Origin of the sequence: Pectobacterium colocasium, assembly GCF_020181655.1 — a bacterium.
Lineage (GTDB): Bacteria > Pseudomonadota > Gammaproteobacteria > Enterobacterales > Enterobacteriaceae > Pectobacterium > Pectobacterium colocasium.
This window is the reverse complement of the sequence record NZ_CP084032.1, coordinates 2,303,917-2,765,289: the sequence shown is the minus strand read 5'-3', so window position 1 is coordinate 2,765,289 and position 461,373 is coordinate 2,303,917. Positions and strand designations below refer to the sequence as shown.

Below are 461,373 nucleotides of genomic sequence, written 5' to 3'. Positions count from 1 at the left end.
CGCCACGGAATTGCAGTACCCGTTGTCCGCGTTCCGCCCCTTTGTGGTACAGCGCCCGGCCACATAAGTGGGGAAACAGCGTGCCGCCGACGATGCGGCGAAACGTCTGCTGGTCGCCGAATGGCGCGACCCAGTCGCGGAACCACAGGCGGTTGCCGCTGGTCCAGTCTTGCGGCTGCACCAGAATGCCGGGGCCGGTGAGGTAGCGCTGTTCCGCTTCTTCATCCATCCACGCCCAGCTAAGGAAAAACATCGGCTTGTCATCACGGCTGGCGATAACAAACTGTTGATGTTTGATGGCGGGCAACAGCAGCGTCGGTAGCACACTGAGCGGAATATCGCGGTGCTGTTCCGAATGCATCCACAGCCAGACTGCCGCGCCAAGTGCTTCCGCTTCGCTGAACTGACCGCCGAGCAGCGGGGCGGTTAACTGATAGCCATTAACAGGAATTTTCATCACGCGCCTCCTTAGTACTGCCAGCTGAGGTTGAAGCCGAGGGTGACCGGGCTGGTATGGAAGCCCTCCGGTTTGGAGAACGGCACACCGACAAACAGGTCGTAGCCGGTGTTAAAGGCGTTACCGCGCAGACCAAGGACGCCGCCCGCCAGATGTTTTCCGGCGAGGTAATCACGCGTGCCGTCCACTTCGCCGTAGTCAGCGCCGAGATACAGTTCCTGGTTAGGCAGCGGCGTGCGCCAGGCCAGATCGTTGCGCACGAACCAGCCGTTGTCGGCCGTCAGGGTGCGTTCACCGTCGAAGCCGCGCACAGTCCAGCGGTTACCAATCGACAGCTGATCCTGTGGCGTCAGTTTGGTATGGTTGATCTGGCGCAGATACTGCACGTTGTAGCGGAAGGTCTGATTTCCTATTGTAAACGGCATATCCAATTGGGCATTGAGCTGGATAATTTTCGCCAGCGCGGTGCCTTCATCGAAATACTCTTCCTGTGCCGGAATCGCGCCGAACCAGCGGGTGCCGCGCTGGTAGCTCACGGCGGCATCAAGCGTGGTGGCGCCGAAGTAGTGACGATGCTGCAGACCCAGACGCCAGGCGCTGGTTTTACGCCGCTGTACATCCACTTCGGTATCGTTGACAAAGTTCTGTGATTCGCGCGTCAGAATTTCATAGCTCATCGAGGTTTTCTGACTGCCGCTGCGGTACAGCACCCGGCTCAGCTGAAAGTTAAGGTTTTTGCTGTTGCCGCTGTAGTTGTAGTCTTCATACGCGCCTGCCACATTCTGGTTGTAGTCGTAGCCGCTGGCGGTGACGCCCGCCATCCAGTAACCGAACGGCACGGAGTAGTGCAGCATGTAGTTCTTGCTGCCTTTTTCGCTGCCGGATTCAAGGTCATGGTTGCCGGAAATGTAGAACAGATCGCTGAGCGCGAAGGGATTATCGATATACAGCGTCAGGCCGCCCTGATAACGACCGGTGGTTTCGGTGCCGGAGTCATCGAGCGTCGCGCCGAGACGCCACATTTTTTCCTGTTTCCAGGTCACGTCAATGTCACTTTCGCCTGGCTGGTCGCCCGGAACAATCGCCATTTCTGCCTGCACGGTTGGCACGCGTTGCAGGTTTTCCAGTCCCTGCTCGATATCACGCAGATCCAGCAGTTCGCCTTCACGCGCTGGCAGAGCACTCCAGAAGCTCACGTAGCGATCGCTCTCTTTGGTCAATGTGATCTGGCGCGTTTTGCCCGGAATCAGGGTGATATGCAGGGTGCCGGTTTTCAGGTTTTGTGGCGGTGCCATCACGCGCGCGGTGACGTAACCGTGGTCGATCAGACGGTTTTGCAGTGCACTCATCAGCAGGTTGACACCCTGAGCGCCCAGGCACTGACCTTTACCCTGATCGGCCAGCTGTTGCAGCGGCATACGCAGCCAGGAGGGGAAATCATCTTTGCCGGTCAGGATAATGTGATACAGCGTAAAGCACTGTTGTTCGCGAGGAAATTGCAGCCTAGTAAAGAATGAAGAGGGGGCCTGCAAACGCACATCGGGCGTTTGTGGCGCTAATTGTTGCTGCATCGCACGCTGGCGATCCTGCTGGTTGATATTCAGCTGTTCATCCACACGGTTCGGTGCGGCAAGAGGCGTCTGATTATTATCTGCCGCCCAGCTGCTTGCTGAGGTGGTCAATAAAATAAACAGCGCAAGCGGGCTGAGACGCGCAGATTGATACCCGTCAGTGAATGACGCATTCCGTAGCATAATTAATTAACCTGAATTATTGATTGTTATTGGGACACTATTCATTTCCTGGAACAATTCGTTTCCAGGAACAATTTCAGGTTATATACGTTAACAATTTGTTTACTAAGAGTTGTCTTATTGCTTACTCAGAGTTGTCTTAAAATTATCGTTTCTTTACATTTTGGCGGTAAAAATACGGTATGAGATAGGTGGTCGTGGTTGAACTTATGTCGGCGTGAGGCGTTTGTCTGATTTCATTATATTGATACGATATATTTCTCAACGATATGCAGTTTTCAGCTCCATAATTGTTCTCAACTACATATCATTCTCAACAGTATATTTCTCAACTACAGGCGTGATGGATCATTCAATGAGTCGACTACAAAACGAACTTCACTCACTGGTCAATCGCAGTGTGGATCGCCACCTGCGTCTTGCCGTCACCGGGTTGAGCCGCAGTGGCAAAACCGCGTTTATCACCGCGTTCGTTAATCAATTATTGAACACCCATAGCGGAGCACATTTGCCGATGTTTTCCCCCGTGCGCGAAGAGCGTTTGCTGGGAGTAAAACGCGTGCCGCAGCGCGATCTGGGCGTGCCGCGTTTTGCCTATGATGAAGGCATGGCGGCGCTGTATGGCTCGCCACCGGCTTGGCCGACGCCGACGCGTGGCGTGAGTGAGATTCGTCTGGCGCTGCGCTATCGCTCCAAGGATTCGCTGCTGCGTCATTTTAAAGACACGTCGACGCTCTATCTGGAAATTGTCGATTACCCCGGCGAATGGTTACTGGATCTGCCGCTGCTGGAGCAAACCTATTTGAGCTGGTCGCAGCAGATGAGTGGTTTGCTGCAAGGGGGACGCACCGAGTGGGCGAAACCCTGGCTGGCGCTGTGTGAGAAAGTCGATCCGCTGGCTCCGGCGGATGAAAATCTGCTTGCTGAGGTGGCGCAGGCTTACACCGACTATCTTCATCGCTGCAAGCAAGAAGGGCTGCACTTTATTCAACCGGGGCGGTTTGTGCTGCCGGGCGACCTGGCGGGTGCGCCGGTGCTGCAATTTTTCCCCTGGCCGCAGGTGAATGAAATCGGTGAAGCCAAACTGGCGCAGGCGGATGAGAAAACCAATATCGGCATGCTGCGTAAGCGTTTTGATTATTACTGTCAGTCGGTCGTCAAAGGGTTTTATAAGGATCACTTCGTGCGCTTTGACCGGCAGATTGTTCTGGTTGACTGCCTGCAACCGCTCAATAGCGGTATTCACGCGTTTAACGATATGCGGCTGGCACTGACCCAACTGATGCAAAGTTTTCACTACGGGAAACGCACGCTATTCCGGCGTTTGTTCTCGCCCTGTATCGACAAGCTGATGTTTGCGGCGAGTAAAGCGGATCACATTACTGCCGATCAGCACGCCAATCTGGTGTCTTTGCTTCAGCAACTGGTGCAAGAGGCGTGGCAGAACGCCGCGTTTGAAGGCATCGATATGCGCTGTGAAGGCATTGCGTCAATCCAGTCAACGCAAAGCGGCGTTGTCGATCATCAGGGGCAGAAAATTCCCGCGCTGAAAGGGCATCGACTCAGCGATGGCCAACCGCTGACAGTCTACCCCGGTGAAGTGCCTGCACGTTTACCGGGGGCGGCATTCTGGCAAACGCAGGGCTTCCATTTCGATCAATTTCGTCCGCGAGAAATGACGGTAGACACACCGTTGCCGCATATCCGGTTGGATACGGTCATGGACTTTCTGTTAAAGGATAAATTGCGATGAACGAACCACTGAAACCCCGCGTCACATTCGATGATGCTTTACCGCAAGAGCCGCAACCGCAATTGCGTGCCGGATTAGCCTTTGACGAGCAGAGCGGTACGCCATTTTCCCCTATCAGCCGCGAAGAAGAAGTACCGGAAGAAGGCATCGCGGAAGAGGCCGTCAGCGCGGCGCTGCGCCCGAAGCGCAGCCTGTGGCGGCGTATGGTGATGGCAGGCATCGGGCTGTTTGGCGTTAGCGCACTGGCACAGGGCGTGCAGTCACTGCACAACGCCTGGGTGCAGCAAGATTGGATCGCGTTGGGCGGCATTACCGCAGGAAGCCTGATTGTGGCGGCGGGCGTCGGTTCGCTGGCCGTCGAGTGGCGACGGCTCTATCGCTTACGGGAACGCGCGGAAGAGCGTGATGTGGCCCGCGATCTGCTACACAGCCACGGCGTAGGGCGTGGGCGCGAATTCTGTGAAAAGCTGGCGCGTCAGGCAGGGCTGGATAGCGGCCATCCGGCGATACAACGCTGGCAGGCCTCACTCCATGAAACCCACAATGACCGCGAAGTGCTGGAGCTTTATGCACGTCTGGTTCAGCCCGTACTCGACACGCAGGCACGGCGTGAAATCAGCCGTTCGGCGGCGGAATCGACCTTGATGATCGCCGTCAGCCCGCTGGCGCTGGTGGATATGGCCTTTATCGCCTGGCGCAACCTGCGTCTGATTAATCGTATTGCTGCGCTGTACGGCATCGAACTCGGCTATTTCAGCCGCATTCGCCTGTTCCGGCTGGTGCTGGTCAATATCGCGTTTGCTGGCGCATCGGAGCTGGTGCGGGAAATTGGCATGGACTGGATGTCGCAGGATCTTGCGGCACGACTATCAACCCGTGCCGCACAGGGTATTGGCGCAGGACTGCTGACGGCACGGCTGGGTATTAAGGCGATGGAACTGTGCCGCCCGCTGCCGTGGCTGGATGACAAACCGCGCCTCGGTGATTTCCGCCGCGAGCTGATTGGTCAGGTGAAAGAAACGCTGCAAAAAGGGCGTTAGGGAAACGAAGGCGCGCAGCGTGCGCCTTCGTCATATTTTTCATTGTCCGGCAGGAAATGCAGACTGTGTTCTGTGAGTACCGCTGTTACAGAATCGTGTGTAGGATTAACACTCCTCATTTCTGTATAACAGGACGTTTTTATGATTCCCGGTAAAAAATTGACGCTGGCGGCGCTGTCGCTGTCGGCAGCCATTCTCTGTTTACCTGCCAGCGCACAGCTTGTACTGAATTCTGCCGATGCTGAGCGTTACGCGCAACACAGCTTCCCCGAATATCTCGAATTACTCACGCTGCCCAATGATGCCGCCGTGCCTGCGGATATCCAGCGCAATGCCGCCTGGCTGGAAAAGGCCTTTCAGAAGCGGGGCTTCACCACGCAGCAGTTGACGAATGGTGATAAGCCGCTGGTTTATGCTGAGCTGGGTACGCCAAGAGCCGATCGCAAGACTATCTTGTTCTACATGCATTTTGACGGACAGCCCGTGAATCCCGCTGAATGGCAAACGCCGCCGTGGCAGCCCGTGTTGAAAGAAAAAGATGCCGCGGGCAAATGGCAAACGCTACCCGAATCGCGTCTTCTGAAAGGCGATATCAACCCAGAATGGCGTCTCTTCGGCCGGGCATCGGCCGATGATAAAGGGCCGATCGCAATGTTTCTCGCCGCCGTGGACGCCATGAAAGATAAAGGCGTTGAACCTGCCGTCAACATCAAGGTGTTGCTGGACTCCGAAGAGGAAAAAGGGTCGCCCGGCCTGACGACGGTGATGGCCGATCATCTGACGTTGCTGAAAAGCGATGGGATGGTGATTTATGACGGTGCGATGCCGTCCAGCAATAAGCCTGGCATCAACTTTGGCAACCGCGGCTCTATCCAAATTGATATGACGGTTTTCGGTGCGAACGCGGCGGCGCACAGCGGTGGCTATGGCAATGTGATTCCGAATCCGGTGCAAAATCTGGCAACGCTGTTAGCCAGCATGAAAGATGCGGACGGCAAGGTCACGATCCCTGGCTATTATGACCGTGTTACGCTGAGCGAGAGCGATAAAAAACAGGTGGCGGAAACTGCGCCCCCTGCGGGCGCGCTGGAGAAACGCTTTGGTGTTGCCCAACTAGAGAAGGTCGCCAGCAATGCGGCAGAGGCGGTGCAATATCCTTCGTTGGATATTCTCGGCATTAAAGCGGGTGAGACGGGGAAAAAAGCCTCAAATGCCATTCCGTCAACGGCAACGGCCAGCGTGAATATTCGTACCGTGCCGGAAACGCCGCCGGATGATATGTATGCCTTATTACGCCAGTATATTGTCAGCAAAGGCTTTCATATCATTGCCGGTGAAGCACCAACGCAGGCCGAACGTGAGCAGTATCCGCATCTGATTTCCCTTCATCTAACGGCCTATCCGAGCAGCGCCTATGCGGCCAGAACCGAGATCGACTCCCCGCTGGGGCGTTGGGCGGTGGCGACTACAACGGCACCGCGCGGCATCGCACCGGAGAAGAACCGTATGATGGGCGGAACGCTACCGATGAGCGGGGCGGTCAGCGTGTTAAAAGTGCCTTACGTCATCGTTCCTCTGGTGAATGCCGACAATAACCAGCATAGTTTTGATGAGAATTTACGTCTCGGTAACTATCTGGAAGGCATCCGCACCATTGTGGCAATGGCAACGACGCCGCTGCCATAATCCCGTTTCGCTATTGAGTGGAAAAAACGTACAGATGTGTCAACTTTTGCTGCCACCTTACTTCATCCGGTGCAAACGAAAGGGTATTATCAGCAGCAATAGCCCAATCGTGTCTCTTGAAGAAGGTAGCCGTTGATGCATCTGGAAGTGATTTGTGAAGACCGCATTGGTATGGTCCGTGAACTGTTAGATCTGCTTGCGTCACGCAATATTGATTTACGCGGCATCGAAATTGCCACCATTGGCCGTATTTACCTCAATTTTGCCACGCTCGATTTTGATGCTTTTCGCCTTCTGATGACGGACATCCGCCGCATTGAAAGTGTTAGCGATGTGCGCACCGTCGCATTTATGCCGTCTGAGCGCGAGCATCGGGCGCTGAATGCGCTGCTGGAATCCATGCCGGAACCCGTATTCTCCCTGGATATGAAAGGAAAGACGGAACTGTTTAACCCCGCGGCGCTGGCACTGTTTGAACAATCGGCAGAGAGCATCCGCGACTTGACGATTGGCAGCATGATCCCCGGTTTCAATTTTGCTAACTGGCTGGAAAAGAGCAGCGCCGTCGTCGCTGAGCGCGTCGTGATCCGCGGTCAGGATTTCTTGCTGGAAATGACGCCGGTTCGTCTGGAAGATGATGCTGGCAAAACCGCTACGGCAGGGGCGCTGGTGATGCTGAAATCGGCTGCCCGCATGGGACGGCAATTACAGAATCTGACGATAAACGATGAGAATGAGTTCGATCACATCGTTGCCGTTAGCCCGAAAATGCGTCAAGTGGTGGAACAGGCACGCAAACTGGCCATGTTGGATGCGCCGTTGCTGATTGTGGGCGACACGGGGACGGGCAAAGATATGCTGGCGCGAGCGTGCCACCTGCGCGGGCCGCGCGGCAAGAATCCTTTCCTGGCGCTAAACTGTGCGGCGTTGCCCGATGACGTGATGGAAAGTGAACTGTTCGGCCATGCGCCCGGCGCATATCTCAACGCCCAGGAAGGCAAAAAAGGGTTCTTTGAGCAGGCTAACGGTGGTTCAGTTCTGTTAGATGAAGTCGGTGAAATGTCGGCGCAAATGCAGACTAAACTGCTGCGTTTTCTGAATGACGGGACATTTCGCCGGGTAGGTGAAGATCACGAAGTCCATGTCGACGTGCGGGTGATTTGCGCGACCAAGAAAAATTTGTTGGAGCTGGTTCAGCGCGGTGAGTTCCGGGAGGATCTTTATTATCGCCTGAATGTGCTTACACTAATGCTACCGCCGCTGCGCGAGCGTCCGGCGGACATTATGCCGCTGACCGAACTCTTTGTGGCACGTTTTGCCGATGAACAGGGGATTTCACGGCCTAAACTGGCGGCCGATGTGGAACATTTCCTGCCGCAGTACGGCTGGCCGGGTAACGTTCGGCAGTTGAGGAATACCATTTATCGGGCGCTAACGCAGTTGGAAGGCAACGAGCTGCATATGCAGGACATCGATCTCCCGGCGTTTTCGATTGATGCACCACAGGATGAAACCCTGCTTGATGGCTCGCTGGATGACATCAACAAGCGTTTCGAACGCTCCGTGCTGACCCGCCTTTATCAATCCTATCCAAGCACGCGTAAATTGGCGAAGCGGTTAGGGGTATCGCACACGGCGATAGCCAACAAACTACGGGAATATGGACTCAGCCAACGCAAATCGGCGGGGGACGACGAGGAGTAAATAACAAAACGGCTGCGCAAGCAGCCGTTTTGTTATGATTAGAAGGATATCAGTCTCAGGCATACCATAAATCAGCAGAGGTAGGGAGAGTGAAACGATCTGTAATCATCTCTGAGTGTAATTGAACGTATTGGTCAACTAACTGATCCATATTACTGGCATGTGAAGCTGCAGCATTGGAATAGTTAGGAACAACGAGCGATTTAAATTTCAGACCAAGATCGCCAGCATCGTAATTTTCAATAATGGCTTCTGCGGGATCCAGGTTAGCAAAAGAAGCCGATACGAAGAGTGTCGACCCTGACAAGGTGTAACGGACAATGAATTGATCGCCCAGCGTTTCATCAATCATATTTCTGCTTCCTCCAAGTGCAGGCGAAAAATTGGTGGTGCCTCTAATTAGTTGAATTGATATATAATGACCGCTTTGAGGTTTGCTCATGGCCAGCGTTAATGTTCATTGTCCTCGCTGTCAGTCTGTTCAGGTTTACCGTCATGGACAGAACCCTAAAGGTCGTGACCGGTTTCGCTGTCGTGACTGTCACCGCGTGTTTCTGCTCACCTATACCTATGAAGCGCGTAAGCCCGGTGTCAAAGAACAAATTACCGAAATGGCATTCAACGGCGCCGGCGTTCGTGATACAGCCAGAACACTGAAAATCGCTATTAACACCGTCATTCGCACGTTAAAAAACTCGCGCCGAAGCGAATAACTTCCTCTCCGGTCGCTCATGCCGATGTAGCACTTATCTGTGAGCTTGATGACCAATGGAGCTTTGTCGGCAATAAAGCCCGGCAGCATTGGCTCTGGTATGCATACAACACCAAAACAGGTGGCGTTCTGGCTTACACGTTTGGACCGCGCACGGATAACACCTGCCGTGAACTTCTGGCTCTGCTGACGCCGTTTAACATCGGTATGATAACCAGCGATGACTGGGGCAGTTATGCCAGAGAACTCCCGAAAGATAAGCATCTGACAGGAAAAATCTTCACTCAGCGTATTGAGCGTAACAACCTGACACTGAGGACACGTATTAAACGTCTGGCCCGTAAAACAATCTGCTTCTCGCGTTCGATAGAATTGCATGAAAAAGTCATCGGGGCATTCATTGAAAAACACATGTTCTACTAATTGGACGCATTACCAGTCATCACTCCTGTGAATAGCACTAACATATCAGGATTAGTTATGGTGCAATTACTTTCTCTTTACCATGTCCATTATTCCATACAGAAAATAGTAGTTATTATTGGCATCGTACTTGTCGTGATGAAAACGCCAGAACGTGGCGAAAAAGTCTATATAAGATGGTGAGTATCAAAAAACAGATACCTTCATATCATAAGCATGATGAAATAAATCATTAATAAAAATTCATGTTCAAATAGATACAGGGTGATTAACAGAATAACCCAATTATATGTATGGGAAATCGATAGATATTAAGATAACAAAACGGCTGCGTAAGCAGCCGTTTCTTCAATACTGACAATGTGAGTCACTGTCAGCGTCGTTTATTTCAGAACCGCCAGTGCAGCGTCATAGTCTGGTTCAGTGGTGATTTCGTTCACCAGCTCGCTATGCAGCACGTTGTCGTTTTCGTCCAGTACGACAACCGCGCGAGCAGTCAGACCTTTCAGCGCGCCATCGGCGATAGCAACGCCATAGTGTTCTTTGAACTCACCGCCACGCAGGGTAGACAGTACAACGACGTTGTTCAGACCTTCCGCACCGCAAAAACGAGACTGTGCGAACGGCAGGTCGGAAGAGATACACAGAACAACAGTGTTATCCAGCTCAGAACCCAACTGGTTGAATTTGCGCACGGACGCGGCACAAACACCGGTATCGATGCTTGGGAAAATGTTCAGGATTTTGCGCTTGCCAGCATAGTTGCTGAGTGGGGTATCTGACAGATCTTTAGCCACCAGCGTAAATGCCGGGGCTTTGCTTCCTTTAGCTGGAAATGACCCTGCTACTGGCACAGGATTGCCTTGAAAATGTACGTTCTGTGACATGTTTGCGTCCTTAATTACAGGTGATTAACACGCTGCTCAGTTTAGGGCAACATTAGCAACATTGGTATAAAAATTACGATTAAAATTGCTGGCTTAGCAACGCGACCATCGCTTTCAGGTAGCATTCGCTGGCGGTATCTGCCGAGATCGGCGGCAGCTCAGCGGTAATGCAGTGAAGCGAACGATCGGCGCACCAACTTCCGAACGATCCCGGTGTGTCGTAACCGACACTCGACACTAACGGCAGCTCGCACTGCTGCGCCAACCATCGACCCAGTTCGGAACGATGCGGATCTTCAATGCAGGCGAGTGGCTCATGAAAAGAGACAACCCAGCGAGGATTAAGTTTCTCAATCAATGTGCAAAGGGCTTTCGTTTCCGGTTCTGAACCTGCGGCTTCACCCGTGGATAACTCGACATCGCGTTCATCTGCGGCGCTATTCCAGCGATATACCGTCTTTCCCGGCTGCCAGTTACTGGCGGGAAAATTACGATTGAGATCGACGCCGTTAGCGTTAGCGCGCAGCCCCAACTGACAACCATCCGGATTTACCGCAAGAATCACATGATGGCGGCGCTGTCCTGAAAAGAGCGTTCGCAGCGCGCAGGAAAGCGCCACGACCGCTGCGGTTTCATCACCGTGCGTTCCGGCAATAATCAGCCCGCTCTCGGAGGCCGCTAGCTCGGCGGGGAAATACAGCAGCGGTGCGCCCAGCAGCGATTTTCCATAAGGTTCGCCCAGCGACGGCAAATTACCGCGCTGCTGGCGCGCCTGAAGAGGAATGATTGTATTTTCCATGATACCGCCCTGTGATTACCTATGCATTTCATCATAAAAAAATCGCACCGGAGACGCAAACCGCGATGCGGGCTGACAAATTGCGGGCGTATCGCTGGATGATAGCGCTGATTTCTGACTATTATATTCTTCAATCATTTCATTATGCTTTCAGGTCAAATCATCATGCACTATGGATATTCTGCATTCTATGCCGCGCTGATGGCGGCCATGACGGGCAATGCCGTCGCGGCACAGGTCCCTGCGGGAACGGTTCTGGCTGAAAAACAGGAAATCGTCCGCCACATTAAAGATGAACCGGCTTCTCTCGACCCGATAAAAGCGGTGGGGCTGATGGAGGCTCAGGTGGATCGCGATCTGTTTGAAGGGCTGGTCAATCAGGATGCCAGAGGGAACATTATTCCGGGCGTAGCACTACGCTGGCAGACGACCGATAACCGCACGTTTGTCTTTACTTTGCGTGACAATGCCCGCTGGTCTAACGGTGAACCCGTTACAGCAAACGATTTTGTCTACAGTTGGCGTCGTCTGGTGACGCCTGAAAACAGCTCGTCGTTCTCCTGGTTTGCCCGACTTGCGGGGATTCAGAATGCCGAGCAGATTCTTGCGGGTAAACTGCCTGTCGATCAGCTTGGTGTGACGGCTGTCAACGACCATACCCTGAAAGTGCAGCTCAGCAAGCCAGTCCCTTATTTTGTCAGCCTGACGGCGAATTTCAGCCTGTTTCCGGTACACCAGGCTACGGTCGAAAAATTCGGGAATGACTGGACGAAGCCGGGCAATCTGGTTGGCAATGGTGCGTTCAAGCTGGATCAGCGCGTCGTTAACGAGAAGCTGGTGCTCACGCAGAATCCATATTATTGGGATAACGCTAACACGCGCCTGACAAAGGTGACTTTTGTTCCCATCAATCAGGAATCGAACGCGACAAAACGCTATCTGTCCGGGGATATCGATATCACCGAGTCATTTCCTAAAAACCTGTATCAAAAGCTGCTGAAAGATTTGCCCGGTCAGGTTTATACGCCGGATCAACTTGGCACGTATTATTACGCGTTTAACACCCAGCGGGCGCCGACCAACGATGCCCGAGTGCGAAAAGCGCTGTCTTACGCCATCGACCGTAAAGTGATTGCGGAAAAAGTATTGGGCACAGGGGAAAAACCGGCCTGGCACTTCACGCCGGATGTTACGGCGGGCTTCAAACCGACAGAAAGCCTGTTGCAGCAGTATTCTCAGGATGAACTGGATGCGCAGGCAAAAGCGCTGATGGCGGCGGCGGGCTATGGTCCAAACCATCCGCTGAAATTATCGCTGCTTTACAACACCTCGGAAAGCCACCAGAAGATCGCGATTGCCGTGGCGTCCATGTGGAAGAAAACGCTGGGCGTTGACGTCCGTCTGTCCAATCAAGAGTGGCAAACCTACATCGATAGCCGCAATAGCGGCAATTTTGATGTTGTGCGAGCCTCTTGGGTGGGGGACTACAACGAGCCGTCGACATTCCTCTCACTGCTGACGTCCCACCACAGCGGTAACATCGCACGTTTTAAAAACGCGAATTACGATCGCGTACTGGATGAAGCGGGGAATCAGACTAACCCGCAGGCGCTGAATGCTGACTATAACCGGGCAGAGCAGATATTGATGGATGAAGCACCGATTGCGCCGATCTATCAATATACCAACGGACGTTTGATCAAGCCGTGGGTGAAGGGCTATCCCATTACGAACCCTGAAGACGTGGCCTACAGCCATACGCTTTACATCGAGAAGCATTAATACCAGATTGACGCATCGAATGATGTGGTGATAACGCCGGTATGGCCATGATGGTCATTCCGGCTGACAATCCCATCGTTGATAGTAAAAGAACGGATAGTAGAAGCGCTGATAATAAAAGAGCTGATAGTAAAGCACTAATAGGAAAAGAATGGATAGCAAACACCGTTGGAGGCAAAACGTGGAATCCTTCGCAGGAAAAGAGTTGCAACACAGCGGTGCGGTTCATGCGTATCAGTTGGATGGGAAGGGGGGGGTAACCCCGATTGGTGAACAGGATGTGGTTAACAGTGAACAACCCTGCTGGCTGCACCTGGACTCGACACTGCCCGCCAGCGTGCGCTGGTTGAATAAAACGATACTGGTGCCGGATAGCGTGCGCAACGCGCTAGCGGGGGAAAGCGTCCGCCCTAGAGTGACACGCTTGGGGGAGGGCACGCTCATTACGCTGCGCAGCATTAACCTGAATGCAAATGCACGGCCGGATCAACTGGTGGCGGTTCGGGTATTCATTACCGATAAGCTGATTATATCTACCCGGCGCCGTAAGGTTTTGGCTATCGACGAGATTCTTACCGATCTAAAGGAAGGCAATGGCCCGACGGACAGCGGAAGCTGGTTGGTCTCCATTGCGGAATCCTTGACCGATCATACCAGCGAGTTTATTGATGATTTGCATGAAAAAATCATCGATCTGGAAGAGGATTTGCTGGAACAGAAGATTCCACCGCGCGGTGAACTGGCATTGATCCGCAAACAGCTCATTGTACTACGCCGCTATATGACGCCACAGCGCGATGTGTTCTCGCGTATTTCTGGTGAGAAATTGCCCTGGATGCAGGATGACGATCGCCGCAGAATGCAGGAAATTGCCGATCGGTTAGGGCGTGGGCTGGAGGATCTGGATGCCAGTATTGCGCGCACCACGGTACTTTCGGATGAAATCACCGCGCAGATGACCGAAGCGATGAACCGCCGCACCTATACGATGTCGCTTTTGGCAATGGTTTTTTTGCCGACGACGTTCTTAACTGGGTTATTTGGCGTCAATTTAGGGGGCATTCCCGGCGGCGACGCGCCGTTTGGTTTTTTCGCGTTCTGTCTGATGTTGGTGATATTGGTCGGCGGCGTTGCATGGTGGTTAAAACGCAGTAAATGGCTATAACGACTTGCGGCGACTGGGTGCGCAGATAATCACAAACTGTCGCGAACGGCTAAAAAACCACGCGTAAATTGAGCAATATCAACATTTTTTACCCTGTTGTGCGGCACTATCATTCCCGCAGGTGAATGCAACGTCAAGCGATGGGCGTTGCGCTCCATATTGTCTTACTTCCTTTTTTGAATTACTGCATAGCACAATTGATTCACACCATGCCGACAGTTTTGTCGGCTTTTTTTTTGTTCTTCGATCTTACTCTTTCCTGTTTCGTCCTGAGCGGTGTTGCGACATATCTTTGGCATTTATTATGGTGGGCTACGCGCTCCCCTTCGGGCCGTCGCAAGCGACGTTGTAAAATGCCTTTGGCATTTTATTTATTAGCTGACTATGCTTAAAGGGAAAGGCTGGTGCCGAACGGCCAGTTGTAACGCATGTCTGTACTGCTTCAGTAGCTGGATTTGCTCTTATCCAACACCGAGGAGGAAAATATGCTCACTCAAGGCGCAGCGGATTATCTGCAAGCCGACACGGTTCCGGTTGAACCGATTCCCATTATACCGAACGATCCGATACCTCAGCCGCCTCCCGAACCATCGCCCATTCCTGACCCAACGCCAACCGGGCCGGAACACGAACCGGTCACTGAACCACCGCAAGGTCGATAGACTTAGAAAACGGAAATAAAAACGGTGGCGAAACAGCAACCGCTGCTTCTTGCCACCGTGTCATTATTCTTTCGGGAAAATCGTACTTACTTTATTTCCAGCACATCGAGGCGGGTGAGTGACGGCGCGTCTTCATCGTCTTCCGGTTGCCAGCCAACAGGTTGCAATGGCAATTCTTCGCGGTCGAACGCCAGATCGCCACCATCCACCACGTCGCTGCCGTGACGAATGCCTTTAAAATCAAACAGGGCATGATCGGCAAGATGAGAAGGCACAACGTTCTGCATGGCGCTGAACATGGTCTCAATACGGCCAGGATAGCGTTTGTCCCAATCGCGCAGCATATCCTTAATCACCTGACGTTGAAGATTTGGCTGCGAGCCGCACAGGTTGCACGGAATAATCGGGTATTGGCGAGCTTCAGCAAAACGCTCGATATCTTTTTCGCGACAGTAAGCAAGCGGGCGGATAACGACATGTTTGCCGTCATCGCTCATTAATTTTGGTGGCATGCCTTTCAGTTTTCCACCATAAAACATGTTCAGGAACAGCGTTTGCAGAATATCGTCGCGGTGGTGACCAAGGGCGATTTTCGTTGCGCCGAGTTCCGTTGCGGTACGGTACAAAATCCCACGACGTAGGCGTGAGCACAGTGAGCAGGTGGTTTTCCCTTCTGGAATCTTGTCTTTCACAATCCCGTAGGTGTTTTCTTCGACGATCTTGTATTCCACGCCGATGCTATCAAGATACTGCGGCAGAACGTGCTCTGGAAAACCAGGTTGCTTCTGATCCAAATTCACGGCGACTAGAGAAAAGTTAACGGGCGCACTTTGTTGCAGATTGCGCAAAATATCCAGCATGGTGAAGCTATCTTTCCCGCCGGACAGGCACACCATGATGCGGTCGCCTTCTTCAATCATATTGAAATCAGCGATAGCTTCGCCGACGTTACGCCGCAGTCGCTTTTGCAATTTGTTCAAATTGTACTGAGTTTTTGGGTTAATCTCTTGTTTTTCTGACATTTTATCTGTGCTCGTTGCAAAAAGCGTTGCGGATGGAAAACGGTTCAGCGCAGACGCCAACACGGTCTGCACGATCATGGCGTGTATGGTACGGATTACGGCGACGAATACCAGATCGTTTTACAGCAGTGTTCCACAATGATCCCATGATGCCGTATGAGTAACTGATTTTTTTGCTCACCGTTGCGTACTCGCGGTAGAAAAACGAAGCGTAAACGTTGGATTTCAGTAAGGCCATATTCTCTGTGATGATAGACAATCTCGTTCGTGTGCTTGTTCCCCGTGATTTTCATTTGAGATTGAAGTGATTCCAGAGTCAGTCTAACTAAGGAAACTGTGAAAGGATATGGAGAACACTATGCGGGAAATTGAGGTGTGGAATGCACAGATGATGCAGAGCATTCAGGGGCAGATTGATAAAATAGACTTTTAAAATCAGTTTATTAACTGTGTTTATGAAATTAGGCGAATGCTTTAGCCAGATCGGAGAAGTCTCTATAATGTCGAGGCTGTATAAAAATACAGTATTGGCATTTTTTGATGGAGAACTTCAATGATTAAATACCGTTTATATGCTCCAAACGATGGAGATACCATGACCGTAGATGGTGGTGGTGGTTGGGTTTCAAACGATGACCGCAAAGGTGGTAATGACAGGAATAATGATAAGTCTGGTTCACAGGTTGATTATGGCAAAAATCCTGAAAAGCAAACGGTGATAAATCCTTATTTGTTCTTTGCTATACCACCTGCTGTCTACCTTATTGATGACGTATGGGGTTTTACGTTTAATACGGCAGCTATTGAAGTTGGATTAAAGAAAGTTGCTGATTTTGCGCTTAAAGCTGCCCCTGTTGCAGGAAGACTGGTTGGCATTCTTGGTGCGATTATGCCATCAGATATTGCACCTGATAGTATTGATCCTGTGTTTAACGGGATGCAGCAGACAAAAATGGCTCAACTAGCTGCGCAGTTGGCCGCTCAAAAAGGCGTACCAAATACGGGCTATAGTGTTACAGCAATGCCGGCAGATTTAGTAAGCAGCCTGCCTGTTAGCGAAATGCGTTCGTTGACAACCGCTCCAGCTAGTCTGCTGGCTCAGAGTGTTATTAATACTGAGCTTTCACGTCGCCAACTTACCCTCACTCAGCCAGCGGTTAATTCACCAGTCGCGAATATTCCTGTGGTTAAAGCGGAGAAAACGGCTGTACCTGGCGTGTATTCGGTGAAGATCATTGCTGATAAACCAGCGCTTCAAATCAAACTGGACAGAACGCAGCCAGCTTTGGCAAAGAATCCGCCGAAAGTGAAAGATGATGTCCAGGTATCTTCTTTCCTTTCCACGCCGGTGGCTGATACGCACCATGCATTTATTGATTTTGGCAGCGACCATGAACCTGTATACGTGTCTCTTTCGAAGATCGTGACAGACGAGGAAGAGAAAAAACAGGTTGCAGAGGCCAAACGCCGTGAGCAGGAGTGGTTGTTGAGACATCCAATTACCGCTGCGGAGCGAAAATTAACTGAAATCCACCAAGTGATCTCTTTTGCTCAACAGCTAAAAGAAAGCTCTGCCGCAACCATTTCAGAAAAAACTAAAACTGTTGCGGTTTACCAAGAACAGGTGAATACCGCTGCGAAAAATCGCGACAATTTTTATAATCAAAATAGAGGTCTGTTAAGTGCGGGTATAACTGGGGGACCGGGATATCCTATTTATCTCGCTTTATGGCAAACGATGAATAATTTTCATCAGGCTTATTTCAGAGCAAATAATGCATTGGAACAAGAGAGTCATGTTCTGAACCAGGCTCGTTCTGATCTCGCTAAGGCTGAGCAATTGCTTGCAGAGAATAATCTGCTTCAGGTTGAAACGGAGCGAACGCTTGCCGAAGAAAAAGAGATAAAACGCAACAGGGTTAATGTATCAACATTTGGTACAGTGCAAACTCAACTTAGTACACTGTTGTCAGCATTTTATGCTGCTACATCTGGATCTACTGCATCTATTTCCCAAAGTGTTCCTTCTGGGGCATTAGCCTCTTTTTCATATAAGCCACAAGGGATGATTGGCAGCGGTAAGATTGTTGGGAAGGATGTCGATATTTTATTTTCCATCCCAGTAAAAGACATTCCTGGATATAAGCCTCCTACTAACTTTGACGATTTAGCCAATAAAAGTGGAAATCTTGATCTTCCTGTTCGTCTGGCATTTTCTGATGAGAATGGAGAAAGGGTTCTTCGGGCATTCAAAGCGGGTAGTCTGCGAGTCCCTTCGAGTGTCAGAGGTGTAGCTGGTAGCTATGACAAAAGTACGGGTATTTTTAGTGCAGAAATTGACGGTGTTTCATCTCGCCTTGTACTGGAAAACCCTGCGTTTCCTCCGACCGGAAATGTCGGCAATACGGGTAATACTGCTCCTGACTATAAAGCATTACTGAATACTGGTGTTGATGTTAAACCTGTTGATAAAATCACAGTTACGGTAACGCCAGTTGCTGAACCAGTGGATATTGATGACTATATAATCTGGTTGCCAACCGCTTCTGGCTCTGGTGTTGAACCATTTTATGTTGTGTTTAACAGTAATCCGTATGGTGAAACTAATTCCAAAGGGAAATACAGTGGTCGTAGCTTTAATACGGACAAAGCTGGAGGCCCCATCCAAAGTCTGGACTGGAAAACGGCTAATATTGACCGCGCTGGTGTGGACAAGGTAAAACTGCATACTGGGCGATTTGCTGAATCCGATGCTAACAAGGTGATGATTGACCGTCTTGAGAGAATCTTGAAAGGTACTCTTGCTGTAACTGACACGGACAAACGATTTTATACACATGAAATCCGAGAACTTGAACGTTATCGAAATTTAGGCATTAAGGATGGAGTTGTGCCAAGTAATCAGGGGGAAGTATGGAATAATACCCATACTGCTACCTTAGAAGACTACAGAATAGATGAAAGAACTGAATCTTTATACACGTCTGAGGCGATTAAAGCTTCAGAGGAACAGGATATGAGGGAATCGAAATGATTGATTTTAAGGCAATGTTTGAGAAAGAAAGCGTTAGCGATATAGTGTCTTTCTTTGCTGGTTCAACGAAAGGGATCGGTTATCCTCAATTAGATAATTTTTTTGTTCGTTATCGGTTTGATGTTATTGGTGATGGAGAGTTATTAAAAGTATTTGATAATCTCCTTAAAGCTGGCGTGGTCGAATGGGGAGAAAAAATGCTCGTTAAAAAAGGCCCCAACTGGAAAGAACCTAAGTTTGTAATCGAGAAAAAATACGGTCTCTAATCGAAGGTTCATTACTTGCTTTCTTAATTAATACGCGCTAAATTCGCGAAAGATACCGGAGTATGCCTTAAAAAGCTGCTCCGGTTTTTTTATACCACAAAATCAGTCTCGGCCACCTTCGGGTGGCTTTTTTGTTTGTGCCGATAAGCGTTTTTGTTAGAGCGCTTATTCGCATGGGCAGCGATACGCCTTTTCCCTTTCGGATCTATCCGACAAATAGACATGCAGGAGTAATGACGTGAGTGTTGATATGAATAATTTAACCGGTGAAGAAACAGTGGAAGAGATCAGCACAACCTGAAATCCATCGGGCGGCAATAGAGGCAATGCCCCTTCATCCCCAAACGGAAATTCAGGTAATACAGGAGGTGGTTCTGGTACATCAGGGAAGTAGGAGAGATAAAACAACGCTACGGCTAGCGTGATAAATTAATGAGCCGTAGCGTTGTTTATTGCACTATTTATTTTATTTCACTATTTATTGCGGCAGAACTTCTTCAATTTTAGTAATATGCGCATCGCCGCTTAGCGGTTTATAAATGTGGATTTTGACAATTCTTAGTGGTGCTTCTGGGGACGTTACCGTACCTTTCGTCAGAAAGGAGTAATTCGTACCAGAGACCACCTGTGTTGCGACGAATAAAGGTGTGTAGGTCACACCCAATAAATGTACGGTGGATTTGAAAAGTGATTTATCCGCATCATTCAAATCACGGAAAGCAGTCCATCCACCAGCAAGTTGATCTGACATTATTTCACCTCATTTACTTTAACGGGTAATTTAATTGCTGTGTTACCCTGTTAATATTCCCACAGGGCTGTGAAATGAGACTAAGTTATTTAATTTTTCTTGGCAAGGAGGAATGCTATTCTCTTTATATGAATAAAATTAAAGTATATCAGAAAATAAAATAAGAGCTTTTAGGCGATTTGTCAGTTATTAATGTATTTAAATGCCAGGTTTGCAATCATTAAAATAATTATATATGTAATTATATGTCTTGATATGAATATCAAGAGGCTTATACAACACGCCATCAACCAATCACGTTACGCTCTGAGCACGGTTTCCTTTCCCCTCCTCATAATGTCGTGCATGGAGCATGCTTTTCATGTGCTGTGCTACCTGATTAGCGGTCTTGTTGATCAATCGGATGGTACATTTTTAGATGATGAGCAGAAAATCAGATTCATTTTAACCTGTTCAGCGTATCACTCAAAGTGACTGTATTATTCGAACTGGAGTTGAAGAGCTTTTGTACGATGACGAGAAGGCTCAGAAAACCTTCTTTGAAGACTGGCAGAGGTGGAACTGATTTCGGATTTTTAAGCGTGGCTCTTTAAAATGGAAAGATATGTTCCCTTCATAAAGAAGGGAACATTATCAACACCAAAACATTTGGGAGCAGACCATAATGCTTGCGAGAAGGATTGTTTTATCGTTGTCCCACTTCCCAGATAACCCACCATTTCCTTGATCTTTTTCCCGTTTACCTGCATTGAGCCCTGTGTTGTCGGCGTGAGGTGTGATAGATATAGTCCTCGTCTGAAAAAGCTATTTGATAGGTATTGATGCCAAACGTGGCGTCAGAACCGACTACTCATCCGATCCGAGGCCAAAACATGAAATTATTGCCATGGCTATGTACTGCCGCTGTGTTGTTGCTGGCGGGATGCAGCAACCATAGTGAGAGCACTGCGGCGACCCAGCAAGACGCCACGCAAAATGATGATAAGAATGCTGTCGTGTTGCTAAAAAGCAGTTCTCCGGTTGACGTCAACTGTACGCTGATTGGCGGGACGATGGCGCTCTCCCGACAGCTTGACGGTGCAAGCGTGGGAGCCTGCCAGTTAGCCAATGGTAAGCGCTGTAGCGAACAATCGCTGATGAATGGAAGCTGTCCGGCGGGGTGAGTGTTGCGGCAGCCAGCACTGCCGCGGGAAAAATTAAGATGTCACCAGATTGGCACAAGGTACGTTCTGGCTGATGTCTTTCAGGTTCTGTAGCGTGGTTTGAGAAATGCTGATTAGCGCTTCTTCCGTCAGGAATGCCTGGTGTCCGGTAAATAGCACGTTGTGGCATGCGGACAAGCGGCGGAAAACGTCGTCCTGAATCACATCGTTGGATTTATCGGCAAAGAAGAGGTCGCGCTCGTTTTCATAAACGTCCATCCCCAGCGCACCAATTTTCTGTTGTTTCAACGCGTCGATAGCCGCCTGTGAGTCAATCAGCCCACCACGGCTGGTATTGACGATCATGACGCCGTTTTTCATTTGCGCAAAGGCTGCCTGATTCAGCAGGTGATGATTCTCCGGGGTCAGCGGGCAGTGCAGGGAAATGACGTCCGCGTTGGCATACAGCGTTTTCAGATCGACATATTCCGCCCCTAATTCCAATGCCTGCGGGTTCGGATAGGGATCGAAGGCCAGCAGACGCATGCCAAAACCTTTCAGGATACGCATGGTCGCGATGCCGATTTTTCCTGTGCCGATAATGCCCGCCGTCCGATTATGCATATTGAATCCGATCAGCCCTTCCAAAGAGAAGTTCGCATCGCGAGTACGCTGATAGGCACGATGAATGCGGCGATTAAGCGTCAGCATCAGGCCGACGGCGTGCTCGGCGACGGCCTCAGGGGAGTATGCGGGAACGCGTACAACACTGATACCCAGTTCCTTAGCGGCTTCCAAATCGACATTATTAAAACCTGCGCAACGCAGCGCCAGCGTTTTTATGCCCATCTCTGCCAGTTCGGTCAACACCTCGCGACCACCATCATCGTTCACAAAGATGCAGACGGCCTGACAGCCCGCCACTGTTTTGGCCGTGCGCGACGTCAGCATGAAATCAAAAAACTCCAGCTCATAGCCAAACTGTTGATTGACCTGCTCCAGATATTTACGGTCATACTGCTTAGTGCTGTAAATTGCCAGTTTCATTGATAGTTTCTCCGAAAAATCCTTAGATTAAGCTATCAGAAAATAGGGCGGTGACAAACCGTTACCTGACTGACAGTAACGGTTTGAAATTGAGGGGCGATAATAACGTCAGAACGGGTTTAGCGAGGCGTACTGAAAACCGAGACGGCTTCGGACATCGTGGAGATCTGCTGTTCCAGACTGTTAATGGCGGAACTGGAATGCGTTGCCAAAATCGTGTTCTGGCGCGTCAATTCATCAATGTTGTTCACTGCTGAGTTAATCTGCCCCAGACCTTGCGATTGTTCTTGTGTTGCCAGGCTGATTTGATTCACAAGCTGCGTAACCTGCTGTACCTGAGTCAATATATTGTTCATGGACTGGCTGGTGTGGCTGACCAATTTATCGCTGGTATGAATGTTTGCGATCGTCGTGTCGATAATCTCTGCGATGTCTTTGGCGGCGGCGGCGCTACGTTGCGCCAGAATACGCACTTCACCCGCAACTACGGCGAAGCTCTTACCCTGTTCCCCCGCGTGAGCAGCTTCGACTGCCGCGTTGAGCGCCAGAATGTTGGTCTGGAACGCCAGGTTATCCAGCACGCTGATGATGTCGGTGATCTCTTTGCTAGAGCGGGTCATGACCGCCATTGTGTCTGTGACCTGACTCACCGCTTTCTCTCCGGCATCGACGGCCTGATTGGCATCGTTCGCACAGCGCGTTGCTAACTGTGAAGCAGACGCGTTGCTTTGAATCGTCGCTGTCAGCTCTTCCATTGACGATGCGGTGGATTGCAAACTCTGTGCGGTATCTTCACAGCGCTGGCTCAGCGTGTAATTTCCGGAGGCGATCTCGCCGCAGGCGTGGCGCAGTTCGGTTAGCTTACTGTTAACATCATCGACAAACGTGCGGAAATTCATGCCGGATTGATTGACGGCGCGTAATAGCATGCCGACTTCATCCACGCGATTAAGCTGGAACGAGTTATCCGCCTGCCCGGATGCGGAATTAATGGCCTGGCGCAGAATTTTTTCCAGTGGTTTTGCTATATGCTGAACTAATAATTCACTGGTGATGGCTGCGCCAGCGAGTAGGACCAAAACAAAAATTAATAACGGCGTAGTGAGTGGAAGAGTAGCAAGTAAGAAAAGTAACGCGCATAACATGAAAAGGAATACATAACTTCTTATCCGCCAACGTACGGGAATAACGTTAAATAAGCTAAGAAATTTTAGCGTGCCTCTATAAATCAGCAGTCCCTGAAAGAGTCGGCGGTTTTTTAATTTATTCTCATTCATTTGATGGTAAAGCGCTTCCGCTTGCCGAATCTCTTCTTGCGAACTCCGAGTTCGTACCGACATGTATCCTGTTATTCTCCCGTCCTTCATCAACGGCGTCGTACTGGCTTTGACCCAATAGTAGTCGCCATTCTTGCGGCGGTTCTTGACGACGGCTGTCCAGATTTTACCTGCCTTTAGCGTCGCCCACATGTCGGCAAACGCCTGTGGGGGCATGTCCGGGTGGCGTACGATATTGTGAGGTTGGTGGAGGATTTCCTCAAAGTCGTAACCACTGGCACCAATAAAATCGTCATTTGCATAAGTGATATGACTATCGATGGTGGTTACCGACATTAGCTTGGCTTTTTCATCTAATAAATACTGAATATCACTGACCGGAAAATTCTTACGCATTTATTGATCCTTTTAGTATAAGCAAGCATAAATATGATGTTTTTAGATCTATTTGCGAACGGAAAGGCGATTGATGCTAGTTAATTAAAGGCAATGTTGGCGAAATAATTAGTGGGTAGACTTATATATTGTCACTAATTTCGTCCGTTATTTTTTCTTCGGAAACGTAGTTATCTTCCCCAAAATCGTGACAAACGCATGTGCCTATGACCAAAAGCATTCACTTGCTAAGTATATTATGTGTCTGTGAATTTGCACTGTGGAAAACGCATGCTGAAGGGGGGGAGAAATAGCGAGAAAAGGCGGCGAAGGGCGCCCTGACGTGAAGCGCCCGTGAAGAGGAGATTAGCGGGAAAGGCTGAAGACGGATGCAGCCTGCACCATGCTTGATATCTGCTGTTGCAGATGATCGGTGGCCGAATGTGACTGACTGGCCAGCGCGGTATTCTGGTGCGTGAGCTCATCAATGCGGTTTACCGCTTCATTGATTTGTTCCAACCCCAAAGATTGCTCCTGCGTGGCGAGGCTGATCTCATTCATTAAGTTGGTGACGTGCTGAACCTGAAGCAGAATATTGCTCATGGATTTGTGTGTATGCGATACCTGTTGTTCACCGGTACGGATGCTATTCAGCGTTTCGTCAATGATGGTTGAAATATCGCTAGAAGAGGACGCGCTGCGCTGTGCCAGCGAACGAACTTCACTGGCGACTACCGCAAAGCTCTTACCCTGTTCCCCGGCATGTGCGGCTTCGACGGCGGCGTTCACGGCCAGAATATTGGTCTGGAACGCGAGATTATCCATCACGCTGACGATATCGGTAATGCGTTCGCTGGAACGTGTGATCGTCTCCATGGTAGTAGAGACCTGGCTGACGGCCTGCTCGCCAGAGTTCACGGCCTGATTCACATCCTGTGTATACATCGAAGCCTGAAGTGAAGCTTCCGCATTGCTTTTTATCGTTGCGGTAAGCTGTTCCACGGAAGCAGCGGTTTGTTGCAGGCTTTCTTCCGTTTCCTCGCAGCACTGCGCTAGCGTATGGTTACCCTGCGCGATTTCATTACAGGCGTTTTTCAGCTCGCTCAGATTGGTATTCACATCGTCCACGAAAGTACGGAAATTCATACCGGACTGGTTGACTGCCCGCATTAACATGCCAATTTCATCCACGCGATTAAGCTGTGTCAGATTATCTGCCTGCCCGGCCGCGGAACGCATGGCCTGAGACAGAATTTGCTCGATGGGGCGAGCAACATGGTGCACCAGAAGCTCGCCACTAACAAAACAGCAGGCAATGAGCAGCGGGAAGAGTACGGAAGCCAATGCGGTTCCCGCCAGCAGGGAATAGGTTGTGAGCAGTGGGATCAGGCTAAAGAGCAGAAAATAGCTGCGGATGCGCCAGCGTAGCGGCATGGTTTTAAACAGGCTTAGAATACGCAATGGCCCGGTATAAATGAGCAGGCCATGATGGAAGGTTCGGTATTTCAGTTTACCTTCGTTTGCGCTGGCGTAGAGCGCTTCGGCCTGACGGATTTCTTCGGGTGATGCCGCCGTGCGAACGGACATATATCCGCTAATCTCACCGCCTTTTCTCAACGGCGTGGTGCTGGATTTTACCCAGTAATGGTCGCCATTTTTACACCGATTTTTCACAATCCCCGTCCAGATATTGCCCGCACGCAGCGTTTTCCACATATCCGCGAAGGCGGCTGGTGGCATATCTGGGTGTCGGATAAGATTATGGGGCTGCCCCATTAACTCATCAGTGCTGTAGCCGCTGACGTCAATGAAATCTTTGTTTGCGTAGGTAATATGGCTTTCTGGCGTAGTGACCGACATCAGTCTGGTTTTTTCAGAAAGAGGGAGCTGGCGGTCGGTGACAGGGGTGTTGTTACGCATGAAGCAGTCCTTGATATGCTGTGTCCGAATACTGATTTAGCTGAGGCATACCCACGGAGATGAATCTGCGGATAGCGGTAATGGTTCAGGTTGCTCATTGCTTTTTTTAAGGCGACTCGGGCAGAAGGAGATAATCCTGATATCCACCCGTAAACGCGTTGTTCATGATGAGATAACGTGATTCATTACAAAATATAACCTCAATTAAACATTTTACCACGAAAGGGTAATGAGCATGTACGCACAATGGTGGTAAATGTGAGATGGATAGGATTGTTTGTTAACAAAAAGAGCTATTTGTGAATGAATAATCGACAAGGGCATGCAGGACGACATTTTACCGCTATTGAACAGGATGCTTAACTCGCGCTAATGATTAAAAAACATGCACTTCCAGTTACCTTTCTCCTTGTCGCGCTGCTGTTTCTTTTCTGGCGGACACTGCCGCAGTGGCTGCCGCGTATCGCCACAGTCTGGCTACCAGCGGAGGTGTCTTTGTCCGTGAATGGGACACTTGGCTGGCAGAGCGGTGGGCTACATAGCGAGGGGTTCCGTATGATAGCCGGGGAGTGCGCGCTTGTTGACATAAGGAATATGACGTTGCGTTGGCACCGCTGGCGCTGGCATGTTGATATTGATGCCGTGACGTTAAACAGTGATTGCCTGCAATATGTGCCTGCGAGTAGCGTCACCGAGCCGCCAGCACAGCTGGCGCAGTGGCAACAGCGATTGCCGGCTGCCGATATTCAGATAAAGGCGTTTACGCTACAGCCCTGGCAGGATTATGCAGGGCAGGTGCGGCTCAGTAGTGACGGAAAACGGCGACAAACGCTCGATTATCAGGGCGATCAACTGGTGGTGAGGGCAGCGCTGAATGAGGCACAGCTGACTCTGCATGAGAGCATGCTCGCCACGCCAGCGGGATTCGTACGTTTACAGGTCAGCGGCGAGATGGCGCTGGCCGATACGCTGGATGCGGCCCCGATACAGGGGCGACTGACGGGAAAGCTGGATTCAGGGCAGACGCCGGACCCGCTTTCGCTCCTGCTGGACTGGCATAACCAGCAAGGTGAACTGGTGCTGAATGCGGCGAATGATGACGCGCCGCTGATATCGCTACCGTGGCAACTGACGGATGAGGTGATCCAGGTGACTAACGGCATCTGGCGCTGGCCTTATGCCGCTCAGCCGCTCTCTGGGCAAGTCGCCATGACCTTACAGCACTGGCGGCAAGGACTAGACGCTACCACGATTACTGCGCGTTTGAACATGTTGACGCAAGGGCATAACGGCAAAGCGAACGCCGTGCTGGTGCTGGGACCGGGTAATATTGGTCTGTTCAACAGTGAGTTGCGCTTTCAGCTTACCGGGCAGGCTAACTTACCGGCACTTTCTCTGACGGCGACGCTACCGGGGGTGTTGCAGGGATCGATTCTCAATCCTGAACTCGCTCTTTTACCTGGGGCGCTGCTGCGCGCCAGGGGAACACCTGCGCCACAGGTTTATCTGGAGGAGGCGCGCTGGCCGCTGGCGGGCGTTCGGGTCAGTGCGACTGGCGTGAATGGACGACTACAGGCGATTGTGAAGGCGCGGGAGGAATATTGGGGGCGTGTGAACCTGCACCTTGATGGTCAGGCGCAGGATTTCTGGCCGGATCAAGGGCAGTGGCAATGGCGTTATTGGGGCAATGGTCATCTGCCGCCGCTGAAAGGTCAGTGGGACGTTGCCGGCCGAGGCCAGTGGCAGGACACCCTGATTGAAGTCACCCAACTGTCGAGCGGTTTGGATCAGTTGGGCTACGGCATGGTGACAGTACATCAGCCTCGGTTGACGATTACTGATCCAATCCGTTGGCAGCGCGCCCGTTCCGGGGAACATTTTCAAGGGGCGTTGCAGTTGGCCTCAGAGCGGACGCATTTCAGCAACGGCGGCTATCTGCCACCTTCGTTGCTAACGCTGGCAATGCAGGGGCGTAGCCCGGATGATTTCCTGCTACAGGGGCAGCTACAGGCTGAGGATATCGGCCCGGTGAGGTTGCGCGGACGCTGGGATGGGGAACGACTGCGCGGTGGTGCGTGGTGGCCGACGCAGCCGCTTAAGGTGTTTCAACCCCTGCTTTCCCCACTGCTGAAAATGAACATTCGCGCCGGACAGTTTTACGCACAGTCGGCCTTTTCCGCCGCACGTAAAGAAGGGTTCAGCGCGGGTGGACATTGGGTCGTGAAGAATGGCGGATTGTGGTTACAGGATGGTGAAGTCAGCGGCGTAAACTTTGTCCTGCCTTACCGTCTGAAAGATCAGCGCTGGCAACTGGGCATCAGGCAACCTGTCACGTTGCGCATTGACGTGCTGGATAACCTGTTTCGGATGAGCAATATCCGCGTCGATCTGCAAGGGTTTTATCCGTATAGCGAGCGACGACCGCTGATTATGTCTCAGGCTGATATGGACGTATTGGATGGGCATATCGGCCTGTCGACGCTGCGCTGGCCGCAGCGTGAACCCGCGTTGTTCACCGTTAAAAGTGTGGATCTCAGCGAACTGCTGACGGTATTGAAGCAAAAACAATTCGCTCTGTCTGGGCGTGTGAGCGGTACGCTTCCGTTGAATTTTAATCACCCGACCATGTTGATTGAAGGCGGGCGAATTACCAATGATGGCTTCCTGACGCTGCGGCTGGATAACCAACTGGCCGATGAATTAGCGAGTAAAAATATAGCGGGCGGCGCGGCGATTGGCTGGCTGCGTTATCTGGAAATAGGGCGTTCCTATGCCACGCTTGATCTGAATAATCAGGGCGAACTGACGTTAACGTCGCAGGTGCAGGGGAAAAATCCACAGCTCAGTGCGAACCGACAGGTTATTCTTAACTATCGTCATCAGGAGAATATCTTCCAGCTATGGCGCAGCTTACGTTTTGGCGATAACTTGCGGGATACGCTGGAGCAGCAGGCAAATGAATAAATTCAAGGCAGAACAATGAACAAGAGCGAGATCTGGCTGGTGGCATGTTGCGCAGTTGTTTTCCTGACGGGATGCGTGCCGCGCATCGAAGTAGCTGCGCCCAAAGAGCCGATTACCATTAATATGAACGTGAAGATCGAACATGAAATTCATATCAAAGCGGACAAAGAAGCGACGCAACTGCTGGAAAAGTCGGACAATGCGGCCGGTGATGAGATAAAGAAAAGCGCGCCCGTGGGCGCGCAATAATTAGCCAATAAAATCAAGATATGGCAAGGTCGGTAACAATGATCCGTTATGCCCGTTATTCATACGGGCAGTGATTCTTTATGCGGTAACCAGTTGAGACAGCTTGGTTTTTGCTGCTTCAGTGGCTTTCTGCGCCACATCTGGGCCGTAGCCATAGCCTTCTGCGAACACGAATTCAAGGTCGGTCAGGCCGAGGAAGCCCAGGAAGACGCGCAGGTACGGTTCCAGCAGATCGGTTGGTGTGCCTTTATGGATACCGCCACGGCTGGTTAAGACGATAGCGCGTTTACCTTTCACCAGACCTTCTGGACCTTGCTCGGTGTAGCGGAACGTCACACCCGCGCGGGCAACCAGGTCGAAGTAGTTCTTCAACTGGGTAGGAATGTTGAAGTTATACATTGGTGCGGCAATCACGATAATGTCATGCGCTTGCAGTTCCGCGATCAGATCGTCGGACAGTTTCAGGGCTTCCTGTTGGCGCGGGGTCAGCGTGGCATCGGAAGGACGCAGTGCGCCGACTAACTCGCCATCAAGAACCGGAATCGGTTGAGCGGCCAGGTCGCGTACGGTGATGCTGTCGTTTGGATGTGCAGACTGCCATTCGGCGGTGAAGTGGTCGGCCAGTTGGTTTGACTGAGAATAACCTGCCAGAATGCTTGATTTCAGAACCAATACTTTGCTCATTGCCAATTCCTTTAGTGATTGAAGTGGGCGGCAACATAACGCCCTTTGATGTGTCACATCTTATGCGGTGCCCTGGCAAGTGAAAAGTGCAAATATTCGAGGTCTTTATTCGATTTTCTTGAATAAGACGATGTTTGCATGACGTTTGAATAAGACTGCGCGGGGCGATTAGAGCCGCTTATGACAATGTGCTACTATCCACGTCTTAAAAATCCCCACGGCTTAACCATTTTCATGGTTTAAACATGCGGTGCCTTGAAATCAGGTTAGGCTCAATCGAGCCAGATTCGGCAACAAGCATTGTCCCGGTAGAGAACAGAATTAGAGAAACAATTAAGGAAGAGCAACGTGAAATCACCTCTCAGTGCATTATCTACGCAGTTAAGTGAGCTAATGCTTCGCGATCGGCAACGTCTACGCCGTCGTTTGCAGGGCGCAGAGAAGGTCAGCAGCCCGCAGGCGCAGGCGGCGATCGCGCAGGAAATTGAGGGGGAAATTGTCGCGGCACGCCAGAAGGTCGAGAACCGGCGGGCAAGCTGCCCGGCGATTCACTACCCTGAACAGCTTCCCGTTAGTCAGAAAAAAGACGAGATACTGGAGGCGCTGCGTCACCACCAGGTGATTATCGTCGCGGGCGAGACGGGGTCGGGGAAGACCACGCAGTTGCCGAAGATCTGTCTCGAACTGGGTCGTGGCGTGTATGGCCTGATTGGCCATACGCAGCCGCGTCGTCTGGCTGCCAGAACCGTTGCTGACCGCATTGCCGCCGAGTTGGAAACGCCGTTGGGCGGCAGCGTCGGCTATAAAGTTCGTTTTAACGATCAGGTGAGTGACAATACGCTGGTCAAACTGATGACCGACGGTATTCTGCTGGCGGAAATTCAGCAGGATCGCCTATTGATGCAGTATGACACGCTGATCATCGATGAAGCACACGAGCGCAGCCTGAACATCGACTTCATTATGGGCTATTTGCGTCAGCTGTTACCAAAACGTCCTGATTTGAAAGTCATTATTACGTCGGCGACCATCGATCCGCAGCGCTTCTCTCGCCACTTTAATCACGCACCAATCATCGAAGTGTCTGGTCGAACGTATCCGGTTGATGTGCGCTACCGTCCCGTGGTGGAAGACGCCGACGACAGCGAACGCGATCAGCTACAGGCGATTTTTGATGCGGTAGACGAACTGACGCGCGAAGGGTCGGGGGATATTCTGATCTTCATGAGCGGCGAACGTGAAATTCGCGATACGGCAGAGGCGCTGACCCGTCTGGACTTGCCGCATACCGAAATTCTCCCGCTGTACGCGCGTTTATCTAATCAGGAACAGAACCGCGTCTTTCAGTCACATCATGGCCGCCGCATCGTGCTGGCGACCAACGTAGCGGAAACCTCGCTCACCGTGCCGGGGATTCGTTATGTGATCGATCCCGGTACCGCGCGTATCAGCCGCTACAGCTTCCGCACCAAGGTACAGCGCCTGCCGATTGAACCGATCTCGCAGGCGTCGGCGAATCAGCGTAAAGGACGCTGTGGTCGTGTCGCCGCCGGGGTGTGTATTCGTCTCTACTCTGAACAGGATTTCCTGTCGCGGCCTGAATTTACCGATCCTGAAATTCTTCGCACCAATCTGGCTTCCGTTATTCTGCAAATGACGTCGCTGGGGCTAGGCGATATCGCCGCGTTCCCGTTTGTTGAAGCGCCGGATAAACGCAACATTCAGGACGGCGTGCGGCTGCTGGAGGAATTAGGCGCGATTAATCTGGCGGAGAACGGGCATTACCGCCTGACGCCGCAGGGGCAACAGCTGGCACAGTTACCGATCGATCCGCGTTTGGCGCGAATGGTGCTGGAAGCGCGTAAAACTGGCTGTGTACGTGAAGTGATGATCATCACCGCTGCGCTGTCGATTCAGGATCCGCGCGAAAGGCCGATGGATAAGAAACAGGCCTCGGATGAGAAACACCGCCGTTTCGCCGATAAAGACTCCGATTTTCTGGCTTTCGTCAATCTGTGGGATTACTTGCGTGACCAGCAAAAGGCGCTGTCTTCCAGCCAATTCCGCCGCCAGTGTCGCACCGATTTCCTTAACTACCTGCGCGTGCGCGAATGGCAGGATATCTACACGCAGTTGCGTCAGGTGGTGAAGGAACTGGGACTACCGGTCAACACTGAACCCGCCGATTACCTGAGTATTCACTGCGCGCTGCTCACCGGCTTGCTATCGCATATCGGGCAGAAAGATATTGAGAAACAGGAGTTCAGCGGTGCGCGTAACGCTCGGTTTGCGATTTTCCCTGGCTCCGGTCTCTTCAAAAAGCCGCCTAAGTGGACGATGGTGGCTGAACTGGTGGAAACCAGCCGCCTGTGGGGACGTATCGCGGCGCGTATTGAGCCCGAGTGGATCGAACCGCTGGCTCAGCATCTGATTAAGCGGAGCTACAGCGAGCCTCACTGGGAAAAAGCGCAGGGCACCGTGATGGCGCAGGAGAAGGTGACGCTTTTCGGGCTGCCGATTGTTGCGGCGCGCAAGGTGAACTATAGCCAAATCGATCCAACGCTGGCGCGTGAGATGTTCATCCGCCATGCGCTGGTGGAAGGGGACTGGCAAACGCATCACGCCTTTTTCCGTGCCAACCTTAAGCTACTGGCGGAGGTTGAAGATTTAGAACACAAATCGCGCCGCCGCGACATTCTGGTGGATGACGAGACGTTGTTTGCTTTCTACGATCAGCGCTTGCCCCACGATGTCATCTCGTCGCGTCACTTTGACAAGTGGTGGAAAGCCGCCAGCCGGGATAATGCCGACCTGCTTAATTTTGAAAAGAGCATGCTGATTAAAGACGGCGCGGAGAAGGTCAGCGCGCTAGATTATCCGAACTTCTGGCATCAGGGTAGCCTGAAATTACGGCTGTCTTATCAGTTTGAACCGGGCGCGGATGCGGATGGGGTGACGGTGCATATTCCGTTACCTATCCTCAATCAGGTGCGTGAAGAAGGCTTTGAGTGGCAGATTCCCGGCGTGCGCCGCGAACTGACAATTGCGCTGATTAAATCCTTGCCCAAACCGTTACGCCGTAACTTTGTTCCTGCCCCAAACTATGCCGAGGCGTTTCTGGCGCGTACCACACCATTAGAGAAAGGGCTATTGGATGCGCTGGAGCGTGAGCTACGGCTGATGACGGGCGTGACGGTACCGCGCGAAGCGTGGCAGTGGGATCAGGTGCCCGATCATCTGAAAATCACGTTCCGCGTCATCGATGAGAAGAACCGGACGCAGCGGGAAGGCAAAGACCTGAACGCGCTGAAAGATCAGCTCAAAGATAAAGTGCAGCAAACACTGTCATCCGTGGCGGATGACGGGCTGGAGCAGCGCGGTCTGCACGTCTGGAGCTTCGGTTCGCTGCCGGACTGCTATGAGCAGAAACGTGGCGGCTACTCGGTTAAAGCCTATCCGGCGTTGGTGGATGAAAAGGATAGCGTGGCGATTCGTCTGTTTGATACGCCGCACCAGCAACAGCAGGTGATGCGGCAGGGGCTGCGTCGTCTGTTGCTGTTAAATATTCCGTCACCGATCAAATATCTGCATGACAAGCTGCCGAACAAGGCGAAACTCGGCCTCTATTTCAACCCGTATGGCAAAGTGTTGGATCTCATCGATGACTGTATCGCTTGCGCGGTGGATAAGCTGATTGAGTCAGCTGGCGGTCCGGTCTGGCAGGAAGAAGCCTTCCAGCAACTGCATGAAAAAGTGCGCGCGGAGCTGAACGAGACGGTAGTGGATATCGCCAAACAGGTTGAGCAAATTCTGACGGCCGTTTTCACCATTAACAAGCGCCTGAAAGGGCGCGTAGACATGGCGATGGCGCTGGCGCTAAGCGATATCAAGAGTCAGATGAACGGTCTGGTCTTCCGCGGCTTTGTGACCGAAAACGGCTGGCAGCGCCTGCCTGACGTGCTGCGCTACCTGCAAGCGATAGAGCGACGTCTGGAGAAGCTGGCGCAGGATGTCCACCGTGACCGGGCACAGATGTTGAAGGTGGAGCAGGTTCAACAGACATGGCAACAGTGGTGGAACAAGTTGCCTGCGGAGCGACGTGACGATGACGAGGTGAAAGCCGTGCGCTGGATGCTTGAAGAGCTGCGTGTTAGCTACTTTGCCCAGCAGTTGGGAACGCCGTTCCCGATTTCGGATAAGCGCGTATTGCAGGCGATGGAGCAGGTTGAAGGCTAATCGCTGGTTATCACATCAGGTCGGCGATGGCTGTTTTTAAGCTCAAGGTAAGCCGACCTGATCGCGTCTTCACCATAGGTCTGCTCCAGACGTTTTATGATGAAGTGGCCTTTTGCCATGTTTTGGTAATGATGAATAAACAGCGTATTAATGGCTGCGCCGCTGGCGGCACCAATCACCGGAACAATCTGCGCGGCCATTTTTTCCGTCATGGTCACTCCCAGTCTGGTGGCGACGGCGTCAATCAGCTTTGCCAGCGTTTTTCCTGCCTGTGAGCTACTCATGCGGGCAGAGGCTTTCCCTGCGCTTTTCTTGCCGGCAATGCCGATTAATTCACGTGTAGTATGTCTGGTGATGTCGGCCAGAACGGCGCGTGAGGTGTAATAGGCGGAATCGGCAGCGTCGTCGCTTTCTTGTGGCCCACCGAGCGCGAAAACTTCCACACAAGCGGCTTTGACGGAAAGATCGGTGAGGGAGAACCCTTCGCTGCGAGCGATATCCGCGACGGAACGCATCATGATCGTGGTGCTGACAGGCAGTTCGACCAGCAAGCCAGCCGCGCCAAAAAAACCGCTGACGGCGCCGGACGCGGCGACGGCCAGCTTATGTGTCTTTGGGGATGCCACGCGAGCGGGCGCATCGTCCAGCGTATAGAGCGCAGCGTCTACCGCTTTGTATAGCGCCGTGTGAACCACATCCTGTATTTTGTTTTTCACCATGGCGGGCAACTTTGATAGGCTCCATTCAATCGGTTTTCCAACCAGATTCGCCACCTGTATTGCAAAAGAGGGAGCTTCCAGCAGAGCGATGGCATTTCTGATAGCGAGCTCATCCTGCGACGTAAGAAGCGTCATGCGCGTTCTCCATACCGTTTGTTGAATAGTCCGCCTAACGGGGATGCTATGTCGGCGTTTGTGATGAATGCGTCGTTAACCAGATGGTAAAGGCCTCTGGAGGAAGGGGGCGGGAAAAATAGTAGCCCTGTACTTCGTCACAGCCAAAACAGGCCAGATAGTCGAGCGTTTCTTTATTTTCCACGCCTTCCGCCAGCACTACGTAGTTGAGTTTGTGCAGCATGCTGATAATCGATTCTACAATGACACGGCTTTTATGGTCAGTTTTGATATCTTTAATCAATGACTTATCCAGCTTTATCACCGTAGAAGGGATATTGCGCAGATAGCTTAGGTTGCTATATCCCGTGCCAAAATCATCAAGGGCGATAGTAAATCCGAGCTGTTGTAGCGTTTGAATGATGGCGAGCGTTTCAGTGCTTTCGACGATTTTCTGCGTCTCGACACACTCGATGTCAATGTCCTGAGGGGTAAGGCCGTGATTCTCCAGAATGGTGATAAGGCGTGGGATAAAGTCATTCTCGGAGAAATTTCTGGCAGAAACGTTAATCGATACCGGGAAGCTAAACCCCTCCTGACGCCACTGTTTCACCTGGCATGCCGCTTCCCGGGTTACCCAATCCGTTAACGGACGCATCAGCGTGGTACCTTCCGCGAGCGGAATAAACTGGTCAGGGTAAATCTCACCCAAATCGGGATGACGCCAGCGAATTAGCGCTTCGGCACCGATGACGGTATTGGTCTTGATACACAATTTCGGCTGATAAACCAGATAGAGACCCGGTTTGTTGTTCTGCAACACATCGGCCAGTTCATTGAGCAAGGTAAAGGCGATTTGCTGTGCCTTATCGGCCTCGTAGTTGTAGGCGAACTGGCGAATATTCCTGATGATAGCGGCACGTAGCGCGCTCATGGACTCACGCAGGATTCGCTGAGGATCGTTGGCCGGAATTTGGAATTCAGTATAGCCAACGAAAAATTCCAGTTTGAGTGGAATATGGCTGGTAATGCTTTCATGAATTCGTTCGGCGCAGGCGTCGAGCTCCGCCAGCACCTGTTCTTTTTTATCCGCTTTCACCAAAAGAGCGAAGCGGCCTACCGCGGCGCAGTAAATATTCTCTGGCGTGCTTAAACTGAGGCGCAGGAAGATGCCGATATCTTTCAGCAGGCCTTCTACCGTTGGCATCCCAAGCGCGCATCCCATTTCATAGGCATAAGAAATGTCGATGGTATCAATCAGAATAAGCAGGTAGCGCTCGTGGATGTCGGTAATGTGGCTGATGTCGTCAATCAAACGCTGACGGTTAGGCAACAGAGTCACCGCATCAATTAGCCCAATCGCGTTGCGGTATTCCATTAATACCATCGCAATGGCGGCTAAATCGTGCAGTAACCGCAGTTGGATTTTACTGAAAGTGCGCGGTATATAATCAATAATGCAGAACGTTCCAATAGAATAGCCTTCTTTGGTTTTAAGCGGAACGCCAGCATAAAAACGGATAAACGGTTTGCCCGTTACGTAAGGACTATCGTTAAAACGTTCGTCCTGAATAGCATCGGGACAGATAAAGGATTGACCCGTTTGTACGGTAAAATGGTCGAATGAACCGATTTTATCCATATCATCCAAAGGGAAATGAGTTTTTGCTTTAACGTGCAGAGATTTGGTGCCGGTTAGCGTCACGAGTGCCGTTGGGGCTTCGAGCAGTTGGCAGGCCAATTTTGTGAGTTTCTGAAGAATATCGTCTTGAGAACTATCGGTTTTTTTTAATTCGTCGAGAGTCTGCATGCGTTTCTTTTCGTCATGACTCAAATGTTTTAACATGTAGACTCTTCCTTTTCGCAATAATAATCGCGACGACATCAATTTAATTTAACGGTGACACAATAACATAGAGGCTAAAAATTGAGGTAACTTATTATACTACCTTTATCTTTCCGTTAAGGTTTCGACGTTTTTTGTCTTAAATCATGTTTTCGGTTTTCAATGCACGATATGAATTTATGATATTTTCCGATAACTTGCGAGTGCAGATAAAGGGTTTAGCCGAGAAAATGCTCTGCGAATAAATGAGAATCTAATTATAAGAAATGACATGTTCCATAAGATAAAAATAACATCCTGATATACTCCTCATACTTCAAGTGACATGTACGTTGGCCGCGTTTAGTGAGCTGAATCACTTGTTACAGTAACAATATGGAGGATTAACCTATATCTCTGATAAGAATAGAACAGATATTTTTTTATACCATGCTGCTGAGGGGAAGTGATTGACGCCAGACTCTCCCTGAATTAACAGTTTTTGCCTGGCGGTTGTGCGTCTATGACGGGGGAGTTAGCGTTGTTTTGCCAATGTTTCTAACTGCTGACGAATCGCGGTAACGGAAACGGCACGATTATCGGCCCGATCGCGCTCACTGGCATCGGGCGCAGAGCTTTGAATGCCCATGAGCACCCAGCCTGCCGCTGAATTCAGCATGAGGGGGGAACCGCTATCACCCGGCAGCGTATCGCACTGGTGTGCCATCACGGCGGTGTGAACCCAGCCCGTGATCACACAGTTTTGGTGGCGATACAGCGTCTCCTGATGATCTTCCGGGTAACCAGCTTGCGTGACGCGCTGACCGTTATCTTTCAACGCCTGCATCAATTCCTGACGACTGCCTTGCCAGAGCGGAAGCGGGCGAATCCCCGGCGGCGTTTGCTTTAGCCGAATCAGGGCATAATCCAGTGGTGCTGCGGAAGGTGGCACGATCCATCCTTCGCCGTCGGCTTTCAATTTTTTGGCGAGTGTTTTATTCGCCAGCGCTTCAACTTCCGTCGTTTCGTAACGCCAGCCATTTTCTGTCGCCAGAAAGCGCAGCGCGACCGGTTTATCGATCTCGCCTTTCGGTGGCGTGACGACGCAATGCCCAGCCGTCAGCGCCAGATGGGGGGAAATCAGCGTCGCAGTGCAGAGGTTCCCGCTGGCGGTTTCCAACTGCCCAATAGCTTGCCACGGCCAGACTGCCGTATCAGGAACAATATCCCGATCGTCGTGGTTGAAAAATAAGATTTGTTGCTGCTTCTGTGCGTCGGTATCGGTTGGTGAAGACTCAGCCCAACTTAGCGGTGAGATAAATGATAATGAACATAACAACCAGGCTGATATGCGCATGTAGTGAATAAACCTTATGATAAACGTCATCTTGAGGCGCTAAATATAGCGTGTTGGATTAACTATAGATGTATTTGTTGGTGAGGGACTGAAAATTAAAGTGTTATTGAGTGTAAAAGACGGTGCGTGACATCACTGGGCGGTGGCAGGAGGAGGGTGACCGAGCGGCAAAATGGCTTCTGCGGCGTGCTTCACGGTGTCCCACTATTTCAAACGCTATGCCACTTCAAACGCTATGCCACGATTTTCTGTGGCGTAGCGTTTTTGCATCAGCAAACGGCATCTCGTGGTGTCATCACGCTTATTCGTAGCTGACGATCACGATACGCGCATGTGAACTCACGCTTTTCGCGCTCACAGAACCGATGCCTTGTGGTAACACCGCGTATTGTGCACCGCTTTTCATTTGTAGCGTTTGTACTTCCCCCTGTCGTTCGCAACTGACGGCCACATTACTTGCCTGTGTCGTCACATTACAAACGGGCTCGACGATGGCACCCACAAAGCGGATGACGCCCGTCGATGAAGAGGAGGCGAAGGTATACGATGTAGCAGCCATAAGGCAGATCGCTAGGGCAGATATTGGCAGGATTTTTTTCATTATGACGTTCTCGGTATTGCCCGGAGTGTAAGGATATAAACGGCGCTGAATGATAAAACTTTATTATTCTGGAATTTTTGTTTGGCTGGATTCGTAACTATTTGAAATTTTATGGTTTATTCTTTAACGTCGTCAGGCGAACAAATATCATATCGCGCATTATTGCTTGTAACGTTCTTTAATCTGGTGAGCTTTATTCATCACTGCGCAATGCAGAAGCATTATGGACTAGAGAAAAAAACTCAGGGTGATAATGCCACAGAGCAAAACGAGGGATAACATAATTTCAAATGAGTAACGACGCATCATTTTCCTATCCCCCGATGAAATAAACACCCGGTAAACCGGGTGTTTGTTCGTGGTTTTATTGTGGTCAGCCCTTAGCGATGTGATTCAAGTCAGGACTGGCCGAAAACGACGCCTTCTTATCGGAAGGCGTGGATGCTTACCAATTACGCTGCTGGCGTAGTATCAGCAGGTTTTGCAGTTTTTGCTTTCTTCACGTGTTTCTTGGCAGCCTGCGCTTTCTGCGCAGGGGCTGGTTTCGCTTTCTTCACGTGTTTCTTGGCAGCCTGCGCTTTCTGTGCAGGGGCTGGTTTAGCTTTCTTCACGTGTTTTTTGGCAGCCTGCGCTTTTTGTTCAGCGGCAGGTTTCGCTTTTTTCACCTGTTTTTTATGGTGAACGGCTTTAGCCGGAGCAGACGTGGTCGCCATAGGCTGAGCAGGCGTGCTGGTTACGGTATCCGCGGCAAACGCTACAGAGGACAGACCCAGTGCCGCACCTGCGATCATAACTAATACTTTATTCATCATCATTTCCTCGTTATCTCATTCACGTTTCGTAGCCCTCGGTTGGGCCGGTGAAGAGAGAATAGGAGAAACAGAGAGCGGCTTCAGTGAGTAATTGGTTTCGGCGTGTAACCTAATGTACAAGCCAGGAAAACGAGGGGAACTGAAGAAAAACGGCGGGGTTACCGCCGCCTCGGTGCTAGTGCTGACTGGTGATGGCAGCCTGCGCTGTCGTGGTTTTTACTGGCCAGCAAAAGCGGAAGCGCGCGCCGCCGAGCGGGCTTTCGTCCACGGTAATACTGCCCTCGTAAGCCCGAGCGATAGCATGAACAATGGCCAGCCCGAGCCCACACCCGCCGCTGCTATGCTCGATACCGGCTTCCAGACGGATAAACGGTTCAAAAACGCTTTCCCGGCTTTCGGGGGCAATGCCAGGGCCGTCATCTTCGACTTGCAGACAGGCGATATGCTCAGCGTTGGATGTCAGGCTGATGTGTAATCGGTTGTGGCAGAAGCGTAATCCGTTACCGACCAGGTTATTCAGAACCCGCTCCATCAGGCGCAGATCGAGTGCGCCAATTTGCGCTGAATGGGGCATCTCCAGCGAAATCTGTTTATCAGGGTGGATCAGCCGAAAATCGTCAATTTTTGCCTGTAACCACGCAGGAATATCAATATTGGTAAGGTGTAACGTCACCTGCGGACGGTCGAGTCTGGCATAGGTCAGCAGCTCGTCAATGAGCGCTTCAAGCTGACCAATATCCCGGTTTAACGCCTGCTGCTCGTCTTCCGTCAGGTTGTCGCTCATGGCTAGCCGATAGCGCAGCCTGACCAACGGCGTACGCAGCTCGTGGGCAATATTATCAATCAGCTGCTTTTTACTGTTGATGAGCTGGTTCAGATTATCCGCCATGCGGTTGAAGGCGATGCCAAGCCGGAACAGGCTGGAAGTGCTATCGAAGTGAATACGCTCCTCCAGATGACCATCCCCCAGGCGCTGCGCGGCATTCTCCAGTTTTAACATCGCCTGCCAGTGTGGCCGCATCCATAAGAAAACCGGCAGCGCCAGCGACAGCCCAATCAGCATCACCAGCAGTAAATCCAGCAGCCGCATTTCGTGCAGGAAGAACAGATAGGGAATAGGGCCGACGGCGAGAACATAGTGGCTGCGAGGGATGCGTTGGATAAACGTATATTCATCATCCAGCGCGATAATTTCCCCCTCATTCAGGCGCTGACGATTCTTGGGGCTCAGCGCATATTTGCTCACCGGTTCGATGTGCAGTTTGAACGACAGGTTTAAATCAAGTTGGTTGATCGTTTTATGCCAGTCGCGGGGCGGAATCGCGCGCAGTTCATTACGAATGAGATACAGCGAGCTTTTCATCAGGTCATCCATGGACTGGCGGCCAGCGCGTTCGGCCGTGACTTTATAGACCAGCCCGACCAGTAGCGTCATGACGACAAAGCAGGCGAACAGCAATAGAAAAAACTGGACGAACAGCTTTCTCATAGCGTGATGCTCTCCCAGGTATTAGGGGCGAACAGGTAGCCTTTGTTGCGCACCGTTTTGATACGGAACGGCTCCAGCGGGTTGTCGTACAGTTTTTTACGCAGGCGGGAAATTGCAACGTCAATGCTGCGATCCATACCATCGTAGGTGACGCCGCGCAGGTTTTTCAGCAGTGCATCCCGATCCATGATGTGGCCGGCGTGGGTCGCCAGTTGCCAAAGCAGATCGAAATCTGCGGTGGATAACACGATGTGCTCTTGCCCTAACGTCACTTCCCGATTAACCGGATCGATACAGAGCAGGCCGAAGTGCAGGGATTTGTGCACCTGCAATGCGGCGGGTGCGGCTTTTTCCGCTACAGCCTGTGGCGCAGTGGCGTACTGGCGTAAATGCAAACGCAGACGAGCGAGCAACACGGCGGGTGGTGTGGTTTTCAGAATGTAGTCATCGGCACCCATTTCCAGCGCCAGAATATGATTCATATCGCTGTCCAGCGACGTCAGCAGCACAATCGGGCCGCTGTACTGTGGCCGCAATTCCCGACAGATTGTCATGCCGTCTTTGCCGGGCAGCATGATGTCCAACAGCACAAGGTCGGGCTGCTGTTGTTCAATAAAGGCCAATGCCTGATCGCCGCGCGCTTCAACCTGAACATCAATGTCATGCTTGCCGAGGTAGGCCGCGATCAATTTCCCTACCTCGGTATCATCTTCTATAAAAACAATCTTATGCATGGTATCTACGTCATCCCCATCTCATTCCTGATAGCATAGCCTGATGATAGGCGATAAACGAGAAATGAAGCGTAAATGGGTGTTAAGTGTTTGTTTACTTGACCGAATTAGATAAGCTGCGGAGCAGGTTTTTTTAGGCGATATCGCAGCGGAATCTCGTTGTTTGCCGAGAACGGCCACGCCACCGTTACCGATTATTCCACAGGGAACTGCGCTGAAGATGAAACCAATTGACCAGATAAACAGCTGGATGCAGGAAGCCTTACGCCCTTATTTTGGGTTGGCGCCATTGTCGCCTGAATGGGATGTTATCACCGTTCGTGATGGCTATTTTATCTGCGATGACGCTTTTCTGTGCGGTAACTATGCGTATATGGGGTCGAAAATGCTGGCGGAAGAGGACATTCTGTTTCCGGTTGGCTATGGCTCCAGTATCAGCGCCCAGAAAAGCGATTATCGCCTGTCATGGGGGCCCTGTTCGATCAATAAAGACAGCCAGGATACGGTTTTCAGGGCTGGCCGTAGCTATATGAACAATGGCGCTTATAGCAGCGTATCAGCCGAATGCTTTGCGGGTAGCGGTTTCCCTGATTACGATAAAACACTACACAATCCTTCACACCGTGAAGCATGGGAACAGGTTTTGGCCGAGTTCGATTTTCCGCCTGATACCACCTACGATGCCTTTGCTCTGCGAACCGGCGGCCTGACGCGTGCGGCGTATCTGGCGTATGTCGCCGACAATAAAGCGTACCAGCGCAAGGTTCGGGCGAAGAAAAAAGAGGCGAAATAGTTACTGTTATCTTGTTGCACGTGCTTTCGGGGGCGTGCATATCGGTGGGCGACGGGGGGCAATAATTATCCGTATTATGTATATGAAATACATTAATGTGTGACTGGTCGGTTATTTCTTTATGTAATAAAAAGGTTACTTATCGATTTTAAATTGATATTTCTTAATAACACGTGGCTGATTTATTAACCGAAGTGAATTATAAAAACGTGCTAATTTTAATTGCATGTTTTTGAAAGAACTGGACACGAAAATTTCATCTGGTTACTATCGCTGGTCTGGATTAAATGCTCTTTTGAGTATTAACTGACATTGGACTGCGATGCGTTTTTCAGGATTTAAAAAGATAACAACAACCATTTTCATGATGGTTGTTATCTCATTTTCTTTTTTGTTTTCATTAAATGAATTATTAGTTAATCATCAGGAAAATAAATTAATATTGCGTTCTGAAAAATTACGTTTTCAGACTGAAATCTTAGCAGAACAAGCACTGTCTGCATTGGGTGATATTAATGCTATTGATGATGATATTTGTTCGCCAAATTACATTGAAAAATTAAGAATGATAAGATGGCGTCATCTCAATATTGAAGATGTTGCTTCTTTAAAAGAAAATCGGATTGATTGTAGTGCCTTTTGGGGAGAGGTGATCCCTCCGCTGTATATTACTGTTAAGAATGAAGCGGAAAATAATAAGCCAGTGTTTATTGAGGTGAAAAATAATAGCAAAACTCTGTATAACAATATTGGCCTCTATCAAGGCCATGCTGCGGTGTTTGTCGCGCGAGGAACCTATGAGAGTATATTGAATACTGTGGCGGATGGATATTTCGTTATGACATCAGCGGATAAATCGCAGAAGTATTTTGAATCGAATTCGAAAGAATATGTTGCTTCAGGTAATCCGTTACTGAGAAAAATATTTACCGCCAACACGAGTCTTTGTAGTCCCCAATGGCGGTTTTGCGTGATGGCTCAAAATGCGCGCAGCGGGTTGCTGTCGCTCACACCGGGTCTCCTGTCTTTTGTTATGGTGGTCGCATTGATGCTGGGTGGGTTCCTGACTTTCTTCTGCTTGAATATTGTTGATAAAAGACAATCGCTGAAATCCCGTTTGAAGAAATCCATTAAGAGAGGGGATATTTTTCTTGAATATCAACCGATGGTGAACGCTATTGATGGGAAAATAGCGGCTCTTGAGGCGCTAGTCAGGTGGCGTGATGGTATACATGGCTCTGTTTCTCCTGAGATTTTTATAAAGATTTCAGAAAAAATCGGATTTTATTCAAAAATATCTGACTTTGTAATAAGAACGTCAGTAAAAGAGATGGCAGCTGTTCTCAATGAAAACAGGAAGTTGACGCTGTCTATAAATATAACCGATCATGAGATTAGCGATCCGGCTTTCATCAACCGATTGATTGAGGTGTGTACTCTACATCGTGTTGAAGCTGAACAGATAAAATTGGAAATATCAGAGCGCTGCCAGTTATCGCAAAAGGAAATCCAGCTTTTTGCTGAGCATGCAGCAAAAATGAACATCAAACTGGCGATTGATGATTTTGGTGTGGCGAATTCGAATTTGGCATGGCTTACCGGTTTCAGATTCGATGAAGTTAAGCTTGACGGTTCGTTAATGAAAAACCTGGACAACAAGAATAAAGAAAAGATATTGCATGCAATCTGTTCACTCATTAAAGATATGGGGAAAGATATTGTTTTTGAAGGCGTTGAAGAGGCTGATCAATTAGCGATTGCCAGAGGAATTGATGCGAGTTGCTTAATTCAGGGGTGGCTTTTTTATCGTTCATTGTCAGCAAAAAATATTGAGAGCCTGTTAATCAATCAGGAAGAAAATCACGTCGTGTGTCCCTGATTTTTATGTTGGTTCCCACATTACGGGCCGTAACTTAACGACCGTGCAAGATGCAACAGAAGAAGACATAGCATGAAATATCCGGCGATGTCTTTGTGGCAGGGCTTTAACGCAAAGCCCGCCTACCATCAACGCTCGATATTTTCTCCGTATCGGGAAAAATAATCAGGTTTGACCGAATAAATTAGCACGCCTGAGCGTTTACGCGTTGTTTACTTTGAGGAGAATCCTGTTATGACGCGTATCCTTCCCGTATTGGCCGCCGGACTGCTCATTAGTCCACTGTTGCATGCTATGCCTCTTAACTACACCGTTGCCACTGATGACACGGCCATTGCGCTGTCATGGCAAGCATTTGGTCACCTGTCACAAGCCTCTCTCAACGGCGTGACGGGCAACATCACACTGGACGCTGAAAAGGAAATGAATGACCGTATTGATGTGAAAATCCCCATCACGACGTTACAGGCTTCCAACAGTCTGCTGACCTACCAGTTAAAAAGCAGCCTGTTTTTTGATGCTGAGCACTATCCCGATATTATTTTCACTAGCAGCAGGGTTGTGGCGCTGGGGAAGGGGCACTTTCGGGTTTTTGGTTCACTGTCGGTAAAAAACGTTCAACGTCCGGTCATTCTGGAAGCCACGCTTGAAGAACAGGGCGGAGCGGCATCTCATGACGGTTCACTGTCTCTCCATGCTACCACCGCTATTTCGCGCTCGTCTTTTAACATGGATCGGTTTACCGGTGTGGTAGACGATCGCGTCGCGATTACTATTGAAATCCGGGCGAAAGCCCGAAACGCCGTCTAACCCGACACGCCTTATAAAATAAATAATGGCCTTCCATACGTGGCATCGTCCGTGTGTGGAAGGCCGTTCACGGGTTATGCCAGCGACGTTTGTAATCTGAGTGCACTTTCTGTGAGCGGTGCTACAGGGCTACGGCCAATTAAGACAAACTGATAGCCGTGGGCGTACCACCAGACAACCTGCATATCATGGCGTTGCTCATTTTTAAGCGCAGTGGCCGTTGTCTGACGTTCGGGGGAAATGCAGAGCGCCATCGGCCCATATTCGGCATGCAACCAGGTAATCTGTGCAATCGATGTCTGGTCATAGCGCAGCAGACGCACCATTTTCAATTCTGCATCGGGAAGCGTCAGCTGTTGCTCATTGAGAGGCAACCCAATGTCCTGAGCAGTACGAGAGAGTCCACGTTGCAAGGCCTGTGCGGTGTCGTCCGCATCGAGTAAGGTTTCCGCGCGGTACAGCGACATGTACTGCGCTTCAAGATCGCGAATTTTCTCGCTGTCGCTGAGAATCATCCCAGGAGAACGCGCGAGGTAGCCTAGCCCCGATCCCAACACCAAAAAACTGAGTGAAGCAGCAATGAGTGAACGACGGCTGACACCGGCATAAGATGAAGGTGTGGCTGATGTCGGTGCTTCCGCCAATAACGTCTCCAGCCTGGCCTGCATCCTCGCCTCAGGCGCTTTGTCGAGTAAGGGGGCGAAGGCGGCTTCAACATCAAGCTGACCTTTCATCAGCTCCGCGACGCGCTCTGCAAGCTGTTCATCCCCCTCAAGTAGCGCCTTGAATCGTTGCGCATCGGCTTCGTTCATCTCGCCATCCAGCCAGGCAACGATGGCCTCGTCACTGTAAGGGGGCGTAAAACGCATGGTTTTCAAGACAGTCTCTCCTTTGCCGAGGGCTGGGTATCAATGGATTTCGCCAGCGTACCTCGTGCAGCGGCCAGTCGGCTCATAATGGTGCCGATGGGTACCGATAGCGTCTCTGCCGCCTCCTGATAGCTAAACCCTTCGACATAAACTAAAAAGACGGTGTTGCGCTGCGCTTCTGGAAGCGCGCTGACGCGCTGCATTATTTTCTGGTAATGCAGACGATTGTCATCCTGCTCATGGGTATCGGGTGCCAGTAATTCTTCACTTTCGATAAACCCTTGTCCCTGACGTACGCGGCGTGCGCGCAGTTCGGAAATCCATATCGAATGAAGAATGGAAAACAGCCATCTGTCTATACGCGTGCCGGGCGTAAACTGTGCACTCTTTTCGAGCGCACGAACGCAGGTAGACTGGACGAGCTCTTCGGCTACTTCATGGCTACGCGACAGCACCAGTCCATAGCGCCATAGGCGCGTCAAATGAGCAGTCAACTGCTGACGAACTTCGCTGGTGGTGATGTTTTTATCCTCACATTGAGACTCAGGGCTTTAACGCAAAGCCCGCCCACCATCAACGCCCAGCGTTTTTCCGGTGACGTAGTTGCTGCTGAACAGATAATCCACCAGTCGGACAATTTCCGCTTCGCCGGGGGCAATTTTCATCAGGGATTTGTCCAGCGCCTGCTGACGATAGGCGTCGTCATCCTGTTCGTTAAACAGGATGAGACCGGGGGCGATCGCATTGACTTTCACCTCCGGCGCCAGTTTGCGGGCGAACGAACGCGTCATGTTATCCAGCGCCGCTTTACTGGCGGCATAGGCAATGTGTTTGTCGCTGCCTTTTTCTACCACGTAATCCGTCAGATGGATGATATCCGCGCCAGCCACGCCTTGCCCACGCAGGCAAGATTCCAGTAACTGGTTGAGCAAGTAGGGCGTATAGACATGAATTTGCAGCATATCGGCCAGCGTTTGCTCTGGCGGTATGGTGGGGCTTTCTGGCTCCCAGCGGCTGGCATTGTGAATAATGGCGCGCAGCCGCGGCGTGAGTGACTGGATTTCTTCTGCAAACGCATAGATATTTTCCGTGGTGGAAAAATCGGCGGTCAGGCAAATTGCACCGTCCTGCTGTAGTGCTTCCAACTCGGGATAAGGCGTGCGATAGCTGATGATGACCGGAATCGATTGAGCCAGAAACGAACGCGCCAGTGCCAGCCCGATACGCCGTGCGCCGCCGGTAATTAACACGGGAGCAGAAGAAAAAGTTGTCACAATTAGGTCTCCTCAACACGCTAGTCAAAAGGGTGCGAACCGTGACAATATACCTTAATTAACCACTATACAGGTTACGGTTTTATACCCGTCAGGGTAGTGCGCAGCAAGACACTGGCGAAGAGGAGAGGAGGGAATATGGAAAAGTCCCCTGAGTCTACAAGTTACGGTGAGCAACTCTGTCTGGACTATACGGATTATTTGGCGGCACTGTGTAAGAAACGTTGGCGTTTTGTGGATGCGATGTACGGCGTGATGCCCATTTTTGGCATGGTGACCAAGACGGCTCGGCAGAGTGCGCCGAAGGAGCGACTGAAGGGACTGGCGCTACAGGTACTTTCTACGCAGGTGAGTGATGAAACCAACATTATCAGGCTGATTACGCTGGCACGTCAGCAAGGCTTGAACGTGTTTGATATCCAACTGCCTTATTCATTGACGAACGAGCAACTGAGCGCCATTAGCCGCGAATGTGACGCGGCGCTGGATTTAACACTGCGGGGCGAACGTCTGTCCGTCCGCTTCAACATGCCAGCCGTGCAGCATTAGCACGGCGTGGCCTGCACGATATTTCTACTCTGTTTTTGCTACGTTGGGGCGCACTGTGGTCGCCTCAATCGCCTGCGCTAATGAACCGTAGAAGCTGAGCCGTCCTTCAATCGGGTGGACCTTCGCCCGCGCCAGCGTTTTTAACGGCTGGAAGGGAATGTCGGTGATGATGAGCTGCTTGCCTTCTGGCAGCGTGTCGCTAAAGCGCAGGAAGGCACTCAGTCCGCCCGCATCCAGCACCGGCACCGCATCCCACTGTAAGATGATATTCTGATAGCCTTCGCTACGCACGGTCAGATCGTTGAAGATGCGCTCTGCCGCGGCGAAAAACAGCGGGCCGTTAACACGCAGGACCAGATGGTCCGGTATTTTGGTGTCCGGCAGCTCGCTCAGACGGGTCATCTGCGCGATGCGCCGCATGAAGAGCAGGGATGCCAGCACAATGCCGACCGTAATGGCGATCACCATGTCAAACAGTACGGTCAACGACATGCAAAGCAGCATCACGATGATGTCGTCTTTCGGTCCGTGACGCAGTAAATCTACTACCTTATGCGCTTCGCTCATGTTCCAGGCAACAATCAGCAGCAGCGATGCCATTGCCGCCAGCGGTAGATAAGACAGCCACGGCGCAAGTATCAGCAACGCCAATAGCACCAACAGTGCGTGCACCACGGCGGAGATCGGCGAGTTTGCGCCAGCGCGCACATTGGCGGCGGAACGGGCAATCGCGGCGGTCGCGGTAATTCCGCCAAAGAAGGGTGCGATGATGTTACCGAAACCTTGCCCCATCAGCTCCGCATTAGAATTGTGTTTTTTGCCCGTCATCCCGTCCAGCACGACCGCGCACAGTAGCGACTCAATCGCGCCCAGCATCGCCATCGAGAATGCGGCGGGCAGCAGAGCGGAAATACTTTGCCAATCCAGCGTCATCGTCTTTCCATCCGGTGACGGAATATCCCACGGCAGAATGAGTTGCGGCAGGATGGGCGGAATCCCTTGCCCTTGCGAACCGTCCGCCAGCAGATAACTGAATCGGGAACCGATGGTTGCTACATTTTCACCGAGCAGCGACATGATCCCCATTACTGCGACGCCAGCCAGCAGCGCGGGCAAATGGCCGGGCAGGCGAATACCGAGTCTGGGCCAGAGGATGAGAACCAGCAGCGTCGTGGCCCCAATCAAGGTATCCGCAAGATGCAGAGTAGGCAGCGATTGCGCCAGCGCTGCCACTTTTTCGACGTAATGTTCGGGCACCACGGCCATCTGCAAGCCGAAGAAATCCTTGATTTGCATGGTGCCGATGGTGATAGCGATCCCGGAGGTAAATCCTAGCGTCACGGAGAGCGGGATATATTCAATCAAACGCCCGAAACGGCAGATCCCCATCAGCAGTAGAAACACGCCGGAAAGCAAGGTGGCAACCAGCAAGCCAGAGAGCCCGAACTGTTGCGACACGGGATATAAAATAACGACAAAGGCGGCTGTCGGGCCTGACACGCTGTAGCGCGAACCGCCGCTGAGGGCGATGACGATCCCGGCAATCGCCGAGGTATAGAGCCCGTACTGTGGAGGAACGCCGCTGGCAATGGCCAGAGCCATCGCCAGAGGAATGGCGATGATACCGACGGTAACGCCGGCGATAATGTCGTGGGTAAAACGTTGCAGCGTATATTTTTCGCGCCAGCACGCGTCAATCAGCGCGCTGAACGGCCTGATGCCGTTAATTCCGTGCGTTTTCATCTAAGCAGAAACCAAAGTAAGGAAGTAAATCAACATGGCGGGCCTGCCGGTCCGTCGACGACAGCCTTACGATACGCCGGACGCGCTCAGAAGATCCAGATATACATCAAGAGAAGTGCAATCTTGCGGAGCCGACGCGGCGAAAACCGCGTCGGCAGAGGGGTTACAGCGTGATGGTGATCAGATAGGCGGCAAAGAGCGCCAGATGCGCACTACCGCTTAATACGTTGGTTCTACCCGTGGAGAACGTAATGTGGCACAGCACCAGCACCGACAACATCACCACGATGTGCGGCATATCCAGACCGAAGTTCAGCGTGCGGCCAGTAATCATGGCAATGATCGTAACGGTAGGAACTGTCAGTGAAATGGTCGCCAGCACGGAACCGAAAAACAGGTTCATAGCGCGCTGTACCTGATTTTTCAGGACGGCGCGGATCGCTCCCAATCCTTCAGGAGAGAGGATTAACAGCGCGACCAGGAAGCCCGTAAACTGCGTCGGCGCGTTCATTTCGGTGAGCAGCGTTTCCAGCGGCATGGAGTTCATCTTGGTTACTGCGATAACGGCAATCAAGTGAATCAGCAGCCAGCCGGTGTGCCACAGCGAGCTGTGCGCAGACGGTTTACCGTGATGAGGATCGTCGCCGTCGCCTTCGTCTTCGTGCTCATACACAAACAGGCTTTGGTGCGTACGCGTTTGGATCAACAGGAACACGCCGTACATCGCCGCGGAAATCGCGGCAATAATCAGCGACTGCGATACGCTGAAATTACCATCGGGCAAGGCGCTGGGGAAAACCAGCACAATCACCGCCAATGGGAAGATCGCCATCAGGTACTGCTTGATGCCGCTGAGATTAACATACTGCGTGGCGAATTTGCGGCCGCCGAGCAAGAGGGCGAAACCGACCAGGCCGCCGGTGACAATCACGATAATGGAATAGAGGGTGTCACGCATCAGGTCCGGGCCTGCGTCACCGGTTGCCATCAGCGCTGAAATCAGGCTGACTTCCAGAATGACGACGGACAGGCTGAGGATCAACGACCCGTAGGGCTCACCCAGACGGTGTGCGAGCACGTCGGCGTGACGTACCACGCTGAACGCGCTGAAAAGTATGCCGGCTAACGCGAGGGCGTTAATACCGAGAATGGCGATAAAATCTTGTGAGCTGCCCCACATGTAGAGCACGGCCAGCGCAATAACAGGAAAAATGAGGGAATATTCATGATGGCGAGTTTTGACCACCTCAGCATGAGACTTCATTGCGGGAGTTCTCCTTATCCAGAGGAATAATGCGGCAAAATATCCCCGTCATATTTCAAGCTAGCCTATCGGCCACCCGAATGGTGCCGGAGATAAAACGACAATAAACAGCAAAAGGTTACTAGAAAGTAGTTATAACGTAATAAAACGAACAATATGATAACAGATTGTCATGTTGATGCGGGAAGTTTTACGGATTTTTACGCTTTGAAGTCAAATTTAATTGAGACGGGAGAATTTCGGTATCTTCTCCCTATCATAATAATATCAAATATATTTTTTAGGGTTATTCGTCAGGATTATCCATAATATCGTGGCGTTTATGATGATAATCCTCTTCATTTAACCCTTCTCGCCAATAAGGCACGGCATACATCTGATTTCGTTCACACCCGCGCTCGCGACGCACGTGGCGGCGAAGCTGAACCACGATACGATCTTCACCCGCTAACCAGTAAAACGCATTTTCAGCCGTCGGAAGCGCCTGAAAATGCTGCAACAGCGCGTCGGTTGCCTCTGTTCCACCGACGATCCAGTGCAGCTGAAGCGGTGAGGGTTTAGCGATAGCGAGTTTATCCGCCTCGCTGTCGACACGGATCACTGCGTGCCCCTGAGCGTCATCAGGCAGATTCTCTAGCAGCGCCATGAGCGCGGGGAGCGACGACGGGTCAGCAGCCAAATAATAAGTGGCCGCTGGCGGCAGCATGGGGAGCGGGCCACCGGGTTGCGAAATGCCGACCCAGTCGCCGGGCTTGGCCTGACGGGCAAAGGTGACGGCAGGCCCGGCGTGTTCATGCAGCGCAAAAACCATATCCAGCTCCGCCTCTTCCGGGCGCAGGGCACGGACGCTATAGGTGCGAACGATGGGGCGGGCTTCGCCTTCTGGCCAGATCGGGCCGCGTTCGCCAATCGCGGGCAGCGCTGGTTTTTGCTGTCCTGCCTGAGGCAAAAAGAGCTTGATGTGTGCACCGTATCGCTCGGCCGGATAATCGCGCAACGCGTCGTGATGGAACGTAATGCAGCGTAAATGAGGGGAAATATCGTGGATGTGTTTCACCTGAACTAAAACAGGCTGACGCGGCGTTGCCATTCAGTGTCTCCGTGGATAGTCGATTCCAAATTAAGGATGATAATAACACGAGATGATAATTATTATCATTTGATGTCTGCCCGTTATTATTCTTGTCGTAGTGAATACTTTTTATTGATGTCGAGAGCTTTCACGTCAAGCATACGGCTTCCGGCAGGTTCCTGACGTCACAAAAATGAGGTTTGTATCAGGAATACGTCAAGTCTGACGGCGAGTTGCCGATTAGTTGATATAAAAGCGGAATCTTGCGTGAGTGAAACATTATCACGAACTTTTTTAGTTTTTGTGACCACTATCAAACTTGATCGCAAAGCCATAAATGAATAACCTCAAGATTGATGGTGTTGTAAAATTAAGCAGATGAAGCAGTTAGGTTTTTAAACGCAGGGCGAGAGCCGATCTGACGAGCAGGAAAAGAGTAAGGTTGGGGGTGGTAAGTAGTGTTAACACGCGATTTTTTGCAGAAAGCAGATTGTAGAACGTCTTTTGGTTGTATTGAAGAAACCTTACTGCTCACGCCGCAACAGCGGGCTGATTCGTTGGACAGGATGCTGGCGCTCCGGCCCAATAGCTGTCCGGTCTGGGTATTTGGCTACGGTTCACTAATGTGGAACCCGGTTTTTGACGCCGAAGAAACCTGTCTGGCCACGCTGACAGGGTGGCAGCGTGCTTTTTGCCTGCGTCTCACCATCGGTCGCGGCACGGTAACTCAGCCGGGGCGGATGCTGGCGTTGCAGCCCGGTGGACAAACGACAGGTCTGGCTTTCCGTCTACCGGAGGCTTCTCTGCGTGAAGATCTGGAACTGCTCTGGAAGCGCGAAATGCTGACGGGGTGCTATCGTCCGCTTTGGTGTGAGCTGCAGCGGAAAAACGGCGCACCGCTGACGGCGCTGGTGTTTGTGTCTGAGCCGGAACATCCCCTGAATGAAAATGATACCTGTATTCAGAGCGTTGCCCCGCTGATTGCCCGTGCGAGCGGGCCGCTCGGCACCAATGCGCAATATCTGTTTGCGCTGGAGCAAGAGCTGAAAAATCACGGGACGGAAGATGCAAGCGTGAGCGAGCTGGCGCAACGGGTGCGTATTTTGCAACAGTCGTGCTCTGCGGCGGCAGGGAACGGACAATAACGGCGCGACGAGCGTGAGCGTTTAGGTGAACGACGATGTCGCCGTTCACCTTGAAACGAATGAAGCGACCGAATTACCAGCCGACGCCAACACCCATGGTGTACAGCGTGTCGTCAACATTCCCCTGATTACTTTCGATACGGGTACGTGACACTTTCATCGTCATAGAAGACCAGTCGGTCAGCTTGAAGCGCAGGCCTGCATCCGCTTTCAGGTAGATTGGCGCAGTGCCATCAAATGAGCGCCCCAATTCACCGTTTGTGAAGGCTTCAACGGATTTGCTGAATATATAGCGGTTGTACGCCCACTTTATGCCACCAGAATAGAAGTCATCCTCGCCCTGATCGCGGTATACGAAGGTTTGGGAGTTGACCAGCGACGTCAGAGAGAACGCGCCTAAGTCGTTATCCCAGAACTGATAACCAGGACCAAGACCGAAGGAACGGTTAATTTTAATGCTTTCGATCCAGTCGCGTTTGTACTGGTAACGACCCTGCCAGAACCAGTTCTCATCCACGAATTTATCCAGCGCATATTCGCCAGCCGCATTCTTGGTGCTCTCGACTTTATCCTCTTTTGCCAAATGGTAACTGGCATCAAGGTTGTGTCGCCACGTATCGTGACGGGCTTTGGTGTTCAGCGTCACATCGTAGTTATCCGTTTCTGTCGAACTCTTCTTGTGCGACATACCGGCGTCAATATTGCCTTTCCAGGCGAAATCGGTCACCAGTGGCTTCTGCGCGACGATGGACGTGATCTCGGAAAGCGGCAATGTTTGTGGACCAGCGGCTTCGTTAGCCAGCGACGGGTTCGCGATGATGGCACGGTTTTCGCCCGCTTTGATCGTCGGATACAAAACGCCTTTCTCGTAACGTTCGCCTTGAATCACCAGACCATGGTCGGATTCAAAGGTTTTCACCTTGTCCCAGGCTACAGAAATAGAGCCAGCATAGTCGGTGTTGATAAAGAGTTTACCGCCGTCAAGCAGCGTGATTTTCCCTGTGAGCTTGTCGCCGTTGTTCAGCCAAATGGTGTCAGCGCGGCTCTGCGTAATGCCAGCAGAGAGGGCGATAACCAGGCTGAGGGAAGAGATTGCGTGTTTGGATAGTGTCATTATTGCCAAGTAAACAGTGGTGACAGGTATTGAGATGTCCGTCAAAGACGTACAGCCGTTGATAACGAACCGGTTTAGCCCGGAACGGCAAACATTAACAGGAATCGAAGTGATGCTCTACCCGAAAACGGTAATTGATTAGAATGTAAATAGTTATAAAAGTTGCTATTGATGATTAACGGCTATAACGCGATGTCTGTCACATTTTGGAGCCAATCGAAAGGAACGTCATTATGCGTGAGAGGCTTCTCTGGCCCAGACGATTTCAGGCCAGAGAAACGTGTGCGAAAGCGGTACTACGCGGTACGTTGCGTGCGTGATGTGCTGTTGTTGCTAAGGAAACGCGAGGTCAGGAACGTCCTCACGCGCAGCACGATCCGTTCCTGGAAGAGCACACAGAGCGTCACGGTGGTGAGTAGGAAAATGATATAGCCCGTCATGGAGAGCTGCACCTGACCTGCGGCGGCAATGCACTGATCCCAATCGCTGAAGCAGGCCATCGGGTTACCGCGCACCAACTGTTCCAGCGTACGGAACAGATTGAAGAGCGGAACGTGCAGCGCAAAGATCGAGAGTGATGCCGCACCCAGGCGCGGTGACCAATGTCGCAGCCACTCGCTATTAGGTTCACGCGCCAGCGCGCTGAGGCAGACTAAACCGACCTGAGCTGGCAGGAGCAAACCGTTATGCAACAGGAAATACCAATAGGCTTCGCCTTTTGTGAACAGCCAGGTAGCGACAAGGAAATTCACACTAATAAAGAGGGCGAGCGCATAGCGCTGACCTTTAGTCAGTGGTAAGCGATCTTTCTGACGGTAATGACGGAACAGTGCATACCCCAAAATACCGGCCAGAAATTCTGGCAGACGGAAGATCGGTCCGCGCTGCAATAATCCGGTGTACGGCATGCCGAACTGCTGTTGCCAAATCACCCAAATCGGCGGCAGCAGATACAGCAGGCAAACGATCCCCATCCACAGCCACGGATGGCGGCTGTTTAGCAAACGTGGAGCCAGCAGCGGGAAGGTCAGATAGAAAAAGAACAGGGTAGAAAGTGACCACAACGGGGCATTGAAGGTCAGGAAGTAAGGATTCCATGCCTGCAACATCAGTACCTGCAATATCCCGTTGAACGCCAACTGCGCATTTGTCATGTAATGGCGCAGCGTTTCGGGGTCGGCCGCGGGGTCGTTGGTGTCATAAATGACAAAACGCGCACTGGCGACTTGCCCTTCCGGTGGCACGGCTAGCCACTGCATGAGCGTGACAACAGCAATAGAAGACAGCAGGGCAATGATATGAATGGGATAAAGATTAAAGAAGCGTTTGGCCCAGAACTGACGAGCGGGCTCACGCAAACGTCCGTCCTTAATGTAGACATGCGCAAGCAAAAAACCAGACAGAACAAAGAATGTACTGGTTGCGAAGAACCCCATGCTGGTGAGTTCGCTTAAGAAAGGAATGCGCTCACGCTGGGGGTAAATGTGCACCGTGTGATAAATCATCACATAGCAGCCGAGCAAAAATCGTAACCACTCCAGGCCGATAAATCGCTCCTTACTGACCTTCTTCATGTTGTTCCTCAACGTTAAACTCGGTGTAAAAGCCGAAAAATGCGATTACAAGCTAGTTTAGACGAGAGCAACGTCACATTAATTAGGATAATGGCTATAAATGCCGGTGCCGTTTAGCAACCGTTTAGGTTTTTGCGGGGCATTGGTGGTATTTCCACCCATTGTTTTTATTAACGACAGTTTTTTATCAACGACCGTTTTTTAGTAACGATAGTTTCTTATCCACAGTGGCGGCATCCTCGCTTACGCGAGGATAATATCGGACGATAGGGCGCCAGAGCGCCTTATCCGTACTGCTGACAGTAGCTGTTTTTTGTGACAATTTGATTAAATCACTTTTTCTTGTAATACCCAGACTGCCGCTTCAACCCGCGATTTTAGCTTCATTTTTTTCAGCAGGTGCTTGACGTGAACTTTAACGGTGCTTTCTGTGATCGTGAGTTTGCGGGCAATGACTTTATTGGACAACCCCTGAGCCAGCAGTTTCAGAATATCGCGTTCGCGCGGGGTGAGCTGCTGAATATCCCGATCGCTGCTGTGACGGCTTTCGCGCAAGCTGGCGGCCAGAATCGGCGTCAGCGTTTCACTCAGTACCATTTTTCCTGATGCGGCCTGATGTAGCGCAGCCAGTAAATCTTCCGGTTCCATATCTTTAAGCAGGTAACCATCGGCACCATTTTTTAAGGCGTTGACAACATCGTCTTCGTGGTTAGATACGCTAAAGACGACAATACGGCCAGACAACGATTTTTCCCGCAGACGATTTAACGTTTCCAGGCCATTCATGCCGGGCATGTTCAAATCAAGCAGAATCAAATCCGGGTCTAGTTGCTCCGCGAGTTCGACACCCTGTTCGCCGTGACTGGCTTCACCGACCACCTGTAATTCTGGATCCATACTGATGAGTTGTTTAACGCCATTGCGCAACATGGGGTGGTCATCAATCAGCAGTAGGGTGGCGGCATCTTCGTTAATCATGAGTTTCTCCTGTTAATGGCAGCCGGTGACGGTGTTCGGAGAGGAAGCTGACGTTCACTTCAGTGCCCCCCGACGGCCGGCGTCGAACAATGCATTCGCCGTGCAAACCCCGTGCACGGTCGCGCATGATAATAAGTCCATAATGGTTGGCGCGGCTGGCATCATCAGGAATACCGATGCCGTTATCGGCCACGCTGAGTTCAATGTAGCCCTGACGTAGCTGTAGGGTGATATCGACCTGTGTAGCCTGCGCATGCTTATAAATATTGCTCAGTGCTTCACGCACAATTTGCAGAACGTGAATACCCTGATGCGCGGAGACCGACTGCGGCGGCAGACGGTAGTGGAGTTCGATGGGGTATCCAAGCCGCTTGCTGAATTCATCGACTGACGCCCGCAGCGCGGCAAGTAAGCCGGATTCCGACAGCTTTAGCCGGAAGGTGGTCAACAGTTCACGCAGTTGGCGATAAGCGGTGTTCAACTCTTCCCGCATTTCCGTCAGCAACTGTTGCGAAACGGGGGGTAAATCGCCGCCCTGCATTTGCAGGCAGCTCACCTGAATTTTCAGGCAGGAAAGGGACTGGGCGATAGAGTCGTGCAGCTCACGGGCAATGGTGGCGCGTTCTTCCATCAGCATCAACTGCTGTTGGTGGTTGGATTGACGCTCCAGCGCTAGCGTGCTGGTCAACTGTTCCAATAAGGTATTCAGTAACTGATTTTGATCGCGGCTCAGCGCGGTATTGCCCGGCAGCGTGGCCAGCACGACGCCGTACTGCCCGTGTTTATCGTGCAAATCCCAACAGTGAGGCTCACCTGGCAGATCTTCCCGTTTCCCCTGCATGCCGCAACTTTGGCAACTGCTGTCCGGGCAGTGCTCCGGCTGCGGCGGGCTGTCATCGCTAAACTGATGAAATTGTTCCTGATTGTTGTCTTCATACAGCCGCAGCTGAATATTGCGCAGCGGCGTCAATGTGGGGAGTTCGTTCAGGATCGGCATTAGCCGGCTGCACAGCGGCGCGCCAGTATGCAGGCGTCGACTAGCGCGATAAAGGAAAGAGAGCAGATCGTTTTTCTGTTGCAGGTCGGCGGTTTTCTCGGCCACGCGCTGTTCCAGACTGTGATACATGGCGGAAAGTTCGTCCGACATGCTGTTCAGCACCTGTCCCAGCGTACTCATTTCATCATGACCGTTAATGGCGACGCGCTGGGTGAAATCGCCGTGCCCGATAGCCTGCGCCATCGAAACCAGACGTCGCCACGGTGTCAACAGACGGCGACGCAGATAAAAGAACGTGGTGGCCAGCAGAATAAACATGATACCGATGAAGATGCGTTGCACCAGCGTGACCATCATCAATCGCTGTTCGGTTTTATGATCGATGGCGGAAACCAGATCGTCGAGTTGTTTCACGAAGCGGGCAACATCTGCTGAAGCGTCAGAAGCCTGTGTGGCCTGCCGCAAATGCGGTTGCAGGTTTTCCAGCCAGAAAATGCGCAGCGCGGTGAATTGTTCGCTGAGCCCTTCCCGGCGTACTGCCTGTTGCAGATCGCTGCTGATTTCGTCTTCTTCCAGTTCTTGCAGGTAAATTTCATTCTCGGCGGAGAGCGGCACCATCGAGAGCAGGCGGTAACTCTGCATGCGCAGCGAACCTGCTTTGTTAATGGCGTGCGCGTTACCCTGGATGCTTTGCGACATCCAACTGGAAACCGACATACCTGCAATACCCAGCAAACCGAGTAGCAGCATCAATAGCGCGACCTGATTGACGAGCGACAGCGGCAGCAGGAAACGTTTCAACATAATACAGCGACCTCTGCTGGAGGAGTAGAAAACCAGTACCGGGAAGGATAATCCTTTTGGCATTTTTCCCGATCCTACATGATAACCCTATACCCACTAGTGAGTACCACCGAATATCTGTGCCTTGAAAGGGGGTATGACAGTAAGAAAAAAGAGAGATATAACAGATTGAATTGTCGCTGCTTATTTTTCTATTTTTATTACTCATTAAGGAGTGTGGCTGTTTTTACACGGTTTTTTTACCTGACAGCGCGTTGATTTGCATCAACTTTACCTGCGGTGTAATCCCTAATGTTGCGCCTTAATTCTACCGCGTTTTTATTTATTGAGGTTTTTATGACGCAGCCTTCATCACCCGAAAAAGTATCGCAAAGCACGCTGATCAGGGAATGGAATCCTGAAGATACAAAATTCTGGCAATCTGGCGGCCAACGGATAGCACAACGTAACCTTTGGATCTCTGTGCCCTGTCTGCTGTTGTCGTTTTGTGTCTGGATGATATTCAGCACCGTGGCCGTTAACCTAAACAAGGTCGGATTTCGTTTTACCACAGACCAACTCTTTTTACTGACCGCGCTGCCCTCCGTTTCCGGCGCGCTGTTGCGTGTTCCTTACTCCTTCGTTATCCCGCTAGTTGGTGGTCGCCGCTGGACGACGCTGAGTACCTTCATTCTCGTTATCCCGTGTATCTGGCTCGGGTTTGCCGTACAGGATCCGCACACGCCTTACAGCATTTTCGTGACGATTTCTTTGCTGTGTGGCTTCGCAGGGGCGAACTTCGCGTCCAGCATGGCTAACATCAGCTTCTTCTTCCCCAAATCACGTCAGGGGAGTGCGCTGGGTATTAACGGCGGCTTGGGTAACCTCGGCGTGAGCGTGATGCAATTGCTGGTGCCGGTGGTGATTTTCCTGCCAATTCTGGGATTTTCCGGCAATGGCGTGGTTCAGCCAGACGGCCATCAGATTTGGTTGCACCATGCTGCCTGGATGTGGGTTCCGTTTTTGGTGATTGCCTCAACCGCTGCCTGGTTTGGCATGAACGATCTTTCAACGGCGAATGCATCGGTACGCAAGCAATTACCGGTTTTGAAGCAGATGCACCTGTGGGTACTCAGCTTCCTGTACTTGTCCACCTTCGGTTCTTTTATCGGTTTTTCGGCGGGCTTCGGCATGCTGTCCAGAACGCAGTTCCCAGATATTGTGATTCTGTACTACGCGTTCTTTGGGCCGCTGCTGGGGGCGCTGGCGCGTCCGGTGGGCGGAATGCTGTCTGATCGTTTTGGCGGCGTGAAGGTCACGCTGATTAACTTCATCCTGATGGCGATTTTCTCGGTGTTGCTGTTTCTGTCCTTGCCGAGTGCAAACTCTGCGGGGTCATTCGGGATGTTCTTTGGCATTTTCATGATGCTTTTCCTGACGTCGGGGCTAGGCAGTGGTTCCACTTTCCAGATGATTGCCGTCATTTTCCGTAAATTAACGACAGAACGGGTTAAAGCACAGGGCGGAAGCGATGGGGATGCACAGAGTACCGCCGCCACAGATACCGCAGCGGCGTTGGGCTTTATTTCGGCCATTGGCGCTATTGGCGGTTTCTTCATTCCTCAAGCCTTTGGGATGTCGCTGGAGTTAACCGGTTCACCCACCGGCGCCATGAAAGTGTTTGTGGTGTGCTACGTGGTGTGCGTTCTGGTTACCTGGCTGTTCTACGCCAGAAAGCAACGCTAAGCGTTGACCCGCCTCCCAACCACCTCTTAGTCACATTCTTATGTCGACTAAGAGGTGGTTCCGTGCGCGATTAATGCTGTCATTTTCATACTACTCCGTAGCACGCGCCCGACACGGGGCGGCTCAATCGCCGCTCGCCCCGTGACCCCAGGCTTTTGGCGGAAATTATGCCGCTGATGCGGTGCCTTCGTCGGTATCGGACTTTGCGGATCGCTTGCGACACGTTCCCGACGTGGCGCAAGCTTTCGCCGCATCCTTGCGGCTCATCCTAAGCCCGCTCTCTCCTCAGCATAATTTTTTACGCCAAAAAAATAAGGACAGAAAACTAATAGATAATCTCTCTTTTTCGAGCAATTTTTCGTCGCCTCCCGACTACTACCTCTAAATAGTCGTGTGTGTGAATTCAGTATAAACACAAAATCAGTGGTTTTGTTTTTATATTTAAAAATCATATATTTAAATATTTTTTTCGTGATAATTCTTTAGTGGTAGTTGATGGTGTGCTCCGTTTTTCACGGGGTGACACTCTTGATCGTTATCAAGTTTGGCGACGTGGTTGCTGGATACGCTAGCGCCAACTTGAGCGATGTGTCGTAAGCAAAAACAGATGTCTGCTACGAGCATTTCATAACGACAGGGGCCAGCAGGCTTCGCAGCAGGAGAGTCCGGATGAGCAAATTCCTTGACCGGTTACGTTACTTCAAACAACTGGCCGAACCGTTTTCCGATGGTCATGGCCAGACCCTCAATACCAATCGTGACTGGGAAGACGGCTATCGCAGTCGCTGGCAGCATGACAAAATCGTGCGTTCTACCCACGGGGTAAACTGCACCGGTTCATGTAGCTGGAAGATTTATGTGAAAAACGGTCTGGTGACGTGGGAAACGCAGCAGACCGACTATCCGCGTACTCGCCCGGACCTGCCTAACCATGAACCGCGTGGCTGCCCGCGCGGTGCCAGCTATTCCTGGTATCTCTACAGCGCTAATCGCCTGAAATACCCAATGATGCGTAAGCGCCTGCTGAAACTGTGGCGTGAAGCGAAACTGACGCACAGCGATCCGGTCGATGCCTGGGCGTCCATCGTCAACGACCCCGAGAAGACTAAATACTACAAACAAATTCGTGGTCGTGGTGGTTTCGTGCGTTCTGACTGGAATGAAGTCAACGAACTGATCGCGGCCTCTAACGTTTACACCGCCAAGACCTTCGGCCCAGACCGTATTATCGGTTTCTCACCGATTCCTGCGATGTCGATGGTGTCCTATGCTGCGGGGGCGCGTTACCTTTCCCTGCTCGGCGGCGTGTGTCTTAGCTTCTACGACTGGTACTGTGACTTACCGCCGGCATCACCGATGACCTGGGGGGAGCAAACCGACGTACCGGAGTCTGCCGATTGGTACAACTCTTCTTACATCATTGCCTGGGGTTCTAACGTACCGCAAACCCGTACGCCGGATGCCCACTTCTTTACGGAAGTCCGCTACAAAGGCACCAAAACCGTAGCGGTCACGCCGGATTACGCTGAAATCGCCAAGCTGTGCGATCAGTGGCTGAACCCGAAACAAGGCACCGACAGCGCGATGGCGCTGGCAATGGGGCACGTTATTCTGAAAGAGTTCCATCTCGACAAACCGAGCCAGTATTTCAGCGAGTACGTGCGTCAATACACGGACTTACCGATGCTGGTGCTGCTGGAACCGCGTGAGGACGGCTATTACGCCGCAGGTCGAATGCTGCGTGCCTCCGATCTGGTGGACAACCTCGGGCAGGACAACAATCCGCAGTGGAAAACCATCGCAGTTGATGAGGAAACCGGTAATCTGACGGCACCGCAAGGGTCGATCGGCTACCGCTGGGGCGATCAGGGTAAATGGAATCTGGAACAGCGCGACGGCCTGAGCGGTGAAGAAGTGAAGCTGCGCTTGAGCCTGCTGGGTTCGCACGACGATGTGGTTGATGTCGGCTTCCCGTATTTTGGCGGCGCGGTCAGCGAACATTTCAACAACGTTGAGCTACAAGACATCCTGCTGCACAAACTGCCGGTTAAGCGGTTGACGCTGGCTGACGGCAGCGAAGCGCTGGTGGCCTGCGTGTATGACCTGACGATGGCGAACTACGGTTTGGATCGCGGTCTGGGCGACGACAACTGTGCCCGTGATTACGACGATGTGAAAGCCTATAGCCCTGCCTGGGCCGAGAAGATTACCGGCGTTTCTCGTCAGAATATCATCCGCATTGCGCGTGAATTTGCGGATAACGCCGATAAAACGCACGGTCGTTCGATGATCATCGTCGGTGCCGGTATCAACCACTGGTATCACATGGACATGAACTACCGCGGCATCATCAATATGCTGATTTTCTGCGGCTGTGTCGGTCAGAGCGGTGGTGGTTGGGCGCACTACGTCGGACAAGAAAAACTGCGTCCGCAAACGGGTTGGACGCCGCTGGCGTTTGGTCTGGACTGGCAGCGTCCGCCACGTCACATGAACAGTACCTCGTTCTTCTATAACCATTCCAGCCAGTGGCGTTATGAAACCGTCGCGCCGCAGGAACTGCTGTCACCGCTGGCGGACAAATCCCGCTTTAGCGGCAGCATGATTGACTTCAACGTGCGCGCCGAACGTATGGGCTGGCTGCCATCTGCACCGCAGCTGAATGTTAACCCGCTGGACATCGCAGAAAAAGCGCGTGCCGCTGGTGTTACGCCGCAGGAATATACCGTTGCCGCGTTGAAATCAGGCGAAATCAAATTTGCCGCTGAGCAGCCGGATAGCCAGCAAAACTACCCACGCAACCTGTTCATCTGGCGTTCTAACCTGCTGGGTTCCTCCGGTAAAGGCCACGAATACATGCTGAAGTATCTGCTGGGTACGGAGCACGGTATTCAAGGGCAAGATCTGGGCACGGCGGGCAGCGTGAAGCCGGAAGAGGTGGAATGGCACGATCAAGGCGTTGAAGGCAAACTGGATCTGGTGGTGACGCTGGATTTCCGTATGTCCAGCACCTGCCTGTATTCCGACATCGTCCTGCCAACGGCAACCTGGTACGAAAAAGACGACATGAATACCTCGGATATGCATCCGTTTATTCATCCGTTGTCTGCGGCTGTCGATCCAGCGTGGGATTCCAAAAGCGACTGGGAAATCTACAAAGGCATCGCGAAAACCTTCTCCCGCGTCTGTCAGGGGCATCTGGGTCAGGAAACCGATCTGGTTACCTTGCCAATTCAACATGACTCCCCGGCAGAAATGGCCCAGCCGTTCGGTGTGGATGACTGGAAAAAAGGCGAATGCGATCTGATTCCGGGCAAAACCGCACCACACCTGATGATTGTGGAGCGTGATTACCCGAACCTGTATGAACGTTTCACCTCGCTCGGTCCGTTGATGGACAAGTTAGGCAACGGTGGTAAAGGTATTGGCTGGAACACACAGACCGAAGTCGATTTCCTGAAAAAGCTGAACTACACCAAGGCTGACGGTGCGGCGGCAGGTCGTCCGAAGATTGAAACGGCGATCGATGCGGCAGAAGTGATTCTGTCTCTGGCGCCGGAAACCAACGGTCAGGTGGCGGTGAAAGCGTGGGAAGCGCTGAGCAAATTCACGGGGCGTGACCACACACATCTGGCACTGAATAAAGAAGACGAAAAAATTCGCTTCCGCGATATTCAGGCGCAGCCGCGCAAGATTATTTCCAGCCCGACCTGGTCTGGCCTGGAAGACGAACACGTTTCCTATAACGCCTGTTATACCAACGTTCATGAGCTGATTCCGTGGCGTACGCTGTCCGGCCGCCAACAGCTGTATCAAGACCATGAGTGGATGCGCGCCTTTGGTGAAAGCCTGCTGGTTTATCGTCCTCCCGTCGACACCCGTGCGGCGGAGCCGGTGATGAATAAGAAGCCTAACGGCAACCCGGAAAAAGCGCTGAACTTCCTGACGCCGCACCAGAAATGGGGCATTCACTCCACGTACAGCGACAACCTGTTGATGCTGACGCTGGGACGCGGCGGCCCGATTATCTGGCTGAGCGAAGACGATGCCAGCGAGTTGGGTATTGCAGATAACGACTGGATAGAGGCGTTCAATGCCAACGGTGCGCTGACGGCGCGTGCGGTGGTTAGCCAGCGTGTACCTGCGGGTATGACGATGATGTACCACGCGCAGGAACGCATCATTAACCTGCCGGGATCGGAAGTGACCCAGCAGCGCGGCGGTATTCACAATTCGGTAACCCGTATCACGCCGAAACCGACCCATATGATCGGCGGTTATGCCCAACTGGCTTATGGCTTTAACTACTACGGCACCGTCGGGTCAAACCGCGATGAGTTTGTCGTGGTTCGTAAAATGAAACGCATCGACTGGCTGGATGATGAAGGCCAGGACTATGTTCAGCAAAAAACGGTTCAGCAAAAAACGGTTCAGCAACAAACAGTACAGAAAGCGGTACAGCAGGAGAAAGCCTGATGAAAATTCGTTCACAAGTGGGCATGGTGCTGAATCTGGACAAGTGCATCGGCTGTCACACCTGCTCCGTTACCTGTAAAAACGTCTGGACCAGTCGTGAAGGGATGGAATACGCCTGGTTTAACAACGTCGAAACCAAACCGGGTGTGGGTTATCCCCATGCCTGGGAAGATCAGGACAAATGGAAGGGCGGCTGGATCCGTAAAATCAGCGGCAAGCTCGAACCGCGTATGGGTAACCGCATCAGCGTGTTGTCCAAAATCTTCGCTAACCCGGATGTACCGGAAATCGACGACTACTATGAGCCGTTCGACTACGACTACCAGAATCTGCGTAAAGCGCCGGAAGGTAAGCACCAGCCTGTCGCCCGTCCGCGCTCGCTGATTACCGGTCAGCGGATGAAGAAAATCGAGAACGGCCCGAACTGGGAAGACGATCTGGGTGGTGAATTCAGTAAACGCTCCAAGGATAAAAACTTCGATCCTGTCCATTTCAACGAAATGCAGAAAGAGATGTACGGCCAGTTCGAAAACACGTTCATGATGTATCTGCCGCGTCTGTGTGAGCACTGCCTGAACCCCGCGTGTGTGGCAACTTGCCCGAGCGGCGCGATCTACAAACGCGGCGAAGACGGCATCGTCCTGATCGATCAGGACAAGTGTCGCGGCTGGCGTATGTGCCTGACTGGTTGCCCGTACAAGAAAATCTACTTCAACTGGAAGAGCGGCAAATCAGAAAAATGTATTTTCTGCTACCCGCGTATCGAAAGTGGCCAGCCGACGCTCTGCTCAGAAACCTGCGTCGGACGTATCCGCTATCTGGGCGTGTTGCTCTATGATGCAGACCGCATCGAGCAAGCGGCCTCGGTAGAAAACGAGAAAGATCTGTACCAGAGCCAACTGGATGTGTTCCTTGACCCGCACGACCCGAAAGTCATTGAACAAGCGCTGAAAGATGGCATTCCAAACAGCGTCATTGAAGCGGCACAACAGTCGCCGGTGTACAAAATGGCGATGGACTGGAAGCTGGCGCTGCCGCTGCACCCAGAATACCGCACGTTGCCGATGGTGTGGTACGTGCCGCCGTTGTCACCGATTCAGTCTGCCGCGGATGCGGGTCAATTGGCGCACACTGGCGTATTGCCGGACGTCGAAAGCCTGCGTATCCCGGTGCAATATCTGGCGAACCTGCTGACCGCAGGCGATACCGAGCCCGTATTGCTGGCGCTGAAACGTATGCTGGCGATGCGTCACTACAAACGTGCAGAAACCGTAGAAGGCAAAATCGATACCAGCGCGCTGGAGCAGGTTGGGCTGACCGAAGCGCAGGCGCAGGAAATGTACCGCTATCTGGCGATTGCGAACTACGAAGACCGTTTCGTGATTCCATCAAGCCATCGTGAACTGGCGCGTGAAGCATTCCCAGAAAGTAAAGGCTGCGGCTTCAGCTTTGGCGATGGCTGCCACGGCAGCGATACCAAATTCAATCTGTTCAACAGCAAACGTATTGATGCGATTGATGTCAGCAGCAAAACGCGCGATATGAACAGCAAAATCATGCGGGAGACGAACCATGATTAGCCTGCGGATTATTGCCCGCCTGCTGGACTATCCCGATAGCGAGCTGTGGGAAAACCGGGCTGAGTTGATCGAAGCGGTAGAGCAGGCCGATGCTTTACCGCTGCGTGAGAGTCATCAGCTCATGCAGTTCATTAATACGCTGTGCGCGCAGGATCTGTTGGACAAACAGGCGGAGTATAGCGGCCTGTTTGACCGCGGTCGGGCGACCTCGCTGCTGTTGTTCGAACACGTTCACGGTGAGTCTCGCGACCGTGGTCAGGCGATGGTCGATCTCATGCAGCAATATCAGGATGCCGGTCTGGCGCTGGATTGCCGTGAGCTGCCGGACTACCTGCCGCTGTATCTTGAGTACCTTTCTCGTCTGGAGCCCGCGCAGGGTCGCGCGGGTTTACTCGACATCGCGCCGATTCTGGCGTTGATTGGCGCGCGTTTGCAGCAGCGTGACAGCAGCTATGCCACGCTGTTCGATCTGCTGTTGGCGTTGTCCGGTAGTGACCTGAAAAGTGACGATGTCACACATCAGGTGGCTGATGAAGCGCGTGACGACACGCCGCAGGCGCTGGATGCCGTGTGGGAAGAGGAACAGGTTAAGTTCCTCGGCGAAGAAGGCTGCGCATCGGCCCAACAAACGCAACACCAACGCCGCTTCGCTGGCGCGGTGGTGCCGCAATATCTGAATCTTGACGCGACATCGGCGGGAGGGCAACGCTAATGAGTGCAATCACGAACTATTTCAATATATTTTTGTTTGATATCTATCCTTATCTGGCAATGGCGATTTTCCTGATTGGCAGTTGGCTGCGTTATGACTACGGTCAGTACAGCTGGCGTGCCGGTTCGAGCCAAATGCTGGATAAGAAAGGGATGCGTCTGGCGTCTAACCTGTTCCATCTGGGGATTCTGGGCGTATTTGCCGGGCATTTCCTTGGGATGCTGACGCCGCACTGGATGTACGAAGCTTTCCTGCCGATGGATGTAAAACAGAAAATGGCGATGTTCGGCGGTGGTGCGGCAGGTCTGTTGACGTTTGTCGGTGGGGTGCTGCTGTTAAAACGCCGTTTGACTAACCCGCGTATTCGCGCCACCTCCAGCGTTGGCGACATTCTCATTCTGTCTTTGCTGGTGATTCAGGCGGGTTTGGGGGTACTGACCATCCCGTTCTCTGCACAGCATATGGACGGCAGTGAAATGCTGAAGCTGGTCGGTTGGGCACAGAGCGTGGCGTTTTTCCAGGGGGGAGGGTCTGAACATCTGGCGGGTGTCGCGCTGATTTTTAAATTGCACATCGTTCTGGGGCTGACGCTGTTTGTGCTGTTCCCGTTCTGCCGTCTGGTTCACATTTGGAGCGCACCAGTCGAGTATCTGACGCGCCGCTACCAGTTAGTGCGTAACCGTCGCTAAGTATGATAGAAACGGCGGTGTTATGATAACGCCGCTGTTTTAATGGTTTCCTTTTCATCTTTCCCCGCCAACAACGATCGTCATCGGCAGTTCAGCGATTATTTGCCTCGCGCCGTCGTCCATTGCACGGCGAAGACGCTGGCTAATACGATCGCCAAACCCAGAAACGCCGTACCGGTCATCGATTGTGAAAGCAACACCCAACCCAGCACGACGGCAGTTAACGGACTCAGTAATCCCAATGACGCAACGGCAATTGTTGGCAGACGGGTTATGCCACGAAACCACAGCCCATAAGAGATCACGGCACCAGCCAGGCAGAGATAGGTATAAGCAGCGTATTGCGACAGCGTTAACGCAGGCAGAGGCGCATCGACTACCCACGCGACGGGTGCCAGCATCAATCCGCCGATGAAGAGTTGCCAGCCGGTAAGCGGCAGCACGGGCAGATCGAGTCGCCAGCGGCGCGTCAGCCAGACGCCAGTCGCCATACACACTGCACCCAGCAGTGCGGCGGCGATGCCCACAGGTTCAAATGTCGTCTGCGGCGACAGTAGCAGAATAGCCATGCCAGCCACACCGATTATCGCCGACCACAGCGTAGCCAGTCTGGGCGCGCGATGATCCACGGCCCAGACCAATACCATAACCAGCAGCGGTTGGATCGCACCAAGTACCGCCGCCAGCCCACCAGGCAAGCGATAAGCCGCGACAAACAGCAGTGCCTGAAAAACGCCGATATTCAAAGCGCCGAGCACAAGCACGCGCCACCAGTCTCGCCGGGCGGGGAAGCGGCGAGTGAATAAGAGCAGCAGTAGACCCGCAGGCAGTACGCGGATAAGCGCCGCCGTAAAGGGGCGATCCGGCGGCAGGATTTCTGATGTCACAATGTAGGTAGATCCCCAAATCGCGGGAGCCAGCGCCGTGAGTAAGACGTCACGCCAATAGTGTGGTGAGGATATCGTGTTCATGACTTTACCTTCAATTCAAGATACTATGATAGTGTTGAGTAATTACCTTGAAGTCAAGATAAATGAAAAATTCGACTCGCGAGCGAGAATACGACGCAGTAGATGCCATTCTTGATCAGTGGCGGCGTGAGCGTCCCGATCTGGATGCCAGCCCCATGGGGCCGATTGGACGCCTCCGACGCTGTGCAGTCCTCATGGATCAGCGTCTGGAATCCTGTTTCTCCAGATTTGACCTGAGCAGTTGGGAGTTTGATATGTTGGCGACGCTACGGCGTGCGGGCGCGCCGCATTGCCTCAGCCCAACCGAGCTGTTCTCCACGCTGATGGTGACGTCAGGCACCATGACTCATCGGCTCAAACGCCTTGAAACCCGAGGATTTATCGAACGTGTGCAAAACGCACAGGATGCGCGCAGTACGCTGGTGCAACTCACCGGCACAGGGCTTGAGCTAATTAATCGCGCCGTTGAGGCACACATTGAGAACGAGCGTCAGGTGCTCTCGGTGCTGCCTGCCGATGTGTTGGCTTCTCTTGATGCTAACCTTGCAGCGCTACTGCGAGAGCTGGAAAACTATAACAAAATGAACTGAATGATTTCTGAATACCATGCGTCAATCTGCTGACAGCGCGATGGGCAAGATTTTATTGATAACCGTTACAGCCGACTGCACCGGTGGCAGTTTGACGGCGCCATTACGCTGCGCGCCTCATGTCGTGCTGTGGGTGTACCGCAAAATACGAGACTAGTGCTATACCCGTTGCCCCTGAACAAGGGAAACGGGTTCTGTTACTTCAATATCAAGAAAACCAATCATGCAGTTGCGTTGAAATGCCACCTGGCAAAATATGATGCTCATGATTAGCCTGGATTTCTGGGATATCCCTCCGATGCATGGTTACCTCCTCGTTGGTGTGACTGTGCGATGGGGCTGTTTTACAACCCCTTACTCCATCAATGTTGTCTGTGTACACCTAAAAAAGATGCCCATCTAGCTGCAAAGGCTGTAGACGTTTCTCCCACTCAATTAAATCCGTGTACCACTGTGCGGTAAAGCAGGTCGGCTGTGTTCCCGCCTGCTGATCGGTCGTTAGCACATGAACAATTTCTCTTACTCCATCACGAATGCTGCGTGTCGGTAAAAAACCTAACGTATTTCTCGCATGGGAAAAACAGAGGCGATAATCACGAGTATCCAGAGATAGAGGGCGATGAACGATTTTCACCCCATGAACCTCCTCGGAGATGACGGCTGCAATGTTGTTGATGGTGTGATTTAACGTTTCGCCACCAATATTAAAAACGGGGGACACTGAAAGTGGGAGATCAACCTGTAAGGCGAGTAGTAAGGCACGGGCGACATCCTGAACGTGAATAAACGGACGATGCTGGAGGCCATCGCCATCAACGGTAATGCATTTCTCACGCACTGCCATACGCGTCATGATATTGACGGAGAGATCATAACGCATGCGAGGTGCAAGACCGAACACTGTGGCATTGCGCAGAATGACAGGATGAAAAGTGGTATCGCGCAACTGGAGAAGTTTACGTTCCACATTGAGTTTCAGTTCTGCGTAGAGGCTCTGCGGTTTGCACTCCATTTCCTCATCTGCTGATGTTGTACCAGAACGACCATAAACTGAAGCGGAACTCATATAAATGTAGCGCTGAACGCCCGCCTTTTTTGCCGTATTTGCGAGATGACAAGCGCCCTCGTAATTGATGGCATGGGTGAGCGTGGATGATATCTGTGCGGCAGGATCGTTGCTTAATCCCGCGAGATCGATGACGGTTTCAACATTATGCAATATATCGGAGGTGATGTAGCGTATATCGCCACGTAGCGTATGGAATTCTGGAGATTGTGGCATTTCTGATATGGGCATGCCGAAGTAAAAGCGATCGAAGGCTACCACGCGGTATCCCTGATTAATTAATAAATGACATAGTGGTATGCCTATGTAGCCACCTGCGCCAGCAACCAGAATGGTGTTTTTCATGCGTGTACTCCTTCAGCGACGTGGTGAGTGATTGAAGAAAGGGCTAATGCGCTAAGCGAGGTAATGATGAGTTCGCATTCTTTCTCCGTCATGTCGTTGTAAATTGGCAATGCCAAAACACATGCAGACAGGTGTTCTGTTTGTGGGAGCGAGACCTGCCGTTTCCCAGCATAGGCGGGCATGAGATGACAGGCCGGTGCGTAATAGCTGCGCACCATGATCCCTTGGGCATGCAGCGCGTGTTGCAGGTCATTACGACTCATACCATAGCGCTTCGCATCTACATAAATGGGTAGATATTGCCATACAGGGCATTGTCCCTCGGGGGGTAAGCAGGGGGTCAGTCCGGGAATGGCAGCCATTCCCGTAATCAGACGCGACGCTGCTTGCCGACGGCATGTTAATTGGGATTCCAGATAAGGAAGTTGTGCCAGCCCGATAATCGCGTTGATCTCACTCATCTTGCCATTCAATCCAGGAAGTACACAGATACCAGATGCATCCTGCCCGAAATTGCGAATCGCTTCGGCACGTTTGATGAGTTCCGCGTCATGACTGCATAGGCAGCCACCTTCAATGGTGTTATATGACTTCGTGGCGTGAAAACTGAAAATTTGTGCATCGCCGAACCCCCCTGTTCGTTGTCCATCAACCGTGGTACCAAATGCAGGAGCACTGTCGATAAACAGACGTAGTCCGTGGGTTCGTGCAATTTGTTGTAATACGGTATAGTCGCTGGCATAGCCATAAACGTCCACCGCGACAATTGCAGTAGTATTCGCCGTGATGCAACGTATGACATCGTTGGGATCCAGTAGTGGGCAATCCTTGCTTTTGATATCAGCGAAAACTGGATTTCCCCCAGCCATCACGACAGCATGAGGCGTGCCAGCAAAGGTAAATGAGGGAACAATAACGTCTTTGCCGTGAATATCGGCTGCCAGTAACAGGGTAATTAATGCCTGCTCTCCGTTACAGAATACGCGTGTAGGAACCGATTGATATTCAGTTAGCCGATTTTCCAATTCGCGAACATAGGGGCCATTGTTAGTAACATTACCTAGGGCAAGACTCTCTTCTATGAGCGACGCGAATGACTCGAAAGGTGGGAAAACCGGCCTGACGATAGGGAGCAAGGGGGAGACTGGAGATTGAGCGCGATCGACACAGGGAACGGGTGCGTGTTTACGCAGCGTGCGCAATCGTATGGTGATGCTGGCACCGATGCTAGCGATCGATGACAGTATTATTCGAGTGCAAAAAAACATGGCGGCACATTGGATAATGAACATCCATTGTGTGTTAGGGAGTGCCAGCAAGAACAGCAATACGACGGTCAGTGAAGCGCTTCCCCAGATAAATAGCAGTTTGTCGCGTGTGGCTGCCCACGATTTTTGTTTATTATCCCCAGCCTGGTGAGTAGTCAACCCTTTGGTTCCCCAACTGACATCATTAATGTTGGCGATGGAGTAGGTTGTCAGATAGAGGCTGAAAATCGGTAATAGAACGAGGTAAAGAGGCATCCAGCGTAGGAACTGTCGCAGATAACTCCATGAATGTAGTCCAATTGCAAGGCAAAGTAGTGACAGAGCTATGCCCATGAGACTAACGCTCTGTATGGATGTTTCCAAAAGTGCCAAGACGAATGCACACCCCAGTAATCCCCCAAGCAACGACATCGCAGCGATGTGGAAGCCCGTTCCAGGCTCGTTATTCAACTTGGCACTACGGCTCATATAGAGGGTTCCGAGCCAGCTGACAAGAAAAAGCAGTGCCACACCTATTGCTACGGTGGTGTTAAGTGACGGATTGACGTCTGGCAGGATACGGCTGACAAATGCGTGTACACCTGCCGCGAGCAAAATGGCACTAAATGAGGGCATCATAAATTGAGAAATAAACTGCAACATTCCCCAAAGTAAAGAAAACGTAATATTGCAGCGCCGCATTGGTGAAAGAGAGGGCTGTGTTATCACCTCGGGCAATCGGGATAACGAGTGTAAGCGGGCGGCAATGGTGCTGTTAACCCAGCGCCGTCGTTGACGCAGAAGCTCTATAAAGGTAGGAGCTGGATCCGAGCATACGACGGCATCTTGCTCATAACGTACCCCGCTCCCTTTATAGTGTGTAGCCAGTTCAAAACCCATCACCCGATCTTCCGCTAGAAACAGGTTGCGTTCCAGTAAACCTTGGGGAATTAGCCCACGTAGGTAGGCCTCAATCGGCGCGTGCGGATGTCCATGGTTTTCACAAAATTGGCTCCATCGAACCATACTGCATTGCCCTGGAACCACTTCCAGATAATGCAGGGCACTGCCGATGGCCCAATCACTGACTTTTTCCCACATAAAATCGGCGTATTGCCAATTTTGTGCCAGGTTTGCATCCGTGGGAACTGGGAGCATAACGCGCGTTGTGACGGCTCCACAATAAGGATCTCGCCACATATTTTGTAGCAACGCTATCAAACATGCTGATTCTGTCACCGAGCCTGCATCGATTTGCATGGCAAATTCGGCCTTAACGACACTTCCTACGCCCCAAAAAAACCAGGCGTGGCTGTCCAACTTTCCTGCATTATGATGCTTGTTGGCAAGAAGTAGTGTTATGTTCTGCTCCGGACTTTCAGCTATGCCAGATTGATCACAGCAGCCTAGAATATGAGAAGCGGACTGCTGGCTGATCTGAAGCGTCAACGAATTGCTCTGATGGTTCGGTTTGGGCGCTGGCATGGGCCGTAATCCCAGCGATGCTAAAAGCGAAACCGTTGATGGGTGAGCGCTGTCGGTGCCATCAAGCAGGATGCAAATGATGATGTTGGGCGGACGATTGGCAAACGTTACAGTTAACTCTTGCTGATTACGAACCAGCCCTGCCAGTGTATCGGCAAGCATGTGGGCTGGTTCGTTATACAGCGTTAGGCAAACGAGAATATCGGCTTGTCTGGTGGGGAGGTCTCCACTTATATGGATATTATCACGACAGGATTGCCGGATTTTTGCCAGCATTTGCCAGCTATCCTTATCGGTGATCGTTGTGGAATGGTTAAGTGACATGGTTTTTTTCATATAAAGGGTGTCCCGTAGAAATAAGGCGCTCGGCTAAAGCCGAATATTCAGAGGAGAGATCGGCATTCTCCCTGTCTGAGTCATTGGTAGTTTCCAAAAGCGTTCGGCGACGGCCGCGTATATCGAGCGGAAATCGGTTGAGAAATAAGGATTGCCATCGCTATCTAACTTATCGAGTGGGCTGCGTTCTCCCCAGATACCGCCTTCGACTTGCCCCCCCAATAACAACATTGGCCCGCAGGTACCGTGATCGGTTCCGCCCGATGCATTTTCTTTTGGTCGACGTCCGAACTCTGAGTGCACCATAATCAGACTATCCTGCCAGGCACCAATATCGATGAGCCCTTGCCGTAGCCCCAACATTAACGTTTCTACTTTGCTGAGTTGGCGTTCATGTTCACCGCGCAAATGGCTATGCAGATCGAAGCCAGACAAGCTTATTTTGTATAGCGGTGAACGGACATTATTCTCTATAAGCCAGAGTATCGTCGCCGCTTGGGCATTTTGCGGTTCAATGTAGCCGTCGTGGGTAAATCGGCGAGTGAAATGGTTCTGATTACGCAGCTTATTTTGAATTCGTCGACTTATTATGCTGGTACTCTCCATTAACCGAAGGATGTGTTGTGCGGCTAGTGTGTTTGTATCATTCGTTTGGGCGGAGGCTAGGGTGAAATCGGCACTAAGTAGGGCACGACTATCCTGAAGCGCCAGCGCCTGGATCGTCGGATGGATAAGTAAAGACCGATCGCCAGAGAGAATAATGCCATCAGTATCATGATATCGTTCCTCACGTGAAGAGGTGCTCAGAACGCGGCCAGCCCACCCTGACTTCAGCGTTGGGGTGTCAGCACCATTGGCCCATATTGCGGCGGAACTGAAATGAGACAAGTTGGGAGAAGGGTAACCAACGTCTTGTATTACGGCTAATTCTCCCTTTTGAAATAGATGAGCGAGTCTTTTCCAGGCGATGTTAAAGGCCAAATCGTCGTTTAAGGTGGCATATTCGTGCGCTTTTAACGCTAGCATAGGGCGATAATGTTGATAGAGCGGATCCCGATAGGGAACCAACGTGTTTAACGCATCATTTCCCCCAAATAATTCAATGACGATCAAATTCTTATTTACGGGGATTGTGCTTTTGGTGAACACACGCAGGGGAAGCATTGTTGCCAATATTCCTGCGGCAAGCCCACCGAGAAGTAAACGCCGTGATGGTATAAGGGGTGCTGACATGAACAAATATCCTTATTTATTTCAGATTAAATACAGGGTCAAGTGTTAGTGCCTTTAAGGTCACTGCACTGTTGTCCCAATTGACGGGGGGGCTAAAAGGTGAGAGAGCCAGCAGTGAATGAGCAGGTATGCGAGCGTAAGGCGTCACGTGAGTAGGGAGCCTGCTTCCCAATTGGCTAAATTGCGGTTTTAGGCGACCCGTACCGTATTCGATATTGGCGTTGAGTGGGGTGTTCCGATCTATCAGGCTGGCCGCTTCGCTCCCGATCGGTGTGGTAAGGTCAAAAGATAAACTCAGGTTGCAGTAAAAAGATCCTAATGGTGAGTCTGCAAGGCAGGAGGAACCTTTCGGGATGATCCAACTGGCTTGATGTGGAGAAAAACGATAACCCTTGAAGGAAATCCAATTGATAAATAAGTTAGTGTCGGGTTCATCCGCATCCATCGTAATGGTGACATTTTTCAAGGTTTCGGACCCGTTGGGAAAGGGAATAGTCACTGTTTCCCACATTGGTTTCAGATTTCCCGGCTCGTTGGAGGCTTGCTCTTGCCGGGTATCTACCCCGATCTTTGCAGTAATTCTGGCAAGCTTTTCCCCATTGGCAGTAACGATAAAGTGCGCAGGTAGTCCGCGGCTTTCGGATGAAAAACGCACGATTATCCCATCGTTCTCTGGCTGCGGGCTTTCTACAGCAGACCACAGTCGTGCTAGTACTCTGGTACGATCAACCAGTGTCTTCCCATCAAGCCATCCTATTCCCTCTTCCCATCCCGCCACTGAGGGAGCCATAAATGGGCTTTGCCCCAGAGTCTGAAGATAATCCAGTAGGATGTGTTGATCGGGCAACACCAGCGACAGCGTGCGAGAAAAACCGACGATAAGGTCCAGCGGGGATTTGACCAATGCTCCACGATTGCGCTCGTGCCAAAAAGCTGGACTAAGCAATAATTCACGTATGAACGGTTTCATCGCATAGTCATTGTTACGTAAAATTTGTGCTAATGCGGATACTGTTTCAGGGTCATCGTCTAGGGAAATAAAGGCGCGGTAGAATTTCTTCGCTAAACGAGTGGCGGTTTGGGGCTGCGACAATAAAACATCGACAAGCTGATCGAGCTCCTCGTCGGGAGTTCCCTGAATGCTTTTACCTAATACGATTTTCTCGCCGGGTACCGCTGCACTTGCATTGAATTGATAACGCCATTGTTGTGTGGCGTTCACAGTATGCCCCGCCAGAATACGAGAAACCTGTTTGACGTCATTCTCACTGTAATTACCATCTCCCAGCGTGAAAAGTTCCATCAATTCTCTGGCTAGATTCTCATTAGGATTCTGGCGTGTATTAGAGGTGTTATCCAACCCACTGAGCATCATAGGGTCTTGCAGTATTTTTCGCGTCAGAAGGCGAAAACTCTGGCTACCTACCTGACGAAATAGAGTGAGCTGATCGAAAAAAGGGGCACTGATAAGGGTATTGTCAAACCGTGAAACAAAATGGTTGTGCCAGAACAGCGTAAGGCGATCGGCAAATGGGGTGGGTGTAAGAATCATTTCCTGCACCCACCACGCTTGTAGCTGGTTAATTTCATTGATACGTAAAAAAATCATATTTTGCTCTCGCCAGCCTTTCTGCCAGTAATCTGGATAAGGTTTCTGTACGAAAACAGGGGGAAGAGTATAAAAAGGCGCATCGAGTGTGCTTAGCAGATAATCCACGGCTTGTTCCCGCGTCATATCTTTGAAGCGTTCAATATCCTGTGGGGTTGTGCCAAATCCAGCGCGGTCGACCAGATGGCGTGTTTCTGCAATTGTTAAGGCGATTGCTGAGGTACCGAATGTGAGAGACCACAGCAGAATGAGCATGTTGCATAGACTACTTGCAAAAAATGATGGTCGTGGTTTTCTACGGGTTGATGAGAGCTGCTGTGTATGAAATAGCGTGAGATACACGAATGCAAAACGAGCTTGTTTATGCATGATAGTAGATTATCCCTCAGACGTAATAGAATGATGTGGATATCTACTATGTAAAAGGAGTCGTTGGTTTTCACCTTAGCTGGGGTGATGGAAACCCTGATAAGGTTAAAAATTATGAGTTATTGAGCAGACGTTTTGCCTGAGCGAACTTGTTTTCAAGCGTGCTTTTGGAAATCCCCCTTTTATCGCCATAGTGAGCAATTAATGCCGAAATCACCGCATCCTGAGAGGTGAAAAGTGTATATGCTTGGCCTGAAGGTGAATGTTGATTATATAGGCTAATTAACGCCCCGATAACGGTTAAATATGTACTCTCGCTCCGTTCTCCTAGTGCAGACTGTGTTGAATTCAGCATCGCTGATGCGCAATTAGCTTGTAGTGAAAGGTAATCGTCTTTTATCTTATTATACTGCATTTCAAGATGGTTGTTCTTTATACGCATCACCTCTAATTCGGCCAAAAGTATTTGCACCGAATTTATATTTATTGTTGTAGTTGAGAACCGCTCCTCTGGAGAGAATAAAAAATCAGGCTTCTCATTTGGATAATATGACATCATCCAGTTTTTTAGATCGACATGACGAATGGATAAATCGGGGTCGTTTAAGTCCATAGGGGTTGAACTGATAACGCCGCGTTTGCTATGCCGCAGTTCCCCATTGATGAGTCCATCAAGTACTCTTTCGTGGTTTAATGACAGGTTTGGCCATGTTTGAGTAGATGAATGTAAGAAAATGAGTGGGTTCTCATCGAATTTACTAAGTATTTCCAATTCTGATGACATTAAATTACTCCAACGAATAGCGACCTCTATAGGGCGATAAAATGTTTTTATAATGAGGAAAGGGTAATATTTTGAAAGCATAATGACAATCCTTTTATCATTTCATTTGTGACTGTGTTTATTACAGTGTTCGAACATTTTGTGGTGGCTTTTATGTTTTTTTTGTTTTTTTTTATTTCTCCCCGGTTATTTAATAATGTCAACTTTGCCGAAAGCATTATTAATGATATGCCGAGTTTTTTGTTCACAAAATGCTTTTTTAATCGATGTGTTATTGCTTTTAAATAACCTCAGAACATATCGGTTATTCTTTAATTATACTCCAAATAATTCGAGTTTCAGGAAGGCGGCAAGAGAAGGAATCCCGATGAGCTTACTCAGGTAAGTGATTCGGGCGAGTGACAAACTTGCCATAGGCAGGTTTGAACGCTGCTTGCAGCGGCCCCAACGGGCTGAGGCACACGCCAGTGTGCCGAGTAACGCCGCCAACGTACATGCAACTTGAAGTATTACGAGTATATATCTTAGAGGGTATGGGGAAGATGATTATGGCTAATATGTATGGGCAGAGAGGGAGAGGGGCGGGTCAAGATCAAAGTAAAAACAGTGCGCACATTTTTGCGCACTGCATGTGATGCACATCTTTTTTGCTTTTGTCAGTTAATGCGTAATGATGCTATCCAGCGCGCGCAGATGCTCTGGCTGCCACGACAAATCGACTTCGGTACCGGCTTTCCAGTGTGGCTGGATTTCGCTGGCGGGAAGTTTCACCATAAACTGTGGCTGGCCAGCCACTTCTGTCATCATCCTGACGTGATCGCCCAGATAGATGAACTGCTGAATGCGTGCAGTGACGTGCTGCATGCCATTATCGGTATGAGGTGCATTGACGTGAATACGTTCCGGGCGGATGCAAAGCGTAATTTTGCGGCCCGGCGAGCTGGGGCGAACTTTCAGCGCACGCAGCGAGGTGCCGTCGTCCAGGGTTGCCCGGTAGAACGCGCCTTCGGCATCGGCACGTGTGGCGAGCAGCGTATTGTTTTCGCCGATAAACTGCGCCACAAAGGCATTTTCCGGTTTTTCGTAGATATCGCTGGGGCTGTCCATCTGCTGAATCACACCGTCGTTGAACACGGCGACGCGGTTCGACATGGTCATGGCTTCGCTCTGGTCGTGAGTCACGTACACCACGGTTAGCTCCAGTGACTGATGCAGCTCTTTGATTTCCAACTGCATATGCTCGCGCAGCTGTTTATCCAGCGCGCCCAGCGGTTCGTCCATCAGTACCAATTTGGGTTCAAAGACCAGCGCCCGAGCCAACGCGACACGCTGCTGTTGGCCGCCAGACATTTGTGCAGGGTAGCGGTCGGCCAGACTGGTGAGCTTCACACGATCCAGTACCCGATCCACTTTCTCTTTGATATCGGCACGGTTCAGGCGACGGATGGACAACGGAAACGCCAGATTCTCTGCCACGGTCATGTGCGGAAACAGGGCGTAGTTCTGAAACACCATGCCGATGTCACGCTGATGTGGCGGGAGATGGTGCAACGGTGCATCGCGCAACAGGATTTCCCCCTGCGTCGGGGTTTCAAACCCGGCGAGCATCATCAAACTGGTGGTTTTTCCCGAGCCGGATGGCCCAAGCAGGGTCAGAAATTCACCTTCACGAATATCCAGATTCAGGTTTTTGACGATCAGGCGGTCGCCGTCATAGGTCTTCTGAACATTCCTGAAGCTGACATAATTTCTCATTTTTTCACTCTCCGGCAGTCACTGTTATTCATAAGAATGCATAAACCATGCCGGATGCTTCGCAAGCAGAAAATACCGTGCTGTGACAAGCTAAAATGCGTTAATTCATCACAATGGGTGCCCCGTCATGGGGCGTGCTGGTATCGGATGGCACCGTGACGGTGCGAATGAGTGGGTATGAAAATGAGATGCGGTCATGCCGTCGGATGAGACGTATTCAGTGCTTGAATACAGGCCACAATCACCGCGAACGCTTGTGTCATTTGCTCTTCTTCCACGCTGGCGTAACCCAGCAGTAAACCACGCTGCTGGGTGGGTTGCAGATAGTAACTGGAAAGCGGTTTAACCATCACGCCACGGCGTAGGATCGCGGCGCTCAGCACAACATCGTCGATGTGGGAAGGCAGGCTGAGCAGCATATGTAGCCCAGCGTTGCTGTTATCCCCGACGTAATCCGCCCCCAGATGCTGCTCAATCAACGACGTCAAGAGGGCGCGGCGTCTGGCATACAGCAGGCGCATACGGCGGATATGTGCAGCGTAGTGGCCTTCGCGGATAAACTGTGCGAGCGTCGCCTGCGTGAGCCAGTGCCCGCCGCGGTAAAGCTCAGAATGGGCTGTCTTCAGCGACGTTGCCAGCAGCGGCGGCAGTACCATGTAGCTGACGCGCAGGCCGGGGTAGAGCGTTTTGCTGAATGTACCGATGTAGATCACCGGCGACTGCGTTTGTAGCCCTTGCAGCGCGGGGATCGGACTGCCGGAGAAGCGGAACTCGCTGTCGTAGTCATCTTCCACAACCCAGCAACCGTGCTCCTGCGCCAGTGCCAGCAGCCGTTGACGTCGTGTCAGACTCATCACCGCGCCCAGTGGATATTGATGTGACGGCGTCACGCAAATCAGGCGCGGGATGGCATCGGGCGCAAGCGTTTCCGGCGGTGCCAGCCCTTGTTCATCGACATCGACAGGGGCGACGCGCAGGCCGTTAATCGTCAGGACATTGCGAATTCCCCAATAGCAGGGATCTTCAATCCACGCCAAATCACCGGGGTTGCACAGCATTTTAGCCAGCAGATCCATCGCCTGATGGGTGCCTTCAGTAATCAGAATCTGTTCCGGCGTGCACTCAACGGAGCGGGCGACGCGCAGGTAATCCACCAGGGCGAGTTGCAGTTCGGGGCAACCGCCAATCGGTGAATAGGACAGTTGTTCGGGACGCACGCGGCGCGTCAGGCGCGTTTGAATGCGTCGCCATAGGTCGTGAGGAAAGCTGGCGATATCCGGAATACCCGGCATAAACGCCCCCCATTGTCGGGCGGAGGCACCGGCATAACCCAGCAGATGCATACCGCGACGCGAAAGCTCATGTTTAGGCTCACGCACGTCGCCCGCCTTGGCACTGTCCACGGGCTGCATATTGCCATCGGGCAACTGTTCCGTGACGAAGGTTCCGCTGCCTTTGCGCGCGTCAATATAGCCTTCAGCCAGTAGCTGTTCATAAGCCGTCAGCACGGTATTGCGCGACAGCGACAACTGCTGTGCCAGATCGCGCGACGACGGCAGGCGCTCGCCAGCGGCAATCGCCCCATCGAGAATCGCGAGCCGAATGCAGTCATATAAACGCTTGTTTAGCGCACCGTCGTGCTGGTCGGCTAAACGCTGAAGCAATAAGTCAGTCAGAAGTGAGCGCAAAAGTGGATCCTTCAAATATTCAAAACTGGCACTGGATTATAGAACCATCTCACGTCTAAATGACATCATCATCTTGCAACTACACTAACCATTATCGTTTGACTCATCCTCGTTCAACGACTAACAGATGTGTTTGGGATACCGGAGCAGACCATGAAGAATAGCGAACTGAATCAACGCCGTCTGGCCGCCACACCGCGTGGCGTGGGTGTCATGTGTGATTTCTATGCCGAGCGTGCGGAAAACAGCACCCTGTGGGATGTGGAAGGTCGGGAATTTATCGATTTTGCTGCCGGGATTGCGGTGCTGAACACTGGCCACCGCCACCCGAAGATTGTCGCGGCAGTGCGCGAGCAGTTAGATCGCTTTACCCATACGGCCTACCAGATTGTGCCTTACGGCAGCTACGTTACACTGGCCGAACGCATCAACGCGCTGGCACCGATTGAGGGCGTAGCAAAAACGACGTTCTTTACCACCGGCGCTGAAGCCGTGGAAAACGCGGTGAAAATCGCCCGCGCGTACACCAAACGCCCCGGCGTCATCGCCTTCAACGCGGCATTTCATGGCCGCACGCTGCTGACCATGACGCTAACGGGCAAAGTGGCACCGTATTCCACAGGGTTCGGGCCGTTCCCCGGTTCCATTTTTCATGCGCTTTATCCGAGTGAGCAACACGGCATCACCGTTGAGCAGGCGCTGGAAAGCGTTGAACGCTTGATGCATACCGATATCGCCGCCGATCAGGTGGCTGCCATTCTGCTGGAGCCTGTGCAGGGCGAAGGTGGCTTCAACGTCGCGCCACCGGCCTTCATTAGCGGGCTGCGTAAGCTGTGTGATGAGCACGGCATCCTGCTGATTGCCGATGAAGTGCAGACAGGCTTTGCCCGTACCGGTAAGCTGTTTGCGATGGAGTATTACACAGAGAAAGCCGATCTGATTACGATGGCGAAGAGCCTGGGCGGCGGCTTCCCGATTTCCGGCGTTGTCGGTCGCGCTGACGTCATGGACGCGCCATCGCCGGGTGGACTGGGCGGTACTTATGCGGGGAACCCGCTGTCGGTGGCCTCCGCGCTGGCGGTATTGGATGTGATTGAAGACGAGAAATTGTGCCAGCGGGCACAGCGTCTCGGTGCCGCGCTGGTGGAAACGCTGGAAAATATCAAAGTGCAGTGTCCGGCGCTGGTGGCAATTCGTGCGCAAGGGTCAATGGTGGCGGCAGAATTTAACGACCCGCACACGGGTAAACCATCGGCAGAGCTAACACGTCAATTTCAGAAACGCGCGTTGGAAGCGGGTCTACTGCTGCTAACCTGTGGCGTACATGGCAACGTGATCCGCTTCCTGTATCCGTTAACGGTGCCTGACGATCAGTTCAGCAAGGCCATGAGCATTCTGACGCGCGTATTAACACGATAGAAGAGAAGCTATGCAACTGAAAACGTTACTGAAACAACAAAACTTATTCCGTCAACACTGCCTGATTGACGGCGAGTGGCAAGACAGCCAAAACGGTGAACGTCTGAATGTCACCAATCCGGCGACGGGCGAGGTGCTGGGGTCGGTGCCACTGGTGACGGTGTCACAAACTGAGCAGGCGATTGCCGCCGCAGAGTTGGCGTTAGTTGAATGGCGTAAGAAGATGGGAAAAGAACGTGCCGCGCTATTGCAGGCGTGGGCGCGCCTGATTATGGACAATCAGGAAGATCTGGCTGCGCTGCTGACGGCGGAGCAGGGAAAACCGCTGGCGGAAGCGCGGGGTGAAATCGCCTACGCGACCAGCTTTATCGACTGGTTTGCGGAAGAAGCCAAGCGCATTGAAGGCAGCGTGCTGCAATCCCCGCAGGGGCAGCAGCGTCTACTGGTGATTAAGCAGCCCATTGGCGTGTGTGCGGCGATTACGCCGTGGAATTTCCCGGCGGCGATGATTACGCGTAAGGTTGGGCCCGCGCTGGCGGCAGGTTGCACCATGATCGTTAAACCTGCCGAGCAAACGCCGTTTACCGCGCTGGCGCTGGCGGAACTGGCGCAGCAGGCTGGTATTCCGCGCGGCGTCTTGCAGGTCATCGTTGGTGATGCGCAGTCGGTCGGTAAAGTGCTGTGCGATAGCCCGGTGGTACGTAAACTGAGCTTTACCGGTTCGACGGAAGTGGGTCGTATCCTGATGGCGCAAAGCGCGCCAACAGTGAAAAAGCTGTCGCTGGAACTGGGCGGCAACGCGCCGTTTATCGTATTCGATGATGCTGATGTGGAGCAGGCGGTAAAGGGCATTCTGGCCTCCAAGTTCCGCAACAGTGGACAAACCTGCGTTTGTGCCAACCGGATCTACGTGCAGGACGGTATTTATCCAACGCTGGTCGAACGGCTGGTTGAGGAAGTACGCAAATTGAAGGTTGGCGACGGTACGCAACCGGGCGTGACGCAGGGGCCGCTGATTGATGCTGATGCGGTCAGTAAGGTTGAACAACACATTGCCGATGCGTTATCGCACGGAGCAACGCTGCTGCTGGGTGGTAAACGTCATGAACTGGGCGGCACGTTCTTCACGCCAACCATCGTCGGCGGGGTGACGCGCGAAATGCGTTTCGCCCGCGAAGAGACGTTCGGACCTGTGGCACCGCTGTTCCGCTTCAGTGATGAGGCCGAGGCAATAGCGATGGCGAACGATACCGAATTTGGGTTGGCGGCCTATGTCTACACGCGTGATGCCGTGCGTCAGTGGACGGTGCCGGAAGCACTGGACTACGGCATGGTCGGCATTAATACCGGGTTGATTTCGAATGAAGTCGCGCCGTTTGGCGGGGTGAAGCAGTCTGGGCTGGGGCGTGAAGGGTCACGGTTCGGTATTGAAGACTATCTGGAAATGAAATATCTCTGCGTCGATCTTTCACGATAGATCGTCAGTAAGAAACGCGTGTCGATAGTCGATATCGGCACGCGTATATTCCAAATAATTCGAGTTTCAGGAAGGCGGCAAGAGAAGGAGTCCCGATGAGCTTACTCAGGTAAGTGATTCGGGTGAGTGAACGCAGCCAACGCACATGCAACTTGAAGTATTACGAATATATACCAGACGCGCAATGCGTTTGGATGGTGCAAGGCAGTCCTGATTTGCACCACAACATGGCAAAAAGGGTGACGTCTTATCAGGTGCAAAGGATCGCCGTGTATCCCTGATGCTTCTCATCACCGTTCCCGCCGCCGCTGTAGCAAAACATCAATAAAATTTTTTAATTGGCACAATTTATGCTCATCTTTTTTTGCATGATTAAGATGATACATGATGCATCAAAAATGCAATGGGCAAAATTGTGAAACGCATTTGACCTTTACGTTGACTACCACTCCAGGAGCAAAAGAATGTCCAGACTTAATACTCTCTCCAAAGCAAAAGGACTGTTCAAGCGTCAGGCGCTGAAAAAAATCGCGGCTACGGCTTTTCTGGTGACGATGGCCTGTCAGGCACAGGCGGAATCCGTCACGGTGATCTCATTCGGCGGTTTAAACAAAGATGCGCAGGATAAGGCATTTTACAAACCGTTCGCTGCGGCGGGCAAAGGTACGGTGGAAGCCGGTGAGTATAACGGCGAAATGGCGCGTATCCGGGCGATGGTGGAAACCGGACAGGTAGGCTGGGACGTGGTGGAAGTCGAAGGCCCTGAGCTGATGCGTGGCTGTAGTGAAGGGCTGTTTGAGCCGCTGGACTGGTCAAAGCTCGGCGATCAATCCCAGTTCGTTAAAGGGGCGGTCACCGAATGCGGCGCGGGGATTTTCCTGTGGTCAACCGTTCTGACCTATAACGCACAGAAGCTGAAGCAGGCACCGAAAAGCTGGGCCGATTTCTGGAACGTGAAAGCGTATCCCGGCAAACGTGCGTTACGTAAAAGCGCCAAATTTACGCTGGAAATCGCGCTGCTGGCCGATGGCGTGAAGCGTGAAGATCTCTACAAGGTACTGGCGACGCCGCAAGGGGTTGATCGCGCCTTTAAGAAACTGGATGAGATCAAATCCAACATTCAGTGGTGGGAATCTGGCGCACAGCCGCTGCAATGGCTGGTGTCGGGCGATGTGGTGATGACTTCCGCGTATAACGGTCGCGTTTCGGCGGCGCAGAAAGAAGGGCATGACTTCAAGATCGTCTGGGCTGACAGCATTTACGATCTGGATAGCTGGGCGATCGTCAAAGGCTCCAAGCACAAGGCGCTGGCGGAGCAGTTTATTGCGTTTGCCAACCTGCCGGAAAACCAGAAGGTGTTCGCCGAGAACATTCCTTATGGCCCGACACACGTCAAAACCATCAGCCTGCTAACGCCAGCCGTCGCTGCCAATCTGCCGACTGCGCCGGATAATTTGGCACAGGCATTGCAGGTAGATACTGAGTTTTGGATCGATCACGGTGAAGAGCTGGAGCAGCGTTTTAACGCCTGGGCCGCGCAGTAAAACCGTAGTGGTTGACCGTACGTGATGATGGAGAAAGAGCCTATGTCCCAAAGCGATGTCGCCGCCGCTGTACCGTCTGGCGGAAACGAGGAAAATTCGACCTTGAAGCAGCAACTATGGCTAGCGCAGAAAGCCTATAAGAAGCGTTCGCTGCTGCTGATTGCGCCGCTGTTTCTGTTTATCGTGGTGAGTTTTCTCTTCCCGATCACCTCGATTTTGGGGAAAAGCGTCTCCAATCCGGAATTGCGCGACAATATGCCACAGACCATTGCTGCTATGCGGCAATGGTCGGGCAACAATGTGCCGGATGAAGCGGTCTTTCGGGCGTTGGTCGGCGATCTGCGCGATGCCCGCAGCAGCGGCAAATTAAGCACGATCACCAAACGACTGGGGTATGAAGGGGCGGAATACCGTACCTTGATTACCCGTACATTGCGTAAGTTGCCCGCTGAGGGCAGCAGCGACATGCGCGACCAACTGATACGCGAGCAGCCGATGTGGGGAGAACTGGCGACCTGGCGAACGTTCGATCGCGCGGCGCGTCCTTTTACCAGCTATTACCTGCTGGCCGTGTTTGACCATAAAGTTGACGCCACAACGCAGCAGATTGTCCCGCAGCCTGCCGATCAGGCGCTGTATGTCGACGTGCTGCTGCGCACGTTGCTGATGGCGGGTGTGGTGACGCTATTATGTGTGGGGTTGGGGTATCCACTGGCCTATTGGCTGGCGAAGCAGCCATCTAATCGGGCAAACCTGTTGCTGATTCTGGTGTTGCTGCCGTTCTGGACATCGCTGATCGTGCGCACCGCGAGCTGGATTGTACTGCTACAGTCGGGTGGGTTGATTAACCGTTCGCTGATGAACATCGGTGTTATCGATGAACCGCTGGTGCTGGTGTTTAACCGTATTGGCGTCTACATCTCGATGACCCACATCCTGCTGCCGTTCTTTATTCTGCCGCTGTACGCGGTGATGAAAGGCATTTCCCCGAATTACGTGCGGGCGGCTGTCTCACTGGGGGCGCATCCGTTTATCGCCTTCTGGCGGGTTTATGTGCCGCAAACGTACGCGGGTGTCACGGCGGGGGCGCTGCTGGTCTTCATGATGGCGATTGGCTACTACATTACGCCAGCACTGCTGGGCGGACCGAGTGACCAAATGCTGAGCTACTTTGTCGCGTTCTTCACCAATACCACGATGAATTGGGGAATGGCGGCCGCGCTGGGTACACAGCTGCTGGTTATCGTAACGCTGCTGTATGTGGTGTACATCCGCGTGACGCGCACCAATGCGGAAGCGGCGGCGCACTAAGCACGCTATCTGTAACCTTATACTGGGAGATAACCAATGAGACAGCAAGGTGAAGTGGTGATCCGTCTGTGGAACACGTTCTTTAATTTCTACGGGGCGGCGATGCTGTTGTTTTTGATTGTCCCTGTGCTGGTGATTGTTCCGCTTTCGTTTAATGCCGGTTCGTTTCTGAGCTACCCGCTGACGGGATTTTCCCTGCGCTGGTATCGCGAGTTTTTCAACTCCAGCGAGTGGCTGGGGGCGTTAGGCAACAGTCTGCTGATTGCCCCACTGGCTACGCTGCTGGCGACGGTACTCGGCGTGCTGGCATCTGTTGGGCTGGTACGCGGTGAGTTTCGCGGTAAATCGCTGGTGATGGCGGTATTGATTTCACCGATGATTGCGCCGGTGGTGATTGTCGCAGTAGGGATGTTTTTCTTCTTTGCCAAGCTATCGCTGTTGAACAGCTATTTGGGGCTGGTATTGGCACATGCCATGCTGGGTGTGCCGTTTGTGGTAATTACGGTCACGGCAGTATTGAAGAACTACGATCACAACCTGACGCGAGCCGCAGCCAGTTTGGGGGCTTCGCCGCTGCTGGCATTTCGCAAGGTGACGTTTCCGCTGATTGCGCCCGGCGTGTTCTCGGGGGCGCTCTTTGCCTTTGCGACCTCGTTTGATGAAGTGATCGTCACGCTGTTCCTCGCCAGTCCGCGCCAGCGCACGCTGCCGCTACAGATGTTTGCCGGTATCCGTGAGAACCTCGACCCGACGATCGCCGCCGCCGCGAGCATGATGGTGGGTGCCGCGCTCGTCCTGTTGATCGTAATGGAAATCCTGCGCCGCCGTTCTGAGCGGCTACGGAGTGGGAGTTAATCCGTGTCAGAGTTATGTTTCGTGCGCGTTGATATTGTATTTCTCCCTTTGCATGGGAGAGCGCACGACCAAGGGCGGCTCAATTGCCGTCGCCCTTGGAACCCTGGCTTTTTGGCGGTTCATGATGCCGCTACGCGGTGCCTTCAGAGATAACGTTTTCCTGACGGACCGCCAGTGACGCGTTCCCTACGCGGCACTGGCTTTCGCAGCATCCATGCTGCTCATCCTGAAAAACGTTTTCTCTTCAGCATCATTTTACGCCACGAGAAAAGACCGGTTTTTGCTGAAAATTTTTTCAGCTTTTTTTAAAACCTAATTTATGATGCATCAAACACCATTTTGATGATCGTGTACAACATCATCGTGTACAACAGGCTCAGGAGATTCGGTATGACAGCACAAAAAACACTCTTGCTGACCGGTGCCAGTCGGGGCATCGGGCATGCCACCGTCAAGCATTTCCACGCGGCGGGGTGGCGGATCTTTACCGCATCGCGTCAGAACTGGGCGGAAGAGTGCCCGTGGGCGGAAAAGCTGCTCAATCACATTCATCTCGATTTGGAAGATATCGACAGCCTGCAACAGACGCTGCCGCTGATTAAGGAAAAGCTGGGCGGGCGGCTGGATGCGTTGGTCGACAACGCGGGGATTTCGCCAAAAGGCGCAGACGGGCAGCGTTTGGGCGTGCGCGACACGGATTATGCGACCTGGCTGCGGGTCTTCAACGTCAACCTGTTTTCCTGTGCGCTGTTGGCAAACGGCTTGTTCGATGAACTCAAGGCATCACAGGGCTGCGTAATTAATGTGACCTCGATTGCCGGATCGCGGGTTCATCCTTTTGCTGGTGTGGCTTATGCCACGTCAAAAGCGGCGCTGTCCGCATTGACGCGCGAAATGGCATTTGATTTTGGTCCGCACGGCGTCCGTGTGAATGCGATTGCGCCGGGAGAAATCGAAACCTCGATTTTGTCCCCTGGGACGGGCGATATCATTGAACGACAGGTGCCGATGCAGCGCTTGGGCAAACCCGAAGAGGTCGCCAGCCTGATCTATTTCCTCTGCACGTCCGGTGCCTCTTATGTCAACGGTGCGGAAATCCATATCAACGGAGGACAACATGTCTGACGGACGACTCAGCGTACTTTTCCCTTCACACCCGCCTTCGGCGTCTAATCAGCCCGTGTTTGCCGAGACGGTATCGCACGACGATGAACTGATGACGCATGCCGTACCGCAGGTTTCCTGCCCGCAGGCGCTGGCGATCGCGCAGCAGGAATATGGATTGTCCGGACAGATGACGCTGTTACAGGGCGAGCGTGATATGAATTTCTGCCTGACGGTCACGCCAGATGAGCGCTATATGCTCAAGGTGATCAACGCAGCGGAGCCTGCCGACGTCAGCGATTTCCAGACTGCGTTGCTGCTGCACCTTGCGCAGCAGGCGCCTGAATTGCCTGTACCGCGAATCCAGCCGACAACAGCAGGTCGGGCGGAAACCCGCGTTGAGATTGATGGCGAGCGGCTGCGCGTCCGGTTAGTGAGCTATCTGGCAGGCACGCCGCAGCACCTGACCGCGCCTTCAACGGCATTGATGCCGCAGTTGGGCGGCACGCTGGCGCAGTTAGACAACGCACTTCACGGCTTTACGCATCCGGCGGCGAGCCGCTCTCTGCTGTGGGATATCAGCCGCGCAGAGCAGGTACGTCCTTACCTTGATTTCATTTCTGAGCGGCAACAGCACCAGTATCTTCTGCGTATTTTTGACCGCTATGACAGCCGTGTCGCCCCCGCATTGGCGACCTTGCGCCGCCAGGTCATTCATAACGATTTGAATCCGCATAACGTGCTGGTCGCCGGGACGTCACCGACGCGGGTGACGGGCATTATCGATTTTGGTGACGCTGTATTGGCCCCGTTAATCTGTGAAGTGGCAACGGCGCTGGCGTACCAGGTTAGCGATGGGACGGATCTGCTGGAACATGTTGTGCCTTTTATTGCTGCGTATCACCAGAACAGGCCGCTCGCGCCGGAGGAGATCGCACTGCTGCCGGATTTAATTGCGACCCGCATGGCGCTGACCTTAACCATCGCGCAGTGGCGGGCGTCACGCTACCCCGATAATCGGGAGTATCTGTTGCGTAATGTACCGCGCTGTTGGCACAGTTTGCAGCGCATCGCGACCTATTCCCATGCGCAGTTTGTGACTCGTCTACAGCAGGTTTGCCCGGAGGATGTGCGATGAATCAGAGCGAAATTACGTCTGAAATGACAACGACAGAAGCGTTGCTGGCGCGCCGTCAGCGGGTATTGGGCAGCGGTTACCGCCTGTTTTATGAAGAACCACTGCATGTTGCGCGCGGCGAGGGTGTGTGGCTGTTTGATCATCAAGGTAGACGCTATCTGGATGTTTACAATAATGTGGCCTCGGTCGGGCATTGCCACCCGGCGGTAGTGGAGGCGATAGCGCAACAAAGCGCTCAGCTCAACACCCACACACGCTATCTGCACGCTGCAATTGTCGATTTTGCGGAAGATTTGCTGAGCGAGTTCCCCGCTGAGTTGAACAACGTGATGCTGACCTGTACCGGCAGTGAGGCCAACGATCTGGCGTTGCGCATTGCTCGACATACCACTGGGGGGACGGGCGTATTGGTCACACGCTGGGCGTATCATGGCGTGACCAGTGCGCTGGCGGAGTTGTCGCCGTCGCTGGGCGATGGCGTGGCGCGCGGTAACCATGTGAAACTGATTGATGCACCGGATACCTATCGTCAACCCGGCGCGTTTCTTACCAGTATTCGTAACGCGCTGGCACAGATGCAGTTGGAAGGCATTCGTCCCGCCGCGCTGCTCGTGGATACCATTTTCTCCAGCGATGGCGTGTTCTGCGCACCGGAAGGCGAAATGGCGCAGGCGGCGGCGCTCATTCGCCAGGCGGGCGGGTTGTTTATCGCGGATGAAGTGCAACCGGGTTTTGGCCGCACTGGGGAGTCAATGTGGGGCTTTGCGCGTCACGGCGTCGTCCCGGATTTGGTGAGTTTAGGGAAGCCGATGGGCAATGGGCATCCTATCGCCGGGCTGGTTGGACGTTCCGCATTGTTCGAGGCATTTGGGCGAGAAGTTCGCTATTTCAATACGTTCGGCGGTAATCCGGTGTCCTGCCAGGCGGCGCACGCAGTGCTACGGGTGATTCGCGAAGAGCAGTTGCAGCAGAATGCTCAGCGGGTCGGTGATTATCTGCGACAGGGGTTGCAGCAACTGGCGCAGGATTTCCCGCTACTCGGCGATATTCGGGCTTACGGCCTGTTTATCGGTGTTGAACTGGTCAGCGACCGTGAAAGCAAAGCGCCAGCAAAGGAATCCGCATTGCAGGTGGTGAATGCCATGCGCCAGCGCGGTGTGCTGATCAGCGCGACGGGGCCAGCGGCGAACGTGCTGAAAATTCGTCCGCCGCTGGTGTTTCAGGAAGAACACGCCGATGTGTTTTTAACCACGCTGAGCGAGGTATTGAAGGTCACAAACACCCACGCGCGGAAGCTATAAACCGCACGTGAGGGCCGTGATAACGGTGACTAGATACGAAACGCTGCGACGGCATGACTGAGTTCATTTGCCCGCTCGTGCGGCTTCTACCGCAGCGTTCAGCGCCAGGATGTTGGTCTGGAAGGCGATACCGTCGATCACACTGATGCTATTGGTGATTTTATCTGCGGAGGATACCATCAGTTGCATGGCGGCGGTGCCGCCGTCCACGGCGTGCTGCGAGGTGGTCGTTGCCAGTTGGCTGGCGTGGCGATGCGGTGCGTCAGATCGCCGCTTGCGACTTTTGGTAATGCCTTCAATCGATAGAAATTTCTGTTACTCTATGGACATTTGAGGTGTTCTGTGGCTACCGTTACCGTCCATTGTCCCCGTTGTCATTCAGATGAAATTTATCGCCATGGTCGTAGTACTTCACAACACGAGCGCTTTCGGTGTCGGTCATGTAAGCGTGTTTTCCAGTTGACTTACACCTATGAAGCGCGGAAGCCGAGAGTGAAAGAACAAATCGTTGATATGGCGCATAACGGCGCCGGTGTGCGCGATACAGCCAGAACACTGAAGATAGGCATCAACACGGTCATTCGCACCTTAAAAAACTCGCCCCGAAGCGAATAACCTCTTCTCCGGTCGCTCATGCAGTGTCGCCCTTATCTGTGAACTTGATGAGCAATGGAGTGTTGTCGGCAGCAAAGCCGTCCAACACTGGCTCTGGTATGCCCATAACACCAAAACAGGCGGCGTTCTGGCTTATACGTTCGGGCCGCAAAACGATGAAACGTGCCCTAAACTGCTGGCTTTGCTCACGCGCTTCAGCATTGGGATGATAACCAGCGACGACTGGGGCAGCTATGCGAGAGAAGTGCCGCATGAGAAGCACCTGACAGGTAAAATCTTTACACATCGCATTGAACGTAACAATCTGACGCTCCGAACCCGCATCAAGCGTCTGGCACGCAAAACGATTTGCTTCTCACGCTCAATTGAGGTTCACGAGAAAGTCATCGGCTCCTTCATCGAAAGGTACATGTTGTACTCATTGGAGGCATTACCAGAATTTCTAAAAAACAGAAGGGTGATTTGCTTTTTTTATCATTGACGCAAAGCTCATTTCTCTCTACTTTAAACAGACGAATATTTTTTAATATTTCATTGATTTATAAGTAATTAATCTAATTATAACAAAAGTGACAGCCATAAATAGCCCGGTTATTCCTCAACAAAAAAGGCGTTTATCCTCAAAAGTTATACGAAAACAATAAGGCAGGCCTTGCCCTACTATGCGTCATTTAAGCCCGTTATTAAGGGAAATACAGAGGCGGTTCCCGCAGTGAGGCCTCGCCTGTGTCTCTCGATGCTTAAACGGTGGGGAGTAGATTTTGTCCTTACATCAAACAGGCATCCGTTTGCGTATGCCGACGATACGTTTCTTAAAATAGTCAGTCAGCAGGAGTGAGTCAGGTAATGATTCGGTTAGAAAACGTGAGCGTTGATTTTCCCACCGGCAAAGCAGCACAGTCCAGAGCGGTAAACAACGTCAACCTGACCATTCAACAGGGTGAAGTTTTTGGGATTGTCGGCACCAGCGGCGCGGGGAAAAGTACGCTGCTGCGGACGATCAATTTATTGCAGCGCCCGACCGAAGGGCGCGTGTTTCTGGGCGATACGCTGATTAGCGATGCGTCCGGCCGCGAACTGCGCCAGCATCGGCAGCGTATCGGGATGATATTCCAGCATTTTAATCTGATGCACACCCGTAATGTGTATGACAACGTGGCGTTCAGCCTACGTGCCGCGGGTAAGAGTAAAGAAGAGATTGCCTCGCGCGTGCCGGAAATTCTGGCGTTGGTCGGGTTACAGGACAAAGGGACAGCCTATCCGGCGCAGTTGAGCGGCGGGCAAAAACAACGAGTGGGCATTGCTCGCGCTATCGCTAATCACCCCGAAGTGCTGCTGTGTGATGAGCCGACCTCGGCGCTGGATCTGGAAACGTCAGCGTCTATTCTGGCGCTATTGAAAAGCATCAATGTCCGATTAGGTATCACAATTGTGCTTATTTCCCACGAAATGAGCGTGATTAAAAGTATTTGTCAGCGCATGGCGGTGATGACAGGCGGAAATATTGTGGAAGAGGGCGACGTCTTTACCATCTTCTCTTCGCCTCAGCACGCCTACACCAAACAGTTGGTTAGCCATACCAGTCCGGTCGAATTGCCAGAACGCTTTAAGCAGAATAATAAAGGTGTCTTGCTGAAAATACTCTTCGCCGATGACTCTGTCGAGCAGCCTATATTATCCGACGTTGCGCAGCAGTTTCAGGTATCGGTAAATATTCTGCACGGCAATATTGAATACATTAACGATCGCGCGCTGGGACATATTATCGCCCAGATTTCATACCGTGACGATCCTGCGGCGGATAATCTCGCAGCCGCTATTGCTTATATCCGACAGAATACTTTTGGGGTGGAGGTCATCAATGGCTGAGTTATGGGGTGAATTAGTTTTCGCCTTCGGTGAAACCTTCACGATGGTGTGTATTTCAACGCTGTGTGCGGTGATATTCGGCCTGCCGTTAGGTATCGCGATTTATGTGACCGATCGTCATTTATTCTGGCAAAACCGTTTTATCTATTTGGTATCAACCATTCTGGTAAACATTATCCGCTCGATCCCGTTTGTGATCCTGCTGGTGCTGTTGCTGCCATTAACACAGTTCCTGCTGGGGAACACGATAGGGCCAGTGGCTGCGGCGGTGCCGATGTCTGTCGCGGCGATTGCCTTTTATGCTCGACTGGTGGATTCCGCGCTGCGCGAAGTCGATCCCGGCATTGTGGAGGCGGCAGAAGCGTTTGGTGCCAGCCCGACGCGCATTATCGGAACCGTTCTGTTACCGGAAGCGCTGGCAGGATTATTACGTGGCCTGACGATCACGCTGGTCAGCCTGATTGGCTATTCGGCAATGGCGGGGATTGTCGGTGGCGGCGGTGTGGGCGATCTGGCGATCCGCTTCGGCTATTACCGTTATGAAACCGAAGTCATGGTGGTGACCGTGATTGCGCTGGTGGTGCTGGTGCAGGTCGTGCAAACGCTGGGTGATAGGCTATCGCGACGGGCGAATAAGCGCGAACGCCGCTAAACCACCACAGAATAGGGTATTCAGGGCAGCAGAGAGATGTCATGAAAATAGATAAAATTGTATTAAGAAAAATGAAAATGGCGTTGAAAACGCCATTTACTACCAGTTTTGCGACACAGACGGAGAAACACTTTTCCATCGCGGAAGTTCATGCGGGCGGACAGATTGGCTACGGTGATTGCTCGGCTATTTCTTTGCCGTTTTATAACGAAGAAACCAACGTCACCGCCTGGCATATTATGCGTGACTTCCTGATCCCGATGATTAAGCAGGCCGGGGATATTGAACATCCTTCGCAGGTACGTGATATTTTCGCACCGGTAAAGCGTAATAACTGCGCTAAAGCAGCAATCGAAGGCGGTATTTGGGATGCTTACGCGAAGATAAAAGGCGTACCGCTGCATCAATTATTGGGCGGTGTGCGGAATAGCGTTGAAGCCGGTGTGAGTATTGGTATTCAGGAAACGCCCGATAAATTAGTCAACGTGGTCGATAATTTCCTGAACGAAGGTTACAAGCGCATCAAAATAAAGATCAAGCCGGGAAAAGATTACGACTATATTCTGGCGCTGCGTCAGGCGTTTGGTGATATTACGCTGATGGTGGATGCCAATTCCGCCTACACCCTGAATGACATCGAGTTCTTTAAGCGCATTGATAAATTCAATCTGCTGATGATTGAACAACCGCTGGCGCACGACGATATTATCGATCACCGTAAACTTCAGGCGGCGGTAAATACACCGATCTGTCTGGACGAAAGCATTGCGTCGGTTGAAGACGCGCGTAAAGCGATCGAACTGGGCAGTGCCAAAATCATCAATATTAAAGTCGCGCGTGTCGGCGGCATTACCGAAACCAAGCTGATTCATGACTACTGTCAGGCACACAATATTCCGGTGTGGTGCGGCGGTATGCTGGATACGGCGGTCGGTAAAGCACACAACATTGCGGTATCAACGCTGCCGAACTTTATCTACGCGCACGATATTCCGCCGTCTTCCCGCTACTGGCATGAAGACTTCATGCTGCCGTTTGTTGAATTGGACAAAGATAGCTGCGTTGCGGTGCCAAATAAACCGGGAATCGGCTTCGAGATTAACCCTGAACTGTATGACAAATATTGCTACGGGCAGGAAACCTTTTTGTTTTAACGGATTATTGAATCAGCTTTTTTAGTAACCTTTTTTTAGTAAAACATGTGAGCAGTAAAACGTTATCCAACACCAGGGAATAACGTTATAAAAATAGCATAGGGCGCTACGACGCCCATAACCGTTATACGACATGGCAGCAGAGAGCGTGGGATAGAAGAGTAAAGCGTCCGCGCCAGGGATGGCGCGGCTCGAGCGTACAGGGATGTATTTACAGCGTCTTTACGATCTACCCACGCTCTCTGCCCGCCTTACTTCGTCATCAATATCATGGCACCTATTACGCCCCAAATAATGGTAAAGACTGACTAAATCAGACAGACAGGAACGCAACGATGCGATTGAAAAAACTCATTCCACTCATGCTGGCGCTGGGTATCTCTCAGGCTTATGCAGCAGATGCAGGCAAAGAAATCACCATCGGTGTCTCGCCGGGGCCGTATGGCGATATGGTCACGAAAGCGATCAAACCAGAAATGGTGAAAAAAGGCTACGATGTGAAAGTGCGCGAATTCAGCGACTACATCCAGCCGAACCTGGCCTTGTCGAACAACAGTATCGACGCCAACCTGTTTCAAAACCGCCGCTATCTTGACCGTTTCAGCGCGGATAAAGGGCTGAAACTTGCGGAAGTCATCACCGTGCCGACGGCCAGCATGGGCTTTTACTCCAACAAAGTGCGCTCGCTGAATGAGCTGAAAGCGGGCGACATCGTCACGCTGCCAAACGATCCCTCTAATCTGGCACGTTCGCTGGATTTTCTGCAAAAATACGGCCTGATCAAGATCAATCCAGAGATTACGCCGACCAAAGCCTCGCTGCGCGATATCACGGAAAACCCGAAAGGGCTGGTCTTTAAGCCGCTGGAAGCGGCACAACTGCCACGTGCATTGGGTGGCGTAACAGGGTCGCTGATTAATGCCAACTTCGCGATGGCCGCTGGCCTGAACCTGTCTGATGCAATTCAACTGGATGTGCTACCGGAAGACCTGAAAAACATGATCGTCGTGCGGGCGGAAGATGCTGATAAACCGTTTGCTCAAGATCTGAAAGCCGCCGTTCAATCTCCGGAATTCGCCGCGTTCTTTGAAGACAAAAACTCCATGTTCCACGCGTTCCAGAAGCCGGAGTGGATGAAAAAGTAATTACGGTTTTGTTTGTAATTAAGCCCTTAATCTATGTAAGTAAAGGGAACGTTTCGGGCGTATTGGTATGAGTGCTCGTTTATAACACTGTATCCCGCCCGACATAGGGCAGCTCAAACGCCGCTTGCCCTATGAACCCAGGCTGATGGCTGAAATTATGCCGCTTACGCGGTTCCTTCGCTGTCCATGACCGTATTCCGAACCGCCAGTGACGCGTTCCCGACGCGGCACTGGCTTTCGCGGCGTCCATGCCGCTCACTCGGCGGTCATCTCCACCTCAGCCTAATTTTTAATGCCAGTGAAAGACAGAGAAGATAAGCACTAAACATCACTCCTGACGCGCATATTCTCGGTGTTTTTCTAACAACGCATGCCCTTGCTCCCCCAGTTCCCAGAACAGGCCAGTCATGATCGCTAATCCTTCGCGGGCGACGGATTTCAGCAGGTGTTCGTTAACCGCGTGCTGACCGCATGCCGGGTAGGAGTGCGGGATCCACAGCGTCGGCAAGCCGAGGATGTCGGCGAAAACATCATTAGGCAGCGATCCGCCCAGATTCGGTAGTAGCGCGGGCTGCTTGCCGCTGATGTGCTGCATCAGTGCCAGCGTCCAGTTCACCAGCGGATCTTCCGGGTTAAAGCGCGTCGCCGGAGAGGTGTTAAGCACCTCAATGTCTACCTGCGTGAAGCCGTGCTGGTCGAGGTGCTGGCGCACATGTTGCGCCAGACGCGGCCAGTCGGTACCGACGACAAAGCGTAACTGGCAAATCGCCGTGGCGTCGGCGGGAATCGCGTTCACCGGCTTGTGCGGATTGCCAGTAATGAATGACAACACTTCCAGCGTGTTCCAGCCGAATAACCGCTCGGCAGGCGTGAGTCCCTCTGCGCCCCAGTTTACGTCAATCACCGGGTCGTTCTCACCACCAGCGGGATCAATCGTGCTGAGGATTTCGCACAGCGCGGGGGTTAACGGCGGTGGCAGCAGGGCATCGATCTTCATCCGTCCTTGTCCGTCGACCAGACTGGCGACAGCGTTCGCCAACTGTGTCCCCGGATTGCTCAACAGCCCACCCCAGTTGCCAGAATGGTAGGCCTGCTCGCGTGCCTTGATGCGTAAGCGGAAATTGACGCAGCCGCGAGAGCCAAGGAACAGCGTCGGGCGATCTGCGCTGAGGCGCGGCCCGTCGGAGGCGATAAAGATATCGGCTGCCAGCGCCTGCTTGTGCTGTTGGCACAGCTCGGCAAGCCCCGGTGAACCAATTTCTTCGCCCATCTCGAACAGCAGTTTGCAGTTGAAGCCCAGACGCTGCCCACGCGCCTGAAATACCTGTTCCAGCGCCATCAGGTTAATACTGTGCTGGCCTTTGTTATCCGCGCTGCCGCGCCCGTACCAGTGGTCGCCTTCCTCCACCAATTCCCACGGTTTGAGCCCATCACGCCAGTTTTCTTCATCACCGAAAACCACATCCCCGTGGCCGTAAGACAGCACGGTCGGCAGGCTGGGGTCTTCAATACGTTCGGCCAACAGAAAAGGAGGATGGCGGTCGTCTGACGAGGTGATGAACGTGACGCTGAACCCCATGGCCTGCAACGCGGGTTGGATCTCATCAGCCAGATAGCGGTTCAGTGCACGCTGGTTACCGGCTTTCTGGCTCTCGCTGGCGTGGGCAATACGCCGGGCCAACGTCTGTTTAAATTCTCCGCGATCGAAACGTTCACAGGCGATACGAATAAGGTCTGCGCTGGTCATGCCTTTCCTTGCTGGATAATGTGCCGAAGTTACCGATATTTAAAGAAAAAATGAGCTTTGCAACAATAATAAAAATTGCAATTAAGCTTTGCTTTTAATATAAACCTGCGAATCCCCCGCGATGTCTGAAAGGAACACCGCCATGCACAGCTCCGAGATTCGTTATTTCCTAGTGGTTGCCACCACCGGTTCGCTTAGCGCCGCCAGTCAGCACCTGTTTGTGGCCGTTTCTGCAATCAGTCGTCAAATCCAGCGGCTGGAGGAACGCATCGGCGTACCGCTGTTCGAGCGTCACGCGCGTGGCATGGTGTTAAACGATGCCGGACGCATTCTGGAAAACCATGTGCGCAAGAGCATGATGGACATGGATGCTGCCGTGGCGGAGATTCAGGGGCTGAAAGCCAGCCGTCGGGCACTGCTGCGCATCGGCTGCACGGAAGGGATGGCGTTTGATCTGCTGCCGACGCTGTTTGCGCGTTTCCGCCAGCATGACCCGGATACCACCTTTGCGCTAAAAGTGGACTCGGCGATGCAGGTGTCCCAGATGATCCGCAATGGCGAAGTGGATATCGCACTCCAGTTTGCGCTGGCGCCTGAACAGGGGGTAAATGTGGAACTGGCGCTGCCTGCACCGCTGATGCTGCTGATGTCTGACGATCATCCGCTGGCTCAGCAGTCTATTCAACTGGCGGATCTGCATCCTTTCCCGCTGGCGCTGCCGGAACCGTCGACCACGCTGCGCCAGCTGTTTGACCTCTCGTGCCGCATGAACGGTACTTTTCTGGAGCCGACGCTGTGCTGCAACAACTTCACCACGCTTTATTACTATGCGATGAGCACGCCGGGGGCGGTCACCGCCTGTAGCTTCTATTCCGTGATGTACAAGTGTTTGCAGGAACCGATGCGTCTGAAACCGCTGAACATCAGGCAGCTTGACCAGCGTTCGCTTCAGATTCAAACGCTGGCAGGGAAAGCCCATGCGCCCCAGCAGCAGGCTTTTCTGGATTTCATGATGGCGGAGCTGCGTCAGGGGGAAGCGTATTATCTGAGTCAGGTGGCGACGGATGCGGCTCATTGACGTCGCGCTGATTTTACGTCTTTTTCACCCTCACTCCATCTCAATAATGTCGCGTTTTTGCTCGTCTTCGAGCTGGCGTAGGACGCGATACACCTGCGCCACGGCCTGAAGCGTTTCGCGTGGAATGTAGTGGCCCTCCGGCGTAGTGCGATAGAGCGTGCGGGTCAGCCAAATGAAGCGAATCACCGGAATGTCGGCTTTTTTCGCCTGCGCGATGAGTTCCTGCGCCGCGCTATCTTCCCGCTTAAACAAAATGCGCGGTAGCGGCGTTTTGCCGGGACGATAGTAAAGCCCCACCGCATAGTGCGTTGGGTTAACCAACAGCATATCGGCGTCTTCGACTTTCGCTTTGGGGCGCGGCGCGGCGGGTTCGTTCATCAATTCGTGCGCCAGCGATTTGCGGTGGCCTTTCATGTGCGGATCGCCTTCGGAATCCTTGTGCTCGTTGCGTAAATCCTCATGGCTCATACGCTGCTGCTTGAGAAAGAAATATTTTTGCAGGCCAAAATCCAGTGCGGACAGCACCAGCAGTGCTGTTAGCGTGGTACGGGCAATGCGCGTCAATAGCGCTTTCACCCCTTGCCAGAAACCGTGTAGATCGCCATAGGCTAATTCAACCAGCGCTTCCAGCTCCGGCACCACCACTTTATAAAAGACTGTTCCAATCACCACCGCTTTCAGGATATTGGTCAGCATTTCCACCAGCTTACGCATCGAAAACATCTGCTTAAACTGGTTAATCGGATTCAGCCGATTGAGATCGAGCTTCAGCGCTTCGGGTGCAAACAGCGGGCCATACTGGATCCAACCGCCCACCACGCGCAGCAGTACGGCGATCGCGGCCGCCAGCAGACAGAGCGTGCCCGCCAGCACGGCGGCGTCATGAAAGACTTCTTTTGCTACCTGCGCAAACGGGGCATCCAGCCGTTGCAGCGGCAGTTGCACCAGCGCTTGCAGTTTCCCCATGGTGCTGTCTGCCAGCGCCAGTACGCATTCCAGCAGGCCGACGCAGATCAGCAGTTTGGGTACATCCTGACTTTGCCCGACTTCCCCTTTACGGCGCGCGTCTTCCAGCTTTTTCTCTGTGGGCTTTTCCGTTTTTTCGCTCATCGGTTCCGCCTGATTAGCTGTTTGATGCCGTAAAAAGCAGCGGGAGCAGGTGCTTAAGATCCGGCAACCCCTGAAGTTTGTGGTCGCCTAAATACTGTAATACCGGCAGGTAGACGATGAAAAATGCCATTCCAACCAGACACTTGGCCGGAATAGAGAGAACAAACACCTGAAGCTGTGGGCTATACAGGCTGAGTAGCGCAATGCTGAATTCCAACAGCAGTAGCAGCGCGACCGGCGGCCCGGCGTACACAACCAGATGAGTGAAGGTGTCGGCCAGCAGACTGAGATAAACCTCAAATCCTTTTTCACCCGGCGCGGGCAGCCAGGACAGCACCGGCCAGATCTGGTAACTGTCCCAAATCAACTGCGTTAGCCCCTTCAGGCCGATACCGATAATCAGTAGCAGAATCAGGGTCTGCTTCAGCAGATGGCCGAGCGGCGTAGCATCCGAACCCAGCGCGGGGTTGAGCTGGCCGCCCATGAGCGCGCCGCGCTGGTTATCGAACAGGGCACCGACGGATTCAAACAGCCAGAATGGCATCGCCAGAATCAGCGCGATAAGCAGCCCGACGATCAGCTCTTTCAGCAACAGGCCCGGCAGCATCGGCCAGGACAGCGGCGTCAGCAAAAGTTGCTGCTGTACGATGGGGGCAGGTAGCAGCGTCAGGGAAATCACCACGGCGTTGCGCATCATGCCTTTCAGCACGTTGAGAGAAAAAACCGGCACCAGAATAAAGCAGGGATACAGCCGGGCGATGCCGAGCGTAATAGCAATGATAAAGTCGTAAACGTGCTGAATGGTGGCGATCATGCGGATTTATACCCCGGTCTGCGCGATCATGTTGAACGCGGTAATGGCCAACTGCATCAGCTCTACGCCAATCCAGCGCCCGCAAATCGCCAGCGTCAGCCCGACGGAAATCAGTTTAACGGCGAAAGGCAGCGTCTGATCCTGCAACTGCATCACCGCCTGTAGCAGTGAAATCAGTACGCCGACGATCACCGCAACCAGCAGCGGCGGCGCGGAGAGCAGGACGACCATCACCATGGCCTGACGGAAAAGCGTGATTATTTCCATCGCGGCCTCACAGGTAGCTGTAGAACAGGCCGTCCAGCAGCCGCGTCCAGCCGTTGACCAGCACGAACAGCAGCAGCTTTAACGGTAGCGAGAGCGTCATCGGCGCGACCATTTGCATCCCCAGCGCCAGCAGCACATTCGAGACGATGAGGTCGATGACGATAAACGGGATGTAAATCAGGAAGCCGATTTTGAACCCAGCCTGTAGCTCCGACAGCACGAACGCCGGAATCACCAGCAGCAGATTTTGAGTATTCACCTTTTCGGATAGCGACGCTGGCCACATTTGCAGGCTGTTTTCATGCAGATGGGTGAGGATATCCGGATCAACGTTGCGTGACATAAAGGTTTGCAGCGGTTCCAGTCCGTAGGTCACGCTGGCCTGAAGCGACGTGATGTCGGTCATATCCAGCGGCTTTTCCTGCACGCGTTTGGTGATGTCCTGAAACACTGGCGCCATGACAAACAGCGTTGCCGCGAGCGCGATGCCATACAGCGCCATATTGGGCGGCACCTGTTGTACCCCGATGGCGTTGCGCGTAATCAGTAGCACAATCGCAATCTTCAGAAAGCAGGTACAGACAATCATCATCAGCGGAATCAGGGAGAGGGCGCCCAGAAAGAGCGCAAACATCAACGGGTCGAACGCGCCGGAGGTCATGGAGCCAACTCCGGTGCGGCGGCGTGCTCTTCATCTGCTATCGCGACATGCTGCGGGGGGGCGGAAAAACGCTCGGTAATCTGTAACCCCAGTCTTCCTTCTACATCGATCAGATCGCCGCTCGCCAGGGCGGTATCGCCGTGATACAGCCAGGCTTGCCCCGGCACCACGTCGCGCAGCGTTAACACGCTACCGCTGGCAAGCTGCTGCAATTCTGTCAGCGTCATCGTCAAGCTCCCGCAACGAAGGTGTAAGGTGACGGGCAGCGGCGGTAAATTACCCGTGACGGTGTCACTTGTTGATGTGAATTCAAACGCCGATGCATCGGAATGCGGATCGGCTAGCATCGTGTCGGTAGTGGACGAAGGCATTGAGACAGTCTCCATGTCGGTAACGGTAAAGGTGTAGGGGGCGTGCCCGGTGAGCTGTAGCGTCCCGTGCAGGTGCAGCGTGCCGGATGACAGCGTTCCCTCGCCGGAGGGGGTAAACCACGGGCGGTTGGGGAGAATAAGATCGCCCGTACGTAAACGAAGTAATGCGGATAGCGGCAGCACGGCATCAGCCAGCGTAAGAGGAACCTCGATCGCCATTCCTGCGGGCAGCTCACGGCGCTGGCGGTGCCAGTCAGCGCGGGAAAACAGCGCCAGCCAGACGGCGTCAGCGGCCTGCATCCGGCTACGCACGCTAATACCGTTCCAGCTCACGCTGAGCCAGGCGCAGAGTGCAACGCTGCTGCCATGTTGCTCTCCTGCATCACGTGGTTTCGTAGAACGATTCAGCGGGTTAATTTCCCCGACAAGCGCCCGCAGTACGGGATTGAGTGACTGGTTGTAGAGTGTCCAGTACCACTCCTGAGCCGCATCATCGTCTTCGGTGACGGGCAGCAGCGGGCAATCCGACAGCAGGCTGAGCACTGGGAACGGATCGGTCAGTGAGATATCACCGATGTCGCTACGCCAGTCGCTGGCCTGTGCGGTGGACGATGCTTCCGGCAGACTGCTTTCCGTGGCCAGTTGAAGGTGCAAGCGGCCGACCTGTCCCTCACGGGTAAACGGCAGCGCGAGTCCGGTGGCCAATGTCGATCGAATGCGCGCGTGTTGCGCGCGCAAGGTCGGCAGCGTTAGCCGCTTGATGTGCTGTAGATTCGGTTTCATCGCTCATACTCTCTAGCGTCAAAACGCAGGTTGATCGGGCAGTCCAGCGCGCTGGAGAGCGCATGGCGGCAGGCTTCGCGCCGATCTCTTAACTGGTGGTAACTTTCCCGACTGAAACGCAGGGAGATATCCCAGCCGCGCGGCACCATCGTGGCTAAACGCGCATCGATATCGCCCAGTTGCGGCAGTTGCAGGCTAAAAGCAAACGGCGGGGCGCAGATGTTGTCCATTGCTTCAATCAGCTCACATTGCAGTGGCTGCCACTGTGACGGTGTCACATATTGTGGGCTGTCTGGCGCTTCACTCTGCGGCGGCGGTGGGCCGTTGATGGGATGGCTTGGTGACAAGGAAATTGGCGCGTCCTGATAAAACGCCTCTTCAAAACCGTCTGAAAACGTGAAGGCCTCCCAGAAATCCATGTGTTGCGGGTCGTCTACGCGAGAGGATTTACCGTGCAGCACGGCCTGCGCGTTCTGCGTCGCCTTGGATTCGGATGACGCAATCTGTCGGTTATTCATACGTGCTCCTGAGGTAACGTAAGCAGATAGTCGAGTTTCTCCACCGCTTTCTGGCACTGGCGGGTGGCATCTCGGGCGTGATCAACCTGACGCTGTTGGTCGCGGTGCTGCTGCTGTGTGGCCTGCACCTGCTGCGTTTCTGTTGCGATCGCGCTGAGTAAGCGCTGTTCGGCGGCCAGGTGTTTTTTCAGGTTTTCCAGCGTGTGGCGTTGCCCCTGCGTTTCTGTGGCAAACTGGTCGCGCTGTGCCTGGCTGGCCTGCCGCAGCAGCTCGACCTGCTGTTCATGATGTTGTTGCTGTTGCGCAATTCGCCTTAATTGCTGTTCTTCCTGCCGTTGTTGACGTTCGCTGCGGCTTAAACGTTGGCGGCGTATCGGCATCAGCAGGTTCAGCACGGTCTGTAACTCGGCATCACGTTCGGTGTTATGGGGCATAGCGGCTGACTCCGGCGAGCTGTTGTTGAATCACGCCATAAGGCATCGGTTCACGCATCGACTGACGCAGAAACTGCGTGATTTCTGCATGGGCATTGACGGCGGAATCCGTTAGCACGTCATGACCGGGCTGATATTCGCCGAGGCGAATCAGCATCTCGACCTGCTTGTAGGCTGCCATTAGACGTCGCACACCGCCGGCATGGCGGGTGTGATCGGTATCCACGACGTTACTCATGGTGCGGCTTAGGCTCGCCAGCACGTCGATAGCCGGATAGTGCCCCTGTTCCGCCAGCCGCCGGGCGAGCACAATGTGCCCGTCAATCAGCGAACGTACTTCGTCGGCGACGGGGTCGTTCATGGAATCCTGCTCGATCAGAACGGAATAGAGCGCGGTGATGGCGCCGTCTTCCGTTTGTCCGGCGCGTTCAACCAGACGCGGCAGCAACGTATAGACCGACGGTGGCAGCCCGCCACGCCCCTGCGGTTCGCCGAGCGCCAGACCGATTTCGCGCTGGGCGCGGGCGAAACGCGTCAGGGAATCAATAATCAGCAGCACCTGACGACCTTCGGCTCGGTAAGCCTCGGCTATGGCGGTGGCGGTGAATGCCGCGCGGGCACGTTCCATGCTGCTGCGATCGGAGGTCGAACACACCAGCACAGTGCGGCTGCGCAGTTCGTCGTCCAGTTCGTGATCGAGAAACTCACGCAGTTCACGGCCACGTTCGCCAATCAGCCCGAAAACGATGGCGTCGCACGGCGTATTACGCGCCAGCTCGGCCAGCAACGTGGTTTTACCGCAGCCCGCACCGGCAAAAATGCCGACGCGTTGCCCCTGACCGATGGTAAGCAGGCCATCGACGGCGCGTAATCCGGTGGGGAGCGGTTGGCTGATACGCGGTCGGGACGTCGGAGGTGGAGCGTCGCCCAGCACCGGCTGCGTGCGTCCCGTGGCATGGCCCGGCTCGACAAATGCGCTCTCGCCGCCGTCTTCCAATGCCCGTCCAAAGCCGTCCAGCACGCTGCCCAGCAAACGATCCGACACCTGAATGCAGTGCGGCTGATACAACGGCGTCACGGCGGCACCCTGAGCGATGCCGTCCAGCGCTCCGAGCGCAGAGAGAAAGGTATTGTCCGGGCTAAACCCCACGACTTCAGCCATCATCTGGCTATCGTCCTGACGGGCCACCCAGCACAGATCGCCAATGCGCGCCTGTGGCAGGCTGCACTCCAGTAGGATGCCGCTGACGGCCATGACGCGGCCTTTTTTCTCCACGGGTGCATAGGCTGCCAGATGCTGGCGTTGCTGTGCGACCCACTGATCGAGCAGGGGAAAAGAAGAAGGTTGAGTCTGCATTACCAGTTCACCGTTATCTGTTGTCTGCCGCTGAATTCAATCTGGTGCTCATCAATTTTCACCAGACGCAGGTTGTCGATCTCATCGCCGATGAAAAAGCGCTGGCCGTCCGCCGTGACGACGTTGGCGCGGGATCCGCTGGTGACCTGAACGATCTGAAACGGCAGTTGCTCCGTTTTCAGTTGCGTCCGGTTATCCACGGACAGCGCGGTTCTATAACGTTGGTGGAGTTGGGCGAGCATCCGTTCCAGCTTTTTTTGATCGTCCGGCGTTAATTGTCCGGTAAGCGTGAGGCGATCCTGATACGCAGCCACTTTCACGGCCGCGCTCAGTTCCCGCTCTTGCAACATGATGCGCAGCGTGCTTTCCAGCTGTGGCAGGGTGCTGAGGGGTTTACGGGTATCCTGCGGCGGCGGAGCGGCAGGCATCGCGACACTCTCTTGCAACTGCCAACTGCCGACCATCACCAACAGCAGCGCGCCAAGCAGCAGATAGCTGGCTTTGGCCCACAGCGGCAGGCGTGGCAAGGAAGTGGGGATAGGTGATATAGGATGAACCGGCGAGGCATCAGCGGTTACGACGTCTTCCGTGGGAGGAACCCTCTCCTCCGGTACCGATGCTGGCTCGCTTTCATCAGGCCACGGGGTATCGGCTGCCACGATGCAGAGCCAAATCTGCCCCAGCGCAAACGGTGTGCCAGGCGGTAGCGCTTCAATGTGTTCGACAGTATGGCCTTCCGCATTACATACGGTGCCATCCTGTGCGTTGAGCGCCCAGCCGTCAGCGGTCTTCTCCAACTGGCTGTGATACGGCGCTATGCCGGGATCGTAAAGCACGAGATCGGCATCATCGGCGGCGCCGAGGCGCCAGGCGTTGCCACAGAGCGGCAGCGCCGCACCGCGATGTAAACCAGTCAACACGCGTAATTCAAACATGGTGTATTCCTATGCGCTAAAGGGGTCAGGGGAGTCGTAAAGATCAAGGCGTCCGATGACGTTGATCGACAGCGTGGATTCCAGTTCGGTGAAGGACAGCACCGGAACGTGGTGAAATTCGTCCTGTAGCAATGTGCGCAGCGGGCTGCGCAGATCCTGCGCCACCAGCACCAGACTGCGCTGCGAGGAGAACGGCGGAAATGCCTGCCGTAGCTGACTGAGCAGCGTTGAGGCGTAGTCCTGCGTCAGGGCGAAGAAGGTTTCATTCTGCGTCTGGCGCAGCGCATCGCGCAGTAGCTCCTCACTTTCCGGCGTTAGCAGCCAGACGGCCAGACTGTTTTCGTCGCTGTACTGGTGGCAGATTTGCGATTTGAGCGCCAGACGCACGTAGTCGGTCAGCGCCAGCGTATCCCGTTCGTGCTGGCCGACTTCAATCAACGCCTCGGCGATAGGGCGCACGGAACGAAGCGGCACGCGTTCGGAAGCCAGCCGTTGCAGCACGCTGGCAAAGCGGGAGAGCGGCATGATGCGCTGTAGCTCCTGCGCCAATTCCGGTTGTTCGCTCTCCAGCCAGGCCAGAATGGATTTGGTTTCCTGCAAGCCGATAAACTGCGAACCGGTACGATGAATGGCCTGTTCCATACGCGCCAGAATCAGTTCATCCGCCGTCCAGCGCGGCACATCGTCCGGCTGCTGTGCGACGTGTGCCAGCGGCAACCAAAGCCATTGGCTTTCATCCCGCAATGTGTGCCCCGGTGTGGCGAGTGTGTCATTGGCCTGTGCGACAGCACCGCTGGCAACGGCCATCTGGTCGGTAACCAACGTGGCTTTCACATAGGGAATTTCATAAACGCAAAACTGAAATTCATCTTCCGCCAACCGATCGCTGAATTCGATATCAAAGGACGGCAGGGTAAAGCCAAAGCGATAAACCAGCCTGTTACGCAGGCGACGGATATTTTGCACCAGCGCCGCCGCGGTCGGTTGCCCCTGCCAGACCGGATGAAACAGCAGCAAATAGGCGCGCGTGGGGTTGAAACGCCGCAGATCCTGATAGCCGTTCTGTTCGGCAGGCATGTTGTCCGCTTCCGACTGGCTGGCATCCAACTGCCCCTGTTGTTTGATGCGCCAAAGCTGAAATAAGCCGCTACCGAGCGACGCCAGACTGATGGCGATAAACACTAGCGTTGGCATCCCTGGCAGCAGCGCAAAGCCAAACATGCCGATGGAGGAGATGATCCACGCTTTGGGCTGGCTGGTGAGCTGCTCCGCAATTTCGCGGCCAATATTGGCATCCACTTTTTGTCCGTCGGCCGAGACGCGGGTGATGATCATTCCGGCGGTCAGCGATATCAGCAGAGCGGGGATCTGGGCGATCAGTCCGTCGCCGATGGTCAATACCGAATAGACGTGCATCGCATCGGAAGCCGCCATGTTGTGCTGCAAAACCCCGATGGCAAAACCGCCGATCATGTTGATGAACACGATAACCAGCGACGCAATGGCATCGCCTTTGACGAACTTCATCGCCCCGTCCATCGCCCCGAACAGCTGACTCTCTTTGGCCAGATTCTCGCGCCGCTGCCTAGCCTGGTGGGCTTCGATTAATCCCGCACGCAGATCGCTGTCGATGGACATCTGTTTACCGGGCATCGCATCCAGCGTGAAACGTGCCGCCACTTCGGCCACGCGCTCGGAGCCTTTGGTGATCACCAGAAAGTTCACCACTGTCAGAATCAGGAAGATCACCAGACCGACCGCCAGATTCCCGCCCACTACATAGTTACCGAAGGCTTCAACGATATGGCCACCATCCTGTTGGAGCAGGATTTGGCGCGTGGTGGAAATCGAGATCGCCAGTCGGAACATGGTGGTCAGCAGCAGCACCGCCGGAAACGTCGAGAAGGCCAGCGGCTTCGGCAGATACATCGCGAGCACGATCAGCAGGGAAGAGGCGCAAATATTGAGCGCGATGAGCACATCGATCAGGCCGGTAGGCAGCGGGATGATCATCATGAAGACGATAGACATCACGATGACCGCACCAACGACCTCGGAGCGCTGCATCGCGCTTAGCGCAATGCGGTTCAGCCAGGTAATCAGCAGATTCATGGCTGCTCCTTATCCGAGTCGCGCGCATCCTGTTTTTGCGGCGATGCGGCGTCACGCGGCGCCCGTTCGTTATGCTGAGAATTATTGGCCTGTTGCTTTTCGTATTGGGCGATATCGCCAATCATGCCGCGTATCAGTTGTAGCGCCGTTTGCCGGTTTTTACTGTCTCGCCACAGCGGATGCGGCAGGTCGCTGACGAGTGGCAGCAGGGCGCTGAAAAACATCGCCTGATGCTGTACCTGTGTTCCGGCGACTTCCCGACCGAGATTATGCAGATCGCGGGCATAGGCACCGTTGGCGCTCAGGCCAATCAGACGGCGAGTCAGCTCCACGGCACCGAGCGTAAAGGCAGGCACTTTATTCGCCAGTCGCGTGAGTAGTGTCTGGCTGGATGACAGCGTATGACTTAGATGGCGGGAATCGTTGAGGTTGCTCAGCATTTTGCTGAGCACGGCTTTCGAGATAGAGGGTGTCAGCGAGGCGATATCCGCCGCCAGCGCCCGCTGCAACGTGCGCAGCCCAATGGAAAACGTCGCGGCATCAAAGCGTTCCAAAAGAGAGTCCAGCAGCGCACTGGCCGACTGCTGATGCACAATCTTCTGGTAGTACAGCTCACGCATCGCCTGTTTTTGTTCCGGCTGGGTGCTGAACAGCGCAATGGCCGTCGCGGTATTCAGACCGGCTCGGACTTCTGGCCCTTTCTCTTGATGCAACTGCTGTAGCGCATGCTCTGCCGCCGTCGCGAGTTCTGACGGCTGGGCAGATTGCTGCTGAATATGGCGCAGCAGGATATCGCCGCGCGCCGGATCGTTGCCTGCGGCTTCCAGCACCGCTTCAAGAGACGGCGAACCTTTCTGCATCAGCAGATCGCGCATGCGGCTCAGTTGCTGATCGAGCGTACTTTGCGACGGGTTTTCCAGCATCCTGAACAGTTCCGTCAGTTTCTCAATCCGCTCGACATTCGCAGTGGCGCGCGCCTCCGGCTGCTGGGCGATGTGGCGTCGATTCAGCGATTTACTTCTCCGCTCAGCCTGTTCGCCAAACGCCATTGCTACTTCTTCCATTGAGGTAGATAACGGCGAACCGGGAGACGCATGGTGCGAACTGGTCTGTTGCACTGCCGCTTGCGGCGCGGGATCGTCATCCACGACGACAGGGCGCGGCAGGGCGTTGCTAGAGGGAAGGACGGTCGGCATTTTGATCATGGTGTCATCCTGAATAAGTCGGCTACGTGTCGTGGTATGAACGTGCAGCGGTATGAATGTATTGCTATGTGGAAACAGAAAAGAATGGGTTCCCCGGCATGAAGTCATCGGAGCACGCTGAATGTGATGGCGGATAGAATTTGATGGCGAATTGAATTAAATGCCGTTTTACTGATTGCAATAACTTGCAATTTCGTGCTGTTGGCGTTGGCAAAAAATGGCACGATAAAAGATAAGTTGAAAAATAACTGATTAAAAATCAGTGTGATAAAAACAATTCCGGGCTGGCACAGGGCTTGCTCTTCCGTTTTTGCCAATAGGGCACAACAACGGAGAGTCAGCAAATGGAAATGTCTACCCTGAAACACATCGAACCGACCCCTTCGCTTTACCCAGCGCTTGCTGTCGATTGGGAACAGGTGTTTCGCCAACACGGAAAGAAATTGCATAACTTCATCCGCAAACGCGTTAGCAACCATGACGACGTTGAGGATTTACAGCAAATGACCTATCTGGAAGTGCTCAAACATCAGGATAAGTTTGCGGGAGCATCGCGGCCGGAGACATGGGTGTTCGGCATTGCCCTCAATCTGGTGCGCAACTATTTCAAGCAGGCACGACAGCGCGCGCTGGAAATGGGGGATGAGGTGCTGGAACACATCGCAATAGATCTCGATCCCGGTGCTATCACCGAAAGTCAGCGGGCACTGAAACGTGCAATGGATGCCATCGTCTCACTGCCTGAGGATACCCGTCAGATGCTGATGCAATTGCTGGATACCGATGCCAGCTATCAGGATCTCGCGTTGCAGTTGGAGATCCCCATCGGTACGGTGCGGTCACGGCTGTCTCGTGCCCGAGGTGCGATCCGTCAGGCTGTTGAGTCCTGACGGCGTTTCACGGGACGAAAGGATGTGTCTGCACCCACCGTTTTTCACTGACTGATGTGGTAACCGCCTTGTCCAAGGTGGCGGTTGCCGTTCAGTGAGTGGGTCACACGTCGTGATATCAGGTCGCATTTATGCCATTGCAGGGTTTCCTGTCCATCTTCTGGAATGTTGAGACGCCGTATTGCGCTACCTGCACGGCGGGTGGCTGCACACGTGTCTTAATTCACAATAAGGAGATGGCAATGATGTTCACCCAACCTTTTCGTTCCGATGAAAAAACCAAGGCTCCCGAGTTGGAGCTGGTGGATTTTGCATTTGGCCGCATTAAGGACGCGATTTATATCGTCAATGAAGATCAGCGTTTTTGTTACGTCAATGAAGCGGCTAGTCAGACGCTTGGCTACAGCATTACGGAATTCATGCATCTGAGCGTGGTCGATATCGACCCGTTCTGGGTCGCCGAGCATCGCTCACCCGACTGGTTGCAGGCGTATGAGTCGGGTGTGGGTACCACGTTTGAAACCCAGCACCTTACTCGCTACGGCATGACTATTCCCGTCGAGGTTAATCTCACGCATTTTCAACATAGAGGACGTAGCTACAGCATGTGTGTCGTCAGAGATATCAGGGAACGTAAACATATCGAACAGTTGGCCTACGCGCGCGAGCAGGAGTTTCGCGCGCTGGTTGAGAACACGCCGGATTTGATTATCCGCTTTGATCCCAACCTGAATTGCCTGTACGCCAATCCCGCCAGTTTGAAACACCTGGACTTCACCGTAGAGCAACTTCTGGGCCGTATGATTACGGAGTTAATGCCCGGCGTGGGGTGTGCAATCCGTATGGAACAGCTGGTTCAGCAGGTGGTTGATACCCGCAGCAGCGCGGAAGGCGAGGTCATGGAGTCGCGGGGGAGAGGCGATCAACGTCATCAGAGTATTCATCACATTCGCTGCGTGCCGGAATTTGATCAGCATGGCGCACTGGTGTCGATTCTGACCGTAGGACGGGATATTACCGCCATTCGTTATGCAGAGAAAAAGCTGGTCGACTCTCATATGCAACTGCGTCTGCTGGCGCGCCAGCGTGAGATTTCACGCGAGGAAGAGCGCAAGCATATCGCGCAGGAAATTCACGATGAGCTGGGACAGCATCTGACCACGATCCGCATGAGCCTGTCGCTGATGCGCATGTGTTTTGCCAAAGAGAATCCCGATATGCAGACGCATTTGCAAAAGCTGATGCAGTTAGCCGACCAGACGATTCAGGTGGTGCGTAACGTGTCAACCCAGCTCAGGCCGAATGTCTTGAATATGGGGTTGACGCCCGCGCTGGAATGGCTGTGCGACGAATTTAACCGACACTACAGCGCAACCTGCTTGTTGCGCACGCAGGGGGAGCCGCTGGCGCTCAATGACGAAAGCACTACGGCAGCCTTTCGCGTCGTGCAGGAGTCATTGACTAACGTGGCGCGCTACGCCGCGGCTACACAGGTGCTCATCACACTGGATAACCAGCAGGACTGCGTGGTGCTGTGCATTAAGGACAACGGTAAAGGTTTTGATGCCCACGCCAAAAATAAAAACGCTTTCGGACTCATGAGCATGAAGGAGCGAGGGCGAATGCTGGGAGGCGAAGTCATCATTGAAAGTACGCCCGGGAAAGGCGCGCTGGTGCAGTTAACGTTTCCTAAAAATGGCGATACCCGTTAATGACGGTACAAGAACAACAAAAAGGAAGAAATGAGCGATGGGCAAATCAATACGTTTAATGATCGCAGACGATCACGTCATCATGCGTGAAGGGCTCAAGCAGATCTTTGCGCTGGATGAGTCGCTGAGCGTCGTTGCCGAAGCGGGAAACGGCGCGCAGGTGTTGGCGCAACTGCGCAGCGTGAAGCCCGATTTGCTGCTGCTGGATATGTCGATGCCCGGTATCAGCGGTGAAGCGTTGATTTCACGCGTGGTGGCGCAATATCCGCGTCTGCCGATTCTTGTACTCAGCATGTACAGTGAGGCGCAAATTGCGCAGCATGCGCTGAAGAGCGGGGCTAGAGGTTACATCACCAAAGACAAAGACCCGGAAGCGCTGCTGGCGGCGATTCGGCGCGTGGCGCAGGGCGCTCGCTATATCGACCACACGATTGCCGAGCAGCTGGTGTTTTCCAACTACACGGAGAGCGGGAGAGCCGAACACGATGTGCTGACGGCAAGAGAGCACCAAATCATGATTATGTTTGCGCAGGGGATGGGCATCAACGCCATTGCCAATGCGCTGGCCATCAGCAACAAAACGGTCAGCACCCACAAGGCGCGCCTGATGGAAAAAATGCAGTTCAGCACCAATGTGGAGATCGTTAAATATGTCGTTAGTAAGAAGCTTATTCCCTAGCGGCAGGCGTCCGCTGTGCGAAGCATAACAGATAAAAGGGATTCAACCGTCGGTGAATCCCTTTGCTGATGCTTACATTTTTCTAACGATATCTTTTCGTTTCCCTGCGTATTATACGAAAGCGTAATTAGCTGTTTTTACTTGTTTTGGCCATGTTTTTGTAGGCATTTCCCTACAACGTTATCTGGAATTCCTACCTGATGTTCAGCGATGCCTGATGGTTTCATTATTCAATGGCGGTAATGCTTGTCATCGTTCCATCTGAAATACCTTGGTGTGCGTTATGCGGAGAAATGCCACGGAGGTTTGGTGGGACACCCCATGTTATGGAAGGCAGTCAGTTAGCCCGTTTGGGCTCCAGGAGTAGTCAATGAATAATCATTACCGTCAGGACAGACAGCACGATTCTTCACTGGTGCATTCTTCACAAACGCATTCATCACCTGCGTATTCGTCATTCGAGAAGCCGTCATCAGCAGATCGTCGGGCACCATTAGGCCATCCCTCGTCTACGGCTGATGACATTCACTCATCGCTGTCGCCAATCATCAATGTTATTGCTCCGCTTAATGTCGACATCGTGCTTGAAGGTGAAACCGGCACGGGCAAAGACACGCTGGCGAATCGCATTCACCGACTGTCAAAATGTAGCGGCCCTCTGGTGGCGGTGAACTGCGCCGCCGTGCCGGAAAATTTGGCCGAAAGCGAACTGTTCGGCGTGGTCTCCGGTGCTTATACCGGCGCCAATCGTTCCCGTGCCGGGTACCTGGAAAGCGCAGATAAGGGAATTCTGTTTTTGGATGAGATCGACAGTATGCCCATGACGCTGCAAGCCAAGATGCTTCGCGTGCTGGAAAGTCGCGGCGTAAAGCGGTTGGGGAGCACCCAGTTCACGCCCGTTGATATGCGTGTGATTGTGGCGACGCAAACGCCGCTGCTGCAACTGGTGGAAAAAGGGCTGTTTCGTCGCGACCTTTATTTCCGTCTTGATACGGTAAAAATTCAACTGCCGACGTTGCGCTCCCGCAGCGATCTCATTCTGCCGCTATTTCAGCGTTTTAGTCAGGAAGCGGCGGTACGCCTGAAAATGACGCAGCCGCCGATGACGGCAGACATTTACGAACAGCTTCTGACCCACAGCTGGCCGGGTAATATCCGCGAGCTGAAAGCGGCGGCGGATCGCTGGGCGCTGGGGTTGTCGCCTTTGGCAGAAGTTCAGCCGCTGTTGCACCCGCGTCCTTTGCAACTGAAAGATCGGTTAAAGCGGATCGAAAAATTTCTGATTCAGGATGCGTTGCGCCGGCACGACCACTGCATTGACGATGTGATTGTGGAATTGGGGATCCCCAAGCGGACGCTTTATCACCGCCTGAAAGTGCTGAATGTGACGGCGCGAGAGAGGTGTGCTGGGGGCGGGGAAGCCTGTCAGGCATAAAGGCCAGGCGCCGAACGTTTATCTGTCGGGATACGGTGGGCAATGCTGGCAGACCTGCTTTTGACGGCAGGTCTGCGTTGAGGTTGCACCGGTTCTACTGGTACCGTTCTCGCTACACCATTTCTATCGGTGGGCATGGATAGCGGTGGATATCCGGTAGATCGTGCAGCGCCACCGCCTTACTGAAATACCATCCTTGAATAATCGCCGAAGGGCATTGTTGCAGGATGTAGGCGGCTTGCTCACGCGTTTCTACCCCTTCGATGATGACCGGGACATCCAGTTTTTTGATAAGGGTAAATAACAAATCCGCCATGGCGGCATTCACCGTGTCTGTGCCGATGGCGCCGGCGAAAGTCTTGTCGATCTTGATCATATCGAACGGTAAGTGGCTCAGGTAGTCGAGGTTGGAATAACCCGTGCCGAAATCATCAAGCGCGATCTTATAGCCGGAGCGTCGTAGTGCCTCAAGGCCGTCTGCCAGTGCTTGATGTGACGTACTTGACCGTTCGGTCAGTTCCAACATGATACGCGATTTATCGATCGCCAATTCGTCACACATCTGCTGGAGGAAGCGGTGATAATCGGGCGAAACAATGTCGGAGACAGACAGGTTAATGCTAAGCAGAAACGGGGTTTCCTGCGTGAGGTACGGCTGCATATCCCGCAGCGCCTGACGGGTAATAATGCGGGTAAGTTCGGCTAAGTAACCCATGTTTTCAGCGATGCTGATGAAAATTTCTGGCGAGACATTGTCACCACGCTCATTCTTCCAGCGCGCCAGCGCTTCTACGCCAATAATCGCGCGCTTTGGCAGGCTGACCAGCGGCTGGTAATGGACATGCAGTCGCTGATGTTTGATTGCGCGTTTTAGCTGCGATGGCAAAGCATGGTGCCGATCGTCATAGAGCTGGTAGGACAGGGTAAAACTGGCACCGATGAGCGCCCCGAGAGAAAACAGGGCGGCGATGATATACCAGGGACGATACAAGATACCCGCCGAATCCAACTGCGCCAGTACGCAGATATTCCGGTCTGGCGCACAGAAAAACGTCTGACGTTTTCCCATGGTCAGCCACGCGTTATGCGGCTGTGGTGTCTGCTTAAATGCGGAGAGGTCGATATGGCCAAAAGTCTGATAGACATGATCCAGATTACGCGTGAGTAGCACCGCGCTGTATTCGGCTGGCGGATGAATGAAGCGGCGAAATGCCGCGGCCGCAGTGATCGTGACCACACCGTGGAGGCTTGCCATATCGGCGGTAATTCGTGGGTCCACCACGTCTTTCATGGCGGTCCACAGTTGTACGCCCTCGGGTGTCGTCAGGTTTGGCGGCAGCAGATAAATCGGTGGGTTGAGGATCCCCCAGCCTGCGGAACAGATGAGATAGTTGTCTTTGATACGCCCGATATCGCGTAGATACACGGAATAAAAGGAGATCAGGCGTAACTCTTTCAGGTCGGCGCTGGAGCACGGCGCGTTGTTCAGCGTTAACACCCGGTTGATGGTCTCCCGGCCTTCATTCGCGACGGCGATGCCCTGATCGAGTACCTCCTGGCTATACTTCTGTAACTGTGTTTGTTCCAGTCGGGCTAAAATGCCTTGCCCAATAAACAGCGCCAGCACCGCGCTGGCAAACGAAAGCAAAACAAGTCTGAACCACAATCCGGTATGGGTAGTTAAGTTGGGCATAGCGACCATTTGGCTGCGCGACGGGAATAGTACGGCATAGGTTCAGGTATCGCATCCTTGCCAGTGACACAGCGTAAAACGCTCCTGCAAATCAGAAACAACATACTGCCTTTCGGTAAGGTAATAACGCTTTTTATTATTTTAAAAGAAAATCTACGATAACTAACGGCCGGAAACACAGATAAAACCGGGCTAGTTCTTCCTCTTGAATGACCATTGCTGAAAGAATTTCCTTTCTGTTGGAACTCACTGACCCGCTCTCCCACTTAATGAATGAACAAGATGACTGTATGTACAGCATGACAGTTCACCACCGTAAACATTCATTATATTTGGAGATATATCATGGCTTTAGGACTTTCTCAGATTGCATCTCAGGCGGCTTCTCAGACTCTGGATACCGCGATGGCCGGTTCTCTGACGCGTGCAGCAGGCGCTCAGGCACAGAAAATTGCGCTGGATACGGAAAACTCCATTCTGGATGGTCAGATGGATTCTGCGTCCAAATCACTGAACTCCGGGCAGAAAGCGGCGAAAGCTATCCAGTTCTGATTGTGAGCGAACGAGCCGGAGCCTTGCTCCGGCTTTATTTTATCCGTCCGCGATGGAATCCACACCATGAAAATTAATCATGCCACTACGCTGTCTCAGTCGGGGGATGCTCCGCTGGCGGACAACGGCTCGTCTTTTTCCTTCTCCGCCAATAATCAGGATGTGTCCTGGTTTAGTGCGGCGCTGTCGTCAGCACCGGTGACGGCAGAAAGCGGTAATAGCCAGTGGCTGGGCGCGCTGGCGGAAAAATCTCAGGGACTGAACGGCGTCTTTAAATCCGCCGAACGCGATGTCAGCCAGTCGATGCGCTCGAATAATCCCAAAGATGTACTGGATGCGACCCGAACGCTGTCATCGTTCTATCTGGAAAGCCTGCTGAGCGCCAAACTGGTGGCGAAAAGTGTGCAAAGTCTGGAAAAACTCACCAACTTACAGTAGCGGCCTATGAAAATCGATAAGCGAGTGTTTCTTCTGCTGATCGGGCTATTGGCTGGCTGCGGCGAGCCGATTGAGCTGAATCGCGGGTTGTCGGAGAACGATGCTAACGAAGCGATTTCGATGCTCGGTCGCTATCATATCGGTGCGGAGAAACGGGTAGACAAAACCGGCGTCACGCTGGTGATTGATGCAAAAAACATGGAACGTGCCGTCAATATCCTTAATGCGGCGGGTTTACCGAAGCAGTCGCGTACCAATCTGGGCGAGGTTTTTCAGAAAAGCGGCGTGATCTCGACGCCGTTGGAAGAGCGCGCCCGCTACATCTATGCCTTATCGCAGGAGGTCGAAGCGACGCTGGCACAGATTGACGGTGTGCTGGTCGCGCGGGTGCATGTGGTGCTGCCCGAGCGTATCGCCCCCGGCGAACCCGTGCAACCCGCCTCGGCGGCGGTGTTTATCAAATACCGCGCCGAACTGGAACCTGACGGGATGGAACCACGCATTCGCCGCATGGTGGCCAGCAGTATCCCCGGCCTGTCCGGTAAAGATGATAAAGAGCTGGCTATCGTCTTTGTTCCGGCCGAGCCGTATCAGGATACGATCCCCGTTGTCTCGCTGGGGCCATTTACGCTCACGCCGGATGAGATGCGGCGCTGGCAGTGGAGTGCCGGATTGTTCGGTCTGCTACTGGCCGGGCTATTAGGCTGGCGCGTTGGCACGCCTTACCTGCGGCAATGGCAGCAGAAAAAAGCGGGGGCATCGTCGTCACAATGACAACACAAGCACAAGGCTCAGGACGCGAATCAGGTGACGCCGCCGCGCTGACATGGCTGAACTGGTGGGTAAAGGATTGCCTGTTACAGGCCGATCCCAGTTGGTGGCGCGGGAAGGTGACGTTGCCTGAGGTACCGCAGCGGCGCGACTGGCTGTACGTGAATGCGGCGCAGCTTCATCGCCATTTTTCTTTGCCGCAGCGGCTGCCACCGGACCCGTTTTCTTCACTGATGCACGTTTCACTGATGCAGATAGGGGCGTTGGATACGGCGCAGCGGGAAACGGTATTGCGCCTGATGGCACGGGTGTGTCAGCCCATGCGTAACCTGGATCGCGCGGATGCGGAGGGCATATGGTGCGAGCGCTTGGCAAAGGCGCTGCGGCCGGGTTTATGGTTACCGGCTCCGATCATTTTTTCGGCGTCATCGCCGTCGATGTCACCTGCCGTTGGCTATCAGGATGCGTTGCTGCTGCTGCGTATCCGCTATGGTGAAGCGTGCTGGCCGCATCTGCGGCTGCTTTTTCCACGTGATGGGTACCGCGACGGCGAAAATCATGACCCTGTTCCGACGATGTCCGTGCCCGCAGCCAGACTCAATGCGCTGTGCGATGCGCTGATCTGGAAAGCGTCTGTACCAGCCTAGATTTCTCATACCGATCGCTTTTTATCCCCCTCCATTTCACTTAGCAAGGAAGGACGAAGCATGTTGATGACGAAGACGTTTGTGACATTACCCGGTGCCAGCCGTGATGAGACGGTGATTATCCCGGCGGAGCGGGTTGCGGCGCATCGGCATAGCCGAACACTCTGGGAAGAGGCCAATGCGCAGGCTGAGACGATCGTGGCACAGGCGCACGAACGCGCCAAAACGCTATGCACGCAGGCAGTAGAAGAGGCAGAGGCGGCGTTCTGGCAGCAGGCAAACACGTTACTTCAGGGCATTCGGCAAGACAGAACGCATCTGGAGAAGATCGTGATTACGCAAGCGGGGCAATTGCTGCGCGAGGCATTGGCGCAGTTGCTGGATAAAACGCCAGCACCGTCGCGCCATCATGCTTTGCTGCGGCAGTTACTCAAGCAACAGCAGGGGGAAAGCCGGGGAACGCTTTACTGCCATCCTACTCAGCTTGCCGATGTACAGAACTGGCTGGAGGCGCACGCGCATCTGGAATGGCGTCTCGCCAGCGATGAGGCGCTGGAGAGCGATGCAATGAAGCTGATAACGGCGCATGGCGTGATGTCGCTGAGCTGGCGGCAGGCGACAACGCAGCTCATCCCGCCTGAATATCCTGTTGCTATATGAAATGATCCCTGCCAATGGGAACTGCACACCGGGGTTAACCACTCACTATCAGGTCAATGACTCATTTTTAGGTCAACGACCAAACCTGTGTTGTGAGAAAACTACCTTATGAGGAGAGTGTGCGATGTCCCTTAATCCAATCCAGCGTCGTCTTGACGCACACCTGGTCGATTCGCAGAAACAACTGGATGATATTGCGCTGAATGTTGCCGAAGGCGGTGCCAGCCAGGCGGACAGCTACGCCTTTTTTGAAGCCAGTATGGATTATTCCAATGCCAGTTGGGCGGTCGGGCAACTGTTGAGCGTGAAACACGGCTTGGCAAAGGCCATCATCAATGACTTCAACTGAGTTGGCCGCGATGCTGGAGCGTTGGCTAAACGGCGGGACGTCGACGCTCAAGCTGGAGATCGACGGCGGCGCGGTGGCGATGGTGCGGCAGTCATCGGGTGTGGCGTGCCGCGCGGCCATTCCGCTGCGTGCGTTGCCGGATGAGCCGATGCTGGCGCGCGCATTGCAACTGGCCGATGCCGCTCACGCTCAGTTTCAGGATGACACCGCCATCCTGTCGCTCTCACCGCAGGACGAACAGTTCTGGCTATGGATGCGACCCGATGCTGACGACGTCATGCAGCTCTGCCGCAGCCTGGAAACCTTACTGAATCAACGGGACGTTTGGCTGAGTTTGCTCACGCCACGTGCGAAGGTGCCCGTTTCCGCTCCACTGAATTTGAACACGCTGGCTTTTTTGCAAGGAGAACGACATGCGTAAGGGACTGAAGCGTCATCGATCGTATCGCATTTTGCTGGTGGCCTATCGCTGGTTTTGCTGGGCGGTGGTGCTGATCGGGATTATCCCGGTGAACGGGATGATCTCGCTGGCGCACGCGGCCACACCAGCCGACTGGAATAAGGGGGCGTATGCGTATTCTGCCGAACAAACGCCGCTGTCTGCGATTCTGACGGATTTTGCCAACAGCCACGGTGTGGATTTGGTGTTGGGCAATATCGCTGACAATGAGGTGACGGCGAAAATTCGGGCGGAAACTCCCGCGCTGTTTCTCGACAGACTGGCGTTGGAGCACCGCTTTCAGTGGTTTGTCTATAACAACGCCCTGTATGTCAGCCCGCAGGATGAGCAGGCATCAGTGCGTCTGGAGATTTCTCCGGATGCTGCGCCCGATATCAAACAGGCGCTCAGCGGTATCGGGCTGCTCGATGGGCGTTTCGGCTGGGGGGAATTGCCTGAAGAAGGTGTGGTGCTGGTCACCGGCCCGCAGGCGTATATCGATCTGATCCGTAATTTCAGCCAGCAGCGCGAAAAGCAGGACGAACGACGCAAAGTGATGATTTTTCCGCTGCGCTATGCCTCGGTATCCGACCGGACGCTGCAATATCGCGATCAGAAGGTCACCATTCCCGGCGTCGCGACCATTCTCAATGAACTGATGGATGGTCAACGTGCGGCACCGGCGGGTGCCTCGGGGCCGATGCCTGTGCAGCCGGATACGGGCATGGAAGCGATGCGGGACAGTACGCGTTCGCTGATGACCCGGCTGGCCACCCGTAATAACCCTGGGCGCAGTGGTGAAGCGTCGGCGCGAGTGACACTAAGCGGCAAGATTTCCGCCGATGTGCGCAATAACGCGCTGTTGATTCGGGATGATGAAAAACGTCGTGCGGAGTATCAGCAGCTCGTCGAGCACATCGACGTACCGCAGAATCTGGTCAACATTGACGCCATTATTCTCGATGTGGATCGAACCGCCCTGTCGCGGCTGGAAGCGAACTGGCAGGCGCAGCTCGGCAATGTGAGCGCGGGCAGCACCATGATGATGGGGCGGAGCACCCTGTTTGTCAGTGATTTCAATCGCTTCTTCGCTGATATTCAGGCGCTGGAGGGGGAGGGAACGGCCTCGATTGTCGCCAACCCTTCCGTGCTGACGCTGGAAAATCAGCCCGCGATTGTCGATTTCAGCCGGACGGCGTTCATCACCGCGACGGGGGAACGTGTCGCGGACATTCAGCCGGTGACTGCTGGCACCAGCCTACAAGTGACGCCGCGCGTGGTGGGCGAAGGAACACAGCGTAGCATCCAATTGGTTATCGATATCGAAGATGGTCAGGTAGAGACGGGACGCGAAGGAGAAGCGTCGGGCGTGAAACGAGGCACCGTCAGCACACAGGCGCTGATTGGTGAGAATCGTGCGCTGGTGTTGGGTGGTTTCCACGTTGAGGAGAGCGGTGACCGCGATCGTCGCATTCCGATCCTCGGGGATATCCCGTTGTTGGGGAAACTGTTTACCTCGACGCGCCATGAAGTTTCCCGTCGTGAACGTCTGTTTATCCTGACGCCGCATCTTGTCGGCGACCAAACCGATCCCACACGCTACGTTTCCTCCGCCAATCGGCAGCAGTTAAACGGCGCAATGAACCGCGTCGCGCAGCGTAACGGTAAAACGGATCTCTATAGCCTGATTGAAGGCGCATTTCGCGATCTCGCCAGCCGTCAACTTCCCGCCGGATTTCAGATCGGCAACAACGGCGCGCGATTGAGTGAGGTGTGTCGCTCGCAGTCGGGTCTGATCTACGACAGTTCGCGCTATCAGTGGTACGACAACGGCCAGGTGCGGCTGACCGTCGGCGTCGTGCGCAATGGCGGAACACAGCCACAGCGTTTTGATGAAGCTGCTTGTGCCAGTAGCCGTACGCTGGCGGTCGCCGTGTGGCCAAAAACGACGCTGGCACCGGGGGAATCCAGCGAAGTGTTTCTGGCGTTGCAGCCTGCGCTTGTTTCTCAATCCGCCCGACGCCCTGTGCTGACATCCCGATAGCGGCCTCCACATTAACCAAGGACATTCTCATGAACGAAAAAGCACTGGCCGTCGCGCTGATCGCGCTTTTGCTAAGCGGCTGCAATGCACCACGTCAGGTCACCCATTGTGCCTCCGTCACCTGTCGTCCGCAGCCGGAAACGCGACAGCTCATCATCTGGTGGCAACCCGATTTGCGCAGCGGTCCGGCGGATTACAGCAGGGTCAGCGTGGATGAATGAGCCAGCGGCGGTATTCGATAATCAGCATGACTTCTTCACGGCACTGGAAACCACCTCAATGGCCTGTTGGTTAGTACAGCCAGGTGTCACGCTGTGGTTTACGGCGGTGTCGGCGCGGCAGGCGGTGCTTATCTTAATGCTGGCGCCTGCCCGACATTATCCCGGAATGCTACGGCAAATTTTACAACGCCGCTTTCTGGAGGCGGATGCACTGGCGGCCTGTAGCCTGAGCCTGGATGAACAGCAAAATCTGCGGTTACGCCGCACATTATCCACCGTAAGTGAGTCGGTCGCGGCGCTCGATGAACTCTGGCGCTTGGCTGGCCTGCCGCCGCGCTGAAGGGTAAAAAAGTCGTGTGTTTTCGTGCATAAGACGGGAACCGGACAGGCAGGAAAATCACTTAATGGGGGAGTGTCACAATCACGCGGGCTAACCGCACATCCATTGGCGCTTTTATAACCCATTTACTCATTGAGGAAACATTATGCTTAATTCTCTTGGTGGCGGTACTTCTTTGCAAATTACGATCAAGGCGGGCGGTAACGGCGGTTTATTTCAATCTCCGTCTTCACAAAATGGCGGTTCGCCATCACAGTCGGCGTTTGGTGGCCAGCGTAGCAACATCGCAGCACAGCTGTCCGATATTATGACGACCATGCTGTTCATGGGCAGCATGATGGGGGGCGGTCTTGCCGGTGGACTCGGCAATAGTCTCGGCGGATTGGGCAGCAGCCTGGGGGGATTAGGTGGCGGTTTGCTGGGCGGTGGTTTGGGTGGCGGTCTCGGTAGTAGCCTTGGCAGCGGTCTGGGCAGCGCGCTCGGCGGTGGATTGGGCGGGGCGCTGGGCGCCGGTATGAATGCCATGAATCCATCGGCCATGATGGGCAGCCTGCTGTTTAGCGCACTGGAAGATCTGCTGGGCGGCGGCATGTCGCAGCAGCAGGGTGGGCTTTTCGGCAACAAACAGCCGTCGTCGCCGGAAATTTCTGCCTACACCCAAGGCGTAAATGATGCGCTGTCCGCGATTCTGGGCAACGGTCTGAGCCAGACGAAAGGGCAAACTTCACCGCTGCAACTGGGTAATGGCGGCCTGCAAGGCCTGAGCGGTGCGGGCGCATTCAATCAACTGGGCAGCACGCTGGGAATGAGCGTTGGGCAAAAAGCCGGTTTGCAGGAGCTGAACAACATCAGCACGCACAATGACAGCCCGACCCGTTATTTCGTAGATAAAGAAGATCGCGCGATGGCGAAAGAAATTGGTCAGTTTATGGATCAATATCCTGAAGTCTTCGGCAAGCCGGAATACCAGAAAGATAACTGGCAAACGGCGAAACAGGATGACAAGTCCTGGGCGAAGGCGCTGAGCAAGCCGGATGACGACGGCATGACCAAAGGCAGCATGGATAAATTCATGAAGGCGGTTGGTATGATCAAGAGTGCCGTTGCGGGGGACATCGGTAATACTAACCTGAGCGCACGCGGCAACGGTGGCTCATCTCTGGGTATTGATGCGTCCATGATTGGCGACCGTATCGTCAATATGGGGCTGCAAAAGCTCGCCAGCTAAAACAAAAACGATCGGGAGCAGGGCGGAAGCGCTGCTCCTTGTTATTCGCTCTAATGTGATTATTTCAATTTAAATCAATCAGATTGTTTCGTTTAGTATTTTCATCATTAATTCAGGTTGTTTCTTTATATATTACAATGGCTAATAATTTACATTCTATTCTCTTTGATAGGTATGCCATGCTGTGATATGCTGTTCTAGTGACTATCGTAAAGTGATAATCATTGTGAAGTCTATTATTTAGACTTTGTTGACCGAAAAGTTTTTCAAGGTTTATTTATAAATGCCCTACGCTGTCATCAAATCTCTTTCTCTTTGCGCGTTATTTGCAATCCCAGCGATTGTAAATGCAGATGAGCTAAAAAATATATCTATTACCGGTTTTTTGGTTGAGTCAACATGCATGACTCAACAATTAAACGAAAAAATAAATATCCTATGCATGCAGAACAATAAAGTGAATGAAAAAATAAATATTCAAACTCTTCTTTCAAAAAGTGTGAGAAATATCTTCCCAATCAAAGGTTCATTAATTAATACAGTCTCATTGAATTATACTGATAGTATGATGAAAATTGCAGTTTTAGAAATAAAGTATAAGTAGCATTAATTGATATAAGTGCAATTCTTTAGTTGTACGCCTGTATTGATGTTTCCGAAATTTTATCTATTAACCGATATTCCTCGATGTCAATTTATTCATGGAAATGCTGATGCATTGATATAGCCAGCATTTTTATGTCCTGAGTTTCATTTATAATTCCATTAATAGGTGGGATTCCCGTTTTTTCTTTACGTTCGGGTTGAACAAGCTTCCAAATAGTGATGCTCAGCAAATCGATATTTGAGCATAGTGGTCGACGCAGCATGATATAATTAGTATGTTATGATATCTCTAAATTGAATATTTCTGTTTATTGGAGTGCACACGCCTGAATAATAAATCCAGGTTAATTTTTTATTAAAAAACAGCCTAGAAAAGGCTGTTTAAAATAACTTCCTAAACTTAATGGCTGATCAGATTTCTACGCAGATCAGCTGATGTAAATATATAAAATTCTATGTATGAGAAATATATTGATAAGTAATCCTCAATTAGTTTTTTGAAAGAGGAAGTGGTTTCGATGTTATTTTTATCGTATCTTTTAAAATTTCCAAATTCATTTAGTTTATCCAACAATCGTTTTATTTGAGTTCGTGAAACTGAAAATTCGCAAGCTAACTCGTTAGTAGTATACTTAATCGTGCCATTAGATTGTTCAGATTTGATATAAAGATAAAGTAAAAGAGAGCGACCACCATCTTTATCAATGTAATAATCTATTTCTGTGTTGATTTTTTTATAAGTAACACCATTAAGAAGAGGCACTGATATACCATAAAAAAACTCACTTAAGAATGACTTTTTCTCTATTTCTTCAAAGTCAAAATTATACTCTGGATAAAGTTTTTTTAGAGGTGAAACCATTGCTGATATGTAAACGGTTAAGTCTTTCATACCTTTTTCAGTTATCTCTAGCTTGATATTTCTTCCATCACTTTCGTCTCGTATTGCTTCTATTCTTCCCGATACTCTGAGTAAGGAAATGATTGCAATTATTGTATTTTGACTAGATATTAAATTAGTCTGACAAAACTCTTTAATAGACTTTAAAGAGCTTATTCTCTGTGTGAAAATAAAACAACAGGTAATTAGTATAATATTGAATCTGGATTCATTTAACACATATTTATAGAAAGTCGGTTGATTGATACGTTGCTCACTATCATTTTTATAGAGCTCCGATACTGCGGAAAAAAAATTTTTGTTCTTTCTGATTGACTTCGAATTTAATAATATTATTTCTTCAATTTCATTTTTAGACATAATGTAACCCCATGAAAAAATTAAAATATCATATTTTGGTTGAAATGTAATTAAAAGGTTGGTTTTTTTGATGGTTTTTATGAGATTTTTATTTACAGATTAGCGATGGGGTTATTTGACTCAGTGAACTGATGTTGGTGAAAACTTTAAAGTAAAACATGTCGAAAAATCTAAAGTAAACTTTTTCTTTTATGAAAAAAACGCCCAATATCATCAACCAACCAATATTCAATCGAACTTATATTACTTGTTTTTTCATCATAATTAATTGGTATTTTCTTCAAACTCCTTGGCAGTAAAGTTAAATTCATGTTTTCACTGTTCTTAAGTGATATGACCTTACGCCCATCATTGTTTAATAGAGTAACAGATGTTAGGCTGGCGACATATGCTTCTGGATTTGAGAAATTCAAATTTATGACGCCATCACTTTCTTTAACTAATGATACTTTAATGTTATCTAATTTTGTTAATAAATCATTCTCTTTGATCATTAAACTAATTGGTCGATATATAAGTTTTATTTGCGTAAGCATGGATAAGGTCACCTCATTTTCGGTTTGGGATTTTTTATTAACGGGAGGGATTTCAAGAATATTTATCCAAAAAAGACTTTCCCGGTCTGTAGGGAGATGTTGAGGATCTCCAGAATAAATTATCTTCATTTCACTTAATTTTAGTGGTTCCATTCTTGCTGTTGCCGGTGTAACTACAAAAGGGGTGTCTGTTTGCTCAGGTTTTTTGTTAAACTCACCGTCATCGACCCATAATTGAACGACAACTGGGTATTTATTCGTGTTAACTAAAATAGAGGATTTTATAGTATTCTTTGCATCAAAAATCACTCGGCTGGTTTCTGGGATTACACCAGAAAATACAATGGCGGGGGAAAATAGAAAATAAAGGAAAAAGCAAATCTTCATAATTATATCCTGATGTATTATTTATGGGTAACGAATCAAGACCGTAGCGGTGGCCTTTATCTTTCCAACGGTAGTATTTTCACTGGGGAGTTTAGTTAGTGTAGAAATATAAGTTTTTTTGTATAATGTAGTTGCATTAATTAAATCTCTACTTACTACTGTACTGGCACTCATAATAGGATCCCATCCTGCAGATCGCTCTTCTTCAAGACTGACAAAACTTTTGCAATATGAAGTGTTACCAGATACCGTTGCCATACAGCCATCCCAGCTAACAAAATTTAAGCTATAACCGTCTGAGTTCTTCAATTTAATCCCTACACCTTTTGCCATATTGTCAGAATCATAATCATCTGAAACCAAATAAGTTACGCCACCTGTGACGGAATTGATAAGCCCCAAACGTTGGGCATTATTAAAGGCTGATAGTGAAGGTTGTAATCCAACCGCGATTGCAGAGGTACTGACGGTTTTATTCATAGTATCATCACATTCTAGGGTTATATCAAAATTTCTGGAAACTGTTTCTCCAGCATTAATTTGGCTTACTGTCATGGTTGGGAATATCACATAGGGTGTCGTCGTTCGAACGACACAGCTTGGGGTGTAAGAAAATGTAGCCGCAGGACTGCCATTTAAACCAATAGGAACAGAGTAATCCCAGGCCCAAACATCTTTATTGGAGTCTAGACCAACATTAACAACATATCCTCCTGTGCCGAGTAAATTAATGTATCCACTAGGCTGACCACAACCAGCAGCTAAACCATTCACTGAGTAATAATCTGCCGACCATACCTGATTGACGTTTGTGGTCTGGCTTGTTGGAATGATGGTTTCATTACCTGCTCCATGGCAGTATGTCGCACCGACTTTATTACCATTAGCATCTATTGTTTCACCATATGCCTGTGACCATTTAACCAAGGTAGCAACTACTTTAGGGATACTTTTTTTTCTTATGACAAATCCACCGTCAGAGGTGTCCTCGGTAACGACTGCAGTTGCACTCTGTCGCCAGATTCTGGAAAAGACCTCGCCAGTATCAGCCAAAGTCAGTTTGATCGCCACATAGGGGAATTGAGTCGCGAAAAATCCCGGATTGCCAGGAATCTCATAAAAACCACCAATACGACTATCACCATTAGTAGCAAATGCCCATGCCAATCCTTTCTTATCGTTCTGGGAAGTACATTTTAAAATAATTGCCTCGTCACTGAGACCTGCTAAACCTCCCCGAGTAATAGCGTTATAATTAGATATCCCGGTAGCTAGTACAGTTCCTATCGGCTGTAAATAACTGCTTGTAATATTAATGCGGCCTACTCCAATCGATGCAGTATCATAATCATAACCTGTAATCGTCCTTCCCATTATTCCACTACATGAAGCATAGGCTGGAGATAAAAAAAATGCTGTTAATAGTGCTATTATGTTACTGATTGTTTTAATGATGTTAGTCACGGTCACCTCCAATATTAAAGACATGGTACTGATATTTTTATGAGGTCTTGATTTATTAACTCAGGACTGATGGAGTAATTTGCCAGACAGCTTTCATCAACATTATCACCCCAGACAGCTTTTACTTCTGCTTGAGGGAGTGAAGTACGAAAATACGCCTTATTATTTTGGCCAACGATACCAATTTCTTTACCAGTATCATCAATAATCACTGCGCCAATTGGGATGGATATTTTATTTTTTGTCATCAATGTAACTAACAGTGGGTATCCTTGGTTTGTTTTAAATTTTAACATCACTGCTGAACCTGCGTATGGTGCTACTCTTTGTTCTGACGACTCTATGTCGACATTATTATTAAGCAAACCATCAGAAGTAAGGCCGATAGAGTTATATCTATAAGGCATCAATGATGGAACTAATGCATAACCACTGCTATTAATAGTAGCACCTTGACCATTATAAATTTTTGCTCCGCTAGCATTTTTTGCCTCGACAATACCAAACGTATTGCCTAAATATGGCCCGAACAGAATACCGCCAGAATGTGCAACGACGGCACCAGTTACTCCCATACCTAATTGAGTATAATTGTCACCTTTGGCACTGTTTACACTTACCGATGCCTGAGAATATTGCTTATTAAGGTTAGCGGAATAAGCTGTTTGATGGCCGCCCTCACTATGATTAACATTAAGGTTATAGCTATAAGGAGAGTGTCTATCGCCAGCGCTTCCACTCAGCGAAGTTTGATATTGATTACCATTTCTTTTATCAAAATAAGCTGAACTGGAAACCGACTTCGTCATATCCCCTAGTGGAATGTTAAAAGTTAGCATAGTCACTGTATCATAATTTGATGACATACTCCTATCAGGGTAATAAATACCATTTTTTTGCCGCGATAAAGATAAACTTGCATTGACTCTATTGAGAAGTGTCTTGTTGTAATTTAATTGATAGTAAAGATCTCGTGCACGCCCACTATTATATTCTTGAGTTGAGATTGAAAAACTGAGATTGCCAAATTGATCTAATGGTTGATAAACGGAAGCAGTTAGTCGGTATTTTTGTAAGTAGGTATTTGAGTTCCATCTATTTATTGTTCCGTTACTTACATAATGTTTTTCATAGATAAAGTCACTAAACTCTCGATAGCCTGCTGTGGAATAACGATATCCGGCTAGTGATACATTTGTACTGGTTGGTTGGAATGTTTTAGAATAAGTGAAATTTGCCATGCCACCTTCTCTGACACCATACTCGCCACCAAGATTTGCTGATGAAAATGTACCATTAATACCAAAGGCACCAAAACGTGTAGAAAAAACACTGCTTAAAACACCAGCTTTGTAATCATTGGCTAACCTTGCGCCACTGCCAATAGTTATGAAATTATTTAAACCATACTGAATTGATGAATCAATGAAATCCTCATCGATGATAAGATTGCGTGTTTTTCCTGCTGATGCTGAGTATTTTATTTTACCAGGACGAATTGAATCGGGTACGGCAGAAAAAGGAACCAAAAAACTAGTTCTAGAACCGTCAGATTCTATAACTGTAACATTAAGATCCCCATTATAACTTGTAGGATTTATGTTTCTGATGACAAACCTTCCTGCTGAGACAGTGGTTTGATAAATCAATGCATTATTTTGCCTGACTTCTATCAAAGCATTGGTTTTTGCAATTCCTGATATTGTCGGCGCATAACCTTGTTCAGCCACAGGATACATACGTTCATCTGAAGATAGCTCAATACCATTATAACCAAGACCGCCGAAGAATTGCCCGCTGGTATTTATTTTTCCGACCACTACATTACTTTTTATTTCATATATTGGTCTTTGAAAATAGCTTGAGATATTGTTCCATGTGGCACTATTGCTTTTGCCATTCTTGTAATTGCTGGTGTTGTAATTATAGCTTGACAGTTGGCGAAATTGCCATAGACCTATATTTAAACCGGAGTTTAAGCTTAAATAACTATAATCACTTTCTCCCGAATAAATTCCAGATTGTTTGTTATGGAAATAGTTAGCCACGTAGTTAGAGAAAAAGACACTTTCTCCTCTATTTAAAGCTGATTCGCTTATTTCACCATTTTTATTTTTAAGCACTGCTTGCGCTGCGATGAATTCTAAAGCAAGATCTGAATTGAGCTTCACTGTCGCTTCGGAGGTCAACTCCGATAGTTCTACGCATGAGGTTTTCTCATGAAGCGAGTCAAGTTTTCTTATGTAGAGTTCTTCAAATCCAGCTTTTTCTAATATTGTCTTTGATAAGCATGTTACTGTTTTTTTATTGCGCTGAATCAACGTTACATTATCTTCTCCAACGAGCAGTTTATTCATTATAATCGGTGTGTTACTATAGTTTCCAGGTAAGGGGGAACTTTCGGTAGTAAGTTGTTCTAATACACTCTGGCTAATGTTACTTCCCCTGAACATCCTCTCATCAAAAACTAAATTTTCATCTAACATACTATCTTCAGCAACAGCGTTTACTTGCACTACTGTAAGTAAAACTAACGTCAGAATTTTTTTTGTCAGATTAGATTTAGTTTGTTTTTTCATTTTGATGTTATCTCATAGGTCGATATTCCACCTAGGTCGTTGATAAGACCAATATACACCGTAAGTTTTTTTTCTAATTTATATGGTTTTACTTTAAATTGCCGAGCACTGAAAGGATGAATCATATTTAACTCTTCATCTGGCACTGAAATTAACTGGTTTGAATTTTTGCTGATGACTATTTTAGTTGGTGTGACATAAAAAGGCGATTCATTAAGTACAGTAAATACTCCCATGTTTAGCTGGCTTGTATCTATTTTTAAATATGATACTAAATCATCAATTTTATACGTCAAGTTGGCTGGTCGATAAAAAAGTTTTACAGTGCTTTTATAAGACACCAAGAGTTTATTTGCTGTTTTATCTGATGCAGGTAGTTGAACAAAGTGCAGATAAAATAAAGACTCTTTGTTATCTGGCAAATTCTCTCCGCTAAACATCAGTTTAACGGATTGCCCCTTATTAGGGTCAATTCTAAAAATCGATGGGGTAATAATGAATGGTGCATCATTGGTATTGGGTGTTTGTTCATGGTGTGTCACCCATAAATTTATTATGCTGGGAACTGTATCGGAGGATCTGAATTTTAAGTCAACTGACTTCTTATTTGATTCATAAATAACCCTTGTGCCAACAAGAACCACTGAGGAGTAAGATGTAGACGTTGCTAAAATAAATAAAATCAAGGCTATGCTTTTTATATTAAAAATAGCACTCATACACGTATCCTAGATATTTTATAAGGAGATGGCGAATAGCCATCTCCTTCATTAATGATTAATTGTAGGTCAGTGCATATTGTAATTGAGTCTGTACTTTCCCGACGCTGGCGGCTCCAGTTGCGTAATACTGTGCAGTGAAAGGAAACTCTACAGTATTCGTACCTGTAGGAAGATTAACCAATGTTGGTGTTGTGTACTCACCAGACGTAAAGCTGATGACATTCGAAGCATTATTGTAGTTATCGAGCAACTGAATAGACACATTGCTTGCGGCATTGGTCGTCGCAAGGTTTTCTAAGTCTCCGTTACTGGTTGTTGAAACGGGAACAAGCCTCATCCCTACGGTCTGTTCTGTAACTGCAGTACAACCACTTACCACAAATTTAAAGGGGGTCTGTCCTGCAATATCACCAGACTGTGACAACTCACTGGCTGGTGTGGTTGGAAGAAGGACGGAAATGTTCCCTGTTGCTCCATTGACTGTAACATTACATGTAGAGTCAGATATTTCACCTAAAAAGGTAACGGTATTATCTGCATATACTGCGAAAGGTAACATCAGAGCAAGGCTTAAAGTTGTGAATTTCATATACTAGTCCTCAATTGCTTTTGGATAAATATAATAGAATTACAAGTAATTTCTGACTTTCAGTGCTAATTCCATCGTCTTTTAAATAACCTATCAGGGAGGGGGGAAGTATCATCCTCCTCCTTTGATTTATTATGGATTACGTGGGTGTTATTTTTATTTTTAATGAAAGACTGCTGTTATTTTAATCATAGGAATTCATGTCAATAACACTATTATTAATTCTTATCTTGACTTAATTATGTATCAATAATGATATATGTCAAACATACACACAAAAAAGTTCATTTTTTAAATAAAAATTATATCCCATTGATTATAAATATTTTTTTGGTGTTTTGCTTGTTTTGGGCTGTTTTGTTTGAAATTTGTTAATGAGTTTTTCCAAAAATGATAGTCTAGTATGATTGTTGTTGTTGTGTGATTTCATTGATATGGTTTCACATGGAATTAATTAGGATTCTTGTTTTTAATATTTTCCAAACTAGATCTTGGCTTATGACTATGGAAGGAAAGAATACTACTTATTCATCATTATTTCCCTATCGATGGAGAGCATGTAATCGTTTGCTTGCTCATAAAAAATTCAGGTAACGTCGAATAAAGAAAATATCACTCGTGGTAATTATTCCATTTTTTAGAGCCGGTAATCAATTAAATAGAAAAAGCCAGCACAGGTTTCCCTGGCTGGCTTTTCCCCGGTGCGGTATGGCGCAGGTGTTACCGTTGGCGTACCGCAATAAAGCGATCGGCGATCAGACGGGCGACCCAGAACGAGGTCTGTGCCACGTCGCTATGTAGCCCGTTTTTAGTGTGGATGTCGGCCTGATGCAGAAAATCTTGCTCCAGCGAATCCACAAAGGCGTCGAACTCGAACTCACCCCGTCGCAGCGACCCTGATTGGCTAAGTACGGTATTCAACTGTGCTCTTACCAGATGGATAGCCTGAGTGAAGGCTTCACGTTGAGCCGGCGTAATGTACCCGCCTTGTCGGGCGAGATCCGCCCAGCGGGTAGGGGACTGCGGTGTCATCGTGTTTGGCATCTTAATTCACCTGCAAGTTGGCGGAATCCGGCACTTTGTAGTGATTATTGACATTCGTCAGGTTGATATTGCTGCCTTTGACGTTCAACCCTTCACTGTCGCTTTTCACAAACGAGAATTTGCCGTTTTCTGCGTCAATGTTGCTCAGGTTCAAGTTCCAGTTACCCTGTTGCCCACCGTTGGTGCGAACGAACGTACCGAAATCTTTCGCTTTGAAATTATCGATGGTTAGGTTGGCATCCGCGTTTAACTGGAAGATCTTATCGGCAGCACCCTGAGCGCTACTGTTTGTGATCTCCACGTTGGCTGGCTTACCAGTATTGGATTTCACTGTCAGCGCATCTTCACCCACGTTGGTCCAGTGCACGTTATCTATTTTGGCATCGCCGCGAACGTGTACGCCATCCGCTGCGTTATCACCAAACACCACGTTTTTGAGGGTCGCGCCCGGAGCCAACTCAAATACCGGTTTCTGGCCTTCAGCCTGGCCACCGTCGCCTAGCTTGCTACCCGCAGTGAAGGTTTTACCGCCGCCGTCAAAGACTTCGCCGGGGCCGACTTTAATGGTTTCATTTACTACGGTGGCATCACCGCTGGCTGTTGGGAAGGAGACTGGGCCAGCTCCCGCGGTTGAAGCGGCAGGCGATGCCGCAGAACCCCCACCAATACCGGCTGGGGCTGCCGTTAGTGGTGCAGACGTACCGCCGCCGTTACCACCAACGGGTGAAGAGGGCGCTGAGGGCGCTGAGGGTGCAGCAGGTGAGCCACCGCCACCCGCAGACGGTGCAGCAGGCGACCCGCCGCCGGATGCAGCCTGTGGCGCGCCCACTGATGGTGAGCCACCACCCTGAGACTGGCCGCTACCTTGCGGCTGGCCGAATTCACCTTTCTGTGAATCCATCAGATTGCCGATTAATTCCAGCAGCGCTTTTAACAGATCGTTACCGCTCAATTGGCCGCCGCCGTCTGCCGTTGGGCTGATGGCATTATCTAATGCACTGCCAGCCGAATCTTGCAGCAGGGAACGACTCAGATCTTCTGGATTTTGCGTGCCGCCTGCGCCCCCCGTGCCGGATGAACCCGCCAGCGGTGAGGCACCGCCGTTGCCGCCTGCCGCCCCCGATGAACCGGAAGACAGGGGATTTCCTGCTTCCTGTCCGTTTTTACCCGGAATCAGCGCTTCCAACAGTTTCATCAATATATCGGCAGGGCTGCCGTTTTGTCCTAACGCAGAGCTTCCGCCGTTGCCGATGCCAGACTGGCCAAGCGGGCTGCCATCGGTTGAGGACGGCGTATTGCCCTGTGCATTAGGCAAGAGCGCGCTAAGCAGGGTGCCCAGCGCCTCCATGAGCTGGCTATCCTGCTGCGCAGAGCGTGGCGATGCCCCGCCATTGCTGCCTGAAAGCGGGGAATTCAGGCCTGTTGATGACAGGCCTGCGCCGGGTTGTATGCTGAGCGTAATCGTCATATCAGCCATAACATCTCCTTGAAAGTGAATGAATCGGAATGGGTCATTAACAGGCTTACGTCTGTTGCGTATTAAGTGAGGGAAGGTGTGATGTGGTTCCCGCTTCGGGAAGAGAAAGGTGTCGGGAACCGAAAGGTAAAAATGACCACTTAACTGACACGTTCACTTCATTACCTTTGGAACTTGTTATGCAGAAAATCCAGCACGTTCAGCCAGGTCTGTCTATTGCGGAGATTGCCCCCGCCACGTTAGCTAAAACCTCGTTATCGCAGGGCAGTAGCACCAGTGCAAGCCAGAAAGGCGCGCAATCCCTGATTCAGCAAGGCTTGCATGATAAAAACAAACCGCCAGAACTGGAGCAGGGAAGCAGCAGCCAGGTGAAAAGCCAGGGCGCCCGGTCGACCACCCTGCGAGAACTCTTTTCATTGGAAAGCGCGAGCCAGCGTTTACCGCACGTGCAGCGTGAGTCGCTGGCGTCGGGCGGGCCGATCCAAAGTCTGCCGCGTTTTGCCGCTACCGAGGCTGCTGAGATCAACATCCGTGGCAGCAGTACCGCTACACCTGCTGCTAAAGCCGATATCACGCTGGACAGCCACGGTAAGCTTCAGTTCGGCAAGGGCTTGCCGGAGGCGTTGACCACGCTGTTACAACAGACCCTTGGGAAGAACAGCCAGCCGTTCGTCGCCCATCATGAAAATCAGGCTGCGCAGCAGCATGCGTTAGTCGATAAGTCAGGGCGACTATTCGTGATCCAAAGCGATGAAAATCAGCATATTGCGCTGCACAGCAGCGGTCGCAGCGCGATGCCAGCGGGTAAATCTGGTGTAAGTAACGTACAGCTAGAATCCACGCCGGAGCGCCTCTCTCTGCAAACCAAGGCAGGGGAATCGACCAGCCTGCCGCTCTCCGGGCGCATGAACCATGAGCTGTTGACCGGTGTTCATCGACAGCCCGATTCTGCTTCAGGCGCTGGCGAATCATTACGCCTGCATGACGGCAAGCTCTTTGCGCTGAATACCGAATTTGGCGTCTGGCAGCAAAGCAGCGATGTCCCCCATAGCCAATTGTCTCGGCAGGGCGATGGCCAACTGTATGCGGTCAAAGATAGCCATACGCTGAGCAATCTCTCGTCGGGCAGCGCGTCATCAACCTTCAGCGATAAGATTACCGCGTTCTCTGCCAACCAGAACGGTCAAACCGCCGTGTTGACCGAGCAGGATCATCTTACGCAGTTACATATGATGAGTACGCTGGATGCCACGCCGCAGCCAGTGGATCTCAAACTGGAAAGTGGAGAACCGGTGTATGCGAAAACGGTGGGGTTAACCGCAGAACACCTGCTGATTGCGGATAATGACGGCAAGCTTTACCACGCACCGCTGCCTGAGGCGGGTGAACCGCACGTCACATTAACCCCGGTCAGCACGCCAGAACTGAATGCGGTGCTGGGCGACGACCACCGTATTACCGGATTTGCTCACGATGAACACGGCCAGACGCAGGCGCTCGCCACCGATCGTCAGGGGCAAAAACACGTCGCGCCTCTGGGGCAAAATGGGGTGTCGCTAACGCCGGGGTGGAACCTGAGCGACAGTCTGGTGGTGGATAATAAACTGGGGCTGACCACGACGGCTCCTGCGGCGAAAGACACTGTAGATTTGGGACGACTGGGGCAAATCGGGCTGCAGGATGGCAAAGTCCATTTTCACAACGGCAATACCAAAAACTGGGAAGCCTCCGGCGTTGAAGCCAGCCAACTGAAGCGTGGGCTGGATAATCAGGCTTACACGCTGAAAGACGGTGAAATCACGCCGCTGTCCATCAACCAGAAATCAGGCACGTTTACGCACGGTGACAACACCGTGTTTGCGCTGCCGCAAGTGCGAATGACGCCCTCTGCGGGCACCGCGCTTCCTGGTATCGCGAAGGACGATGGTGTCTCGGCGATGGCGGTGATCAACCGTAATAAATTTATTGCTGTCGATAAGCAGGGCGACCTGCATTTCCACCAGATCAAGCCGGGCACGGATAAGCTCGCCGCCCCACCGCTGGCGTTGCCGAAACAGGGGCTGTCCGGTGAGATTCAGGACATTACGCTGGATCATCAGCAGACGCTATTCGCTCTGAATAAGCAAGGGCAGGTTTTTCAACTGCCGAAAGCTGACTGGCAAAATGCGGCGAATCATGAAAGCGCACAATGGCAGCCGGTGAAGACGCCGGGAGAAGGCAAGGTGAACGCATTGGGTACGGATGCCCAGCACCATTTGCAGGTCGCTCATGACGACCATGAATTACATACCCAGCAAGGAAGCGAGTGGAAAACGACTGTACCAAAAGGGCAGGAAGCCTTACCCGCAGAACCCCGTGCCGCAGAAACGGTGTTTGGTCGGCTCGATGTGGCAACCAAAGGGATGAAGATACCGTTAACCGGAGTGACGGCTAAGGCCGATGTTCAGGTTTTGGGGAAAACCGGTGAAGAGTCACAACAGGTGAAAAGCAAGCTGTCAGATTTGCTGCGCGCTCATCTTGTCTCGTTCACTCTGGATGTGCCGAGGCCGTTAAAAACCTTTGCTGACCACGTTCAGCATCAGATCAACGGGCGTGAAGGGCTGAAGCCCGTTTATGACATGCAGACTGAATTACTGAAAAAGCTGGATGCCACGACGAGCCAGCCACAGGGCGCGGCGATGGATCTGGAAAGTAAGATAGACCAGCTGGATCTGGGCGAAAAAGGGAAACCACTGGTGAATCTGCTCAAGCAGTTTCAGACCGAACTGGAAAGCAGCTCGGCCAAAGCCGCTTTACTTATCGGTAGGCAACAAGGCGTGGTGAACGATAACGGTGTCATGAACACGGAAGGCAAGCCTGCCAGACTGCATGGCAGAGAAAAAGATCTGGCTCCGGTGCTGTTGGCGGCGATGGAAAATCATCCATCATCGAAAACGAGTACGGCCAGCACGCTGATTAAAACCTTTGTAGACAGTAAAACGCCGATCGCGCAAAAGCCGAATAGTGAGGCGTTTGGGCAGCAGCGGGATACCAGCGATGCGCTGTCGCTGGCGAAAACGCGATTGGTACTGGATACCCTGGTGCTGGGTGATTTGCATAAGCTGACCGATCGCATCGGTACGTTATCCGGCACATCGCCGGGTGAGGCGGAACTGGCCTCGATGATGAAAGAACTTAACGCGCTGCGGCAGGGAGAGTACGGCGACAATCCGGTGAAGAAGATGACCGACATGGGCTTCACCAATCATAAGTCGTTGGAAGCGGATTACGACGCGGTTAAAACCTTTATGAAGGCGTTCAGGAAAGAGGAAAACGCGGTCAGTGTGACGTCAAAGACCGTGATGCAAGCGGCCAGCCAGGCGGATATGATCGATAAAATGAAGGCGACGGTTCTGTCGCTGGACAGCAACGAAAGTATCGCGTTTAACCGGACCTATGGCGGCGGAGCATCCATGTCGTTTGTGGTCAGCGGCACGCCATTGCCTTTCCCTCCGGTGCCGGGCGGCGGTGTCAGTGGTGAGCGAAATTACAATCTGAGTTTCTCTCGCGGTGAAAACGGCATCAATGTCGCCTTCGAACGTTCGGGCGGGATCACCGGGAAAGTGAGCTATTCCGGCGGATATGACGTCAGCGAGTATCTGACAGGAAAAACCTCGGCGCAGATGACGCAAAACATTAACAGCAAACACAGCTTTGCACCGGATGTTCGCGCCTCATTCGGCGTATCCGCCAGCCTGCAAATGGCGCAGCAAAACGCCCTGAACTTTACCCTCAGCGAAGAAGAGCTGCCCGGATTTATTGATGGCCTGTCGAGCGGCACGATCAACCCGCTTGCCCTGCTGGATAAAGGGGAACAACACAGCGTGAAGGCGGGTAAAACGGTCAGCTTCAATCTGGACAGCAACGCGGCGCTGGAGCTGCGCGGCGGCATCAATCTGACAGAAAAAGGCGCAGCGCCAACCAGCGCTACGCTGCGCGGTTCGGTGGGCCTGACGGCAAGCGCCAACGTGTTGTCTGCCACCAGTTCGTCCAGCGTGGCGCAAGGCGAGAAATCTACCACCCATACGGAATCCGATAACCGCCTGCGTTTCATGAATCAGGCCGCGATGGGGGCAAACGCGACCCTCAGCGCGGGTGCCGCCAGAACCACGCCGGATGGCACCGTCCCGTTCTTCACCTCGGCCAGCATCGGGGTGAATGTGGCGGCAGACTCGCGCACGAACCAATCGATCAGCCTGGGCATGAAGAAAGCCGAACCGCTGGAGAAAAAGGACATCGACGCGCTGACGAAAACGCTGAACGCTGCATTTAACGATCCGGCCAGCCAGCTCTTGATTGATGGCGCGAAGAAAATAGCCGAGCCGGACGATCAACTGGCCATCCTGAATGCGCATTTTGCGGATAAAACAGCAAAAACTGACGATCAACATCAGGGGTTGATGAGCCTGCAAAAGTTGAACGTACGACAGGAGGTCGCGCAGCGCGACGGTGCCACGCTGGATAGCGTTAAGCACACGACATCCTATACCAATCTCAGCAAACTGACGGAAAACGGGTTGTTCCAGGTCATCGGTAACCATTTGTTTTCTTCACTGCCACCGAGCAACGCCGATCGCATTAATCAGCTGATTGCGGACAATCCGGCGCTGAAGGACATCGTGAGCCGTTTGCAGGATAACGACCGGGCATCGGTGACGGTTTCGCTAGAGCTGAAAGACGATGTGCGGGAAAAGATCGAGAAGGGAATTCAGAACAAAACGCACGGCAAGGATGATGTGATTGCGTTGTTTAAAGACGGCAATAATTTACGCCTCGCCAGCATTGACGTTTCGCAAACGGTGAAGAAGAGCGAAGGGTTTAATACCCCGGCAGTCATTATCAACGCCTCAAGCAGTGCGGGCGTCAGCATGAATAAACTGCTCGGCAGCGTCAGCTTCAGCTACGGACAAGATCAAAACGTACCGCAAAGTTACAAACTGGGCGGTGAAATTGCAAAGGCCAATCCGGCTACCGCCAGCGCCTTGCAGCAACTACAGCAGGAAGGCCTGCAACTTAACAGTTAATGGTAAAGCGTAAAGGAGAACAGCATGACACCGACACAACAGCATATTACGCGTCTATTACGTCATTACGGCGCGCATAGTCGTACTCCACTGGGTTTGCAGGACGGAATCTGTGCATTGCGCGAACCTGACGGGCAGGAAGCGGTGGTGTTGGAAGTCCCCGCCAGCAGCAGCGTACTGCTATTGCACAGTGATGTGATGCGATTTCAGGGGGAAGTCAGCACCGCGGTTTATCAACTCATGCTGATGCTTAATTTTGAAATGGCGGCGATGAAAGGCTGCTGGCTGGCGCTGGATGAGAATTCGACACTACGCTTGTGCACGCAGCATAGTGCAGAATCGCTGGACGAATCCGATTTTACCGCGCTATTGCCCGCATTTATCAGTCAGGCAAAAGAAACCCGACTGCTGATTCGCGGTTTATTACCTCGTCTCATGGCAGCTTAACGCGGTTGAATTAGTGACCTGCGGTTGGATTAGTGATCTATAGCAATAAAGTCCAGCATCGTTTCGCTGCCGTCCAGAATGTCAGATTGGATGGCCTGCCGAGCGGCGCTGGCATCGCGCTGCTGTAGCGCGGCGAGGACGTCTTCGTGATGTTCTATCGCCATCTGCACGGAAAAATGTGCATAGGCCTGTGCAATCAATGGGCCGGTGCGCATCCACAAGCTGCCGATAAACTGCGTCAACAGCGGCATACGCGCCGCCTGTGCCAGAAACAGGTGAAATTCGCTATTTAACCGCAGGGCTTCGCGTAGATTTTTCTCATCAATCGCCAGACGATTCTGGCGAATATTCTCTTCAATCTGTTCCAGCATCTTCGGCGTAATGTGTGTGGCCGCCTGCTCGGCCCCTGTGCCTTCCAGCGCCAGCCGCAGTGTGCGGATCTCAATAAACTGGGCTTCGGTCAATTGGGGGACGCGGATATCGCGCGGCGTTTTGAGCACCAACGCCTGCTCTTTTGCCAGTTGCAGGATCGCATCTCGCACCGGCGTGACGCTGGTGCCAACCTGTGCGGCTAGTTCCCGTATTCTCAGGCGATCGTCCGGTTTGAGTTGACCGGTAATGAGCGCTTCACGCAGCATGGTATACACGCTGGAGCCCAGATAGCTGTGATTGATCTGCCCAATTGGATAATTCACTGTTCCCCCAGAGAGAAGCACTGCGCAACGTGGTGAGATAAGCCTGTGTTAAACGCCGCAATGGCCTGCGGCAATGAGGCGCTACTATACAATATGATGCATCAACGACGCTATGGGGGAGGCATCTCCTGGAGGGTGAATCGACAAGAAAAGGTCATGAAATACGCAGTATTGTATGATGAGGTGTAACAGCCCTGAAATTATTGGTTAAGAGAATATTTTATCGCGACTTAACGCAAACCGATTGTCATAAAATTATATATTACCTGACATATTGAGCTTGGTAATTAACGGTTCTACTATGCCAAAAAAATTATTATCTCAGGGATGAAACCATGCGTGGTTTTTTCAGGCTGATTGCTATCATGCCTGCGCTATTTTCTTATACCGTATTTTCCGCGCCGCTTAATCCGGTAGACAGAAATGACATCCAGCAGCGGCAGGCCGAGGTGATCGATCAATCCCGGCAGCAGCGTGATTCCTTATTGCAATTAAATCAGCCGCAAACGACGGTAAATCCAGCCGGCGGCAGCGCTACTGGGCACTGCTTTCCCATTAAGGAAATTAATTATCACAACAGTTCGCTGCTGCGTGAAAGAGATAAAGAACGGTTAAATAAAGATTATATTAATCGTTGTATTAATGTTAATGATATAAACCAGCTGATTCATGACGTCAGTAATTGGTATATCGAACGGGGGTATATTACCAGTCGAGCCTTTATTGCTGAGCAAGATCTTTCCAGCGGCGTATTGCAAATCGATATTCTGGAAGGTCGCCTCGAATCTATTAACATTAATAATCAATCGACGTGGGCATTAAAGCAGGTTTTCCCGGGGCTGGAAGGCGAAATTCTCAATCTCCGGGATATCGAGCAGGGCATGGAACAGCTCAACCGCATGCCGACGCAGCAGGTGAGCATCGAAATTCAGCCCGGCAACCAGCCAGGCTATTCTATCGTCAACCTGACTAGCAAAAAGCAAATTCCGCTGACGGCAAACATCAGTTTTGATAATAGCGGGCAGAAAAGCACCGGGGAGCGGCAGCTAAGCGGCGGCCTGTGGGCGGATAACGTACTGGGACTGGCCGATCAGTGGTTTATCAGCGGCGGGCACAGCAGCGAATTTCGCGATAGCCGCAATGCCGAAAGCCTGCAGGCGGGCGTGTCGCTGCCTTACGGCTACTGGACGCTCAGCTATGACTATTCTGAGAGCCGCTATCGCAACGATTTCATCAACCGGGACTTTCTCTGGCATTCAACCGGCGATAGCCAGACGCACCGCGCCACGCTGTCACGTGTGGTGTTCCGTAATGGCGACATGAAAACCAGCCTCTCGGCGGGCATGTCGCACCGCATCGGAAAGAACTACCTGAGCGATGTATTGCTGCAAACCAGCAGCCGCAAACTCAGCAGTGCGATTATTGGCATCAATCATAGCCAGAAACTGTGGGGCGGGCTGGCGACGCTGAATCCGGCGTACAGCCGGGGAACGCGCTGGTTTGGCGCGGAAACAGATGACGGTAAATCTGACGATGCGCTGCGCGCTGAGTTCAACAAAGTGACGCTGGCAGCCAGTTATTACTACCCGATCGCCGACAACCTCCATTACCTCACCAACCTCTACGGTCAGTATTCACCGCAGCGCCTGTATGGCAGCGAACAGGTCACGCTGGGCGGGGAAACCTCCGTTCGTGGTTTCAAAGAACAGTATCTCTCAGGCAATCGCGGTGGTTACTGGCGTAACGAACTCAACTGGCGGGCAACACAGTTGCCGCTGTTGGGCAGCGTCACCCTGACGGCGGCGGTGGACGGCGGGCATCTTTTCTCACATCAGGCCGAAAGCGACTCGGCGGGCACGCTGTGGGGCGCGGCGGTAGGGGCAGGGGTCGCGAATCAATATTTATCACAACAAATCACGGTTGGCTGGCCGTTGGCACACCCCGACTGGCTAAAACCGGATAGCGCCGTGGTGTATTACCGCGTTGGACTGTCGTTTTAATTATTCATTTTTAATGTTTCGTTGTTAATCATTAAGACCGGGGATCAGGGATGAAACCAGTAAAAACCACACAGCGCCTGCTGGCGTATACGCTGATCCATCTTATTGCGTTTCAGCCGCTGCTGCCGGCCATGGCGGCGGGCGTGCAGGTCGCGGCGGGCAACACCTCGCTGGATCAGGCGGGTAATGGCGTACCGGTCATCAATATCGCCACGCCAAACAGCGCGGGGATTTCCCACAACCAGTACCAGGACTTTAACGTCGACAAGCCCGGCCTGATCCTGAATAACGGCACGGCCCAGTTGAACCCTACCCAGCTCGGCGGACTGATCCAGAACAACCCCAACCTGAAAGGCAAAGCCGCCGACGCCATTATCAACGAAGTGGTGTCCAGCAACCGCAGTACGCTGGCGGGCTACCTTGAAGTGGGGGGCAAACAGGCCAGCGTCATCGTGGCCAACCCGAACGGCATTACCTGCGATGGCTGCGGTTTTATCAATACCCCGCAGGTGACGCTGACCACCGGCAAACCCCAGCTGGATGCGCAGGGAAACCTGCAACATATCGACGTGAAGCGCGGCGATATCACGCTGACCGGGCAGGGGCTGGATGCGAGCAAAAGTGACTACCTCAGCCTGATTGCCCGCACGGCGCAGATTGATGCCGGGCTGAATGCCAACGATACCCGGATTGTGCTCGGTGCCAATCAGGTTGACGCAACGGGCAAGGTGACGGCGCAGTCGGCGGATAGCGGCGTTAAGGTCGCGCTGGATACGGGCGCGCTGGGCGGCATGTACACCAACCGCATCAAGCTGGTTTCCAGCGATAAGGGCGTGGGCGTTAACGTCGGCAATCTGAGTGCGCGCAGCGGCGATATCACGCTGTCGGCCAACGGTAAACTCAGCCTGGGCGATACGGTGGCGCAAGGCACTATTCAGGCCGACGCGGATGCGCTGGCGTTGCGGGGTAAGCAGCAGGCGGGTGACGCGCTGACGCTGAACGCCAGACAGGACATCACGCTGCAGGACGCGACGCTGCGTGCCGGGCAAAATATCGCGCTGGCATCGGGTGGCGGGCTGAACGCGCAAAACAGCGTCATCAGTGCGGGCGTCGATGCGCAGGGCAAGGTCAAATCAGCATATCACGCCTCCATAAAAAGTGACGGTGTCACTCTTGAATCTACCCAGCTTGCTGCCGGCAAGGTGACGATCGACGCAGGGCAATCGCTGCAGCAGGATGCGCAAAGCGGCCTCAGGGCGGAGTCGGTGCTTGAGATGCGCGGCGACGCCGTATCGCTGGCGGGGAGCGCGGGCGCAGAGGATGTGCGACTCGAGGCGAAAACGCTTAACGGTGCAGACAGCGCCCAGCTTCAGGCGAAAGACAGCGCCACGTTGCGTGTAGCGCAGCAGGGCGACTGGCAGGGAAATCTGACCGCCGGTAATGGGCTCACCGTTGACGGCGGACGTCTGGTGCAGCGCGGTACGCTGGCGGGGAAAACCCTCACGCTGACGCTGGATGCGCTGGATAACCAGGGCGATATCGCGGCGTTGCAGGCATTGACGTTCAGCGGCGGTGACATAACGAACCGCGGCACGTTAGCGGCGGCCGAGCGGTTGACGGTTAACGCACAGCGTCTGGACAACAGCGGATTACTCAGCGCCCGTCATGACGTGAAGCTTGAGCTGCAAACGGTGCTGAACAATCAGGGCAACATTCTGACGGATAATCAGCTGTTTTTGCTGGCCGACAGCCTCACCAACGGCGGTACATTGCAGGCCGCGACGCTGACCGCACAGGCTAATCGGCTCACCAATCAGGGTGAGGTAACCGCAAACGCACTTGACCTGACCAGCCAGACGACCGAAAACCATAGCGTTATCAACGCACAACAGATGCTGGCGCTGCACGGCGGCAGTCTGGTGAACCGCGGCACGCTCAGCGCGGGTGAAAAACTGGCGCTGACGCTGGGAGACGCGCTGGATAACCGCGGCCTGATGCAGGCCGGCAACACCCTGCAGGTCAACGCTGACCGCCTCAGCAATGACGGTACGCTCACGGCCCCGACATTACAGCTTCACACCGGTACGCTGGCTAATCAGGGGACACTTCAGGCCGACAAGGCGCTGCAACTGGACGCCACGCGCACCCTGACGCAATCCGCGACCGGTACGCTGCTGGCGGGCGCAGACCTGACGGTGAACGCCGGACAGGCGGAGACCGACGGTGCCATTCAGGCACAGCAGTTCCTGCTGAATGCCGAGCGTTGGCTCAATGCGGGTAAAACCAGTATTACCGGCGACGGACAGATTACGGCGGCCCAACTGGACAACCGCGGCAGCCTGCTGGCCAGCGGCAACTGGACGATTCACAGCGATGTCGTCAGCCATGTCGGGGCGTTGCAGGGCAATGCACTGGCTATTCAGGCGATGACCCTCACCAGCAGCGGGCAGGCACAGGCGCGGGGCGCAGTGAACCTGAGCATCGCCGATACCTTTACCAATAGCGGCGACTGGCTCAGCGGAGAGTCGCTGCGCCTTCAGGCGGCGAAGACCGAGAACCGAGGCACGCTGCAGGCATTAACCCTGACGGCAGACGGTACGTCTCTCGACAACAGTGGCACGATTAGCGGTATCAATAACCTGTCGCTCTTCCTGAGCGGTAACCTGGCTAACGCCGGCACGTTGCAGAGCAATCAGCTCCGTGCGGAAGCGGCACGTCTGACCAATCAGGGCACGCTTCACGGCACCGACGCGCTGACGTTGGCGATAGCCGGCAACCTGTCCAATCAGGGTGAGTTGCTGAGTGAGGGTGATAGCAGCATCACTGCTAAACGGTTCGATAATCAGGGCAGGTTGCAGGCGAAAAACGTCGTGCTGCAGGTCGATGAACTGGATAACGCGGGGAGCATCTTCGGGGTGTCCGCGCTGGCGCTGACGGCGACCCACGGGATCATCAACCGGCAGGCAGGCAAACTGCTGTCTCAGGGCGCGGCGGTGCTGACGGCGGCGGCGGTGAGCAATGCCGGCGAGTGGCAGGCGAAAGCGCTGACGCTGACGGCGAATAATCTCACCAATGACGGGCAGATTCAGGGGGATGAGGCCTTGTCCGTGACGCTGCCCGTCACAGATGGCACAGGCACATTCGTTAACCGTGGCACGGTGATGACAGGCGGGGACGCCACGCTGTTCGCACGCCTGATGGATAACCAGGGCACGCTGTCCAGCCTGGGGCGCACTGAGCTGACAGGCGCGTCGCTGATTAACGACGGGCGAGTGGTCGCGGCAACCGGGCTGTCGCTGCGTGGCGACTATCAGGGCCGTGGCCTGCTGAATACGGCGGGTACATTGACGCTGCACGGCGACACGCTGGCGAATAACGGGCACTGGGAAAGCCGTGCGCTGTCCCTGCAAGGGAAGCACGTTACCAATCAGGGCACAGTGTTGGGGAACTCGGTCGTGCTTTCCGCGGATCGTCTGGTTAACCACGGCGACATCACAGGTGTCGATACGTTAACGCTGTCGCTCGGCGGCAACCTTGACAATACCGGTGCGTTGCGCAGTGACAGCCTGTCGGTTGCGGCGGCGGGCGTGAACAACCGTGGCGAGTTGCAGGGCATTAATCATTTGCAACTGAACACCACCGGGCTGCTGGATAACACGGGCCTCATCAGTGGCAACCAGTCTGTTGTAGTGACAACTGGTGATGTCAAACAGAGCGGCACGCTGGAAGGAAAAACCGTCACGCTGGAGGCGGCCTCGCTGACCAATCAGGGCAAAATCCTGGGCGTGGATGCGCTGACATTGTCGATTGCCGGTAACCTGTCTAATGATGGCAGCCTGCTGACCCAGAAAAATGGCGTGGTAACTGCACAGCAGGTGGACAATAGTGGCCTGATGCAGGCCGCGTCCCTCTTGCTTGACGCGGATGAGGTCACCAATGCCGGGCAACTGCTGGGGATTGACGCGCTCTCCATAACAGCACAACACGGACTGACCAATCAACAAACCGGCAAACTGCTGACGCAGGGGGCGGCGGTTTTGCAGGCTGCTCAGGCGGAGAACCACGGCGAGTGGCTGGCGGATAACCTGACGCTGCAGGCCGAACGTTTCAACAATACAGGGCGGGTGCAGGCCGATCGCGATATTGACATCGCAATAGCGCCAGCGGGTGCCTCACGTCACCGTTCATTCCTGCCGATGGCGCTGTCGCTGGCGGCAGATATTCAGCAACTCAATGCGTCATCCACACGTCAGGGCAGCGGAGCAACAGACGGTGTGCTGGACAACCGCGGCACGCTGGTGTCCGGGGGGGACACGCAGCTGCGCGCCACGCAGATAGCCAATCAGGGCTCACTCGCCAGCAACGGCACGGCAACCCTTATCGGCGAGACGGTGGAAAATGCTGGAAACATAGCGGCGGTTACTTCGCTGTCGCTGGCGGGGAATTATCAGGGCAGCGGGTCGCTGCAAACGGACGGCCTGCTGGCGTTATCTGGCACCGCACTGGCCAACAGCGGGCGCTGGCAGGCTAACACTATCGAACTGCAGGCACATGCGCTGGATAATCAGGGCACGCTGCTGGGGCAGCGGACAGACATCACGGCCGATACCTTGTTTAACGGCGGTGAAATTGCTGGGGTTAACGCGCTGCAACTGACCGTTGCCGATAGCCTGACAAACAAAGGGCAGCTTTATGGGGCGACGCTGGGACTGTCGGCGACCGATCTGTTCAATCAGGGCGAGATCTCTGGTGAGGCGCTGCACCTGACGTTGCAGGAGACGGCGCACAATAATGGCCTGATTAGCGGCAGCCAGCGGGTACAGCTGGAGGCGGATCAGATCGAACAGCAGGGTTCACTGGAAAGTCGCCAGCTGCTTGTGCAGGCGGATGCGCTCGACAATCAGGGCACGATGCTGGGCGTGGATGCGCTGACGCTGGCGATTAACACCACGGCCCGTAACAGCGGAAAATGGCTGAGTCAGGGCGACAGCACGCTGACCGCCAGACGGCTGGAGAACTCAGGCCAGTGGCAGGCGAAGACGCTGACGTTGACGGCGGATGACGTTGAGAATGCCGGCCAGCTGCTGGGGCTGTCGGCACTGACGCTGACGGCGAAAAATCGTCTGGACAATGCGAAAACCGGCACGCTGCTCACGCAGGGCCTGGCGGTGCTGAACGCGGCTGAGGCGAGCAATGAGGGCGAATGGCAGGCGGACAGCCTGACGCTGGAGGCTCGACAGCTGACCAACGCCGGCCATATTCAGGGGGATACCTCGCTGAAGGCGACGCTGGCAAACGGCGACGTCACTAATCAGGGCACGCTGTGGAGCACGCTCGCCACTATTGCCGCCCGGACGCTGAGCAACGACGGCACCCTCACCGGTGCGGCCGGGCTGCAGCTGACGCTGGATGAGGCGTTAATCAATCAGGGTGCGCTGAACAGCTCTCAACTGACCACACAGGCCGACAGACTGGATAACCGCGGGAAAATCAACGGCCTTGATCTACTGGAGATCACGGTAAACGAGAGTCTTACCAATACCGGCACGCTGTACGGGGCGGCAGTGACGCTGAATGCCCGCGACCTGACCAACCGCGGCACACTCACCGGTGTGGACAGTTTATCCCTGAACCTGAACGGAACGCTGAATAATACCCGTGACATCAGCAGCAATGCGCTGACGCTCAAGGCCAATGACGTCGTCAACCGCGGTACCCTGACGGGCGTGAACGGGCTGACGCTGGAGCTTGGCAATCAGCTTGATAATCAGGGCGCGCTGAACAGCCAGACGCTGGCCATTGCTGCCGATGAGGTAACCAACGGCGGGTTGCTGAACGGCACGCGCAGCCTGCAGTTAACACTCAATGACGCATTGACCAACAGCGGTGACCTCACCGGTAAAAATATCAACGTCAGCGCGACGGATGTGCTGAACCACGGGCAGGTGCGGGGCGCGGATGACCTGCAACTGAATGTGCGCAACACGCTGGATAACCGCGGGCTTATCAGCGGCAGCACCACGCTGGGTATCGCCGCGAACCATATCGACCAGCAGGGCACGCTGGAAGCCCGTAAGCTGAAGGTTGATGCCGATACGCTGAACAATCACGGCAAGATGCTGGGCGTGGATGCCCTGACGCTGGCGATTGCGGGGACGGCACGCAACCAGGGCAACTGGCTGAGTCAGGGCACCAGCACGCTGACGGCGGGTGAGGTTGACAATAACGGCCAGTGGCAGGCGGATGACATCACGCTGCAGGCCGCAGACCTGACCAACCGTGGGCAGATTTTTGGTCTCAACGCCCTGTCATTGACCACCGCCAACGGCTTGACGAATCAGCAAAACGGGAGATTCCTTTCGCAGGGTATTGCTGTTTTACGTGCGGCGACGGCGGCAAACGATGGCGACGCGCAGGCAGACCGCCTGACGTTTGACGCGCAGCAGTTGACCAACCGTGGGCGGATGCAGGGGGACCACGGGCTGGCCATCACGCTGGACCGTACCAATTCGGCAAGCTTGTTAACGAATCAGGGCACGTTGCTCTCCGGCGGCGACAGCTGGCTGAGCGCCAGCCAGCTCAACAATCAGGGCACCGTGTCCGGCGTGGGTAAGGTGACGCTCGACAGCGGTGCGATAAGCAACGCGGGCACGGTTATCGCCGACGGGGCGTTGTCGCTCGATGGCGACTATCAGGGATCGGGAGTGTTGCATACCGCCGACACGTTGACGCTGCGCGGCAACCAGTTGCGCAATAGCGGACGTTGGGAAAGCCGGGCGCTGGCACTGAACGGTGGTGCGTTCGACAACACCGGCACGGTTATTGGTGAGCGCGGCATCACGCTGGCGTTGCGCGATGGCCTGACGGTTGGCAGCACCGGACAACTGCTGACCAACGGTATCCTGCAGGTGCAGGCAGCCACGGTCATGAACGATGGGTTCTGGCAGGGCAACACGCTGTCTCTGACGGCGGATGACGTCGAGAATGCCGGACAACTGCTGGGGCTGTCGGCGCTGACGCTGACGGCGAAAAATAAATTGACCAATGCGCAAACCGGTAAGCTGCTCACCCAGGGCACGGCGGTGCTGAACGCGGCCGAGGCGAGCAACGAGGGCGAATGGCAGGCAAACAGCCTGGCGCTGGACGGGCAGCAGCTGACCAATGCCGGTCATATTCAGGGGGATACCTCGCTGAAGCTGACGCTGGCAAACGGCGACGTCACCAATCAGGGCACGCTGTGGAGCACGCTCGCCACTGTTGCTGCCCGTACGCTGACCAACGACGGCACCCTCACCGGTGTGGCCGGGCTGCAACTGACGCTGGATGAGGCGTTGACCAATCAGGGCACGCTGAACAGCACTCAGCTGACCGCACAGGCCGACAGGCTGGACAACCGCGGGAAAATTAACGGCCTTGACTTACTGGACATTACAGTAAACGAGAGCCTCGACAATGCTGGCACGCTGTACGGAACGGCGGTGACGCTGAACGCCCGCGACCTGACCAACAGCGGCGCAATCACCGGTGTCGACAGCCTGAATCTACATCTGGACGGGACGCTGAATAATACGCGAGACCTCAGCAGCAATGCGCTGACGATTAAGGCCAATGACGTCGTCAACCGAGGCACCCTGATGGGCGTGAACGGGCTGACGCTGGCGCTCGGCAATCACCTTGATAATCAGGGCGCGCTGAACAGTCAGGCGCTTGCCATTGCCGCCCGCGACGTGACCAACGGCGGACAGCTGAACGGTACGCGTGACCTGCAACTGACGCTGGACGGCACCCTGACTAACAGCGGTGACCTCACCAGTCAGCGGATAGGTATCATCGCGGCGGACGTGCTGAACCACGGGCAGATGTTGGGCTCGGACGATCTGCAATTGGATTTGCGTAATCAACTGGATAACCGCGGGCTTATCAGCGGCAGCAACACGCTGGGCGTGGTGGCGAACCATATCGATCAACTGGGCACGCTGGAAGCCCGTAAGCTGACGGTGGACGCGCAGACGCTGGACAATCAGGGCAAGATGCTGGGCGTGGATGCCCTGACGCTGGCGATTGCGGGAATGGCCCGCAATCAGGGCCACTGGCTGAGCCAGGGCAGCAGCACGCTGACGGCGGATCAGGTTGACAATGACGGGCAGTGGCAGGCGAGCGATATCACGCTGCAGGCCACTGACCTGACCAACCGTGGGCAGATTTTTGGTCTCAATGCGTTGTCATTGACCGCCACCAACGGCCTGACTAATCAGCAAAACGGGAAGCTCCTGTCGCAGGGTATTGCGGTAGTGCGTGCGGCGACGGCGGCAAACGACGGTGATGTACAGGCGGACCGCCTGACGTTTGACGCGCAGCAGTTGACCAACCGCGGGCGGATGCAGGGGGACAACGGGTTAGCCATCGCGCTGGAGCGCGCTAACCCCGCCAGCCGGTTAACCAATCAGGGCACGCTGCTCTCCGGCGGTGACAGCTGGCTGAGCGCCAGCCAGCTCGACAACCAGGGCACCGTGTCAGGCGTGGGTAAGCTGACGCTCGACAGCGGTGCGGTAAACAACGCGGGCAACGTGATTGCCGACGGGGCGCTGACGCTTGACGGCGACTATCAGGGCTCGGGCCTGCTGCATACTGCCGACACGCTGACGCTGCGCGGCAATCAGCTGCGCAACAGCGGGCGCTGGGAAAGCCGGGCGCTGGCGCTGAACGGCGGCGCGTTCGACAACACCGGCACGGTTATCGGTGAGCGTGGCATCACGCTGGAGCTGCGGGATGGCCTGACGGTCGGCAACACCGGCCAGCTTCTGACCAACGGTGCTCTGCAGGCGCAGGCAGCCACGGTCATGAATGATGGTTTCTGGCAGGGCAACACGCTGGCGTTGACGGCGAACAACCTGACAAACGGCGGTTCGCTGCTCGGTCAGGACGGGCTAATGCTTGATTTACTGGACACCTATCAGGGGAATGCGCAGTCTCGCCTGCTGAGCGATGGCGATGCCGTTATCACGGCCGACCGCCTGAACCAGAGCGGTGAGATAGCCGTGGGCACGCTGAATCTGACCACCCGTGCGCTGGATAATGGCGGACGCATACTGGGTAGCAACGGCCTGACGGTGACTAACCGTGACGAGCTGATTAACCGTGCCGGGGCGGAACTGCTGACCAACGGCGAGGGCCGTCTCGACAGCGGCACGCTGAGCAATGCTGGTACGCTACAGGCTAACGACCTGCAACTGCGCGCCCGTGAGATGGAGAATCAGGGCCGTATTCAGGGTACCGACGCGCTGCGCCTGCTTGATGTGCTGCGCTATGTCGGCGATAAAAGCAGCCAGTTGCTCAGCAACGGTGCGGCTACGCTCCAGGCTAAACAGGCGGACAACGCCGGGTTATGGCAGGCGGGTACACTGACGCTGAACGGTGACACATTCAGCAATCGCGGCACCGTCGCGGGGCTGAACAGCCTGTCGCTCAACGGCGACCAGTTACGCAATCAGGGTGAGCTGTTCTCGCAGGGGGCGGTGACGTTAACCGGTGCAACGCTGGAGAACGGCGGTACGCTGACGGGCGTCGGTGGCTTTACGCTGGCTCTCAACGACCGCGTCGATAATCTGGCCACGGGGCGGCTGCTCAGCGGCGGCACGGGTGAATTGACAACGGGCGTGCTGCGCAATCAGGGATTGTGGCAGTCGGACGCGTTACGGCTGACCGCCCGTGACCTGGAACAGCAGGGTAATCTGCTGGGCGTGCAGCGCGGGACGCTGCAGCTGAGCGGGACCTATCAGGGCGCACAGGGCAGCCAACTGGTCAGCGGCGGCGACCTGAGCCTGACGGCGCATGACATCACCAATCGCGGGCAGATACAGGGCAGCACGCTGACGCTGGGTGCGGATGCACTCACTAACCACGGCACCCTGCGCGGCGACCGTGCGCTTAATGCCACCGTCATCGGCCAGTTCAGTAATGTGCCGCAGGCGCGTTTAAGCAGCGACGGCACGCTGAACGTGCAGGCCGCGGCGCTGGACAATCAGGGCGACATCAAGGCCGCCACCACCACGCTGACGGGCAATACCATCACCAACGGTGGCATGGTGCAGGGCACCTCTGCGCTGCAACTGGATGCGACCGACCGGATTATCAACCAGCAGGGCGGGCAGCTGTTATCCGACGGCACCACCACGCTCAATGCGCCCGCGGTGGACAACCACGGCTGGCTGCAGGGGCGCGGGCTGGTGCTCAACACCGCGCAGTTGACCCAGCAGGGCAACCTGATGGCGCAGGACAAACTGACGCTAAAAATCCCGCAGTGGGTGAACAACGGGCTGGTGCAGGCGGGTGAACTGGAGATTATCGCGGATGAACTGGACAACCATGGCACGCTGCTGGGTCTGACACAGCTGGCGCTGCAGACGCAGCGTCTCGTCAACCGTCAGGGCGCGAAACTCTATAGTGCACAGGACCTGCGCCTGAAAACCCATGAACTGCAGCAGGACGGGCAACTGGTGGCGCTGGGCAACCTGACTGCCGATGTCACCGGGCCGCTGACCGTCACCCAGAGCATGGCTGCTGGGCAGCAACTGGCGTTGAACGTGGCGGGCGATCTCGACCAGCGTGGGACGTTACAGGGTCAATCCGTCCAGTTGACCAGCACCGGCACGCTGAACAATCAGGGCCGTATTCTGGCAGGCGGCGGGGACTCGCTGATCAGTGCAAAAGACATCGTGCAATTGGAAGCGGGCAGCGTTCAGGCGGGCGGTAACCTGACGCTGATAAGCGACAACACGCTGAATAACAAGGGGCTGATTGGTACCACGGGCGACCTGCTGGTGCAGGCGGGGAGCGTCTTGCATAACAGCAGCATGCTTTACGCGGGCGGCAATATGCGCCTGCTGTCGGACTCTCTGACCAACGTGTTTGGCACCATTCTGGCGGGCAACAGCCTGTGGGTGCAGCGTGACGCACAAGGCACGGCCAGCACCTCGCTGCTCAACAGCTCCGGCACCATTGAAACCCAGTCTGGGGATATCACGATTAATACCGGCACGCTGACCAATCAGCGTGAAGGGTTTGTTGTTACGGAAACGGAATTGGCTGGAGACTCGGTCCCGGAATGGGCAGGAAAAACAGATGCTTATATCCCTATTTCATGGTTTAAAGAGGGTGATTACGGGATAAATTATCGCCCTCAAAAATTAGGCCGTCCTGAAAGGTATACATATGTCCCTTTGCCAAATGCTAACATCCAAAAAGTAGTGATAAAAAGTAAGTTGACGACAATAAATACTAAAGGCAGTGCAGCAGGAATTCGATCTGGTAATAATTTAGTAATATTTTCAAATACAGTATTTAATAGTGCGTCATTATTTTTAGCTAAAAATAATGCCGCAATTCAAGGTAGTGAACTCGATAATCGTTCATATCATTCAGGCGGGATATTTGAATCTTTAACATATGTACACAAAGGAAAATATCCATTAACAACAACTGAAGTAAGTGATGCTGCTCGTCAAAATGCTCCAGATTATATTTACTTTGGACTAGATGGCACCCCGACTACCGAAAAAACCGAGGGTGAAAGCTATAACGCCTTAATTCAGGCGGGCGGCACCATTACCGCCGACTTTAAGCAAGATATCAGCAATACCACGCTGCAGCCGGGCAGCGGCGGATTTATGCCTGCGTCCACCAAACCGGTGTTGGATGCCATCACCACGCTGTCACCCTTGCAGAAGCAGACCACGCGCCAGTTGGCCAGTCAGGATTCGTCGTTTAACGCGGGTGCGGTAGACGTTACCAAAGCAGGAAGCGGACAGGCTGCGCTGTCAGGCAATGCCGTCGGCGTGAATGCGACGGGTAAAACTGTGACGCTGACGCAGCAGGCGGGTACTGCGCTGCAAGCGGGGGCACAGGCGGAGAACATCACGGCGGTCATCGCGGCTCCTAATGCCGCCGGGCCGCTGACGCTCAACACCGGTGACGCGGTGGTGTTACAGCCTTCGACTTCCGGTCACGTGAACAATCCCAATGCGGTCACATTGACGCAGCAGGTGGGCACCGCGCTGCAAGCGGGCGCACAGGCGGAGAACATCACGGCGGTGATCGCGGCGCCGAATACCTCCGGGCCGCTGACGCTCAACACCGGTGACGCGGTGGTATTATCGCCTTCGACTTCCGGTCATGTCAGCAATCCCGATGCGATCGCACTGACGTCGACAGGTCAGCGGCCCGATGGCGGCAAGAGCCTGACGCCGGTTAACGTGGACAATACCGCAACGGGCGTCACGATAGCGGGCACGGTGGGCACGCCTGCTGTGTTGACCACACCGGGTATGGCGGCGGTTGACGCACCGAAGCCCGCGGTCAGTGTAGACACCCCGTCGGGCGGAACGTCGCCTTCTGCGCCACAGCCTCTCTCTGCCGCGGCGCTGCTGAGCGCCATTGGCAACGGGCTGCAGACCCTGAGTCCCCAGCCGCTGACCGATTACCCGCTGCCGACGGGCAATAACGGGCTGCTGGTTGTCGACCCGAATGCCGACAGCCGCTATCTCATCCGCACCAACCCGAAACTGGAACAACTGGGACAGGTGGACAACGCGCTGTTCAGCGATTTGCAGACGCTGCTGGGGCAGCAGCCGTCCACGGTGGTGCCGGTCGAAACGCGCTCTCAGTGGACGCAGGCCGACCGGGTGCTGGGCTCGTCCTATCTGCTGGATAAGCTGAATCTGGATGCGGACCACGATTACCGCTTCCTCGGGGACGCGGAGTTTGATACCCGCTACATCAGCCAGGCGGTGCTGAAACAGAGCGGGCAGCGTCACCTGAATGGTACCGGCTCCGATTTGGCACAGATGCAAATGCTGCTGGATAACGCCGCCGCAGCGCAGAAAGGCATGAACCTGCAACTGGGCGTCAGCCTGACGCCGGATCAGGTCGCGAACCTCAGCCAGAGCCTGGTCTGGTGGGAAAATATCGAGGTCAACGGGCAAACCGTGCTGGCACCGAAGCTGTATCTGGCGCAGGCGGATAAAAGCAACCTGCAGGGCAGCGCGATTGTCGCGAACAAGGTTGAACTGAACGCGGGCGGCAGCGTCACCAACAGCGGCACGCTCAAGGCCGTTGAATTGCTGGCGATTGCCAGCGGTGACAAGATTGATAACCACGAAGGCGGCTTGATCAAATCAGACGGCGGCCTGAATCTGGTGGCGCTCAACAATATCACCAACAGCGGCAGCCGGATTGAAGGCAACACGCTGCAGCTCGCCAGCATCAACGGCGATATCATCAACCGAACCGAAAGCCGCAACTTCCAGACCGCACAGCCGACGGCTTCCCACAGCGGCACTGGCTCGCTGGTCTTCACTGAACTCGGCAAAACCGCCGAAATCGTCGCGGGCAACAGCCTGGCACTCAGCGCGGGCAAGGATATCCGCAACGTGGCGGCGACGCTCAACGCCGGACAGGACATGGCGCTGAACGCCAAAGGCAATGTCGCGATGGAGGCGCTGACGCTGACCAATAACCGGGTGGATCTCGGCTGGGGCAGCAGCAACACCGCGCTGAACACGGCCGTGCAGGGCAGCACCATCAGTGCGGGCGGCGCGCTGAGCGCGGTGGCGGGTCAGGATATTCAGATTGATGCCAGCGCGCTTTCCGGCGGCACGGCGCTGACGCTGGCGGCGGGCAACGATATTCGCCTGGCTGCACAGGACACGCTGAAAGAGACGCTGTATCAGGGCGGCAGCACCGCACAGCGCCGCACGCAGGAGGTGGCAAACAGCCAGCTCCTGAGCGGGGGCGACCTGAATCTGGTGGCTGGGCGGGATGTGCTGTCCGAAGCGGCCAGCCTGAACGCCAAAGGCAATGCGACACTGGCCGCCGGACGCGATCTCAACCTGCTGTCCCAAGAGGAAGAAACCTACAGCGGCAATTGGTGGAACCGTCACGCCGACTGGCAGCAAAACATCACCCAGCAGAGCACGGAATTAACGACGGGCAAGGGACTGAATCTGCAGGCGGGCAGAGATATCAACCTGCAGGCGGCACAGGGTGTGGCGAGCGGTGCGGTGACGGCACAGGCAGGTAACAACATCAACCTGCTGTCGGCCACCGAAACGCAGCACACGTTCTTTGAAGAAACCACGGTCAAGAAAAAGGCCTTCTCGAAGACGGTGACGCACACGCTGCGGGAAACGTTGCAGACCGATGAAAAAGGCAGTCTGCTGTCGGGTGACAGTGTCACGCTGGCAGCTAATCAGGATATCAATCTGCAGGGCTCCTCGGTGGTCGGTGACAAGCAGGTCACGCTGCTGGCGAATAATGACGTCAACACCGCGGCCAGCGTAGAGAACTACCAGAACTATGAAGAGCACAGCAAGAAGAAAAGCGGCCTGTTCAGCGGCGGCGGCATCGGCTTTACCATCGGTTCAACCTCGACCAGCCAGAAACTGCGCGATCAGGCGGCGACACAAAGTCAGAGCATCAGCACCCTCGGCAGCACGACCGACTCGGTGACGGTGAAGGCCGGGAACGATGTCACGATCAGCGGCACCGATATGGTGGCCGGGAAAGACATCTTCCTGCAAGGCAACAACGTCACCATTGACCCAGGCTATGACACACGCAAACAGCAGCAGGAGTTTGAGCAGAAAACTGCGGGTCTGACCGTGGCGCTGTCTGGTGTGGTAGGGTCGGCGCTTAACAGCGCGGTGCAGAGCATTCAGGCGGCAAAAAGTGAAAGTGATGGTCGGCTTGCGCTGCTTCAGGGCATGAAGGCCGGACTGGCCGGTTATCAGGCCTATCAGGGCAGCCAGTCCGAGCTGAACAATAAGGGGCAGTCGTCTTTTGTCGGCGTCAGCATTTCGCTCGGGGCGCAAAACTCACGCTCCAGCCAGACCAGCGAACAGAAGCAGAGCTTTGGCTCGACGCTGAATGCGGCGGGGGATATCGGCATCGAGTCGCGTACCGGAGATATCACGGTCGCGGGTAGCCAGCTTAAAGCCGGTGGCGATGTCCTGATGAACGCGGCGCAGGATATCCACCTGCTCTCGGCACGCAACAGCGAGGACATCAGCGGCAAGAACAGCAGCAGCGGTGGGAATATCGGCGTCAGCGTGGGCTTAAGCAACGGCAGCGCGGGGCTCAGCATTTTTGCCAACGTTAATGCGGCGAAAGGGCGGGAAACCGGTTCGGGCAATAGCTGGTCAGAAACGACAGTGGATGCGGGTAACCACGTCACGCTGAAAAGCGAGCGCGATACGCGGCTGACTGGCGCGCAGGTAAACGGCGAGCGCATTGATGTTGATGCCGGACGTAACCTGCTGCTGCAAAGTCAGCAGGACAGCGAGCGTTATGATTCTAAACAGGTTAGCGGCTCGGCGGGCGGCAGCTTTACCTGGGGCGGCGGAGGTGGCAGCGGCTATATCAGCCTCAGCAAAGACAAGATGCACAGCAATTATGACAGCGTGCAGCAGCAGACCGGGCTCTTTGCGGGTAAAGACGGCTTTGGTATAACAACCGGTGAGCACACCCAGCTTGACGCTGCGGTCATTGGCTCTACTGCCAGCGCCGAGAAAAACCGGCTGGACACGGGGACGCTGGGCTGGAGCGGGCTCAGCAACAAAGCCGAATTTAAGGTGGAGCACAGCGGCATCGGTCTCAGCGCCAGTCCATCGATGAGCGGCAGCCTGCTCTCGACGCTGGCGATGAATGTGCCGTCGGCGTTGATGGCGCTGGGTCACAGCGGCAATGCGTCCAGCACCACCTATGCAGCGGTGAGCGACGGCACGTTGTTGTTGCGGGATACGGCGAAGCAGGTGCAGGATATCACTACGCTGAGCCGTGACGTTGAGCACGCGAACAACGCGCTCAGCCCGATCTTTAACAAAGAGAAAGAGCAAAAACGCCTGAAACAGGCGCAGCTGATTGGTGAGATTGGCGCGCAGGTGATGGATATCGTGCGCACGGAAGGCGAGCTGAAAGCGCAGAAAGCGGCGGAAGCTAAAGGTGATGCCACCGTCGAGCGTCCGAAAGAGGGCGATCCGGCGAATAAATGGGAGGAGTATAAAAAGGCGCTGACGGAATCGCCGACCTACAAAGCCGAGATGCAGAAATATGGCACGGGTAGCGATTTCCAACGAGCGGCACAGGCAGCGACGGCGGCGATTCAGGCACTGGCGGGTGGGGACATCCAGAAAGCGATTGCCAGCGGGGCCGCGCCGTATCTGGCGCAACTGGTGAAAGACGTCACGCTACCGAAGGATGAAAGCAAAATCACGGCGTCGGATATCGCGGCCAACGCGATGGCGCACGCGGTGGTGGGGGCGGTGGTCGCCCAACTGTCGGGTCAGGATGCGGCGGCGGGGGCAATCGGTGCCTCCAGCGGTGAACTGGCCGCCCGTGTCATCATGGCCGATCAATACCCCGGTAAGACGGCAAATGACCTGACGGAAGAGGAAAAGCAGTCGGTCAGCGCGCTTTCCACGCTGGCCTCCGGGCTGGTATCCGGTCTGGCGAGCAACAGCACTGCTTCCGCCGCCAGCGGCGCACAGTCCGGGCGTAATGCGGTTGAGAATAACTTCCTAAACAAAGGGAGGCCGGTTGAGTTTGCTGAAAAACTGAAAGCGTGTAGCGGTGAGCCATCCTGCGAGCAGGGCGTGCGCAAGGACATGGCGAAGGAGTCGGCAGAAAATATCCAGAAGCTGAAGTCTTGCTGGGAAGCAGGTGATAGCGCCTGTGTTGCAGCAATGCGCAGCCAGATAGAAACCGATGGAAAAGCTTACGCTCAACTTGGTGTACAGGATGCTCTGGCGGGACGTAGTTATGAAAACAGTGCGAACTGGTATGCTGATATCATCGAACAATGCGCAGGTAAATGTGGCTGGCTGGAGTCAGCGCTGGCGAAGACAGCCGCAGATGGCCTGACTAATGCTGTGTATGGGGCGTTAGGTACGGGTAGTTTGACGAAGCCTGGGCAGACGGTGGAGCCGACCAACCCGACAACCAATTCTCAAGGGGTCACTACGAGTAATGCTGCTACTTCATTAAAAGTCGGTGAAAGCAGAGTTATTGATGGGATAAATGTGACGAGGGTAGGTAGATGGATGTCCCCTGATGAACTAGCTCAAATGCAAAATAGTGGCAAAGTTATTCAAGGTGGTGGGGGACAAACATTCATTTCCACTAATGGAGCCTCGGACTTTAAAGGTACTGCACCAGCAGGGTCAGTTTATGCTGAATTTGATGTTTCTACTAAAAGCTTGTTGCAAGGTGGGAAAGACGGTTGGTTTAAATTAATCGGTCCAGATGCAAGTAAGTCACAGCAATTTATGCTGAATAAGCAAGGAGGCACACAATTGCCTGATGTAAAAAATATTTCAATTATAGATAAAAAATAGATGGTTATTTAAATTATGGATATTAACTTTTTTAAGAAAAAAATAGAGCCAATTTTAGTGGGATATAGCTTTCAATACACTTCTTTTCTTGATGGTGATTTTGGCGATCTCGAACGAGTTGAATTCGAGGGGCACAATAAAGTCGGAACTGTTGATTTTTGGTCAAAAGGTTGGATAAGCATTGATATATATGACCTTATACTCGATGACCAAAGGCTCAATTTATTGTTAGGCCCTGATGAGGAGCAGTTGAAAGCCATAGAAACTTTAGTAAAGCTCTTGAATGGTATTGAAGAAAATGGCAATTAATTTGCCATTCTTCTATTCACATAACGGCCCCGGCTAAAACAGACCGGGATCGTTGTTTTTATCGGTCAGAACCTTAGCTCCGCCTCAATCACCAGTCGCCCGCGCTCGACGGTGACGATAACCGGCTGTCCGGTGTTAAAACCGAGGTCTTCCAGCCAGCGGCCCTTCAGCGTGAGTTGCGGCGGCGGGTTGCCCTTCATGCCGTTGGGGGCGTAACCGACGGTGTAATGCCGTTGTGGCTCTTTTACTTCAGTTGCGCGGGGTTCTGACTTAGAATCGCGTTCAGCCATGATTAACTACCTCACTTAGTGGGTTATGGTGAGCGACCTGACAGTGTTCCCGCGCTGGCGGGTCGCGCTAAAATTACGGTTAACTCGGTGTCTTACGTGTAAAACGGTTGGCATCGTGCTTGAGGATCAATGACTCCAGCAGCACTCTGGCCACTTCCTTCTCTTCAGGTGAGAACTGACTCACCGCCTCAAACTGCAAGCGCAGCTCATCGTCGGGGTTGCGTTCAGCCTTATCAAAAACAAGCGTATCTGCACTGACCGACAGCGCACAGGACAGCTTACGGATAATCTCCAGCGTGGGCTGAACTTCGTCAGACTCATAGCGGCGTATCATCGTCACGTGACAGCCCACCTTCTCAGCCAGAGCCGCTTGTGTCAGCTTACGGTCTTTACGCAGGGCAGCAAGACGTTTACCAAAGTCCATAGATATTACTCGCCAAGGAAACAATGCCAGCATCTTAACCCCCTGTATCGTAAGTGGCACTTGTAATATACCATATATGCATGTATAAATAAACCATAAAGGCATATTGACAGGTTTTTTACAGGAGTGACGGAATGGGACGACTGACACCGGCAGAACTGGCGCGACTCAAGCATGAGGTGTCATTGCTGAGCGTGGCGCAAAGTCAGGGACATGTGCTGAAAAAGCAGGGTGACGACAGCTATGTGTGTCTGTGTCCGTTCCACCGGGAGAAAACGCCGTCCTGCGTTATCACGCCATCAAAGAACCTGTATCACTGCTTCGGCTGCGGCGCGTCGGGGTCGGTGCTGGACTGGCTGCAACACACCGAGCGGCTGACCTACCCGCAGACTCTGGTGCGGCTGCGGGAGCTGGCCGGAACCCCGTCTTCTTTAGCCGCCGTCCCTGTACTGGCTTCGCCGCCAGTGGCGCGGACGCCGCTGTCTGACCTGGATGATGACGGTCAGGCGTTGTTGCATCAGGTTATCGACTTCTATCACCACAATCTGCTGACCAGCCCGGAGGCGCAGCAGTGGCTGGTCAGTCGCGGGCTGAACCATCCTGAACTGGTAAGCCATTTTAAGCTGGGGTTCGCGGGTCATCACGGTATCGGCGGCAGCGCGGGGCTGTTGCCGTCCTCGTCAAGCGGTGAGGGAAAACGGCTGCGTGAGCGGCTGGCCGGGCTGGGGGTGTTGCGGGCGAGTACGCGACAAGACCACTTCCGGGGCTGTGTGGTGATGCCGGTTATCGGCTGGTCGGAATCGGCTGACGTGGCGCAGCGCGGGCGGGTGTTGCAGTTGTACGGTCGCCGGACCACGGCGGACTACGCGGTGAAGAAAGGGGCGGCGAAGCATCTTTATCTGCCGTCACCGTTAAGCGGGGTGTGGAATGAGGAAGCGCTGAAGGCGTCGTCAGAGGTCATCCTGTGTGAAGCGTTAATCGATGCGATGACCTTCTGGTGCGCGGGGTTCCGCCATGTGACCACGGCTTACGGGGCGAACGGTTTTACCGCTGAGCATCTGGCGGCGTTGCAGTACCACGGGGTCAAGCGGGTGTTAATCGCCTATGACCGGGATGAGGCAGGCGACCGGGGTGCGGTAGCCGTGGCCGCTGACCTGCTGGAAGGCGGTATCGGGGCGTGGCGGGTGCAGTTCCCTGCGGGGCTGGATGCGAATGCCTATGCGCTGAAAAGTGGTAATCCTGAAGCGGCGTTAGGGCTGGCGCTGGAGCAGGCACAATGGATGGGTAAAGGCATGGTTCCCGGTGTGGTGTTCTCGCATGAAACGCCGGTATCTGGCGTGAGTGAAACCCCTCCTTCTTTAGCTGCCCAGCCGAATGAACCAACAACACCACCGGTTCAGGCACTTATCCCGTGCGAACAAACGGATACGGGCGAGCTGCTGTTACGCGCCGGACCACGGGTGTGGCGGGTGCGGGGCTGGCAGAAGAACAGCGTTGCCGAGGTGATGAAAGTCAACGTGCAGGTGCGGGATGAGAGTACCGGTGCGTTCCATGTGGACTCACTGGATATGTACAGTTCACGTCATCGTCAGGGTTATATCAGCGCAGCGGCGGTTGAACTGGGCTGTGAGTCCTCGGTCATCAAACGTGAATGCGGTCGGGTGCTGCTGATGCTGGAGCAGAAGCAGGATGAAGCGCGACAATCTACGGTGCAGTCGGACGCTACAGCGGCGGTGACGGTCAGCGCGGAAGACGAAGCGGCAGCGCTGGCATTACTCAAATCTCCCGACCTGACTGAACGCATCATCAATGATCTGGCGTCGTGCGGCGTGGTGGGAGAAAGCACCAATCTGCTGACCGGGTATCTGGCGGCGACGTCGCGCAAGCTGGATAAACCGCTTGCGGTGCTGATACAGAGCAGTTCGGCGGCGGGGAAATCCTCGCTGATGGACGCGGTGCTGGGGCTGATGCCGGAAGAAGAGCGCATCCAGTACTCGGCGATGACCGGGCAGAGCCTGTACTACCTTGGCGAGACCTCGCTACAGCACAAGATACTGGCGATAGCGGAAGAAGAAGGGGTGCGGCAGGCGGCGTATGCGCTGAAGCTGTTGCAGTCGGACGGGGAGCTGAAGATAGCCTCGACCGGGAAGAACGAGCAGAGCGGCGAACTGGTGACACGGGAATACAAGGTACAGGGACCGGTGATGCTGATGCTGACCACCACGGCCATCGACGTAGACGAAGAGCTGCTGAACCGCTGTCTGGTTCTGACGGTGAATGAATCCAGAGAGCAGACGCAGGCGATACACGCGATGCAGCGTCACGGCCAGACGCTGGAAGGGCTGCTTCAGTCCTCAGAAAAGCAGTATCTGACCCGGCTACACCAGAACGCGCAGCGGCTGTTGAGGCCGCTGAAGGTGGTGAACCCGTATGCCGACCGGCTGACGTTCCTGAGTGATAAAACCCGCACCCGGCGCGACCATATGAAATACCTGACCTTAATCCAGTCCATCGCGTTGTTACATCACTACCAGCGGGAAGTGAAACGGGTCGAGCACCGGGGGCAGGTTATCGAGTATATCGAGGTGGCACAGAGTGATATCGCGTTAGCCAATCACCTGGCGCATGAGGTACTGGGGCGAACGCTGGACGAGATGCCGCCACAGACGCGGAAGCTGTTGCTGCTGATACAGACGATGGTGAGCGATATGGCACAGCGTCAGGGCTGTCAGTCGGGAGAGGTGCGGTTCACGCGGCGGGACATCCGGGGTTACACCAACTGGAGTGACAGCCAGCTCAAGAACCACTGTCTGCGGCTGAGTGAAATGGAATATCTGCTGCTGCACGGCGGTAGTCGGGGTCATCTGTTGCAGTACGAGCTGCTGTGGGACGGTGGCAACGGTGATGAAAGTCACCTGTGCGGTCTGCTTCATGTGGCTGAACATGAGGGCGATGAGTGCAAGTCTGGTCAGGATGAAGATAAGTCTGGCTCAAGTCTGCCTCAAGTCGGGGGCAAGTCTGGTGTGGAAAATACCGGGTCAGCCCAGACAGCACAAGGCGTTAACGGTCTGCAAGTCTGTCCTGAAGCAAATGCGGTAATAAAGGGAAAACGAAAATCGCCCGTTGGCGTACTGCCTGCTGCCAGTGTTGATGACCCGTTATCAGAGGGCAGTGAACGCAAGTCTGACTTGGTGGAGGATAAGTCTGGCTCAAGTCTGCCTCAAGTTCGGGTCAAGTCTGGTATGGAAAAAGTGGCATCAGGCCAGACAGCGCAAGGGCTGGACGCCGAAGTGGTCGGGGTTGCACCGGAAGCAGTAATAAGAGGAAAAAGAAAACGTGCTGCTGCTATCGCCCCCAATGTCAACAAGGAGGTGACGCATGGCCAACCGTAAACCGCGAGCGGGTGCGCTGCTGACAGTGGATGAGGTCTACCGTCAGCCTGTTGGTCCGGCCAGCGACCCGAAGAGCCTGTACGCGCTGCTACTGCGGTTCGTGGTGTGGCGGCGGGAGCGCAACGGGTCGGAAGCGACGCTGAAGGTACAAACACATCACCAGTACCGGTTCATCCTGTGGGCGGCAGAGCGGGGTGTGCATTATGCCCGTGACGTAACCCGCCCCATCCTTGAACGCTACCAGCGGCATCTGTACCAGTACCGCAAAGGCAACGGTGAACCCCTCTCCACCCGGACCCAGCGCACGGCGTTACAGCCGTTGCAGGTGTGGTTCAGTTGGCTGACGAAACAGCATCTGATACTGGCGAACCCGGCGGCCGACCTGGAACTGCCGAAGCTGGAAAAGCGACTGCCGCGCACGATACTGAGCGTGGAGGACGTGGAGCAGGTGCTGGCGTTGCCCGACCTGACGACGCTTCAGGGTCAGCGTGACCGTGCGCTGATGGAGCTGCTGTGGTCAACGGGGCTGCGCAGAGGCGAGGTGGCAAAGCTGGACGTCTACAGCGTGGACGGGAGCCGTAAAACGGTGACGGTGAGGCAGGGCAAGGGAAGAAAAGACCGGGTTATCCCGATAGGAAACCGGGCGCTGCGCTGGCTGAGTCACTACCAGCAACAGGTGAGGCCGCAACTGCTGGTCAGTCAGGACATTACCGCGCTGTTCGTGGCGCTGGATGGAATCGCGGGACTGACGGCGAACGGCATTACCCACACGGTCGGCCACTACATCAGGGCATCGGGACTCGCGCCGTGGGGAAGCTGTCACCTGTTCCGCCATGCGATGGCAACACAGATGCTGGAGAACGGGGCAGATATCCGGTGGATACAGGCGATGCTGGGTCATGCGAGCGTGGAGAGCACGCAAATCTATACGCAAGTCTCCATCAAGGCGTTATCCGCAGTCCATGCGAGTACGCACCCGGCGGAGCGTGAGGCAGAGGAAGAAACCGGGCTGCTGGCTGACCTGACGGCAGAAGAGGAGGCGCATCAGAAAGAAGGGGTTGACGGAACGGGAGAGGAAGAAAATACTAACAGATAATAATAGATACTATCCTGTGTAGTTGGAGGCAATAATGGCAACCAGTATCGCGTTAAGTCCTTACTTCGAGCAATTTATCCGTGAACAAATCGAAAGTGGTCGTTACAACAATGTCAGCGAGGTCATCCGTGCAGGGTTGCGGGCACTGGAGGAGCGAGAGCAGCAGGTAAAGCTTGATGCGCTACGGACGGCGGTCGAGTTGGGCGTAAACAGCGGAAAGGGCAAGGATGCTGAAGCGGTGTTCGGGCGTCTGTCGCAGAAATACCGGAACATGGCTGAAGGTGAGGAAGCGGAATGAAACTGACGGTATCGCCGCTGGCAGAGCAGGATATCGAAGCGATAGGTGACTATATCGCGCAAGATAACCCGGTACGGGCGCTGAGCTTTACCGAAGACTTGTACCGGCAGTGTTGTGTAATCGGCGACAATCCCTGGCTCTACCGTGAGCGTCCAGAGCTGGGGCAATCCATCCGAAGTTGTGTCTATGGTCGTTATCTTATCCTGTATGGAACGACGGATACGGAGGTCAGGATAGAGCGTGTCTTGCACGGTGCGCGTGATATCGACAATCTGTTCTCCGATGTACCAAATAGTCACAAAAGTTAGCTCGTTCTCTTCAAGGCCGCAGGGTACGGCGTCGGGCAAAAGCTGCGCCATCCGTGGCGCAGCGCTTGCCTTGTTCAGGCTGGGCACTCCGGCGGTAAATGCCGCCCGGCCAGCGCCCACCTCAGTCACTCCCTTTATCTCACGTTGCTGGCCGAACGTCATTCAACATAATGTGGCATTACGCGAAAGCCGCTGAACGCGGCCAACGCGCAACGAACATTATGTCGGCGCCGGGCAGCTAATGGGCGCGCTGCGGACTGCTTCGGCAGTGGTGAGCGGCTGGCCGCCGGGGTTGGGCTCTGTGGCGCGGTGTGGCGCACAGGGCTGCGCCCTCTGCTGCAAACCTCAGCGTGCTTCCCTGGCTCTGACGGAGTGGCCGCCGTCCCTGGCGGCGCAGGCTTCGGCGTCAATCCTCAGCAAACATCAACGTCAACATCAAAGCAGAAGCCGTTCCTGCGTCACGGCGCTGAAGGGCTTTACCTCGCCCCCGCCCAACCCTGCTGCACTGGCTGCGCCCGGCTCGCAGTCGCCGGCTCCTTGCTCGTTCCCGTGCTCGCCATCTCCGCCCCGTGCGGCCCCCGCCGGGGGCCTCCCGCTAAGGCGTTGTCTTGCGGGCTTCACCAGCCCGCACCCGGCAGACGCTTCACCGTCCCACAGCAAGCTGCGGAACGGCTCGCGCCGCGATAAAACCCGGTTCAACAACAAAACGACTACTGGCAGCGACTTGGGCTGCTGCTATGATGTGGCGGTTGCAGGCGGTAAGGTCACGGCGGGGCGGTAGCGTGCCGGGGGCTAAAAACGCGTATCGGGGCTTCGGAGTCGGGGCATCGAAACGCATCAGAAAAAACCAGCTGTAACTGGCTGACGGCACAGGGAAAAGTGAAGTTCGCTGGCTGAGTCCGCACCGGAAAACGTTGTTGTTGAGAATAACTTCCTAAACAAAGGGAGGCCGGTTGAGTTTGCTGAAAAACTGAAAGCGTGTAGCGGTGAGCCATCCTGCGAGCAGGGCGTGCGCAAGGACATGGCGAAGGAGTCGGCAGAAAATATCCAGAAGCTGAAGTCTTGCTGGGAAGCAGGTGATAGCGCCTGTGTTGCAGCAATGCGCAGCCAGATAGAAACCGATGGAAAAGCTTACGCTCAACTTGGTGTACAGGATGCTCTGGCGGGACGTAGTTATGAAAACAGTGCGAACTGGTATGCTGATATCATCGAACAATGCGCAGGTAAATGTGGCTGGCTGGAGTCAGCGCTGGCGAAGACAGCCGCAGATGGCCTGACTAATGCTGTGTATGGGGCGTTAGGTACGGGTAGTTTGACGAAGCCTGGGCAGACGGTGGAGCCGACCAACCCGACAACCAATTCTCAAGGGGTCACTACGAGTAATGCTGCTACTTCATTAAAAGTCGGTGAAAGCAGAGTTATTGATGGGATAAATGTGACGAGGGTAGGTAGATGGATGTCCCCTGATGAACTAGCTCAAATGCAAAATAGTGGCAAAGTTATTCAAGGTGGTGGGGGACAAACATTCATTTCCACTAATGGAGCCTCGGACTTTAAAGGTACTGCACCAGCAGGGTCAGTTTATGCTGAATTTGATGTTTCTACTAAAAGCTTGTTGCAAGGTGGGAAAGACGGTTGGTTTAAATTAATCGGTCCAGATGCAAGTAAGTCACAGCAATTTATGCTGAATAAGCAAGGAGGCACACAATTGCCTGATGTAAAAAATATTTCAATTATAGATAAAAAATAGATGGTTATTTAAATTATGGATATTAACTTTTTTAAGAAAAAAATAGAGCCAATTTTAGTGGGATATAGCTTTCAATACACTTCTTTTCTTGATGGTGATTTTGGCGATCTCGAACGAGTTGAATTCGAGGGGCACAATAAAGTCGGAACTGTTGATTTTTGGTCAAAAGGTTGGATAAGCATTGATATATATGACCTTATACTCGATGACCAAAGGCTCAATTTATTGTTAGGCCCTGATGAGGAGCAGTTGAAAGCCATAGAAACTTTAGTAAAGCTCTTGAATGGTATTGAAGAAAATGGCAATTAATTTGCCATTCTTCTATTCACATAACGGCCCCGGCTAAAACAGACCGGGATCGTTGTTTTTATCGGTCAGAACCTTAGCTCCGCCTCAATCACCAGTCGCCCGCGCTCGACGGTGACGATAACCGGCTGTCCGGTGTTAAAACCGAGGTCTTCCAGCCAGCGGCCCTTCAGCGTGAGTTGCGGCGGCGGGTTGCCCTTCATGCCGTTGGGGGCGTAACCGACGGTGTAATGCCGTTGTGGCTCTTTTACTTCAGTTGCGCGGGGTTCTGACTTAGAATCGCGTTCAGCCATGATTAACTACCTCACTTAGTGGGTTATGGTGAGCGACCTGACAGTGTTCCCGCGCTGGCGGGTCGCGCTAAAATTACGGTTAACTCGGTGTCTTACGTGTAAAACGGTTGGCATCGTGCTTGAGGATCAATGACTCCAGCAGCACTCTGGCCACTTCCTTCTCTTCAGGTGAGAACTGACTCACCGCCTCAAACTGCAAGCGCAGCTCATCGTCGGGGTTGCGTTCAGCCTTATCAAAAACAAGCGTATCTGCACTGACCGACAGCGCACAGGACAGCTTACGGATAATCTCCAGCGTGGGCTGAACTTCGTCAGACTCATAGCGGCGTATCATCGTCACGTGACAGCCCACCTTCTCAGCCAGAGCCGCTTGTGTCAGCTTACGGTCTTTACGCAGGGCAGCAAGACGTTTACCAAAGTCCATAGATATTACTCGCCAAGGAAACAATGCCAGCATCTTAACCCCCTGTATCGTAAGTGGCACTTGTAATATACCATATATGCATGTATAAATAAACCATAAAGGCATATTGACAGGTTTTTTACAGGAGTGACGGAATGGGACGACTGACACCGGCAGAACTGGCGCGACTCAAGCATGAGGTGTCATTGCTGAGCGTGGCGCAAAGTCAGGGACATGTGCTGAAAAAGCAGGGTGACGACAGCTATGTGTGTCTGTGTCCGTTCCACCGGGAGAAAACGCCGTCCTGCGTTATCACGCCATCAAAGAACCTGTATCACTGCTTCGGCTGCGGCGCGTCGGGGTCGGTGCTGGACTGGCTGCAACACACCGAGCGGCTGACCTACCCGCAGACTCTGGTGCGGCTGCGGGAGCTGGCCGGAACCCCGTCTTCTTTAGCCGCCGTCCCTGTACTGGCTTCGCCGCCAGTGGCGCGGACGCCGCTGTCTGACCTGGATGATGACGGTCAGGCGTTGTTGCATCAGGTTATCGACTTCTATCACCACAATCTGCTGACCAGCCCGGAGGCGCAGCAGTGGCTGGTCAGTCGCGGGCTGAACCATCCTGAACTGGTAAGCCATTTTAAGCTGGGGTTCGCGGGTCATCACGGTATCGGCGGCAGCGCGGGGCTGTTGCCGTCCTCGTCAAGCGGTGAGGGAAAACGGCTGCGTGAGCGGCTGGCCGGGCTGGGGGTGTTGCGGGCGAGTACGCGACAAGACCACTTCCGGGGCTGTGTGGTGATGCCGGTTATCGGCTGGTCGGAATCGGCTGACGTGGCGCAGCGCGGGCGGGTGTTGCAGTTGTACGGTCGCCGGACCACGGCGGACTACGCGGTGAAGAAAGGGGCGGCGAAGCATCTTTATCTGCCGTCACCGTTAAGCGGGGTGTGGAATGAGGAAGCGCTGAAGGCGTCGTCAGAGGTCATCCTGTGTGAAGCGTTAATCGATGCGATGACCTTCTGGTGCGCGGGGTTCCGCCATGTGACCACGGCTTACGGGGCGAACGGTTTTACCGCTGAGCATCTGGCGGCGTTGCAGTACCACGGGGTCAAGCGGGTGTTAATCGCCTATGACCGGGATGAGGCAGGCGACCGGGGTGCGGTAGCCGTGGCCGCTGACCTGCTGGAAGGCGGTATCGGGGCGTGGCGGGTGCAGTTCCCTGCGGGGCTGGATGCGAATGCCTATGCGCTGAAAAGTGGTAATCCTGAAGCGGCGTTAGGGCTGGCGCTGGAGCAGGCACAATGGATGGGTAAAGGCATGGTTCCCGGTGTGGTGTTCTCGCATGAAACGCCGGTATCTGGCGTGAGTGAAACCCCTCCTTCTTTAGCTGCCCAGCCGAATGAACCAACAACACCACCGGTTCAGGCACTTATCCCGTGCGAACAAACGGATACGGGCGAGCTGCTGTTACGCGCCGGACCACGGGTGTGGCGGGTGCGGGGCTGGCAGAAGAACAGCGTTGCCGAGGTGATGAAAGTCAACGTGCAGGTGCGGGATGAGAGTACCGGTGCGTTCCATGTGGACTCACTGGATATGTACAGTTCACGTCATCGTCAGGGTTATATCAGCGCAGCGGCGGTTGAACTGGGCTGTGAGTCCTCGGTCATCAAACGTGAATGCGGTCGGGTGCTGCTGATGCTGGAGCAGAAGCAGGATGAAGCGCGACAATCTACGGTGCAGTCGGACGCTACAGCGGCGGTGACGGTCAGCGCGGAAGACGAAGCGGCAGCGCTGGCATTACTCAAATCTCCCGACCTGACTGAACGCATCATCAATGATCTGGCGTCGTGCGGCGTGGTGGGAGAAAGCACCAATCTGCTGACCGGGTATCTGGCGGCGACGTCGCGCAAGCTGGATAAACCGCTTGCGGTGCTGATACAGAGCAGTTCGGCGGCGGGGAAATCCTCGCTGATGGACGCGGTGCTGGGGCTGATGCCGGAAGAAGAGCGCATCCAGTACTCGGCGATGACCGGGCAGAGCCTGTACTACCTTGGCGAGACCTCGCTACAGCACAAGATACTGGCGATAGCGGAAGAAGAAGGGGTGCGGCAGGCGGCGTATGCGCTGAAGCTGTTGCAGTCGGACGGGGAGCTGAAGATAGCCTCGACCGGGAAGAACGAGCAGAGCGGCGAACTGGTGACACGGGAATACAAGGTACAGGGACCGGTGATGCTGATGCTGACCACCACGGCCATCGACGTAGACGAAGAGCTGCTGAACCGCTGTCTGGTTCTGACGGTGAATGAATCCAGAGAGCAGACGCAGGCGATACACGCGATGCAGCGTCACGGCCAGACGCTGGAAGGGCTGCTTCAGTCCTCAGAAAAGCAGTATCTGACCCGGCTACACCAGAACGCGCAGCGGCTGTTGAGGCCGCTGAAGGTGGTGAACCCGTATGCCGACCGGCTGACGTTCCTGAGTGATAAAACCCGCACCCGGCGCGACCATATGAAATACCTGACCTTAATCCAGTCCATCGCGTTGTTACATCACTACCAGCGGGAAGTGAAACGGGTCGAGCACCGGGGGCAGGTTATCGAGTATATCGAGGTGGCACAGAGTGATATCGCGTTAGCCAATCACCTGGCGCATGAGGTACTGGGGCGAACGCTGGACGAGATGCCGCCACAGACGCGGAAGCTGTTGCTGCTGATACAGACGATGGTGAGCGATATGGCACAGCGTCAGGGCTGTCAGTCGGGAGAGGTGCGGTTCACGCGGCGGGACATCCGGGGTTACACCAACTGGAGTGACAGCCAGCTCAAGAACCACTGTCTGCGGCTGAGTGAAATGGAATATCTGCTGCTGCACGGCGGTAGTCGGGGTCATCTGTTGCAGTACGAGCTGCTGTGGGACGGTGGCAACGGTGATGAAAGTCACCTGTGCGGTCTGCTTCATGTGGCTGAACATGAGGGCGATGAGTGCAAGTCTGGTCAGGATGAAGATAAGTCTGGCTCAAGTCTGCCTCAAGTCGGGGGCAAGTCTGGTGTGGAAAATACCGGGTCAGCCCAGACAGCACAAGGCGTTAACGGTCTGCAAGTCTGTCCTGAAGCAAATGCGGTAATAAAGGGAAAACGAAAATCGCCCGTTGGCGTACTGCCTGCTGCCAGTGTTGATGACCCGTTATCAGAGGGCAGTGAACGCAAGTCTGACTTGGTGGAGGATAAGTCTGGCTCAAGTCTGCCTCAAGTTCGGGTCAAGTCTGGTATGGAAAAAGTGGCATCAGGCCAGACAGCGCAAGGGCTGGACGCCGAAGTGGTCGGGGTTGCACCGGAAGCAGTAATAAGAGGAAAAAGAAAACGTGCTGCTGCTATCGCCCCCAATGTCAACAAGGAGGTGACGCATGGCCAACCGTAAACCGCGAGCGGGTGCGCTGCTGACAGTGGATGAGGTCTACCGTCAGCCTGTTGGTCCGGCCAGCGACCCGAAGAGCCTGTACGCGCTGCTACTGCGGTTCGTGGTGTGGCGGCGGGAGCGCAACGGGTCGGAAGCGACGCTGAAGGTACAAACACATCACCAGTACCGGTTCATCCTGTGGGCGGCAGAGCGGGGTGTGCATTATGCCCGTGACGTAACCCGCCCCATCCTTGAACGCTACCAGCGGCATCTGTACCAGTACCGCAAAGGCAACGGTGAACCCCTCTCCACCCGGACCCAGCGCACGGCGTTACAGCCGTTGCAGGTGTGGTTCAGTTGGCTGACGAAACAGCATCTGATACTGGCGAACCCGGCGGCCGACCTGGAACTGCCGAAGCTGGAAAAGCGACTGCCGCGCACGATACTGAGCGTGGAGGACGTGGAGCAGGTGCTGGCGTTGCCCGACCTGACGACGCTTCAGGGTCAGCGTGACCGTGCGCTGATGGAGCTGCTGTGGTCAACGGGGCTGCGCAGAGGCGAGGTGGCAAAGCTGGACGTCTACAGCGTGGACGGGAGCCGTAAAACGGTGACGGTGAGGCAGGGCAAGGGAAGAAAAGACCGGGTTATCCCGATAGGAAACCGGGCGCTGCGCTGGCTGAGTCACTACCAGCAACAGGTGAGGCCGCAACTGCTGGTCAGTCAGGACATTACCGCGCTGTTCGTGGCGCTGGATGGAATCGCGGGACTGACGGCGAACGGCATTACCCACACGGTCGGCCACTACATCAGGGCATCGGGACTCGCGCCGTGGGGAAGCTGTCACCTGTTCCGCCATGCGATGGCAACACAGATGCTGGAGAACGGGGCAGATATCCGGTGGATACAGGCGATGCTGGGTCATGCGAGCGTGGAGAGCACGCAAATCTATACGCAAGTCTCCATCAAGGCGTTATCCGCAGTCCATGCGAGTACGCACCCGGCGGAGCGTGAGGCAGAGGAAGAAACCGGGCTGCTGGCTGACCTGACGGCAGAAGAGGAGGCGCATCAGAAAGAAGGGGTTGACGGAACGGGAGAGGAAGAAAATACTAACAGATAATAATAGATACTATCCTGTGTAGTTGGAGGCAATAATGGCAACCAGTATCGCGTTAAGTCCTTACTTCGAGCAATTTATCCGTGAACAAATCGAAAGTGGTCGTTACAACAATGTCAGCGAGGTCATCCGTGCAGGGTTGCGGGCACTGGAGGAGCGAGAGCAGCAGGTAAAGCTTGATGCGCTACGGACGGCGGTCGAGTTGGGCGTAAACAGCGGAAAGGGCAAGGATGCTGAAGCGGTGTTCGGGCGTCTGTCGCAGAAATACCGGAACATGGCTGAAGGTGAGGAAGCGGAATGAAACTGACGGTATCGCCGCTGGCAGAGCAGGATATCGAAGCGATAGGTGACTATATCGCGCAAGATAACCCGGTACGGGCGCTGAGCTTTACCGAAGACTTGTACCGGCAGTGTTGTGTAATCGGCGACAATCCCTGGCTCTACCGTGAGCGTCCAGAGCTGGGGCAATCCATCCGAAGTTGTGTCTATGGTCGTTATCTTATCCTGTATGGAACGACGGATACGGAGGTCAGGATAGAGCGTGTCTTGCACGGTGCGCGTGATATCGACAATCTGTTCTCCGATGTACCAAATAGTCACAAAAGTTAGCTCGTTCTCTTCAAGGCCGCAGGGTACGGCGTCGGGCAAAAGCTGCGCCATCCGTGGCGCAGCGCTTGCCTTGTTCAGGCTGGGCACTCCGGCGGTAAATGCCGCCCGGCCAGCGCCCACCTCAGTCACTCCCTTTATCTCACGTTGCTGGCCGAACGTCATTCAACATAATGTGGCATTACGCGAAAGCCGCTGAACGCGGCCAACGCGCAACGAACATTATGTCGGCGCCGGGCAGCTAATGGGCGCGCTGCGGACTGCTTCGGCAGTGGTGAGCGGCTGGCCGCCGGGGTTGGGCTCTGTGGCGCGGTGTGGCGCACAGGGCTGCGCCCTCTGCTGCAAACCTCAGCGTGCTTCCCTGGCTCTGACGGAGTGGCCGCCGTCCCTGGCGGCGCAGGCTTCGGCGTCAATCCTCAGCAAACATCAACGTCAACATCAAAGCAGAAGCCGTTCCTGCGTCACGGCGCTGAAGGGCTTTACCTCGCCCCCGCCCAACCCTGCTGCACTGGCTGCGCCCGGCTCGCAGTCGCCGGCTCCTTGCTCGTTCCCGTGCTCGCCATCTCCGCCCCGTGCGGCCCCCGCCGGGGGGCCTCCCGCTAAGGCGTTGTCTTGCGGGCTTCACCAGCCCGCACCCGGCAGACGCTTCACCGTCCCACAGCAAGCTGCGGAACGGCTCGCGCCGCGATAAAACCCGGTTCAACAACAAAACGACTACTGGCAGCGACTTGGGCTGCTGCTATGATGTGGCGGTTGCAGGCGGTAAGGTCACGGCGGGGCGGTAGCGTGCCGGGGGCTAAAAACGCGTATCGGGGCTTCGGAGTCGGGGCATCGAAACGCATCAGAAAAAACCAGCTGTAACTGGCTGACGGCACAGGGAAAAGTGAAGTTCGCTGGCTGAGTCCGCACCGGAAAACGTTGTTGTGGAGAATAACTTCTTCGGCAAAGCGCTGGTTGAAGGATGTGCGATAGCGGCACCATGCCGAACCAAGGTTGCTGAAAAGTTACTTGAGCTCGGCGTGAAAGCAGGTATTACCAGTGTTGTAGCGAAGGAAATCGCGGACAATCTCTCGTCGGAAGAGCTGGATCATCTCATCAGACTGAACATGATGGGTAATGATGAGATCACCGTGAAGTATCTGAACTCGCTTCAGGATAAGTACGGTTCTGACAATGCTTCCAATCCGAATCTTGGTAAGGATCTGACTAACGAGCAGAAGGTTGAGCTTGGCGGATCAGGATCAGGTACACCGGGCGGTTGGGAGCCTCAGGATGAAGAGAATGCCCGTAATAATGATTCTTCATCAGACCCTAAAAGCAGATCACAGTATGAACAATATGTGGATTCGTTACGTGCATCAATGGAAAAGCCCAATGTTAAGGATGATAATCTTAAAAACATAATCAATGATTTATATAGGCCAAATGCCAAAGTTGGTAGTGGAAGTACTGCGGATGCTGTTCGCTATGAATTAGCTACGGGCGAAAAAGTTGGCGGAAGGGGGCATGTTGAAAAAGCGCAAACATACTCCAAGGCTCTTCAAGATTGGTTGAATAAAAATCCTCAAGCCTCTTCAAGTGATAGAGCTGCGGCGGAAAACGTTCTGAAAGATATGCAAAATGCTCTTAAGGGTAAGAAGTGATGGATAAGTATGTTAATGAGTATCTGAGTATCTTTACTCAGAAGTCGGAATATATAAAAAATGAAGTAAATAAGAGTGTCGAATATTGGTACCCAGATCCTCCGCCGACAATTTTATTATTTTCGCTAGTAGGTAAAGCGCTAGTGAGCCAATTAGCCTCATTAGAGCAGTCAGATAAATCAATTTTTTTCCAGCACATCGAAACCGGAATAGTGTCAGATAATGATGATTTGGCAACGGCGGTAGCAACTGGTCTTATTGAATCTTTAGTTACAGCCACCGATGAAAATGAGTCTGTGTGGAAAGAAGTTGAAAGTTGTCTCCATACTGAATCAAAAAAGCACGCGCTATCGTGGAAAAATTTTGGGCAGTAATAGAATTTACCTGACTCAATAAAAGTAATCGTAAAAATCCCGGCCCCTAAAAAGGCCGGTTTTTTTTGCCTGTCTGTCATTCAGTCACAATACGGATCAGCAGTTGCCCCTGTTCAACGGTGACAATCACCGGGGTATCGGTCCCAAATCCCGCAGCTTCGAGCCAGTTGCCGGTAAGGTGCAGGCTGGGGCTGCGGCTGTAATAGCGCGTCATATCGTTGCGGTCTGCGTGGCGACGGCTGACATAGCCGACCTTCAGGTGTCGTAATGCTTGGGGTGTGGCGGGTTCTGACTTATGATGCTGCTTAGCCATAGTAACTACCTCAATGCGGCGAAAGGGCGGGAAACCGGCACGGGCAACAGCTGGTCAGAAACCACGGTGGATGCGGGTAACCACGTCACGCTGAAAAGCGAGCGCGACACGCGGCTGACTGGCGCGCAGGTGAACGGCGAGCGCATTGATGTTGATGCCGGACGTAATCTGCTGCTGCAAAGCCAGCAGGACAGCGAGCGTTATGATTCCAGACAGGTGAGCGGGTCGGCGGGCGGCAGCTTTACCTGGGGCGGCGGGGGCGGTAGCGGCTATATCAGCCTCAGCAAAGACAAGATGCACAGCAATTATGACAGCGTGCAGCAGCAAACCGTGCTCTTTGCGGGTAAAGAAGGATTTGGTATAAAAACCGGTGAGCACACCCAGCTTGACGCCGCGGTCATTGGCTCCACCGCCAGCGCCGAGAAAAATCGGCTGGACACGGGGACGCTGGGCTGGAGCGGGCTCAACAACAAAGCCGAGTTCAAGGTGGAGCACAGCGGCGCCGGGTTCAGCGCCAGCCCGTCCCTGAACGGCAGTATGCTGTCGACGCTGGCGATGAATGTGCCGTCGGCGCTGATGTCGCTGGGTAGCCGCGGCAATGCGTCCAGCACCACCTATGCGGCGGTGAGCGACGGCACGTTGTTGTTGCGGGACACGGCGAAGCAGGTGCAGGATATCACTACGCTGAGCCGTGACGTTGAGCACGCGAACAACGCGCTCAGCCCGATCTTTAACAAAGAGAAAGAGCAAAAACGCCTGAAACAGGCGCAGCTGATTGGTGAAATCGGCGCGCAGGTGATGGATATCGTGCGCACGGAAGGCGAGCTGAAAGCACAGAAAGCCGCGGAGGCTAAAGGCGATGCCACCGTCAAACGTCCGCAGGACGGTGATTCGGCGCAGGAATGGGAAGTCTATAAAAAGGCGCTGACGGAATCACCGACCTACAAAGCCGAGATGCAGAAATACGGCACGGGCAGTGACTTCCAGCGTGCGGCACAGGCGGCCACGGCGGCGATTCAGGCACTGGCGGGCGGGGATATCCAGAAAGCGATTGCCAGCGGGGCGTCACCGTATCTGGCGCAACTGGTGAAAGACGTCACGCTACCGAAGGATGAAAGCAAAATCACGGCGTCGGATATCGCGGCCAACGCGATGGCGCACGCGGTGGTGGGGGCGGTGGTCGCGCAACTGTCGGGTCAGGATGCGGCGGCGGGGGCCATCGGTGCCTCCAGCGGTGAACTGGCCGCCCGCGCCATCATGGCGGAGCAATACCCGGGCAAGACGGCAAACGACCTGACGGAAGAGGAAAAGCAGTCGGTCAGCGCGCTTTCCACGCTGGCCTCCGGGCTGATATCCGGTCTGGCGAGCAACAGCACGGCCTCCGCCGCGAGCGGTGCACAGTCCGGGCGCAATGCGGTTGAGAATAATGCGTTGAGCGTTAAGGAAAACCAGAACCGAGCCAAGGAAATGACTCAGTGCCAGGGGGATTCCTGTAGTGCTGTTATTGAAAAATATAAGAAAATAAATGCTGAGCAGCATGAAAGCGTTGTGAACTGCTCTGGTGCTCAGGATTGTGTCGATAAGGCTAATGAAGTAAGCAAGTTGCAGGCTGATTATGCCAACCGTACTAGTGAGTTGCTGGAAAAAGCACGTGCTAATGGCAGTCTGAGTCAGGAAGACCAGTACGAACTATCTATCCTTCAAGTGACTACGATCCAGCTTGAGGCAGACAGAAACGCGGCAATACATAATGCGCTGTCGTCCGGAGATTCGTCAGAAGCGAAACAGCTTGCGATAAACTCGTTGGCACAGGTCGCGGGGACCAGCGCGGCGGGAATAGCTGCGGGAGTTGGGAAAAAAGGCATCGAAAAGCCGACCACGGTTAAACCATCAGGAAATGTTTCCTCATTTGATGCTAACGAAATTCGTTTTTCACAAAATACTGTTTCTTACAATAAGACAGATCGAGGTTCAGGTGTGAAATATACTTACGATGATCTTGTTTCCAGCATGAAAAAAGACGGTTGGAAAGGTGATCCAGTTGATGTCATCAAAATGCCAGATGGAAAAATGACCAGTATGGATAATACAAGGATCAGTGCTGCCAGAGAGGCGGGCATAAAAGTTGAAGCTAGTGTTAGAAATTTTGGTGATCCATTACCAAAAGATATGGTTGATTCGGGACGTTTTGATTCTGCTAAAACATGGGGTGAAGCTATTACAGGAAGAATTAACAACCAAAGCAGTGGATTTAGTAAAAATAATCCTAATGGTTCATCTGATTCACCAAGAATAACCGGTAAAGGTAAATAAATGATTGACAGAGCAGATATGTATAAAAATTACTTATATTCTGGTTTTTCTTTTTCAGATGACTTTATTGATTATGTGTCAAATACTGAGTTAGAGGATATAGAATCATGGTGGTTATTCTGTTGTTCTCAAAATTATGTTGACTTTTGGTGTAAAAAAATTAGAGAGCTTTATCCAGAGAGGAAATTAATACCTTTTGCGAATTGGCGTTATTCTGATGATATAGCTTGTTTTGATGGTGAAGATACGTCAGGCGATCCAAAAGTATACTATGTTCACTGCTTTGCTTCGACGGGCTGGGAAGACAGGGGATATACTGATAATTTTACTGAATGGCTGAAAATGGCTCGCCTTGAGTCAGCCCGCTATAAAGCAGAGCAGGCTGATGATGAGTCGTAACTATTCCTGAATGAACTGATAAGGCACTTGTTCTGTCAACCAGACGCCATTATCAGCCTGATAGAATTTAAAGCCCTGTTCATACATAGTCAGGGCTTTTACTTTTAGTACCATTGGTTTTCCATGACGACTTCCAACTTGAATTGCTGTCTCTTCATTAGCAGATAGATGAACATATTGTCGCTCTTTTGCATTTAATCCCTGAGTACGAATTGATATGACAAATCGTGTTGCCGTTCCATGATATAAACATTCGGGAGGTTTTTTTTCTTCATATTTTATATCAACCTGTTGTGAGGAGTGCCCTTGATCTGCCCGGATACGTAATCCATCATCTGAAATCGTAAAGCGCTTTTTATTACTATTATTAACGATACTATGAATAATATTATTGTCGAGTGTATAGCCTTCTTCAGCGGCACAAAGAATAAGATCGTTTATAACGGCCCATCCTTCTTTGTCCAAAGATAAACCTATGGATTCAGGCTGATGGCGTAATATGTAACTTAAAAACTTGCTAATATCTGTGCTTTTTTTGTTCATGATAATAATCTCAAATAAACGCAGATCCCTAAAAGCTGGGATTCTTACATTTACTGGTCAAAACCTCAACTTAATCTCAATTTCAATCACTGTCCGCTCCGTTCATGGTGGCAATAACGTGCTGTTAGGTATTAAAATCGGGTTCTTCTAGCGGCTTACCACTGAACTTAGTCTGCAGGCTGAGTAGTTTTAGGTTCTGGTTCAGCTACCTGTAGGTAACATTATCGGTGCGATAGGTGGAGAATTTATCAGCAATGCAGTCAAGGATGAAGTTAATGAAAAGAACAAAGAAGCCTCTTGGAGGTTTGCTGTTTCTAAGCATTGCATACATGGTTCTCTGTCATTTAATAATTACAATTTTGAACTATTAATGATATTATCAATGGAATATTAATAATTTTCAGTATTTTGTTTTTTAGTGATGAAATGAAAAATAAATTTCACCCCTAGTTCTTTCATTATAAGATAGTGAAAAATAACATCATTAAAATTTAAATAATTTCATAATAAAAGTAATATCACTCTATCTTCCTTTGTGTTTTCATCTATCCCCGTGTTTGTGCTGAATACAGCAACCTCTTTTTATCCATTCAATATTTTTAACTATATTGTTCGCTTTTTCTTCGTATGTGTTTTTATTTAATCCTGTAAACTCAAGACTAAAGACCATAATATCAGTATGGAAATCAACTTCGCACGAGAGATATCGTGATGAAGGATCATGCGCTTCTATTTTGATTTCATTTTTGACGATCTCATCTCGTTGAGCCAATCCTGCGTGTCGCTGGCTTGCGATCCGCTGGTCACACCGTTGCCGTTTTAACGGCTGCTATCTGTCGTTTGTCGGTACGGGTTTTATTCATTAAGTGAAGGAAATCACAATGCAATACACTGGGAAGTACCTGAAGAAAACAGTGCTGATGCTGGCCATGATGGCCGGGCTCAGCGTCGGGTAAAGTCAGGCGGGCGTCGAAATTGAAACGCGCTCGCTGGATCAAATCTATCAGAGTGCGTTGAGAGAAGGCGGTACGGTTACCGTGTATGCCGGTGGCGATGTGCAGTCACAGCAGGCTGGTTTCAAGCGAGCGTTTGAGACACGTTTTCCTGGCATGAAACTGAATGTGATTGTCGATTACAGCAAATACCATGATGCCCGTATTGATAACCAATTGGCGACCGGCACCCTGATTCCTGACGTGGTGCAGTTGCAAACGGTGCAGAATTTTCCTCGCTGGAAAAAGGAAGGCGTGTTGTTGAATTACAAACCACGCGGCTGGGACAAGATTTACCCAGAGTTTCGTGATGCCGACGGTGCGTGGATCGGTGCTTATGTCATCGCCTTCAGCAATCTGGTCAATACCCAACTTCTGGATGAAAAATCTTGGCCGCGCGAAGCCAATGACTACCTTCGTCCGAATCTCAGAGGCAATTTGATTCTGGCCTATCCTAACGACGACGATGCGGTACTGTTCTGGTACAAGCTGGTCGTGGACAAATACGGCTGGGATTTTGTGAAAAAATTGCAGGAGCAGGATCCTGTCTACGTGCGCGGCACCAACGTGCCCGGTGCTGAAATCGCGACCGGAAAATACAGCGCGACCTTTACCAGTTCCGGTGCGCTCGTTCCGGCTGCGGATGCCGTCACCCGTTTTGTTCTGCCGAAGTCCGATCCTTTTGTCTCCTGGGCTCAGCGTGCCGCCATCTTCAAAAAGGCTAAACACCCGGAAAGCGCCAAGCTGTATCTGAGCTGGCTGCTGGATCCGCAAACGCAGACTGAGGTCTCGCGTATGTGGTCGGTACGTACCGACGTTGAGCCGCCAGTAGGTTACAAGCCTATCTGGGAATACCGCAATACTCGCCCACAGGCATTTGCTGATTTCATGTATGACCGTGGTGCGGTCGAGCGCTTCCGCGCACAGATGAGCCTGTATGTCGGTGAAGCGAAAGGCGAACCCACGCCGGGCTGGCTTGGCGTGCATCCAGAGGTGCCTCTGGTTAACTAACGCTTAAAATTATTGCGTTACTTCATGCTGGTCACGTTAATCGTGGCCGGCATTGCATCCTGCTAAGTTCCACATGATTAAGCGCCATACGATTAAGTATCACACCCGATAATGGGGGGCTTGTTCGGTGAGGGGTTGAGCAGAATAAGCAAGAGAGGATTGCCAATGGCAGCGAGCCACCATTGGCGTGTTGAGGCTTAACGTTTATTTCTTGTTGTTGGGTTTCAAGGTTTCGCCAACGTTCAGCAGGAAGATCTCGTTATCGCGAGTCGATATGCGCGTTGAACCATCTTCCATACGGTAGCCACCCTCGGTGAAGCCAGCGCCATTCAGGAACGGGGCAACGGACTGCGGCTGATTGCGTACTGCAGCTTCCAGTGCTAACAGAGCATAAGGCTCGATAGCATCGACATCAGCGTATTGTCTGTTGTGCTCGGCCATGAAGAAGCCGTTCTTATAACGTGTGCTGATAATGTTGTCGCCCACTTTTTCCGCCAGCGACAGATAGTCTTTCACTTTGCTCGCCTGATACAGATCCAGCAGCGCGAACAGCGCATAAGGGTCACTATTCCTGGTGGCGAGATCCACTTTAACGTCTTTACCCGGTGCTGAACCTAACTCACCCAGCCCTTGTGCACGGGCGATGCCGCGTGCGACACGCCACAGCTCGGCGTCCGGTAATACGGTATAGGCGCGAGCATACGAGAGCAGGAATGAATTATCCGCAGGATAAGGCTTGATCACAGTGCCTTTTTTGCCGTAGTAACCGTCACGTGGCAGAACATAATTAGAGAGATCTTTGCCGTTAGCGAGCATCGGACGGAACGTGTTGTCCGACTCGTTATAGGCATATTTGGCAAAGGCTTTCAGGCCGTCGGTTGTCCACGTTAGCAGTTCTTTGCCTTCCGCCCCTAAATCTTTACCCAACTGGAGCTGCATAAGCGCATTTTCGGAATAGATCGTACTGGTGCGTCCTTTCAGCATCATATTGCCTTCCAGCGCGGTGGGGCCGAATTCCGGGCCAAACTGACGCTGGGCGCGATCGCCGTATTTGGAATGCGTATCGGCATCGTCGGTGGTTTCATCACGCTTCAGCGCCTGCGTAAACTGATACACGCCGAGCCCGGTTGCTTTGTCGCGCGGTAAAACGTACTGCTGTGCCAGACGTTTCGCCCAAACCAACGCACCGTCTTCTTTATTGTATTTGTACAGTAATGAGGCGGAATAGATCAGGTCGTTACCCGCATTCAGGAAGCTGAGGCCTTTGGTGGCGAAGAAGGGCGGCTGTTGCTCGAACGGGCTTTGCCAGAGTTCGCCCATTTTTTGCCCGTATTTACCGTGGCGACTGGTTTCCATGATCTTCCAGTCATAAACGTGCGCATTCCAGAAGCCGCGAATAAAGCGCGCGGTGGCCTCTTTATCGACGCTGAACATTAAATCGTAGTAGGGATAGGCATTTTTCAGCTCATGCACCATCTCTTTTTCGCTGGGGCCTTCCGGTTGCAGCGTTTTTAAATCAACGAAACGGTGGCCGCCCCAAATCAGCAGGCCACTCTCATCCTGATAGTGCTGGAAATGATATTTCACAATCGCTTCGGCACGCTGCTTATAGCTGGGGTTGCCGCTCAGGTTACTCAACCCAACCAGCACGCGCATCAGATTTTGCTGCGCGGAGAAGTTGGATAACACGGCGTGGCGGCCATCAGGGAAGATCCACTCCATCTGCTTGCCAGTACGCGGATCGATACCATCGGCGAGCAGCGGCGTGGGCGATTGACCGTGGTAATGGTCACCGGCTTTGGTCAGTACGTTGTCAACATACTGATTGACGATAGTGAGGCGGTCTGGTGTGGCGGCGCTGGCCTGTAAAGCAACCAGACCAGCAAGGAGCGACAGCGCAAATCTTTTCATTTTTATCTACCTGTGTAGCTTGTAATAAAGGGATCCTGCTTGATGAACAGGATCCCCGAGAAACATGGCATAGCAGTCAGTTATTGTTAGAACGCTAAGTCGTGGCTAGAACGTATAGGTGAAGCCGACTTTCCCTTTTCCTTCACGCGATTTCACATCGCGCCCGCTGGCGACATCTTCAACGCCAATGTGTGCTGTCCAGTTGTCGTTGATGGTGTAAGACACATCAAAATCCTGCTGATAGTCATGCTTTTTGTTGTTTTGCAGCACGTAATCGGCGTGATAGTAGTAAGCGGTGTACGCCAGCGTGAAGTTATCGAAACCTTTGTAGGCCACGCCTGCTTCATAGCGGTGACGGTGGGTGTCATCATCCGTGCTGGTGCGTTTGCTGCGGGTGATTTTTCTGAGGTCATAGCGATATTGCGCATGAAGATCCGTCTTGTCAGTGACAGCCCAGGTCAGTTTCAAACCCGGCGTATAGCGTGCGCCGGAACTCTGGCTAGCGCCGATATCGCCTACGATGCCTTCACCGCTGGTGCCGCCGGAGTAGAAGCGTGCTTCCAGATTCGGCGTCAGGGTTAATTCAGGCGTCAAACTGTAGGCATAGCCGGTATAAAAAGCATAAGAATTCGAGACGACATCATCGATGGTCAGATCTTTATTCTTATTATAAAAATTCAGCTCAACGCCAACGTACAGGCCATTATCCATAAAATGCCGCATGCCAATTTCATCGCCGTGGTAGCGATTCATGGTTCCCCAGCTATGTTCATAGCTGAGTTTGGTATCAGAGGCAGAAGCGGAAATAGCATAAATTTGGGCAAAGAGAATACCGGCCACAAGGTAGCGTTTTTTCATTATTGGCACCATTAATATTGGTCGTTAATTGTGAAAACTGTGCGCTGATAGACAAAATTCATTCATGAATTTATTTTTTCATCAACGCGACACGAAATACGGTGTGTTTCCTTTATAAAATTCGGTATTTCTTAGAAAACGTAGTTGAAACCAACTTTGATTTTCTCCTGGCGGCTTGATGATGTGCTGGATTGGCTAATATCATCATACTCAATGTAAGGAGTTAGCTGTTTGTTTAACTTATATTGAACTTTGAACTGATGCTCATAGTCCGTTTTACCATTGTCATAGACGGCGTATTCTCTTTCTGTGAATTCGCCCTTGCTATATTTGTACGATTTTGTGGTGTTATCGCCGATATAGTAGTTAAAGACGTAAGTCAGATTAATATTATCAAAACCAGAATAGGTTACCCCTGCATCCAAGCGGTGGCGTCCGGTGTCGGATTTTGACAAATAAGATTCCCCTGCGTGACCATATTTATCTGACGTGGAAATGGTCGAATAACGTGAACTACGTGTCGGTTTCTTATATTCATAACGGTAACGGCTATAAGTGGACCAGTCGCTGTTAATTCGATAGTTATATTTCAGCCCCGGCTGATACATCATGCTGGCATTACCGATGGAGAACTCAAAGCTGGGGGTTAAGGTAGCGGCCTTGCTTAGCTTGAAGTCCTTACCGATCACCATGCCACCAGAGCCGCCCTGCATATCATCATAGGCTACGTCGTAGTTGCTGTTCCCGCCTGCTGACGTACTGAATTTGACTTCGTACGACCAACCGTTGGTTTTCTTATGGATGAGCTTGATGGAATCTGCATGGCGGCGGTCTTCCGTCTTCCAGTTATGTTCGTACTGAAAGGTGGTTTTGCCGTCGGTTTCCGCTTGGGTAAGGAAAGGAGCGAATCCGGCACAAACGATGAGTAGGTTACGTGTGTATATTTTCATTCTGTCTTTCTCTTTCTTAATGAATAAATAATATTACTGGCGCGTGCAGTCTCTATCTTTAAAACCAGACAGTGGATACCGTTTTTTGGGCGTAAAAATAGAATCACCATAAATGATGATGACGCCATTAATAATGTCAGACAGGGCAAACACCCTGGTCAATCAGGTTTCTATCAATTCATTTACGCTTCCTTATATACGGTGTTGCTTACGAGTATTTCAATCAGCGAAATGGCTTAGGCTGATGTGTGAATGTCGATAATTTATACCGCTTACTGGTTGGCCTAATTATCAGAAGACTTGATAATTAGGCTGTGTGGCATTATGGTGAAAAGGAAACGCTGTTTCATTTATGTGGATCACACATTTGGTTACTGTTTGAAATTTTTTGTAATCATTTGGTCTGATTATTGTAAGGATAAGGAAGGGGAGTAACGACGATCGTTGTTGTCAGATTGAGGGGAATATCTCTTGATCGTTAATGATGATAGTGATATGTAATTGAGTAACAGTTAACCTGTTATCTGCCTTATTTCCGTCATCGATTGGGAAATATTCGGCGGAAAGCGATTTCCGTAAAAATGAATAAATGGTCAATAATAATTAACTATCCTGAATATTTTCAGGGAACCTATCGCGTTTTCATTCCACTCATATCCTAACTATCTCCGTCATACTGCGATCGGCAAGCGTTCAGGCCTTTCTGTATTCGAATGACGCGGGACATTCGTTTGTTAAGCCTGACGGCAGCAGAATGGAGACATCAATGATCAATCGTATTGAGAATGGAAGCCGTTGGGGAAATGCCGCGCCTTTGCCCGAGCAACATAATACCGAGGTGAGTCGGTTGAGTGGACAATCGGCTGCATTGCCCACTGCGCGGCCAGGTTCGCGTTCAATCGATTTTGGCGAGGCGTCGCCGAGCATGTCGCCAGTCTCTTCTGACTTGAGAACAATGGCACCAGCGCGCGCATTACCAACCATGCGCATTGCTGACAGTTCACTGATTGCAGAGCCCAAACCGCCCGTCGATCTTCAGGCGATAGATAGCTCGGTGCACAGTAATGCCAAGGCGTTGGAGAAATGGTCGGCGCTGTTGGGCGATCTGCCGGAGAATGAACGTGAAAAGGCCGCAAAGGAACTGAATCGCCCGCTGGCGGCGGCGAAAATGTTACAGGAGGGGGGGGGGAAACGCAGAAAAGGCGCTCGTTTATCTGCGTGAAAATCCCGCCATCTACACGGCGATGGATACGGCAAAAGACGGCGGCAGAGCCGACGGACATATCTCGAATCGGGATACGAAATCCTTTATTAAAAACATGGAGCAACGCGCCAGCGAGGCGAGCCATGCGATGAAGGAATATAGGGATAAAAATCCAACGGCCGATGCGCAGTCGCTGCGGTTAGTACAATCTTCCGCGCTTTTGCTGGCCAACGAACCGCTGCTGAACGCCGCCGATGCCAAAAAATCCTACGTGGATTCTCCGCCGAAAGAGAACGATCGCACCAGCACACTGACTGACCTGAACGCGATTATGACCGACAACCCGACGCTGTCGCCTCAGTTAAAAGCGGCTGCCCGGCTGTGGTCGCACCCTGGGTTATTCGGGATTCTGGAACATGCGGATGTCAAAGGGGAGAAACTGGCGCGAGTTCCGCATGATGGCAAGTTGATGATGAAGGATATGAAAAGCTGGATTCGTGAACAAGCGCCGGTAAACCGTCAGGAAACGGCAGATACGCTACACAATGCGGCGGCGTTGGGGCTGGCGGCAAAAACCGATATCAGCCAGTTGAATGAGGCGGTTTTTACCCAGCCGCAGCAGTACAGCGGGGCGCAAAAGTCGGCGACGCTGGTCAAACTGCAACAAACGCTGGAACAGGTGATGGCGGGGCGGGAATATCGGAATACCGAAGAAACAGAAAAGGTATTACATCAACGTATTGAAGCGCTACAGAAAGACGGGGATGTGATTCAGCATTTTGAGCAGGCGGTACCGCGTGAGGTAAACACCATTTTACTGTCCGATCCATTGCTCGTGCAGGCGGCGATGAGCCAACGTTTTTCTACGGCGTCACCGGCAGCCCCGCGAACGGTTGGGCTTGATTCCGCGCTTTCGGCTGCACCCCATGCGGGAGCGGGAGTAAAAAGCGATGCGCAGGCGGTGAAAGAGGCCGGTCGCAGCGTGATGAGTTTTGCTAAATCGTCGCTGCACGCAGAGGATTTAACCAAAGCCGCAGGGAGTAGAACGGCCATTGGATTGGCTGGCAAAGCGGGCGCAGCGATTGCCGGAAAGGTGGTGGGGGCTATCGCCGGTGAAGCCGCTGGTGCGGCGGCGGCTTCTGCCGTTGGCGCGGCAGCAGGGCCGATAGGATGGGCAGTGAGCGGGGCGCTCAGCATCGGCATGGGGATTGCGGAACTGGTGAATTTCTTCAATGCCAAAAGCAAGCTCAAACATCGGCGGGAAGATTTTGCCAAAACGGTTAATCCCGCGCTGGAACAGTTCAATATTCCTAAACCGCGCTGATGCGCTCGCTTAAATTTCAAAGCATGAGATTTTCAACGCATTAGATTTCAAAACCGGGAGCGACTTCTTTCACGGTTTTTTTACACTCTTCGGGCTTGGGTTGATTCGCCGGGAGGTTTTTACAGTCAGGCGCAAAGGGATTCAACGCATCGCGATTCAGATAGAGCACAAACAGGATCAGCAGGATGAGGGGGATCAGAATACGTTTTCTTTTCATGGTTATCTTTGGTTGCGTTGCAGAAAATGTGGATATGTTAAAAAAACAGGAAAAATTCTAACGCGTTACGCGGCTTTTGTCTTTAGCCTGCCCGGTTTCCGCCTTATTGTTGTGGTTTGGCATGGCGACATCGGCAGAGGTGAAGATGAAAAAGATTCGATTTGCGGCGATTGGGTTAGCGCACAACCACATTTATGACATGTGTCGGCAACTGGTTGATGCAGGAGCGGAACTGGTCGGCGTGTTCGAGTCCGATCCGCATCATCGGGAAAAATTCATCTCGCTTTTTCCTTCTGTTCCTTTTGCTGATTCTGCGGAGCAACTGATTGCCGATGCGTCTATCGATCTTATTGCCTGTGCGGTCATTCCCTGTGACCGAGCCGAACTGGCGCTGCGCACGTTGGATGCAGGCAAAGATTTCTTCACTGCCAAACCGCCGCTGACCTCGCTGGATCAGTTGGATGCTGTCCAGCGTCGGGTCGCGGAAACCGGTCGAAAATTTGCTGTGTACTTTAATGAACGCATCAATGTGGATAGTGCGCTGTTTGCTGGTGAACTGGTGCAACGAGGGGAAATTGGTCGCGTGATTCAGACGATCGGCGTTGGCCCGCACCGTGAACGCGGCGCGCGGCCTGACTGGTTTTATCAAAAGCGTCAATACGGCGGGATCCTCTGCGATATCGGTATTCACCAGATTGAACAGTTTCTCTATTTTACCGGCAACACCGATGCACAAGTGGTGACCAGCCAGACGGCGAATTATCATCATCCGCATCAGCCAGAATTTGAGGATTTTGGCGATGCGATGCTGCTGGGTGACAATGGGGCAACGGGCTATTTTCGCTGTGACTGGTTTACGCCGGATGGGTTGAGCGTCTGGGGCGACGGCCGCCTGACGATACTGGGGACGGAAGGCTACATCGAAATCAGGAAATACGTCGATCTGACGCGCTGTGAAAGCAACGTCGTCTATCTGGTGAATGGCAAGGGCGAACAGCGCTTTACCCCCGCAGGCCGCGTCGAACGCGCCTTTTTCCCGGATTTTCTGCGTGATTGCCGTGAGCGTACCGAGCTTGCAATGTCGCAAGCGCATATCTTCAAGGCGACAGAACTGTCGATTCTGGCGCAGCAGGCCGCGAAAAAGATCGCCTGAGAGAATCATTATCCCTATATCAATGACCCACGCTTTTTTGCAACCATGCTCCGCGATGGCGCACGGTTGTTCCTTTTCTGTGCATGGAAATTGATCGAATCAATCTAATTTCATATAAATCAATAAAATAAAATCTGGCATGGTTTTCGCTTTAGTGAATTCAATCTTGTATACCAGATGGGATTCACATCATGCCAAGAATGACAGGACTCACGCTTCAGGAATGGAAACAGCATTACCAACAGCAGGCCGATCGCGTTGGTGAAACGCTAGGCGCGCTGCTCGCCAGCTTGTCGACGGACGATCCCGCGTGGATCGCGCTGGCGACGCCTGAATTGCTTCAGGCACAAATCGCGGCGCTATTGCCTCGGTATCGTGAAAATCCCGATGCGCTGCCGCTGTTTGGCGTTCCTTTTGCCGTCAAAGATAATATTGATGTCGCAGGCTGGCCAACGAGCGCGGCATGCCCGGCATTTACCTATCTGGCTGACGAAGATGCCACTGCCGTTGCCAAACTGAAAGCGGCAGGGGCAATTGTCATTGGCAAAACCAACCTCGATCAGTTTGCGACCGGTCTGGTCGGCACACGCTCACCGTTCGGTGAAGTGCCGAACACCTTTAACGCCGAGTACATCAGCGGCGGTTCCAGCTCAGGGTCGGCTTCGGTACTGGCGCGCGGGCTGGTTGCTTTTTCCCTGGGAACCGATACCGCCGGGTCGGGGCGCGTTCCTGCCGGGTTTAACAATGTTGTCGGCCTGAAGCCGACGAAAGGGTGGCTATCGGCAAGCGGCGTAGTGCCAGCCTGTCGCCTGAACGACACCATCTCCGTGTTTGCGCTAACCGTCGAGGATGCGTTTACCGTCGCTGAACTGGCTGGCGGGTACGATGCTGCGGATGCCTACTCGCGCAGCCATCCCGCCAGCGCGCCTGCGGCGCTGCCAGCGCAGCCGCGTTTTGCTATTCCCAGCGATCCGACTTTCTTTGCCGACGTTGTCGCACAGGCTGCATGGCAGCAGGCGTTGGTCGAACTGGAAGCGGCGGGCGTGACGCTGCATCCGATCGATTTCAGTATTTTCACGCAGCTAGCCGATCAACTGTATCAAGGCCCCTGGGTGGCAGAGCGCACCGTCGCGGTGGGCGACATGCTGCGGCAGCCAGAGAGCATGGATCCGGTGGTGCACGGTATTGTGGCCAGCGGCGAACGCTTCAGCGCGGTAGAGGCGTTCAGGGCAGAATACCTGCGTGCCGAACTGGCGCGTCAGATTCAGCAAACGCTGGCATCGTTCGACGCATTGGTCGTGCCGACCTCGCCGACAATCCACACGCGTGAGGCGATGAAGCAGGAACCGGTACGCTACAACTCTCAGTTGGGTGCCTACACCAACTTTACTAATCTGGCCGATCTCTCGGCGCTGGCGCTGCCAGCACCTTTCCGTTCCGATGGCTTGCCGGCGGGGATCACGTTGATTGCGCCTGCCTGGCACGACCGTGCATTAGCGAGCTTTGGCCTGCGTTGGCAAGCACAGCTGGCGCTTCCGCTGGGGGCAACAGGAAAAACGCTGCCAGCGGGATCGGCCACCTTGCCGTTTTCTAAATCACACGTCCGCCTCGCTGTCGTCGGAGCGCACCTGACGGGCATGCCGCTGAACCATCAACTGACCAGCCGCAATGCCGTGTGGGTGGAAGAGACGCGCACGGCGGAGAACTATCGTCTTTATGCGCTGGCGAATACACAACCAGCCAAGCCCGGTTTAGCGAAAGGCAACGACGGCGCGGCGATTATCGTCGAGCTGTGGGACATTCCGCTGGCGCGTTTTGGCGAGTTTGTCGCGGAAATTCCGGCGCCGCTGGGCATTGGTACGCTGACGTTAGCCGATGGACGGCAGGTAAAAGGCTTTATTTGCGAACCGGCAGCGCTGAACGATGCCGTGGATATCACTGAATTCGGCGGCTGGCGTCACTGGCTTGCTCATCAGGAGGCGTCTCATGTTTAAGACCGTACTGATCGCTAACCGAGGGGAAATTGCCTGCCGTGCCATACGCACGCTGAAGCGCCTGGGTATCACCAGCGTGGCGATTTATTCCGACGCGGATAAAAACGCACAACACGTGAAAGAGGCCGACATCGCCGTATCGATTGGCGGTGAAAAGGCCAGCGACAGCTATCTGTGTATCGACAAGGTGCTTGCCGCCGCACAGCAGACAGGGGCAGAGGCTGTCTGGCCGGGCTATGGTTTTCTGTCCGAGAGCCTGCCGTTTGCCGCGGCGTGTGAAAAGGCCGGTATTGCGTTTGTCGGGCCAACCGCCCAGCAAATTGGTGAATTTGGTCTGAAGCACCGTGCCCGTGAATTAGCCGCTGCCGCGGGTGTGCCGATGACGCCGGGAACGCCGTTGCTGGCCTCGCTGGAGGACGCACTGGCCGCCGCCGCAGACATCGGCTATCCGGTCATGTTGAAAAGCACCGCCGGGGGCGGTGGCATCGGCCTGACGCGCTGTGCCGATGCCGTGGCGCTACAGGCCGCGTGGGAGAGCGTGCGTCGTCTGGGTGAGCAGTTCTTCAGCGATGCGGGTGTGTTCCTCGAACGCTGTATCGATCGGGCGCGTCACGTCGAAGTCCAGATTTTTGGCGATGGTAAAGGCCGCGTGGTGGCATTGGGCGAACGTGATTGCTCATTGCAGCGGCGCAACCAGAAAGTCGTGGAAGAAACGCCCGCACCGCATTTGCCGGAAAGCACGCGAGCGGCGCTGCTGGCCTCGGCGGTAAAGCTGGGTGAGCTGGTTAGCTATCGCAGCGCGGGAACGGTGGAATATATCTACGATGCCGAACGTGATGCGTTTTTCTTCCTTGAAGTGAATACCCGTTTGCAGGTGGAACACCCGGTAACGGAGTGTGTCACCGGGCTGGATTTGGTCGAATGTATGTTGCGCGTCGCGGCGGATGAACCGCTGGACTGGGCGCAATTGACGCAGGCACCGCGTGGTGCCGCGATTGAAGTCCGCATTTACGCGGAAGATCCACTGAAAAATTTCCAACCCAGCCCCGGCGTGCTGACCGAAGTGGCGTTTCCTTCTGGCGTGCGGGTTGACGGCTGGGTGAGTACCGGCACCGAGGTGTCGGCGTATTACGATCCGATGATCGCCAAGCTGATCGTTCACGCAGAGACCCGTGAGCTGGCGTTGGAGAAGATGCAGCAGGCGCTGAATGCCACGCGTTTGCATGGCATTGCCACCAATCTCGATTACCTGCGCCAGATTATCGCCACTGAGGCGTTCCGCAGTGGAACCGTGTGGACGCGGATGCTCGACAGCTTTACGCCATCGGCCTCGGTGATTGAGGTGGTTCAACCCGGCACCTGGAGCAGCGTGCAGGACTACCCTGGACGCCTCGGCTACTGGGACATCGGCGTGCCGCCGTCTGGCCCGATGGATGATTTCGCGTTCCGTCTGGCGAACCGTATTGTCGGCAACGATGAAACTGCCGCCGGACTGGAATTTACGCTACAAGGCCCGACGTTGCGCTTCCATAGCGAGGCAGTGATTGCGCTGACGGGGGCGGATTGCCCGGCGACGCTGGATGGGGAAACGGTGCCATACTGGCAACCCGTTACGGTAACGGCGGGACAAACGCTGACGCTGGGGCGCGCGCAGTCCGGCTGTCGCACCTATCTGGCGGTGCGTAACGGCATTGATGTGCCGCAATATCTCGGTAGCCGTTCGACTTTCGCGCTCGGGGAGTTTGGCGGTCATGCCGGACGAACGCTGCGCGTGGCCGATATGTTGGCGATCTCTCAACCGGCATTGCCCGCCTGCACCACGCCTGCGCCCGTGAGCGAGCCGCAAGCGGTGGACGCTGCGCTGATTCCGCAGTATGGCGATGAGTGGCGTATTGGCGTGCTCTATGGCCCGCACGGCGCGCCGGATTTCTTTACCCACGCGGCAATCGACGAATTTTTCGCGGCGGAATGGCAAGTGCACTACAACTCGAACCGGTTGGGCGTGCGACTGGTCGGGCCGAAACCCACCTGGACGCGGGCGAACGGCGGTGAGGCGGGTCTCCATCCTTCCAACGTTCACGACTGTGAATACGCAATCGGCGCGGTGAATTTTACCGGTGATTTCCCGGTGATCCTCACGCGGGACGGCCCGAGTCTGGGCGGATTTGTCTGTCCGGTCACCATTGCTAAAGCGGAACTGTGGAAAGTCGGTCAGGTTAAGCCGGGCGATCGTATCCGTTTCCATCCTATCAGCGCAGATGAAGCGCTGGCGTTGGAACAGGCGCAGTCTGATCGTATTGCCACACTGGGTATGACGCAGATACCTGCATTTGACGTGCCCTCGCTGGCGACGACAGAACACGGCTCTGCAACGGTGTTGGCTACCGTGGCCGCCACCGCGACCACCCCCGCTGCCGTGTATCGTCAGGCAGGAGATAACTACGTTCTGATTGAATACGGCGACAACGTGTTGGATCTGGCGCTGCGGTTGCGCGTCCATCTCCTGATGGCTGCGATTCGTGCCTCCGAAACCGCAGGGATCGAAGAACTGTCTCCCGGCGTGCGGTCGCTACAGGTGCGTTATGACAGTCAGGTTATCCGCCAACAGGCGTTGTTGGACGTATTGCTGCATCTGGAACATCAGTTGGGCGACGTTAGCCAGATGAAAGTGCCGTCGCGCATCGTCCATTTGCCGATGGCGTTTGAAGACAGCGCCACACTCGGTGCGGTGGAGCGCTACCGCGAAACCGTACGCCCCAGCGCGCCGTGGCTGCCGAATAACGTCGATTTCATTCAGCGTATTAACGGATTAGCGAGCCGTGAGGATGTGCGAGACATCATTTTTGATGCCAGCTACCTGATTCTGGGGCTGGGCGACGTTTATCTCGGCGCGCCTTGTGCGGTGCCAGTCGATCCGCGCCATCGCTTATTGAGTTCCAAATACAATCCGGCACGCACCTTTACCGCTGAAGGCACCGTCGGCATCGGTGGCATGTACATGTGCATCTATGGCATGGATTCACCGGGTGGCTATCAACTGGTGGGGCGCACGCTGCCTATCTGGAACAAATTTCTCAAAAACGATCAGTTCATTGCAGATGAACCGTGGCTGCTGCGTTTCTTCGATCAGGTGCGGTTTTACCCGGTCAGTGAAGCAGAACTGACCACGTTGCGTGAGGATTTCCGCGAAGGACGTGCTGCGATCCACATCGAAGAAACCGAATTTGATTTCGCTGAACACACCCATTTCCTGACGGAGCAGGCCGACGATATTGCCGCATTCCGCCAGCGTCAGGCTACCGCGTTTGAAACGGAAGTGGCGCTGTGGCAGCAGGAGGATGACAGCGCGCAACAGGAGGCGATATCGGCTGAGCCGGTAGAGAACGATGACGATGCGTTTCAGGTCAGTGCAGACATGAATGGCAACATCTGGAAAGTGCTGGTGAAGGTGGGGGATGTCATCGAAGCCGGACAGCCGCTGATTATCGTCGAAGCCATGAAGATGGAACTGACGATTAGCGCGCCGCAGTCTGGCCGGGTGAAGCGCATCGGTTGCCAGCCGGGACGACCCGTCAGCCCCGGCGATGCCTTGCTGTGGTTGGAGTAGGCACTGGGACAAAAAGGCTGGCTGAAATAAGCATGCCCTGAATAAACGGACGAACGGTAATAAACGGCGAGGCGAAGAAAACGATGCGAGCAGGTACCCAAAAGAGCAGTAAAGATCGCCCGGAAGCGCTGGCAGAGCGGGTGTATCAAGCACTGAAAAACGACATTTTTGACTTCCGCCTGATGCCGGGCGACCGCTTTAGTGAAAATGAAATTGCCGAGCGGATGTCGGTCAGCCGTACGCCAGTGCGTCAGGCACTGTTCTGGCTGGAGCGGGAAGGCTATGTCGAAGTCTATTTCCGCAGCGGCTGGCAGGTTCGTCCGTTTGATTTCGCCTATTTCGAAGAACTGTATGACTTCCGCATCGTGCTGGAGCGTGAAGCCATTCGACGGCTGTGCGGAATGCCGCCGGGGCGCTGTGCCGAGCTATTGACGGATCTGAAACGCTTCTGGATTGAAGAACCGCGTCTGGATGACGGCAAGATCGTTTCCCGCTACGACGAAGGGTTTCACCGCGGGCTAGTAACAGCGGCAGGCAATAGCGAAATGGCGCGGGTTCACGGCGAGCTGACGGAGAAAATTCGCATTATTCGGCGTCTCGATTTTACCCGCGAGGATCGTATCGACGCGACCTATAAAGAGCACGCCCGCATTCTGCTGGCGATACTACAGCAACACACCGAGGAGGCGCAGCGCATTCTGACCGACCACATTGCCGTCAGTAAGGCCGAAGTCAGGAAGATCACCCTGCACATGCTACAGCAGGCGCGGCCTCAATCTGCTTCACCGCAATCCGTTTCAATGTCATCCGTTTCAATGCCATCTGTTTCAACGGAAGGCATTTCATCTGATGCATCACACGATTCCATTCTCACTCAACACGACTTAAGGGCTAATAAATGAAAAGACGTTCATTGCTAAAAGTTTTTGCGCTTTCTGCGACGGTGGTTGGCATGGGGTTGACCTGGAGCGTGCAGGCGGCGGACACCATCAAAGTCGGCATTATGCATTCACTGTCCGGCACGATGGCGATTTCGGAAACGCCGCTGAAGGATGTGGCGCTGATGACCATTGATGAAATCAACGCCAAAGGCGGCGTGTTGGGTAAAAAACTGGAACCGGTGGTGGTCGATCCGGCATCAAACTGGCCGCTGTTTGCCGAAAAAGCCCGCCAGCTGCTGACGCAGGATAAAGCAGCGGTGGTGTTCGGCTGCTGGACATCGGTGTCACGTAAATCGGTTCTGCCGGTGTTTGAGGAACTGAACGGATTGCTGTTCTACCCGGTGCAGTATGAAGGTGAAGAGATGTCGCCGAACGTGTTCTACACCGGCGCCGCACCGAATCAGCAGGCGATTCCTGCGGTGGAATACCTGATGAGCGAAGACGGCGGGGCGGCGAAACGCTTCTTCCTGCTGGGTACCGACTATGTGTATCCGCGTACCACCAATAAGATTTTGCGCGCCTTCCTGCATTCCAAAGGCGTGCAGGACAAAGATATTGAGGAAGTTTATACGCCGTTTGGTCACAGCGATTACCAGACCATTGTTGCCAATATTAAGAAGTTCTCGACGGGCGGCAAGACGGCGGTGGTGTCCACCATCAACGGTGACTCCAACGTGCCGTTCTATAAAGAGCTGGCAAATCAGGGAATCAAAGCGACGGATGTGCCGGTTGTCGCGTTCTCGGTCGGTGAAGAAGAACTGCGCGGGATCGACACCAAGCCGCTGGTCGGCCATTTAGCCGCGTGGAACTACTTTGAATCGGTCGATAATCCAACCAATGCCGACTTCGTCGAAGCCTACAAAGCCTATGCCAAAGCGAAAAATCTGCCGAACGCAGGCACGGTGGTGACTAACGATCCGATGGAAGCCACTTATGTAGGCATTCATATGTGGGCGCAGGCGGTAGAGAAAGCGGGTACGACAGACGTGGATAAAGTCCGCGCCGCGATGGCCGGTCAGACTTTTGCCGCACCGGATGGTTTTACGCTGACGATGGACAAGACCAACCACCATCTGCACAAGCCGGTGATGATTGGCGAGATTGAGGAAAACGGTCAGTTCAACGTGGTCTGGCAAACGGATAAACCGGTTCGCGCGCAGCCGTGGAGCCCGTACATCGCCGGTAACGATAAGAAACCCGATCATCCAATCAAAGCCGCACAGTAAGCGTCATCTTTCCCCCGTCCAGCATACCGGACGGGATATTCTCTCTCTTATATGGCGGACATTGCGATGATGAGCTGTCGATTATCTACGTTTGTGCTGTCGCTGTGTCTGATGCTTCCTCTGCTGGCACAGGCCGGGTCGGCGGCTGATTTCGCCGCGGCCAACCGCACGCAGCAGGCCGAACTGTTGCAACAATGGGCCGTTGCGCCGGATCCCGCCCGTTTACCGCTGTTACAGGCACTGCGCGATGAATCCGTGGTGCTCGATCAGGACCAACAGCCATTTAGGGATGTGCAGGGGACGTTAACGCCGCTGGAAGGACACGCGGAGCCGGTTGGCGCGACCAAAAAGCTGTTTATGAATAACCGCCTGCGTGCGCTAATTGCCACCGCGCTGGCCTCACATCAGCTCGTTAGCGACGATGCCGCAACGCGTCTGAATGCCGTACGGCAGTTGCAAAGCGAGAGCAGTGCGGACCAATTGCCGCTGTTGGTGCAGCGACTTGAGGTAGAAAAAGATGCGCAAGTGCACGATGCGCTGAATACCGCGATTGCGACCCGGCAGTTAAGCGATCCCAATCCGTTGATACGTCTGGAGGCGGTCAAACGCTTAGGGCAGACCGGCGATCCACAAATGCAGGCACGCTTACAGCCGTTGACACAGGCGCAAAACGAGCCGGATACCGGCGTGCGTGCGGCGGCGCAGGAAAGTTTGGATCAGATTAAGCAAAGTTTGATCGTCGGCGATCTGCTGGGGCAAGCATTCACCGGACTGTCACTCGGTTCTATTTTGCTGCTGGCGGCGCTGGGGCTGGCGATCACGTATGGGCTGTTGGGCGTCATCAACATGGCGCACGGCGAAATGCTGATGTTGGGAGCATACGCAACCTGGCTGGTGCAGTCGCTGTGCCAGCAGTTTGCCCCCGACTGGCTGGCGTACTATCCGCTGCTGGCGTTGCCTGTCGCCTTCTTCATTACGGCTGGCGTCGGTATGGCGCTGGAACGTACGGTGATCCGTCATCTGTATGGCCGACCGCTGGAAACGCTGCTGGCGACCTGGGGGATTAGCCTGATGCTGATTCAACTGGTGCGGATGCTGTTCGGTACGCAAAATCTGGAAGTGGCGAACCCCGCGTGGCTGTCCGGTGGCTTGCGTCTGTTGCCGAATCTGGTGCTGCCGTATAACCGCATCGCGGTGATCCTGTTTGTCCTCGGTGTGCTGCTGCTCACCTGGCTATTGCTCAATAAAACTCGCCTCGGCATGAATGTCCGTGCGGTGACGCAAAATCGGGCGATGGCGGACTGCTGCGGTGTGCCGACCGGACGCGTCGATATGCTGGCCTTTGGGTTGGGATCCGGTATCGCCGGGCTGGGCGGTGTGGCGTTGTCGCAGCTAGGCAACGTCGGGCCGGAACTGGGACAGGGCTACATCATCGATTCATTCCTTGTTGTGGTGCTGGGTGGCGTCGGGCAGCTTGCCGGAACGGTGGTGGCTGCATTCAGCCTCGGCATTCTCAACAAAGTGCTGGAGCCGCAGATCGGCGCCGTGCTGGGCAAAATTGTCATTTTGGTGCTGATCGTACTGTTTATTCAGAAGCGGCCACAGGGGCTGTTTGCATTCAAAGGACGGGTGATTGACTGATGACGCAACCTATTACGCAACCCATGACGATAACCCTGACGCAGCGCGCGCCGCGACTGATGTTTGGCCTCGGTTCGATCGCTTTCCTGACTTTGCTGATCCTGCCGTTTCTCGCACTGTTACCCGCAGAAAATCCGCTAGCGATCTCGACCTATACGCTGACGCTGATCGGCAAAATTCTGTGCTATGCGATTGTTGCCGTCGCGCTGGATCTGGTGTGGGGCTACGCCGGGCTGCTGTCGCTCGGTCACGGCATGTTTTTCGCGCTGGGTGGTTACGCGATGGGCATGTACCTGATGCGACAGGCTGCGGGTGAAGGAATGCCTGCGTTTATGTCCTTTCTGTCGTGGACGGAACTGCCGTGGTTCTGGGCGGGAACCCAGTATTTCGCCTGGGCGCTGTGCCTGATTGTACTGGTGCCGGGCGTGCTGGCTTTTGTCTTCGGCTGGTTTGCGTTCCGCTCCAAAATTAAGGGCGTGTATTTCTCGATCATGACGCAGGCGCTGACCTACGCGGGCATGCTGCTGTTCTTCCGTAACGAAACCGGTTTTGGTGGTAATAACGGATTTACCGGTTTTACCACGCTGCTCGGTTTCCCTATTACAGCGACGGGGACGCGCATCGGGCTGTTTGTCGCCACCGTACTGTTGTTAATGGCCAGCCTGTTGGTGGGCTTTGTGTTGGCGCGCAGTAAATTTGGCCGTGTGCTAACGGCGGTGCGTGATGCGGAAAATCGTCTGATGTTCTGCGGCTACGATCCGAAAGGCTTCAAGCTGTTTGTCTGGACACTTTCCGCCGTGCTGTGCGGGCTAGCGGGGGCGCTGTATGTGCCGCAGGTCGGCATTATCAATCCTGGCGAAATGTCGCCGACCAACTCCATCGAAGCGGCTATTTGGGTGGCGCTGGGTGGGCGTGGAACGCTGATCGGGCCGCTACTTGGCGCGGGTATCGTCAACGGGGCGAAAAGTTGGTTTACCGTGGCCTTCCCTGAATACTGGCTGTTCTTTTTGGGACTGATGTTTATTCTCGTCACGCTGTTTTTGCCGCGTGGCGTGATTGGCTTGCTGACGAGGAAAAAACATGACTGAGCCTTTATCTGTGCCATCTATCTCCGAGCCTGCGCGCACGGTTACCGCTCAACCGATGTTTACACAATCCATGTTTGAACAACCCATGTTTGCACAGCCGCACCCGTCGGATCGCCATCGGCACCAGACCGATCCGGTGCTGCAACTCGACAAGATTAACGTGAGCTTTGACGGTTTCCGGGCGCTCACCGATCTGTCGTTGCAGATTGGCGTGGGAGAGCTGCGTTGCATCATCGGCCCCAACGGCGCGGGAAAAACCACGCTGATGGATGTCATCACCGGTAAAACGCGACCCGACAACGGCAACGCGTTTTACGATCAGTACACCGACCTGACGATGCTATCTCCGGTAGAAATAGCCCGCGCGGGAATTGGGCGGAAATTCCAAAAACCGACGGTGTTTGAAGCGCTGACGGTATTTGAAAACCTCGATATTGCGCTGAAAACCGACAAATCGGTGTGGGCGAGTCTGCGTGCTAAACTAAACAGCGAGCAACGTGACCGGATTGACGAGACGCTGGCGCTACTGCGACTCGGTCATGAACGGCAGCGACCCGCAGGGCTGCTGTCGCACGGGCAAAAACAGTTTCTGGAGATCGGCATGCTGCTGGTACAGGAACCCCATCTGCTGCTGCTCGATGAACCTGCGGCGGGGATGACCGACGCAGAAACGGCGTACACCGCCGAACTGTTCCGCAGTCTGGCGGGTAAACACTCGTTGATGGTGGTGGAGCACGATATGGGTTTTGTCGAGAGCATTGCCGATCGTGTCACCGTGCTGCATCAGGGGCAGGTGCTGGCGGAAGGGTCGTTGCGCGAGGTGCAGGCGAATGAGCAGGTGATTGACGTTTATCTGGGGCGCTAACATGTTAGAGATTGCTGAACTGAATCAATACTACGGCGGCAGCCACATCCTGCGCGGCCTGTCCTTTGAGGTCAAAGCCGGCGAAATTACCTGCCTGTTAGGGCGTAACGGTGTGGGGAAAACCACGCTGCTGAAATGCCTGATGGGCCTGATTCCGGCGAAATCCGGCACGATTCGCTGGCAGGGCGAAGCGATCAATACGCGTAAACCTTACCAGCGTGTGCAGGCTGGCATTGCCTATGTACCGCAAGGGCGGGAAATTTTTCCTCGTCTGACGGTAGAAGAAAACCTGCTGATGGGGCTGTCGCGCTTTCCCGGTAAACAGGCGCGGCAGGTGCCGGATGAGATCTACCAGCTTTTTCCGGTGCTGGATGAGATGAAACAGCGGCGCGGCGGCGATTTGTCCGGCGGGCAACAGCAGCAATTAGCCATTGGGCGTGCGCTGGCCTGTAAACCACAGTTGTTGATTCTGGATGAGCCGACAGAAGGCATACAGCCGTCGGTGATCAAAGAGATTGGCGCGGTGATTCGCCAACTGGCGCAGCGTGGAGACATGGCGATTCTGCTGGTCGAGCAGTTTTACGACTTCGCCGCCGAGCTGGCGGACAGCTATCTGGTGATGTCACGCGGGGAAATCATCCAGCGCGGACGAGGTGAAACGATGGAACAGGACGGCGTGCGAGGATTGGTCGCGATTTAATTTTAGCTTCATGCCATGGGTACAAAAGTTTCAGGCCAAACGAGCAAGTTGTGTACAATACCGCTTAAACAGATAATGCATTGTTTATCTTCAGTTAAAAAGGGAAGGAGACTTAAGGATGAGTAAACGCTACGAAATACTGGATGGCACTAAAGCCGCTGCTTCGAAGAAGCACTTAAACGATGGGATTATTACGGTAAGATCGGTTCTTTCAAAAACGATAGATTCACACCACTCCTTTTCCCCGATCCTGAACGATTTCCCAATAACGCCAGACCGTATAGGGGAGTTTTACCGCCATTTATGCAAATGGTCACTCCCTACAACGACTTCGAATCTGGAAATGTAGGTGTCGCTAGCCGAGATGGATCTTTTATCGACTCAGCAAAAAATAGGACACTAGGGCTATGAGTAAATCGCTGAAGTTTTTTGCAGCGATCGGCATCATTGGTGTTGCTACTGTGATCGGTACGATATGGCCGTATATCAACATGAATTTTGCCAGCAGCGCGCACTCTACCGAGCAGGATAAAAGGGAATATGCGTTCTATACCCCGGATATTTTGAAAAACATGCCGCGCATTACAAACCACTATGACTTCAATTTTTCGAACGTAACGGGCCCGGAAGCTAAAGTATGGACGGTGAACTTCTATGGCACTGACGATACTGGCAAGGTTCACACCTATTTGACGTCGATAGGTTATGAGAAGCAGAAACGTTGCGATGTTGAGGCTGAATGCTGGCGAACGGCCGGCACTCATGACGTTGTGACGGTGGCGACGTTTGATACGGATAAAAGCGTGATGGTTCAGGTTTATAGCAGTCCGTATGCTGAACGATTATCGCTTGAGTAATCATGTAAGGACGCAGTGGCTCTACTGTTGTCAAATCACTGCGTCATTCTTGCTTTGCCTTATCTGATCGTATTTTGCATTGGGCGGTTTTAAAGTTAACATATGTGATTTATCATATGTGTTAACTGAGTGTATTGAGAACCCAAGATGCTACAGCCCGTCCAACTTTTCAAAATCCTTTCCGATGAAACTCGGCTATCCATCATCCTGCTGCTCAGAGAAGCGGGAGAATTGTGCGTCTGTGATATCTGCGCGGCCACCACGGAGTCTCAACCTAAAATTTCCCGTCATATGGGGATATTGCGTGAGTCAGGTTTAGTTCTTGATCGCCGAGAAGGGAAATGGATTCATTATCGATTGTCTCCACACATGCCTGCCTGGGCCGCAGAAACGATTCATACCGCATGGCAATGCCTGCGTGATGACGTGCGCCTGTGTCTGGCTACATCCGTTTCTTCTTCATGCTGAAGATAAAAAAACACATTCATTTATACATATGTGATTGGGCTAAGTATGCTACTGGCAGGGATAATATTTTTGCTGACGTTGATCTTTGTGATCTGGCAACCCAGAGGCCTGGGTATCGGTTGGAGTGCCAGTATCGGTGCAATATTCGCGCTGCTTAGCGGGGTTATTCATCTCAGTGATATTCCGATTGTCTGGGATATCGTCTGGAACGCGACGGCGACGTTTATTGCGGTGATTATTATCAGCCTATTGCTCGATGAATCGGGTTTTTTCGAATGGGCGGCACTGCACGTATCCCGATGGGGAAACGGACGCGGGCGTCTGCTGTTTACCTGGATTGTCTTGTTGGGAGCGGCTGTTTCTGCGTTGTTTGCCAACGATGGCGCGGCGCTCATCCTCACGCCGATTGTGATTGCTATGTTATTGGCACTGGGCTTCAGTAAAGGCACGACGTTGGCGTTTGTTATGGCTGCCGGATTTATTGCCGACACGGCTAGCCTGCCGCTCATTGTGTCTAATTTGGTTAATATTGTGTCTGCCGATTTTTTCAGCCTCGGTTTTACTGAATATGCCTCGGTCATGGTACCTGTCGATATCGCAGCGATTCTCGCGACGCTGGTTATGCTGCATTTATTCTTTCGCAAGGATATCCCCGCAACCTATGATGTATCGCGGCTGAAAGCACCCGCTAGCGCCATTAAAGACCTGGCAACGTTCAGAGCAGGGTGGATTGTTTTAGTGCTTCTGCTTACAGGATTCTTCGTCCTTGAACCGTTGGGTATTCCCGTCAGCGCCATTGCGGCCGTGGGCGCCGCTATTCTGCTTGCAGTGGCAAAAAAAGGTCATGCCATCAATACGGGTAAGGTACTGCGTGGCGCGCCGTGGCAGATCGTAATCTTCTCGCTCGGTATGTATTTAGTGGTCTATGGCCTGCGTAACGCGGGGTTAACGGAATATCTTTCCAGCATTCTGAATCTGTTTGCGGAGAAAGGGCTGTGGACTGCCACACTGGGCACGGGCTTTATGACCGCACTGCTTTCCTCAATCATGAACAATATGCCCACCGTGTTGATTGGCGCCTTATCCATCGACGGCAGCACGGCATCCGGTGTTGTCAAAGACGCGATGATTTATGCCAACGTCATTGGTTGCGATTTGGGCCCCAAAATCACCCCTATTGGTAGCCTGGCGACACTGCTTTGGTTGCATGTGTTATCACAGAAAAACATGACGATCAGTTGGGGATACTATTTCCGCACTGGGATTGTCATGACGCTGCCTGTGCTGTTTGTCACGTTGGCTGCACTGGCGCTGCGGCTATCCATCACGTTGTAATGAGATATTGATATGAGCAAAATAACGATTTATCACAACCCAGACTGCGGCACCTCGCGTAATACACTCGAGATGATTCGTAACAGCGGCACAGAACCCACGATTATTTACTATCTTGATACGCCGCCTTCCCGTGATGAACTAGTCACACTGATTGGCGACATGGGAATAACGGTGCGTACCTTGTTGCGCCAAAACGTAGAACCTTACGCATTATTGGGGCTGGCGGAAGAACGCTTTACTGACGAGCAACTCCTTGATTTTATGTTGCACTATCCGATCCTGATCAATCGTCCGATTGTGGTTACCCCTCGAGGAACCCGGCTATGTCGTCCATCAGAACGGGTGCTGGATATTCTCCCCAATCCGCAGCAAGGCGCATTCACAAAAGAAGATGGAGAAAAAGTCACTGATGAGTCGGGTAAACGTGTGAAATAGGGGATGCGCCAGCGGGACTCCAATGATGTCTTCCAGCTATTAATTAAATAATCCGCTTTATTTACCAAATCCTCACAATGCTATCCTGACTTGTGTGATTTTTATCATTTACCGTCCTTAATCGACACCATCGATTCGCGAGCGCTGTCGTGCTATGTATACCGTTAACATGATAGTTTTAAATTGAACACTGAAAATCAGTGGTGTATAAATCACGACGCAGTACGCTGTTGATTGCCTGGGGTGGGGTTGTATAGTAGTAAATAAAGTTAAAATTAGTATAAAATATTATTAGGAGTCTAATTATTATGTCTTCCATGGTGTTTTGCCGAGGATGCGGTAAGCAAATCCATAGCACAGCGAAAGCATGCCCGCAGTGTGGTGCCACGCAAGCTAGCGGTAAAGGCGAGAAAAACAGAATCTCTGCTGCACTATTTGCTGCTTTTCTCGGCGGTTTTGGTGCCCATAAATTCTATTTAGGAAAAGTCGGACAAGGGATTTTATATTTACTTTTTTTCTGGACGTTTATCCCAACGCTTATTGCGCTTGTAGAATTTATTATTTACCTGTGCGATTCTGATGAAGAATTCGCCAGAAAATATGGTTGAAACGTAATCCATGCATCATGTAATCAGGCTCACTACGGTGGGCCTGATTAATATTCAATCGATAACTCACCTTCTCCTTTTCCTCACAGCACCTTATTCAAAAAATTGATCGTCCGTGGGTGACGGGGATTGTTCAGCACCTGCCAGGAATCCCCGCTTTCGACGATTTTTCCATCGACCATAAACACCACGCGGTCAGCGACTTCACGTGCAAAGCCGATTTCATGTGTGACGACGACCAGCGTCACGCCGGAGCGGGCAAGTGATTTGATCACGTCCAGCACTTCGCCGACCAGTTCGGGATCGAGCGCGGACGTCGGTTCGTCAAATAGCATGACTTTCGGCTTAAGCGCCAGCGCACGAGCAATGGCAACACGCTGCTGCTGACCGCCAGACAGATGGCGGGGATAAGATTGCGCTTTATGGCGCAGGCCGACGCTTTCCAGCAGAGTAAAGGCGATATCTTCGGCCTCCTGACGTGAATACAGCTTATGCGCCAGCGGGGCTTCAATGATGTTCTCCAACACGGAAAGGTGGGGGAACAGATTGAAGTTCTGGAACACATAACCGACGTTGATGCGCTGACGTAGCACGTCCTTTTCTTTCAATTCATAGAGCGTATTCCCTTTGCGGCGATAGCCGATGTAGTCGCCGTCGATGCGGATAAAGCCGTCGTCAACCCGCTCAAGGTGGTTAATGGTGCGCAGCAGCGTGGATTTCCCCGAACCGGACGGGCCGAGGATCACCGTGACGGAACCGGGTGCCAGCGTCAAATTGATATCGTCCAGCGCTTTATGCTGACCAAAATGTTTTGCCACGTTGCGGATCTCGATCAGCCCCTGAGCGTTTCCTGCCTGTGGCTGCGCGGTGGTGCGCGAATGAGCCAAATAATCAATAGCTTCAGACATGGTGAATCTCCAGAATCGGGTGAATTAACGTGTACGCTTGCGCGTCAGGAAACGGACGAGCCTCTGGCGCGGCGTTGGCGGCATTTCACGCACGGCACCACGGGCGACATAGCGTTCCACGTAGTATTGGATGACGGATAGCACCGTGGTGATCAGCAGATACCAGATGGTGGCGACCATCAGCAGCGGAATGACCTGCTGGGTACGGTTGTAGATGACCTGAACGGTGTAGAACAGCTCCGGCAGCGCCAGCACGTAAACGATCGACGTACCTTTTGCCAGGCTGATGATCTCGTTGAAACCGGTAGGCAGAATCGAACGCAGCGCCTGCGGCAGAATGATGCGTACAGTACGGCGACCACCAGGCAGCCCGAGCGCGGCGGAGGCTTCAAACTGTCCGGCATCTACGCCAAGAATACCGCCGCGAATAATCTCTGCCGTATAGGCGGACTGCACCAGCGTCAGGCCAAGCACGGCGACGGAAAATTGATCCAGTAAGTCAATGGTCGGATAGTTCAGGAAGACGATAGAGGTAAACGGAATTCCCAGCGCCAGTTCATCATAGAGATACGAGAAATTGTAGAGAATGATCAGCACCAGAATCAGCGGCAGCGATCGGAACAGCCAGATATAGAGCCACGACAGGGTGGACAACAGATAAGACGGCGAAAGGCGAGCGAGCGCCAGTGCAGTGCCGAAAATGATGCTGAATAGTGTGCCCAGCGCGGTCAACAACAGCGTTTGTTCCAGACCGGTGAGAATGACCGGATTGAAAAACCACTCGGCAAAGACCGCCCATTCCCAGCGCGGATTCAGCGCGATTGACTGAACTATGCCGGCAAAAATGAACAGCGAAAACAGCGCGCCAGCAAAGCGAAAGGGATAGCGCGCCGGCACGATGCGCAACGGCGCGTCCTGTGCCTGGCTCAGCGGCGCTTGCTGAGAAGATGTATGTAGAGATTGCGTCATAATCGATACCCTTTGAAGGTGATCCTGAAAAACGTCCTTTTGCTTTTAATCACCGCACAGGGTGAATCGCAGCGTGTTGGGTCAACACACTTTCAAATGGCGAACGATAAGATCGACTTCCGTTTGTCGAGCAACCCGAGGCGTTGCTGCGTCAAACAGCGCTTTCTTGAACGGCAGTCGCCCATCGTAAGGCGGAATGCTGTAGGTCACGGGATCGACGTTGATGTCGAACTGCGGGGTATAGCCGTGGCTCAGGTAGAGGCGCACCGCTTCAGGCTGGCGGAAGCCGGTGGTCAGGAAAAAGTGCTGATAGCCTAACCGACGCGCATGTTGCTCCAGCTCTTGCATCACTTTCCCTGCCAGCCCCTGACGGCGCAGTGCATTATCTGTCCATACGCGCTTAATTTCGGCAGTGGTGCTGTCGTAGCGTTTAAACGCGCCAGTCGCAATCGGTACACCCTGACGCAGCAGCGCAATAAAAATGCCGTGCGGTTGCTGGTAGATCCCCGGCGGGTCGTTTTCCCGTTCGCCAAAAAAGTCGCCATAACGCTGCTCATATTCCGCGAACAGGCCGTCGATAATGGGGGCCACGATAGGGTCTTCGGGCTGAGTAACAATGAAGATGTCGTTGGACATGACGTGCTCCTGATTCATTCGGGTACGCGCTATCGGTAACCACGGTGTGTCGATCGTGGCGTACCGATAGTCATTGGACGGGATTAATCGCCCAGTCCCGGCGGATTGATTTCTGAACGGTCGATACGTTCGATGCTTTCGCCCCAGCGATTTAGCACCTGGTCGTATTCGCCACTTTTAATCACGCCGTTCAGCGCGGTATTAATTGGCTGAACCAGCCCGCTGCCTTTACGCGTGGTGACTGCGATATGTGCAACGTTGGGGTAGCCGCCGTTGACCGTACCGACATGCTTAACCTTGCCAGTCAGCTCGGCTTTGTACGCCCCGATCACGTTGGGGCCGAAATAGGCGTCGGAACGACCGGATTGCAGGCTCAGGTTGGCTGCGGCATCGTCCGTGACATAAATTGGCTGAAAGGCGGGCAGGCCGTTGGCGCGATTTTGTTTATCCCAGGCCAGCAGCACGGCTTCCTGATTGGTGCCGGAGCCAACAATAATCTTCAGTCCGGCGATGTCTTTCGCTTCGTTGATGGATTGAATCTTACTGGTGGATTTCACATAGAAGCCCAGCGAGTCGATGCGGTAGGTGGCGAAATCAAACTTTTCCTTGCGCGCTTTGGTGACGGTAATGTTGATGATGGCGGCGTCGTACTTGCCGGAGGACACACCGAGCGGCCAGTCTTCCCATGAGGTGGGGACGATGTTCAGCTCCAGCCCGAGGCTGTCGGCCACCAATCGGGCGATATCCGGTTCGCTGCCCACCACGGTTTTGTTATCGTCGGCCAGAAACGCCAGCGGCGGTGACGATCCCAGTGCGGCAATCGCTACGGTGAATTTACCCGGTGTGACAAAGGTAAAATCAGCCGGTATTTGCGCGATAGCTTCTGCGTTCTTCGGCGCATGGATCGGCTGCTGATTGGCTTTCAGGTCGATAGCCGCCTGTGCGCCAGTCACGACGGACAGCGTACCGAGCAGCAACGCTCCCGTCAGTAACGTTGTCAAACGCGATGGACGCAGGCGATGTGAGTGGGATGACGGTGCGATGGTGTGGGCAATCTCTTTTTGCATCAGTTTTTCCCTTGCAGATGATTATTTATAATGGTTTTCGTGACGCTGTCACTTTTATGAGTATGTCGCGTTTACTTAATCGCCGATACCCGGTGGGTTCACGACGGATTGCGTGATTTTTTCATCCTCTTCACCCCAGCGATCCAGCACCTGCGCATAGCTGCCGTTCTTGATGGCGCCATTGATGGTGGTGCTGATTGGTTGGGCCAGACCGTTACCTTTCTGCGTGGTGACCGCGACGTAAGCGACCGTCGGGCCTTTGCCTACCATGCGTGTTTTACCCGTCAGCGCCGCTTTATAAGCGCCGATAGAGTGCGGGCCGAAAAACGCATCGACGCGCCCAGACTGAATGCTCAGGTTGGCGGCAGCATCGTCGGTGACGTAAACCGGCTGTACAGGAGGAAGGCCGTTAGCGCGGTTTTGCCGATCCCAGCCCAGCAGAATGTTTTCCTGATTAGTGCCGGAGCCGACAATGACTTTCAGACCCGCCACGTCTTCCGGCTTATTAATCGACGTAATCTTACTGGTCGATTTCACGTAGAAACCCAGCGTATCAATGCGATACGTGGCGAAATCAAACTTCTCTTTGCGGAGTTTGGTCACGGCGATATTAAAAATCGCGGCATCGTATTTCCCGGCAGTGATGCCCAGCGGCCAGTCTTCCCAGGAGGCCGGAACCAATTTCAGCTCCAGCCCGAGGCCGTCGGCTACCAGCCGTGCAATATCGGCATCGCTGCCAACAATCGTTTTGTTGTCATCAGCCAGCAGCGACAGCGGCGGCGAGCTGAGCGCTGAAACGGCAATGGTCAGCTTCCCCGGCGTGACGAATTTGAAATTAGCGGGAATCTGCGCGATGGCTTCAGCGTTTTTTCCGATGCGAATGGGATTCTGATTTGCCTTCAGGTCAATACGGCTGACGAATCCGGTGTCTTGCGCCTGCACGTGGGTTACCAGCACGGTGCTCAGTACGGCCGCCAGAGTCGTCACAGCAAGAAAAGGGGAACGCTTCACGATGAATCTCCTGTGGCGCAAATTAGCGCGTGAATTGATTCACCGGATAATCCAGCGCCAGATTTTCCCGCAGCGTGTAGCCTGCGTAATCCTGACGGAACAGGCCGCGCTGTTGCAGCAGAGGAACAACGCGATCGACAAAGTGGTTGAGTGTCTCCGGCGTCCCCCCCTGAATGATGAAGCCATCGGCCGCACCGTTCTCAAACCAGAGCTGTAAGCCATCCGCCACCTGTTCGGGCGTGCCGCTGAAGACGGGGCGTGGTGATGCGGCTTCCAACGCGACCTGCCGCAGCGTTAAGCCTTTTTCCTGCGCGTTGCGTTTGATTTCGTCAGTGGTGCTGCGGAAGCTGTTTTTCCCCAGATCGCCGATATCGGGGAAAGGCTCATCCAGCGGATGTTGGGAGAAGTCATAGTGCTCAAAGTAGCGCCCCAGATAATTGAGGGCGTCCTCAATCGTGACCAGTTGGGCGGTTTCCTGATATTGACGCTCCACGTCTTCCGCGTCGTTGCCAACAATCACGCTGACGCCCTGAAAGATGTGTAGCTGATCGGCCCGGCGGCCGTTTTCTTCTAGCTTCTGTTTTACCTCGCGGTAATAACGCTGTGATTCTTCCAGCGTGTGTTGATGGGTGAAAATGGCATCGGCGTGCTTGGCGGCCAGTTTTTGGCCGTCTTCCGATGCGCCAGCCTGAAACACAATAGGGCGGCCCTGCGCGGATCGGCCGATATTCAGCGGACCCTGCACGGAGAAGAATTCACCTTTATGGTGTAGCGTGTGCAGCTTCTCGGGATCGAAGAACTGTCCGCTGGCTTGGTCGCGAATAAAGGCATCGTCTTCCCAGGAATCCCATAGGCCTTTTGCCACCTGAAGGAATTCATCGGCAATACGGTAGCGCAGCGCGTGTTCCGGGTGTTGTGCGCGGGAGAAGTTTTTCGCCGAGCCTTCCAACGGTGAGGTCACCACGTTCCAGCCCGCGCGGCCATTGCTGAGATGGTCGAGGCTGGAGAATTGACGCGCCGTGGTGAACGGTTCGGAATACGACGTCGAAAGTGTGCCGACCAGACCTATATGCGTGGTAACGGTGGCTAATGCGGACAGCAGCGTTAACGGTTCAAAGCGATTGAGAAAGTGAGGGATCGATTTTTCATTGATATATAAGCCGTCAGCCACGAAGACAAAATCAAACTTCCCTTGTTCGGCTTTTTTTACCGCATCCAGAACAAAACCAAAATTAATACTGGCATCTGGCACGACATTTTTATGTCGCCATGCGGACATATTTCCCGCTGCGCCCTGTAATATTAAACCCAGTCTTAATTGCCGTTTGGTAGAGAGTTGTTTTTCACTCATTATGAGAAACCTTTTTATTAATTGAATGTGTTTGTCATTAATTGAAAGTGCCTATTTTTCATTGAACGACTCTCCGTGAAAGTGAAAATAGTCCATCAATAAACCGGCTATCAATAAGCAAGCAATCAATAGAAATTCATGGATTCAATAAAAGTTAATCAGGCGTTAATAGCGTTTTTTCACTATTGATGAGGCGAGGCGTGATGTAAAACAACAAAAATGGATAATAAAATTCAAAAATTTCAGATGATGACGCGGCTTATTTTGTTAGTATAATGTTAACAATCATGTCTCTTCGCCGTATCTAAAGGAAGTATTTAATGTCTGATTTGATAGCTGAACGACACGTAACCGCGAATGACGCGGCGTTCTCTGCTGCGGCTGTTACGGTTGACCGGCAGGCGTTTCGCGATGCGATGGCAAGGCTGAGCGCTGCGGTTAATGTCGTGACGACGGATGGCCCGGCGGGTAAAGCTGGATTTACGGCTTCCGCGGTGTCCAGCGTCAGCGATTCGCCCGGTACGCTGCTGGTATGTTTGAATCGCGGTTCGTCGGTGTATCCCGCGTTTCAGGCGAATACGCATTTGTGCATCAATACGTTGGCTTCCCATCATGAAGCGCTGTCGACGCTGTTTGGTAGCCGCTCGTCTACCGAAGAGCGGTTTGCGGCGGCGGAGTGGGACGTGCTGCACACCGGATCACCGGTGTTGCGGGATGCACTGGTTGCGTTTGACTGCCTGATTGAGGAAGTGGTGAGTGCGGCGACGCACGATATCTTTATTTGCCGAGTGTTAGCACTGAAGCAGGGTGAAAGCACCGATGGTCTGGTGTATTTTTCCCGCCGTTATCATGCTGTTCGCGGTTAATTTGTATCACTTTCTCGCTTAATTCCGACCGTTTCACGATCGAGATACCCGGAGCAACCACGGGGTGAGGCATCCCTGCGGGAACGTCATCCCCGTGTCTCTCCTAATATCGGATTAATGTAATCAATACCCCTCTGCCGAATTGATCGTGCAGAGGGGATTTTATTTGTAGAACAAGCTATTACGATGAAGACAGTACGGCCTGCGGCGGAGTGACTTTCGTGGTACGCAGGCGATGTAACGCGGCCTCCGCCAGCTGTGCGAAATACCGTGAGGCTGGCGCAATCGCACTTTCATCCGGGTTAAACTGAGGATGGTGCAGGCCAAATTCGCTGTTTGAACCAATGCTGACGAAGGTGCCCGGTATTTCCTGAAGGTAAAGTGCAAAGTCCTCGCCGCTCATTTGCAGCTCGGCGTTTTCCACCTGATAGCCTGCGTCTCGGGCAATCTGTTTGCTGAAATCTGCCCATTCGCTGGTATTCACGACCGCGGGTGGGCCGGGGTACCATTTCAGTTCCGCTTTGGCGCCCAGCGCAAGGGCGATACCGCCGATCAGTTGTTCAATGCGTTCCGGTATTTCCGCGCGAATCGCGGCATTGTAGGTGCGTACTGTACCTTCCAGTTCTACCGTTTGCGGCAGTACATTCCAGGTATTGCCGCCCTGAATGCGCGTAACGCTGATGACCAGCGATTCCAGCGAACTGAAACTGCGACTGGGCAACGTTTGCAGCGCATTGACGATATTGCAGGCGGTGACGATGCTGTCGATGCCTTGTTCGGGTTTGGCGGCGTGCGCGCCTTTGCCCGTAATGTGAATGGCGAAGCGATCCACGTTGGCATAAAACGGGCCGCTGCGTGTGGCGAAGGTGCCAGCGGGAAGCTCAGGCGCGTTGTGCAGACCGAAAACGGCGGCCACATCGGCGAGTGCACCCGCGCGGATGAACTGTTTAGCGCCGGTAGAAACCTCTTCTGCCGGTTGGAAAAAGACGCGGATTTTACCCGGTAAGACAGATTCGCGTTTTTTTAGCAAACAGGCGGCACCCAGCATCACCGCAGTATGGAAATCGTGCCCACAGGCATGCATGACGCCTGCGTGCTGAGAGCGAAACGGTACATCCACCAACTCTTCAATCGGCAGGGCATCAATATCGGCCCGCAGCGCAATCGTCGAGCCGCTACCGTGGCCGATCTCGGCAACGACGCCAGTGGTCAGCGTCAGGGGCAACAGGCGGATGTCTTTCTCTTGTAGCCAGCGGGTGATGTGCGCGGTGGTTTGGTGTTCCTGATTGGACAGTTCCGGGTGCTGATGCAGGTGCCGTCGCCAGTTAATTAGCTGTTGCTCGAATGACGTATCACAACAGGGGATAGATTCAGCCATATCAATACACCTCCTTAACAAAACTCAAACATGATAAAGGTAGCCGATAGCGACTCAGTGGATAAATACCATCTGGTTATATTTCATGCCTTTTTATCCCGAATTATTTAAGGTTTTGGGATTGCAATGCCATTTTCTATTCGTAATGCGAATGATTTATGCGTAACTTGTTTTTTTAGTAATGACAACTTTTCTTTATTAAAATTCCTGCTAACAAAATCCGTTATTGATATTTATATTTCACGCTGTTATGCAACATGCTTCTTATTCTGTTTTTCCTTTTCCTGATTTTTACTGTGACGCTTTATTTGAAATAAATCATTATGTAATGAATGGTTTTGAAATAAAACGTCATTATTAATAAATGACGTTGACGGATGGTTGCTGAAAATAGCGTCGCTGAAAATAAGGAAACATCGTGGGATATAAGCTCAGTTTATTAGATCAAAGCCCGATTGCCGAAGGCATGAGCGTGGAACAGGCGTTGGCACAAACCGTTTCGCTGGCGCAAGTGGCAGAAGCGCTTGGCTATCATCGTTTTTGGGTTTCCGAGCATCATAATTCTGATGAGTTGGCGGGGTCATCTCCCGAGGTTTTAATCACCTGGCTGTTGGCACACACCACCACGCTGCGCATTGGTTCCGGCGGGGTGATGTTACAGCATTACAGCCCGTATAAGGTCGCAGAGAATTTCCATGTGATCGGTGCATTGTCGGGTGGACGTGTCGATTTGGGGATCGGCAAAGCGCCGGGCGGGCTGCCGTTGGCAACGCGTGCGCTACAGCAGGAAATCAGTGAAGCGACACGGGTGACCTTCACGGAGAAATTACAGCAATTAAACCGTTTTCTCGACAGCCATGATGAGACGGCCGAGCGCCTGAATGCCACGCCGTTACCGGAACACGCGCCACAGCGCTTTCTGCTGGGTGCCAGCCAGGAGAGTGCGCGCTTAGCCGCGTCGTTGGGCTGGAGTTTTGTCTTCGCCGGGTTCATTAACGCCAGTGAAACGCTACTGACGGAGTCTCTCCTGAGCTATCGGGAATTGAAGCCCGACAGCGCCCAGACGCTGCTGTCGCTGTCGGTGATTGCCGCCGAACACCATGAAGAGGCGGAAGCGCTGGCCAGCACGCAGCATAACTATAAGGTTTATATTGAGAACAAACCGCCGTTGACGGTGGGCACTCAAGAGCTGGCCGACAATTTCGTTCGGCAGGCGGGCGCAACGGATTTCCGCATCGTTCAGGAGCCGCGCAATGTGCTTTACGGCACGCCGGAACATATTCATCAGCGTCTGGAAACTTACCATCAGCGCTTTGGCGTGGATGAATTCATCATCCATACGCCCGTGACGTCCCCCCGCGAGCGCGAGGCATCAATCCGCCTGCTGGCTCAGCGCTGAGTAAGACCGAAAAATGTGAGCGATGACAAAGCGGTACCGCCGTTTGATCAGTACACAGCTCTACGGTGAATGCTGGTACGGTAAGTAGACCCGTGGTCGGATGATTCAGTTCAACACGGCTTCGCCGTATAAAAATGCGGCTGGCCGCCTGCGCGCGTGGGAGAAAAACAAGTAAAACTCTGATAATAAATAGAAAAAATAAAACTGGTTGTTTGTTGTCTCTTTTTATTTGTCATCTTTTTTTCTTTCTTTGTCAAAGTCGTGCCCGCGGTGTTTTTTCAGACAAAACCTTACATATTCCCTCTGCTTGACTGTTCTATACTCATTAGTAAGCAAGATAAGTTTTACTGGCCGATGAGATAAATAGGGGGAAAAATGATTGGTCTCAACCTGGTTTCTCCGGTGTCATATTACTCCACGCCTGACAAACTTGATTATGTGCAAGGTATTTCCCGCTCGTCGCAACTCTCTGGTTATCCTCACCCGGATGCGTCTACCCGTTCTCGGACCACGTACGAAAATAGCGGTTCCGTATTTAAGCCACCCATTGCCGATGGGATCAATCGTCCAACGGCAAATAACCAGCTTAACGTCTACGTTTAGGGCTGTCTCAATCTGGCAAAATGGATAATCGCGCACTGAAAACGATCGTTTTCGGTGCGTATTTTGTTTTTTATCCTCATTGCATCTCATCGATGCCTCTTCATAAAAATATTTTTACCAAGCCCGTCTCGTTCCTGTTCTCTTTTTTTCTCGATCCCCCTTCGTCTGTAACCTGTGTCAAGTCAGGTTTATTCATGACTAACGCTATGATTAATCAGCCTTACACAATTCTGACTATTTACTTTCGCTTTGCTGCGCTTTGACACATTTCATCATATTTATTTTGCTTCTATAGCATTGGAATGAATATTGCTGCTATTTTTCTTTTTTTAACAAAGACATGACCTGAATAAGGTTCCTCTGGTGTTGTTGATAATGAGAAAAGGGAGTGATGTTCATGTTTAAGCAAGTTGCAGTGGCGATGGGGATGGCGTGTTTATGTGTACCCGCATGGGCCTATGATTACGGGGATTATGCGCGCGAGACCGTAGATACGCTCATTAATGATTATCCAGGGCGCTATCGCGGTACGGCCAATTTTGCCGGCGCGGCAGACTGGATGACGCAACGTATGGCACCCGGTTATACCACCGTCAGGCAGGATTTCTCCTGGACGGCAGGCGGTACGACACGTTCGTCACAAAACGTGTTGGCCTATAATACCGGGCTAAGCAGCGAATACATTATTACTGGCGCGCACTTTGATACCTTCTTCGGTCGGCCGACGCTGCAAGGGCTGGATGATAACGCGTCCGGTGCATCGATCCTGACAGAAGTGGCGCGTAATTTTAGCGGTATTCAGACGGAAAAAACGCTGGTCTTTGCAGCCTTTGGTGCGGAAGAAGAAGGGCTGCGCGGTTCGCGCGCGATGGTTAACGAGTTGATCGCGCAGGGAACCGCGGGCGGCCTTAAGGCCATGATTAATATGGACAGTATGATCACCGGTGACAAACTCTACGCCCACGCTGGCGATAACAGCGTGGCGAATCCTGAGTTAGCCAGCCTGCGTCAACAGACGCTGCGTATTGCAAACGAACTGGGTATCGAATTGTTCACCAATCCGGGGCTGAATGCGAGTTATCCGGCAGGTACTGGCTGTTGCAGCGATGGCGATAGCTTCAACGCGGCGTTTGATATTCCCGTCCTCTATATGGAGGCGACCAACTGGGATATTGGCGATCAGGACGGCTATGAGCAAACCACGAACCCTGCGGTGCCGGGGGGCTCGACGTGGCATAACCCCGCAGTCGATAACGAAGCCTTTCTGACCAGCGTGCTGGGGCAGGAACGTATCGATCAGCGCCTGCGTGACGTTTCACGGCTGGTGACACGGCTGCTGCTGGAAATTTCCAATACCGATTTGCTGCATTCGGCCTATTCCGCCGCTGCGATGCAACAGGCAATGGAAGAGGACCTGAAGCGTCAGCGCCAATCATTGAGTGAGTTGCACAATCAGCGCTGGCTGCTGTTGCAAAATACCACGCGTAGCGCAGGGACGCTGGATACGGCCGTCGGGGTTGAGGGCGATGTGATTCCATCAAATGGCTTTGATCGCGCACCACAGCAGCGTTCCCGTCAGGCGATGGCCTATGCACTGGTAGATTATCAATTAAGTGACAGTGTCACTATTGGCGGCAGTCTGAGCCTGCTGCGTAGCAAGGATAAGCTTGAGCGTAATGGACATATTGAAAGCGATACCTGGCAAGCAGGTATTTACGGTTTGCTGAATCAGGGAGGGCCAGCCTGGTTGGGTAGCGAAGTGACCGCGGGTCGGGCGGCCATTTCGTCACGCCGCTCGGTGTATCTGCAATCTGCGGGCGGTCCGGTGCTATTGGACAACACGCTGGATGGCAATACCGAAGCGCAATTTGTCGGTGCCCGTGTAACAGGCGGTTATGATTTTACACTGAGCGGACTACGTACCGGTCCGGTTGCCGGGTTGGATTACGCACGTTATCGCATTAATGCGTTTGATGACAAAGGTAACCTGCGGACGGGCGTGCGCTATGAAAAACAGGATGTGGATTCGCTGGAAGCCAGTCTGGGCTGGCGCGTGCGTGGCAAGGTGGAATTCAGCAACAAAACGTCGTTACAGCCTTATGCCACGGTGGCGTGGGTGCGTGAATTGGCCGATGGGCTTGATTCCAGCTTTACGGTGAAAGATCGTGTCGATGGCGCAAACCGCCGCGTGGCGGTGGGTGAACAGGATAAGAACTTCGGTCGGGCAACGGTCGGCGTACAGTGGCTTGCGGCAGAAAGTCTGAATCTGTATTCCGAAGTCGGCAGCCGTTTCGGTCATCGGGATGGCGATCAAACGCGCTACAGCGTGGGCGTCCAGTGGCAATTCTAAGTCTGTTGCTGTGCAGAACGAGCTCAGCGACTGAAAGGGAAATTCGGCGTTAAAACGGGGTCTGAAACGACCCCGTAGCGGATTCTGACGGGTTGATTACAAGTACGGCCCGTTCTGAATAGAATCTCTGACCTGCAATTCCGACACGAACAGATTGTCTTTCGAGAAATAGCCGCCATCCAGCATCGCGATCAGGCGGTTAATCACTTCGTTGATCATATCGCTCACCGGATCTTTGACGCTGGAGAGTGACGGCTTCAAAAACGGGGCGGTGGGAATATCGTCGAACCCGACGACAGAAACGTCATGTGGGACGGCAACGCCTGCCTCATCCAGCGCTTTTATCGCGCCAATCGCCATATCGTCATTGCTGGCGAGAACGGCACTGAATGATACCCAGTTATCGCGCAGGGTGGTAATGGCAAGCGACCCGCTGCGCGGCGTCCATTTTCCTTTCACAATCAATTCATCCCGTACCGCGATATTGGCCGCCGTCAGGGCGTCTTTATAGCCGGAAAGGCGTTCGATAGCGGTCGGCGAATCCAGCGAACCGGTGATAAACGCGATATCTCTGTGGCCACGCGCAATCAGATGTTGCGTCGCGTTATAGCTGGAACCCTTGTGATCGCAGCAGATACAGTGGCTCTGGTGTTTCCGCAGTTTACGGTTAACCACCATGATCGGCTGTTTGTGCTTCTCGATGATGTCGTCCATTTCATCCACGGTGAGAAAACGGGGATAGATGATGATCGCATCACAGCGTAACCCCAGCAGGAATTGAATTGCGGCACGCTCTTCATCGGCGCTGTGTTTGCCATCGACCAGAATTAGCTGGCGCCCGTTGTCTTCCAATTTCTTGGCGGCCTGTGACAGCAGCTCGTTAAAATAGCTGCCGTTATAGAGCGTGTTGGTTACCACCAAACCAATACAGGCAGATTTGCTGGTCGCCAGATTCCGCGCCAGTAAATTTGGCCGATATCCCGTCTCCTCAATGGCCTGATAGACCAGCGCTTTGGTTTCTTCACTGGTATAGCCTTTGCCCGATAGCACGCGCGACACCGTCGCTTTTGATACGCCTGCTTTCTTCGCCACTTCCTGCATTGTCGACATGGGACATCCTGAGACGTTGAATACTCCCGTCATTTTACACACTTTAGGCCGGTAGCAGGGTGATGAGTGCAGAACCAAAGCGATCGAGGGGAGTAATACGCCATTCATGACGATCTCGATCACATAAGAAAAATATTCATAACAAAATTATTGAAATTGCATTCATATATAAACACTATCATGTGGAACCGGTTACCCATCGGCGTTTCATCACGTGGCATGGAGCAGGGATACCGGCATGAATACTTTCATAACTGTATGAAATTGAATAATAGATGTGCGCGCATCAAGTGATATTCCCGTTTTGGACGTGTTGAACGGTGTGTTGAATTGGGTGTAGCGCGCGCAATTACGAGAGATTGTCTATCCATGTCAAAGAATTATGCGGCTGTATCCCGTTCGATCGTTGATGCCATCGGTGGGGCTGATAACATCGCCGCCGTGACGCACTGTATGACCCGTCTGCGCTTTGTGCTGAAAGATAATGATGCGGCGAATGTGGCCGAATTGAAGGCGATAAGCGGCGTGTTGGGCGTCGTGAAAAATGATAACCAGTGCCAGGTCATCATCGGCAACACCGTTTCTCAGGCGTACGCCGAGGTGGTGAAACTTCTGCCAGAAGGTGCGGATGCTGAAAAAGCCGTGCCGGTGAACAATAAAATTACGCTGCGACGCATCGGCGCGGGCATTCTGGATGCGCTGATTGGCACGATGTCACCACTCATTCCAGCGATTATCGGCGGCTCGATGGTGAAACTGCTTGCCATGATCCTCGATATGACCGGGCTGTTTGAGAAGGGCGCGTCGACGATAACGATTCTGAACGTGATTGGCGACGGTGCGTTCTTCTTCCTGCCGATCATGGTGGCAGCGTCTGCGGCGATAAAATTCAAAACCAACATGTCTCTGGCGATTGCTATCGCCGGGGTACTGGTGCATCCGACGTTTATCGATCTGATGGCAAAAGCGGCGCAGGGTCAGCAGGTCGTGTTTATGGGGCTGACCGTCACGGCGGTGAAGTATACCTACACCGTGATTCCGGCGCTGTGTATGACCTGGATTCTGTCTTACATTGAAAAATGGGTAGATCGCATTACGCCAGCGGTGACCAAAAACTTCCTGAAGCCGATGTTAATCGTGCTGATTGCGTCTCCGATTGCCATCATGCTGATCGGCCCGATTGGGATCTGGATCGGTAGCGGTATTTCTGCGGTAGTGTACACCGTGCATGACTATTTGGGCTGGCTGTCCGTTGCCATCATGGGCGCTATTTGGCCGCTGCTGGTAATGACCGGTATGCACCGCGTGTTTACCCCGACTATCATTCAAACCATCGCCGAGACGGGTAAAGAAGGCATGGTGATGCCGTCTGAAATCGGCGCAAACCTGTCGCTGGGTGGGTCTTCACTCGCAGTTGCCTGGCGCACCAAAAACCCGGAACTGCGTCAGACCGCGCTGGCAGCAGCGGCGTCGGCGATTGTTGCCGGGATCTCTGAACCTGCGCTGTACGGCGTGGCTTTGCGCCTGAAGCGTCCACTGATTGCCTGTTTAATTACCGGCTTTATCTGTGGCGCCGTCGCGGGTATCGGCGGGTTGGCAAGCCATTCAATGGCCTCGCCGGGGCTGTTTACTAGCGTACAGTTCTTCGATCCTGCCAACCCGATGAGTATTGCCTGGGTATTCGGCGTCATGATTTTGTCTGTCGTGATTTCCTTCTTTGTCACCTTGCTGCTGGGCTTTGAAGACATTCCGGTAGAAGAAAAACCGGAAGAGAAACACGTACAGGGCGAAAAAGCGAGTCACTAAAGCCTGAAGTTAGGGGGAACACGGCGATGAGGTTCCCGCAGGGATGCCTCACGCCGTGGTAGCCCCGGTATCTCGATCCTTAAGCGATGGTTATGAGTACGGGTGATGAGGTTTCCGCACCCGAATACGAATTAAATTAAGCACTCATTAAATGAAGTACGAAGGAGAAGAGCGTATGTCTGCATCAACATTTCCCGATGGATTCTTATGGGGGGGCGCGATTGCGGCCAATCAGGCAGAAGGCGCGTACCTTGAAGGCGGTAAAGGGCTGACGACGGTAGATATGATTCCCCACGGCGTGAATCGTCTGCCGGTGAAACTGGGGCAAGAACCGCGTTTCGCGCTGCGCGAGGATGAGTTTTACCCCAGCCATCAGGCGATCGATTTCTATCATCGCTATAAAGAAGATATCGCGCTGATGGCGGAAATGGGGTTCACAGTGTTCCGTACCTCCATCGCCTGGAGTCGGCTCTATCCGAATGGGGATGAGCTGACGCCCAACGCAGACGGCATCGCCTTTTATCGCGATATGTTTGCCGAATGCAAGAAATACAACATCGAGCCGCTGGTAACGCTGTGCCATTTCGATGTGCCGATGCATCTGGTCACCGAATACGGCTCATGGCGTAACCGGAAAATGGTGGAGTTCTTTGCGCGTTACGCCCGCACCTGTTTTGAAGCCTTTGACGGGTTAGTGAAATATTGGTTGACGTTCAATGAAATCAATATCTTGCTGCATAGCCCGTTTTCTGGCGCAGGGCTAGTGTTTGCCGATGGTGAAAATCAGGAACAGGTGAAATATCAGGCCGCGCACCATGAACTGGTGGCGAGCGCGCTGGCGACGAAGATTGCGCATGACGTTAACCCAGAAAATCAGGTCGGCTGTATGCTGGCTGGCGGTAATTTCTATCCGTGGTCGTGCAAACCGGAAGACGTTTGGGCGGCGCTGAATAAAGATCGTGAGAACCTATTCTTTATCGACGTGCAGGCGCGCGGCACCTATCCGGCGTATACCGGCCGGTTGTTTAAAGAGAAGGGCATCACGATTGCGTCAGAGCCGGGCGATGATGAGATTCTCAAGAACACGGTAGATTTTGTGTCCTTCAGCTATTACGCCTCCCGCTGTGCGTCGGCGGATATGAACGAGCACAACAGCAGTGCGGCGAACATCGTTAAATCGCTGAAGAACCCGCACATCAAGGCAAGTGAATGGGGCTGGGGAATCGACCCGCTGGGCCTGCGCATCACCATGAACATGATGTATGACCGCTATCAGAAACCGCTGTTTTTGGTCGAGAACGGACTGGGCGCGAAGGACGAGATTAACGCACAGGGCGAGATTGATGACGACTATCGCATTAGCTACCTGCGTGAGCACATCAGTGCGATGGCGGACGCCATCGGCGACGGTATTCCGGTCATCGGTTATACCTCATGGGGCTGCATTGATCTGGTCTCCGCCTCCACCGGTGAGATGAGCAAACGCTATGGTTTCATCTATGTCGATCGCGACGACCGAGGCGAAGGCACATTAGCCAGAAAGAAAAAGAAATCGTTCTACTGGTATAAGAAGGTGATTGCCAGCAACGGTGCCGACCTGAGTTAAAGGCAATAAGATCGCCCAGCGATGCCTACTCTAGCCCCCTGACGGAGACGTTTGGGGGCTATTTTTTTATCCAGACCATAAGAATGTGAATTGTGGTTGCCGATGTCTTTGTGCATAATCGAGCGATGTAATTACGCAAAATAACTCATCATCGAGCATTAATGAGCGTTATCATTAATCCTCTTCAATGCCTACCGGCACCGTTATACCCATGCGATAGGAAGGTAAAACACCATGAGCCAGTTACTTCCCGATATTGCCTTTTTCCATGAACTCGCCACGCTAGCCAGCCAGGAGACGTTACCGCGTTTTCGTTCCCTTACCGCAAACCAAATTGAGACGAAGCCAAAAGAAGGTTTCCGTTTTGATCCGGTGACAGAAGCCGATCGGGAGGCTGAGCGGGTCATCCGCGAGCACATCACGCGTCGTTATCCCGATCACGCGATTATGGGCGAAGAATTTGGCCTGAGCGGGGAAGGCCCGGTGCGTTGGGTTTTGGATCCGGTCGATGGCACCCGACCTTTCTTGTGTGGCTTACCCGTGTGGGGAACGCTTATCGGTCTGCTGCATCATGAACGTGCCGTGATGGGGATGATGAGCCAGCCGTTTACCGGGGAGTGCTTTTGGGCGGAGGGTTCACAGGCCTGGCGTAGCGACCGCAATGGGGACGTTCGTTTAAGCACGCGTAAAGGTGTGTCGCTCGAACAGGCCATTCTTCACACTACGGCGCCAGAAGCCCTGAGCATGCACCCGGCGGTTCACTTCGCAGAACTAGCAGAAACCACGCTGATGACGCGCTATGGCGGAGAATGTTACGCCATGGCGATGCTGGCAGCAGGTCAGATTGACATCTGCGTGGAATTTGCATTGCAGCCCTACGACATTGTCGCGCTGATCCCGATTATTGAGCAGGCAGGTGGCATCATCACCGATCTCAACGGGCAGCGAGCGGAAGCGGGGGGCACCGTTGTCGCGACCGGTGATCCGGCATTGCATCAACAGGTTTTAGCCATTCTGAACGGAACGCGGTCATAGCCGCGACCCATCCAGACGATATGAAAAACGATGGTTGTTAAGAAGGAATCATGATGAAAGTGCCACACGTTGCGCTATGGACGACCGATCTGGCCGCGCAGGCGGCATTTTGGCAAGAGTTCTTCGCCGCGCAGGTGGGGGAAAAATATGTGAGCCGGAATCGCCCCGGTTTTGAATCGCATTTCGTTCAACTGAGTGAAGGCGCCTCTATTGAACTGATGACGCTGCCGGTGTTGGCGGAAGCCTTAGCCAATAAAGAAGGCTGCGGCTGGGCGCACGTCGCGATTTCGGTCGGGAGCAAGGCGGATGTCGAGGCATTGGTCAGCAAAGCCGCAGAGCGCGGCATTTTAGTTGCTCAACCTCGGATGACGGGAGACGGTTTTTATGAAGCGATCCTCCGCGACCCTGATGGTAATCTGATTGAGAGACCTTGTACATGATTCTGTGTAAATGCCATTTCTCAGAAGTGACCGTCCAGGCGGTCACCGAACTCGATAATAAAGCGGCTCATCGCCAGCCGCCAGTTTTGGATCGGCATCGTCCATTTTTTTGATGCCGACTGTATTGCCAGCCACACCACTTTCCTTACTGAGTCATCTGTCGGGAACACCTTGCGTTTCTTTATGGCATGCCGGATGACGCTGTTCAGTGATTCAATGGCATTGGTCGTGTAAATCACCTTACGGATGTCACTCGGGTACGCGAAGAATGTTGACAGATTCGCCCAGTTTGCACGCCAGCTCCGGCTGATTTGCGGGTAGCGCTCATCCCAGACCCTGGCGAATGTTTCCAGCTCCTGCAACGCCGCTTCTTCCGTCGCGGCCCCATAAACCGCCTTCAGGTCGCGAGTGACGGCCTTATAGTCCTTCCATGAGACGAAGCGCAGGCTGTTGCGCACCATATGGACTATACACAACTGGATGCGGGTTTGCGGATAGACCGCATTGATAGCGTCAGGGAAGCCTTTCAGACCGTCAACGCAGGCGATGAGAATGTCGTTCAGACCTCTGTTTTTCAGCTCAGTCAGCACATTCAGCCAGAACTTCGCCCCTTCATTTTCCGCCAGCCACATACCCAGTAGTTCTTTCTGACCATCGATATTGATGCCCAAGGCCAGGAACACGGATTTGTTGATGACACGACTATCCTGACGGACCTTAAGGACAATACAGTCAAGATAAACAATGGGATAAAGGCTATCCAACGGCCGATTCTGCCATTCAACAACCTGCTCCATCACTGCGTCCGTGACCTTTGAAATCAGGGCCGGCGACACATCTGAGTCATACAGTTCCTTAAACGTCGCGACGATCTCTCGGGTAGTCATGCCTTTGGCGTATAACGACAGGATTTGGTTATCCATGCTGGTTATCCGGGTCTGATTTTTCTTCACCAGTTGAGGTTCGAATGTGGCATCACGATCTCGCGGAGTACGCAGTTCGAGCGGGCCATCGCCAGTAATGACAGTTTTTGTGGAATAACCGTTACGTGCGTTAAGACCCGCTTTGGGCTGGTTTTTCTCGTACCCGAGATGGTGGGACATTTCAGCATTAAGGGCGGCTTCAACACTGATTTTTTTCAGCAGGCGATCGAACTGGCTGAGATCCTCAGGTGTTTTAAGATTTTTGGCCAGTTCGTTAGCCAGTGCCTGTAATTGTTTTTCGTCCATAAATTAACCTGCTTTTGATGTTGGATTGAACATATCAAAATCAGGCAATTACACAAATTTATGTACAGGCTCGATTGAGATAACATCAGACTGATTTGGAATTTTTTCCTATGCTGCACAAACTGTCCTCATTCGATCAACAACATAACGCGGTACTGGTTTGTATCGGTGAAATTCGGTTTGGCCCGCCTTATTTTTCGCTATCCATCGACGGGAAAGCCCTTGAAGATCGCGTTTTCGGCAAAGACATGCTGTGGTCGCCGGATTCGCGTTATCTTGCAGTGCAAGAGTGGCTCTCTACGGCGGAACGCGACGGCCCACAAACGGCGTTACTCTGCATTGATGTGCTTGAAGAAAGGCAATGTCAGGTTTCTCAGGCCGCAGGGGGATTTAAAATCCCTCTGGTGTTCGCGCTGTTCGAGTTCAAGCCCCTCAAGGATGAAACGAGAACACAATGCAATATAGTGATGTAAAACTGGACGTATCGCTTCTAACATAGAGAACCGTGCCGCCTTGTCGGTATTCCTCTGGTGTGGCATTGAATCAAATTTTCATAACCTTTGATGCATCTATCGACCTTGGTCGCAGACGTCTTTAATCCGCTTAATTACCATCTCTCTGAACTTCTGATGTCCATACGTAGCCCTTGGATGAGCTATTCTGAAACAAATAGCATTACCCGCTTTAAATTCCCATAGCCTCCCAGACGTGACGGATAAAGTTTCATAACCATCCAGATACTCAGTCAGCAACCGTTTGATGATGTAGTCAGTTCTTCTGGCTCCTGATGCAAATATTATGAAGTCAGGTTTTAGATGATTGATCTGTGCAGCCAACAGACTCAGTGAGGTGGATATCACCTGTTGAAGTTCTTCATGAGGGCGAAGTAGTGGTGTTTGACCGTTGTAATCCCACGCTAGTAGATTGGCATATAGGATCGCCTGAGGGGCAATGTTCAACTCACTAGCTAGTCGGAAATGGTACTGTATGAAGCGGCTACGTGATTTGAGATTAAGCGTCTCCGTCAGGTGCTTCCTATAACGAGTTATAGCCTCTTCAACCACCTGCTCTGTGGTAACATTGGGTATAAGTCCCAGGACACGGGAAATAGTATTCTTCCCATTTAAGGTATTCCAGCCTGCTGTTTCACGCCCAATCAGCATGATTTTTACGGTGGATCGCCAGTATTCATCGGAGGGAGCGGGTAAAAATACGCCAGAGTATTTATCCTCCTGTAGGTTGAATGACCGGGCGTTAAGCCCCTTCAGTATTTGTATATACGCTTTTACCAACGTTTCCATGTTTTATCCCTACCCAAAATGAAAAGCCCCTCAGAGATATATTATTTTCATGATATCAGTCCGATATATAAGGGTAACTATGAAAAACCCTTCCTAATTTACCAACGTGTCAATTATTCCCAAATACATTACTTAATCGTGAAGGTCATAGCCGTAGCTAACCGTCAACCAACGGCTCGGAAGTTATCTATCTATTTCCCGCACACTACAGAAAAGTTGGACAACCATCTACCAGCAACAACAAGCTCTCGGTTACCACATTTCCATTCTGGGTTAGGCTATCAATCTTCCCAATGGAACAGTGCATCGAACTGTGTGAAGCCGCGATCTGTGAGCACCGTCGGCACGCGAGTGCCGGTGGGTAGCAACGATGTTAATTGTTCTTGCACCGCTTTTCCTTCGTTTTCGCCGTGTTTCAATCCCAACTCGGTTCGCGCATCGTCGAAAGAAACCACGGGTAAACCGCGCCGATTCGCCTGTACCCAGAGTACCGGAACAGACAACACGGGCGAACCGGCCAGCATCGCGTGTCGGCGTGCCGTCGATAAAAAAATGCCGTCACGACGATCGTAAATATCAAATTCATGAAAATAGTGCGGCAAACGGTCGTAAAACACGGAATGCTTGCTGTAAGCCCATTCGCCGTACATCACGAAACGGTCTTCCAATAGCTCAAGAAAACGCATTTCGTGCCCGGTGGCCCAAAGCTTGAACTGGTTGAACTGCCGTTCCCGCGAGCCGCCAGCCAGATAATGGCCGCGCGACTGGAGCAAGAGTTCCGCCGTTTCATTGAAGGACACACCACTGTTCGCGCCGTCGATCTTTTCTTCGATAACGACATAGCGGCCTGCCAGCGCTTTCAGAGCAATTTGGTCCGACCCATCATCGCCGGACTGTAAACGCGAACCTTCCAGATGAGGGGTACGCGGATATTTTAATAACGGTATTGAATGTAAATTCATATTTTTCGCCTGCTGCGTTATTGGCGCAGCCAGGCCCATCTACGGTAAAAAAAGAGGGCCGACGAACGTGTTCTGGCGCGAGTCAATAGCTGGCCGCTGGCATTCCAGAGGTCAGAGTCGCGGGGGAGGAAGCGGGAGATTCGTTCTTTGCTCCGCACAATCGCGGGGAAAGAAGGGAATTCGTACCGCAGCCAACGCTGGCGCAGACTGCGCCGAATCGAGGCTGCTTAATGCAGTCGTCGGCGGTTAGTGGGAGGCTGACGTACAGGGCACTTTGGGGCTCCAAATGACACATAGGGGTGAGTAAACGGCGCGATTCTAGCGAAGGAATCCTCCGACAACAAGTTTTTGTATAAAAAATGCTATGCTTTCCTGTTGTTGTAGAATGCGTTGTTGCGCGTAAACGTGATAAAAAACGCCTGAGGTTATCCACATCAGCGAGCGAAGAATAACGCGTAGTGGGATAGGGGAGAGCACACAATGAATCGTCGAGGAATATAATGAAAATCAGTGTGATAAAGAAAGGGATTGTTGGCCTGTTACTGGCGCTGCCGCTCTATGGTGTCGCAGAGACAACAGATCCAGATTTGTTTGTCGGCTATACCACGCAGGATCTTACCGATGCATTACCGACGCAGTTGTTGAACATGATTCAGCGAGAAAAAGTGGTCGATGCTGCAAACCACATGGTTCAGACCGAATATGTCGATCCTACTACAGGCAATAAGGCGCTGGTTTCCCTGTATATGCTACCGGCAAACAGCAAGGGCACCATTCCCATTGCTTCGACGCCCAGCGATCTGGACGCGGTGATTGCCAGCACGGAAAAAGAGATGCTGCGCCAGCGCATCAAACCCGATCAGCGGGCGGGAAACATTGACGATGCAACGCCTTATCGTTGTTTACAAACGATCCTAAATAACAAAGTCCTGCATTCGCTGTGTTCAACGCTGATTAAAGGACGTGTGCTGGAAGTACAGGCCATTAATACGGTCGATAATATTCAGGATGAAGCCGGGCTGCATAAGGTCATCGGGCAGCAGAATGAATTCGTTATCGGGATGGGAAAAACGCTGCTGGCGCTGAAAAAATAATACACGCCTGATGCACCAGAATGGGCATCATCGGTGACAGACTGTAATGATTTCTCATCAGAACCCAAGAGCGGAGGCTAGCGCGCCTTCGCTTTTTTTGCACCAAAAATCCCCTGATACGCCCTTGCCAGATTCCTGGCGTTCGTGCATAACTGCCGGTGCCAGAAAGTCGATTCCTGACAGCATCATTACGAACCCGTATTCACCACGAAACGACTTCATTACGAAACAACACCGGATAAACGCTATGCTTTTGTTACTCGTTTTGGCTGTGATTGCAGTCGCCGTTTACGGCTGGTTAAAGCAGCCGCAGTATGTAACACCAGAGGTAGAACCCCAGCCGGAAAACCCACTCTTTCGCGATGGCGCGTTTCACAACCCGGTTGCTCGTCCGACGGTAGGGAACCAGAACCGGTTCGCACTGCTGTACCGCTTTCTTTTCGAGAAAGACGCTGGCGCGTTGCCAGACACTCCCTTGCCGTCGGAAAAAACCGATCTGCATCAGTTAAAGAAAACGGATAACGTCATCATCTGGATGGGGCATTCCAGCTACTTTATTCAACTGGAAGGAAAAACCTTTCTGCTGGATCCGGTATTTAGCGACAATGCTTCGCCAGTGCCGCGTACCAATGTCGCCTTCAAGGGCAGCAATGTGTATTCACCGGATGATGTTCCCCCTATCGATTACCTGCTGATTACCCACGATCACTGGGATCATCTGGATTACCCCACGCTGAACGCGTTACGCGGGAAAATCCGCCGCATTGTCACGCCAACGGGTGTGGGTTCCTACTTTGTAAAATGGGGCTTCCCACAGAAAGACATTACGGAAGGCGGCTGGTTCAGCAGCCTGAAAGAGAACGGGGTGGAAATCCATGTGCTCCCGACACAGCATTTTTCCGGCCGACTCCTCAAGCATAATCAAACGCTGTGGGGTTCGTTTGCGCTGATCACGCCACAACATCGCCTGTATCTCGGTGGGGACAGCGGCTATGGCGCACACTACAAAGAAATTGCTGCGCGTCTGGGCGGATTCGATATCGCGATACTGGAATGTGGACAGTACGATCGGGACTGGCCCTACGTTCACATGACGCCGGAAGAGAGCGCACTGGCCGCCAGTGATTTACAGGCTAAAGCGGTACTACCGAGTCATAACAGCAAATTTAAGCTGGCGCACCACCGCTGGAATGACCCGCTGGCGCGTATTTCGCAGGCCAGCCAAAACCAGGACTGGCGACTGATGACACCCCGCATTGGTGAGCGCGTTCAGGTTGATAACCCGCAGCAGACGTTTAGCCAGTGGTGGGATCTGAATGATTAAATAGCTCATATCATGCACTGCTAGGGTAATGATGCGTGAATAGACGACGCGCGACACATTTCTAGCGTAAAGCGACAACCTTTTTCTGAGCTTTCGACCGTCATGTGCCAACCCAGATGTTCCACAATACGTTGTACGATGGATAAACCAAGCCCCTCGCCATTTTGACGTGCGCTGGGCAAAAAACGCTGAAATTGTTGCGGATCGATGCTGGGCGGCAGGCCCGGGCCGGTGTCAGAAATAACCAGCGTCGTGCCATGCAGTGCAATACGTACTTCACCTTCATCCGTGTATTGGCAGGCGTTACGCAGCAGGTTCCAGACCACGCTGCGCGCCAGTTCGGCATTGGTGTGCAGATGGGCGTTTTGCGGCGCATCCAGCGCCAGTGTTACGGGCTTTTTTGCCAGCCAGGGTTGGCATCGCGTAATGTATTCCTCGAATAATGGATGTAGAGGCACATCGGCTAGAGGCAGGGTTTGCGGATCGCGCGAGAGCAGCAACAGGCAAGTCAACTGGCGTTGCATTTCCTGCGTAGTGCGCACGATACGTTCAGCGCTTGGCATCAGGTGACTGTCGCGAGGTAGCCATGATCTACCTTTCCGATCATGGTGAGTTGTTGGGAGAGCGGGGTATCTATCTACACGGCACGCCTTACCTTATTGCGTCCAAAGAGCGAATGCAGGTGCCTATGGTGATGTGGTTCTCACCGGTATTTGTGCAAGATGCCGGCTTCAATCTCACCTGTCTGCGCAATAACGCGGAGAACAAAGACTATAGCCACGACAATTTTACTATTCCAGGCTTGGCCTGTTTGCTGTTCAAAGCAGGGTGTACCAATCCGAACTGGATGTGTTCGCGCCATGTCGCGAGCTGATGTGAGTTTCGTTGCAACTTAGCCGTTAGCCTATTCCCCCATACAAGGAGCAGCTTGTGTCAAAAATCAACGTGGAAAAATTCGTTGCTGGAACTCTGGAAAAAAGTTTTGACGTTCCTACATTCGCCGTAAATATCCTTGCTCAGCTTTTGCCAGCGTCTGCAATGAGTGAGCTTGCTGACCGAGGTATAGACATCCCGGCTATTCTCGGTGCCAACAAACTGGGTACGCCATATTCCTCTTCGATCGAGGTGGTTGAGGATTGTGTGCAAAAAACGGTAGTCATCTCTGTACCGCCGGCGGGCGATAAGTACCGTTCCCTTCAACGTTCCTGAGTCACTGTCAGTTTCCAGCGCAGCTTCATTTTTTGCTGCGCTGTAGTGAGGTGAGACAAAGGAAAGACGATGCGAATGACTTCATGAGACGCCATGAAAACAAAAATCCACGCAGTTGCGTGGATTTTTGTGATATTCACGAGGTTGCAGTGCGCCTCATGAGACAACAGAAGCTATTTAGACGTTAAACAGGAAGTTCATGACGTCGCCATCTTTTACGATGTAGTCCTTGCCTTCTGAACGCATTTTTCCGGCTTCTTTCGCGCCTTGCTCACCTTTGTAGGAAATGAAATCTTCATAGGCGATAGTCTGGGCGCGGATGAAGCCTTTCTCGAAGTCGGTGTGAATTTTACCCGCGGCCTGCGGGGCGGTAGCGCCGACAGGGATGGTCCATGCACGAACTTCTTTCACGCCCGCGGTGAAGTAGGTTTGCAGGTTCAGCAGTTCATAGCCCGCGCGGATAACGCGGTTCAGTCCCGGTTCTTCCAGACCTAACTCAGCCATAAACTCTTCGCGGTCAGCGTCATCCAGTTCCGCGATATCTGATTCAACAGCGGCACAGACGGCCACGACGACAGAACCTTCAGCGGCAGCGATTTCGCGCACTTTATCGAGGTACGGGTTATTTTCAAAACCGTCTTCGTTGACGTTGGCGATGTACATGGTTGGTTTCAGCGTCAGGAAGCTCAGGTATTTGATGGCTGCTTTATCTTCATCGCTTAAATCCAGTGAGCGCAGCATCCCGGAGTTTTCCAACTGCGGTAAGCATTTCTCCAGCGCGGCGAGTTCAGCTTTCGCATCTTTATCGCCACCTTTGGCTCTCTTCTGCACGCGGTGAATGGCACGCTCACAGGTATCGAGGTCAGATAACGCCAGCTCGGTGTTAATGACGTCGATGTCATCGGCCGGATCAACTTTGTTGTTTACGTGGATGATGTTGTCGTTTTCAAAGCAGCGGACAACGTGCCCGATAGCTTCGGTTTCACGGATGTTGGTCAGGAACTGGTTACCCAAGCCTTCACCTTTGGACGCGCCCTTTACCAGACCCGCGATATCAACAAATTCCATAGTGGTAGGGAGGATACGCTGTGGCTTAACGATTTCAGCCAGTTTGTCCAGACGTGGATCGGGCATCGGCACGACGCCGGTATTCGGCTCGATGGTACAAAACGGGAAGTTGGCCGCTTCGATGCCGGCTTTGGTCAACGCATTGAACAGTGTGGATTTACCGACGTTAGGCAGCCCAACGATACCGCATTTGAATCCCATGTTTATATCACCTTAAATAACTTATTAATCAGACGATTACTGTGTATCGTCTGTCAGAATGGAAATATTTCGGCCGATTATACACGGAATGGCGATTTATCTCGATCTACCATCCGTATTCTGACCAGATTATGCCGCTTTGAAGGCATGTAAACGGTTCATCGCTTTGATCATGTCTTCTTTCATTAGAATTTCTGTGCAGTGCACGGCTTCATCAATGGCATCGTCGATCAGCGTCTGTTCGCTTGCCGGTGGTTTACCCAGCACAAAACCAGTCACTTTGCTTTTATCGCCCGGATGGCCGATACCAATGCGTAAACGGTGGAAGTTTGGGTTGTTACCCAATTTGCTGATGATATCTTTCAGCCCGTTGTGGCCGCCGTGTCCGCCACCCAGTTTAAGTTTGGCAATCCCCGGTAATAAATCCAGTTCATCGTGGGCAACCAGGATTTCATCAGGCTGGATGCGATAGAACGTGGCCATTGCCGCAACGGCCTTGCCGCTCAGATTCATGAACGTGGTGGGAACCAGCAGGCGTACATCTTGACCAGCCAGATTCAGGCGAGACGTGTAACCAAAAAATTTGCTTTCTTCTTTCAGCGGCTGACGGTAAGCGTCCGCCAGCCGATCGACAAACCAGGCGCCCGCATTATGGCGGGTGGCGGCATATTCAGCACCGGGATTCGCCAGGCCGACAATTAATTTAATGCTGCTCACGGTATATTCCAGATTACGTGCTTACACTTAAGCAGGGTAGCGTGATAAACGAAAGCGCTAGTTTACACACCGTGTGGTAGATAACCAAATCGCGGTGTTGGAATGTAAGTACAATGTTATTTGTTTAGTAATGTGATTATTCGGATTTTTGTCTATTTATTTGTTTAAACGTAAAAAAATATTAATCATTCCTTTTATCTGTGATCCCTCCCGCAATCATCCATGCACATTATTGTCTATAATTACATCAATAATAAGAAAGTCAGCGGTAATGGCACTCCGATTCATCCACAGAATTAATCTGGAGGTGGCAGATGAAACGTAAAAACGTGACAGTATTGGGTAACATGTTGATGGGGCTTGGTATGATCCTGATGATTGGCGGTATTGGCTTTTCCATCGCCAGCCAATTCCCTAAACTGAATGTCCCTGAATATATGACTTATATTGATCTGGTCGGTATTTTTTCTGGCGCAATATTTTGGTTAGTGGGAGCACGTATTAGCGGGCGTGAGGAAGTCGCAGACCGTTATTGGTGGGTTAAACACTTTGATAAGCGTTGCCGCCGCCAGCGTCACCCATAACCGTTAATGGCGCCATAGGCGTTAATGAAAATTGAACATGAGAGCCGCTGTAGCTTTGCTATGGCGGTTTTTTGTTTTTGATCGTGATAGAAATAAGAAAGCCACCTTGTTACAGGTGGCTTCATCAGCGTTTGCGAGCGGTTACTCGGTCAGCAGCGATTAATGTTCAAACATCGCAGAAATAGATTCTTCGTTGCTGATACGACGAATCGCTTCGGCCAACATCCCAGACAGCGTTAACGTACGAACATTCGGCAGTGAACGAATGTTTTCCGCCAGCGGAATGGTATCGCAGACAATCACTTCATCAATGACAGAGTTCTTGATGTTCTCGTAAGCATTGCCTGAGAAGATCGGATGTGTAGCGTAAGCGAATACGCGTTTAGCACCACGCTCTTTCAGCGCTTCCGCCGCTTTACACAGCGTACCGCCAGTGTCGATCATATCGTCAACCAGTACACAGTCACGGCCAGCGACGTCACCGATGATGTGCATCACCTGAGAAACGTTGGCACGCGGACGGCGCTTGTCGATGATCGCCATGTCGGTATCGTTCAGCAGTTTAGCGATGGCGCGAGCACGCACAACGCCACCGATATCAGGAGAAACCACAATCGGGTTTTCCAGATTCTGTTGCAGCATATCTTCCAGCAGGATCGGGCTACCGAATACGTTATCTACTGGAACATCGAAGAACCCCTGAATCTGCTCAGCGTGCAGATCAACGGTCAGAACACGGTCAACACCGACGCTGGACAGGAAGTCAGCAACGACTTTCGCGGTGATTGGCACACGTGCGGAACGCACACGACGATCCTGACGGGCATAGCCGAAGTAGGGGATAACAGCGGTAATACGTCCCGCGGAAGCGCGACGCAGAGCATCGACCATCACAACCAGTTCCATCAGGTTGTCATTGGTGGGTGCACAGGTGGACTGGATGATGAAAATATCACCACCGCGTACATTTTCATTGATTTGCACGCTGACTTCGCCATCGCTAAAACGACCGACAGCGGCGTCGCCAAGGCTAGTGTACAAACGGTTGGCAATACGTTGTGCTAGTTCCGGGATGGCGTTACCAGCAAAAAGCTTCATATCAGGCACGAGAAGAACCTCAGGCTTGCGTCCAGAGAAATATTGCGCCTGCCGGGCAGGGACAAGCAACAGGCACAATATGCATACGGGTGTATGAATTAAGTTTGCTACAGACTGGCCGCATGGCAGCCGGTGTGTGGCAAAACCTAAAGTTGCCCGGAAAGCGTACGTTGCAGCGGAGAGACGTTAACGCCTCGCGCGACGAAACCGTTTAGCCATTCCGGGGCCTGGTCAAGCACCTGACGGGCTGCGAACTCGGTGTCAAACTCTGCAAACACACAAGCCCCCGTTCCAGTCAGGCGCGCCGGGGCATATTCTAGCAGCCATGAAAGTAGCTGTTCAACCTCACGAAAACGTTTTCTTGCGATAGCTTCACAATCATTGACGAAGGTCTGGTTTAATAAAGTTTCTAAATCACGAACTGGCGAATTACGCGTCAACTCGGGATCGCCGAAGATCAACGGTGTGGCGATACTCACGCCAGGATGCGCCACCAGGTACCATTTCTCTGGTGGATTCGCGGGAGTGAGCTGTTCACCAATACCTTCGGCAAAGGCGGCATGTCCACGAACAAACACGGGAACGTCCGCACCTAATTGCAGTCCCAACTCGGCCAACGTATCAACGCTCAGCCCGCTTTGCCACAAATGATTAAGGGCGACCAAAACGGTAGCCGCGTTGGATGAGCCTCCGCCCAGTCCGCCGCCCATTGGCAGACATTTGTCGATACTGATATCTGCGCCGAACCGGGCAGGACGAAGATCATGGCATTCGCAGTGCCGCTGTAATAAGCGTGCGGCGCGGACGATCAGGTTTTGCTCATTCTCTACGCCATCCACGGGGGTAAGCAGGTTAATCTGGTCGTCATCACGTGGCCTAATCGTCAGGGTGTCACCGTAATCCAGAAACTGGAATAGCGTTTGCAGCAGGTGATACCCATCTTTTCTCTGACCGGTAATATAAAGAAACAGATTCAGCTTGGCGGGGGCAGGCCATGTCTCGATAACCGTCGGTTGCATCGCTTATTTAACCATCCAGTTATTCATTTTCAGCTTAATACGCTGTTCACCCTGAACCAGTTCCAGACTGGTTGGGAGCGGAGGCGTCAGCTCGGTGTTGTAGCTCTGATAGCTGACATTCCAGTTTTGATTACCCTGACGATAGGTGACGGTTTTCAGCAGATAGCGTTCATCCAACGTGAATTCGGTCGCATCGCCTGGAATACCGAGGATCCACTGGCGCAAATTGTTCAGCGGGATCGACATACCGGTGAGTTGCTGGATCATGTATTCGGCATCTTTCCCCACGTAACGCTTGCCCTGATTATCAGTGATTTGCACGCCGTCAGGCTGGGCGCGTAGTTCTAATTCGGTACTGCCGAGTGGATTGGTCAGCAGCAGCCGATAACGCTGTGGCGGTGTGTCCTGCCAGAAAAAATTGGCTGATACTCTTTTGCTATCGGAGATATAGGCAAAAGCGCCGCGAGTCTGATATTGGCTGAGTTGCTGTACTTTTTGCTGATGTTGTTGCCACTCTGGTGAGGTGGGGCTTTTACCCGTTTGAGTGGGTTGATGAACGCTACAGGCGGCTAGCAACAGGCTGGCTAAAGGCAGTAAACGCAGGCATCGGACGGTTTGGGTTGGCATGTCGGTCGTATCCTGTAAATGAACGAAGTTCGTGAAATACGTCACGCTAACGGGCTTACCGCTCAGCGTCAATGGTTGTTATTCGTTAATGGTGTTTATTGTTTTTTGTCAAAAAGTGACTACCTCAGACGAGGTGTATCGCGCGCTGTCGCTTTTCTTGCTCCCCTGCATCAAGTAGAATGCGACTTAAACGAAATCCATACTAAGACCGGTATTACTCAGAAACAGCCTAATGACCCTGCTTGCGCTTGGTATTAATCACAAAACCGCACCGGTTTCTCTGCGTGAACGTGTTGTGTTCTCACCAGATAAATTAGGCGTGGCCCTCGACAGTCTGCTACAGCAACCGCTGGTGCAGGGCGGTGTTGTGCTGTCTACCTGCAATCGTACAGAACTCTATCTTAGCGTTGACGAACAGGAAAACCAGCGTGAACAGCTGATTCGCTGGCTGTGTGAATATCATCAATTGCGCCCGGAAGAGGTCAACGGCAGTCTGTACTGGCATCAGGATAACGCCGCTGTTAGTCATCTAATGCGCGTGGCCAGCGGTCTGGATTCGCTGGTGTTAGGCGAACCACAGATTTTGGGGCAGGTGAAGAAAGCGTTTGCCGAATCACAACGGGGTCATTCCCTGTCCAGCGAGCTGGAGCGGCTGTTCCAGAAATCTTTTACCGTGGCCAAGCGCGTTCGTACGGAAACGGATATCGGTGCCAGCGCGGTGTCGGTGGCTTTTGCCGCCTGTACGCTGGCGCGGCAGATCTTTGAATCACTGGCAGATGTTACGGTGCTGCTGGTTGGTGCCGGAGAAACCATTGAACTGGTCGCACGCTATCTTCGTGAGCACAATGTACAGAAAATGGTGATCGCAAACCGAACCCGTGAACGCGCTCAGGCGCTGGCAACGGAAGTGGGCGCAGAGGTCATCACGTTAGCCGAGCTGGATGAACAACTCGTTCAGGCTGACATTGTGATCAGTTCAACGGCCAGTACGCTGCCGATTATCGGAAAAGGGATGATGGAACGGACGCTGAAGGCGAGACGGAATCAGCCAATGTTGATGGTGGATATTGCAGTTCCGCGTGATATTGAGCCGGAAGTCGGCAAATTACCGAACGTTTATCTCTACAGCGTGGACGATCTGCACGCGATTATTCAGCATAACCTCGCGCAGCGCAAAGCGGCAGCGGTGCAGGCCGAATCCATCGTGCAGCAGGAAAGCTCCGATTTCATGGCCTGGCTGCGTGCGCAGTCAGCGGTGGAGACCATTCGCGATTATCGCGCTCAGGCCGATGAGCTGCGTGCGGAAATGACGGCCAAGGCGCTGGCTGCCATCCAACAAGGCAATGACGTTGAAGCGGTGATTCAGGAACTGACACACCGTTTAACCAATCGCCTGATTCACGCGCCGACCAAATCTCTTCAGCAAGCCGCTCGTGACGGTGACCAAAATCGGTTACAAATTTTACGTGACAGCCTTGGGCTGGACTAGCATTCATCTCTATATTTATCTCTACTACAGGATTTAACCGCCCGCATGAAGCCTTCTATTGTTGCTAAACTGGAAGCGTTACAAGAACGCCATGAAGAAGTCCAGGCGTTACTCGGTGAGCCCAGCGTCATCGCTGATATGGATCGTTTTCGCGCGTTGTCGCGAGAATATGCTCAGCTCACTGATATTACTCGCTGTTTCCAGCAATGGCAGCAGGCGCAAGAGGATCAACAGACCGCAGAAATGATGCTGGACGATCCTGAAATGCGCGATATGGCGCAGGAAGAATTGAAAGAGGGTAAAGCGACAATTGAAGCGCTGGAGCAACAGCTCCAGGTGCTGTTGTTGCCGAAAGATCCCGACGATGAGCGCGGCTGTTTTCTGGAAGTGCGTGCGGGGACAGGCGGCGACGAAGCTGCGATTTTTGCCGGCGATCTGTTTCGCATGTACAGCCGCTATGCCGAATCACGCCGCTGGCGCGTTGAGGTGATGAGCGCCAGCGATGGCGAACATGGCGGTTATAAAGAAGTTATCGCTAAAATCTCTGGCGACGGCGTGTACGGTCAACTCAAGTTCGAATCCGGTGGCCATCGCGTGCAGCGTGTTCCTGCCACGGAGTCTCAAGGGCGCATTCATACGTCGGCCTGTACGGTCGCCGTGATGGCGGAAGTACCGGAAGCGGAACTGCCGGACATCAACCCGGCGGATTTGCGTATTGATACCTTCCGTTCTTCTGGCGCGGGCGGTCAGCACGTTAACACCACCGACTCCGCCATCCGTATTACTCACTTGCCAACCGGTATTGTCGTGGAATGTCAGGACGAGCGTTCACAGCATAAAAACAAAGCCAAAGCGCTGTCTGTGCTGGGGGCGCGTATTCGTGCGGCAGAAGTGCAGAAACGTCAGCAGGAAGAAGCGTCAACTCGCCGTAACCTGCTCGGCAGCGGCGATCGCTCTGACCGCATCCGTACCTACAATTTCCCGCAGGGAAGGGTGACCGATCACCGTATTAACCTGACGCTTTACCGTCTGGATGAAGTCATGGAAGGTAAACTGGATACGCTGATTCAGCCAGTTGTGCAGGAATATCAGGCCGATCAGCTTGCTGCGCTGTCCGAGCAGGAATAATGACCTATCAGGATTGGTTACTCTCTGCCGCAACTCAGCTTGCGGCGGGAGAAAGCCCAAAGCGAGATGCGGAAATTTTGCTGGGTTTTGTAACTGGCAAGCCCCGCACGTTCCTTCTGGCGTTTGGTGAAACTGAGCTGAACGCGGTTGAACAGCAGCAATTAGCTGAACTGCTGGCGCGCCGTGAACAGGGCGAACCTATCGCTTATTTGACTGGCGAGCGTGAGTTCTGGTCACTGCCGTTGGCCGTGTCGCCGGCCACGCTGATTCCTCGCCCCGATACCGAGTGCCTGGTCGAACAGGCGCTGCTGCGCCTGCCTCAAACGCCGTGTGCCGTACTGGATTTGGGCACTGGAACTGGGGCAATTGCGCTGGCGCTGGCCAGTGAACGGCACGATTGCTGGGTGACGGGCGTTGATGTTCAACCAGACGCTGTCGCGTTAGCGACGAAAAATGCCCGGCAATTGGGGCTCAGCAACGCCCGTTTCCTGTCAGGAAGCTGGTATTCACCGCTTGATCAAACGCGCTTTGCGCTCATCGCCAGTAATCCACCGTATATCGATGCGGATGATGTGCATCTGTCGCAGGGCGATGTTCGTTTTGAGCCGGCCAGCGCGTTGATTGCCGCCGACAACGGGTTGGCGGATTTACGCACCATCATTGAATCTGCCCCGCATTATTTAGAGAACGGTGGCTGGTTGCTGCTGGAACATGGCTGGCAACAGGCTGAGGCAGTGCGTCAGCTTTTGCAGGCACGCGGATTCACACAAATAGAAACCTGTCAGGACTATGGTGGCAATGACCGGGTGTCATTAGGACGCTGGTTGGATGCGCCAACGCATTAGGAGCAATGGACGTGATAACTCTTTACCCAGCCACGATATATCTGCATCTGGCAACGGTTGGCATCAGTATTTCTCTGTTTATTATTCGTTTTTTCTGGCTGTGTCGGCAATCAGCGTTGCTGCAACAGCGCTGGGTAAAAATCCTGCCGCATATTAACGATACCTTGTTATTAATCAGCGGTATTGGTTTAATCACGCTTAGCCACACTTATCCGTTTACTCCCGAGCAAAGCTGGCTGACGGAAAAGCTGTTTGGCGTTATTATTTATATCCTTCTTGGCGCGATCGCCTTGGGGAAACGCCCCCGTAGCCAGAACGTTCGCTGGCTGGCGTTTGTATCTGCTTTAATATGCTTTGGTGGGGTCGTGCTGCTGGCTCTGACTCATTCACCGTTGCTGATGGAATAATTATGAGTGCTATTGCTGATTTTGAATTCAACCAGTCGCTGCTAAGTGATGGTGTCGTGTTGGTTTCACAGGCTATTCGCCGCGACTTTCCCGCTCAGGATGTGCGGCAAAATCTGCAACAGTTGGTTGAGAACGCTCGAGCCGCTATTCCTGACGATCTTGAGCAAGATCTTCAGCTTGAAAAGCTGATTGAGCTGTTTTATCACACCTGGGGATTCGGCGGTGCGGGCGGGGTTTATCGCCTGTCTGATGCACTGTGGCTCGATCAGGTGCTTGACTCTCGTCAGGGTCTGCCCGTGTCACTTGGCGTCATCTTCCTGCATATTGCCAATGAACTCGGCCTGCCGCTGATGCCCGTCATTTTCCCAACCCAACTGATCCTACGTGCTGACTGGCTCGACGAAGAGATGTGGCTGATTAACCCGCTAAACGGCGATACGCTGAGTGAGCATGTGTTGGAAGTGTGGTTGAAAGGTAATATCGGCCCATCAACTCGCCTGCTAGATGAAGATCTGGATGAAGCAGAGAACGTCCTGATCGTGCGTAAAATGCTCGACACATTGAAAGTTGCGCTGATGGAAGAAAAACAGATGGAACTCGCGTTAAGAGCCAGCGAAGCGGTGCTGCAATTTGACCCAGACGATCCGTACGAAATTCGCGATCGTGGCCTGATTTATGCACAGCTGGATTGCGACCATATTGCGCTGTCCGATCTCAACTATTTCGTTGAACAGTGCCCGGAAGACCCGGTGAGTGAAATGATAAAAGTACAGATTCACTCGATAGAGCAGAAACAGATTGTCTTGCATTAAAAAAACAGTCTTACATTAAGAACCCGTTTTGCAGTAATGCAGCGTTAATTTATTTCCCGACATGAAGGTAAAAGTATGACGAATAAAGTGGTCAAGATAGGGGATATCCCCGTCGCCAATAATCTGCCTTTTGTGCTGTTTGGCGGCATGAATGTTCTTGAATCACGCGATCTGGCAATGCGCATTTGTGAGCATTACGTCACGGTCACGCAGAAGTTGGGCATTCCTTACGTGTTCAAAGCGTCATTCGATAAGGCTAACCGTTCTTCAATTCACTCTTACCGTGGTCCTGGTCTGGAAGAAGGGATGAAAATCTTCCAGGAACTGAAACAGACCTTTGGCGTGAAAATTATCACTGACGTGCATGAAGCACATCAGGCGCAGCCGGTTGCCGATGTGGTTGATGTGATCCAGCTTCCTGCGTTTCTGGCACGTCAAACTGACCTGGTGGAAGCGATGGCGAAAACGGGTGCGGTAATCAACGTGAAAAAACCGCAGTTCGTCAGCCCGGGGCAAATGGGTAACATCGTCGATAAGTTCATCGAAGGTGGCAACGATCAGGTCATTCTGTGCGATCGCGGCAGCAACTTCGGTTACGACAATCTGGTTGTTGATATGCTCGGCTTCAACGTAATGAAGCAGGTTTCTAACGGTTCGCCGGTGATTTTTGACGTTACGCATGCGCTACAGTGCCGCGACCCGTTTGGTGCCGCGTCCGGTGGCCGTCGTGGGCAGGTGACGGAACTGGCGCGCGCCGGTATGGCTGTTGGTCTGGCAGGGCTATTCATTGAAGCTCACCCGGATCCCGCGAATGCAAAATGCGATGGCCCGTCTGCGCTGCCGCTGGATAAGCTGGAGCCGTTCCTGCAACAGATCAAGGCGATTGACGATCTGGTGAAAAACTTCCCAGAGCTGGATACCAGTAAGTAATCCTCTGCTTACCGTCGATTGATTACTGACATAAAAAACCGTAGGGAACGTTTTTCAACGTCGCCTGCGGCGGCGGGCAGGAAGCTCACCATAAAAAAACCCGCGATATCGCGGGTTTTGTGTTTATCATATTCGTCGTTTTCTACAATGCAGCGCTACCGTTGTTATTTATAGAGGTCGGCGCTGATGGTCATATTGTTGCCTTTGCCTTCCCACTGTCTGGTGATGTGGTAGTACTTGGCACCTTTCTCGCCCGCACGTTTAGCAACGGCTTCGGACACCTGTGTCATATTGGTGTAGTTACCGCGGAACTTAATTGAATCGAAAGGCACCATTTGCGCCGCCGTAGCGTTATTCAGTTCCTGAATTTTGGAACCATCTGTTAACGTTACCGTGTAACGTCCACCTTTTGACGATTGCGTTTCAAAGAAATTACCTACATTGCGGCTAGGGCTCCCGGAGTTGGCGACACCAGGAATCTCGACCTTGGCGGCTTCCGCACCACCAGCAGCCAGCGCTGCACGGCCTGCATCAGAATCTGCTGGGATGACATCGGTGCTCTGAGTTTGGCGCTTCGGTGCGTCGGCTTTATAAATGTAGGCTGTAATTTTCTGGTTAGCGCTATTCGAGTTCACATCAACCTGACGGACGATGTAGAACGAATCAGCATTTTTCTCTTTTGCCGCTTTCGCAATGGCGTCGTTCACATCCGGTTGACTGCGAAAGAAGCCACCAACGGTTACCGTATCATACGGCTCCAGCGAATAAGCAACATCCTTTGGCAATTCTTTCACGCCGTAGAAGGTGCGGAATTGGTTATCCTGATTCGCCTTTGGCGCATCTTTGCGATACAGGTCGACAGTGACATTCCAGTTTCCACTCGAGTTAGCGTCATCCATAGCTTGCACATAAAACGACTCTGCACCCAATTTGTCAGCGCGCGTTGAGGCTGCTGCAACCGCTTCATTGATCGCGTTAAAACGTCCCTTAAACGTAATTCGTTCAAAGGGTTGCAGGGATTTTGCCTGATCAGGCGTCAGCTCCTGTGCAGCCTGCGCTGAAAATGCCGAGAGTGATAACAATAACGTGGACGCAATAACAGTAGTCTTCAGCTTCATAAAAAATCCTTTCGCCTTCCTGCAACTCGAATTATTTAGGTATAGCAATCAACCTGTAACGGAATAGGGCTGATTATCGCACGGAATAAATTCTTGTGCTTTAGCATTTTCAGCAGGACTGCAAAGCCGTAATGCTTCGGCTCTGAACAAGAAAAGTGCTAATAATAACGGTTAATGATTGTTTTGCCATCATAAGGGATATTTATGTGATTTATCACATTAACAACCCTGTAACACAACGTTTTTGTGAAACAGCACCGAAAAATACTTCTGTAATAATGCTACAAAAGGCAGAGAAGAGCATGATTTTCGACCAAGAAAGCCTTCCATAACCTGTAATAACTCGGCTTTTCTGTGAAATTCATTTTATTTATGGATCATCGATCACATTTTCAGTACGTTATAAATGAGTTCGCCTACAGTGAGACGCCCCAAAAAAGCGTGTGGCAAGAAGATGATAAAACCCTCTTCCTACCGCGTGAATGCGGGGATACAGGGTGCAGCAGGTCTCGGCGAATTCGTATAACAGAGTAGGGTGAGAATAATAACCTTCGTTAAAAATAAGCGAAAAGGGTATCAGTATGCGTATTGGTGTACCAAGAGAGCGGTTGGCCAATGAAGCCCGTGTCGCAGCGACGCCGAAAACGGTTGAACAGCTGCTGAAACTGGGTTTTACGGTCTCGGTAGAACGTGAAGCGGGGAAACTGGCAAGTTTTGACGATGCGGCATATGAAGAAGCAGGCGCGTCGATTGTTGACAGTTCGGAAGTCTGGCAATCCGACATCGTCCTGAAGGTGAATGCGCCGCAGGATGATGAAATCGAACTGACCCGTGCGGGCAGTACAGTTGTCAGCTTTATCTGGCCAGCGCAAAATCCAGCTCTGCTGGAGAAACTGGCGGCCCGTCAGGTGACGGTGATGGCGATGGATTCCGTGCCGCGTATTTCGCGCGCGCAGTCACTCGATGCGCTCAGTTCAATGGCCAACATTGCCGGCTATCGCGCTATCGTTGAAGCTGCCCACGAATTTGGCCGCTTCTTTACCGGGCAAATTACCGCTGCGGGTAAGGTTCCACCTGCCAAAGTCATGATTATCGGTGCCGGTGTGGCCGGTTTGGCTGCGATCGGCGCAGCGGGTAGCTTAGGTGCTATCGTTCGTGCTTTTGATACTCGTCCTGAAGTAAAAGAGCAGGTTAAAAGCATGGGCGCCGAGTTCCTTGAACTCGACTTTGAAGAAGAAGCGGGCAGCGGTGACGGCTATGCCAAAGTCATGTCTGAAGCCTTTATCAAAGCCGAAATGGAACTGTTTGCCGCACAGGCGAAAGAAGTCGACATTATCGTCACTACCGCACTGATTCCTGGAAAACCGGCTCCGCGCCTGATCACCAAAGAAATGGTGCTGAGCATGAAGCCCGGCAGCGTGATTGTCGATTTAGCGGCGCAAACGGGCGGAAACTGTGAGTTAACCGTGGCCGATCGCGTTACCGTGACGGAAAACGGCGTCAAAATTATTGGTTATACCGATTTACCTAGCCGTCTGCCGACCCAATCCTCACAGCTTTACGGCACAAACCTGGTTAACTTACTGAAATTGCTCTGCAAAGAGAAAAACGGCGAGATCACTGTCGATTTTGACGATACCGTTATTCGCGGTGTTACCGTCGTTAAAGAAGGTGAAATAACCTGGCCAGCACCGCCAATTCAGGTTTCAGCGCAGCCACAGCAGGCAAAACCTGCCGCTGCGGTAGTGAAGGAAGACGCTAAACCTACGTCGCCGTGGAAGAAATATGCGTTCCTCGCGATTGCCATTCTGCTGTTTGGCTGGTTGGCCGATGCCGCACCGAAGGAATTCCTGTCTCACTTTACCGTTTTTGCGTTGTCCTGCGTCGTGGGCTATTACGTTGTCTGGAATGTCAGCCACGCCTTGCACACGCCACTGATGTCGGTGACTAACGCGATATCAGGCATTATCGTTGTCGGAGCATTGTTGCAGATCGGCCACGGCGGATGGGTGTCGTTCTTCTCATTCATTGCCGTATTGATCGCCAGCATCAATATTTTCGGTGGTTTCACCGTGACTCAGCGCATGCTGAAAATGTTCCGTAAAAACTAAGGGGTAACACATGTCTGGTGGATTAGTAACTGCTGCATACATTGTTGCCGCAATTCTCTTTATTTTCAGTTTGGCAGGGTTGTCCAAGCACGAAACGTCGCAGCAAGGGAATATCTTTGGTATTAGCGGGATGGCACTTGCGCTGATCGCGACGATTCTGGGGCCTGATTCTGGTAACGTTGGCTGGATCATCGTTGCGATGGCGATCGGTGGGTCAATCGGTATTTATCTGGCGCGTAAGGTCGAAATGACCGAAATGCCAGAACTGGTCGCTATCCTCCACAGTTTTGTGGGCCTGGCTGCGGTACTGGTTGGTTTTAACAGTTTCCTCGATCACGGTGAAATCACCGATCCGGTGATGGTCAATATCCATTTGACGGAAGTCTTCCTGGGTATCTTCATCGGTGCTGTGACCTTCACTGGCTCGGTTGTCGCTTTTGGAAAACTGCGCGGAAAAATCTCTTCCAAGCCGTTGATGCTGCCTCATCGCCACAAAATGAATCTGGCGGCGTTGGTTGTGTCCTTCCTCCTGCTTCTGGTTTTCATCAATACCGGCAGCGTGGCGTTGCAGGTTCTGGCACTGATTCTGATGACGGCGATTGCGCTGGTATTCGGCTGGCATCTGGTTGCTTCGATTGGCGGCGCGGACATGCCGGTCGTCGTTTCTATGCTGAACTCTTATTCCGGTTGGGCGGCGGCGGCAGCGGGCTTCATGTTGAGCAATGACCTGCTGATCGTAACCGGTGCTCTGGTGGGTTCTTCGGGTGCGATTCTGTCTTACATCATGTGTAAAGCGATGAACCGCTCCTTCATCAGCGTTATTGCAGGTGGTTTTGGTACAGATGGCGTTTCTTCTGGTGAGAGTGAAGAGGTCGGTGAATATCGTGAGGCTTCAGCAGAAGATGTGGCTGATTTGCTCAAGAACTCAACCTCGGTCATCATCACACCGGGATACGGCATGGCAGTCGCGCAGGCGCAGTACCCTGTGCATGACATCACCGCAAAACTGCGCGCGCGCGGCATCAACGTTCGCTTTGGTATTCACCCGGTTGCAGGGCGCTTGCCTGGTCACATGAACGTGCTGTTGGCAGAAGCCAAAGTGCCTTACGACATCGTGTTGGAAATGGATGAAATCAACGATGATTTCACCGATACCGACACCGTGCTGGTCATTGGTGCGAATGACACTGTTAACCCGGCTGCGCAGGAAGATCCACATAGCCCAATCGCAGGTATGCCTGTTCTGGAAGTGTGGAAAGCGCAGAATGTTATCGTGTTCAAGCGTTCTATGAATACCGGTTACGCTGGCGTGCAGAATCCGCTGTTCTTTAAAGAGAATACGCAGATGCTGTTTGGCGATGCCAAAGATAGCGTCGAGGCGATTCTGAAAGCGCTGTAAGCGCGGCAGGTCGTAGAAAACGAAAGGGGCGAACAATCGCCCCTTTTTTGTGCCTATCGTTTTTATGCTGCAAAAAAATAATGCCAGCGCTAAGAGGCTGGCATTATGTGGCGCTAATTGAGCGAGACAAGAAATCAGCTGTTGTCGCCGTCTTCTGAAGCGATCGGTGACACAAAGTCATCGGGTTTAATTGCAAGCAAGTCACACTTCAAATGATCGATGACGTGCTCGACGGTGTTGCCGATAAACGCAGCGGAAAGGCCGGTTCTGCCCAGTGAACCCAACACCACGACACCCGCCTGTAAATGCTCCGCCAGATCGGGAATGACTTCCTCTGGCAGGCCTTTTTCTACGTGCGTTACTCGTTCATCCAGACCGAATTTCTGCCGTAGCGATTTCATGGCGATAAGGTGCTGTCCTCGAATTGCATCGTTGTAGACGCTGGGATCGAAATCAGGCAGCTCAATGGCGATATTAATGGGGGTAACGGGGTAGGCACCAACCAGATGAACTTCGGTCTGGTCAACCTGCTGTGCTAGCTCCAGCGTTTCCGATACCAGTTTGATATTAAGCGGATCGTGATAAGGGTCTTCGCTGGCCAGATTGACGGCAACCAGCGCTCGACCTTCGGTTGGCCAGGGCTGATCTTTGACCATCCACACGGGGCAAGGGCATTTGCGCAGTAACTGCCAGTCGGTCGGCGTAAAGATAACGGCTTCCAGCCGATCGTGCTGATGCGCCATTTTTAACAACAAGTCATGCTGGCCGGAAGTGACTTCCCGAATGATGGCTTCAAAAGGCTTATTGTGCCACACCACTTTGATTTCGATTGGAATGCCCGCTTCAAGGTAGTACTTGCACTGTTCGGCAATCCACTCCGTCCGCTGCTGGATAACACCCTGACGCATTTCCACACGTTCATCAGGGGAAAGCAGGGTTGTCATTTCATAAGAGAAATCATAAATCGGCAGAAATGCCTTGATGCGGCCGCCAAGTCGCTGAACCAGGTAAACCGCCCGACGCAGCGCTGGTTGGTCATCCTGATTTGGGTCAATAGCTACCAGTAAGTTCTGATACTTTGCCATAGCTCCTCCAAACAGCTGTTACTCCACAGCCGATAATTCAAGAGTACCGCAATGGGATCGTTTTGGACAACAGAGATAAGCCGCAGAGTAACAAAATAGGAAATATCACGGAAGGTGCAGAACAGTGGGGAAGAACGTTGACGCTGCGACAGTAGAAAAAGTGGCAACGTCAACGAGTTACGCGGTAACGACTATTTACGTGAGGAACCGGCTAATTCGGAAAGCGCATCAAGATTCTCGATCGTGATGTATTTTCCTTTTACTGCCAGCGTTCCGCTTTTCTGGAAACGGCCAAGTAGACGGCTTATGGTTTCAACGGTCAGCCCCAGATAGTTGCCAATATCACCACGCGTCATGGTCAGACGGAACTCACGTGGCGAGAAACCACGCTGAGCAAAACGGCGGGAGAGGTTATAGACAAACGCCGCCAGACGCTCTTCAGCATTCTTCTTCGACAGCAGCAGAATCATGTCCTGATCGCCACGGATTTCGCCGCTCATCAGGCGCATCATCTGCTGACGCAGGTTAGGCATTTTCCCTGAGAGATCGTCCAGCGTCTCGAAAGGAATTTCGCAGACCATTGACGTTTCCAGCGCCTGAGCGAAGCTCGGATGTTGAGCCGTACCAATCGCATCAAAGCCCACCAAATCACCTGCCAGATGAAAACCGGTGATCTGCTCGTCGCCCTGCTCTGTAATGGTATAGCTTTTTATCGTACCGGAACGGATGGCATACAGCGATCTCAGTTCATCGCCTGCTTTAAACAGCGCTTGCCCCTTCTGGATAGGCTTCTTCCTTTCGATGATGTTGTCGAGCTGATCGAGCTCGTGTTCATTCAGAGTGAAAGGGATGCATAGCTGACTGATACTGCAATCCTGACAGTGGATTGCACAACCGCCAGACTGGATGCGTCGGATAATTCGCTTTTCCGGGATCATAGGCTTTGCTCAGGCAATAATTGATATTAGTCAATTTTAACAGCTTTTATCGGCCGTGATAAGACCAGCAATCACTGGAATAGACCAATAAATAGTGAACTAACTATAATTTTTCGATTTTGCTGGAAAATATTCCGATATATAAGATCTGTTCGGAGATAATATTTTTTCCATTAGGTTACCGAACGGTTAACACATTGATTAATCCGAATCACTTATGGTGATAAGCAATTCGGCTGGTCATTTTTGCGTATCGAAAGCGAAAAAAATTATAACGGTAAGCTATTCAGTTAAGTGTAAATAGCTGTTGAGGCAAATACCCTTCGTGAGCTAACAGCCACTGTTTGCGGTGAATGCCACCCGCATAGCCTGTCAGTGCGCCGCCAGTTCCGATGACGCGGTGGCACGGAACCACGATGCTGACAGGGTTTGAGCCGTTTGCCATACCAACGGCACGCGCTGCGCCAGTACGTCCCAGCAGCGTTGCGAGTTCACCGTAGGTGGTAATTTCTCCGCAGGGAATGCGACGTAATTCCCGCCAAACTTGCTGTTGAAATTCGGTTCCGACGGACGCCACAGGCAGCGTATCAATAATCGTTAATTCACCCTCAAAATAGCGCTGTAGGCTGTCTGTCAGGCCTCCGGGATTATGACTCGACTGTAACGAAAAAGGATCATTTCGATAACTGCGATTGAGCGAGCGAAATAAATCGTCTTCATACTCGCGCCACTCGACGGCACGCAAATGATTATTTTCATCCGCAATAATCAATAACTCTCCAAGTGGCGTTGCCATGGTGTCCTGAAAAAAAGTCTGCATAGTGATTCCTTACGCACTTATCGCTTTCTTGCTTCTCTCATTAGTTACGTGTCGATTATCCGGCATCCTCAGGCGGATTGAAAATAAAATGCGAAGTATGTCACGCAGTGAGATGAAAAAAGAGAAAGCTATCACGATCGTAACCCCGCTTCGTCCGTCATGTACGCAGCCCGAAGAGAGAGGGCTTTGAATGTGTCGCCGCGTCATCCTAAAGAGAATCTCGTTGGCGCATGGGCACTTAAGAGGTGCAATGGGATGTAGTGTGAGGTCTGTGGGATCAATCGCATCTAACATTACCAATAAAATCAAACAGTAATATAGTAAACATTCAATTTGTATTTATGAGAGATGGAGCATGCCAATCTTTATCCTACTGCCAGATAACACCATCGCATGGCAATAATATGAAGGTGAACGGTATTGGTATGCTCTATTTTTATGGCACAGGCGTTTTATGTACGAATAGCTATATGCCCTACGTTATTTGGAGGAAATGCGCAGAATGAAAAAGAAATATGCCGTGGTGGGAACGGGGGGCCGAGCGGGCCTTTATTTGGAATCAATTGCCAGGGATTATCAGGATCAGGGACAGTTTGTTGCGTTTTGCGATACCAACCAGACGCGAATGAATTATGCCAACCAGATTGTCCATAAATATGGACACGATAATGTACCGACATATCGTGCCGAACAGTTCGAGCAGATGATCGCGGAAACCCAACCCGATGTGGTTATTGTGACGTCTATAGATCGGACGCATCATCATTATATTATCCGGGCGATGGAATTAGGTTGTGATGTCATCAGTGAAAAACCGATGACGATCGATGAAGAGAAATGTCAGGCGATTATTGATGCGATTAACCGTACCGGTCGTAAATTACGTGTGACCTTTAATTACCGCTATGCCCCGCATCACAGTAAAGTCCGTGAACTGATCGCCGCTGGGGTGATTGGCGAGGTTTATTCGGTTCATTTTGAGTGGCTGTTGAATACTGAGCACGGGGCCGATTATTTCCGTCGTTGGCACCGTGACAAGCGTAATAGCGGCGGGCTGTTGGTACACAAGTCCACTCACCATTTTGATTTGGTGAATTTCTGGCTGAATAGCGAGCCGGAAACGGTTTATGCGCAAGGTGACTTGCGTTTTTACGGTAAAGCGAATGCTGAAGCACGCGGGGTCACAGAATTTTATTCGCGTTCACATAATAGCGCCGCAGCAGAAAATGATCCGTTTGCGCTACATATGAACCAAAGCGAGCAGCTCACGGCATTATATTTAGACGCCGAACATGAAGACGGCTATTACCGTGATAAAAGCGTGTTCGATGACGGCATTAATATTGAAGACGTGCTGGGCGTGGTGGTGCGTTATAAAAGCAAAGCCATCATGACGTACTCACTCAACGCGTATTTGCCCTGGGAAGGGCTGAACGTGGTATTTAATGGCAGCAAGGGCCGGTTGGAAATGAAACTGGTGGAAAAATCTTACGTAAACGGAGGCGGACAAAAAGAGGATGAAGGTGCGCTGAATGAATGTGAAATAAAGATCTATCCGATGTTTGATGAACCCTATGTCGTGCCGGTTGAATTTAAAGCCGGCGGACATGGCGGCGGCGATCAGGTCATGTTAAACGATCTGTTTGGTACACCGGAACCGGATCCATTACATCGTGCAGCGGATTATCGTGATGGGGCGATGTCTATTTTAACCGGCATTGCAGCCAATCGATCATTACGCACCGAACTGCCAGTAAAAATAAGCGAACTGGCCGTTAACCTGAAAAGAGGGAATTAATCAGAGTCTCTGCCCGGATATTTCAGGCAGTAAATGCTTCCGCATCCGTAGTACCGGTCTGTCTGCATACCGACAGACTGTGGAAACCTCCGAATACTATTATAAGGGTTTTATTATGGCGAAAACACGGAACACATTATCTCACCTGCTCCTACTCTGTGCTGCGCTTCCCGTGGGAGCCGCATTTTCTCATTCTGCTGATGCTGCCGAGATCCGCATCTCGTGGTGGGGGGGAAATCAGCGGCATGAGGCCACTCTGGCTGCGATTAACGCATTTCAAAAAGCCAACCCGACCATTACCGTCAAAGCGGAATATGCTGGTTGGGACGGCTACCTTTCCCGCCTGTCAACCCAGATGGCTGGCGGGCAGGAACCAGATGTTATTCGTATTGACTGGAACTGGCTGCCGCAGTTTTCTCGCAACGGCGACGGCTTTTATGATTTGAATAAGCAAAAAGAGATTCTGGCGTTGGGGGATTTCCCGCCTAACTACCTGCAAACCTCTGACGTTAAAGGGAAGTTGCAAGGTCTGCCGATTTCGATGACATCCCGCAGCATGATTTACAACAAAACAACCTGGGACAAGGCAGGCGTCGCCTATCCAAAAACCTGGGATGAGCTGTTTGCCGCCGGTCCGGTATTTAAACAAAAACTGGGCGATAATTATTACCCGCTTGGCGTTGCCCAGGGGTCAAGTGATGTGTTGGATATCCTCACGCTTGGCCGTAGCTACATGGCACAGAAATACGGTATTGACCTTATCGATGAGAAGAAGCAGAGCATTGCCTACAGTCGCGATCAGGTACGGGAACTCTTCGGTTTTTATAAAAAGCTGGTTGATTCCCATGTGATACCCGATCAGCGCTATTTCTCGTCGTTCGGGCGCACTAACGTCTATGAGATTCGTCCGTGGATTAACGGTGAATTAGCCGGGATGTACCTGTGGGATTCGGCTATTTACACCTATTCCAGCAATATGCCGAAAGAGACGGTGCTGGAAACGGGGCCATTTATCACGATGCCAGATGCCAAAGATTCGGGGCTGACCACCAAACCGTCTTCGCTGTTTGCGATCAGCAAGAACAGTAAGCATCCTAAAGAAGCGGCGATGTTGATGAGTTTCATGCTGAGCAACCCTGAGGGCGTAAAGGCATTAGGATTGCAAAACGGCATGCCCGCTAATCCGAAAGCGCAAAAACTGCTGGAAGACATCGGGGTGATTAACGCTGGTAATCTGTTAGCGAATGCTTATCGTGCGGCAGCAGAGCAACCGGCCTCTAAGGTACCCGTTTCGCCGTTTATGGAAAATCAGGAGTTGGTTCAACTGTGGACGAGCAGTTTGCAAAAACTGGATTACGGCAATGGAGAGGTGAATAAGGTTGCCGATGATTTCCTGAGCAGCGCTAACCGTATACTAAAACGCGCAATCCGCTAACCACCGCTGTTAATGTGCGATGCCGTATCGTGAAAGATATGGCATCGCACGCTTCTTCTATCCGCTGCTCATGGCCTTTCCGCGGTGAGCTGTACCGTGCTTATGGTGCGTGCACGAAAGCCTGCTTCACAGTAGCAAAGGTAAAATACCCACAGGCGTTGGAAAGCGTCGTCAAAGCCTTGCGCACTCAAACTATGCCACTGTTGATAAAAACGCTGCCGCCATTCGCTGAGGGTGCGGGCGTAATCCATAATTTGGCTCGCTGAGCGTCTTCCTGCGTCATCTCAGGGTGTTGATACCAGGCGCTGGAATAGAGCATGTCGCGATCGAGAAAGCTGCGGTAAAAATGGTTACCCAGGTCGTAATGCGCGGCGATGTTTTTTCGAGCCTGCTGTGGACGATTACGACGACACCAGTGGATAACGCGATGAAATGGCCCCGTCAGCCAGCTAAAACGCGCGTCAAGTCTATCAATTAACGTCTGATTCTGTGCCAGAAGCTGGAGAACGGGGTCGACAGGCAGACGGTAATTCCAGCTCGCCCATGCCCGTTGATTATGAGGTAAAAGGCGGGTGTCGGTATGCAGAATCACGTGGTTCGGTTGATAGGGTATACCGCCGCTCATCGGGCGTACTCGTTGCCAGCAGCGCCAGCGCCTGATCGGAATGGCAGGCAAAGATCACCTGATCGAACCGATGTGTCTGCCCGGAGGCATGCAGGGTTACTCCTGAGTCATCACGGGTGACCTGACTGACTGGCGTCTGGAGATGAAAGGTCGCCCGATCGCGTAGACGTTCTACAATGCACCGCACATACTCCCGTGAACCGTCAGGAATCACCATCCACTGCGGACGATTGACCAAATCCAGTAGCCCATGATGATTAAAGAAAGTCAGGAAAAGCGACAGGGGAAAATGCCGCATATCGTCAAGCGATGACGACTAGATCGCCGCGCCCATCGGTAACAGATAATGCTGGGCAAAGAAGGTAATGCTGTTCACTTAAGCATGGATTTAGGGGGAAACACGGTGATGAGGTTCCCGTAGGGATACCTCGCACCGTGGTAGCCCCCGGTATCTCGATTCTTAAACGATCGGCATTAGGGCAAAGAAGGGGGGAGAATTTTTCCTGCTGTAATAAGTGGCTTAGCGTCAGCCCCTGATAATCGCCGTTGGCAAGATATCGCTTGCACACGCGATTGAAGCGCACAATCTCCGCAACGAAGCGATAGAACGCAGGGCGAAACAGATTGCGGCGTTGAGCGAACAGCGTGTTTAGCGTATGCCCGTTATACTCCAGGCCGGAAACCGGATTACTTACCGAGAAGCTCATTTCTGTGGGGTGACCGGTTAACCCCAACTCATCCAGTAACGCAATGAAATGAGGGTAGGTTCGCTCGTTATAGACAATAAATCCCGTATCTAGGCCAGCGCTGCCTTTGAGGCTCCGTAGGCTTCCGCCCGTGGCAGAGGAACAAGGCTGGCGGTTGAACCGATCAACGCCAGATGGCTACCGTTGGCAAGCTGTGGCAATAGCACTGACAGGCAATTCACCGGCCCCATCACGTTGGTTGTCAGCACCCGCCTGACTTTGTCCGCCTCAACGACGCCGTTATCCAGATACTCACAGGTTCCTGCGCTGAGAATCACCAGATCGGCGGTGACGCCGTCCAATGCCTGCTGCGTATCCTCCAGGTTCGTTATATCAAACGTTGCTGTGCGAATGGTCGGGAAGGCGGCAGCCAGAGCGTGAAGCCGTTGTTCATCGCGCCCGCAGGCAAGGACGTCCCAACCGTTTCTGGCATAATCCAAGGCCAACTGCTGACCTATTCCCGAACTGGCTCCGGTAATCAGCACGTGCTTCATGACCGAATTCTTGTTTTCAGATAGTCGATTAGCGAGCTAAGCACGGGAATATGCTGATAAAGCATTTCCCCCATATCGTAATAATCACGGTGATAGATAACTTTGTTGTCGGCGAAGAGCAGGTGGCTACAGCCTGCCAACGTCAGCGGCGCGTTGTGCTTTAACGATGGATGCGCATAGTGCATGGTCCAGAACATCGTTGCACCACCGCGGAAGGTATGGATATCGGCAATATCTAACTGGCAATACTTCAGATATTTCAGCGCATGAGAAAAGTAGCGATGTAAATCACTCAACCCATGATGGTTTGAAACGGGGTCGATAAAGTGAATATCCTGATGATAAATATCACCCAGTTCAGCTAATCCTTCGGCTGTCAGTTCCCGATAAAACGCTTTTACTTTCAGCAAAATAGGGGCGAATTCGCCATTTTCTACCGAGATGCCATCTTCCTCACCGGTTTTCTCTATCATCATGATCGCTCCTGTTAAGGTTGCCAATTTTCACGCCGGGAAAACGGCGAACAACCAGAGGGACATCCATGCTTATTGATTGAAAGATATCAAGTTAGGTATAGATTGAATCCGCCGTTCGTCAAATAAGATTTTTCAGAATGGCTAGGGGGAGGCATATTGAGAGGAACGGTATGGCAGAAAAAAGGAAACATGGCGCAAAAGTTAGTGACAACGTCACGCCATGTTTCCTGGATCGACAGCGGTGGACTGAATGTTATTTATCAGCCGGTTTAATCAACGTCAGAATCGTGCCCAGCTGTTCACGCTGCTCATCACTGACTTCTCGTGCAGCGGAGTAGCCCGCATTCTGAATAATCATTTCATTCAGGCCAACCAGCCAGTCATAAATATAAAACGCCGTATTGTTGGTCGGTGTTAGCGACAGTTTGGTTAAGCGCTGTGACGCACCAAAACTGACCGCCTGTTTCTCGGGTTTGGCGAAAATTTTATGACCGCGATTGATGCGGCTGGCAGGACGCAGGGATTCATCAAGCTGCTGGAAACCGAGCCAGGCGACAAAGTCGCCGAGAATGGTTAGTACGCGTGACACCTGACGGTCGGCTTTATTCTCGCGGTTGATGCCCAACTGCTCACCATCAACCAGCATATCGACCAGCGCTTCTTCGATCCGCAAACGGATGCTGCCGGTAATCAATTCCTCGACCAGCATTTCGATCGTCGCTTTCGGCACATTCAGCAGTTCGAGAAGCGGTGCATTCTCTGGCAGGCTGCGTAAATGGTTAATCCAGAAACGATAAACGCCGTGCGCGTAGTCGGCCTCATAACCATGATCGACGGTCAAAACCGGCATTGCAGGCTGGTCGAGCGCGATCGGTTCATCGGCAAACAGATCGATTTCGATCCCGACGCCAAACGGATCGCTATTGGCTAGCGGGGTAGAGAGATCTTCGGCATCAGCGTGGAAACCGCCATAGTTCGCCCCTTGCTGTTGCAAATAGAGTCGACGCAGTTCATCACGCGAAGGCAGCAGCCGCTCCAGCAGTTCGCCATGTACGCCGGTACGGGTCTGGAGCGACTTGAGCAAGGTCTCTGCGATGCGCTGTTTTTCCGCTGGATCGTCAACATCAACGGGCAGATACCAGTTGCCCAGCAGGTTATCGCTGAGTTCACGTTGCAGTTCGTTAAGTTGTTCGCTGATACGCCCCAGTTTGACATCCCGGTGAACTTCAGCCCCCAGCCACGTGGCCATCCGCGCGACGCCGCGTTTGTCCATCGCCAGCATAGTACCCCAGGCATCGCCCGGATTACCCACATAACGCTGTACCGCGGCATCGTAGTTTTGTCCGTGCGTAATACGGCGATCGTGACGGGTCACCGCCCAAATCAACCCCGGTTTACGGTGGCTGCGTACCTGTGCATTTTCGCCCTGAGTCTGTTTAACCCAGTGATCCAGCGCCTTGCCGACCACTTTAATATCACCACGATTGCCAGCGGCGCTGCATACCATCAGGACGTTCATTTCCTGATTGTCGGTATAGCGCTCCAGCAGATAGGCGCGTTTTGCCCGCAATAGCGTGTGCGCCAGTGGATGCGCTGTGCTTTGGCGTCTTGCTGGTGGCTCGTCCCGCGTTTCGCGGATCTCACCGAAGCCGGGGAAATCCAGCACATCAACCTGCTCAAACAGCGCTTCTTTTGGCGGTGAATGTAACGGAATAAGCAGCTCGGCTGTCAGCATCGTTAACTCTGCCAGCGAAAGCTCCGTCGTTTTCCCAGCGCGGCCGTTTTGGATCGGCCGCACCAGCACACTGGGGTCGTCGGTACTGTGTAACCGTTCCAGCGCCGAACCGTCGATCAGGCCGTCAGCCGGATTTAACTCATCATCCACCAGTGTCCGCAGCGGCACTAACAGCTTACGTGTGCCAGACAGGTGTTGCAGCGTGTGGCTGAAATGACGATATGCGGCGGTCAACGAATTCAATTCGCCCCACAGCACAGAGAAGAGCTGGGCACGATCGTCAACGGTGAGATAGGGCGCTAACTCAATCGCCACCGGCCAGAAGTGCGCTTCCAGTTGTTTTTGCCGTTTAACATCGTGCCGTGCGAGATAGTCCCACAGTTCGACCACTTCATCGCGGCTCATCCCTTCAACGGGTTCTGGCTGACGGTGCATCAGCAGCGTTTTAATATGCTCGGCAATATGGCGCTCATCCAGCTCTTCAAACGTTGTCTCATGATTGAGATCGTTTAAAAACGCGTTGGCCATGATCTTGCCGATATCCAGTTCGCTAAGGAGTTGCAACTGAACGGGAAAGGCTTTGTTCTTTACGCCCGACTGTCGACTAAAGCGCGTGACAAGCGCGGTTGCCCGGTCAGACGGATTAATATGATCGATAAAATCCAGCTGTTGCCCTTCAAACGAGGTTTCCAGCTTGCCGTCTTCCCCCCCGGCCAGCGACGCGATCAGATAGGATTTTCCCGCCTGAGACAGGCCAAAAAAGCCGATGGCAATCTCTTTCTGCGCCACATCGGACAGATGTTGCGCTTTATTGTGATTACGGCGCAGTTTGACGATCAGACGATCGGCTTCGATATCCAGACGCGGAGCATTCTGGCGTGTGGTCTCAACCCAGCCAATGGCCTGTTCAACACCTTGCGCGACGGCCTGTAGCTGCCCGTGGAGCCGGGCAGAAAGCTGTTTGGGCGTTAATCGTTTCATTTTTTAAATACACTCCCACTATCGATCCAATAATGGGTCGCACCTGAGCCGTTAGCGGATAATGTGTTCAATTTGAGTCGTAAATGATGTGGTGGAACGCGAGTGCCGTCTTCCAGCACCGCATCGGCAATCTCAAAGCGCTCGGGGCTGTCTTGATCGTCGCTTTTCGTTACGGCTAGTCGGACGCGCAATTTACTGTCGCCGACGACCTTACGGGCTAAATCCTGATCGACAATCGAGAGCATGTAGAGTGAAGAGGCGGGCCAGCGCTCGTTGTCCAACTGGCGGAAACCGAGGCAGAGTGAACCGCGTACCTGGAAGCTATGTTGCGGATCAAGCACGAAATCCGGCGCATCCAGATCGATATCGCTGTAATACACGTTATCCAGCGTCAGCGCATTGTTGCTGTCCATCATGCCGAGGTAACGCACGGTGGAATACGGCTGGAAATCACCGACCTTAAAGTAAAAGCCCGGCAGGCGCAGATCGAGCGCCAGCAGGCACAGCATTGCGCCGACGGCCGCAGTGGATTTCGGGTTATCAATGCGCCCACGTTTGTTAAACGGATACCAGTCATTAGTGTGATACCCATCGAGAGACAGCATCCGGTTAATCGGCAGCGGTTGCAGGTGGCGGAACAGCGCCTGAATCCCTGGGAAGCGCGAAGGGCGGCCAGTCAGCAGTAATACATCGCACGAATACAGCGACACCACTTCAGACATCAGGCGCAGGTTCTGCGTGATGTTCATTTTGTTAGACAGGAATTCGCCATGCAGTTTGCTCAGTTTGAGGATGAGCGGCACCTGCAAAATATCGAATACGCTATCGCTAACCGGCAGTTCACGCTGCACTTCCGTATTGATGTATTCCAGCACTTTTTCCGTCGGCGCCTGTTCCAACAATTCACCGAAAGTGGATTCAATTTCAGCGCTGGTATCCAGCGGATCAAAGCGCTCATAGGCTTCCAGAATCGCGCGGCCAATCGGAATGAAGACCTGCAATGTCACCTGCTGGCGTAGCGTAAGCTGTGCGTCCATCCGGCCTTCATTGCCGAACAACTTCGCCATCAGCGCATCCGGGCTGGCCATTCCCGCGGTTTTCAGCGCGGCCTGTAGCGCAGGGAGGATATAGAGCTGAATGACATCCAGCAGAATATCGTCGCCGGCGACCTTAAAACCTTCACGGAACAGCAGGCGAGGAATGATTTTAACGTTGTTGCCGATGCCGTCATCCAGCAGATATTGGGTAATCGCGAGGTCGGTGGTGCCGCCGCCGATGTCGATTGAGGCAATGCGCAGCGTTTTACCCGCAGGTTCGCCTTCATCGAGCTCTTTATCGGGGCGTGCCATACTGGCGAAGAAATCTTCCGCACGGCCGCCAAAATTCACCTGCGCTTCGTTATACAGGTAAACCATCTGTCCGCATGTGGCTTCATCCCATTCGATTTGTACATCAGGCACCGGAACCCGACTCAGTTGCTTGTCGGCTGGTGTGGTGAAATCTTCATCCATCGGGTGCCAGTCCATCGCTTTCCAGACCAGCGCGATCGCTTCATGCATCCGGCGGCGGAAAATTTCACGCTCGGGTTTCGGCATCGCGGAAGGCAACGTCAGAATGATATTTCGCAACTGGCGTGGCGCGCTGCTGTGGATCATCTTCAAGCGCTGTGCGGCGCTGTTCATTTGCATCAGCGCCTGGGCCAGCAGTTCGGAGAGCATGAAGGTCATGATCGAACTGCGGCTGTAGTGCGGTGAAAACACCGGTAAACGCTCTTCCAGCGGCTGGTTGTAGAGCGGCTGACCTTCATCATTCAGCATGATGGTCAACGGCATGGCTGTTGCTAACGGTTCGGTCTGCGAATGGGCATCCGTCTGGCTGAAACGCCAGCCTGGTGCATAGCTTTCTTCATCCCACAGGTAGCGACGCGGGCTGGAAATACCGCTCGATCCTTCCGTTCCCTGACGCAGCAGCGCCATATGGCTGGCTTCGCGCCCGACGCGGGTAATTGACGGCCAGATGAACGCGTCATCACGGCCGCTTTCCACGGAGAAATTGTCTTTACCGAACTTCGCCTGTGAAAATTCAACGCGGCTTTCGAACAGTTCGTTATACAGATAATGTGGCTCACTCAGATCGCGCAATTGCAGTTCATAGGTCTGCTTCAGGCCGTTGCTTTCGTCTGCATGATCCTCAACCAGAATGCCGCAGGTGTGAGAGTTACCGACGTCTAAAATCAGGTCAACGTTGACGGCGGGTTCCTGCAGCGTGCTGGTATTGATCCGAATTTCCGGTATTTCGAGCTGGTTGCCCAGCATATCCAGCACATTCAGGTAATGTGCCTGATATTCAAACCCTCTGAGTGCCACTTTTATATCGTGGCTGTCACGGCTTTCCAGCGCTTTAACCCGCTGAGCAAAGACTTCGCGCAGCCAGCCGTCGACCCAGGTTTCATCGAGGAATTCACCCAGTTCGTCGCTGTGATAAGCCAGCGCGAAACTCCCGCCAGTTTTGATGTCATTGGCATTAGGTGCCAGCGACTCGTACTCGTGGCCTTCTGGGTAGGTTTTGGTATCGAACGCCAGACAAATACGGTGCGTATTGCCGTCCTGATCGGGCGTATCCAACGCAAGAATTTGCATTCGCGCCCAGTTATCCGGCCCGCCCATGAAGGTGCGCGGCGGATTAAAGCGGAAGAAGGGCAGCGGCAGCCAAATGTTCTCCAGCAGCTTCAGCGATTGCTCAAGCGAAATGCTCAGCTCAGGTTTCACTACTTCCGGCGGCATCCCGGTGGCAGAAGGCAGCAGGAATTTATCCGAGTGTTCATCATACAGCAGGTGCAGCAGAGGGCCGTTAGCACTTTTACGCACATAGCGGTTAGGCTGCTCAGCCGAAAATTTCGGCTTTAAGGCAAAATCCAAAAACTGAATTCCGCTGTCCTGAATCAACGTAATGCGTTGTTTATAATCGGTAATCGTCGCCAGCATGATTATTTACTCTCGCGCTTTATCGTCATCGGGAAAACGGTGTTTTCGTCATAGCGACCAATACACTCTGCCGCAGCGCCGGAGGCACCTTGTTTACAGACCAGTTCCGGCATTTGGAAACGAGAATTATCAGAGCAGCGGGCGCCGGAACGACTGTTGATGATCAGATTGCCAGAGCTCATTAATCCTGCCTCAACGTTAGCGCGACACGTGACACCGTCACCATGAGTGATGCGTGCCGTGCCTTTTCCATTTTGAATCTGGTAGCGCAGGCTAGGCGGCCTGCCGGTAATCGGCGCTTTGCTATCAACAATGACGCGCCAGTTGCCGTTCAGGAATTTGATGGAACCGATTTTCACCGCGTCGGCTGGCATGACGAGATCATCTTTGCCCGCAGGAATCGCTGGCACTGGGTCGACAACGGGTTCAGCCGGCGGTGCAACAGGCTCTTTCGGCTCCGTGACCGCAGGTGCTTCCGGTTTGACCGCGTCTACTACAGGCGCAGCAGCAACCGGTGCCGTAGCGACTGATGGCTCCGCGGCTTTCACGACCTCTTTTTCTGCGACAGGCGGAACAGGCGTGCTTTCTGGCTGTGGCGCAGGTTCAGCCGGCGTAGAAGAAGGCAGGGCGCGTTTTTCTGGCTTGACCGTTGTGGCTACATCGGATGTCGGTTTGTCGTCTTGTCCTGACACGCAGCCACGTATTTGCAGTGACAAAATCGCTAACAGTGCGGCAGCAGGTAGCAGCCACCACAGACGGAAGAACGGTGGGCGAACAGGAACGGCTGCTGCCGCGGCGACAGGTGCAGGCGTTGGCTCGACGGGTTCCGGTGGGCTGACAGGCTGTGGTTTCGTCTCGGGAATAGGATCGACCAGCGGCAGCGTTGGTGCGCTTGCTGCGGGCGCGGGGGCAACAAAAAGTGGTTCCACGTCTTTGATGACAGGCCGCAGGCAATCCAGCGCATCAAGGCGGGATTTTTTATCGAGATTAACGAAGCCCCAGAACGTTAAGACTGGCTTGCCATCCACCAGATAGACGTGGTTCGCACCTGGGAACTGTATCGCTTTTGCCAGCAGGACCCCGAAAAGTTTCTGACCGGCCTTTTCTGCATTTTGCGCGCGCTGACTGATGTCGGCCACGGCGGCCTGATAGGTTTCCAGTAATGCCAGCGCTTTTTCTCGTTCTTCTTCGCTCGCGGCAATCCAGGAGGTGACTTTACCGTCCACCGGCGAATACCAGTCAATACGGTCGCCATGTTCATTGGGTTGGGGAATCGCCAGACAATCGGCAATCTGCTGTTGTTTTCTGAGACGCAACGTTTCCCGCAATTGAAGTGCCGATGCGTAAACTGGCTGTCCGTTCTCGCCCAGCGCCAGAAAATCATCCAAACTTCCACTACGTAAAAATAATTTTGCCACGCAAAAGAGACCTTTTGTAATGATGCCTAAAGCAGAAAAGAGAATGTAATCTGCGACAGGGTATACTGTAGTGCGAATGATGGCGAATCAAACGCTTAAAGAAGTGATAAAACTAACAAATATTTGAGCAATAGAAAAAGTGGGAAACACGAAGTGTACGCATGAGCAGCCGATGGCGTCCAGATAATGTGATGAAAATGCTGACAAAAACATCACATACGTTTTCCAACGTGATTTTTTGCAGAACGGTTGTTTTGCAGAAATGAGGGACGCTGCGTGATGCCGCCTCCCTCAAGGCCGTGAGGATTACAGTTGAACGTTGCCCGTGATCAGGTAAGCGGATGAGGTGCTCTGTGACATCGGCGGCAGCGTATCACTGAGGACGTTGCCTTTTACGTCGGTAAACTCGATCGGAATGTCATTCATTCCAACGTGTTCAACAATAAAGTGGTTATAATCGGTTTTCTGTGCGGCAATCCACTGGTTATTGCGCATGTATTTCATCTCAATAACCGGGTATTTTACATTCCTGAATTGTACCGCAGCCCAATAAGGGTTTGACCCTTCCTTTATACGGTAAATAACATTGCCATTTACTGGCGCTTCGATCAGCGTCCAGTCGATATTAATTTTTCCATCCTGTAGGTTGCCTATTTTTTCAAAGGCATTAAATGATAAATCCAATGCGCAATCGCCACCTTCTGGGTAGAGATCGGTGACATAAACCACCGTACTGCCTTTTGGCCCGTTTACTTTCAGATAGGCTCCGGCCAGCGACGCCTTCACGCCGCGATAATCCAACTGGTTCCGGTTTAACGCCGTAATCTCCATGTTCTGTGGAATCGGATCCAGTAAGAGCGCGCCGCCCTGATAGCCAGAGCCCGTGGCAGTGGCGTAGCCGTAACAGATATCGTCCAGTTCCCACTGGGCGTGAGCGGTATTAACCAGGGGGATAACGCATAATGCAGATAATGCTAATGAAGTTATTTTATTCATGTTTCACATCCAATATGATTCAAGATTAATAACATAGGTGAGTGGTGAAAATAACAATGCCAAAACGGAAATCCATTTTTGAAACCCCATTATTTTGGCATATTGATAATCAGGCTTTTGTATAAATATGTAAATCGATTTTTTCTTAAAATAATAAAGCAGTGAATATATCAGCAGGCTTATTTCTCTGCGGTAAAATTATTATGCGAATGAAGTAATCGATTTGGGTTTCTTCCCAATGTGTTCTAGGGTTTAAAGAGTATGACAATGACGTTATTTCGTCGTATTCAGGATAGCGGCCAATGGCTAATCCATAACGATGAAGAGGAGATAACATGACCATTCACAAGAAAGGGCAAGCGCATTGGGAAGGTGATATCAAGCAGGGGAAAGGTACTGTATCAACGGAAAGCGGCGCGTTGCAGCAGCAACCTTACGGCTTCAATACCCGTTTTGAAGGTAAATCCGGTACGAATCCGGAAGAGTTGATTGGCGCGGCGCATGCGGCCTGTTTCTCTATGGCGCTATCGCTGATGTTAGGTGAAGCAGGCCATAAGCCCGAGTTGATTGATACCACGGCAGATGTGTCGCTGGATAAAGTCGATGGCGGGTTTGCGATCACCAAAATCGCCTTGCACAGCAAGGTGAAGCTGCCGGGTATTGATGACGCGGCGTTTGATAGCATCATCCAAAAAGCGAAGGCGGGCTGCCCGGTGTCAAAAGTGCTCAAAGCCGAGATCACGCTGGACTATCAATTGAACTAAGATCTATCACTTGAATTAATGGGGAACAGTTGACCGAAGGCTGTTCCTCTTTGTTAGCGATAAAAATTGTGCTGATAAAAAGGCTTACCGGAGTTGTACTGGCGAGCTTTTTTACATTTACACAATTAAAAAAAGCGGAACGATTAAAAATAATTTAACATCTTTACAGTAATAACCATAAAATCAGAATAGCCATTACGATGTAATCTGGTCATGGCGTAGGACGCAATATAACAAGAGCAATATTGGGCTGGCCGGCTTGTGGCGGCCAGATTCTCTGAGTATGTCGTGCTGTGGAACACAAGCGAGAGTTCAAGATGAATAAAATGACCAAGATCTGTTTTTCTGTGCTGTTGGCCGGTAGTTTGCTGACACCTGTTTTGGCAAACGCCACCACGTCGGAAGATATGCGTGGTATGCAGAAAAGCTATACCGCTGCAACGAAAGCGGATGATGCCGCCGCGCTGAAAACTGCGCTGAGCACATTCCGTGAGCACGTCGAGCATGCTAAAACGCAGGTGCCACCTGATTTCGCTAAACAACCTGCCGATGGCCCAGACAGAAAAGCCTATGTGGAAGGTCTGGATAAGATTTTGCAAAAAGTTGACAGCGCACAGGCTCTGGCGGATGCCGGTAAACTGAGCGAAGCCAAAGCGGTGTTAGCTGAAATCAATACCTTGAAAGGTGAATACCACAGTAAATTGAGAGGCTAAGCCGCTTTTCGTTTACCATAAGCCGCCAGTGGGAGCGAACCCACTGGCGGCTTTTTTTGTTATAAAGGTTACGGTAGTCAGGATTGCCAGCTAAGGGGAAACAGAATGACGTCACCATCACACGATGCAACACAGGATGGCAAAGATACACAATGCAGAATTCTTGAAGCCACGCTGGGCTACTTTGCTTTTCTCGTCGGCCCGCCTGCGCTGGGGTTTCTTGGCGAAGTTGCGGGGGTACGCATCGCCATGCTGCGGGTTCTGGCCATGGTGTTTCTGGCTTTTATCTGTTCGTCTTCCGCCCGCGAACGTTCGGCCAAAACGGTATCTGACACTCCATCCTGATGTATCTGCACGGTACTGTTGCGTGTTACGGAACCGTGCACATTCTAATAGTCATATTGTCGTGAGGGAAAATGGTTAACTTAAAAAAGATGTCGGCTGGTGAATTTGCTGCGTATCGCCAGTGTTTTATTCTGGAATATGCTCAGGATCTACAGGATTCTCGTGGTTATAACGAAGAGAAAGCAAGGGCGATCGCAACACAATCGATTGATATCGCGTTACCTCAAGGCCCTGATACGGCAGAAAATACACTCTGGTGTATTCACGCTGATAATACAGATCCGGTGATTGGCTACCTCTGGGTCGTGTTTAACCAACAATCTGTCTGGGTATCCGACTTTTTCCTTCTGCCTGCGTGGCGTGGGCTAGGTTTGGGAAAAGCATCATTACTGGAAATGGAAGCCGCGGTGGCAGCCGTGGGGATCAATGAGATTGGTTTAAGAGTGGCGGTGAATAATCAGTCAGCGAAAGCGTTGTATGAAAAAATCGGCTTCCAGACTACCGGTTTTAATATGAATAAGATACTGAATTCAGACAGACAAAAGTAAAAATGTCGTAATCAGTTATCACAGCTCTCCGTCCCTTATCCTGAGCTCTCTGCGCCACTAAAGTTCAAAAAAAAAGCGCCGATAGACATAGCAGGGAGCTCACTGCAAAGGAAGGTTGATTTCTACCAGGGTCAACATCAGGAGAGCCATAATGGCCACACAATTAATACAAAAAAAGACAATGAGTACCCGCGCTCAGGTATTGTTAACTGGCGCATTAACCATCGCACTCGGTTTCGCTGTCACCATTGGGGTGCTCAGCTGGCAGTCCAGTAAGGAACAAAAGTCTCTGGCAGAACGCTATTTACAGCAGATCGCCCAGAGCGAAGCACTCAGAATTCAACAGGAACTCAACTACGCTCGTGATGTCGCGCATAACCTTGGACAAGGGCTGGTTGCCTTGCCCGCCGCAGGCATTAAAGACCGTGCCGTCGTCGATAAAATGATGGAGTCTGCGCTACGGGATAACCCAGAATATCTCTCGATTTCGGTTATCTTTGAAGAAAACGCGTTTGATGGGCGTGATGCCGAGTTTGCCGAGCAACCGGGTCAAGCACCTAAAGGCCGCTACGCCTGGTTTGTCGATCGCGATCAGGCTGGCAATTACAAGATGCATCCTCTGCAGTCCTACCTGACTCCCGGCCAAGGTGATTATTATCTGCTGCCGCAAAAGAGCCAGAAAGACACGCTGATCGAACCCTATACCTATGCTTACAACGGTGTTCCCACGCTGCTGACGTCAGTCGCTGCACCGATTGTCAGCCAGGGGAAACTGTGGGGCGTCGTCACTTCAGATATTTCGCTTGCGTCATTGCAGCAAAAAGTTAACCAGATTAAGCCCTGGGAAGGCGGCGGATACGCGATGCTGCTATCCAGTGCGAGCAAAGTCATCTCTTATCCTGATAAGTCCCAGACAAGTAAAGCCTGGCAAGGGTCGACAGACAATTTCACGTCCGCAGTAGTGCAACACGACGATGCCATTCTGGGCGAACAAGCGTTGGTAACCTGGCAGCCCGTGACCATCGGCAACAGTACAGAGAAATGGTATCTGGGGATTGTAGCCCCAGTAAGCCAGGTAATGGCGGCTTCTGAGCGTCAATTAATGAATGCGGTCATTATGATGGTGATCAGTATCCTGTTGGTGAGCGCGCTGCTGGGCTGGGTATTCAGCCGTAAAGTGCTGAAACCGCTGGGTGGTGAACCACGTGAGGCTGCAACCATCGCGCTGGCCGTTGCGGAAGGGCGCCTGAGTAATGTGATTGACGTGAAACCCAACGATCGTAACAGCCTGTTCTTCGCACTGAATACGATGCAATCACAGCTGCGCCAGGTGGTTGGACAGATCAAAGAAGCCAGCGATGCCGTGCGGCAGGGCGCGGCAGAAATTGCCAGCGGCAACCTCAATCTTGCATCGCGTACCGAGCAGCAGGCCGCTGCACTGGAACAAACCGCTGCAAGCATGGAAGAGATCACCGCAACGGTGAAACACAACGCCAACAACGCCCATCAGGCCACGACGCTCACAGAGAACGCTACGAAGATAGCCCAGCGTGGCGAATCACTGGTTGGCCAGGTGGTTCATACGATGGCGCAGATTGATGAGAGTGCGAAGAAGATTGGTGATATCACCACCATGATTAACAGCATCGCTTTCCAGACCAACATTCTGGCGCTTAACGCGGCGGTAGAAGCGGCACGAGCGGGCGAGCAGGGAAGAGGATTCGCTGTTGTGGCATCAGAAGTGCGTAATCTGGCACAGCGTAGTGCGAGCGCGGTGAAAGAGATTGCGGCCCTGATCGAGGAATCCAGTCAGCGGGTTGAAAGCGGCGTTAAATTGGTGAACGATGCCGGTAAAACCATGCAGGATATGACACATGCCGTCAGCTCGGTACAAAGCATCATCGGTGAAATTGTTACGGCATCGGATGAGCAAGCGAAAGGCATTAGCCAGGTCACGATTGCCGTTAATGAAATGGATGGCGTGACGCAGCAAAACTCCGCACTGGTACAACAGATGTCTGCTGCAGCCAGCTCGCTGGAAGATCAGTCCATGCTGCTGGCGCAAACGATCGAGCATTTCCGTTTGGAGCAGCAGCATGCGTTACCTCATGCGCTCTTAAAGTAAAAAAGAAATGTTGTTACCCGGTGACCATATGGTCGCCGGGTGAATATATTCGACATTCCCGTAATCCTCCCACATTTCCTCAATATCGACAGTCGTCTCGGCAACGCTGTGCAAGTTGTATCGCCGCCTTAATTAAGGCAAATTAAACTATCCTGATATTGTTAATAAAAAATAACCATGCACCTAAATTATCCTTCCCTGAGAGCGTTCATGGAGATTGTCCGCAGCGGCAGTTTTGATATTGCGGCGCGTAAGCTTCACGTCACACCCTCTGCCATCAGTCAGCGAATCAAGCAGTTGGAAGATCAGCTTGGCCAGGTGTTGATCGTAAGGGGCAATCCTTGCCGAGCGACGTCAACAGGACAAGCGCTACTGCGGCATGCAGAACAGATAGATATGTTGGAGAGCGAGCTTTTCAGCACACTTGAAATGCCAGCAAGACAGCGTATTTCAGTGGCTGTGAATGCGGATTCAATAGATGGATGGTTTCTGGATGCGATGGAAGATGTCTGTCGCCAGTCAGGTATTTTACTCGATATGCTTGTTGAAGATCAGGAGCATTCGGCAACTTTGCTACGCGAAGGTCGCGTCATGGCTGCGGTCAGCGCCAGCGCAGAACCGATTCAAGGCTGCGGTGTGGAATACTTAGGAACGATGCGCTATCGCGCCTATTGCTCACAGATATTTCACGATACGTACTTTGCTGACGGCATCAACGCGGATAGCCTACAGAACGCGCCACTCCTGATATTTAACAATAAGGACAGATTACATTCAGAGGGCTAGGGTGGGGGATGATCCCGGAACATATGGCATCATCGCATACGGAAAAAGGCGAATTAGTCCCATTTCAGGTCGGGAACCCGATTGATATCCGCCTGTATTGGCACCGCTGGAATATCCGTTCTGCCTCGCTGGATGCGTTGAGCCAAAGTGTGCGAACGGCAGCCGTCCGGCATCTTTTCCAGTAAAATATAAGTGAGGATTATCTTTCTTCAAGAATCAATGAATTAAGTATGTGGTCCTGCCAAATACAATTAATTTTAAGATACGAAGCTGCATATCCTTCTTTTATGAACCCAAGACTTTCCAGTGTCTTACTGCTGCGGAGGTTTGTTGGGAGATGATTCGCCATAATGCGATGCAGTCCATAATTTTCATGGACATAATCAATTGCCATTTTGAGCGCTTCGCGCATCAGTCCTTTTCCCTGATAGGCCTGATCGATTGAAAAACCCAGATAACCAGCCTGAAAAACGCCATATACGAAATTTGTAAAATTTATGCTGCCTATTACTTTCTTTTCACCTTTTATAGTGAAAATCAAAAGCAGACTTTTTCTTTCTTCAAACTCACTGAGTGAGTCCTTAATTCGTTTAGATATGCTGGGGGCGGTAAAATACTCGTCATGCCGTAATGGTTCAAAAGGAGCAAAATGATCCCGATTTTCGACCAGAAAAACTTGTAAATTTTCCACAAAGTCTTCAGTGAGAAGATAGATATCTGTTCGTTCTGTTGACATTAACTTCATTGCCAGTCCCTGTTGTTAATTATAGTTAACGGATTATATTGGTGATTTACTTGAGTAGTAAAACACATAGTGAGAGAAACCATGTCACCAGAATTGGTCGTCGCGGCACAGTTTAATGCCTACAATGAGCATGATATAGAGGCATTCGTGTCGTGTTTTGCACCTGATTTCAAAGCGTACCGTATGCCGACAGAAACGCCTTCTATGGTAGGAAAAGAGGCGCTGAGAGAGTTTTACGTGAATAACCGATTCAACAACCCAGCACTGAGGGCGGAATTGGTATCCCGTACGGTATTAGGCAATAAAGTGTTTGACCATGAATTGATACATGGACTTACGGCAGAACCCATAGAAAGTATTGCCGTTTTTGAGGTAGAGCAGAGTCTTATCAAAACAGCCTGGTTTTTCTTTTCGTAGTAAATCATTCACGAGCGCGGAACTAATGATTTCAGAAACACAAAAGTTACAGTCGCTGATTGTGCATTATGAAAGACAACTTCATTGCCAGGTAACGCGCTGCCAGAAAACCGTCATTGATAAGCTGCTGCACAGCGACTTTTTTGAAATTGGTCGTTCTGGAATGCGGTACAACAAACAGCAGGTTATCGATGCACTGATTTCTGAAACGGTTGAGCAACAGATTCAGGCCGATAATTTCGAGTTATCATTAGTGGATGAAAAAAGTGTGCTGCTGACATACCTGAGTTACACGGCCGACGAGAATGACATCGTCAGTAAAACATGGCGGACATCGCTGTGGATTAAAAATGCCGATCGCCCAGATCCCGATGACTGGCAAATTCGTTTTCATCAGGGAACACCAACGACATGAGGGGCATGCCAGAAGAGTGTTTTCTGGATGTAGGGATTTGCTTAGTTGAACGGTCAGTTCCTGCCTGTTCATCTATGGGTTCGCATAATGTATATTATGTTAAATTAGGTCTAGTGGAGGGTTTATGGAAATTGTCTATAGCGGCAGTTTTGAAATCACAGTCCCTACCCACCTATCGTAATCAAAAATGCAGACTTTCAATGGACGGTGATACTGACGATTGCGATTAACCTGATCATGGCGAGTGCATTTGCCTCTATCCTGATTTATGCAATGGAGCTGGCCCCTAATCGCATTGGCCTTGTGGGGGGATTATTTTATGGGCTTAGCTTTGGGTTGGCGGGTATATGACATAAGGCCTCATCATCTTGCTGCCATCTGAGACTGGCAGCAAGATGAGAGCAGCGGGCGCTACTCAAACCGTTCGCTTTCTTGTAACATCCACAAAGAAGATTCTCATCCCAACTATTTGAATTCACCGGACCCAATATGACAGCACACCATTCTAAAGACCCATTGCATGGTGTCACGCTTGAAATGCAAGTTAATGCGCTGGTTGCCCGTTTTGGCTGGGTTCAACTGGGCAAGCTGATCAACATCAATTGCTTTAAAAACGATCCCAGCGTCAAGTCCAGCTTAAAGTTTTTACGTCGGACGCCCTGGGCGCGTGCTGAAGTTGAAGCGCTGTATCTTGATTCTCTGGATGGTTCCTTTTCCGTAAAACCAGATGATAGCGCCGTTGATCCATGGGCAAATAGCCGCCGAAATAAGGGCTAACCAACGTGAAAAAGCCAGTTGTACTGATTGCTGCTGCGCTTCTACTTGTCAGTTGCGCATCTAAACCACCGAGCTCACTTGTTACCCCACTCCCCCCTGTTCAACCGCCGCTTCCGACGACATCTCCGCAGAATCAGGAGCCGATGCGTGGCGTCTGGCTTGCGACCGTCTCACGTCTTGACTGGCCACCAGTGGCATCCGTTAATGTCAGCAGTTCTGCGGTCCGCATTGCTCAGCAGCAGGACGCGCTGAAAAGTAAACTGGACAAGTTGAAAAGCCTCGGTATCAATACCGTTTTTTTCCAGGTTAAGCCTGATGGTACCGCGCTCTGGCCCTCTAAAATATTGCCTTGGTCAGATATGCTGACTGGCCATATTGGTGAAGACCCTGGCTACGATCCGCTACAGTTCATGCTGGATGAAGCACATAAACGGGGTATGAAAGTTCATGCTTGGTTTAATCCCTATCGCGTTTCCGTCAATACGAAGTCTGCAACCGTGGCGGAGTTAAACCGCACATTATCTCAGAATCCGGCCAGCGTGTTTGTGTTGCATCGTGACTGGATCCGCACGGCGGGCGATCGCTTTGTGCTCGACCCCGGCATTCCAGAAGCACGAAACTGGATCACCAGTATCGTGGCTGAAGTCGTAGCGCGCTACCCGATTGACGGCGTGCAGTTCGATGACTATTTCTATGCCGAATCACCCGGTTCCGCACTGAACGATAGCGCGACCTTTAAAATATATGGGCAAGGATTTGCTTCAAAAGCAGACTGGCGGCGGCATAATACGCAGCAGCTCATTGAGCAGGTTTCCCACACCATTAAGCAGTTGAAACCCAACGTTGAGTTCGGCGTCAGCCCTGCTGGCGTATGGCGCAACCGGTCACACGATGCGGCCGGTTCCGACACGCGAGGCGCTGCCGCCTATGATGAAGCCTATGCCGATACTCGCCTATGGGTGCAGCAAGGGCTGCTGGATTATATCGCCCCGCAGCTATACTGGCCGTTCGCGCGTGACGCAGCTCGCTATGATGTCTTGGCAAAATGGTGGGCAGAGGTAGTGAAACCCACAAACACGCGCCTTTATATTGGTGTTGCCCTGTATAAAGTGGGTGAGCCTTCAAAGAATGAGCCTGACTGGACGATAAATGGTGGCGTGCCGGAACTGAAAAAGCAGCTCGATTTGAATGAGTCTGTGCCACAAATTAACGGCACGATTCTGTTCAGAGAGAACTATCTCAATCAGCCACAAACTCAGGATGCGGTTAATTACCTTAAAAGCCGCTGGGGCAGTTAGCGCTATACGAAAATAAGCCCGCATAGAATCTGGTAACAGACTTAGCGGGCTTTCTTTTTACACTTAAATTTCAAAAACCTTACCGCCTACTGGCACGCCTTGCCCACTCTTATAATTTCCACGAACTACGTCTTCGGGGCGAAGATTATTAAATTGTGCATAGTTCGCCACTGCATCCTGCGTAAAACGCCCAGATTCGTCGTGGCTGACATGCGCGCTGCTCTGCTTACGGTAGTACGTGATAGTAATGGTTTTGGGATTACTCATCTGTTGAGTCATATAAATAGCCATTTTTCCTCCGTCATCCGTCTCTGATTGTGAATGTCGATAAACGCCGTACGCAGGAACAACTCGGTCTGCTGTGGCATGCTCGATAATAAAATGCGATATCGGCAGTCACCAGCGATGGAACGGCATATGGCTTTTTACCTGTGCCGAAAAAAATCATTCAAAATTTTGATAAATAAACAATTTGTTTGATTTTTATGAATGAAAGTGAGCTTGGCATAGGGTATTTAACAGGCGTTTTTCATGTAGTCATCCGTCTTTTTGTTCAATATTCCTCCCAATGTCAGGAAAGATTTTTTGCTTATTTAATAAGCATGTAAGATAGCCATGACATCATAATTCGCAATTAAACATTCAAGGCATTGATTTTTATGTGAAAAAATAAAAGTTTCGAAACGAAATAAATCATTGAGTCAGTGACTGAAAAACCCTATATTGGCCGCGTTTTTCTTATAGCAGTTACATGTTTAATTCATTTATTCAACTGTGGTTGCCTGCGAGCACACGGTTGTAGGAGAGATATGATGACGGATAAAGTCCGTATTGACAGTTTAGGTGCGAATTCATTAACCGGAAACAATGAAACCTATTTGGCAAGACAAGCTGAATTTGAATCGAACGTGAGGAGTTATCCACGCAAATTGCCTCTGGCAATTGCGAAAGCTGAAGGTGTGTGGATCACCGATGTTGAAAACAATCAATATCTTGATTGTCTGGCCGGTGCGGGTACGCTCGCGCTTGGACATAACCATCCTGACGTGCTGCAAAGCATCCAAAGTGTCATTACTAGCGGCTTGCCGTTACATACACTGGATCTGACAACGCCGTTGAAAGATCAGTTCTCCGAATACCTGCTTTCCTTACTGCCTGGTCAAGGCAAAGAGTACTGCCTTCAGTTTACCGGCCCTTCTGGCGCCGATGCGGTTGAAGCCGCGCTGAAACTGGCAAAAAAATACACCGGTCGTTCTGGTGTGATCAGCTTCTCCGGCGGCTACCACGGCATGACGCATGGCGCGCTGTCCGTAACGGGTAACCTGTCTCCGAAAGAAGCCGTCGACGGCATGATACCTGAAGTTCAGTTTATGCCTTATCCGCATCAGTACCGTTGCCCGCTGGGCATAGGCGGTGACGCTGGCGTGAAAGCATTAACCTACTATTTCGAAAACCTGATCAACGACGTTGAGAGTGGCGTACGCAAACCGGCGGCGGTCATTCTGGAAGCCGTTCAGGGTGAAGGCGGCGTTAACCCGGCTCCTGCCGAGTGGTTGCAACGCATCCGTAAAGTGACGCAGGAACACGGTATTCTGCTGATTATCGACGAAGTTCAGGCCGGTTTTGCACGTACTGGTAAATTCTTCGCCTTTGAACACGCCGGCATTGAGCCAGACATCATCGTGATGTCCAAAGCCGTTGGTGGCGGTCTGCCATTAGCCGTATTGGGTATCAAAAAGCAGTTCGATGCCTGGGCGCCAGGTCACCACACGGGGACTTTCCGCGGTAACCAACTCGCGATGGCGACTGGCCTGACGACGCTGAAGCATCTGAAAGATAATCAGGTGGCAAACAAAGTCGCTGAACAAGGTGAATGGCTGAAAGCGAAACTGGCTGAGCTGCAAAAACGCTATCCGGAGATCGGTCACATTCGTGGTCTGGGATTAATGATCGGGATTGAGATTGTTAAACCTGGCGAAGCGCAGGATCACATGGGTTGCTACCCAGCTGACGGCGAGTTGTCTGCGCTGTTGCAGAAAAAATGCTTTGAATCAGGCCTGATTCTGGAGCGCGGTGGCCGTAACGGTTGCGTTCTGCGTCTGCTGCCTTCTCTGCTGATCAGCAATGCTGAATTGGAAATCTTCCTGGATAAATTTGAAAACGCCCTGCTGTCTGCTGGCGTGAAGCCAGTCTGAGTGGAGCGAATGACCACGATGTCCCAATTAGTAGAAACAGCCATTAACCCGATTCTGGCCTCTTCTGCGCAGAGTATCGAAGCCTATCAGGAAGCGATTACGCAGAGTAGTCAGGCCGTCATGCAGTGGCTGCAACAGCCTGAGATGTATCAGGGAAAAACCGTTGCCGAACTGCGTGAACGCATCACGCTGGATTTTAATCCTCAGGGCCTGGGTAACCAGGCCGCTATCGAGCGTGCGATTGAATACTTTTTGAAAGACAGCCTGTCGGTGCATCACCCACAGTGCGTTGCTCACCTGCACTGCCCGAGTCTGGTGGTCAGCCAGGCGGCGGAAGTCTTGATTAACGCCACCAACCAGAGCATGGACTCCTGGGATCAAAGCCCGTCAGCGACCATCATCGAGATGAAGCTGATTGAATGGCTGCGTACTCAGGTTGGCTATCAGTCTGGCGACGCGGGCGTATTCACCAGCGGCGGCACCCAGAGTAATCTGATGGGCCTGATGCTGGCGCGTGATGCCTTCTTTGCCCGTCAGGGACATTCGATCCAGCAGGATGGATTGGTGGGTAACCTGAAGAAAATTAAAGTGTTCTGTTCTGAAAATGCCCATTTCTCGGTGCAAAAGAACATGGCTTTACTGGGGCTGGGTTATCAATGCGTTACGCTGGTGAAAACTGACCGTTTCGCGCGGATGGATCTGAACGATTTAGCAGAGAAAGTGGCGCAGGCCAAGGCTAACGGCGAGCAGATTCTGGCTATTGTCGCGACAGCCGGTACCACGGATGCGGGGGCGATCGATCCTCTGCGGGCGATTGCAACGCTGGCGGCAGAACACCAGATTTGGGTACACGTTGATGCAGCCTGGGGCGGCGCCCTGCTGCTGTCCGAGAAGTATCGCGATTATCTGGACGGTATTGAACTGGTGGATTCCATTACGTTGGATTTCCACAAGCAATTCTTCCAGACCATCAGCTGTGGTGCATTCTTGCTGAAAGAAGCCCGCCACTATGAACTGATGCGCTATCAGGCGGCTTACCTGAACTCTGAGTTCGATGAAGCGCAGGGCGTTCCGAATCTGGTGTCTAAGTCATTGCAGACGACGCGTCGTTTTGACGCGCTGAAACTGTGGATGGGTCTGGAAGCGTTAGGTCAACAGCAGTACGCGGCGATCATCGATCACGGCGTCACGCTGGCGCAGCAGGTTGCACAGTATGTGGCTGAACACGCTTCGCTGGAGTTGGTGATGCAGCCACAGCTGGCAAGCGTACTGTTCCGTTATCGTCCGCAGCAACTGGCGACAGCAGATGATGCGACTATTGCACTGCTTAACCAACGCATTGGCGATGCTCTGCTGGAATCAGGCCGCGCCAACGTGGGTGTCACCGAATTTAACGGTGTGACCTGCCTGAAACTGACGTTATTGAACCCAACCGTTAGCCTGGACGATGTCAAAGTCCTGCTGGCACTGGTTGAAAGCACGGCTCAGCCGTTGTTGAACGCGTAACGCTGCTGCTACGTCAGTATTGCCTGAAGACAAGCCGATAACCTCAATGGTTATCGGCTTTTTACTCTCCTTTCATATTGGGAAACTTCAGACATTATTCGCATCCTTTTCTGGCTTGTAACGCTATCGAATACATGAATAGACGTTCTTGGATAGCCCGCGCAGATAAGCACAGGCACCTGAATTTATTGTTATGTTATAACAATAAATTCAGGTGCCTGTATTTGCAAGGATTTACCGTGAATAGCTTTTTTAGCCCTACGGGGGAAACCCGCAGGGATGGGAGTAAAACAAAGACTTAGTACGAATATCCCGGTTTTTTCGCCAACGTATCCAGCTGCGGCTTGATGATCGGATCGTAAACCTCATCCTTCCAGAGATCGGGCTGAATTTCGTTGAACGCGACAGAAAGCGAATCGTCAGAAGAACCGAAGTGCTTCTTCAGAACCGCAGCAAGATCTTCAGCAATGACTTTCTTCTCTTCTTCAGACAGGTTTCTTGGAAAGTGTTTGACATCAATATGGGGCATAGGTGGTCCTTTTCAGTGATGCAACAGCACGTTGGTTAAGAGAGCCAGTGAGTTAAGATACCCAGAGTGTATGGCGACGGCAATAGGATAACTCGCCTGATGGTAAACATCCTGCCTGAGATAAATTGGCCTAAACTCATCGAAGTGTGTCATTCAGGCCACTGTTAGCGTTCTGTCAGATTCTTATACTGCTGCTGTTTGGTGCATAACGGCACCGCCAGTTAACCTGATAGGAAGCAATAAGATGAAAATAACGCAGATTCGCAATGCGACATTGCAATTGGAATTTGGTGGAAAAACGTTTTTGATTGATCCGATGTTGGCAGCGAAAGCGACTTATCCTGGATTTCCGGGAACGGCCAACGAACACCTGCGTAATCCCTTGGTCGAACTTCCTCTGCCTATGGCGACGATTCTCGATGTTGATGCAGTGATTGTGACGCATACCCACCTTGATCATTGGGATGATGCCGCTCGTGAGGTTATCCCGAAGACGATGCCGATCTTCAGCCAGAATGCACAGGATGCTGACCTTATTCGGCGCGCAGGATTTACCTCCGTGCGTGTACTGGGTGAGCAGACGGAATATGACGGCATCACGCTGATCAAAACGTCTGGTCAGCACGGTTCTGATGAAATCTATGCGAATCCACAAATGGCGGAAAGACTGGGTGACGTCTGCGGTATTATCTTTCAGCATACTAACGAAAAGTCGCTGTATCTGGCGGGCGATACCGTCTGGAATCAGCATGTTATTGATGCACTGACGCACTACACACCCGATGTGGTAGCGCTGAATATCGGTAATGCGGTCATTCCCGGTTTGGGTTCTATTATCATGGGAAAAGAGGATGTACGGCGCGTACATCAGCTCGTGCCCAACGCGGCGATAGTTGCAACGCACATGGAAGCGGTGAACCATTGCCTTTTAAGCCGTGCAGAACTGCGTGACTATCTGCATGAAGAACAGCTTCAGTCTATCGCGTATGTGCCAAACGATGGCGACAGCGTGGAATTCTGAATGGGGTAATAACCAGAACCTATTGATGATTTAATGAGGGCTATGATGGCTGTGCTAACCGTTGCGGTGGTTGTATCTGAGAATTTTAGCCCGTTTCACTTATCTATACCGAGCATGGTGTTCAGCGATATGCTCTATGAAGAAAAACAGTTTGAGATTTTTTTCTGTGCGGAAAAACCGGGCATGGTTGCCTCTGAACACGGCTTTTCCATTAACGTTGAGCACGGATTTTCCGCGTTAGAAAACGCCGATTTGATCGTGGTTCCCTACTGGTCTCATCCAGAGACGCGCCCTTCTGTATCGCTTCTGGATGCATTACGTGATGCCGCCACGCGAAAAGCACAAATCGCCGGATTATGTCTGGGGACTTATGTACTGGCTTACGCCGGATTGTTAGAGGGGCGCCGCGCCTCAACACACTGGGCGTTTGAACAGGATTTCATCGCCCGCTTTCGTCATGTGAAGTTAGATACCAATGCGCTCTATGTCGAAGATGAGCATCTGATTACCTCTGCTGGCACAGTGGCAGCTATTGACTGCTGCCTTTATCTGGTACGTCAGCACTGCGGCAGCGCTATTGCTAACCGTGCCGCTCGTCGTCTGGTGATTCCGCCTTACCGGGAAGGCGGCCAAGCCCAGTTTATCGAACATCCGATACCGGAAAATACGCGGGATAGCAAAATCAATCAGCTACTGGACTATCTGCGCAGCCATCTCCGTTCTTCCCACTCCTTGGATACGTTGGCAAGCCGCGTGCAGATGAGCCGCAGGACATTTACCCGGCACTTCTTCCGAGCCACGGGGATGACCGTCAGCGACTGGCTAACGGCGGAGCGGCTTCACCATAGCCAGGTATTGCTGGAATCGACCTCCCACTCCATCGAAGCGATTGCGGATAGCGTCGGGTTTCAGTCAGCGGTAACCTTTCGCCAGCAATTCAAACAGCGTTTTAGCGTGAGCCCGACCGACTGGCGTAAAACGTTTCAGGATAAAAGCAGCGTCCGCTAATCCCATCGCGAACAGGAAATTACGCTCGAGTTGCTGAGGGAAAACTGAATGGCCGCGTAGGACGCCTGCTGGTTTACCCGTTACTGAAATCACTGCAAAAGGTCTATGGCAATTCTGACTATCTGGATTACATGCGCAGTTACCGCTATCCGCTTTCCGGCGAATTTGCCATGCGCACCGCAATCCTGAATAACCTGCGTATTCCGAGCGACTGGGGGTTGGAAATTGGCGTGCTGTCAGAAATTCATCGCGGTACCGCAACCCGGCGTATTTGTCAGGTGGATATCGCCGATCGCTACGATCATAAACATCAGCCGATGTCTGAAGATGACCCGAATGCAGGATTACAGCGTATGGCGGCTGACATTACTAAAGCGTTGTATCGCAAACTGGCGATTCTCGGCGTGAACATCACTTCAGACTCTTTCCGCGTCCTGCGTGCGACCTATTATCGTACCGCCCTTGATATGATCGATGCTTTCGAACATGACGCTCGTATGAACGGCCTGAGCTTTGATCGGCATAAAGAGGAGTCGGCAGTCGAATTATTCGCTGATGTGATCACTTTTTCCGGTCATGCTTATAGCGATAGCCCTGGTGATAAACCCTTTGTACCGAGTTGGAACCGTGTGCAGTCTGCGTTTCCCGATATTCTTGAACGCCTGTACGCTGCCGTAGAAGCTGACAATCAGGAAAGGTGATGCTTTCCTCGCTACCTCATGGGGCAAGCGCATCAGGATGCATCATTTCATGCGTCATGGTGGAACTTTCACATAAGTAATTCATATTTTTTGGTTTAATTACCCGATGAATAAATAAATTTTTTTTATCTTTTATCGGTACACAAAAAAGCTGAAATATCCCGCCACACGGGAAAACGTGTCGTAAGAACATAGTATTTTACCTAACGTTATCGCGTTGATGGGCAGGTATGTCGCGGGTGAGAAAATCAACTTTAGCGGCGTGGATGCTGCACTCGCATCCATGAACGATTCGGCATTTATTACCTACAGCAAAAAGAGTTAGGGACACCGCAGGAAATGCAGTGGGTTGCGGATACCATGCGCGAATTCCGTAGCAAGAACTGGATTTAACCCCGCGTCATACCTGCCTTATCGCCTGCGGTAGCGCGGCATTCGCCCCTCGTTCTGAGGGGCGATTTTTCCTGAGCCACATCGTTGAAACCCGAGTAACGCTTGACCCACGAGAAATTGCGCGGCTAAATGATTCGCATGCCTTTCGTTATTTATAGTGATATCAGGCACAAGCAGAATATGAAAACGGTCAGGGAGAAATAAAAGTATGATTATTTTTGTTACCGGTGCAACGGCTGGGTTTGGTGAGTCAATTACACGTAAATTTATTAGCGCAGGTCATAACGTGATCGCAACGGGTCGCCGTCAAGAACGTCTGGACGCGCTGAAGGCAGAATTAGGTGATGCGCTGTATACGTTAAAATTGGACGTGCGCGATCGTCAGGCGATTGAAAAGGCGGTTGCCACCCTGCCAGCCGAATGGCGGACTATTGATGTGCTGGTGAACAACGCCGGACTCGCGCTGGGTCTGGAACCTGCACATAAAGCCTCGGTAGATGATTGGGAAAATATGATCGATACCAACAATAAAGGTCTTGTGTTTATGACACGTGCGCTGCTGCCTGCCATGGTGGAACGTAATATCGGGCATGTCATCAACATCGGTTCTACTGCGGGCAACTGGCCATACGCAGGCGGTAACGTGTACGGCGCCAGCAAGGCATTTGTGCAGCAGTTCAGTCTGGGTCTGCGTGCCGACCTGTCTGGAACCCGAATTCGCGTCACGAATATTGAACCGGGTCTGGTCGGTGGAACCGAGTTCTCGGCCGTGCGCTTCAAAGGCAACGATGAGAAAGTCAGCAAAACCTATGACAACACAACACCGCTGACGGCCGAAGATGTATCCGAAGCCGTTTTCTGGGTGGCCACCCTGCCAGCACACGTCAATATCAACACACTGGAAATGATGCCGGTCAGCCAGTCTTTTGCCGGTTTAAGCGTACACCGCGAAGGCTGATAGCCACCACGGCGAAAAAAGTCGGGGCATGAACGTCGGTTTCATGCCCTTTTCTATTGGCGCGATAATCCTTGTCGCGCGGCGCGGCACGGTTGATGCAGCACGGTTATAGTGCCGTTGAAGCGAAGGATGTATACTTCTGTTATAGGCAACCTTTCGTTTTGCACGACGCGCGAAGGTTACAGGGAACGGCGGTCGCCTTTTGTTGTCTACCGCTTGCCGTGCGCATGTTATCGTTCTGCGGCATCGGCGTTTGTTTTTATCATTCGTTCTGTCAAGGTGAAACATGAACCACTACTCTTTTTCTTCTTTGATTCGGGCTTTCATCCCGCTTTCTCTGGTTATCGTTTCCGCTGCCTGGCAGCCTGCCGCACTGGCAGATACGCGCCATATCATTGTCGATTCCGGCGACAGCACGCTGTCGAAAGAAGCGGCGCGTCAAAGCAAAGAGCAATGGGACTCAACCCGCTCACTGCGCAATAAAGTGAATAACCGCGTAGAGAAAGAATTCGATAAAACGGAAAAAGCCATTGATGGGCGTGAAAAATGCAACGCCAGCTACAACGTCAATGCTTACTGGGAAAACACGACCGAACGCTGTCTCGATCGTCGTACTGGCCGCCCGGTTGCCCCTTGATTCCTCCCCCACGCCTTCCGGCGTGGGTTTTCCCCTTTTCCTTTCGTATTACAACTCAAAAGGTGACATCGCCTTTAAATTCAACGATTATCGCTTTATCACATGGCAACATTGGCTTTTATACCCTAAATAATTCGAGTTGCGTGAAGGCGGCAACCGAGCGAATCCCCAGGAGCTTACACAGGTAAGTGACTGGGGTGAGTAAGGGCGGCCAACGCACAAGCAGCTTGAAGTATGACGGGTATATCCAGAAAATGGAGTGCATCAGGATGAATATGGATTCAGCTCGATTATTTTCACGCGCTTTCCACCTCAAACTGTGGGGCGTGCTCATCATGTGCCTACTAGTCAGCTCGTGTGCAACCTCGTACCCGGAGACGGACAACATCACGGCTATCACCAATAACAACGGAACGATTGTTGCTGAGTCCGATACCTACGTTTATAAATTCTCCGACGCAAGAGCACAAAAAGAGTATCAGGACTATTACGCGTTTTATCGTGATTACAAAGACATCATCCTTGGTGTGAGGGTCGATTTTTCTCTCCGTAATGGCCAGGTTTACGCGAAGTATAAAAACGTGATTGATACTCGCCGATTGACCAAAGAGCAGAAAGTCGATTTGCGCGAACTCTTCGCGGCGAACATTCCCACGACAATGGGAAAAGGTGAAGTCACCTTTAGCGCGAGTGGCACATTCAGTCAGAAAGAAGGCTCACTGGTCAGCCCGACAACGACGGGTCGCCTGCCACAGCCCATTCCAGTGGTGATCAATAGCAGCGATAATTCCGGTAAAGAGGTGTTACTTGCCCCTCTCATGATTCCGGCCGTTGTCCTTTTTCCCCTATTCATGATGTATGGCTGCGCCACCGGACCTTGCGTTTAACCTTCTTCAGGCCATCATTGATGGCCTGATTTCGCTGCTTTTTCGCGTTATTTTCATCGTTTGATATACTCAAAGAGACTTTTTTCAGAGAAAAGGATCAAAAGATGAAAAAAACCGTCATTTTTGGTGCCGCGTTATTCCTGGTTGCTCCGTTGGCTGCACAGGCATCTTGCGAAAGCGTGAAAGCGGAGATTGCTCAGAAAATCATCGCCAATGGCGTGCCAGAATCTGGTTTTACGCTGGATATTGTCCCGAACGATCAGGTGAATCAGGCCGGTGGTCTGGTGGTTGGTCACTGTGAGAATGATTCGCACAAGATTGTTTACAGCCGTTATGCCGAGGGCTACGCCAATACTGAAAGTGCGCCTGCGCCAGCAGAAGGCCAGCCGACAACCACACCGTAGCCCTTCCTCTGGATGTTCAACATAGATGTTAAAAAGGCGCTTTTTGCGCCTTTTCTTTCGTCGTTATTTCTGTCTGGTTTCGGCCTGCTCTGGCCGCTGGCTTGCCGGAATCATTCTGGCGGAAAGCAGCGTGATGGCGGCAATCAGTGCGGAAACGATAAATACGCCGTGGATTGATGAAGCGACTTGCGATGCCAGCGTATCGAGCTGGTTTACGCTTAACAGGATGCGCCTGGCCGGATCCATGAGCGTCTGGAGTGGATCGCTCACGTCCGGCAATCGCCAGTGCAGATTGATGTTCAGCGTGGCGCCAAGGATTGCCGTGCCCAACGCGGAACCCAGCATGCGGGTAAACATGGCGGAGGCCGTCGCAATGCCGCGGATGGAGTAGTCCACCGAGTTTTGTATCGACACCAGAAACGTTGTGCTACTTAGCCCCATTCCCGAACCGATCAAAAATGCCGCAAGCCGCGCCCATATGAGATTACTGTCTGGCTGAACGGTTAACAGCGTCAGGCTACCGATAATCAGCACAACGCCGCCGAGCATTGCCGTAAAGCGGTAAGATGTCCACAGCATTAAGCGTCCGCTCAGCGTACTGGCCAGCGGCCAGCCAATCGACATCATCGCCAATATACTGCCCGCTTCCAGCGGCGTTTTGCCCATCACGCCCTGAATAAACGTCGGTAAAAAGGCGCTCACACCCATCATGGCGGCTCCGACCACTAATCCCCCTAGATTACCGGCAATAATGACCCGATTGCGCCAGAGCGCTAGCGGGAACAGCGGCTCTGCTGTGCGCTTTTCCTGTCGAACCAGCAGAATGCAGCCCACGGCAGAGATCGCAAGCAGCGGGATCACCCAGTAACCAAACACCTCAGCCTGTAGCAGCGCCATCAGCAGGCTGGCGACGGACACCACCAGATAGAACGCGCCCATCCAGTCCAACTGATGTTGGCGCACGGCATTGATCGTCGGCAGGTAACGAGCCAGCAGGAAGATGGAAAATAGCCCAATCGGCACATTGACCCAGAAAACCAGCGCCCAGTTGAAGTGTTGGACGATAAACGCCCCCAGCAGCGGGCCGATAATCGCGGAAACCCCCCACACGCTGGACAGATAACCCTGTATTTTCGGGCGTTCGGTCGAGCTGTAGACATCGGCAACAATAGTGAACGCAATCGGGGTTATCGCACCGGCCCCCAGTCCTTGCAAAGTACGGAAGACAATCAACCAGCCCATCTGCGTCGAAAATCCGCACAGAACCGACCCCAGCAGGAATACCATCATGCCGAAAAAGAAAATCTTTTTGCGGCCATAGAGATCGGCCAGGCGGCCATAAATCGGGATACTGATCGACTGCGTCAGCAAATAACCCGCAAAGACCCATCCTAACAGGGAAAACCCGCCTAAATCCGCGATGATGGTAGGCAGCGCCGTGGCGACAATCGTCACCTCAATCGCCGCCGTAAACATGGCCAGCATACAGGCAATCAAAATCCAATGGCGATGTGGGACAGGCGTTTGTTTCTGGTTATTCTCTGTTTTCATTATATTTTCAGGATAAGAAGAAAAACTGTCAGTGAGTATAACAGGTGGCGTGACGGAGAAAATGTATTCCCGCAGAGAAGCGGGAATTGAAGACGACAGGAATTAGTCGCTGATGGCAGAAAGATCGATATAAGACGAGAGATCCCGCTGTTCGGCACGGGGCAAGTAAGGTAATTCGCCCAGCTGTGGTGCCGGAATCTTTTTCCGCAGGACATGAAGGATTTCAGCGTAATTCGCCAGTCCGGGATTAATACGGTTAGCGACCCAGCCGACCAGCGGTAAACCATCGTTAATGATCGCCTGCGCCGTCAGCAGTGCATGGCTGATACAGCCCAGCTTAATACCGACAACCAACACAACGGGCAGTTGTTCCTGTACTACCCACTCGGAATAGGGGCGTAGATCGTTCATGACCGTCCGCCATCCGCCCGTGCCCTCAACGACCACGACATCGACCGCCTCGCCCATGTGGCGCAAACCCTGCGTCATCATGCAGTAATCCATCGTTCCTTCACTGGCGCTGATTTCATCCTCTCGCAGTGCGATGGGGTTCACCATGTTATAGGGCAATTCCAGCGTGGAGGCCGCTTGTAGCAGCAGTGCATCTTTATTTCGCAGGCCCGCTTCTGTCTCTTCGCACCCTTTCGCTATCGGTTTATAGCCCGCGACCGATTTGCCTGCCAGCGCCAGTTTTTGCAGTAGCGCCTTGGATACCACCGTTTTGCCAACGGCGGTATCAGTACCAGTGACAAAAATACGTTTCAACATGGGATAACTCCAGACCACCTGAATACCAAAAAACAAGCACAGCTAAAATGCTTTCCAAGCGTGAAAGTCTAGGCTATGCCTCATTCCGGCGGTTTGCGTTAGCGCAATGTTTTGTTGGTCTACGCCTTTATGGTTACCCCTGCAGCAGTTTAACCAGCAGCGATCCGTTATAGAGCGCGTCTTTTACCAGTGCAGCACCGGGCATCGTACCCTGATTGTAGAACTGGGTCGCTTCCACCTGGATGTTGTGGCTATAGGGAGGGAATGACTGCTGTTGAATACAGCCTAAAATGGCAGGGTGCAAAATGCTGGCTGCTTTATTCAGGGGGGAACCCACCAGAATTTTATCGGGGTTGAAGAGATTCACCATGATGGCGACGATTCGGCCTACGTTATTCCCGACATCGTTAATGATATCTTTGGCTAACTGATCGCCCCTGAGCGCGGCGTCACACAGGTTCTCAACGCTAAGCGGCGAACCATGTAGAAGTGAACTCATTGACGTATTCATGCGCTGCTGCGCGAGTTCCAGCATATTCTCCGTACTGGCGACCGTTTCCAGGCAGCCATGGTTGCCGCAATAACAACGCTTGCCATAAGGATCGACCTGCGTGTGTCCGATTTCAACCAGATTTCGGCTTCCTGCGTGCAAGATGCGTCCGCCTGTAATCACACCCGCGCCAACGTTATGGTCGATCACCACCTGAATCACATTTTGGCAATCGCGCGCCGCGCCGTATAACGCTTCGGCCATCGTCCAGGCGCAGATATCGTGCTGCAAATACACCGGTAGCCCCGTACGCTGTTCCAGCGCCGGGCCAATCGCCATTTCCTCAACGTCATAGAACGGCATCCGATGAATAACGCCTTTAGTGGCGTCAATCATGCCCGGCGCGGTAATCGCGATTGCAGTTAATCGCTCCAGCCGTTTCTGGTGACGAATAAAGAACTGGTCGATTTCATTCAGAATACGGTCAAGCAGCGGCTGCGGCGCCTCTGCGGGAAGCAGGATATCCTCTTCCACAACCAGCTTGCTGCTGAGATCGCGCAGCGCCAATGAAATGCTATTGTGGCTGATGCGGGCGGAAAGATAGTGCCAGGCTTCGGTATCCAGAATCAGGCCGATCGCAGGGCGCCCTCTGCTGCCTACATCCTGGTATTCGGTTTCCTGCACCAGATGCGCTTCCAGTAGTTCACGGACAATTTTGGTAATACTGGCGGGGGCGAGCTGAGCGCGTTTTGACAGTTCGATACGTGATATCGGGCCGTACTTATCGATCAGCCGATACACCGCTCCGGCATTCACTTGTTTGATTTGATCGATGTGTCCTGGTTGACCGTCGGCAATCACAAACCTGGCTCCTACGCATTCGTATTATATCTGGCACTGCTGTTGAAAAATTTATCTTTATTATTGCGGCATAACTATTTTTCACGCTGCAAAATAAAAAAACTGCGGGTATGGTGGGGCTTTTCACTAAACTCGTCAAATATTTGATTCGTTATGTGATTTAGCGCGCATATTTTAACGATTATCCACCCAGCATCAGCGACATTAGCATTTTAGCTGCCGCACTTTGCGGATGATGTCGCGCGGTGACCAGCCAGACTTCCGTTGTGGCGTCCTCTTCTTCCAGCAGCAAATATTTCACGCCATCGACCCGAATACGCAAAAATGACGCCGGTAAAATGGACACACCTAACCCCGCCGACACCAGCCCGACGATGGTCATCGCCTCACCCACTTCTTGCGTAATGTAGGGGCTGATGCCATAGCGTTTCAGCAGTGTCAGTGTATCGTCATACAGCGCGGTGCCAACCGCACGGGAGAAGAAAACGAACGGTTCATTCGCCAGTTGTGTGATGTTGATTGCTCGCCCTGCGTCCTGCTGCGCTAAGGGATGGGACTCCTGTACGACGGCAATCAGCGGCTCACGTAATAGCAACTGGTGATCCAGTGCCTCCGGCAACGGGTTATTGCGCATAATGCCGATATCAAGCTTACCGTTCAGCAGTGGTTCAATTTGCTGTTTGGTGTTGAGCTCCATCATCTGAATATGCACTTCCGGGTAGGTTTGACGAAAACGCAGCAGGCTACTGGAGATCTTTTTGATAAACGGCGCAGATGACGTAAAGCCGATCGTTAATTCCCCAATTTCGCCACGTTGAATACGAGAAGCTCGCTCCGCCGCCTGATCGACCTGGCTGATAATTGACCAGGCTTCTTTCAGGAACATCTCGCCCGCAGGAGTGAGCTGGACATTACGGTTGTTGCGCGCCAGCAGTTTCGCCCCCACCTGCTCTTCCAGTATTTGAATTTGTTGGCTCAGCGGCGGCTGTGAAATGCGTAATCTTTCTGCGGCTCGGCCAAAATGCAACTCTTCGGCGACCGCAATAAAATAACGAAGGTGGCGGAGTTCAATATTCATATTTTAAACATATCAATCATGATTATTAATATATTATACAAAATAATATCACTCTTCTATGATCGTCCTACAGTTGTTTTACGCCTGATTTGCCTTTTCTGGTAAGGAATTATTGTGAGTAACCTGCCATCCTCTGCACCAAACGACTGGCCTCTTTCTGCGGCCGACGATGCAGATGATATTGCCCTGAAAGTGTCGGGCAAAACCCCTTATATTGCTCGTGGTACACCACAATTTATCCGTGTCACGCTGGCGCTGTTTTCTGCCGGATTAGCGACGTTTGCCCTGCTGTATTGTGTTCAGCCACTGCTGCCGGTACTGTCTCAGGATTTCGGTATCTCGCCGGCTACCAGTAGTTTGTCGCTTTCCGTATCAACCGTGATGCTGGCGTTTGGTCTACTGTTCACCGGCCCGCTCTCCGACACCATCGGTCGTAAGAATGTCATGGTCGTGTCCTTAATGCTGGCTGCGCTCTGTACCGTAATCTGCGCATTTATGACCAGTTGGAATGGCATATTGATCATGCGGGCGATGATTGGCTTGTCGCTAAGCGGTGTCGCAGCGGTCGCCATGAGTTACCTGAGTGAAGAAATTCATCCAAGCGTGCTGGCGTTCTCGATGGGGTTATATATCAGCGGTAACTCGATTGGTGGCATGAGTGGCCGCTTGGTCAGTGGCGTCTTGACGGACTACTTCCCGTGGCGGGTTGCCATCGGCACGATCGGCGTACTGGCGCTCATTGCGGCGATAACTTTCTGGCGTATTCTGCCCGAATCACGCCATTTCCGCCCCGGCTCGTTACGGCCGAAAACGCTGTTGCTGAATAGCGAACTGCACTGGCGTGATGCGGGTTTGCCACTGCTGTTCCTTCAGGGATTTTTACTGATGGGGGCGTTCGTTACCCTGTTTAATTACATTGGGTATCGGCTGTTAGCCCCACCGTATTTACTCAGTCAGGCGGTAGTGGGCTTACTTTCCGTGGTTTATCTCACCGGAAGTTACAGCTCGCCAAAAGCCGGAGCATTAACGGCTCGCTACGGACGCGGCCCCGTACTCAGCATTTCTATCCTCCTGATGCTGACAGGACTGGGGATAACGGCGCTGACACCGGTTTTCGCTATCTTTGGTGGTATGATGCTCTTTACCGCAGGCTTCTTCGCGGCGCACTCGGTAGCCAGCAGTTGGATTGGTCAACGGGCACGGCGTGCGAAAGGTCAGGCATCGTCAATGTATCTCTTCTCTTATTATCTGGGGTCAAGCCTGGCTGGCACGCTGGGGGGATTCTTCTGGCATTCATTTGGGTGGACGGGTATCACCGTCTTTTTGAGCGCACTCTTACTGCTCGCGCTGGGAGTGAGTCTGATACTTAAAAAACGTCTTTAAACCCCTTTCTTACCGGAGTTTACCTGCATTCAGGTAAACTCCGGGCTGCTCCTACCCACTTCACTTGTCTTTCCCCCACCAGCCCTGTTAAAACCGATGATATCCATGATTGCTGAAGTGTGTGTTTATGAGTATAACTATAAGTATGTTGTAACTAAAAAGATGTAAATGATGAATCGCTACACGCTAATCGATCGCATGAACCACAATTTTCAGATGCTAGAGAAGAAACTTGCCCTGATGCAACAACAGTTTGCCGAGTATCGGTTGCTGGCAGGCCGCGTCTATTCCCTTCCCCCGGTGGAAAAAGGCGCGGAGCATGATCCGATCGAGCATATCGCGGTAACACAGTACGTCGGGCAGGAGGCACGCGATAAAGGGTTGGCGCATTTTCAGCGTCTGTTTATTCACCACTATCCAGAAACACTCAGCAGTAAAAGTGCGATTCGCTTACCAGGCGCACTCTGTTTTGGCGTAAACGCCGCACAATATCAGCGGGCACAATCGCTTATCGCGGAAATTAATACATTAAAAAAAGAACTGGAGCAGATTATCACCGTCGAATCTGGGTTGGAGCCGGAACAGCGCTTTGAGTTCGTCCACACGCATTTGAAAGGGTTGATCACGCTTAGCGCTTACCGGTCGTTAACGCTCATAACGAACCCAGCGTCAGTCCGCTTTGGCTGGGCGAATAAGCATGTCATAAAAAATATGACGCGCGGACAACTGCTGGAACAGCTAACCAAAAGTCGGAATGCAGCAAAACACACGGCGCCGTATACCAAAACGCAGTGGATTGAGCATATCGAAGAAGAAATTGACGCTGTCTTGTTGCTGCCGGAAAACTCGGTTTTGAAAATCAAACGTCCGGTCAAAGTGCAGCCCATCGCACGCGTGTGGTATCCCGAACAGCAGAAACAGGTTCAGCATCCCTGTCCGTCCCCTCTGCTTGTGCTTTGCCAGCAGGAGTCAGGCGGTGACGTGCCCATTATCGGCGAACTGAATCCTTATGATGCCAATAACATCAAGCACAAACACAAACCGAAAGCGGCCGAACTTCGCCTGCTGATACCGCGTTTGCACCTGTATACCGATGCTCCAGAATGAAAAAAGCCTGCTGATCAACACCAGCAGGCTGCGGGATAACGCGCTCATTACCACGCCATTACTTTTTCAGGCTACCGACCATCTCTTCCGGACGAACCCATTCATCAAACTGCGTTTCCGTCAGGTAGTTCAGTTTGAGCGCAGCGGCCTTCAAGGTCAGCCCTTCTTTGTGCGCTTTTTTGGCAATTTCTGCCGCTTTGTCATAACCAATGTGCGTATTCAGCGCCGTCACCAGCATCAGCGATTCATTCAGTAACTGATTGATACGATCGCGATTCGGTTCGATCCCCACCGCACAGTGCTCATCGAAGCTCTTCATGCCATCAGCAAGCAGGCGAATCGATTGCAGGAAGTTATGAATCACCATCGGGCGATACACGTTCAGTTCAAAATTGCCCGACGCCCCGCCGATATTCACGGCAACATCATTGCCCATCACCTGACAACACAGCATCGTCAGCGCTTCACACTGTGTCGGGTTGACCTTGCCCGGCATGATGGAGCTGCCCGGTTCGTTTTCAGGAATACTCAATTCGCCGATACCACAGCGCGGGCCAGAGGCCAGCCAACGTACATCATTGGCAATTTTCATTAACGATGCGGCCAACCCTTTCAAGGCACCGTGCCCGTGGACCAGTGCATCACAGGTCCCCAGCGCTTCGAATTTATTCGGTGAAGTCACAAACGGCTGACCGGTGAGTTTCGCCAATTCCGCCGCCACACGCACCGCATATTCAGGATGCGTGTTGAGTCCCGTACCAACTGCGGTGCCGCCCAGCGCCAGCTCGCAAATGTGCGGGACGCTGTTTTCGATATGCTTCAGGTTATGCTGTAACATCGCGGCCCAGCCAGAGATTTCCTGTCCCAGCGTCAGCGGCGTCGCGTCCTGTAAATGCGTACGGCCAATCTTGACGATGTCCTTAAACTGCTCAGCCTTCGACGCCAGCGTGGCGTGTAGCGCCTTCAATTCAGGAATCAGATGTTCGTTGATCGCAACCACGGCCGCGACATGCATCGCCGTAGGGAAGACGTCGTTAGAACTCTGGCTTTTATTGACATCATCATTGGGGTGCACCAGCCGATTGTTGCCCCGCTCTCCCCCCAGCAGCTCACTGGCGCGGTTCGCCAACACTTCGTTCATATTCATATTGCTTTGCGTGCCCGATCCTGTTTGCCAGATCGCTAACGGGAATTCCCCAGCATGCTGGCCTGCTAACACTTCGTCAGCTGCCTGAATAATCGCATTTCCCCGATCGGCGGGCAGAAGCGAGAGATCCATGTTGACGCGGGCCGCCGCACGCTTGGTTTGCGCCAGCGCATAAATCAGCGCACGTGGCATTTTCTCTTCAGAAATACGGAAGTGTTCCAGCGAGCGCTGCGTTTGTGCGCCCCATAAACGTTCAGCAGGAACGTCAATCGGTCCCATTGAGTCTTTTTCACTACGCGTCGTGCTCATTACCTTTCCTCCTTAAAAAACACATTTAACTAGTAGAAGACATTGAATCACATCGCTGGGCCTATTCTGATAACACCCACTGGCCTGATAACACGTACGGGTCGACTAACACTGTCTGGTATCGCGCTACATAAAACATTACCATGAAGCGAAGAAGATGCAGTGTATTCATAATCACTCAAGTAATTAACAGCTAGCATCACAGAAATTAACAATTAATGTAATAGCAGGAAGCCGACATGCAAAAAATGCTCAACTGCGTCCAGCACTATGCCTGGGGCAGTAAACACGCCTTAACCGAGCTATATAGCATTGATAATCCTAACGATTTACCTATGGCAGAACTGTGGATGGGCGCCCATCCTAAAAGTAGTTCGACGATTATTGATGAAAAAGGCGACACTCGTAATCTGCGGGACGTTATTGCCGAAGACGTAACGACGCATCTTGGCGCAACCACCGCGCAACGTTTCGGCGAACTGCCCTTTTTGTTTAAGGTATTGTGCGCGGAACAGCCACTTTCTATTCAGGTTCACCCCAGTAAAACAGCGGCAGAACAAGGCTTTGCAAAAGAAAATGCCGCCGGCATCCCGCTAGATGCGGCCGAAAGAAACTACAAAGATGCCAATCACAAACCGGAACTGGTCTATGCATTAACCCCTTTTCAGGCCATGAACGGGTTCCGAGAATTATCTGAAATTGTGCGCCTGCTGGAGCCGGTTGCCAACGCACATCCGTCAATCACAGCGTTTTTACAACAGCCTGATGCGAAGAATCTCGCCATGCTGTTCGCCAACCTGTTGAGTATGGACGGTGAGCAAAAAACACGGGCGATCGGCGTGCTGAAAGCCGCGCTAAACAGTCAGAATGACGAGCCCTGGGCAACCATCCGCGCGATTACACAATACTATTCCGATGACAGCGGATTGTTCTCCCCGCTGTTGCTGAACGTCATTACGCTTCAGCCTGGCGAAGCCATGTTCCTGTTTGCGCAAACGCCACATGCTTATCTGAAAGGTGTGGCATTAGAAGTCATGGCGAATTCGGATAACGTACTGCGGGCCGGGCTCACGCCGAAATACATTGATATTCCAGAGCTACTGGATAATGTCGTGTTTGAAGCCAAACCCGCAAACCACTTGCTGACAACGCCACGTCGACAGGGTAATGAACTCAGTTTCCCGATCCCTGTTGATGATTTTGCTTTTTCGCTGCACGAACTGAGCCAGAGCCCGCAAACGCTCAATCAGGACAGTGCCGCGATTGTCTTTTGCGTTGACGGCCACGCCGTCCTGCAAAAAAATGAGCAGCGGCTCTCGCTACGTCCGGGAGAATCCTGCTTTATTTCCGCCAATGAGTCACCGATAACGGTTGAGGGACAGGGGCGTCTCGCTCGCGTATTTAACCGATAACTTGTTCCCCACACTGCCACTACCCGCACATCGCGTTTCACATTGCGGTGATAGTGAATTACGTGGTGGTTAATTGCTTGATAGTTACCTGCGTTTCGCGTTGAAAACGCGCATTTTTTTACTAAAGGATGAATAAAAATGAAGAAGTCGTTAGTCGCCGTAGGCGTTATTGTTGCTCTGGGTGCCGTCTGGACCGGCGCATCCTGGTACACCGGCAAGCAGTTGGCTCAGCAGATTGATGGTTTTACCGATACGCTGAATACTAAACTCAAGCAGTCCTACCCTAACGCAGGATTGAAAGTCGTCTATCGCGACTATCAGGGCGGTGTATTCAGCAGCACGCTGTCCTATGTTTTACAGACAGACGGCACAGCAAAAGGCGCGCAGTTCCTGGCTCCCGGCGAAGAACTGGTCTTCAATGAAACGGTGTCTCACGGGCCTTTCCCGCTGGCACAGCTCAAGAAATTCAACCTGTTACCGGCAATGGGTTCTGTCCATACCGAGTTAGCCAACACGCCAGCCGTCAAAGCCTGGTTTGAGCTGACTAAAGACAAACCGTTCTTTACGGCGGAAACTCGCGTCGCTTACAACGGTGATACACAATCACTTGTTACGCTGGCACCGATTGACCACCAGTCGCCAGAACAGAAATTCTCTTTCAGCGGTGCGGAAGCCTTGGTGGATATCGGGCATGACCTGCGCAGCAGCAAGCTGGACACCACCATCAGCAGCGTGAAGATGGAAAGGAAAAATGCCTGGGGCCAGACAGAGAACGTCGATATCACCGATTTCTCCATTAAGGGAACCAATCAAAAAGGCAAATTCGATCTTGATTTAGGCGATGGCGCACTGACTCTTAAAGCGATGACGTTTACCGTAGAAGGTGGCGAACCCGTTACGTTGAACGATTTTTCTTTAAAAAGTAGCGCAACGGAAGATGACAAAAACCTGGCGGGCAACATGGCTGTGACGCTGGGCTCGTTAATCATCGGTGACCGCAATCTGGGTTCGGGTAACATAAACATGTCTATCTCACAGCTTGATGGCGCGGGCACCAAGCAATTCCTCACCGCCTATCAGGAAAAAGTGCAGAAGCTGTTACAGGATCCGGCCGCCATGGATCCCGACACGTATCAGCACGAAGTTGTCATGTCTGTTCTGCAATACCTGCCGCAGCTGCTGAAAGGTAATCCAAGCATTGAAATCTCCCCGATCAGTTGGAAAAACAGCAAGGGTGAAGGCACGTTCACGCTGGCGCTAGATTTAACCGATCCCGTGCAGAGCACGGATAAAGCAAATGAGCCAACCCTCTCGGATGAAGAAAAAATCATTCGTCAGTCGGTCAAAAAACTCGATGCCAAACTCAATCTGCCGCTGGATATGCTGACGGAATTAATGGTTCTGAGCGCCCCCAAAACGGCCAATGCGGAAGAGCAAAAACAGCTGGAGGACATGGCGAAACAGCAGGTTACCATGATGGCCGAGATGGGTCAGGAGAACCAGTTGAGCGTCACGAAAGACAACGCTATTACCAGCTCGCTGCACTATGCCGATGGTCAAATTGACTTCAACGGCAACAAAATTTCGCTGGCCGATTTCATCGCGCCTTATTTCTCCGTCCCAACGGAAGAAGGTGAAGAATCACAGCCTGGCGCGCAGGAAGAACCAGTTACACCACCCCCTGCGCAATAAGCCGACACACGGTAATATTACGTGCTAATACACACGGTGGCCGCCGTTCAGCCACCGTTTCTTCTGCCCGCCTCTTCAGTTTGATTTTGAGATTACGCCATGTCCGCGTTAAAACCCTTTCTGGAATCCCATCAGGCTGCGATCTACTTTGTTGCCGTGATAGCGGCGATGGCAACGGCCAGGGTGCTGCCGGAAACAGAGCAATGGGATGTCGTGATTAATCCGGCGCTGGCACTGATGCTGTTTGTCACGTTTCTACAAGTCCCGCTGACCACGATCGGAAAAAGCATCACGCAGCTCAGATTCATCGGCGCATTGCTCGTTGCCAACTTCATCGTGATTCCCTTGCTGGTCGCGGCGCTGTTACCCTTTATCCCTGACGAGCCGCTGGTTAGGCTAGGCATCATACTGGTGTTACTCGCGCCGTGTATTGACTACGTGGTGACCTTCGCGCACGTGGGACGAGCTGATGCCGCACGCCTGCTGGCTGCAACGCCTATTTTACTGTTGCTGCAAATGCTGGCCTTGCCGTTCTACCTGACGCTGTTTCTCGGCAACAACGCCGCCGGACTCGTCACCTTCGCGCCCTTTATCGACGCTTTTATCTGGCTGATTGCCGTGCCTTTAGCGCTGGCGGCGCTTCTGCAATGGCTGGCGGCACGTCAGCGCACGATGTCGGCATTGTCGGATGGATTGGGCTATCTTCCCGTCCCGGCTACCGCGCTGGTGCTGTTTATCGTGGTTGCGGCGATGATTCCACAATTGCGCGCCAGTTGGACGTCAGTACTGCTTGCGATACCGTTTTACATACTCTTCGCGCTACTGGCACCGCTACTCGGCTGGTTCACTGGTCGCGCGTTCCGATTGGATTCTACTGGCGGACGCGCCGTAGCCTTTAGTGCCAGCACACGTAACTCTCTGGTTATCTTACCGCTGACGCTGGCTATACCGGGCGCGTTGCCGCTCCTTCCCGCCGTCATCGTCAGCCAAACCTTGGTGGAACTGCTCAGCGAACTCATTTATATCCGTGTAATTCCTAAGTTGAACGCACGTGAGACGGGGCAGGAAAAGCAATAACAGTTTGTTTTTGCTCAATGATTGTCCAGGGCGTTCGGGTTTCAGCGGTAACAATTGGCTATTTACCACGATTTCTTTTTATACTTTGTAGTACGAAAAACAGTAATCAGACAATAACATTATGATTGATTTACACCTGCCATTGACGGATATCCACCGCCATTTGGATGGCAATATCCGCGCCCAGAGTATTCTGGAGCTCGGACACCAGTACAATGTCACGTTACCTGCCCGCGATCTTGAAGCACTTCGCCCTCACGTTCAGGTCACCAGAAATGAACCTGATCTGGTAAGCTTTTTACAAAAACTCGACTGGGGCGTGGCTGTGCTCGGTTCACTGGACGCCTGTCGCCGCGTTGCTTATGAGAACGTTGAAGATGCCGTGAAAGCCGGCTTGGATTACGCCGAACTGCGTTTCTCCCCCTACTATATGGCGATGAACCACAAGCTTCCGGTTGCTGGCGTGGTTGAAGCAGTGATCGACGGCATTACCGCGGGCTGCCGTGATTTCGATACCGATATTCGCCTGATTGGCATCATGAGCCGGACATTCGGCACCGAGGCATGCCAACAAGAGCTGGACGCCCTGCTGTCCCAGCGTGACCACATCATAGCACTCGATCTGGCTGGCGATGAGCTGGGGCACCCTGGTGCGTTATTCACGCCCCATTTCCGACAGGCTCGCGATGCCGGCTGGCACATCACCGTTCACGCAGGTGAAGCGGCTGGGCCGGAAAGTATCTGGCAGGCGATTAATCATCTGGGTGCGGAGCGTATCGGACACGGCGTGACCGCCATTATCGATCCGCGTCTGATGACACACATGGCAGAACTGGGAATCGGGATTGAATCCTGCCTGACATCCAACATTCAGACCAGTACGGTGGAATCTCTGGATAAGCACCCGCTCATCCACTTCCTGCGTTATGAAATCCCCGCCACTATCAATACGGATGATCCGGCAGTTCAGGGCATAGAGATCCGCCATGAATATGAGATCGCCGCACCACTTGCTGGCCTGACAGCGGTAGAAACCCGTAAAGCGCAGGAAAATGGTCTGAATATTGCGTTTATCAGCGAGCAGGAAAAACAGCAACTACGTGAAAAGGTTCTGCGGAAACGCGGCGTTGCCTGATAACGTCATATCAATGTGCATGAAGAAACGGCTAACAAAGGTTAGCCGTTTGACATAATTTTGTTTCCAATGGGTTACAGAATTCAGTCGTTAGGGGTCGCAGAGGAATGGTGTGAACTAATCAACCACTGTTTCTGCTTCACGTCCCAAATGTAGGTATAAGTGTAACGAGCCTTCGCTTCACTCCCATCACCAAACCTGAACGTGTAGGTTCCGGTATCGACAGCGTCATTGCAGCCAATACGGATCGTGCTGGTATCAATCTTACCTACCGGTTTTTTCGCCAGAAAATGTTCGAAGTAATCAATGCGCTCCGCGTCAGTGGTACGCGGTTTACCCGATAATGTCGGCAACAGTACGGCATCCGACGCATAGTTCCTATTCACTTTCTTCGCATCACCCGTCTGTAGCGCTACATTCCAGCGGTCAAACAACGAGGCAATCTCTTTTTTATCGGTTTTCACACAATCCATATGTTGAGCGGCCTGTACGGATGTGGAAGCTAACGCCCCTAGCATTGCTAAAGTTACTACCGTTTTTTTTAACATATTGTCTCGATCTCAAATGATAATTATCATCAACTGCATCCTGCTCTATAGATAATGAATCTTGATGAGCCAGCATTGTTATAACGTAACGGATCGAGAAAGTAATAAACTTTAGAAACTATCACTGTAATAGATTATTTTTTGTATTTCCGGGTAGTTACAAACGATTGTGACAAGTGATGGCGACAAAGCAAAACGCCCCTGGCCTTACACAGACCGGGGGCGTTTTGTATGATCAGAGAGACCGATAATCCCTTACTGATGAGGCTCCTGTTCCTTGTGTAGCCGTTTAGCATAACGCTGAGCCAATGCGGCGCACACCATCAGTTGGATTTGATGGAAAATCATTAACGGTAGCACCATCGCCCCCACCGCTGCGGCAGGAAATAGCACGTTAGCCATCGGGATCCCATTCGCCAGGCTTTTCTTCGAACCACAGAACACGATGGTTATTTCATCCGCGGTGTTAAAGCCCAACTTGCGGGCAGCCAGTGTATTTACCACCAGCACAATCGCTAACAGCACCATCGAACAACCCACGACTGCGAGTAATGACCAGAAATTGATTTGTCCCCAAATGCCCTGCACAACCGCCTCACTGAAAGCGACATACACCACCAAAAGAATGGATGACCGGTCAGTGATATTAATCAGCTTACGGTGGCGATCGACCCAGCCAGCTATCAACGGACGAGACAGATGGCCAATCACGAAAGGCACCATCAACTGCATGATAATGGAACCAATGGCATGTAGCGTATCGGTCTCCCCACCCTGTGTTTGCATCAACAAACCGACCAGAATCGGCGAAAGAAACACGCCTAAAATACTGGATGCAGATGCACTACAGATCGCCGCCGCCACATTGCCGCCAGCCATCGAGGTATACGCAATAGCCGACTGCACCGTTGCAGGGAGCGCACACAAATAGAGGAAGCCAAGATATAACGTCGGCGTCAGCACCACCGGTGACAGCAGACTCATGCCGATGCCCAGCAGCGGAAACAGAATAAACGTGCTGGCAAATACCACCAGATGCAAACGCCAATGCCCCATACCGGCGGTAATCGCTTCACGCGACAGCTTCGCGCCGTGCATAAAGAACAGCAGAGCAATCGCCGCTGTTGTCAGATTTTCAAAGAAAACCTTCGCGATGCCTTGAGCAGGAAGAACCGATGCCGTCGCCACGACCAGAATCAAAACCAATAAGAACTTATCAATGCGTAACCGTTGTAACCACCCCATGCCTGACACCTTTCCCCTAGCCTGTTATCGATCTACTTCACACTCTAACAAGACGGGCGACCCGAAGATCGCCCAAAAACAGTAGCCTACGGCGATCCTAAGCTCGCCTGTTTAAACAAACCGTTAACTATCTGGAATAAAACGCAATAAATCTAGCTATTTTTCAGCGTAACGGCCTTTTTCTGCTCATGAGAAAGCAGCCCCAGTTCGATGAGTTCCATCACCTGAATGGCCTGATGTACGCTGACGGGGTTTTCTCCCTTACCGAGCAGCGCATCGCGCACGGCAGCATAGTAAGCCGGATAGTTACCCGGAATCGTGGCGATCGTTTGCTCCGCCATGATGCCGTCGTGCGATAACGTCAGCACACCATCACGTTTATCCTGTCCCCAATCGGCCAGCGGCGGACGTTCACCCGCTTTCAGACGATCTTCCTGTGGATCGAGGCCATATTTGACAAAACTGCCGCGCGTGCCGTGCACGGTATAACGTGCAGACATCGCCGCCACCAGCATACTGGCATGCAGAACCACGCGGCGCTGCGGGTAAATCAACGTCGCATGGAAATAATCCGTCGCCTTACTTCCCGGTCTCAGTTGTGCCATGTCCACCTGAATCGCGACCGGCAACCCAAACAGTTCCAGCGCCTGATCCAACAAATGTGGCCCCAGATCGTACCAGATCCCGCTGCCTTCGCTGCCATCTTCACGCCAGCGCTGACGTACTTCAGGACGGAAACGATCGAAATGTGATTCCATGTACACCACATTCCCTAGTGTTCCCGCTGACAGTAGCTGCTTCAGCGTCAGAAAATCGCTGTCCCAGCGGCGGTTATGGAAAACAGAAAGCACCTTTCCGACCCGTTCAGCCGCCACACCCAGCTCATAGGCTTGTGACAACGTCACTGTGAAAGGTTTATCGACAACAACATGCTTACCCGCCTCCAGCGCCTGTTTCGCCAGCGGGAAATGCGTGTCATTAGGGGTAGGAATAACAATGAGGTCAATATCGGGATCGTTAAACAATGCCTGAGGGGTTTTCTCTACTCGCAGATTGGCCCAATCTGCATGCACTTTTTCAGCACTGCTGCTGGACACAGCCACCAGCTCCATACCTGCCGTACCGGCAATCAACGGCGCGTGGAATGTCTTACTGGCATAACCATAGCCCAGCAGCCCAACACGAACGGTCTCACTCATGACGATTCCCCTTAGCGTAGTTTGACTTTGTGATTTCTCACTCAGTATATACCCGTCATCCGTCAGATTGCAGAGAGGGATTATCGCCAGGGGAATCTGTCACGTTTCAGAATATTAACCACTTACGGCACTGGGCATCCGATCGCCCCATGCCACAGGTAGCGTTTTGGCTGCCGGATAGTTAATTTCACTGCTGCGTCGGCGGAAATCACTGGGGCTGACGCCGACTCGCTTACGGAACACCCGTGAAAAATAGAGCTGGTCGTCATACCCCACCACGCGGCCAATGTTGGCGATAGATTCCTGCGTCGTCTGCAATAGCAGTTTGGCGCGAATCACGCGCTGATCTTCACGCCAGCGTAGGATATTAATCCCCACCTGCTCGCGGAACAGATGCGCCAGCCGCGACGGCGATAAGCAAACGTGCCGCGCCACTTCATCAATACGCAGTTCACCAGCCAGATTGCTGGTAATAAACTGGCAGGCTTCTATTACGCGCGGATCCATAATCTTCTGCGGGCTCTGTGGGTCTTCTTCCATCGCTCTGAGCAACAGACGCTCCAGCAGATTCATGCCTAACTCTTCGGAAAAACGCCGCCCGGAACGCTGCGTCTGCTCAATATTGGCAAATAGCCTGTCGAACTCCAGCAGCAGTTGATTATTCGGCAGACTCATGCGGCCAATACCGCTGCTTTTGGTATGCCACTCCAGCCAGTCTGCCCAGTAGGCGCGCGGGCGAAAATAGACCCAGCGGTGATACCAGCAGTCGCTGCTCGGTGAGCGACCATAAAAATGCTTCGATTTCGGTGGGAACAACAGCAGATCGCCGGGATTGCAGAAAAAGGTCTGATCGCCATCAAAGACCTGTCCTTGTCCTTTCATGGTGAGATTAATGATGTAGCCTTTCATACCATCGGGGCGATCGATAAAGAAGTCGAGCGGCCCATCTGCCAGAATCGGCGTCAGACCTGCCACGAGATAAGCGTTGAACGAATATCCCGGCAGCAGCGGATTAGGCTGAGATTCATGCGCCATACGGTGATACATCGAGCCTCCGGTACACGCTAATAAGAAAGAAAGCGGCAGGCTCACTCACCTGCCGCACGGGCATTTATACCGTTTTCTTCGCCAGCTGTTTGTAGCGGTCAAAGATAACCGCCGCCAGCAGAATCAGACCGCGTACCACATACTGGGCAAACGGAGAGATATTCAGCAGGTTCATTGCGTTCTCCACCGTCCCCAAAATCAGCACGCCAGCCACCACGTAAGAAATTTTACCGATCCCGCCTTTCAGCGACACGCCGCCCAGCACACAAGCAGAAATCACAATCAACTCATACCCGATGGAGGTCATTGGCTGGCCGCTGGTCATACGCGAGGCCAGAATGATCCCCGCGGCGGCGGAGACTAAACCGGACAAAGCGAAAATGATAATCTTGGTACGCACAACCGGCACCCCGGCCAGACGCGCCGCTTCTTCATTGCCCCCAATCGCCAGAGTATTACGGCCAAAGGTGGTTTTGTTCAGCAGCAGGCCAAACACAATCATGCAACCAATGGTGATCCAGATTGGCGCAGGCAAACCCAACCAGTTGGCATAGCCCAGCGCGAAGAAACGCTCATCTTCAATCCCTACCGCTTTACCGTCGGAAATGATGTACGCCAGCCCGCGCGCAATCTGCATGGTCGCCAACGTGGTGATCAACGCGTTAATCTTCAAACGGGCAATAACAAAACCGTTGAGCAAGCCGAACGCCACGCCCAGCAGCAGCCCGGCACTGACACCGATCCACAGGCTTTCGCTGATATTGATCACCACCGCCGTGGCCACCCCTGCGCAGGCAATGATGGAGGCCACCGACAGGTCGAAATCACCAGAAGCCAGACAGAACAACATCCCGCAGGCCACCATACCGGACATGGAGATTGCCAGCCCCAGCCCTTTCATATTGATAAACGTCGCGAAATTCGGGACAAATATCGCACAGCCAAGAAACAGCACGGCAAAAACCACCAGCATGCCGTAGTTATCCCAAATGCGGGATAACCCCGAACTGCCGGTCTTCTTCTCTGAGGTTGCAGACGTAACCGTTGACATTATTTTGCTCCTTCGCGGTCAGGCAACCGCAGATTCGATATCGGGGGTTCGTAACATCGCCAGACTGAGCACCTTCTGCTCCGTGGCATCGCCATGCAGCAGTTCGCCGGAGACGGCACCTTCGCGCATAACAATGATCCGATCGGCCAGCCCAAGCACTTCTGGTAAATCGCTGGAGGCAAACAGCACCGCGATCCCCTGATTCGCCAGTTCATAGATGACATGATAAATTTCGTGCTTCGCGCCGACGTCGATGCCGCGCGTAGGTTCATCAAGCAAAATGACTTTCATCTCTTCAGACAGCCAGCGCCCAAGAATGGCTTTCTGCTGGTTTCCGCCGGAAAGATTCATAATCAGCTGTTCATCGGACGGCGTTTTGATGTTCAACGCGTCAATACGCTGCGCAGCGTTATCCGCTTCCCACTGATTATTAATAATAAAACCGGCTTTCAGGCTTTTACGCCTCGCACTGATATTGATGTTGTCACGCACCGAATGCACCGGAATGATACCGTCCGCCTTACGATCCTCCGGGCAGAGCATCACGCCCTGACGAATCGCATCGATCGGGGAATTCACCACCAGCGGCTTACCATCCAGCAGCACCTGACCGCCGGTGATTTTGGTCGCCCCAAACAACCCTTTCATCAGTTCGCTACGGCCCGCCCCTACCAGACCAAATAACCCGACAATTTCCCCCTGCTTGACGTTCAGAGAGACCGTGGATTTCACACCTGGCGCTTTGACGTCTTTCAGCGTCAAACGCGCTTCGCCGTGCGGACGCGGCGCATAACCATAGATATCCCCCAGATTACGCCCCACCATCGCCTGTACCAACGACTCATGGTTCACCTGCTGCATATCGTCAAACGTGCGCACATAGCGGCCATCTTTAAACACGGTAATGGCATCGCTCAGTGCAAAAATTTCTTCCATCCGGTGCGAAACATACAAAATGACCCGGCCTTCGCTGCGTAATTCTTTAATCACACGGAAAAGCTGCTCGATTTCACGGGCAGACAGCGAACTGGTCGGTTCATCAAAAGCGATAATTTTGGCGTTGCGGGCTAGCGCCTTGGCGATTTCCACCATCTGCCATTGCCCGATGGACAGGTATTTCAGCGGCGTATCAGGATCGATATCCAATCCCAAATGCTGTAGCTGGAGCCTGGCTTCATAACGCAGCAGCGAGTAGTTCACCATGCCGTATTTATGCGGCAGTTGCCCCAGATAGATGTTCTCAGCGACCGTCATTTCCGGCACCAGATGCAGTTCCTGATAAATGATGGCAACCCCTGCATTCAGGGCGTCCATCGTGTGAGTAAACTGCACCGGTTTACCCTGAATATGAATTTCACCCGCGGACGGTGAATAGTTGCCGCTCAGGATCTTTAACAGCGTTGATTTGCCCGCCCCATTTTCCCCCATCAATGCATGGATCTGGCCGGCATGGCAGGAAAAACTGATATCCGAAAGCGCCTTAACACCGGGAAATTCTTTACCAATCCCATGAAACGACAAATAGGGTGACTGTGCTGTCATGTCGGTTTCCTCATAACAATGCAGGTAGCGCGCGGATAACGTCGATCAACAAAGGATCGAGATACCGGGAGCGACCACGGTGCGAGGCATCCCTGCGGAACCTCATCACCGTGTTTCCCCCTATAAAATGCAAACGCATTTTAAATGCCACTTGTGGCAGCCCGAGAGGGCGTAAACCCACGCTTAAGTGAACAACATTACGATTACATCAGGCCTTTTTTCTCCAGCTCGACCTTAAAGTTGTCACGCGTGATCAGCACCACATCGGTCACTTCGGTGAATTTCTCCGGCTCTACGCCCTTGGTGACCCAGTCATTCAGCATCTGGATACTCTTGTAGCCGTGAATATCCGGGCTTGGCAGCAGTGAGCCAAAGAAGCCTGTCGCCTGACCTTTGGACAACTCGCTGACCGCATCCACGCCGTTGATACCGATACCAATCACATTTTCGGCTTTAAAGCCCTGGCCTTCCGTCGCACGCACGCCGCCCAGCACGGTATTGTCGTTCATGCCGATAATCAGCCAGTTTTTCACACCGGGGTGCTGAACCAGCATGGAGTTGGCGGCATCAAACGCGCCGGGGATATCGTTAGATTTGGTCGGCACCTGATAGATCTGTTTTTCCGGGAAGCCAGCGGCTTTCAACGCATCCATAGAACCAGAGGTACGGCGACGCGCGGTGTCCAGTTCGTTCGCGGTAATTGCCATCACGGCCGTTTCATCCACTTTCCAGCCGCGTTTGTTCATTTCTTTATACAGTTCCTGCCCCTGGCGCTCACCAATCTTGGTGGCAGCCATCATCACCAGCGGTACCGTGTCCATCGGCTGGCCTTTGGCGTTCACGAACTGATCGTCAACCGCAATCACTTTCAGATCGTAGCTGCGTGCTTTCGCCATAATGGCAGGCCCCAGCTTCGGATCGGGCGTACAGATAACGAAACCTTTTGCTCCGCTGGCCGCCAGGCTGTCAATCGCGTTCAGGGTCTTTTCCCCATCGGGAACCGCAATTTTTATCACGTCAAAACCGAGATCTTTTCCTGCTTTATCAGCGAATTTCCATTCGGTCTGGAACCAGGGTTCTTCCGGCTGTTTCACCAGAAATCCCAGCTTTACGTTCTCAGCCATAGCTGATTGTGACATAACCGCAGCCAACCCGATTGCTGCCAGCGCCTTAGTGAATTTATGCATGATGTTCTCCGGTGTAATTATCTTTTCATTCGCCAGCAACGCCGACATGCGTTCACGTTGTGGGTAAGGGTTTTCCGGTCTGGATAAAGGAAAAACACAGACTTAGCGCAATCCTTTACTCAGTAGCATTCAGACGCTTTATGTTTTAGTCGTTATTTCCGGTTCGAATATAGAGCTTTATCACATCCCGGAACAATGACAGGTTTGTGCATACATTTAGCAATTTTAACCAATCATTAACCTTTGACGGGCTTCACAAAATGGCTGCGGGCGACAGAAAAATACATACTTCCAGCTAACCGCTCCTAACCGCCTCTTCCTGTCCCTGCCTATCGTAAACACCAACGATCTCGGATTAATGAGGAGCAAAGCATGAGCGCGGGCGCTATTACGATTGGCCTCGACTTCGGCAGTGATTCGGTACGCGCCTTAGCCGTTGACTGCCAAAGCGGGCAAGAGTTGGAAACAGAAGTGGTCTACTATCCCCGCTGGCGCGAAGGTAAATATTGTCAGCCGGCCAACAACCAGTTCCGACACCATCCGCTGGACTATATTGAATCGCTGGAACAGGCAATTAAGGTGGTGGTTTCCCGCCTGACGAACGAACAGCGCCAACACATCATCGGCATCGGCGTGGATTCGACCGGGTCGACCCCCGCCCCCATTGATGAACAGGGTCAGATCCTCGCGCTGCGCCCCGAGTTTGCCAACAATCCCAATGCCATGTTCGTGCTGTGGAAAGACCACACGGCAATAGAAGAAGCGGAAGCCATTAATACACTGTGCCGAAGCGGCCAATTCCCGGATTACACCCGTTATATCGGTGGCGTTTACTCGTCCGAATGGTTCTGGGCCAAAATCCTGCATGTCTCGCGTGAAGATGCCGCGGTGCGTCAGGCGGCCGTCTCCTGGATAGAACTGTGCGACTGGGTGCCCGCCCTGCTTTCCGGTACGCAGGCACCTGCCGATATCCGCCGTGGTCGATGCAGCGCCGGGCATAAATCACTCTGGCACCCAAGCTGGGGCGGACTGCCGCCGAAAGACTTTCTGCATGCGCTCGATCCCTGCCTGACCGAGAAATTGCAGTACCCGCTGTTTACCGATACCTGGACTGCCGAACAGCCAGTCGGCACGATTACCGCAGAGTGGGCGCAGCGTCTCGGCATTCCCGAGACAGTCATCCTGGCGGGCGGCGCGTTTGACTGCCACGTCGGCACCGTCGGCGCAGGCGCACAGCCTTATACGCTGGTTAAAGTAATTGGCACCTCCACCTGCGACATTCTGATCGCCGACGACGCACGCATTGCCGATCGCACCATTGCGGGTATTTGCGGGCAGGTCGACGGCAGCGTTGTTCCCGGCTATATCGGCCTCGAAGCGGGACAGTCCGCCTTCGGTGATATGTACGCCTGGTTTGGGCGGCTGCTGGGCTGGTCATTACAGGAAGCGGCGAAAGACTATGCCGAACAAGGTCATCCCGAACTCAAAACGTCATTACAGGCGATGGAAGCCACACTGCTGGAACGGCTTACCCGTAGCTGGGCAGAAAATCCCACGCTGGATCACTTACCTGTCGTGTTGGACTGGTTTAACGGCCGCAGAACGCCGTTCGCCAATCAGCGGCTCAAAGGCGTGATCACCGATCTCAATCTGGGCACCGATGCCCCCACGCTGTTCGGCGGCTTTATTGCCGCGACGGCCTTTGGCGCGCGCGCGATTATGGAATGCTTTGAAAATCAGGGAGTCCCCGTCGAGAACGTGCTGGCACTGGGCGGCATCGCGCGGAAATCCCCCGTCATCATGCAGGTATGCACTGATGTGATGAATCGCCCTTTGCAGATCGTTGCCTCCGATCAGTGCTGTGCACTCGGCGCGGCGATCTTTGCCGCCGTCGCCGCTGGCGTTCACGACGGTATCCCAACGGCACAGCAGCATATGGCCAGCGGCATAGAACGCACCTTAATGCCTGACAGCCAGCGCGTTGCCCGTTATCAGCAGCTTTATGAACGCTATCAGCAGTGGTGCCGCCTCGCGGAACCTGCCTATAGCCCAACGTCTACGGCAAAAAACTAATTTTTATCCTTCTGGGATCACGTTACAGGAGTCATCATGGATCATTTTAAGCAGCTTGAAGTCTGGTTCGTCATCGGTAGCCAGCACCTCTACGGGCCGGAAACATTACGTCAGGTAAAAGAGAACGCGGAAAAGGTCGTCGCTGGGTTAAATCAACAGGCTAATCTGCCGGTTAAGCTGGTGCTGAAGCCGCTGGTGAAAACACCAGACGAAATTCTGGCGCTGTGTCGCGATGCCAACTATCAAGATAACTGTATTGGCCTGCTGACCTGGCTACATACTTTTTCGCCAGCCAAAATGTGGATTGGCGGCCTGAGCGTACTCAGTAAACCCCTGCTGCAATTCCACACCCAGTTCAATGCCGAAGTGCCGTGGGACACTATGGACATGGATTTTATGAACCTGAATCAGACCGCACACGGCGGACGCGAATTTGGTTTCATCGGCGCCCGGATGCGGCAGGCGCATCAGGTTGTCGTCGGCCACTGGCAGGATAAGAACGCCCATGTCCGTATCGGGAAATGGATGCGGGTTGCTGCTGCCATTCAGGAAAGCAAACAGCTGAAGGTCGCGCGCTTTGGTGACAACATGCGTGAAGTCGCGGTCACCGAAGGCGATAAAGTCGGTGCACAAATTCAATTCGGTTATTCCGTCAGCGCCTGGGGACTGGGTGATTTAACCGCCGTGGTTGATGCGGTATCCAAAGGCGATATCAATGCGCTGGTCGACGAATACGAAGCCAGCTATCAGTTAACGGATGCGGTGAAGCTCAACGGCGCTAATCGCCAGAATCTGCTGGATGCGGCACAGATTGAACTCGGGATGACGCGTTTTCTGGAACAAGGTGGCTATCACGCGTTCACCACCGATTTTGAAAATCTGTATGGCTTGAAGCAACTGCCGGGGCTGGCGGTACAGCGCCTGATGCAACAGGGCTATGGATTCGGTGGCGAAGGTGACTGGAAAACCGCCGCGCTGCTGCGCATCATGAAAGTGATGGCTGGGGGGCTGTCAGGTGGGACGTCCTTCATGGAGGACTACACCTATAACTTCCAAAACGGTAACGATCTGGTCGTCGGTTCCCACATGCTGGAAGTCTGCCCCACCATTGCGAAGGAACAGAAGCCGATTCTGGATGCGCAATACCTGGGTATTGGTGGCAAAGCCGACCCTGCTCGTCTGATTTTCTCTACGCCAGCAGGCCCATCACTCAACGCTAGCGTGATCGACATGGGCGACCGTTTCAGAATGCTGGTAAATTTGGTCGATACGATCGAACAAGCGCACCCACTGCCGAAATTACCGGTTGCCCGTGCCATCTGGAAAGCGCAGCCGTCGCTGGAAGTGGCGGCGGAAGCCTGGATTCTGGCCGGCGGTGCGCACCACACCGTCTTTAGCCAGGCGTTGGATCTCGAACACATGCGGCTCTACGCGCAAATGCAGAATATTGAACTGCTGGTGATCGACAACGAAACCCGACTTCACGAATTCAAAGATGCTCTGCGTTGGAACGAGGTGTACTACAAACTCTGTAGCCGCTAGACGCTAATATCAGGGGCAGTTGACGTCTACGCTGCCCCGTTATCGTCACCCATCATTCACGCTACGGTTTGCCATCATGCTGCCGCCCACCGTTGCCTTAAACGTCATCATATTTCCTGTCAATCCATTATTTTTCATTTTCATTTGTTTGTTGTTGAAAAATAAGCGTACTTTATTACATCGCCCTCTAGACAGGTTGTGCCGCTTGCATATACTTAGTCATCTCAACCACATAACTATTAGACCAATCACCATGACCGTTCATGACTATTTGCTCAAATTCAGGAAAGTCAGCTCAACAGAAAGTCTGGAAAAACTCTTTGATCACCTCAATTATTCTCTGACAGATAGTCAGGAAATCATCAACATGTATCGTGCTGCGGATCATCGGCGGGCTGAGCTGGCATCCGGCGGGCGTTTATTCGATATCGGCTGTGTGCCAAAATCCGTCTGGCATCACGTCCTGTAGCCATAAAGTGTTATCAGCGATAAAAGAATAATTATGCAATAATTTCCTTCCGGGCTATTGCTCAGAACAGGCCCTGCGTGGTTGTCTGACAACCCGGCGTTTCTATTATTCCGAAAAGCTGACCTTTCTCCCTTTGTAGGAAACGTCGATAACCCTACTTTGGGTATGTTGTCGAAAACCCGACAATGCCTGATAATAGTCCGGTTTTGTTTTGTAGGCACCGTAATGACCGAATACGCATTGCTCTTTGTTAGCATCCTTCTGGTAAATAATTTCGTCTTAGTGAAGTTTCTTGGGCTGTGCCCCTTTATGGGCGTGTCCAAAAAGCTCGAGACGGCAATTGGCATGGGCATGGCGACCACGTTCGTCATGACTGTCGGCTCCATGTTTTCCTGGCTGGTCAACGAATTTATTCTCGTTCCGCTCGATATTCTCTATTTGCGCACCATGGCATTTATTCTGGTGCTCGCCGTGGTAGTGCAGTTCTCCGAGATGTTCGTGCGTAAAGTCAGCCCTGAGCTGTATCGTCTGCTGGGGATTTTCCTGCCGCTGATTACCACCAACTGCGCTGTACTTGGCGTTGTTCTGCTTAATATCAATCTGTCGCACGGCTTCCTGCAATCGACGATTTATGGCTTTGGCGGTGCCGCAGGCTTCTCGCTGGTGATGGTACTCTTCGCCGCCATTCGCGAGCGCCTCGCCGTGTCGGATATTCCTGCGCCGTTCCGGGGGTCGTCTATCGCGCTGATCACCGCCGGCCTCATGTCGCTGGCGTTTATGGGCTTTACCGGACTGGTGAAATTCTGATGACCGCAATCTGGATTGCCATTGCGGCATTAAGCGCTCTCGCGCTGGCATTTGGTCTGGTGCTCGGCTACGCCTCCCGTCGGTTTGAAGTCGAAAACGATCCGATCGTGGAAGAAGTGGAAGCCATGCTGCCACAAAGCCAGTGCGGCCAGTGCGGCTACCCTGGCTGTCGGCCTTACGCCGAAGCGGTCGCACTAAATGGGGAAAATATTAATAAATGCGGCCCCGGCGGCGAAGCGATGATGTTGAAGCTGGCTGAAAAGCTCAACGTCGATCCACAGCCGCTGGAGGGCGATGCCGACGTTCAAGCGCCTGCACGCCACGTTGCCTGGATCGACGAAAGTAACTGCATCGGCTGCACCAAGTGCATTCAGGCCTGCCCGGTTGATGCCATCATCGGCAGTACCAAAGCGGTACACACCGTCGTGAGCGATTTATGTACCGGCTGCGATCTCTGCGTCTCCCCTTGCCCGACGGACTGTATCGAATTACGTCCTATCGCTCCGACTCCCGCTAACTGGAAATGGGATCTCGATACGATTCCAGTACGCGTTATTCAAGTAGAACGCCATGCTTAAGCTGTTTTCCGCCTTTAGAAAAGACAGAATCTGGGATTTCGACGGAGGCATTCATCCGCCGGAAATGAAGACGCAGTCCAGCCAGACGCCGCTGCGTCACATTCCGCTGCCAGAACAGTTCATTATTCCGCTCAAGCAGCATCTTGGCCCAGAAGGCGAGATCTGCGTCAGCATCGGCGATAAAGTTCTGCGCGGCCAGCCGCTGACGCGAGGAAAAGGCCGCACGTTGCCCGTTCACGCCCCAACGTCAGGCACGGTGAATGCGATCCGCCAACACACCACGGCGCACCCTTCTGGCCTGTCTGAACTCAGTATTATTATTGTGCCGGATGGCGACGATCGCTGGTGTGAACGTCAGACCTTGATGGATTATCGCGCACAGAGCACCGATACCCTGCTTGCTCACCTGCATCAGGCTGGCATCGCGGGACTGGGCGGCGCAGGGTTCCCTACCGCGGCCAAGTTACAAGGCGGAATGCGCGGGATTGAAACCCTGATCATCAACGGCGCAGAGTGTGAACCCTATATCACCGCAGACGATCGACTCATGCAGGAGCACGCAGAGGAGATTATTCAGGGCGTCGAGATTCTGTCATTCCTGTTGCAGCCAAAACGTATTCTGATCGGAATCGAAGATAATAAGCCAGAAGCGATTGCCGCCCTGCGGTTGGCCTTGGGTAAACGCAGCGACATGCAGTTGCGCGTCATCCCAACCAAGTATCCGTCAGGCGGTGCCAAGCAGCTCACCAAAATTCTGACCGGCAAAGAGGTTCCGTTCGGTAAACACTCCGCCGCGATTGGCGTGTTAATGCAGAACGTCGGTACAGCCTTCGCCATCAAACGTGCCGTGATCGACGGCGAACCGCTCACCGAGCGCGTGGTGACGCTAACCGGTGAAGCCTTGCGTCAGCCCGGTAACGTGTGGGCGCGGCTGGGCACACCAGTACGTCACCTGCTCAAACAGGGGGGCTTCCATGTCAACAAGCAACCGATGGTGGTGATGGGCGGTCCGTTGATGGGCTTTACCCTGCCGTCGCTGGATGTGCCGATCGTCAAAATCAGCAACTGTCTACTCGCGCCATCGCATGCGGAAATGGAGCCGGTTGCCGAAGAGCAATCCTGCATTCGCTGTAGCAAATGTGCCGACGCCTGTCCGGCGGGGCTTTTGCCACAGCAGCTTTACTGGTTCAGCCGTGGGCAGGAACACGAGAAAGCCCGCAATCACCATTTGTTTGACTGCATCGAATGCGGTGCCTGTGCTTACGTCTGCCCCAGCAATATTCCGCTGGTACAGTACTACCGTCAGGAAAAGGCCGAGATTCGGGCAATCGACGAAGACGCACAGCGTGCCGCGCAGGCTAAAGTGCGCTTTGATGCTAAACAGGCTCGTCTGGAACGAGAAAAAGCCGCGCGCGAACTGCGCCACAAACAGGCAGCGGCTAGCGTTTCCACCAGCGATAAAGATGCCGTGCAGGCCGCGCTGGAACGCGTGCGCCGCAAGCAAACCACAGCCACAGAGATCGGTGCACCAATCGCGATTACGCCCGATGCACAGCCCGATAACCGCGCCGCCATCGCCGCGCGGGCTGCCCGCAAAGCATTCGTACGCGAAGAACAGTTACGTGAAAAAAGGACGCAGCAGGAAACCCCAACAGCCGAGCTTGACCCACGTAAAGCCGCGGTAGCCGCCGCACTTGAGCGCGTTAAAGCGCGCAAGGCAGCCCAACAGACCGCGGAAAATGCGGAAGTCCCCGTTTCACCCGTTGCTCCTGACGTGGTTGTCGAGCCTGTTACCGCCGTTGAAGCACAAGAGCCAGAAGATCCACGTAAGGCTGCCGTGGCCGCCGCTATCGCCCGTGTTAAAGCCCGCAAGGCTACCCAACAGACCGCGGAAAATGCGGAGGTCCCCGTTTCATCCGTTGCTCCTGACGTGGTTGCCGAGCCTGTTACCGCCGTTGAAGCACAAGAGCCAGAAGATCCACGTAAGGCTGCCGTGGCTGCGGCCATCGCTCGCGTTAAAGCCCGTAAAGCCGCGCAGGCATCGTCATATCAAGAGGAATAAATGGCTTTTAGAATTGCGAGTTCCCCGTTTACACATAATCAGCAGCGCACACAGCGCATCATGCTGTTGGTCATTCTGGCCTGTCTGCCTGGCATGCTGGCGCAGGTCTATTTCTTTGGCTACGGCAACCTGATTCAGGTCGGGCTGGCATCGGCCACCGCGCTTATCGCGGAGGGTGTGACACTGTCACTCAGAAAATTCGCCGTGCGCACTACGCTGGCTGACAATTCCGCACTATTGACTGCCGTATTGCTCGGCATCAGCCTGCCGCCGCTTGCTCCGTGGTGGATGGTGGTCATGGCAACCGTCTTCGCCATCATTATCGCTAAACAGCTGTATGGCGGCTTAGGGCAAAACCCCTTTAACCCCGCGATGATTGGCTATGTAGTGCTGCTGATCTCGTTCCCGGTTCAGATGACGAGCTGGCTGCCACCTGTGCCGCTGCAAACCATTTCCGTCGGTTTCCATGATGCGCTCATCATCATTTTTACCGGACACACGCCTGACGGACATACCATGCAGCAGTTAATGCACAACGTTGATGGTGTCAGTCAGGCTACCCCGCTGGATACGTTTAAAACCAGCCTGCGCTCCGGCCAAACACCACAGGACATTCTGCAACAGCCGATGTTTGCGCAATCGCTGTCAGGCATTGGCTGGCAGTGGGTAAATATCGGTTTTCTCATCGGTGGGCTGTTTTTGCTGATGCGCGGTACCATTCGCTGGCATATTCCGGTCAGTTTCCTGCTGTCGCTGATGTTCTGCGCCTCACTAAGCTGGGCCATCGCGCCGGAGAAGTTCGCTCCGCCGATGCTGCACCTGCTGTCCGGTGCCACCATGCTCGGTGCTTTCTTCATTGCGACCGATCCGGTTACCGCCTCAACCACAAACCGTGGCCGTTTGATTTTTGGGGCGCTGATTGGGTTACTGGTCTGGTTAATTCGGACCTACGGCGGCTACCCAGACGGCGTCGCGTTTGCCGTTCTGCTGGCGAATATCACTGTGCCGCTGATTGACTATTACACCAAGCCACGCGCTTACGGCCACCATCGCTGAGGAGACGCCCATGATAACCACAATGCGCCGCCACGCGACAACACTGGCCCTGTTTGCCGCGTTCACTACCGCCGTCACTGCCGTGGTGAACATGCTGACGGAACCCACGATCTCGCATCAGGCGATGTTGCAACAAAAAATGCTGTTGGATCAGGTGGTTCCCGCTGAGTTATACAATAGTGACATTCAAAAAGAGTGTTACGTTGTCACTAATCCGGCATTAGGATCGTCAGCGCCGCATCGCGTATTTATCGCTCGTCAGAACGGAGAACCCGTCGCCGCCGCACTGGAAAGTACCGCGCCGGATGGCTATTCTGGTGCCATTAGGCTGCTGGTCGGTGCCGATTTTCATGGCAAGGTACTTGGTGTCCGCGTCACCGAGCACCATGAAACGCCGGGGCTGGGTGACAAAATCGAAGTACGCATTTCTGACTGGATCACCCGCTTCAGCGGACAAACGGTAGAGGGTGAACAGGATGCTCGCTGGGCAGTGAAGAAAGAAGGCGGAATGTTTGATCAATTCACTGGAGCCACCATTACGCCACGCGCCGTCATTAATAGCGTAAAACGCAGCGCTCTTTACCTGCAAACGCTGCCGCCACAAATCAACACGCTGTCCGCCTGTGGAGAGGCCCAATGAGTCAAACCAAAGCACTTTTCGTTGAAGGGTTATGGAAGAATAACTCGGCACTGGTTCAATTGCTGGGTCTTTGCCCCCTGCTAGCCGTGTCATCAACCGCGACTAACGCGCTGGGCTTAGGGCTGGCAACCACGCTGGTTCTCACCTGCACCAACATAGCCGTCTCTGCGCTACGCCGCTGGGTGCCGGCGGAAATCCGTATTCCCATTTATGTCATGATCATTGCCTCGGTGGTCAGCACCGTGCAAATGTTGATCAACGCTTACGCCTACGGTTTATATCAATCGCTGGGTATCTTTATTCCGCTGATCGTGACGAACTGTATCGTCATCGGCCGTGCTGAAGCCTTCGCTTCCAAGCATGCGGTGTTCCCTTCTGCAATTGACGGCCTGGCTATGGGGCTGGGGGCCACTAGCGCGCTGGTGGTGCTCGGTTCTTTACGTGAAATTCTGGGAAACGGCACGCTGTTCGACGGCGCAGATTTGTTGCTGGGCAGTTGGGCTAAGGCGCTCCGCATCGAGGTTGTACACCTTGACTCCCCGTTCCTGCTGGCCATGCTGCCACCGGGCGCGTTTATCGGTCTCGGGCTGTTGCTAGCTGCGAAATATTTGATCGATGAGAAAATGAAACAGCGCCGAGCCCGTGCTGCTATCACCGAAGGGAAAACGGCGCCGGCAACCGATACCGTAGGGGAATCGCTGTGAACAAGGCCAAACGGATTGAGATCTTAACGCGATTGCGAGCCAACAATCCCCATCCCACAACAGAGTTAAATTTCAGCACGCCGTTTGAACTGCTCATTGCCGTCTTGCTTTCCGCACAGGCAACCGATGTCAGCGTCAACAAAGCAACAGCAAAACTCTATCCTGTCGCGAATACGCCGGAAGCCCTGCTCGAACTCGGCGTAGACGGCGTGAAAGAGTACATCAAGACCATCGGTCTGTTTAACAGCAAAGCGGAAAACGTCATCAAGACCTGCCGTTTGCTGTTGGAAAAGCATCAGGGACAGGTTCCTGAAGATCGTGCGGCGCTGGAAGCCTTACCCGGCGTAGGACGAAAAACGGCAAACGTCGTCCTGAATACCGCGTTTGGCTGGCCGACGATTGCCGTTGATACCCACATTTTCCGCGTCAGCAACCGCACAGGATTTGCGCCGGGTAAAAATGTTGAACAGGTAGAGGAAAAACTGCTGAAAGTCGTTCCGGCAGAATTTAAAGTCGACTGTCATCACTGGTTAATCCTGCATGGTCGTTACACCTGTATCGCACGCAAACCACGCTGTGGTTCCTGCCTGATTGAAGATTTGTGCGAATTTGGTGAGAAGATCGACGCCTAATCGATTCGGGGCTGGTGGAGCGCTACTCACCAGCACGATGATCCCACCCTGGCTTATCCCTGACTTTCTTTCTAACAGAATGCGTTACGCGATCCCTGCTCACCACACTCCAGATCCTCACAACCTTTTCTGGCACCTTCGCGCGTAAAAAGGCTGTATAAAAACACACATAACCACTATTTAAGGCTAATAAGTTATTTTTAATAGAAAATTTAGTGATTGAAAGTCACTTTTCGTGATTATATCGACAGTCATCTTATTGGGTATATTTGATCGATTTTTATACTCACTGCATATTTAATAATATGCAAAAGATTAAACCGCATATTCATTCATAGTTAATTATATAAACTTGATTTAAACTAAAAGGCAGATTATATCCCTTTTTAAAAAAACAAATACGACAAACCAAGATAATCATTTGATGTGAAAGCAAGATATGAAATTAAACTCTGCATAAAATTTGATTTATAGTTTTATCCGGCAATCAAATCCACTTGTAACAAAACATGTCAAATAGCTTGTCTGTCCGTAAAATAACGTCAATATAACGCCGTTTTTCCTCCCCATAACAATGAAAAGAGGTTGCAGTTTCACTGCCTCACTCTTGTTATTTTCTCGTTAAAAAAACGAGATATGTAAAATCAGAGGTCTTTGTGTCAACAGCAAACAACAACAGCGAATCCACCGAAAGCGTCAGCATGAACGCGTTCAAACAACCAAAAGCGTTTTATCTCATCTTTAGTATTGAGCTGTGGGAGCGTTTTGGTTACTACGGCCTGCAAGGCATCATGGCCGTTTATCTGGTCAAAATGCTAGGCATGTCCGAAACCGACTCCATCACCCTCTTCTCCTCGTTCAGCGCGCTGGTATACGGTTTTGTCGCTATTGGCGGCTGGCTGGGTGATAAAGTCCTCGGCACCAAACGCGTGATCGTTCTGGGTGCTATCGTGCTGGCGCTTGGTTACACCATGATTGCCTATTCCGGCCACAGTGTGGCGTGGGTTTATATCGGTATGGCAACCATTGCCGTCGGTAACGGTTTGTTTAAAGCCAACCCGTCGGCCCTGCTGTCGACCTGCTATGCGAAGGACGATCCATGTCTGGATGGCGCCTTCACCATGTACTACATGTCGGTGAACATCGGTTCCTTCTTCTCTATGCTGGCGACACCGGTACTGGCCGCACACTATGGCTGGAGCGTCGCCTTCTCCCTGAGCGTAGTCGGGATGATTCTGACGCTGGTCAACTTCATGTTCTGCCGTAAGTGGGTCAGTACACAAGGTTCTCAGCCAGATTTCGAACCGATCAATTTGAAGAAACTTGTCATTACTCTCGCGGGTATCGTGGTGCTGGTCGCACTTTCCACCTGGCTACTGCACAATCAGAGCGTTGCTCGTTGGATTCTGACCATTATTTCAGTCGCCGTTGTCGCCATCTTCATTAAAGAAATGCTGGCGGTAAGCGGTGCAGAACGTCGGAAAATGATCGTCGCGCTGCTGCTGATGCTGGAAGCTGTCGTCTTCTTTGTGTTGTACAACCAGATGCCAACCTCACTGAACTTCTTTGCGATTCGCAACGTTGAGCACGCCATTTTAGGTTTTTCCTTTGAGCCGGAGCAGTATCAGGCACTCAACCCGTTCTGGATCATGGTTGCCAGCCCGATTCTGGCTGCGGTTTATAACAAAATGGGCGATCAACTGCCGATGGCGCACAAGTTTGCGATGGGTATGGTGCTGTGTTCCGGTGCGTTCCTGGTGCTGCCGTGGGGCGCCAGCATGGCAAACGAACAGGGTATCGTGTCCGTCAACTGGCTGATCCTCTGCTATGGCCTGCAAAGTATCGGGGAATTAATGATTTCCGGTCTGGGTCTGGCGATGGTCGCGCAACTGGTGCCACAGCGTCTGATGGGTTTCATCATGGGTGCCTGGTTCCTGACATCGGCTGGTGCCGCAATTATCGCGGGCTACGTCGCTAACATGATGGCCGTGCCTGAGAACGTCGTAGACCCACACGTGTCCCTTGAGGTTTACAGCAATGTCTTCCTGCAGATTGGCATCGTAACAGGCATCATCGCCGTTATGATGCTGCTGACCGCGCCGAAACTGACGCGTATGACGCAAGATGTCGCCACTGATGTTCCTGCGGACGCCGCTACGACAACAGCATCCGCCTGATAGCCAGCCTGAACCTCTCACGCCGATGTATGAGGCGTGAAGCGTTTGAATGATAAAAAGCCAGACCCTGTCTGGCTTTTTTACGTTGGTGATCCGTTCTGAATGACGTTTATTTCACAGGTAGCGTGACGTCCTTGAACATCGCTTCTATTTCATCATTTGAACGCAGCGCAACGGCCGTATCGACGACATCACGCGTTAAATGCGGCGCAAAACGCTGGATGAAATCGTACATGTAGCTACGCAGGAACGTGCTGCGGCGGAAGCCGATTTTCGTTGTACTGTAGCTGAAAATACTGTTCGCGTTGATGGTCACCAGATCGGTTTCCGTTTGCGGATCAACCGCCATATTGGCAATAACCCCCACCCCCAGCCCTAAACGGACGTAGGTTTTAATCACATCGGCATCCGTGGCGGTAAAGACAATACGCGGCGTCAGCCCCGCACGGTTAAACGCGGTATCCAGCTCGGAACGCCCCGTAAAACCAAAGGTATAGGTAACGATGGGATAAGCGGCCAATTCTTCAATAGAGATGTCGGTTTTGGAAGCCAGCGGGTGATCGGGTTTTACTACCACCGCGCGGTTCCAGTGGTAGCACGGCAGCATGATCAGATCGTCGTACAGGTGGAGCGCTTCGGTCGCAATAGCAAAATCCGCAGTTCCTTTCGCAACGGCCTCAGCAATCTGCGTCGGCGAGCCCTGATGCATATGCAGCGACACGCGAGGATAGCGATCGATGAAGCCTTTGATGACGCCAGGCAGCGCATAGCGAGCCTGCGTGTGTGTAGTCGCCACGTACAGCGATCCTTTATCGGGATAAGTATGCTCTCCGGCAACCGCTTTGATGGCATCGACTTTCGACAACACTTCACGTGCAATGCGGATGACTTCCTGTCCGGCTGGTGTCACCTGCGTCAGGTGTTTTCCACTACGGGCAAAAATCTGAATGCCCAACTCATCCTCCAGCATACGGACCTGTTTACTGATCCCCGGCTGGGAGGTGTACAACCCTTCTGCAGTAGAAGATACATTCAGGTTGTGATTAACAACTTCAACAATATAACGAAGCTGTTGTAGTTTCATAATTTATCCCATTCCCAATTGAAGTGTGCGCGTGGCATCTCACGACGTTCTGGCGACGTTCCGTTTTATTGACCTTGACTACGCCTTAACCATCTGGCGCATATTTCCATCAATTAATGTCATTTAATCATAAAAATTATTTTTATATAACCATTTTTACATGGCGAAACGATAAAGAACGCAGTGCGTGCGATTATCACCGAGGTAAACCGCATGATTCTCTATCACGGATCAACAATCCTCATGCTACTGCAGGACAATCTTCATACATTTGTTTTATCTGGAGATTTTCTGCGATCGAAAAAGCCAGCCTTGCGGCTGGCTTGATGTCGCGATTTATCACGCATAACTCGGTTACACGCTGGGTAACAGAAAAGAGTTACTTCTTCCCTTCAACCCATTTGCCATCAATGTAAAACGCTGACCAGCCTGTTGCCTTGCCATCTTTTTCTGACGAGACATATTGCTGCTTAGTCTTACGGCTGAAACGCACCTGCGTCTTATTGCCGTCTTTATCAACCGCTGGCGCTTCCGCCAAATAGCGCAGTTTTTCCGGCAAGCGATCTTTGAAGCGCACCAGTTCTTCTACCAGTGGTGCTCGCGTCTCACGAGATTTAGGGAACGTATTCGCTGCAAGGAAAACACCTGCCGCGCCGTCACGCAGGACGAAATAAGCATCGGACTTCTCACAAGGCAGCTCAGGCAGCGGCACCGGATCTTCCTTCGGTGGTGCCACCTCACCATTGCGCAGGATCTTACGCGTATTTCCACAGCTCTCGTTGGTACACGCCATGTATTTCCCGAAACGTCCCATTTTGAGATGCATTTCTGAACCACACTTCTCGCACTCAACAATCGGGCCGTCATAGCCTTTGATGCGGAACTCGCCGGTTTCGATCTCATACCCGTCACAAGCTGGGTTGTTGCCACAAACGTGCAGCTTGCGCTGATTATCAATCAGGTAGCTGTCCATCGCCGTACCACATTTTTCACAGCGGCGACGAGCGCGCAGCGCGTTGGTTTCAGCATCATCACCTTCCAACACGTTCAGCACTTCGTTTTCTGGGATCAGGTTGATCGTGGTCTTGCAGCGCTCTTTCGGCGACAAAGCGTAGCCGGAACAGCCCAGGAACACACCAGTGCTGGCAGTACGAATCCCCATTTGACGGGAACAGGTTGGGCAGTCAATGCTGGTCAACACCATCGCATTAGGGCGCATGCCGCCTTCTTCCGGATCCTGTTCCGCCTTTTCCAACTGCTGGCTGAATTCATTGAAGAACTCATCCAGCACCGCTTTCCATTCCGCCTGATTATTAGCGACCTGATCGAGACGACTTTCCATCCGCGCGGTGAAATCGTAATTCATCAATTCGCGGAAGTTTTCTTCCAATCGATCGGTAACGATTTCGCCCATCTTCTCGGCGTAGAAACGGCGGTTCTCTACACGAACGTAACCGCGATCCTGAATGGTCGAAATAATAGATGCGTAGGTAGATGGACGGCCAATGCCACGCTTTTCCAGCTCTTTAACCAGTGAGGCATCGCTGTAACGTGCTGGTGGCTTAGTGAAGTGTTGACCTGGCAGCAACTTCTGCAGCGTCAACGCCTCGCCCACCGCCACGGTTGGCAGCGTGCGGTCTTCATCATTTTTACGCAGCGCAGGCATGACTTTCGTCCAGCCATCGAAACGCAGCGTACGGCCTTTCGCACGCAGTTGATAATCTGCGGCTTCCACGATTAACGTAGTGGAATCGTATTGCGCAGGCGTCATTTGGCAAGCGACGAACTGACGCCAGATCAGCTGATACAGCTTCTGTGCATCGACTTCCATATCTTTCAGGCTGTCGGCCAGCACGCCAACATCGGAAGGACGAATCGCTTCGTGCGCTTCCTGAGAGTTTTCTTTGCTGCTGTAAAGGTTCGCTGATTCAGGCAGATAGCGTTTGCCGAACTCGTCGCCAATATAGCCACGTACCATCGTCAAGGCATCCTGACTGAGGTTCGTTGAGTCGGTACGCATGTAAGTAATGTAGCCCGCCTCATACAGACGCTGTGCCATCATCATGGTTTTTTTCACGCCAAAACCAAGACGTGTACTGGCAGCCTGTTGCAGCGTAGAGGTGATGAACGGCGCGCCCGGTTTACTGCTGGTTGGCTTATCTTCACGATCGGCCACCTTATAGCGAGCGTTTTCAAGCAAGCTAACCGCCGCCTGCGTTTGCGCTTTATTGACGGGTTTAAACGGTTTGCCGTTGTGGTGCGTCACCTGCATTTGCAGTTGAACATCGCTGTTTGCCAGCAAATCGGCGTGCAATTCCCAATATTCTTCCGGCACGAATGCTTTGATTTCGCGTTCGCGATCGACAATCAGGCGCACCGCAACCGACTGCACGCGGCCAGCGGACAAGCCGCGGGCGATTTTTTTCCACAGTAGCGGGGATACCATGTAACCCACCACGCGATCCATAAACCGACGCGCCTGCTGCGCATTAACGCGGTCAATATTCAACGTGTCTGGTTTTTCAAATGCCTGCGTAATGGCGTTTTTCGTGATTTCATTAAACACCACGCGGCTGAAACGCTCATCTTCACCACCAATGATTTCCCGCAGGTGCCAGGCAATGGCTTCCCCTTCGCGGTCAAGGTCGGTTGCGAGATAGATGTGGTCGGCATTTTCCGCCAGCGTTTTTAATTCGGAGACGACCTTCTCCTTACCCGGCAGTATTTCGTAGTTGGCTTTCCAGCCATGATAAGGGTCGACGCCCATACGATTAACCAGCGCGGATTTTTCATCCTTTTTGACTTTCTTTTTCGTTTTATCTTTCGTTGAGTCCGCGCTCTTTTTACTGACTGAGCCACTCGTCGGCAAATCGCGTACATGACCGACGCTGGATTTCACCACGTAGTCATTGCCTAAATACTTGTTGATCGTTTTGGCTTTTGCCGGGGACTCGACGATAACGAGAGCTTTACCCATATGTACTATTACCTGCTGAATTCTTCTGAAAATCAGATATTTTTCGGGGCATCCAGATGCGGATTCTACTGACTGCGCAAAATCCCACACTCTACCTGATAAATGCTGTCACGCAACCTAATTAGCGTGGAAATCCGGTTTTATCCGCATCCTGCCACACTGAATATCGGCAGGTAAGCCCCTAAAATGTAGCCCATTTGCATCATAATCTACGCTTTACGCTGAAACCGTATCGCAGTACCCTCTCTTTTTATGCAGTTTTTGAAATAACCCGATTGAGGGGTGAAATCGCTGCATTGATTTTCGAAACAATATTGCTGATATAATGCGATACACCCTTTTTTCAAGGGTGAGTACAGGAGTAAAAATCATGTCATCTGAATATCAGGTTAACGAAGAAAAGCGTCCTATCGACCGCCAGAGCTTATTAGTTGAAGCCAATGACATCATTAAACAGCACGATGATTATTTGCATGGCATGGTCGCAGATAGCGTAGAACAAAAAAACGGCGTGCTGGTTTTTCGCGGTGAGTTTTTTCTCGATGAGAATGGAATGCCAACCTTAAAAAGCACCGCGGTATTTAACATGTTCAAGCATCTTGCGCATGTTTTGTCCGAGAAATATGACCTGATCGATTAAATAGCATGATGGATTAAATGCAAATGCCCGCACATTCGCGGGCATTTGATTTGTTCAAACCACTACGCTGAGCGATTACAGCAGAGGCTTTGAACCCCGTTGCCACCAACGCAGCATCAGTCGTTCTGCGGTATCGCCTGCGCTGCCCGTCAGACGATCCAGCAGGCGTTTACGACGCGTGTAGCGAACGCTTAACACTTCATGGCTAGCCATTTCAGCAATCAGTAGGTCGTCACTGGTACCGATGGCGTCAATCAACCCCAGATCTTTCGCCTGCGTGCCAAACCAATGCTCTCCCGTCGCCACCGCATCAATATCCAACGAGGGGCGCATCTGCTGGACAAAATCCTTAAACAGCGTATGCGTGACATTCAGGTCTTCGCGGAATTTCTCACGGCCTTGCTCGGTATTTTCACCAAACAGCGTCAACGTACGCTTGAATTCACCGGCGGTGTGCAGCTCAACATCAATGTCTTTGTTCTTCAGCAAACGATGGAAATTGGGAATCTGCGCGACGACGCCAATAGATCCCACAATCGCAAACGGAGCAGCGACGATGCGGTCAGCCACACAGGCCATCATATAGCCACCGCTGGCGGCCACTTTATCCACAGCGACGGTCAAGCGCACTCCGCCCTGGCGTAAACGTTGTAATTGCGAGGCCGCCAGCCCATAGCCATGCACCACACCGCCAGGGCTTTCGAGGCGTAACAGCACTTCATCTTTCGGCTTCGCGACAGCCAGCACAGCAGAGATCTCTTCTCGCAATGAGCTCACTTCACCGGCATCCATACTGCCGTTGAAATCAAGCACGTACAGGCACGGTTTTACACTTTTTTCCTCGCCACGTTTGGCGCGCTGCTTATCTTGCTTCGCCGTTTCTTTATCTTTCTTCTTTTCTTGTTTCGATAACAGCTTCCGTTCGGTGTCGCTCATACAGGCCGTCTGCATTTCGCGTTGCATTTCCTGATATTGCTCGCCCAGGTTCATGACCTGCAACTCACCTTTATGCTGGCGCTTACGTTGCGTCATCCCGAATGCCAGAACGACTAACGCACCAATAGCCACCACGATAGTGAGTACCTTAGCCAGGAATAAACCGTACAGAGAAAGTAATTCCACAAACACCGTCCTCATTGACTGCGTATTAATTAATGTTGGTTTACTCACCAACCATGGCGTTGACGTCGTGCGCCATTCCCTTCTTATAACCTAACTGATGGCACGCAATATGGCGATGTTATTCCTGCGTTTTTTATGCCTATTGCTGCTTTTTACAACAGCACAGGGAGAAATAGAGGCAGTCTCATTGAAAACGGTCGACATTTGAGGCATAACACCCCCATTCATCCTGCCGAATGCGCCGTCATCTGGCGTTCCGAGCGGCGCAGCCCGACACAGTTGGCTTCGCCGTGCCGATACACGATGGCAGGTCTATTATCTGAAGCGTGGCGGTTTTGTGCCACGACAAGAGGAATTCATTGTGCATTACCAGCCTAAAATCGATTTACTGCAAAACCGCATCATTCTGGTGACCGGCGCTGGCGACGGCATAGGCCGGGAAGCCGCCCTGACCTATGCCCGTTACGGCGCACATGTCATCTTGTTGGGGCGCACAGAAAGCAAACTTCAGGTGGTTAAACAGCAGATCGAGCAGGAACACGGTACATCAGCACACGTGGTCGTCTGCGATATGCTCACCCTATCTTCCGCGCAGTGCTTTCAACTGGCTGACGAACTGGCGCAGGTTGTGCCACATCTGGACGGTGTTCTCCACAACGCCGGACTGCTCGGGGAGATCGCGCCTGTCACAGAGCAAACGCCAGAGATCTGGCATCAGGTAATGCAGGTCAACGTCAACGCCACCTTTATGCTGACACAGGCACTGCTGCCTCTGTTACTGAAATCACCTTGCGCGTCTCTGGTTTTCACCAGTTCCAGCGTAGGCCGCGAAGGCCGCGCTGGCTGGGGAGCCTACTCCGTATCCAAATTTGCGACAGAAGGCCTGATGCAGGTACTGGCAGAAGAATACCGTTCACAAAATCTACGCGTGAACTGTATCAATCCCGGCGGAACGCGTACGGCAATGCGTGCATCGGCGTTCCCCAGCGAAGATCCGATGAGACTGAAAACACCAGCAGATATTATGCCGTTGTATCTCTACCTGATGGGCGATGACAGCCGCCGCAAGACGGGGATGAGTTTTGACGCACAGCCAGGCAGAAAAGCCGGTCCAGCCGAATAATAGAGAAGAACACGCACGATGAGCGATGAACGCCACCAGCAGCGTCAGCAGCGACTGAAAGAAAAGGTCGACGCCCGTATTGCCGCCGCGAATGAAACGCGCGGTATCCTGATCGTTTTCACTGGCAATGGGAAAGGCAAGACGACAGCCGCATTCGGCACCGTCACGCGGGCAATAGGTCACGGATTACGCGCGGGCGTGATCCAGTTTATCAAAGGCGAATGGCCAAACGGTGAGAAGAACCTGCTGCAACAGCACGGTGTGGAATTTCAGGTCATGGCGACAGGCTTCACCTGGGAGACGCAGAACCGCCAGACAGATACGGAAGCCGCACAGCGTGTCTGGCAACATGGCAAACGAATGCTGGCCGATTCACAACTCGATCTCGTCGTGTTGGACGAACTGACGTATATGCTTAGCTATGATTATCTGGATTTAAGTGACGTTGTCACTGCATTGAAGCAGCGTCCTGCCGGACAGACGGTCATCATTACTGGCCGCGGCTGTCATCGTGACTTACTGGAAATGGCCGATACCGTGACGGAAATGCGCCCGGTAAAACATGCGTTTGATAGCGGGATTCAGGCACAGCAGGGGATTGACTGGTAAAGCCACTATCACGAGAAAAGAAATGTAGCGAAATGAAAACGGGCAGCGAAAGCTGCCCGTGAGGCATGGGGCTAATACGATTAGCCGTTGCGCTTCGGCTTTGGCGACGTACGACGTGCCGGAGCGGTACTAATCTGGCTGTGGCGTTTTACTGCACGACGGATCTGGTTCGCTTTCACCCGACGGCGTTCACGTTCAACCGGCAGTTTCGATACCGTCTCAGCCGGAAGCTGCACCAGCTCACGCAGATAATTCAGCTGTTCCAGAGGCATCTCAGCCCAGCCACCGCGCGGCAGACCTTTCGGCAGCGTAATATCGCCGTAGCGCACGCGAATCAGGCGGCTAACCTGCACGCCAACCGCTTCCCACAGGCGGCGAACTTCACGGTTGCGCCCTTCCGTCAGCGTGACGTTATACCACTGGTTCAGACCTTCGCCACCCTGATAGCGGATAGTACGGAACGACGCCGGGCCGTCTTCCAACTGTACGCCTTTGCTCAGTTGCTTGATCTTTTCGTCATCAATTTCGCCGAAGACCCGCACGGCGTATTCACGTTCAACCTCGCGGCTTGGGTGCATCAGGCGGTTGGCTAACTCACCGTCGGTCGTGAACAGCAGCAGGCCGGAGGTATTCACGTCGAGACGCCCTACCGCGACCCAACGAGAGCCCTGAATTCTCGGCAGGCGGTCAAACACCGTCGGACGCCCATCAGGATCGTTACGGGTGCACAGTTCACCTTCCGGTTTGTAGTACACCAAGACGCGGCACACAGTTTCTTCGGTTTCCTTAACGGTAACCACATGGCCATCAATACGGATTTTGGTGGCTTTCGTCACTTCAACGCGGTCGCCCAGTGTAGCAACCTTACCGTCAACGCTGACGCGTCCAGCCTGAATGATACCTTCAATTTCGCGGCGTGAGCCATGTCCGGCGCGCGCCAGAACTTTTTGTAACTTTTCGCTCATTGAGCAACCTCTAGTGTCGCCTTCCCAGGCGTCGGGGGGAGTCATAACTGCTGATAAAATTCAGCCGTTACGTAAAAATTGAATGTACGTAAAAATAGTGTGTACGTAAAAATCGTTCATCGTATTCAATGCTGGCGCGATTATACCGATCTTCGCGCCATTTGTATTCCCATTGTTACAACCTGTCGCAGCGTCTTCTATAAGAATGGCGTGACATCGCCAGTGCCTTCGCGGGCAACGCGCGGTGCGGATTCAGTCAGGTCGATAACCGTTGTCGGCTGTTGACCCAGCGAGCCACCGTGAATAATCAAATCCACCTGTTTTCCCAATCTTTCCTGAATTTCTTCGGGATCGGACTCGGCGAAATCATTTCCCGGCAGCATCAGCGTTGTCGACATCAAGGGTTCATTCAACGCGGCCAGCAGTTCCAGCGCGATAGGATTGGACGGCACGCGCAGGCCGATAGTTTTACGTTTTTCATTCATTAAGCGACGGGGAACCTCTTTCGTCGCTTTCAGAATAAAGGTGTAATTGCCTGGCGTATTATTTTTAATCAACCGGAACGCCGTGTTATCAACGTGGGCATACGTCGAGAGTTCGGACAGATCGCGGCACATTAGCGTAAAGTTATGATCGCTACCGAGATCGCGAATCCGACAGATACGTTCCAGCGCACTCTTTTCACCCAGCATGCAGCCCAACGCATAACCGGAATCCGTTGGATAAACAATCACTCCGCCTTTATGCAGAAATTCCACCGATTGGTTGATCAATCGCGGCTGCGGGTTCTGCGGGTGAATATAGAAAAACTGACTCATGACCCTACCTCATACGTCTGACATTTCGCGGCGTTGCACATTTCAACCCGCGTCATCGTGCAATAGGGTTATTATAGAACGTGTCGGAGGTAAAAGATTGTTATTTCATAGGTTCGCGATGGCATTACGCCATGATACGCGGCGAATCTGCCAGTAACGGATGGTGCCAGACTGGCTCGACATCGGCAGGCAGCCACAGCTTGCGACCCAGTTCGATCCAGGCACACGGCAGGTGGAAATCCGATCCTTGTGATGCCATCAGGTTGAAATCTCGCGCATAGCGCCCCAGTTGCGTCCGTTCATCCGGTGCCTGTTGGCATTGCGCCACTTCCATCGCCATCCCGCCGTTTTCCGCAAACGTGGCGAGCAGGCGCTTTAGCCACTTGGCCGTCAGATCATAGCGCCCCGGATGCGCCAGCACCGACACGCCGCCGGATTGATGAATCGCGTCGAGAGCCTGCGGGATGGTGCACCACTGCGGCGGCACGTAACCCGTTTTACCTTTCGCCAGGTATTTTTTAAACACCTGATTCATATTGGCCGCAATACCCAGCTCAATGAGATAACGCGCAAAGTGCGCCCGCGTAATCTGTCCTCCCGTCGCCAGACGCTGTGCGCCGGACAGCGCATCGGGAATGCGGGCTTTTTCCAGCCGAACCGCAATTTGCTCCGCCCGGTTCTGCCGACATTCCGCCTGCTGTTGCAGCAACGCGGTTAACGCCGGATGCGCAATATCCATTCCGAGTCCGACGATATGGATCTCATGATTTTCCCACAGGGTGGAAATCTCCACGCCGGGAATCAGTCTCAGCGGTAACCCCTGCTGGGCAATCGCGTGCTGTGCCTCTTCAAGCCCGCTGGTCGTGTCGTGATCGGTTATAGCCAGCACGCTCACCCGCATGTCTACCGCCCGCTGAACAAGCGCTGTTGGCGTTAAAACGCCATCAGATGCCGTGGTGTGGCTATGCAGATCGTAAAGTGGGAATGACGATATCGGTTGGGAATCTTCTGGCACAAGCCTATCCATTAACAAAAATCATACGAAAGTCGCATGATGCCATTAATAGGAAGCAAATGGTAATGTCCACCGTTTACTGAGTAATAAAATAATCCTATTGAAGGTGTTGACATTTTATCACCGAACCAGTTAACTAGTACGCAAGCTCAGTGCAGTAATTCGAACCCAAACCGCGAGATGATGATAATGGTAACGCAGAAAATGATGAAGCATGGTTGGTGGCGCTCTTCCCTCTCGCGGGTGGACTAATCACGCATCGCTGTTATCACACATGCAGATATTCCCAGGCCCGCTTAACTCAGCGGGCTTTTTATTTGATGGGCACAACATTAAAACGGGTAGCAAGAATGCAAACAACACAACCTACACTGGAACTGCTGCGTACCGAGGCCGTTTACCGTAACGACCCTAGCGCCATCTTCCATCAGCTCTGCGGTGCCAGACCTGCCACGTTGCTGTTAGAGTCAGCTGAAATCGACAGCAAGGAAAACCTGAAAAGCCTGTTAATCGTTGATAGCGCGCTGCGTATCACGGCACTGGGCCCACTCGTTTCCATTCAGGCATTAACGGCAAACGGCGCCAGCCTCCTGCCGCTTTTGGATGCCGCACTGCCGGCAGAGATTATTAATCAGCCGCGTCCGAACGGTCGTGAACTCACCTTCCCACAAGCAGACGTCATGCAGGATGAAGACGCTCGTCTGCGTTCGCTGTCGGTCTTTGATGCTTTACGCCAGATTTTGACGCTGGTTGCCTGCCCGGCAGACGAACGTGAAGCGATGTTCCTCGGTGGCCTGTTCGCTTACGATCTGGTGGCTGGATTCGAAGCGTTACCCGCGCTGAGCCAGCAACAACGCTGCCCGGACTTTTGTTTCTATCTGGCAGAAACACTGCTGGTACTCGATCACCAAAAACGCGTGACCTCACTGCAAGCCAGCCTGTTTACGCCAAACCACAGCGAAAAGCAGCGTCTGCAACAGCGTCTGGAACAGCTGCAATTCCAGCTGACTCAGCCCGCACCCGCGCTGCCGCGCCAGTCTATCGAGACGATGACGCTGAGCTGCAATCAGAGCGATGAAGCCTTCGGCGAGGTTGTCAGCCAAATGCAGGAAGCCATCCGCATCGGTGAAATTTTTCAGGTCGTGCCGTCGCGCCGTTTCTCTCTGCCGTGCCCTTCCCCCCTGGCAGCTTACCAAACGCTGAAAGACAATAACCCCAGCCCTTACATGTTTTACATGCAGGATCAGGATTTCACGCTGTTCGGCGCCTCGCCGGAAAGCTCGCTGAAATACGATGCCGACAGTCGCCAAATCGAAATCTACCCGATTGCCGGCACCCGTCCGCGCGGTCGTCGCGCCGATGGCTCATTGGATCGCGACCTCGATAGCCGTATTGAGCTGGAAATGCGTACCGACCATAAAGAGCTGGCAGAACATCTGATGTTGGTGGATTTAGCCCGTAACGATCTGGCGCGCATCTGCCAGCCGGGCAGCCGTTACGTTGCTGACTTGACCAAAGTTGACCGTTATTCCTTTGTAATGCATCTGGTTTCTCGTGTGGTGGGAACATTACGTGAAGATCTGGATGTGCTGCACGCCTACCGCGCCTGCATGAATATGGGCACGTTGAGCGGTGCACCGAAAGTTCGGGCAATGCAGTTGATTGCCGAAAGTGAGAAAACCCGTCGCGGCAGCTACGGCGGCGCAGTGGGTTACTTCACTGCACACGGCGATCTGGATACCTGCATCGTTATTCGCTCCGCCTATGTCGAAGACGGCATTGCCACCGTTCAGGCAGGTGCAGGCGTGGTGCTGGATTCCAACCCTCAGGCTGAAGCCGACGAAACGCGTAATAAAGCGCGGGCCGTACTGCGCGCGATTGCCAGCGCGCACCATGCAAAGGAGATCTTCTGATGGCCGACATTCTGCTGCTCGATAATATCGACTCATTCACCTACAACCTGGTGGATCAGCTGCGTGCCAGCGGTCATCAGGTCGTGATTTACCGCAACCATCTGCCTGCCGATGTCATCATCGCGCGGTTACAGCAAATGGAAAAACCGATTCTTATGCTTTCCCCCGGCCCCGGTACCCCAGCCGAAGCAGGCTGCATGCCGGAACTGCTGCAACGTCTGCGCGGTCAGTTGCCGATTATTGGTATTTGCCTCGGCCATCAGGCCATTGTGGAAGCCTATGGCGGCCATGTTGGTCAGGCAGGTGAAATCCTGCACGGCAAAGCGTCGGCCATCGACCACGATGCCAGCGGTATGTTTAGCGGTTTGCCGCACCCGTTACCGGTCGCTCGCTACCACTCGCTGGTCGGCAGCCGTATTCCTTCTACGCTGACCGTCAACGCGCACTTCAACACGATGGTGATGGCCGTGCGTAACGACGCCGACCGCGTCTGCGGTTTCCAATTCCATCCGGAGTCAATCCTGACCACGCACGGTGCACGACTGCTGGAACAAACGTTGGACTGGGCGCTGGCTTAACGAGGGATACGATGATGCAACTGTCTTCTACACGCCCATTTTCTGAACAACCGTTTTCTGATCAGGATGTCGCCACCATGCAAACTATCTTGGAAAAATTATACCGCGCGGACAACATCAGCCGTCAGGAAAGTCAGGCGCTGTTTGGTGCCATTATTCGCGGTGAGCTGGAAGCCAGCCAACTGGCAGCGGCGTTGATTAGCATGAAAGTGCGCGGCGAGCATCCCGACGAGATCGCCGGTGCCGCCACGGCCTTACTGGCCGATGCGCAACCTTTCCCCCGCCCTGACTATTTATTTGCCGACATCGTCGGCACAGGCGGTGACGGTACCAACAGCATTAACATTTCAACTGCCAGCGCTTTCGTCGCCGCCAGTTGCGGCCTGAAAATCGCCAAGCACGGCAACCGCAGCGTATCCAGTCGCTCCGGTTCCTCCGACTTGCTCTCTGCTTTCGGTATTAAGCTGGATATGAGCGCGCAGGATTCACGCCAGGCGCTGGACGACCTGGGGGTGTGTTTCCTGTTTGCTCCGCAATATCATCTGGGTTTCCGCCATGCGATGCCAGTGCGTCAGCAGTTGAAAACCCGCACGGTCTTCAACGTGTTGGGGCCGTTGGTTAACCCTGCTCGTCCGCCATTGGCGCTGATTGGCGTGTATAGCCCGGAGTTGGTTCGCCCTATCGCCGAAACGCTGAAAGTGCTGGGCTACCAGCGTGCCGCTGTCGTACACGGTGGCGGGATGGATGAAGTCGCCATTCATGCACCAACACAGGTTGCCGAATTACACAATGGCGAGATTGAAACCTACGAACTGACGCACCGCGATTTTGGTCTGGATGCGTATCCGCTGTCCGCTTTACAAGGCGGTACGCCAGAAGAAAACCGTGACATTCTCGCGTCACTGCTACAAGGTAAAGGTGAACGCGCGCACGCTGCTGCGGTTGCCGCCAATGTTGCGTTGCTCCTGAGATTATTCGGACAAGAAAATTTGCGCCAAAATGCGCAACAGGCGCTTGAAGTCATTCATAGTGGACAGGCTTATCAGCGCGTTATCGCCCTGTCCGCCAGAGGATAATGGAACCATGCAGGAAACCGTATTACATAAAATTGTGCGCGATAAGGCGCTCTGGGTTGCCGAGAGAGAAAAAGCACAGCCATTGGCCTCTTTTCAGCATGAAATCGTGCCCAGTCAGCGTGACTTTTATCAGGCACTGAAACAGGATAAGCCCGCGTTTATTCTGGAATGCAAAAAAGCGTCACCGTCAAAAGGATTGATTCGCGACGATTTCGACCCGGTAGCCATTGCCCAGGTCTATAAAGATTACGCGTCCGCTATTTCTGTTTTGACCGACGAGAAATATTTTCAGGGCGACTTTGCCTTTCTGCCTCAAGTCAGTGCGGCGGTGCACCAGCCGGTATTGTGCAAAGACTTTATTATTTCGCCTTACCAGATCTATCTGGCTCGCTACTATCAGGCCGATGCCATCCTGCTGATGCTGTCTGTGCTGGACAACGAGCAATACCAGCAACTGGCCGACGTGGCGCACAGCCTGAAGCTAGGCGTGTTGACGGAAGTCAGTAATGAAGAAGAGTTACAGCGGGCCATTCAATTGGAAGCGCGCGTCGTCGGGATCAACAACCGCGACCTGCGCGACCTCTCCATTGATCTCAATCGCACCCGAACGCTCGCCCCGCGTCTGCCTGCTGGCGTCACCGTAATCAGTGAATCCGGCATCAATCGCCATGCGCAGATTCGTGAACTCAGCGCTTTTGCTCAGGGATTCCTGATCGGCAGTTCGCTAATGTCCGAGCCGGATCTGAACGGCGCGGTACGCCGCGTTATTTTGGGAGAAAACAAGGTCTGCGGCCTGACGCGCGCAGAAGATGCACAGGCCGCCTATCAAGCAGGTGCGCTCTACGGCGGTTTAATCTTCGTCGCCAGTTCCCCACGCTACGTTGATGCCAAACAAGCCACTGACGTGATGACTGGCGCTCCACTGCGCTATGTCGGTGTTTTCCGCAATGCGCCCGTCGAACACATTGTTGCTATCACGACGCAGTTAGGGTTAGCGGCCGTTCAACTGCACGGTGATGAGGATCAACAGACGATCAACCAGCTACGTCAGCAATTACCTGCGGCTTGCCAGATTTGGAAAGCACTGAGCATCGCAGATACGCTGCCAGCGCGCGATCTCGTCCATGTCGATCGCTACGTGTTCGACAACGGTCAGGGCGGCAGCGGGAAAACCTTCAACTGGTCGCTGCTGGCAAACCAATCATTGGATAACGTGCTATTGGCCGGCGGCCTGAATAGTGATAACTGCGCGCTGGCAGCACAGCAAGGTTGCGCAGGGCTGGATTTTAATTCCGGGGTCGAAAGCGAGCCGGGAAAAAAAGACTCACAGAAAATTGCTGCGGTTTTTGCGACGCTACGTCAGCCGCAACACTAAAATAGACGGGAACATTATGACATTACTCAACCCTTACTTCGGTGAATTCGGCGGACAATTTGTTCCGCAGATTCTCATCCCAGCGTTACGCCAGCTGGAAGAGGCTTTCGTCAGCGCACAAAAAGATCCTGACTTTCAAGCCGAATTTACCGATCTGCTGAAAAACTATGCGGGTCGCCCAACGGCGCTAACCCTGTGTCAAAACCTGACTGCTGGGACGAAAACCAAGCTGTACCTGAAACGCGAAGACCTGCTACACGGCGGCGCGCACAAAACCAATCAGGTACTCGGACAGGCATTGCTGGCGAAGCGCATGGGTAAAAGCGAAATCATCGCTGAAACCGGTGCAGGCCAACACGGTGTCGCGACAGCGCTGGCTTGCGCCCTTCTCGGCCTGAAATGCCGCGTTTATATGGGAGCAAAGGACGTTGAGCGCCAGTCACCAAACGTCTTCCGTATGCGCCTGATGGGGGCAGAAGTCATTCCTGTTCACAGCGGTTCTTCTACGCTGAAAGATGCCTGTAACGAAGCGTTGCGTGACTGGTCTGGCAGCTATGAGACCGCACACTATCTTCTGGGAACGGCGGCAGGCCCGCACCCTTACCCGACGATCGTGCGCGAGTTTCAACGCATGATTGGCGAAGAGACGAAAGCCCAGATTCTGGAAAAAGAAGGTCGCTTGCCGGATGCGGTATTGGCCTGCGTCGGCGGTGGCTCTAACGCGATTGGGATGTTTGCTGATTTCATCGACGATACCAGTGTCAGGCTGATCGGCATTGAGCCTGGCGGTTTAGGCATTGAATCCGGGCAGCACGGCGCACCGTTAAAACACGGTCGTCTCGGTATCTATTTCGGCATGAAGTCCCCGATGATGCAAACGTCCGACGGACAAATTGAAGAATCCTACTCGATTTCCGCCGGGCTGGATTTCCCATCGGTAGGTCCGCAGCACGCCTACCTGAACAGCATCGGTCGCGCTGACTATGTCTCGATTACCGATGACGAAGCGTTGGATGCCTTCAAAACGCTCTGCCGCAGCGAAGGGATTATCCCCGCGCTGGAATCCTCCCACGCGCTGGCGCACGCGTTGAAGATGATTAAAGCGGAGCCAGAGAAAGAGCAACTGCTGGTGGTCAACCTGTCCGGCCGTGGTGATAAAGACATCTTTACCGTGCACGATATTTTGAAAGATCGGGGAGAAATGTAATGGAGCGTTATCAACAACTGTTTACTCGCCTGTCGGAGAAAAAGGAAGGCGCATTCGTTCCGTTTGTGACGCTGGGCGATCCGTCTCCCGAGCAATCCCTGAAAATTATCGATACGCTCATTGCCGCGGGTGCCGATGCGCTGGAGCTGGGTGTGCCCTTCTCTGACCCGCTGGCGGATGGTCCAACCATTCAGGATGCCAACCTGCGCGCCTTTGCCGCTGGCGTCACACCCGGCCAGTGCTTCGAAATGCTGGCGACGATTCGCCAGAAATACCCGGAAATCCCGATTGGCCTGCTGATGTATGCCAATTTGGTCTTCAGCAACGGTATTGATGAATTCTATCAGCGCTGCGCACAGGTTGGTGTTGACTCGGTGTTAGTCGCAGATGTTCCGGTAGAAGAATCCGCCCCTTTCCGTACGGCTGCGCTGCGGCATGCCATTGCCCCTATTTTTATCTGCCCGCCCAATGCCGACGATGAGTTATTGCGCGAGATCGCATCCTATGGCCGTGGCTACACCTATTTAGTGTCACGCGCGGGCGTAACCGGGACAGAAAAACGCGCCCAACTGCCGCTGAACCATTTGGTAGCCAAACTGAACGAGTATCATGCCGCTCCTCCGCTGCAAGGATTTGGCATTTCCGATCCGGCTCAAGTGCGGGAAACATTAGCATCAGGCGCAGCGGGTGCCATTTCTGGCTCGGCGATCGTGCGGATTATCGAAAAAAATCTGAACCAGCCTGACGTCATGCTGTCAGAGTTACACACCTTTGTAAGTGAAATGAAAGCCGCTACGCGTTCATAGCGCTTTTCAGGCGCGCGATAGATACTTAACGCAAGTTCTATCGCGCGCACTAATAGTGTTTCAAATTATTTCTTATTTAATTGACATGAAATATTCGCAATTATTATTTAATGTCTAATTCCCTATAATTGTAAGAAATGTTTTCAAATTGAAATAATCATTAACCCCCAGCACAAAGAAATAAACCAAGTAACTATTTATTTTTTAAACTGCATAAATCCCGCCAATAAAACACGAAGAAAATCACATAAATAAGATCATTCAAAATTTTTCCTTTTTAACGATCTTGTTCACATTACTGTAAGAAATAATAAATAAAATAAAACCGCTGAACAAAAGTGGCAGCGCGTTTTTAAATAATAATTCTCTTTGACTTGGGATAATAAAATGAAAGTTAAAATATTGACGATGGTGGTAACTTCCTTAATCAGCTTAAGCTCCATGGCTGTGACGATTGACTATCGCCATGAAATGAAAGACACGGCAAAGAACGATCATAAAGATCGCCTGCTGATGTCTCACCGTTTTGACAACGGCTTCGGTCTGTCCATGGAAGCCAAATTTGGACAATCTGACAGCGACAAGACCCCAAATAAACCCTATAACGAAACCGTCAGCAATGGTACTGAAGTCACCGCCAGCTACCTGTACAAATTTGATAAAACCTTTGGTTTGGAAACTGGCTTGAACATGGTTTCTTCATCAAACGATAATAACTATCGTCCATATATTAAAGGCACGGCAAACATCACCGACTCCCTGTACTATGGCTTACGCTACCGTGCATCTTACCTGCGCAGAAGCAATCAAATTGGTTCTACGAATCCTACTGATGTTAAAGGCTATACCATTACCAGTACGTTGGGTTATAAACTGCCAGCGAACTTTGTGGTTGAGTACGAATTTGAATACGATAAGAAAACTAAAGCTGGCTCTGTTGGTTACATCGCCGACAGCGACAACTATGGTCTGACTCATAACGTTAAATTAGCGTATAAATATGATAAAAACTGGACGCCTTATGCTGAAGTCGGCAACGTTGTTGGCAGCACAACAACTGACGAGCGTCAAACTCGCTACCGCGTTGGTGTTCAATACAGTTTCTAATGGTTCATCCTATAGATAACGGATGTAATAAAAATAGCGTTCTCTTTATTGGTTAGTTATTTTGTGTCTATAAAAACGGCGACGTGAGTAACGTCGCCGTTTTGTTATTTTCACATCCAATCAGCAATGAGATTAGAAGCGATAACCTACACCAAACATAAAGGCCCATGGATCAAGCTTAGTATGGATACTTTGCTGGGCGTTACCGGCTTTAAATTTCACATCGGTATCAATATCCATCCACCATACGGACATGTTGACTAACCAATTCTTATCCAGGTTGTAATCCAACCCTGCCTGCGCAGCAAGGCCCCAGGAATTCTTCAAGCTCAGATCGCTCAGCCCTGAGTTCTTCCCTGTATCATTAAATTTTTCATCGAAGAACATCGTATAATTCAAGCCAACACCCAGATAAGGACGTAATTTATCTTGCGCATCACCAAAATAGTATTGCGCAACCAGTGACGGCGGCAGGTGTTTGACTTCTGCAATCGTGCCTGTGCCAGGCGTGCCGACTTTGTGTTTGAACGGCGTAGCCGCCAGCAATTCAACCCCAATATTATCCGTCACCAGATAGCTAAAAGTCAGACCCAACTGAGTATTGTTATTTACCTGAAATTCTCCCAAACCCAGTACATTGTCCGAACTTTCACGTGGATGCACGGTTGCTGTACCCGCACGAACAATAAAATCACCCGCTTGATGAGCCTGTGCCAATGCAGGCATAAGCGCCGCTGCCAACAATAATAAAGATGCCTTTCTCATTACCCACTCCATTTATAGGGTTTAAATTTCGAGCGAAATATACCCCTAAGTAGGTATTCTTGTTTTAAGCCAGATCACATCTTTTAAAGATTTTACACGCAAATTGAACTTCATCATTTATCGCTAACCAATTAAAAACACTGAAATTGATCCAAATCAATAAATGGCAAAAGGTGCATAACGTGCGCTGTCCGCAAATTGCATTACCGCGCGAACGCATTCAACGGTAGATTTTTATTTCCATTAACGTGATTCACGCTGGCTGGAGGCAGTTAGTCATCCAATGAGCGATAATACCTGTATGCACTGCGGCGCGTGCTGCGCTTATTTCAGAGTGTCTTTTTATTGGGCTGAAGCCGATGACGGCGGTGGCGTTGTACCTTCACAATTCACCGAACCCGTTTCCCCTTTTTTACGCTGTATGACAGGAACAAACAGCAAAACACCTCGCTGTCAGGCATTGGAAGGCACCGTCGGGGATACCGTCAGCTGTTCTATTTATGTTAATCGCCCTTCACCCTGTCGTGAATTTATGCAATCCGGCGAAAATGGACAGATCAACGATGCCTGCAACCGGGCACGGGAAAAATATGGTCTGCCACCTTTGGTAACAATTTCATCACCGTCTTTCATTACAGAAGGGAAAAGCAGCATTGCATCGTTGACGGGGTGCCACAGTGCGGATTAACAGGTTACAATCATGAGTTAAGTTTCTATCTGTTGATTTATCTTTTTCAAGGAGCCTGCATGCCTATCACGGCTAACACGTTGTACCGTGACACAATGAATTTTACCCGTAACCAGTTCATCAGCATCTTAATGATGTCCCTGTTAACGGCATTCATTACTGTCATACTGAATCATGCGCTATCGCCTTCTGTAGACGAGTTACGGATTCTGAGCACCTCCGGCAGCGATCTGTCATCGTCTGTCGAATCCGGCTTGATGGACTTGATTCAGCAGATGACGCCGGAACAACAAGCCGTGTTGCTAAAAATGTCAGCGGCAGGCACCTTTGCGGCGTTAGTCGGCAATGTACTGCTAACGGGCGGGATTCTGATGCTGATCCAACTGGTGTCCGACGGGCACCGCACCAGCGCACTGCGCGCAATCGGCGCCTCCACCCCTTTTTTACTGCGCCTGCTTTTCCTGATCCTGCTGTGCACGCTGCTCATCCAGCTTGGTATGATGCTGCTGGTCATTCCTGGCGTGTTGCTGGCCATTGCCCTGAGTTTGTCGCCCGTGATAGTCGTCACTGAAAAAAGCGGGATTTTCAGCGCAATTAAAGTAAGCACCAAACTGGCCTATGGCAACTTACGTGCAACCGCGCCTGCCATCGTGATGTGGTTGTTGGCTAAAATCGCTATTTTGCTGGTCGTGTCAAAGTTACCCATTTCCTCACCGACCGTGCTCGGTGTAGTTCTGAACGGGTTAAGTAACCTGATCTCCGCGATTCTTCTGATTTATCTGTTCCGCCTTTATATGCTGCTGCGCGCGTAATTGCCGTACTTCACCTATGTCGCCGTTCTGGCGACATAGGCTTCTCCATTTCCCTCGTTCATGCCTTGCCCAATCGTAATTTTCTGCAAATTATATACAATATCTCGGGAATGGTGTTCCACAATGAAGGATAATGGCATGAGCTACCGAATAACTCTTGTGGGTTATGATTACGACACTGTTGAGTGATGGATTGACATAATGAAGCAACTTCTTGATTTTATACCGTTGGTCGTGTTTTTTACGGCTTATAAACTCTATGACATCTACGTCGCATCGGGCGCATTAATTGCGGCAACGGCGCTGTCACTCGCGGTCACCTGGGTGATGTATCGTAAAATAGAGAAAATGACGCTAGTGACCTTTGCCATGGTCGTCGTTTTCGGTTCGCTAACGCTGGTGTTCCATAACGATCTGTTTATCAAGTGGAAAGTTACCATTATCTATGCGTTGTTTGCCGCCGCTCTGCTGGTTAGCCAGTTTGTCATGAAGCAGACTCTGATTCAGAAAATGCTGGGTAAAGAGCTAACCTTGCCGCAATCCGTCTGGGGAAAATTGAATATAGCCTGGGCGATGTTCTTTCTGGTGTGCGGACTGGTTAACATCTATATTGCTTTTTGGCTACCGCAAAGCGTGTGGGTCAATTTCAAAGTCTTTGGTCTGACGGGGGTAACACTGCTGTTTACACTGCTTTGTGGCGTCTACATCTACCGTCACTTACCTAACGACCAGGAAAAATCAGAAGAAGAAAAAAGCGAGCAACCGTAATCGCTAAATCGAGGCATACACAATGAGCACACAAAACGTGTTACCACAGGGCGAACTGGTTCTCCGCACGCTGGCAATGCCAGCCGATACCAATGCGAACGGGGATATTTTTGGTGGTTGGCTGATGTCGCAAATGGACATCGGCGGCGCAATTTTGGCGAAAGAAATTGCCGAAGGGCGTGTTGTTACCGTGCGGGTTGATGGGATGTCATTCTTAAAACCTGTTGCCGTCGGCGATGTGGTTTGCTGCTATGCGCGTTGTTTACGCACTGGCCGCAGTTCTATCAACGTTAACGTTGAAGTTTGGGTAAAGAAAGTGTCGTCTGAACCGATTGGCCAACGCTATCGGGCTACCGAAGCGTTATTCACCTACGTCGCGGTCGATGAAGCAGGTCACCCACGTGAACTCCCTGCTGGTAAGAGCCACTTTACGCCAAGTGAGTAACGTTTAACGTTCATCGGCATAAGCCTTTGAATAGCGCTTGATACGAAAACGGGGCGTCATCAGCCAAAGATGACGCCCCGTTTCTTTTGTGTATTTTGGTACTGACGTGAATTATTCGACTGCCGCCCCGCCGTCAATTTTAAAGACGATGGTCACAACCAAATCTTTGCCGGGTTTACCCACTTCGTAACGCCATTTACGCATCGCCTGTTTGATATCACGCTCGAACATATTACGCGGTTCAGCAGAAAGCACGCGGACATTGTCAACCCGCCCAGATTCGTCCACATCAAACTGCATTTTTACCCGACCCTCAACGCGCAGGGAAAACGCGCGAGCAGGATACTGAGGCTGCGCACGGCTCAACGGACGTGGCCCACTTGACTGTGTGCTGGCGGCGGGCGCGGGTGCCTGTTTCACCGGTGCATTATTCACATTGCGCGTCGGTTCTTCGCTGGTAAACGGCGAAGGCGGCTGTTTTTCAACGGTCGGTTCACGTTTAACCGGCTTCGGCTGCTCAACCTTCTTCACGGGCTTGGGTTCCGGTTTAGGTTTCGGCTTGGGCTTTGGTTCCGGCAATGGCATAGGAACTGGCTGCGGCAATGGCTCCGGCTCAGGAGTCGGTTCCGGCTCCGGTTCTGGCTGCTTCACCGGCTCTGGCTCGGGGGCAGATTTGGCAACTGGAGCCGCTTCATAGGCCGCAGGGTTCACCATCACAACGCTGATGGGCTTGGATTCCTGCGGTAATTCAATTGAATTATTAAATGATGCGTACAGCAAACCTGCAATCAGTGAACCGTGAAAACCAACTGAAAGTATGAATGGCCATGAGTAACGGCGGGTCAAAAAAAACTTTTTTTGCGGCATAGTCTGTCTTTATCCTCTTATGCCGCCCAAGTTTAAATGCAAATAGCAATCATATTCAATAACAACCCGTGGAATTGGCAAAAAAACAGAAATCGTGGGGGGATTACTCTGGCAAATCAACCTATTGTCCTCGAACTATTGTCTTCAACCTATTGTCTTCTAACAGCATCACGTATGATGGTAAAAACGCGAGTCTCTTACCCGATAGCGTTTGGCGACTGGGGCTAACCCGGCATCCCAAACCCAAAAGGGTACCTTCCTACCTGAGAGGTCACTATGCTCTATGTCATTTATGCTGAAGATAATGTTGATTCATTAGCAAAACGCCTGTCGGCAAGACCCGATCACCTTGCCCGTTTACAAGCATTGCGCGATCAGGGACGACTGATTACCGCAGGCCCTTTACCCGCGATCGACAGCGACGATCCCGGTCAGGCGGGCTTTAGCGGCTCCGTCATTATCGCCGAGTTCGCATCACTGGATGAAGCAACGGCATGGGCTGACGGCGACCCCTATATCGCGGCAGATGTCTACAAACACGTCAGCGTGAAACCATTCAAAAAAGTGTTTTAAGGTTCTATTGATATAGGTCATGGTTGTACCAGAAAATCATGGCCCTTCACCTCTCTGCTAAAAGCTGAAATATTTTAGTCATTTAACAGTGATAGTTTGACCGCTATTCATATAGTGAGGGTCAACAATCATGTTAATGCCAGCGATTTTGCGAAACGGAATTGCCACTATCCGCCGCCGTCATCGCCTCAGTATTCTCTCCGGATTGTTATTGATCATTGGGTTATTTTCTTTATTGCAATTAGTTTCCGTCGGTGTCATTTCTCAAACGATGACCCAAGTGCGGCAGGATATTTCGGCTAACGAAAACCTACGCCAGCAACAAGCGTTAATGGATAAGGCACGGATGGAAGTGATGAACGCCAGCGATAAACTCAACCGCGCGGGTATTTATCTACTGGTAGATAAAGAAACGGGGTCTGAAGGCAGTTGGCACAGCCTGATGGATGAGGCAGAAGTGTCTCTCAAACAGGCGCAGGAGCACTACCAACAATTGGGGACGGTCACCACGGTGGAAGCCGACACGGCAGCCTTCGTCGATTTGAAGAAAAGCTACAACCAACTCTATTCCGGGCTTGTCGAACTCGCTCAGGGAATCAAAACCACCAACCAGATCGACATTTTCTTTGCCGTTCCTGTTCAGGCCTATCAAAGCGATTTCACTCAGAAATATTCACACTATCTGCAAGATACCGATGCACTGCAAAAGCAGCACGGGCAACAATTTTTATCCTCTCTCGATCAGGCTAAAACGATTTTCATCACGGTGCTGGGGCTTTTACTGGCGATCGCTATCGCAGTTTGGATCGGTGTGAGTCGAGTGATTATTCGCCCATTGACGCACATTATTGCCCATTTAAAACTGATCGCCGCAGGCGATCTTTCTCATTCGGCAGATGCAGAGATACGCGGGACACGCGAAATTAGGCAGCTTAATACCAACGTCATTCAAATGCAGGAAGGTCTGGTGACGTTAGTCAATCAGGTTCGCCAGGGCGTTGACCACATGGTGATGCAGGTTGATCGGGTTGCAGCGGATAACCTCCAGCTTTCCGAGCAGGCTAACCGCCAATCCCATGAACTTAAAGTCACTACCGAGCACATTATTCAACTTAGCCAGCATCTCGAGCAAAATGCGCTGCATACTCAGCAGGCCAACCTGCATGCGGAAGACACCAGCAAGATCGCGGCGCAGGGCGAAACCATGATGAATGACGTCAAAGCCGCGATGTCAGACATTGCGGGCAGAACGCGCGAAATGACAGAAGCGATTGGGATGATTGAAAACGTGGCATTTCAGACGCATATTTTGTCCCTGAATGCCGCAATAGAAGCCGCACGAGCCGGGACGATGGGACGAGGTTTTGCCGTTGTCGCACGGGAAGTCGGTACGCTGGCGTCGCAAAGCAGCCATTCTGCACAAAATATTAATGTGCTGATTCGTGATTCAGACAACAGTGTAAGCGCAGGAACGCGGCTAGTGAACAAACTGAATGATAGCCTGCAAAACATCATTCAGACGGCGAAAGGCACCGGCACGTTTCTGAGCGAGATCTCGGAAATATCGCACCAGCAAACCGAAAGCATTCATGAAGTGACTACCCGTCTCAGTACGCTGAATGACACAGTCAGAGAAAATGCGGGACAGGTTGAAGCCTCCGCTCGCACCTTCTCCTCGCTGCTGGAACAAACGGAACGCTTAAATACGTCAGTGTCGCTGTTTATCCTACCCTCGACAGAGAGTGACAGTAACCCGATGATCGATCAGAGAGAAATCGCACAGCGCATTCCGGTTATGGGATGAACCGGAGCGGGACGCAATCTGGAATGTAATAAAAAAATAGCGACCATACTTCGGGTCGCTATTTTCCTCACTGGCTTACCAGTCGTAGGTTACCGCATAAAGCAATGCCCGCCGTTTGTGCTTTTGCTGCAAATAACGGGCAGAGCGAATATGGCGATACGTACGTGATTGAGCCTCCAACCAGCGGCTTCTTCGACGCTGGACCTGACGCAACATCCGCCAGCGACCCACTTCATTTCGACTGCGTTTCATGATGCGGCTCTTATTAATACACTCGCGCGGGGCATTATATACCCCTGATGCGTGACGACAATCAGTGAATCGCCCTCTCCGCTCTTCTTAGCCATCATTTTTATTCCCTAAATATGACGGGATATTCAGAGGAAAGGCATTTCCCCTTTTATAAATCTATGCGTACACTTTGTTAATTCTTTGCAGAAGGGAACTATGCTGCTTTTATGTCGACATTTTATACCGTAATAAGTTGGTTACTGGTTTTTAGCTACTGGTTGCTGATTGCAGGTGTGACCTTGCGTATTCTGATGAAACGTCGAGCCGTGCCTTCTGCAATGGCTTGGTTACTGGTGATTTATATTCTGCCACTTGTCGGTATTGTCGCTTATCTTTCGTTTGGCGAACTCCATCTTGGCAAACGCCGGGCTGAACGTGCCAGTAAAATGTGGCCATCAACGGCAAAATGGCTGCGTGAATTAAAAGAGTATCGCCGTATTTTCGCAACGGAAAACAGCGAAGTCGCCAGCGCATTATTTCAGCTGTGTGAAAGGCGGCAAGGGGTTGGTGGTGTGAAAGGCAATCAGCTACAGCTGATGACCACGTTTGATGACACCATTAAAGCGCTCTTACGTGATATCGAACTTGCCCGTAGCAATATCGAAATGGTGTTCTACATCTGGCAACCAGGCGGTCTGGTCGAGCAAGTCACCTCTTCGCTTATCGCGGCAGCACGACGCGGGGTGCACTGTCGCATTCTGTTGGACTCTGCCGGCAGCGTACAGTTTTTCCGCCAGCATCACCCCGAACTGATGCGTACTGCCGGAATAGAAGTGGTTGAAGCCCTGAAAGTGAATTTGTTCCGTGCTTTCCTGCGCCGTATGGATTTGCGTCAACACCGCAAAATTATCCTGATCGATAACCGCATTGCCTATACCGGCAGCATGAATATGGTCGATCCCCGTCTTTTCAAACAAGATGCTGGCGTCGGGCAGTGGATTGACCTGATGGCGCGCATTGAAGGGCCGGTAGCGACCACGTTGGGGATTATTTACTGCTGCGATTGGGAAATGGAGACAGGCAAACGCCTGCTTCCGCCGCCGCCGGATGTTAACGTCATGCCGTTCGAACAAGAGAGCGGCCACACCATTCAGGTTATTGCTTCCGGCCCCGGTTACCCGGAAGAGATGATTCATCAGGCGCTGCTGACGTCGGTCTATTCAGCACGTAAGCAGTTGATCATGACCACCCCCTACTTCGTGCCCAGCGACGACCTGCTGCACGCCATCTGTACCGCCGCCCAACGCGGGGTCGATGTGAGTATCATTGTACCGCACAAGAATGACTCCGTTCTGGTCGGCTGGGCCAGCCGCGCCTTCTTCACCGAACTACTGGCCGCTGGCGTGAAGATTTATCAATTCAAGGACGGGCTGCTGCACACCAAAAGCGTACTGGTAGACGGGCAACTGAGCCTGGTCGGCACGGTAAATCTGGATATGCGCAGTCTGTGGCTAAATTTTGAAATCACGCTGGTGATTGACGATGCCGGGTTCGGCAGCGATTTAGCCTGCGTGCAGGAAGACTATATTGCCCGCTCACGTCTGTTAAACGCGACACAGTGGCAAAACCGCCCCTACTGGCAACGCATCGTCGAGCGGCTGTTCTACTTTTTCAGCCCCCTGTTATAACCTGCCCGTCACGCGAATTATTTAGGGCATACGCGTTTTCCCGTGTTCTAATATGCCCATTGGGAATTAACAGGAATTACGTTATGGATTTGAATAATCGCCTGACCGAAGACGAAGCATTGGAACAGGCCTACGACATCTTTTTGGAGCTTGCAGCGGATAACCTCGATCCGGCAGATATTTTGCTGTTCAACCTGCAATTCGAAGAGCGCGGTGGCGCAGAGTTATTCGACCCCGCGGAAGACTGGGCCGAGCACGTTGATTTCGATCTGAACCCTGACTTCTTTGCTGAAGTCGTTATTGGTTTGGCCGAAGAGGAAGGTGAAGAGATCACGGATATTTTTGCCCGCGTGCTGATTTGCCGGGAAAAAGACCACAAACTTTGCCACATTCTGTGGAAAGAATAATTCGTTTTGCCTCAATGCAAAGTGACTGAAGACGTGGGTAATTCTATTTGCGAAACGAAAACGTGATAATGGAATAGAAGAGTAAAGCGTCCGCGACAGGGATGTCGCGGCTCGAGCGTACAAGGATGTATTCACAGCGTCTTTACGATCTATCCATTATCAACGCTCGACGTACATTGTCAGCAACGTAAGGCGTCTCCCAAGGGAGACGCCTTTTTTACATCGCTAGCCGATAAAACCGCTTACTGAGCTTCGACTTCTTCCACCGGTAATAGCGCCTGAGGATCGACTTTCAGACACGACACCGCGTGCGTAAAGCTTCCTTCCAGCAAGGGACGTGTCTTCGAGCACTCAGGGCCGACAACCGGACAGCGGGTGCAGAACACGCAGCCCGATGGCGGATTGATCGGTGAAGGCAAATCCCCTTCCAGCAGCTGTATCTGCTTGTTTCGTTCCTGATCGGGATCGGGAATCGGCACAGCAGACATCAGCGCGCGGGTGTAGGGATGTTGCGGGTTTTGATAGACCTGATCGTACGTGCCCAGTTCTACCGCATGACCCAGATACATTACCAATACGCGATCGGAAATGTGCTTCACTACCGATAAGTCATGCGCGATAAAAATCAGCGACAGCCGCATTTCACGCTGTAGCTGACGCAGCAGGTTAACCACCTGCGCCTGAATCGACACGTCCAGCGCGGAAACCGGTTCATCACAGATAATCAGCTTTGGTTCCAGAATCAGCGCGCGCGCGATCCCAATACGCTGACACTGGCCGCCGGAGAATTCATGCGGGTAGCGGTTGATCAGGTTCGGTAGCAGCCCAACTTTCAGCATCATCGCTTTCACGCGATCTTTTACCGTCTGCCGATCCAGTTCAGGATGATAAACCTTTAACGGCTCGGCAATAATCTCACCGATGGTCATACGCGGATTCAGCGACGCCAGCGGATCCTGAAATATCATCTGAATATCGCTACGCGCGGCACGCCATTGCTCGTCGCTCATGCCCAGCAGGTCGTTCCCCAGCCAAGTGACACGCCCGTCGGTCGCTTTTACCAGTCCGATAATGGCGCGAGCCAGCGTGGACTTGCCGCAGCCGGATTCCCCCACCACACCCAGCGTTTCACCTTCATATAAACGCAGCGTCACACCATCGACCGCTTTCAGCTTTTTCGGCGGCTGCCAGAACCACTGCTTATCATCTCTGACCTCAAAGTGGACTTTCAGATCGTCCACTTCTAACAACACCTTTTTCTCGTCCGCGTTGTTCATACCACCTCCTCAATCGCTCTAAAGCAGGCGCGCAAGCGGCCATCACCAAAAGATTCCAGCGCAGGTGCGCTATGGCAGACATCCATTGAATACGGGCAGCGTGGTTGGAACGGACACCCTTTCGGCAGGCGTAACAAGTTAGGCGGGTTACCCGGAATGGTCGCCAACACCTCATCTTCCGCATCCAGACGCGGCACGGCATTGAGCAGGCCGACAGAATACGGATGACTTGGATGATAAAAGACATCACGTGCCTCGCCGTATTCCATGGTGCGTCCGGCGTACATCACCAGCACCTTGTCACAAATACCGGCAACGACGCCCAGGTCATGGGTGATCATGATGATGGCGGTATTAAACTCACTCTTCAGCTCGTTCAGCAGCGTCATAATCTGCGCCTGAACCGTCACATCCAGCGCCGTTGTCGGTTCATCGGCAATCAGCAGTTTTGGACGGCACAGCAACGCCATCGCGATCATCACACGCTGACGCATCCCACCGGAAAACTCATGTGGATACATCTTCATGCGCTTACGCGCTTCCGGCATCTTAACCGCATCCAGCATTTTGACCGACTCTTCAAACGCCTGGCTTTTGCTCATGCTCTTGTGCAGCATCAGCACTTCCATCAGTTGTTCCCCGACGCGCATGTAAGGGTTCAGCGAGGTCATCGGGTCTTGAAAAATCATACTGATTTCTTCAGCACGCAGCTTATTCAACTGGCTTTCCGGCAGGTTAAGAATTTCTTTGCCACGAAAACGCGCCGAGCCGCCAATGCGCCCATTACGCGCCAATAATCCCATTAGCGCAAACGCCGTTTGTGATTTACCGGAGCCAGATTCACCGACAATCCCCAGTGTTTCACCCGCGTTGAGCGTGAAGTTCAGGTCATTAACCGCCGTCACGTCTCCGTCCTGCGTTTTGAACGTTACCCGGAGATCCTGAACATGTAGCAGCGCGTCGTGCGCGCCCGTTAACTCAATCTTGCTCATGTTGATGCTCCTCAGCGATCTTTCGGGTCGAGGGCATCACGCAGGCCATCGCCGATAAAGTTAAAACAAAACAGCGTAACGACCAGAAACGCCGCCGGATAGAACAGCAACCACGGCGACACTTCCATTGAGTTCGCGCCATCATTCAGCAAGGCACCCCAGCTGCTTAATGGTTCCTGCGTTCCCAGCCCCAGGAAGCTCAGGAAAGATTCGAACAGAATCATGCTTGGCACCAGCAGAGAGGCATAGACTACTACCACTCCCAGCACGTTCGGCACCACATGACGTAACACGATGCCGCGTGTGGATACACCGGACACCATCGCCGCTTCAATGAACTCTTTACGTTTCAGGCTCAGCGTCTGACCACGCACGATACGCGCCATATCGAGCCAGGACACCATGCCGATAGCCACGAAGATCAACAGCATGTTCTGCCCGAAGAACGTGACCAGCAGGATCACGAAGAACATGAACGGGAATGAGTTAAGGATCTCCAGCAGACGCATCATCACGGAATCCACCTTCCCGCCCAGATAGCCGGACATCGCGCCATACAGCGTCCCGACGATCACGGCAACCAGCGCCGCCGCCACACCAACCATCAGCGACACGCGACCGCCGATAGCCACGCGAACCAGCAGATCGCGACCTGAGGAATCCGTACCGAAATAGTGCCCAGAGGTCATATCCGGTGCGGCTGACATCATTCCCCAGTCCGTATCGGCGTAGTTAAATGCGGACAGCATGGGGGCAAAAATCACAAACACGGTAATGACAGCCAGCACAAACAGGCTGGCAAGCGCCGCACGGTTATGGATAAAGCGCAGGCGCGCATCCTGCCACAGGCTGCGTCCTTCAATTTCTGTCTGCTCGGTGAAGTTCTCTAACGCTTCAACGTTTTTTCGATTCCAAAACATAGCGCCCCCAATTAATAGCGAATTTTCGGATCGATAACAGCGTAGAGCACGTCAATGATCGCATTAAAGAGAATGGTTAAGCCGCCGACCAGAATGGTCAGGCTCAGTACCAGTGAATAGTCGCGGTTCAGTGCGCCGTTGACGAACAGTTGCCCAATACCGGGTAAGCCAAAAATGGTTTCAATAACCATTGAGCCGGTAATAATGCCGACAAACGCCGGCCCCATATAGGAGAGCACAGGCAGCAGCGCAGGCTTCAGCGCATGACGCAGGACGATGCGACGCATCGGTAACCCTTTGGCGCGCGCGGTGCGGATGAAGTTAGAGTGTAAAACCTCGATCATCGACCCTCGGGTGATACGTGCGATGCTGGCGATATAAGACAAAGACAGCGCCACCATCGGTAAAATCATGTACTTGGGTGCACCACCATTCCAGCCCCCGCCGGGTAACCACCGCAGCGTAATGGCAAAAATCAGCACCAGTAGCGGTGCGACGACAAAGCTGGGAATCACCACCCCCGTCATGGCAAAGCCCATCACGGTATAATCCCATTTGGTATTCTGATTCAGCGCAGCAATTACGCCTGCACTCACCCCAAACACAATCGCCAGAACGAATGCAGCAGCCCCCAATTTTGCCGAAACGGGGAAAGACGTCGCCACCAAATCGTTCACGGAATAGTCTTTGTATTTAAAAGAAGGACCGAAATCACCCTGCACCAGTTGCAGTAGATAATTACCGTACTGCGTCATCATGGGGTCGTTCAGATGATATTTGGCCTCGATATTCGCCATCACTTCCGGCGGCAAATTACGCTCACCAGTAAAAGGGCTGCCGGGAGCCAATCGCATCATGAAAAACGAAATGGTGATCAGGATGAATAGTGTCGGAATCGCCTCCAGACAGCGGCGAAGAATAAATTTTAACATTGCTCGTACCTATAAAAGGCTGGCAGCACAATCGCATGCGCCAGCCATTATTATTAGTGCTTGATGATATACAGATCTTTCACGTAAACATTATCCTGGGGATCTTTACCGGTTAATCCACCAACATAAGGCTTCACCAATCGGGTATTCGCATAGTAGTAAACTGGGGCAATTACCGCGTCTTTATTCAGCAATGCTTCGGCCTGCTGATAAACGTCTGCACGTTCCTCATCGGTTTTCACCTGCAAGGATTTCGCCACCAGCGCATCAAATTCTTTGCTCTTATAATGTGCGGTGTTACTGCTGCTGTCTGACAGCATGCTGTTCAGGAAGGTCGAAGGTTCGTTATAGTCCGCACACCATCCGCCACGTGCGATGTCATAGTTGCCCTGATGGCGGGAGCTGAGGAAGGTTTTCCATTCCTGATTTTCCAGCTTAACGTCCACGCCGATATTCTGTTTCCAGATAGAGGCCGCGGCGATAGCAATTTTCTTATGCAGATCGGAGGTGTTGTATAGCAGGTTTAGCGTCAACGGTTTCTGTGCCGTATAACCAGCTTCCGCCAGCAGTTTCTTCGCTTCTTCATTACGTTTCTCTTGAGACCAGGTGAACCACTCTGGCGTCTGTGCCTTGAAGCCATCAATATATGGCGGTACAAAACCATAGGCCGGAATATCACCCTGATTCTTCACCTTGTTAGTCAGAATATCCTGATTCAGCCCCATGCGCAGCGCATCACGCACTCGAACATCGTTAAATGGTGGTTTCTGATTATTGATTTCGTAATAGTAGGTGCACAGGTATGGATTGACTTTGACTTCGTCAGGAATTTCTTTCTTCAGCTTTTGGAATAATTCAATCGGCAGCTGGTTATAGGTCATATCAATTTCACCGCTACGATAGCGGTTAACGTCAGTCACTTCCGACGAAATCGGCAGATAGGTCACTTTATTGATGACGGTATGGGCGTTATCCCAATATTGCGGATTACGCTCCAGCACAATTTTTTCATTCACTACCCAGTCTTTCAGCTTATAAGCGCCATTGCCGATCCAGTTTTGCGGCTGCGTCCATTTATCGCCAAATTTCTCGATGGCGGCTTTATTAACAGGAGACATAGCGGCATAAACAGGCAGTTTATAGAAGTAAGGCACCGCTTCAGACAGCGTGACCTCAAAAGTATGATCGTCGATCGCTTTCACGCCCAGCGTATCGGGGGATTTTTTACCGGCGATGATGTCATCGATATTCAGCAGATGACCGTATTGCAGATAGCTGGCGTAAGGCGAGGCCGTTTTCGGGTCGGCCAGACGCTGCCAGCTATAGACGAAATCTTGTGCGGTAACCGGCGTGCCATCTGACCATTTAGCATCTTTACGCAAGTGGAATGTCCACACTTTAAAATCTTTGTTATCCCAGCTTTCCGCTACGCCGGGAACGGTTTTGCCGTTAACGTCGGAAATGACCAGCCCTTCCAGAAGATCGCGCGACACGTTTGATTCCGGTACACCTTCGATTTTATGGGGATCGAGGGAGGACACTTCCGCGCCGTTGTTACGAACCAATTCCTGTTTTTCTGCTAACTGAACGCCGGCGGGAACGGTCGCGGCAATAGCAGAAACAGCCATCGTGCTACTCAACGCCGCGATAATAGCGGCTGCTACTCTTTTTCTAGTTGTGATGTGTGTCATTATTTTCTCCTGTAATGTTGTCGTGCTAGTTATCCCGGCACAATTCCTGAATTAGCACCCTGTGAGAAAGCGATTAACCGTTTCTAGTCACGACCCATTCCCACATTCAGGGAATGGGTAACCAGAGATTAAACACCAAATTAATCGCAGCTCGCTCATTTCATTTGCATCAAACCGTAAATAACATCGCGACGGATTAATGCTTAATGATGTAGAGATCTTTCACCCGCAGATTATCCAACGGATCTTTGCCGGTAATACCACCGACATAAGGTTTTACCAGTCGGGTATTCGCGTAGTAATAGACCGGTACGATCGCCGCATCTTTATCCAACTGCGATTCCGCCTGCTGATAAATCTCTGCACGTTCCTCGTCCGTTTTTGCCTGAACAGCCTGCGCCATCAGTTTGTCGAACGTCTCGCTCTTATAATGTGACGTGTTATTGCTGCTGTCTGACAGCATACTATTCAGGAACGATGTCGGTTCGTTATAGTCCGCACACCATCCGGCACGCGCAACGTCATAATTGCCTTGATGACGCGTGCTGAGATAGGTTTTCCATTCCTGGTTTTCCAATTTCGCGTCGACGCCCAGATTCTGTTTCCAGATCGACGCCGCCGCAATCGCCAGCTTTTTATGCAGATCGGACGAGTTATAGAGCAAATTAAACGTCAGCGGTTTCTCTGCGGTATAGCCCGCTTCCGCCAGCAGTTTTTTCGCTTCTTCATTACGTTTCGCCTGTGGCCAGGTAAACCACTCTGGCGTACGCGCTTTCAAGCCATCCGTAAATGGAGGAACATAACCATAGGCCGGAATATCACCCTGGTTTTTCACTTTATTGGTCAATATGTCTTGATCAAGCCCCATACGCAGCGCCGTTCGCACCCGGACATCGTTAAACGGCGGTTTCTGGTTGTTGATTTCGTAATAATACGTACAGAGGAAGGGATTAACTTTAACTTCTTGTGGGATTTCTTTTTTCAGCTTCTGAAATAGCTCGATAGGTAATTTATTATTGGTGACATCAATTTCACCCGCACGGTAGCGGTTAACATCCGTGACTTCAGAAGCAATCGGCAGATAGGTGACCTGATTAATCACGGTCTTGGCGTTATCCCAATACTGGGTATTACGTTCCAGCACCAGCCGCTCATTCACGACCCAGGATTTCAGACGGTAGGCGCCATTCCCCACCCAGTTTTCTGGTTGAGTCCATTTATCACCAAATTTCTCCACCACCGCTTTATTTACCGGTGACATGGACGAGTGATTCAGCAATTTATAAAAGTATGGGATCGGTTCGCTCAATGTGACTTCCAGCGTATGGTCGTCGAGTGCTTTTACGCCCAGCGTATCGGGAGATTTCTTGCTGGCGATGATGTCATCGATATTCAGCAGATGACCATATTGCAAATAGCTAGCATAAGGAGATACGGTTTTCGGATCGGCCAGACGCTGCCAGCTATAAACGAAATCCTGTGCGGTAACCGGCTCGCCATTCGACCATTTGGCATCTTTACGTAAATGGAATGTCCAGACTTTAAAATCGCTGCTTTCCCACCGCTCGGCCACGCCAGGAATCGGGTGTCCATCCGGATCGGAAATCACCAACCCTTCATATAGATCGCGCGCGACGTTGGATTCCGGCACACCTTCTATTTTATGTGGATCCAGTGATGACACCTCAGCGCCATTGTTTCTCACCAGAACCTGCTCTTTTGCCAGCTCAACACCGGCAGGTACAGTAGCAGCCTGAACATTCACGCATGACGCCATCACTGCTGCAGCAATCATACTGGTAACAAAGCATCGTTTTGTGTTGCGAGTTTTCACTTTATAAACGCCCCTGTCTTGATACAACGCCATACCGGACTCTACGCGTAAAGATCACCGTCACATAGAGCAGAAAAGATCGCCCATTATCCAAATAAATCATAAAATTAATTTATGGGTGAATAACGAATAGCAGGTCGACACTCGAAGCTATCAAAAGCAGACACATTCGCCAATATTTTTACATTGATGTTGCTTAATTTTCTTTACTACAGCTCGGTAAACGTTTTATTTCAGTCATTCGACTCAATCATTAACCCTATGATAAACAACGTTTTTTATTTTATATTGCAACTATTTTTTAAATATTCAGAAATTTATAGATTTTGAGCAAAAAAACATCGTAGTGGGTTTCATCATTTTTACAGCACAAAAATGATGACACACGCTTACCTGTCCGCGTCATTATCTGACCGAAATGTTATTATTTTAACAACTTCGTTACTCACTTTGCGCGACAAGCGTGTGAAACCTCCCTGCGATAGAAGACGAGCAAAATAACTAACCCGATTAAGATATAAGTAATGTTTATGCGAAAATGTCTTATACGAACAACGAATTCCCGTTATACGCTCAAACCTTGCTGGCATTTCTCCCGCCAGGGCTTCACTTCAACGTCCGCTGTCGATCCTTTACCAACCCATTTTAGGTAGAAAAGCCGCTGATTTTATCTGGCTAATGATAGTTATTATCAACATCAGCATGCTGAATGGTGTCAGCATAAAGAAAGTCTGATATTGATCACAAAAAAGGCACCCACAAATAGGTATGCTCATCTCATACTGTAGCAGGCACGTAAATCCTCTTAATTTTGATGTATTTTCAAAATAATATTTCAAAATTTTACGATGTCGGCGGTTACAGTATTTTAAAAAGCAGAAATCGCGCCACAACGGCGGCTGACGAGCTCTTTGAGTCAATGAATGCGAAATAGGCAGAAAAGAATAGCCAGGTAACGGAAACGCCCCTCACTCGTTTATCTATACTGTTCTATTCGGCGAACAATTGACTGAAAGAGTTTAACATTTATCAGGAGAGCATTATGGCCGTAACCAACGTTGCTGAACTTAACGCACTGGTCGAAAGAGTGAGAAAGGCACAGCAGGAATTCGCCACTTACACTCAGGAACAGGTAGACAAGATCTTCCGCGCTGCCGCACTCGCTGCATCGGATGCCCGTATCCCGCTGGCAAAAATGGCGGTTGCTGAATCCGGCATGGGGATCGTTGAAGATAAAGTCATCAAAAACCATTTCGCATCTGAATACATTTATAACGCCTATCAGGATGAAAAAACCTGCGGCATCCTCTCTACTGATGACACTTTTGGTACGATTACCATTGCAGAGCCGATTGGCCTGATTTGCGGTATTGTTCCCACCACCAACCCCACTTCTACCGCGATTTTTAAAGCGCTGATCAGCCTGAAGACCCGTAACGGGATTATCTTCTCCCCGCATCCGCGTGCAAAAAATGCGACCAACAAAGCCGCAGACATTGTTCTGCAAGCGGCAATTGCGGCAGGTGCGCCGAAAGACATTATCGGCTGGATCGATCAGCCTTCCGTTGAGCTGTCCAACCAGTTGATGCACCATCCGGATATCAACCTGATTCTGGCCACCGGTGGCCCAGGTATGGTGAAGGCCGCGTACAGTTCCGGTAAACCAGCAATCGGCGTCGGTGCCGGTAACACACCTGTTGTCGTTGATGAAACCGCAGACATCAAACGTGCCGTTGCCTCTATTCTGATGTCGAAAACCTTCGATAACGGCGTCATTTGTGCGTCAGAACAGTCAGTTATCGTCGTGGACAGCATCTATGACGCCGTGCGTGAGCGTTTCGCTACCCACGGCGGCTACATGCTGAAAGGCAAAGAGCTGCATGCCGTACAGGGTATTTTGCTGAAGAACGGTTCACTGAATGCCGGCATCGTAGGCCAACCCGCACCGAAGATCGCAGAAATGGCAGGCATCACCGTCCCTGCTAACACCAAAGTGCTGATCGGTGAGGTCACTGCGGTCGATGAGTCCGAGCCGTTTGCTCATGAAAAACTGTCGCCGACACTGGCGATGTACCGTGCGAAAGACTTCAACGACGCCGTCATTAAAGCGGAAAAACTGGTCGCAATGGGTGGCATCGGTCACACATCCTGCCTGTATACCGATCAGGACAATCAGCCAGAACGCGTGAATCATTTCGGTAATATGATGAAAACCGCACGTATCCTGATTAACACCCCTGCGTCTCAAGGCGGTATCGGCGATCTCTACAACTTCAAACTCGCTCCGTCTCTGACGCTGGGCTGTGGCTCCTGGGGCGGAAACTCTATCTCCGAAAACGTCGGTCCGAAGCACTTGATCAACAAGAAAACGGTAGCCAAGCGAGCAGAGAATATGTTGTGGCATAAACTTCCCAAATCCATTTATTTCCGTCGCGGTTCACTGCCCATCGCCCTTGAAGAAGTCGCCTCCGATGGTGCTAAACGTGCATTTATCGTGACCGACCGCTTCCTGTTCAACAATGGCTATGTCGATCAGGTGACGTCCGTATTGAAACAGCACGGGCTGGAAACCGAAGTCTTCTTTGAAGTTGAAGCTGACCCTACGCTGAGCATCGTGCGTAAAGGCGCTGAGCAAATGCACTCCTTCAAACCGGATGTGATTATTGCGCTGGGTGGCGGTTCGCCAATGGATGCGGCGAAAATCATGTGGGTGATGTATGAACACCCCACAACACACTTCGAAGAGCTGGCGCTGCGTTTCATGGACATCCGCAAACGTATCTACAAGTTCCCGAAAATGGGCGTCAAAGCCAAAATGGTGGCGATTACCACGACCTCAGGGACCGGTTCTGAAGTGACACCATTTGCCGTCGTCACCGACGATGCTACCGGGCAAAAATACCCATTAGCGGACTATGCGCTGACGCCAGATATGGCAATTGTTGATGCCAATCTGGTGATGAATATGCCGAAATCACTCTGTGCGTTTGGTGGGCTCGATGCGGTAACACACTCACTGGAAGCCTATGTTTCCGTGCTGGCAAACGAATATTCAGACGGACAGGCCTTGCAAGCGCTGAAACTGCTGAAAGAGAACCTGCCAGATAGCTACCGCGATGGCGCGAAAAACCCAGTGGCCCGTGAGCGCGTACATAACGCCGCGACGATTGCCGGTATTGCGTTTGCCAACGCCTTCCTCGGCGTCTGTCACTCCATGGCGCATAAACTGGGCTCGGAGTTCCATATCCCGCACGGCCTGGCTAACGCCCTGCTGATCTCAAACGTCATTCGCTATAACGCGAACGACAACCCGACCAAGCAGACGACGTTCAGCCAGTATGACCGTCCACAGGCACGCCGTCGCTACGCGGAAATAGCCGACCATCTGCGTTTAACCGCGCCAAGCGATCGTACCGCGCAGAAAATCGAGAAATTGTTGAACTGGCTGGAAGACATGAAGACCGAGCTGGGGATCCCAACCTCGATTCGTGAAATAGGCGTACAGGAAGCCGACTTCCTGGCGAAGGTAGATAAACTGTCAGAAGATGCATTCGACGATCAGTGTACTGGGGCTAACCCACGCTACCCACTGATTTCCGAACTGAAACAGATTCTGCTGGATACTTACTATGGTCGTAAGTTCTCAGAAGAGGCAAAAACAGAAGCGGTTGAACCTGTGGCAAAAGCCGCTAAAACCGGTAAGAAAGCCGCACATTAACGTGCTGTCTGTACCGCCTTTAGGCTAAGGCGGTGTGTCTCTCTGCTCTGCCCAACCCGTTTAGGGTTGGGCATTTTTATTCCTCACGCACGCATTAACACGCTATTTATTAATTGCTCGTCAGCCGGATATTTAACCGCCTTACTCGCTTTCCTTACGGGTTAATCCCAGCGCAATCTTATAATGTTTACGACACACGGAAACATAGCTCTCGTTGCCGCCAATAACGACCTGTTCCCCTTCGTGGACAGCATTACCTTGCGCATCTAATCGCAATACGCAGTTGGCTTTACGGCCGCAATGGCAGACTGTTTTTAACTCAATCAGCTTATCTGCCCACGCTAATAAATGGTGACTCCCGGAAAACAAATCGCCACGAAAATCAGTACGCAACCCGTAGCACAATACCGGGATATCTAATTGGTCCACGACATCGGAAAGCTCACTCACCTGCTCGCGGGTTAAAAATTGACATTCGTCAATTAATACACAATCTACAGGTTGAGCACGATGCTCTTTCTCCAGCAATCCAAATAAGGATGTCTGCGGATTAAACAATAATGCCGGAGAAGAAAGGCCGATCCGTGAACTTACAATCCCCACACCATGCCGATTATCTATTTCTGCAGTGAACACCAGCGTACGCATCCCGCGCTCCTGGTAGTTATATGACGACTGCAATAGCGCCGTCGATTTCCCTGCATTCATTGCAGAATAATAAAAATAAAGTTGAGCCACTCGGTTACTCCAAAAGGCAGGGTATATGATCTTCGTGTCGTAAAAACTTATTGTAACAACTCGCCTTCACGCTACGCAATGGGCTATTCCCCGACCACATTTTGTCCATATGCCCACCAGCGGCGGCCTGTTACGATAAAAGATATAAACATTCCTTATAACAACGGTGCAGCATCAATAAGCCATTCTCTGTCGTTTGAGGGAGAAAAGCGGCATACCAAATGTATTTTTTTGATAACAGGAAAGTATTTATATTTATGTAACATACGATGTGAGTTCTGTTTTAAAAATGATGTTTTTTAACAAACTTACAAATTTGACTATTGCAGAAAGGAAAATAGCACTCTATTATCACTCTACACGCCACCAATAATATTAATTTGAGATTATCACAATGAGCGAAGCACTAAAGATTCTTAACAACATCCGTACTCTGCGTGCCCAGGCAAGAGAATGTACCCTGGATACTTTGGAAGAAATGCTGGAAAAACTGGAAGTCGTGGTTAATGAACGCCGCGAAGAAGATAGCCAGGTTCAAGCTGAAGTTGAAGAACGTGCACGTAAATTGCAGCAATATCGCGATATGCTGATTGCCGACGGTATTGACCCTAACGAATTATTACAATCTTCAGGTTCAGTGAAAGTTGCAGGTAAAAGCAAACGCGCTGCCCGTCCGGCAAAATATCAATACACTGACGAAAACGGCGAAGTTAAAACCTGGACTGGCCAGGGTCGTACACCGGCAGTAATCAAGAAAGCAATCGAAGAGCAAGGTAAATCTTTAGACGATTTCCTGCTGTAATTGTTTATAAGTACTGAATACTAAAAACCCCCGATAGCTATCGGGGGTTTTTCTTTGGCACCGCGTTTTGCAAATGCAAAGAGAAAACAGATATGCGGCGTTTTTAGCTGCTCTCTGCTTTTGTAAAACAGAGAGCAATCATTACATTCTGTTATTTTTCTTCTGCTTCAATCGTTTCCTGCAACCATTGCGCAAATTCCTGACCTAAACCGTCATGGCGCAAACCATATTCAACGAATGCCTGCATATAGCCTAATTTATTACCACAGTCATGGCTTACACCTTTCAGGTGATACGCTTCTACCGTTTCTTTTTCCATCAGCATTGCGATGGCATCAGTTAACTGGATTTCATTGCCTGCACCCGGTGGCGTTTTCTCCAACAGAGACCAAATATCCGCAGAGAGTACATAACGGCCAACAACGGCTAAATTAGACGGCGCTTCGGAAGCTTTCGGTTTTTCAACCACACCGACCATCGGTGCGCTATCCCCTGCTTTTAATTCCACGCCTTTACAATCGACCACACCATAGCTACTTACATTTTCAACTGGCTCGACCATAATCTGGCTGTGGCCTGTAGTAGAAAAACGTTGCAACATTTCGCTCAGGTTATCTTTCTTCAGATCGGACGCATATTCATCAATAATCACATCTGGCAGAATAACCGCGACAGGCTCATCACCCACTAACGGGTGCGCGCACAATACTGCATGGCCCAGCCCTTTAGCTAATCCCTGACGCACTTGCATAATGGTGACGTGTTTAGGACAGATAGATTGGACTTCTTCCAGTAACTGACGTTTAACACGTTTTTCCAGAATGGCTTCCAGCTCAAAACTGGTATCGAAATGGTTCTCGATAGAATTCTTAGAAGAGTGTGTAACAAGAATAATTTCATTAATCCCTGCAGCGATACACTCATTAACAACATATTGGATCAGCGGTTTATCTACCAACGGCAGCATTTCTTTAGGAATGGCTTTGGTGGCAGGCAGCATACGCGTCCCTAATCCAGCAACTGGTATGACCGCTTTTTTTACTTTTTTATTCACAATAGACATAAACAGCCTCTTATATACCGTTCAAATAATGAACTTTATTTATCTACTCAAGATAACCGAAAGAGTATAACGACTTTAACAAGAGCACGCTTGTCCCAACATTACTGTGCAATGAAAATAAGATAACTCCCTACATGGTAGGAAATAAAAAATAATACCGAAAGAGGGGTATGGCCTGAAATCCGCACCGTCTTGCGCTATCAGACTATTCTGTCGTCAACATGAGCCGTAAACGCCCCCCCATATCTGACATTGCCATGCCTCGCACTGATAATTCAACTGGTTGAGATAAGCACCTTCAAGCGTGCCTAAAGGCACACCGCTATTCAGTGCGATTTGCTGTTCGTTAACATTCAGCGTCGCGTTTAACCCGGCAGAAATCAGTATCAGCTGTTTTAGCTGTCGATGGTAATACCCCACCAACAAAGGAAAACGACCGTCCAGACTCGCTTGGCGTAGCAACTGATTTACCTGCTTTAATAGCGTCGGTAGATACGGCAAACGGTGCTGCTGATCGGCCAAATGCTCCTGAAGCAGCCCATTGAACAACGTTCGAAGCAGTAGCGCGGCCAGCGTCCCATTGTTATTGACGCCCTGAGTGACATCAAGGCAGTAAAACGCCAGTTCCGCCTCCGACAGCGCGGCAATATCCAACACCAGCCCCGGCTGTTCCGCCGTGGTTAACTGGCGGTAATTAACACGGCAATGAGCCAGCGTTTGCTGAACGGGGGGCTGTAGCTGGGCAAGCAGCTTGGTTACCGCTTCAGGAGATTGATTGAGGGAATCCATGTCCTGCATCAGTTGATCCATTTCATTCAACTGTGAAGTGAACATATCGGGATACAGGCAGGACATAACGGCTTCACGCAAGCGCGCATAATCACGAATCGGCTTCAGCAATACATCCTGAACGCCAAGACGCAAGACTTTGGCAATATCCGCCATCTGGCTGGTTGCAGAAATGATGAGTATTGGCGTATCGTTGCCCTTCAAACGTAGGCGTTCAAGGAACTCAATGCCCCCCATCGTCGGCATCTTCAGATCGCAAATCATTAAATCGGGTTGGTAGTGTTCAAGAATACGTAGTGCATCTAATCCATTAATCGCCTCCTGAACGGAAGCCCCAAGAGAAGTCAGATAACCAGCGAGCACAGATCGAAAAACGGCCTCGTCATCAATGACTAAAATATGCTTACCCGCCAGTGGTTGTTCCATCAGTACCCCTTACTTCAAACACCGAATAATCACACCTGCTTTAGCGCCGACATGCCGGATAGACGACATACTTACGCATTTCTAACGACATGTGTTTAGGCTACATGCGTTCTTAACTGCACACGCTCTCAACAACATGCGCCCTTCACACCCACTGTTCTTAATTACGATTCTGTCGCTAGTGGCAACAACTCATCACGCATCTTTTCTACCGCCTTATAACCGGCCTCAATCGCTTCCTGCGCCCGATGAAAATCTAACGTCGCGATCTGAGGGCAATACGGTTGCAGCAGCACATCAGGCGGATCGCCTGCCATCCGCGTCATCTTCAACCGATTTTCCAGAATCTGGATCGATGTGCTCATGATCTCCATCGCCGTTGGTGAACTCTCTGTTGGCTGACGCCGACTTCGCAGTAAACGCTCACGAATTCTGCTACGCCAATCTTGCGAGACATTTTCGGCATCAATGTCTGACGCCGTTGGTTTGATCGATAGCAAATCCTGATGATTCAGACTGGCGTCATGCTGAAGATCAACCGCAATCACAATATCAGCCCCCATTGCCCGTGCCAGAGAAACGGGGACAGGATTAACCACCGCGCCATCCACCAGCCAGTAATCGTTAAATCGAACGGGGGATAGCAGACCAGGCATGCTGCAAGACGCGCGCATAGCCTGATGTAAATCGCCTTCTGTCAGCCAGAGCTCACGCCCTGTACTCAAGTTTGTCGTCACCACGCCATATTTGATGTCACAGTCTTCAATCTGTGTTGTCGGGAGCAAATGCTTCACGCTATTGAAGACACGATCGCCACGCAATAAGCTACCGCGCTGCCAGGAGAGATCCATCAGTCGAATCACGTCCCAGTAACCAAACGCCCTCACCCAGCGATCTATTGAAACTAAATTGTTGGTGGCATACGCCGCGCCTACCAGCGCACCAATAGAACAACCGGCTACAACGTCAACTGCTATCCCCATTTCTGTTAACGCATTAAACACACCAATATGCGCCCATCCCTTCGCTGCCCCGGATCCCAAGGCTACTCCAATCTTTTTCCGTTGCATGATCGAACCACCCGTCTTCATTTTAGCGCACATTGCTACACGTAGAGCTTCTTAGGTAACATATCGGCATCCTGCATAGGGATCTGTTTATTATCTATCAGTTTTTATCTTAAACTTTCTTCAGGAGACGTCGTGTCAGAATCTTGCCCCTGTTGCAGTGGATTGCAGTATAACGCATGCTGTCAACCCTATCTCACGCATGCCGCAACAGCGGCTGAACCCGCCATCTTAATGCGATCGCGCTATACCGCCTACGTCAAACAGGATGTGGATTACCTTATCGCCACCTGGCACCCCGATCTCCAACCCGAGAAATGGCGCGCGTCTCTCACTGAAAGCTGCCAAAATTCGCAGTGGCTTGGCCTTACTATACTGGCAACGTCACCCGGAAAAACGCCCGATGAAGGCTATGTGGAATTCGCCGCACGTTATATCTCGGAAACAGACAGCCAGCGAACAGAAGTAATGCGAGAGCGCTCACGCTTCCTTCGCCTGCATAATCACTGGTACTATATAGACGGCGTTCATGTGCAGACAGGCAGAAATGAACCTTGCCCGTGCGATTCCGGCAAAAAATACAAAAAGTGCTGCGGACAATAGAACACAGGCAGTCCCCGCGCGGCGTTATCGCTACGGTACCATAAGATCGTTATTTTAGTTTTTGGACAGGATCCACGCGCTCATGCAATCCCAAAATATACAAAGAAAAGTATTACGAACCATTTGCCCCGATGCAAAAGGGCTCATCGCGAAAATTACGAATATTTGTTACAAGCACGAACTGAATATTGTGCAAAACAATGAGTTTGTCGATCACCGCACTGGCCGCTTTTTCATGCGAACCGAGTTGGAAGGGATTTTCAACGACACCACATTGTTAGCCGACCTTGATAGTGCACTTCCCGAAGGATCGTCTCGCGAATTAACCGCAGCAGGCCGTCGTCGTATCGTCGTTCTGGTGACAAAAGAAGCCCACTGTCTGGGCGATCTGTTGATGAAAAGTACCTATGGCGGTCTGGATGTCGAAATTGCCGCTGTCATCGGCAACCACGATACCTTACAGACGCTGGTAGAACGGTTTGATATTCCTTTCCATCTGGTCAGCCATGAAGGATTGACTCGCGAAGAGCACGATCAAAAGATGATCGCGCAGATCGATCAGTACAAACCCGATTACGTCGTGCTGGCGAAATATATGCGAGTGCTGACGCCGGCGTTTGTTCAACACTACCCAAATCAGGTGATCAACATTCACCACTCGTTCTTACCTGCTTTTATCGGTGCTCGCCCGTATCATCAGGCTTACGAACGCGGTGTAAAAATCATTGGCGCGACGGCACACTACGTCAACGATAACCTGGATGAGGGTCCCATCATCATGCAGGACGTTATTCACGTCGACCATACTTACTCGGCAGATGACATGATGCGAGCAGGCCGTGACGTTGAGAAAAATGTCCTGAGCCGTGCATTATACCGCGTGCTGGCACAACGTGTTTTTGTCTACGGTAACCGCACCATTATTCTGTAATTGGTTGATCGGACATCTTTTTGTGTAAGGATGCGCCGAACGGAATAAAAAAACGGCAACCGCATTTATTTTTGATATATACCGCTTTACAGAGGCGCGTCATTTGCTATGATGCGCCCCACTTGAAGCGAAAGCCTCGAGTAGCAAGGCCAGTGGTGGGGTTCCCGAGCGGCCAAAGGGAGCAGACTGTAAATCTGCCGTCACAGACTTCGAAGGTTCGAATCCTTCCCCCACCACCATTTCAAAGTAGTTCTTCTGAACAACATTCCAACGCTAAAGCATCAGATTCCCATTAGGGGAAGGTGAGAACCTTCGACCAAGGTTCGACAAAACCGGCACGGTTTTGAGCAACGCGCAGCGTTATTTTCCCCACCGTCACTCACACCGATAATCAGCGCGACATAGACGATGGGGCAAAAATCTGCCTTACGCTTTTCCTTTCCAGCGCCCTGGAACATAAGAGAAAACGGGAAGTTGCCATGACCAGCGAATTGCCGCCAGACGCACGGCCAAACCAATAGTGAATGACGCCAGCAGGTTAATATCGTGGTTGACGTTAAGTGACTTGAGCCCCAAATATAAAAGCGCGACTAAAAGCGAGACGCTGGCGTACAACTCTTTCTTCAACACCATTGGTGTACGGTTGCAGAAAATATCACGCAATATTCCACCGAAAATGCCGGTCACGATACCCGCCATGACCACCACCGTCATCGAATAATTCAGCTTCAGCGCTACATTACAGCCAATGATGGTGAAGGCAATGAGCCCCATCGCATCCAGTACCAGAAAGAGGCGGTGCAAATGGTGCATAAAGCGCGCAACGATAATCGTAAAAAGACCCGCACCAATAGTGAGGTAGATATAGCCGGGATGCTGCGTCCAGCCGATGGGATAATTACCGAGAAGAATATCGCGAACGGTGCCACCACCAAGCGCGGTGATAAAAGCAATCATGCCTACGCCAAAAATGTCCATATTGCGACGCCCGGCGGCTAGCGCCCCGGACATCCCCTCTGCCGTAATCGCGATCAGATAGATGTAAGTCAGCACACAAGTTATCCTGTGAAATGTGCCACTCCCGCTGTCCGCTTTACCTGAGAGTTTACGCAGCCGTGCTGCTTGCCCCTTCGGTGGGTTGCATCGCAACCTCTCTCCAGTTGGCTTCAATGGAATTCGCAGTTAGGGTAGCCTGAGCGATTATGGGAGTTTGCGCCTTCGGCGGAGCGTTATATATACCCTAGGGTATACGCCCTCTCTCCTGCGAGGTGCGGAGTATAACGGTCGACAAGCCTTAGATTCAACTGAATATAAGTGAATCTTATTTTCACGGATGCTCATCTGCGTTAACCGCTTCTAACATCACGGCAATATCTTCATTCGCGCGTACCGAAAGCCCCTCCTCACCGTGACGCCATACCTCATTTTCTGCTACCATCTGGTCACATTTTTCAGCGAATGGCAGCGAACATGAAAGTTGTATCTTTTAATATCAATGGCCTGCGGGCGCGTCCTCATCAGTTGGCCGCCATTATCGAACAACATCAGCCGGATATCATCGGGTTGCAGGAAACCAAAGTCCACGATGACATGTTTCCGTTAGAGGATGTCAGCCAGTACGGTTACCACGTTTATTATCATGGGCAGAAGGGGCACTACGGCGTCGCCCTGCTGTGTAAAGCGCAGCCGATAGCGGTACGTCGCGGTTTTCCAACGGATGAAGAAGAGGCACAGCGCCGGATCATCATGGCGGATTTCGCCACGGAGCATGGCACCTTTACAATTGTTAACGGGTATTTTCCACAGGGAGAAAGCCGCGACCATCCGGTGAAATTCCCCGCTAAGACACGTTTCTATCAGGATCTGCAAACCTATCTGGAACAGCACCACAGCGCCACGCAACCGCTGATCGTAATGGGTGATGTCAATATCAGCCCGACCGATCTGGATATCGGGATTGGTGAGGAGAATCGCAAGCGTTGGCTACGCACCGGGAAATGCTCTTTCCTGCCGGAAGAGCGTGAATGGATGGCGCGTTTGCAAGGCTGGGGGCTTATTGACACCTTCCGTGCCGCCAACCCCGAGAGCAACGATCGTTTCTCATGGTTTGATTACCGCTCAGCCGGGTTTGATGACAACCGCGGCCTGCGTATCGACCTGATTCTCGCCAGCACGTTCCTGGCCGAACGCTGCGTTGCTACCGGTATTGATTACGACATTCGGGGAATGGAAAAACCATCCGACCATGCGCCAATTTGGGCACAATTTGCGCTGTAGGAATAGATCGCGCTGTAGAGAGAATACGTTGTAAAGACAGTGCGTAGTAAAAAATAGTAACCTGGTAAAAATAGTACCTGGTAAAAATAATACGCGATAAAAATGCTATCCCCGCCGTGCATCAAAGCACAGCGGGGATGAAAAGCAGCGGAAGCAGTAAACGTCATACTTCCTTAACGCGCCGTTATTGCTTAATCAACTGCCATATCAGGTTATTCGTTCCCAACGTTTGCTTGTCCCGCACGCATTGCAGAATCACACCTTCGACCTTCAGCACCGCGCCTTCGGAATAGTTCCGATTTTCATACACACAGCAGCGCAGGCAGTTGTTACTTTGCTCACGCACCGTCGTCCCGGCACCCCACACTTCCGGTGGTACGGGAACGACAATATCCGTCCCGCCACGATTCGCCTGCGCCAGCGTGGGCAGCACCAGCATCACACTGGCGAAACACAAAGACACTAACGATTTCATTGCTCCTGCTCCTTCGCTTTTTTAGTCTGAGGCTTGCGCCGTTTTGTGGCACCCGACGGCGGCGCGGAAAGTCCTTTAAACGCTCTCACCGCGCCGTTTTGTTTAGCCTGCTGAATCAACGCCTGCAAGGAATGAGTCAGTGGCTGCATAAAATCCTGATAGCGACATTTCTTCTCGCTGATTTGCGTCAACGTGGCTTCCCAATGCGCTGTCATGTCGGGGTGTGCCGCGCTGGCAGGCAGCGAGTGAATCAACGCCCGCCCCGCTTCGCTTGCGTGAATATAGCGCGCTTTCTTAAACAGAAACGCCCGTTTAAACAGTAATTCGATGATACCTGCCCGCGTAGCCTCCGTCCCTAAACCATCGGTCGCCCGCAGAATTTTCTTCAGTTCCTTGTCCTGCACAAAACGCGCGATACCCGTCATCGCCGATAGCAGCGTCGCATCGGTAAACGGTCGTGGTGGCTGGGTTTGACGCTCAACCACCTCACCGCGTTCACACAGTAATTCATCACCTTTGGCCACCACGGGCAACGGCATGCCTTCGTTTTCTTCGTCACGTTCTTTACCACCCAGCAGCGTGCGCCACCCGGCTTCGGCCAGAAACCGCGCTTTGGCAATAAATTTGCCCCCCGCGATATCCAGTTCAATGACACACTTACGAAACACGGCATCTGGGCAGAATTGCATAATGTACTGCCGCGCGACCAAACCATACACTTTGCGCTCATTCTCCGTCAGCGAGGCGCTGGCGCTGCGGGCGGTGGGAATAATCGCGTGGTGAGCATCGACCTTACCGTCATCCCAGCAGCGGTTACGTCGATCCACATCCATCACTGGCTGTGGCAGCAGATCGGGTTGATGTACGGATATCGCATTCAAGACAGCATGACGCCCGGCAAAATGCTCCTCGGGCAGATAGCGGCAGTCAGAACGCGGGTAGGTGATCAGCTTATGCGTTTCATAGAGCTTCTGACACACGTCCAATACATGCTGCGCGCTGAGCCCAAAACGCTTTGCGGCCTCAATTTGTAGCGTCGACAACGAATAAGGCAGCGGTGCCGTTTCCGATTCCCGTTTATCATTATAGCTGGTGACAAACGCAGGCTGGCCTTCGATACGTTTGACGACATGTTCCGCCAAAGAACGGTGCAATAAGCGCCCTTCTTCATCCTGATACGGCTCACAGGATTCGCTGGGCTGCCAAAGCGCGACAAAGCGCTCATCCGCAGGCGTCACAATGTGGGCTTTCACTTCAAAGTAGTCTTTGGGGACGAAATTTTCTATCTCTTCATCCCGCCGCACCACCAGCCCCAGCACCGGCGTTTGCACACGGCCAACCGACAGCACGCCGTCATAGCCGGCATTGCGTCCTAATATCGTATAGGCGCGGGTCATGTTAATGCCGTAGAGCCAATCCGCCCGGGAACGCGCGAGGGCAGAAACACATAGGGGAATAAATTCCCTGTTCTCGCGCAGGCGAGAAACGGCACGCTCTACCGCCTGTGGGTTGAGGTCGTTAATCAGACAGCGGCGTACTTGCTGACGTTTCTCTTCCGGCAGCGCCAGATATTCCAGCACCTCATCCACCAGCAGTTGCCCTTCACGATCGGGGTCTCCCGCGTGAATCACTTCGCTGGCATCATTCAGGAGCTTTTTAATAGTGTTCAACTGCTTGCTAACCGAAGGACGCGGTTGCAGCAACCATTTTTGAGGGATGATAGGTAAATCGGCAAGCGACCACCGTGCGTAGCGCGCATCATAAACATCTGGCTGCGCCTGCTCCAGCAGGTGCCCCACGCACCACGTCACGACATCATTCTGACCGCAGGCAATAAAGCCATCGCCGCGTCGATGCGGTTTGGGTAGCACATCTGCAATCGCCCGCGCCAGGCTGGGCTTTTCGGCAATAAAAAGTCGCATTATTCACCCTATCGCACACAGTCTGTGCATTTCCCGCGTCATTCGCGGGAAAGCACACGGTAAAACGGGTGGGAAGTCGATATTCTTCAAAAGATGACGATCAGAAGTAGTGAACAAACGTGTCGGTATCAAGCGGCGTGACTGTCGTTGAGGCTTTGAGCTGCGGTGTCCCTAAATAGAGGAAACCGACAATTTCATCCTGTTCACGACAGTTGAACGCTTCACGCACCAGCGCATTGTGCGTCCAGGCACCGCTACGCCAAATACCGTTAAAGCCCTGTGCCAATGCTGCCATCTGCATGGCCTGAACCGCACAACCTGCGGAGACAATTTGCTCCCAAAGCGGAACTTTCGGGTTCTCTTCGCAATGCGCGACAACGGTGATAATCAGCGGAGCGCGATAAGGTGCCTGACGCGCCTTATCGATACCGGCGTCGTCCAAGCCTTCCTGCTGCGCCGCACGGGTCAGCAGCGCACTAAAACGATCCAGTCCGTCATTTTCGATCATAAAAAAGCGCCACGGCTGCATAGCACCATGATCCGGCGCACGCATACCCGCGTGGATGATGTTATTCAACGCGTCACCCGTCGGTGCTGGCGCGGTCAGGCGCGAGGCCGAACGACGATTCAAGAGCAATTCAAGAGCATCCATCGCACATCTCCTGTCTGGCAATATAATTTCTGCGATACACGCCATTTCTACGGTAGAAGCCACATTTACGCTAAAACGATGTTTACAGCAAAAACGCGGTCTACAGTAAAAGCGGTCTACAGTAAAAACAGTGGTACGGCAACGTTGCGCGCCACGTTAGCACAAGTAGAAGTTTTGTTACAAGATAGCCCCGACAGGGCGCGCTTCTGCGGCGATTTAATACTGACTTTTTACTGTCTGCTCATTAGGATACTATCACTCCTTGTGCTTCATCACTTGCCAGAGGCGAGCTGAAGGACGTAGAGCACACGTTGTTTACCCGTTCATGGAGATATCATGCGCACATTGTGGCGAATTTTTAGCGGATTTTTTAAGTGGACGTGGCGTCTGCTTAATTTTATCAGAGAATTTATTCTCAATATTTTTCTTATCGCCTTGATTCTGGTTGGCGTTGGAATCTACTCACAGGTAAAAACAACACCGGAAGTGGCCACCAAGGGTGCGCTGCTGGTCGATCTAACCGGCGTGGTCGTTGATCAACCCACCGTTAATAACAAATTGCGTCAATTAGGGCGCGAATTCTTCGGTGCATCAAACAACCGTCGTCAGGAAAACTCACTGTTCGATATCGTTGACAGTATTCGTCAGGCAAAGAGCGACGATAACATCACGGGAATGGTGCTGGATCTCAGCGACTTTACCGGTGCCGACCAGCCATCCCTGCAATATATCGGCAAGGCGCTGCGTGAATTCCGTGATAGCGGTAAACCCATTTATGCCGTCGGCGATAGCTACAATCAGTCTCAATATTATTTGGCCAGTTTTGCCAATACGGTGTCGTTGACGCCACAAGGCAGTGTCGATCTGCACGGTTTTGCGACCAACAATCTCTACTTCAAATCCATGCTCGACAAGCTGAAAGTGACCACCAATATCTTCCGTGTGGGAACCTATAAATCAGCCGTTGAACCCTATCTGCGTGACGATATGTCTCCTGCTGCGCGCGATGCCGATGGCCGCTGGATCAACGCGCTGTGGCAGCAGTATTTAAATACCGTTTCCGCTAACCGTCAGATTACACCTCAGCAGCTTTTCCCTGGTGCAGCAGGCATCATTGCGGGCTTGCAGGCCGTTCAGGGCGACACCGCACGCTATGCGTTGGATAACAAGCTGGTTGATGAAGTGGCATCACGTTCCGTGACCGAGCAATCGCTGGTTAAAGCATTCGGCTGGAATAGCCAGAAAAACAACTTTAACTTTATCAGCATCTACGACTACACCCTCAAACCGCCGGTGCAAAATAACAACCAGATTGCGGTTGTGTTTGCCAATGGCGCCATCATTGACGGGCCGGAAACACCGGGAATGGTCGGTGGCGATACCACAGCAGCACAAATTCGTGCCGCACGCCTCGATCCTAAAGTCAAAGCGCTGGTACTGCGCGTCAATAGCCCTGGCGGTAGCGTTACCGCGTCGGAGTTGATCCGCTCAGAACTGATGGCGCTTCGTCTGGCGGGCAAACCGATCGTGGTCTCCATGGGCGGCATGGCGGCATCAGGCGGCTACTGGATCTCAACGCCAGCAAACGCGATCATCTCCAGCGCCAGTACGCTGACAGGTTCTATCGGCATTTTTGGCGTGATTACCACGTTCGAAAACTCGCTGGAAAGCCTTGGCGTGCATACGGATGGCGTTGCCACTTCCCCGCTGGCCGATCTGTCGATTACAAAATCGCTGCCGCCTGAATTCTCGCAGATGATGCAGTTGAGTATTGAACGCGGCTATAAAAATTTCATCGATATCGTGGCACAGGCACGCAAGAAAACGCCGGAGCAAATCGATCAGATCGCGCAAGGTCACGTCTGGGTCGGTAGCGATGCGAAAGAAAATGGTCTTGTCGATCAGATCGGTGATTTTGATGATGCAGTGAAGAAAGCCGCAGAGCTGGCCAAACTGGGACAATACCAATTGAACTGGTATGCGGAACAACCTGGTCTGTTCGACACAATGCTGAATCAGGTGAACGCTTCCGTTTACGCCCTGCTGCCCGTTGCCGTTCAGTCTATGTTGCCGGCACCGGTCGCCCAGTTGGCAGAAGCTGTACGCTCACAACCGTCTATCATGAATAACCTAAACGACCCGCAGAACCGGTACGCATTTTGCCTCAACTGCGGAGAAGTCCGGTAGCGTTTACAGTAAGCGCACATATATACCCTAAATAATTCGGGTTGCGTGAAGGCGGCAACCGAACGACAAATCGGTCTTACCGATTTGAACAGCGCTAGCGCTGGCCCGAAGGGTGAGCTTCATTTATGAAGCTCATTAATCCCCAGGAGCTTACACAGGTAAGTGACTGGGGTGAGTAAGGACAAATCGGCTTAGCCGATTTGAACGCCGCTTGCGGCCGCCCTTCAGGGCGAGGCTCAGAAATGAGCCGAGTATTGCCAACGCACAAGCAGCTTGAAGTATGACGGGTATAGCCCGGTAATAGTCATTGCTTATGATAGTATTATCGGGCTGTTTTTCCCTCTATAATTTTTGGTTTACTCCTTACTCACACCACCATGCGAAAGAAATCCATTTATGTCGCCTACACGGGCGGCACCATCGGTATGCAGCGTTCTGCTAATGGCTATGTCCCGGTATCCGGTCATTTACAACAGCAGTTGGCAAACATGCCCGAATTCCATCGTGAAGAGATGCCATCGTTCACGATTCATGAATATGACCCGTTGATCGACTCCTCCGACATGACGCCAGCAGACTGGCAATCCATTGCGGACGATATTCAAGATCACTACGATGATTACGACGGTTTCGTGATTCTGCATGGTACTGACACGATGGCGTTCACCGCTTCTGCGCTCTCATTTATGCTGGAAAATCTGGCCAAGCCGGTTATCGTGACAGGGTCACAAATTCCATTGGCAGAATTACGCTCGGACGGCCAGACCAACCTGCTGAATGCGCTATACGTTGCGGCTAATCATCCGATTAATGAAGTCGCTCTCTTCTTCAATAACAAGCTGCTACGCGGCAATCGCACCACCAAAGCCCATGCGGATGGTTTTGATGCTTTCGCTTCCCCTAATTATCCGCCACTGCTGGAAGCCGGTATTCATATTCGTCGACTGGCGCCCACCGTGGAATGCAGCAACTGCCCACCGCTAAAAGTACATCACATAACGCCACAGCCTATCGGGGTGATTACGATTTACCCTGGCATTTCTGCCGATGTCATCAGTAATTTCCTCCGTCAGCCGGTAAAGGCGCTTATCCTGCGTTCCTACGGTGTTGGCAACGCGCCGCAAAGCCCCGGCCTGCTGCACGAATTACGCGAAGCCTCCGCACGCGGCATTGTGGTCGTCAATCTAACACAGTGCATTTCCGGTCGTGTGAACATGGGCGGCTATGCGACAGGTAATGCGCTGGCGCATGCAGGCGTGATCAGTGGCTTTGACATGACCGTTGAAGCTGCACTGACTAAACTGCATTATTTATTGAGCCAGCAGGACTTAAGCGCCGATGAAATTCGCCATTTGATGCAGCAGAACCTGCATGGGGAATTGAGCGATAAAGATTGAGTCAATCACGGAGTCGGTAATGAAAAAAGCATTGCTATTAGTTGATTTACAAAATGATTTTTGTCCCGGCGGCGCATTGGCCGTTAATGAAGGCGATCAGGTCATTGCGGTTGCCAACCGTGCGATTGAGGCCTGCGTGGCCGCTGGCGTTACCGTGATCGCCAGTCAGGATTGGCATCCCGAGAATCACGGCTGCTTTGCCGTTAATGCAAATACCAAGGTTGGAGAAATCGGCGAGTTAAACGGATGGCCGCAGATCTGGTGGCCGGTTCATTGCGTGCAGGGAACCGCTGGTGCTGATTTCCACCCCGCACTTAATCAGTCGGCCATTCAGTGGATCGTACAAAAAGGGACTCAGCCAGAGATCGATAGCTATAGCGCTTTTTTCGATAACGGGCATCGGGTAAAAACAGAATTGGATGACTGGCTACATGCCAACCATATCACCCATTTGACGATTCTTGGGCTGGCGACAGATTATTGCGTCAAGTTCAGCGTGTGGGATGCCATTGCGCTGGGTTATCACACCGAAATATTAGTGGATGGTTGTCGGGGCCTGAATCTTTTGCCCGACGACAGCGAATCTGCATTACGGGAAATGGTACAGCGCGGGGCGACACTGACGGATATGACGCAGTTCCTTGCTACACTGCCTTCCGCACACTAGTCAGCGTCACTGTCGCCCTGCATTACGGCAGCCGATGAGGCTGCCTGCTTACGCGTTAGGCGTCGGGCTTCAACGTAACAATAGCATCAGCGATGTTAAACTCGCGCTTCAGTTCCTGCTTACTCTTCATCACAATTTCGCCATTAGTGCCAATCGTCATGTGCTCAGCCTGTTCATTATGACGAGCCTGCCACATCATCACCATTTGCAGGCAGTTTTCTTTCTGTTCAGCCGTCAACGCGACACCGTCTGGCCATTTGCCCAGCTCTACCGCCGTGACTAACCGCTGGTAAATTTCTGGCGTCATCGCGTCGATCAGATCATTGAGTTCCATATCCGGTTTCTGCTCCGAAAAAGGTCAGCGTTATTCTTACTGAGTTCTGTTATTGACAGGGGCACTTGTATTTACAGGAACGTTTGCATTTACAGAAACGTTTGTATTTACAGGAATGCTTGATAGCTGAATCGTTTAAAGCTATGCAGTACCAGCCTGCCATGCCCTATTCATCTCACTCAGATTACCCGTCAACGCGCTCGCCATCAACGTCATCGATAAAGCTCAGCGAAGCAGAATTTACGCAATAGCGCTCGCCCGTGGTTTTCGGACCATCAGGGAAAACGTGCCCCAGATGCGCATCGCACTGCCCACAGCGGATCTCAATACGGCGCATATTGTGTGAATCATCTTCCAGATAGCGAATCGCTTCTGAGGAAACGGGCTGATCGAAGCTCGGCCAGCCACAGCCGGAGTCATATTTACTGTCGGAGTAAAACAGCGGAGCCTGACAGCACAAGCAGTGATAAACGCCGGTGCGCTTGTTATGCAGCAGTTTGCCTGAAAACGCGGGCTCTGTGCCGCGTTGCTGGGTGACATAGCGCTGCATCTCTGTCAGTTCAGTATTATCGGACGGGGTATGCGAAGCAGAGTCGTTAGTCATGGAAGTCTCACAGCGGGTGTTATCAATTCAATTAATCATTGATTATAACAAAAAATTAACAACCTAACAGGCCGTTCTGGCCTAATATTAGGAATGTTATCAGCATGAATATTTAATTGTGATGAGCATCACATATTGAGACAACGCAGGCTTTATATGATGCATTCCGCCCTCATATCAGTCTTAGATGTTACTTAGTTACAGGCTCGAGCGGTTTTTGCGCAAAGATTGGTCATAGGTTTGACTTACAGCAACTATTGACACGATTCCGCTTGACGCTCAGCAAGGTTTTTGTAATTTTACAACCAACCTTTTATTCACAAACCAATAGCTGGTGGAATATATGACTATCAAAGTAGGTATCAACGGTTTTGGCCGTATCGGCCGTATTGTTTTCCGCGCTGCACAAGAACGTTCTGACATCGAGATCGTTGCAATCAACGACCTGTTGGACGCTGATTACATGGCGTATATGCTGAAGTACGACTCAACTCATGGTCGTTTCAACGGCACCGTTGAAGTTAAAGATGGCCACCTGGTTGTTAACGGCAAAACCATTCGTGTTACCGCCGAGCGCGATCCTGCAAACCTGAAGTGGAACGAAGTTAACGTTGATGTCGTTGCTGAAGCAACTGGCCTGTTCCTGACTGACGAAACTGCACGTAAGCACATCGCTGCTGGTGCGAAGAAAGTCGTTCTGACTGGTCCATCTAAAGATGACACCCCAATGTTCGTTATGGGCGTAAACCACAAAGCTTACGCAGGTCAGGACATCGTTTCTAACGCCTCTTGCACCACTAACTGTCTGGCTCCGCTGGCAAAAGTTATCAACGACAACTTCGGTATCGTTGAAGCACTGATGACCACCGTTCACGCAACCACTGCAACGCAGAAAACCGTTGATGGCCCGTCTCACAAAGACTGGCGCGGCGGCCGCGGCGCAGCACAGAACATCATCCCATCTTCTACCGGTGCTGCTAAAGCAGTAGGTAAAGTTATTCCTGAGCTGAACGGCAAACTGACTGGTATGGCGTTCCGCGTTCCTACCCCTAACGTTTCTGTTGTTGACCTGACTGCACGTCTGGAAAAACCAGCTACTTACAAAGAAATCTGTGCAGCAATCAAATCTGCTTCTGAAGGCGAGCTGAAAGGCGTGCTGGGCTACACCGAAGACGAAGTGGTTTCTACCGATTTCAACGGCGAAAAACTGACTTCCGTATTTGATGCGAAAGCGGGTATCGCACTGAGCGATAACTTTGTGAAACTGGTTTCCTGGTACGACAACGAAACGGGTTACTCAAATAAAGTTCTGGATCTGATTGCTCACATTTCTAAATAAGTGTCAGCGATGATTCGGTGAAAAAAGGGCGACATGATGTCGCCCTTTTTTATTGTTACTTGCAGATTTCTTTTTACTACGAAAAACAATCAAAAAAAGGCACTATCATGCATAACACAATTTTCTCACTCCCCGTCACAAAACAAATTAGCGCCACCCTCAGCCAGCGTCAGTTGGACCAACTCCCTATCGTCGTCGTTGACCATCCTGAAGTGCGTGCGGCAGTGGCATTACAAGGGGCACACTTACTCAGTTGGCAGCCAACTAATGAAGAGCCGGTACTCTGGCTGAGTGACAATACGCCTTTTACTCATCACGTTGCGATTCGCGGCGGTGTACCGATCTGCTTCCCTTGGTTTGGCCCTTTCGCCGAGCCTAACCATGGTTTCGCCCGCCTGCTGCCGTGGGAATTTACCGCTCACAGCGAAGATGAGCACGGTGTGCAGCTCACATTCACGCTGCGAGACAATGAAGAAACGCGTAAGAGCTGGCCGCATGAATTCACGCTCATCGCCCGCTTCAAGCTGGGCAAAGAGTGCGGCATTGAGCTGGAAGCACAAGGTGATTACAGCATTACCAGCGCGCTGCACACCTATTTCAACATCGGCGACATCAGCGATATCCGCATTACTGGTCTGGGCGAGTCATTCATTGATAAGGTGAATCAGGGCAAGCTGTCTACGCAGCAAGGCGATCTGGTCTTTACCGACCGTACGGACCGCATTTATACCCAGCCACAGGATACCAGCGTGATACATGACGCCGTCCTGAAACGCAGCATCGAAGTACACCATTCGCACCATAGTGATGTCGTGTCGTGGAACCCTGGTGCAGAGCTTTCTCGTACAATTAGCGATATGACCGATGAGGGATATAAAACGTTCGTGTGCGTAGAAACGGCGCGAATTAATCAACCGTTTGTCGCCTCCACTAACGCTCCGGCACGTCTGGCGACGGTTATCCGCATCAAGAAATAACCACGGCTATAACGTAACTATATGGGTGTATGGCGAAACCGCCATACACCTCTTCCGCAAATGCTACACCACATCCAGATGTTGTTTGCGCGTCGGCGGTGGAAAAGCGCGATCCAACTGCGCGATATCGTCCTCAGACAACAACACGTCCAATGCTTGCGCATTTTCCTGAACATGCTTAACCGAACTTGCTTTAGGAATCGCGATCACGCCCGGCTGACGAATCGCCCATGCCAGTAAAAGTTGAGCGGGTGTGATGCTCTGTTCATGCGCAATCCGCTTCACTACCGGATGCGAGAATAATCCATCACGTAAGCGCCCGGCCTGCGCCAGCGGACAATACGCCATGATGGGAAGCTGCTGTTGCTGACACCACGGCAGCAAATCAAACTCAATACCACGCGATGCCAAATGGTAAAGCACCTGATTGGTCATACAGCGCTGTCCGCCGTTCAGAGACCACAGCTCCTGCATGTCCTCAAGGTCGAGATTGGAGACGCCCCACTGACCGATTTTGCCCGCCTGCTGCAATCGTTCCATTGCGGCGATGGTATCAACTAAGGGGATACCACCACGCCAGTGCAACAGATACAGATCGATACGCTCGGTTTGCAGTCGCTTCAGGCTGCGTTCACACGCCTGTATCGCCTTTTCACCTCCCGCATTGTGCGGGTAGACTTTCGATACCAGATAAACGCTGTCACGACGGCCGCGCATCGCTTCACCGACCACGACCTCCGCCCCGCCATCCGCATACATTTCGGCCGTATCAATCAACGTTAAGCCAAGGTCGATGCCCGCTTGCAGCGCCGCCACTTCCTGCGCTTTCATGCGGGCATCTTCACCCATGTACCACGTCCCCTGACCGATCGCCGGTACGCGGGTGTCATCTGGAAAACGAATCGTTTTTGTCACGCGCTTCTCCCTTATTTACCGTCAACGTCATCGGTTTGCCATCAACCTAACATGGCATTCAGCGCACCATAAACGTGCAAATGGGGTGATATCACCCCATTATTGTACGGCAACTGCACCATGCTTACGAAGAGCATTAAAAGCGCTCACGAAAAGCATCAGAAACGGTAGCTGACGCCTGCGCTCATTAAGATGCTGTGACTACTGTCGACAATCGGGCTGTCCTTCATTTCGTCAGACAAACGCGTGTAACGACCCACGGCCCAGGCGCTCCAGCTTTGGTTAATCTGATAACCGGCGCTCAGCTCAAGATAGGGAGCCCAACCATCGCCAGGACTATATTGGTTAAAGCCGGAACGCGCGGACTCCTGTGCGTTAACGCCATAGTAATACCGGTTCATGTTTTCACTAAACCAGGTGGCGCCGATACCTGGGGTGATGCTCAAATCACCCATTGAGAAACGGTAAAGATAGGCCGTATCCCACGCGAATCCGTTGCTGTAATCCAGCGTGTCGCCTGCCAGCACAGTACGAATTTCGCCCCAGTCGGCGGTATGACGATAGGCCGCACCCGCCATCAGCGTACCGCGGCGTTTATCTAGCTGCTTCATACGCAGATCGTCGCTATCTCCCGGTTTAAACCCTAAAGGCAGGTAGTAGGCCGTTAAAGAGAGACGATTTGCGCCGTCATTCCACAGGTAGTATCCACCACCTAGCCCGCGGAAATAAAAATTTTCACTTTCATAATTCAGTACAGGAAGCGGATAAACGTCATTATCAACACCACGGTATACGGACGTTGAACCCACAGCGCCAAGGCCCAGAGAGACGTCTGCGGCATAGGCTGAAGGCAGGAGCACGGCACCAGAAATCAGCGCGGCCAGCATACATAGTTGAGGTTTTTTCACAGTTTTCTATTTCCTATTACAGATAAATATCATGAAACATGATAAGCCAATTACACACGTTCGCGTTCAGGTTATATAAAATAACACTAACGAATAACCTAACTATTCGATAAGTTTTACGTGCGCTAACGTCGGTAATAGGCCGTGTCCTTAAGGCTGAGCGCCTATTCTCTATAAGGTTACACGGATTTTCCTGAAAGTGAGTCCTTGAAATATCTTAAAAATACGTCTGTGGACTAGAGGAAATTTTACGGATGCAAACTACGCTTTAATACAGAAGGTGACGTCTTCCTGACCAGCTGGTATGAATAAAATCACGACGCCCTGATGTGGCAAGTTGGCATAAGGGTTGCTGGACTCAGAAGATTTCTTCTTTCGGAGGGCAATACATTAATAGGCATATATTCCACGCGCTCTCTTAATCTGTGCTAATCGACGAAGGACGGGCATCGCTATGAACATATTTGATCACTACCGCCAGCGCTACGACGCTGCCAAGGATGAAGAGTTCACTCTGCAGGAATTCCTTACTATCTGTCAGCAGGATCGCAATGCTTATGCGAACGCGGCTGAACGATTGTTAACGGCTATCGGTGAGCCTGTAATGGTGGATACCGCCCAAGAATCACGAATGTCGCGCCTATTCTCGAACCGGGTGATTGCTCGCTACCCGGCTTTTGAAGAATTTTACGGTATGGAAGAAGCGATCGAACAGATTGTCTCTTACCTGAAACATGCCGCGCAGGGATTGGAAGAGAAGAAACAGATTCTCTATCTGTTGGGGCCGGTCGGTGGCGGTAAATCCTCTCTGGCCGAACGCTTGAAAGCACTGATGCAACGCGTACCGATTTACATCCTCAGCGCCAACGGCGAACGCAGCCCGGTGAATGACCATCCGCTCTGCCTGTTCAACCCGCAGGAAGATGCCGCCATTCTCGAAAAAGAGTATGCCATTCCACGGCGCTATCTCGGCACCATCATGTCGCCGTGGGCAGCCAAACGCCTTCAGGAATTTGGCGGCGACATTTCCAAATTCAAAGTCGTTAAAGTATGGCCATCAATTCTGGCACAAATCGGGATCGCAAAAACCGAACCCGGTGATGAGAACAATCAGGATATTTCAGCGCTGGTCGGCAAGGTCGATATCCGCAAGCTGGAGCATTATGCCCAAAACGATCCCGATGCCTACGGCTACTCTGGCGCATTGTGCCGCGCGAATCAGGGCATTATGGAATTCGTCGAGATGTTCAAAGCGCCGATCAAGGTGCTCCACCCGCTGCTGACCGCGACACAGGAAGGCAACTACAACGGGACGGAAGGTATTGCCGCCCTGCCGTTCAACGGGATTATTCTGGCGCACTCCAATGAATCGGAATGGGTGCAATTCCGTAACAACAAGAACAATGAGGCGTTTCTTGACCGTGTGTATATCGTGAAGGTGCCGTACTGCCTGCGCGTATCCGAAGAGGTCAAAATTTACGACAAGCTGCTCAACCACAGCGAACTGACGCATGCGCCTTGCGCACCCGGCACGCTGGAAACGCTGGCTCGCTTCTCCATTCTGTCGCGCCTGAAAGATCCTGAAAACTCCAGCATCTACTCCAAGATGCGGGTTTACGACGGAGAAAGCCTGAAAGATACCGATCCGAAGGCGAAATCCTATCAGGAGTACCGCGATTACGCAGGCGTGGATGAAGGGATGAACGGCCTGTCGACACGCTTCGCGTTCAAGATTCTGTCACGCGTCTTTAACTTCGATCACAGCGAAGTCGCGGCTAACCCGGTACACCTGTTCTACGTACTGGAACAGCAGATCGAACGTGAGCAGTTCCCGCAGGAACTGGCAGAGAAGTACCTGGAGCACCTGAAAGGCTATCTGACGCCGAAATACGCGGAGTTTATCGGTAAAGAAATCCAGACCGCCTATCTCGAATCCTATTCCGAATACGGGCAGAACATTTTTGACCGTTATGTTACCTATGCGGATTTCTGGATTCAGGATCAGGAGTACCGTGACCCGGATACCGGCCAGCTGTTTGACCGAGAATCGCTAAACGCCGAGCTGGAAAAGATCGAGAAACCTGCGGGCATCAGCAACCCGAAAGACTTCCGTAACGAGATCGTCAACTTTGTCCTGCGTGCCCGCGCCAATAATAGCGGCCGGAATCCAAACTGGACCAGTTATGAAAAACTGCGCACGGTCATCGAGAAGAAGATGTTCTCCAACACGGAAGAGCTGCTGCCTGTGATTTCGTTTAATACCAAAACCTCAACGGATGAACAGAAAAAACATGATGACTTCGTCGATCGTATGATGGAGAAAGGCTACACCCGGAAGCAGGTGCGTTTGCTGTGCGAATGGTATCTGCGGGTGAGGAAATCATCATAATGACGCACGATGCTGGCAACAGCGTTTGGGGGAAACATGGCCTATTTTATTGATCGACGGCTAAACGGCAAAAACAAAAGCACGGTGAACCGCCAACGCTTTTTGCGCCGCTATAAGTCGCAAATAAAACAGTCGATTTCCGAGGCCATTAATAAGCGTTCGGTGACCGACATCGAAAGCGGGGAGTCGGTGTCGATCCCCAATGCAGACATCAACGAACCGATGTTCCATCAGGGCCGTGGAGGACGCCGTCATCGCGTCCACCCGGGTAATGATCACTTCGTACAGAACGACAAAATCGAGCGGCCACAAGGAGGTGGCGGCGGTGGTTCCGGTCAGGGGGACGCCAGTAAAGATGGCGAAGGCGAGGATGAGTTTGTCTTTCAGATCTCCAAAGACGAATATCTGGACCTGTTGTTTGAAGACCTGGCGCTGCCAAATCTGAAGAAGACCCAGCATCGGCAGATGACCGAGTACAAAACACACCGCGCTGGCTACACCGCGAACGGCGTTCCTGCCAATATCAGCGTGGTACGGTCATTGCAAAACTCACTGGCGCGTCGTATGGCGATGACGGCGGGTAAACGCCGCACGCTGCACGAACTGGAAGAGACGTTGGAACAGCTGGCACATACCGAACCCGCGCAATTGCTGGAAGAGGAACGGCTGCGACAGGAAATTACCGAACTGCGCCAGAAAATCGCCCGCGTGCCGTTTATTGATACGTTTGACCTGCGCTACAAGAACTACGAGCGCCGGGCCGAGCCATCGAGCCAGGCTGTGATGTTTTGTTTGATGGACGTGTCCGGCTCCATGGATCAGGCGACAAAAGACATGGCGAAGCGCTTTTATATTCTGCTGTATCTGTTCCTCAGCAGAAATTACAAAAACGTAGACGTTGTCTATATTCGCCACCACACGCAGGCGAAAGAGGTTGATGAACAGGAGTTCTTCTACTCTCAGGAAACCGGCGGTACCATTGTCTCCAGTGCGTTAAAACTGATGGAGGAAGTCGTACGCGAGCGTTACGATCCGTCACAGTGGAATATCTATGCGGCACAGGCATCGGATGGCGATAACTGGGCTGATGATTCACCGCTGTGCCACCAGATACTGGCGAATAAGCTTCTGCCAATGGTGCGTTATTACAGCTATATCGAGATCACACGACGTTCACACCAGACGCTCTGGCGCGAATATGAAACACTGCGCGATACATTTGATAATTTCGCTATGCAGCATATTCGCGATCAGGATGATATCTACCCTGTCTTCCGCGAACTCTTCCGTAAGCAAACCGTAGGGCATTAACCATCACTCAGCCAGTTATCTGTTAATGACTAATAGTTAACTGGCTGATTTTCCCTTCCAGAGTGTAAATCACTATCTCATCGTGACATTGTCACAAAGATAACGCTTTCTTTCAGCCAGTGCGCGCATTACCCTGTCGACCCCATAAAACGTAGACGTCTGTTTTTGTTATGCAACGATTTGTTCTGATTTTACTGACTCTGGTTCTACTCGGCCCTCTGGGTATCGACATCTATTTACCGCTGATTCCCGCCATCGCCGTGGCGTTGAACAGCCCGGAATCGCTGATTCAATCCACCGTCGCCCTGTTTATTTTGGTCATGGGATTAGGCCAGCTTCTGGCTGGGCCACTGGTCGATAAATATGGCCGCCGCCCGATGGCGCTGGCTGGTGTGATAATCTATATCATCGGTGCCATCATGGCGGCGCTGGCGACCAACGCCACGCTATTCGTTCTTTCACGCCTTTTTCAGGGTATGGCCGTCTGCTGTACTGCCGTTGCCATTTTCAGCAGCGTACGTGACAAGCTAAACGGCGATGATGCCGCCAGAACCTATGGTTTTCTCAACGGCACGCTGAATATTGTGCCAGCGCTGGCGCCGCTCTTCGGCGGGCTGCTGGCTGAAGCCTTCGGCTGGCGTGCGCCGTTCTGGTTCCTCGCGGGCTACAGTGTTCTGGTACTGGCACTCGTCATTCGCTTCCTGCCCGAAACGCGCCCGGATTCAACATTGCCCGTACACGGCTTACCGCTGCGCCAATATGTACGCCTGTTGTCCGATCGCCATTTTCTGGGATTTGCAGCCGTCAACGCGGGCGCAATGGGGATGGCGTTAACCTATGTCACCTTTTCCCCCGTGGTGTTGATAAATCAGGCGCAACTCACGCCGCTTGAATTTTCAATCGCCTTCGGAGCAAACGGTTTTTGGATCATGCTGGTCAGCTTTTTCGCGAATCGCATTATCCGCAAAGTCGGTCGGCCACGCTGTCTGGCTGTTGGTAGCCTGCTGATGGGCGCGGGTTTCCTTTCACTACTGGGTGGTGTTGTGATCTTACCTGACGCGCTGCAAAACATCTGGCCGACCTACATGCTGCCCGTCGCGCTGGCCTGTGGCGGTCTGGCATTTTTGATCGGCCCCTCCACCAGCTACGCGCTGGAGCCTTATTCCAATGAAGCGGGAATTGCGTCGGCGATGGTAGGGTTTGTACAAATGGCGGGAGGCGCTGCACTGGGGCTGATCGCGATGGCGCTCCCTCTGCCGTCAAAAATATCACTGGCGCTGGTCATGCTCTGTGCCGCCCTGTTGGCGGTACGCGCCCGACTGCTCACGCGGCACCACAAGGGCAGTATTACGTCACTGCCCCGTGGTTAATTAAACTATACAATCCAGATACATTAACGCGTATAGCGAGACACGGACAAATCATCGCCTTCAATCTCCGGTGATTTGTCAGACAGAATATCCGCCAGCAACTTCCCTGAGCCACAGGCCATCGTCCAGCCTAACGTGCCATGCCCGGTATTCAGATACAGATTTTTCAGCGGTGAACGCCCTACCAGCGGCGTGCCGTCTGGCGTCATCGGGCGCAGCCCCGTCCAGAATGTCGCTTGTTCAATCGGGCCGCAATGGGGGTACAGATCGCGTACCACCATCTCCAGCGTCTCACGCCGTTTAGGGTTCAGATCGGTATTAAAGCCTACGACCTCTGCCATTCCTCCAACGCGGATGCGGCGATCAAACCGAGTTATTGCCACTTTGTAGGTTTCATCCAGCACGGTAGAAACCGGTGCTGAGGCATCATCCGCCAGCGGAATCGTCAGTGAATAACCTTTCAGCGGATAAACCGGAATATCGAACCACTGCCGCAGCAGCCCCGTTGAATAGGAACCGCAGGCCATCACATAAGCGTCCGCCACGATCATTTCATCGTCGCACTGTACGCCCGTCACGTTTTGCCCTTCCACCCGCAGTTGGCGGATGTTACGTCCCAGCTTAAAGGCGACACCCGCATCGGCAGCCATCGCCGCCAGTTGACGGGTGAACAGCTGACAATCACCCGTTTCATCATGCGGTAAACGCAGCCCACCCGTCAGTTTCTCCGCCACATTCGCCAGCGCGGGTTCAACAGAGGCCAACTCCTGACGGGACAGCAGTTGATACGGGACGCCAGCCTCTTTCAGCACGGCGATATCCCGTGTCGCATTGTCATATTGCTGTTCGGTACGGAACAGTTGCAGCGTTCCGCCCTGCCGACCTTCGTACTGAATACCCGTGTCCTGTCGCAGCTGTTGCAGGCAGTCACGGCTGTATTCCGCCAGACGAACCATCCTCGCTTTATTGGTCTTATAGTGGCGCGCATCGCAGTTAAGCAACATTTGCCACATCCAGCACAGCTGTGTGGCCGTGAAATCAGGCCGGATCGCCAACGGCGCATGGCGCTGAAACATCCATTTTATTGCTTTCAGCGGTATTCCCGGCGCAGCCCAGGGCGCGGCATAGCCGGGGGAAATCTGCCCGGCATTCCCGGCGCTGGTTTCCAACGCCGGTTCCGGCTGCCTGTCGATAACGGTGACATCATGCCCCGCCTGCGCAAGATACCAGGCGGTACTCACACCAACTACGCCACTTCCCAGAATCACAACCCGCATGCTACCGCTCTCCCTTTCCTTCCGTTATCGACCATTTGCCTCTGCCCATTCTCTTTCACGCTACCGGTACGTTGCCTTTCCTGTAACTCGAATTGTTTAAGGGCTAATTCGCTAGAAAAATACGACTTTATTGGGGTAAAACACTGGCTAAAAGATAAAATTCAGGACTACTCTACCATTTGGTAAGAAATTGTCATCCGCCGCAGCGATAGCATTTCGCTATTGCCGCTCTCCACCAAGTTGTTACGCCAAGCCACCGTTTTCTCATCACTTTTGTCAGATTGAGCTACGATTAATTATGCCTGTGCGATTGCGCGCAGGTTGGTCACGTAGGGGGCGCGCTGATGGCTATATCAACGGATAATCAGGTAAAAAAAACACTTCGCCTGAGTGATGGACCGGACTGGACGTTTGAGTTGTTGCAGGTTTACCTTGATGAAATTGATCGGGTAGCCAAGCTGTATCGTCTGGCAACCTATCCTCATCAGATCGAAGTCATCACCTCAGAACAAATGATGGACGCCTATTCCAGTATAGGAATGCCGATCAACTATGCCCACTGGTCGTTCGGGAAGAAATTTATCGAAACCGAACAGCGTTACAAACACGGGCAGCAGGGACTGGCATACGAAATTGTCATCAATTCCGATCCCTGTATCGCGTATTTGATGGAGGAGAACACGCTGCCGATGCAGGCGCTGGTCATGGCACATGCCTGCTATGGACACAACTCGTTCTTCAAAGGTAATTACCTGTTCCGCAGTTGGACCGACGCCAGCTCCATTGTCGATTATCTGCTGTTTGCCCGGCAATATATCGCGCAATGCGAAGAGCGTTATGGCGTGGATGAGGTGGAGCGTCTGTTAGATTCCTGCCATGCGCTGATGAATTACGGCGTTGACCGCTACAAGCGCCCACAAAAAATTTCGCTTGAAGAGGAAAAATCTCGCCAGAAAAGCCGCGAGGCCTACCTGCAAAGCCAGGTTAACGATCTCTGGAAGACATTACCACGGCGCGAACAAGGTGCCGCACCGGAGCAAGCGAGACGTTTTCCGCAAGAGCCACAGGAAAACCTGCTCTATTTTATGGAGAAAAATGCGCCGCTGCTGGAACCCTGGCAACGAGAGGTTCTGCGCATCGTGCGTAAAGTCAGCCAATATTTCTATCCGCAGAAGCAGACTCAGGTCATGAATGAAGGCTGGGCGACGTTCTGGCACTACACCATTCTGAACCATCTCTACGATGAAGGCCGGGTCACTGAGCGCTTTATGCTGGAATTCCTGCACAGCCATACCAACGTGATTTATCAGCCGCCGTATAACAGTCCGTATTACAGCGGAATAAACCCGTATGCGCTGGGCTTCGCCATGTTTCAGGACATCAAACGTATTTGTCAGTCGCCGACGGACGAAGACCGCTACTGGTTCCCCGATATCGCGGGGAAAGACTGGCTCGATACCTTGCATTTTGCGATGCAGAACTTCAAGGACGAGAGCTTCATCAGCCAGTTCCTGTCGCCTAAATTGATGCGTGATTTCCGGCTATTTACGGTGCTGGACGACGATCGCAACAACTATCTGGAAATTGCCGCGATTCACGACGAAGAAGGCTATCGCCTGATCCGGCAGGAACTCTCCGCACAGTACAACCTTAGCCATCTGGAGCCGAATATTCAGGTCTGGAATGTGGATTTGCGTGGTAATCGGGCGCTGACGCTGCGCTATGTTCCGCATAACCGCGCCCCGCTGGATAAAAGCAGCCAGGAAGTGTTGAAGCACGTCCATCGCCTGTGGGGGTTCGACGTTTATCTGGAACAGGCTAACGCAGATGGCAGCGTTGAACTGCTGGAACGCTGCCCGCCGCGTAACGGAACGGCATCCACGTAACGGCGTTCGGGCACACGACCAAAGACAAAGGGGATTCAGGCATAGCCTGAATACCCTTTTCACCAATTCACCTTTTTACAATCCAGCGAAGCGGTAAGCGCCTTAGCGGCGTACTTCTGCGATATCCCGCGGGATGGCGCTTTGCATACTGTGCCAAATCGCTCCGCTTTCTTTACCGTAATGTCTGACGACATCCATGACTTGATCGTATAACTCTTCGCTGCGCAACGCTTCCAACCGACCGTAAAAATTCACCGCCAGCTTGCGGGCTTCCGGGTTGGAAAAATAGTAGCGCCCGACGCGAATATACAGACCTTTCAGGCCGTTCAGGATCAGACCATAAATCGGATTGCCAGAGGCAAAAGCCAAACCACGGAACACGTTGTAGTCAAGCTGCGCAAAGGCTTCTGCGCTATCGTCTACCGCGTTTGCCTGAGTCAAGACATCACGCACCTTTTCCGGATTATGCCGTAACGCCGTCCGAATAAAGATGGCCGCGATGTTGGTTCGCACGGCCAGCAGGTTGTCGATCAATTGCGGCACACTATCGTGATCAAGTCGCGCCAGCGTTTCCAGAATATTGAGCCCGGACGTTTCCCAAAAATTGTTAATCTTTGTTGGTTTCCCGTGCTGTATCGTCAGCCAACCATCGCGAGCCAAGCGCTGAAGCACTTCACGCAGGGTAGTCCGGGTCACGCCGATCAGTTCAGACAGTTCTCTTTCCGCGGGCAAAATAGAGCCAGGAGGAAAGCGGTTATTCCATATACTTTCGATAATGTATTCTTCCGCGAATCCAGCCGGACTTTGCGCCTTTATAACCATGTCTTTATAACCATGTGTTTGATAATCCGTAGCAGTGATTGCCGAAAAAAGCCAAATCATAATACCAGACGAAAGAATCATGATATAGCGCCGCACTCAGGCACCGAACCATTTCAATGAAAAATTGTGACTGCAAACCGCTCTCTCGCCGCGTAGAACGGTAGACTTCTGACCGTTTGTAAAGTTTTTACGATATGATGAAAACCATCAAACTATTCTAACGAGTAAGGATTCCTCTCCCATTATGATCGGCATGCCCCTCCACCGCGCGCTGTTAAAAAATTTTCTGGGATACGCGCCAGACTGGTACAAACTGACTATTTTTTGCTTCTTGCTGATTAATCCGCTGCTGTTTTATTTTGTCAGCCCGTTTTGGGCCGGTTGGTTATTGGTCGTGGAGTTTATTTTTACGCTCGGCATGGCGCTGAAATGTTATCCGCTACAGCCCGGCGGTCTGCTGGCGCTCCAGGCGATATTGATCGGAATGACCAGCCCGCAGCAGGTGTGGCATGAAGTCACAGGAAATATTGAAGTCCTCATGCTGCTGGTGTTTATGGTGGCGGGCATCTATTTCATGAAGCAACTGCTGCTCTTTGTCTTTACCAAACTGCTGCTGCGCATTCATTCCAAAACGCTGCTATCACTTGCTTTTTGTATCGCTGCCGCCTTCCTTTCCGCTTTCCTTGATGCGCTGACCGTGATTGCTGTGGTTATCAGCGTCGCTATCGGGTTTTATGGGATTTACCACCGTTTTGCATCCCAACAGGGCGAAGATGAGGCCGATATCAGCGATGACAGCACGCTAAGCAGCGAGGAGCATCATTGTACGCTGGAGCAATTCCGGGCATTCCTGCGCAGCCTGCTCATGCACGCTGGCGTCGGTACGGCACTGGGCGGCGTGATGACAATGGTGGGAGAACCTCAGAACCTGATTATCGCAAAAAGCGCAGGCTGGGATTTCGTCAGCTTCTTCCTGCGCATGTCGCCAGTGACCGTCCCGGTGTTTATTTGCGGTATCCTGACCTGCGTGCTGGTTGAGCGTTTTAAACTCTTCGGCTACGGCGTCAGTCTTCCAGACAACGTACGACGTGTACTTGAGGATTACGACCGGGATATGACGGAAAAGCGTACACCGCAAGATAAAGCTCGTTTACTCGTACAGGCCGTGATTGGCATCTGGTTGATTGTTGCACTGGCGTTTCATCTGGCTGAGGTCGGATTGATTGGCCTTTCCGTGATTATCATGGCCACGACGTTCTGTGGCGTGACCGAAGAACATGCCATCGGTAAAGCGTTTCAGGATGCCATGCCGTTTACCGCGCTGCTGACGGTGTTTTTTGCCATCGTCGCCGTCATTATCGATCAGCAGCTGTTTTCACCAATTATCCATTACGTTCTGCAATCGTCTGAGAGCGCACAATTGACGCAGTTTTACCTGTTCAATGGCCTGCTATCATCGATATCGGATAACGTCTTCGTTGGTTCGGTTTACATTAACGAGGCACGCAATGCCTTTGAGAACGGCCATATCTCGCTCCATCAGTTCGAGTTGCTCGCCGTGGCGATCAATACCGGCACCAACCTGCCTTCCGTCGCCACCCCAAATGGGCAAGCCGCGTTTCTATTCTTACTGACGTCTGCTTTGGCGCCGCTCATCCGCCTGTCTTACGGGCGCATGGTCATCATGGCGTTGCCTTACACGATTGTGATGACGCTGGTCGGTTTGCTTGGCGTGGAATTCACACTCGTGCCCTTTACCGATTTTTTAATGAATAACCACTGGATTTCTTTGCCAAACTTGACCCTATCAGGCAGTCACTCATAATCACGATCGTGTATAGTAATCACGGCAGCGACCATTTCCGTCTTGATGACGTTATCAATGCGATGTTCGCCGCCGTAAAATGACAGAAAAGCATTAAATAAACATATCGTTACGTTTTGCACAGTGAAATGATGGCAGTGAAGCCAGAACGGTTTACACTGCTGCTTTAATCATGTTTAGCATGGAATATTTTTATGTTGCGATTTCTTAATCGTTGCTCACGCGGGCGTAGTGCGTGGCTGCTGCTGGCGTTTACTGCTTTAGCGTTGGAATTGACCGCGCTCTATTTTCAGCACGTTATGCTATTAAAACCGTGCGTGCTGTGTATCTATCAGCGCTGTGCGCTATGGGGCGTGTTCGCCGCAGGTATTGTTGGCGCCATCGCGCCATCAACGGCATTGCGTTACCCGGCCATCGCGCTATGGATATACAGTTCCTACGAAGGGGTTCGACTGGCATGGAAACACACGGATATCTTGTTAAATCCGTCGCCGTTTACCACCTGTGATTTCTTTGTCAGCTTCCCGTCATGGTTACCGTTAGACAAATGGCTTCCCGCCATTTTCAATGCGACAGGTGATTGCTCAGTGCGTCAGTGGGAATTCCTCTCTCTGGAAATGCCACAATGGCTGCTTGGCATCTTTGTCGCTTATCTGGTGATTGCCGTGCTGGTATTGATCGCTCAACCTTTCCGCCCCAAACGCCGCGATCTCTTCAGCCGTTAATCCATAAGCGGATGAATACAGAAGGCGCTTCACATATAAACCGAAAAGCCCGACACTGTTGTCGGGCTTCTGGTAACCGTTTCTACGCCTCACAGGCTTGCGCGAACGCTCACTGCTGTGGCCTGTAGATATCGCGATAGTGGCCTAATCTTTCGTTGAAAAAAGGCCTTTTTTCCTGCGGGATTCTTCGTGATATTTCATCTGCGTCGATCTTTTTTTCCTGACTTTCCATGAAAGCAATCGTGGAGGCAGCAAAATCGGTGTACTGCTCACTGTACTCAAGAATGATTTTCTCAAAGTTAATCACATGCTCTCCCCCTCTGCTGGTTATACTGCTCTAAAATTATACAACACGTCACGATTTATGCTGGGGATGGCAGCATGATTCGCACAAGGAAAAATAAAAGTGTGAAGTGACAGGCAAAACGCAGATGCGCATTCCGATTCCGGCAGTGAAGCACCGCGTGTGCTACCTCAACGAGATGTAAACCACCAGCCCCTTTTTGAGCGTTTTTTCTTCATTAACATGCGCCCCAGTCCTATAGTATCTATCGCAGGTCAACGATGACTTTCCACCCTATGAGGTATTTCTATCGCAATTAATTTATTCAGGAGAAACAATCATGTTAGGTAATATCAATCTCTTCATCGCCGTATTGGGCGGCATTCTTTTTCTCAGCTTCCTGGCGGCGTACCTCAGCCCCAAATGGGATGACTAATGAATACTGACGCTCCCCCCGATAAAAAGCCCCTCTTCTGAGTGATTCAGACTGAGGGGCTTCTTGTTTTAGCCAGTAAACAGTTTCTATCAGAAAACAGTGTCAACCAGACAACCGCCACACCGAGCAGCAACTATCGTGCCCATTCAGGCTTATTTAAAATGTGATCCTGCCAATCCACCACCTCACTCTCACGTACAGCGATATGGCGCACGGAGATACGCTCGCGGTGCATTGCCGTCTTCGTGCCGCAGACCAGCGGATGCCACTGCGGTAAATCTTCGCGTTCATGAATCAGGCGATATGCACAGGTCGCCGGGAGCCAGTTAAACGTCAGCAGGTTTTCACGCGTCAGCTTGATACAGTCCGGTTCGTACTCGAAGCGTTTCTCATAGTTGCGACACTGGCAGCTTTTAATATTCAACTGATTACAGGCGACGTTGGTAAAATAGATTTCCTCTGTATCCTCATCAATCAGTTTATGCAAACAGCACTGACCGCAACCATCGCACAGCGACTCCCATTCATCGTCAGACATCTCAGACAACGTTTTTTGCTGCCAAAAAGGGCGTTCAGTCATGTTTCTTCCAGTTAACTTAAGTTGATAAATTGATAGCGTTGTAAATCAGGTACATGATTCTGGCGGGCGCGGCGGGGAGGTTTTGCTGCCCGTCATTCAACACGGGCAGCCGGGGCATTAGATAATACGTGTGCTCAACGTCCGGTCATTCACCGTAATCGTCAGCATATCGCCAGACAGGATCGGACCGACCCCTTTTGGCGTACCCGTCAAAATAATATCGCCCGCGCGCAGCGTAAAGAAACGGCTCATGTAAGCAATCAGCGGCAGAATCGGCGTAATCATATCACGCGTATTACCCTGCTGGCGCACTTCATCATTCACTTTTACTCCCAATTCGGTTTGTTGCGGATCGCCAAACTCGGCAACCGGAATAAAACCGGAAATCGGGCAGGAACCGTCAAACGCTTTAGCTTTTTCCCACGGCTGACCCGCTTTTTTGAATTCGGACTGCAAATCACGCAGCGTCAGATCCAGCGCGACACCGTAACCCGCAATCGCCCGGGCGACACGCTCTTCATTCGCCTGCTTTAACGGCGTACCGATCAGCACAGCCAACTCAACTTCGTGATGAACCGAGCCCAGGTTTTTAGGAATGGCAACGGGCTGGCGTAAATCACACAGTGCGGTTTCAGGCTTGATGAATAACACGGGCTCAGCCGGAGTCGCACTGCCCATTTCTTTAATGTGCTCGGAGTAATTGCTTCCGACGCAAACGACTTTATTTACGGGAAAATCAAGCAGCGCGCCCTGCCAGTCTCTGTGTTGATACATGGGTATTCTCCTGCCCTGTCTGTTGAATTATCGCTGTTTTCGTGGTGCAGAACCTGCCCAAAAGGAAAACAGCTATATAAGAACACGATGGTGCAAAACCATCGTTATATCATCGTAACGGGGGTTACCCCAACAGATTTCAGGAGAGCAAGGCGGGCGAGCACGTAGTCTGGAGAAGGCGTCATAATGCATCCCAAAAGGAAACAATTAAATGATGACGGAGTAAAACGTGGAAGATGAATATTTATCGCGCGGAATATCATGTAAATGGTCGAGATATTCCACGCCAAATTATGTTTGCGGCTTTATCTGAAAGTACGCACTGGTATTATTTTTTTACACTTACATCGGCGTGTTTAATAAGCTTTCGACCGGCGGTGGAACTTGCAGATAAAACCCCTGTTCCTGTAGCGCAAGTTTCACTTTTTCTATATCGGCATTCGCCAGTTTTTTACGGCCATCCAACGGTAAGACCATAGCTAACTGCGGCGTGCCAAAACTTTTCATTAATTCTTCCGGCACGCGTGAGAAATCGTCTTTTTTTTCAACATAAAGATAGGTCTGATCGCGTTTAGCACTTCGATAGATCACACAAAACATTTTTTTTACTCTATTTGATGGGAATGCCATCTTGCCTGTATATAATTGTGACTATAACATGCTTACAGCGCTCTGGAATATCATGCCTTAAATGTTACTCTAGGGATTAAAAGATGCTGAAACTGAGTCAGGATAGATGTCACAAACGCCAATAGAGTTAAAAGGCAGCAGCTTTACCTTATCGGTTGTTCATTTGCATGATTCCCAACCCGAGGTAATTTATCAGGCACTACAGGAAAAAATAGAGCAAGCGCCTGCTTTCCTGAAAAATGCCCCCGTTGTCATTAACGTGGCCGCATTAACTGCGGAAACTGACTGGATAAAATTACAGCAGGCCATATCATCAACCGGCCTGCATGTCGTTGGCGTCAGCGGATGCACCGACGATGCATTAAAGAAAACCATTGCGCAGGCGGGGCTTCCCCTTCTGAGCGAAGGTAAAGCACAACGCCGGGTAGTCGAACCCGTCGCCGCCGTTCCTGCCGCGGTGAAAACGAAAGTCATCAACACCCCCGTACGCTCCGGCCAACAGATTTACGCACGGAACTGTGACTTGATTGTCACAAGCAGCGTCAGCGCAGGGGCTGAGGTGATTGCCGATGGCAATATTCATATTTACGGCATGATGCGCGGCCGAGCCCTCGCAGGCGTTTCTGGCGATGTTCAGAGCCAGATATTCTGTACGCATCTGGCCGCAGAACTGGTCTCTATCGCTGGTCGTTACTGGCTGAGCGACCAGATTCCTGAACCGTATTTTGGGCAGCCAGCGCGGATCAACCTGAACCAGCTGGACAATGTTTTAACGATAAAACCTCTAGACTAGAATCTCCCAAGGAAACATTTATGGCACGCATCATTGTTGTTACATCGGGTAAAGGGGGCGTTGGCAAGACCACATCAAGCGCGGCCATTGCTACCGGTTTAGCCCAGAAAGGAAAAAAGACCGTTGTCATCGATTTTGACATCGGCCTGCGTAACCTCGACCTGATCATGGGATGTGAGCGTCGCGTGGTGTATGACTTCGTGAACGTTATTCAGGGTGATGCTACGCTTAATCAGGCGCTGATCAAGGATAAGAGAACGGACAATCTCTACATTCTGCCAGCATCGCAAACGCGTGATAAAGATGCCTTAACGCATGAAGGCGTAGAGAAAGTGCTCAACGATTTGGGCGACATGGAATTCGATTTTATCGTGTGTGATTCGCCTGCCGGGATTGAAACCGGTGCGTTGATGGCGCTCTATTTTGCCGATGAAGCGATTATCACCACCAACCCGGAAGTCTCTTCCGTGCGCGACTCAGACCGCATTCTGGGCATTCTGTCCTCGAAGTCACGCCGTGCTGAGCGCTCTGAAGATCCAATCAAAGAGCACCTGCTGCTGACGCGCTACAACCCAGGACGAGTGAGCCGCGGCGACATGCTAAGCATGGAAGACGTTCTTGAAATTCTGCGGATTCCGCTGGTTGGCGTGATCCCTGAAGATCAGTCCGTACTCCGTGCCTCTAACCAGGGCGAACCGGTCATTCTGGATACTGAAGCCGATGCTGGCAAAGCCTACGCGGACACCGTTGAACGTTTGCTTGGCGAAGAGCGTCCTTTCCGTTTTGTTGAAGAAGAGAAGAAGGGTTTCCTTAAACGACTTTTTGGGGGATAAATTATGGCTTTACTGGACTTCTTTCTGTCCCGCAAAAAAACGACAGCCAATATTGCCAAGGAACGGCTGCAAATTATTGTCGCGGAGCGACGCCGGGGAGATAGTGAACCCCATTATCTGCCGCAGTTAAAGCGGGATATTCTTGAGGTTATCTGTAAATATGTACAGATTGATCCTGAGATGGTGACAGTTCAGCTTGAGCAAAAAGGAGATGATATTTCCGTGCTTGAGTTGAACGTGACATTACCGGAAGCGGAAGAAACGCCTAAATGATTTTTCTGCTGTGATATCCCCTGCTTTTACGCAGGGGATAACTATTTCCCTTCATACTACTCCCGTCATACTATTCCGCCATACTTCAAATTACGACGTTTGATTCCACAACGACCTGTGTATTTAGCCAGTATTTTTGTTTCTTATTTTGTTTTTTTCGCCGTATTTTCATCACCCTATTTGCTGCTTTTTCCATAATGCCATCATCACAGCAAATAAGGCGTATTGATAAAACGTGTTTACCGATAATTAATAGCCTTGCACAATGTCACGTAGCGCATCACCATATAACTGGCCGCGCCAGCCAGACAACATTTCCGGCATCCCCGTATCTTGCCCACTTAATTTCCAGTGCCAGTTGAGCAAGCGATTAATTTGACGGCGTGACGCCAATAACTCGGCTGATAATCCACTCTGTTCGCTCATGCTTTGTATAAGCGCTTTGATCTCTTTAAACGCTTTTTTATAGCCGGGATAGTCGATCAAATTAATGACGGGTGGCGGACAATCTACATCCGCGATGCCGTCCGTCTGCGCAACACAGTCCAGCAGCGTTTTCCCGTGATAGCGGATTTCCGGGCCGCTCAGCCCCAGCGAACTCAGTTCTCCCAGTGACGTCGGCAGGCAACGTGCTACCTGTAACAGGTTCTCTTCACGGACAACAAAATTCACCGCGCTGTCTCGCTCACGCGCTTTACGCAAACGCCACTCAGCCAGACGCTGAAGGCAAGCCAGATGCCGACCACGCAGCTGCCAGGCATTGCCAAATTCGCGATAGGCCAGCGCTGGCGCCAAAATATCCTGCTTACGCTGACAAAGCAGGAGACATTCGTCCAACGCGGCGTTCATCCACCCTGCGGCTTGCGTATCCGCCACCAGTTGGGCGGCCATCGGTAACAGATAGAACACATCGGCGGCCGCGTAATCACACTGTTTTTCACTCAGCGGGCGGGCCAGCCAGTCCGTTCTCGACTCGCTTTTATCCAGCGTCACGTCCATGTAGTCAGCCACCAGCGCAGCGAAACCATAAGAAAGCGGCTTACCTAGAAATGCGGCCAGAATCTGTGTATCAATGAACGGCGTCGGCAGTGTTCCAAACGCATTGAGAAATACTTCCAGATCTTCGCTACCTGCATGCAGGAATTTCGTGACCTGTTCGTCACGCAGTAACGCCTGAAAAGGTGCCCAGTCGGTAATCGTTAACGGGTCGATAAGTGAAAGCTGTTCACCGTCATACAATTGAATCAACCCTAATTGCGGGTAATACGTGCGGGTTCTGACGAACTCCGTGTCCAATGCCACCTGCGGAAAGCGTCGCGCCTGAGAGCAAACCTGTTGTAACCCGATGTCGGAAGTGATCAACTGATAATTCAAAACGTCATTCTCTTGGTTGTTTTTACTTTACGGTTCTGAGTCAAATCCGTATCGCCATAAAAAAGAACGCCGGATAAACCGGCGTGAAAACATCATATCGCGTCCTGCCACTCTCTGGCAGTCGTTTTCGTGGAAAATCGTCAGGCGGCAGCGTCTTTCTTCACCTTCTTATCGTCGCGTAATTCACGGCGCAGGATTTTCCCCACGTTAGACTTCGGCAAATCGTCGCAGAATTCGATCTCTTTCGGCACTTTATAGCCGGTAAGATTTCGGCGACAGTGGGTAATGAGTTCCTCTTTCGTTAACGAGTTATCGCGCCTGACCACAAAGGCTTTGACGGCTTCGCCAGAGACTTCATTCGCCACCCCAACCACCGCCGACTCGGACACTTTGGGATGACGGCTGATGACATCTTCAATTTCTGTCGGATAGACGTTAAAGCCGGAAACCAGAATCATGTCTTTCTTACGGTCGATGACCCGCAGAAATCCTTCGTCATCAGACGTGACGATGTCACCTGTCGCCAGCCAACCGTCTTTTAACACTTCATCCGTCGCGGCAGGCTTCTGCCAATACCCTAACATCACCTGCGGCCCTCGCACCCACAGCTCACCGGATTCTCCCGGTCCCGCGTCGTTGCCGTCATCGTCAATGATTCGGACATCCGTGGATGATACCGGTAGCCCAATACTGCCGCTGTAATGTTTGAGATCGTAGGGGTTTACGGACACCAGAGGTGAACTTTCCGTTAGTCCATATCCCTCAAGCAGATGTTTACCCGTTAGCTTTTCCCAACGTTCTGCCACCGCTTGCTGAACCGATGCGCCACCGCCCACTGATAAACGCAGCGTTGAGAAATCCAGCTCGTGGAACTCTTTGTTGCTGAGCAGCGCATTAAATAACGTATTGACACCAGTGATAGCCGTGAACGGGTATTGCTTCATTTCTTTCACGACCGCCGGAATATCACGAGGATTAGTGATCAACAAATTCTTTCCGCCCAATTCAAGGAACAGAAGGCCGTTCACCGTGAGAGCAAAAATATGATAGAGCGGCAACGCCGTGACCACCAGTTCATTGCCTTCTTGCAGAATAGCGCCGTATGCCCCTTTACACTGTTCGAGATTCGCCAGCATATTGCGGTGCGTGAGCATCGCGCCTTTAGCAACACCCGTGGTGCCACCGGTGTATTGCAGGAATGCCAAATCGGTATTGATAATCTCGGGACGAATATACTGCTGACGCCGCCCTTCCTGCAAAACACGGCGAAACGATATCGCATCCGGCAAATGGTATTTGGGCACCAGTCGCTTAATGTATTTCACCACGAAGTTGACCAGCGTGCCTTTTGCCGTAGAGAGCTGATCTCCCATGCGGGTCAGGATCACGTGCTTCACCGCCGTATTATGGACGACTTTTTCCAGCGTGTGCGCAAAGTTAGATACGATAACAATCGTACTCGCCCCGCTATCTTTTAGCTGATGCTCCAACTCACGCGGCGTATATAACGGGTTAACGTTAACCACCACCATCCCCGCGCGCAGCACCCCAAACAGCGCAACGGGATATTGCAACAGATTGGGCATCATCAACGCTACCCGATCGCCTTTCTGCAATTTAAGCTGGTTTTGCAGATAGGCAGCAAACGCCCGGCTCCGCTCTTCCAGCTTACGAAATGTCATCACTTCACCCATGTTGACGAAGGCAGGTCGATCGGCATAACGCCTTACGCTATTTTCAAACATGTCAATTAACGACGAATAGCGATCCGGATCGATTTCCGCTGGCATGTCCGCCGGATAGCGTGATAACCAAATTTTTTCCAAGACGTCACTCCCGAGATATTTTTTTAGTGGCATCATCGTCGCCCTCAAAGGCCTATTGTTATTAACATTATTTTAACTCAGCCTACCAGTTAGCTAACAAACAATGTCAAGGTTGCGAGAACGATCACTAATTTATTCTTTATTCAAAAAAAATCAGGCAACCTGCGTCGCCTGATCTCTTCACGTCGAACGAAATAATTTTATTCTGTCACGACATTCTCAACCTGCGCCGGCCCCGGCCAGCCACCGTCAAATCCCCATCCGGGGCCCCAACCATAGCCGTAACCCGCACGCCATCCCCACGGGCCATAACCGTAGCCGCCAGGTGGCATCACCAGACGCTGCACGACATTCCAGCGTTTGTAGCCTTGTGCGTCGATCACAACATAGCGATAAGGTTTATCACCGATAGCACCCTGTTCGGTGCCGACAATCGGCCCAACAACGGTCACCAGTTGGTCTTTAAAATCGACAGGTTCCAGAAAGCGGTTCACATAGGCAATAAAACGTCCTTCTGATGGCATATCCAACCGCGGTTTCGCGCCGCTATCCAGCGGCATGCTGGCAATTTCCAGACGGGTTTTATGTGCCTCATTGCGGATGCTGACCACTCGCCCGCCAAAGCGTGACTCCTGACCGACATAAATCTGTGGCGCATTCATGACACGCACCAGATCGTCCTGCGGCGTGGGCGACGTGCCTTTAATCGCGTCCGGTATCGTGACACAGCCGGAAAGCAGCAGCACCGTCGCCGCCACCAGACAGAGGCGTGCTTTTTTCTGATTCAGATGCAGATTTTTTATCCGCGTACTTTTCATCTGTGCACTTTTCATTAGTAAAAACATGGCACACCCCCTTCTTCAGATATCTGATAGTTAGACTGCTCAGCATCGAATAAGTTGCTGTTTGAAGTTATGCTCCACGCAATATCAGCATGCCATTTATTCGCGGCCGGGAAGCTTTTTCCAGGTTACTTCATTGCGCAGATAGCGCGGTTGCGCCTTCTCGACACTGACCGCTTTTCCTGCTTGCCAGAGCTGACAGGCCAGCGGCAACATGTCCTGCGCTTGCGGCAGCAGCACATCGCCCTTCGTTAATACCAACGAGGCATGGCTGACCAGTTCAGGATAGGTTTCCCATCCGGTTCCTACCGTGCCCCATTCGCCTGACAGCGTAGCCGTTAAGGCCTGCACGTGTTCAGGTTTCAATACGGCTTCCTCGGATTCCCCCTGCCAGCCACCGTCAGCAGCGCGCTGATAGCAGCCCCAGTACACTTCGCCCATTCGCGCATCAATCGCTGCCAGCACTTGCGTCGCTTGCGTCAGGCGGAAAGCGCCCTGTGCCATTGTCGCCAGTGACGATATACCGAGCATCGGTAAATCCGTCCCCAACGCCAGCCCTTGCGCAATGCCGATACCAATCCGCACGCCGGTAAAACTTCCCGGTCCCTGACCAAAGGCCAGCGCATCAAGATCGTTAAGTGTCAGACCGCTGTCGGCCAGCACCTGCTGAACCATCGGCAGAATACGTTGTGTGTGCTCACGGGGACAAATTTCGAACAGAGAATGAATTTCGCCTTCATTCCAGAGTGCAACGGAACAGGCTTCCGTTGCGGTATCAAGCGCTAGAATTCGCGTAGACATGCCAACCTCAGGCAGGATAAATAAATCTTAACAACCCGTATCATAGCATACCCCCCTGCCGTACCGCAGCCCCTCCCACCGTTGGTCAGAACAGACGGCAACCGCCAGCGAGGACTATATGTTATGGGACAGGAAGTGTATTACGGATCAGGAAATGTATTACGGGTCAGGAAATTAATCGCCTGCCGAATATCGCGGGTCCGCGGCGTTGGCGGCAGGCTGTTAAGAAATACAGCGCCATACGGCCGCATCACCAATCGATTATCGCAAATCACAATAACACCGCGATCCTCAACGTCACGGATGAGGCGACCTACGCCTTGCTTCAGGGTAATCACCGCATCAGGAACCTGCACATCGTCGAAAGGCTCGCCGCCGCGCAGCCGACAATCTTCGATACGTGCCTTCAGCAGCGGGTCGTCCGGCGAGGTAAACGGCAGTTTATCGATAATGACGCAGGAGAGCGTATCGCCGCGCACATCCACGCCTTCCCAGAAGCTGCTGGTCGCCACCAGCAAGGCATTACCCGCCGACACAAACTGCGACAGCAGTTGTGCCTTGCCAGTCTCCCCCTGGAGCAGCACCGGTAGCGTCAGCATGGCGCGAAACTCAGCGGCCAAGTCACGCATCATCTGATGCGAGGTACACAACATAAAGCAGCGTCCCTGATTCGCCTCAATCAACGGCTGTAGCATCGTCGCCAGCCTTTTCGCCGCACCGGGACGATTGGTTTCCGGCAAATGACGAGGCACGCAGAGCAGCGCCTGATTGGCATAATCAAACGGGCTAGGCAACAGGAGTGTGTTCGCGTTATCCAACCCCAGCCTATCGGTGAAGTGGAAGAGCTGATCGTTAACAGACAGGGTGGCGGAGGTAAATACCCAGGCAGCAGGTTTGTCCTTCATCAATTCGCGAAAACGATCGGCGACAGACAGCGGCGTCAGCGCTAAGACAAAATGGCGCGAATTACATTCGTACCAGTAACTATAGCCCGGCAGTTGTACCTCTTTCAGCCGCTTTAGGCGGTTGCGATAGAGCGTGGCACGCTCAAAGGCGGCATCCAGCAGCGCAGAGCGACCAAGCGACAGTTTCGCGACGTCGTAACACAGCTCCAATGCATCATCCAGCAGCACGAGCGCACGCTGAAGCGACGGCTGTTCGAGCACATCGCGCAGGTTCCCGCGAAACCCCGGATCGCCCAGCGCCAAGCGAAAATCCTGCGTACTTTGCGTCAGGCGATCGGCACTTTTTTGCAGCTGAGAGGCATCACGCACTTCAGTGCGGTAAGCAATGATGATGTCTTTTGCCAGATCCAGCAACTGGCGACTGGAAAGCTGTTGGCCAAAATATTGGCTGGCAATATCGGGAATTTGATGGGCTTCGTCGAAAATCACCACGTCGCTTTCTGGGATCAGCTCCGCAAAACCGGTCTCCTTGACCACCATATCAGCCAGATAAAGATGGTGGTTAACCACCACGATATCGGCATCCATCGCCTTACGCCGCGCCTTCACCACAAAGCACTCTTTATAGTGCGGGCAGTCGCTGCCCAGGCAGTTATCATTGGTGCTGGTCACTAACGGCCAGATCGCGCTGTCTTCCGCGACGCCGGAACAGGTCGTGACATCGCCCTCCGTCGTTTCCGACGACCAACCGCGCAGCCTGACCAGTTCGCTCAGCGCCTCGGCGGGTAAATCACCGCCGCCCAACGATTGCTGTTCGAGCCGTTCCAGACAGAGATAGTTCGAGCGGCCTTTCAGCAGGGCGAGTTTACCTGTGTACTTCAACGCCTGCGCAATCGTCGGTAAGTCGCGACTATAGAGCTGATCCTGTAGCGCTTTTGAGCCGGTCGAGATGATGACTTTTTTATCAGCACGCAAGGCGGGTGCAAGGTAGGCATAGGTTTTACCGGTTCCGGTTCCCGCTTCCACCACCAGTGCCGTTTTAGCGTCGATGGCACGCGTTACCGCCTGCGCCATCTGCCGCTGTGGTTCACGCGGTTTGAAGCCCGTGATCGCTTTCGCCAGCGCGCCGTCATTCGCAAAATCATCGATTACCCGATCGTTCGTCACGCCTGCTCTCTTTTTCATAGAAAAACGTTGTCTGTCACCACTAACCGTTTCTGGTCACGGCAAAATATCGCGCTGATTATGCCAAGAGTCATCCGACGCTACCACCCTAAATCAGGAAAGCGAGTCGTCCCCCGCTGTGTTAGGCTTGGCACGTCGATAATGATTGATAACCCTATTTTATTATCCCCACCATTTTTATTATTCCCACAATGGAGAACATTCATCTCATGGCGATCACACGTATTAATCCTGAAGCACGCTGGTCAGACGCGGTCATCCACAACAACACGCTGTATTACACCAGCGTGCCGGAGAATCTGGATGACGGTGCACAGGCGCAAACGGAGAACGCGCTGGGCGCGCTGGATGCAATCCTGCAACAGGCGGGAACGGATAAGAGCAAGCTGTTGGACGTGACGATTTTTCTTGCCGATGCGGATGACTTTGCCGCGATGAACGCCGCGTGGGATGCCTGGGTCGTGGCGGGCAGTGCGCCCGTCCGCTGCACCGTGCAGGCTAAGCTGATGCACCCGAAATTTAAAGTCGAAATCAAAGCCATTGCGGCGATATAAACCCTCATCGCCCCTACATAATTCGAGGTTTAGGACAACGTGTTAACGTTTTGAACCACGTAACGCGTTGGCTAGCCAGAGCGAGCCCCACGATGAGCCAAGTCGTTAAACGCGGCCAACGCACAGACAATTTGAAGTATGACGGTATAGAGGAAGCGCAGTTACTGCTCGTCCTCTTCTTCACCATCGTCAAAATGGTGTTCTTCGTCGCTGTCATTAACGGTGTCATCATCTTCATCAAACATCACCGCGACGTTGTCACCCTGATGATTCTGACGGATCTCCGCGGCAACCTGTGCTATCGCCTGGCCGCTGCTCATGCCTTCAGACATGAGTTCCTGAATACGCTCAACGGCCTCTTGCTGCTGCTTATGCGTCAGCGCGGGCATACCTGCAATCATGATAATTTCCTGGTTGGTAAATTCGCACGTATCATCGCATGCCCGCTTCGGCATACACCAGCATTTCTGCTTTGTGGTACGCTGTGGGCAGGAAAATCGACGCGCTATCAACATAGCAATACTGTAGACACAACACGAAAAACATGACTGCCGCCAATACGCCCCACGTCACCAACACCAGCGATTCGTCCACTGCGACGGGCTCCGCCGTTATCCATCACGCGCTGCCTTACTACCCGACCGTGCTGCTCGATCGCTTCGCGCCCTTTTCTCAACAACCGTGGGCGATGTTGCTGCATTCCGGGTTTGCCGATCATCCGCACAATCGCTTCGATATCATGGTCGCTGACCCGCGAGTTACGCTGTCTACGCGGGGAAACAGAACAGCAATCACACATGACGGCGTAACGAAAACCGTAGAAGGCGATCCCTTTACCCTGCTGCAAGAGCAGCTTGATACGTTAGCGTTACCCACAGAAGCCCACCCTGATTTTCCCTTTCAGGGTGGCGCACTGGGTTTGTTCGGCTATGACTTGGGACGTCAGATAGAAGCGCTGCCCGTGCAGGCTGAACGGGACATCGACCTGCCGGATATGGCAGTCGGTTTATACGATTGGGCACTGGTTGCCGATCACCAGCGACAGACGTTAACGCTGATCGTACATCATTCCCTCCAGACGCGGCTCGACTGGTTAGCCACGCCGCCCGTTAGCGCCTCGCAAGCCGATTTCAGGCTCACCAGCAGCTGGCTGCCGAATATGTCGCGCGAGGCGTACGGCGAAAAATTCCGCAAAATACAGGACTACCTTCTGGCGGGAGACTGTTATCAGGTTAACCTGGCACAGCGTTTTTCTGCGGCTTACGATGGTGATGAATGGCAGGCATTTTTACGACTGTCAGCAGGCAATAAGGCGCCCTTTTCCGCCTTCCTGCACCTGCCGGAAAATACCGTCATCAGCGTATCACCGGAACGTTTCCTCTGGCTGGAAGATAGCCGTATTCAAACGCGTCCAATTAAAGGCACCCTGCCACGTCTCGCTGACCCAGAGGCTGATAAACAGCAGGCGGCAAGGCTCGCACGCTCAGAGAAAGATCGCTCGGAAAACCTGATGATTGTCGATCTGCTGCGTAACGACATCGGCCGCGTCGCAGTGCCGGGCAGCGTCCACGTGCCGGAGCTGTTTGTCGTCGAACCGTTTCCCGCAGTACACCATCTGGTCAGTACGATTGAAGCACAGCTACCGGATAATTGCCCCGCCACCGCACTGCTGCGCGCCTGTTTCCCCGGTGGCTCGATTACTGGCGCCCCCAAAATCCGCGCCATGCAGATCATTGAAGAGCTGGAGCCTCAACGCCGTAATGCTTACTGCGGCAGCGTCGGTTATATCAGCCTGTGTGGCACGATGGACACCAATATCACCATCAGGACATTATTAACCGAACGCGGCAGAATTTACTGCTGGGCGGGCGGCGGCATCGTTGCTGACAGTCAGGAACAGGCGGAATATCAGGAAACGTTTGATAAAGTGGGCCGTATCCTTCCCCTGCTGTCCGGTTCCCAGACAATTCAGGTACCGAATAAATGAGTGAGATCGTCTTGCCACCAACGGCTTTTGCGCTGAACGACTTTATTACGCGCTTTCAGTTACAGCTTCCGCCATCATTGCGGCCTGTGCACCAGCAGCGTCAGGCCGCGGTTCTGGTGCCGATTATTTGCCATCCTACGCCAACACTCTTGTTGACTCGACGCTCTGCCGATCTGCGTAAGCATGCCGGGCAAGTGGCATTCCCCGGCGGGGCGGCAGACAAAGAGGATCGTTCGCTCATCGAAACGGCGCTGCGTGAAGCGCAGGAAGAAGTGGCTATCCCGCCAGAAAACGTTCAGGTATTGGGCGTATTACCGCCGTTGGACAGCGTCAGCGGCTTTCAGGTCACGCCGGTTATCGGGCTCATCGCCGCCCAGACCCGGTTCCATCCTAATGAAGACGAAGTCGCCGAGTTGTTTGAAATGCCGTTGGACGAGGCTTTCGCGCTAACGCGTTATTACCCGCTGGATATCGAGCGCAAGCAGCAGCGCTACCGGGTTTACCTCTCCTGGTATCAGCAGCAGTTTGTCTGGGGGCTCACGGCCGCCATCATCCACCAGCTCGCCTTACAGATTTCCGACAGGCCCTAAACTCAAGGCCGCATTCAGCGGCTTTGGGTTTTCTACTTCTTTTCCTTCACTAAATATCCCTAACTTAAAAGCGGACTTCCCGTTCACAAATCATTCAGAGATAGATTTTACAATGACTTAGCACCTATTTGAGATAAGTTAAATTGTGCAGTGCCATAAGTTTATTTCATGCGAAAAAGAAAGCCACACGACATATTCCACACTACAATAGCGCGATTTGACGAGTTTTATTCTAATCTTTGGGTATATATCCACCAAAATTCAGGTCATGTCTCGCCAGAACCGAAAACACCAGATAATTCGCAGCATAACTATCTGATTGTGGTGAAGGAACCGGACACGGACGATCGGAAAATAGAGGGTGGATACCGCCCTAAGTCTTTGAGGAGTTTCGCGTGATAAGCGTTTTCGACATGTTTAAGATCGGTATTGGCCCCTCTAGCTCTCATACGGTTGGACCGATGAAAGCCGGTAAGCAATTTGTCGATGAATTGATCAACCAGGATTTACTGACCGCGACGACGCGTATTGCCGTTGATGTGTATGGCTCGTTGTCGCTAACGGGTAAAGGTCACCACACCGACATCGCCATCATTATGGGTCTGGCGGGCAACATGCCGGATACGGTTGATATTGATGCCATCCCCGGCTTTATCCGCGATGTTGAGCAACGCGAACGCCTGCTGCTGGCTAATGGGCAGCATGAAGTCGATTTCCCACGCGAAGGCGGCATGGTTTTCCGCAGTGAAAATCTGCCATTACACGAAAACGGCATGACCATCACCGCCTTTGCCAGCAATAAAGAAATTTATAGCAAAACCTATTACTCCATCGGCGGTGGTTTTATCGTTGATGAAGAGCATTTTGGCAAAGACAGCGCTGCTGACGTCTCCGTTCCCTATACGTTCAATTCCGCCAAAGAGATGCTGGAGCACTGTAAACAGAGTGGCCTGTCGCTTTCTGGGATGGTGATGCGTAACGAGCTGGCGCTGCACAGCCGTCAGGATATTGACGCGTACTTTGCCGATATCTGGCAGACGATGCGTGCCTGTATCGATCGCGGTATGAACACCGAAGGCGTGTTGCCGGGCCCGCTGCGCGTACCACGTCGGGCATCTGCGCTACGTCGTATGCTAGTGTCTTCCGATAAGCTCTCCAACGACCCGATGAACGTGGTGGACTGGGTTAATATGTTCGCGCTGGCGGTAAATGAAGAAAACGCCGCAGGTGGCCGAGTGGTGACTGCGCCAACCAACGGCGCGTGCGGCATCGTCCCTGCCGTTCTCGCTTATTACGACCACTTTATCGAACCGGTTAGCCCGACCATTTATATCCGTTATTTCCTCGCGGCAGGCGCGGTTGGCATTCTGTATAAAATGAACGCTTCCATCTCCGGTGCCGAAGTCGGCTGTCAGGGTGAAGTCGGCGTGGCCTGCTCAATGGCCGCCGCTGGATTGGCAGAGTTGATGGGCGCGAGCCCGGAACAGGTTTGCGTCGCCGCCGAAATCGGCATGGAACACAATCTGGGCTTAACCTGCGATCCGGTTGCGGGTCAGGTTCAGGTTCCGTGCATCGAACGTAATGCCATAGCTTCCGTCAAGGCGATTAACGCCGCTCGCATGGCAACCCGCCGCACCAGCGAACCTCGCGTTTCGTTGGATAAGGTGATTGAAACCATGTACGAAACGGGTAAAGACATGAACGCCAAATACCGCGAAACTTCACGAGGCGGGCTGGCGATCAAAGTACAGTGTGATTGATCTCTTCCCTTTGTTCAGTACCGGCGTAAAGTAGAGTTTTCGGCCTTTCTTCTCCGTCAAAAAGAGGTCATCCGGCATGAAAAAGACACGTTATACCGAAGAGCAGATTGCATTTGCCCTGAAGCAGGCCGAAACCGGCACACGGGTGGAGGAAGTCTGCAGAAAGATGGGGATTTCTGAAGCCACGTTTTACAACTGGAAGAAGAAATTTGGCGGCATGGGCGTGACGGAACTGCGCCGCCTGCGCCAGTTGGAGGAAGAGAACCACCGCCTGAAGCGGCTGGTCGCCGACCTCAGCCTGGACAAGGAGATGCTGCAGGACGTCATCCGAAAAAAGTTCTGAGACCGGTGCAGAAGCGCGAAGCGGTGGAGTATCTGCTGGCGGCATACCGCATCGGGGTTCGCAGGGGATGCCGGCTGATGATGCAGAGCCGGACGGTCTACCACTACCGCAGCTGCCGCGATGACCTGGCCATCACCCGGAGGATACGCGAAATAGCGGAAACCCGGATACGCTATGGCTGCCAGCGGATCCATATCCTGCTGCGGCGCGAGGGCTGGCTGGTTAACCACAAGAAAACCCACCGGATTTACTGCCTGGAAGGGCTGAACCTGCGGGCAAAACGCCCGCGGCGGCACGTGACGGCCAGGCGCAGGCGTGCCCGCCCGGCCGTCACCGCTGTGGATCAGTGCTGGAGCATGGATTTTGTTGCTGATAATCTGTTCAACGGGCGGCGGATACGCGCTCTGACTGTAGTGGATAATTTTAGTCGTGAATGCGTAGCGATCGAGGTGGGTCAGGGGCTTCGTGGCGACGATGTGGTCGCGGTGATGGAACGGATCAGGCAGACACAGCAGCGGGTTCCGCAGAGGCTGCAGACGGATAACGGCAGCGAGTTTATCTCGAAAAGTCTGGATAAATGGGCGTATGAACACGGTGTCACGATGGACTTCTCCCGGCCCGGAAAGCCCACGGATAACGCGCTTGTGGAGTCATTTAACGGCAGCCTGCGTGACGAATGCCTGAACGTGCACTGGTTCCTGTCCCTGGCCGATGCTCAGACGAAGATCGAGCACTGGCGACAGGAATACAATCAGTACCGGCCACATTCTTCGTTAAATAACCAGACTCCGGCAGAATTTGTTCGAAGTCTGCAAAAAGGCCCGGATCTCTGATTTATCTTGGCACCGATATTGGGAGGAGATCAATACAAAAATTCCTTCTCCTGTACTTTCCATTAAAATTTATTTTTAAAACAAAAAAATAACATTTAATTTTTCACAATAATATTGTAAATCCGCACTCTATCTTTTTCATCAAATACAACTTCCAATTGATGAAGTTCATCTCCATTCCAATCAATAACAGCATCCCTAAGTATTTCAAGATAGATCTTCAATTCAAAATCAGGAATGTTAGGCAATGAATCATGTTCGATAACTATTTTAGTGTAACTAATCCATTCAAAATCACGAAGACAATCATATAATGAATTCCAATTGAAACCAAAATATCCAGGAAACCATAACAAATAATACATTGATTTTAAAAGTTCATCTGCACTTGAAATCAATGGATCAAGCCTTACAAAAAAAACCTCTCCTGTGTCATATGACACGGAGGGGGACTTGAATTTAAAAAATGACTCTACATCATTATCAGTCATCATCGCATTACCTTATTTTTATAAATGTTTTATAGTGGTCATTCGTATAATACGCTTCACCGCTCTGTCCAACAATAATTCTTTGAGGCCCAGGCCCAGATATATTCGGGGTAGGATGAACATACTCTTTATAGTACCCAATAGGTTGTGAAGGAAGCCCTATTTTACCTGTTCCCCTGTCTGGCAGGTTTTTGAAAACAGTGCCATCATTTCTATGTGGGTATGATCCACCGTTAGCAATACGATCTAAAGTGGGTTTTAAATCAACTGTCCCACTAAAAGTTTGTCCAGTCTTAATATCTTTTACTGTCACTCCTTCAATGAATCTAACCGGATTTTTAACAGAACTTTCCGAAGTTTTACCACCTTTACCCATTCCACCAGTAACAGCCCCCAGAATAGCTCCTGCAAGAATTTCCGACTGCTGTTTATCAATTCCATATCGGCTTTGCAACCCTTGAGCGAACTCGGTACCTGATACGACACCTTCCGCCTCCATCTGCTGCGCCCAGAATGAAGAGATATCATTCTTCATCTGTGATGGAACATCAGCATCAAACAAGCGATCCAGAGCTTCGCGAACCAGCATTCCGTTAGCTGGAATATCACCATATTTCTCTTTACAAGCCGAAGCATCAGAAGCACAAACCGCAATCATTTCTTTCTGTTGATTGAGGCTCAAGTCCTCCATTTCTTTCACGATCTGCTTACAATCACCGCGAGCTTCACAACCCTTAGCCCTCGCCGCAAAATCTTCTATCTGATCGGCACTCAGATAGTTATTCTCCACCGCATTACGCCCGGACTGCGCGCCGCTGGCGGCGGAGGCCGTGCTGTTGCTCGCCAGACCGGATATCAGCCCGGAGGCCAGCGTGGAAAGCGCGCTGACCGACTGCTTTTCTTCTTCCGTCAGGTCGTTTGCCGTCTTGCCCGGGTATTGCTCCGCCATGATGGCGCGGGCAGCCAGTTCACCGCTGGAGGCACCGATGGCCCCCGCCGCCGCATCCTGACCCGACAGTTGCGCGACCACCGCCCCCACCACCGCATGCGCCATCGCGTTCGCCGCGATATCCGACGCCGTGATTTTGCTTTCATCCTTCGGTAGCGTGACGTCCTTCACCAGCTGTGCCAGATACGGTGACGCCCCGCTGGCAATCGCTTTCTGGATGTCCCCGCCCGCCAGCGCCTGAATCGCCGCCGTCGCCGCCTGTGCCGCGCGCTGGAAGTCGCTGCCCGTGCCGTATTTCTGCATCTCGGCTTTGTAGGTCGGCGATTCCGTCAGCGCCTTTTTATAGACTTCCCATTCCTGCGCCGAATCACCGTCCTGCGGGCGTTTGACAGTGGCATCGCCTTTAGCTTCCGCGGCTTTCTGCGCTTTCAGCTCGCCTTCCGTGCGCACGATATCCATCACCTGCGCGCCAATCTCACCAATCAGCTGCGCCTGTTTCAGGCGTTTCTGCTCTTTCTCTTTGTTAAAGATCGGGCTGAGCGCGTTGTTCGCGTGCTCAACGTCACGGCTCAGCGTAGTGATATCCTGCACCTGCTTCGCCGTATCCCGCAACAACAACGTGCCGTCGCTCACTGCCGCATAGGTGGTGCTGGACGCATTGCCGCGGCTCCCCAGCGACATCAGCGCCGACGGCACGTTCATCGCCAGCGTCGAGAGCAGGCTGCCGCTCATCGAGGGACTGGCACTGAGGCCGATACCACTGTGCTCCACCTTGAATTCGGCTTTGTTGCTGAGCCCGCTCCAGCCCAGCGTCCCCGTGTCCAGCCGGTTTTTCTCGGCGCTGGCAGTAGAGCCAATGACCGCAGCGTCAAGCTGGGTATGTTCACCGGTCTGTATACCAAAGCCGTCTTTACCCGCAAAGAGCCCGGTCTGCTGCTGCACGCTGTCATAATTGCTGTGCATCCTGTCTTTGCTGAGGCTGATATAGCCGCTGCCACCTCCGCCGCCCCAGGTAAAGCTGCCGCCCGCCGAGCCGCTCACCTGTCTGGAATCATAACGCTCGCTGTCCTGCTGACTTTGCAGCAGCAGATTGCGTCCGGCATCGACATCAATGCGCTCGCCGTTTACCTGCGCGCCAGTCAGCCGCGTGTCGCGCTCGCTTTTCAGCGTGACGTGGTTACCCGCATCCACCGTGGTTTCTGACCAACTGTTGCCCGTCCCGGTTTCGCGTCCTTTCGCCGCATTGAGGTAGTTGCTATGGCTAAGCAGCATCATAAGTCAGAACCCGACACACCCCAAGCATTACGACACCTGAAGGTCGGCTATGTCAGCCGTCGCCACGCAGACCGCAATGATATGACGCGCTATTACAGCCGCAGCCCCAGCCTGCACCTTACCGGCAACTGGCTCGAAGCTGCGGGATTTGGGACAGATACCCCGGTGATTGTCACCGTTGAACAGGGGCAACTGCTGATACGTATTGTGACTGAATGACAGGCAACAAAAATCCCGGCCTTTTTGAGAGGCCGGGATTTTAAAAAGTTAACCTAATAATTCCCTACTAACATCACCAGTTTCATAAAACTCTTTAAACGCTTCTATAACCTGAGAAAATTCTTTAACTGTTGATACTTCTGAATATGATTCGCCAAGTATTGATATAAAACCCCTAGACTCAGATTGATTATAAAACGTTCTGACATCTACATCATCATCCATACTTGTTTCAAGTAATATCATGTAAATTCCACTATCAGAATATAATGTCATTTTATAAGGGCTATGGTTATCCTCTTGATCATTATCAAGAACCAATATTCCGTTGTGGTTTTTCAACACACCTAGATAATTCATTATTTGAACTACTGATGGCTGTACTATTAAAGGTAGTTGCACACGCCTACCATAGTCTAAATAATATCCGCCCAGCTCAAAATTTATCATTACCTATTGATTTCCTTTATTGATTTCATGCCAGATTCCCATACATAAGTTTTAGGTAACCCTGTTTTATCATCAACGGCATTTATCGTGACCGATTTTGCCCCAGAAGCTTGAGCTGCGGCGGCTATATCGCCTCTGCAATAACTACAAACGTCTTTGCCCGCTACATTAATAGTCAGATTAGCATTTTGAGTTTTACCTGCATTATAAGCTTGTTGTATAACACCTATTTCAGCATGAGCATTAGCCATACTACTGTTTGGTAGAGGTAAGTTGTTTGTTTTTCCCTTATCTATCAAGCTTTGTTCTTTCGAAGCTATTCTGTCTGCTATCAGTGTAGGTTCATTTTTATTTGCCTGCTCTGCCGGTCTTGCCGTTTGATTTGTATCTTTAAATTTTTGACCATTTGCTTCCAGTTCTGCTGTCACTGTAGGCTTTATTCCTACATTTTCTTTCACTGTGGAATTTTTGTCAGTTAAAGAACCTTCAACCGCTTTTCCGGAACCAATACCGGCAATACCACCAATGATATACATCGTGCCAAGCTGATAACCCACAGCCGATTTCGCGGCTTCTTCGGTCATACCAGTGCGCATATACGCAGCCACCATACCGTTAAAAAGCTCCTGCGTCTGTATCGCTTCTGCACTGGTGCCACTCAGCAACTGCTGTATCTGCTGATAACCTTTTTGTGCTTCCTTCGGATTCTGGTAACTCAGATTCTGATAGGTATCCTGTTTCTCCAACGCATCCTGACGCGCTGCGGTACAGGCATCTGCGCTACCCCCCATACAGGCATCAATCAGTGCTTTACTGGTTTCCGCATCCTTACGGTTCAGCGCATCACGCTCTTTCTGTTCCTCCGGTGTGAGACTCTGTTTGTGGTTCAGCTCTGTCTGGCGGCTCTTCTCCGTGCTGCTCAGATAGTTATTCTCCACCGCATTACGCCCGGACTGTGCGCCGCTGGCGGCGGTGGCCGTGCCGTTGCTCGCCAGACCAGACAAGAGCCCGGAGGCCAGCGTGGAAAGCGCGCTGACCGACTGCTTTTCCTCTTCCGTCAGGTCATTTGCCGTCTTGCCCGGGTATTGCTCCGCCATAATCGCACGGGCAGCCAGTTCACCGCTGGAGGCACCGATGGCCCCCGCCGCCGCATCCTGACCCGACAGTTGGGCGACCACCGCCCCCACCACCGCATGCGCCATCGCGTTCGCCGCGATATCCGACGCCGTGATTTTGCTTTCATCCTTCGGTAGCGTGACATCTTTCACCAGTTGCGCCAGATACGGTGATGCCCCGCTGGCAATCGCTTTCTGAATGTCCCCGCCCGCCAGCGCCTGAATCGCCGCCGTGGCCGCCTGTGCCGCGCGCTGGAAATCACTGCCCGTGCCGTATTTCTGCATCTCGGCTTTGTAGGTCGGCGATTCCGTCAGCGCCTTTTTATAGACTTCCCATTCCTGCGCCGAATCACCGTCCTGCGGACGTTTGACGGTGGCGTCGCCCTTGGCTTCCGCGGCTTTCTGCGCCTTCAGCTCGCCTTCCGTGCGCACGATATCCATCACCTGCGCGCCGATTTCACCAATCAGCTGCGCCTGTTTCAGGCGTTTTTGCTCTTTCTCTTTGTTAAAGATCGGGCTGAGCGCGTTGTTCGCATGTTCAACGTCACGGCTCAGCGTGGTGATATCCTGCACCTGTTTCGCCGTATCCCGCAACAGCAGACTGCAAGCCATCTAGAAGTTTGCTGGAAGCTGGAAGGGTCAACATGGATACCCCCTCTAGTAATCCCCATCGGCACTGCAACCTACTGATCCACATTGTGGCTGGCTGAATGACATACAAAAAATCCCGACCTGTTTTAGGCACCGGGATTGCTGTTTTGCTAATTTGAACTATGGATCAGTATGCTTTGATTTACGGGCTTTGCGTTCATCTATTTTGGCAAAAATCCATGACCTAAAGGCCGCAGCTGTTCCTGCAATAACGCTGGTAACTAAAATATGTTTAAGATCTGATTGTTCAATACTCACGTTATGGTTAATGACGAATTTTGCAGTTACTAAAGCGAGAGAAAAAAATATTAAACAACAGAAAACCATGTATGTAATGCTTAGAAACAGCAAAATTACAGTAGGTTTATTTTTTCTTTTCATTAACCTCATCCTTGACTGCATTACTGATAAATTCTCCGCCTATCGCACCGATAATATCACCTACAGGGGCCGAACCAGAACCTAAAACAGGATCAAATAAAGGCGGAGCGATTAAACCAACTGCTGTACCAAACGCCCAACCCGCACTTGTGCCAGACAGAGCTCCTTTATCCAGTCCATCAGTAAATATGGCTCCTCCTTGCGCGATGCCTAAGTTAGCCCACACTCCACGCCCTGGAGCTAACGCCCCTGTAATTCCCGCAGAAATACTCCCCTTATAATCCCAAGTTTTTTGCTGATATACAGGCAGACTCTGGTTCTTCTCACTGTTAATATCGAACCACTGATAGGTACCGTTTGCAATTTCCCCGATTATCGCCCCACCAACAACTTTAGCCACTGACGCCGCCGGCCCCAGATACCACGCACCTGCAATCAACACACCATTCGTATATCCATTCACGATAGCTTTCGAGATATCCTGCCCTTCCGGCATGACACCCGTCACTAACCTGTGCATCGCATACTGCCGTTCTTCTTCTGTTATCGGATTAAGAACATTACCGTTTTCATCCGTCAGGTTGGTATTGGTGTACAACGACGTTGCCGACTGCCCAAAATCTCTTAGCCCCTGTGGCGTGCTCTTTGAGTCAAAACCAAAAAGATTATTCTCCACCGCATTACGCCCGGACTGTGCGCCGCTGGCGGCGGTGGCCGTGCTGTTGCTCGCCAGACCGGATATCAGCCCGGAGGCCAGCGTGGAAAGCGCGCTGACCGACTGCTTTTCCTCTTCCGTCAGGTCGTTTGCCGTCTTGCCCGGGTATTGCTCCGCCATGATGGCGCGGGCGGCCAGTTCACCGCTGGAGGCACCGATGGCCCCCGCCGCTGCATCCTGACCCGACAGTTGCGCGACCACCGCCCCCACCACCGCGTGCGCCATTGCGTTCGCCGCGATATCCGACGCCGTGATTTTGCTTTCATCCTTCGGTAGCGTGACATCCTTCACCAGCTGTGCCAGATACGGTGATGCACCGCTGGCAATCGCTTTCTGGATGTCCCCGCCCGCCAGTGCCTGAATCGCCGCAGTGGCTGCCTGTGCCGCACGCTGGAAGTCGCTGCCCGTGCCGTATTTCTGCATCTCGGCCTTGTAGGTCGGCGATTCCGTCAGCGCCTTTTTATAGACTTCCCATTCCTGCGCCGAATCACCGTCCTGCGGACGTTTGACTTTGGCATCACCTTTAGCTTCCGCCGCTTTCTGCGCCTTCAGCTCGCCTTCCGTGCGCACGATATCCATCATCTGCGCGCCAATCTCACCAATCAGCTGCGCCTGTTTCAGGCGTTTCTGCTCTTTCTCTTTGTTAAAGATCGGGCTGAGCGCGTTGTTCGCGTGCTCAACGTCACGACTCAGCGTAGTGATATCCTGCACCTGCTTCGCCGTATCCCGCAACAACAACGTGCCGTCACTCACCGCCGCATAGGTGGTGCTGGACGCATTGCCGCGGCTACCCAGCGCCATCAGCGCCGACGGCACATTCATCGCCAGCGTCGAGAGCAGGCTGCCGTTCAGGGACGGGCTGGCGCTGAACCCGGCGCCGCTGTGCTCCACCTTGAACTCGGCTTTGTTGCTGAGCCCGCTCCAGCCCAGCGTCCCCGTGTCCAGCCGGTTTTTATCGGCGCTGGCAGTAGAGCCAATGACCGCAGCGTCAAGCTGGGTATGCTCACCGGTCTTTATACCAAAGCCGTCTTTGCCCGCAAAGAGCCCGGTCTGCTGCTGCACGCTGTCATAATTGCTGTGCATCCTGTCTTTGCTGAGGCTGATATAGCCGCTGCCACCTCCGCCGCCCCAGGTAAAGCTGCCGCCCGCCGACCCGCTAACCTGTCTGGAATCATAACGCTCGCTGTCCTGCTGACTTTGCAGCAGCAGGTTACGCCCGGCATCAACATCAATGCGCTCGCCGTTTACCTGCGCGCCAGTCAGTCGCGTATCACGTTCGCTTTTCAGCGTGACGTGGTTACCCGCATCCACCGTGGTTTCTGACCAGCTGTTGCCCGTCCCGGTTTCCCGCCCTTTCGCCGCATTGAGGTAGTTACTATGGCTAAGCAGCATCATAAGTCAGAACCCGCCACACCCCAAGCATTACGACACCTGAAGGTCGGCTATGTCAGCCGTCGCCACGCCGACCGCAACGATATAACGCGCTATTACAGCCGCAGCCCCAGCCTGCACCTTACCGGCCACTGGCTGGAAGCCGCAGGATTTGGGACGGATACGCCGGTGACTGTCACCGTTGAGCACGGGCGGCTGGTGATTGAGACTGAGCTACGGTTATGACCGATAAATACAACGATCCCGGCGCGGGGCCGGGATTGTTCTAATTATTCAACGAGTAAGATTTTAAAAAATCGTTGTACGTTTCATGAAGATGATAAAATTTCGCATCAGGATCATCTTTCAATTCCTCATATCTTGCCATTAGCTTTTTGAATAAACCATCTGGTACAGGATAAGGATCTGTCTCATTCTTTGCGCAGTAAAAATAGAATAGAGCCTCTTTCAGTAACGGAACTGATAAAGCTTTACTATTTTCAAGCAAAAATGAAAAAGAATATTGCCAATCACTCTCTGACAATAGTAAATACGATAAACAAGTTGATCTCAGGAAGTCATTATATAATATTTCTGACTCCAAGATTAGCTTGCAAAAAACGAGCCCTTCATGTTGATTAGCTAAATAAAGAGCATTGAGATAATCAAATGCATCTTTCGCAGGATCTTCGGGCGAAAGCTCATTAACATAACCATATGTTAGGTAACTGTTTAGTCCATCAAATAGCTCTTTGAGTTCTGGTTTATTTGGACTCATCATCATTTGAATGCTCCCGTATTAACAGTTGAAAGTCTTTTTGTGCCATCAGGTAATATTGTCCATGTAGCATAAACCCTTACGCTACCGTTAGGCCCTGAGACAACAACAGATGTTTGTCTGCTTGAAGGTGTAGCACTCTGTGCTGAGTCCAATAACTTATCCATTATCATGTTGTTATTTGCCGATGTATTAGATATACCTGCATTATTGAGAACACGATCCATATCACGCGATCTTTCTATATTATGAATTTGGTCCGATAGTTGCTTTAGTTTAACTGCATTACTTGGATCTTTTGCAAATTCTTTTTGGCTACTAATTTTTGCATCTTTTAACAAATTATATTCTTTTTGCAAAGACTCAAGATCACCAGATGCTTTACCACGCATATACAGTTCAATCTTATCGACGGGTATTGTTGCATCACCTTTTACAGCAGTGATGTGATTTTTCCCATTAGCATCAGGAAGTTTTTTGACTTCAAAATTATTAGTAGCGGTGTTTTTTGCTGCCTGATTTTCTCCTTGTAAAATATCATCAAGTGCGGATTTTTCCGCTTTTGCAGTTGCAGACACCTCCTGCGATTTCGCTTTTCCTGCTCCTGACGATATTCTGTCAGTAATCCCGAAGATAACCGCAACCAGCCCAGCCTTTGCAAGATTATCCTTATGCAATTGGGTATCATTGGCTACCGGTTCAAGCTGAGATATTGAGTAAGCTACCAGTGACCGACATTCCGCACTGCAATCCGGTGACGCCATCAGCGCTTTCAGCTTTTCCAGTTCGGCTTTCTGGTCATTGACCGAAATTCCGGTTGCCTGAGCCTGGGCCTGCTGCTCGGCATCCTTTTGCTTCAGTTCTTCACGGAGCTTTTCTTTTTCCTCTTCTGTCTTAGCTTTAGCGTACTTCTCAAGGAACGTCGTGATATCGGAACTACTGAGGAAGTTATTCTCCACCGCATTACGCCCGGACTGTGCGCCGCTGGCGGCGGTGGCAGTGCTGTTGCTCGCCAGACCAGACAAGAGCCCGGAGGCCAGCGTGGAAAGCGCGCTGACCGACTGCTTTTCCGCTTCCGTCAGGTCGTTTGCCGTCTTGCCCGGGTATTGCTCCGCCATGATGGCGCGGGCAGCCAGTTCACCGCTGGAGGCACCGATGGCCCCCGCGGCTGCATCCTGACCCGACAGCTGGGCGACCACCGCCCCCACCACTGCGTGCGCCATCGCGTTGGCCGCGATATCCGACGCCGTGATTTTGCTTTCATCCTTCGGTAGCGTGACATCTTTCACCAGTTGCGCCAGGTACGGCGACGCCCCGCTGGCTATCGCTTTCTGGATGTCCCCGCCCGCCAGCGCCTGAATTGCCGCCGTGGCCGCCTGTGCCGCGCGCTGGAAGTCGCTGCCCGTGCCGTATTTCTGCATCTCGGCCTTGTAGGTCGGCGATTCCGTCAGCGCCTTTTTATAGACTTCCCATTCCTGCGCCGAATCACCGTCCTGCGGACGTTTGACTTTGGCGTCGCCCTTAGCTTCCACGGCTTTCTGCGCCTTCAGCTCGCCTTCCGTGCGCACGATATCCATCATCTGCGCGCCGATTTCACCAATCAGTTGCGCCTGTTTCAGGCGTTTCTGCTCTTTCTCTTTGTTAAAGATCGGGCTGAGCGCGTTGTTCGCGTGCTCAACGTCACGGCTCAGCGTGGTGATATCCTGCACCTGCTTCGCCGTGTCCCGCAACAACAATGTGCCGTCGCTCACTGCCGCATAGGTGGTGCTGGACGCATTGCCGCGGCTCCCCAGCGACATCAGCGCCGACGGCACGTTCATCGCCAGCGTCGACAGCATACTGCCGTTCAGGGACGGGCTGGCACTGAACCCGGCGCCGCTGTGCTCCACCTTGAACTCGGCTTTGTTGCTGAGCCCGCTCCAGCCCAGCGTCCCCGTGTCCAGCCGATTTTTCTCGGCGCTGGCGGTGGAGCCAATGACCGCGGCGTCAAGCTGGGTGTGCTCACCGGTCTTTATACCAAAGCCGTCTTTACCCGCAAAGAGCCCGGTCTGCTGCTGCACGCTGTCATAATTGCTGTGCATCTTGTCTTTGCTGAGGCTGATATAGCCACTGCCACCTCCGCCGCCCCAGGTAAAGCTGCCGCCCGCCGACCCGCTAACCTGTTTAGAATCATAACGCTCGCTGTCCTGCTGACTTTGCAGCAGCAGGTTACGTCCGGCATCAACATCAATGCGCTTGCCGTTCACCTGCGCGCCAGTCAGCCGCGTGTCGCGCTCGCTTTTCAGCGTGACGTGGTTACCCGCATCCACCGTGGTTTCTGACCAGCTGTTGCCCGTGCCGGTTTCCCGCCCTTTCGCCGCATTGAGGTAGTTACTATGGCTAAGCAGCATCATAAGTCAGAACCCGCCACACCCCAAGCATTACGACACCTGAAGGTCGGCTATGTCAGCCGTCGCCACGCAGACCGCAATGATATGACGCGCTATTACAGCCGCAGCCCCAGCCCCAGCCCCAGCCCCAGCCTGCACCTTACCGGCAACTGGCTGGAAGCTGCGGGATTTGGGACCGATACCCCGGTGATTGTCACCGTTGGACAGGGGCAACTGCTGATCCGTATTGTGACTGAATGACAGACAGGCAAAAAAAACCGGCCTTTTTAGGGGCCGGGATTTTTACGATTACTTTTATTGAGTCAGGTAAATTCTATTACTGCCCAAAATTTTTCCACGATAGCGCGTGCTTTTTTGATTCAGTATGGAGACAACTTTCAACTTCTTTCCACACAGACTCATTTTCATCGGTGGCTGTAACTAAAGATTCAATAAGACCAGTTGCTACCGCCGTTGCCAAATCATCATTATCTGACACTATTCCGGTTTCGATGTGCTGGAAAAAAATTGATTTATCTGACTGCTCTAATGAGGCTAATTGGCTCACTAGCGCTTTACCTACTAGCGAAAATAATAAAATTGTCGGCGGAGGATCTGGGTACCAATATTCGACACTCTTATTTACTTCATTTTTTATATATTCCGACTTCTGAGTAAAGATACTCAGATACTCATTAACATACTTATCCATCACTTCTTACCCTTAAGAGCATTTTGCATATCTTTCAGAACGTTTTCCGCCGCAGCTCTATCACTTGAAGAGGCTTGAGGATTTTTATTCAACCAATCTTGAAGAGCCTTGGAGTATGTTTGCGCTTTTTCAACATGCCCCCTTCCGCCAACTTTTTCGCCCGTAGCTAATTCATAGCGAACAGCATCCGCAGTACTTCCACTACCAACTTTGGCATTTGGCCTATATAAATCATTGATTATGTTTTTAAGATTATCATCCTTAACATTGGGCTTTTCCATTGATGCACGTAACGAATCCACATATTGTTCATACTGTGATCTGCTTTTAGGGTCTGATGAAGAATCATTATTACGGGCATTCTCTTCATCCTGAGGTTCCCAACCGCCCGGTGTACCTGATCCTGAACCGCCAAGTTCAGCTTTCTGCTCGTTAGTCAGAGCCTTACCGAGATTCGGATTAGAAGCATTGTCAGAACCGTACTTATCCTGAAGCGAGTTCAGATACTTCACGGTGATCTCATCATTACCCATCATGTTCAGTCTGATGAGATGATCCAGCTCTTCCGACGAGAGATTGTCCGCGATTTCCTTCGCTACAACACCGGTAATGCCCGCTTTCACGCCGAGTTCAAGTAACTTTTCAGCAACCTTGGTTCGGCATGGTGCCGCTATCGCACACCCTTCAACCAGCGCTTTGCCGAAGAAGTTATTCTCAACCGCATTACGCCCGGACTGTGCGCCGCTGGTGGCGGAGGCCGTGCTGTTGCTCGCCAGACCGGATATCAGCCCGGAGGCCAGCGTGGAAAGCGCGCTGACCGACTGCTTTTCTTCTTCCGTCAGGTCGTTTGCCGTCTTGCCCGGGTATTGCTCCGCCATGATGGCGCGGGCAGCCAGTTCACCGCTGGAGGCACCGATGGCCCCCGCGGCTGCATCCTGACCCGACAGCTGGGCGACCACCGCCCCCACCACCGCATGCGCCATCGCATTGGCTGCGATATCCGATGCCGTGATTTTGCTTTCATCCTTCGGTAGCGTGACGTCTTTCACCAGTTGCGCCAGATACGGTGACGCCCCGCTGGCTATCGCTTTCTGGATGTCCCCGCCCGCCAGTGCCTGAATCGCCGCCGTGGCCGCCTGTGCCGCACGCTGGAAGTCGCTGCCCGTGCCGTATTTCTGCATCTCGGCCTTGTAGGTCGGCGATTCCGTCAGCGCCTTTTTATAGACTTCCCATTCCTGCGCCGAATCACCGTCCTGCGGACGTTTGACGGTGGCATCGCCCTTGGCCTCCGCGGCTTTCTGCGCTTTCAGCTCGCCTTCCGTGCGCACGATATCCATCACCTGCGCGCCGATTTCACCAATCAGCTGCGCCTGTTTCAGGCGTTTCTGCTCTTTCTCTTTGTTAAAGATCGGGCTGAGCGCGTTGTTCGCATGTTCAACGTCACGGCTCAGCGTGGTGATATCCTGCACCTGTTTCGCCGTGTCCCGCAACAACAACGTGCCGTCGCTCACCGCCGCATAGGTGGTGCTGGACGCATTGCCGCGGCTCCCCAGCGACATCAGCGCCGACGGCACGTTCATCGCCAGCGTCGACAGCATACTGCCGTTCAGGGACGGGCTGGCACTGAACCCGGCGCCGCTGTGCTCCACCTTGAATTCGGCTTTGTTGCTGAGCCCGCTCCAGCCCAGCGTCCCCGTGTCCAGCCGGTTTTTCTCGGCGCTGGCAGTGGAGCCAATGACCGCAGCGTCAAGCTGGGTATGTTCACCGGTCTGTATACCAAAGCCGTCTTTACCCGCAAAGAGCCCGGTCTGCTGCTGCACGCTGTCATAATTGCTGTGCATCCTGTCTTTGCTGAGGCTGATATAGCCGCTGCCACCTCCGCTGCCCCAGGTAAAGCTGCCGCCCGCCGAGCCGCTCACCTGTCTGGAATCATAACGCTCGCTGTCCTGCTGACTTTGCAGCAGCAGATTGCGTCCGGCATCGACATCAATGCGCTCGCCGTTTACCTGCGCGCCAGTCAGCCGCGTGTCGCGCTCGCTTTTCAGCGTGACGTGGTTACCCGCATCCACCGTGGTTTCTGACCAGCTGTTGCCCGTGCCGGTTTCCCGCCCTTTCGCCGCATTGAGGTAGTTACTATGGCTAAGCAGCATCATAAGTCAGAACCCGACACACCCCAAGCATTACGACACCTGAAGGTCGGCTATGTCAGCCGTCGTCACGCCGACCGCAACGATATGACGCGCTATTACAGTCGCAGCCCCAGCCTGCACCTTACCGGCAACTGGCTGGAAGCCGCAGGATTTGGCACGGATACGGCGGTAACAGTGAGTGTTGAGCACGGTCAGTTGCTGATACGCATTGTGGCTGAATGACAGGCAAAAAAATCCCGGCCTTTTTAAGGGCCGGAATTTTTTTTACTTTAGGATATAGTCAAATTTCTCATCCCAATTAAACCGAATGTCTTGTTGCTTTGTCTGTTCGAAGATTTGGACAATTTTATTAAAGCAATCACCAAGACAACTTTTTGAATAACCAGAGTTTATCCAAATTATTTTTACTGGACGTTCTACATCATTGCTTAAACGATCCCTAAGGGCATCTAAATTTCGCCCATAATAAGGGCCAAAATCTAATAAATCAGACATAGCCTTATGGAAGTCAGGCTCGGTTTCGATACTTGCACCATCTAAAATTATTTCATTCATATTTACTTCCATTTACCTATTGAGGTCGCCGTCTCGTAGTGATCTGTTGTGATATAGAGCAACCCATCATTTGAATATAATAATCTTGTCCCCGGCTGGTTACTTCTCGACATAGTATTTTTTAATCCTATATCTGCTTCCTGCCACACCCTACCCGGTACAGAAGGTAATAAATTATTTGAGTTTTCAAAGATGTCTCCCCCTAACTGACTATCAGGATTCGTATTATTTAAGGCTTTTCCAGGCTTCCACCCGTTAGCCCTGGCTTGTGCTTTATTTACGTAATTTTGAGGCAATTGCCCTGTACTACGTAAACTTTCCACAACCTCATTGGCTGCTTCAGTTGTTTTTAAGTCCATTTTCAAGCCAGCATAACTAGCAGCATTGTTAGCATTTCTTGCTGCATTAGCTGCCACAGCTTCAGCCTTAGCCACCGTTGCTTCTGCAACAGTTTTACCAACCCCGATAGCTCCAGCAGCCCCGACACCTCCCGGTGTAACAGCTTCCGCTACCTGCAATCCGGCATTGTTCAGACAAATCGTCGGCGCTGCCTTACATCCTTCCAGTGCCGCTTTTGCCAACGCTGCAATTTCTGGGGTTGCGCCCACAATCATTGCACCACCGGCAACGCCAGCTACACCGGCTGATACTACGAGATTGCCTTCAGCGATCCCTTTCGCAATCTCTGCCTTACAGGCAGTACCGCATTCGTCGTTTTTGCCGAACCAGAACCCAAATGCTGTTCCGGCATCTGCCCCCAAAGCGTTATTCTCCACCGCATTACGCCCGGACTGCGCGCCGCTGGCGGCGGAGGCCGTGCTGTTGCTCGCCAGACCGGATATCAGCCCGGAGGCCAGCGTGGAAAGCGCGCTGACCGACTGCTTTTCCTCTTCCGTCAGGTCGTTTGCCGTCTTGCCCGGGTATTGCTCCGCCATAATCGCACGGGCAGCCAGTTCACCGCTGGAGGCACCGATGGCCCCCGCGGCTGCATCCTGACCCGACAACTGGGCAACTACAGCCCCCACCACTGCGTGCGCCATCGCGTTGGCCGCGATATCCGACGCCGTGATTTTGCTTTCATCCTTCGGTAGCGTGACGTCTTTCACCAGTTGCGCCAGATACGGTGATGCACCGCTGGCTATCGCTTTCTGGATGTCCCCGCCCGCCAGGGCCTGAATCGCCGCCGTCGCCGCCTGTGCCGCGCGCTGGAAGTCGCTGCCCGTGCCGTATTTCTGCATCTCGGCTTTGTAGGTCGGCGATTCCGTCAGCGCCTTTTTATAGACTTCCCATTCCTGCGCCGAATCACCGTCCTGCGGACGTTTGACGGTGGCATCGCCCTTGGCCTCCGCGGCTTTCTGCGCTTTCAGCTCGCCTTCCGTGCGCACGATATCCATCACCTGCGCGCCGATTTCACCAATCAGCTGCGCCTGTTTCAGGCGTTTCTGCTCTTTCTCTTTGTTAAAGATCGGGCTGAGCGCGTTGTTCGCATGCTCAACGTCACGGCTCAGCGTGGCGATGTCCTGCACCTGCTTCGCCGTATCCCACAACAATAGGCTGCCGTCGTTTACCGCTGCATAGAAGTGGCTCGAAGACCTCGGTTTTAACACCGGACAGCCTGTTATCGTCACCGTTGAGCGCGGTAAACTGGTGATTGAGACGGAACTGCGGTTCTGACAGGCACATGTAAAAATCCCAGCACCAAGGCCGGTTTTTTTAATTCAACATAGTCAATCAAGAAACCTGCATACAGAACTATTTATAACATCCGAATTACTTATCCAACATGTTAGGATCGTACAAAGATGAGGCCTGCATTTTGGGCTTGATTTCTTCATGCCAAGCCTTAAAAATCCAATCTTGTGGACGATTATTTATCACAGGATTGGCCTTAAGATCGATTTCTATTGCTTTTTCTATCTGTTCATAGCAACACATATATTCTCTTGAGGATAACTTTGTAAAGTCAAGCAACTGAAAATAATCGAATACTTCATAAACCTTCTCCATTACCTCCATACTGACATCACTAATATATGGCCGTAGATAATCCGCAATAATATCTATCGCAGATGAGCCCAAAGACACCGTTTCGCCTTTAAAACACAATCCTCCTGCCATGAATTACCTCATAATAACAATCTGATTTTTTTGACTTTCTGGCAAAGCATTCAAATATTCTAAGATTCTCTGCTGATTTGCTGGAGTAAGATTTCTAAAGTCTAAGGGAACTATATCTGCTTTTTCCAGATGCTGATGTAATGTTTTTACATTATTATCCCAATTGTTATTAAAAAACTTATTCATCCCTTCAATTTCTTTCTCTGAGCCTTTTGCTGTTGTAAACATAAAGTCAACAGTTTTCCCTTTGTTTGGTCCGCTGGAAAATACAAAATCGGCACCACTGGCATCAGGATCAACACGTTCCAATTTCCCGCCCATAGTATTTTGCAATTCGGTGGCGGCTGAACCTTCTGCAAGCTTGTTCTTGCCAGCGTGAGGATCAAATTTCAATCGGTTTACTTCGTCAAGGTTAACAGCGGCTCCTGTATGAGCTACTGAGCCAGCAATTTCATCACTAGCCTTATTGAGCAGCTTAGACGCTTCAGCAACATCCCCTTTCTTCAGCGCCACTTCTGCTGCTTTAATCGCTTTACCCGCAGCATCACCTGCAATCGGAATTAATCCAACCATTGCTGCCAGATAATCAATAGCACTCTGCGCTTCCGCAAAGCCTTTAATGTCGCCAACAACCGGCACAAAGTCTAAACCAAAACTAGTAGCACCTTTCAGCAACTCATCCCGATGCTCACTTATCTTCGCCGAACACACTTCCGCACTTAACCCTGAACAATTCTGCGCCTTGAATTCTTCAACAGCAGCAATGAGTTGTTTCTGCGCGTTCTGATACTTCTCTTCCTGCGATATACCGGATACTTTATTCTCAATGATGTCGCTCAGCGCGTTATTCTCAACCGCATTACGCCCGGACTGTGCGCCGCTGGTGGCGGAGGCCGTGCTGTTGCTTGCCAGACCGGATATCAGCACGGCGGCCAGCGTGGAAAGCGCACTGACGGATTGCTTTTCTTCTTCCGTCAGGTCGCTCGCCGTCTTGCCGGGGTATTGCTCCGCCATGATGGCACGGGCAGCCAGTTCACCGCTGGAGGCACCGATGGCCCCCGCCGCCGCATCCTGACCCGACAGTTGCGCGACCACCGCCCCCACCACCGCGTGCGCCATCGCGTTCGCCGCGATATCCGACGCCGTGATTTTGCTTTCATCCTTCGGTAGCGTGACATCCTTCACCAGCTGTGCCAGATACGGTGACGCCCCGCTGGCAATCGCTTTCTGAATATCCCCGCCCGCCAGGGCCTGAATCGCCGCCGTCGCCGCCTGTGCCGCGCGCTGGAAGTCGCTGCCCGTGCCGTATTTCTGCATCTCGGCCTTGTAGGTCGGTGACTCCGTCAGCGCCTTTTTATAGACTTCCCATTCCTGCGCCGAATCACCGTCCTGCGGACGTTTGACGGTGGCATCGCCTTTAGCCTCCGCGGCTTTCTGCGCCTTCAGCTCGCCTTCCGTGCGCACGATATCCATCACCTGCGCGCCGATTTCACCAATCAGCTGCGCCTGTTTCAGGCGTTTCTGCTCTTTCTCTTTGTTAAAGATCGGGCTGAGCGCGTTGTTCGCGTGCTCAACGTCACGGCTCAGCGTGCTGATATCCTGCACCTGCTTCGCCGTGTCCCGCAACAACAACGTGCCGTCGCTCACCGCCGCATAGGTGGTGCTGGCGGCATTGCCGCTGTTACCCAGCGCCATCAGCGCCGACGGCACGTTCATCGCCAGCGTCGAGAGCAGGCTGCCGCTCATCGAGGGACTGGCACTGAGGCCAATGCCGCTGTGCTCCACCTTGAATTCGGCTTTATTATCTAACCCGCTCCAGCCCAGCGTCCCCGTGTCCAGCCGGTTTTTCTCGGCGCTGGCAGTAGAGCCAATGACCGCAGCGTCAAGCTGGGTATGTTCACCGGTCTTTATACCAAAGCCGTCTTTACCCGCAAAGAGCCCGGTCTGCTGCTGCACGCTGTCATAATTGCTGTGCATCCTGTCTTTGCTGAGGCTGATATAGCCGCTGCCACCTCCGCCGCCCCAGGTAAAGCTGCCGCCCGCCGACCCGCTAACCTGTCTGGAATCATAACGCTCGCTGTCCTGCTGACTTGATCTTACCCGCCACACCCCAAGCATTACGACACCTGAAGGTCGGCTATGTCAGCCGTAGCCATGCAGATCGCAACGATATGACGCGCTATTACAGTCGCAGCCCCAGCCTGCACCTTACCGGCAACTGGCTGGAAGCCGCAGGATTTGGGACGGATACGGCGGTAACAGTGAGTGTTGAGCAGGGTCAGTTGCTGATACGCATTGTGACTGAATGACAGACAAAAAATCCGGCCTGTTTGTGAGGCCGGCATCGCTGAGTTTATTTTGGATATGAGATTGCAATCTTATATTCATCACAGATAAATCCCTCATCCGCTCTATTATGAGGGGTTTTATCCGTTGAAAAATATCTTAATGTCGGTTCTTCCTTTTTTATTTTCAGTTGTAACGATTGTGACATTTTTTTAGAGAAGAATATAACTTTCTCCATGTTAGACCATCCATCTGATATCTCTCTCACTGAGTTACCTTCAGCAAGAGAGATCTCGATAGCGTGGTCTATATAAGGTGATTTAGTCATTTACTTACCCAAGTCTATTTTATCTATCAAATTCAATTGACTATTGTAGTCTTTTATAAAATATTGAGTAGCGCCACCGGGACCCAGTAATGGGTTAGCCATTACTTGGCCAGAGGGGATTCTTATATCATTAGTAATCTCATAAATTCCCATTTGAGGGCGGTATCCGAACTCTGGATGAGGTGATACTTGTAGGTTTTTAAATATTGACTCTCTGCTAAATCCTGCATCTAGCAATGTATTCCATGACGTATAATAAGACGATTGTCCTGGTATCCCGCCGTATACTCTGCTACCAGCAGGTAAAGTAACCATTCCCCATTCATCTGCCTTATATCCCCATTGAACCTGATCAGATTTCGCAATGTGAATATCAAAATTAGACGACTCCCGCGCCTTCTGGCTTTCCGCGATATTAGCCTTGATGCGATCTGCCATTGACATCGTGGTATTAGTCGCTTCAGATGCCTTGCTAACGCTGTTTGTACCATAGAACCCAGCCAGTGTTGCCGTTACAGCCTGCAACTGCATCGCCGTATCATACTGCGACGCCACTTCATCCCAGCTTTTCCCTGTCTCTTTGGCTATCGCGGTTATCGCAGCATCGCGCGTGATACTGCCTGCATCCAGACCATTCAGTATAGTACTCGCGTTAGCTGCATCCTGCGGATACAGGTCTTTGTAAATCAGGCTATAGCTGACATTGTCGCCATAACTATTCAGTGCCTGCTGTGCCTGTGCAACCAGTGCCGAGCATGCCCCACCCGATTTGTTGCCCTGAGTACAGATATCACGGATAGCCTGATCACGGTCTTTATCCAGTTGACGGGTATCAGCCAGCTCTTTCGTTTCTTCTGCTGTCAGCGTTCCGGCTTTCTCCTTGCGCTCCAGTACGGTCTTCTTCTCCGCCTCTTTCGCACTCAGGAAGTTATTCTCCACCGCATTACGCCCGGACTGTGCGCCGCTGGCGGCGGAAGCCGTGCTGTTGCTTGCCAGACCGGATATCAGCCCGGACGCCAGCGTGGAAAGCGCGCTGACCGACTGCTTTTCCTCTTCCGTCAGGTCGTTTGCCGTCTTGCCCGGGTATTGCTCCGCCATAATCGCACGGGCAGCCAGTTCACCGCTGGAGGCACCGATGGCCCCCGCGGCCGCATCCTGACCCGACAGCTGGGCGACCACCGCCCCCACCACCGCGTGCGCCATCGCGTTCGCCGCGATATCCGACGCCGTGATTTTGCTTTCATCCTTCGGTAGCGTGACGTCCTTCACCAGTTGCGCCAGATACGGTGACGCCCCGCTGGCAATCGCTTTCTGGATGTCCCCGCCCGCCAGCGCCTGAATCGCCGCCGTCGCCGCCTGTGCCGCGCGCTGGAAGTCGCTGCCCGTGCCGTATTTCTGCATCTCGGCTTTGTAGGTCGGCGATTCCGTCAGCGCCTTTTTATAGACTTCCCATTCCTGCGCCGAATCACCGTCCTGCGGACGTTTGACGGTGGCGTCGCCCTTGGCTTCCGCGGCTTTCTGCGCTTTCAGCTCGCCTTCCGTGCGCACGATATCCATCACCTGCGCGCCGATTTCACCTATCAGCTGCGCCTGTTTCAGGCGTTTCTGCTCTTTCTCTTTGTTAAAGATCGGGCTGAGCGCGTTGTTCGCATGTTCAACGTCACGGCTCAGCGTAGTGATATCCTGCACCTGCTTCGCCGTATCCCGCAACAACAACGTGCCGTCGCTCACCGCCGCATAGGTGGTGCTGGACGCATTCCCGCGGCTCCCCAGCGACATCAGCGCCGACGGCACATTCATCGCCAGCGTCGAGAGCAGGCTGCCGCTCATCGAGGGACTGGCACTGAGGCCGATACCGCTGTGCTCCACCTTGAATTCGGCTTTGTTGCTGAGCCCGCTCCAGCCCAGCGTCCCCGTGTCCAGCCGGTTTTTCTCGGCGCTGGCGGTGGAGCCAATGACCGCGGCGTCAAGCTGGGTGTGCTCACCGGTTTTTATACCAAATCCTTCTTTACCCGCAAAGAGCCCGGTTTGCTGCTGCACGCTGTCATAATTGCTGTGCATCTTGTCTTTGCTGAGGCTGATATAGCCGCTACCGCCCCCGCCGCCCCAGGTAAAGCTGCCGCCCGCCGACCCGCTCACCTGTCTGGAATCATAACGCTCGCTGTCCTGCTGACTTTGCAGCAGCAGGTTACGTCCGGCATCAACATCAATGCGCTCGCCGTTCACCTGCGCGCCAGTCAGCCGCGTGTCGCGCTCGCTTTTCAGCGTGACGTGGTTACCCGCATCCACCGTGGTTTCTGACCAGCTGTTGCCCGTGCCGGTTTCCCGCCCTTTCGCCGCATTGACGTTGGCAAAAATGCTGAGCCCCGCGCTGCCGTTGCTCAGTCCCACGCTGACGCCGATATTGCCGCCGCTGCTGCTGTTCTTGCCGCTGATGTCCTCGCTGTTGCGTGCCGAGAGCAGGTGAATATCCTGCGCCGCCTTCATCATGACGTCGCCGCCCGCCTTAAGCTGGCTGCCCGCGACCGTGATATCCCCGGTACGCGACTCGATGCCGATATCCCCCGCCGCATTGAGCGTCGAGCCAAAGCTCTGTTTCTGCTCGCTGGTCTGGCTGGAGCGAGAGTTTTGCGCCCCGAGCGAAACGCTGACGCCGACAAAAGACGACTGCCCCTTATTGTTCAGTTCGGACTGGCTGCCCTGATAGGCCTGATACCCGGCCAGTCCGGCCTTCATGCCCTGAAGCAGCGCCAGCCGGCCATCGCTTTCGCTTTTCGCCGCCTGAATGCTCTGCACCGCGCTGTTAAGCGCCGAACCCACCACGCCGGACAGCGCCACGGTCAGCCCCGCGCTTTTCTGCTCAAACTCTTGCTGCTGTTTGCGGGTGTCGTAGCCCGGGTCAATGGTGACGTTGTTGCCCTGCAGGAGGATGTCTTTCCCGGCCACCATATCGGTGCCGCTAATCGTGACATCGTTCCCGGCCTTCACCGTCACCGAGTCGGTCGTACTGCCCAGGGTGCTGATACTCTGGCTTTGGGTCGCCGCCTGGTCACGCAGTTTCTGGCTGGTCGAGGTTGAACCAAGGGTAAAACCAATGCCGCCGCCGCTGAACAGGCCGCTCTTTTTCTTGCTGTGCTCTTCATAGTGCTGGTAGTTCTCGACGCTGGCCGCGGTGTTGACGTCGTTGTTCGCCAGCAGCGTCACCTGTTTGTCACCGACCACCGAGGAGCCCTGCAGGTTGATATCCTGACTGGCCGCCAGCGTGACACTGTCACCCGACAGCAGACTGCCTTTCTCATTGGTTTGCAGCGTTTCCCGCAGGGTATGCGTCACCGTCTTCGAGAAGGCCTTTTTCTTGACCGTGGTTTCTTCAAAGAAGGTGTGCTGCGTTTCGGTGGCCGACAGCAGGTTGATGTCGTTGCCTGCCTGTGCCGTCACCGCGCCGCTGGCTACGCCCTGCGCCGCCTGCAGGTTGATATCTCTGCCCGCCTGCAGGCTCAGGCCCTGGCCCGTCGTTAACTCGGTACTCTGCCGGGTGATGTTTTGCTGCCAGTCGGCATGACGGTTCCACCAGTTGCCGCTGTAGGTTTCTTCGGTTTCAGACAGCAGATTCAGGTCGCGTCCGGCCGCCAGTGTCGCATTGCCTTTGGCGTTCAGGCTGGCCGCTTCCGACAGCACATCCCGTCCGGCCACCAGATTCAGGTCGCCCCCGCTCAGCAGCTGGCTGTTTGCCACCGCCTGCGTGCGGCGCTGTGCGGTGCTGCCGCCCTGATACAGCGTCTCTTTCAGCGTGTCCTGCGCCGTCAGGCGAATATCGTTGCCCGCTGCCAGCGTCAGCGCCGTGCCGCCGGAAAGCGCGCTGGCAGCAATCTGAATATCCTGACCCGCCACCGCCTTCAGCGCCCCGCCCGCACTGACGGTGCTGCCTGCAACAGAGGTATTCAGCGCGGTGTTGCTGCTGCCCCAGCCGATATCGACCCGGTTGTTGGTCAGCGTCAGCGCTTCCATCGCCACATTGCCGTTGGCGTTCAGCGCCATGTCCTGTCCGGCGTTGAGCGTGGCCGCCACGTTGCGGATATCCTTGCCCGCGCTGAGTGCCAGGCTGTTGCCCGCGACGATTTCGGCGGTTTTGCCCAATTCGGTGAACGTGAGTGAACCGGTACCGCTGCGCGATGAGGTCGGCTGTGCAGTCTGGAAGTTGCGGCTTTCGGTGCGGTTGATGATATCGCCGTTGATGCTGGCGAGCTGCAGCGTGTTGCCTTCTATCCGGCTGCCGCTGTTGGTGATGTTGTTGAGCGCCACCAGATTCAGGCCGCCGTCTGACTTAATCAGCCCGCCTTCGTGGTTATCAATCTTGTCGCCGCTGGCAATCGCCAGTACCTCAACCGCCTTCAGCGTGCCGCTGTTGGTGACGCTGCCGCCCGCATTCAGCTCAACCTTGTTCGCGACAATCGCGCTGCCCTGCAGGTTGCTTTTATCCGCCTGCGCCAGATACAGCTTCGGTGCCAGCACGGTCTGGCCGTTGACCTCGATATTCTCCCACCAGACCAGGCTTTGGCTGAGGTTGGCGACCTGCTCCGGCGTCAGGCTGACGCCCAACTGCAGGTTCATGCCTTTCTGCGCCGCCGCGGCGTTATCCAGCAGCATTTGCATCTGTGCCAAATCGGAGCCGGTGCCGTTCAGGTGACGCTGCCCGCTCTGCTTCAGCACCGCCTGGCTGATGTAGCGGGTATCAAACTCCGCATCCCCGAGGAAGCGGTAGTCGTGCTCTGCATCCAGTCCCAGCTTGTCCAGCAGATAGGACGACCCCAGCACGCGGTCGGTCTGCGTCCACTGTGAACGGGTTTCGACCGGCACCACCGTTGACGGCTGCTGTCCCAGCAGCGTCTGCAAATCGCTGAACAGCGCGTTGTCCACCTGCCCCAGTTGTTCCAGTTTCGGGTTGGTGCGGATGAGATAGCGGCTGTCGGCATTCGGGTCGACAACCAGCAGCCCGTTATTGCCCGTCGGCAGCGGGTAATCGGTCAGCGGCTGGGGACTTAGCGTTTGCAGTCCGTTGCCGATGGCGCTCAGGAGGTCGGCCGCAGAGGGCGGTTGCGGCGCAGCAGGCGTACTCCCGCCCGGCAGGGTGTCTGTGCTGACCGCGGGCTTCGGTGCATCAACCGCCGCCATGCCCGGTGTGGTCAACACAGCAGGCGTGCCCACCGTACCCGCTATCGTGATGCCCGCGGCGGTGTTGTTCACGTTGACCGGCGTCAGGTTATTCCCGGCATCAGGCCGTTGAGTCGTCGACGACAGCGCAACCGCATCGGGGTTGTTGACGTGACCGGAAGCTGAAGGCGCTAACACCACGGCGTCGCCGGTATTGAGCGTCAGCGGCCCGGTGGTAGTCGGTGTCGTAATGACCGCGCTGATGTTCTCCGCCTGCACGCCGGCTTGCAGTGCGGTGCCAGACTGTGGCGTCAGTGCAACCGCATCGGGGTTGCTGACGTGACCGGAAGTCGAAGGCGCTAACACCACGGCGTCACCGGTATTGAGCGTCAGCGGCCCGGTGGTAGTCGGTGCCGCAATCACCGCGCTGATGTTCTCCGCCTGCGCGCCCGTTTGCAGCGCGGTGCCAGACTGTTGTGTCAACGTCACCGTTTTGCCCGACACAGCCACGCCGGCGGCATTGCCTGCCAGCGTAGCCTGCCCGCTGTTCGTTTTGGTGACGTCTACCGCACCCGCGTTAAACGACGGATCCTGACTGGTCAACTGGCGCGTGGTCTGCTTCTGCAAGGGGGACAGCGTGGTGATGGCATCCAGCACCGGTTTGGTGGACGCAGGCATAAACCCGCCGCTGCCCGACTGCAGCGTGGTATTGCTGATATCCTGTTTAACATCGGCGGTAATGGTGCCCCCCGCCTGAATTAAGGCGCTATAACTTTCGCCAACGGTTTTTTCGTAGGTTGGGGTGCCGACCAAAGAATAAGGAATGTATTTTCCCGCATTATACATTTCTCTAGATCTATATTTTCTTGCTGAAGCAGAATCATATTTATATGTTAAGTAATCATAGAAAACACCTGACTGATATGATTTATTTAAAAGTCCCTCACCACTTAATTCAATATTATTTAATGAATAAATGTTCGACGCATCATTAATCAATATTTTTGAACCGATATACATATTACTTCCGGAATAAAAATTCCCCGCACCATACTTATCATCAATGGAGATTTTTTTACTTCCAATCATCACTATTTTATCTTGATTGTCGATTGGTCGGTAAAAATAATATGTTGTACTAACCTCACACTGACAACCGTTGACACCATTGCCTATTGTTTTGGTTGTAATATAGGTATCGAGTTTATATTCATCTGGTTTAAACCAAGATAAGGGGATTGCAACAGATGTTCCACCTGCCCACTCAGGCACAGAATCCCCCGCCAACTCCGTTTCCGTCACCACAAATCCCTCACGCTGATTCGTCAGTGTGCCGGTGTTAATGGTGATATCGCCGGATTGCGTTTCGATGGTGCCGGAGCTGTTGAGCAGCGAGGTGCTGGCGTTGCCCTGGTCATCACGTTGAATGAGCAGGTTATTGCCTGCCAGTATGGTGCCAAACACGTTGGTCAGGGAGTCCGACAGCAGGCGCATATTGCCGCCCGCATACAGCATGCTGCTGTTGTGTAGCAAACCGCCGGCCTGCACCAGCAGGTCGCCCGTGGTGCCAATCAGCCCTTGGTTATTCAGCGTGTTATCACTGACCAGCGTCAGGTTGCCGCCTGCCTGCACGCTGCCCTCTTCTGCCTGTACGATGTCTTTGGCACTGATCCGTGAGTCGCCGCCGCCTGCCAGAATGCGCCCCTGATGGGTCAGCGTGCCGGTACTGGTCAACCGGACGGATTGTCCCTGCAACGTACCACGCTGGTCGAGGTCACCCGCCACGTTTAGCGTCAGCTGTTTCCCGGCGGCCATGGTTTGCGTAAAGGTCAGCGGCCCGGTGAGTTCGGCAGTCAGGTTACCCAGCGCCACCAGTTGCCCGTCCTGCTGCAGTTCATTCGTCTTGAGGCGCAAATCCTGCGCGCTGTAGAGCTTCGCGCCCTGACGGTTAATCAGCCGCTGCGTCTGCAGCGCCAGCTGTGTCAGACCCAGCAGCGTGCCGTGGTTGTCCAGTTCGTCGGCGATAATCTCCAGTTCACCGGCCTGCACCAGCCCGTTGTTCACCCACCGAGGAAGGGTCAGCGTCAGTTTGTCCTGCGCCATCAGGCTGCCCTGCTGGGTCAGCTGTCCGGTGTTCACGGCCAGCCCGCGCCCCTGCAGCCAGCCGTGGTTTTCTAGCGCTGCTGATTTCAACGTCGTGGTGCCGTCGGACAGCAGTTGTCCGCTCTGCTGGTTGATAATCCGGTCGGTCGCGTCCAGTTGCAGCGCGGCGGTGCCCTGTACCGTGCCACCGTTGGTGACGGTGTTGCCCGTCAGAATGGTAGTGGCGGCCTTGATGTCGCCCTGATTGTCCAGCGCCGCTGCCTGCACGTTCAGCGTGCCGTCGCTGCTCAGACGTGCCTGCGAGGCATGGGTAAACTGACCGGTGACGGTGGCATTAAGCGCACGGTCGCCGCGCAGAGAGCCGTGATTGTCGAGCGTCTCCGCGCCCAGCGTCAAGGTGCTGCCCTGTATCTGACCGCGGTTGATGAGATTGTTGGCCGTCAGGCTCAGGTCACCGCCGCTGACCAGCTGACTGCCCTGCGCCCCCTGATAGGCTCCGGTGAGTTGCAGCGTCCCGCGCTGCACGCCCAGCAGGTTACCCTGCTGCTCCAGGTCACGCGCGGTCAGGCGCAGGTCGTCCGACTGCCACAACCCCTGATTGCGCAGCACGCCCGTTGTCAGTTCCCCCGTGCCGCCGCTGAGCAATCGCCCCGTCGCCAGATTATCGACGCGGTCAGCGAGAGCCAGCGTAAAGCCACCGACGCCCGTCAGCGTGCCGCCGTTCTCCAGCGTCTGCCCAACCACGGTCACGCTGCCCTGCGAGAACAGCTCGCCCTGATTGTTGAGTGCGTCGCCGTTGAGCGACAGGCTGTTCAGCCCCGCGACGGTGCCGCGATTGCTGAACGTGTCGCCGTTCAGCGTCAGCGTGCCCGCCTGCCATAACCCGGCGTTATCCGCCTGTTTAGCCTGGAGCGTAGCCGCGCCTTTGCTGAGCAGCTGGCTGCCCTTATTGCCGACATAGCGCAGCACGTCGAGCAGGCGCAGCGCGTCAGTACCCTGAATGCGGCCCTGATTCTCCATCTCACGGGCGCGCAGTTGCAGGTCATTGGCCTGTAGCGTACCGGCATTGCGCAGCGTACCGCTGTCGAGGTGACCTTCGCCGTTGGTCAGCAGTTCCGCTCCGGCGCGGTTAATCAGCTCATCCCGGTTGGTGACCGTCAGGCCGTGGCTGCCCAGCAGGCGTCCGCCGTTATCCAGCGTGCCGGTGGTCAGGCTCAGCGTGCCCGCGGCTATCTCACCGCTCTGGTTCAGGCGGTCGGCCGTGATAACGGCGTCGCCGTCGCTCAGCAGACGGGAGGAAGCCGTCCCCTGATAGCTACCCAGTAGCTCAAGCCGCAGCCCGTCCTGACCGAGCAGCGACCCGCCGTTGGTCAGGGCGTTCGCCGTCAGCGCCAGCGTGTTGCCCTGCCAGACCCCGTCGTTTGTGACATCGCCCGCCTGTGCGGATAACACCCCGTTGGTCAGCAACTGACCGGTAGCGCCGACCGTCAGGCCATCGCGCAGTTCCAGCGTGATACCGCGCTCACCGATAACCGTGCCGGTGTTGTCGAACGCCCCGCCGTTCAGCGCCAGCGCCCGGCTTTCCCAGCGCCCGCTGTTGCGCAGCTGGTTGCCGCGCAGCGTCAGGGTGTCGGCAGTATGCAACAACCCCGCGCCCTGATAGTCGCCATCGAGCGACAGCGCCCCGTCGGCAATCACCGTGCCCGCATTGTTTATCGCACCACTGTCGAGTGTCACCTTACCCACGCCGGATACGGTGCCCTGATTGTCAAACTGGCTGGCGCTCAGCCAGCTGTCGCCGCCGGAGAGCAGCGTGCCCTGATTGGTGAGCAGGCTGGCCGGATTAGCACGTTCCAGCGTGACCGTTAATCCGCTATCCCCCTGAATGCGTCCGCGGTTGGTCAGTTGCTGCGCGTCAAACGTCAGGCGGTCCGCCTGTACATCACCGTCGTTTGCCACCGTTGCCGCACGTAAAACAGCAATACCCTGCGACAGCAGTTTACCGCCCTGCTGATTCGTCAGACCGTTGGCGGCGCTCAGCGACAGCGCATTAATACCAAAAATCTGCCCACGGTTGGTCAGGTCAGCCGCCTGCAGCGTGATATCGCCCGCCTGCCACTGCCCGTCATTGTCAACCTCACCCGCCGTCAGCGTACTGCTGCCCTGACTCAGCCATTTGCCCTGATTGCGGGCCGTCCCCGCAATTGCCAGCGTCAGGGCATCGACGCCCAGCATCTTGCCACGGTTCTCCAGCGTCTGCGCGTCCACAGTCAGCTTACGGGCTTCCAGCGTGCCCTGCTGATCGACATGGTTTGCCACCACGCCCAGCGTGCTGCTGCCGCTGATAAGCCCGCGGTTATCCAGTTGATTACGCAGATCCAGTTGCAGATCGTCCGCGCCCAGTATCTGCCCGTGGTTCAGCACGTCCGCCGCGGTGACGTTGATATTTTTACTGGTGAGGTCACCGGTGTTGGTCAGGGTGCCGTCCAGCGTCAGTTGCAGACTGCGCGTGCCGTTCAGCAACCCGCCGTTGGTCACCGCATTGGCACCAATAGTGAGCACCTGACTGTTCAGCACGCCCTGATTATCAAGATGATGGCCGAGCGCCAGCGTCAGTCCGTTCACGCCCATCAGGGTGCCTCGGTTGACGACGTCATTGGCCTTAATCGTCAGCGCATTGCTGCTGAGGTCACGCGTATTATTCAGCGCCTCATCCAGATGTAGATTCAGGCTGTCGACACCGGTGATTGCGCCGCTGTTGGTCAGGTCGTTCGCGTTCAGCGTCACCGCCGCCCCGTACAATGTGCCGCGGTTGGTGAGGTTATTGCCGGTTGTCAGTTCAAGACGGTCGAGGCCGTTAATTTTCCCGCGGTTGTCCAGTCTGTCGGCCTGTGCGGTCAGCTGAGTGCTGTTCAGTGTGCCCTGATTGGTTAAGGTGTCATCCAGCGTCAGTTGCAGACCGGCCACACCGGTGAGGGTGCCGTCGTTGGTCAGCGTGCGGGCAGCAACAGTGGCGAGCGTGCTCCACAGCGTGCCCTGATTGGTGACGTCGCCATTCGCCAGCGTCATCTTCAGGGATTTGTCGCCCTGAATGTGCCCGCGGTTGTTCAGGCTTTGCGCGTCCAGCGCCAGGCTGTCCGCCTGCCATTCGCCGTCGTTAACGACCTCGGCCGCGTTCAGTACCGCCATGCCCTGGGTGAGCAGCTTACCGGTTTGCGCATTGGTCAATTTATTTTTCGCCGTCAGCGTCAGCGCCGACAGCCCCAGCAGCTGGCCGGCATTCCCGACCGCATCCGCCGTCAGCGCCAGCGTGTTGCCCTGCCAGAACCCGTCGTTCATGACCGTGGCTACCTGCGCCTGCAGGATACCGTTGGTCAGCAACTGACCGGTGCTGCCAACCGTCAGGCCATCGCGCAGTGCCAGCGTGATGCCGCGCTCACCGATAACCGTGCCGGTGTTGTCGAACGCGCCGCCGTTCAGCGTCAGCGCCCGGCTTTCCCAGCGCCCGCTGTTGCGCAGCTGGTTGCCGCGCAGCGTCAGGGTGTCGGCAGTATGCAACAACCCCGCCCCCTGATAGTCGCCATCAAGCGACAGCGCCCCGTCGGCAATCACCGTGCCCGTATTGCTCATCGCCGCACTGTCGAGCGTCACCTTACCCACGCCGGACACGGTGCCCTGATTGTCAAACTGGCTGGCGCTCAGCCAGCTGTCTCCGCCGGAGAGCAGCGTCCCCTGATTGGTGAGCAGGCTGGCCGGGTTGGTACGCGCCAGCGTGACCGTTAATCCGTTATCCCCCTGAATGCGCCCGCGGTTGGTCAGTTGCTGCGCGTTCAGCGTCAGGCTGTCTGCCTGCCACTCACCGTCATTGATGGCTTCTGTCGCGCGTAATGCCGCCAGACCCTGCGACAGCAGTTTCCCGCCCTGCTGGTTATTCAGCGTATTGAGGGTCGTCAGTGACAGCGCCCTGAGACCAAAAATCTGTCCGCGGTTGGTCAGGTCAGCGGCCTGCAGCGTGATATCGCCCGCCTGCCACTGCCCGTTATTGTCAACCTCACCCGCCGTCAGCGTGCTGCTGCCCTGGCTCAGCCAGTGGCCCTGATTGCGTGCCGTCCCCGCAATCGCCAGCGTCAGCACATCGACGCCCAGCATCTTGCCGCGGTTCTCCAGCGTACCGGCTTCCACGTGCAGTTCGCGCGCTTCCAGTGTCCCCTGCTGGTCGATATGGTTTGCCACCACGCCCAGCGTGCTGCTGCCGCTGATAAGACCCTGATTATCCAGCGCATTACGCACATTCAGTTGCAGGTCATCCGCGCCCCGCACCTGCCCGTGGTTCAGCACATCCGTCGCGCTGACGTTGATATTTTTACCGGTGAGGTCACCGCTGTTGGTCAATGCGTCATTGAGTGTTAACTGCAGGCTGCGCGTGCCGTTCAGCAACCCGCCGTTGGTTACCTCATCGGCAGCAATGGCCAGCGTCTGGCTGTTCAGCGCGCCCTGATTATCAAGATGATTGCCAAGTTGCAGTGTCAGCCCGTTCACGCCCATCAGGGTGCCGCGGTTGACGACGTCATTAGCCTTAATCGTCAGCGCATTGCTGCTGAGGTCACGCGTATTATTCAGCGTCCCGTTCAGATGTAGATTCAGGCTGTCGACGCCGGTGATTGCGCCGCGGTTGGTCAGGTCGTTCGCGTTCAGCGTCACCGCCGCCCCGTACAATGTGCCGCGGTTGGTGAGGTTATTGCCGGTTGTCAGTTCAAGACGGTCGAGGCCGTTAATTTTCCCGCGGTTGTCCAGTCTGTCGGCCTGTGCGGTCAGCTGAGTGCTGTTCAGCGTGCCCTGATTGATTAACGCCTCATCCAGCGTCAGTTGAAGGCCGTTCACGCCGGTGAGGGTGCCGTCGTTGGTCAGCGTCCGGGCAGCAACAGTGGCGAGCGTGCTCCACAGCGTGCCCTGATTGGTGACGTCGCCGTTTGCCAGCGTCAGCTTCAGCGAGGTATCACCCTGAATATGACCGGCATTGGTCAGGTGCTGCGCGTCCAGCGTCAGGCTGTCTGCCTGCCATTCGCCGTCGTTAACGGCCTCGGCGGCCTTCAGCACCGCCAGGCCTTCAGTGAGCAGCGAGCCGGTTTGCGCATTGGTCAGCGTCTTGTTCGCCGTCAGCGTCAGCGCTGACAGCCCCAGCAGCTGGCCGGCATTCTCAACCGCATCCGCCGTCAGGGTCAGCGTGTTGGCCTGCCACTGGCCACGGTTTTCCAGTCGGCTGGCCGTCAGCGTGCTGTCGCCCTGACTCAGCCATTTTCCGCTGTTACGGGCCGTGGTGTTAATCGCCAGCGTCAGCGCATCCACGCCCAGCAGCGTGCCCTGATTGTCGAGCGCATCCGCCTGCACCTGCAACTGGCGGCTTTCCAGTGAACCTGACTGGTCGACCTGTTCCGCCTCAAGCTGCACCCGCTGGCTGCCGCTGATAAGGCCGCTATTGCGAACCGCGTCCTGCAGCGTCAGGTGCAGCGCGTCACCGGATATCTCGCCCTGATTGAACAGGTCGGTCGCCGACAGCGTCAGTGTTTTACCGTACAGGTTACCCGCATTGGTCAGGCTATCGGCAACCGTCAGTTGCAGTGTGTCAGTCCCGGCGATGTCACCGCCGTTAGACAGGGTATTGGCCGTAATTGCTGTCCGCTGCCCCAGCAGCGTGCCCTGATTCTCCAGCGCGTGTCCCTGCAGTTGGATAGTGTTCCCCTGCCAGCGCCCGCGGTTGGTGAGTGTGATGCCGGACCAGTCCAGCCGCCCGTCAGTCTGCAGCGTCCCGCTGCCCTGATAATTGCCCGTCAGTGACAGCGAGGTGACAGCCAGCACGGTTCCGGCATTCTCCACCGTCCCGCCAATAAGGGTTGCCGCGCCGTTGCTGGCAAGCGAGCCCTGATTGGCTAGCTGCGTGGCGCGCAGTTGCGTGTTGCCGCCAGACACCAGCGTGCCGCGGTTGTCCAGTACACCGTCGCCCGCCTCACGTCCCTGAGGTGACGATGACGCGTTGAGTTGCTGAATGTCTGCTGCCAGCGACAGCGCCATCGGCAGGAATGAACCCTGACGTGCAGCGCTTGCAGGCGCGACCGTGATGCCGATATCGCCTTCGGCCTGCACCCGTCCCGTGTTGATGAAATGGGTGGACTGCAGCGTCAGGTTATCCGCCCGCCACTCGCCGTGGTTCTCCGCCCGAACCGCCTGCAACACCGCCGCGCCCTGCGTCAGCAGTTTGCCGGTCTGCTGGTTGGTCAGCCCGTGCTGTGCCGTTACCGACAGCGCCTGAATACCGAGAAGTTGCCCGGCATTGGTGACCTCATCCGCGTCAAGCAAGAGGGACGCGGCCTGCATCAGGCCACTATTGTCCACCTGCTGTACAGTTACCACGCCATTTTTCTGGGTCAGCAGGCTGCCGTCATTCGACAGGTTACCGGCAATCGACAACGTCAGCGCATCCACGCCCAGGATGTTACCCTGATTGACCAGCGAGGCAGCCTCCAGCGTGACGGTTTTTCCTTCCAGCGTGCCTTTCTCTCGCTGGTTAACGTCGCCAGCCGTGACCGTCAGCGTATTGCTGGCGCTGATAAGCCCGGCGTTATCCAGCCACCCGGTGGTGTTCAGTTGCAGATGATTGGTGCCCTGCAATTCGCCACGGTTGTTCATGTCCACCGCCGCAACCGACAGGCTGTCGCTGCGCAACGCACCGGTATTATTCAGGCTGTCGCCGAGCGACAGCGTCAGCGTCTCGACACCGGTGATGGTGCCGTGGTTAGCCAGACGCTCTGCGGCAAGCGCGACAGTATTGCCCAGCACCGTGCCCTGATTGGTCACCTGCTTCCCTTGCAGGGACAGCGCCCGGCTTTCCCAGTGCCCGTTATTCGCCAGCGTGTCGCCATCCAGCGTCAATGTCCCTGCCGTATTCAGCAGGCCACGGCCCTGATAGTCGCCGCGCAGCGACAGGCCTGTCGCCGCGATTACCCGACCGTCGTTCATCAGCGACGTTCCCGTCAGTACCGTGTTGCCCAGGCTCGACAGCGTGCCCTGATTCTCCATCAGGCGTGCGAACAGCGTGGCGTCCCCGCCTGTCGTCACCGTGCCACGGTTGATTAACGTCCCTTTACCGTGTGTCGCTGGCAGCGTCAGGGACAAGGCCTCATCCCCCTGAATCTGACCGTCATTGGTGAGATTATTCGCCGTCAGCGTCAGGCTTTTGGCCTGCCACTCGCCGGCATTGACGACCGCCGCCGCCGTGAGCGTCGCGATGCCCTGAGACAGCAGTTTTCCTGCTTGCCGGTTGGTGAGCCCGTGGGTCGCCGTCAGCGCCAGCGCGGACACCCCGAAGATGTTCCCCGCGTTATCCAGTTCATCGACCTGCAGCGTGACGTTTTTCGCCTGCAAGGTGCCCTGATTATCGAACCGTTGTGCCGTGATGCTGCTGTCACCCTTACTCAGCAACGCCCCCTGACTGGACAGGGTGCCGGCTATCGCCAGCGTCAGCGCGTCGGTGCCGTGAAGTGAACCCTGATTGGTCAGACGTGCCGCGTCCACGCTGAGCTGATTACCCTGCAGTGTGCCGGCGTTATCCAGATTACCGGTTAAGAAAAGCGACAGGTGATTGATACCGCTCATCGTGCCGCGGTTGTCGAGAGACGTCCCGTCTGCCGTCAGGGTGAGCGCCTGCAGCGTGCCCCGGTTCTCGGTGTTCGCCGCCTGAAGACGCAGCGACTCTCCGCTGAGCCAGTCACCACTATTGGTAAAGGTATCGGCGACGGTCAGGTTCACCGCGCCCCGCGCCTGTGCCTGTCCGCTGCTGGTGAGGGTAGAGGCCTGAAGGGTCAGCGCATTGCCCTGCAACACCCCGGCATGGCTGATGACATCGCCGTGAATTGTCCAGTTGCCGCTGGCCAGCAGGCTGCCGCGGTTGTCCAGTTGCGTGGCGGTAATCTGCCCGTCGCCGGTAATACCGGTTTTACCCGCATTGAGCCAGCGTTCGGCCTTCAGCAGGAACTGCTGTGCCTGAATGGCTCCCTCGGTCTCCGCCTGTCCGGCGTTCACCGTCAGGTCCGTGCCGGCCAGCAGCGTACCGGTCGCGGATTGCGTCAGGGTGCGCGTGGCGTCCAGTTGCAGCGCGTTGTCTGCCTGAATCGTGCCCTGATTAGCCAACGTACCGGTATGCAGCTGCAATGCAGGGGCCGTGAGCGTACCGGCATTGCTGAGGCGGTCGGCGGTCACCTGCAGGGTGTTGCCGGCCTGCAGCCGGCCGCGGTTATCCAGCGACTCACCCAGCGTCAGCGCCAGTTTTTCCCCCGCGCTGAGGGTGCCGCGGTTCACCAGACTGCCGCCGTGCAGCGCCAGCATCTGTTTTGCGTTGATAACGTTGTGGTTTTCGGCCGTCTGGCTGGTCAGGTCAAGTGCGTTTGCGGTTACCTCGCCCTGATTAGTGAGCCGGTCAGCCTGTGCGGTCAGCGTCGCGGCCTGCAATGTACCGCCGTTGGTGAGGCTGCCGGCCAGCAAAAACAGCTGATTATCCGTCAGAATATGGCCCTGATTGTTCAGCACCGTTTGCAGCTCAAGCTTCACGTCATGGCGGGCGCTGAGTAATCCGCTGTTGTCCAGACGCTGGGCGTTAGCCGTCAACCGCTCCGCCGCGGCCAGCGTGCCACTGTTCGTTATGTCGCCGCCGCTGAACGTCAGCGCCTGCAACGCCGCGATATCGCCCTGGTTATCCAGCGTATCCAGCGTCAGCGCGAGGGTTTTCCCCGCCAGCGTGCCGCGCTGCACCAGACGGCCGCCCTCCACGCTCAGCGTATTGCCCGCCGCCAGATTCCCCTGCCAGTCGCCCTGCTGCGTGACGCGTACCGTGGCGCTGTCTTTTGCCTGAAGCTGCGCGCTGCCTGCACTGGTAAGGGTCTTTGCTTCCAGTCGCACGTTTTCAGCGCCCGCGCTCCCCGCCAGCGATACGGTGTCGCCGCGCATATCGAGCAGCGATTCCGCCTTGAGGCCGCTTTTCGCATCCTGCTGCAGCGATTGCCCCGCGTTGACCGTCACCTTACCGGCGGCAAGCTGGGCATTCGCCAGCGTGACAGCGTCACCTTTTACAGATAATTGATGTGCTGACCTGACGGTGCCCTGCGCATCGACGCCCGCACTGATGACGCTGTTTTGCGCTTTCAGTCCGCCACCCGATGACAACTCAATATTTTGTCCAGCACGCAGCGTCGCGTCCTGCAGCGTGATGTCCTGTCTGGCGTTCAGCGTCAGCGCGTCACCCGCCTGCTGTTTGCCCCGCAGCGCCAGCGCGTCCGCGTCTGCCTGAATAGTGCCTTGCGCCACCGTATCGCCGAGGCTGAGTTTGCCGTTGGCCGACAGCGTGATATCGCCGCTGCGCGCACTCAGGTTGCCAACGTTGACGCCCACGCCCTTGTCGCTGGACACCAGCTTGATGCGGTTGGTGTACATGCCACCCAGCGCGCCCGTATCCAGCGCGACCTTAACGCCGCTATCCGCCGCCTGCGCCGTCACCTTGCCCGTTGCGTCAACCTGACTGGCACCGAGCACAATCTGCGTATCGTTGGCATTCAGCCCGGCATTAATCTGCGCGGTGCGGGCAATCAGGCTGAGGTAGTCACTCTTACTTGCATCCAGCCCCTGCCCGGTCAGCGTGATATCGCCGCGCTGCACATCGATATGTTGCAGCTTTCCCTGCGCATCCAGCTGGGGTTTTCCGGTGGTCAGCGTCACCTGCGGGGTATTGATAAAGCCGCAGCCATCGCAGGTAATGCCGTTCGGGTTGGCCACGATGACGCTGGCCTGTTTGCCCCCCACTTCCAGGTAGCCCGCCAGCGTACTGCGGTTGCCGGACACCACTTCGTTGATAATCGCGTCGGCGCCTTTGCCTTTCAGGTTGGGGTTGTTCTGGATCAGCCCGCCAAGCTGGGTCGGATTGAGCTGTTCGGTACCGTTATTCAGGATCAGGCCGGGCTTGCCGACGTTAAAGTCCTGATACTGGTTATGGGAAATCCCCGCGCTGTTTGGCGTAGCAATATTGATGACCGGTACGCCATTACCCGCCTGATCCAGCCCGGTGTTGCCCGCCGCGACCTGCACGCCCGCCGCCATCGCCGGCAGCAGCGGCTGAAACGCAATCAGGTGGATCAGCGTATACGCCAGCAGGCGCTGTGTGGTTTTTACTGGTTTCATCCCTGAATCCCCGGTCGTAACGATTAACAACGAAACATTAAAAATGAATACTTAAAAAGACAGCCCAACGCGGTAATACACCACGGCGCTATCCGGTTTTTATTAGCAAGACTCACAATGGAGTCGTCAGGTTGGTAATATAGCCCTGTTTGATGTATTTATTGCTGCCGTCATATACCAGCAGATTAATGTTATTAACATTAATACAACGGTTAATATGACTTTTATTTAACTGGTCTTTATCGCTTTCACGCAGCAGCGAACTCTTGTGATAATGAATTTCCTGTATGGACAAACAGTATCCGGTATTACTTTAACCAACTGGGTTCATCGTCATTTGTGGCTGATTTAATTGCAATAATAAATCACGCTGCTGCCGGGATTGATCGATCACTTCGGCCTGCCGCTGCTGAATGTCCTTTTGGTCTGCCGGATTAAGTTGCGCGGAGAATGCTGAAAATGCTGTACAAAAAAATAGCGCAGGCGTGATAAGGATCAGCCTGAAAAAACCACGCATGGTTTCATCCCTGATGATAATAATTTTTTTTGGCATAGTAAAACCGTTAATTACCAAGCTCAATATGTCAGGTAATATATAATTTCATGACAATCGGTTTGCGTTAAGTCGCGATAAAATATTCTCTTAACCAATAATTTCAGGGCTGTTACACCTCATCATACAATACTGCGTATTTCATGACCTCTGTTGTCGCTTCACACTCTGGACACGCTTAGAAACAAGCTCTCAACAGTGAAACCATATTCTGTTCAGGCATAAAAAATCCGGAATCAGAAAACTGATTCCGGATTATCTCTTACTCGCAGGAACGTTCAAATATGCTTAAACGTTCTACTTACGCGGATCGCATTACGCTTCTTCAGCGTCTTCCTCATCCACAATGCGTTCCACACGCACCAGATCGATACGGTATTCGGAAACCTCAACGATATGGAAGCGCAGGTGGTGTAATTCGATGGTATCGCCAACTTTCGGAAACTCATCACTGTGCGCCAGCAACAGGCCTGCCAGTGAAGCATAATCTTCCTTCGGGTCAACCAGATCGCTGCTATCCACAACCTGCTGCAAAGCATGCAGGTCTGTTCCGCCCTTCACCAGCCAGCCTTCACCGTCTGGGATGATATCCAGCGTTTCGTCTTCATCCGGGAACTCACCTGCAATGGCTTCCAGCACGTCCAGCGGCGTGACCAACCCCTGCACTACGCCAAACTCATTGGTGATGATCACCAGACTACCTTTCGCACGACGCAGAACGGGCAACAGATTAATCACATCCAGCGTTTCAGGCACGACGATGGGCGGATTCGCCGCCGCGAAGCTTTCTACATCCGTCTGCGTTTCCAGCGCCACCAGCAGATCCTTGGCACGGACGATGCCGATAAGTTCATCCAGAGAACCGCGGCATATTGGGAACAGGCTATGAGGCGTGTCCAGCAATTGCATACGGATTTGCTCGACGGAACTTTCACTATCCACCCAGGAAATTTCAGTACGTGGCGTCATCACGCTACGCAGTGAACGCGACGCTAATGTCAGCACGCCGCTGATCATATTGCGCTCTTCCTCAGCAAACTCTTCTGTCGTGAGCTTCTTCTGGGGTTCATCCGCATCCAGATCATCCGTGTTTTTCCGTGAACCCATCAGGCGCAGAATGGCCTCTGCGGTACGCTCACGCAAAGGACGGTGCGACTGGTGCTTCATGAAGTTATGACGGGCAATCTGGTTAAACAGCTCGATCAGAATAGAGAAACCAATCGCGGCGTACAGGTAGCCTTTCGGAATGTGGAAGCCAAGACCTTCCGCCATCAGGCTCAGACCAATCATCAGCAAGAAGCTGAGACACAGGACAACCACCGTTGGATGCTCGTTAACGAATCGGGTCAGAGGTTTAGAAGCAATCAGCATGACACCCATTGCAATGATCACCGCCGTCATCATCACACCCAGATGATCGACCATGCCCACTGCGGTAATCACGGCATCCAGAGAGAACACCGCATCCAGAACGACGATTTGCGCCACTACAGCCCAGAAACTGGCGTGGGCACGATTGCCATTGCCATCGTGCGTTTTGTTCTCTAGCCGTTCATGCAACTCCATTGTGGCCTTGAACAAGAGGAACACACCGCCGAACAGCAAAATCAGGTCGCGCCCCGAGAAGCTGAAATCACCAAGGCTAAACAGTGGACGCGTCAGTGTGACCATCCAGGAAATCAAAGACAACAGGCCCAGACGCATTAACAGCGCCAGGCTTAAACCGATAATGCGGGCTTTATCTCGCTGTTTGGGGGGTAATTTATCCGCCAAAATGGCGATAAACACCAAATTGTCGATACCCAGAACAATTTCAAGTACCACCAGCGTCAATAAGCCTGCCCAGATTGAAGGATCTAGCAAAAATTCCATGTCAGACTCCAGAAAATGAACGAGCAGATGACATCAATGCATGAGCCGCATTGAATGGTAATAAAAAGAGTTGATGTGAATCAGAGAGATTCTGAATGTGGTCTGAGTGACCAGTTGAGTACAGAAAACCGCCAGCATTAGCGGGGAAACAGAGAACGTTTTGTCGGTGACAGTCCATGGGAAGGGCTGATGCCCGGTGCTCCTAAGCAATTTAAGGGACGTTTACTCTAACAGGTTGTTACCAATTTTCACAAAGAATTTCGTCGATCGGCTTCGCATTGATAACACGCTCAAATTTTCCGCTTCTGCATCCTTTTAGCCGCTCGTTTAACTGGTCAGCATTAGAGCATCATCACACTATTTATTTTTTCGATAACTAAAATAAATCTGTCAGTCACGATTTCTCGCCTGACAACCTGGAGGAACACAGTGAATGTCATGAATCCACGGTAAATTTTTTTCTTGCAGCCATACTAATACCGCGACGGTTAACGTTCAGTGGCTGAACGTTAACCCAGTTTCCTGACACATTGACTCTTTATGATCGTGAACGTGAGGAGGTAGCAAGTGAGTATTGCAATCATGTTATGCACTCACGGCGCCACTGCGGGACCGCTGTTAAAGACAGCAGAAATGATCCTTGGCGAGCAAAGCAATATCGCCTGGATCGATTTCGTTCCTGGAGAAAACGCCGAAACATTGATAGAAAAATATCAGGAAAAACTCACGCAGTTAGACACATCGCAAGGCGTGCTGTTTCTCGTTGATACCTGGGGCGGTAGCCCGTTCAACGCAGCCAGTCGTCTCGTCACCAATAAAGAAAACCATGATGTTATCGCTGGCGTGAATATCCCCATGCTGGCAGAAACCTTTATGGCTCGGGATGATAATCCGTCCTTTTCCGATTTGGTTGCTATCGCTCTGGAAGCCGGCAGGGATGGCGTCAAGGCGCTGAAGTATCAGGATACGCCCAAAGCCGCGCCCCCTTCTCCTCCACCGCCGCCAAAAGCCAAGGCCATTCCCACACCAGCCGGTTCCGGTGAACACATGAAGATCGGATTGGCGCGTATTGATGACCGTCTGATTCATGGCCAGGTCGCCACCCGTTGGACGAAAGAAACCAATGTTTCGCGCATTATTGTCGTCAGCGATGAAGTCGCCGCCGATAACGTGCGTAAAACGTTGCTGACTCAGGTTGCGCCGCCGGGCGTTACCGCTCACGTGGTGGATGTCGCAAAAGCCGTCCGTGTTTACGACAACCCAAAATATGCCGCTGACCGGGTGATGCTGTTATTCACCAATCCGACCGATGTATTAACGCTGATCGAAAATGGCGTAAAAATCACCTCGGTTAATATTGGCGGGATGGCATTTAAACAGGGGAAAACGCAGGTCAATAATGCCGTTTCCATCGACGAGAAGGATATCGCTGCATTCCGGGAGTTAGATAAACGCGGCATTGAATTGGAGGTTCGGAAAGTCTCAACCGATACTCGACTTAAAATGATGGATTTAATTAACAAAATGCCGCGCTGATATCTATCGCAATGCGAATGTGATTAACGCGAACGTCACCATCAATAATAGCTTTATAGACCTGGCGATTTTCAAGATAGGTATTTATGTCGATATTGAAAAGCGTTATGCCGACATAGAAAGCTTTACGTTGACATTGAAGGCTCTACGTTGACATTGAAAAACAACGGGGATGGCGATTAATTTTTACTCAGACACGTTTTATAGGAGAAGTACGATGGAGATTACCACACTTCAAATTGTGCTGATATTTCTCGTCGCGTGTGTTTCGGGGATGGGTTCAATTCTTGATGAATTCCAGTTCCACCGTCCACTCGTCGCCTGTACGCTGATTGGCGCAGTATTAGGTGATTTAAAAACCGGGATCATTATTGGCGGTACGCTGGAAATGATCGCGTTAGGCTGGATGAACATCGGTGCGGCCGTCGCCCCGGATGCGGCGCTGGCCTCCATTATTTCAACCATTCTGGTTATTGCCGGCGGTCAGGGGATCGGCGCCGGGATTGCACTGGCGATTCCACTCGCAGCAGCCGGGCAAGTCTTAACCATCATCGTTCGTACCATCACAGTCGCATTCCAACATGCGGCAGATAGCGCAGCAGAGCGAGGTAACCTCACAGCCATTAGTTGGATTCACGTCTCCGCCCTGCTGCTACAGGCCATGCGTATCGCGATCCCTGCGGTCATTGTGGCAATTTCCGTCGGCACCGATGCCGTACACGCCATGCTGAACTCCATCCCGGAAGTGGTCACCAACGGTCTGAATATCGCCGGTGGCATGATTGTCGTCGTAGGTTACGCGATGGTCATCAACATGATGCGTGCAGGCTACCTGATGCCGTTCTTCTATCTTGGCTTCGTGACCGCCGCGTTCACCCAGTTCAACCTGGTAGCGCTGGGCGTAATCGGTATTGTGATGGCGGTGCTGTATATCCAGCTCAGCCCGAAATATAACAAGGTTCAAGGCCAGCCGGTTTCATCAGGCAATAACGACCTTGATAACGAACTGGATTAACAGGAGTGAGCAAAATGGTCGAAAACACGAATGTCAAAAAACTCACTGACAGCGACATCCGCGCGGTGTTTATCCGTTCCAACCTGTTTCAGGGTTCCTGGAACTTTGAACGTATGCAGGCACTCGGCTTCTGTTTTTCCATGGTGCCGGTGATTCGCCGTCTTTATCCTGAAAATTCGGAAGAGCGCAAACAGGCGATCAAGCGCCATCTGGAGTTCTTCAACACACAGCCATTTGTTGCAGCCCCGGTACTTGGCGTAACGATGGCAATGGAAGAACAGCGCGCTAACGGCGCCCCCATTGACGATGCGGCGATAAACGGCCTGAAAGTCGGGCTAATGGGGCCATTAGCTGGCGTCGGCGATCCAATATTCTGGGGCACCGCCCGTCCGGTATTCGCCGCACTCGGTGCGGGGATTGCCATGAGCGGCAGCCTGTTAGGGCCCGTCCTCTTCTTCGTCCTGTTTAACCTGGTTCGCCTGCTAGTACGCTACTACGGCGTCGCCTACGGCTACCGTAAAGGGATCGATATCGTCAGCGATATGGGCGGCGGTTTCCTGCAAAAAATGACCGAGGCAGCCTCTATTCTCGGCCTGTTCGTCATGGGAGCCTTGGTCAATAAATGGACTCACGTCAACATTCCGATGGTGGTGTCGACGGTGACGAACCAAAACGGTACAACCACGGTGACCACCGTTCAATCTATCCTTGACCAGCTTATGCCGGGACTCGTTCCCCTGCTGCTAACGTTCGGCTGTATGTGGTTGTTACGGCGCAAGGTGAACGCACTGTGGCTGATTATGGGCTTCTTCGCCATTGGTATCTTCGGATACTGGATCGGCCTGCTCGGCGTGTAATAGCCAATGGCCGGGTGCCAATACGCCCGGCCATTTTTTATGACGGTTCTGGATGCTTAACGAGCAAGGGTAATACGGATGACAATGACAGATATCACGCTGGTCGTGTTGATTGCATTAGCGCTGGTTTATGCCATCTATGATGAGTTCATCATGGAGAAACTCAAAGGGAAAACCCAGCTCCTCGTCCCTCTGAAACGGATGAATCGGCTCGATACGTTGATTTTTATCGGCTTAGTGGGGATTCTTATTTATCAGAATGTGATGAGCCATGGCGCTATTCTTACTACCTATCTTTTGATTTCTCTGGCCTTCATGGCATGTTACCTGGCTTATATTCGTCGTCCTAAACTGGTGTTTAAATCAACCGGCTTCTTTTATGCGAATATATTCATTCCTTATACCAGAATTAAAAATATGAATTTATCTGAGGATGGCATATTAGTCATCGATCTTGAGAAACGGCGTTTATTAATACAGGTTACTCAGCTTGATGATTTAGAAAAAATATATAAATTTATGATTGAGAATCAATGAGGTAAACTTATCAGGCGAATTATTTTAAATAACCGCAAATATACACCTCATTTTCTGGTGGTATTTTAACCCCAATAACCCTGATGTTATTTTATACAATTAATCAATTTCGACAATCAAATGAAAATAATTATCAATTGCATTATTAACACGTAAAACTTTTAGTGTTGTTTACCGCATAAATAATATGGTAAGGTTGCGCCGTCATTGGGGAGTAGCCGATTTCTGATTAAGTAATATTCACGATAACTGATCAGAAATGCTCGTATCAACATACTCGTTTATCTCTTGTTATAGGAGCATAAGCGTGGTGCGGGCGGCCAAGCGTGATTGGTAGGCGAGACCATAGACACGTAAGATCGTCATTCGGGTTGGGGATGATCTGCGTGTATATGGTTAATCGTCCAGCCGAGGCTATTTACAATGAATATGTCAGCAACACTTATCCTAGCATTTGGTATGTCAATGGATGCCTTCGCCGCGTCAATCGGTAAAGGTGCCGTCCTGCATAATCCTCGTTTCCGCGATGCCATTCGTACCGGACTCATTTTTGGCGTCATTGAGGCTATCACCCCCCTCATCGGCTGGGCACTTGGTTTTTTTGCCAGCCAGTATATTCTCGAATGGGATCACTGGGTTGCGTTTACGCTACTAGTTATTCTCGGTGGTCGGATGGTCATTGAAGGGCTCAAAGGCTCCGACGACTGCCGTTGTGAGAAAGTCAAAAATCATAGTCTGGCGTTATTGATCTGCACCGCTGTCGCCACCAGCCTGGATGCCATGGCAATCGGCGTTGGTCTGGCTTTCCTTCAGGTGAATATTTTTCATACCGCGATGGTGATTGGTTTTGCCACCATGCTCATGGTGACAATCGGTATGATGATTGGCCGCTACATCGGCCCGATTCTCGGCAAGAAAGCGGAAGTGATTGGTGGGTTGGTTCTGATTGGTATCGGCTGCAATATCCTGTACGAGCACCTCGGCTACGCCGCCTGATAAACTCATCTTACTTCAACGGGCAGCCCGACTATCGTGCTGCCCGTTTTTATTCTTCTCGATCTTGATTAAGCGACGACGTCGCTATCAATACGCTGATGTAAGCGGATAATAAAATCCGTTTCACAGCTAAATGCGGCGGCCGCACGCAATCGCTCGCTAACATCTGGCGTGGCTCGCCAGGCAAAGGGCGTCATCTGCAATAGCGCCGCAGCCTCGTTCCCGGATAGCTGCATTGGGTACGCGAGCGTTTGCTGCTCCATAAGCTGAAAGCCGACGAGCGCTTCATCTTTGCTCGGGTGCAATAACACCTCATCGTAGACTTCCGCTTTCAGTTGATAAAGATGTCGAGGCCCCGGAGACACCGTTACCACCCAACCTCCAACCTTAATGGTGCGCTGTAGCTCCGCGTCGTTACACGGCGCGTAAATTTTTACCACAGCATCAAGGGATTCGTCGCGAAAAGGCAGTCTCTGGCTGGATGCAACGCAAAACTCAACGTTTTCATACCGTTTTGCCGCACGCTGAATCGCCGCTTTGGACACATCCAGTCCGTAGATCGTCATCGTTCTGTGCGATGTAAGACGCTGCGCCAGCTCCGCGGTGTAATACCCCTCACCACAGCCGATATCCAACAGAGCAGCAGCGTCATCTGCCACAATAGCATCAACGTGTTGCGCCACCATGTCGCGTAGCGGCTGATAGTGACCGGCTTCCAGAAAACTGCGCCGTGCCTGCATCATTTCAGCGCTGTCGCCAGGCTGTTTTGAACGCTTAAACTGTACCGGCAACAGGTTAACGTACCCTTCTTTCGCACAGTCAAAGCTATGTTTACCACACGTCCATTGCCGCGGGTGTCGCTCCAGAGGTAACTGGCATAGCGGACACTGATAACTCATCGGCACATTTTCCTCATTAAAAACACCTTTATTACGTCACGGGTAAAATAAAACGCAGACAACAAAAAACCCGCACCATGGCGGGTTTTGCAACAGAGCTGTAAAATTACAGCGCAGTGACGTTTACTGCGGAAGGACCTTTCTGGCCATCCTGAATTTCGAATTCTACATTCTGGCCTTCAGCCAGAGTTTTGAAGCCGTTGCCTTGAATTGCAGAGAAGTGTACGAATACATCTTTGCTGCCGTCAGCAGGAGTGATGAAACCAAAGCCTTTAGACTCGTTGAACCACTTAACCTGACCTTTAATCTTTGCCATTTCAAATATTTCCTTTAATTGTTTAAACCGCCAAAAGGCGTTATACAGACAAACCAAAGTCGTTACTGCTTGAGGCACTAAGATAAGGATCGGCAGAGAAGCAGCATGCAACGCTAAAGGTTGTACTTAAGTCTTCTTTACTGAAAATGCCATTCATATACAGAACTGTACCTCGTTTTACCCAGAAGCGTTATTACACACTATGTAATCGATGGCAAGGCCTTTTTTATCAGTCGTGGACATGCCGCACAAATTCACATCATCCCTGATTCATTAATACACGATAACGTTCGCTGATGCCTATATTCACTGGCGGCATCTGGCACCACACAATAAGCGCGCGAAAGATTCTATTATGCAAAAAAATACGCGACAGCCGTCGCATTTCTGACACAGATGCACCAGCAATCATAACAAAAAGCTATAATTGGTGTGCGACGATGAAGGGATATTGAACATTAACAACAAGCGTGCCCGACAGCGGCCACGCTTATATCAATGTTTAAAATGGATTGTCATTTTTATGCTATGTATATCTTTTGCATTAATACATTACATAATAGAAATTATTTATAGACTAACTTTTCGTTACGCCAGAAATTAACTGGTTTTAACCAGTAACACCAATAATGCCACCAGAAAAGTCAATAATACTAAACTTGCCAGCTTCCAGCGTCGTTCTGATTTTGTGCTCATATCACTTACGATCCTTTCGTATAAACGAGAGACATCTCTCACATTCTTTATGGTTTATCGGCAGCCGTTGATATTTTCTTAAGGCTACATCAGATTTCTCTCTTTTTTGGCGTAAATTTCGCCATGCGTATGATCAAATATAGCTGCACGACAGTTCACCACTGTTACCGTTAGACTTTCGTTGTAACCTTAAGTAGGATTCATTAAATTAAAGCAACATTTATGTTACTAAAGGAGCATGATGCGTTCCTTACCCGCGCAAGCACGCACGACGAGCCTGCGAACAGTGATTTCTTGTGTCATGAGACACCCTCCACTATTGACTCTCCGCCCTTCTCTGCCTCTTGACTTAAATGATATTGATAATTATTCTCAAGTAACACTTCCACGGTTTGTAAGGATATCCGCATGATTGGTTTTCACGCCCGTTTACCTGCTCTGTTCCGCCGCATTGCGCTACCGTGCATCTTACTGCTTTTAGCCAACGCCTCCGCTCAGGCGGCTGAAAAGCTTAAAGTCATCACCACCTTTACCATCATTCAGGATATCGCACAGAATATCGCTGGCGATGCCGCAACGGTCGAGTCCATCACCAAGCCCGGTGCAGAGATTCATGATTATCAACCGACACCGCGCGATATTGTAAAAACACAGTCTGCGCAGTTGGTGCTGTGGAACGGCATGAATCTTGAACGCTGGTTTACGCGCTTTTTCGAAAACGTAAAAAATGTGCCTGCCGTCGTGGTAACTGAAGGCATAACGCCACTTCCGATCCGTGAAGGTGCCTATAATGGCAACCCAAACCCACATGCCTGGATGTCTCCCTCCAATGCATTAATCTATATTGAAAATATCCGCAAAGGCCTGGTGCAAGCCGATCCCGCCAATGCCGAGACGTATAACCGTAACGCCAAAGCCTACGCAGAAAAAATTAAGGCTCTCGACGAACCGCTACGTGAACGTCTCTCCCGCATCCCAGAACAGCAACGCTGGTTAGTCACCAGTGAAGGCGCATTCAGCTATCTGGCGAAGGATTATCAGTTCAATGAAGTCTATCTCTGGCCAATCAATGCCGACGAGCAAGGGTCGCCGCAGCAGGTACGTCGGGTTATCGATACCGTGCGTGAGAAGGCTATCCCTGTGGTCTTCAGCGAAAGCACGGTTTCCGATAAACCAGCAAAACAGGTGAGTAAAGAAACGGGAGCGAAATATGGTGGCGTGCTGTATGTTGATTCGCTGTCTACAGAAAAAGGCCCTGTGCCAACCTATATCGACCTGTTACAAGTGACGGTGGAAACCATCGCGAAAGGATTTAATCAATGAGTAGCGATCGAGCAGTACAGTCATTAGACGTCAATGATGTTTCGGTTACTTACAGCAACGGGCATCAGGCTATTCGCCACGCCTCGTTTTCCCTGACCGGCGGTACGATTTGCGCCCTGGTTGGCGTCAACGGCAGTGGGAAATCAACGTTGTTCAAAAGCATCATGGGGTTGGTCAAGCCAACCTCAGGGCAGGTATTGCTCAACCAGCAACCTATCTATCAGGCGCTGAAACAGAATCTGGTTGCTTATGTTCCCCAAACAGAAGATGTGGACTGGAATTTTCCCGTTCTGGTTTCCGACGTCGTCATGATGGGGCGCTACGGACGGATGAATTTTCTGCGCATCCCGAGTAAGCAAGACCGTGCCATTGTGGCGGAATCGCTGGAGCGCGTCGGGCTATCGACGCTGCAACATCGCCAGATCGGCGAACTGTCCGGTGGTCAGAAAAAACGCGTATTTCTGGCGCGGGCGCTGGCTCAGCAAGGCAGCGTATTACTGCTGGATGAGCCTTTCACCGGCGTCGACGTTAAAACGGAGAACGCGATTATCGATCTGCTGCGCACCTTGCGTGATGAAGGCCATTTGATACTGGTGGCAACCCATAATCTCGGTAGCGTTCCAGAGTTTTGTGACAACGTTATTTTAGTCAATCGTACCGTATTAGCCGCAGGCCCCACGCACAGCACCTTTACTCAGAGCAATTTGGAAAAAACATTCGGTGGCGTTCTACGACACATCAACCTCGGAGGCTCTCATCTGCATGATGACGATGACGTCCGTTCAGTGACGGTGTTAACAGACGATGAGCGTCCAGCCGTATTCTATGGTTCGACCAAGAGCGACCCTCCGGCGTCACGCGCCATACCGGAGGAGAAAAAGCCCTGATGATCGATATCCTGTTGCAGCCATTCAGCTATAACTACATGGTCAAAGCGATCTGGGTCAGCGCCATTGTCGGCGGCGTATGCGCTTTTCTTTCAGCATACCTGATGCTGAAAGGCTGGTCGCTGATGGGCGATGCGCTCTCTCACTCCGTCGTACCGGGTGTCGCCGGTGCCTATGCATTAGGCCTCCCCTACGCTGCCGGTGCATTTTTTACCGGTATGCTCGCCGCACTGGCAATGACGCTGATCCGTCACATAACCCGATTGCGCGAAGATGCGATTATCGGTTTTATTTTCTCAACGTTTTTCGCTGTCGGCCTGCTGATTATTTCGCTCAACCCGACATCGGTTAATGTACAGTCCATCATTTTCGGCAATATCTTGGGCATTGCCGACGAAGATATCCTGCAAGTTGAAATCATCATCGGCGTGACGTTCGTAATTCTTTGCCTGCTATGGAAAGATCTGCTGGCCGTATTTTTTGATGAGAACCACGCCCGTTCGATTGGCCTTTCTCCGCTGAAGCTGAAAATTTTGTTCTTTACGCTGCTGAGTGCTTGTACTGTCGCGGCGTTGCAAACGGTCGGGGCGATTTTGGTGATCGCGATGGTGATTACACCGGGCGCCACCGCGTATTTACTCACCGATCGGTTTGGGCGTCTGGTGGTGATATCGATTGCACTTGGGGCGATCACCAGCGCCGTGGGTGCGTATCTGAGCTTTTTCCTCGATGGCGCAACCGGTGGCGTGATTGTCACACTGCAAACCCTTGTCTTCTTGCTGGCGTTTGTTTTTGCGCCAAAACATGGGTTACTGGCTTCGCGCCGCCTGCGGCTACGCGATCAATCAGGAGATGCGTTATGACGCTAATAAGCTGGTTAATCGATCCCCTATCCTATCCGTTCATGCAGCGTGCTCTACTCGCCGCCGTCGTCACAGGTACGGTTTGCGCGGTGCTGTCGTGCTATCTGGTGCTGAAAGGCTGGTCGCTAATGGGTGATGCCATTTCCCACGCCGTGCTGCCCGGTATCGTTGTCGCCTTTTTACTGGGGATCCCGTTGGTTATCGGGGCTTTTGTTTCCGGCATTTTTTGTGCGATAGCAACGGGATACGTGAAAGAGCACAGTCGAGTCAAAGAAGACACGGTAATGGGGATCATCTTTTCCGGTATGTTTGCGCTGGGGCTCGTCATGTTTGCGCGCATCGATACCGATCAGCACCTGAACCATATCCTGTTTGGTAATGTGCTGGGCATCACTCAACAAGAGCTGACGCAAATCTTACTGATTGCCGGGGTGACGTTAGCGATCATGTTGCTAAAACGGCGAGATTTCATGCTGTACTGCTTCGATCCCAATCATGCCCGCGTCATTGGCCTGCCCGTTAAGCTGCTGCACTACGGGTTATTAAGCCTGTTGGCAATGACTATCGTTGCATCATTGCAGGCCGTCGGCGTTATTCTGGTGATCGCGATGCTGATTGCGCCGGGCATTATTGCCTTCATGGTCTGTAAGCGCTTCGAGCGTATGGTGCTTGTCGCTACGCTGGTTTCCGTCATTTCTTGTATTGCTGGCACCCTGATCAGTTTCTATATTGATGGCGCGACGGGCCCTTGTATCGTCATCGTTCAGGCTCTGTTCTTTACGCTGGCGCTGACGTACCACCAGCTTAAACTACGTCGCCAGGCTAGCTCTCAGGTTGTCACTGACGCACTGTAATCCCCGCTGTTTTTCTTCTACTTAACATGACGTAACCGGAAATCAAGCATCGGTTACGTCATTCATACCGATTTATTGCTTCATCCTGAGGATTGAGCGCCATCCTAACTCCGTTATTTTTAATTCCGTCTATACTTGTTTTTCGCTATCACCGCCTATCGGTTATCACTGTGCTGTAGATTCCATTTTTATTACGCTCAATGGGTTACCGTAAGCGAATCATCCCAGTGAATAGCAGGGTATCGGGCAACATCAACGGGAGGATGACCTTATGTGGCAAGCTATCAGCCGACTTTTGGAAGAGCATCACGGTACTGCAGAAATTCAGGAACACCGCGAGTTGTCCGGTGGTGAAATACATCCAGCCTGGTATGTCCGTTATGGCGAGCACGATGTTTTCGTGAAATGCGATAGTCGTGAAATGCTGGCCAAATTCACTGCTGAAGCCGATCAGCTTCACCTGCTGAGCCGCAGCAATACCGTGCGAGTGCCCGCTGTTTACGGTGTCGGTAGTTCACGCGATCACAGCTTCCTGCTTCTGCAATACCTGCCCGTTAAACCGTTGGATGCCCACAGCGCCTGGTGTCTGGGCGAACAGTTAGCTCGCCTGCATCAGTGGAGCGACCAGCCGCAATTTGGGCTGGATTTCGACAACGACCTCTCAACAACGCCTCAGCCAAACAGCTGGCAGCGGCGCTGGGCGACCTTTTTTGCCGAACAGCGAATTGGGTGGCAGTTACAGTTGGCTGCGGAGAAAGGGATGCACTTTGGTCACATTGAAACACTGATCGCACGCGTTGAGGAACGCCTCGCGGGGCATCAGCCACAACCGTCGCTCTTGCACGGTGACTTGTGGCCAGATAACTGCGCGAATAGTCAAGATGGTGCTTATCTGTTCGATCCGGCCTGCTATTGGGGGGACAGGGAATGTGACTTAGCGATGCTGCCGCGCTACCCAGCCCTGCCCGCACAGATTTATGATGGCTACCAAAACGTGTGGCCATTGGATAAAGGCTTTATCGATCGCCAACCCATTTACCAGATTTATTACCTGCTTAACCGCGCCAATCTTTTCGGCGGTAAACACATCGTTGAGGCGCAGCAGCTCATCGAGCGACAACTCTTGAGTTAATGCAAGCCGTTGGATCTACGGTAGGAAGGATGTTTCAACGTCTGGCGCAGACTTTGCGCCAGACGATTACTCAGACGGGCAACCCTAATAAACGCAATACCAGATAGCCAACGCCAGCAATAATCACCGGCAGGATATAAAGCGGAAAGAATTGCACAAAAATCGTGTGTCCTGGAACGATGACACGTGACTCCAGCGTCTCACGCGTGTTCCCGTCATCCCCTTTCATCTTTTCCAGAATCAGTTGATCTTCAATACCTTCCTTTATTGCTTTAGCCTGACGAGACATCCGGGCACCCGAAACCTGCAATGCCAGACCAATAAAAATCAGGATGTAGATCAGCCAAAACATCAGCGTCGCGGCACTGAAAAAGCGCGTAAAATCCGGTACCGGCGAGTTGAACCAAAAAATATTCAGGAAAGGCGTATTAAAACGCACCATGTCGACCATCAAATGCAGAAAATCCAGGAGAACCGCGTCAATACCCTGTTTTTTCTGGGTATACGCGTAAAGATAGTTAGCCAGCGAGACGAGCGTTGAAAGCAGCGCGGGAATAAAAAGGATCCATCCGGCAATGCGTTTAACGACGGCAATACGGCCAGCCTGTTGATACGTCATGAGAACCCCTTCTTAGCGACGCAACATCGGTAATATATCGTTTTAGTACGACGGGTAGCCTACTGTAAGTTTGCGTGCAGTCAACTCTTTATCTCCCACACCGCCTGATCGGCCACCTTCTTTAGGGTATAGTTTACCACTAAATCTTCTTTTTCTTTGCTGACGGAGCCAGTGGTATGTCCTTTGATTCTTCTCTACGCGCGGCGATTTTCGATATGGATGGGCTGCTGATTGATTCAGAACCGCTGTGGGATCAAGCAGAACTGGAAGTGATCGCCTCGCTGGGCGTAGATATTTCGTTACGGCAGTCAATGAAAGATACGCTAGGCCTGCGCATCGATATGGTTGTCGAACTGTGGTATCAGCTCTCCCCCTGGGCAACACTCAGTCGGGATGAAGTTGTCCGCCGTATTATCGATCGCGCCATCGAGCTCGTTGCCGAACAGCGCCCGCTTCTGCCCGGCGTCGAACATGCTCTGAAATTGTGCCGTGCGCAGAATCTCAAAATTGGTCTGGCTTCCGCTTCGCCGCTCCACATGCAGCAGCAGGTGCTGAAAATGTTTAATCTGGAGCACTACTTTGATGTCTTAATGTCCGCCGAGACGCTGCCCTATAGCAAACCTCATCCCGAAGTCTATTTGAATGCCGCGGATGCACTTGGCGTTTCCCCTACGCAATGCGTGACGCTGGAAGATTCAGTGAACGGGATGATCGCTACCAAGGCAGCACGCATGCGTTCAATCGTTATTCCACAGGCGGAGTTCCGCGCTGACGCACGTTGGGTACTGGCAGATCATAAGCTGGACTCGCTGACTCAGCTAACCGAAAAGCATTTAGTGCAGGCATAAAAAGCAGGAAAATAGAAAAGCGGATGTGGTTAGAGAGTACGAAAGCGTGACCAGCCAACAACTGGCCACGCTTTGAGGTATTACAGGAAGTCAGCGCGCTTAGGCGAAAACGTATCGATCAAGACGCTGCCGTCTTCCAGCGAAACGACACCGTGCATCTCGTTTTTCACCGCCAGATAAGCGTCGCCAGTTTTCAGAATACGCTTCTCGCCCTCGATCACCACTTCAAAGCTGCCTGCGGCAACATAAGCAATCTGATCGTGAATCTCATGGAAGTGAGGCGTACCAATCGCACCTTTATCAAAATGGACAAGCACCATCATCAGTTCATCAGTCCAAGTCATGATCTTGCGTTTAATGCCACCGCCCAACTCTTCCCATGGCGTTTCATCATCAATAAAGTATCTTCTCATCATCATCTCTCCTCTAACGCTTGTATTGCCCATACCTTCTATTGCGTCAACAAACCGTGCACGACAACGAGTGTATGACTATGGATTGCGACATTTTAGCCACATCAGTACCAGAAGAAACATAAAATAAGCAAAACCATGACGGCCCTCAAGAAATAAATAAAACATTATTTCATTTTTATTGAATTCACATCCCATCCAAACTATCATCCCGCATAACACGAAAGAACCGGGCATGTTGAGGAACAGGTGACGTTGTCACTGCCACGCGACATCATCTGTTTCGCCCGGCGCTTTCGCCAGACACAATTTTGGCGTCAAGAGCATGATGGGCACCGTAGGAAGCCCATCACTGAGTGATAAAAATGAAATGGTTATAAAAACGAGCAGACGGTGATTTCACCGAGCTGGTCGATTGATTCCGGTGTTGGCACCAGATGCTACACCTTCATCTGGGGCATGGTTGGCGAGAATCAGGTTTTCGGTGACATGGATCACGTCAAGGTTAGCGAGTTACGTTAATCGCTTTCTACCGGAATTACCGGTGTTCCCTACAGTAACAGCTAACGACTAAGTATTGTCGCTTATAGAGAGATTACAGATATGATTTTAAATTCTTTTGATTTGCAAGGTAAAGTCGCTCTTATCACAGGTTGTGATACGGGTTTGGGTCAAGGTATGGCTATCGGTCTGGCACAGGCAGGTTGTGATATCGTCGGCGTCAACATCGTTGAGCCAAAAGACACCATCGAAAAAGTCACTGCATTGGGACGCCGTTTCCTTAGCCTGACCGCCGACATGAGCAATGTCTCTGGTCATGCAGAGCTGGTAGAGAAAGCCGTTGCTGAATTTGGCCACGTTGACATTCTGGTCAACAACGCCGGTATCATCCGTCGTGAAGATGCGATCGATTTCAGTGAGAAAAACTGGGACGACGTAATGAACCTGAACATTAAGAGCGTGTTCTTCATGTCTCAGACCGTTGCACGCCAGTTCATCAAACAAGGCAAAGGCGGTAAGATCATCAATATCGCTTCTATGCTGTCCTTCCAGGGTGGTATCCGCGTACCGTCTTACACAGCGTCAAAAAGCGCCGTTATGGGCGTTACTCGCTTAATGGCGAACGAATGGGCAAAACACGGTATCAACGTCAACGCTATTGCGCCGGGATATATGGCGACCAACAATACCCAGCAGCTGCGCGCCGATGAAGAACGCAGTAAAGAAATCCTGGATCGTATCCCAGCAGGTCGTTGGGGCTTACCGCAGGACCTGATGGGCCCAGCCGTATTCCTGGCTTCCAGCGCATCTGACTACATCAACGGTTACACGATTGCTGTTGATGGTGGCTGGCTGGCTCGCTAAGCGCAGTTTTTCTTAGCGGCATTTCGCCAACTTTCGATAAAAAGCACAATTTTCGGTTGTGCTTTTTATTTATTTTTCAAGTTCTTATTTCTCTTTTTACGATTCTTTCTCCTGCTAAAATCCTTTCTTAAAAAAAATCAAAACAACGTTCCGACTTTGATCACACTTTCGATATTGCGTGCATGACGACAAGGTTAATAGCGCAATATAATCAATCAAAACAGTGTTTCTATTTATAAGGAACTGTTCCACGGTTCCATAAGAAGGTACTCCATGAGTATTTTTGAAAACTTATACACCAGCAGGAAATCGCAGCTCGACGAATGGGTTGCTGCACTTGATAACCACATTGCCTGCGTTCAGGATAAAGGCCGCAGCCAAACTCAGCCGACGTTATTATTGGCTGACGGTTTTGATGTGGAAAATTATGCCCCCGTGATGTGGCAATTCCCTGATGGACACAGCGCGCCTATTTCTAATTTCGCCAGCCAGCAAAATTGGTTAAGAACGCTGTGCGCCATGAGCGTGGTTACCGGTAATGATAGTTATCAGCAGCACGCTATCGCACAAAGCGAATATTTCCTGGATCACTTCGTTGATGATAACAGCGGCCTGTTCTACTGGGGCGGTCACCGTTTTATTAATCTGGATACGTTGGACGGCGAAGGCCCAGAATCCAAAGCTCAGGTGCATGAATTAAAGCACCACCTGCCCTATTACGCGCTATTGCACCGTGTTAATGCGGAAAAGACGCTGAATTTCTTTCAGGGTTTCTGGAATGCGCACGTTGAAGACTGGGATTCATTGGATCTGGGTCGCCATGGCGACTACAGCAAGAAACGCGATCCCAATGTTTTCCTGCATGCTCGCCATGATGTCGTCGATCCTGCACAGTGGCCTGTTTTGCCGTTAACAAAGGGACTAACTTTTGTTAATGCTGGCACAGACCTGATTTATGCCGCGTTTAAATATGCCGAATACACGGGCGATAGCCACGCCGCGGCCTGGGGTAAGCACCTTTATCGCCAATACGTGTTGGCGCGCAACCCAGAAACCGGTATGCCTGTATATCAGTTCAGTTCACCACAGCAGCGCCAACCCGTGCCGGAAGACGATAACCAGACGCAGTCCTGGTTTGGCGATCGCGCACAACGTCAGTTTGGCCCAGAGTTTGGTGAAATCGCGCGCGAAGCCAACGTGCTGTTCCGCGATATGCGCCCACTGCTGATTGATAATCCTCTGGCAATGCTGGATATCCTGCGCACACAACCCGACGCGGAAATGCTGAACTGGGTTATTTCAGGGTTAAAGAATTACTACCAGTACGCCTATGATGTCACCAGCAATACGCTGCGTCCGATGTGGAATAACGGTCAGGACATGACAGGCTATCGTTTTAAACGCGATGGTTATTACGGCAAAGCAGGAACCGAATTAAAACCGTTTGCGTTAGAAGGTGATTACTTATTACCGCTGGTTCGTGCTTATCGTCTGAGCGGTGATGAGGATCTGTATGCTCTGGTTAACACCATGCTGACGCGACTGAATAAAGAAGATATTCAATCC

Annotated in this window: 375 protein-coding genes, 1 tRNA gene, 20 pseudogenes, 1 riboswitch and 1 other annotated feature (2 of these 398 cut by a window edge); of the genes and pseudogenes, 217 read left to right on the top strand and 179 right to left on the bottom strand. The window is 52.5% G+C overall.

The genetic code is table 11. From position 1 onward, the window contains the following. Both LCF41_RS12360 and LCF41_RS12355 read right to left on the bottom strand, forming a co-directional pair. Nucleotides 1-457 carry the 5' portion of a toxin-activating lysine-acyltransferase gene (locus tag LCF41_RS12360; protein WP_225084870.1) on the bottom strand. It extends 59 nt beyond the left edge of the window, so only the first 457 of its 516 coding nucleotides appear in the window; its start codon is at nucleotides 455-457; the stop codon falls past the left edge of the window. Nucleotides 458-468: 11 nt separating this feature from the next. Further along, nucleotides 469-2,211, bottom strand: a complete 1,743-nt coding sequence (locus tag LCF41_RS12355) for a ShlB/FhaC/HecB family hemolysin secretion/activation protein (RefSeq protein WP_225084869.1) — start codon at nucleotides 2,209-2,211, stop codon at nucleotides 469-471. 355 nt (nucleotides 2,212-2,566) lie between these two features. Between LCF41_RS12355 and LCF41_RS12350 the strand changes: the two genes are divergently transcribed. The 4 genes from LCF41_RS12350 to tyrR all read left to right on the top strand — a co-directional run bounded on the left by LCF41_RS12350 (nucleotide 2,567) and on the right by tyrR (nucleotide 8,394). Then, nucleotides 2,567-3,964 (top strand): YcjX family GTP-binding protein, encoded by a 1,398-nt coding sequence (locus LCF41_RS12350; protein WP_225084868.1) that lies wholly within the window; start codon nucleotides 2,567-2,569, stop codon nucleotides 3,962-3,964. After that, nucleotides 3,961-5,004, top strand: a complete 1,044-nt coding sequence (locus LCF41_RS12345; RefSeq protein ID WP_225084867.1) for a YcjF family protein — start codon at nucleotides 3,961-3,963, stop codon at nucleotides 5,002-5,004. The genes LCF41_RS12350 and LCF41_RS12345 overlap by 4 nt, the downstream gene beginning before the upstream one ends. A 141-nt stretch (nucleotides 5,005-5,145) precedes the next feature. Then, nucleotides 5,146-6,690 carry a M20/M25/M40 family metallo-hydrolase gene (locus tag LCF41_RS12340; protein ID WP_225084866.1) on the top strand — a complete coding sequence of 515 codons (1,545 nt, stop codon included), beginning with the start codon at nucleotides 5,146-5,148 and terminating at the stop codon, nucleotides 6,688-6,690. Nucleotides 6,691-6,825: 135 nt separating this feature from the next. After that, nucleotides 6,826-8,394, top strand: coding sequence for a transcriptional regulator TyrR (gene tyrR / locus LCF41_RS12335; protein WP_225084865.1), 1,569 nt, complete (start codon nucleotides 6,826-6,828; stop codon nucleotides 8,392-8,394). 55 nt (nucleotides 8,395-8,449) lie between these two features. Here the strand turns inward: tyrR and LCF41_RS12330 are convergent, their stop codons facing one another. Then, nucleotides 8,450-8,746 carry a hypothetical protein gene (locus LCF41_RS12330; RefSeq protein ID WP_225084864.1) on the bottom strand — a complete coding sequence of 99 codons (297 nt, stop codon included), beginning with the start codon at nucleotides 8,744-8,746 and terminating at the stop codon, nucleotides 8,450-8,452. An 88-nt stretch (nucleotides 8,747-8,834) separates the two neighbouring features. On the opposite strand from LCF41_RS12330, the gene LCF41_RS12325 reads away from it, so the two are divergent. Then, nucleotides 8,835-9,529 (top strand): IS1 family transposase gene (locus LCF41_RS12325; protein ID WP_225084863.1). Its coding sequence is split into 2 segments (ribosomal slippage): nucleotides 8,835-9,081 and nucleotides 9,081-9,529, totalling 696 coding nucleotides; the frame shifts between segments, so codons are not numbered across the junction. A gap of 383 nt (nucleotides 9,530-9,912) precedes the next feature. Here LCF41_RS12325 and tpx read toward each other — a convergent pair. Both tpx and mpaA read right to left on the bottom strand, forming a co-directional pair. Continuing rightward, nucleotides 9,913-10,416 (bottom strand): thiol peroxidase, encoded by a 504-nt coding sequence (gene tpx / locus LCF41_RS12320; protein WP_225084862.1) that lies wholly within the window; start codon nucleotides 10,414-10,416, stop codon nucleotides 9,913-9,915. A gap of 79 nt (nucleotides 10,417-10,495) precedes the next feature. Then, a complete protein-coding gene (mpaA, locus tag LCF41_RS12315; protein WP_225084861.1) occupies nucleotides 10,496-11,215 on the bottom strand; it encodes a murein tripeptide amidase MpaA in 720 nt (239 codons plus the stop codon). A gap of 165 nt (nucleotides 11,216-11,380) precedes the next feature. Between mpaA and LCF41_RS12310 the strand changes: the two genes are divergently transcribed. The 3 genes from LCF41_RS12310 to LCF41_RS12300 all read left to right on the top strand — a co-directional run bounded on the left by LCF41_RS12310 (nucleotide 11,381) and on the right by LCF41_RS12300 (nucleotide 14,824). Then, the gene (locus LCF41_RS12310; RefSeq protein ID WP_284144901.1) at nucleotides 11,381-12,997 is read left to right on the top strand and encodes a peptide ABC transporter substrate-binding protein; all 1,617 of its coding nucleotides are present in this window, start codon (nucleotides 11,381-11,383) and stop codon (nucleotides 12,995-12,997) included. A 151-nt stretch (nucleotides 12,998-13,148) separates the two neighbouring features. Continuing rightward, complete coding sequence (gene zntB, locus LCF41_RS12305) at nucleotides 13,149-14,162, top strand: zinc transporter ZntB (protein WP_225084860.1); 1,014 nt, start codon at nucleotides 13,149-13,151, stop codon at nucleotides 14,160-14,162. Nucleotides 14,163-14,647: 485 nt separating this feature from the next. After that, a complete protein-coding gene (locus tag LCF41_RS12300; protein ID WP_225084859.1) occupies nucleotides 14,648-14,824 on the top strand; it encodes a hypothetical protein in 177 nt (58 codons plus the stop codon). Nucleotides 14,825-14,910: 86 nt separating this feature from the next. Here LCF41_RS12300 and ttcA read toward each other — a convergent pair whose 3' ends face one another. Then, nucleotides 14,911-15,846, bottom strand: a complete 936-nt coding sequence (gene ttcA, locus LCF41_RS12295) for a tRNA 2-thiocytidine(32) synthetase TtcA (RefSeq protein WP_225084858.1) — start codon at nucleotides 15,844-15,846, stop codon at nucleotides 14,911-14,913. 553 nt (nucleotides 15,847-16,399) lie between these two features. Between ttcA and LCF41_RS12290 the strand changes: the two genes are divergently transcribed. Continuing rightward, nucleotides 16,400-18,880 carry a colicin-like bacteriocin tRNase domain-containing protein gene (locus LCF41_RS12290; RefSeq protein WP_225084857.1) on the top strand — a complete coding sequence of 827 codons (2,481 nt, stop codon included), beginning with the start codon at nucleotides 16,400-16,402 and terminating at the stop codon, nucleotides 18,878-18,880. Continuing rightward, a complete protein-coding gene (locus tag LCF41_RS12285) occupies nucleotides 18,877-19,146 on the top strand; it encodes a hypothetical protein (RefSeq protein ID WP_161509182.1) in 270 nt (89 codons plus the stop codon). The genes LCF41_RS12290 and LCF41_RS12285 overlap by 4 nt, the downstream gene beginning before the upstream one ends. 478 nt (nucleotides 19,147-19,624) lie before the next feature. Here LCF41_RS12285 and LCF41_RS12280 read toward each other — a convergent pair whose 3' ends face one another. Then, entirely contained in the window at nucleotides 19,625-19,897 is a 273-nt protein-coding gene (locus LCF41_RS12280) for a hypothetical protein (RefSeq protein ID WP_225084856.1), read from the bottom strand. An 872-nt stretch (nucleotides 19,898-20,769) separates the two neighbouring features. On the opposite strand from LCF41_RS12280, the gene LCF41_RS12275 reads away from it, so the two are divergent. Next, complete coding sequence (locus LCF41_RS12275; RefSeq protein WP_225084855.1) at nucleotides 20,770-21,060, top strand: putative hemolysin; 291 nt, start codon at nucleotides 20,770-20,772, stop codon at nucleotides 21,058-21,060. Nucleotides 21,061-21,093: 33 nt separating this feature from the next. Here LCF41_RS12275 and LCF41_RS12270 read toward each other — a convergent pair whose 3' ends face one another. The 3 genes from LCF41_RS12270 to LCF41_RS12260 all read right to left on the bottom strand — a co-directional run bounded on the left by LCF41_RS12270 (nucleotide 21,094) and on the right by LCF41_RS12260 (nucleotide 25,658). Continuing rightward, nucleotides 21,094-22,086: a 2-hydroxyacid dehydrogenase gene (locus tag LCF41_RS12270; protein ID WP_225084854.1), complete on the bottom strand. Its 993-nt coding sequence runs from the start codon at nucleotides 22,084-22,086 to the stop codon at nucleotides 21,094-21,096. A 119-nt stretch (nucleotides 22,087-22,205) separates the two neighbouring features. After that, entirely contained in the window at nucleotides 22,206-23,759 is a 1,554-nt protein-coding gene (locus LCF41_RS12265; RefSeq protein WP_225084853.1) for a methyl-accepting chemotaxis protein, read from the bottom strand. Between the two features lie 345 nt (nucleotides 23,760-24,104). Next, on the bottom strand, nucleotides 24,105-25,658 hold the full coding sequence (locus LCF41_RS12260; RefSeq protein WP_225084852.1) for a methyl-accepting chemotaxis protein: 1,554 nt from the start codon (nucleotides 25,656-25,658) through the stop codon (nucleotides 24,105-24,107). A 372-nt stretch (nucleotides 25,659-26,030) separates the two neighbouring features. Between LCF41_RS12260 and LCF41_RS12255 the strand changes: the two genes are divergently transcribed. Then, nucleotides 26,031-28,622, top strand: coding sequence for a YdbH family protein (locus tag LCF41_RS12255; RefSeq protein ID WP_225084851.1), 2,592 nt, complete (start codon nucleotides 26,031-26,033; stop codon nucleotides 28,620-28,622). A gap of 15 nt (nucleotides 28,623-28,637) precedes the next feature. Then, complete coding sequence (locus LCF41_RS12250) at nucleotides 28,638-28,871, top strand: YnbE family lipoprotein (RefSeq protein WP_225084850.1); 234 nt, start codon at nucleotides 28,638-28,640, stop codon at nucleotides 28,869-28,871. A gap of 78 nt (nucleotides 28,872-28,949) precedes the next feature. Here the strand turns inward: LCF41_RS12250 and LCF41_RS12245 are convergent, their stop codons facing one another. Next, on the bottom strand, nucleotides 28,950-29,555 hold the full coding sequence (locus LCF41_RS12245; RefSeq protein ID WP_225084849.1) for an FMN-dependent NADH-azoreductase: 606 nt from the start codon (nucleotides 29,553-29,555) through the stop codon (nucleotides 28,950-28,952). A gap of 348 nt (nucleotides 29,556-29,903) precedes the next feature. On the opposite strand from LCF41_RS12245, the gene hrpA reads away from it, so the two are divergent. Continuing rightward, entirely contained in the window at nucleotides 29,904-33,791 is a 3,888-nt protein-coding gene (gene hrpA / locus LCF41_RS12240) for an ATP-dependent RNA helicase HrpA (RefSeq protein WP_225084848.1), read from the top strand. Here the strand turns inward: hrpA and LCF41_RS12235 are convergent. The 8 genes from LCF41_RS12235 to rstA form a co-directional block, all read right to left on the bottom strand. Then, nucleotides 33,788-34,645, bottom strand: coding sequence for an EcsC family protein (locus LCF41_RS12235; RefSeq protein ID WP_225084847.1), 858 nt, complete (start codon nucleotides 34,643-34,645; stop codon nucleotides 33,788-33,790). The two genes, hrpA and LCF41_RS12235, sit on opposite strands and share 4 nt — an antisense overlap. A 46-nt stretch (nucleotides 34,646-34,691) precedes the next feature. Next, nucleotides 34,692-36,470 (bottom strand): sensor domain-containing phosphodiesterase, encoded by a 1,779-nt coding sequence (locus tag LCF41_RS12230; protein WP_225084846.1) that lies wholly within the window; start codon nucleotides 36,468-36,470, stop codon nucleotides 34,692-34,694. A gap of 514 nt (nucleotides 36,471-36,984) precedes the next feature. Further along, nucleotides 36,985-37,806 (bottom strand): trypsin-like serine peptidase, encoded by an 822-nt coding sequence (locus tag LCF41_RS12225; protein WP_225084845.1) that lies wholly within the window; start codon nucleotides 37,804-37,806, stop codon nucleotides 36,985-36,987. A gap of 301 nt (nucleotides 37,807-38,107) precedes the next feature. Then, complete coding sequence (locus LCF41_RS12220; RefSeq protein WP_225084844.1) at nucleotides 38,108-38,365, bottom strand: type 1 fimbrial protein; 258 nt, start codon at nucleotides 38,363-38,365, stop codon at nucleotides 38,108-38,110. 270 nt (nucleotides 38,366-38,635) lie between these two features. Further along, on the bottom strand, nucleotides 38,636-38,689 hold the full coding sequence (locus tag LCF41_RS22475) for a hypothetical protein (protein WP_488656285.1): 54 nt from the start codon (nucleotides 38,687-38,689) through the stop codon (nucleotides 38,636-38,638). Nucleotides 38,690-38,859: 170 nt separating this feature from the next. Then, nucleotides 38,860-39,216, bottom strand: a complete 357-nt coding sequence (asr, locus tag LCF41_RS12215) for an acid resistance repetitive basic protein Asr (protein WP_225088166.1) — start codon at nucleotides 39,214-39,216, stop codon at nucleotides 38,860-38,862. A gap of 178 nt (nucleotides 39,217-39,394) precedes the next feature. Further along, nucleotides 39,395-40,708, bottom strand: coding sequence for a two-component system sensor histidine kinase RstB (gene rstB, locus LCF41_RS12210; protein ID WP_225084843.1), 1,314 nt, complete (start codon nucleotides 40,706-40,708; stop codon nucleotides 39,395-39,397). Further along, complete coding sequence (gene rstA, locus LCF41_RS12205; protein WP_225084842.1) at nucleotides 40,705-41,442, bottom strand: two-component system response regulator RstA; 738 nt, start codon at nucleotides 41,440-41,442, stop codon at nucleotides 40,705-40,707. Before rstA ends, rstB begins: the two co-directional genes overlap by 4 nt. Nucleotides 41,443-41,662: 220 nt before the next feature. Between rstA and LCF41_RS12200 the strand changes: the two genes are divergently transcribed. The 3 genes from LCF41_RS12200 to LCF41_RS12190 all read left to right on the top strand — a co-directional run bounded on the left by LCF41_RS12200 (nucleotide 41,663) and on the right by LCF41_RS12190 (nucleotide 44,924). Continuing rightward, nucleotides 41,663-42,235 (top strand): hypothetical protein, encoded by a 573-nt coding sequence (locus LCF41_RS12200; RefSeq protein WP_225084841.1) that lies wholly within the window; start codon nucleotides 41,663-41,665, stop codon nucleotides 42,233-42,235. 322 nt (nucleotides 42,236-42,557) lie between these two features. Continuing rightward, the gene (locus LCF41_RS12195) at nucleotides 42,558-44,114 is read left to right on the top strand and encodes an EAL domain-containing protein (protein ID WP_225084840.1); all 1,557 of its coding nucleotides are present in this window, start codon (nucleotides 42,558-42,560) and stop codon (nucleotides 44,112-44,114) included. A 234-nt stretch (nucleotides 44,115-44,348) separates the two neighbouring features. After that, on the top strand, nucleotides 44,349-44,924 hold the full coding sequence (locus tag LCF41_RS12190) for a YceI family protein (RefSeq protein ID WP_225084839.1): 576 nt from the start codon (nucleotides 44,349-44,351) through the stop codon (nucleotides 44,922-44,924). Nucleotides 44,925-44,998: 74 nt separating this feature from the next. Here LCF41_RS12190 and LCF41_RS12185 read toward each other — a convergent pair whose 3' ends face one another. Genes LCF41_RS12185 through folM form a run of 3 tightly spaced genes read right to left on the bottom strand, consistent with a single transcriptional unit; the run spans nucleotide 44,999 to nucleotide 47,067 of the window. Beyond that, nucleotides 44,999-45,802: an anti-sigma factor family protein gene (locus LCF41_RS12185; RefSeq protein WP_225084838.1), complete on the bottom strand. Its 804-nt coding sequence runs from the start codon at nucleotides 45,800-45,802 to the stop codon at nucleotides 44,999-45,001. Further along, complete coding sequence (locus LCF41_RS12180; RefSeq protein ID WP_250160536.1) at nucleotides 45,799-46,287, bottom strand: sigma-70 family RNA polymerase sigma factor; 489 nt, start codon at nucleotides 46,285-46,287, stop codon at nucleotides 45,799-45,801. The genes LCF41_RS12185 and LCF41_RS12180 overlap by 4 nt, the downstream gene beginning before the upstream one ends. Nucleotides 46,288-46,344: 57 nt before the next feature. Further along, complete coding sequence (gene folM, locus LCF41_RS12175) at nucleotides 46,345-47,067, bottom strand: dihydromonapterin reductase (protein WP_225084837.1); 723 nt, start codon at nucleotides 47,065-47,067, stop codon at nucleotides 46,345-46,347. A 138-nt stretch (nucleotides 47,068-47,205) separates the two neighbouring features. On the opposite strand from folM, the gene LCF41_RS12170 reads away from it, so the two are divergent. Then, nucleotides 47,206-47,616 carry a hypothetical protein gene (locus tag LCF41_RS12170; protein ID WP_225084836.1) on the top strand — a complete coding sequence of 137 codons (411 nt, stop codon included), beginning with the start codon at nucleotides 47,206-47,208 and terminating at the stop codon, nucleotides 47,614-47,616. A 24-nt stretch (nucleotides 47,617-47,640) separates the two neighbouring features. Here the strand turns inward: LCF41_RS12170 and dauA are convergent, their stop codons facing one another. From dauA to LCF41_RS12155, 3 genes are all read right to left on the bottom strand, one after another. Next, nucleotides 47,641-49,359, bottom strand: a complete 1,719-nt coding sequence (gene dauA, locus LCF41_RS12165) for a C4-dicarboxylic acid transporter DauA (protein ID WP_225084835.1) — start codon at nucleotides 49,357-49,359, stop codon at nucleotides 47,641-47,643. Nucleotides 49,360-49,522: 163 nt separating this feature from the next. Beyond that, the gene (gene chaA / locus LCF41_RS12160; protein ID WP_225084834.1) at nucleotides 49,523-50,623 is read right to left on the bottom strand and encodes a sodium-potassium/proton antiporter ChaA; all 1,101 of its coding nucleotides are present in this window, start codon (nucleotides 50,621-50,623) and stop codon (nucleotides 49,523-49,525) included. A 286-nt stretch (nucleotides 50,624-50,909) separates the two neighbouring features. After that, nucleotides 50,910-51,713, bottom strand: a complete 804-nt coding sequence (locus LCF41_RS12155) for a siderophore-interacting protein (RefSeq protein ID WP_225084833.1) — start codon at nucleotides 51,711-51,713, stop codon at nucleotides 50,910-50,912. Between the two features lie 440 nt (nucleotides 51,714-52,153). On the opposite strand from LCF41_RS12155, the gene LCF41_RS12150 reads away from it, so the two are divergent. Beyond that, nucleotides 52,154-52,840 carry a gamma-glutamylcyclotransferase gene (locus LCF41_RS12150; RefSeq protein WP_015840489.1) on the top strand — a complete coding sequence of 229 codons (687 nt, stop codon included), beginning with the start codon at nucleotides 52,154-52,156 and terminating at the stop codon, nucleotides 52,838-52,840. Nucleotides 52,841-52,913: 73 nt separating this feature from the next. On the opposite strand, the gene LCF41_RS12145 is transcribed toward LCF41_RS12150, so the two are convergent. The 4 genes from LCF41_RS12145 to narX all read right to left on the bottom strand — a co-directional run bounded on the left by LCF41_RS12145 (nucleotide 52,914) and on the right by narX (nucleotide 58,307). Next, nucleotides 52,914-53,954, bottom strand: coding sequence for a DUF481 domain-containing protein (locus LCF41_RS12145; RefSeq protein WP_225084832.1), 1,041 nt, complete (start codon nucleotides 53,952-53,954; stop codon nucleotides 52,914-52,916). A gap of 296 nt (nucleotides 53,955-54,250) precedes the next feature. After that, nucleotides 54,251-55,528, bottom strand: coding sequence for an acyltransferase family protein (locus tag LCF41_RS12140; protein WP_225084831.1), 1,278 nt, complete (start codon nucleotides 55,526-55,528; stop codon nucleotides 54,251-54,253). Nucleotides 55,529-55,855: 327 nt separating this feature from the next. After that, complete coding sequence (gene narL, locus LCF41_RS12135; RefSeq protein ID WP_225084830.1) at nucleotides 55,856-56,506, bottom strand: two-component system response regulator NarL; 651 nt, start codon at nucleotides 56,504-56,506, stop codon at nucleotides 55,856-55,858. Next, complete coding sequence (narX, locus tag LCF41_RS12130) at nucleotides 56,499-58,307, bottom strand: nitrate/nitrite two-component system sensor histidine kinase NarX (RefSeq protein ID WP_225088164.1); 1,809 nt, start codon at nucleotides 58,305-58,307, stop codon at nucleotides 56,499-56,501. The genes narL and narX overlap by 8 nt, the downstream gene beginning before the upstream one ends. Nucleotides 58,308-58,643: 336 nt before the next feature. On the opposite strand from narX, the gene LCF41_RS12125 reads away from it, so the two are divergent. The 5 genes from LCF41_RS12125 to narI all read left to right on the top strand — a co-directional run bounded on the left by LCF41_RS12125 (nucleotide 58,644) and on the right by narI (nucleotide 67,489). After that, nucleotides 58,644-60,032, top strand: a complete 1,389-nt coding sequence (locus LCF41_RS12125; RefSeq protein WP_225084829.1) for a NarK family nitrate/nitrite MFS transporter — start codon at nucleotides 58,644-58,646, stop codon at nucleotides 60,030-60,032. Nucleotides 60,033-60,701: 669 nt separating this feature from the next. Beyond that, nucleotides 60,702-64,508 (top strand): nitrate reductase subunit alpha, encoded by a 3,807-nt coding sequence (locus LCF41_RS12120; protein WP_225084828.1) that lies wholly within the window; start codon nucleotides 60,702-60,704, stop codon nucleotides 64,506-64,508. Then, the gene (gene narH / locus LCF41_RS12115; protein ID WP_225084827.1) at nucleotides 64,508-66,088 is read left to right on the top strand and encodes a nitrate reductase subunit beta; all 1,581 of its coding nucleotides are present in this window, start codon (nucleotides 64,508-64,510) and stop codon (nucleotides 66,086-66,088) included. The genes LCF41_RS12120 and narH overlap by 1 nt, the downstream gene beginning before the upstream one ends. Further along, nucleotides 66,081-66,800, top strand: a complete 720-nt coding sequence (gene narJ / locus LCF41_RS12110) for a nitrate reductase molybdenum cofactor assembly chaperone (protein WP_039509588.1) — start codon at nucleotides 66,081-66,083, stop codon at nucleotides 66,798-66,800. Before narH ends, narJ begins: the two co-directional genes overlap by 8 nt. Then, nucleotides 66,800-67,489 carry a respiratory nitrate reductase subunit gamma gene (gene narI, locus LCF41_RS12105; RefSeq protein WP_225084826.1) on the top strand — a complete coding sequence of 230 codons (690 nt, stop codon included), beginning with the start codon at nucleotides 66,800-66,802 and terminating at the stop codon, nucleotides 67,487-67,489. The genes narJ and narI overlap by 1 nt, the downstream gene beginning before the upstream one ends. Before the next feature lie 98 nt (nucleotides 67,490-67,587). Here the strand turns inward: narI and LCF41_RS12100 are convergent, their stop codons facing one another. Then, nucleotides 67,588-68,460, bottom strand: coding sequence for an EamA family transporter (locus LCF41_RS12100; protein ID WP_225084825.1), 873 nt, complete (start codon nucleotides 68,458-68,460; stop codon nucleotides 67,588-67,590). Between the two features lie 62 nt (nucleotides 68,461-68,522). On the opposite strand from LCF41_RS12100, the gene LCF41_RS12095 reads away from it, so the two are divergent. Then, on the top strand, nucleotides 68,523-69,050 hold the full coding sequence (locus tag LCF41_RS12095) for a MarR family winged helix-turn-helix transcriptional regulator (RefSeq protein ID WP_225084824.1): 528 nt from the start codon (nucleotides 68,523-68,525) through the stop codon (nucleotides 69,048-69,050). A gap of 382 nt (nucleotides 69,051-69,432) precedes the next feature. Here LCF41_RS12095 and LCF41_RS12090 read toward each other — a convergent pair whose 3' ends face one another. The 7 genes from LCF41_RS12090 to pdxR form a co-directional block, all read right to left on the bottom strand. Further along, nucleotides 69,433-70,461, bottom strand: a complete 1,029-nt coding sequence (locus LCF41_RS12090; protein ID WP_225084823.1) for an NAD-dependent epimerase/dehydratase family protein — start codon at nucleotides 70,459-70,461, stop codon at nucleotides 69,433-69,435. Continuing rightward, nucleotides 70,458-73,529 (bottom strand): DegT/DnrJ/EryC1/StrS family aminotransferase, encoded by a 3,072-nt coding sequence (locus tag LCF41_RS12085; protein WP_225084822.1) that lies wholly within the window; start codon nucleotides 73,527-73,529, stop codon nucleotides 70,458-70,460. The genes LCF41_RS12090 and LCF41_RS12085 overlap by 4 nt, the downstream gene beginning before the upstream one ends. 33 nt (nucleotides 73,530-73,562) lie before the next feature. Next, a complete protein-coding gene (locus tag LCF41_RS12080) occupies nucleotides 73,563-74,762 on the bottom strand; it encodes a DUF1501 domain-containing protein (RefSeq protein ID WP_225084821.1) in 1,200 nt (399 codons plus the stop codon). 16 nt (nucleotides 74,763-74,778) lie between these two features. After that, entirely contained in the window at nucleotides 74,779-76,740 is a 1,962-nt protein-coding gene (locus tag LCF41_RS12075; RefSeq protein ID WP_225084820.1) for a DUF1800 domain-containing protein, read from the bottom strand. 112 nt (nucleotides 76,741-76,852) lie between these two features. Further along, on the bottom strand, nucleotides 76,853-77,524 hold the full coding sequence (locus LCF41_RS12070) for a hypothetical protein (RefSeq protein ID WP_225084819.1): 672 nt from the start codon (nucleotides 77,522-77,524) through the stop codon (nucleotides 76,853-76,855). Between the two features lie 660 nt (nucleotides 77,525-78,184). Beyond that, complete coding sequence (locus LCF41_RS12065) at nucleotides 78,185-79,279, bottom strand: ABC transporter ATP-binding protein (protein ID WP_225084818.1); 1,095 nt, start codon at nucleotides 79,277-79,279, stop codon at nucleotides 78,185-78,187. 194 nt (nucleotides 79,280-79,473) lie between these two features. Continuing rightward, entirely contained in the window at nucleotides 79,474-80,967 is a 1,494-nt protein-coding gene (pdxR, locus tag LCF41_RS12060; RefSeq protein ID WP_225084817.1) for a MocR-like pyridoxine biosynthesis transcription factor PdxR, read from the bottom strand. Nucleotides 80,968-81,120: 153 nt separating this feature from the next. On the opposite strand from pdxR, the gene LCF41_RS12055 reads away from it, so the two are divergent. From LCF41_RS12055 to LCF41_RS12020, 8 genes are all read left to right on the top strand, one after another. Next, the gene (locus tag LCF41_RS12055; RefSeq protein WP_225084816.1) at nucleotides 81,121-82,386 is read left to right on the top strand and encodes a 4-aminobutyrate--2-oxoglutarate transaminase; all 1,266 of its coding nucleotides are present in this window, start codon (nucleotides 81,121-81,123) and stop codon (nucleotides 82,384-82,386) included. Between the two features lie 10 nt (nucleotides 82,387-82,396). Continuing rightward, nucleotides 82,397-83,863, top strand: coding sequence for an NAD-dependent succinate-semialdehyde dehydrogenase (locus LCF41_RS12050; protein ID WP_225084815.1), 1,467 nt, complete (start codon nucleotides 82,397-82,399; stop codon nucleotides 83,861-83,863). A 464-nt stretch (nucleotides 83,864-84,327) separates the two neighbouring features. Then, nucleotides 84,328-85,407, top strand: coding sequence for an ABC transporter substrate-binding protein (locus LCF41_RS12045; RefSeq protein ID WP_225084814.1), 1,080 nt, complete (start codon nucleotides 84,328-84,330; stop codon nucleotides 85,405-85,407). A 42-nt stretch (nucleotides 85,408-85,449) separates the two neighbouring features. Next, the gene (locus LCF41_RS12040; RefSeq protein WP_225084813.1) at nucleotides 85,450-86,718 is read left to right on the top strand and encodes an ABC transporter permease; all 1,269 of its coding nucleotides are present in this window, start codon (nucleotides 85,450-85,452) and stop codon (nucleotides 86,716-86,718) included. Between the two features lie 36 nt (nucleotides 86,719-86,754). Beyond that, the gene (locus LCF41_RS12035; RefSeq protein ID WP_225084812.1) at nucleotides 86,755-87,573 is read left to right on the top strand and encodes an ABC transporter permease; all 819 of its coding nucleotides are present in this window, start codon (nucleotides 86,755-86,757) and stop codon (nucleotides 87,571-87,573) included. Nucleotides 87,574-87,963: 390 nt separating this feature from the next. Then, entirely contained in the window at nucleotides 87,964-88,698 is a 735-nt protein-coding gene (locus LCF41_RS12030) for an SDR family NAD(P)-dependent oxidoreductase (RefSeq protein WP_039537747.1), read from the top strand. Next, nucleotides 88,691-89,815 carry a phosphotransferase gene (locus LCF41_RS12025; protein WP_225084811.1) on the top strand — a complete coding sequence of 375 codons (1,125 nt, stop codon included), beginning with the start codon at nucleotides 88,691-88,693 and terminating at the stop codon, nucleotides 89,813-89,815. Before LCF41_RS12030 ends, LCF41_RS12025 begins: the two co-directional genes overlap by 8 nt. Continuing rightward, the gene (locus LCF41_RS12020; RefSeq protein WP_225084810.1) at nucleotides 89,812-91,116 is read left to right on the top strand and encodes an aspartate aminotransferase family protein; all 1,305 of its coding nucleotides are present in this window, start codon (nucleotides 89,812-89,814) and stop codon (nucleotides 91,114-91,116) included. The genes LCF41_RS12025 and LCF41_RS12020 overlap by 4 nt, the downstream gene beginning before the upstream one ends. A gap of 66 nt (nucleotides 91,117-91,182) precedes the next feature. On the opposite strand, the pseudogene LCF41_RS22435 reads toward LCF41_RS12020, so the two are convergent. Next, nucleotides 91,183-91,419: pseudogene (locus tag LCF41_RS22435) on the bottom strand (methyl-accepting chemotaxis protein); the annotation flags it as partial. Between the two features lie 39 nt (nucleotides 91,420-91,458). Here LCF41_RS22435 and LCF41_RS12010 point away from each other — a divergent pair. From LCF41_RS12010 to LCF41_RS11990, 5 genes and pseudogenes are all read left to right on the top strand, one after another. Next, nucleotides 91,459-92,212 (top strand): annotated as a pseudogene (locus LCF41_RS12010) (IS1 family transposase). 365 nt (nucleotides 92,213-92,577) lie between these two features. Continuing rightward, nucleotides 92,578-93,600, top strand: coding sequence for a methionine ABC transporter ATP-binding protein (locus tag LCF41_RS12005; protein WP_225084809.1), 1,023 nt, complete (start codon nucleotides 92,578-92,580; stop codon nucleotides 93,598-93,600). Next, nucleotides 93,593-94,252: a methionine ABC transporter permease gene (locus tag LCF41_RS12000; protein WP_225084808.1), complete on the top strand. Its 660-nt coding sequence runs from the start codon at nucleotides 93,593-93,595 to the stop codon at nucleotides 94,250-94,252. The genes LCF41_RS12005 and LCF41_RS12000 overlap by 8 nt, the downstream gene beginning before the upstream one ends. 41 nt (nucleotides 94,253-94,293) lie before the next feature. After that, complete coding sequence (menC, locus tag LCF41_RS11995) at nucleotides 94,294-95,406, top strand: o-succinylbenzoate synthase (protein ID WP_225084807.1); 1,113 nt, start codon at nucleotides 94,294-94,296, stop codon at nucleotides 95,404-95,406. A 335-nt stretch (nucleotides 95,407-95,741) separates the two neighbouring features. Further along, nucleotides 95,742-96,551 carry a MetQ/NlpA family ABC transporter substrate-binding protein gene (locus tag LCF41_RS11990; RefSeq protein WP_225084806.1) on the top strand — a complete coding sequence of 270 codons (810 nt, stop codon included), beginning with the start codon at nucleotides 95,742-95,744 and terminating at the stop codon, nucleotides 96,549-96,551. A gap of 328 nt (nucleotides 96,552-96,879) precedes the next feature. Here the strand turns inward: LCF41_RS11990 and LCF41_RS11985 are convergent, their stop codons facing one another. Beyond that, entirely contained in the window at nucleotides 96,880-98,298 is a 1,419-nt protein-coding gene (locus LCF41_RS11985; RefSeq protein ID WP_225084805.1) for a M20 family metallopeptidase, read from the bottom strand. Between the two features lie 142 nt (nucleotides 98,299-98,440). Here LCF41_RS11985 and LCF41_RS11980 point away from each other — a divergent pair, with 142 nt between their 5' ends. Next, complete coding sequence (locus tag LCF41_RS11980; RefSeq protein WP_225084804.1) at nucleotides 98,441-99,376, top strand: LysR family transcriptional regulator; 936 nt, start codon at nucleotides 98,441-98,443, stop codon at nucleotides 99,374-99,376. Between the two features lie 30 nt (nucleotides 99,377-99,406). On the opposite strand, the gene sctU is transcribed toward LCF41_RS11980, so the two are convergent. Genes sctU through sctW form a run of 11 tightly spaced genes read right to left on the bottom strand, consistent with a single transcriptional unit; the run spans nucleotide 99,407 to nucleotide 109,943 of the window. Further along, entirely contained in the window at nucleotides 99,407-100,486 is a 1,080-nt protein-coding gene (sctU, locus tag LCF41_RS11975) for a type III secretion system export apparatus subunit SctU (RefSeq protein ID WP_225084803.1), read from the bottom strand. A 13-nt stretch (nucleotides 100,487-100,499) separates the two neighbouring features. Then, complete coding sequence (gene sctT, locus LCF41_RS11970) at nucleotides 100,500-101,300, bottom strand: type III secretion system export apparatus subunit SctT (RefSeq protein ID WP_225084802.1); 801 nt, start codon at nucleotides 101,298-101,300, stop codon at nucleotides 100,500-100,502. A 6-nt stretch (nucleotides 101,301-101,306) separates the two neighbouring features. Next, on the bottom strand, nucleotides 101,307-101,567 hold the full coding sequence (sctS, locus tag LCF41_RS11965) for a type III secretion system export apparatus subunit SctS (RefSeq protein ID WP_180740882.1): 261 nt from the start codon (nucleotides 101,565-101,567) through the stop codon (nucleotides 101,307-101,309). A gap of 7 nt (nucleotides 101,568-101,574) precedes the next feature. Next, nucleotides 101,575-102,228, bottom strand: coding sequence for a type III secretion system export apparatus subunit SctR (sctR, locus tag LCF41_RS11960; RefSeq protein ID WP_039494872.1), 654 nt, complete (start codon nucleotides 102,226-102,228; stop codon nucleotides 101,575-101,577). Further along, nucleotides 102,225-103,382 carry a type III secretion system cytoplasmic ring protein SctQ gene (gene sctQ / locus LCF41_RS11955; RefSeq protein ID WP_250160535.1) on the bottom strand — a complete coding sequence of 386 codons (1,158 nt, stop codon included), beginning with the start codon at nucleotides 103,380-103,382 and terminating at the stop codon, nucleotides 102,225-102,227. Before sctQ ends, sctR begins: the two co-directional genes overlap by 4 nt. Next, nucleotides 103,379-103,900 carry a type III secretion system HrpP C-terminal domain-containing protein gene (locus LCF41_RS11945; RefSeq protein ID WP_225084801.1) on the bottom strand — a complete coding sequence of 174 codons (522 nt, stop codon included), beginning with the start codon at nucleotides 103,898-103,900 and terminating at the stop codon, nucleotides 103,379-103,381. The genes sctQ and LCF41_RS11945 overlap by 4 nt, the downstream gene beginning before the upstream one ends. Then, a complete protein-coding gene (locus tag LCF41_RS11940; RefSeq protein WP_225084800.1) occupies nucleotides 103,897-104,334 on the bottom strand; it encodes a type III secretion protein in 438 nt (145 codons plus the stop codon). Before LCF41_RS11940 ends, LCF41_RS11945 begins: the two co-directional genes overlap by 4 nt. After that, entirely contained in the window at nucleotides 104,324-105,691 is a 1,368-nt protein-coding gene (gene sctN / locus LCF41_RS11935) for a type III secretion system ATPase SctN (RefSeq protein WP_225084799.1), read from the bottom strand. Before sctN ends, LCF41_RS11940 begins: the two co-directional genes overlap by 11 nt. Continuing rightward, entirely contained in the window at nucleotides 105,691-106,626 is a 936-nt protein-coding gene (locus tag LCF41_RS11930) for an FHA domain-containing protein (protein ID WP_225084798.1), read from the bottom strand. The genes sctN and LCF41_RS11930 overlap by 1 nt, the downstream gene beginning before the upstream one ends. Before the next feature lie 9 nt (nucleotides 106,627-106,635). Beyond that, the gene (gene sctV, locus LCF41_RS11925; RefSeq protein WP_225084797.1) at nucleotides 106,636-108,738 is read right to left on the bottom strand and encodes a type III secretion system export apparatus subunit SctV; all 2,103 of its coding nucleotides are present in this window, start codon (nucleotides 108,736-108,738) and stop codon (nucleotides 106,636-106,638) included. After that, nucleotides 108,735-109,943: a type III secretion system gatekeeper subunit SctW gene (sctW, locus tag LCF41_RS11920; protein ID WP_225084796.1), complete on the bottom strand. Its 1,209-nt coding sequence runs from the start codon at nucleotides 109,941-109,943 to the stop codon at nucleotides 108,735-108,737. Before sctW ends, sctV begins: the two co-directional genes overlap by 4 nt. Nucleotides 109,944-110,287: 344 nt before the next feature. Between sctW and LCF41_RS11915 the strand changes: the two genes are divergently transcribed. The 4 genes from LCF41_RS11915 (at nucleotide 110,288) to LCF41_RS11900 (ending at nucleotide 114,659) form a co-directional block, all read left to right on the top strand. Further along, complete coding sequence (locus LCF41_RS11915; RefSeq protein ID WP_225084795.1) at nucleotides 110,288-110,833, top strand: RNA polymerase sigma factor; 546 nt, start codon at nucleotides 110,288-110,290, stop codon at nucleotides 110,831-110,833. A 242-nt stretch (nucleotides 110,834-111,075) separates the two neighbouring features. Continuing rightward, the gene (locus LCF41_RS11910; RefSeq protein WP_225084794.1) at nucleotides 111,076-112,545 is read left to right on the top strand and encodes a PAS domain-containing sensor histidine kinase; all 1,470 of its coding nucleotides are present in this window, start codon (nucleotides 111,076-111,078) and stop codon (nucleotides 112,543-112,545) included. A gap of 37 nt (nucleotides 112,546-112,582) precedes the next feature. After that, nucleotides 112,583-113,224, top strand: coding sequence for a response regulator transcription factor (locus LCF41_RS11905; protein WP_225084793.1), 642 nt, complete (start codon nucleotides 112,583-112,585; stop codon nucleotides 113,222-113,224). Nucleotides 113,225-113,594: 370 nt separating this feature from the next. Then, a complete protein-coding gene (locus tag LCF41_RS11900) occupies nucleotides 113,595-114,659 on the top strand; it encodes a sigma 54-interacting transcriptional regulator (protein ID WP_225084792.1) in 1,065 nt (354 codons plus the stop codon). A gap of 112 nt (nucleotides 114,660-114,771) precedes the next feature. On the opposite strand, the gene LCF41_RS11895 is transcribed toward LCF41_RS11900, so the two are convergent. Continuing rightward, nucleotides 114,772-116,352, bottom strand: a complete 1,581-nt coding sequence (locus tag LCF41_RS11895; protein ID WP_225084791.1) for an EAL domain-containing protein — start codon at nucleotides 116,350-116,352, stop codon at nucleotides 114,772-114,774. Between the two features lie 345 nt (nucleotides 116,353-116,697). Here LCF41_RS11895 and LCF41_RS11890 point away from each other — a divergent pair, with 345 nt between their 5' ends. From LCF41_RS11890 to LCF41_RS11835, 12 genes are all read left to right on the top strand, one after another. Further along, nucleotides 116,698-116,904, top strand: coding sequence for a type III secretion system major pilin HrpA (locus LCF41_RS11890; RefSeq protein ID WP_225084790.1), 207 nt, complete (start codon nucleotides 116,698-116,700; stop codon nucleotides 116,902-116,904). 66 nt (nucleotides 116,905-116,970) lie between these two features. After that, nucleotides 116,971-117,342, top strand: a complete 372-nt coding sequence (locus tag LCF41_RS11885; RefSeq protein ID WP_225084789.1) for an EscI/YscI/HrpB family type III secretion system inner rod protein — start codon at nucleotides 116,971-116,973, stop codon at nucleotides 117,340-117,342. Between the two features lie 6 nt (nucleotides 117,343-117,348). Further along, complete coding sequence (gene sctJ, locus LCF41_RS11880; protein WP_225084788.1) at nucleotides 117,349-118,116, top strand: type III secretion system inner membrane ring lipoprotein SctJ; 768 nt, start codon at nucleotides 117,349-117,351, stop codon at nucleotides 118,114-118,116. Then, nucleotides 118,113-118,760 (top strand): type III secretion protein, encoded by a 648-nt coding sequence (locus tag LCF41_RS11875; RefSeq protein ID WP_225084787.1) that lies wholly within the window; start codon nucleotides 118,113-118,115, stop codon nucleotides 118,758-118,760. The genes sctJ and LCF41_RS11875 overlap by 4 nt, the downstream gene beginning before the upstream one ends. A gap of 60 nt (nucleotides 118,761-118,820) precedes the next feature. Further along, nucleotides 118,821-119,420 (top strand): type III secretion system stator protein SctL, encoded by a 600-nt coding sequence (gene sctL / locus LCF41_RS11870; protein WP_225084786.1) that lies wholly within the window; start codon nucleotides 118,821-118,823, stop codon nucleotides 119,418-119,420. A gap of 124 nt (nucleotides 119,421-119,544) precedes the next feature. Further along, nucleotides 119,545-119,769 (top strand): type III secretion protein HrpF, encoded by a 225-nt coding sequence (locus tag LCF41_RS11865; protein WP_015840423.1) that lies wholly within the window; start codon nucleotides 119,545-119,547, stop codon nucleotides 119,767-119,769. Further along, a complete protein-coding gene (locus LCF41_RS11860) occupies nucleotides 119,756-120,190 on the top strand; it encodes a type III secretion system chaperone (RefSeq protein WP_225084785.1) in 435 nt (144 codons plus the stop codon). The genes LCF41_RS11865 and LCF41_RS11860 overlap by 14 nt, the downstream gene beginning before the upstream one ends. Beyond that, nucleotides 120,183-122,252, top strand: a complete 2,070-nt coding sequence (gene sctC, locus LCF41_RS11855; protein ID WP_225084784.1) for a type III secretion system outer membrane ring subunit SctC — start codon at nucleotides 120,183-120,185, stop codon at nucleotides 122,250-122,252. Before LCF41_RS11860 ends, sctC begins: the two co-directional genes overlap by 8 nt. A gap of 29 nt (nucleotides 122,253-122,281) precedes the next feature. Continuing rightward, entirely contained in the window at nucleotides 122,282-122,473 is a 192-nt protein-coding gene (hrpT, locus tag LCF41_RS11850) for an HrpT family type III secretion system protein (protein WP_225084783.1), read from the top strand. Then, a complete protein-coding gene (locus LCF41_RS11845) occupies nucleotides 122,466-122,813 on the top strand; it encodes a type III secretion protein (protein WP_225084782.1) in 348 nt (115 codons plus the stop codon). Before hrpT ends, LCF41_RS11845 begins: the two co-directional genes overlap by 8 nt. 145 nt (nucleotides 122,814-122,958) lie before the next feature. Then, on the top strand, nucleotides 122,959-124,041 hold the full coding sequence (locus LCF41_RS11840; protein ID WP_284144899.1) for a type III secretion protein HrpN: 1,083 nt from the start codon (nucleotides 122,959-122,961) through the stop codon (nucleotides 124,039-124,041). A gap of 283 nt (nucleotides 124,042-124,324) precedes the next feature. Further along, nucleotides 124,325-124,645: a hypothetical protein gene (locus tag LCF41_RS11835; protein ID WP_225084781.1), complete on the top strand. Its 321-nt coding sequence runs from the start codon at nucleotides 124,325-124,327 to the stop codon at nucleotides 124,643-124,645. Nucleotides 124,646-125,047: 402 nt separating this feature from the next. Here LCF41_RS11835 and LCF41_RS11830 read toward each other — a convergent pair whose 3' ends face one another. The 8 genes from LCF41_RS11830 to LCF41_RS11795 all read right to left on the bottom strand — a co-directional run bounded on the left by LCF41_RS11830 (nucleotide 125,048) and on the right by LCF41_RS11795 (nucleotide 134,706). Then, a complete protein-coding gene (locus LCF41_RS11830; protein ID WP_225084780.1) occupies nucleotides 125,048-125,908 on the bottom strand; it encodes a MarR family transcriptional regulator in 861 nt (286 codons plus the stop codon). Between the two features lie 170 nt (nucleotides 125,909-126,078). Further along, nucleotides 126,079-126,831 (bottom strand): fimbrial biogenesis chaperone, encoded by a 753-nt coding sequence (locus LCF41_RS11825; RefSeq protein WP_225084779.1) that lies wholly within the window; start codon nucleotides 126,829-126,831, stop codon nucleotides 126,079-126,081. Nucleotides 126,832-126,852: 21 nt separating this feature from the next. Further along, on the bottom strand, nucleotides 126,853-128,295 hold the full coding sequence (locus tag LCF41_RS11820; RefSeq protein ID WP_225084778.1) for a fimbrial protein: 1,443 nt from the start codon (nucleotides 128,293-128,295) through the stop codon (nucleotides 126,853-126,855). Between the two features lie 14 nt (nucleotides 128,296-128,309). Further along, nucleotides 128,310-130,874, bottom strand: a complete 2,565-nt coding sequence (locus LCF41_RS11815) for a fimbria/pilus outer membrane usher protein (RefSeq protein ID WP_225084777.1) — start codon at nucleotides 130,872-130,874, stop codon at nucleotides 128,310-128,312. Next, on the bottom strand, nucleotides 130,871-131,593 hold the full coding sequence (locus LCF41_RS11810; RefSeq protein WP_225084776.1) for a fimbrial biogenesis chaperone: 723 nt from the start codon (nucleotides 131,591-131,593) through the stop codon (nucleotides 130,871-130,873). The genes LCF41_RS11815 and LCF41_RS11810 overlap by 4 nt, the downstream gene beginning before the upstream one ends. A gap of 58 nt (nucleotides 131,594-131,651) precedes the next feature. Further along, complete coding sequence (locus LCF41_RS11805; protein WP_225084775.1) at nucleotides 131,652-132,185, bottom strand: fimbrial protein; 534 nt, start codon at nucleotides 132,183-132,185, stop codon at nucleotides 131,652-131,654. A gap of 720 nt (nucleotides 132,186-132,905) precedes the next feature. Beyond that, entirely contained in the window at nucleotides 132,906-133,229 is a 324-nt protein-coding gene (locus LCF41_RS11800; RefSeq protein ID WP_225084774.1) for a DNA-binding protein, read from the bottom strand. Between the two features lies 1 nt (nucleotide 133,230). Next, nucleotides 133,231-134,706: a pectate lyase gene (locus LCF41_RS11795; RefSeq protein WP_225084773.1), complete on the bottom strand. Its 1,476-nt coding sequence runs from the start codon at nucleotides 134,704-134,706 to the stop codon at nucleotides 133,231-133,233. A 179-nt stretch (nucleotides 134,707-134,885) separates the two neighbouring features. Between LCF41_RS11795 and LCF41_RS11790 the strand changes: the two genes are divergently transcribed. Both LCF41_RS11790 and LCF41_RS11785 read left to right on the top strand, forming a co-directional pair. After that, on the top strand, nucleotides 134,886-139,769 hold the full coding sequence (locus LCF41_RS11790) for an AvrE-family type 3 secretion system effector (RefSeq protein ID WP_225084772.1): 4,884 nt from the start codon (nucleotides 134,886-134,888) through the stop codon (nucleotides 139,767-139,769). Nucleotides 139,770-139,793: 24 nt separating this feature from the next. Continuing rightward, on the top strand, nucleotides 139,794-140,216 hold the full coding sequence (locus LCF41_RS11785) for a type III secretion system chaperone (RefSeq protein WP_180740907.1): 423 nt from the start codon (nucleotides 139,794-139,796) through the stop codon (nucleotides 140,214-140,216). A 29-nt stretch (nucleotides 140,217-140,245) separates the two neighbouring features. On the opposite strand, the gene LCF41_RS11780 is transcribed toward LCF41_RS11785, so the two are convergent. After that, a complete protein-coding gene (locus tag LCF41_RS11780; RefSeq protein ID WP_225084771.1) occupies nucleotides 140,246-140,911 on the bottom strand; it encodes a GntR family transcriptional regulator in 666 nt (221 codons plus the stop codon). A 335-nt stretch (nucleotides 140,912-141,246) separates the two neighbouring features. Here LCF41_RS11780 and LCF41_RS11775 point away from each other — a divergent pair, with 335 nt between their 5' ends. The 3 genes from LCF41_RS11775 to LCF41_RS11760 are packed head-to-tail and all read left to right on the top strand — an operon-like array spanning nucleotide 141,247 to nucleotide 160,607. Continuing rightward, entirely contained in the window at nucleotides 141,247-142,911 is a 1,665-nt protein-coding gene (locus tag LCF41_RS11775) for a ShlB/FhaC/HecB family hemolysin secretion/activation protein (RefSeq protein ID WP_225084770.1), read from the top strand. A gap of 50 nt (nucleotides 142,912-142,961) precedes the next feature. Continuing rightward, nucleotides 142,962-160,298 (top strand): hemagglutinin repeat-containing protein, encoded by a 17,337-nt coding sequence (locus LCF41_RS22275; protein WP_284144898.1) that lies wholly within the window; start codon nucleotides 142,962-142,964, stop codon nucleotides 160,296-160,298. A gap of 15 nt (nucleotides 160,299-160,313) precedes the next feature. Continuing rightward, the gene (locus LCF41_RS11760; RefSeq protein WP_130621517.1) at nucleotides 160,314-160,607 is read left to right on the top strand and encodes a hypothetical protein; all 294 of its coding nucleotides are present in this window, start codon (nucleotides 160,314-160,316) and stop codon (nucleotides 160,605-160,607) included. Between the two features lie 65 nt (nucleotides 160,608-160,672). Here the strand turns inward: LCF41_RS11760 and LCF41_RS11755 are convergent, their stop codons facing one another. After that, entirely contained in the window at nucleotides 160,673-160,897 is a 225-nt protein-coding gene (locus LCF41_RS11755) for a SymE family type I addiction module toxin (protein WP_225084768.1), read from the bottom strand. A gap of 79 nt (nucleotides 160,898-160,976) precedes the next feature. Beyond that, the gene (locus LCF41_RS11750) at nucleotides 160,977-161,321 is read right to left on the bottom strand and encodes a helix-turn-helix domain-containing protein (RefSeq protein ID WP_225084767.1); all 345 of its coding nucleotides are present in this window, start codon (nucleotides 161,319-161,321) and stop codon (nucleotides 160,977-160,979) included. Nucleotides 161,322-161,455: 134 nt separating this feature from the next. Between LCF41_RS11750 and LCF41_RS11745 the strand changes: the two genes are divergently transcribed. The 6 genes from LCF41_RS11745 (at nucleotide 161,456) to LCF41_RS11720 (ending at nucleotide 168,474) form a co-directional block, all read left to right on the top strand. Then, nucleotides 161,456-164,713 (top strand): CHC2 zinc finger domain-containing protein, encoded by a 3,258-nt coding sequence (locus tag LCF41_RS11745; RefSeq protein ID WP_225084766.1) that lies wholly within the window; start codon nucleotides 161,456-161,458, stop codon nucleotides 164,711-164,713. Then, the gene (gene xerC / locus LCF41_RS11740) at nucleotides 164,700-165,809 is read left to right on the top strand and encodes a site-specific tyrosine recombinase XerC (RefSeq protein WP_225084765.1); all 1,110 of its coding nucleotides are present in this window, start codon (nucleotides 164,700-164,702) and stop codon (nucleotides 165,807-165,809) included. Before LCF41_RS11745 ends, xerC (LCF41_RS11740) begins: the two co-directional genes overlap by 14 nt. 34 nt (nucleotides 165,810-165,843) lie before the next feature. Further along, nucleotides 165,844-166,107 (top strand): type II toxin-antitoxin system ParD family antitoxin, encoded by a 264-nt coding sequence (locus tag LCF41_RS11735; protein WP_225084764.1) that lies wholly within the window; start codon nucleotides 165,844-165,846, stop codon nucleotides 166,105-166,107. Next, nucleotides 166,104-166,415: a type II toxin-antitoxin system RelE/ParE family toxin gene (locus LCF41_RS11730; RefSeq protein ID WP_225084763.1), complete on the top strand. Its 312-nt coding sequence runs from the start codon at nucleotides 166,104-166,106 to the stop codon at nucleotides 166,413-166,415. The genes LCF41_RS11735 and LCF41_RS11730 overlap by 4 nt, the downstream gene beginning before the upstream one ends. Nucleotides 166,416-167,436: 1,021 nt before the next feature. Next, the gene (locus LCF41_RS11725) at nucleotides 167,437-168,165 is read left to right on the top strand and encodes a TreTu family toxin (protein ID WP_225084769.1); all 729 of its coding nucleotides are present in this window, start codon (nucleotides 167,437-167,439) and stop codon (nucleotides 168,163-168,165) included. Nucleotides 168,166-168,180: 15 nt separating this feature from the next. Further along, a complete protein-coding gene (locus tag LCF41_RS11720) occupies nucleotides 168,181-168,474 on the top strand; it encodes a hypothetical protein (RefSeq protein WP_130621517.1) in 294 nt (97 codons plus the stop codon). Nucleotides 168,475-168,539: 65 nt separating this feature from the next. Here LCF41_RS11720 and LCF41_RS11715 read toward each other — a convergent pair whose 3' ends face one another. Together LCF41_RS11715 and LCF41_RS11710 are read right to left on the bottom strand one after the other, a co-directional pair. Beyond that, nucleotides 168,540-168,764 (bottom strand): SymE family type I addiction module toxin, encoded by a 225-nt coding sequence (locus LCF41_RS11715; RefSeq protein WP_225084768.1) that lies wholly within the window; start codon nucleotides 168,762-168,764, stop codon nucleotides 168,540-168,542. 79 nt (nucleotides 168,765-168,843) lie between these two features. Beyond that, entirely contained in the window at nucleotides 168,844-169,188 is a 345-nt protein-coding gene (locus tag LCF41_RS11710) for a helix-turn-helix domain-containing protein (protein ID WP_225084767.1), read from the bottom strand. Between the two features lie 134 nt (nucleotides 169,189-169,322). Between LCF41_RS11710 and LCF41_RS11705 the strand changes: the two genes are divergently transcribed. The 6 genes and pseudogenes from LCF41_RS11705 (at nucleotide 169,323) to LCF41_RS11680 (ending at nucleotide 176,296) form a co-directional block, all read left to right on the top strand. Then, complete coding sequence (locus tag LCF41_RS11705; protein ID WP_225084766.1) at nucleotides 169,323-172,580, top strand: CHC2 zinc finger domain-containing protein; 3,258 nt, start codon at nucleotides 169,323-169,325, stop codon at nucleotides 172,578-172,580. Next, nucleotides 172,567-173,676, top strand: coding sequence for a site-specific tyrosine recombinase XerC (xerC, locus tag LCF41_RS11700; RefSeq protein WP_225084765.1), 1,110 nt, complete (start codon nucleotides 172,567-172,569; stop codon nucleotides 173,674-173,676). Before LCF41_RS11705 ends, xerC (LCF41_RS11700) begins: the two co-directional genes overlap by 14 nt. Nucleotides 173,677-173,710: 34 nt before the next feature. Further along, nucleotides 173,711-173,974 (top strand): type II toxin-antitoxin system ParD family antitoxin, encoded by a 264-nt coding sequence (locus LCF41_RS11695; protein WP_225084764.1) that lies wholly within the window; start codon nucleotides 173,711-173,713, stop codon nucleotides 173,972-173,974. Then, entirely contained in the window at nucleotides 173,971-174,282 is a 312-nt protein-coding gene (locus LCF41_RS11690) for a type II toxin-antitoxin system RelE/ParE family toxin (protein ID WP_225084763.1), read from the top strand. Before LCF41_RS11695 ends, LCF41_RS11690 begins: the two co-directional genes overlap by 4 nt. A gap of 1,145 nt (nucleotides 174,283-175,427) precedes the next feature. After that, nucleotides 175,428-175,922: pseudogene (locus LCF41_RS11685) on the top strand (type IV secretion protein Rhs); the annotation flags it as partial. Further along, a complete protein-coding gene (locus LCF41_RS11680) occupies nucleotides 175,922-176,296 on the top strand; it encodes a hypothetical protein (protein ID WP_103860613.1) in 375 nt (124 codons plus the stop codon). The pseudogene LCF41_RS11685 and the gene LCF41_RS11680, both read left to right, overlap by 1 nt. A gap of 76 nt (nucleotides 176,297-176,372) precedes the next feature. Here the strand turns inward: LCF41_RS11680 and LCF41_RS11675 are convergent, their stop codons facing one another. Beyond that, on the bottom strand, nucleotides 176,373-176,609 hold the full coding sequence (locus LCF41_RS11675; RefSeq protein WP_225084761.1) for a SymE family type I addiction module toxin: 237 nt from the start codon (nucleotides 176,607-176,609) through the stop codon (nucleotides 176,373-176,375). On the opposite strand from LCF41_RS11675, the gene LCF41_RS11670 reads away from it, so the two are divergent. Both LCF41_RS11670 and LCF41_RS11665 read left to right on the top strand, forming a co-directional pair. Further along, nucleotides 176,592-178,922 (top strand): VENN motif pre-toxin domain-containing protein, encoded by a 2,331-nt coding sequence (locus LCF41_RS11670; RefSeq protein ID WP_284144897.1) that lies wholly within the window; start codon nucleotides 176,592-176,594, stop codon nucleotides 178,920-178,922. The two genes, LCF41_RS11675 and LCF41_RS11670, sit on opposite strands and share 18 nt — an antisense overlap. Further along, entirely contained in the window at nucleotides 178,923-179,321 is a 399-nt protein-coding gene (locus tag LCF41_RS11665) for an SMI1/KNR4 family protein (RefSeq protein WP_225084760.1), read from the top strand. On the opposite strand, the gene LCF41_RS11660 is transcribed toward LCF41_RS11665, so the two are convergent. Next, entirely contained in the window at nucleotides 179,322-179,864 is a 543-nt protein-coding gene (locus LCF41_RS11660) for an RNA 2'-phosphotransferase (protein WP_225084759.1), read from the bottom strand. Nucleotides 179,865-180,745: 881 nt separating this feature from the next. Here LCF41_RS11660 and LCF41_RS11655 point away from each other — a divergent pair. Further along, nucleotides 180,746-181,867: pseudogene (locus LCF41_RS11655) on the top strand (ABC transporter substrate-binding protein). 204 nt (nucleotides 181,868-182,071) lie between these two features. Here the strand turns inward: LCF41_RS11655 and LCF41_RS11650 are convergent. From LCF41_RS11650 to LCF41_RS11640, 3 genes are all read right to left on the bottom strand, one after another. After that, nucleotides 182,072-183,778 carry a pectate lyase gene (locus LCF41_RS11650; protein WP_225084758.1) on the bottom strand — a complete coding sequence of 569 codons (1,707 nt, stop codon included), beginning with the start codon at nucleotides 183,776-183,778 and terminating at the stop codon, nucleotides 182,072-182,074. Nucleotides 183,779-183,883: 105 nt separating this feature from the next. Further along, nucleotides 183,884-184,636, bottom strand: a complete 753-nt coding sequence (locus tag LCF41_RS11645) for an oligogalacturonate-specific porin KdgM family protein (protein ID WP_225084757.1) — start codon at nucleotides 184,634-184,636, stop codon at nucleotides 183,884-183,886. Between the two features lie 131 nt (nucleotides 184,637-184,767). Then, nucleotides 184,768-185,586, bottom strand: coding sequence for an oligogalacturonate-specific porin KdgM family protein (locus tag LCF41_RS11640; RefSeq protein WP_225084756.1), 819 nt, complete (start codon nucleotides 185,584-185,586; stop codon nucleotides 184,768-184,770). A 766-nt stretch (nucleotides 185,587-186,352) separates the two neighbouring features. Between LCF41_RS11640 and LCF41_RS11635 the strand changes: the two genes are divergently transcribed. Both LCF41_RS11635 and LCF41_RS11630 read left to right on the top strand, forming a co-directional pair. Then, nucleotides 186,353-186,808 (top strand): hypothetical protein, encoded by a 456-nt coding sequence (locus LCF41_RS11635; protein ID WP_225084755.1) that lies wholly within the window; start codon nucleotides 186,353-186,355, stop codon nucleotides 186,806-186,808. Further along, nucleotides 186,732-188,114 (top strand): type III effector HrpK domain-containing protein, encoded by a 1,383-nt coding sequence (locus tag LCF41_RS11630; protein ID WP_225088160.1) that lies wholly within the window; start codon nucleotides 186,732-186,734, stop codon nucleotides 188,112-188,114. Before LCF41_RS11635 ends, LCF41_RS11630 begins: the two co-directional genes overlap by 77 nt. Before the next feature lie 40 nt (nucleotides 188,115-188,154). On the opposite strand, the gene LCF41_RS11625 is transcribed toward LCF41_RS11630, so the two are convergent. After that, complete coding sequence (locus LCF41_RS11625; RefSeq protein ID WP_225084754.1) at nucleotides 188,155-188,331, bottom strand: hypothetical protein; 177 nt, start codon at nucleotides 188,329-188,331, stop codon at nucleotides 188,155-188,157. Nucleotides 188,332-188,476: 145 nt separating this feature from the next. On the opposite strand from LCF41_RS11625, the gene LCF41_RS11620 reads away from it, so the two are divergent. From LCF41_RS11620 to LCF41_RS11550, 15 genes and pseudogenes are all read left to right on the top strand, one after another. Then, a complete protein-coding gene (locus LCF41_RS11620; protein WP_225084753.1) occupies nucleotides 188,477-189,484 on the top strand; it encodes a Gfo/Idh/MocA family protein in 1,008 nt (335 codons plus the stop codon). 191 nt (nucleotides 189,485-189,675) lie between these two features. Beyond that, nucleotides 189,676-191,478 carry an allophanate hydrolase gene (gene atzF / locus LCF41_RS11615; protein ID WP_225084752.1) on the top strand — a complete coding sequence of 601 codons (1,803 nt, stop codon included), beginning with the start codon at nucleotides 189,676-189,678 and terminating at the stop codon, nucleotides 191,476-191,478. Further along, the gene (uca, locus tag LCF41_RS11610) at nucleotides 191,471-195,085 is read left to right on the top strand and encodes an urea carboxylase (RefSeq protein ID WP_225084751.1); all 3,615 of its coding nucleotides are present in this window, start codon (nucleotides 191,471-191,473) and stop codon (nucleotides 195,083-195,085) included. The genes atzF and uca overlap by 8 nt, the downstream gene beginning before the upstream one ends. 83 nt (nucleotides 195,086-195,168) lie before the next feature. Then, on the top strand, nucleotides 195,169-195,987 hold the full coding sequence (locus LCF41_RS11605) for a GntR family transcriptional regulator (RefSeq protein ID WP_225084750.1): 819 nt from the start codon (nucleotides 195,169-195,171) through the stop codon (nucleotides 195,985-195,987). Then, a complete protein-coding gene (gene urtA / locus LCF41_RS11600) occupies nucleotides 195,984-197,252 on the top strand; it encodes an urea ABC transporter substrate-binding protein (protein ID WP_180740920.1) in 1,269 nt (422 codons plus the stop codon). Before LCF41_RS11605 ends, urtA begins: the two co-directional genes overlap by 4 nt. Nucleotides 197,253-197,303: 51 nt before the next feature. Beyond that, the gene (urtB, locus tag LCF41_RS11595) at nucleotides 197,304-198,893 is read left to right on the top strand and encodes an urea ABC transporter permease subunit UrtB (RefSeq protein WP_225084749.1); all 1,590 of its coding nucleotides are present in this window, start codon (nucleotides 197,304-197,306) and stop codon (nucleotides 198,891-198,893) included. An 11-nt stretch (nucleotides 198,894-198,904) separates the two neighbouring features. Further along, entirely contained in the window at nucleotides 198,905-199,981 is a 1,077-nt protein-coding gene (gene urtC / locus LCF41_RS11590) for an urea ABC transporter permease subunit UrtC (RefSeq protein ID WP_225088159.1), read from the top strand. Between the two features lie 70 nt (nucleotides 199,982-200,051). Next, complete coding sequence (gene urtD / locus LCF41_RS11585) at nucleotides 200,052-200,846, top strand: urea ABC transporter ATP-binding protein UrtD (protein WP_225088158.1); 795 nt, start codon at nucleotides 200,052-200,054, stop codon at nucleotides 200,844-200,846. Nucleotide 200,847: 1 nt separating this feature from the next. Then, the gene (urtE, locus tag LCF41_RS11580; protein ID WP_225084748.1) at nucleotides 200,848-201,546 is read left to right on the top strand and encodes an urea ABC transporter ATP-binding subunit UrtE; all 699 of its coding nucleotides are present in this window, start codon (nucleotides 200,848-200,850) and stop codon (nucleotides 201,544-201,546) included. A 165-nt stretch (nucleotides 201,547-201,711) separates the two neighbouring features. Further along, nucleotides 201,712-201,957: pseudogene (locus LCF41_RS11575) on the top strand (hypothetical protein); the annotation flags it as partial. Further along, entirely contained in the window at nucleotides 201,954-202,403 is a 450-nt protein-coding gene (locus LCF41_RS11570) for a hypothetical protein (RefSeq protein WP_225084747.1), read from the top strand. The pseudogene LCF41_RS11575 and the gene LCF41_RS11570, both read left to right, overlap by 4 nt. 147 nt (nucleotides 202,404-202,550) lie before the next feature. Next, the gene (locus LCF41_RS11565; protein ID WP_225084746.1) at nucleotides 202,551-202,871 is read left to right on the top strand and encodes a metalloregulator ArsR/SmtB family transcription factor; all 321 of its coding nucleotides are present in this window, start codon (nucleotides 202,551-202,553) and stop codon (nucleotides 202,869-202,871) included. A 45-nt stretch (nucleotides 202,872-202,916) separates the two neighbouring features. Further along, entirely contained in the window at nucleotides 202,917-204,206 is a 1,290-nt protein-coding gene (locus LCF41_RS11560; protein WP_225084745.1) for an arsenic transporter, read from the top strand. Nucleotides 204,207-204,218: 12 nt separating this feature from the next. After that, nucleotides 204,219-204,644, top strand: coding sequence for a glutaredoxin-dependent arsenate reductase (gene arsC, locus LCF41_RS11555; RefSeq protein ID WP_225084744.1), 426 nt, complete (start codon nucleotides 204,219-204,221; stop codon nucleotides 204,642-204,644). A gap of 308 nt (nucleotides 204,645-204,952) precedes the next feature. Then, entirely contained in the window at nucleotides 204,953-205,252 is a 300-nt protein-coding gene (locus tag LCF41_RS11550) for a TM2 domain-containing protein (RefSeq protein ID WP_039467335.1), read from the top strand. A gap of 83 nt (nucleotides 205,253-205,335) precedes the next feature. On the opposite strand, the gene LCF41_RS11545 is transcribed toward LCF41_RS11550, so the two are convergent. The 6 genes from LCF41_RS11545 to LCF41_RS11520 all read right to left on the bottom strand — a co-directional run bounded on the left by LCF41_RS11545 (nucleotide 205,336) and on the right by LCF41_RS11520 (nucleotide 211,194). Next, nucleotides 205,336-206,160: an amino acid ABC transporter ATP-binding protein gene (locus tag LCF41_RS11545; RefSeq protein ID WP_284144896.1), complete on the bottom strand. Its 825-nt coding sequence runs from the start codon at nucleotides 206,158-206,160 to the stop codon at nucleotides 205,336-205,338. A 24-nt stretch (nucleotides 206,161-206,184) separates the two neighbouring features. After that, nucleotides 206,185-207,129 carry an amino acid ABC transporter permease gene (locus LCF41_RS11540; protein ID WP_225084743.1) on the bottom strand — a complete coding sequence of 315 codons (945 nt, stop codon included), beginning with the start codon at nucleotides 207,127-207,129 and terminating at the stop codon, nucleotides 206,185-206,187. An 81-nt stretch (nucleotides 207,130-207,210) separates the two neighbouring features. Next, entirely contained in the window at nucleotides 207,211-207,765 is a 555-nt protein-coding gene (locus LCF41_RS11535) for a GNAT family N-acetyltransferase (RefSeq protein ID WP_225084742.1), read from the bottom strand. Between the two features lie 83 nt (nucleotides 207,766-207,848). After that, nucleotides 207,849-208,832, bottom strand: coding sequence for an ABC transporter substrate-binding protein (locus LCF41_RS11530; protein WP_225084741.1), 984 nt, complete (start codon nucleotides 208,830-208,832; stop codon nucleotides 207,849-207,851). 75 nt (nucleotides 208,833-208,907) lie between these two features. Continuing rightward, nucleotides 208,908-209,843, bottom strand: coding sequence for an ABC transporter substrate-binding protein (locus LCF41_RS11525; RefSeq protein ID WP_225084740.1), 936 nt, complete (start codon nucleotides 209,841-209,843; stop codon nucleotides 208,908-208,910). Between the two features lie 22 nt (nucleotides 209,844-209,865). After that, nucleotides 209,866-211,194 (bottom strand): LLM class flavin-dependent oxidoreductase, encoded by a 1,329-nt coding sequence (locus LCF41_RS11520; RefSeq protein ID WP_225084739.1) that lies wholly within the window; start codon nucleotides 211,192-211,194, stop codon nucleotides 209,866-209,868. Between the two features lie 320 nt (nucleotides 211,195-211,514). On the opposite strand from LCF41_RS11520, the gene LCF41_RS11515 reads away from it, so the two are divergent. Continuing rightward, entirely contained in the window at nucleotides 211,515-212,060 is a 546-nt protein-coding gene (locus LCF41_RS11515) for a flavin reductase (RefSeq protein ID WP_225084738.1), read from the top strand. A 181-nt stretch (nucleotides 212,061-212,241) separates the two neighbouring features. On the opposite strand, the gene LCF41_RS11510 is transcribed toward LCF41_RS11515, so the two are convergent. Next, complete coding sequence (locus tag LCF41_RS11510) at nucleotides 212,242-213,438, bottom strand: M20 peptidase aminoacylase family protein (RefSeq protein ID WP_225084737.1); 1,197 nt, start codon at nucleotides 213,436-213,438, stop codon at nucleotides 212,242-212,244. A gap of 418 nt (nucleotides 213,439-213,856) precedes the next feature. Here LCF41_RS11510 and LCF41_RS11505 point away from each other — a divergent pair, with 418 nt between their 5' ends. The 4 genes and pseudogenes from LCF41_RS11505 (at nucleotide 213,857) to LCF41_RS11490 (ending at nucleotide 217,790) form a co-directional block, all read left to right on the top strand. Then, nucleotides 213,857-214,837 (top strand): LLM class flavin-dependent oxidoreductase, encoded by a 981-nt coding sequence (locus tag LCF41_RS11505; protein ID WP_225084736.1) that lies wholly within the window; start codon nucleotides 213,857-213,859, stop codon nucleotides 214,835-214,837. 55 nt (nucleotides 214,838-214,892) lie between these two features. Continuing rightward, nucleotides 214,893-215,012: pseudogene (locus LCF41_RS22200) on the top strand (ClbS/DfsB family four-helix bundle protein); the annotation flags it as partial. A 200-nt stretch (nucleotides 215,013-215,212) separates the two neighbouring features. Continuing rightward, on the top strand, nucleotides 215,213-215,440 hold the full coding sequence (locus LCF41_RS11495) for a hypothetical protein (protein ID WP_225084735.1): 228 nt from the start codon (nucleotides 215,213-215,215) through the stop codon (nucleotides 215,438-215,440). 397 nt (nucleotides 215,441-215,837) lie between these two features. Then, the gene (locus LCF41_RS11490) at nucleotides 215,838-217,790 is read left to right on the top strand and encodes an autotransporter domain-containing protein (RefSeq protein WP_225084734.1); all 1,953 of its coding nucleotides are present in this window, start codon (nucleotides 215,838-215,840) and stop codon (nucleotides 217,788-217,790) included. 96 nt (nucleotides 217,791-217,886) lie between these two features. Here LCF41_RS11490 and LCF41_RS11485 read toward each other — a convergent pair whose 3' ends face one another. Then, nucleotides 217,887-218,900 carry a LacI family DNA-binding transcriptional regulator gene (locus tag LCF41_RS11485; protein WP_225084733.1) on the bottom strand — a complete coding sequence of 338 codons (1,014 nt, stop codon included), beginning with the start codon at nucleotides 218,898-218,900 and terminating at the stop codon, nucleotides 217,887-217,889. 369 nt (nucleotides 218,901-219,269) lie between these two features. On the opposite strand from LCF41_RS11485, the gene ascF reads away from it, so the two are divergent. The 4 genes from ascF (at nucleotide 219,270) to LCF41_RS11465 (ending at nucleotide 223,787) form a co-directional block, all read left to right on the top strand. Further along, complete coding sequence (gene ascF, locus LCF41_RS11480; protein WP_225084732.1) at nucleotides 219,270-220,706, top strand: PTS cellobiose/arbutin/salicin transporter subunit IIBC; 1,437 nt, start codon at nucleotides 219,270-219,272, stop codon at nucleotides 220,704-220,706. A gap of 175 nt (nucleotides 220,707-220,881) precedes the next feature. Further along, nucleotides 220,882-222,312, top strand: coding sequence for a 6-phospho-beta-glucosidase (locus tag LCF41_RS11475; RefSeq protein WP_225084731.1), 1,431 nt, complete (start codon nucleotides 220,882-220,884; stop codon nucleotides 222,310-222,312). A 234-nt stretch (nucleotides 222,313-222,546) separates the two neighbouring features. After that, nucleotides 222,547-223,347: a histidinol-phosphatase gene (hisN, locus tag LCF41_RS11470; protein WP_225084730.1), complete on the top strand. Its 801-nt coding sequence runs from the start codon at nucleotides 222,547-222,549 to the stop codon at nucleotides 223,345-223,347. A gap of 53 nt (nucleotides 223,348-223,400) precedes the next feature. Beyond that, complete coding sequence (locus tag LCF41_RS11465) at nucleotides 223,401-223,787, top strand: VOC family protein (protein ID WP_225088155.1); 387 nt, start codon at nucleotides 223,401-223,403, stop codon at nucleotides 223,785-223,787. Nucleotides 223,788-223,807: 20 nt separating this feature from the next. Here LCF41_RS11465 and LCF41_RS11460 read toward each other — a convergent pair whose 3' ends face one another. Beyond that, entirely contained in the window at nucleotides 223,808-225,016 is a 1,209-nt protein-coding gene (locus LCF41_RS11460) for an IS256 family transposase (protein ID WP_225084729.1), read from the bottom strand. Nucleotides 225,017-225,126: 110 nt separating this feature from the next. On the opposite strand from LCF41_RS11460, the gene LCF41_RS11455 reads away from it, so the two are divergent. Next, nucleotides 225,127-225,489 (top strand): hypothetical protein, encoded by a 363-nt coding sequence (locus tag LCF41_RS11455; RefSeq protein ID WP_225084728.1) that lies wholly within the window; start codon nucleotides 225,127-225,129, stop codon nucleotides 225,487-225,489. A gap of 96 nt (nucleotides 225,490-225,585) precedes the next feature. Here LCF41_RS11455 and LCF41_RS11450 read toward each other — a convergent pair whose 3' ends face one another. Then, entirely contained in the window at nucleotides 225,586-226,317 is a 732-nt protein-coding gene (locus LCF41_RS11450; RefSeq protein WP_225084727.1) for a hypothetical protein, read from the bottom strand. 482 nt (nucleotides 226,318-226,799) lie between these two features. After that, nucleotides 226,800-227,279: pseudogene (locus tag LCF41_RS11445) on the bottom strand (RNA ligase family protein); the annotation flags it as partial. A 500-nt stretch (nucleotides 227,280-227,779) separates the two neighbouring features. Between LCF41_RS11445 and LCF41_RS11440 the strand changes: the two are divergent. Together LCF41_RS11440 and LCF41_RS11435 are read left to right on the top strand one after the other, a co-directional pair. After that, nucleotides 227,780-228,373 (top strand): hypothetical protein, encoded by a 594-nt coding sequence (locus LCF41_RS11440; RefSeq protein WP_225084725.1) that lies wholly within the window; start codon nucleotides 227,780-227,782, stop codon nucleotides 228,371-228,373. A gap of 247 nt (nucleotides 228,374-228,620) precedes the next feature. Further along, nucleotides 228,621-229,697, top strand: coding sequence for an MBL fold metallo-hydrolase (locus LCF41_RS11435; protein ID WP_225084724.1), 1,077 nt, complete (start codon nucleotides 228,621-228,623; stop codon nucleotides 229,695-229,697). Nucleotides 229,698-229,717: 20 nt separating this feature from the next. Here LCF41_RS11435 and LCF41_RS11430 read toward each other — a convergent pair whose 3' ends face one another. Continuing rightward, on the bottom strand, nucleotides 229,718-230,260 hold the full coding sequence (locus LCF41_RS11430; RefSeq protein WP_225084723.1) for a sensor histidine kinase: 543 nt from the start codon (nucleotides 230,258-230,260) through the stop codon (nucleotides 229,718-229,720). A 23-nt stretch (nucleotides 230,261-230,283) separates the two neighbouring features. Here LCF41_RS11430 and LCF41_RS11425 point away from each other — a divergent pair, with 23 nt between their 5' ends. Both LCF41_RS11425 and LCF41_RS11420 read left to right on the top strand, forming a co-directional pair. Continuing rightward, nucleotides 230,284-230,571: a sulfatase-like hydrolase/transferase gene (locus tag LCF41_RS11425; protein ID WP_250160533.1), complete on the top strand. Its 288-nt coding sequence runs from the start codon at nucleotides 230,284-230,286 to the stop codon at nucleotides 230,569-230,571. A 56-nt stretch (nucleotides 230,572-230,627) separates the two neighbouring features. Beyond that, nucleotides 230,628-230,906: a hypothetical protein gene (locus tag LCF41_RS11420; RefSeq protein ID WP_225084721.1), complete on the top strand. Its 279-nt coding sequence runs from the start codon at nucleotides 230,628-230,630 to the stop codon at nucleotides 230,904-230,906. Nucleotides 230,907-231,083: 177 nt separating this feature from the next. Here the strand turns inward: LCF41_RS11420 and ychF are convergent, their stop codons facing one another. Continuing rightward, nucleotides 231,084-232,175: a redox-regulated ATPase YchF gene (ychF, locus tag LCF41_RS11415; RefSeq protein ID WP_225084720.1), complete on the bottom strand. Its 1,092-nt coding sequence runs from the start codon at nucleotides 232,173-232,175 to the stop codon at nucleotides 231,084-231,086. A gap of 129 nt (nucleotides 232,176-232,304) precedes the next feature. Continuing rightward, entirely contained in the window at nucleotides 232,305-232,892 is a 588-nt protein-coding gene (pth, locus tag LCF41_RS11410) for an aminoacyl-tRNA hydrolase (protein WP_225084719.1), read from the bottom strand. Between the two features lie 314 nt (nucleotides 232,893-233,206). On the opposite strand from pth, the gene ychH reads away from it, so the two are divergent. Then, entirely contained in the window at nucleotides 233,207-233,476 is a 270-nt protein-coding gene (gene ychH / locus LCF41_RS11405) for a stress-induced protein YchH (protein ID WP_205946528.1), read from the top strand. Between the two features lie 159 nt (nucleotides 233,477-233,635). Here the strand turns inward: ychH and prs are convergent, their stop codons facing one another. From prs to lolB, 3 genes are all read right to left on the bottom strand, one after another. Further along, the gene (gene prs, locus LCF41_RS11400; RefSeq protein WP_010274915.1) at nucleotides 233,636-234,583 is read right to left on the bottom strand and encodes a ribose-phosphate diphosphokinase; all 948 of its coding nucleotides are present in this window, start codon (nucleotides 234,581-234,583) and stop codon (nucleotides 233,636-233,638) included. Nucleotides 234,584-234,720: 137 nt separating this feature from the next. Continuing rightward, the gene (ispE, locus tag LCF41_RS11395) at nucleotides 234,721-235,593 is read right to left on the bottom strand and encodes a 4-(cytidine 5'-diphospho)-2-C-methyl-D-erythritol kinase (protein WP_225084718.1); all 873 of its coding nucleotides are present in this window, start codon (nucleotides 235,591-235,593) and stop codon (nucleotides 234,721-234,723) included. Nucleotides 235,594-235,596: 3 nt separating this feature from the next. Beyond that, on the bottom strand, nucleotides 235,597-236,220 hold the full coding sequence (gene lolB / locus LCF41_RS11390; protein WP_225084717.1) for a lipoprotein insertase outer membrane protein LolB: 624 nt from the start codon (nucleotides 236,218-236,220) through the stop codon (nucleotides 235,597-235,599). A gap of 232 nt (nucleotides 236,221-236,452) precedes the next feature. Here lolB and hemA point away from each other — a divergent pair, with 232 nt between their 5' ends. From hemA to kdsA, 6 genes are all read left to right on the top strand, one after another. Beyond that, on the top strand, nucleotides 236,453-237,709 hold the full coding sequence (hemA, locus tag LCF41_RS11385; RefSeq protein WP_225084716.1) for a glutamyl-tRNA reductase: 1,257 nt from the start codon (nucleotides 236,453-236,455) through the stop codon (nucleotides 237,707-237,709). Between the two features lie 45 nt (nucleotides 237,710-237,754). Beyond that, nucleotides 237,755-238,837 (top strand): peptide chain release factor 1, encoded by a 1,083-nt coding sequence (gene prfA / locus LCF41_RS11380; RefSeq protein WP_015840345.1) that lies wholly within the window; start codon nucleotides 237,755-237,757, stop codon nucleotides 238,835-238,837. Beyond that, nucleotides 238,837-239,682, top strand: coding sequence for a peptide chain release factor N(5)-glutamine methyltransferase (gene prmC, locus LCF41_RS11375; RefSeq protein WP_225084715.1), 846 nt, complete (start codon nucleotides 238,837-238,839; stop codon nucleotides 239,680-239,682). The genes prfA and prmC overlap by 1 nt, the downstream gene beginning before the upstream one ends. Before the next feature lie 5 nt (nucleotides 239,683-239,687). Beyond that, entirely contained in the window at nucleotides 239,688-240,089 is a 402-nt protein-coding gene (locus LCF41_RS11370) for a SirB2 family protein (protein WP_225084714.1), read from the top strand. A 2-nt stretch (nucleotides 240,090-240,091) separates the two neighbouring features. Further along, nucleotides 240,092-240,901, top strand: coding sequence for an invasion regulator SirB1 (gene sirB1, locus LCF41_RS11365; protein WP_225084713.1), 810 nt, complete (start codon nucleotides 240,092-240,094; stop codon nucleotides 240,899-240,901). Nucleotides 240,902-240,976: 75 nt separating this feature from the next. Beyond that, nucleotides 240,977-241,831 carry a 3-deoxy-8-phosphooctulonate synthase gene (kdsA, locus tag LCF41_RS11360; protein WP_180740953.1) on the top strand — a complete coding sequence of 285 codons (855 nt, stop codon included), beginning with the start codon at nucleotides 240,977-240,979 and terminating at the stop codon, nucleotides 241,829-241,831. 164 nt (nucleotides 241,832-241,995) lie between these two features. Here kdsA and ydgH read toward each other — a convergent pair whose 3' ends face one another. Continuing rightward, nucleotides 241,996-242,949, bottom strand: a complete 954-nt coding sequence (gene ydgH / locus LCF41_RS11355) for a DUF1471 family protein YdgH (protein ID WP_225084712.1) — start codon at nucleotides 242,947-242,949, stop codon at nucleotides 241,996-241,998. A gap of 581 nt (nucleotides 242,950-243,530) precedes the next feature. Here ydgH and pntA point away from each other — a divergent pair. Together pntA and pntB are read left to right on the top strand one after the other, a co-directional pair. Next, a complete protein-coding gene (gene pntA, locus LCF41_RS11350) occupies nucleotides 243,531-245,060 on the top strand; it encodes a Re/Si-specific NAD(P)(+) transhydrogenase subunit alpha (RefSeq protein ID WP_225084711.1) in 1,530 nt (509 codons plus the stop codon). Nucleotides 245,061-245,070: 10 nt separating this feature from the next. Next, entirely contained in the window at nucleotides 245,071-246,459 is a 1,389-nt protein-coding gene (pntB, locus tag LCF41_RS11345) for a Re/Si-specific NAD(P)(+) transhydrogenase subunit beta (protein ID WP_225084710.1), read from the top strand. A gap of 134 nt (nucleotides 246,460-246,593) precedes the next feature. Here pntB and uspE read toward each other — a convergent pair whose 3' ends face one another. From uspE to ogt, 3 genes are all read right to left on the bottom strand, one after another. Then, entirely contained in the window at nucleotides 246,594-247,544 is a 951-nt protein-coding gene (uspE, locus tag LCF41_RS11340; protein ID WP_225084709.1) for a universal stress protein UspE, read from the bottom strand. Nucleotides 247,545-247,735: 191 nt separating this feature from the next. Beyond that, entirely contained in the window at nucleotides 247,736-248,482 is a 747-nt protein-coding gene (gene fnr, locus LCF41_RS11335) for a fumarate/nitrate reduction transcriptional regulator Fnr (RefSeq protein ID WP_010274971.1), read from the bottom strand. Nucleotides 248,483-248,768: 286 nt separating this feature from the next. Beyond that, complete coding sequence (gene ogt / locus LCF41_RS11330) at nucleotides 248,769-249,302, bottom strand: methylated-DNA--[protein]-cysteine S-methyltransferase (protein ID WP_225084708.1); 534 nt, start codon at nucleotides 249,300-249,302, stop codon at nucleotides 248,769-248,771. A gap of 502 nt (nucleotides 249,303-249,804) precedes the next feature. Between ogt and LCF41_RS11325 the strand changes: the two genes are divergently transcribed. Both LCF41_RS11325 and LCF41_RS11320 read left to right on the top strand, forming a co-directional pair. Continuing rightward, nucleotides 249,805-251,100 carry a Gfo/Idh/MocA family oxidoreductase gene (locus LCF41_RS11325; protein WP_225084707.1) on the top strand — a complete coding sequence of 432 codons (1,296 nt, stop codon included), beginning with the start codon at nucleotides 249,805-249,807 and terminating at the stop codon, nucleotides 251,098-251,100. Between the two features lie 115 nt (nucleotides 251,101-251,215). Beyond that, complete coding sequence (locus LCF41_RS11320; RefSeq protein WP_225084706.1) at nucleotides 251,216-252,535, top strand: ABC transporter substrate-binding protein; 1,320 nt, start codon at nucleotides 251,216-251,218, stop codon at nucleotides 252,533-252,535. A 68-nt stretch (nucleotides 252,536-252,603) separates the two neighbouring features. Here LCF41_RS11320 and LCF41_RS22430 read toward each other — a convergent pair. From LCF41_RS22430 to LCF41_RS11275, 10 genes and pseudogenes are all read right to left on the bottom strand, one after another. Next, a pseudogene (locus tag LCF41_RS22430) lies at nucleotides 252,604-252,783 on the bottom strand (class I SAM-dependent methyltransferase); the annotation flags it as partial. Further along, complete coding sequence (locus tag LCF41_RS22425; RefSeq protein WP_431191564.1) at nucleotides 252,723-252,893, bottom strand: SAM-dependent methyltransferase; 171 nt, start codon at nucleotides 252,891-252,893, stop codon at nucleotides 252,723-252,725. The gene LCF41_RS22425 and the pseudogene LCF41_RS22430, both read right to left, overlap by 61 nt. 162 nt (nucleotides 252,894-253,055) lie before the next feature. After that, nucleotides 253,056-253,521 (bottom strand): annotated as a pseudogene (locus LCF41_RS11310) (FAD-dependent oxidoreductase); the annotation flags it as partial. A gap of 130 nt (nucleotides 253,522-253,651) precedes the next feature. Next, nucleotides 253,652-253,969: pseudogene (locus tag LCF41_RS11305) on the bottom strand (FAD-dependent oxidoreductase); the annotation flags it as partial. Continuing rightward, nucleotides 253,960-254,400 (bottom strand): annotated as a pseudogene (locus LCF41_RS11300) (SDR family NAD(P)-dependent oxidoreductase); the annotation flags it as partial. The pseudogenes LCF41_RS11305 and LCF41_RS11300, both read right to left, overlap by 10 nt. Further along, a complete protein-coding gene (locus LCF41_RS11295; RefSeq protein ID WP_225084705.1) occupies nucleotides 254,397-254,876 on the bottom strand; it encodes a nuclear transport factor 2 family protein in 480 nt (159 codons plus the stop codon). The gene LCF41_RS11295 and the pseudogene LCF41_RS11300, both read right to left, overlap by 4 nt. Before the next feature lie 253 nt (nucleotides 254,877-255,129). Then, nucleotides 255,130-257,592: a putative virulence factor gene (locus LCF41_RS11290; RefSeq protein WP_225084704.1), complete on the bottom strand. Its 2,463-nt coding sequence runs from the start codon at nucleotides 257,590-257,592 to the stop codon at nucleotides 255,130-255,132. After that, the gene (locus LCF41_RS11285) at nucleotides 257,589-260,576 is read right to left on the bottom strand and encodes a virulence factor SrfB (RefSeq protein ID WP_225084703.1); all 2,988 of its coding nucleotides are present in this window, start codon (nucleotides 260,574-260,576) and stop codon (nucleotides 257,589-257,591) included. The genes LCF41_RS11290 and LCF41_RS11285 overlap by 4 nt, the downstream gene beginning before the upstream one ends. A gap of 2 nt (nucleotides 260,577-260,578) precedes the next feature. Then, on the bottom strand, nucleotides 260,579-261,994 hold the full coding sequence (locus tag LCF41_RS11280) for an SrfA family protein (protein ID WP_225084702.1): 1,416 nt from the start codon (nucleotides 261,992-261,994) through the stop codon (nucleotides 260,579-260,581). 306 nt (nucleotides 261,995-262,300) lie between these two features. Further along, a complete protein-coding gene (locus tag LCF41_RS11275) occupies nucleotides 262,301-262,990 on the bottom strand; it encodes an expansin EXLX1 family cellulose-binding protein (RefSeq protein ID WP_225084701.1) in 690 nt (229 codons plus the stop codon). A 335-nt stretch (nucleotides 262,991-263,325) separates the two neighbouring features. On the opposite strand from LCF41_RS11275, the gene LCF41_RS11270 reads away from it, so the two are divergent. From LCF41_RS11270 to LCF41_RS11240, 7 genes are all read left to right on the top strand, one after another. Next, nucleotides 263,326-263,754, top strand: a complete 429-nt coding sequence (locus LCF41_RS11270; protein WP_225084700.1) for an OsmC family protein — start codon at nucleotides 263,326-263,328, stop codon at nucleotides 263,752-263,754. Between the two features lie 317 nt (nucleotides 263,755-264,071). Then, the gene (locus LCF41_RS11265; RefSeq protein WP_010275013.1) at nucleotides 264,072-264,467 is read left to right on the top strand and encodes a cytochrome b562; all 396 of its coding nucleotides are present in this window, start codon (nucleotides 264,072-264,074) and stop codon (nucleotides 264,465-264,467) included. A 105-nt stretch (nucleotides 264,468-264,572) separates the two neighbouring features. Next, complete coding sequence (locus LCF41_RS11260) at nucleotides 264,573-264,812, top strand: hypothetical protein (RefSeq protein WP_431191537.1); 240 nt, start codon at nucleotides 264,573-264,575, stop codon at nucleotides 264,810-264,812. Between the two features lie 71 nt (nucleotides 264,813-264,883). Then, nucleotides 264,884-265,360, top strand: a complete 477-nt coding sequence (locus LCF41_RS11255) for a GNAT family N-acetyltransferase (RefSeq protein ID WP_225084699.1) — start codon at nucleotides 264,884-264,886, stop codon at nucleotides 265,358-265,360. A 151-nt stretch (nucleotides 265,361-265,511) separates the two neighbouring features. After that, nucleotides 265,512-267,485: a methyl-accepting chemotaxis protein gene (locus tag LCF41_RS11250; RefSeq protein ID WP_225084698.1), complete on the top strand. Its 1,974-nt coding sequence runs from the start codon at nucleotides 265,512-265,514 to the stop codon at nucleotides 267,483-267,485. A 210-nt stretch (nucleotides 267,486-267,695) separates the two neighbouring features. Then, nucleotides 267,696-268,271 (top strand): ArgP/LysG family DNA-binding transcriptional regulator, encoded by a 576-nt coding sequence (locus LCF41_RS11245; RefSeq protein WP_250160532.1) that lies wholly within the window; start codon nucleotides 267,696-267,698, stop codon nucleotides 268,269-268,271. 8 nt (nucleotides 268,272-268,279) lie between these two features. Next, entirely contained in the window at nucleotides 268,280-268,456 is a 177-nt protein-coding gene (locus LCF41_RS11240) for a hypothetical protein (RefSeq protein ID WP_225084696.1), read from the top strand. Nucleotides 268,457-268,470: 14 nt separating this feature from the next. Here the strand turns inward: LCF41_RS11240 and LCF41_RS11235 are convergent, their stop codons facing one another. Beyond that, nucleotides 268,471-269,016 carry a GNAT family N-acetyltransferase gene (locus LCF41_RS11235; protein WP_225084695.1) on the bottom strand — a complete coding sequence of 182 codons (546 nt, stop codon included), beginning with the start codon at nucleotides 269,014-269,016 and terminating at the stop codon, nucleotides 268,471-268,473. An 81-nt stretch (nucleotides 269,017-269,097) separates the two neighbouring features. On the opposite strand from LCF41_RS11235, the gene LCF41_RS11230 reads away from it, so the two are divergent. From LCF41_RS11230 to LCF41_RS11215, 4 genes are all read left to right on the top strand, one after another. Continuing rightward, nucleotides 269,098-269,433: a nuclear transport factor 2 family protein gene (locus LCF41_RS11230; protein WP_225084694.1), complete on the top strand. Its 336-nt coding sequence runs from the start codon at nucleotides 269,098-269,100 to the stop codon at nucleotides 269,431-269,433. 25 nt (nucleotides 269,434-269,458) lie between these two features. Beyond that, nucleotides 269,459-269,848 carry a nuclear transport factor 2 family protein gene (locus tag LCF41_RS11225; protein ID WP_225084693.1) on the top strand — a complete coding sequence of 130 codons (390 nt, stop codon included), beginning with the start codon at nucleotides 269,459-269,461 and terminating at the stop codon, nucleotides 269,846-269,848. 489 nt (nucleotides 269,849-270,337) lie between these two features. Further along, nucleotides 270,338-270,625 carry a VF530 family protein gene (locus LCF41_RS11220; RefSeq protein WP_225084692.1) on the top strand — a complete coding sequence of 96 codons (288 nt, stop codon included), beginning with the start codon at nucleotides 270,338-270,340 and terminating at the stop codon, nucleotides 270,623-270,625. A 5-nt stretch (nucleotides 270,626-270,630) separates the two neighbouring features. Then, nucleotides 270,631-271,923, top strand: coding sequence for a glycoside hydrolase family 10-like protein (locus tag LCF41_RS11215; RefSeq protein WP_225084691.1), 1,293 nt, complete (start codon nucleotides 270,631-270,633; stop codon nucleotides 271,921-271,923). 63 nt (nucleotides 271,924-271,986) lie between these two features. Here the strand turns inward: LCF41_RS11215 and LCF41_RS11210 are convergent, their stop codons facing one another. Next, entirely contained in the window at nucleotides 271,987-272,214 is a 228-nt protein-coding gene (locus LCF41_RS11210) for a hypothetical protein (protein ID WP_014915396.1), read from the bottom strand. 521 nt (nucleotides 272,215-272,735) lie between these two features. On the opposite strand from LCF41_RS11210, the gene LCF41_RS11205 reads away from it, so the two are divergent. Both LCF41_RS11205 and LCF41_RS11200 read left to right on the top strand, forming a co-directional pair. Then, nucleotides 272,736-274,118, top strand: a complete 1,383-nt coding sequence (locus LCF41_RS11205) for a diaminobutyrate--2-oxoglutarate transaminase (protein WP_225088154.1) — start codon at nucleotides 272,736-272,738, stop codon at nucleotides 274,116-274,118. 9 nt (nucleotides 274,119-274,127) lie between these two features. Beyond that, nucleotides 274,128-275,624 (top strand): pyridoxal phosphate-dependent decarboxylase family protein, encoded by a 1,497-nt coding sequence (locus LCF41_RS11200; RefSeq protein WP_225084690.1) that lies wholly within the window; start codon nucleotides 274,128-274,130, stop codon nucleotides 275,622-275,624. Nucleotides 275,625-275,922: 298 nt separating this feature from the next. On the opposite strand, the gene pptA is transcribed toward LCF41_RS11200, so the two are convergent. Next, nucleotides 275,923-276,153: a tautomerase PptA gene (pptA, locus tag LCF41_RS11195; RefSeq protein ID WP_225084689.1), complete on the bottom strand. Its 231-nt coding sequence runs from the start codon at nucleotides 276,151-276,153 to the stop codon at nucleotides 275,923-275,925. Nucleotides 276,154-276,397: 244 nt separating this feature from the next. Here pptA and LCF41_RS11190 point away from each other — a divergent pair, with 244 nt between their 5' ends. The 7 genes and pseudogenes from LCF41_RS11190 (at nucleotide 276,398) to LCF41_RS11160 (ending at nucleotide 282,162) form a co-directional block, all read left to right on the top strand. Next, the gene (locus tag LCF41_RS11190) at nucleotides 276,398-277,174 is read left to right on the top strand and encodes an MBL fold metallo-hydrolase (protein ID WP_225084688.1); all 777 of its coding nucleotides are present in this window, start codon (nucleotides 276,398-276,400) and stop codon (nucleotides 277,172-277,174) included. Between the two features lie 45 nt (nucleotides 277,175-277,219). After that, nucleotides 277,220-278,182 (top strand): GlxA family transcriptional regulator, encoded by a 963-nt coding sequence (locus LCF41_RS11185; RefSeq protein WP_225088153.1) that lies wholly within the window; start codon nucleotides 277,220-277,222, stop codon nucleotides 278,180-278,182. Between the two features lie 14 nt (nucleotides 278,183-278,196). Continuing rightward, nucleotides 278,197-278,883: pseudogene (locus LCF41_RS11180) on the top strand (glycosyl transferase); the annotation flags it as partial. 601 nt (nucleotides 278,884-279,484) lie between these two features. Then, a complete protein-coding gene (ydfG, locus tag LCF41_RS11175) occupies nucleotides 279,485-280,234 on the top strand; it encodes a bifunctional NADP-dependent 3-hydroxy acid dehydrogenase/3-hydroxypropionate dehydrogenase YdfG (protein ID WP_225084687.1) in 750 nt (249 codons plus the stop codon). A 286-nt stretch (nucleotides 280,235-280,520) separates the two neighbouring features. Further along, nucleotides 280,521-280,871, top strand: a complete 351-nt coding sequence (locus tag LCF41_RS11170) for a DUF1283 family protein (RefSeq protein ID WP_225084686.1) — start codon at nucleotides 280,521-280,523, stop codon at nucleotides 280,869-280,871. Between the two features lie 269 nt (nucleotides 280,872-281,140). Further along, nucleotides 281,141-281,758: a hypothetical protein gene (locus LCF41_RS11165; protein WP_225084685.1), complete on the top strand. Its 618-nt coding sequence runs from the start codon at nucleotides 281,141-281,143 to the stop codon at nucleotides 281,756-281,758. A 104-nt stretch (nucleotides 281,759-281,862) separates the two neighbouring features. Continuing rightward, nucleotides 281,863-282,162: a DUF1161 domain-containing protein gene (locus tag LCF41_RS11160; protein ID WP_225084684.1), complete on the top strand. Its 300-nt coding sequence runs from the start codon at nucleotides 281,863-281,865 to the stop codon at nucleotides 282,160-282,162. Nucleotides 282,163-282,225: 63 nt separating this feature from the next. Here the strand turns inward: LCF41_RS11160 and LCF41_RS11155 are convergent, their stop codons facing one another. The 4 genes from LCF41_RS11155 to LCF41_RS11140 form a co-directional block, all read right to left on the bottom strand. Continuing rightward, on the bottom strand, nucleotides 282,226-283,713 hold the full coding sequence (locus LCF41_RS11155) for an MDR family MFS transporter (RefSeq protein ID WP_225084683.1): 1,488 nt from the start codon (nucleotides 283,711-283,713) through the stop codon (nucleotides 282,226-282,228). Nucleotides 283,714-283,815: 102 nt separating this feature from the next. Beyond that, nucleotides 283,816-284,481, bottom strand: a complete 666-nt coding sequence (gene bioD, locus LCF41_RS11150; RefSeq protein ID WP_225084682.1) for a dethiobiotin synthase — start codon at nucleotides 284,479-284,481, stop codon at nucleotides 283,816-283,818. 133 nt (nucleotides 284,482-284,614) lie between these two features. After that, a complete protein-coding gene (gene mlc, locus LCF41_RS11145; RefSeq protein ID WP_225084681.1) occupies nucleotides 284,615-285,832 on the bottom strand; it encodes a sugar metabolism global transcriptional regulator Mlc in 1,218 nt (405 codons plus the stop codon). A 181-nt stretch (nucleotides 285,833-286,013) separates the two neighbouring features. Further along, a complete protein-coding gene (locus tag LCF41_RS11140; protein ID WP_225084680.1) occupies nucleotides 286,014-286,910 on the bottom strand; it encodes a LysR family transcriptional regulator in 897 nt (298 codons plus the stop codon). 114 nt (nucleotides 286,911-287,024) lie between these two features. Between LCF41_RS11140 and LCF41_RS11135 the strand changes: the two genes are divergently transcribed. Further along, nucleotides 287,025-288,293: an MFS transporter gene (locus LCF41_RS11135; RefSeq protein ID WP_225084679.1), complete on the top strand. Its 1,269-nt coding sequence runs from the start codon at nucleotides 287,025-287,027 to the stop codon at nucleotides 288,291-288,293. A gap of 171 nt (nucleotides 288,294-288,464) precedes the next feature. Further along, entirely contained in the window at nucleotides 288,465-289,400 is a 936-nt protein-coding gene (tus, locus tag LCF41_RS11130) for a DNA replication terminus site-binding protein (protein ID WP_225088152.1), read from the top strand. Nucleotides 289,401-289,458: 58 nt separating this feature from the next. On the opposite strand, the gene fumC is transcribed toward tus, so the two are convergent. Then, the gene (gene fumC / locus LCF41_RS11125; RefSeq protein WP_225084678.1) at nucleotides 289,459-290,856 is read right to left on the bottom strand and encodes a class II fumarate hydratase; all 1,398 of its coding nucleotides are present in this window, start codon (nucleotides 290,854-290,856) and stop codon (nucleotides 289,459-289,461) included. 239 nt (nucleotides 290,857-291,095) lie between these two features. On the opposite strand from fumC, the gene manA reads away from it, so the two are divergent. The 4 genes from manA (at nucleotide 291,096) to add (ending at nucleotide 296,172) form a co-directional block, all read left to right on the top strand. After that, on the top strand, nucleotides 291,096-292,268 hold the full coding sequence (gene manA, locus LCF41_RS11120; protein ID WP_225084677.1) for a mannose-6-phosphate isomerase: 1,173 nt from the start codon (nucleotides 291,096-291,098) through the stop codon (nucleotides 292,266-292,268). A 138-nt stretch (nucleotides 292,269-292,406) separates the two neighbouring features. Next, complete coding sequence (locus LCF41_RS11115) at nucleotides 292,407-293,960, top strand: YdgA family protein (RefSeq protein ID WP_225084676.1); 1,554 nt, start codon at nucleotides 292,407-292,409, stop codon at nucleotides 293,958-293,960. 99 nt (nucleotides 293,961-294,059) lie between these two features. Continuing rightward, nucleotides 294,060-295,037 carry an arsenic resistance protein gene (locus tag LCF41_RS11110; RefSeq protein WP_225084675.1) on the top strand — a complete coding sequence of 326 codons (978 nt, stop codon included), beginning with the start codon at nucleotides 294,060-294,062 and terminating at the stop codon, nucleotides 295,035-295,037. A 121-nt stretch (nucleotides 295,038-295,158) separates the two neighbouring features. Continuing rightward, complete coding sequence (gene add, locus LCF41_RS11105; protein WP_225084674.1) at nucleotides 295,159-296,172, top strand: adenosine deaminase; 1,014 nt, start codon at nucleotides 295,159-295,161, stop codon at nucleotides 296,170-296,172. A gap of 83 nt (nucleotides 296,173-296,255) precedes the next feature. Here add and LCF41_RS11100 read toward each other — a convergent pair whose 3' ends face one another. From LCF41_RS11100 to LCF41_RS11070, 7 genes are all read right to left on the bottom strand, one after another. After that, nucleotides 296,256-296,720, bottom strand: coding sequence for an SgcJ/EcaC family oxidoreductase (locus tag LCF41_RS11100; RefSeq protein WP_225084673.1), 465 nt, complete (start codon nucleotides 296,718-296,720; stop codon nucleotides 296,256-296,258). Nucleotides 296,721-296,975: 255 nt separating this feature from the next. After that, a complete protein-coding gene (locus tag LCF41_RS11095; protein ID WP_225084672.1) occupies nucleotides 296,976-297,965 on the bottom strand; it encodes a bile acid:sodium symporter family protein in 990 nt (329 codons plus the stop codon). A gap of 152 nt (nucleotides 297,966-298,117) precedes the next feature. Continuing rightward, nucleotides 298,118-299,164, bottom strand: coding sequence for an oxidoreductase (locus LCF41_RS11090; protein ID WP_225084671.1), 1,047 nt, complete (start codon nucleotides 299,162-299,164; stop codon nucleotides 298,118-298,120). A 114-nt stretch (nucleotides 299,165-299,278) separates the two neighbouring features. Then, on the bottom strand, nucleotides 299,279-300,211 hold the full coding sequence (gene araC, locus LCF41_RS11085; RefSeq protein WP_225084670.1) for an arabinose operon transcriptional regulator AraC: 933 nt from the start codon (nucleotides 300,209-300,211) through the stop codon (nucleotides 299,279-299,281). 64 nt (nucleotides 300,212-300,275) lie between these two features. Further along, nucleotides 300,276-301,262: an L-arabinose ABC transporter permease AraH gene (gene araH / locus LCF41_RS11080; protein ID WP_225084669.1), complete on the bottom strand. Its 987-nt coding sequence runs from the start codon at nucleotides 301,260-301,262 to the stop codon at nucleotides 300,276-300,278. Between the two features lie 18 nt (nucleotides 301,263-301,280). Then, entirely contained in the window at nucleotides 301,281-302,804 is a 1,524-nt protein-coding gene (gene araG, locus LCF41_RS11075; RefSeq protein ID WP_225084668.1) for an L-arabinose ABC transporter ATP-binding protein AraG, read from the bottom strand. Nucleotides 302,805-303,007: 203 nt separating this feature from the next. Continuing rightward, nucleotides 303,008-303,991, bottom strand: a complete 984-nt coding sequence (locus LCF41_RS11070; protein ID WP_180741018.1) for an arabinose ABC transporter substrate-binding protein — start codon at nucleotides 303,989-303,991, stop codon at nucleotides 303,008-303,010. A 372-nt stretch (nucleotides 303,992-304,363) separates the two neighbouring features. Between LCF41_RS11070 and LCF41_RS11065 the strand changes: the two genes are divergently transcribed. The 11 genes from LCF41_RS11065 (at nucleotide 304,364) to dtpA (ending at nucleotide 316,731) form a co-directional block, all read left to right on the top strand. Beyond that, nucleotides 304,364-306,064 carry a ribulokinase gene (locus LCF41_RS11065; protein WP_225084667.1) on the top strand — a complete coding sequence of 567 codons (1,701 nt, stop codon included), beginning with the start codon at nucleotides 304,364-304,366 and terminating at the stop codon, nucleotides 306,062-306,064. Nucleotides 306,065-306,100: 36 nt separating this feature from the next. Then, nucleotides 306,101-307,606, top strand: coding sequence for an L-arabinose isomerase (gene araA, locus LCF41_RS11060; RefSeq protein WP_225084666.1), 1,506 nt, complete (start codon nucleotides 306,101-306,103; stop codon nucleotides 307,604-307,606). A gap of 253 nt (nucleotides 307,607-307,859) precedes the next feature. Further along, nucleotides 307,860-308,075 (top strand): transcription modulator YdgT, encoded by a 216-nt coding sequence (gene ydgT / locus LCF41_RS11055; RefSeq protein WP_129711257.1) that lies wholly within the window; start codon nucleotides 307,860-307,862, stop codon nucleotides 308,073-308,075. Between the two features lie 225 nt (nucleotides 308,076-308,300). Beyond that, nucleotides 308,301-308,882, top strand: coding sequence for an electron transport complex subunit RsxA (gene rsxA, locus LCF41_RS11050; protein ID WP_010296121.1), 582 nt, complete (start codon nucleotides 308,301-308,303; stop codon nucleotides 308,880-308,882). Continuing rightward, nucleotides 308,882-309,460, top strand: coding sequence for an electron transport complex subunit RsxB (gene rsxB / locus LCF41_RS11045; RefSeq protein WP_225088071.1), 579 nt, complete (start codon nucleotides 308,882-308,884; stop codon nucleotides 309,458-309,460). Before rsxA ends, rsxB begins: the two co-directional genes overlap by 1 nt. Further along, nucleotides 309,453-311,522, top strand: a complete 2,070-nt coding sequence (gene rsxC / locus LCF41_RS11040) for an electron transport complex subunit RsxC (protein WP_225088070.1) — start codon at nucleotides 309,453-309,455, stop codon at nucleotides 311,520-311,522. The genes rsxB and rsxC overlap by 8 nt, the downstream gene beginning before the upstream one ends. Next, complete coding sequence (gene rsxD / locus LCF41_RS11035; RefSeq protein WP_225088069.1) at nucleotides 311,523-312,578, top strand: electron transport complex subunit RsxD; 1,056 nt, start codon at nucleotides 311,523-311,525, stop codon at nucleotides 312,576-312,578. It begins immediately after the preceding gene. Between the two features lie 10 nt (nucleotides 312,579-312,588). Continuing rightward, a complete protein-coding gene (rsxG, locus tag LCF41_RS11030; protein WP_225088068.1) occupies nucleotides 312,589-313,218 on the top strand; it encodes an electron transport complex subunit RsxG in 630 nt (209 codons plus the stop codon). Next, on the top strand, nucleotides 313,215-313,922 hold the full coding sequence (locus tag LCF41_RS11025; protein WP_225088067.1) for an electron transport complex subunit E: 708 nt from the start codon (nucleotides 313,215-313,217) through the stop codon (nucleotides 313,920-313,922). The genes rsxG and LCF41_RS11025 overlap by 4 nt, the downstream gene beginning before the upstream one ends. Then, on the top strand, nucleotides 313,919-314,554 hold the full coding sequence (gene nth / locus LCF41_RS11020) for an endonuclease III (RefSeq protein ID WP_180741027.1): 636 nt from the start codon (nucleotides 313,919-313,921) through the stop codon (nucleotides 314,552-314,554). Before LCF41_RS11025 ends, nth begins: the two co-directional genes overlap by 4 nt. A gap of 656 nt (nucleotides 314,555-315,210) precedes the next feature. Next, complete coding sequence (gene dtpA, locus LCF41_RS11015; RefSeq protein WP_225088066.1) at nucleotides 315,211-316,731, top strand: dipeptide/tripeptide permease DtpA; 1,521 nt, start codon at nucleotides 315,211-315,213, stop codon at nucleotides 316,729-316,731. Nucleotides 316,732-316,840: 109 nt separating this feature from the next. Here the strand turns inward: dtpA and cysB are convergent, their stop codons facing one another. Together cysB and topA are read right to left on the bottom strand one after the other, a co-directional pair. Beyond that, entirely contained in the window at nucleotides 316,841-317,815 is a 975-nt protein-coding gene (gene cysB / locus LCF41_RS11010) for an HTH-type transcriptional regulator CysB (RefSeq protein WP_225088065.1), read from the bottom strand. Nucleotides 317,816-318,194: 379 nt separating this feature from the next. Beyond that, nucleotides 318,195-320,792 carry a type I DNA topoisomerase gene (gene topA, locus LCF41_RS11005; RefSeq protein ID WP_225088064.1) on the bottom strand — a complete coding sequence of 866 codons (2,598 nt, stop codon included), beginning with the start codon at nucleotides 320,790-320,792 and terminating at the stop codon, nucleotides 318,195-318,197. 370 nt (nucleotides 320,793-321,162) lie between these two features. Here topA and LCF41_RS11000 point away from each other — a divergent pair, with 370 nt between their 5' ends. Continuing rightward, nucleotides 321,163-321,432: a YciN family protein gene (locus LCF41_RS11000; protein WP_225088063.1), complete on the top strand. Its 270-nt coding sequence runs from the start codon at nucleotides 321,163-321,165 to the stop codon at nucleotides 321,430-321,432. Between the two features lie 75 nt (nucleotides 321,433-321,507). Here LCF41_RS11000 and sohB read toward each other — a convergent pair whose 3' ends face one another. Beyond that, entirely contained in the window at nucleotides 321,508-322,554 is a 1,047-nt protein-coding gene (gene sohB / locus LCF41_RS10995; protein WP_225088062.1) for a protease SohB, read from the bottom strand. A 361-nt stretch (nucleotides 322,555-322,915) separates the two neighbouring features. On the opposite strand from sohB, the gene LCF41_RS10990 reads away from it, so the two are divergent. Together LCF41_RS10990 and cobO are read left to right on the top strand one after the other, a co-directional pair. Then, nucleotides 322,916-323,677 (top strand): YciK family oxidoreductase, encoded by a 762-nt coding sequence (locus LCF41_RS10990; RefSeq protein ID WP_225088151.1) that lies wholly within the window; start codon nucleotides 322,916-322,918, stop codon nucleotides 323,675-323,677. A gap of 18 nt (nucleotides 323,678-323,695) precedes the next feature. Then, nucleotides 323,696-324,286: a cob(I)yrinic acid a,c-diamide adenosyltransferase gene (cobO, locus tag LCF41_RS10985; protein WP_225088061.1), complete on the top strand. Its 591-nt coding sequence runs from the start codon at nucleotides 323,696-323,698 to the stop codon at nucleotides 324,284-324,286. 80 nt (nucleotides 324,287-324,366) lie between these two features. On the opposite strand, the gene rluB is transcribed toward cobO, so the two are convergent. From rluB to rnm, 3 genes are all read right to left on the bottom strand, one after another. Further along, nucleotides 324,367-325,251, bottom strand: coding sequence for a 23S rRNA pseudouridine(2605) synthase RluB (gene rluB / locus LCF41_RS10980; RefSeq protein WP_225088060.1), 885 nt, complete (start codon nucleotides 325,249-325,251; stop codon nucleotides 324,367-324,369). A gap of 197 nt (nucleotides 325,252-325,448) precedes the next feature. Then, on the bottom strand, nucleotides 325,449-326,069 hold the full coding sequence (locus LCF41_RS10975; RefSeq protein WP_225088059.1) for an L-threonylcarbamoyladenylate synthase: 621 nt from the start codon (nucleotides 326,067-326,069) through the stop codon (nucleotides 325,449-325,451). A 124-nt stretch (nucleotides 326,070-326,193) separates the two neighbouring features. Continuing rightward, on the bottom strand, nucleotides 326,194-327,096 hold the full coding sequence (rnm, locus tag LCF41_RS10970; RefSeq protein WP_225088058.1) for an RNase RNM: 903 nt from the start codon (nucleotides 327,094-327,096) through the stop codon (nucleotides 326,194-326,196). A 201-nt stretch (nucleotides 327,097-327,297) separates the two neighbouring features. After that, nucleotides 327,298-327,402: a sequence feature (Trp leader region), on the top strand. Nucleotides 327,403-327,434: 32 nt separating this feature from the next. Here rnm and LCF41_RS10965 point away from each other — a divergent pair. The 6 genes and pseudogenes from LCF41_RS10965 to LCF41_RS10940 all read left to right on the top strand — a co-directional run bounded on the left by LCF41_RS10965 (nucleotide 327,435) and on the right by LCF41_RS10940 (nucleotide 335,146). After that, nucleotides 327,435-328,997 (top strand): anthranilate synthase component 1, encoded by a 1,563-nt coding sequence (locus LCF41_RS10965; protein WP_225088057.1) that lies wholly within the window; start codon nucleotides 327,435-327,437, stop codon nucleotides 328,995-328,997. Then, nucleotides 328,997-330,651: pseudogene (gene trpD, locus LCF41_RS10960) on the top strand (bifunctional anthranilate synthase glutamate amidotransferase component TrpG/anthranilate phosphoribosyltransferase TrpD). Before LCF41_RS10965 ends, trpD begins: the two are co-directional and overlap by 1 nt. Nucleotides 330,652-330,658: 7 nt before the next feature. Next, on the top strand, nucleotides 330,659-332,026 hold the full coding sequence (gene trpCF / locus LCF41_RS10955; protein WP_225088056.1) for a bifunctional indole-3-glycerol-phosphate synthase TrpC/phosphoribosylanthranilate isomerase TrpF: 1,368 nt from the start codon (nucleotides 330,659-330,661) through the stop codon (nucleotides 332,024-332,026). A 13-nt stretch (nucleotides 332,027-332,039) separates the two neighbouring features. Continuing rightward, nucleotides 332,040-333,233 carry a tryptophan synthase subunit beta gene (gene trpB / locus LCF41_RS10950; protein WP_225088150.1) on the top strand — a complete coding sequence of 398 codons (1,194 nt, stop codon included), beginning with the start codon at nucleotides 332,040-332,042 and terminating at the stop codon, nucleotides 333,231-333,233. Further along, nucleotides 333,233-334,039, top strand: coding sequence for a tryptophan synthase subunit alpha (trpA, locus tag LCF41_RS10945; RefSeq protein WP_225088055.1), 807 nt, complete (start codon nucleotides 333,233-333,235; stop codon nucleotides 334,037-334,039). Before trpB ends, trpA begins: the two co-directional genes overlap by 1 nt. Before the next feature lie 387 nt (nucleotides 334,040-334,426). Beyond that, the gene (locus tag LCF41_RS10940) at nucleotides 334,427-335,146 is read left to right on the top strand and encodes an oligogalacturonate-specific porin KdgM family protein (protein WP_225088054.1); all 720 of its coding nucleotides are present in this window, start codon (nucleotides 334,427-334,429) and stop codon (nucleotides 335,144-335,146) included. Nucleotides 335,147-335,278: 132 nt separating this feature from the next. Here LCF41_RS10940 and ompW read toward each other — a convergent pair whose 3' ends face one another. Further along, nucleotides 335,279-335,911 (bottom strand): outer membrane protein OmpW, encoded by a 633-nt coding sequence (gene ompW, locus LCF41_RS10935; protein WP_225088053.1) that lies wholly within the window; start codon nucleotides 335,909-335,911, stop codon nucleotides 335,279-335,281. A 283-nt stretch (nucleotides 335,912-336,194) separates the two neighbouring features. Between ompW and LCF41_RS10930 the strand changes: the two genes are divergently transcribed. The 4 genes from LCF41_RS10930 (at nucleotide 336,195) to yciA (ending at nucleotide 338,624) form a co-directional block, all read left to right on the top strand. After that, nucleotides 336,195-336,599, top strand: coding sequence for a YkgJ family cysteine cluster protein (locus tag LCF41_RS10930; protein ID WP_225088052.1), 405 nt, complete (start codon nucleotides 336,195-336,197; stop codon nucleotides 336,597-336,599). Nucleotides 336,600-336,658: 59 nt separating this feature from the next. Beyond that, complete coding sequence (locus LCF41_RS10925) at nucleotides 336,659-337,411, top strand: YciC family protein (protein WP_225088051.1); 753 nt, start codon at nucleotides 336,659-336,661, stop codon at nucleotides 337,409-337,411. A gap of 201 nt (nucleotides 337,412-337,612) precedes the next feature. Then, nucleotides 337,613-338,179, top strand: coding sequence for a septation protein A (locus LCF41_RS10920; protein WP_225088050.1), 567 nt, complete (start codon nucleotides 337,613-337,615; stop codon nucleotides 338,177-338,179). Between the two features lie 22 nt (nucleotides 338,180-338,201). Next, entirely contained in the window at nucleotides 338,202-338,624 is a 423-nt protein-coding gene (yciA, locus tag LCF41_RS10915) for an acyl-CoA thioester hydrolase YciA (RefSeq protein WP_225088049.1), read from the top strand. Nucleotides 338,625-338,735: 111 nt separating this feature from the next. Here yciA and tonB read toward each other — a convergent pair whose 3' ends face one another. Next, nucleotides 338,736-339,491, bottom strand: a complete 756-nt coding sequence (gene tonB, locus LCF41_RS10910) for a TonB system transport protein TonB (RefSeq protein WP_225088048.1) — start codon at nucleotides 339,489-339,491, stop codon at nucleotides 338,736-338,738. A gap of 276 nt (nucleotides 339,492-339,767) precedes the next feature. On the opposite strand from tonB, the gene LCF41_RS10905 reads away from it, so the two are divergent. After that, nucleotides 339,768-340,064 (top strand): YciI family protein, encoded by a 297-nt coding sequence (locus tag LCF41_RS10905; RefSeq protein WP_225088047.1) that lies wholly within the window; start codon nucleotides 339,768-339,770, stop codon nucleotides 340,062-340,064. A 130-nt stretch (nucleotides 340,065-340,194) separates the two neighbouring features. Then, a complete protein-coding gene (locus tag LCF41_RS10900) occupies nucleotides 340,195-341,868 on the top strand; it encodes a Tar ligand binding domain-containing protein (protein WP_225088046.1) in 1,674 nt (557 codons plus the stop codon). 75 nt (nucleotides 341,869-341,943) lie between these two features. On the opposite strand, the gene LCF41_RS10895 is transcribed toward LCF41_RS10900, so the two are convergent. Further along, nucleotides 341,944-342,120: a YciY family protein gene (locus LCF41_RS10895; protein ID WP_015840226.1), complete on the bottom strand. Its 177-nt coding sequence runs from the start codon at nucleotides 342,118-342,120 to the stop codon at nucleotides 341,944-341,946. Between the two features lie 206 nt (nucleotides 342,121-342,326). On the opposite strand from LCF41_RS10895, the gene cls reads away from it, so the two are divergent. Both cls and LCF41_RS10885 read left to right on the top strand, forming a co-directional pair. Beyond that, a complete protein-coding gene (gene cls, locus LCF41_RS10890; protein WP_225088045.1) occupies nucleotides 342,327-343,787 on the top strand; it encodes a cardiolipin synthase in 1,461 nt (486 codons plus the stop codon). 83 nt (nucleotides 343,788-343,870) lie between these two features. Then, complete coding sequence (locus tag LCF41_RS10885) at nucleotides 343,871-344,194, top strand: HI1450 family dsDNA-mimic protein (RefSeq protein ID WP_225088044.1); 324 nt, start codon at nucleotides 343,871-343,873, stop codon at nucleotides 344,192-344,194. Between the two features lie 242 nt (nucleotides 344,195-344,436). Here LCF41_RS10885 and oppF read toward each other — a convergent pair whose 3' ends face one another. The 6 genes from oppF to oppA (LCF41_RS10855) all read right to left on the bottom strand — a co-directional run bounded on the left by oppF (nucleotide 344,437) and on the right by oppA (LCF41_RS10855) (nucleotide 351,801). Beyond that, nucleotides 344,437-345,471, bottom strand: coding sequence for a murein tripeptide/oligopeptide ABC transporter ATP binding protein OppF (gene oppF, locus LCF41_RS10880; RefSeq protein ID WP_225088043.1), 1,035 nt, complete (start codon nucleotides 345,469-345,471; stop codon nucleotides 344,437-344,439). After that, nucleotides 345,468-346,463: an ABC transporter ATP-binding protein gene (gene oppD, locus LCF41_RS10875; RefSeq protein WP_225088042.1), complete on the bottom strand. Its 996-nt coding sequence runs from the start codon at nucleotides 346,461-346,463 to the stop codon at nucleotides 345,468-345,470. The genes oppF and oppD overlap by 4 nt, the downstream gene beginning before the upstream one ends. An 11-nt stretch (nucleotides 346,464-346,474) precedes the next feature. Next, nucleotides 346,475-347,383 (bottom strand): oligopeptide ABC transporter permease OppC, encoded by a 909-nt coding sequence (gene oppC / locus LCF41_RS10870; RefSeq protein ID WP_180741054.1) that lies wholly within the window; start codon nucleotides 347,381-347,383, stop codon nucleotides 346,475-346,477. A gap of 11 nt (nucleotides 347,384-347,394) precedes the next feature. Continuing rightward, nucleotides 347,395-348,315 carry an oligopeptide ABC transporter permease OppB gene (gene oppB / locus LCF41_RS10865; protein WP_180741055.1) on the bottom strand — a complete coding sequence of 307 codons (921 nt, stop codon included), beginning with the start codon at nucleotides 348,313-348,315 and terminating at the stop codon, nucleotides 347,395-347,397. A gap of 53 nt (nucleotides 348,316-348,368) precedes the next feature. Next, nucleotides 348,369-350,006: an oligopeptide ABC transporter substrate-binding protein OppA gene (gene oppA, locus LCF41_RS10860; protein WP_225088041.1), complete on the bottom strand. Its 1,638-nt coding sequence runs from the start codon at nucleotides 350,004-350,006 to the stop codon at nucleotides 348,369-348,371. A 196-nt stretch (nucleotides 350,007-350,202) separates the two neighbouring features. Continuing rightward, nucleotides 350,203-351,801, bottom strand: coding sequence for an oligopeptide ABC transporter substrate-binding protein OppA (gene oppA, locus LCF41_RS10855; protein WP_250160549.1), 1,599 nt, complete (start codon nucleotides 351,799-351,801; stop codon nucleotides 350,203-350,205). A gap of 1,081 nt (nucleotides 351,802-352,882) precedes the next feature. On the opposite strand from oppA (LCF41_RS10855), the gene adhE reads away from it, so the two are divergent. After that, nucleotides 352,883-355,558, top strand: coding sequence for a bifunctional acetaldehyde-CoA/alcohol dehydrogenase (gene adhE, locus LCF41_RS10850; protein WP_225088039.1), 2,676 nt, complete (start codon nucleotides 352,883-352,885; stop codon nucleotides 355,556-355,558). Between the two features lie 141 nt (nucleotides 355,559-355,699). On the opposite strand, the gene LCF41_RS10845 is transcribed toward adhE, so the two are convergent. Beyond that, on the bottom strand, nucleotides 355,700-356,296 hold the full coding sequence (locus LCF41_RS10845; protein WP_225088038.1) for a thymidine kinase: 597 nt from the start codon (nucleotides 356,294-356,296) through the stop codon (nucleotides 355,700-355,702). Nucleotides 356,297-356,690: 394 nt separating this feature from the next. On the opposite strand from LCF41_RS10845, the gene hns reads away from it, so the two are divergent. Beyond that, a complete protein-coding gene (hns, locus tag LCF41_RS10840) occupies nucleotides 356,691-357,098 on the top strand; it encodes a histone-like nucleoid-structuring protein H-NS (RefSeq protein ID WP_225088037.1) in 408 nt (135 codons plus the stop codon). A 151-nt stretch (nucleotides 357,099-357,249) separates the two neighbouring features. On the opposite strand, the gene galU is transcribed toward hns, so the two are convergent. The 3 genes and pseudogenes from galU to rssA all read right to left on the bottom strand — a co-directional run bounded on the left by galU (nucleotide 357,250) and on the right by rssA (nucleotide 360,446). Further along, on the bottom strand, nucleotides 357,250-358,161 hold the full coding sequence (galU, locus tag LCF41_RS10835) for a UTP--glucose-1-phosphate uridylyltransferase GalU (protein WP_015840214.1): 912 nt from the start codon (nucleotides 358,159-358,161) through the stop codon (nucleotides 357,250-357,252). Between the two features lie 205 nt (nucleotides 358,162-358,366). Continuing rightward, nucleotides 358,367-359,376 (bottom strand): annotated as a pseudogene (gene rssB / locus LCF41_RS10830) (two-component system response regulator RssB). 164 nt (nucleotides 359,377-359,540) lie between these two features. Continuing rightward, entirely contained in the window at nucleotides 359,541-360,446 is a 906-nt protein-coding gene (gene rssA / locus LCF41_RS10825) for a patatin-like phospholipase RssA (RefSeq protein WP_225088036.1), read from the bottom strand. A gap of 132 nt (nucleotides 360,447-360,578) precedes the next feature. Between rssA and LCF41_RS10820 the strand changes: the two genes are divergently transcribed. The 3 genes from LCF41_RS10820 to LCF41_RS10810 all read left to right on the top strand — a co-directional run bounded on the left by LCF41_RS10820 (nucleotide 360,579) and on the right by LCF41_RS10810 (nucleotide 362,216). After that, nucleotides 360,579-361,046: a YchJ family protein gene (locus LCF41_RS10820; protein ID WP_225088035.1), complete on the top strand. Its 468-nt coding sequence runs from the start codon at nucleotides 360,579-360,581 to the stop codon at nucleotides 361,044-361,046. 82 nt (nucleotides 361,047-361,128) lie between these two features. Then, entirely contained in the window at nucleotides 361,129-361,977 is an 849-nt protein-coding gene (purU, locus tag LCF41_RS10815) for a formyltetrahydrofolate deformylase (RefSeq protein ID WP_225088034.1), read from the top strand. Nucleotides 361,978-362,131: 154 nt separating this feature from the next. Next, a tRNA-Tyr gene (locus LCF41_RS10810) sits at nucleotides 362,132-362,216 on the top strand. 187 nt (nucleotides 362,217-362,403) lie between these two features. On the opposite strand, the gene LCF41_RS10805 is transcribed toward LCF41_RS10810, so the two are convergent. Beyond that, nucleotides 362,404-363,030 (bottom strand): trimeric intracellular cation channel family protein, encoded by a 627-nt coding sequence (locus tag LCF41_RS10805; RefSeq protein ID WP_225088033.1) that lies wholly within the window; start codon nucleotides 363,028-363,030, stop codon nucleotides 362,404-362,406. Nucleotides 363,031-363,051: 21 nt separating this feature from the next. After that, nucleotides 363,052-363,147, bottom strand: a riboswitch (glycine riboswitch). A gap of 300 nt (nucleotides 363,148-363,447) precedes the next feature. On the opposite strand from LCF41_RS10805, the gene xthA reads away from it, so the two are divergent. After that, nucleotides 363,448-364,254 (top strand): exodeoxyribonuclease III, encoded by an 807-nt coding sequence (gene xthA / locus LCF41_RS10800; RefSeq protein WP_225088032.1) that lies wholly within the window; start codon nucleotides 363,448-363,450, stop codon nucleotides 364,252-364,254. A 184-nt stretch (nucleotides 364,255-364,438) separates the two neighbouring features. On the opposite strand, the gene LCF41_RS10795 is transcribed toward xthA, so the two are convergent. The 3 genes from LCF41_RS10795 to LCF41_RS10785 form a co-directional block, all read right to left on the bottom strand. Beyond that, complete coding sequence (locus LCF41_RS10795) at nucleotides 364,439-364,729, bottom strand: YnjH family protein (RefSeq protein ID WP_225088031.1); 291 nt, start codon at nucleotides 364,727-364,729, stop codon at nucleotides 364,439-364,441. Continuing rightward, nucleotides 364,726-366,651: a DNA topoisomerase III gene (locus LCF41_RS10790; RefSeq protein WP_225088030.1), complete on the bottom strand. Its 1,926-nt coding sequence runs from the start codon at nucleotides 366,649-366,651 to the stop codon at nucleotides 364,726-364,728. Before LCF41_RS10790 ends, LCF41_RS10795 begins: the two co-directional genes overlap by 4 nt. A 100-nt stretch (nucleotides 366,652-366,751) precedes the next feature. Beyond that, a complete protein-coding gene (locus tag LCF41_RS10785) occupies nucleotides 366,752-367,303 on the bottom strand; it encodes an NAD(P)H nitroreductase (RefSeq protein WP_225088029.1) in 552 nt (183 codons plus the stop codon). A 336-nt stretch (nucleotides 367,304-367,639) separates the two neighbouring features. On the opposite strand from LCF41_RS10785, the gene sppA reads away from it, so the two are divergent. The 3 genes from sppA to pncA all read left to right on the top strand — a co-directional run bounded on the left by sppA (nucleotide 367,640) and on the right by pncA (nucleotide 371,554). Next, nucleotides 367,640-369,490 carry a signal peptide peptidase SppA gene (gene sppA, locus LCF41_RS10780; protein WP_225088028.1) on the top strand — a complete coding sequence of 617 codons (1,851 nt, stop codon included), beginning with the start codon at nucleotides 367,640-367,642 and terminating at the stop codon, nucleotides 369,488-369,490. Nucleotides 369,491-369,867: 377 nt separating this feature from the next. Next, the gene (gene ansA, locus LCF41_RS10775) at nucleotides 369,868-370,887 is read left to right on the top strand and encodes an asparaginase (protein WP_225088027.1); all 1,020 of its coding nucleotides are present in this window, start codon (nucleotides 369,868-369,870) and stop codon (nucleotides 370,885-370,887) included. A gap of 19 nt (nucleotides 370,888-370,906) precedes the next feature. Then, nucleotides 370,907-371,554: a bifunctional nicotinamidase/pyrazinamidase gene (gene pncA, locus LCF41_RS10770; protein ID WP_225088026.1), complete on the top strand. Its 648-nt coding sequence runs from the start codon at nucleotides 370,907-370,909 to the stop codon at nucleotides 371,552-371,554. A 55-nt stretch (nucleotides 371,555-371,609) separates the two neighbouring features. Here the strand turns inward: pncA and LCF41_RS10765 are convergent, their stop codons facing one another. Next, nucleotides 371,610-371,888 carry a YeaC family protein gene (locus LCF41_RS10765; RefSeq protein WP_180741072.1) on the bottom strand — a complete coding sequence of 93 codons (279 nt, stop codon included), beginning with the start codon at nucleotides 371,886-371,888 and terminating at the stop codon, nucleotides 371,610-371,612. Between the two features lie 184 nt (nucleotides 371,889-372,072). Then, nucleotides 372,073-372,492: a peptide-methionine (R)-S-oxide reductase MsrB gene (msrB, locus tag LCF41_RS10760; protein WP_180741073.1), complete on the bottom strand. Its 420-nt coding sequence runs from the start codon at nucleotides 372,490-372,492 to the stop codon at nucleotides 372,073-372,075. A 343-nt stretch (nucleotides 372,493-372,835) separates the two neighbouring features. Between msrB and gapA the strand changes: the two genes are divergently transcribed. Both gapA and LCF41_RS10750 read left to right on the top strand, forming a co-directional pair. Further along, nucleotides 372,836-373,831, top strand: a complete 996-nt coding sequence (gene gapA / locus LCF41_RS10755; RefSeq protein WP_225088025.1) for a glyceraldehyde-3-phosphate dehydrogenase — start codon at nucleotides 372,836-372,838, stop codon at nucleotides 373,829-373,831. Nucleotides 373,832-373,938: 107 nt separating this feature from the next. After that, the gene (locus LCF41_RS10750) at nucleotides 373,939-374,808 is read left to right on the top strand and encodes a D-hexose-6-phosphate mutarotase (RefSeq protein WP_225088024.1); all 870 of its coding nucleotides are present in this window, start codon (nucleotides 373,939-373,941) and stop codon (nucleotides 374,806-374,808) included. A 63-nt stretch (nucleotides 374,809-374,871) separates the two neighbouring features. On the opposite strand, the gene LCF41_RS10745 is transcribed toward LCF41_RS10750, so the two are convergent. Beyond that, complete coding sequence (locus LCF41_RS10745; protein ID WP_225088023.1) at nucleotides 374,872-375,723, bottom strand: aldo/keto reductase; 852 nt, start codon at nucleotides 375,721-375,723, stop codon at nucleotides 374,872-374,874. Between the two features lie 158 nt (nucleotides 375,724-375,881). Further along, nucleotides 375,882-376,631: a MipA/OmpV family protein gene (locus LCF41_RS10740; protein WP_225088022.1), complete on the bottom strand. Its 750-nt coding sequence runs from the start codon at nucleotides 376,629-376,631 to the stop codon at nucleotides 375,882-375,884. A 454-nt stretch (nucleotides 376,632-377,085) separates the two neighbouring features. Between LCF41_RS10740 and yeaG the strand changes: the two genes are divergently transcribed. From yeaG to LCF41_RS10725, 3 genes are all read left to right on the top strand, one after another. Next, entirely contained in the window at nucleotides 377,086-379,020 is a 1,935-nt protein-coding gene (yeaG, locus tag LCF41_RS10735; protein ID WP_225088021.1) for a protein kinase YeaG, read from the top strand. Nucleotides 379,021-379,056: 36 nt separating this feature from the next. Further along, on the top strand, nucleotides 379,057-380,331 hold the full coding sequence (locus tag LCF41_RS10730; RefSeq protein WP_225088020.1) for a YeaH/YhbH family protein: 1,275 nt from the start codon (nucleotides 379,057-379,059) through the stop codon (nucleotides 380,329-380,331). Between the two features lie 170 nt (nucleotides 380,332-380,501). Beyond that, entirely contained in the window at nucleotides 380,502-381,701 is a 1,200-nt protein-coding gene (locus LCF41_RS10725) for a multidrug effflux MFS transporter (protein WP_225088019.1), read from the top strand. Nucleotides 381,702-381,724: 23 nt separating this feature from the next. On the opposite strand, the gene LCF41_RS10720 is transcribed toward LCF41_RS10725, so the two are convergent. Then, nucleotides 381,725-382,978 (bottom strand): D-amino acid dehydrogenase, encoded by a 1,254-nt coding sequence (locus LCF41_RS10720; protein WP_225088018.1) that lies wholly within the window; start codon nucleotides 382,976-382,978, stop codon nucleotides 381,725-381,727. A gap of 344 nt (nucleotides 382,979-383,322) precedes the next feature. Between LCF41_RS10720 and LCF41_RS10715 the strand changes: the two genes are divergently transcribed. Continuing rightward, nucleotides 383,323-384,864: a SpoVR family protein gene (locus LCF41_RS10715; RefSeq protein WP_225088017.1), complete on the top strand. Its 1,542-nt coding sequence runs from the start codon at nucleotides 383,323-383,325 to the stop codon at nucleotides 384,862-384,864. 102 nt (nucleotides 384,865-384,966) lie between these two features. On the opposite strand, the gene fadR is transcribed toward LCF41_RS10715, so the two are convergent. After that, the gene (gene fadR / locus LCF41_RS10710) at nucleotides 384,967-385,686 is read right to left on the bottom strand and encodes a fatty acid metabolism transcriptional regulator FadR (protein ID WP_015840182.1); all 720 of its coding nucleotides are present in this window, start codon (nucleotides 385,684-385,686) and stop codon (nucleotides 384,967-384,969) included. Between the two features lie 244 nt (nucleotides 385,687-385,930). Here fadR and nhaB point away from each other — a divergent pair, with 244 nt between their 5' ends. Together nhaB and dsbB are read left to right on the top strand one after the other, a co-directional pair. Next, a complete protein-coding gene (nhaB, locus tag LCF41_RS10705) occupies nucleotides 385,931-387,511 on the top strand; it encodes a sodium/proton antiporter NhaB (protein ID WP_225088016.1) in 1,581 nt (526 codons plus the stop codon). Nucleotides 387,512-387,705: 194 nt separating this feature from the next. Beyond that, nucleotides 387,706-388,236 carry a disulfide bond formation protein DsbB gene (gene dsbB / locus LCF41_RS10700; protein WP_225088015.1) on the top strand — a complete coding sequence of 177 codons (531 nt, stop codon included), beginning with the start codon at nucleotides 387,706-387,708 and terminating at the stop codon, nucleotides 388,234-388,236. Nucleotides 388,237-388,345: 109 nt separating this feature from the next. Here the strand turns inward: dsbB and LCF41_RS10695 are convergent, their stop codons facing one another. Continuing rightward, complete coding sequence (locus tag LCF41_RS10695; protein WP_010275471.1) at nucleotides 388,346-388,543, bottom strand: DNA polymerase III subunit theta; 198 nt, start codon at nucleotides 388,541-388,543, stop codon at nucleotides 388,346-388,348. Nucleotides 388,544-388,859: 316 nt separating this feature from the next. Between LCF41_RS10695 and mgtS the strand changes: the two genes are divergently transcribed. Beyond that, entirely contained in the window at nucleotides 388,860-388,955 is a 96-nt protein-coding gene (mgtS, locus tag LCF41_RS10690; RefSeq protein WP_039300147.1) for a protein MgtS, read from the top strand. A 133-nt stretch (nucleotides 388,956-389,088) separates the two neighbouring features. Here the strand turns inward: mgtS and ycgN are convergent, their stop codons facing one another. The 3 genes from ycgN to LCF41_RS10675 all read right to left on the bottom strand — a co-directional run bounded on the left by ycgN (nucleotide 389,089) and on the right by LCF41_RS10675 (nucleotide 390,909). Continuing rightward, a complete protein-coding gene (ycgN, locus tag LCF41_RS10685; protein WP_010275477.1) occupies nucleotides 389,089-389,535 on the bottom strand; it encodes a cysteine cluster protein YcgN in 447 nt (148 codons plus the stop codon). Between the two features lie 117 nt (nucleotides 389,536-389,652). Beyond that, nucleotides 389,653-390,309, bottom strand: a complete 657-nt coding sequence (locus tag LCF41_RS10680) for a fumarylacetoacetate hydrolase family protein (RefSeq protein WP_180741087.1) — start codon at nucleotides 390,307-390,309, stop codon at nucleotides 389,653-389,655. A gap of 342 nt (nucleotides 390,310-390,651) precedes the next feature. Then, complete coding sequence (locus tag LCF41_RS10675; RefSeq protein WP_225088149.1) at nucleotides 390,652-390,909, bottom strand: YcgL domain-containing protein; 258 nt, start codon at nucleotides 390,907-390,909, stop codon at nucleotides 390,652-390,654. A 136-nt stretch (nucleotides 390,910-391,045) separates the two neighbouring features. On the opposite strand from LCF41_RS10675, the gene minC reads away from it, so the two are divergent. Genes minC through minE form a run of 3 tightly spaced genes read left to right on the top strand, consistent with a single transcriptional unit; the run spans nucleotide 391,046 to nucleotide 392,838 of the window. Next, nucleotides 391,046-391,732 (top strand): septum site-determining protein MinC, encoded by a 687-nt coding sequence (gene minC, locus LCF41_RS10670; RefSeq protein ID WP_010275486.1) that lies wholly within the window; start codon nucleotides 391,046-391,048, stop codon nucleotides 391,730-391,732. Nucleotides 391,733-391,752: 20 nt separating this feature from the next. After that, a complete protein-coding gene (minD, locus tag LCF41_RS10665) occupies nucleotides 391,753-392,565 on the top strand; it encodes a septum site-determining protein MinD (protein ID WP_039511326.1) in 813 nt (270 codons plus the stop codon). Nucleotides 392,566-392,568: 3 nt separating this feature from the next. After that, a complete protein-coding gene (minE, locus tag LCF41_RS10660; protein WP_015840174.1) occupies nucleotides 392,569-392,838 on the top strand; it encodes a cell division topological specificity factor MinE in 270 nt (89 codons plus the stop codon). A gap of 249 nt (nucleotides 392,839-393,087) precedes the next feature. Here the strand turns inward: minE and rnd are convergent, their stop codons facing one another. The 5 genes from rnd to yoaA form a co-directional block, all read right to left on the bottom strand. Further along, nucleotides 393,088-394,212, bottom strand: a complete 1,125-nt coding sequence (rnd, locus tag LCF41_RS10655) for a ribonuclease D (protein ID WP_225088014.1) — start codon at nucleotides 394,210-394,212, stop codon at nucleotides 393,088-393,090. Between the two features lie 140 nt (nucleotides 394,213-394,352). Then, nucleotides 394,353-396,038, bottom strand: coding sequence for a long-chain-fatty-acid--CoA ligase FadD (gene fadD / locus LCF41_RS10650; protein ID WP_225088013.1), 1,686 nt, complete (start codon nucleotides 396,036-396,038; stop codon nucleotides 394,353-394,355). Between the two features lie 200 nt (nucleotides 396,039-396,238). Further along, nucleotides 396,239-396,856, bottom strand: a complete 618-nt coding sequence (locus LCF41_RS10645) for a Slp family lipoprotein (RefSeq protein WP_431191563.1) — start codon at nucleotides 396,854-396,856, stop codon at nucleotides 396,239-396,241. Nucleotides 396,857-396,979: 123 nt separating this feature from the next. Continuing rightward, nucleotides 396,980-397,681 carry a tRNA (adenosine(37)-N6)-threonylcarbamoyltransferase complex dimerization subunit type 1 TsaB gene (gene tsaB / locus LCF41_RS10640; protein ID WP_225088011.1) on the bottom strand — a complete coding sequence of 234 codons (702 nt, stop codon included), beginning with the start codon at nucleotides 397,679-397,681 and terminating at the stop codon, nucleotides 396,980-396,982. A gap of 140 nt (nucleotides 397,682-397,821) precedes the next feature. Beyond that, complete coding sequence (gene yoaA, locus LCF41_RS10635; protein WP_225088010.1) at nucleotides 397,822-399,771, bottom strand: DNA repair helicase YoaA; 1,950 nt, start codon at nucleotides 399,769-399,771, stop codon at nucleotides 397,822-397,824. Between the two features lie 209 nt (nucleotides 399,772-399,980). Between yoaA and LCF41_RS10630 the strand changes: the two genes are divergently transcribed. Next, nucleotides 399,981-400,325, top strand: a complete 345-nt coding sequence (locus LCF41_RS10630) for a RidA family protein (protein ID WP_015840168.1) — start codon at nucleotides 399,981-399,983, stop codon at nucleotides 400,323-400,325. A gap of 161 nt (nucleotides 400,326-400,486) precedes the next feature. On the opposite strand, the gene LCF41_RS10625 is transcribed toward LCF41_RS10630, so the two are convergent. Next, nucleotides 400,487-400,726: a YoaH family protein gene (locus LCF41_RS10625; protein ID WP_225088009.1), complete on the bottom strand. Its 240-nt coding sequence runs from the start codon at nucleotides 400,724-400,726 to the stop codon at nucleotides 400,487-400,489. A 143-nt stretch (nucleotides 400,727-400,869) separates the two neighbouring features. Here LCF41_RS10625 and pabB point away from each other — a divergent pair, with 143 nt between their 5' ends. From pabB to LCF41_RS10605, 4 genes are all read left to right on the top strand, one after another. Continuing rightward, the gene (gene pabB, locus LCF41_RS10620; RefSeq protein ID WP_225088008.1) at nucleotides 400,870-402,312 is read left to right on the top strand and encodes an aminodeoxychorismate synthase component 1; all 1,443 of its coding nucleotides are present in this window, start codon (nucleotides 400,870-400,872) and stop codon (nucleotides 402,310-402,312) included. Beyond that, a complete protein-coding gene (locus LCF41_RS10615) occupies nucleotides 402,309-402,902 on the top strand; it encodes a CoA pyrophosphatase (RefSeq protein ID WP_225088007.1) in 594 nt (197 codons plus the stop codon). The genes pabB and LCF41_RS10615 overlap by 4 nt, the downstream gene beginning before the upstream one ends. A 395-nt stretch (nucleotides 402,903-403,297) precedes the next feature. Further along, nucleotides 403,298-404,662, top strand: a complete 1,365-nt coding sequence (gene sdaA, locus LCF41_RS10610; RefSeq protein ID WP_225088006.1) for an L-serine ammonia-lyase — start codon at nucleotides 403,298-403,300, stop codon at nucleotides 404,660-404,662. A 76-nt stretch (nucleotides 404,663-404,738) separates the two neighbouring features. Beyond that, a protein-coding gene (locus LCF41_RS10605; protein ID WP_225088005.1) for an IS3 family transposase occupies nucleotides 404,739-405,838 on the top strand; the annotation gives its coding sequence in 2 pieces (ribosomal slippage) (nucleotides 404,739-405,000 and nucleotides 405,000-405,838; 1,101 coding nt in all). Between the two features lie 95 nt (nucleotides 405,839-405,933). Here LCF41_RS10605 and LCF41_RS10600 read toward each other — a convergent pair. Further along, nucleotides 405,934-406,332: a barstar family protein gene (locus tag LCF41_RS10600; RefSeq protein ID WP_225088004.1), complete on the bottom strand. Its 399-nt coding sequence runs from the start codon at nucleotides 406,330-406,332 to the stop codon at nucleotides 405,934-405,936. 4 nt (nucleotides 406,333-406,336) lie between these two features. After that, a pseudogene (locus LCF41_RS22270) lies at nucleotides 406,337-408,526 on the bottom strand (VENN motif pre-toxin domain-containing protein); the annotation flags it as partial. Between the two features lie 9 nt (nucleotides 408,527-408,535). On the opposite strand from LCF41_RS22270, the gene LCF41_RS10585 reads away from it, so the two are divergent. Further along, nucleotides 408,536-408,772, top strand: coding sequence for a SymE family type I addiction module toxin (locus LCF41_RS10585; protein WP_225088003.1), 237 nt, complete (start codon nucleotides 408,536-408,538; stop codon nucleotides 408,770-408,772). Nucleotides 408,773-408,820: 48 nt separating this feature from the next. Here LCF41_RS10585 and LCF41_RS10580 read toward each other — a convergent pair whose 3' ends face one another. The 4 genes and pseudogenes from LCF41_RS10580 to LCF41_RS10565 all read right to left on the bottom strand — a co-directional run. Further along, complete coding sequence (locus LCF41_RS10580) at nucleotides 408,821-409,222, bottom strand: DUF6911 family protein (protein ID WP_224558275.1); 402 nt, start codon at nucleotides 409,220-409,222, stop codon at nucleotides 408,821-408,823. After that, nucleotides 409,222-410,949 carry a VENN motif pre-toxin domain-containing protein gene (locus LCF41_RS10575; RefSeq protein ID WP_225088002.1) on the bottom strand — a complete coding sequence of 576 codons (1,728 nt, stop codon included), beginning with the start codon at nucleotides 410,947-410,949 and terminating at the stop codon, nucleotides 409,222-409,224. The genes LCF41_RS10580 and LCF41_RS10575 overlap by 1 nt, the downstream gene beginning before the upstream one ends. Before the next feature lie 159 nt (nucleotides 410,950-411,108). Further along, nucleotides 411,109-411,369 carry a hypothetical protein gene (locus LCF41_RS10570; RefSeq protein WP_225088001.1) on the bottom strand — a complete coding sequence of 87 codons (261 nt, stop codon included), beginning with the start codon at nucleotides 411,367-411,369 and terminating at the stop codon, nucleotides 411,109-411,111. 649 nt (nucleotides 411,370-412,018) lie between these two features. Continuing rightward, nucleotides 412,019-413,452, bottom strand: a pseudogene (locus tag LCF41_RS10565) (hemagglutinin repeat-containing protein); the annotation flags it as partial. A gap of 9 nt (nucleotides 413,453-413,461) precedes the next feature. Here LCF41_RS10565 and LCF41_RS10560 point away from each other — a divergent pair. Then, nucleotides 413,462-413,701, top strand: a complete 240-nt coding sequence (locus tag LCF41_RS10560; RefSeq protein WP_225088000.1) for a SymE family type I addiction module toxin — start codon at nucleotides 413,462-413,464, stop codon at nucleotides 413,699-413,701. 40 nt (nucleotides 413,702-413,741) lie between these two features. On the opposite strand, the gene LCF41_RS10555 is transcribed toward LCF41_RS10560, so the two are convergent. Together LCF41_RS10555 and LCF41_RS22265 are read right to left on the bottom strand one after the other, a co-directional pair. Then, on the bottom strand, nucleotides 413,742-414,239 hold the full coding sequence (locus tag LCF41_RS10555) for a hypothetical protein (protein ID WP_225087999.1): 498 nt from the start codon (nucleotides 414,237-414,239) through the stop codon (nucleotides 413,742-413,744). Beyond that, nucleotides 414,236-416,599: pseudogene (locus tag LCF41_RS22265) on the bottom strand (hemagglutinin repeat-containing protein); the annotation flags it as partial. The pseudogene LCF41_RS22265 and the gene LCF41_RS10555, both read right to left, overlap by 4 nt. A gap of 9 nt (nucleotides 416,600-416,608) precedes the next feature. On the opposite strand from LCF41_RS22265, the gene LCF41_RS10545 reads away from it, so the two are divergent. Then, nucleotides 416,609-416,863 (top strand): SymE family type I addiction module toxin, encoded by a 255-nt coding sequence (locus tag LCF41_RS10545; RefSeq protein ID WP_225087998.1) that lies wholly within the window; start codon nucleotides 416,609-416,611, stop codon nucleotides 416,861-416,863. Nucleotides 416,864-416,939: 76 nt separating this feature from the next. Here the strand turns inward: LCF41_RS10545 and LCF41_RS10540 are convergent, their stop codons facing one another. Further along, complete coding sequence (locus LCF41_RS10540) at nucleotides 416,940-417,314, bottom strand: hypothetical protein (RefSeq protein WP_103860613.1); 375 nt, start codon at nucleotides 417,312-417,314, stop codon at nucleotides 416,940-416,942. After that, nucleotides 417,314-419,440 (bottom strand): annotated as a pseudogene (locus LCF41_RS10535) (hemagglutinin repeat-containing protein); the annotation flags it as partial. The gene LCF41_RS10540 and the pseudogene LCF41_RS10535, both read right to left, overlap by 1 nt. A 9-nt stretch (nucleotides 419,441-419,449) precedes the next feature. On the opposite strand from LCF41_RS10535, the gene LCF41_RS10530 reads away from it, so the two are divergent. Then, the gene (locus tag LCF41_RS10530; RefSeq protein ID WP_225087997.1) at nucleotides 419,450-419,686 is read left to right on the top strand and encodes a SymE family type I addiction module toxin; all 237 of its coding nucleotides are present in this window, start codon (nucleotides 419,450-419,452) and stop codon (nucleotides 419,684-419,686) included. Between the two features lie 42 nt (nucleotides 419,687-419,728). Here the strand turns inward: LCF41_RS10530 and LCF41_RS10525 are convergent, their stop codons facing one another. Continuing rightward, a complete protein-coding gene (locus LCF41_RS10525; RefSeq protein WP_225087996.1) occupies nucleotides 419,729-420,019 on the bottom strand; it encodes a barstar family protein in 291 nt (96 codons plus the stop codon). A 2-nt stretch (nucleotides 420,020-420,021) separates the two neighbouring features. Then, entirely contained in the window at nucleotides 420,022-421,626 is a 1,605-nt protein-coding gene (locus tag LCF41_RS10520; RefSeq protein ID WP_225087995.1) for a VENN motif pre-toxin domain-containing protein, read from the bottom strand. Nucleotides 421,627-421,633: 7 nt separating this feature from the next. Here LCF41_RS10520 and LCF41_RS22345 point away from each other — a divergent pair. After that, a pseudogene (locus LCF41_RS22345) lies at nucleotides 421,634-421,693 on the top strand (hypothetical protein); the annotation flags it as partial. A gap of 96 nt (nucleotides 421,694-421,789) precedes the next feature. Here the strand turns inward: LCF41_RS22345 and LCF41_RS10510 are convergent. Together LCF41_RS10510 and LCF41_RS10500 are read right to left on the bottom strand one after the other, a co-directional pair. Further along, nucleotides 421,790-422,137 (bottom strand): hypothetical protein, encoded by a 348-nt coding sequence (locus LCF41_RS10510; RefSeq protein WP_225087994.1) that lies wholly within the window; start codon nucleotides 422,135-422,137, stop codon nucleotides 421,790-421,792. A gap of 3 nt (nucleotides 422,138-422,140) precedes the next feature. After that, nucleotides 422,141-424,246, bottom strand: coding sequence for a VENN motif pre-toxin domain-containing protein (locus tag LCF41_RS10500; protein WP_431191562.1), 2,106 nt, complete (start codon nucleotides 424,244-424,246; stop codon nucleotides 422,141-422,143). A 62-nt stretch (nucleotides 424,247-424,308) separates the two neighbouring features. Here LCF41_RS10500 and LCF41_RS22340 point away from each other — a divergent pair, with 62 nt between their 5' ends. Then, nucleotides 424,309-424,446 (top strand): SymE family type I addiction module toxin, encoded by a 138-nt coding sequence (locus LCF41_RS22340; RefSeq protein WP_347880991.1) that lies wholly within the window; start codon nucleotides 424,309-424,311, stop codon nucleotides 424,444-424,446. A gap of 44 nt (nucleotides 424,447-424,490) precedes the next feature. Here LCF41_RS22340 and LCF41_RS10490 read toward each other — a convergent pair whose 3' ends face one another. The 5 genes from LCF41_RS10490 to LCF41_RS10465 all read right to left on the bottom strand — a co-directional run bounded on the left by LCF41_RS10490 (nucleotide 424,491) and on the right by LCF41_RS10465 (nucleotide 444,651). After that, complete coding sequence (locus tag LCF41_RS10490) at nucleotides 424,491-424,751, bottom strand: hypothetical protein (RefSeq protein ID WP_109225721.1); 261 nt, start codon at nucleotides 424,749-424,751, stop codon at nucleotides 424,491-424,493. Then, a complete protein-coding gene (locus LCF41_RS22260; protein ID WP_284144957.1) occupies nucleotides 424,752-442,226 on the bottom strand; it encodes a hemagglutinin repeat-containing protein in 17,475 nt (5,824 codons plus the stop codon). A gap of 112 nt (nucleotides 442,227-442,338) precedes the next feature. Then, entirely contained in the window at nucleotides 442,339-442,521 is a 183-nt protein-coding gene (locus LCF41_RS10475) for a POTRA domain-containing protein (RefSeq protein WP_225087992.1), read from the bottom strand. 18 nt (nucleotides 442,522-442,539) lie between these two features. Next, a complete protein-coding gene (locus LCF41_RS10470; RefSeq protein ID WP_225087991.1) occupies nucleotides 442,540-442,779 on the bottom strand; it encodes a hypothetical protein in 240 nt (79 codons plus the stop codon). A gap of 315 nt (nucleotides 442,780-443,094) precedes the next feature. Then, nucleotides 443,095-444,651 carry a TerC family protein gene (locus tag LCF41_RS10465; RefSeq protein WP_225087990.1) on the bottom strand — a complete coding sequence of 519 codons (1,557 nt, stop codon included), beginning with the start codon at nucleotides 444,649-444,651 and terminating at the stop codon, nucleotides 443,095-443,097. Between the two features lie 567 nt (nucleotides 444,652-445,218). Between LCF41_RS10465 and manX the strand changes: the two genes are divergently transcribed. The 5 genes from manX to mntP all read left to right on the top strand — a co-directional run bounded on the left by manX (nucleotide 445,219) and on the right by mntP (nucleotide 449,592). Further along, a complete protein-coding gene (gene manX / locus LCF41_RS10460) occupies nucleotides 445,219-446,187 on the top strand; it encodes a PTS mannose transporter subunit IIAB (RefSeq protein ID WP_225087989.1) in 969 nt (322 codons plus the stop codon). A gap of 217 nt (nucleotides 446,188-446,404) precedes the next feature. Further along, nucleotides 446,405-447,202, top strand: coding sequence for a PTS mannose/fructose/sorbose transporter subunit IIC (locus LCF41_RS10455; protein ID WP_180741101.1), 798 nt, complete (start codon nucleotides 446,405-446,407; stop codon nucleotides 447,200-447,202). Between the two features lie 14 nt (nucleotides 447,203-447,216). Then, on the top strand, nucleotides 447,217-448,059 hold the full coding sequence (locus tag LCF41_RS10450) for a PTS mannose transporter subunit IID (RefSeq protein WP_180741102.1): 843 nt from the start codon (nucleotides 447,217-447,219) through the stop codon (nucleotides 448,057-448,059). Between the two features lie 78 nt (nucleotides 448,060-448,137). Further along, entirely contained in the window at nucleotides 448,138-448,596 is a 459-nt protein-coding gene (locus LCF41_RS10445; protein WP_225087988.1) for a DUF986 family protein, read from the top strand. A gap of 423 nt (nucleotides 448,597-449,019) precedes the next feature. Further along, nucleotides 449,020-449,592, top strand: coding sequence for a manganese efflux pump MntP (gene mntP, locus LCF41_RS10440; protein WP_180741104.1), 573 nt, complete (start codon nucleotides 449,020-449,022; stop codon nucleotides 449,590-449,592). A gap of 68 nt (nucleotides 449,593-449,660) precedes the next feature. Here mntP and rlmA read toward each other — a convergent pair whose 3' ends face one another. The 3 genes from rlmA to LCF41_RS10425 form a co-directional block, all read right to left on the bottom strand. Further along, nucleotides 449,661-450,491, bottom strand: coding sequence for a 23S rRNA (guanine(745)-N(1))-methyltransferase (gene rlmA / locus LCF41_RS10435; protein WP_225087987.1), 831 nt, complete (start codon nucleotides 450,489-450,491; stop codon nucleotides 449,661-449,663). Nucleotides 450,492-450,597: 106 nt separating this feature from the next. Further along, nucleotides 450,598-450,807: a transcription antiterminator/RNA stability regulator CspE gene (cspE, locus tag LCF41_RS10430; protein WP_005968829.1), complete on the bottom strand. Its 210-nt coding sequence runs from the start codon at nucleotides 450,805-450,807 to the stop codon at nucleotides 450,598-450,600. Nucleotides 450,808-450,847: 40 nt separating this feature from the next. Continuing rightward, the gene (locus LCF41_RS10425) at nucleotides 450,848-450,964 is read right to left on the bottom strand and encodes a DUF2627 domain-containing protein (RefSeq protein WP_085996916.1); all 117 of its coding nucleotides are present in this window, start codon (nucleotides 450,962-450,964) and stop codon (nucleotides 450,848-450,850) included. Between the two features lie 947 nt (nucleotides 450,965-451,911). Between LCF41_RS10425 and LCF41_RS10420 the strand changes: the two genes are divergently transcribed. The 5 genes from LCF41_RS10420 (at nucleotide 451,912) to LCF41_RS10400 (ending at nucleotide 456,562) form a co-directional block, all read left to right on the top strand. Beyond that, complete coding sequence (locus tag LCF41_RS10420) at nucleotides 451,912-452,826, top strand: metal ABC transporter substrate-binding protein (protein ID WP_225087986.1); 915 nt, start codon at nucleotides 451,912-451,914, stop codon at nucleotides 452,824-452,826. Beyond that, nucleotides 452,823-453,713: a manganese/iron ABC transporter ATP-binding protein gene (locus tag LCF41_RS10415; RefSeq protein WP_225087985.1), complete on the top strand. Its 891-nt coding sequence runs from the start codon at nucleotides 452,823-452,825 to the stop codon at nucleotides 453,711-453,713. The genes LCF41_RS10420 and LCF41_RS10415 overlap by 4 nt, the downstream gene beginning before the upstream one ends. Beyond that, on the top strand, nucleotides 453,713-454,576 hold the full coding sequence (locus tag LCF41_RS10410) for a metal ABC transporter permease (protein ID WP_225087983.1): 864 nt from the start codon (nucleotides 453,713-453,715) through the stop codon (nucleotides 454,574-454,576). Before LCF41_RS10415 ends, LCF41_RS10410 begins: the two co-directional genes overlap by 1 nt. After that, nucleotides 454,573-455,430 carry a metal ABC transporter permease gene (locus LCF41_RS10405; RefSeq protein WP_225087980.1) on the top strand — a complete coding sequence of 286 codons (858 nt, stop codon included), beginning with the start codon at nucleotides 454,573-454,575 and terminating at the stop codon, nucleotides 455,428-455,430. The genes LCF41_RS10410 and LCF41_RS10405 overlap by 4 nt, the downstream gene beginning before the upstream one ends. 271 nt (nucleotides 455,431-455,701) lie before the next feature. After that, the gene (locus LCF41_RS10400; protein WP_225087979.1) at nucleotides 455,702-456,562 is read left to right on the top strand and encodes a fructosamine kinase family protein; all 861 of its coding nucleotides are present in this window, start codon (nucleotides 455,702-455,704) and stop codon (nucleotides 456,560-456,562) included. Nucleotides 456,563-456,632: 70 nt separating this feature from the next. On the opposite strand, the gene LCF41_RS10395 is transcribed toward LCF41_RS10400, so the two are convergent. Continuing rightward, nucleotides 456,633-457,181 carry a YniB family protein gene (locus LCF41_RS10395; RefSeq protein WP_225087977.1) on the bottom strand — a complete coding sequence of 183 codons (549 nt, stop codon included), beginning with the start codon at nucleotides 457,179-457,181 and terminating at the stop codon, nucleotides 456,633-456,635. A gap of 176 nt (nucleotides 457,182-457,357) precedes the next feature. On the opposite strand from LCF41_RS10395, the gene hxpB reads away from it, so the two are divergent. After that, entirely contained in the window at nucleotides 457,358-458,029 is a 672-nt protein-coding gene (gene hxpB, locus LCF41_RS10390) for a hexitol phosphatase HxpB (protein WP_225087976.1), read from the top strand. Between the two features lie 80 nt (nucleotides 458,030-458,109). On the opposite strand, the gene LCF41_RS10385 is transcribed toward hxpB, so the two are convergent. Beyond that, nucleotides 458,110-458,442, bottom strand: a complete 333-nt coding sequence (locus LCF41_RS10385; protein WP_180741437.1) for a cupin domain-containing protein — start codon at nucleotides 458,440-458,442, stop codon at nucleotides 458,110-458,112. Between the two features lie 381 nt (nucleotides 458,443-458,823). Here LCF41_RS10385 and LCF41_RS10380 point away from each other — a divergent pair. The 3 genes and pseudogenes from LCF41_RS10380 to pelW all read left to right on the top strand — a co-directional run. Continuing rightward, a pseudogene (locus LCF41_RS10380) lies at nucleotides 458,824-458,964 on the top strand (5-dehydro-4-deoxy-D-glucuronate isomerase); the annotation flags it as partial. Between the two features lie 81 nt (nucleotides 458,965-459,045). Continuing rightward, nucleotides 459,046-459,807 (top strand): 2-dehydro-3-deoxy-D-gluconate 5-dehydrogenase KduD, encoded by a 762-nt coding sequence (gene kduD / locus LCF41_RS10375; RefSeq protein ID WP_180741113.1) that lies wholly within the window; start codon nucleotides 459,046-459,048, stop codon nucleotides 459,805-459,807. 273 nt (nucleotides 459,808-460,080) lie between these two features. Further along, nucleotides 460,081-461,373, top strand: partial view of a pectate disaccharide-lyase PelW gene (gene pelW, locus LCF41_RS10370; protein ID WP_225087975.1) — the 5' portion only. 339 nt of this gene lie beyond the right edge of the window; only the first 1,293 of its 1,632 coding nucleotides appear in the window; it begins with the start codon at nucleotides 460,081-460,083; its stop codon lies beyond the right edge, outside the window.

Bases quoted from the DNA above. Each gene is read 5' to 3' on its own strand.
- LCF41_RS11435 (WP_225084724.1), top strand. From the start codon at position 228,621: ATGCTTTTGTTACTCGTTTTGGCTGTGATTGCAGTCGCCGTTTACGGC.
- LCF41_RS11730 (WP_225084763.1), top strand. From the start codon at position 166,104: ATGAAACTGACGGTATCGCCGCTGGCAGAGCAGGATATCGAAGCGATA.
- LCF41_RS11100 (WP_225084673.1), bottom strand. From the start codon at position 296,720: ATGTTAAAAAAAACGGTAGTAACTTTAGCAATGCTAGGGGCGTTAGCT.
- chaA (WP_225084834.1), bottom strand. From the start codon at position 50,623: ATGAAGTCTCATGCTGAGGTGGTCAAAACTCGCCATCATGAATATTCC.
- LCF41_RS11750 (WP_225084767.1), bottom strand. From the start codon at position 161,321: ATGGACTTTGGTAAACGTCTTGCTGCCCTGCGTAAAGACCGTAAGCTG.
- LCF41_RS11775 (WP_225084770.1), top strand. From the start codon at position 141,247: ATGCGTGGTTTTTTCAGGCTGATTGCTATCATGCCTGCGCTATTTTCT.
- LCF41_RS11640 (WP_225084756.1), bottom strand. From the start codon at position 185,586: ATGAAAATATACACACGTAACCTACTCATCGTTTGTGCCGGATTCGCT.
- LCF41_RS10920 (WP_225088050.1), top strand. From the start codon at position 337,613: ATGAAGCAACTTCTTGATTTTATACCGTTGGTCGTGTTTTTTACGGCT.
- trpA (WP_225088055.1), top strand. From the start codon at position 333,233: ATGGAGCGTTATCAACAACTGTTTACTCGCCTGTCGGAGAAAAAGGAA.
- LCF41_RS11485 (WP_225084733.1), bottom strand. From the start codon at position 218,900: ATGTCGACAATGCAGGAAGTGGCGAAGAAAGCAGGCGTATCAAAAGCG.
- LCF41_RS11550 (WP_039467335.1), top strand. From the start codon at position 204,953: ATGTCTTCCATGGTGTTTTGCCGAGGATGCGGTAAGCAAATCCATAGC.
- sirB1 (WP_225084713.1), top strand. From the start codon at position 240,092: ATGAGTGCTATTGCTGATTTTGAATTCAACCAGTCGCTGCTAAGTGAT.
- rluB (WP_225088060.1), bottom strand. From the start codon at position 325,251: ATGAGCGAAAAGTTACAAAAAGTTCTGGCGCGCGCCGGACATGGCTCA.
- LCF41_RS12200 (WP_225084841.1), top strand. From the start codon at position 41,663: ATGAAACCAATTGACCAGATAAACAGCTGGATGCAGGAAGCCTTACGC.
- LCF41_RS10400 (WP_225087979.1), top strand. From the start codon at position 455,702: ATGTGGCAAGCTATCAGCCGACTTTTGGAAGAGCATCACGGTACTGCA.
- LCF41_RS11755 (WP_225084768.1), bottom strand. From the start codon at position 160,897: ATGGCTGAACGCGATTCTAAGTCAGAACCCCGCGCAACTGAAGTAAAA.
- adhE (WP_225088039.1), top strand. From the start codon at position 352,883: ATGGCCGTAACCAACGTTGCTGAACTTAACGCACTGGTCGAAAGAGTG.
- LCF41_RS10975 (WP_225088059.1), bottom strand. From the start codon at position 326,069: ATGAGTCAGTTTTTCTATATTCACCCGCAGAACCCGCAGCCGCGATTG.
- LCF41_RS12225 (WP_225084845.1), bottom strand. From the start codon at position 37,806: ATGCGCATATCAGCCTGGTTGTTATGTTCATTATCATTTATCTCACCG.
- LCF41_RS11895 (WP_225084791.1), bottom strand. From the start codon at position 116,352: ATGCCCAACTTAACTACCCATACCGGATTGTGGTTCAGACTTGTTTTG.
- LCF41_RS10450 (WP_180741102.1), top strand. From the start codon at position 447,217: ATGGTCGAAAACACGAATGTCAAAAAACTCACTGACAGCGACATCCGC.
- ompW (WP_225088053.1), bottom strand. From the start codon at position 335,911: ATGAGAAAGGCATCTTTATTATTGTTGGCAGCGGCGCTTATGCCTGCA.
- ispE (WP_225084718.1), bottom strand. From the start codon at position 235,593: ATGCAACCGACGGTTATCGAGACATGGCCTGCCCCCGCCAAGCTGAAT.
- LCF41_RS11665 (WP_225084760.1), top strand. From the start codon at position 178,923: ATGATTGACAGAGCAGATATGTATAAAAATTACTTATATTCTGGTTTT.
- LCF41_RS12140 (WP_225084831.1), bottom strand. From the start codon at position 55,528: ATGAAGAAGGTCAGTAAGGAGCGATTTATCGGCCTGGAGTGGTTACGA.
- LCF41_RS11915 (WP_225084795.1), top strand. From the start codon at position 110,288: ATGGAAATGTCTACCCTGAAACACATCGAACCGACCCCTTCGCTTTAC.
- LCF41_RS11490 (WP_225084734.1), top strand. From the start codon at position 215,838: ATGTTTAAGCAAGTTGCAGTGGCGATGGGGATGGCGTGTTTATGTGTA.
- hxpB (WP_225087976.1), top strand. From the start codon at position 457,358: ATGTCCTTTGATTCTTCTCTACGCGCGGCGATTTTCGATATGGATGGG.
- kduD (WP_180741113.1), top strand. From the start codon at position 459,046: ATGATTTTAAATTCTTTTGATTTGCAAGGTAAAGTCGCTCTTATCACA.
- LCF41_RS11095 (WP_225084672.1), bottom strand. From the start codon at position 297,965: ATGGGGTGGTTACAACGGTTACGCATTGATAAGTTCTTATTGGTTTTG.
- LCF41_RS11140 (WP_225084680.1), bottom strand. From the start codon at position 286,910: ATGAATATTGAACTCCGCCACCTTCGTTATTTTATTGCGGTCGCCGAA.
- LCF41_RS11660 (WP_225084759.1), bottom strand. From the start codon at position 179,864: ATGAACAAAAAAAGCACAGATATTAGCAAGTTTTTAAGTTACATATTA.
- rstB (WP_225084843.1), bottom strand. From the start codon at position 40,708: ATGAGAAAGCTGTTCGTCCAGTTTTTTCTATTGCTGTTCGCCTGCTTT.
- LCF41_RS11865 (WP_015840423.1), top strand. From the start codon at position 119,545: ATGTCCCTTAATCCAATCCAGCGTCGTCTTGACGCACACCTGGTCGAT.
- sctR (WP_039494872.1), bottom strand. From the start codon at position 102,228: ATGACCTCCGGCGCGTTCGACCCGTTGATGTTTGCGCTCTTTCTGGGC.
- LCF41_RS12120 (WP_225084828.1), top strand. From the start codon at position 60,702: ATGAGCAAATTCCTTGACCGGTTACGTTACTTCAAACAACTGGCCGAA.
- cysB (WP_225088065.1), bottom strand. From the start codon at position 317,815: ATGAAACTACAACAGCTTCGTTATATTGTTGAAGTTGTTAATCACAAC.
- add (WP_225084674.1), top strand. From the start codon at position 295,159: ATGATTGATTTACACCTGCCATTGACGGATATCCACCGCCATTTGGAT.
- LCF41_RS10395 (WP_225087977.1), bottom strand. From the start codon at position 457,181: ATGACGTATCAACAGGCTGGCCGTATTGCCGTCGTTAAACGCATTGCC.
- LCF41_RS10420 (WP_225087986.1), top strand. From the start codon at position 451,912: ATGATTGGTTTTCACGCCCGTTTACCTGCTCTGTTCCGCCGCATTGCG.
- prfA (WP_015840345.1), top strand. From the start codon at position 237,755: ATGAAGCCTTCTATTGTTGCTAAACTGGAAGCGTTACAAGAACGCCAT.
- LCF41_RS12245 (WP_225084849.1), bottom strand. From the start codon at position 29,555: ATGAGCAAAGTATTGGTTCTGAAATCAAGCATTCTGGCAGGTTATTCT.
- LCF41_RS12345 (WP_225084867.1), top strand. From the start codon at position 3,961: ATGAACGAACCACTGAAACCCCGCGTCACATTCGATGATGCTTTACCG.
- msrB (WP_180741073.1), bottom strand. From the start codon at position 372,492: ATGACTAACGACTCTGCTTCGCATACCCCGTCCGATAATACTGAACTG.
- gapA (WP_225088025.1), top strand. From the start codon at position 372,836: ATGACTATCAAAGTAGGTATCAACGGTTTTGGCCGTATCGGCCGTATT.
- sctU (WP_225084803.1), bottom strand. From the start codon at position 100,486: ATGAGCGAAAAAACGGAAAAGCCCACAGAGAAAAAGCTGGAAGACGCG.
- zntB (WP_225084860.1), top strand. From the start codon at position 13,149: ATGGATAGCAAACACCGTTGGAGGCAAAACGTGGAATCCTTCGCAGGA.
- sctS (WP_180740882.1), bottom strand. From the start codon at position 101,567: ATGGAAATAATCACGCTTTTCCGTCAGGCCATGGTGATGGTCGTCCTG.
- LCF41_RS11110 (WP_225084675.1), top strand. From the start codon at position 294,060: ATGTCCGCGTTAAAACCCTTTCTGGAATCCCATCAGGCTGCGATCTAC.
- LCF41_RS11835 (WP_225084781.1), top strand. From the start codon at position 124,325: ATGCCCTACGCTGTCATCAAATCTCTTTCTCTTTGCGCGTTATTTGCA.
- prmC (WP_225084715.1), top strand. From the start codon at position 238,837: ATGACCTATCAGGATTGGTTACTCTCTGCCGCAACTCAGCTTGCGGCG.
- LCF41_RS11670 (WP_284144897.1), top strand. From the start codon at position 176,592: ATGATGCTGCTTAGCCATAGTAACTACCTCAATGCGGCGAAAGGGCGG.
- araG (WP_225084668.1), bottom strand. From the start codon at position 302,804: ATGACAGCACAGTCACCCTATTTGTCGTTTCATGGGATTGGTAAAGAA.
- LCF41_RS11285 (WP_225084703.1), bottom strand. From the start codon at position 260,576: ATGCTGGCGACGATTACCGATTATAAACAACGCATTACGTTGATTCAG.
- LCF41_RS11240 (WP_225084696.1), top strand. From the start codon at position 268,280: ATGATCCCGGAACATATGGCATCATCGCATACGGAAAAAGGCGAATTA.
- LCF41_RS11745 (WP_225084766.1), top strand. From the start codon at position 161,456: ATGGGACGACTGACACCGGCAGAACTGGCGCGACTCAAGCATGAGGTG.
- LCF41_RS11230 (WP_225084694.1), top strand. From the start codon at position 269,098: ATGTCACCAGAATTGGTCGTCGCGGCACAGTTTAATGCCTACAATGAG.
- LCF41_RS10790 (WP_225088030.1), bottom strand. From the start codon at position 366,651: ATGCGACTTTTTATTGCCGAAAAGCCCAGCCTGGCGCGGGCGATTGCA.
- LCF41_RS10445 (WP_225087988.1), top strand. From the start codon at position 448,138: ATGACAATGACAGATATCACGCTGGTCGTGTTGATTGCATTAGCGCTG.
- LCF41_RS11885 (WP_225084789.1), top strand. From the start codon at position 116,971: ATGAAAATTAATCATGCCACTACGCTGTCTCAGTCGGGGGATGCTCCG.
- LCF41_RS11370 (WP_225084714.1), top strand. From the start codon at position 239,688: ATGGACGTGATAACTCTTTACCCAGCCACGATATATCTGCATCTGGCA.
- oppA (WP_225088041.1), bottom strand. From the start codon at position 350,006: ATGACACACATCACAACTAGAAAAAGAGTAGCAGCCGCTATTATCGCG.
- LCF41_RS11025 (WP_225088067.1), top strand. From the start codon at position 313,215: ATGAGTCAAACCAAAGCACTTTTCGTTGAAGGGTTATGGAAGAATAAC.
- LCF41_RS11635 (WP_225084755.1), top strand. From the start codon at position 186,353: ATGATCAATCGTATTGAGAATGGAAGCCGTTGGGGAAATGCCGCGCCT.
- LCF41_RS12100 (WP_225084825.1), bottom strand. From the start codon at position 68,460: ATGAACACGATATCCTCACCACACTATTGGCGTGACGTCTTACTCACG.
- ogt (WP_225084708.1), bottom strand. From the start codon at position 249,302: ATGCAGACTTTTTTTCAGGACACCATGGCAACGCCACTTGGAGAGTTA.
- LCF41_RS11325 (WP_225084707.1), top strand. From the start codon at position 249,805: ATGAAAAAGAAATATGCCGTGGTGGGAACGGGGGGCCGAGCGGGCCTT.
- LCF41_RS11510 (WP_225084737.1), bottom strand. From the start codon at position 213,438: ATGGCTGAATCTATCCCCTGTTGTGATACGTCATTCGAGCAACAGCTA.
- LCF41_RS10470 (WP_225087991.1), bottom strand. From the start codon at position 442,779: ATGCCAAAAAAAATTATTATCATCAGGGATGAAACCATGCGTGGTTTT.
- LCF41_RS10720 (WP_225088018.1), bottom strand. From the start codon at position 382,978: ATGCGGGTTGTGATTCTGGGAAGTGGCGTAGTTGGTGTGAGTACCGCC.
- tsaB (WP_225088011.1), bottom strand. From the start codon at position 397,681: ATGTCTACGCGAATTCTAGCGCTTGATACCGCAACGGAAGCCTGTTCC.
- LCF41_RS11255 (WP_225084699.1), top strand. From the start codon at position 264,884: ATGGTTAACTTAAAAAAGATGTCGGCTGGTGAATTTGCTGCGTATCGC.
- LCF41_RS10630 (WP_015840168.1), top strand. From the start codon at position 399,981: ATGGCGATCACACGTATTAATCCTGAAGCACGCTGGTCAGACGCGGTC.
- LCF41_RS10415 (WP_225087985.1), top strand. From the start codon at position 452,823: ATGAGTAGCGATCGAGCAGTACAGTCATTAGACGTCAATGATGTTTCG.
- LCF41_RS12270 (WP_225084854.1), bottom strand. From the start codon at position 22,086: ATGAAACTGGCAATTTACAGCACTAAGCAGTATGACCGTAAATATCTG.
- sctT (WP_225084802.1), bottom strand. From the start codon at position 101,300: ATGATCGCCACCATTCAGCACGTTTACGACTTTATCATTGCTATTACG.
- LCF41_RS11840 (WP_284144899.1), top strand. From the start codon at position 122,959: ATGCTTAATTCTCTTGGTGGCGGTACTTCTTTGCAAATTACGATCAAG.
- LCF41_RS11440 (WP_225084725.1), top strand. From the start codon at position 227,780: ATGAAAATCAGTGTGATAAAGAAAGGGATTGTTGGCCTGTTACTGGCG.
- LCF41_RS11570 (WP_225084747.1), top strand. From the start codon at position 201,954: ATGAGTAAATCGCTGAAGTTTTTTGCAGCGATCGGCATCATTGGTGTT.
- LCF41_RS11620 (WP_225084753.1), top strand. From the start codon at position 188,477: ATGAAAAAGATTCGATTTGCGGCGATTGGGTTAGCGCACAACCACATT.
- LCF41_RS11290 (WP_225084704.1), bottom strand. From the start codon at position 257,592: ATGAAACGATTAACGCCCAAACAGCTTTCTGCCCGGCTCCACGGGCAG.
- LCF41_RS12235 (WP_225084847.1), bottom strand. From the start codon at position 34,645: ATGACGCTTCTTACGTCGCAGGATGAGCTCGCTATCAGAAATGCCATC.
- sctQ (WP_250160535.1), bottom strand. From the start codon at position 103,382: ATGAAACCGAATCTACAGCACATCAAGCGGCTAACGCTGCCGACCTTG.
- LCF41_RS11270 (WP_225084700.1), top strand. From the start codon at position 263,326: ATGACCATTCACAAGAAAGGGCAAGCGCATTGGGAAGGTGATATCAAG.
- LCF41_RS11065 (WP_225084667.1), top strand. From the start codon at position 304,364: ATGAGCGCGGGCGCTATTACGATTGGCCTCGACTTCGGCAGTGATTCG.
- sctV (WP_225084797.1), bottom strand. From the start codon at position 108,738: ATGAATCTGCTGATTACCTGGCTGAACCGCATTGCGCTAAGCGCGATG.
- manA (WP_225084677.1), top strand. From the start codon at position 291,096: ATGCAAAAAATGCTCAACTGCGTCCAGCACTATGCCTGGGGCAGTAAA.
- LCF41_RS12050 (WP_225084815.1), top strand. From the start codon at position 82,397: ATGCAACTGAAAACGTTACTGAAACAACAAAACTTATTCCGTCAACAC.
- urtD (WP_225088158.1), top strand. From the start codon at position 200,052: ATGTTTGAACAACCCATGTTTGCACAGCCGCACCCGTCGGATCGCCAT.
- LCF41_RS10895 (WP_015840226.1), bottom strand. From the start codon at position 342,120: ATGAAACGCAGTCGAAATGAAGTGGGTCGCTGGCGGATGTTGCGTCAG.
- narI (WP_225084826.1), top strand. From the start codon at position 66,800: ATGAGTGCAATCACGAACTATTTCAATATATTTTTGTTTGATATCTAT.
- dauA (WP_225084835.1), bottom strand. From the start codon at position 49,359: ATGAAAACGCACGGAATTAACGGCATCAGGCCGTTCAGCGCGCTGATT.
- LCF41_RS12275 (WP_225084855.1), top strand. From the start codon at position 20,770: ATGAAATTATTGCCATGGCTATGTACTGCCGCTGTGTTGTTGCTGGCG.
- LCF41_RS10715 (WP_225088017.1), top strand. From the start codon at position 383,323: ATGGCTATATCAACGGATAATCAGGTAAAAAAAACACTTCGCCTGAGT.
- rsxG (WP_225088068.1), top strand. From the start codon at position 312,589: ATGATAACCACAATGCGCCGCCACGCGACAACACTGGCCCTGTTTGCC.
- LCF41_RS11815 (WP_225084777.1), bottom strand. From the start codon at position 130,874: ATGAAAAAACAAACTAAATCTAATCTGACAAAAAAAATTCTGACGTTA.
- LCF41_RS11540 (WP_225084743.1), bottom strand. From the start codon at position 207,129: ATGACGCAATCTCTACATACATCTTCTCAGCAAGCGCCGCTGAGCCAG.
- cobO (WP_225088061.1), top strand. From the start codon at position 323,696: ATGAGCGATGAACGCCACCAGCAGCGTCAGCAGCGACTGAAAGAAAAG.
- galU (WP_015840214.1), bottom strand. From the start codon at position 358,161: ATGTCTATTGTGAATAAAAAAGTAAAAAAAGCGGTCATACCAGTTGCT.
- LCF41_RS10930 (WP_225088052.1), top strand. From the start codon at position 336,195: ATGAGCGATAATACCTGTATGCACTGCGGCGCGTGCTGCGCTTATTTC.
- LCF41_RS10785 (WP_225088029.1), bottom strand. From the start codon at position 367,303: ATGGATGCTCTTGAATTGCTCTTGAATCGTCGTTCGGCCTCGCGCCTG.
- narJ (WP_039509588.1), top strand. From the start codon at position 66,081: ATGATTAGCCTGCGGATTATTGCCCGCCTGCTGGACTATCCCGATAGC.
- ydgH (WP_225084712.1), bottom strand. From the start codon at position 242,949: ATGAAGCTGAAGACTACTGTTATTGCGTCCACGTTATTGTTATCACTC.
- LCF41_RS11090 (WP_225084671.1), bottom strand. From the start codon at position 299,164: ATGAGTGAGACCGTTCGTGTTGGGCTGCTGGGCTATGGTTATGCCAGT.
- tus (WP_225088152.1), top strand. From the start codon at position 288,465: ATGAATCGCTACACGCTAATCGATCGCATGAACCACAATTTTCAGATG.
- urtB (WP_225084749.1), top strand. From the start codon at position 197,304: ATGGCGGACATTGCGATGATGAGCTGTCGATTATCTACGTTTGTGCTG.
- oppC (WP_180741054.1), bottom strand. From the start codon at position 347,383: ATGTTTTGGAATCGAAAAAACGTTGAAGCGTTAGAGAACTTCACCGAG.
- atzF (WP_225084752.1), top strand. From the start codon at position 189,676: ATGCCAAGAATGACAGGACTCACGCTTCAGGAATGGAAACAGCATTAC.
- LCF41_RS12020 (WP_225084810.1), top strand. From the start codon at position 89,812: ATGAATCAGAGCGAAATTACGTCTGAAATGACAACGACAGAAGCGTTG.
- mpaA (WP_225084861.1), bottom strand. From the start codon at position 11,215: ATGGAAAATACAATCATTCCTCTTCAGGCGCGCCAGCAGCGCGGTAAT.
- LCF41_RS22260 (WP_284144957.1), bottom strand. From the start codon at position 442,226: ATGAAACCAGTAAAAACCACACAGCGCCTGCTGGCGTATACGCTGATC.
- LCF41_RS11210 (WP_014915396.1), bottom strand. From the start codon at position 272,214: ATGGCTATTTATATGACTCAACAGATGAGTAATCCCAAAACCATTACT.
- LCF41_RS11695 (WP_225084764.1), top strand. From the start codon at position 173,711: ATGGCAACCAGTATCGCGTTAAGTCCTTACTTCGAGCAATTTATCCGT.
- LCF41_RS11475 (WP_225084731.1), top strand. From the start codon at position 220,882: ATGTCTGCATCAACATTTCCCGATGGATTCTTATGGGGGGGCGCGATT.
- LCF41_RS11515 (WP_225084738.1), top strand. From the start codon at position 211,515: ATGTCTGATTTGATAGCTGAACGACACGTAACCGCGAATGACGCGGCG.
- pntB (WP_225084710.1), top strand. From the start codon at position 245,071: ATGTCTGGTGGATTAGTAACTGCTGCATACATTGTTGCCGCAATTCTC.
- cspE (WP_005968829.1), bottom strand. From the start codon at position 450,807: ATGGCAAAGATTAAAGGTCAGGTTAAGTGGTTCAACGAGTCTAAAGGC.
- oppF (WP_225088043.1), bottom strand. From the start codon at position 345,471: ATGAACAACGCGGACGAGAAAAAGGTGTTGTTAGAAGTGGACGATCTG.
- LCF41_RS12145 (WP_225084832.1), bottom strand. From the start codon at position 53,954: ATGACACTATCCAAACACGCAATCTCTTCCCTCAGCCTGGTTATCGCC.
- LCF41_RS11910 (WP_225084794.1), top strand. From the start codon at position 111,076: ATGATGTTCACCCAACCTTTTCGTTCCGATGAAAAAACCAAGGCTCCC.
- LCF41_RS11785 (WP_180740907.1), top strand. From the start codon at position 139,794: ATGACACCGACACAACAGCATATTACGCGTCTATTACGTCATTACGGC.
- LCF41_RS11430 (WP_225084723.1), bottom strand. From the start codon at position 230,260: ATGCCAAGCGCTGAACGTATCGTGCGCACTACGCAGGAAATGCAACGC.
- LCF41_RS11165 (WP_225084685.1), top strand. From the start codon at position 281,141: ATGAATATGGATTCAGCTCGATTATTTTCACGCGCTTTCCACCTCAAA.
- LCF41_RS10540 (WP_103860613.1), bottom strand. From the start codon at position 417,314: ATGGATAAGTATGTTAATGAGTATCTGAGTATCTTTACTCAGAAGTCG.
- LCF41_RS11245 (WP_250160532.1), top strand. From the start codon at position 267,696: ATGGAGATTGTCCGCAGCGGCAGTTTTGATATTGCGGCGCGTAAGCTT.
- LCF41_RS10795 (WP_225088031.1), bottom strand. From the start codon at position 364,729: ATGAAATCGTTAGTGTCTTTGTGTTTCGCCAGTGTGATGCTGGTGCTG.
- LCF41_RS11205 (WP_225088154.1), top strand. From the start codon at position 272,736: ATGACGGATAAAGTCCGTATTGACAGTTTAGGTGCGAATTCATTAACC.
- LCF41_RS11460 (WP_225084729.1), bottom strand. From the start codon at position 225,016: ATGGACGAAAAACAATTACAGGCACTGGCTAACGAACTGGCCAAAAAT.
- sctN (WP_225084799.1), bottom strand. From the start codon at position 105,691: ATGCAGACTCAACCTTCTTCTTTTCCCCTGCTCGATCAGTGGGTCGCA.
- rsxC (WP_225088070.1), top strand. From the start codon at position 309,453: ATGCTTAAGCTGTTTTCCGCCTTTAGAAAAGACAGAATCTGGGATTTC.
- pabB (WP_225088008.1), top strand. From the start codon at position 400,870: ATGACTGCCGCCAATACGCCCCACGTCACCAACACCAGCGATTCGTCC.
- xerC (WP_225084765.1), top strand. From the start codon at position 172,567: ATGGCCAACCGTAAACCGCGAGCGGGTGCGCTGCTGACAGTGGATGAG.
- LCF41_RS11535 (WP_225084742.1), bottom strand. From the start codon at position 207,765: ATGTCCAACGACATCTTCATTGTTACTCAGCCCGAAGACCCTATCGTG.
- LCF41_RS22275 (WP_284144898.1), top strand. From the start codon at position 142,962: ATGAAACCAGTAAAAACCACACAGCGCCTGCTGGCGTATACGCTGATC.
- LCF41_RS11720 (WP_130621517.1), top strand. From the start codon at position 168,181: ATGGATATTAACTTTTTTAAGAAAAAAATAGAGCCAATTTTAGTGGGA.
- LCF41_RS12095 (WP_225084824.1), top strand. From the start codon at position 68,523: ATGAAAAATTCGACTCGCGAGCGAGAATACGACGCAGTAGATGCCATT.
- rsxA (WP_010296121.1), top strand. From the start codon at position 308,301: ATGACCGAATACGCATTGCTCTTTGTTAGCATCCTTCTGGTAAATAAT.
- minE (WP_015840174.1), top strand. From the start codon at position 392,569: ATGGCTTTACTGGACTTCTTTCTGTCCCGCAAAAAAACGACAGCCAAT.
- cls (WP_225088045.1), top strand. From the start codon at position 342,327: ATGTCGACATTTTATACCGTAATAAGTTGGTTACTGGTTTTTAGCTAC.
- LCF41_RS10555 (WP_225087999.1), bottom strand. From the start codon at position 414,239: ATGATGATGAGTCCAAATAAACCAGAACTCAAAGAGCTATTTGATGGA.
- LCF41_RS11455 (WP_225084728.1), top strand. From the start codon at position 225,127: ATGCTGCACAAACTGTCCTCATTCGATCAACAACATAACGCGGTACTG.
- LCF41_RS12025 (WP_225084811.1), top strand. From the start codon at position 88,691: ATGTCTGACGGACGACTCAGCGTACTTTTCCCTTCACACCCGCCTTCG.
- LCF41_RS10645 (WP_431191563.1), bottom strand. From the start codon at position 396,856: ATGAAAAGTACGCGGATAAAAAATCTGCATCTGAATCAGAAAAAAGCA.
- LCF41_RS12230 (WP_225084846.1), bottom strand. From the start codon at position 36,470: ATGTTAAAACATTTGAGTCATGACGAAAAGAAACGCATGCAGACTCTC.
- araA (WP_225084666.1), top strand. From the start codon at position 306,101: ATGGATCATTTTAAGCAGCTTGAAGTCTGGTTCGTCATCGGTAGCCAG.
- LCF41_RS10940 (WP_225088054.1), top strand. From the start codon at position 334,427: ATGAAAGTTAAAATATTGACGATGGTGGTAACTTCCTTAATCAGCTTA.
- LCF41_RS11715 (WP_225084768.1), bottom strand. From the start codon at position 168,764: ATGGCTGAACGCGATTCTAAGTCAGAACCCCGCGCAACTGAAGTAAAA.
- LCF41_RS10410 (WP_225087983.1), top strand. From the start codon at position 453,713: ATGATCGATATCCTGTTGCAGCCATTCAGCTATAACTACATGGTCAAA.
- ycgN (WP_010275477.1), bottom strand. From the start codon at position 389,535: ATGACTGAACGCCCTTTTTGGCAGCAAAAAACGTTGTCTGAGATGTCT.
- minD (WP_039511326.1), top strand. From the start codon at position 391,753: ATGGCACGCATCATTGTTGTTACATCGGGTAAAGGGGGCGTTGGCAAG.
- bioD (WP_225084682.1), bottom strand. From the start codon at position 284,481: ATGTTGAAACGTATTTTTGTCACTGGTACTGATACCGCCGTTGGCAAA.
- LCF41_RS11645 (WP_225084757.1), bottom strand. From the start codon at position 184,636: ATGAAAAAACGCTACCTTGTGGCCGGTATTCTCTTTGCCCAAATTTAT.
- LCF41_RS10625 (WP_225088009.1), bottom strand. From the start codon at position 400,726: ATGATTGCAGGTATGCCCGCGCTGACGCATAAGCAGCAGCAAGAGGCC.
- LCF41_RS11425 (WP_250160533.1), top strand. From the start codon at position 230,284: ATGATCTACCTTTCCGATCATGGTGAGTTGTTGGGAGAGCGGGGTATC.
- LCF41_RS11565 (WP_225084746.1), top strand. From the start codon at position 202,551: ATGCTACAGCCCGTCCAACTTTTCAAAATCCTTTCCGATGAAACTCGG.
- dsbB (WP_225088015.1), top strand. From the start codon at position 387,706: ATGTTGCGATTTCTTAATCGTTGCTCACGCGGGCGTAGTGCGTGGCTG.
- LCF41_RS12340 (WP_225084866.1), top strand. From the start codon at position 5,146: ATGATTCCCGGTAAAAAATTGACGCTGGCGGCGCTGTCGCTGTCGGCA.
- LCF41_RS11710 (WP_225084767.1), bottom strand. From the start codon at position 169,188: ATGGACTTTGGTAAACGTCTTGCTGCCCTGCGTAAAGACCGTAAGCTG.
- LCF41_RS12250 (WP_225084850.1), top strand. From the start codon at position 28,638: ATGAACAAGAGCGAGATCTGGCTGGTGGCATGTTGCGCAGTTGTTTTC.
- LCF41_RS10905 (WP_225088047.1), top strand. From the start codon at position 339,768: ATGCTCTATGTCATTTATGCTGAAGATAATGTTGATTCATTAGCAAAA.
- LCF41_RS10510 (WP_225087994.1), bottom strand. From the start codon at position 422,137: ATGGCAGGAGGATTGTGTTTTAAAGGCGAAACGGTGTCTTTGGGCTCA.
- uca (WP_225084751.1), top strand. From the start codon at position 191,471: ATGTTTAAGACCGTACTGATCGCTAACCGAGGGGAAATTGCCTGCCGT.
- LCF41_RS11990 (WP_225084806.1), top strand. From the start codon at position 95,742: ATGCGATTGAAAAAACTCATTCCACTCATGCTGGCGCTGGGTATCTCT.
- LCF41_RS11235 (WP_225084695.1), bottom strand. From the start codon at position 269,016: ATGAAGTTAATGTCAACAGAACGAACAGATATCTATCTTCTCACTGAA.
- LCF41_RS10615 (WP_225088007.1), top strand. From the start codon at position 402,309: ATGAGTGAGATCGTCTTGCCACCAACGGCTTTTGCGCTGAACGACTTT.
- LCF41_RS22340 (WP_347880991.1), top strand. From the start codon at position 424,309: ATGACGCGCTATTACAGTCGCAGCCCCAGCCTGCACCTTACCGGCAAC.
- LCF41_RS10560 (WP_225088000.1), top strand. From the start codon at position 413,462: ATGGCTAAGCAGCATCATAAGTCAGAACCCGCCACACCCCAAGCATTA.
- LCF41_RS11845 (WP_225084782.1), top strand. From the start codon at position 122,466: ATGAATGAGCCAGCGGCGGTATTCGATAATCAGCATGACTTCTTCACG.
- sctC (WP_225084784.1), top strand. From the start codon at position 120,183: ATGCGTAAGGGACTGAAGCGTCATCGATCGTATCGCATTTTGCTGGTG.
- minC (WP_010275486.1), top strand. From the start codon at position 391,046: ATGTCACAAACGCCAATAGAGTTAAAAGGCAGCAGCTTTACCTTATCG.
- LCF41_RS12125 (WP_225084829.1), top strand. From the start codon at position 58,644: ATGACGCAGCCTTCATCACCCGAAAAAGTATCGCAAAGCACGCTGATC.
- LCF41_RS11275 (WP_225084701.1), bottom strand. From the start codon at position 262,990: ATGAATAAAATAACTTCATTAGCATTATCTGCATTATGCGTTATCCCC.
- LCF41_RS11225 (WP_225084693.1), top strand. From the start codon at position 269,459: ATGATTTCAGAAACACAAAAGTTACAGTCGCTGATTGTGCATTATGAA.
- LCF41_RS10750 (WP_225088024.1), top strand. From the start codon at position 373,939: ATGCATAACACAATTTTCTCACTCCCCGTCACAAAACAAATTAGCGCC.
- LCF41_RS12190 (WP_225084839.1), top strand. From the start codon at position 44,349: ATGACGCGTATCCTTCCCGTATTGGCCGCCGGACTGCTCATTAGTCCA.
- LCF41_RS12265 (WP_225084853.1), bottom strand. From the start codon at position 23,759: ATGCGTAAGAATTTTCCGGTCAGTGATATTCAGTATTTATTAGATGAA.
- LCF41_RS12300 (WP_225084859.1), top strand. From the start codon at position 14,648: ATGCTCACTCAAGGCGCAGCGGATTATCTGCAAGCCGACACGGTTCCG.
- LCF41_RS11295 (WP_225084705.1), bottom strand. From the start codon at position 254,876: ATGATGATAGAGAAAACCGGTGAGGAAGATGGCATCTCGGTAGAAAAT.
- narX (WP_225088164.1), bottom strand. From the start codon at position 58,307: ATGTTGAAACGTTTCCTGCTGCCGCTGTCGCTCGTCAATCAGGTCGCG.
- LCF41_RS11220 (WP_225084692.1), top strand. From the start codon at position 270,338: ATGACAGCACACCATTCTAAAGACCCATTGCATGGTGTCACGCTTGAA.
- LCF41_RS10490 (WP_109225721.1), bottom strand. From the start codon at position 424,751: ATGACTAAATCACCTTATATAGACCACGCTATCGAGATCTCTCTTGCT.
- LCF41_RS11980 (WP_225084804.1), top strand. From the start codon at position 98,441: ATGCACAGCTCCGAGATTCGTTATTTCCTAGTGGTTGCCACCACCGGT.
- LCF41_RS11795 (WP_225084773.1), bottom strand. From the start codon at position 134,706: ATGGCTGATATGACGATTACGCTCAGCATACAACCCGGCGCAGGCCTG.
- LCF41_RS11495 (WP_225084735.1), top strand. From the start codon at position 215,213: ATGATTGGTCTCAACCTGGTTTCTCCGGTGTCATATTACTCCACGCCT.
- LCF41_RS11810 (WP_225084776.1), bottom strand. From the start codon at position 131,593: ATGAGTGCTATTTTTAATATAAAAAGCATAGCCTTGATTTTATTTATT.
- LCF41_RS12310 (WP_284144901.1), top strand. From the start codon at position 11,381: ATGCACTATGGATATTCTGCATTCTATGCCGCGCTGATGGCGGCCATG.
- LCF41_RS11185 (WP_225088153.1), top strand. From the start codon at position 277,220: ATGGCTGTGCTAACCGTTGCGGTGGTTGTATCTGAGAATTTTAGCCCG.
- LCF41_RS11650 (WP_225084758.1), bottom strand. From the start codon at position 183,778: ATGAAAAGATTTGCGCTGTCGCTCCTTGCTGGTCTGGTTGCTTTACAG.
- rstA (WP_225084842.1), bottom strand. From the start codon at position 41,442: ATGCATAAGATTGTTTTTATAGAAGATGATACCGAGGTAGGGAAATTG.
- LCF41_RS11260 (WP_431191537.1), top strand. From the start codon at position 264,573: ATGACGTCACCATCACACGATGCAACACAGGATGGCAAAGATACACAA.
- trpCF (WP_225088056.1), top strand. From the start codon at position 330,659: ATGCAGGAAACCGTATTACATAAAATTGTGCGCGATAAGGCGCTCTGG.
- LCF41_RS10885 (WP_225088044.1), top strand. From the start codon at position 343,871: ATGGATTTGAATAATCGCCTGACCGAAGACGAAGCATTGGAACAGGCC.
- LCF41_RS10455 (WP_180741101.1), top strand. From the start codon at position 446,405: ATGGAGATTACCACACTTCAAATTGTGCTGATATTTCTCGTCGCGTGT.
- LCF41_RS11830 (WP_225084780.1), bottom strand. From the start codon at position 125,908: ATGTCTAAAAATGAAATTGAAGAAATAATATTATTAAATTCGAAGTCA.
- LCF41_RS11800 (WP_225084774.1), bottom strand. From the start codon at position 133,229: ATGCCAAACACGATGACACCGCAGTCCCCTACCCGCTGGGCGGATCTC.
- ascF (WP_225084732.1), top strand. From the start codon at position 219,270: ATGTCAAAGAATTATGCGGCTGTATCCCGTTCGATCGTTGATGCCATC.
- hns (WP_225088037.1), top strand. From the start codon at position 356,691: ATGAGCGAAGCACTAAAGATTCTTAACAACATCCGTACTCTGCGTGCC.
- tonB (WP_225088048.1), bottom strand. From the start codon at position 339,491: ATGCCGCAAAAAAAGTTTTTTTTGACCCGCCGTTACTCATGGCCATTC.
- LCF41_RS11805 (WP_225084775.1), bottom strand. From the start codon at position 132,185: ATGAAATTCACAACTTTAAGCCTTGCTCTGATGTTACCTTTCGCAGTA.
- LCF41_RS11560 (WP_225084745.1), top strand. From the start codon at position 202,917: ATGCTACTGGCAGGGATAATATTTTTGCTGACGTTGATCTTTGTGATC.
- LCF41_RS11675 (WP_225084761.1), bottom strand. From the start codon at position 176,609: ATGGCTAAGCAGCATCATAAGTCAGAACCCGCCACACCCCAAGCATTA.
- rlmA (WP_225087987.1), bottom strand. From the start codon at position 450,491: ATGAGTTATCAGTGTCCGCTATGCCAGTTACCTCTGGAGCGACACCCG.
- LCF41_RS10900 (WP_225088046.1), top strand. From the start codon at position 340,195: ATGTTAATGCCAGCGATTTTGCGAAACGGAATTGCCACTATCCGCCGC.
- LCF41_RS12285 (WP_161509182.1), top strand. From the start codon at position 18,877: ATGATTGATTTTAAGGCAATGTTTGAGAAAGAAAGCGTTAGCGATATA.
- LCF41_RS11545 (WP_284144896.1), bottom strand. From the start codon at position 206,160: ATGTCTGAAGCTATTGATTATTTGGCTCATTCGCGCACCACCGCGCAG.
- LCF41_RS12355 (WP_225084869.1), bottom strand. From the start codon at position 2,211: ATGCTACGGAATGCGTCATTCACTGACGGGTATCAATCTGCGCGTCTC.
- LCF41_RS11875 (WP_225084787.1), top strand. From the start codon at position 118,113: ATGACAACACAAGCACAAGGCTCAGGACGCGAATCAGGTGACGCCGCC.
- araH (WP_225084669.1), bottom strand. From the start codon at position 301,262: ATGTCAACGGTTACGTCTGCAACCTCAGAGAAGAAGACCGGCAGTTCG.
- LCF41_RS10585 (WP_225088003.1), top strand. From the start codon at position 408,536: ATGGCTAAGCAGCATCATAAGTCAGAACCCGACACACCCCAAGCATTA.
- LCF41_RS12195 (WP_225084840.1), top strand. From the start codon at position 42,558: ATGCGTTTTTCAGGATTTAAAAAGATAACAACAACCATTTTCATGATG.
- oppA (WP_250160549.1), bottom strand. From the start codon at position 351,801: ATGATTGCTGCAGCAGTGATGGCGTCATGCGTGAATGTTCAGGCTGCT.
- LCF41_RS11450 (WP_225084727.1), bottom strand. From the start codon at position 226,317: ATGGAAACGTTGGTAAAAGCGTATATACAAATACTGAAGGGGCTTAAC.
- fumC (WP_225084678.1), bottom strand. From the start codon at position 290,856: ATGAGCACGACGCGTAGTGAAAAAGACTCAATGGGACCGATTGACGTT.
- LCF41_RS11530 (WP_225084741.1), bottom strand. From the start codon at position 208,832: ATGCAAAAAGAGATTGCCCACACCATCGCACCGTCATCCCACTCACAT.
- LCF41_RS11680 (WP_103860613.1), top strand. From the start codon at position 175,922: ATGGATAAGTATGTTAATGAGTATCTGAGTATCTTTACTCAGAAGTCG.
- hisN (WP_225084730.1), top strand. From the start codon at position 222,547: ATGAGCCAGTTACTTCCCGATATTGCCTTTTTCCATGAACTCGCCACG.
- ttcA (WP_225084858.1), bottom strand. From the start codon at position 15,846: ATGTCAGAAAAACAAGAGATTAACCCAAAAACTCAGTACAATTTGAAC.
- sctL (WP_225084786.1), top strand. From the start codon at position 118,821: ATGTTGATGACGAAGACGTTTGTGACATTACCCGGTGCCAGCCGTGAT.
- sctJ (WP_225084788.1), top strand. From the start codon at position 117,349: ATGAAAATCGATAAGCGAGTGTTTCTTCTGCTGATCGGGCTATTGGCT.
- LCF41_RS10530 (WP_225087997.1), top strand. From the start codon at position 419,450: ATGGCTAAGCAGCATCATAAGTCAGAACCCGACACACCCCAAGCATTA.
- LCF41_RS12065 (WP_225084818.1), bottom strand. From the start codon at position 79,279: ATGAGAAATTATGTCAGCTTCAGGAATGTTCAGAAGACCTATGACGGC.
- LCF41_RS12290 (WP_225084857.1), top strand. From the start codon at position 16,400: ATGATTAAATACCGTTTATATGCTCCAAACGATGGAGATACCATGACC.
- LCF41_RS10385 (WP_180741437.1), bottom strand. From the start codon at position 458,442: ATGAGAAGATACTTTATTGATGATGAAACGCCATGGGAAGAGTTGGGC.
- LCF41_RS10675 (WP_225088149.1), bottom strand. From the start codon at position 390,909: ATGTTTTGTGTGATCTATCGAAGTGCTAAACGCGATCAGACCTATCTT.
- LCF41_RS10765 (WP_180741072.1), bottom strand. From the start codon at position 371,888: ATGGAACTCAATGATCTGATCGACGCGATGACGCCAGAAATTTACCAG.
- LCF41_RS11190 (WP_225084688.1), top strand. From the start codon at position 276,398: ATGAAAATAACGCAGATTCGCAATGCGACATTGCAATTGGAATTTGGT.
- fadR (WP_015840182.1), bottom strand. From the start codon at position 385,686: ATGGTTATAAAGGCGCAAAGTCCGGCTGGATTCGCGGAAGAATACATT.
- pncA (WP_225088026.1), top strand. From the start codon at position 370,907: ATGAAAAAAGCATTGCTATTAGTTGATTTACAAAATGATTTTTGTCCC.
- narH (WP_225084827.1), top strand. From the start codon at position 64,508: ATGAAAATTCGTTCACAAGTGGGCATGGTGCTGAATCTGGACAAGTGC.
- LCF41_RS10545 (WP_225087998.1), top strand. From the start codon at position 416,609: ATGGCTAAGCAGCATCATAAGTCAGAACCCGCCACACCCCAAGCATTA.
- LCF41_RS11985 (WP_225084805.1), bottom strand. From the start codon at position 98,298: ATGACCAGCGCAGACCTTATTCGTATCGCCTGTGAACGTTTCGATCGC.
- LCF41_RS12005 (WP_225084809.1), top strand. From the start codon at position 92,578: ATGATTCGGTTAGAAAACGTGAGCGTTGATTTTCCCACCGGCAAAGCA.
- ychH (WP_205946528.1), top strand. From the start codon at position 233,207: ATGAAACGTAAAAACGTGACAGTATTGGGTAACATGTTGATGGGGCTT.
- LCF41_RS12045 (WP_225084814.1), top strand. From the start codon at position 84,328: ATGTCCAGACTTAATACTCTCTCCAAAGCAAAAGGACTGTTCAAGCGT.
- LCF41_RS11605 (WP_225084750.1), top strand. From the start codon at position 195,169: ATGCGAGCAGGTACCCAAAAGAGCAGTAAAGATCGCCCGGAAGCGCTG.
- LCF41_RS11790 (WP_225084772.1), top strand. From the start codon at position 134,886: ATGCAGAAAATCCAGCACGTTCAGCCAGGTCTGTCTATTGCGGAGATT.
- sppA (WP_225088028.1), top strand. From the start codon at position 367,640: ATGCGCACATTGTGGCGAATTTTTAGCGGATTTTTTAAGTGGACGTGG.
- yeaG (WP_225088021.1), top strand. From the start codon at position 377,086: ATGAACATATTTGATCACTACCGCCAGCGCTACGACGCTGCCAAGGAT.
- LCF41_RS12255 (WP_225084851.1), top strand. From the start codon at position 26,031: ATGATTAAAAAACATGCACTTCCAGTTACCTTTCTCCTTGTCGCGCTG.
- LCF41_RS11250 (WP_225084698.1), top strand. From the start codon at position 265,512: ATGGCCACACAATTAATACAAAAAAAGACAATGAGTACCCGCGCTCAG.
- rssA (WP_225088036.1), bottom strand. From the start codon at position 360,446: ATGCAACGGAAAAAGATTGGAGTAGCCTTGGGATCCGGGGCAGCGAAG.
- LCF41_RS10925 (WP_225088051.1), top strand. From the start codon at position 336,659: ATGCCTATCACGGCTAACACGTTGTACCGTGACACAATGAATTTTACC.
- yciA (WP_225088049.1), top strand. From the start codon at position 338,202: ATGAGCACACAAAACGTGTTACCACAGGGCGAACTGGTTCTCCGCACG.
- LCF41_RS11725 (WP_225084769.1), top strand. From the start codon at position 167,437: ATGGCGAAGGAGTCGGCAGAAAATATCCAGAAGCTGAAGTCTTGCTGG.
- urtA (WP_180740920.1), top strand. From the start codon at position 195,984: ATGAAAAGACGTTCATTGCTAAAAGTTTTTGCGCTTTCTGCGACGGTG.
- LCF41_RS10465 (WP_225087990.1), bottom strand. From the start codon at position 444,651: ATGGAATTTTTGCTAGATCCTTCAATCTGGGCAGGCTTATTGACGCTG.
- mntP (WP_180741104.1), top strand. From the start codon at position 449,020: ATGAATATGTCAGCAACACTTATCCTAGCATTTGGTATGTCAATGGAT.
- LCF41_RS12055 (WP_225084816.1), top strand. From the start codon at position 81,121: ATGAAGAATAGCGAACTGAATCAACGCCGTCTGGCCGCCACACCGCGT.
- ansA (WP_225088027.1), top strand. From the start codon at position 369,868: ATGCGAAAGAAATCCATTTATGTCGCCTACACGGGCGGCACCATCGGT.
- LCF41_RS12075 (WP_225084820.1), bottom strand. From the start codon at position 76,740: ATGCATAAACAAGCTCGTTTTGCATTCGTGTATCTCACGCTATTTCAT.
- LCF41_RS12280 (WP_225084856.1), bottom strand. From the start codon at position 19,897: ATGTCAGATCAACTTGCTGGTGGATGGACTGCTTTCCGTGATTTGAAT.
- asr (WP_225088166.1), bottom strand. From the start codon at position 39,216: ATGAATAAAGTATTAGTTATGATCGCAGGTGCGGCACTGGGTCTGTCC.
- LCF41_RS11705 (WP_225084766.1), top strand. From the start codon at position 169,323: ATGGGACGACTGACACCGGCAGAACTGGCGCGACTCAAGCATGAGGTG.
- LCF41_RS12040 (WP_225084813.1), top strand. From the start codon at position 85,450: ATGTCCCAAAGCGATGTCGCCGCCGCTGTACCGTCTGGCGGAAACGAG.
- sctW (WP_225084796.1), bottom strand. From the start codon at position 109,943: ATGATCAAAATGCCGACCGTCCTTCCCTCTAGCAACGCCCTGCCGCGC.
- LCF41_RS11170 (WP_225084686.1), top strand. From the start codon at position 280,521: ATGAACCACTACTCTTTTTCTTCTTTGATTCGGGCTTTCATCCCGCTT.
- LCF41_RS11945 (WP_225084801.1), bottom strand. From the start codon at position 103,900: ATGAATAACCGACAGATTGCGTCATCCGAATCCAAGGCGACGCAGAAC.
- LCF41_RS10600 (WP_225088004.1), bottom strand. From the start codon at position 406,332: ATGATGACTGATAATGATGTAGAGTCATTTTTTAAATTCAAGTCCCCC.
- xthA (WP_225088032.1), top strand. From the start codon at position 363,448: ATGAAAGTTGTATCTTTTAATATCAATGGCCTGCGGGCGCGTCCTCAT.
- LCF41_RS10405 (WP_225087980.1), top strand. From the start codon at position 454,573: ATGACGCTAATAAGCTGGTTAATCGATCCCCTATCCTATCCGTTCATG.
- LCF41_RS10575 (WP_225088002.1), bottom strand. From the start codon at position 410,949: ATGGCTTGCAGTCTGCTGTTGCGGGATACGGCGAAACAGGTGCAGGAT.
- oppD (WP_225088042.1), bottom strand. From the start codon at position 346,463: ATGAGCAAGATTGAGTTAACGGGCGCGCACGACGCGCTGCTACATGTT.
- pntA (WP_225084711.1), top strand. From the start codon at position 243,531: ATGCGTATTGGTGTACCAAGAGAGCGGTTGGCCAATGAAGCCCGTGTC.
- LCF41_RS11155 (WP_225084683.1), bottom strand. From the start codon at position 283,713: ATGAAAACAGAGAATAACCAGAAACAAACGCCTGTCCCACATCGCCAT.
- LCF41_RS11000 (WP_225088063.1), top strand. From the start codon at position 321,163: ATGTCATCTGAATATCAGGTTAACGAAGAAAAGCGTCCTATCGACCGC.
- LCF41_RS11200 (WP_225084690.1), top strand. From the start codon at position 274,128: ATGACCACGATGTCCCAATTAGTAGAAACAGCCATTAACCCGATTCTG.
- rnm (WP_225088058.1), bottom strand. From the start codon at position 327,096: ATGGATAGGCTTGTGCCAGAAGATTCCCAACCGATATCGTCATTCCCA.
- nhaB (WP_225088016.1), top strand. From the start codon at position 385,931: ATGATCGGCATGCCCCTCCACCGCGCGCTGTTAAAAAATTTTCTGGGA.
- LCF41_RS11690 (WP_225084763.1), top strand. From the start codon at position 173,971: ATGAAACTGACGGTATCGCCGCTGGCAGAGCAGGATATCGAAGCGATA.
- LCF41_RS12030 (WP_039537747.1), top strand. From the start codon at position 87,964: ATGACAGCACAAAAAACACTCTTGCTGACCGGTGCCAGTCGGGGCATC.
- LCF41_RS10425 (WP_085996916.1), bottom strand. From the start codon at position 450,964: ATGAATGGCATTTTCAGTAAAGAAGACTTAAGTACAACCTTTAGCGTT.
- LCF41_RS11520 (WP_225084739.1), bottom strand. From the start codon at position 211,194: ATGAGTGAAAAACAACTCTCTACCAAACGGCAATTAAGACTGGGTTTA.
- hrpT (WP_225084783.1), top strand. From the start codon at position 122,282: ATGAACGAAAAAGCACTGGCCGTCGCGCTGATCGCGCTTTTGCTAAGC.
- LCF41_RS10965 (WP_225088057.1), top strand. From the start codon at position 327,435: ATGCAAACAACACAACCTACACTGGAACTGCTGCGTACCGAGGCCGTT.
- LCF41_RS11825 (WP_225084779.1), bottom strand. From the start codon at position 126,831: ATGAAGATTTGCTTTTTCCTTTATTTTCTATTTTCCCCCGCCATTGTA.
- LCF41_RS11930 (WP_225084798.1), bottom strand. From the start codon at position 106,626: ATGTTTGAATTACGCGTGTTGACTGGTTTACATCGCGGTGCGGCGCTG.
- LCF41_RS12330 (WP_225084864.1), bottom strand. From the start codon at position 8,746: ATGATTGATGAAACGCTGGGCGATCAATTCATTGTCCGTTACACCTTG.
- purU (WP_225088034.1), top strand. From the start codon at position 361,129: ATGCAATCCCAAAATATACAAAGAAAAGTATTACGAACCATTTGCCCC.
- LCF41_RS12155 (WP_225084833.1), bottom strand. From the start codon at position 51,713: ATGGCAACGCCGCGTCAGCCTGTTTTAGTTCAGGTGAAACACATCCAC.
- fnr (WP_010274971.1), bottom strand. From the start codon at position 248,482: ATGATCCCGGAAAAGCGAATTATCCGACGCATCCAGTCTGGCGGTTGT.
- LCF41_RS12220 (WP_225084844.1), bottom strand. From the start codon at position 38,365: ATGGCTGCTACATCGTATACCTTCGCCTCCTCTTCATCGACGGGCGTC.
- LCF41_RS11265 (WP_010275013.1), top strand. From the start codon at position 264,072: ATGAATAAAATGACCAAGATCTGTTTTTCTGTGCTGTTGGCCGGTAGT.
- rsxD (WP_225088069.1), top strand. From the start codon at position 311,523: ATGGCTTTTAGAATTGCGAGTTCCCCGTTTACACATAATCAGCAGCGC.
- narL (WP_225084830.1), bottom strand. From the start codon at position 56,506: ATGATTAACGAAGATGCCGCCACCCTACTGCTGATTGATGACCACCCC.
- LCF41_RS12090 (WP_225084823.1), bottom strand. From the start codon at position 70,461: ATGAAAAACACCATTCTGGTTGCTGGCGCAGGTGGCTACATAGGCATA.
- LCF41_RS11890 (WP_225084790.1), top strand. From the start codon at position 116,698: ATGGCTTTAGGACTTTCTCAGATTGCATCTCAGGCGGCTTCTCAGACT.
- ydfG (WP_225084687.1), top strand. From the start codon at position 279,485: ATGATTATTTTTGTTACCGGTGCAACGGCTGGGTTTGGTGAGTCAATT.
- uspE (WP_225084709.1), bottom strand. From the start codon at position 247,544: ATGGCAAAGTATCAGAACTTACTGGTAGCTATTGACCCAAATCAGGAT.
- LCF41_RS12070 (WP_225084819.1), bottom strand. From the start codon at position 77,524: ATGTCATCAGAATTGGAAATACTTAGTAAATTCGATGAGAACCCACTC.
- LCF41_RS12260 (WP_225084852.1), bottom strand. From the start codon at position 25,658: ATGCGTAACAACACCCCTGTCACCGACCGCCAGCTCCCTCTTTCTGAA.
- LCF41_RS11905 (WP_225084793.1), top strand. From the start codon at position 112,583: ATGGGCAAATCAATACGTTTAATGATCGCAGACGATCACGTCATCATG.
- tyrR (WP_225084865.1), top strand. From the start codon at position 6,826: ATGCATCTGGAAGTGATTTGTGAAGACCGCATTGGTATGGTCCGTGAA.
- LCF41_RS11900 (WP_225084792.1), top strand. From the start codon at position 113,595: ATGAATAATCATTACCGTCAGGACAGACAGCACGATTCTTCACTGGTG.
- LCF41_RS10680 (WP_180741087.1), bottom strand. From the start codon at position 390,309: ATGTATCAACACAGAGACTGGCAGGGCGCGCTGCTTGATTTTCCCGTA.
- ychF (WP_225084720.1), bottom strand. From the start codon at position 232,175: ATGGGATTCAAATGCGGTATCGTTGGGCTGCCTAACGTCGGTAAATCC.
- arsC (WP_225084744.1), top strand. From the start codon at position 204,219: ATGAGCAAAATAACGATTTATCACAACCCAGACTGCGGCACCTCGCGT.
- LCF41_RS12080 (WP_225084821.1), bottom strand. From the start codon at position 74,762: ATGTCAGCACCCCTTATACCATCACGGCGTTTACTTCTCGGTGGGCTT.
- LCF41_RS12350 (WP_225084868.1), top strand. From the start codon at position 2,567: ATGAGTCGACTACAAAACGAACTTCACTCACTGGTCAATCGCAGTGTG.
- LCF41_RS10570 (WP_225088001.1), bottom strand. From the start codon at position 411,369: ATGAAAAGAAAAAATAAACCTACTGTAATTTTGCTGTTTCTAAGCATT.
- LCF41_RS10725 (WP_225088019.1), top strand. From the start codon at position 380,502: ATGCAACGATTTGTTCTGATTTTACTGACTCTGGTTCTACTCGGCCCT.
- LCF41_RS11070 (WP_180741018.1), bottom strand. From the start codon at position 303,991: ATGCATAAATTCACTAAGGCGCTGGCAGCAATCGGGTTGGCTGCGGTT.
- LCF41_RS10525 (WP_225087996.1), bottom strand. From the start codon at position 420,019: ATGAATGAAATAATTTTAGATGGTGCAAGTATCGAAACCGAGCCTGAC.
- LCF41_RS11115 (WP_225084676.1), top strand. From the start codon at position 292,407: ATGAAGAAGTCGTTAGTCGCCGTAGGCGTTATTGTTGCTCTGGGTGCC.
- LCF41_RS11320 (WP_225084706.1), top strand. From the start codon at position 251,216: ATGGCGAAAACACGGAACACATTATCTCACCTGCTCCTACTCTGTGCT.
- LCF41_RS11465 (WP_225088155.1), top strand. From the start codon at position 223,401: ATGAAAGTGCCACACGTTGCGCTATGGACGACCGATCTGGCCGCGCAG.
- pptA (WP_225084689.1), bottom strand. From the start codon at position 276,153: ATGCCCCATATTGATGTCAAACACTTTCCAAGAAACCTGTCTGAAGAA.
- yoaA (WP_225088010.1), bottom strand. From the start codon at position 399,771: ATGAAAAAGAGAGCAGGCGTGACGAACGATCGGGTAATCGATGATTTT.
- LCF41_RS12085 (WP_225084822.1), bottom strand. From the start codon at position 73,529: ATGAAAAAAACCATGTCACTTAACCATTCCACAACGATCACCGATAAG.
- mgtS (WP_039300147.1), top strand. From the start codon at position 388,860: ATGTTAGGTAATATCAATCTCTTCATCGCCGTATTGGGCGGCATTCTT.
- topA (WP_225088064.1), bottom strand. From the start codon at position 320,792: ATGGGTAAAGCTCTCGTTATCGTCGAGTCCCCGGCAAAAGCCAAAACG.
- tpx (WP_225084862.1), bottom strand. From the start codon at position 10,416: ATGTCACAGAACGTACATTTTCAAGGCAATCCTGTGCCAGTAGCAGGG.
- LCF41_RS12000 (WP_225084808.1), top strand. From the start codon at position 93,593: ATGGCTGAGTTATGGGGTGAATTAGTTTTCGCCTTCGGTGAAACCTTC.
- kdsA (WP_180740953.1), top strand. From the start codon at position 240,977: ATGACGAATAAAGTGGTCAAGATAGGGGATATCCCCGTCGCCAATAAT.
- LCF41_RS10730 (WP_225088020.1), top strand. From the start codon at position 379,057: ATGGCCTATTTTATTGATCGACGGCTAAACGGCAAAAACAAAAGCACG.
- araC (WP_225084670.1), bottom strand. From the start codon at position 300,211: ATGTATCACCGTATGGCGCATGAATCTCAGCCTAATCCGCTGCTGCCG.
- LCF41_RS12035 (WP_225084812.1), top strand. From the start codon at position 86,755: ATGAGACAGCAAGGTGAAGTGGTGATCCGTCTGTGGAACACGTTCTTT.
- lolB (WP_225084717.1), bottom strand. From the start codon at position 236,220: ATGCCAACCCAAACCGTCCGATGCCTGCGTTTACTGCCTTTAGCCAGC.
- hemA (WP_225084716.1), top strand. From the start codon at position 236,453: ATGACCCTGCTTGCGCTTGGTATTAATCACAAAACCGCACCGGTTTCT.
- oppB (WP_180741055.1), bottom strand. From the start codon at position 348,315: ATGTTAAAATTTATTCTTCGCCGCTGTCTGGAGGCGATTCCGACACTA.
- rsxB (WP_225088071.1), top strand. From the start codon at position 308,882: ATGACCGCAATCTGGATTGCCATTGCGGCATTAAGCGCTCTCGCGCTG.
- LCF41_RS11860 (WP_225084785.1), top strand. From the start codon at position 119,756: ATGACTTCAACTGAGTTGGCCGCGATGCTGGAGCGTTGGCTAAACGGC.
- xerC (WP_225084765.1), top strand. From the start codon at position 164,700: ATGGCCAACCGTAAACCGCGAGCGGGTGCGCTGCTGACAGTGGATGAG.
- LCF41_RS11760 (WP_130621517.1), top strand. From the start codon at position 160,314: ATGGATATTAACTTTTTTAAGAAAAAAATAGAGCCAATTTTAGTGGGA.
- menC (WP_225084807.1), top strand. From the start codon at position 94,294: ATGAAAATAGATAAAATTGTATTAAGAAAAATGAAAATGGCGTTGAAA.
- LCF41_RS11160 (WP_225084684.1), top strand. From the start codon at position 281,863: ATGAAAAAAACCGTCATTTTTGGTGCCGCGTTATTCCTGGTTGCTCCG.
- LCF41_RS10580 (WP_224558275.1), bottom strand. From the start codon at position 409,222: ATGATAAATTTTGAGCTGGGCGGATATTATTTAGACTATGGTAGGCGT.
- ydgT (WP_129711257.1), top strand. From the start codon at position 307,860: ATGACCGTTCATGACTATTTGCTCAAATTCAGGAAAGTCAGCTCAACA.
- LCF41_RS11735 (WP_225084764.1), top strand. From the start codon at position 165,844: ATGGCAACCAGTATCGCGTTAAGTCCTTACTTCGAGCAATTTATCCGT.
- urtE (WP_225084748.1), top strand. From the start codon at position 200,848: ATGTTAGAGATTGCTGAACTGAATCAATACTACGGCGGCAGCCACATC.
- LCF41_RS12170 (WP_225084836.1), top strand. From the start codon at position 47,206: ATGGAAAAGTCCCCTGAGTCTACAAGTTACGGTGAGCAACTCTGTCTG.
- LCF41_RS11940 (WP_225084800.1), bottom strand. From the start codon at position 104,334: ATGCCCCATAACACCGAACGTGATGCCGAGTTACAGACCGTGCTGAAC.
- LCF41_RS11625 (WP_225084754.1), bottom strand. From the start codon at position 188,331: ATGAAAAGAAAACGTATTCTGATCCCCCTCATCCTGCTGATCCTGTTT.